General features: G+C 45.9%; 332 protein-coding genes and 8 tRNA genes. 189 read left to right on the forward strand and 151 right to left on the reverse strand.

Features of this window, described 5'->3' with window-relative positions; all coding sequences use genetic code 11:
* Window positions 1–63: 63 nt before the first annotated feature.
* From Y697_RS12735 to Y697_RS12745, 3 genes are read right to left on the reverse strand one after another with little or no spacing between them, the layout of a single operon-like run.
* Entirely contained in the window at window positions 64–1,071 is a 1,008-nt protein-coding gene (locus Y697_RS12735; protein ID WP_121552136.1) for a M48 family metalloprotease, read from the reverse strand.
* Between the two features lie 5 nt (window positions 1,072–1,076).
* Window positions 1,077–1,640 (reverse strand): LemA family protein, encoded by a 564-nt coding sequence (locus tag Y697_RS12740; RefSeq protein WP_183083818.1) that lies wholly within the window; start codon window positions 1,638–1,640, stop codon window positions 1,077–1,079.
* A 24-nt stretch (window positions 1,641–1,664) separates the two neighbouring features.
* Window positions 1,665–2,453 (reverse strand): HAD-IIA family hydrolase, encoded by a 789-nt coding sequence (locus tag Y697_RS12745; protein WP_121552137.1) that lies wholly within the window; start codon window positions 2,451–2,453, stop codon window positions 1,665–1,667.
* Window positions 2,454–2,514: 61 nt separating this feature from the next.
* Here Y697_RS12745 and Y697_RS12750 point away from each other — a divergent pair, with 61 nt between their 5' ends.
* The 6 genes from Y697_RS12750 (at window position 2,515) to Y697_RS12775 (ending at window position 9,902) form a co-directional block, all read left to right on the forward strand.
* Window positions 2,515–4,116, forward strand: a complete 1,602-nt coding sequence (locus Y697_RS12750) for a DUF2207 family protein (RefSeq protein WP_121552138.1) — start codon at window positions 2,515–2,517, stop codon at window positions 4,114–4,116.
* A 128-nt stretch (window positions 4,117–4,244) separates the two neighbouring features.
* Window positions 4,245–4,484, forward strand: a complete 240-nt coding sequence (locus tag Y697_RS12755; protein ID WP_121552140.1) for a glutaredoxin family protein — start codon at window positions 4,245–4,247, stop codon at window positions 4,482–4,484.
* A gap of 91 nt (window positions 4,485–4,575) precedes the next feature.
* Complete coding sequence (gene galK / locus Y697_RS12760; protein ID WP_183083819.1) at window positions 4,576–5,700, forward strand: galactokinase; 1,125 nt, start codon at window positions 4,576–4,578, stop codon at window positions 5,698–5,700.
* Between the two features lie 72 nt (window positions 5,701–5,772).
* Entirely contained in the window at window positions 5,773–6,774 is a 1,002-nt protein-coding gene (locus Y697_RS12765; protein ID WP_121552144.1) for a Gfo/Idh/MocA family protein, read from the forward strand.
* Window positions 6,775–6,781: 7 nt separating this feature from the next.
* Window positions 6,782–7,924 (forward strand): PLP-dependent aspartate aminotransferase family protein, encoded by a 1,143-nt coding sequence (locus Y697_RS12770; RefSeq protein ID WP_121552146.1) that lies wholly within the window; start codon window positions 6,782–6,784, stop codon window positions 7,922–7,924.
* A gap of 208 nt (window positions 7,925–8,132) precedes the next feature.
* The gene (locus tag Y697_RS12775) at window positions 8,133–9,902 is read left to right on the forward strand and encodes a glycoside hydrolase family 36 protein (RefSeq protein WP_121552148.1); all 1,770 of its coding nucleotides are present in this window, start codon (window positions 8,133–8,135) and stop codon (window positions 9,900–9,902) included.
* A gap of 109 nt (window positions 9,903–10,011) precedes the next feature.
* On the opposite strand, the gene Y697_RS12780 is transcribed toward Y697_RS12775, so the two are convergent.
* Together Y697_RS12780 and Y697_RS12785 are read right to left on the reverse strand one after the other, a co-directional pair.
* The gene (locus Y697_RS12780) at window positions 10,012–12,018 is read right to left on the reverse strand and encodes a glycoside hydrolase family 13 protein (RefSeq protein ID WP_259462561.1); all 2,007 of its coding nucleotides are present in this window, start codon (window positions 12,016–12,018) and stop codon (window positions 10,012–10,014) included.
* Window positions 12,018–12,947, reverse strand: coding sequence for a DMT family transporter (locus Y697_RS12785; protein ID WP_121552151.1), 930 nt, complete (start codon window positions 12,945–12,947; stop codon window positions 12,018–12,020). Before Y697_RS12785 ends, Y697_RS12780 begins: the two co-directional genes overlap by 1 nt.
* 114 nt (window positions 12,948–13,061) lie before the next feature.
* Between Y697_RS12785 and Y697_RS12790 the strand changes: the two genes are divergently transcribed.
* A complete protein-coding gene (locus tag Y697_RS12790) occupies window positions 13,062–15,533 on the forward strand; it encodes a hypothetical protein (protein ID WP_121552153.1) in 2,472 nt (823 codons plus the stop codon).
* On the opposite strand, the gene Y697_RS12795 is transcribed toward Y697_RS12790, so the two are convergent.
* Window positions 15,522–17,807: a TIM-barrel domain-containing protein gene (locus tag Y697_RS12795; protein ID WP_259462562.1), complete on the reverse strand. Its 2,286-nt coding sequence runs from the start codon at window positions 17,805–17,807 to the stop codon at window positions 15,522–15,524. The two genes, Y697_RS12790 and Y697_RS12795, sit on opposite strands and share 12 nt — an antisense overlap.
* 54 nt (window positions 17,808–17,861) lie before the next feature.
* On the opposite strand from Y697_RS12795, the gene Y697_RS12800 reads away from it, so the two are divergent.
* The 4 genes from Y697_RS12800 (at window position 17,862) to Y697_RS12815 (ending at window position 19,504) form a co-directional block, all read left to right on the forward strand.
* Entirely contained in the window at window positions 17,862–18,176 is a 315-nt protein-coding gene (locus Y697_RS12800) for an SCP2 sterol-binding domain-containing protein (protein WP_121552157.1), read from the forward strand.
* Complete coding sequence (locus Y697_RS12805) at window positions 18,177–18,527, forward strand: hypothetical protein (protein WP_121552159.1); 351 nt, start codon at window positions 18,177–18,179, stop codon at window positions 18,525–18,527.
* Between the two features lie 67 nt (window positions 18,528–18,594).
* Window positions 18,595–19,236: a lactate utilization protein gene (locus tag Y697_RS12810; RefSeq protein ID WP_121552161.1), complete on the forward strand. Its 642-nt coding sequence runs from the start codon at window positions 18,595–18,597 to the stop codon at window positions 19,234–19,236.
* The gene (locus tag Y697_RS12815; protein WP_121552163.1) at window positions 19,226–19,504 is read left to right on the forward strand and encodes an acylphosphatase; all 279 of its coding nucleotides are present in this window, start codon (window positions 19,226–19,228) and stop codon (window positions 19,502–19,504) included. Before Y697_RS12810 ends, Y697_RS12815 begins: the two co-directional genes overlap by 11 nt.
* A 3-nt stretch (window positions 19,505–19,507) precedes the next feature.
* On the opposite strand, the gene Y697_RS12820 is transcribed toward Y697_RS12815, so the two are convergent.
* Window positions 19,508–20,167 (reverse strand): HD domain-containing protein, encoded by a 660-nt coding sequence (locus Y697_RS12820; RefSeq protein WP_121552164.1) that lies wholly within the window; start codon window positions 20,165–20,167, stop codon window positions 19,508–19,510.
* Between the two features lie 97 nt (window positions 20,168–20,264).
* Between Y697_RS12820 and surE the strand changes: the two genes are divergently transcribed.
* The 7 genes from surE (at window position 20,265) to Y697_RS12855 (ending at window position 26,049) form a co-directional block, all read left to right on the forward strand.
* Entirely contained in the window at window positions 20,265–21,029 is a 765-nt protein-coding gene (gene surE, locus Y697_RS12825; RefSeq protein WP_121552166.1) for a 5'/3'-nucleotidase SurE, read from the forward strand.
* Window positions 21,026–21,517, forward strand: a complete 492-nt coding sequence (gene def / locus Y697_RS12830; RefSeq protein ID WP_121552168.1) for a peptide deformylase — start codon at window positions 21,026–21,028, stop codon at window positions 21,515–21,517. The genes surE and def overlap by 4 nt, the downstream gene beginning before the upstream one ends.
* A complete protein-coding gene (fmt, locus tag Y697_RS12835; protein WP_121552169.1) occupies window positions 21,518–22,450 on the forward strand; it encodes a methionyl-tRNA formyltransferase in 933 nt (310 codons plus the stop codon).
* A gap of 2 nt (window positions 22,451–22,452) precedes the next feature.
* Complete coding sequence (locus tag Y697_RS12840) at window positions 22,453–22,668, forward strand: heavy-metal-associated domain-containing protein (protein WP_121552171.1); 216 nt, start codon at window positions 22,453–22,455, stop codon at window positions 22,666–22,668.
* Window positions 22,669–22,735: 67 nt separating this feature from the next.
* Window positions 22,736–22,824, forward strand: a tRNA-Leu gene (locus Y697_RS12845).
* 136 nt (window positions 22,825–22,960) lie between these two features.
* A complete protein-coding gene (locus Y697_RS12850) occupies window positions 22,961–25,420 on the forward strand; it encodes an ATP-dependent DNA helicase (protein WP_259462564.1) in 2,460 nt (819 codons plus the stop codon).
* A gap of 41 nt (window positions 25,421–25,461) precedes the next feature.
* Complete coding sequence (locus Y697_RS12855) at window positions 25,462–26,049, forward strand: ComF family protein (RefSeq protein ID WP_259462565.1); 588 nt, start codon at window positions 25,462–25,464, stop codon at window positions 26,047–26,049.
* Window positions 26,050–26,063: 14 nt separating this feature from the next.
* Here the strand turns inward: Y697_RS12855 and Y697_RS12860 are convergent.
* A tRNA-Gln gene (locus Y697_RS12860) sits at window positions 26,064–26,138 on the reverse strand.
* Between the two features lie 58 nt (window positions 26,139–26,196).
* On the opposite strand from Y697_RS12860, the gene Y697_RS12865 reads away from it, so the two are divergent.
* Window positions 26,197–27,354: a glycosyltransferase family 4 protein gene (locus tag Y697_RS12865; protein ID WP_121552174.1), complete on the forward strand. Its 1,158-nt coding sequence runs from the start codon at window positions 26,197–26,199 to the stop codon at window positions 27,352–27,354.
* Here the strand turns inward: Y697_RS12865 and Y697_RS12870 are convergent.
* Together Y697_RS12870 and Y697_RS12875 are read right to left on the reverse strand one after the other, a co-directional pair.
* The gene (locus Y697_RS12870; RefSeq protein WP_121552176.1) at window positions 27,338–28,348 is read right to left on the reverse strand and encodes a lysylphosphatidylglycerol synthase transmembrane domain-containing protein; all 1,011 of its coding nucleotides are present in this window, start codon (window positions 28,346–28,348) and stop codon (window positions 27,338–27,340) included. The two genes, Y697_RS12865 and Y697_RS12870, sit on opposite strands and share 17 nt — an antisense overlap.
* A complete protein-coding gene (locus Y697_RS12875) occupies window positions 28,345–29,352 on the reverse strand; it encodes a glycosyltransferase (protein WP_121552178.1) in 1,008 nt (335 codons plus the stop codon). The genes Y697_RS12870 and Y697_RS12875 overlap by 4 nt, the downstream gene beginning before the upstream one ends.
* A gap of 497 nt (window positions 29,353–29,849) precedes the next feature.
* Between Y697_RS12875 and Y697_RS12880 the strand changes: the two genes are divergently transcribed.
* A complete protein-coding gene (locus Y697_RS12880) occupies window positions 29,850–30,368 on the forward strand; it encodes a nucleoside-triphosphatase (protein WP_121552180.1) in 519 nt (172 codons plus the stop codon).
* Here Y697_RS12880 and Y697_RS12885 read toward each other — a convergent pair.
* The 3 genes from Y697_RS12885 to Y697_RS15040 form a co-directional block, all read right to left on the reverse strand.
* A tRNA-Cys gene (locus Y697_RS12885) sits at window positions 30,347–30,423 on the reverse strand. The genes Y697_RS12880 and Y697_RS12885 overlap by 22 nt on opposite strands.
* A 367-nt stretch (window positions 30,424–30,790) precedes the next feature.
* The gene (locus Y697_RS12890; RefSeq protein ID WP_121552182.1) at window positions 30,791–32,077 is read right to left on the reverse strand and encodes a peroxiredoxin; all 1,287 of its coding nucleotides are present in this window, start codon (window positions 32,075–32,077) and stop codon (window positions 30,791–30,793) included.
* Window positions 32,078–32,314: 237 nt separating this feature from the next.
* Entirely contained in the window at window positions 32,315–32,560 is a 246-nt protein-coding gene (locus Y697_RS15040; RefSeq protein ID WP_259462566.1) for a hypothetical protein, read from the reverse strand.
* A 452-nt stretch (window positions 32,561–33,012) separates the two neighbouring features.
* On the opposite strand from Y697_RS15040, the gene Y697_RS12900 reads away from it, so the two are divergent.
* The 6 genes from Y697_RS12900 (at window position 33,013) to Y697_RS12925 (ending at window position 41,623) form a co-directional block, all read left to right on the forward strand.
* A tRNA-Asp gene (locus tag Y697_RS12900) sits at window positions 33,013–33,090 on the forward strand.
* Window positions 33,091–33,396: 306 nt separating this feature from the next.
* Complete coding sequence (ruvC, locus tag Y697_RS12905) at window positions 33,397–33,891, forward strand: crossover junction endodeoxyribonuclease RuvC (RefSeq protein WP_183083834.1); 495 nt, start codon at window positions 33,397–33,399, stop codon at window positions 33,889–33,891.
* Window positions 33,888–38,129, forward strand: a complete 4,242-nt coding sequence (locus Y697_RS12910) for a PolC-type DNA polymerase III (RefSeq protein WP_121552185.1) — start codon at window positions 33,888–33,890, stop codon at window positions 38,127–38,129. Before ruvC ends, Y697_RS12910 begins: the two co-directional genes overlap by 4 nt.
* Before the next feature lie 8 nt (window positions 38,130–38,137).
* Entirely contained in the window at window positions 38,138–39,184 is a 1,047-nt protein-coding gene (locus Y697_RS12915; protein ID WP_121552187.1) for a hypothetical protein, read from the forward strand.
* A 100-nt stretch (window positions 39,185–39,284) separates the two neighbouring features.
* Entirely contained in the window at window positions 39,285–40,631 is a 1,347-nt protein-coding gene (locus Y697_RS12920; RefSeq protein WP_121552189.1) for an ATP-binding cassette domain-containing protein, read from the forward strand.
* A complete protein-coding gene (locus Y697_RS12925) occupies window positions 40,628–41,623 on the forward strand; it encodes an alpha/beta hydrolase (RefSeq protein WP_121552191.1) in 996 nt (331 codons plus the stop codon). Before Y697_RS12920 ends, Y697_RS12925 begins: the two co-directional genes overlap by 4 nt.
* Window positions 41,624–41,877: 254 nt before the next feature.
* Here Y697_RS12925 and Y697_RS12930 read toward each other — a convergent pair whose 3' ends face one another.
* Window positions 41,878–44,649 (reverse strand): HD domain-containing phosphohydrolase, encoded by a 2,772-nt coding sequence (locus Y697_RS12930; RefSeq protein ID WP_121552494.1) that lies wholly within the window; start codon window positions 44,647–44,649, stop codon window positions 41,878–41,880.
* Between the two features lie 163 nt (window positions 44,650–44,812).
* Between Y697_RS12930 and Y697_RS12935 the strand changes: the two genes are divergently transcribed.
* From Y697_RS12935 to Y697_RS14770, 3 genes are all read left to right on the forward strand, one after another.
* On the forward strand, window positions 44,813–46,006 hold the full coding sequence (locus Y697_RS12935) for a hypothetical protein (protein WP_121552193.1): 1,194 nt from the start codon (window positions 44,813–44,815) through the stop codon (window positions 46,004–46,006).
* A 633-nt stretch (window positions 46,007–46,639) separates the two neighbouring features.
* Window positions 46,640–47,107 (forward strand): MarR family winged helix-turn-helix transcriptional regulator, encoded by a 468-nt coding sequence (locus Y697_RS12940; RefSeq protein ID WP_259462568.1) that lies wholly within the window; start codon window positions 46,640–46,642, stop codon window positions 47,105–47,107.
* A gap of 225 nt (window positions 47,108–47,332) precedes the next feature.
* The gene (locus tag Y697_RS14770; protein ID WP_183083820.1) at window positions 47,333–47,509 is read left to right on the forward strand and encodes a hypothetical protein; all 177 of its coding nucleotides are present in this window, start codon (window positions 47,333–47,335) and stop codon (window positions 47,507–47,509) included.
* A gap of 431 nt (window positions 47,510–47,940) precedes the next feature.
* Here the strand turns inward: Y697_RS14770 and Y697_RS12950 are convergent, their stop codons facing one another.
* From Y697_RS12950 to Y697_RS12980, 7 genes are all read right to left on the reverse strand, one after another.
* The gene (locus Y697_RS12950; protein WP_121552197.1) at window positions 47,941–48,777 is read right to left on the reverse strand and encodes an MBL fold metallo-hydrolase; all 837 of its coding nucleotides are present in this window, start codon (window positions 48,775–48,777) and stop codon (window positions 47,941–47,943) included.
* Complete coding sequence (locus Y697_RS12955; RefSeq protein WP_121552199.1) at window positions 48,774–48,956, reverse strand: hypothetical protein; 183 nt, start codon at window positions 48,954–48,956, stop codon at window positions 48,774–48,776. The genes Y697_RS12950 and Y697_RS12955 overlap by 4 nt, the downstream gene beginning before the upstream one ends.
* 564 nt (window positions 48,957–49,520) lie before the next feature.
* Entirely contained in the window at window positions 49,521–51,083 is a 1,563-nt protein-coding gene (locus Y697_RS12960) for a GGDEF domain-containing protein (RefSeq protein ID WP_121552496.1), read from the reverse strand.
* A 14-nt stretch (window positions 51,084–51,097) separates the two neighbouring features.
* Entirely contained in the window at window positions 51,098–52,669 is a 1,572-nt protein-coding gene (locus tag Y697_RS12965) for a GGDEF domain-containing protein (RefSeq protein WP_121552201.1), read from the reverse strand.
* 94 nt (window positions 52,670–52,763) lie between these two features.
* Window positions 52,764–53,099, reverse strand: coding sequence for a DUF4258 domain-containing protein (locus tag Y697_RS12970; RefSeq protein WP_121552203.1), 336 nt, complete (start codon window positions 53,097–53,099; stop codon window positions 52,764–52,766).
* 42 nt (window positions 53,100–53,141) lie between these two features.
* Window positions 53,142–55,643 (reverse strand): alpha-amylase family glycosyl hydrolase, encoded by a 2,502-nt coding sequence (locus tag Y697_RS12975; protein ID WP_121552205.1) that lies wholly within the window; start codon window positions 55,641–55,643, stop codon window positions 53,142–53,144.
* Window positions 55,644–55,664: 21 nt separating this feature from the next.
* A complete protein-coding gene (locus Y697_RS12980; protein ID WP_121552207.1) occupies window positions 55,665–56,234 on the reverse strand; it encodes a 5' nucleotidase, NT5C type in 570 nt (189 codons plus the stop codon).
* A 124-nt stretch (window positions 56,235–56,358) separates the two neighbouring features.
* Here Y697_RS12980 and Y697_RS12985 point away from each other — a divergent pair, with 124 nt between their 5' ends.
* The 4 genes from Y697_RS12985 to Y697_RS13000 all read left to right on the forward strand — a co-directional run bounded on the left by Y697_RS12985 (window position 56,359) and on the right by Y697_RS13000 (window position 61,711).
* On the forward strand, window positions 56,359–57,027 hold the full coding sequence (locus Y697_RS12985) for an ABC transporter ATP-binding protein (RefSeq protein ID WP_121552209.1): 669 nt from the start codon (window positions 56,359–56,361) through the stop codon (window positions 57,025–57,027).
* Window positions 57,020–59,194 carry an ABC transporter permease gene (locus Y697_RS12990; RefSeq protein WP_121552211.1) on the forward strand — a complete coding sequence of 725 codons (2,175 nt, stop codon included), beginning with the start codon at window positions 57,020–57,022 and terminating at the stop codon, window positions 59,192–59,194. The genes Y697_RS12985 and Y697_RS12990 overlap by 8 nt, the downstream gene beginning before the upstream one ends.
* Complete coding sequence (locus Y697_RS12995) at window positions 59,149–60,204, forward strand: P1 family peptidase (RefSeq protein ID WP_259462569.1); 1,056 nt, start codon at window positions 59,149–59,151, stop codon at window positions 60,202–60,204. Before Y697_RS12990 ends, Y697_RS12995 begins: the two co-directional genes overlap by 46 nt.
* 79 nt (window positions 60,205–60,283) lie before the next feature.
* Entirely contained in the window at window positions 60,284–61,711 is a 1,428-nt protein-coding gene (locus Y697_RS13000; RefSeq protein ID WP_259462570.1) for an HD domain-containing phosphohydrolase, read from the forward strand.
* A 1-nt stretch (window position 61,712) separates the two neighbouring features.
* Here the strand turns inward: Y697_RS13000 and Y697_RS13005 are convergent, their stop codons facing one another.
* The 4 genes from Y697_RS13005 to Y697_RS13020 form a co-directional block, all read right to left on the reverse strand.
* The gene (locus tag Y697_RS13005) at window positions 61,713–62,069 is read right to left on the reverse strand and encodes a hypothetical protein (RefSeq protein WP_121552213.1); all 357 of its coding nucleotides are present in this window, start codon (window positions 62,067–62,069) and stop codon (window positions 61,713–61,715) included.
* 27 nt (window positions 62,070–62,096) lie between these two features.
* Window positions 62,097–63,134 carry an L-threonylcarbamoyladenylate synthase gene (locus Y697_RS13010; protein ID WP_121552214.1) on the reverse strand — a complete coding sequence of 346 codons (1,038 nt, stop codon included), beginning with the start codon at window positions 63,132–63,134 and terminating at the stop codon, window positions 62,097–62,099.
* Window positions 63,135–63,165: 31 nt separating this feature from the next.
* A complete protein-coding gene (locus tag Y697_RS15045) occupies window positions 63,166–63,336 on the reverse strand; it encodes a DUF2905 family protein (RefSeq protein WP_183083821.1) in 171 nt (56 codons plus the stop codon).
* 315 nt (window positions 63,337–63,651) lie between these two features.
* Window positions 63,652–64,119, reverse strand: a complete 468-nt coding sequence (locus tag Y697_RS13020; RefSeq protein ID WP_121552216.1) for a GNAT family N-acetyltransferase — start codon at window positions 64,117–64,119, stop codon at window positions 63,652–63,654.
* A gap of 450 nt (window positions 64,120–64,569) precedes the next feature.
* On the opposite strand from Y697_RS13020, the gene Y697_RS13025 reads away from it, so the two are divergent.
* Together Y697_RS13025 and Y697_RS13030 are read left to right on the forward strand one after the other, a co-directional pair.
* A tRNA-Ser gene (locus Y697_RS13025) sits at window positions 64,570–64,659 on the forward strand.
* A gap of 15 nt (window positions 64,660–64,674) precedes the next feature.
* A tRNA-Arg gene (locus tag Y697_RS13030) sits at window positions 64,675–64,751 on the forward strand.
* Between the two features lie 10 nt (window positions 64,752–64,761).
* Here Y697_RS13030 and Y697_RS13035 read toward each other — a convergent pair.
* The 10 genes from Y697_RS13035 to Y697_RS13080 form a co-directional block, all read right to left on the reverse strand.
* The gene (locus tag Y697_RS13035; protein ID WP_121552218.1) at window positions 64,762–65,484 is read right to left on the reverse strand and encodes a PH domain-containing protein; all 723 of its coding nucleotides are present in this window, start codon (window positions 65,482–65,484) and stop codon (window positions 64,762–64,764) included.
* Complete coding sequence (locus tag Y697_RS13040; protein ID WP_259462572.1) at window positions 65,474–68,398, reverse strand: exodeoxyribonuclease V subunit beta; 2,925 nt, start codon at window positions 68,396–68,398, stop codon at window positions 65,474–65,476. Before Y697_RS13040 ends, Y697_RS13035 begins: the two co-directional genes overlap by 11 nt.
* Window positions 68,379–71,456 carry a PD-(D/E)XK nuclease family protein gene (locus tag Y697_RS13045; RefSeq protein WP_121552220.1) on the reverse strand — a complete coding sequence of 1,026 codons (3,078 nt, stop codon included), beginning with the start codon at window positions 71,454–71,456 and terminating at the stop codon, window positions 68,379–68,381. The genes Y697_RS13040 and Y697_RS13045 overlap by 20 nt, the downstream gene beginning before the upstream one ends.
* A gap of 240 nt (window positions 71,457–71,696) precedes the next feature.
* Window positions 71,697–72,818 (reverse strand): hypothetical protein, encoded by a 1,122-nt coding sequence (locus Y697_RS13050; RefSeq protein ID WP_121552222.1) that lies wholly within the window; start codon window positions 72,816–72,818, stop codon window positions 71,697–71,699.
* Window positions 72,819–72,852: 34 nt separating this feature from the next.
* Entirely contained in the window at window positions 72,853–74,100 is a 1,248-nt protein-coding gene (locus Y697_RS13055; protein WP_121552224.1) for an MFS transporter, read from the reverse strand.
* A 209-nt stretch (window positions 74,101–74,309) separates the two neighbouring features.
* Complete coding sequence (locus Y697_RS13060) at window positions 74,310–75,632, reverse strand: TRAP transporter large permease subunit (protein ID WP_259462573.1); 1,323 nt, start codon at window positions 75,630–75,632, stop codon at window positions 74,310–74,312.
* A gap of 52 nt (window positions 75,633–75,684) precedes the next feature.
* Window positions 75,685–76,752, reverse strand: a complete 1,068-nt coding sequence (locus Y697_RS13065; protein ID WP_121552228.1) for a succinylglutamate desuccinylase/aspartoacylase family protein — start codon at window positions 76,750–76,752, stop codon at window positions 75,685–75,687.
* A gap of 56 nt (window positions 76,753–76,808) precedes the next feature.
* The gene (locus Y697_RS13070) at window positions 76,809–77,375 is read right to left on the reverse strand and encodes a DUF6305 family protein (protein ID WP_121552230.1); all 567 of its coding nucleotides are present in this window, start codon (window positions 77,373–77,375) and stop codon (window positions 76,809–76,811) included.
* Window positions 77,376–77,397: 22 nt separating this feature from the next.
* Window positions 77,398–79,137 (reverse strand): gamma-glutamyltransferase, encoded by a 1,740-nt coding sequence (gene ggt, locus Y697_RS13075; protein WP_121552231.1) that lies wholly within the window; start codon window positions 79,135–79,137, stop codon window positions 77,398–77,400.
* 32 nt (window positions 79,138–79,169) lie between these two features.
* A complete protein-coding gene (locus Y697_RS13080) occupies window positions 79,170–80,291 on the reverse strand; it encodes a succinylglutamate desuccinylase/aspartoacylase family protein (RefSeq protein ID WP_220665750.1) in 1,122 nt (373 codons plus the stop codon).
* A gap of 391 nt (window positions 80,292–80,682) precedes the next feature.
* Here Y697_RS13080 and Y697_RS13085 point away from each other — a divergent pair, with 391 nt between their 5' ends.
* Entirely contained in the window at window positions 80,683–81,618 is a 936-nt protein-coding gene (locus tag Y697_RS13085) for a hypothetical protein (protein WP_121552233.1), read from the forward strand.
* Window positions 81,619–81,623: 5 nt separating this feature from the next.
* Here the strand turns inward: Y697_RS13085 and Y697_RS13090 are convergent, their stop codons facing one another.
* Window positions 81,624–82,898, reverse strand: a complete 1,275-nt coding sequence (locus Y697_RS13090; protein WP_121552235.1) for a fasciclin domain-containing protein — start codon at window positions 82,896–82,898, stop codon at window positions 81,624–81,626.
* Between the two features lie 525 nt (window positions 82,899–83,423).
* On the opposite strand from Y697_RS13090, the gene Y697_RS13095 reads away from it, so the two are divergent.
* The 5 genes from Y697_RS13095 to Y697_RS13115 all read left to right on the forward strand — a co-directional run bounded on the left by Y697_RS13095 (window position 83,424) and on the right by Y697_RS13115 (window position 89,702).
* Entirely contained in the window at window positions 83,424–85,190 is a 1,767-nt protein-coding gene (locus Y697_RS13095) for an ATPase (protein WP_121552237.1), read from the forward strand.
* A gap of 80 nt (window positions 85,191–85,270) precedes the next feature.
* Window positions 85,271–86,188 carry an ABC transporter ATP-binding protein gene (locus Y697_RS13100; RefSeq protein WP_121552239.1) on the forward strand — a complete coding sequence of 306 codons (918 nt, stop codon included), beginning with the start codon at window positions 85,271–85,273 and terminating at the stop codon, window positions 86,186–86,188.
* A gap of 9 nt (window positions 86,189–86,197) precedes the next feature.
* Window positions 86,198–87,361: an ABC transporter permease gene (locus Y697_RS13105; RefSeq protein ID WP_121552241.1), complete on the forward strand. Its 1,164-nt coding sequence runs from the start codon at window positions 86,198–86,200 to the stop codon at window positions 87,359–87,361.
* Complete coding sequence (locus Y697_RS13110; RefSeq protein WP_121552243.1) at window positions 87,354–88,418, forward strand: ABC transporter permease; 1,065 nt, start codon at window positions 87,354–87,356, stop codon at window positions 88,416–88,418. Before Y697_RS13105 ends, Y697_RS13110 begins: the two co-directional genes overlap by 8 nt.
* A gap of 90 nt (window positions 88,419–88,508) precedes the next feature.
* A complete protein-coding gene (locus Y697_RS13115) occupies window positions 88,509–89,702 on the forward strand; it encodes an FprA family A-type flavoprotein (protein WP_121552245.1) in 1,194 nt (397 codons plus the stop codon).
* 134 nt (window positions 89,703–89,836) lie between these two features.
* On the opposite strand, the gene Y697_RS13120 is transcribed toward Y697_RS13115, so the two are convergent.
* From Y697_RS13120 to Y697_RS13130, 3 genes are read right to left on the reverse strand one after another with little or no spacing between them, the layout of a single operon-like run.
* Entirely contained in the window at window positions 89,837–90,820 is a 984-nt protein-coding gene (locus tag Y697_RS13120; protein WP_121552246.1) for an acyl-CoA dehydratase activase, read from the reverse strand.
* A gap of 10 nt (window positions 90,821–90,830) precedes the next feature.
* Window positions 90,831–91,919 (reverse strand): hypothetical protein, encoded by a 1,089-nt coding sequence (locus Y697_RS13125; RefSeq protein ID WP_121552248.1) that lies wholly within the window; start codon window positions 91,917–91,919, stop codon window positions 90,831–90,833.
* A complete protein-coding gene (locus tag Y697_RS13130) occupies window positions 91,916–92,902 on the reverse strand; it encodes an acyl-CoA dehydratase activase-related protein (protein ID WP_121552249.1) in 987 nt (328 codons plus the stop codon). Before Y697_RS13130 ends, Y697_RS13125 begins: the two co-directional genes overlap by 4 nt.
* Before the next feature lie 214 nt (window positions 92,903–93,116).
* Between Y697_RS13130 and Y697_RS13135 the strand changes: the two genes are divergently transcribed.
* The 8 genes from Y697_RS13135 to Y697_RS13165 all read left to right on the forward strand — a co-directional run bounded on the left by Y697_RS13135 (window position 93,117) and on the right by Y697_RS13165 (window position 101,693).
* Window positions 93,117–94,001, forward strand: coding sequence for a DUF4382 domain-containing protein (locus tag Y697_RS13135; RefSeq protein ID WP_121552251.1), 885 nt, complete (start codon window positions 93,117–93,119; stop codon window positions 93,999–94,001).
* A gap of 120 nt (window positions 94,002–94,121) precedes the next feature.
* Window positions 94,122–94,796: a hypothetical protein gene (locus Y697_RS13140; RefSeq protein WP_121552253.1), complete on the forward strand. Its 675-nt coding sequence runs from the start codon at window positions 94,122–94,124 to the stop codon at window positions 94,794–94,796.
* A gap of 6 nt (window positions 94,797–94,802) precedes the next feature.
* Window positions 94,803–95,489 carry a response regulator transcription factor gene (locus Y697_RS13145; protein WP_121552254.1) on the forward strand — a complete coding sequence of 229 codons (687 nt, stop codon included), beginning with the start codon at window positions 94,803–94,805 and terminating at the stop codon, window positions 95,487–95,489.
* A complete protein-coding gene (locus tag Y697_RS13150; protein WP_121552256.1) occupies window positions 95,479–96,762 on the forward strand; it encodes a histidine kinase dimerization/phospho-acceptor domain-containing protein in 1,284 nt (427 codons plus the stop codon). Before Y697_RS13145 ends, Y697_RS13150 begins: the two co-directional genes overlap by 11 nt.
* A 110-nt stretch (window positions 96,763–96,872) precedes the next feature.
* On the forward strand, window positions 96,873–97,994 hold the full coding sequence (locus Y697_RS13155) for an aminotransferase class I/II-fold pyridoxal phosphate-dependent enzyme (RefSeq protein ID WP_121552257.1): 1,122 nt from the start codon (window positions 96,873–96,875) through the stop codon (window positions 97,992–97,994).
* Window positions 97,995–99,455: 1,461 nt separating this feature from the next.
* A complete protein-coding gene (locus tag Y697_RS15050; RefSeq protein WP_259462574.1) occupies window positions 99,456–99,590 on the forward strand; it encodes a hypothetical protein in 135 nt (44 codons plus the stop codon).
* Window positions 99,580–101,304, forward strand: a complete 1,725-nt coding sequence (locus Y697_RS13160) for an ABC transporter ATP-binding protein (RefSeq protein WP_121552258.1) — start codon at window positions 99,580–99,582, stop codon at window positions 101,302–101,304. The genes Y697_RS15050 and Y697_RS13160 overlap by 11 nt, the downstream gene beginning before the upstream one ends.
* A 152-nt stretch (window positions 101,305–101,456) precedes the next feature.
* A complete protein-coding gene (locus tag Y697_RS13165) occupies window positions 101,457–101,693 on the forward strand; it encodes a hypothetical protein (protein ID WP_121552259.1) in 237 nt (78 codons plus the stop codon).
* A 32-nt stretch (window positions 101,694–101,725) separates the two neighbouring features.
* Here Y697_RS13165 and Y697_RS13170 read toward each other — a convergent pair whose 3' ends face one another.
* Both Y697_RS13170 and Y697_RS13175 read right to left on the reverse strand, forming a co-directional pair.
* The gene (locus Y697_RS13170) at window positions 101,726–102,271 is read right to left on the reverse strand and encodes a hypothetical protein (RefSeq protein WP_121552260.1); all 546 of its coding nucleotides are present in this window, start codon (window positions 102,269–102,271) and stop codon (window positions 101,726–101,728) included.
* Window positions 102,272–102,296: 25 nt separating this feature from the next.
* Window positions 102,297–103,490 (reverse strand): hypothetical protein, encoded by a 1,194-nt coding sequence (locus tag Y697_RS13175; RefSeq protein ID WP_121552261.1) that lies wholly within the window; start codon window positions 103,488–103,490, stop codon window positions 102,297–102,299.
* A gap of 178 nt (window positions 103,491–103,668) precedes the next feature.
* Between Y697_RS13175 and Y697_RS13180 the strand changes: the two genes are divergently transcribed.
* The 3 genes from Y697_RS13180 to Y697_RS13190 all read left to right on the forward strand — a co-directional run bounded on the left by Y697_RS13180 (window position 103,669) and on the right by Y697_RS13190 (window position 107,798).
* Entirely contained in the window at window positions 103,669–104,937 is a 1,269-nt protein-coding gene (locus tag Y697_RS13180; protein ID WP_121552262.1) for an MFS transporter, read from the forward strand.
* Between the two features lie 61 nt (window positions 104,938–104,998).
* Window positions 104,999–105,946 carry a phosphotransferase enzyme family protein gene (locus tag Y697_RS13185; protein WP_121552263.1) on the forward strand — a complete coding sequence of 316 codons (948 nt, stop codon included), beginning with the start codon at window positions 104,999–105,001 and terminating at the stop codon, window positions 105,944–105,946.
* 352 nt (window positions 105,947–106,298) lie between these two features.
* Window positions 106,299–107,798: a PLP-dependent aminotransferase family protein gene (locus Y697_RS13190; RefSeq protein WP_121552264.1), complete on the forward strand. Its 1,500-nt coding sequence runs from the start codon at window positions 106,299–106,301 to the stop codon at window positions 107,796–107,798.
* Window positions 107,799–107,809: 11 nt separating this feature from the next.
* Here Y697_RS13190 and Y697_RS13195 read toward each other — a convergent pair whose 3' ends face one another.
* Window positions 107,810–108,904: a lysophospholipid acyltransferase family protein gene (locus tag Y697_RS13195; RefSeq protein ID WP_121552265.1), complete on the reverse strand. Its 1,095-nt coding sequence runs from the start codon at window positions 108,902–108,904 to the stop codon at window positions 107,810–107,812.
* Window positions 108,905–108,909: 5 nt separating this feature from the next.
* Complete coding sequence (locus tag Y697_RS13200; RefSeq protein ID WP_183083822.1) at window positions 108,910–110,076, reverse strand: PQQ-binding-like beta-propeller repeat protein; 1,167 nt, start codon at window positions 110,074–110,076, stop codon at window positions 108,910–108,912.
* A gap of 308 nt (window positions 110,077–110,384) precedes the next feature.
* On the opposite strand from Y697_RS13200, the gene Y697_RS13205 reads away from it, so the two are divergent.
* Window positions 110,385–111,674: an SLC13 family permease gene (locus tag Y697_RS13205; RefSeq protein WP_121552267.1), complete on the forward strand. Its 1,290-nt coding sequence runs from the start codon at window positions 110,385–110,387 to the stop codon at window positions 111,672–111,674.
* A 9-nt stretch (window positions 111,675–111,683) separates the two neighbouring features.
* Here the strand turns inward: Y697_RS13205 and Y697_RS13210 are convergent, their stop codons facing one another.
* From Y697_RS13210 to Y697_RS13260, 11 genes are all read right to left on the reverse strand, one after another.
* On the reverse strand, window positions 111,684–112,127 hold the full coding sequence (locus tag Y697_RS13210; protein ID WP_121552268.1) for a poly-gamma-glutamate biosynthesis protein PgsC/CapC: 444 nt from the start codon (window positions 112,125–112,127) through the stop codon (window positions 111,684–111,686).
* Window positions 112,124–113,230 carry a poly-gamma-glutamate synthase PgsB gene (pgsB, locus tag Y697_RS13215; RefSeq protein ID WP_121552269.1) on the reverse strand — a complete coding sequence of 369 codons (1,107 nt, stop codon included), beginning with the start codon at window positions 113,228–113,230 and terminating at the stop codon, window positions 112,124–112,126. Before pgsB ends, Y697_RS13210 begins: the two co-directional genes overlap by 4 nt.
* Window positions 113,227–114,330, reverse strand: coding sequence for a poly-gamma-glutamate system protein (gene pgsW / locus Y697_RS13220; protein WP_121552270.1), 1,104 nt, complete (start codon window positions 114,328–114,330; stop codon window positions 113,227–113,229). The genes pgsB and pgsW overlap by 4 nt, the downstream gene beginning before the upstream one ends.
* 18 nt (window positions 114,331–114,348) lie before the next feature.
* Window positions 114,349–115,971: an OPT/YSL family transporter gene (locus tag Y697_RS13225; protein WP_121552271.1), complete on the reverse strand. Its 1,623-nt coding sequence runs from the start codon at window positions 115,969–115,971 to the stop codon at window positions 114,349–114,351.
* Window positions 115,972–116,070: 99 nt separating this feature from the next.
* On the reverse strand, window positions 116,071–116,595 hold the full coding sequence (locus Y697_RS13230) for a UPF0158 family protein (protein ID WP_121552272.1): 525 nt from the start codon (window positions 116,593–116,595) through the stop codon (window positions 116,071–116,073).
* A gap of 137 nt (window positions 116,596–116,732) precedes the next feature.
* Window positions 116,733–117,365: a methionine ABC transporter permease gene (locus Y697_RS13235; protein ID WP_121552273.1), complete on the reverse strand. Its 633-nt coding sequence runs from the start codon at window positions 117,363–117,365 to the stop codon at window positions 116,733–116,735.
* Window positions 117,365–118,354, reverse strand: coding sequence for a methionine ABC transporter ATP-binding protein (locus Y697_RS13240; protein ID WP_121552274.1), 990 nt, complete (start codon window positions 118,352–118,354; stop codon window positions 117,365–117,367). Before Y697_RS13240 ends, Y697_RS13235 begins: the two co-directional genes overlap by 1 nt.
* An 11-nt stretch (window positions 118,355–118,365) precedes the next feature.
* On the reverse strand, window positions 118,366–119,145 hold the full coding sequence (locus Y697_RS13245; protein ID WP_121552275.1) for a MetQ/NlpA family ABC transporter substrate-binding protein: 780 nt from the start codon (window positions 119,143–119,145) through the stop codon (window positions 118,366–118,368).
* A gap of 246 nt (window positions 119,146–119,391) precedes the next feature.
* Window positions 119,392–119,766, reverse strand: a complete 375-nt coding sequence (locus Y697_RS13250) for a hypothetical protein (protein ID WP_121552276.1) — start codon at window positions 119,764–119,766, stop codon at window positions 119,392–119,394.
* A gap of 145 nt (window positions 119,767–119,911) precedes the next feature.
* The gene (locus Y697_RS13255) at window positions 119,912–120,328 is read right to left on the reverse strand and encodes a secondary thiamine-phosphate synthase enzyme YjbQ (protein ID WP_121552277.1); all 417 of its coding nucleotides are present in this window, start codon (window positions 120,326–120,328) and stop codon (window positions 119,912–119,914) included.
* Window positions 120,329–120,348: 20 nt separating this feature from the next.
* On the reverse strand, window positions 120,349–120,915 hold the full coding sequence (locus Y697_RS13260) for an isoprenylcysteine carboxylmethyltransferase family protein (protein ID WP_121552278.1): 567 nt from the start codon (window positions 120,913–120,915) through the stop codon (window positions 120,349–120,351).
* 168 nt (window positions 120,916–121,083) lie between these two features.
* Here Y697_RS13260 and Y697_RS13265 point away from each other — a divergent pair, with 168 nt between their 5' ends.
* The 12 genes from Y697_RS13265 to Y697_RS13320 all read left to right on the forward strand — a co-directional run bounded on the left by Y697_RS13265 (window position 121,084) and on the right by Y697_RS13320 (window position 135,602).
* Window positions 121,084–121,509: a PPC domain-containing DNA-binding protein gene (locus Y697_RS13265; RefSeq protein WP_121552279.1), complete on the forward strand. Its 426-nt coding sequence runs from the start codon at window positions 121,084–121,086 to the stop codon at window positions 121,507–121,509.
* 10 nt (window positions 121,510–121,519) lie between these two features.
* On the forward strand, window positions 121,520–122,686 hold the full coding sequence (locus Y697_RS13270; RefSeq protein WP_121552280.1) for a metallophosphoesterase: 1,167 nt from the start codon (window positions 121,520–121,522) through the stop codon (window positions 122,684–122,686).
* Entirely contained in the window at window positions 122,683–125,520 is a 2,838-nt protein-coding gene (locus Y697_RS13275) for an AAA family ATPase (protein ID WP_121552281.1), read from the forward strand. The genes Y697_RS13270 and Y697_RS13275 overlap by 4 nt, the downstream gene beginning before the upstream one ends.
* Before the next feature lie 16 nt (window positions 125,521–125,536).
* The gene (locus tag Y697_RS13280; RefSeq protein ID WP_121552282.1) at window positions 125,537–126,889 is read left to right on the forward strand and encodes an 8-oxoguanine deaminase; all 1,353 of its coding nucleotides are present in this window, start codon (window positions 125,537–125,539) and stop codon (window positions 126,887–126,889) included.
* Window positions 126,890–127,114: 225 nt separating this feature from the next.
* Window positions 127,115–127,768 carry a histidine phosphatase family protein gene (locus Y697_RS13285; RefSeq protein WP_121552283.1) on the forward strand — a complete coding sequence of 218 codons (654 nt, stop codon included), beginning with the start codon at window positions 127,115–127,117 and terminating at the stop codon, window positions 127,766–127,768.
* 1,012 nt (window positions 127,769–128,780) lie between these two features.
* The gene (locus Y697_RS13290; RefSeq protein ID WP_121552284.1) at window positions 128,781–129,437 is read left to right on the forward strand and encodes a DtxR family transcriptional regulator; all 657 of its coding nucleotides are present in this window, start codon (window positions 128,781–128,783) and stop codon (window positions 129,435–129,437) included.
* A 10-nt stretch (window positions 129,438–129,447) separates the two neighbouring features.
* Window positions 129,448–129,756 carry a ferrous iron transport protein A gene (locus Y697_RS15155; RefSeq protein WP_409071779.1) on the forward strand — a complete coding sequence of 103 codons (309 nt, stop codon included), beginning with the start codon at window positions 129,448–129,450 and terminating at the stop codon, window positions 129,754–129,756.
* On the forward strand, window positions 129,698–131,716 hold the full coding sequence (gene feoB / locus Y697_RS13300) for a ferrous iron transport protein B (RefSeq protein WP_121552286.1): 2,019 nt from the start codon (window positions 129,698–129,700) through the stop codon (window positions 131,714–131,716). The genes Y697_RS15155 and feoB overlap by 59 nt, the downstream gene beginning before the upstream one ends.
* 463 nt (window positions 131,717–132,179) lie before the next feature.
* Window positions 132,180–134,147, forward strand: a complete 1,968-nt coding sequence (locus tag Y697_RS13305) for a hypothetical protein (protein WP_121552287.1) — start codon at window positions 132,180–132,182, stop codon at window positions 134,145–134,147.
* Window positions 134,148–134,159: 12 nt separating this feature from the next.
* Complete coding sequence (locus tag Y697_RS13310; protein WP_183083823.1) at window positions 134,160–134,483, forward strand: type II secretion system protein; 324 nt, start codon at window positions 134,160–134,162, stop codon at window positions 134,481–134,483.
* Between the two features lie 8 nt (window positions 134,484–134,491).
* Window positions 134,492–135,004: a PilW family protein gene (locus Y697_RS13315; RefSeq protein ID WP_121552289.1), complete on the forward strand. Its 513-nt coding sequence runs from the start codon at window positions 134,492–134,494 to the stop codon at window positions 135,002–135,004.
* A gap of 313 nt (window positions 135,005–135,317) precedes the next feature.
* A complete protein-coding gene (locus Y697_RS13320; RefSeq protein WP_121552290.1) occupies window positions 135,318–135,602 on the forward strand; it encodes a LexA family transcriptional regulator in 285 nt (94 codons plus the stop codon).
* A 167-nt stretch (window positions 135,603–135,769) separates the two neighbouring features.
* Here the strand turns inward: Y697_RS13320 and Y697_RS13325 are convergent, their stop codons facing one another.
* The 3 genes from Y697_RS13325 to Y697_RS13340 form a co-directional block, all read right to left on the reverse strand.
* A complete protein-coding gene (locus tag Y697_RS13325) occupies window positions 135,770–139,741 on the reverse strand; it encodes an NACHT domain-containing NTPase (protein WP_121552291.1) in 3,972 nt (1,323 codons plus the stop codon).
* A 780-nt stretch (window positions 139,742–140,521) separates the two neighbouring features.
* Complete coding sequence (locus tag Y697_RS13335) at window positions 140,522–141,760, reverse strand: HD-GYP domain-containing protein (protein ID WP_121552293.1); 1,239 nt, start codon at window positions 141,758–141,760, stop codon at window positions 140,522–140,524.
* A gap of 264 nt (window positions 141,761–142,024) precedes the next feature.
* Window positions 142,025–142,396: a four helix bundle protein gene (locus Y697_RS13340; RefSeq protein WP_180977973.1), complete on the reverse strand. Its 372-nt coding sequence runs from the start codon at window positions 142,394–142,396 to the stop codon at window positions 142,025–142,027.
* 30 nt (window positions 142,397–142,426) lie between these two features.
* Here Y697_RS13340 and Y697_RS13345 point away from each other — a divergent pair, with 30 nt between their 5' ends.
* The 25 genes from Y697_RS13345 to Y697_RS13465 all read left to right on the forward strand — a co-directional run bounded on the left by Y697_RS13345 (window position 142,427) and on the right by Y697_RS13465 (window position 171,137).
* Window positions 142,427–142,669: a hypothetical protein gene (locus Y697_RS13345; protein ID WP_099829221.1), complete on the forward strand. Its 243-nt coding sequence runs from the start codon at window positions 142,427–142,429 to the stop codon at window positions 142,667–142,669.
* Between the two features lie 681 nt (window positions 142,670–143,350).
* On the forward strand, window positions 143,351–144,898 hold the full coding sequence (locus Y697_RS13350) for a class I SAM-dependent DNA methyltransferase (RefSeq protein ID WP_121552294.1): 1,548 nt from the start codon (window positions 143,351–143,353) through the stop codon (window positions 144,896–144,898).
* Window positions 144,888–146,003 carry a YhcG family protein gene (locus Y697_RS13355; protein ID WP_121552295.1) on the forward strand — a complete coding sequence of 372 codons (1,116 nt, stop codon included), beginning with the start codon at window positions 144,888–144,890 and terminating at the stop codon, window positions 146,001–146,003. Before Y697_RS13350 ends, Y697_RS13355 begins: the two co-directional genes overlap by 11 nt.
* A gap of 84 nt (window positions 146,004–146,087) precedes the next feature.
* Entirely contained in the window at window positions 146,088–147,449 is a 1,362-nt protein-coding gene (locus tag Y697_RS13360) for a restriction endonuclease subunit S (RefSeq protein WP_121552296.1), read from the forward strand.
* Entirely contained in the window at window positions 147,449–149,659 is a 2,211-nt protein-coding gene (locus Y697_RS13365; RefSeq protein ID WP_121552297.1) for a cell envelope integrity protein TolA, read from the forward strand. Before Y697_RS13360 ends, Y697_RS13365 begins: the two co-directional genes overlap by 1 nt.
* A 3-nt stretch (window positions 149,660–149,662) precedes the next feature.
* A complete protein-coding gene (locus tag Y697_RS13370) occupies window positions 149,663–152,845 on the forward strand; it encodes a type I restriction endonuclease subunit R (protein WP_121552298.1) in 3,183 nt (1,060 codons plus the stop codon).
* A 542-nt stretch (window positions 152,846–153,387) separates the two neighbouring features.
* Window positions 153,388–154,179: an abortive infection family protein gene (locus tag Y697_RS13375; RefSeq protein ID WP_121552299.1), complete on the forward strand. Its 792-nt coding sequence runs from the start codon at window positions 153,388–153,390 to the stop codon at window positions 154,177–154,179.
* Window positions 154,176–154,733: a hypothetical protein gene (locus tag Y697_RS13380; RefSeq protein ID WP_121552300.1), complete on the forward strand. Its 558-nt coding sequence runs from the start codon at window positions 154,176–154,178 to the stop codon at window positions 154,731–154,733. Before Y697_RS13375 ends, Y697_RS13380 begins: the two co-directional genes overlap by 4 nt.
* A complete protein-coding gene (locus Y697_RS13385) occupies window positions 154,733–155,623 on the forward strand; it encodes a hypothetical protein (protein ID WP_121552301.1) in 891 nt (296 codons plus the stop codon). The genes Y697_RS13380 and Y697_RS13385 overlap by 1 nt, the downstream gene beginning before the upstream one ends.
* Before the next feature lie 75 nt (window positions 155,624–155,698).
* The gene (locus tag Y697_RS13390) at window positions 155,699–156,175 is read left to right on the forward strand and encodes a hypothetical protein (RefSeq protein ID WP_121552302.1); all 477 of its coding nucleotides are present in this window, start codon (window positions 155,699–155,701) and stop codon (window positions 156,173–156,175) included.
* Between the two features lie 109 nt (window positions 156,176–156,284).
* Complete coding sequence (locus tag Y697_RS13395) at window positions 156,285–157,367, forward strand: PIN domain-containing protein (RefSeq protein WP_121552303.1); 1,083 nt, start codon at window positions 156,285–156,287, stop codon at window positions 157,365–157,367.
* Between the two features lie 454 nt (window positions 157,368–157,821).
* The gene (locus Y697_RS13400) at window positions 157,822–158,577 is read left to right on the forward strand and encodes a GntR family transcriptional regulator (protein WP_121552304.1); all 756 of its coding nucleotides are present in this window, start codon (window positions 157,822–157,824) and stop codon (window positions 158,575–158,577) included.
* Window positions 158,578–158,600: 23 nt separating this feature from the next.
* A complete protein-coding gene (locus Y697_RS13405) occupies window positions 158,601–160,088 on the forward strand; it encodes a glycerol kinase GlpK (protein ID WP_121552305.1) in 1,488 nt (495 codons plus the stop codon).
* A gap of 15 nt (window positions 160,089–160,103) precedes the next feature.
* Window positions 160,104–161,621, forward strand: a complete 1,518-nt coding sequence (locus Y697_RS13410; protein WP_183083825.1) for a sugar ABC transporter ATP-binding protein — start codon at window positions 160,104–160,106, stop codon at window positions 161,619–161,621.
* Entirely contained in the window at window positions 161,614–162,594 is a 981-nt protein-coding gene (locus Y697_RS13415; protein WP_121552307.1) for an ABC transporter permease, read from the forward strand. The genes Y697_RS13410 and Y697_RS13415 overlap by 8 nt, the downstream gene beginning before the upstream one ends.
* A 13-nt stretch (window positions 162,595–162,607) precedes the next feature.
* Entirely contained in the window at window positions 162,608–163,627 is a 1,020-nt protein-coding gene (locus Y697_RS13420) for an ABC transporter permease (protein ID WP_121552308.1), read from the forward strand.
* On the forward strand, window positions 163,617–165,179 hold the full coding sequence (locus tag Y697_RS13425; RefSeq protein ID WP_121552309.1) for an FGGY family carbohydrate kinase: 1,563 nt from the start codon (window positions 163,617–163,619) through the stop codon (window positions 165,177–165,179). The genes Y697_RS13420 and Y697_RS13425 overlap by 11 nt, the downstream gene beginning before the upstream one ends.
* Before the next feature lie 12 nt (window positions 165,180–165,191).
* Window positions 165,192–165,599 (forward strand): cupin domain-containing protein, encoded by a 408-nt coding sequence (locus Y697_RS13430; RefSeq protein WP_121552310.1) that lies wholly within the window; start codon window positions 165,192–165,194, stop codon window positions 165,597–165,599.
* A gap of 102 nt (window positions 165,600–165,701) precedes the next feature.
* Window positions 165,702–166,670: a sugar ABC transporter substrate-binding protein gene (locus Y697_RS13435; RefSeq protein WP_121552311.1), complete on the forward strand. Its 969-nt coding sequence runs from the start codon at window positions 165,702–165,704 to the stop codon at window positions 166,668–166,670.
* Window positions 166,671–166,732: 62 nt separating this feature from the next.
* Window positions 166,733–167,476: an SDR family NAD(P)-dependent oxidoreductase gene (locus tag Y697_RS13440; protein WP_183083826.1), complete on the forward strand. Its 744-nt coding sequence runs from the start codon at window positions 166,733–166,735 to the stop codon at window positions 167,474–167,476.
* 16 nt (window positions 167,477–167,492) lie between these two features.
* Window positions 167,493–168,164, forward strand: a complete 672-nt coding sequence (deoC, locus tag Y697_RS13445; RefSeq protein WP_121552313.1) for a deoxyribose-phosphate aldolase — start codon at window positions 167,493–167,495, stop codon at window positions 168,162–168,164.
* Window positions 168,165–168,324: 160 nt separating this feature from the next.
* Window positions 168,325–169,431, forward strand: a complete 1,107-nt coding sequence (locus tag Y697_RS13450) for a Xaa-Pro peptidase family protein (protein WP_121552314.1) — start codon at window positions 168,325–168,327, stop codon at window positions 169,429–169,431.
* A 215-nt stretch (window positions 169,432–169,646) separates the two neighbouring features.
* Window positions 169,647–170,090: an SsrA-binding protein SmpB gene (gene smpB / locus Y697_RS13455; RefSeq protein ID WP_121552315.1), complete on the forward strand. Its 444-nt coding sequence runs from the start codon at window positions 169,647–169,649 to the stop codon at window positions 170,088–170,090.
* A gap of 144 nt (window positions 170,091–170,234) precedes the next feature.
* Window positions 170,235–170,798 carry a hypothetical protein gene (locus Y697_RS13460; protein WP_121552316.1) on the forward strand — a complete coding sequence of 188 codons (564 nt, stop codon included), beginning with the start codon at window positions 170,235–170,237 and terminating at the stop codon, window positions 170,796–170,798.
* Between the two features lie 21 nt (window positions 170,799–170,819).
* Window positions 170,820–171,137, forward strand: a complete 318-nt coding sequence (locus Y697_RS13465; RefSeq protein WP_183083827.1) for a hypothetical protein — start codon at window positions 170,820–170,822, stop codon at window positions 171,135–171,137.
* Window positions 171,138–171,160: 23 nt separating this feature from the next.
* Here Y697_RS13465 and Y697_RS13470 read toward each other — a convergent pair whose 3' ends face one another.
* The 16 genes from Y697_RS13470 to Y697_RS14780 all read right to left on the reverse strand — a co-directional run bounded on the left by Y697_RS13470 (window position 171,161) and on the right by Y697_RS14780 (window position 185,686).
* The gene (locus Y697_RS13470; RefSeq protein ID WP_121552318.1) at window positions 171,161–172,240 is read right to left on the reverse strand and encodes an Ldh family oxidoreductase; all 1,080 of its coding nucleotides are present in this window, start codon (window positions 172,238–172,240) and stop codon (window positions 171,161–171,163) included.
* Entirely contained in the window at window positions 172,240–173,346 is a 1,107-nt protein-coding gene (locus tag Y697_RS13475; protein WP_121552319.1) for a M20 family metallopeptidase, read from the reverse strand. The genes Y697_RS13470 and Y697_RS13475 overlap by 1 nt, the downstream gene beginning before the upstream one ends.
* Complete coding sequence (locus Y697_RS13480; RefSeq protein ID WP_220665751.1) at window positions 173,343–174,542, reverse strand: UxaA family hydrolase; 1,200 nt, start codon at window positions 174,540–174,542, stop codon at window positions 173,343–173,345. The genes Y697_RS13475 and Y697_RS13480 overlap by 4 nt, the downstream gene beginning before the upstream one ends.
* A complete protein-coding gene (locus Y697_RS13485; protein WP_183083828.1) occupies window positions 174,529–174,828 on the reverse strand; it encodes a UxaA family hydrolase in 300 nt (99 codons plus the stop codon). Before Y697_RS13485 ends, Y697_RS13480 begins: the two co-directional genes overlap by 14 nt.
* 2 nt (window positions 174,829–174,830) lie before the next feature.
* Entirely contained in the window at window positions 174,831–175,556 is a 726-nt protein-coding gene (locus Y697_RS13490) for a GntR family transcriptional regulator (RefSeq protein ID WP_121552322.1), read from the reverse strand.
* Complete coding sequence (locus Y697_RS13495) at window positions 175,553–176,383, reverse strand: sugar phosphate isomerase/epimerase family protein (RefSeq protein ID WP_121552323.1); 831 nt, start codon at window positions 176,381–176,383, stop codon at window positions 175,553–175,555. The genes Y697_RS13490 and Y697_RS13495 overlap by 4 nt, the downstream gene beginning before the upstream one ends.
* A gap of 10 nt (window positions 176,384–176,393) precedes the next feature.
* Window positions 176,394–177,296 (reverse strand): phosphate acyltransferase, encoded by a 903-nt coding sequence (locus Y697_RS13500; protein ID WP_121552324.1) that lies wholly within the window; start codon window positions 177,294–177,296, stop codon window positions 176,394–176,396.
* Between the two features lie 11 nt (window positions 177,297–177,307).
* The gene (gene buk, locus Y697_RS13505; protein ID WP_121552325.1) at window positions 177,308–178,348 is read right to left on the reverse strand and encodes a butyrate kinase; all 1,041 of its coding nucleotides are present in this window, start codon (window positions 178,346–178,348) and stop codon (window positions 177,308–177,310) included.
* On the reverse strand, window positions 178,345–179,598 hold the full coding sequence (locus Y697_RS13510; RefSeq protein ID WP_121552326.1) for a LeuA family protein: 1,254 nt from the start codon (window positions 179,596–179,598) through the stop codon (window positions 178,345–178,347). Before Y697_RS13510 ends, buk (Y697_RS13505) begins: the two co-directional genes overlap by 4 nt.
* Window positions 179,598–180,845 (reverse strand): lactate racemase domain-containing protein, encoded by a 1,248-nt coding sequence (locus Y697_RS13515; RefSeq protein WP_121552327.1) that lies wholly within the window; start codon window positions 180,843–180,845, stop codon window positions 179,598–179,600. The genes Y697_RS13510 and Y697_RS13515 overlap by 1 nt, the downstream gene beginning before the upstream one ends.
* A gap of 1 nt (window position 180,846) precedes the next feature.
* Window positions 180,847–181,563 (reverse strand): ABC transporter ATP-binding protein, encoded by a 717-nt coding sequence (locus Y697_RS13520; RefSeq protein ID WP_121552328.1) that lies wholly within the window; start codon window positions 181,561–181,563, stop codon window positions 180,847–180,849.
* A 2-nt stretch (window positions 181,564–181,565) separates the two neighbouring features.
* The gene (locus Y697_RS13525) at window positions 181,566–182,324 is read right to left on the reverse strand and encodes an ABC transporter ATP-binding protein (protein WP_121552329.1); all 759 of its coding nucleotides are present in this window, start codon (window positions 182,322–182,324) and stop codon (window positions 181,566–181,568) included.
* A 12-nt stretch (window positions 182,325–182,336) separates the two neighbouring features.
* Entirely contained in the window at window positions 182,337–183,299 is a 963-nt protein-coding gene (locus Y697_RS13530) for a branched-chain amino acid ABC transporter permease (RefSeq protein WP_121552330.1), read from the reverse strand.
* A 10-nt stretch (window positions 183,300–183,309) separates the two neighbouring features.
* Window positions 183,310–184,200 (reverse strand): branched-chain amino acid ABC transporter permease, encoded by an 891-nt coding sequence (locus Y697_RS13535; RefSeq protein WP_121552331.1) that lies wholly within the window; start codon window positions 184,198–184,200, stop codon window positions 183,310–183,312.
* Between the two features lie 65 nt (window positions 184,201–184,265).
* Window positions 184,266–185,384, reverse strand: coding sequence for an ABC transporter substrate-binding protein (locus Y697_RS13540; RefSeq protein ID WP_121552332.1), 1,119 nt, complete (start codon window positions 185,382–185,384; stop codon window positions 184,266–184,268).
* Window positions 185,381–185,686 carry a hypothetical protein gene (locus Y697_RS14780; RefSeq protein WP_183083829.1) on the reverse strand — a complete coding sequence of 102 codons (306 nt, stop codon included), beginning with the start codon at window positions 185,684–185,686 and terminating at the stop codon, window positions 185,381–185,383. The genes Y697_RS13540 and Y697_RS14780 overlap by 4 nt, the downstream gene beginning before the upstream one ends.
* Before the next feature lie 140 nt (window positions 185,687–185,826).
* On the opposite strand from Y697_RS14780, the gene Y697_RS13545 reads away from it, so the two are divergent.
* Window positions 185,827–186,306 carry a hypothetical protein gene (locus Y697_RS13545; RefSeq protein WP_121552333.1) on the forward strand — a complete coding sequence of 160 codons (480 nt, stop codon included), beginning with the start codon at window positions 185,827–185,829 and terminating at the stop codon, window positions 186,304–186,306.
* Here Y697_RS13545 and Y697_RS13550 read toward each other — a convergent pair whose 3' ends face one another.
* Window positions 186,307–187,092, reverse strand: a complete 786-nt coding sequence (locus Y697_RS13550) for a radical SAM protein (protein WP_259462575.1) — start codon at window positions 187,090–187,092, stop codon at window positions 186,307–186,309.
* A 57-nt stretch (window positions 187,093–187,149) separates the two neighbouring features.
* Here Y697_RS13550 and Y697_RS13555 point away from each other — a divergent pair, with 57 nt between their 5' ends.
* The 8 genes from Y697_RS13555 to Y697_RS13590 all read left to right on the forward strand — a co-directional run bounded on the left by Y697_RS13555 (window position 187,150) and on the right by Y697_RS13590 (window position 198,264).
* Window positions 187,150–187,527: a RidA family protein gene (locus tag Y697_RS13555; RefSeq protein WP_121552334.1), complete on the forward strand. Its 378-nt coding sequence runs from the start codon at window positions 187,150–187,152 to the stop codon at window positions 187,525–187,527.
* A 13-nt stretch (window positions 187,528–187,540) separates the two neighbouring features.
* Entirely contained in the window at window positions 187,541–189,487 is a 1,947-nt protein-coding gene (thrS, locus tag Y697_RS13560) for a threonine--tRNA ligase (RefSeq protein WP_121552335.1), read from the forward strand.
* Window positions 189,488–189,550: 63 nt separating this feature from the next.
* A complete protein-coding gene (ade, locus tag Y697_RS13565) occupies window positions 189,551–191,299 on the forward strand; it encodes an adenine deaminase (protein WP_121552336.1) in 1,749 nt (582 codons plus the stop codon).
* Window positions 191,292–193,592: a xanthine dehydrogenase family protein molybdopterin-binding subunit gene (locus Y697_RS13570; protein ID WP_121552337.1), complete on the forward strand. Its 2,301-nt coding sequence runs from the start codon at window positions 191,292–191,294 to the stop codon at window positions 193,590–193,592. Before ade ends, Y697_RS13570 begins: the two co-directional genes overlap by 8 nt.
* 30 nt (window positions 193,593–193,622) lie before the next feature.
* A complete protein-coding gene (locus Y697_RS13575) occupies window positions 193,623–195,005 on the forward strand; it encodes a PLP-dependent cysteine synthase family protein (RefSeq protein ID WP_121552338.1) in 1,383 nt (460 codons plus the stop codon).
* A 171-nt stretch (window positions 195,006–195,176) separates the two neighbouring features.
* Window positions 195,177–196,487, forward strand: coding sequence for an ABC transporter substrate-binding protein (locus Y697_RS13580; RefSeq protein WP_121552339.1), 1,311 nt, complete (start codon window positions 195,177–195,179; stop codon window positions 196,485–196,487).
* Between the two features lie 61 nt (window positions 196,488–196,548).
* Window positions 196,549–197,415, forward strand: coding sequence for a carbohydrate ABC transporter permease (locus Y697_RS13585; protein WP_121552340.1), 867 nt, complete (start codon window positions 196,549–196,551; stop codon window positions 197,413–197,415).
* Between the two features lie 9 nt (window positions 197,416–197,424).
* Window positions 197,425–198,264, forward strand: coding sequence for a carbohydrate ABC transporter permease (locus Y697_RS13590; RefSeq protein ID WP_121552341.1), 840 nt, complete (start codon window positions 197,425–197,427; stop codon window positions 198,262–198,264).
* Between the two features lie 180 nt (window positions 198,265–198,444).
* Here the strand turns inward: Y697_RS13590 and Y697_RS13595 are convergent, their stop codons facing one another.
* On the reverse strand, window positions 198,445–200,283 hold the full coding sequence (locus Y697_RS13595; protein ID WP_121552342.1) for an LTA synthase family protein: 1,839 nt from the start codon (window positions 200,281–200,283) through the stop codon (window positions 198,445–198,447).
* 135 nt (window positions 200,284–200,418) lie between these two features.
* Here Y697_RS13595 and Y697_RS13600 point away from each other — a divergent pair, with 135 nt between their 5' ends.
* A complete protein-coding gene (locus tag Y697_RS13600; RefSeq protein WP_121552343.1) occupies window positions 200,419–202,092 on the forward strand; it encodes a sensor domain-containing diguanylate cyclase in 1,674 nt (557 codons plus the stop codon).
* On the opposite strand, the gene Y697_RS13605 is transcribed toward Y697_RS13600, so the two are convergent.
* The 5 genes from Y697_RS13605 to Y697_RS13625 form a co-directional block, all read right to left on the reverse strand.
* A complete protein-coding gene (locus tag Y697_RS13605) occupies window positions 202,085–202,516 on the reverse strand; it encodes a hypothetical protein (protein WP_259462577.1) in 432 nt (143 codons plus the stop codon). The two genes, Y697_RS13600 and Y697_RS13605, sit on opposite strands and share 8 nt — an antisense overlap.
* A 254-nt stretch (window positions 202,517–202,770) precedes the next feature.
* Complete coding sequence (locus Y697_RS13610) at window positions 202,771–203,274, reverse strand: flavodoxin (RefSeq protein WP_121552344.1); 504 nt, start codon at window positions 203,272–203,274, stop codon at window positions 202,771–202,773.
* Window positions 203,275–203,371: 97 nt separating this feature from the next.
* Window positions 203,372–203,842 (reverse strand): GNAT family N-acetyltransferase, encoded by a 471-nt coding sequence (locus Y697_RS13615; RefSeq protein ID WP_121552345.1) that lies wholly within the window; start codon window positions 203,840–203,842, stop codon window positions 203,372–203,374.
* A gap of 158 nt (window positions 203,843–204,000) precedes the next feature.
* The gene (locus Y697_RS13620; protein WP_183083830.1) at window positions 204,001–204,750 is read right to left on the reverse strand and encodes a DUF2087 domain-containing protein; all 750 of its coding nucleotides are present in this window, start codon (window positions 204,748–204,750) and stop codon (window positions 204,001–204,003) included.
* A 170-nt stretch (window positions 204,751–204,920) separates the two neighbouring features.
* Window positions 204,921–205,844: a GNAT family N-acetyltransferase gene (locus Y697_RS13625; protein ID WP_121552347.1), complete on the reverse strand. Its 924-nt coding sequence runs from the start codon at window positions 205,842–205,844 to the stop codon at window positions 204,921–204,923.
* Window positions 205,845–206,103: 259 nt separating this feature from the next.
* On the opposite strand from Y697_RS13625, the gene Y697_RS13630 reads away from it, so the two are divergent.
* Window positions 206,104–206,745: a TIGR00153 family protein gene (locus tag Y697_RS13630; protein ID WP_121552348.1), complete on the forward strand. Its 642-nt coding sequence runs from the start codon at window positions 206,104–206,106 to the stop codon at window positions 206,743–206,745.
* On the opposite strand, the gene Y697_RS13635 is transcribed toward Y697_RS13630, so the two are convergent.
* From Y697_RS13635 to Y697_RS13650, 4 genes are all read right to left on the reverse strand, one after another.
* Complete coding sequence (locus Y697_RS13635; RefSeq protein ID WP_121552349.1) at window positions 206,746–207,681, reverse strand: inorganic phosphate transporter; 936 nt, start codon at window positions 207,679–207,681, stop codon at window positions 206,746–206,748.
* Window positions 207,682–207,822: 141 nt separating this feature from the next.
* Window positions 207,823–208,590 carry a metallophosphoesterase gene (locus tag Y697_RS13640; protein ID WP_259462578.1) on the reverse strand — a complete coding sequence of 256 codons (768 nt, stop codon included), beginning with the start codon at window positions 208,588–208,590 and terminating at the stop codon, window positions 207,823–207,825.
* A gap of 75 nt (window positions 208,591–208,665) precedes the next feature.
* A complete protein-coding gene (locus Y697_RS13645) occupies window positions 208,666–209,823 on the reverse strand; it encodes a glycosyltransferase family 2 protein (RefSeq protein WP_121552350.1) in 1,158 nt (385 codons plus the stop codon).
* Window positions 209,820–210,410 (reverse strand): glycerol-3-phosphate acyltransferase, encoded by a 591-nt coding sequence (locus Y697_RS13650; protein WP_121552351.1) that lies wholly within the window; start codon window positions 210,408–210,410, stop codon window positions 209,820–209,822. The genes Y697_RS13645 and Y697_RS13650 overlap by 4 nt, the downstream gene beginning before the upstream one ends.
* A 353-nt stretch (window positions 210,411–210,763) precedes the next feature.
* Between Y697_RS13650 and Y697_RS13655 the strand changes: the two genes are divergently transcribed.
* Genes Y697_RS13655 through Y697_RS13665 form a run of 3 tightly spaced genes read left to right on the forward strand, consistent with a single transcriptional unit; the run spans window position 210,764 to window position 213,621 of the window.
* Window positions 210,764–211,993 carry a S41 family peptidase gene (locus tag Y697_RS13655; protein ID WP_121552352.1) on the forward strand — a complete coding sequence of 410 codons (1,230 nt, stop codon included), beginning with the start codon at window positions 210,764–210,766 and terminating at the stop codon, window positions 211,991–211,993.
* Window positions 211,994–213,124, forward strand: coding sequence for a beta-aspartyl-peptidase (iadA, locus tag Y697_RS13660; protein WP_121552353.1), 1,131 nt, complete (start codon window positions 211,994–211,996; stop codon window positions 213,122–213,124). It abuts the gene before it with no gap.
* A 5-nt stretch (window positions 213,125–213,129) separates the two neighbouring features.
* Window positions 213,130–213,621, forward strand: coding sequence for a flavodoxin family protein (locus tag Y697_RS13665; protein WP_121552354.1), 492 nt, complete (start codon window positions 213,130–213,132; stop codon window positions 213,619–213,621).
* Between the two features lie 2 nt (window positions 213,622–213,623).
* On the opposite strand, the gene Y697_RS13670 is transcribed toward Y697_RS13665, so the two are convergent.
* Window positions 213,624–214,235, reverse strand: coding sequence for a manganese efflux pump MntP family protein (locus Y697_RS13670; protein WP_259462579.1), 612 nt, complete (start codon window positions 214,233–214,235; stop codon window positions 213,624–213,626).
* A 70-nt stretch (window positions 214,236–214,305) separates the two neighbouring features.
* Window positions 214,306–220,131: a PKD domain-containing protein gene (locus Y697_RS13675; RefSeq protein WP_121552356.1), complete on the reverse strand. Its 5,826-nt coding sequence runs from the start codon at window positions 220,129–220,131 to the stop codon at window positions 214,306–214,308.
* Between the two features lie 336 nt (window positions 220,132–220,467).
* Between Y697_RS13675 and Y697_RS13680 the strand changes: the two genes are divergently transcribed.
* Together Y697_RS13680 and Y697_RS13685 are read left to right on the forward strand one after the other, a co-directional pair.
* The gene (locus tag Y697_RS13680) at window positions 220,468–221,091 is read left to right on the forward strand and encodes a non-canonical purine NTP pyrophosphatase (RefSeq protein ID WP_121552357.1); all 624 of its coding nucleotides are present in this window, start codon (window positions 220,468–220,470) and stop codon (window positions 221,089–221,091) included.
* 69 nt (window positions 221,092–221,160) lie between these two features.
* Window positions 221,161–221,979, forward strand: a complete 819-nt coding sequence (locus Y697_RS13685) for an alpha/beta fold hydrolase (protein ID WP_121552358.1) — start codon at window positions 221,161–221,163, stop codon at window positions 221,977–221,979.
* Window positions 221,980–222,009: 30 nt separating this feature from the next.
* On the opposite strand, the gene Y697_RS13690 is transcribed toward Y697_RS13685, so the two are convergent.
* The 4 genes from Y697_RS13690 to Y697_RS13705 form a co-directional block, all read right to left on the reverse strand.
* On the reverse strand, window positions 222,010–224,688 hold the full coding sequence (locus Y697_RS13690; protein ID WP_121552359.1) for an HAD-IC family P-type ATPase: 2,679 nt from the start codon (window positions 224,686–224,688) through the stop codon (window positions 222,010–222,012).
* Window positions 224,689–225,081: 393 nt separating this feature from the next.
* Window positions 225,082–225,351: a hypothetical protein gene (locus Y697_RS13695; RefSeq protein WP_121552360.1), complete on the reverse strand. Its 270-nt coding sequence runs from the start codon at window positions 225,349–225,351 to the stop codon at window positions 225,082–225,084.
* 175 nt (window positions 225,352–225,526) lie between these two features.
* Complete coding sequence (locus tag Y697_RS13700) at window positions 225,527–225,931, reverse strand: DUF4332 domain-containing protein (protein ID WP_121552361.1); 405 nt, start codon at window positions 225,929–225,931, stop codon at window positions 225,527–225,529.
* 80 nt (window positions 225,932–226,011) lie between these two features.
* Window positions 226,012–226,587, reverse strand: coding sequence for a DUF937 domain-containing protein (locus tag Y697_RS13705; RefSeq protein WP_183083831.1), 576 nt, complete (start codon window positions 226,585–226,587; stop codon window positions 226,012–226,014).
* Between the two features lie 283 nt (window positions 226,588–226,870).
* Here Y697_RS13705 and Y697_RS13710 point away from each other — a divergent pair, with 283 nt between their 5' ends.
* On the forward strand, window positions 226,871–227,515 hold the full coding sequence (locus Y697_RS13710; RefSeq protein WP_121552363.1) for a Pr6Pr family membrane protein: 645 nt from the start codon (window positions 226,871–226,873) through the stop codon (window positions 227,513–227,515).
* Between the two features lie 148 nt (window positions 227,516–227,663).
* Here Y697_RS13710 and Y697_RS13715 read toward each other — a convergent pair whose 3' ends face one another.
* From Y697_RS13715 to Y697_RS13730, 4 genes are all read right to left on the reverse strand, one after another.
* Window positions 227,664–227,930, reverse strand: coding sequence for a hypothetical protein (locus tag Y697_RS13715; RefSeq protein ID WP_121552364.1), 267 nt, complete (start codon window positions 227,928–227,930; stop codon window positions 227,664–227,666).
* A gap of 629 nt (window positions 227,931–228,559) precedes the next feature.
* A complete protein-coding gene (locus Y697_RS14850; RefSeq protein ID WP_220665752.1) occupies window positions 228,560–229,567 on the reverse strand; it encodes a cytochrome b5 domain-containing protein in 1,008 nt (335 codons plus the stop codon).
* A gap of 267 nt (window positions 229,568–229,834) precedes the next feature.
* Window positions 229,835–230,821 carry a hypothetical protein gene (locus Y697_RS13725; RefSeq protein WP_121552365.1) on the reverse strand — a complete coding sequence of 329 codons (987 nt, stop codon included), beginning with the start codon at window positions 230,819–230,821 and terminating at the stop codon, window positions 229,835–229,837.
* A gap of 59 nt (window positions 230,822–230,880) precedes the next feature.
* Window positions 230,881–231,846, reverse strand: coding sequence for a 6-bladed beta-propeller (locus Y697_RS13730; RefSeq protein ID WP_259462580.1), 966 nt, complete (start codon window positions 231,844–231,846; stop codon window positions 230,881–230,883).
* 312 nt (window positions 231,847–232,158) lie between these two features.
* On the opposite strand from Y697_RS13730, the gene Y697_RS13735 reads away from it, so the two are divergent.
* The 5 genes from Y697_RS13735 to Y697_RS13755 all read left to right on the forward strand — a co-directional run bounded on the left by Y697_RS13735 (window position 232,159) and on the right by Y697_RS13755 (window position 236,507).
* On the forward strand, window positions 232,159–233,301 hold the full coding sequence (locus tag Y697_RS13735) for an alanine--glyoxylate aminotransferase family protein (protein WP_121552366.1): 1,143 nt from the start codon (window positions 232,159–232,161) through the stop codon (window positions 233,299–233,301).
* Window positions 233,301–234,224 carry a D-2-hydroxyacid dehydrogenase gene (locus tag Y697_RS13740; protein WP_121552367.1) on the forward strand — a complete coding sequence of 308 codons (924 nt, stop codon included), beginning with the start codon at window positions 233,301–233,303 and terminating at the stop codon, window positions 234,222–234,224. The genes Y697_RS13735 and Y697_RS13740 overlap by 1 nt, the downstream gene beginning before the upstream one ends.
* Before the next feature lie 31 nt (window positions 234,225–234,255).
* A complete protein-coding gene (locus Y697_RS13745; RefSeq protein WP_121552368.1) occupies window positions 234,256–234,435 on the forward strand; it encodes a ferredoxin in 180 nt (59 codons plus the stop codon).
* Window positions 234,436–234,631: 196 nt separating this feature from the next.
* A complete protein-coding gene (dnaA, locus tag Y697_RS13750) occupies window positions 234,632–235,975 on the forward strand; it encodes a chromosomal replication initiator protein DnaA (RefSeq protein ID WP_121552369.1) in 1,344 nt (447 codons plus the stop codon).
* 145 nt (window positions 235,976–236,120) lie between these two features.
* Window positions 236,121–236,507 (forward strand): FMN-binding protein, encoded by a 387-nt coding sequence (locus Y697_RS13755; protein WP_121552370.1) that lies wholly within the window; start codon window positions 236,121–236,123, stop codon window positions 236,505–236,507.
* A 109-nt stretch (window positions 236,508–236,616) separates the two neighbouring features.
* On the opposite strand, the gene Y697_RS13760 is transcribed toward Y697_RS13755, so the two are convergent.
* On the reverse strand, window positions 236,617–237,096 hold the full coding sequence (locus Y697_RS13760) for a nuclear transport factor 2 family protein (RefSeq protein ID WP_121552371.1): 480 nt from the start codon (window positions 237,094–237,096) through the stop codon (window positions 236,617–236,619).
* A gap of 192 nt (window positions 237,097–237,288) precedes the next feature.
* Here Y697_RS13760 and Y697_RS13765 point away from each other — a divergent pair, with 192 nt between their 5' ends.
* The 20 genes from Y697_RS13765 (at window position 237,289) to Y697_RS13860 (ending at window position 259,341) form a co-directional block, all read left to right on the forward strand.
* Window positions 237,289–238,278: a DUF1175 domain-containing protein gene (locus tag Y697_RS13765; protein ID WP_121552372.1), complete on the forward strand. Its 990-nt coding sequence runs from the start codon at window positions 237,289–237,291 to the stop codon at window positions 238,276–238,278.
* Between the two features lie 15 nt (window positions 238,279–238,293).
* The gene (locus tag Y697_RS13770) at window positions 238,294–242,775 is read left to right on the forward strand and encodes an MG2 domain-containing protein (protein ID WP_121552373.1); all 4,482 of its coding nucleotides are present in this window, start codon (window positions 238,294–238,296) and stop codon (window positions 242,773–242,775) included.
* A gap of 65 nt (window positions 242,776–242,840) precedes the next feature.
* Entirely contained in the window at window positions 242,841–243,320 is a 480-nt protein-coding gene (locus Y697_RS13775) for a hypothetical protein (RefSeq protein WP_259462581.1), read from the forward strand.
* Between the two features lies 1 nt (window position 243,321).
* Window positions 243,322–245,109 carry a M3 family oligoendopeptidase gene (locus tag Y697_RS13780; protein ID WP_259462582.1) on the forward strand — a complete coding sequence of 596 codons (1,788 nt, stop codon included), beginning with the start codon at window positions 243,322–243,324 and terminating at the stop codon, window positions 245,107–245,109.
* 98 nt (window positions 245,110–245,207) lie between these two features.
* Window positions 245,208–246,572, forward strand: coding sequence for an MATE family efflux transporter (locus Y697_RS13785; protein ID WP_183083832.1), 1,365 nt, complete (start codon window positions 245,208–245,210; stop codon window positions 246,570–246,572).
* A gap of 136 nt (window positions 246,573–246,708) precedes the next feature.
* Entirely contained in the window at window positions 246,709–248,166 is a 1,458-nt protein-coding gene (gene dnaX / locus Y697_RS13790; protein ID WP_121552376.1) for a DNA polymerase III subunit gamma/tau, read from the forward strand.
* Window positions 248,167–248,168: 2 nt separating this feature from the next.
* Window positions 248,169–248,534, forward strand: a complete 366-nt coding sequence (locus Y697_RS13795; protein WP_121552377.1) for a YbaB/EbfC family nucleoid-associated protein — start codon at window positions 248,169–248,171, stop codon at window positions 248,532–248,534.
* Between the two features lie 12 nt (window positions 248,535–248,546).
* Window positions 248,547–249,542, forward strand: a complete 996-nt coding sequence (gene gap / locus Y697_RS13800) for a type I glyceraldehyde-3-phosphate dehydrogenase (protein ID WP_121552378.1) — start codon at window positions 248,547–248,549, stop codon at window positions 249,540–249,542.
* Window positions 249,543–249,603: 61 nt separating this feature from the next.
* Window positions 249,604–251,571, forward strand: a complete 1,968-nt coding sequence (tpiA, locus tag Y697_RS13805; RefSeq protein ID WP_121552379.1) for a triose-phosphate isomerase — start codon at window positions 249,604–249,606, stop codon at window positions 251,569–251,571.
* Between the two features lie 90 nt (window positions 251,572–251,661).
* Window positions 251,662–251,898: a hypothetical protein gene (locus Y697_RS13810; RefSeq protein WP_121552380.1), complete on the forward strand. Its 237-nt coding sequence runs from the start codon at window positions 251,662–251,664 to the stop codon at window positions 251,896–251,898.
* An 11-nt stretch (window positions 251,899–251,909) separates the two neighbouring features.
* Entirely contained in the window at window positions 251,910–252,191 is a 282-nt protein-coding gene (locus Y697_RS13815) for a cell division protein ZapA (RefSeq protein ID WP_121552381.1), read from the forward strand.
* The gene (murI, locus tag Y697_RS13820; RefSeq protein WP_259462583.1) at window positions 252,172–253,002 is read left to right on the forward strand and encodes a glutamate racemase; all 831 of its coding nucleotides are present in this window, start codon (window positions 252,172–252,174) and stop codon (window positions 253,000–253,002) included. The genes Y697_RS13815 and murI overlap by 20 nt, the downstream gene beginning before the upstream one ends.
* Before the next feature lies 1 nt (window position 253,003).
* Window positions 253,004–253,966, forward strand: coding sequence for a gluconeogenesis factor YvcK family protein (gene yvcK / locus Y697_RS13825; RefSeq protein WP_121552383.1), 963 nt, complete (start codon window positions 253,004–253,006; stop codon window positions 253,964–253,966).
* Complete coding sequence (gene whiA / locus Y697_RS13830; protein WP_259462584.1) at window positions 253,939–254,889, forward strand: DNA-binding protein WhiA; 951 nt, start codon at window positions 253,939–253,941, stop codon at window positions 254,887–254,889. The genes yvcK and whiA overlap by 28 nt, the downstream gene beginning before the upstream one ends.
* Complete coding sequence (gene nrdR / locus Y697_RS13835; protein WP_121552385.1) at window positions 254,890–255,351, forward strand: transcriptional regulator NrdR; 462 nt, start codon at window positions 254,890–254,892, stop codon at window positions 255,349–255,351.
* A gap of 17 nt (window positions 255,352–255,368) precedes the next feature.
* Window positions 255,369–255,842 carry a transcription elongation factor GreA gene (gene greA / locus Y697_RS13840; protein WP_121552386.1) on the forward strand — a complete coding sequence of 158 codons (474 nt, stop codon included), beginning with the start codon at window positions 255,369–255,371 and terminating at the stop codon, window positions 255,840–255,842.
* A 12-nt stretch (window positions 255,843–255,854) separates the two neighbouring features.
* Complete coding sequence (gene lysS / locus Y697_RS13845) at window positions 255,855–257,357, forward strand: lysine--tRNA ligase (protein WP_121552387.1); 1,503 nt, start codon at window positions 255,855–255,857, stop codon at window positions 257,355–257,357.
* Between the two features lie 13 nt (window positions 257,358–257,370).
* The gene (locus Y697_RS13850) at window positions 257,371–257,832 is read left to right on the forward strand and encodes a GatB/YqeY domain-containing protein (RefSeq protein WP_121552388.1); all 462 of its coding nucleotides are present in this window, start codon (window positions 257,371–257,373) and stop codon (window positions 257,830–257,832) included.
* Window positions 257,829–259,199, forward strand: coding sequence for a GlmL-related ornithine degradation protein (locus Y697_RS13855; RefSeq protein ID WP_121552389.1), 1,371 nt, complete (start codon window positions 257,829–257,831; stop codon window positions 259,197–259,199). Before Y697_RS13850 ends, Y697_RS13855 begins: the two co-directional genes overlap by 4 nt.
* A 66-nt stretch (window positions 259,200–259,265) precedes the next feature.
* A tRNA-Gly gene (locus Y697_RS13860) sits at window positions 259,266–259,341 on the forward strand.
* Here the strand turns inward: Y697_RS13860 and Y697_RS13865 are convergent.
* A complete protein-coding gene (locus tag Y697_RS13865; RefSeq protein WP_310793772.1) occupies window positions 259,292–259,852 on the reverse strand; it encodes a dihydrofolate reductase family protein in 561 nt (186 codons plus the stop codon). The genes Y697_RS13860 and Y697_RS13865 overlap by 50 nt on opposite strands.
* Window positions 259,853–259,968: 116 nt before the next feature.
* Between Y697_RS13865 and Y697_RS13870 the strand changes: the two genes are divergently transcribed.
* From Y697_RS13870 to disA, 6 genes are all read left to right on the forward strand, one after another.
* Entirely contained in the window at window positions 259,969–261,903 is a 1,935-nt protein-coding gene (locus Y697_RS13870) for a hypothetical protein (protein ID WP_259462585.1), read from the forward strand.
* An 8-nt stretch (window positions 261,904–261,911) separates the two neighbouring features.
* Complete coding sequence (locus tag Y697_RS13875) at window positions 261,912–262,583, forward strand: tRNA1(Val) (adenine(37)-N6)-methyltransferase (RefSeq protein ID WP_259462586.1); 672 nt, start codon at window positions 261,912–261,914, stop codon at window positions 262,581–262,583.
* A complete protein-coding gene (gene tmk, locus Y697_RS13880; protein ID WP_259462587.1) occupies window positions 262,580–263,218 on the forward strand; it encodes a dTMP kinase in 639 nt (212 codons plus the stop codon). The genes Y697_RS13875 and tmk overlap by 4 nt, the downstream gene beginning before the upstream one ends.
* Window positions 263,219–263,223: 5 nt before the next feature.
* Complete coding sequence (locus tag Y697_RS13885) at window positions 263,224–265,713, forward strand: ATP-dependent Clp protease ATP-binding subunit (protein WP_121552392.1); 2,490 nt, start codon at window positions 263,224–263,226, stop codon at window positions 265,711–265,713.
* A 102-nt stretch (window positions 265,714–265,815) separates the two neighbouring features.
* A complete protein-coding gene (gene radA, locus Y697_RS13890; protein WP_121552393.1) occupies window positions 265,816–267,141 on the forward strand; it encodes a DNA repair protein RadA in 1,326 nt (441 codons plus the stop codon).
* Window positions 267,128–268,207, forward strand: coding sequence for a DNA integrity scanning diadenylate cyclase DisA (disA, locus tag Y697_RS13895; protein WP_121552394.1), 1,080 nt, complete (start codon window positions 267,128–267,130; stop codon window positions 268,205–268,207). Before radA ends, disA begins: the two co-directional genes overlap by 14 nt.
* On the opposite strand, the gene Y697_RS13900 is transcribed toward disA, so the two are convergent.
* The 4 genes from Y697_RS13900 to Y697_RS13915 form a co-directional block, all read right to left on the reverse strand.
* Window positions 268,188–269,474: an amidohydrolase gene (locus tag Y697_RS13900; protein WP_121552395.1), complete on the reverse strand. Its 1,287-nt coding sequence runs from the start codon at window positions 269,472–269,474 to the stop codon at window positions 268,188–268,190. The genes disA and Y697_RS13900 overlap by 20 nt on opposite strands.
* Complete coding sequence (locus Y697_RS13905; RefSeq protein ID WP_121552396.1) at window positions 269,471–270,211, reverse strand: WecB/TagA/CpsF family glycosyltransferase; 741 nt, start codon at window positions 270,209–270,211, stop codon at window positions 269,471–269,473. The genes Y697_RS13900 and Y697_RS13905 overlap by 4 nt, the downstream gene beginning before the upstream one ends.
* A 74-nt stretch (window positions 270,212–270,285) precedes the next feature.
* Window positions 270,286–270,375: transfer RNA gene (locus tag Y697_RS13910), tRNA-Leu, on the reverse strand.
* Window positions 270,376–270,470: 95 nt separating this feature from the next.
* Entirely contained in the window at window positions 270,471–271,175 is a 705-nt protein-coding gene (locus Y697_RS13915; protein ID WP_121552397.1) for a DUF3298 and DUF4163 domain-containing protein, read from the reverse strand.
* A 406-nt stretch (window positions 271,176–271,581) separates the two neighbouring features.
* Here Y697_RS13915 and glpX point away from each other — a divergent pair, with 406 nt between their 5' ends.
* The 10 genes from glpX (at window position 271,582) to Y697_RS13965 (ending at window position 282,532) form a co-directional block, all read left to right on the forward strand.
* The gene (gene glpX, locus Y697_RS13920; RefSeq protein WP_121552398.1) at window positions 271,582–272,595 is read left to right on the forward strand and encodes a class II fructose-bisphosphatase; all 1,014 of its coding nucleotides are present in this window, start codon (window positions 271,582–271,584) and stop codon (window positions 272,593–272,595) included.
* Between the two features lie 565 nt (window positions 272,596–273,160).
* Window positions 273,161–273,748 carry a glutamine amidotransferase-related protein gene (locus tag Y697_RS13925; RefSeq protein WP_121552399.1) on the forward strand — a complete coding sequence of 196 codons (588 nt, stop codon included), beginning with the start codon at window positions 273,161–273,163 and terminating at the stop codon, window positions 273,746–273,748.
* A 21-nt stretch (window positions 273,749–273,769) separates the two neighbouring features.
* Window positions 273,770–274,600, forward strand: coding sequence for a pyrroline-5-carboxylate reductase (gene proC / locus Y697_RS13930; RefSeq protein ID WP_121552400.1), 831 nt, complete (start codon window positions 273,770–273,772; stop codon window positions 274,598–274,600).
* Window positions 274,581–275,825, forward strand: coding sequence for a glutamate-5-semialdehyde dehydrogenase (locus Y697_RS13935; protein ID WP_121552401.1), 1,245 nt, complete (start codon window positions 274,581–274,583; stop codon window positions 275,823–275,825). Before proC ends, Y697_RS13935 begins: the two co-directional genes overlap by 20 nt.
* Window positions 275,825–276,886 carry a glutamate 5-kinase gene (gene proB, locus Y697_RS13940; protein ID WP_121552402.1) on the forward strand — a complete coding sequence of 354 codons (1,062 nt, stop codon included), beginning with the start codon at window positions 275,825–275,827 and terminating at the stop codon, window positions 276,884–276,886. Before Y697_RS13935 ends, proB begins: the two co-directional genes overlap by 1 nt.
* Window positions 276,887–277,134: 248 nt before the next feature.
* Entirely contained in the window at window positions 277,135–278,475 is a 1,341-nt protein-coding gene (locus Y697_RS13945; RefSeq protein WP_121552403.1) for a TldD/PmbA family protein, read from the forward strand.
* 13 nt (window positions 278,476–278,488) lie between these two features.
* The gene (locus Y697_RS13950; protein ID WP_259462590.1) at window positions 278,489–279,724 is read left to right on the forward strand and encodes a metallopeptidase TldD-related protein; all 1,236 of its coding nucleotides are present in this window, start codon (window positions 278,489–278,491) and stop codon (window positions 279,722–279,724) included.
* A 77-nt stretch (window positions 279,725–279,801) separates the two neighbouring features.
* Window positions 279,802–280,812 (forward strand): Gfo/Idh/MocA family protein, encoded by a 1,011-nt coding sequence (locus Y697_RS13955; protein ID WP_121552405.1) that lies wholly within the window; start codon window positions 279,802–279,804, stop codon window positions 280,810–280,812.
* A gap of 4 nt (window positions 280,813–280,816) precedes the next feature.
* On the forward strand, window positions 280,817–281,788 hold the full coding sequence (locus tag Y697_RS13960; RefSeq protein ID WP_259462591.1) for a Gfo/Idh/MocA family protein: 972 nt from the start codon (window positions 280,817–280,819) through the stop codon (window positions 281,786–281,788).
* A gap of 81 nt (window positions 281,789–281,869) precedes the next feature.
* Window positions 281,870–282,532, forward strand: a complete 663-nt coding sequence (locus Y697_RS13965; protein ID WP_121552407.1) for a class I SAM-dependent methyltransferase — start codon at window positions 281,870–281,872, stop codon at window positions 282,530–282,532.
* Between the two features lie 215 nt (window positions 282,533–282,747).
* On the opposite strand, the gene Y697_RS13970 is transcribed toward Y697_RS13965, so the two are convergent.
* Complete coding sequence (locus tag Y697_RS13970) at window positions 282,748–283,752, reverse strand: SIS domain-containing protein (protein WP_121552408.1); 1,005 nt, start codon at window positions 283,750–283,752, stop codon at window positions 282,748–282,750.
* A gap of 134 nt (window positions 283,753–283,886) precedes the next feature.
* Between Y697_RS13970 and Y697_RS13975 the strand changes: the two genes are divergently transcribed.
* The 12 genes from Y697_RS13975 to Y697_RS14030 all read left to right on the forward strand — a co-directional run bounded on the left by Y697_RS13975 (window position 283,887) and on the right by Y697_RS14030 (window position 296,013).
* A complete protein-coding gene (locus tag Y697_RS13975) occupies window positions 283,887–284,696 on the forward strand; it encodes an alpha/beta fold hydrolase (RefSeq protein WP_121552409.1) in 810 nt (269 codons plus the stop codon).
* A gap of 172 nt (window positions 284,697–284,868) precedes the next feature.
* Window positions 284,869–285,891, forward strand: coding sequence for a 3-oxoacyl-ACP synthase (locus Y697_RS13980; RefSeq protein WP_121552410.1), 1,023 nt, complete (start codon window positions 284,869–284,871; stop codon window positions 285,889–285,891).
* Between the two features lie 11 nt (window positions 285,892–285,902).
* Complete coding sequence (fabG, locus tag Y697_RS13985; protein WP_121552411.1) at window positions 285,903–286,649, forward strand: 3-oxoacyl-[acyl-carrier-protein] reductase; 747 nt, start codon at window positions 285,903–285,905, stop codon at window positions 286,647–286,649.
* Window positions 286,646–287,824 carry a TetR/AcrR family transcriptional regulator gene (locus Y697_RS13990; RefSeq protein WP_121552412.1) on the forward strand — a complete coding sequence of 393 codons (1,179 nt, stop codon included), beginning with the start codon at window positions 286,646–286,648 and terminating at the stop codon, window positions 287,822–287,824. The genes fabG and Y697_RS13990 overlap by 4 nt, the downstream gene beginning before the upstream one ends.
* Window positions 287,821–289,119, forward strand: coding sequence for an acetyl-CoA hydrolase/transferase family protein (locus Y697_RS13995; RefSeq protein WP_121552413.1), 1,299 nt, complete (start codon window positions 287,821–287,823; stop codon window positions 289,117–289,119). Before Y697_RS13990 ends, Y697_RS13995 begins: the two co-directional genes overlap by 4 nt.
* Window positions 289,120–289,130: 11 nt before the next feature.
* A complete protein-coding gene (locus tag Y697_RS14000) occupies window positions 289,131–290,330 on the forward strand; it encodes an acetyl-CoA C-acetyltransferase (protein ID WP_121552414.1) in 1,200 nt (399 codons plus the stop codon).
* A 94-nt stretch (window positions 290,331–290,424) separates the two neighbouring features.
* Complete coding sequence (locus tag Y697_RS14005) at window positions 290,425–291,660, forward strand: ABC transporter substrate-binding protein (protein ID WP_121552415.1); 1,236 nt, start codon at window positions 290,425–290,427, stop codon at window positions 291,658–291,660.
* A 63-nt stretch (window positions 291,661–291,723) separates the two neighbouring features.
* Window positions 291,724–292,662: a branched-chain amino acid ABC transporter permease gene (locus Y697_RS14010; protein WP_259462592.1), complete on the forward strand. Its 939-nt coding sequence runs from the start codon at window positions 291,724–291,726 to the stop codon at window positions 292,660–292,662.
* Window positions 292,659–293,597 carry a branched-chain amino acid ABC transporter permease gene (locus Y697_RS14015; RefSeq protein WP_121552417.1) on the forward strand — a complete coding sequence of 313 codons (939 nt, stop codon included), beginning with the start codon at window positions 292,659–292,661 and terminating at the stop codon, window positions 293,595–293,597. The genes Y697_RS14010 and Y697_RS14015 overlap by 4 nt, the downstream gene beginning before the upstream one ends.
* A 1-nt stretch (window position 293,598) precedes the next feature.
* Window positions 293,599–294,315: an ABC transporter ATP-binding protein gene (locus tag Y697_RS14020; protein WP_121552418.1), complete on the forward strand. Its 717-nt coding sequence runs from the start codon at window positions 293,599–293,601 to the stop codon at window positions 294,313–294,315.
* Window positions 294,315–295,019 carry an ABC transporter ATP-binding protein gene (locus Y697_RS14025; protein ID WP_121552419.1) on the forward strand — a complete coding sequence of 235 codons (705 nt, stop codon included), beginning with the start codon at window positions 294,315–294,317 and terminating at the stop codon, window positions 295,017–295,019. Before Y697_RS14020 ends, Y697_RS14025 begins: the two co-directional genes overlap by 1 nt.
* A gap of 76 nt (window positions 295,020–295,095) precedes the next feature.
* Window positions 295,096–296,013 (forward strand): alpha/beta fold hydrolase, encoded by a 918-nt coding sequence (locus Y697_RS14030; RefSeq protein ID WP_259462593.1) that lies wholly within the window; start codon window positions 295,096–295,098, stop codon window positions 296,011–296,013.
* Between the two features lie 71 nt (window positions 296,014–296,084).
* Here Y697_RS14030 and Y697_RS14035 read toward each other — a convergent pair whose 3' ends face one another.
* Window positions 296,085–297,182, reverse strand: coding sequence for a helix-turn-helix transcriptional regulator (locus Y697_RS14035; RefSeq protein WP_121552420.1), 1,098 nt, complete (start codon window positions 297,180–297,182; stop codon window positions 296,085–296,087).
* Between the two features lie 500 nt (window positions 297,183–297,682).
* Between Y697_RS14035 and Y697_RS14040 the strand changes: the two genes are divergently transcribed.
* Genes Y697_RS14040 through xylA form a run of 3 tightly spaced genes read left to right on the forward strand, consistent with a single transcriptional unit; the run spans window position 297,683 to window position 301,684 of the window.
* Window positions 297,683–298,858, forward strand: a complete 1,176-nt coding sequence (locus tag Y697_RS14040; RefSeq protein ID WP_121552421.1) for an ROK family transcriptional regulator — start codon at window positions 297,683–297,685, stop codon at window positions 298,856–298,858.
* Between the two features lie 13 nt (window positions 298,859–298,871).
* Window positions 298,872–300,347 (forward strand): xylulokinase, encoded by a 1,476-nt coding sequence (xylB, locus tag Y697_RS14045; RefSeq protein WP_121552422.1) that lies wholly within the window; start codon window positions 298,872–298,874, stop codon window positions 300,345–300,347.
* Between the two features lie 14 nt (window positions 300,348–300,361).
* On the forward strand, window positions 300,362–301,684 hold the full coding sequence (xylA, locus tag Y697_RS14050) for a xylose isomerase (RefSeq protein ID WP_121552423.1): 1,323 nt from the start codon (window positions 300,362–300,364) through the stop codon (window positions 301,682–301,684).
* Between the two features lie 2,023 nt (window positions 301,685–303,707).
* Here the strand turns inward: xylA and Y697_RS14055 are convergent.
* Window positions 303,708–303,857 carry a hydrolase-like protein gene (locus Y697_RS14055; RefSeq protein ID WP_121552509.1) on the reverse strand — a complete coding sequence of 50 codons (150 nt, stop codon included), beginning with the start codon at window positions 303,855–303,857 and terminating at the stop codon, window positions 303,708–303,710.
* Between the two features lie 478 nt (window positions 303,858–304,335).
* Between Y697_RS14055 and Y697_RS14060 the strand changes: the two genes are divergently transcribed.
* A complete protein-coding gene (locus tag Y697_RS14060) occupies window positions 304,336–304,965 on the forward strand; it encodes a YkgJ family cysteine cluster protein (protein ID WP_259462594.1) in 630 nt (209 codons plus the stop codon).
* A 107-nt stretch (window positions 304,966–305,072) separates the two neighbouring features.
* Complete coding sequence (locus Y697_RS14065) at window positions 305,073–306,317, forward strand: hypothetical protein (RefSeq protein ID WP_121552424.1); 1,245 nt, start codon at window positions 305,073–305,075, stop codon at window positions 306,315–306,317.
* A gap of 84 nt (window positions 306,318–306,401) precedes the next feature.
* On the opposite strand, the gene Y697_RS14070 is transcribed toward Y697_RS14065, so the two are convergent.
* On the reverse strand, window positions 306,402–306,911 hold the full coding sequence (locus Y697_RS14070) for a winged helix-turn-helix domain-containing protein (protein WP_259462595.1): 510 nt from the start codon (window positions 306,909–306,911) through the stop codon (window positions 306,402–306,404).
* A gap of 156 nt (window positions 306,912–307,067) precedes the next feature.
* Between Y697_RS14070 and Y697_RS14075 the strand changes: the two genes are divergently transcribed.
* Entirely contained in the window at window positions 307,068–307,847 is a 780-nt protein-coding gene (locus Y697_RS14075) for a hypothetical protein (RefSeq protein WP_121552426.1), read from the forward strand.
* 83 nt (window positions 307,848–307,930) lie between these two features.
* A complete protein-coding gene (gene hcp / locus Y697_RS14080) occupies window positions 307,931–309,589 on the forward strand; it encodes a hydroxylamine reductase (protein WP_121552427.1) in 1,659 nt (552 codons plus the stop codon).
* Here hcp and Y697_RS14085 read toward each other — a convergent pair.
* Window positions 309,579–310,613, reverse strand: coding sequence for an alpha/beta hydrolase (locus Y697_RS14085; protein WP_259462596.1), 1,035 nt, complete (start codon window positions 310,611–310,613; stop codon window positions 309,579–309,581). The two genes, hcp and Y697_RS14085, sit on opposite strands and share 11 nt — an antisense overlap.
* On the reverse strand, window positions 310,610–312,724 hold the full coding sequence (locus Y697_RS14090; protein WP_121552428.1) for a hypothetical protein: 2,115 nt from the start codon (window positions 312,722–312,724) through the stop codon (window positions 310,610–310,612). The genes Y697_RS14085 and Y697_RS14090 overlap by 4 nt, the downstream gene beginning before the upstream one ends.
* 337 nt (window positions 312,725–313,061) lie before the next feature.
* Here Y697_RS14090 and Y697_RS14095 point away from each other — a divergent pair, with 337 nt between their 5' ends.
* From Y697_RS14095 to Y697_RS14105, 3 genes are all read left to right on the forward strand, one after another.
* Entirely contained in the window at window positions 313,062–314,126 is a 1,065-nt protein-coding gene (locus Y697_RS14095) for an acyltransferase family protein (protein WP_259462597.1), read from the forward strand.
* 193 nt (window positions 314,127–314,319) lie between these two features.
* Entirely contained in the window at window positions 314,320–315,279 is a 960-nt protein-coding gene (locus Y697_RS14100) for a hypothetical protein (protein WP_121552429.1), read from the forward strand.
* The gene (locus Y697_RS14105) at window positions 315,276–315,749 is read left to right on the forward strand and encodes a hypothetical protein (protein WP_121552430.1); all 474 of its coding nucleotides are present in this window, start codon (window positions 315,276–315,278) and stop codon (window positions 315,747–315,749) included. The genes Y697_RS14100 and Y697_RS14105 overlap by 4 nt, the downstream gene beginning before the upstream one ends.
* A gap of 2 nt (window positions 315,750–315,751) precedes the next feature.
* On the opposite strand, the gene Y697_RS14110 is transcribed toward Y697_RS14105, so the two are convergent.
* The 14 genes from Y697_RS14110 to Y697_RS14175 all read right to left on the reverse strand — a co-directional run bounded on the left by Y697_RS14110 (window position 315,752) and on the right by Y697_RS14175 (window position 328,216).
* Entirely contained in the window at window positions 315,752–316,849 is a 1,098-nt protein-coding gene (locus Y697_RS14110) for a helix-turn-helix transcriptional regulator (protein WP_121552431.1), read from the reverse strand.
* A gap of 134 nt (window positions 316,850–316,983) precedes the next feature.
* Window positions 316,984–317,778, reverse strand: coding sequence for a zinc transporter ZupT (gene zupT / locus Y697_RS14115; RefSeq protein WP_121552432.1), 795 nt, complete (start codon window positions 317,776–317,778; stop codon window positions 316,984–316,986).
* Between the two features lie 131 nt (window positions 317,779–317,909).
* A complete protein-coding gene (locus Y697_RS14120) occupies window positions 317,910–318,449 on the reverse strand; it encodes a 2-oxoacid:acceptor oxidoreductase family protein (RefSeq protein WP_121552433.1) in 540 nt (179 codons plus the stop codon).
* Entirely contained in the window at window positions 318,446–319,198 is a 753-nt protein-coding gene (locus Y697_RS14125) for a thiamine pyrophosphate-dependent enzyme (protein WP_121552434.1), read from the reverse strand. The genes Y697_RS14120 and Y697_RS14125 overlap by 4 nt, the downstream gene beginning before the upstream one ends.
* 9 nt (window positions 319,199–319,207) lie before the next feature.
* Complete coding sequence (locus tag Y697_RS14130) at window positions 319,208–320,266, reverse strand: 3-methyl-2-oxobutanoate dehydrogenase subunit VorB (RefSeq protein WP_121552435.1); 1,059 nt, start codon at window positions 320,264–320,266, stop codon at window positions 319,208–319,210.
* A 10-nt stretch (window positions 320,267–320,276) separates the two neighbouring features.
* The gene (locus Y697_RS14135) at window positions 320,277–320,501 is read right to left on the reverse strand and encodes a ferredoxin family protein (protein ID WP_121552436.1); all 225 of its coding nucleotides are present in this window, start codon (window positions 320,499–320,501) and stop codon (window positions 320,277–320,279) included.
* Window positions 320,494–321,168, reverse strand: coding sequence for a cobalamin biosynthesis protein CobQ (locus Y697_RS14140; protein WP_121552437.1), 675 nt, complete (start codon window positions 321,166–321,168; stop codon window positions 320,494–320,496). Before Y697_RS14140 ends, Y697_RS14135 begins: the two co-directional genes overlap by 8 nt.
* A complete protein-coding gene (buk, locus tag Y697_RS14145) occupies window positions 321,165–322,250 on the reverse strand; it encodes a butyrate kinase (RefSeq protein ID WP_121552438.1) in 1,086 nt (361 codons plus the stop codon). Before buk (Y697_RS14145) ends, Y697_RS14140 begins: the two co-directional genes overlap by 4 nt.
* A complete protein-coding gene (locus Y697_RS14150; protein WP_121552439.1) occupies window positions 322,250–323,149 on the reverse strand; it encodes a bifunctional enoyl-CoA hydratase/phosphate acetyltransferase in 900 nt (299 codons plus the stop codon). The genes buk (Y697_RS14145) and Y697_RS14150 overlap by 1 nt, the downstream gene beginning before the upstream one ends.
* Window positions 323,146–324,201 (reverse strand): butyrate kinase, encoded by a 1,056-nt coding sequence (gene buk / locus Y697_RS14155; RefSeq protein WP_121552440.1) that lies wholly within the window; start codon window positions 324,199–324,201, stop codon window positions 323,146–323,148. The genes Y697_RS14150 and buk (Y697_RS14155) overlap by 4 nt, the downstream gene beginning before the upstream one ends.
* Before the next feature lie 12 nt (window positions 324,202–324,213).
* The gene (locus Y697_RS14160; RefSeq protein ID WP_121552441.1) at window positions 324,214–325,443 is read right to left on the reverse strand and encodes a PLP-dependent aminotransferase family protein; all 1,230 of its coding nucleotides are present in this window, start codon (window positions 325,441–325,443) and stop codon (window positions 324,214–324,216) included.
* Window positions 325,444–325,679: 236 nt separating this feature from the next.
* Entirely contained in the window at window positions 325,680–326,903 is a 1,224-nt protein-coding gene (locus Y697_RS14165; RefSeq protein WP_121552442.1) for an NADP-dependent malic enzyme, read from the reverse strand.
* A 4-nt stretch (window positions 326,904–326,907) separates the two neighbouring features.
* Window positions 326,908–327,408 carry a FumA C-terminus/TtdB family hydratase beta subunit gene (locus Y697_RS14170; protein WP_121552443.1) on the reverse strand — a complete coding sequence of 167 codons (501 nt, stop codon included), beginning with the start codon at window positions 327,406–327,408 and terminating at the stop codon, window positions 326,908–326,910.
* A complete protein-coding gene (locus Y697_RS14175) occupies window positions 327,395–328,216 on the reverse strand; it encodes a fumarate hydratase (RefSeq protein WP_220665754.1) in 822 nt (273 codons plus the stop codon). Before Y697_RS14175 ends, Y697_RS14170 begins: the two co-directional genes overlap by 14 nt.
* A 330-nt stretch (window positions 328,217–328,546) precedes the next feature.
* On the opposite strand from Y697_RS14175, the gene Y697_RS14180 reads away from it, so the two are divergent.
* The 4 genes from Y697_RS14180 to Y697_RS14195 are packed head-to-tail and all read left to right on the forward strand — an operon-like array spanning window position 328,547 to window position 330,980.
* Window positions 328,547–329,026: a glutathione peroxidase gene (locus Y697_RS14180; RefSeq protein WP_121552444.1), complete on the forward strand. Its 480-nt coding sequence runs from the start codon at window positions 328,547–328,549 to the stop codon at window positions 329,024–329,026.
* Complete coding sequence (locus Y697_RS14185; RefSeq protein ID WP_121552445.1) at window positions 329,023–329,508, forward strand: MarR family winged helix-turn-helix transcriptional regulator; 486 nt, start codon at window positions 329,023–329,025, stop codon at window positions 329,506–329,508. The genes Y697_RS14180 and Y697_RS14185 overlap by 4 nt, the downstream gene beginning before the upstream one ends.
* A gap of 14 nt (window positions 329,509–329,522) precedes the next feature.
* A complete protein-coding gene (locus Y697_RS14190) occupies window positions 329,523–330,254 on the forward strand; it encodes a TSUP family transporter (protein ID WP_006486794.1) in 732 nt (243 codons plus the stop codon).
* 6 nt (window positions 330,255–330,260) lie between these two features.
* The gene (locus Y697_RS14195) at window positions 330,261–330,980 is read left to right on the forward strand and encodes a protein-L-isoaspartate O-methyltransferase (protein ID WP_121552446.1); all 720 of its coding nucleotides are present in this window, start codon (window positions 330,261–330,263) and stop codon (window positions 330,978–330,980) included.
* Window position 330,981: 1 nt separating this feature from the next.
* On the opposite strand, the gene Y697_RS14200 is transcribed toward Y697_RS14195, so the two are convergent.
* Both Y697_RS14200 and Y697_RS14205 read right to left on the reverse strand, forming a co-directional pair.
* Window positions 330,982–332,043, reverse strand: coding sequence for an amidohydrolase (locus Y697_RS14200; protein WP_259462598.1), 1,062 nt, complete (start codon window positions 332,041–332,043; stop codon window positions 330,982–330,984).
* Window positions 332,044–332,220: 177 nt separating this feature from the next.
* Window positions 332,221–332,784 (reverse strand): hypothetical protein, encoded by a 564-nt coding sequence (locus tag Y697_RS14205; RefSeq protein WP_121552448.1) that lies wholly within the window; start codon window positions 332,782–332,784, stop codon window positions 332,221–332,223.
* Between the two features lie 105 nt (window positions 332,785–332,889).
* Between Y697_RS14205 and Y697_RS14210 the strand changes: the two genes are divergently transcribed.
* The 3 genes from Y697_RS14210 (at window position 332,890) to Y697_RS14220 (ending at window position 335,493) form a co-directional block, all read left to right on the forward strand.
* A complete protein-coding gene (locus Y697_RS14210; RefSeq protein ID WP_259462605.1) occupies window positions 332,890–333,648 on the forward strand; it encodes an SDR family oxidoreductase in 759 nt (252 codons plus the stop codon).
* 267 nt (window positions 333,649–333,915) lie between these two features.
* The gene (locus Y697_RS14215) at window positions 333,916–334,479 is read left to right on the forward strand and encodes a DUF2202 domain-containing protein (protein ID WP_121552450.1); all 564 of its coding nucleotides are present in this window, start codon (window positions 333,916–333,918) and stop codon (window positions 334,477–334,479) included.
* A gap of 189 nt (window positions 334,480–334,668) precedes the next feature.
* On the forward strand, window positions 334,669–335,493 hold the full coding sequence (locus Y697_RS14220) for a DegV family protein (protein WP_006486785.1): 825 nt from the start codon (window positions 334,669–334,671) through the stop codon (window positions 335,491–335,493).
* Window positions 335,494–336,297: 804 nt separating this feature from the next.
* On the opposite strand, the gene Y697_RS14225 is transcribed toward Y697_RS14220, so the two are convergent.
* On the reverse strand, window positions 336,298–338,091 hold the full coding sequence (locus Y697_RS14225) for a S9 family peptidase (RefSeq protein WP_121552451.1): 1,794 nt from the start codon (window positions 338,089–338,091) through the stop codon (window positions 336,298–336,300).
* Between the two features lie 376 nt (window positions 338,092–338,467).
* On the opposite strand from Y697_RS14225, the gene Y697_RS14235 reads away from it, so the two are divergent.
* Entirely contained in the window at window positions 338,468–339,553 is a 1,086-nt protein-coding gene (locus Y697_RS14235; RefSeq protein WP_121552453.1) for a DUF4097 family beta strand repeat-containing protein, read from the forward strand.
* Window positions 339,554–339,615: 62 nt separating this feature from the next.
* Here Y697_RS14235 and Y697_RS14240 read toward each other — a convergent pair whose 3' ends face one another.
* On the reverse strand, window positions 339,616–340,014 hold the full coding sequence (locus Y697_RS14240; protein WP_121552454.1) for a hypothetical protein: 399 nt from the start codon (window positions 340,012–340,014) through the stop codon (window positions 339,616–339,618).
* Entirely contained in the window at window positions 339,998–340,198 is a 201-nt protein-coding gene (locus Y697_RS15160; RefSeq protein WP_409071778.1) for an AbrB/MazE/SpoVT family DNA-binding domain-containing protein, read from the reverse strand. Before Y697_RS15160 ends, Y697_RS14240 begins: the two co-directional genes overlap by 17 nt.
* 435 nt (window positions 340,199–340,633) lie before the next feature.
* Here Y697_RS15160 and Y697_RS14250 point away from each other — a divergent pair, with 435 nt between their 5' ends.
* From Y697_RS14250 to Y697_RS14265, 4 genes are all read left to right on the forward strand, one after another.
* Window positions 340,634–341,230: an InlB B-repeat-containing protein gene (locus Y697_RS14250; protein ID WP_121552456.1), complete on the forward strand. Its 597-nt coding sequence runs from the start codon at window positions 340,634–340,636 to the stop codon at window positions 341,228–341,230.
* Complete coding sequence (locus Y697_RS14255; RefSeq protein ID WP_121552457.1) at window positions 341,227–344,604, forward strand: InlB B-repeat-containing protein; 3,378 nt, start codon at window positions 341,227–341,229, stop codon at window positions 344,602–344,604. Before Y697_RS14250 ends, Y697_RS14255 begins: the two co-directional genes overlap by 4 nt.
* Window positions 344,605–344,717: 113 nt before the next feature.
* Window positions 344,718–346,097, forward strand: coding sequence for a hypothetical protein (locus tag Y697_RS14260; protein WP_121552458.1), 1,380 nt, complete (start codon window positions 344,718–344,720; stop codon window positions 346,095–346,097).
* Between the two features lie 67 nt (window positions 346,098–346,164).
* On the forward strand, window positions 346,165–351,366 hold the full coding sequence (locus Y697_RS14265; RefSeq protein WP_121552459.1) for a NosD domain-containing protein: 5,202 nt from the start codon (window positions 346,165–346,167) through the stop codon (window positions 351,364–351,366).
* Window positions 351,367–351,831: 465 nt separating this feature from the next.
* Here Y697_RS14265 and Y697_RS14270 read toward each other — a convergent pair whose 3' ends face one another.
* From Y697_RS14270 to ndk, 24 genes are all read right to left on the reverse strand, one after another.
* Complete coding sequence (locus tag Y697_RS14270) at window positions 351,832–353,622, reverse strand: bifunctional 2',3'-cyclic-nucleotide 2'-phosphodiesterase/3'-nucleotidase (protein ID WP_121552460.1); 1,791 nt, start codon at window positions 353,620–353,622, stop codon at window positions 351,832–351,834.
* A gap of 358 nt (window positions 353,623–353,980) precedes the next feature.
* The gene (locus Y697_RS14785; RefSeq protein WP_183083833.1) at window positions 353,981–354,256 is read right to left on the reverse strand and encodes a hypothetical protein; all 276 of its coding nucleotides are present in this window, start codon (window positions 354,254–354,256) and stop codon (window positions 353,981–353,983) included.
* Window positions 354,257–355,358: 1,102 nt separating this feature from the next.
* Entirely contained in the window at window positions 355,359–356,873 is a 1,515-nt protein-coding gene (locus Y697_RS14275; protein ID WP_121552461.1) for a 1-acyl-sn-glycerol-3-phosphate acyltransferase, read from the reverse strand.
* A complete protein-coding gene (locus Y697_RS14280; RefSeq protein ID WP_259462599.1) occupies window positions 356,870–358,096 on the reverse strand; it encodes a HAMP domain-containing sensor histidine kinase in 1,227 nt (408 codons plus the stop codon). Before Y697_RS14280 ends, Y697_RS14275 begins: the two co-directional genes overlap by 4 nt.
* A gap of 40 nt (window positions 358,097–358,136) precedes the next feature.
* Window positions 358,137–358,799, reverse strand: a complete 663-nt coding sequence (locus tag Y697_RS14285) for a response regulator transcription factor (RefSeq protein WP_121552463.1) — start codon at window positions 358,797–358,799, stop codon at window positions 358,137–358,139.
* The gene (locus Y697_RS14290; RefSeq protein ID WP_121552464.1) at window positions 358,796–359,674 is read right to left on the reverse strand and encodes a DMT family transporter; all 879 of its coding nucleotides are present in this window, start codon (window positions 359,672–359,674) and stop codon (window positions 358,796–358,798) included. Before Y697_RS14290 ends, Y697_RS14285 begins: the two co-directional genes overlap by 4 nt.
* Window positions 359,675–359,705: 31 nt before the next feature.
* Window positions 359,706–360,779 carry a DUF4384 domain-containing protein gene (locus Y697_RS14295; RefSeq protein WP_121552465.1) on the reverse strand — a complete coding sequence of 358 codons (1,074 nt, stop codon included), beginning with the start codon at window positions 360,777–360,779 and terminating at the stop codon, window positions 359,706–359,708.
* 12 nt (window positions 360,780–360,791) lie between these two features.
* Window positions 360,792–361,724 carry an L-lactate dehydrogenase gene (locus Y697_RS14300; RefSeq protein WP_121552466.1) on the reverse strand — a complete coding sequence of 311 codons (933 nt, stop codon included), beginning with the start codon at window positions 361,722–361,724 and terminating at the stop codon, window positions 360,792–360,794.
* Complete coding sequence (gene ispG / locus Y697_RS14305) at window positions 361,721–362,764, reverse strand: flavodoxin-dependent (E)-4-hydroxy-3-methylbut-2-enyl-diphosphate synthase (protein WP_121552467.1); 1,044 nt, start codon at window positions 362,762–362,764, stop codon at window positions 361,721–361,723. The genes Y697_RS14300 and ispG overlap by 4 nt, the downstream gene beginning before the upstream one ends.
* Window positions 362,761–364,272 (reverse strand): site-2 protease family protein, encoded by a 1,512-nt coding sequence (locus Y697_RS14310; RefSeq protein ID WP_121552468.1) that lies wholly within the window; start codon window positions 364,270–364,272, stop codon window positions 362,761–362,763. The genes ispG and Y697_RS14310 overlap by 4 nt, the downstream gene beginning before the upstream one ends.
* The gene (dxr, locus tag Y697_RS14315) at window positions 364,257–365,393 is read right to left on the reverse strand and encodes a 1-deoxy-D-xylulose-5-phosphate reductoisomerase (RefSeq protein ID WP_121552469.1); all 1,137 of its coding nucleotides are present in this window, start codon (window positions 365,391–365,393) and stop codon (window positions 364,257–364,259) included. Before dxr ends, Y697_RS14310 begins: the two co-directional genes overlap by 16 nt.
* Complete coding sequence (locus Y697_RS14320) at window positions 365,390–366,082, reverse strand: RnfABCDGE type electron transport complex subunit B (protein WP_121552470.1); 693 nt, start codon at window positions 366,080–366,082, stop codon at window positions 365,390–365,392. Before Y697_RS14320 ends, dxr begins: the two co-directional genes overlap by 4 nt.
* Before the next feature lie 10 nt (window positions 366,083–366,092).
* Window positions 366,093–366,674: an electron transport complex subunit RsxA gene (gene rsxA, locus Y697_RS14325; RefSeq protein WP_121552471.1), complete on the reverse strand. Its 582-nt coding sequence runs from the start codon at window positions 366,672–366,674 to the stop codon at window positions 366,093–366,095.
* Window positions 366,675–366,687: 13 nt separating this feature from the next.
* Window positions 366,688–367,302, reverse strand: coding sequence for an electron transport complex subunit RsxE (gene rsxE, locus Y697_RS14330; RefSeq protein ID WP_121552472.1), 615 nt, complete (start codon window positions 367,300–367,302; stop codon window positions 366,688–366,690).
* A complete protein-coding gene (locus Y697_RS14335; protein WP_121552473.1) occupies window positions 367,299–368,021 on the reverse strand; it encodes an RnfABCDGE type electron transport complex subunit G in 723 nt (240 codons plus the stop codon). The genes rsxE and Y697_RS14335 overlap by 4 nt, the downstream gene beginning before the upstream one ends.
* Window positions 368,014–368,964 carry an RnfABCDGE type electron transport complex subunit D gene (locus Y697_RS14340; RefSeq protein ID WP_121552474.1) on the reverse strand — a complete coding sequence of 317 codons (951 nt, stop codon included), beginning with the start codon at window positions 368,962–368,964 and terminating at the stop codon, window positions 368,014–368,016. The genes Y697_RS14335 and Y697_RS14340 overlap by 8 nt, the downstream gene beginning before the upstream one ends.
* Window positions 368,961–370,280, reverse strand: coding sequence for an electron transport complex subunit RsxC (gene rsxC, locus Y697_RS14345; protein ID WP_121552475.1), 1,320 nt, complete (start codon window positions 370,278–370,280; stop codon window positions 368,961–368,963). Before rsxC ends, Y697_RS14340 begins: the two co-directional genes overlap by 4 nt.
* Window positions 370,281–370,449: 169 nt before the next feature.
* Window positions 370,450–371,907 carry a 5'-nucleotidase C-terminal domain-containing protein gene (locus tag Y697_RS14350; protein WP_121552476.1) on the reverse strand — a complete coding sequence of 486 codons (1,458 nt, stop codon included), beginning with the start codon at window positions 371,905–371,907 and terminating at the stop codon, window positions 370,450–370,452.
* A gap of 12 nt (window positions 371,908–371,919) precedes the next feature.
* On the reverse strand, window positions 371,920–372,198 hold the full coding sequence (locus tag Y697_RS14355; protein WP_259462601.1) for a hypothetical protein: 279 nt from the start codon (window positions 372,196–372,198) through the stop codon (window positions 371,920–371,922).
* 34 nt (window positions 372,199–372,232) lie between these two features.
* The gene (locus tag Y697_RS14360) at window positions 372,233–373,501 is read right to left on the reverse strand and encodes a glucose-1-phosphate adenylyltransferase (RefSeq protein WP_121552478.1); all 1,269 of its coding nucleotides are present in this window, start codon (window positions 373,499–373,501) and stop codon (window positions 372,233–372,235) included.
* A gap of 14 nt (window positions 373,502–373,515) precedes the next feature.
* Entirely contained in the window at window positions 373,516–374,643 is a 1,128-nt protein-coding gene (gene glgD / locus Y697_RS14365) for a glucose-1-phosphate adenylyltransferase subunit GlgD (protein WP_121552479.1), read from the reverse strand.
* A 59-nt stretch (window positions 374,644–374,702) separates the two neighbouring features.
* Window positions 374,703–375,518 carry a zinc dependent phospholipase C family protein gene (locus tag Y697_RS14370; RefSeq protein ID WP_121552480.1) on the reverse strand — a complete coding sequence of 272 codons (816 nt, stop codon included), beginning with the start codon at window positions 375,516–375,518 and terminating at the stop codon, window positions 374,703–374,705.
* Window positions 375,519–375,524: 6 nt separating this feature from the next.
* Window positions 375,525–376,703 (reverse strand): class I SAM-dependent rRNA methyltransferase, encoded by a 1,179-nt coding sequence (locus tag Y697_RS14375; protein WP_121552481.1) that lies wholly within the window; start codon window positions 376,701–376,703, stop codon window positions 375,525–375,527.
* Complete coding sequence (ndk, locus tag Y697_RS14380) at window positions 376,703–377,146, reverse strand: nucleoside-diphosphate kinase (protein WP_121552482.1); 444 nt, start codon at window positions 377,144–377,146, stop codon at window positions 376,703–376,705. The genes Y697_RS14375 and ndk overlap by 1 nt, the downstream gene beginning before the upstream one ends.
* Before the next feature lie 47 nt (window positions 377,147–377,193).
* On the opposite strand from ndk, the gene Y697_RS14385 reads away from it, so the two are divergent.
* The 7 genes from Y697_RS14385 to uvrC are packed head-to-tail and all read left to right on the forward strand — an operon-like array spanning window position 377,194 to window position 384,799.
* Complete coding sequence (locus Y697_RS14385; protein ID WP_121552483.1) at window positions 377,194–378,222, forward strand: hypothetical protein; 1,029 nt, start codon at window positions 377,194–377,196, stop codon at window positions 378,220–378,222.
* Between the two features lies 1 nt (window position 378,223).
* On the forward strand, window positions 378,224–379,108 hold the full coding sequence (locus Y697_RS14390; protein ID WP_121552484.1) for a regulatory iron-sulfur-containing complex subunit RicT: 885 nt from the start codon (window positions 378,224–378,226) through the stop codon (window positions 379,106–379,108).
* 20 nt (window positions 379,109–379,128) lie between these two features.
* Entirely contained in the window at window positions 379,129–381,027 is a 1,899-nt protein-coding gene (locus Y697_RS14395; protein ID WP_121552485.1) for a transketolase, read from the forward strand.
* A complete protein-coding gene (gene rnc, locus Y697_RS14400) occupies window positions 381,027–381,764 on the forward strand; it encodes a ribonuclease III (protein ID WP_121552486.1) in 738 nt (245 codons plus the stop codon). The genes Y697_RS14395 and rnc overlap by 1 nt, the downstream gene beginning before the upstream one ends.
* Window positions 381,761–382,576, forward strand: a complete 816-nt coding sequence (locus Y697_RS14405; RefSeq protein WP_121552487.1) for a 50S ribosomal protein L11 methyltransferase — start codon at window positions 381,761–381,763, stop codon at window positions 382,574–382,576. Before rnc ends, Y697_RS14405 begins: the two co-directional genes overlap by 4 nt.
* Window positions 382,546–383,079 carry a DUF501 domain-containing protein gene (locus Y697_RS14410; protein ID WP_121552488.1) on the forward strand — a complete coding sequence of 178 codons (534 nt, stop codon included), beginning with the start codon at window positions 382,546–382,548 and terminating at the stop codon, window positions 383,077–383,079. Before Y697_RS14405 ends, Y697_RS14410 begins: the two co-directional genes overlap by 31 nt.
* A complete protein-coding gene (gene uvrC, locus Y697_RS14415) occupies window positions 383,072–384,799 on the forward strand; it encodes an excinuclease ABC subunit UvrC (RefSeq protein ID WP_121552489.1) in 1,728 nt (575 codons plus the stop codon). The genes Y697_RS14410 and uvrC overlap by 8 nt, the downstream gene beginning before the upstream one ends.
* A gap of 32 nt (window positions 384,800–384,831) precedes the next feature.
* Here the strand turns inward: uvrC and Y697_RS14420 are convergent, their stop codons facing one another.
* Both Y697_RS14420 and Y697_RS14425 read right to left on the reverse strand, forming a co-directional pair.
* On the reverse strand, window positions 384,832–385,104 hold the full coding sequence (locus Y697_RS14420) for an HU family DNA-binding protein (protein WP_121552490.1): 273 nt from the start codon (window positions 385,102–385,104) through the stop codon (window positions 384,832–384,834).
* 111 nt (window positions 385,105–385,215) lie between these two features.
* On the reverse strand, window positions 385,216–386,559 hold the full coding sequence (locus tag Y697_RS14425) for a TrpB-like pyridoxal phosphate-dependent enzyme (RefSeq protein WP_121552491.1): 1,344 nt from the start codon (window positions 386,557–386,559) through the stop codon (window positions 385,216–385,218).
* Window positions 386,560–387,387: the final 828 nt, after the last annotated feature.

Consider the following 387,387-nt stretch of genomic DNA (forward strand, 5'->3'; position numbering starts at 1 on the left):
AAGTTACAGGTTCGTTTCCTCTACTCGCTTCTCAGGGTGAATTCACTTAAAAGGAAAAGAAAATCATATGTAATCGGACAGCTCTGCCTCAATTTCCGTCAGAGTCTTGTTTTCAAGAATCGAAATTCTCATCGCTATTGGTGGATGAGTGCTCCAAAGGGATGCAAAGAATGAAGTCCTGTTGTTTATGCCTCTCTTTAGAGGATCGGAGATGAATAGATGGGCAGTGGCAACGTTGGCTGTCTGAAGTTTCGCCGAAGAGGTAACGATTTTCCTCAAGGCATTGGCAAGGCCCGAAGGATTCCTTGTCAACTCCACTGCGCGCGCGTCGGCGAAGTACTCTCTTGTTCTAGAAACGGCTAGCAGAGAGAGCCTGCCAATAAATGAAAAAAGCGCACCCAATCCAGCAACTGCCGCCAGGAAGGCGATTATTGCAAGAACAGAATTATCGTTTTTCTTGGAGGAGCGTCTCGATCTCGTAGCAGCACCAATTGCGCCAAATCTGAGATAGGTGATCAGGGCCCTGAATGCAAGGAGCTGAACTATCACAACGGCCCCCAGTAGTGCGGAAATAAGCGTCATGAGAAGAATATCTCTGTTGACTATGTGACTCAGCTCATGCCCGATCACTCCGGAAGTTTCTTCACGATCGAGGTTCTTCAGAAGTCCGCTAGTCACACAAATAACTGAATCCTCCTGCTTCCTTCCAGTGGCAAACGCGTTGATCACGGAATCGTCATCGATTACGTACACTTCGGGAGGTTTTCCCATTCCTGCGGCGATCGACAGTTCATCTACTATGTTCTTGAGCTGCCGCTCCTCGGGGTCGTTCGCTTTGAGTTCGCGAGCTTTGACTGATCTGAGGACGATCTCCTTTCCTGAAGTCAGGGATACTAAGGTCTGTATAGATGCTATGGCCAAGAAAACCAAGGTAAATATGGGTAGTATTCCGAACACCAGATCAATAATCAGGCCAAATGCAATCATCATTACAAGGAAGACCATCACAAGGATGACGGTCTTCCTTACGTTCTTTCTGCTTTCCTCGTAGAAATCTACAGTAAAAGACATTGTCCTCAGAAATTGAGATCTACGTTGGGAGTTCCTCTTTCGGCTTCTGTGACTTCAAAGAGCGGGAAGGATTCGAACTTGCCCCCAAAGAAACCAACGATGACGTTATTAGGGAAGATCTCGATCTTTGTATTGAACTTGGTAGCAGAATCATTGAAGAACTGTCTTGCGTAAGAGATTTTGTTCTCCGTAGTAGTTAGTTCTTCCATCAATTGTGAGACGTTAGTGTTCGCCTTAAGATCAGGGTAGTTTTCGGCTATGGCAAGCAGTCTACCAAGCGCACCGCCGAGTTCCTGCTCAGCCTTGATCTTATCTCCAACTCCTTGAGCGGACACGGCCTTTGCTCTTGCCTGAATTACTTTGTCCAGGGTTTCCTGCTCGAACTTCATGTAGCCCTTCACCGAATTGACCAGGTTGGGAATCAGATCGTGTCTTCTCTTGAGCTGAACATCGATCTGCGACCAGGCATTCTCGACTCTCTTCTTAAGGGTTACTAAATTGTTGTATACACCGATGAGCCAAAGAGCTAAGACAACAAGAATTCCAATTACAACGAAAAGGATGACCATTGAATCACCTCCAACTTATGGCAATTATACAGTATCGTGATCTCTAATCTTCTTTGCCAGAGATCCCACGTTTTCTACGACTTTGTAACTATGTCTGTCCGGAATCATGTCTCTCGTGGTTTCCCCGGACAGAACAAGGAAAGTATCTACCCCCGCCTTGAGACCACATTCAATATCGGTATATAATCGGTCTCCTATCACGACAGTTTCTTCCTGACTGCAATCGAAATCCTCCATTACCATCTTCAAAATCGTGGGGTCGGGCTTTCCTATTATGTGATCCGGCCTACGGCCTGTTGAGGTTTCAAAGAGACTTATCAAGCTTCCGACATCGGGTATGGGACCCTCTTCAGTCGGGCAGTTGATGTCCGGGTGACTGGCAACATAAGGAATACCCTGTCTAATTAGAAGCGCTGCCCTTCGGATTTTTTCATAAGTAATCGATGTGTCGAATGCAAGTACCAGCACTTCGGGATCAAAATCATCCAGCATTACTCCGCCCTTTTCGAACATTTCTCTCACAGACGGAGTTGAGAGAAGAAATGCTTTCTCTTTGGGAAAGTCTCTCTTGAGAAAACTAATTGTTGCTTCTCCCGAGGTGTAGACTTCGAAGAGTTTTCTGTCCACACCCATTTTTTCTAGTTTTCTGATATATTCTTCAGGTGTGCACGATGAATTGTTCGTCAGAAATACCAGTCTTGCGCCAAGGCGGTGAACAGCCATGGCGAAGTCAAGACTACCCGGCAGAAGAGTGTTTCCCAGGTAGAATGTTCCATCCATATCCGAAACGAAGAGCCGTTTGCATTTAAGCATCTCTTCCTCCATTTTCTAGATAGTTTTCATAAGCAGAGTATAATACAAAGGGTGAGATGAAATGAAAAGGAAATTCGAAAGAAAGTATTTCTTTATAATATTCATGATGGTCAGCGGCTTCTTCATGTTTATCGCGCTCGGCAATGGTTTCTGGAGAGAATCGGCTCCATATAAGATCGATTCAGTCGAGATAAATGCAAAACTCGACGAACAGGGTGATCTTCACGTCGAAGAACTTTCAGTCTACTCGCTCTCTCGCAATAACCGCACAGCATCAAAGAGACTTCACTTATCGTATCCTTCCGTCTTGAACTCGTATTCTATCGATGTTTCGCAGGAGGTTGGGGTCGTTAGAGAGATCTCCTCCTCTCCCGGAGGCTTTGATGCTAGGATTTTCCTTGAAGAGGAAGTCAGCGGATTCACAATGACTACTGAATATATTATTTCCGGTGTCGTCGAAATTGGGTCAGATATAGCGGTCTTGAGTTACAGGTTTTGGGAACCAAACTCGGATGCCATGACTAGAGACATTACTCTCTCAATAGAACTCCCCGAATCGATTGCCACCAGGATAACCAAGAGTGATATTTCAGTGAGACCATACAAAGAAGCCAGCGTAGAGATAGTCGGAAATTCCGTGAAACTCCAGATGAAATCGGTACTTTCGAATGCTTCTGGTGAGATGAAAGTCTCGTTTTCAAAGAGTATCGCAAATACTATGTCAAATGCCGTGAGCACAACGATAAGCAAGAGTTCGATTCGTAAAGAACACGAAATCGCTATGTTCCAGCAGGCATTCTTGTCTGGCTTGATAGGATTTCAAATCGCGGTGCCCTTTTTCGTATTGTTTTTCACGTTTATTCTCTTTGGCGTAGAGCCTCAGGTGAAGTCCGAAATCGGCTATCGGATTTACGATGTGCCAGGATATCTTCTTAACGCAGTAATCAAAAACCCTTTCCAGGAAGTGGATAACAATGGATTTCTAGCAACAGTTCTTGAGATGCATAACAGCGGAGAGATCAACCTTGGGGAGAATTCGATATCCGTTGGTGCCGGTAACAATGGGATCCCGACTCAACAGCAGTGGGCCTTACAGACGCTGAAATCACTTCGAAGAAACAACGTCGGTTCAGTGGAAGTTCCTGATGCAGAGAAGGACAACTTCTCTCTTGACGAGTTCAAAGAGCAATACGTTTTCTGGCAGAAGCATGCAATGCGTATTGTTAAGTCTGGAAGGTTCTATGAGTATCTGGGTTCTACCGTTATGTCTGTTTTTTCGGTTTTCTACTTGATAATCTGGTCTGTGATACTCAAATTTGTTTTTGGAAACTGGCAGGTGTACCTGTCTTTTCCTGATGAATCACTGGTAATTTCGATTGTACTTTATGCCGATTGGTGTCTTGGGTGGCTTCTGCTAGTTGTTCCGAAGAAAATTTTTGCAAGGTGGACTCCATCAGGGAGACTTTTCTATATGGAATGGAAGAAATCTGAGAAAGAGCTTCTCTCTAAGCAGTCGCTTAGCAACGACGACCTCGCAAAATTGGTGGCCCTAGGTCATCTGCAGAATCTGATCGCCAACAGAAAGAGGGTGACAGAGCAACAACTCATTCTGCTCCGCCAGTTGCAGAAGCTTGAAATTCTTCTTAACAAGGTGAAACCATAATCACTTTCTCCGATCTTTCTCAACTGAAGCCAGGAATGAAGCCAGTGACGAAGCGGGGTTGACACAAAAAAGAGGGTGTTCTATAATGTAATTAAATACCCCACGGGGGTAACCGGAGGTGTAAAATTATGAACGCAAAGGTTATTGTATATTCTACCCCATCCTGTCCCTGGTGCAAGAGAGCGAAAGATTATTTCAAGACTAACGGGATTCCTTTCAAAGATTACGATGTGAGTAAGGACAAAGCCAAGGCAGAGGAAATGGTGAAGAAAAGCGGGCAGATGGGTGTCCCAGTCATAACAATAGGTAGTCAGGTCATTGTTGGATTCGACAAGAGCAAGATAGACAATCTTCTGGGAATTCACTAGTAAAGAGCCTAGAAACTATCTGGCGGGCCATGGCCCGCTTTGTTTTTTTGTTCTGGCGGTGCTATCCTCTCAATAAGGACAGACAGCATATATGTACAATGTTGGAGGTGTTGTTTTGAAGAGGTATTTTGTTGCACCTGGTAGGATTAACGTCATAGGTGAGCACACCGATTACAATGAAGGATTTGTTTTACCCGTTGCGATTGACAAATACGTCCTTCTATCGGTCGAGAAGACAAGTGGTAGTAAGATATCACTGAGCTCGATGGGAAGGGAACCAGTCTCATTTGATGAATCAAAGATCCAAAAGACCGATGACTGGAGCGATTATCTGAAAGGGGTCTTGTGGGTTCTTAAGGATGAGCTTGGCACAGAGTTTGGTGGTATGAGCATTGAGATTAACTCCAATCTCCCAGAAGGAGCAGGTCTTTCAAGTTCGGCCGCAGTTGAAGTAGCCATGATTGTTGCACTGAACTCGTCTTTCAATTTGAAGCTCGATGAGACTGAGCTCTATGATTATGCTCGAAAGGCTGAAAATGAGTTTGTCGGAGTCAAGTGCGGAGTCATGGACCAGTTTGCGGCTGTAATGGGCAAGAAGGACAAGGCCATATTCCTTGATACCCTTGAGATGCGCTACGAATATGTACCTCTAGAACTTGGAGATTATACGTTTCTCGTTTTTGATTCCAAAGTCCATCATTCTCTTTCTAAAGGAGGCTACAACACAAGAAGAGAGGAAGCGAGAAAGGCTCTTGAAATTCTTGGAAAGAGCAGCTATCGCGATGTCTCCATGGTAGATCTCTTTCCAAATAGGAGCAGATTGGGTGAGCTGTACTACCGGCGTGCGTTGCACGTAGTTTCGGAAAACATGAGAGTCCTGGAGTCAGTAAAAATTATGTCCAACTCAAATTTCGAGAACCTTGGTAGGCTTCTAATTCAGTCTCACGAATCCCTCGCTCTTGACTACGAAGTAAGCTGCGATGAAACCGACTTCATTGTCAATACACTAAGAGAAATGAAGGGCGTCTCAGGTGCGAGAATGATAGGGGCAGGATTCGGGGGGTCGGTACTTTCCCTGTGCGAAAAAGAAGAAGAGAAAAAGATTGTTGAAGTGATCAAGACCAGATATAAAGAGAGATTCGGGATAGATTTAGACTCATACGAAGTGAGGACATCAGATGGGGCAAGAGAAGTTGATTCCTCTTTCAGCCTATAGTGTAATCTTGGGGTCAACAAATCCCTCGGATCTCTTGCATCTTAAGTTGAATTACCGAAGGAGAGGATTCGTATGAAAATTAATTTAGGTGTGGTTGGGGCCGGTATAGCCTCAAGGGAACTCCATCTTCCGGCACTGAGAAAGCTCAGTGAGTCATTTACAGTTGTTGCCGTCAACAGCAGAACTAGAAAGAAGGCTGAGGAATTCGCCGGGATAGTTGGTGGCGACGTAAGGGTCTTTGATTCTTATGAAGAGATGCTCTCTTCAGACTCGGTCGATGCTGTTGTTTTGGCAGTTCCGATTTCCCTGAATCCGAAGATGATTATAGCTGCAAGAAGAGCTAATAAGCCGGTAATCTGCGAAAAACCGGTTGCGGCCTCTGTCAAGGAAGCAGTGCCTTTGTTGAGGCTTCCCGGCAGTTCTCCCGTCTACATAGCCGAAAACTACAGACACATAGAAGTCTATGAGAAAGCTGCCGAACTGCTGAAAGAAGGCAGGATAGGAATACCCCTTGCTTTCAGCTGGCTTAAATGGGTTGATTTTGGACAGGATAACAAATATGTACAGACCAAGTGGAGACAGACGCCAGAACACGTCGGGGGTTTTATTTCTGATGGTGGTGTTCACGATGTAGCAGCCTTAAGAAAAACCCTCGGCGACGTAGAAGAAGTTAGCGGATTCACAAAGAAAAGTCTTGACTATCTTGGTGCAGAAAACTGCGTAGTCTTCAACATGACTCTTGAAAATGGAGTAATCGGAAACTACTCTGTTGTTTACGGTGCTGCCTCTCCCCTCAACAGGTTCGAAATAGTCGGGACAGACGGGCTTATGCTTGTTGATAAGGACGGAGCAACTATCGAAATCTTCGCCGCTGATCGTGAAAAAATCTTTGTAAACAAGACGGATGGTTTCATTGAAGAATTCAGGGACTTCTATAATGTAGTTGAAGGTGAGAAGAACTCTCTTGGCACGGTTGGAGAAGCCCTCTTGGATCTTGCCACCATCGAGGCTGGGCTGGTTTCTGCAGTAGAAAAGAGAGTAGTAGCTGTTGATTCCTTGTTAGAGGAAAGCTGATAGACAGATGAGCGGATTCAATACTAGAGCGGTTCACATCGGAGAAGAGAGAAAGATTTTTGACGCGGTGTCGACTCCAATCTTTCAAACATCTAACTTCGTGGTCGACGATGAAAAGTATGCGAGCGAAAACTCAGAGACTTTTTATACAAGGGTTGGAAATCCTTCAATAGGTGTTGTAGAAAGAAAGCTTTCAGACCTCTTTGGAGGAGCTGGAGGAATCTTCTTTTCCTCGGGAATGGGAGCGATAACTACAATCTTTCTCACTTTTTTGAGATCGGGAATGAATTTGGTAATTTCTAGGAATATCTACGGTGGTACACAGAGCCTTCTTGGAGACCTGCCGGATATGGGTGTGGAAATAAGGCGATTCGACCAGTCCCAGCTTGAAGGTCTTGAAAGTCTGGTTGACGATAATACTGGAATTGTCTATGTTGAATCCATGACAAATCCTAATTTGATTCTCTCCGATATCCAGAGAATATCACACATTACAAGCAGGAGTAGAGCTCTACTTGCAGTAGATAATACCTTCTTGTCACCTTACAATTTCAGACCCCTTGAGTACGGAGCAGACATCGATGTCCAAAGCCTCTCGAAATACGTGAACGGTCATTCAGATGTTATTGCTGGATTTGCAGCTTTCAGAAACAGAGAGCTGGAAACACGTGCAAGGAAGAAAATGATCAAGCTGGGCACAAACGGGGCTCCTTTCGAAGCTTTTCTTGTATGCCGAGGAGTCAAGACACTTGGACTCCGGATGGAACTGCACAACAATAACGCAAAAGAGATAGCTCTTTTTCTTTCAAAGAGTCCGAAGGTTAGTCTGGTTTCTCACCCATCTTTAAAAAGTGCCGTCCCAAACTGTTTCGCCGACTGCAAGGGGTTCGGAGGTGTCGTTTATCTCGAAGTGAAGGATCTAAAGACGGCAAAGGAGTTCATAAGGAAGAGCGAGCTCTTTCTTGAAGCTACAAGTTTGGCCGGAGTCGAGTCTCTAGCAACGATTCCGGTTCTTACAAGTCATTCTTCATTCACAAGCGAGCAGTTATGTGAGGTAGGACTTTCTGAAGGAGGAGTAAGACTCTCTGTAGGCATTGAGAACATTGAGGATCTTCTTGCAGATCTGGACAGTGTGTTGAAGGAAATCTGAAACCTGTTAGCCATAAACTCGGTTCTCCTTTGTGAAGGAAGATGTTCCATGCAAATGCTAGAAACTGAGCGTCTGAGAGAGTATCAAAAACACACAATCAGAATTGATAGCGTAAACGGCTTTCCCACTGGTACCAATGGTGAGACAATGATTCAACTTGTTTTTGCACTGGCCTATAATTGAAAGCAAAGCTGTGAGGTGATCTAGAGTGCTTAAAATAAGAGTTGAGAGCATCAAAGAGTTGATTCTTGCCGGCGGGAGAGAATTCAAGATAGAGAAAGAAGACCTGAGCGTTGACTATGCCTTCTCCAGTCTTCCCGATTCATCTGCTGTTCTTGTTCAAGTTACGATTCGAAACGTGAGCGATACTCCACTGAGAGTTGGGAAGGTAGATCTGATTGAAATTCAAGACGTCAGTGAACCTGTTTATTATAACAATTGGCAGTCCTGGTTTCCCTTCAAGGCCTACTGGGAACAACCTTTAGTGGAACCTCTAGTTCAATTTGCCGATTCACAGGGGATCAGCCTTCTTGCAGCTACCCCTATTCCGGAAATCTTGAGAGAGGGGTTTAGACCGAGCGACTACTTTATCGCCACAGATGAACTTCTGGTGGGTTTCGTCTCCAATGAATTTTCTCATCAGTACTTCCTATGGAACGATGAATCTTCAAGCATTAAGGGTGTTGCAGATCTCTTTGGGACCAGATTACTGCCTGGGGAATCGATTGAACTGGAGACAATGGCCATATATGGCAGTAACACTCTCTGGGAAATGCTTGAAGAGTATGCAGACTTGATAAATAAGAAGAACTCAGTAGAATTCAGAGAGTTTGAAGGGATCGGATGGTGCAGCTGGTACCACTATTTCACAGAGATCACTTTCGAGGAGCTGTCTAAGAATGTGAGACTCCTTGCAGAAATCAGAAAGCGCGAGAAGATAGATTACAGGCTTGTTCAACTGGATGACGGCTATCAAGAAGACATAGGTGATTGGCTTCAAACCAACTCCAAGTTTCCCGAATTGAAGGAAATTGCGTCGGAAATCAAGAGAGAAGGGTTCATGGCAGGACTTTGGATAGCGCCCTTTTCCGCTTCTGAGACTTCCAGACTGTTCAATGAGCACAGAAATTGGTTTGTTAGAAACGATGATGAAAGCCCCAAAGTCGCTTACAGAAACTGGGGGAAACGGATATTCGCACTTGACAGCACGAACCCCGAAGCCTTGACTTATCTAAAAAACTTGATAAAGTCGATTAGAGATTCTGGCTTTGATTACTTGAAGATAGATTTCCTCTTCGCGGGTGCCATCCCGGGAAGGAGGTTTGATGAAAGCGTTAGTCCCGTCGAAGCCTACAGAACAGGCATGCGGATGATCAGAGACGCTGCTGGAGAGGATTGCTTCATTCTTGGTTGTGGGGCGCCGCTCCTCCCTTCAGTTGGTTTTGTCGACGGAATGAGGATAGGATCAGATACTGCGCCTCATTGGAACGGTGAACCCATGGATATCGGGGTTCCCAGCGCAAGATTCTGCTTGAGGAACGCATACACAAGATCTTTCATGCACCGAAGACTGTGGCTCAACGATCCTGATACGATAATCCTCAGAGACTGCGACCTCACCGAAGATGAAAAGAGAATCTTTGCTCTGTCGGTGGGATTGCTTGACGGAATGATGCTCAATAGCGATGACATGGCGCGAGTAGACAAAAATGGAATAGAGCTGCTAAGAGAAGCGATATCGCTTAGAGGGGGAGAACCAAGGGTATTCCTTGACGGTATGAATGGGGTTTTTGCGGCCTGCACGAGAAAGGCATCTCAAAGTAACGTGATTTCATTTGTGAATCTTACTGATACACCGAGGCATTCGATAAAACTAAAGGAAATGTATCGGGATTGGTCCGGTGTGGTGCCTTCTGTCGATGAAGTTGAGCTTCCTTGCAGAAGCATCTGGATACAAAAGAGTAGATCCACAAAATAAAGAGTCCGTTGCCCGAACCTGTTCGTGAAGATTGAACAGTGCTTATTGCACTATCATCATTCATGCAATACTGTCTTCGGTAGCTGATTTCTGTTCCGGAGGTGAGGTTTCAATCCTCCTGTACTAGAATCCAGACGGTCAACGGTGGGATCTCGGCCGTGTTTTCGTATAAAGAAATGTTTCTTCCAGAAAGGTATTCGCAGAATTCTCCTTCGAATTCAGGGTTGAAAAAGGCATTTTCCCTTGAAGGGTTAATCACAACGATCACTTCGTCATAGTCCTTCCATCTCCTGAATGAGAAAACCGGTCCTTCAGCCGTCAATACTTCATATTCTCCATCTCTAATCGATTCATGAGCTCTTCTAAGATCAATAAGGGTTTTGTAGAAGTCGTAGATCTCCCAATTCCATTTCTCCTCATCCCAAAGCATGGGAGCCCTGTTTTCGGGATCCTTTCCGCCCTTCATTCCAACTTCATCTCCGTAGTAAATAACAGGGCTTCCGATGAAAGTCATCTGAATCGCCACTGCTATCTTCAGAAGATCAACCTGATTGAAGGCAAGGGTAAGAATTCTCTCGGTATCGTGGCTGTCTAGAATGTTCCATAGAGAATGCAGCATCTGAGGTGGATAAGCGTTCAGATACAGATTAGTCATGGCTGCGAACTTTGCAGCGGAGTTTCCCGCTCTGAATACATACTCGATCACAGCTTCCTTGAAAGGATAATTCATTGCCGAATCGAAGGTCTTACCCCTCAGAAGAGATCTTGCATCGCCCCAGAACTCTGCGACAAGAATCATGTCCTTCTCAAGGCTCTTTACGAGTGGTCTGAAAAAACCGCTCCAGAAGAGAGGGTCGACTTCTGTAGCGACATCGAGGCGCCAGCCACCAATTCCTTCAAAATCGTACTTGCGCACAAGTCTTTCCACGTAAGCCTGCCAGCCTTCGTTGAGGCTGTTTACCTTAGGCATGTATGCGTAGCCGTTCCATCCCACATATGTCATTGCCCTATCCTGGATCTTCCTTATTGGAAAGCGTTTGACAAAATACCAGTCCTTGTAGGGGGAAGTTTCCTCTCTTTCACGGAGATCTTTGAATGCGAAGAAGTCGTAGCCGGTATGATTAAAAACTCCATCGAGAATCAACTTGATACCAGAATCTTCTGCCAGTGAAATGAATTCCTCGAAAACATAGTCGTTGCCGAAATTATCATCGATCTTAAGGTAGTCTTCAGTATCGTACTTGTGGCTTGAAGGACTCTCGAAAATGGGATTCAGATAGATGGCCTCTACCCCCAGTTCAAGAATATGATCGAAGTGATCGATGATTCCTTTGAGGTCTCCGCCAAAAAAACCGTCACCCCCCAGGTTCGCATAGGCGGGGTCAACATCCCAGGACTGGGATCCGTTGGGGTCGTTACTGGGATCTCCGTTTGCGAATCTCTCGGGAAATATCTGATAGTAGAGCACTCCTTTAGACCATTCAGGTAGTTCGAAGTAGGAGATAGGAAGTCTCTCTTTGGAAAAACTGAAGAAAGCACGAGGCTCTCGACATAGTCCAAGAGAATCGAGGATGACTGAGTCCTTTCCTGTTCCAATCTTGAAGTAGTATTCAAGTATTTCGACCTCAATTCTTTCGCTTCGATAGAAGCTTTGGTTGCCGAAATCACGGAGATATTCGAGTGGGTACTCTTTGTCATCGATTACCAACTGCACTTCATAAGTTTCACCTGAGGGCAGTGAAACAGCGAAGTAAAACTCCTTTTCATTTACCGGGTTGAAATAATCCCTATTTCCAAAATCATGAATGACAGAATTCTGAAGCTCCCCGAAGTCCTCGACGAACAGAAGAAAAAGTCCGTTTTCAGTTTCGCTTTGATTGCCACGATCGCTTTCGGCTGTGAGAGTGGATTCTTCCGTAGAGAAATAGTAGTGATACATGCCCGGTTCAAGAGTCGTTTCGGTTCTCCACCAGTTGTTTTCTAGCCGCGACATTTCCAGCTCAGATGACTTCTCGAGAATTACTACCGTAGGCGTAGACTCCGATGTGGTAATGAATGAAACTCCATGAGTCATAACTATTGCCGAGATGAATATCAAGACCATCGTTCTCTTCATCATTTCAACTCCTCCTTGATTCTTCTCCTGGTCAATGCGTTCGCACCCCAAACTCCGAATAGAATGAGAGCTACTCCAAGAATCTGAATTGAACCAAACCTTTCGCCCCTGAAGACAACACCGGCCAGAAGAGACACAACAGTTGACAGGTAAACAAATACAGTTGAACGCGAAGCTTGGAGTTTGGACAACATGAAGTTTATAAGAAAGAAGGCTCCAACCGACGATAATGTACCGAGGTAAAGCGCAGCAATGGCGACACGAGGCTGAGCGATTCCACCGATGTATAGCAAAAACTCTCCTCTTGACAGGGACAGTATAACTGCAATCACGGTGAAAGAGATGAAACCCATCGTCATCATATGATATGTGATCTCCCATGATCTGAACTTCACCGAGGCTTTTCGGGAGAGAATGTTATAGAAGGCTGCCGAGATTGTGCTGCCTATTAAAATGACAGGCCCCAGGGGACTGCTTCCTGCGGAAATACCCTTTCCGGCGGTGATCAAGGTTATGCCAAACAGCGCAGTCAAGACCGAGATTATCTGTGGGGCGGCAAGTCTCTCTTTAAGGAATATCCTGGCGAAGATCAGGACGAAGATAGGAATTGTCGAAAGGAGAATTCCAGCTTCCGATGAAGTTGACAAAGAGACGCCAACATTTTCGAAGATGAAGTACATGACTGGTTGAACAAGACTGAGAAGAAGCAGGTCTTTGAAAACTGCTCTATAGGGTCTGATTCTGATGATACCAGACAATCTGAACAATGAAATAGTCAGAAAGGCAACGGAGAACCTGTACGAAAGAAAGTACATGGGATTTGTGTATTCAAGAGCGTTCTTCGTAAATAGAAAGGAAAGACCAAAGATAACTGAAGAACCGATTCCTGCAAAATATGCCAAGAGCCTATCTCTTTCTATCTCTGCCATAAAGCACCTCAACCAATAATAGCACTGCGATGAAGTAACCGGCAACCTTAGGGCTTTGTCGCCTTTGCATAGTCTATAATAGTAGTGATCTCCTTTCAAGAAGGCGGTGTTGTTTTGTTCAGAAGGTATATGCTGGTCTTTGTTCTGCTGATTTCAATAATTGTCAGTGGATACTCATTCAGAGATTTGGACTGGTTGAAGCATGAATCAGAGCACTTTGTTTATATATACCACGACGAAGTGGCAGGCTCTGTTTCCCAAATTGAAGAGATTGCAGAAAACGCCTTCCTTGGCTTGAGCGAGCTGCTCGGAAACCCTTTCAGAGACAAGATCTCCATATTGATTGGAGGCTACGAGGATCGATCAAACGGTCTGGCAAATCCAATCATGGAATCAATCTACATAATGACGATCGGTCTCGACTATCCCTACAGAAATGACGGCTTCTGGTTGGAGGAAGTAATCACTCACGAACTTAGTCATCTATTTCAGATGACCGCAACAACTCCAGTGGGAAACTTTCTGAGGAATTATTTCTCAAGGCTTTACCTTCCTAACGCCCTTCAGCCCATGTGGTTCACCGAAGGCTTTGCCCAGCTAGGTAGCGAGCTTATTGGAGACCTTTATGAGTACGATTACAGACGCTTGCCTTTTCTTTGGGATCAACTTGACAAAGAAGATTCCTTTCTCGAGGAGACCGTTGTGTCTGGTTACAGCGGCATCGGGGGAGAGGCGTATTACAATTACGGCTATGCATTCCTGACATTCCTATATGAGACCTATGGCTTTGAAAGCATTCAGGAATTGGTCAAAATAAAGTCGGGGATTCTTGGATTCGCCGGAGTTGAAGTCGCTTTCAGAATGGTTTATGAAAAGAGTTATGAAGAATTGAAGGCAGAATTCATAGAGATTCAGACGCATAGATGGAAGGAAATTGAAGTCCCCACGATTAACAAATACTCTCAGAAAATCGAGGAATTTGTCAGTCACTTCAGACCAAAGAATTATTCAGGTGGATTGTACTATCTCGCTTACGATAGAGAGATGAGATGTTACTCGCTGTACAAGGAAGGAACCGAAATTCTCAATTCAACCATGGAGATTCTTGATTTCTCCGTTTTCGAAAATGAAATAGCACTTCTCGTTTTCGAAAGAGAAGTATCTGAGACAAGGCTATATTTCTTCAGAGAAGGAAAACTGGAAAGGACAAAACACGCCCATCTTCTGGGGATTGATTTTCTAGGTAAGGACCGCCTGGTTGTTCTGAAGAATAACTTTGGAATTCCTTCAGTGGAGATTCTTTCTCTAAGAAATGAAAGGATCACACCGATCTTCGAATCTTCTGCCGGTGCTGAAATGCAGATTGACAACCTCAGAGCTTCTCTTGAAGGAACTCTGGTCGCATTCAGGGTAAATATTCTTGGAAGTAAGTATTTGGCGCTTTATTCTTCAATTGACGAGAATCTAAACCTCTTTGAGGTAACTAAGGATTTTTCAATCGGCAGCTGGACGGCTAATGGGTTTCTTATTTCCATTCAAAACGGCGTCGGCAGCGGCATTTATCTCCTGACACCAGGAGGAAAGATGTCCGGACAGGCCTCCTTTGCCAGGTACGTCAGGGAGCCCGCCAGAATTAGAGATGGATTTGTTGCCGCGGGTCAGTTTCATGGCAACAAACTGCTCCAGGCCTCAGATACTAAGCCTGCCGACTTTGAACTGGATGCAGTCGAGATTGATTTTCACTCTGCTGAACCCGTAGAGGGGACTAAGTATGATGGTTTTGCAAACTGGAAGTTCATTTCACCGATCCCATACAAAGGATTATCGGTCCTTTTCACCGACCTGACGTTTCACAACAAACTCATTGCAGGAGGTTCATTTAATTTCGAAACGATGCAACCGGGTCTTCACATAGAACTCCTCAGTGAAGATTACGCGCCAGTCGATTTTGCTCTTTCAGTTGCATTTTCGGATCTTAGGCCACAAGCTTCTTTGGATGCCTACAGACAGTACAGAATAAACCCGAAACTTTCATTCGGCTGGAGGGCCAGATTTGAATACCCTCTGCGAGTCTCTGGATCGGTCAATGCGATTCTTCAAGATTCTTCAGCTCTTTATGGTGGTCAAGCTTCGCTAGAGACTCTAATCAATATTAGAGATACTCAGACAGCGACATCGAATCTCGTCGATGTAGGTATAAACGTTGATTTTGACTGGAAGAGAGGCGGATTCACCATCGATTCTACTATCTTCTCAAGAGTAACCTTCGGTGCTGATCCTTCTGTTGTGCCGGTCGAAATGTGGGACTTCAGAGATACTTCAAATATTGTTGTCGGGCTATCAGTTTCTTCGGATTACGCTGTTTCTAGGAGAGGAATCAATCTCTTGAATCTCGTCCATCTTTCAGAAGAAGGGATAGGGGCGAAAATTGACCTGCTGATTGGAAGCCGTTTTTCCTGGAGATTGGCATTGTACAAATTCGAGACTGCCTATCTTTACGCAGCATACCCGATAGACATCAGAATGGGAGTCATGCTCCAGAACATGAAGCCCCTTCCATACTTTGAATTCAGACTACTCTACTAGAATATCGCAACCCTCGGGAGAATCGCAGATTTCTGCTTCATGAAGCCCCGATTCATTATATATTTCAAACGACAAGACTCTCTCCTTACACATAAAGGTTCCTTTCTGAGGTCGGATCTCGATCTTGATTCCATAATGTGTGTTGGTTACAACTAGCTTTTTGATTGAGTATTCACCAGTTTTATAGGCGTAAGTGAAGCCATCGTCCTCGTATAGATCGAATTCGGCTCGTTCTTTCACAAAGCCAGTGATATGAAGGTCTCCCCAGGAGCCACTCTCTGTGTACTGTGAACTGGCTGTAGTAACTAGTAGGGTGTCCCGCCTCTGAAAGTGAGGAACCGTGTTCAAAGGAGCGTTCACCCAAATGTGGCCGCCTTCGATAACACTCTTACTGTTGAGATCAAGCCACTCTCCTTCCGGTAGGTACACATGTCTTCCCTCTGAATTCCTTTGATAGACGGGTGCTACCATTATAGCTGAACCCAACATAAACTGGTCATCGGCGTAGTAAGTCTCCCTGTCTTGGGGCCAGACTAATGAGAGAGGTCTTATCATAGTGGTCTCACCATCTACTGATTGCTTGTGAATCGAGTAAAGGTATGGAAGTAATGAATATCGGAGATCGATAGCCTTCTTGACAAGCCTTTCCACTTCTTCATCGAAGGCCCAGGGTTCCTGTCTTCTAGTGCCAATGGCGCTGTGATTTCTGAAAAAGGGAAGAAATGCCCCGAACTGTGTCCAGCGGACAAGCAACTCTCCGCTGCAATCACCTCCGAAGCCCCCCACATCACAACCGGTGAAGCTCACCCCGGCCAGCGAAATAGATTGCACCAGCCTTATTTCACTCAGAAGGTGCTCCCACTGGCTATCATTGTCTCCGGTCCACAGGATGGCGTATCGTTGAATTCCGGGGTAAGATGACCTTGTAATGTTGAACGGTCTTCTTCCAGGATCGTATCTCCTAATACCTTCATAGGCGGCTCTAGCCATATTGAATCCGTAGATGTTTCTAACCTCACTGTGCAGGTGTACTATTCCTCCGTCATCTCTCTGTGTGAAATCATTCCCATAGTCATGATACTTTTTCTTCGACATGATTCTACCGAAAAGAAACTCGGTTTCTATTCCTCGGTCCTCCAGTTCAGAAGACATCAGTCTTAGTTCTTTCAGTGATTCCGGCGTGTAGAATATTGCAGGTTCATTCATGTCGTTCCAGAATCCAGCTATTCCATTCTTCAATAAGCGATCGTAATACTTTCCCCACCAACTTCTCGTGGCCGCGTTCAGGAAGTCGGGAAAGCTCGATTCTCCAGGCCAGACAGCCGCTCTGAAAAGTCTGCCGTCTTCCCGCTTGCAGAATGAATCATTTTTGATTCCTTCTTCGAATACGTCATATCCATCGACGGCCTTGACTCCTGGATCGACTATCGCGACAACTTTCATTCCCATACTGGAGAGTTCATCGATCATCGAGGATGGTTCGGGAAAGCGATCGCTGTTCCAAGTGAAGACCATAAATTCATCCATGTAGTCTATATCAAGGTAAATAGCGTCACAAGGAATCTTCCGGTCTCTGAATTCCTTTGCGATGTCCAGAACAGTTTTTTCGTCTGCGTAGGACCATCTTGATTGGTGATAACCTAAAGACCAGATGGGCAAGAACATGGGATTGCCTGTGAGCTTGAAAATATCCCTCAGGATCTCTTCGGGTTTCTCGAAAAACATGAAGAGATCAAAACCACTGCCTTCCACATCAATCTTCAGCCGGTCTCTGATCTCGAACCCTACGTCGAATCTCGAATAGCCTGGATGATCAAGGAAGAAGCCAATCTGCCTCTCGGGAGAGGAAATGTAGAAGATTGGAAGGGTTGAGTATAACTTTTTTTTTGATGGCGAGTGATCCGGTTCGTCTGTGTTGTACATCTCATAGACCCCGCCTCTCTTGTTCAGGGGTCCGATGGTCTGTCCAAGTCCGAGAACTGCCTGGTCGTTATGTAGTTCGATCGTAATACTGAATCCATCTGTCTTTTCTTCAATCTTCATCTCGTTGAAGTCCTGCGATGAGGATCCTTCTAGCCCATGCAGTCTCAACCCTTGGAAGAGATGATTTGCCGCGGCGCTATCCAGTTCTTCTTCAGGCGCCGCCAATACCGAACCAGTTTCAAACTTCGTCTTACCCTCTCTTTCAACTTCCATTTTGATTACTGAATCGAAGTAGCGAAAGAATCGTTTCCTCAAAGCAGTGCCTCCAGTTCTAGGAAATATCGATCTCATTGTACAACAAGATGATAGACTTTGTATGTAAAGTGATGCCAGGGAGGTAGTCTGATGACAGTCAGGAAAGCTATTGAGAAGATCAAAGGATTGGAAGCTGAGAGGCTTTCGGAGATTAGCGGAAAATACTCGTTCTTTATTGAAGGAGGTGATCCACAGAGATTCACTGTTGAGATCTGCGATGGCAGGCTAGAGGTTTTTGAAGAAGAACGACCTTCGGATTGCTCAATACGCACAGATTTTGCGACCTTTGAAGGACTGATTGAAGGAGCTGTGAATCCTCTGACGGCTTTCATGACTGGGAGTTTGAGGGTATCGGGCGATCTGGCCTTTGCGATGAAGCTTAACAAATTGCTTGGAGGTGAATGAATGGCACATGAAGTACTGATACTGGCTTTTGAAGGGAAGAAATCCTGTTTTCTTCATGCTTTGCTGAATGCTCTCGACATGTCAGAAAAGGGATTTGCCGTATCTGTCGTAATGGAGGGAGAATCTCCCAGTCTCATGAAAGAGATTACAAATGAGAAAGATCCTGTTCATGAGATTTACATCGAAACGAAGAAAAGGGGCCTCATAAAGGCCGTATGCTATGGTTGTTCGAAAATGATGGGCGTCCTTGAGATTGTAGAGAAAGAGGGTCTTCCTCTGAATGGAGATATGAGGAACCACGTTCCGCTCGCAACATACGTGGAGCGTGGAGCCGAGATCATTACGTTCTAGAAGGAGCTCGAGCTATTACTGCGGAGAGCTTATAAAAGCAGATTTCTCTCAAAGAAGGGAGTTCGTGATGAGGAACAGTCTTAGACGATGGAAGAATGAAAAACTGGCACAGAAACTCAAAAAAGTCTTTGAAAGCAAATCCGTGAGAGTGATTTACCTTCCAGATATAGAAATGGTAGTCGAAGAAGTTCATAAACTGATTCCCGATGGAGCTACCGTCAGTTCAGGAGGATCGGTGACGCTTCAGGAAACGGGAGTAATGGATTTGCTGAGATCGGGGAAATATGAATTTCTTGACAGAGACTCGGTTTCTGAAGATAAAGAGAGAAGAAAGATCATGATCAAGGCATTTGAGTCCGACTATTATCTCTGTAGCGCGAATGCTATCACAGAGAATGGAGAGATTCTTCTGCTGGATGGGAGCGGCAACAGGGCCGCTGCAGTGACGTTTGGGCCTGAAAAGGTGATTTTTGTTGCCGGAATAAACAAAGTCGTGGAAGATCTGGACGCAGGTATCAAAAGAATCAAGTCGATAGCGCCGATGAATGCAAAGAGGCTGAACCTGCATACTCCCTGCGCGACAACCGGATTCTGCTCCGACTGCAGCAGCGAAGAAAGAATATGCGAAATGTACTCAATAATTATCGATTCGAGAAGAAGGCCATGGCGCTATACGATAGTTTTGATAGGTGAAGAGCTTGGCCTGTAAGAAGACTCTTAGGATCAGAGTCTTTGGGCGTGTGCAGGGCGTTGGTTTCAGGTACTTTGCCCTTCACACCGCCACGTCTCTAGGTGTAACGGGTTTTGTGAGGAACGAGCCCGATGGAAGTGTAGAGATCCTTTGTTCCGGATGTGATGAAGAAATTGATGCTTTCGTTGAAAGAATAGATAGGGGTCCATCCTATGCCAGCATCACAAGGACAGAAATTGAAGAGCTCCCCTTCAAGTCGTTCAAGAGCTTCGAGATTAGGTACTGAAGTTTAGATTTGTCCCCATTCGGCTAGGAACCTCTGCACAAATTCCACAACGAAACTGTAGCGGTCCTCAGCCATTTTTCTTGCAGTTTCCGTCCAGAAAGTCTCCGGTCTTATCTTAAGTATCTTCTCGTGAAAGTGATTTATAGAACTACGCGAATTGCCGCTATAAGAGCTGCGCGGACTGAATTGGAGAGAGTGAAGAGGAGTTCCGGTCTTTCCGGAATAGGAAAAGACTCTTGCTATCGCTACCGCACCTATTGCGTCTAGTCTGTCTGCATCCTGGAGGATCTTTCCCGTCAGACTGGTAGGTGTTAAGCCACCGGAGTATCTGTGAGACCTAATAGCCTTTGAGACTTCCGCGACAAACGAAATGTCAAAACCCATTGTCGGTAGAAGTCCTGAAGCATATTCCGCACCGGATTCAGCATGATCGACTCCGGTAAGAGCTTCGTGAGGCCTCTTTATGTCATGAAGTAGTGCGGCTATTATCGCCTTTTGAAGGTCACACTTCTCCCGAGAAGCTATTTCGCTCGCATTCTCCATTACCCTGAAAGTGTGCGAAATATCATGAGCAGGGTCATCATAGTCTTTGAAGGCTTCCCTAACGATGTTGAGGATTTCTCTCAAATGTGGAATGCGTTCCATAAGCTCTGTAAGATTCATATTTCTCTCCTAGAGTGAAAAAGAAAAGTTTTGATGCATAATGTAAAATAAGTATACAAGATGATTTGTTCGAAATAGTTGAAAGGAGGCACGAATATTGAATATCCTGGTTACAAACGATGATGGAATCATGTCGCCCGGAATTATTCTGCTCGCCGAAGCGCTTTCTGAAGATCATGAAGTCCTTGTGGTTGCGCCTGACGTTGAAAGAAGCGCGACTGGACATGCGATAACAATCAGAACTCCGTTGTGGGCCAAGGAAGTAAAAGTTGGTAATAAAAACATCGGCTATGCAATCAATGGTACCCCGGCAGATTGCGTTAAGCTCGGACTGCTGGCGATTTCAGATAGGAAGATAGATCTGGTGATAAGCGGGGTAAACAAAGGGCAGAATATGGGAATAGATGTTCTTTATTCCGGGACAGTTTCAGGTGCTCTTGAGGGTGCGGTAACTGACACTCCGTCTATTGCGGTTTCTAGTAGCGACTGGAGTAACCCCGAGTACGAAACCGCGGCTAGATTCATGGTTAATTTTCTCAAAATCTACGATGTCAGTAAGATGCCGGACTTCACGGCTCTCAATATAAATGTTCCTTCAATCAAGTACGAGGAGCTGAAGGGTTGGAAAGTGACCAGACAGAGCAGAAGAAGATATAAGGATTATTTCGAAAAGAGAAAGGATCCCTATGGAAACAACTACTACTGGATATTCGGAGAGGTAGTTGAAGATGAATGTTCTACTGATTGTGATTTCAATGCAGTAAAGTCCAACTTCGTGTCGATAACACCTCTCCACGCCATTATGACCGATAAGAAGTATTTTGATGAATTGAAGGAGATTTCGGAAGGGTGGTCGGAATGAAAGTTATTTATATCGGAAACCCCATACTTCGGAATGTTTCCGAAAGTGTCGAAGTTTTCGACGATGATCTCAGAGCTTTTGTGAAAGAGTTAAGCAAGACAATGTACGTTGAGGACGGTGTGGGTCTTGCGGCACCGCAAGTGGCAGTGTCACGAAGGATTTTTGTTTACGATCCTGGAGACGGATTGAGGGTAGTCATTAACCCGGAAATTCTTTCCAAGAGTGATGAGATAGTCAAGATGGAAGAGGGTTGCCTTAGCATACCTGGAATCTACGCGGATATCGACAGGCCCTCCGCGGTTCGGATTCATTATCAGGATGAATATGGACAGCACCACGAAGAGGATTTGACGGAATATCCTGCGAGAATAGTGCAACACGAGAGCGATCATCTTGAAGGAGTACTATTTGTTGACTATCTTTCTGCGTCAAAAAGAGCGATGCTGAAACCGAAATTGAATCAGATCATTAAGGAAAGCACCAGATAAATGAAGATCGTATTCATGGGAACTCCTGAATTTGCAGCCGCTCATCTCAAGGAAATTGTCGAATCGGGGAACAAGGTGGCAGGAGTCTTTTCACAGCCTGACAGGCCGAAGGGGAGGGGTCAAAAAGTAGAACCCACCCCTGTAAAGACAGTCGCGACCAACTACGGAATACCAGTTTTTCAGCCTGAAAAGATCAATTCAGATGAAGGGTTCGAAAAACTTTCGGAGCTATCTCCAGATATTATTGTGGTTGTCGCATTTGGAAAACTTCTTAAATCGGGTGTGATAAACCTCCCAACCATCGGTTGTTTCAACGTCCATGCTTCTCTTCTGCCAAAATATAGAGGTGCAGCCCCGATTCAGCGAGCAATAGAAAATGGAGAGACGAAGACGGGCATAACGATATTCAAGATTGATGAAGGAATGGATACGGGAGCGATCGCTCTGAAGAGGGAGCTTGAAATCCATCCATCAGACAGTTTTGGCTCGCTCTATTTGAAGCTGGCAGAACTCGGGAAAAAGACGCTGGTCCATTTTTTGGAGAGGGTGAAAGAGGGAAGGTTGGAACTCGCTCCACAAGATGGAATTCCTTCTTTTGCTCCAAAGATCCAGCCTGAGGATCTCGTAATTTCCGACTTATCGGATGCTGCGAAAGTGGTTAACAAGATTAGGGCGTACGATCCACAGCCTGGAGCGAGGGTGAGCGTTGAGGGAAGGATAGCAAAGGTTTTCGGAGCCAGCCTAAAATGTAGAAATGAGGGAAAAGGTATTGTCGGAGAAATAGTCAAGATCGATGACCGAGGAATGATTGTAAGCTGCGGTGCCGAAAATGTTATTATATCCTTAGTACAGTTCCCGGGCAAGAAGCCTATGAGGCCGAAGGATGCGTTAAGCGGGCGACTCATCAGTGAAGGGATTATATTGGGGGGATAGAAATGCCCAGGGTAATAAGGCTTTTTCAAATAAGAAACGAGATTTCGGAGAACGATGCGGAGAAGATTGTAGCGAGACTCAGGCTTCTGGACGGAATAGTTAAGGCCCAGGCAGATGTTGCGAGTGGAGTAATTGAAGTTGAATACGAGAACGCGATTATCGACAGATATATAATTCAAGAAGAGCTCTCTGAACTCGGTTTTGATATGCTTATATAAAGCATTCTCGCTATTTGCTTCTTGACAAAGGAATCCGGTCAAGTTATAATTTTTGACGTGTGAAGTTGCCGAGGTGGTGGAATTGGCAGACACGCATGGTTGAGGTCCATGTGGGCAGTTTAGCCTATGCGGGTTCAAGTCCCGCCCTCGGCACCACTAAACCGGGTTTGTAACCCGGTTTTTTCTTTCGAGGTGCTTCTTGGGAGAGATTCTGCTAGGCAATATTTTCAAACGGAACGCAAAGACAAAAATTAGCTTGAGACGAGTTTCTCAGAATTCTCCATTCGTCTCAATGAAAATAGAAGACCTTCCTTCATTCTTTTCAGAGAGGGGTGAAGACTGTGTTTTCATTGACGGGCCGGTGGATAGCGAGTATTTACAAAAGATAGCAATTGATGAAGGATATTTGAGAAGCTTTCTTTTTCAGTCGGAGTCTAAGGATCTCAAGACTAGGATCCTTCAGTACAGAAAGGCTATTGAGAAAATGCCGGCAGGGCTCTCGTCTATAGTCGGAAAGATCTTAGAAAACGGCGGACTGAGGAACTTCCTTCTTCTTGCACTTAGGGAAAGCGAGTTTCTAGATCCGTGGGAGGATTATGTGCTTTCCGCTCTCAAGAGAAACGAAAGAAGAGAAAGAGGCAATCCCAGGATCAATCTTCAGAAGACTGTAAAACTAGTATTCAGCGAGGGTGGACTCCTTCAGGATTCAATGAAGGGATACGAATTCAGACAAGAGCAGTTCATGACTGCTCTCGAAATCGCTGAGTCAATTGAAAGAGACAGTAATTTAATGATCGAGGTCGGTACTGGAACTGGAAAGAGCATTGCATACCTGGCACCGGTTGCATACGCCTGTATTTCGACTATGAATCAGGCTGTTGTCTCAACTAGAACAAGAATTCTTCAAGATCAGCTCTTCAAGAAAGATGTGGAGATACTGAAGACCTTTCCTAACCTTGATGATCTTCGTGTTTCGGTTATGAAGGGTAGAGAAAGGTATCTTTGTGCCAGAAAGCTCTTTGAGGTTGTGAACCTTGCTCTCAACAAGATGTTGGATGAAGAAATGTCAAAGGAGCTTTCAGGAATACTCATCTGGTCAATGATCACTGGTGAAGGAGATCTCGACCCGCTTCCAATAAAAGAAGAGATGAGAAGAATGATTTCTGGAAACAGATTCGACTGCACCAGACGACTCTGCCCTTTCTTCGAGATCTGCCCTTACTACGTCCAGAGAGAAAACGCGAAAAGCTCCGACATAGTTATCACGAATCATTCCTTTCTCTTCAGCGAAGCAAACATAAGACTTTCCGACGGAGACGCCGAAGAGCGAGAAGATATCGGGACACTTCTCCCGAGATTCAAATATCTCGTTGTAGATGAGGCACATGAGCTCGAGGCTTCATTGACACAGGCCATGAGCTACCGCTTTGAGCCGTACGAGCTGGCCGGCACTGTGAGAAGACTCATAAAGACGGTAAGGGATTCCTTTGGATTTCTGAAGAGGCACTTTGACGAGGGATTTCTGAGAAAATTGTGGGCAAAGCTCAAAGAAGCAACCGCTAATCTGGACAAGCAGAGCACGGAGCTAGTTAGAGTTACTGGCAGTCCTGAATCTGGAAGTCGGATAACATTCACTGGAAAAGAACTCGAAGTGATGATACCTTTGCTCACAAAAATTTCCGATACTCTTCAGACACATGTTTATATTGGCACTCAGACGATGCAGATGCTGGATGATGTAGAGGATAGAAATGAAAAGATAGATGGTTTAGAAGCTGAAGTGAGCAGGATTCTAACTGAAACAAGGGAATGGATGAAACAGATAGCGGGTATCACTTCTTCGCAGGAGTCGAGGGTTATATATGTAAACCGATTAGAAAGGCGCCCCGATAATCTCAGCATAATCTCCTCGCCTGTCGAAAACGATACCTTGATGGCATCGATCTTCCCCGACGTGAGCGTCAAGATTTTCATCTCTGCGACTCTGTGGGTATACAGCAGGGGCAGTGATGGCTTCAATTATGCCAGAAGAATATTGGGAACTAGCAGCAACAATGAAGCTGTTAGGCTCGGAACTTCATTTGATTATACGCAGCAGCTGAAGTTCTTCGTCCCAGTCGATCTGCCGGACTATTTTCCGAATTCGCTCACGTATCTCGAAAGTGCGTCGGATATAACGCTCAACGCCTTGAATATAGTAGGAGGTGGTTCAATGGTGCTCTTCACTTCTTACGAAGACATGAAATGGACTCTCTCCAGAATCTCCGGCAGACTTGGCGATATGTCGATTCACATTCAAGATAGGGAGGACAGTCCGACTACTATTCTTGCAGACCACGTGAATTCAGAGAAGTCCGTGATTTTCGGAGCAAGAGCATTCTGGGAGGGTGTAGATCTTCCTGGCGAACAGCTTAGACTATTGATAGTATACAAGCTCCCCTTTGAAAGACCAGATGAACCGCTAATTGAGGCTAGAATAAAGCATTACGGGAAGAGGAGTTTCGTGGAAGGTATGAACAAGTACTATTATCCAAAGATGATAACGGCATTCCGACAGGGCCTTGGCAGACTCATAAGGACAAGGAACGATCACGGAGTCGTGATTGTCATTGACAAGAGAATAGTCGACCCTAACAGAGTATATTCGAAAAAGCTCTTGGCTTCTCTTCCGGCAGGAACGAATGTTCAAGCTATTGCCAGTAACCGGATTCTGCGTGAGCTTAGAAGACTCAAGAGGGAGAAGTGGATCTGATGCTGAAGTCAGTCATCTCTTATTTCTTACCCAATTACTGTTTGGTCTGCGAAAGGGAAATCGACCCCAATGACTACCTCTGCAAAGACTGTTTGACTTCTATTAGAGGTCCGATAATGGCTCCCGTTGAGGTCTTGAACATAGACTCGGCTCATTCTTATTGGAAGTATGAAAGCCCAATGAAAGAGCTTATTCGCGCTTACAAGTTTGGAGATAGGCCCGGCGTCGCTCGCCTTTTCGCAAAGATTGTCTTCGAAATGATAGATGTCTTTGCTCCATCTACAGATGTAATCGTCCCGGTTCCAACATCTTTGCAGGCGTTCATTAGGAGAGGTTTTGACACCAATCTGAGGATTCTCCGGCATCTTGCAAGAACGATCGATATTAAGATCGACAATGTTCTGTCGATTTCTGGAAAGACTGTCCCGCAGTCAACACTGAAGATGCAGGACAGGATAGATAATGTTAGAGATAAGTTCTTCTTGAGGAAGAAACCAAGAAGCACCTCGGTTATTCTTTTCGATGATGTGGTTACAAGCGGTGCAACTGCAAGTCAGTGTGCTAGAGTTCTAAGAGAAGGCGGTGTCAAGGAGATCACTTTACTTGCAATTGCCAGTGCAAAGAAATAGGGCCTCTCGGCCCCTGGCTGGGAGAGGAGGACTCGAACCTCCATCGGCGGATCCAGAGTCCGCTGTCCTACCAATTGGACGATCTCCCAAGACAGTAAAGATTATAAAGCAGAAGACAATTGGTGTCAAGACGTTTGGAGGCATATGATGAACATAGCGATGTTCAGTGATACTTATTCTCCTCAGGTTAACGGAGTGGTAACCATGATCAGGATGCTTGAGGAAAATCTTCAGAAAAGAGGACACAATGTCTACATTTTCACAGTGGATCACCCCGAGGCCGGCATTCAGGAGAACGTTTACCGTGTTCCTTCGCTGAGATTTCCGTGGGAGAAGCAACATAGAATTGGCCTTCCAACGAACTTCAAAGAACTCATTCAAATTGTGAAGAGCCTCGACATCGATGTTGTACACTCGCATACATCACTGATAGTCGGCTACCTGTCCGGTCTCGTAATCTCGAATCTACATATCCCCGGAGTTACGACCTATCATACAATGATGGAGGAGTATGTTCACTATATTCCTTTTATGGAGCCTATTTTGAGAGTGTATATTAGAGGTCAGGATAGAAGGTTTTGCGACAAGAACAGAGCTGTCATCGCACCTTCGATCAAAATAAGGAAACTGCTGCTCTCTTACGGCGTTTCTTCTCATATAGAGGTCATTCCAAATGGCGTTGACCTGACTCCTTTCATGAAAGAAGTCGATTTTGATGAAATCAGATCGTTCAGGAACAAGTACAATATTGGCGAGAATGAGAAGGTTCTGATCTTTGTCGGCAGGCTGGGAGAAGAAAAGAGTATAGACAAACTCATCGAGAACTTCGCCAGGATAAACACAGCTCTGCAGGATTCACATCTGCTGCTAGTTGGAGACGGACCTCTGAAGGCCAAACTGAAGGAACTTGCAGGAAATTTGGGTGTTGGTGAGAGAGTTCACTTCACGGGTTTCTTGAAGTGGCCAGATGAGATTACGTTAGCCTACAAGAGCAGTAATGCGTTCATGATTGCATCTCACACTGAGACCTTCGGCTTGGTAACGCTTGAAGCCATGGCATCCGGTCTGCCAGTAGTAGCTTACAAGGATGACAGCATTGCAAATATGGTTCTAGATGGAGAAAATGGTTTTATGTGCCCCTCAAAAGAAGAGTTATCTACTGCGGCGATTGAGCTGCTTAGAGATAGAGAGCTCATGGAAAGAATGTCGAAACGTTCCGTTGAGATTTCTCGGGACTTCTCTGCTGAAGCTAATGTGGATAGAACGGTGAGTCTCTATGAAAAGGTTGTCAGGAACGAGATCTAGACTTGAAACCAATTTCGTGTGCCGTGAGCAGTCCTCCGAAGATGATGTTAGCAAAGTAGCTGAAGAATCTCCAAATCAGCAGTGCGGCGCCGATTCCTTCTCCGAAGAAAGATTTGAAAAAGAGCACGTATCCGCCCTCAGAAACTCCGCTTGCACCGGGAGTCGGAATCAAAGAAACAACAAGAAACAGAATAAGTTGGACTGCGGTAATTTCCAAATAATTCACCGGAATTCCGATAGAAAGCGCCACAAAATAGGGAATAGATATCATGCAGATCAGCTGAGCCAGGGTACTTAGTGATGCGATGCCTAGAGTAACTGGCCTTCTTATCAAGTCTTTCATGGAAGAGTGAAAGAAGCGCAATTCTCTCATGGCTTTTTCTATCAACTCTCTTTCTTCCTTGACTATCTTGATTTTGCTGAGGAAGCCAATCACAAGACGAATGAGCTTTTCTGTGAATCCGGGACTCAGTGAGAATAAGATGAGCACGACAAGAACGAGGCTGTTTAGTGCGAAACCGAAGATCGACAGAATGGCAAGATTAGAAATCTTTCCGGCAACTAGGGGATATGCCTTGAGAATTGCGGCTACGCCAAGAAATGTTATAACGAACTGATAAATCAGAAACCTTGAGACCAGCATTGCAGTGGATTCACCTACCGAAATGCCCCTTCTCTGCATGAATACTATTTGGGCCGGCTGGCCTCCAGAGGAGAAGGGAGTAATCCCGTTGAAGAACGTACCGATTACCGTTATCTTGAAAAGATAGGTGAAGGGAATCGACAGGCTACGCATTAACGCAAAAACCTTGAGAGTTATCGCTTCAAAGAGCCAAGTTCCAACTGTTAGAGAGAAGGTCAGGAGAATCCATCCTGGTTTGGCTGCAGAAAGATACGAAATCGACTTGCTGAAGTCGGTGACCAGCAAAATAATCAGTATGATCAGGATACTCAATGCGATCGCGATCATAGAGTTTCTGGTCGATTTCTTCATTGCTTTTTATCAAGAACCTCAAGATAGATGTTTTTCAGTTTTTGGCCGATTATCGAGAGATCCCTTTCCAAAGCGGTCTCTTTTCCGCATGAAGACAGTTTCTTCCGGAGATTGTTGCTTTCCAGCAGTCTGTCGATATGTTTGATGAATTCCTGGTTGTCTTTGCCTTTGAGACAGTTCTCTTCGTGTTTCATCCATTCACTGTAAACCGGAATGTCTCTGAGGACAATAGGTGCTTCAGTAGCCAGAGCCTCGAGAACGACAATCCCTTCAGTTTCCTCATAGCTTGGAAAAAGGAAGACATCACAGGCAGAGTATGGACCGATAATCATCTCCTGTGGAATGAACCCGGGGAACTTCACGTTATCCGGAGGATTCTTCAGAAGACGCCTTATCTTTGCGGGCAGGAGACTGCTTATCTTCGCTCCAAACCAGTAAAATGTCAGATCCTTTCTTGTATCGGCGATCTGGCAGAAATCTATTACCCCCTTCCTTTCAAAAGGGAGCCCGACAGAGACGACCAAGGGTTTCCGGATGTGGTTTTCAGAAAGAAAGCTCTCTGCCAGAGATTTACTTCTTGTGAATTTCTTATTGTCGACACCGTTTGAAACGGCCTTAATAGGCAGAGTGATACCGTAGTTCATGATTAACTTCTTCGCATACTCCGTGGGCGAAATAAGGAAGTCGGCCGAAGAATACAGCTTAATCAACCTTTTTCTTAGCCAAGGAGCAATCGCGTTCGAAAGAGTGAACGAGTTTCTGAAATCCTCATAGGTTGTATGTGTGTGGTAGATAATGGGAATCCCCAACTTCTTCGATTTCTTGAGAACTCTTTCTGCTCCGGGTCCAATTGTGTTGATGTGGACGATGTCAAAGCTGTCTTCCTCATTAGTCGTGTATTTAACGCCCACCTTGTCAAGAGCAGACATCTGATGTTTGAGAGCTATTCCAACGCCCGACTTACTGAAAAGCTTTTTACCTTCGGAATATAGCAGAACCTTCATCACTACCTCCAGGAGATCTCTATGCAGATCTTTAGTGTAGCTTCGCCAAAGATGACCATCTGCTAGAAGCGATTCTGTAACAGAAAGTAATTGCGAAACTTAAACCGAAGAGATCTCAGTTCTGTTGTCAGTCGCAAAACTCTGTATATTTTGCATTCGACTCATGAAGCGCCGAGACGCTCTTCAACGACTATTTTACCCCATCTAGAAGCATTTAGCATATCCAATGGATTCAGTTCGAAAAAGGTTAACCCCGACAGAACTAGCGAGTCTCCTTATTCGTCTTAATTGTCCATACTTGTTTCTCGATTTTGGAAGAAGCGAACCACACTTCACAAATAAGACACAGAAGATCTTCTGAAGCTTATTAGGCATGGAGCGTATGAACCAAGTCATTAAGGTATACTGATGCGTATTGCAAATAGAGTATTATGGAGGCGTAGGTTGTTGAGTTGCCGCCTTTGTGAGGCTTCTTTGATAATGTTGGGGGAATTCCTATGAAATTTTTCATAACTGGGGAGAGAAATGCAGGAAAGAGTTATCTACTTGAAAGAGTCAAGTCCTTGGCCAAATTCACAGGTTTTGAGACGCGCTTTGACGAAGATCTTGTCAACCTATCCATCAATTTCTTTAATGGCAATTCGTTTCTAATAGGCTGCAGAGACAACGGGCGATTGAGAATTGTTGAAGAAGGGTTCGCATCAGCGACAAGACTCCTTGGAACTATGGAGATCCCGTCCGATCATATTCTGATAATGGATGAGATAGGTTTTCTCGAGGAAGACTCCCCCGAGTTCCAGCAAGCTGTAGTATCTTCTCTACGACGAGCAAGGCATTGTCTCTGTGTTCTCAGAAAGGGCAACTTCTCGTTTATTGGACACCTTAAGGCTTCGATGGGTGTCGGGAGCATCGAAATCACTCCTGAAAACAGAGAGGAAGTCTATAGCAGAATCGTCAGGGAGATAGAAAAAGAGAGGGCTTATCTACCCTCTCCTGGAGGCGACGAAGGGATTTGAACCCTTGAGTAGAGATTTTGCAGACCTCCGCCTTTGACCCCTTGGCTACGTCGCCCAACGAGATTTATTCTAGCATGTAAACGAGATCATTTCAACAAAAGGGCCGCTATCGGCGGCCCTCGGGGTGGAAAATTCTTCAGGAGGGAGGTTGGCTCCCTTGTTCCTTGTGTTCCTTGGGTCTGGAACCAACTTGCAACAGGACGCGGGGACATCCTTTGCATCTCAATGATATATCGTTGCTTACCCGATACCAAATGCGAATTTATCCGACCTGAAACGAGCAAAGTGATTTAGCACTCTTTATCTACACTATGAACACCAATTTGAAAGTATGCTCTTTGCTCTTGTATCCGTAACATTCAGATACTCGTGTGAAAGATAGAGTTCTTGCAAGCACCCTCTGCTGAATAAACAGGTCTGGATCACTCGTCAAAAACGAACTCCCTGAACCAAATATAACTGGTAAGCCCGAAAGTGGGAATTCTGAAAACTGGATATGTGGGAATCGGACCGTCTCCCGCCTGAAGGACATAATCGTCAAGATACTCGATCCTACCGTCCTTAGAGATCAGGAACATGCCGTTCGACAACGGAGTGCTGTAAAGCTCCACTGCCAATTTGTCGGCAATCAGGTGTAACCAGGAGTATTCTTCAAGAGAGTCTGCAGAAGTGATCTCGTCGCCGGAGTAAAGCCATAAGAGCTCAATTTCTGGTTTTGCGGAATACTCGTTCCATGTGACAAGCTCGTTTAAAAGGCTTCTCAGCCTCTTCTCTTCTCTGCCAGTATCTTCGCAATCACCTGTAGCGCATGGAAATCCGCCGTTGAAAACTTCAAGCGGTGTCTTTGAAGTCACGACTACGATGATGGGATTTCCGAGATAATCGCTCATAGAGAAGGTCTCTCCAAATACGTCTCTGGCTTCGAACAGAGGTGCGATCGAACCCTTTTTCAACAGAGGCCTGTTCTGGGCATCTTCATCGACCTGCTCGAATGTGACTTTTCTGCCATCCCTGCTGATCTCGCTTACTCTGTAGTTCTTGTCGTTGATTCTTATGACGCTGGTCGCTTCGAAAAGCTCGTGATTCTTATGAACCATGTCTATAGTTCCATCTCTGTCCAGATCTATTCCGATGAAGACTTCGTCTATCTTATCGGCCAGGCCATCGGGCGCGGTAGGAAACAGGGCGATTTCGATAAGCTCTCCGTCGACTTCCAGCAAACCTTCTCTTCTACTCATGAGCAAGTAGTCGACTTCGACGCCTTCCTTTTTTGGAAGGATCGCGTGAATTTCAAGATCCTGGGTCATGTAAGATGAATTCCCGTTGGAAAGATATTCGACCCTTAACTGTTGACTGAATTTATAGGTACGGCTTTCATTGATAACGGTCCCTCTATATTGTCCCTTTATCGGAATGTTGTTTAGGAAACAGCCGTCGTAATCGCTGTCGATCCAGAGGATCGGAGGCTCGACGTTCATGATCGCTATGTTGACAGTTGAATCCCCGATTGTGATTTGTCCGTAGAAAATACGCTCATCTGCGATTGCGCTGACTCCTTCCGGTGGATAAATACTCATTTCGACATCGCTTCCGCTCGCGATGTATGTCCAGCCCATCCGTTCCGTAAGATAACCGGACAGAGTACCGGAAAAAAGCATCGCCGACGAAATCAACGAAACGACAAGCAATATCGCTACCTTTTTAGCCATACGAATCACCTCCTCAATTCATATGTCAAATCATATGTCAAAGATCAGAGCAAAAACAACTTTCACTCACAGCTTCGGCTTCAAAATCATCTTCGATTTGAAAGAAATAGAACATTATTGTGCATTTGTTGCAGCTGGCTACACCAAATCCTTCGCAGTCAACATCCACGTACTCCCAGCTCCACGGACTTGCGTCAATCGAGTATCTGCATTCTCCGCAAGCGCTTGCAAATACACTCAAAGGGTTGTTGTTTGCGTCGTAATGACGTGCTTCTGGAGAAATACAGCAATATACTGCATAGGTACAAATCTCGTATTAATTATCAACTCTTTGCTGTAAGAAAATTCTGAATACAAGAAACAATCGCATTCATACAAATAGCAACCTGGGTCCTCCACTCTTGCGATCACGCCTCCAGTCAGTCCAAATGTCAAAATCGACAGGAATACGAAAGAAAAAATCAAAAAACACCTTTTAAACATCAGAGTTCCCTCCTTTCTAGTTAGTTAAGGGACTGAAATAATATCACCATATATGTCATATAGAAAAATAGTAATAAACAAAATCAGATATGCTTAGCGCTAAATATTCGTGAACAGCTGTCCTGTGTTACCTAAATCGCAGATTTTCACAGTAATATTGTAATATGACCGTGATTATTAAGAGAAGTACACGATAAAATGTAGTGTACGCGACGCGTGTACGTATTGAATCATAAAAAGACATATGAGGCTATATGTAGTTCTCTCCAGAACTTGGTGGTACCTCCCGGTGATGATAAGTTCTTCATGTTCAGGTTTGCTCTAGATCATTTACGACGGATCACTTCATTTGCCGGTAGTTATTGCTTGGCCTTCTCAATTTACACCAATATCATCACGGCATATCGGGCTATTGACAGAAAGATGCGAGTAATGTAGAATCTTTTATGTTTGGGGACGTGGTGAAGTTTGGTTATCATGCCGGTCTGTCACACCGGTGGCCGCGAGTTCAAGTCTCGTCGTCCCCGCCAGAGGGAGTCCTTAGGGGCTCTCTTTTCATTGATGGAGTACCTTCTGATATAGTTTCAGAAGATAGGCATCAGGAAAAAGATCTTCCGGTCAATATCTGCTTAACTTCTTTCTGACAGTACGCGGTTAGAATATATTCAGGGCGGTAACTTCAAGATAATCACCGGATTATTGGTCAAGCTGATCTAAATGCGCGATGTCGATTTTGCATTTGAAGATTGTGACCGTATGAGGCTCTGTAAATGCTATTTTGCATATTCTATAATCATGATTCGTTTTTTTGGAGGTGCTGGTAATTGCCGGCTTGTGTGAGGGTCCTGGGAATTGATCCGGGGTTTGGTACTGTTGGATACGGTGTACTCGAGATGAGGGCGTCAAAGATTGAACTCGTTTCATATGGAGCGATCAGAACCGAACCCGATGAACCGATTCCAGACAGACTTCTGAAGATCCATGATCAGCTGGAAAGACTTCTACAGGAATGCAGTCCCGACGAGTCGGCAGTTGAGGAGCTTTTCTTTTTCAGGAATGTCACCACTGCGATACAGGTTAGCGAAGCACGGGGAGTGATTCTTCTTGCTATGAGGAGACATGAAGTGCCCATTTTTGAATATACTCCCCATCAAGTGAAGCTTGCGGTTACAGGTTACGGAAGAGCCGAGAAGGGACAGGTTCAGAGGACTTTGAAAGCCTTTCTGCGGATGAAGGAGACTCCGAGACCCGATGATGCTGCCGATGCTCTTGCGGTAGCCTGGTGTCACCTTGCCGCAAGGAAGTTTCCCGGAGGTGTTCGAAAGGCATGAAGCTGTGCATGAGGAATTTAGAGCTCCCAATAAAAAGACTTCTATCGAATATTATCGAAGCCGATTTGTCAGTAGAATGTGAAGGCACAGAAGTATCAGAGATATCTATCGACTGCGATTCAAAAGAAATTATGATCATGATCGGATGTGAGGTCAGCATAGAGCTCAAGGATTTTCTGGAGTCTGCATTTCTCGAAAAGGCTTCTCAGTTCCTCAAGTCCTCGGTCCGTCTCTATTTCCAGCCCGTGGGAAGCGGAACAGTCGATGCCGATGAAGAAATATCAAAGGGAGTTAGTGATGCGCAGTTCAGAGAGATATTGAAGCTCACAAATGGGGCGTCTTCATATTTGGCTTCTTCAGAAATGGTATTCAGTGATGACAGAATATTGATTACTGTTCACGATCAGTTCTCTTTTCAGCGAATCGGTGCGAAAAAACAGGACTTGAGAAAGGCAATTGAAAAGGTTTGCAAGAAAGCCATTCCATTCGAAGTAATACTAGATATCCGAGACGATCAGAATGATTTGATCAATGAAGAAGTTTCTAAAAGAGAGGTAGAAAAGGAGACAACCGTTTCTTCGGATGAAGTCGATACAGTCTTGATGGGCAGAGAGATAAGAGCCGTTTCTAGGAAGATGAAGGAAGTTCTCGGGAATGAATCCGATCTGGTTGTGAGAGGAAAGGTCTTCGGACTTGAAAGTAGGAACGGTAAGATTTTCATCCTCACATTCAACGTTACTGACCACACAGACTCTCTCACGGTGAAGTTAATTGGTGAAAACGCCCGCTCTCTTTCAGAGAAGCTCCGCGAGGGTGATGAGATAACTATCAGGGGGAAGATGGAAACAGACAGCTGGATGAAAGACGAAATCCTTATTCCGAGAGACATACAGAGAACAGCTCTTCCCAAACGTGTTGACGAATCTCTTGAGAAGCGAGTTGAACTCCATCTTCATACAAAAATGAGCGCTCTCGATTCGGTTGTGGATGTTCGAGAACTGGTCAATACCTTGAAGGATTGGGGACATGAGGCCGCCGCGATAACCGACCACGGTGTGGTCCAGTCCATTCCCGAGTTCTATTTTGCTGCAAAGAAGAAGGGAATCAAGCCAATATTCGGTATGGAAGGTTACATGATCAACGACTCCCAGCAGATATCAATGAATCTGGATGAAGAAGACTCATCGCTCGATGACGCTTTGTTCCTGGTTTTTGATCTCGAGACTACCGGTCTCAATCCCAAAGAAGATGAGATCATTGAAATAGGCGCCATCAAAATGAAGGGAAGTGAAGTCTTAGGCACTTACTCCACCTTTGTGAAGCCGGAAAAAGAACTCTCGGCAATGATCACAAGCCTGACGGGAATTACCGAAGATATGCTTTCCGAAGCACGCCCGATCAAAGAGGTGCTTCCCGAATTCACGAAGTTTACTGAAGGCTGCATACTAGTTGCACATAACGCTTCTTTCGATTATGGATTCGTCCGCAATTCAGTGAAGAAGCACTTCGGAGGCGACTGGGAAATGCCGTGCATCGATACCCTGGCACTCGCAAAGAGCCTTTTCAGGTCGAAGAGTTATTCCCTCGATAATGTTGTCAAACGGTTGAAGCTAGGTCATTTCGATCATCACAGAGCTTTCGAAGACGCAAAGGTGACGGCCGAAGTTCTGAAAAAGTTTGTTCAGCTGGCAAAGAAGAGAGGGGTTCAGAATGTGAATGAACTTGAGAAACTCAGGAAGAACCAGAATCTCGATTCGTTGAAACCCTTTCACATAAGTATACTTGCAAAGAACAAGAAAGGACTGGAGAATCTCTACAGATTGGTCACAGCTTCTCACACGAAGTATTTCTACATGAAGCCAAGAATCCCCAAGAGCTTGCTCGCTGATATGAGGGAAGGCCTTCTAATTGGCAGCGCATGCGTTTCCGGGGAGCTGTCTAAAGCCTATATAGGTGGAGCGAGTACTGATGAACTCGAGGAGATCGCAAAGTTTTACGATTACATTGAAGTCATGCCACTGGATAACATCGACACTTCGGAAGGCGAGACTAATATGTCGAGGGAAACGCTTGCGAAAATGTACCGGGAGTTCTATAAGGTGGGAAAGAGATTGAACATTCCAGTTGTAATGACGGGGGATGTCCATCTCTTGAATCCTCATGACGATATCTTCAGAGCAGCGATAAATGCAGCTCAGGATTACGATAACTTCCAGAACCAACCTTCGCTGTATCTCCACACTACAGAAGAGATGTTGGATAAAGCAAGCGAGATATTTGAAGACGAGATAATTGTCAGAGAAGTAGTCATTGACAATTCCAGATACATAGCTTCGCTAATTGAAGAAGTGACACCCGTTGAGGGCAAACTTCACCCTCCAGTAATCGAAGGAGCTGATGAAGAGGTACGGAAAATGGCAATCGAGAATGCCGAGAGTCTCTATGGCAGTCCTTTGCCAGAGATCGTTGAAAGAAGGCTTAATCGAGAGCTTGAAGCCATTATAGGCCACGGATACGCAGTTCTATATCTGATTGCTCAGAAGATGGTGAAGAAGTCTAATGAAGACGGTTACGTTGTTGGCTCAAGAGGTTCCGTAGGCAGCTCTCTAGTGGCAAACGTAATCGGTATAACTGAAGTAAACCCGCTCCACCCACATTATCTCTGTCCTGAATGTGGTAAGTCGATCTTTCCAGAAACTGATCTCGAATGCGGTTACGATCTTCCCGATATGAATTGTCCCATCTGCGGGAAGAAGATGTCGAAGAACGGGCAGAGCATACCATTCGAGACTTTTCTCGGATTTGAGGGAGACAAAGTGCCTGATATTGACCTTAATTTCTCCGGTGAATATCAGGAGCGCGCTCATTCTTTCATCGAAGAGTTGTTTGGAAGGGATCACGTGTTCAGGGCCGGTACAATTTCTACTCTTGCCGAAAGAACAGCCTTCGGTTTTGTCAGAGCCTATTCAGAAAAGAGCGGTAGAAACCTTCGAAGAGCAGAACAGGAGAGAATAGCGCGAGGAATCGTAGGTGTCAGGAGAACAACTGGTCAGCATCCCGGCGGACTGATGATCGTGCCAAAAGACATGGATGTTCATAGTTTCACACCGGTACAGCACCCCGCAAATGATACGAAGGGTTCAACGTTGACAACACACTTTGCTTATGAAGTCATACACGATGATCTTGTGAAGATAGATGCTCTGGGTCATGACGATCCCACTTTCATCAAGATGTTGAAAGACATCACTGGGGTCGATCCTGAAAAGATCCCTATGGATGATCCGGAAACGTTGTCAATCTTTTCTTCTTTGAAGTCCCTAGGTGTCAAGTATCACGAGCTAGGAACGGACATGGGAACCCTTGGGATTCCAGAGTTCGGCACTACTTTCGTTCGTAGTATGCTTTCAGATACTAGACCTTCTACCTTTGGTGAGCTTGTCAGAATCTCCGGTCTTTCACACGGAACAGATGTGTGGTTGAACAACGCTAAAGATATTATCACTTCTCGGCAGGCATCGCTGTCGAATGTCATTGCCTGTCGTGATGACATAATGAACTATCTGATTGCGAGGGGAATGGAGCCAAAAGATGCCTTCAAGATTATGGAGAAGGTCAGAAAGGGTAAGGGCTTAAGCGAAGAGGATGAAAGAGAGGTAAGGTCTTGCGGTGCTCCTGAGTGGTTTGTCAATTCCTGTAAGAAGATCAAGTATCTCTTTCCCAGAGCACATGCCGCTGCATACGTTAGTATGGGATACAGAGTGGCGTATTTCAAAGTACACTATCCCCTCGCCTTTTACAGCACCTATTTTTCGATTAAAGGCGGAGAGTTTGATATAGACATCTGTACCTCGGACACAAACTCAATCAAAAAGGAGATAATAAGATTAAGAGCTGATCAAGACAGAAATGTGAAAGACAGGGCGAAGGAGACACTCCTTGAAGTAGTGATGGAAATGATATACAGGGGATTCAACTTCTTGAATGTTGACCTCATGAAATCACATCCTACGAGATTCTTAATTGAAGGCAAATCCCTCAGGATACCCTTCAACAGACTACAGAACATGGGGTATAAAGCAGCGAGATCTATCGAGCAGGAAAGAGAGAAGAGGGTATTCTCTTCGGTTGAGGATCTGGTTAGGAGAACTTCTCTAAACAAAACAAGTGTAGAAATGTTGAGAAAGTATGGTGCGTTGAAGGGGCTCGCCGAGAAAGAACAGATAAGGCTGTTCTGAGGATTGAGATGAATTTCAGGTTGGTTTCCTCGGATTATTCAAAGTTGATAGATCTATTTGGAAGGGTGTCAGGTACAGTTGAGCCCTCCTATCGCTATTTTCAGATCTATTATAGAAGGGGTCTGAAGTTCTTTGCGACAGACGGGTGTCTGAAGCTTGAGTTCTCATCCAGCATTCCTGTTGATCCTTTCACCGGTGTCTATTCTGTTCCAATAGATTACGCTCGAGCTTTGAAGAGCTCAGACGAAAAGTCCTTTGTCTCTTTCTCCTCTGAAGGCGAAACCATTGAAATTAAGACTGATTCAGAGACTCTAAGCCTTCAGAAAGCTCGAGATGATGCGCTTCCTGCCATGGAAAGAAAGTTTGAGTTCTCTTCGCGTTTTCCTTTGAAAGAGTTCAACGAATCTCTGAATTTCGTTTCCGCAGCATCTATGGAAGGCGATACCGTTGAGATCTTCTCTAAGGGGAGCGAAACGATTCTTGCAGCATCGGCCGGTAGATTGGTCTTGCTGTCGATTCTCGAATATGAGCCGAGAACTGACTTTCACTTCTCTCTTCAGTACGTAACCGTCAGACATCTCGTAAAGACGTTAGAGTTGCTGAAAACACAAGTGCTTGATGCTGGAAGCGGGATTTCCGAGCTGGGATTAAAGGCAGGGACGCTGCTTTTTTCAATCTGCACGGATGAAACTGAATTTCCCAAACCACCATCCTTTCTCTTCGGTGAGACTGCCTCGGGAGTTGGTGTGCAGAAAAAGGCCTTCCTTTCTGCTTTACGAAAGATCACAAGGCTATCCAGGCGCGGCTTTTCTGTTCTTATGATATCGGATGGAAAAAAACTGAAGTTGTTTCTCAAAGCCGGCAGCCTCAGGTATGAGTGTGAAATTTCGGCCTTCAGTGGAGAAGAGTTCGTGATCCAGCTAGATCCAAGAAAGCTGCAGTCCGCTCTTTCGAGGATCAACGATTCCTTGATTCTCCTTTTGATGAAAAAGGGGAATCTTCTAATGGTGGGCAAGAAAAGCAAGATGTACCTACTGATTCCACTCATCAATTAAGATGGATGGCTTGGATCTGATAGTATTGAATCAAGCGTGATCCTTCGCGGATTTCCCGGAAAAGGGTTGCGAGGACTTTCTCAACTGGAGTTGAGGCCGGATGAGTATTCTTGAAGTTAGAGGAATTGAGAAGACATACAGTGGCAAGAGAATTCTGAAAGCTGTTAGTTTTGATCTGGAGAGTGGAAAACTGACTGTTCTAGGAGGTTTGAACGGCATAGGAAAGTCGACGCTCATCAAGATGATGAGCGGGGACATCCGTCCGGATTCAGGCGAGATAGTCTTTGACGGTCACCACGTCGAACTGCGGTCAATTGTTGAGGCGAGGCGGATCGGTCTAAGTGCCGTTTATCAAGAATATATGCTTGTTCCCGATCTTACAGTCGCTGAGAATATCTTTCTTGGATCCGGCAAGTTTACAATCAGCAGAAAAAAGATGAACAGCGAGGCTTCGCGACTGCTTTCCAAATTTGGTCTAAGCTTTGATCCTTCGTCAAAAGTCTCTTCACTTTCATCTGACGAGCAGGCGCTGCTGGAGTTTGCAGCTGCTGTCTTTTCGGAGCCCAAAGTTCTAATGATCGATGATCTGTTCTCAGTTTTGCAGACAGAATCCAGGAAGCGGCTTCTCCAAATGATTGAAGTGATCAAGAATAAAGGAACCGCAGTCCTTGTTGTAACCACCGATCCAGACTTGATGCTAATGGCAGATCATCTCCTTTTTATGGACGAGTCGGGAGTTGAGTACCTACCATGCCCGATCGAAAGGGGAGCGATACTTGAGAGAATGGGAGCCTCGAGCGATTTCTCAATACTTCCCGCAGAAGGAGAACTGCTGATTGAAATAAGTAACCTTGCCGGTTCAGGGCAAGATCTCAGTTTGAAAAGAGGAGAGGTTCTGAATATCTTTTGTGAAAGTGGAGAGCTGGTGAGAGCATTCACACGAGCTATGATCAGACAGGATCCTTTTACAGACAACTCGGTCCCTTTATTTAGAGAGGCGAAGAGTTTCTTCGATAGGTTTTCCTCCAGATCGTCTTCTACTCCAGCCGAAAAGTATTTCTGCTCAAACCTTAAGAATACAGGACTTGTTTCTCAGGTGATGCTGAAGAAATCGGGGAGTTTCAAATCATCCAAGTCACTCAAGAAAAGCTTCATTCTGAACAAGGAGAGCGTTGTTTCAGTCAAGAGTTTTCTTGCGGGTCTTGAAAGAATCCCGGGGTTCTCCGGCCTCGTGTCTGAGGAAGACAAAAAGCTTTCTCAGTTGAGGTTCGATGCCTGTGATCTCTATGTATTCGTAAGACCCCTGCTGGGGCTAGACCCGGTTTCAGTAAATGCTCTTTCGACCGTTCTTCAGGAAATTGTAAATAGATCTAAGGCCGCAGTAATTATCTCTGACGAGGCCGGAAGCAGTATGTTGAGCACGAGGAAAATGAGGAGCTCCGAATGAATCCCGACTTCTCTTATGAAAAAAAGAAGATAGAGTTCTCCAGTGGTTATATATTCAAAGGTAAACACTATCGGTGCTCTATCATAAAGTATGCTTCTCTCTACAAGAATTGTACAAAGGGGACAGAAAACGTAGAGATCTATCATTTTTCTCCAAGAGAACGCTCTGTCGGCTCGATACTGATACTTCACGGTTTGGGCACAGTCAATATTCCCTTCCTCTTCTGGATGGGAAGCCATTTGGCAAGTGCCGGTCTCCAAGCCTCTGTGATGATTCTTCCGGGAAACTATACGAGAACGGCAAGTGGTTCTACTAGCGGAAAGGACTTTTTCTCGCCTGATTTGAGAAGGCTGACAGCGTTCTGGGAACAGGCCGTTGTAGATACCATGACGACCATAGATTTGCTCCAGCAAGAAAACATCTGGTGGGACAATAACTGCCTTTTCGGCTATTGCCTCGGAGGTATGGTCTCCACAATAGTCAGCGCAATTGACAAGAGAATAAACGACTTGATTCTGATGACCGTTGGAGGCAACATCGCCAAGATAATCTGGCAGTCCCCAGTGCTGAAGTCAATTCGCCTGTCGCTTCGAAGCGGTTCCGGTGAAGAAGGTTATCTCAACGATGAGAAGAGACTCAACGCGAGATTCAAAGAAGACTCTTTGGCAGTCAAGAAAATGAAGAGTGCTTCGGAGTTACTGGAATCCGATCTTCATCCCCTGTTCAAAATTGATCCCCTTGCTTATGCCCGGTTCAATGATAGCGAAAAAGTGACCATGATCGAGGCGCTTTTTGACAAAGCCCTTCCAGTACAGACGAGAAAACAGTTATGGGAGGCTTTCGGCCGACCCAAGAGATACATAGTGCCGATTGGACACGTTTCCTGGTTTCCCTTTGAATATGCTCTTGGAAAGTACATTCTGAAGAAACTGGGGATCAAAGAGGCAAGAAAAAAGATGCGCCTTCTGGAGAGTACCAAACCTACTGAATGATTGTGAACCTCAGAAAGGGCTATCAACTGTTTCCTGGTTGATCATCACACACAGTGGATAGCCGATGTAGTGATCAGGCCTTTCGATTCAGGAAAAGCTGCTGTATCAGGTCTCGCTTCAGATGACAGAGTGTAATCGTTCTGAGGATTGAATGCCCTTTCACATTGGCCAACAACGAAGAACCTCTTTTCCGACAAGTAACATCTAGACTACGTGAGCTTGTCAGAGAATAGAATACACATAAATGAAAAATCTCATACGTTCAAGAAACTGACAAAGGAGTCAACCAGCCCGGGATCGAACTGCTTTCCAGAACATCTGCGCAGCTCTTCGATTGCCTCTTCGGAGGATACAGGGTGTTTGTATGGTCTTCCGCTTGTCATAACGTCGTAAGCGTCTATTATTGACATGATTCTCGCTAGAAGGGGAATCGATTCGCCAACCAGCCCTCTGGGATATCCTGAGCCGTCCCACCATTCATGATGACTCAAGATCTCATCCGCGATTCCCACCAGCTCGGGCGAAGAGAGGGCGATTCTAAATCCCGCTTCGGGATGGGACTTGATTTTCTTCCATTCTTCAGAGGTCAGACTGCCGGCTTTGGTGAGTATCTCCTCTGGGACTGCTATCTTTCCAATATCGTGCAGAGCGCCAAGGAGCAGAAGATTATCAAGTTCCGTTTCAGATAATCCGATGAATTTCCCGAAATCCCTGCTGAGAGTCTTGATCCTTTCCGTGTGTTCTTCCGTCTCATAACTCTTGTTAAGCAGGCTCTTCTCAAGGACCTCGACCGTTCTGCTTCTCATAGAAATGTTGTTAAGGAGCTTGTCTCTGTACATTTTCTCTTCGGCAGAAACAAGCGTCTCGCGAAAATCCTGATCGACGTCGGATTTTGTTCCAATCCCGAATGAAACGCTAATCGGCAGATCGAATCCCGTTATTTGAGCAAGGGCCTTCTTGATTCTGCTTACAAGAGATTCCGCAGACTGAGTGTTGGTTTGGGGAAGAAGCATTATGAACTCGTCACCTCCCCATCGGGCAATAATATCGTCAGATCTAATAGAGGACCTCAAGCATTCGGCTACGGCTTTCAGCAGCCTGTCACCTTCCAGATGGCCGAAAGCGTCATTAACAATCTTCAGTCCATTGACGTCTCCCATAACTATGCTCATTGGCATTTGACGCCTCACATTCAGTCTCTCCACCTCTTCTTCGAAGAAAGGTCTGTTGTAGAGAGAAGTAAGGGAGTCATGGAAGGTTACATAGTGAATCTCTCTGTCTGACCTTATTCTGAAAATCGCTTCGACTGCATGAGCCATCATTGTTTCGACAAGTTTAACTTCCTCCTGTTTCATAGGAGATTCATGGTACGACACGAAGGCGCCTATGCTCTTCATTGGAACTATGGAAATCGATACGCTGCAATCGGGGATTACTTTGCGAAGTGAAGCGGCATCTATGAACGCTGATCTCCCGCTCTCTATAGAGTCTCTCAAGATTCCGCTCCTGAAAAGGTAGCCTTGGAGGGGTGAAACCTCCCCTTCGGTTTCAAGAGTTACGAGTTCCTGATTGTAGAATAGATACAGTCCAAACTTATCCATGCCGAATATGTTGACTGAAGCGTCAATTATCGAATGATATATCGTGTCCTCTTCATTTGACTTCTCCATCTTCAGGGCAACATCGTGGAGTTTGGACACTTTTTCTTTCGTCTTTTCCAGTTCATCTTTAGCGAGTTTTTCGTCGGTTATGTCTCTGATCGCGCCGCAAATGTTTTTGATGTCGGAAGCTCCGTCTGAGTAACTCGGTCTTGAGAACTCGTTTACCCATCTCAAAGTGCCGTCTTTGCGGATGATTCGGTACTCAAGTTGCTGACTGTTGCCAGACTTCACGCTCTCCAAATGTCTCCTGTAAGAATCGAGATCGTCGGGATGGACTATCGACTCCCAGTCAAATTTCTGAAGTTGCGGTTCGTCGATACTGTATCCACTGATCCTTTCGTAGGAGTTGCTTCTCCAGACTTCTGGATCTCCCCCATTGTCTGAGTATTCAACCTCATAGTAGTAATCGGATATTGTTTCAGACATCGATTTGTACCTCTTTATGGAAAGCGAGAGCTGAGCTTCAACCAATTTCTCTTCTTCAAGCCTTTCACTCAATGAAGCCGTTTTCTCCCTGACCTGTCTTCTCAAAGCTCTATTCCATAAATACATACCGCCAAGTACCAGAAGAATAATCATTCCACCAGGAAGAAAGAAGAAGAGAAAAATCTGCCAGAAGCCGCTTTTTTCCGTACCGTTAATGCTTCCAAACCACTTGTTGTAGATTCGTCTGTATTCACCATTTGAAGAGATTATCGAGAGCCCTTCATTTAGTAAAGAGAGCAACTCTCGATCTCCCTCTCTCACTGCGAAACAGTATTCGAGCCGGACAAAGGGATTGTCGGACATTACAACATCCTCAAAAGAGAGTTCATCAATCAGAAAGAGTCCCTGTAAAGTACCGAGCAATACGGCATCAACCTGCCCTTCATTAAGCATCCTGAGAGCGATCTCAGGATACTCAACTCTCACGATTTCACTCCCAACCAGCTCGTTGGAGGCAATCTCGTCCATAACGTCGCCCTTCTGCACGGCTATTCTTGACTCTCTCAAATCATTCAACGAAGAAAACTTGCCGGCAAGTTTTTTGGAGAAGATGGACCCATGAAGGACTATATGTGGATTGGAAAAGTCTACGAGCGAATCTCTTCCTTCTGAGTAGTACATTCCGAGCAAACCGTCAATTTGACCACTCTCAAGCGTGGTCCGCGCGATAGTCCAGGTACGCAGTTCTATCTCTATTTCGAAATCGAGAGCTTCGGAAATCCCCCTGAGGATATCAACATTGAATCCTACTGGAATTCCTCGTTCATTCTCATATTCAAACGGCGGATAGTCAATATCACCGCTGAATCTGTACTCTGCTTCAGCAAAAACGACCAGAAAAACTAAAACGAAGAAAGCAGTTGATAATGCTTTTCTCATAGCACTCTCCCAGAAGAAGATAATCTTCCTCAGAACCAACTATAACATTATATGGCAGAAATAATCGAACATCTTCGGGAGAGGTTTCAGCAAACAGTCGACCGGCGGACCAATTATTCTTGCCCCAAGCTATTCTGTGCAATAATGGAAAGAGGTGATTGTTTTGAGTAGAACTCGTGGAACCGTTGATATTGGCCTAATCATAGGAGTACTCGCGATAGCGGCGCTGGGAATTCTTTCCTATCTCTTTCCTACGGCGAAAATTCCCGATCCCGGAGGAGAGTATGAAGTGGGTCTCCAGGTAGTCGAACTAAATGATGAGACGAGGTTTGACCCCTTTTCCGATGTCGAAATGACCAGGCGGCTGGTTATTGATATATGGTATCCGGCAGATGAGACTGAGGGTAAGAGAAGAAGTCCGTGGTTCAGGAGTCACAGGCTGTTCGTGAATAGCCTGGCTGACAACTACGATCTTCCTCCCGTATTATTCCAGTTTCTGAGATCAGTCAAGACGAACTCTTTTATAAATGCCGTGCCTTCTGAAGACGCGAAAAACTTGCCCGTGGTCATCCTGTCCCCGGGAACTCCTGCTATTGTTCCATTGTATTTTTCTTTTGCAGAGTACTTGGCCAGTAGAGGGTTTGTCGTGATAGGAGTAGAACACCCCTATGGAGCGGCGGTGGTTGAGTTTTCCGACGGCACGCAATTTCATTTTGACAGGGAAAGGGTGATGGACCTTCCTGGCGTCGAGACATTCGAAGAAGGGGTCAGACTTTCTATGCAACTGATGGCAGAAGACCTCTCCTTCGTGATAGATTGGTTAGCACGGTTAAATCGAAGCGACCACGAACTAGCGGGAAGCTTCGATACTAGTAGACTGGTAGCATTTGGTCATTCGGGCGGAGGAGGAGCAGTCTACTTTGCTTCAATCAATGATCCAAGGATTAAGGCACTGCTCTCATTTGATCCTGCTCTGTTTGCAATGAGCGATGAGGAGATAGAGAGAGGGGTTGAGATTCCCTCATTGATTATGGAAACCGACGAATGGAAGTATCGTGAGGAATCGGGAAGAATCTCTGACATGATACAGTCCAGCTCCGTTCCACCCTTTCATATAAGGATACCAGAGGCCAAGCATCCCGACTTTGCAATGTTGGATCATCTTTCTCCGTTGGCCCGTTATTTGGGATTTACAGGTTCATTCATGAAGGATGGCGGAGAGGGCTATCTTTACAGAGCAATTTACAGCTTCATGCAATATGTCTTTGAAAACCATAGCAGAGAAGAACTGCGTTCAACTCTTCTTCAAAGAGAGGACGTTCGAGTCTTCGAGGGCCTGAATGAAATACTCAGATAGTCTTTTTTGGGGTATCAGAATTATTTTGATGAACTTTGGCAAGACCGTGTGAGGATTCCGAGTGATAGGGAGTCCTAGCCCGAAGAAGAGCATTATCTAAGAAAAAAGAAGGGAGCGGTATCCTTCCACAGGGATGATTGTGTTTGAAAGAATCGCTTGCGTTCGTTGCTGGTTACAACCCTGAAGTACGATTCTATTCATATCCCACTAACGAGCCCAAAGAGGTGCCGCGTCCTGAGAGGAGCTTGCGCCAACTTCCATTAAGCCTTGAAAGGTAAGTAAAAGAAAGAACAAATCCCTACGAAGTTCGTTATTAAGAAGGTCAGCAGCTATCATGACGTAAACTTTATGATTCGTGCTGCCAAAATGTTCTGTCCTTAGTGTTTTCTTCTTGAAGGAAGATCTCGAATCAAAGATTTGCTACGGTTAACGATCTATAGCTGAAAGAGCGAATTTACGGACACCGGTGTTAGAATGGCGAAGGATGGTACTGGAGCAAAAAGTAATTCGCCTCAATTGGACTTTCATAATAGATTGTGCCAACCGATAGGGAAAAGTCGCGAGTGTGTTCCGTAACTTCCAATAATAATTGAGAATTCTTACTCTGAAAACTACGATTGGAGGCGTTTTACGGTGATCGAAGATGATAAGACTGACAAACCGGCCATACTCGAGACTGTTTTCGACTTGCTCAGGAATTTTACGCAGTTTATTTCCTACAGTAACGAGGCTGCTGAACTCAAGACAATGGAATTTTATTTACTTCTATATATTGGTCTCAAGGGTCCTCAGAACATGTCTGCCCTTGCAAAGGCTTATTTGATGACGAAGAGCAATATTACAGTACTGGTAGACGATCTTGAAAACAAGAGTTATGTTGGACGGGAGAAATCCGAAAGAGACAGAAGAGTAACGATAATCAAGCTCACACGGAAAGGAGAAGCTGTCTTCAAGGAGTTTTCGAAAAACTTCTCAGAGTTGATCGATATCTTCCTGGAAAACGTGCAGGAGGATGATCTCGTTGTCATGACTGATGGTTTCGAGCGAATAGCACGTCTTGTTGTCCAAAGAGGATTGAAAAGACGTAAAAGTGGCTCTTGAAGATCAAAAGAACTTGACACGGAGTAAGAAGTCGCATACGCAATGTCCTATGCAGGGACCTCGCTCCAAAAAACTACCGTTCGCTTAGGGACAAGAACCCGCTGATCGCCGTGAAAAACCGAGAAAGAGCATTTCGAGACGCCCGCTTCGCTCACGAGAAGACGAGAAATATCGATGCAAGTCTGCTTAAGCAGGCCAGTCTGGCTTCGCCCGGCCGGTCTTTGCTTGGCAAAGGCCAGTTCCGCTTCGCGGGAAGAAGAGCCGATTCTAGGAGCGGGTTACAGAGAACGGGTTAGAAAGCTCGGGTTGATAGAAGCGGGTCATCACAATCGGACAACATGCAACATAACACTTGCAGCTGTTTCAAGGACCGAGATCCTGGACAAAGTCATTCCAGGATGACGCAAAGCAAGAAGGGCCATCATTCCGTTCATAACTGGCTAGAGGCCAAACGCTCTTGAATCATGACCTCGGCCAGGAACTAAGAACAGATCCTCGCTCTGGAACGAAGAACATCTTTCTTTGCCAACCCCCAACCCCGGTCTTTCCAGCGTGCAGCGTCTCTTAGCAAGCGACAAGCGGCTCTTCTCGGCTAACGGAGAACCGTTCAACGGCCAACGAGTTTGTGTTGTTCTTCCGACCTCCGACTCCGTACCCCAATCCCCGTTCTTGTTATTCTTACTCAACTCGGAACTTGCAACTGACCTTTCGCTCTTTCCTACCCCCTACCTGCTTACCCCAACCTCGGTTTTCAAAGGCCCAGATCCCGGATAAGGTTCGAAATGACAGTATTATGCGATTCCGAAAACCTTGCTTCTCGCCTGATGCATTAGCTAAATATCAAGCAAGAGACCGTCACTTGCCACAGAGATTCCGAATCGCCCGTAAAACTCTTCGAGATCTCTTTGCGGTGGATTTGGATAGTGAGAAAAATGATGAGCTACTAAGAGACTACTGCCGTCTATTATCCCTATCTCCCTCATTTTGTGCATTGTAGTGATTACCTGTTCCGCGGTGTGATGGTAAGGAAAGGTAATCTCCTTCATAAATCCTAGAGTCGAATCTAATGCGACAATATCTACCGGGTCGTCGAGAAATTCTCTCAACAGCTTAAGTGAAGATTCATCAATCGGTCCTGTGTCGGTAGCATAAAAAAAGGATTTGCCCCCTTTTTTGAGCAGGAACAAATAGGGCTGCTCGCCCTCCTTCACTTTGTGAACGGCGGGTACGGGGAAGATGCTGCACCCATTTACCACGACTTCCTTGTAGGGTTCTGCTTCTATTAGCACTGTCTTGTCCGGGTCGAAGTATAGCGAACTGGAAATCATTGAGAGAACCGTTGAATTCGCCAGAATAGTTAATGTGGGAAGTCTATCATATGAAGCGTTGTATCTGTTCATTCTGTAACCGAAGTTTGGCAAATAGAGATGATCTGAATGGGAATGAGTTATTAACAGCGTCTTCACATTGAAAAGTGTGACTCCGGCTTCATGAGCTCCGGCCATAATATTTGGTCCGAAGTCAATTAATAGATCGTTATCGACATGCACGGCCGAAGTGAGCCGGAAATTCCTACTACCGGCTTCCATAACTTTTCTGCAGTTCTCGCAGTCACAAAACACATTCGGATGTCCCTCGTATGCCGCTGTTCCAAGAAATACTACTCTCATGTTCCCTCCTTTTCTTCTGATGGTTCGTCAGTCAGTGAAACCCGAGGTACTCCATCGTTCAAAACAATCATGAACAAAACAGCTACTCCTTTTCCGTTCTCTTCCTCAAAATGCTTTCCCTCAGTAAATATGCTCTTCAGCTCTTTGAGCAAAAATCGGCCACTCTCTTCCCCAGCCACTGAGCAAGACCACAGAATCATTTCGTGAAAGGGCTCAGGAAGCTTTCGGTTTCTTCAGAATCCTTCTACCGACTTTGATTGCTTCTGCAGAACCAGTTTAAGGCAGTAAAATGTGGGACTCTTTCCAGATCTGACGACCGGACTATCTTTCCAAGTCATGCACTAGTATCCGGTACATCTTCTTTGCAAGCTCATCGCCTAAGTTGGTTAAAGACATCGTAATTGCCTTCAGGTTTTATAGATTAAGCTCACTAAGAGTGGTTTGGTTCAGCCGACGATCCTTTACCGCGGCCTCACCAACCTACTGTGAAGAATCTACTGGTCATGAAGGCTGGTGGAGGCAACGCTTTCCGACTGAGACTTTGGCGTCATGCCCTCCGGAAAGGCAGACGAACCTTGCCAGGTTGCCGACAGGGTCTGCAAGTTCAGTAAACAGCACTCCATTGATCGATATTTCTCCAATTTCACATTGAAAAGCCTGGAGCTTTGCCCTTGAACAAACATGGCTTTGGTCAATTCACCTAAGAGTCGGACATTCTTTCTTGGGTCTCAGTCAGGAGTTCTCTAAGATTCTATTCTGTTCTTTCCCTTGCTCTTCGCTTGATACATAAGTTTGTCAACTCTAAGCAGTAATCCTTGAGCAGATTCAGACTGCCATTCTGTCACACCGGCACTGAAGGTAATCGGTAGATCATCCGTTTCCTCAACCGAGTTTCGAATTCTTTTCGCCGTAGAAGTCGCGCCTTCCAGAGCAGTGGAAGGTAGTAGTATTACAAACTCTTCTCCTCCATACCTGAAAGCATAGTCAATCTTCCTTATTTCTGAGACGATAAGCGAAGAAAAGATTTCGAGTATCTCGTCTCCCTTCAGATGGCCGAGCCGGTCATTGAGCTCCTTAAAGTTATCTATGTCAAGCATGATAATTGAGAGCGCATCTCCGTATCTCCTGGCCCTATTTATTTCGTACTCCACTACTTCAAACATCTTCTTCTGGTTCATAAGGCCGGTTAAGGGATCTGTCTCGGTTCTTTGCTTCAGGAGATCGTTAGCAGACTTCAATTCTCTTTGCATGTTCATGAGCTCTTCGTTCTTTCTGTCGATCAGTTTGTTGGCTTCTGAGAGCTCTTTGTTTCTTGCAGTCATGTTCTCAATTTCCCTTAGCTTCTGCATAGCGGCAAATGATGCTCCCAGCTTTGCAATCACTCTGGCTTCTTCTTCCCTGAATATCTCGGAATTCAATCTTGCCATCTCCCTGTACAGTTCCAGGGCTCCCTCAACATCACCTTTCGCCTCCTGGATCTCGGAGATAGCCTTTAGCTTTTGAAAGATTTCGGATTTGTTCCCCTTCGATCTGTGATACTCCAGTGAATCTTCGAGAGAGGCCAAAGCAGAATCAAAGTCTCCCGTCGCCTTGTAGTATTCGGCTTCGTAACGACAAATTTCTGCAAGAGAGTAATCATCACAATTTTGGTTTGCTACCTCACGGGCTTTCCTTAGGAGGTCAACTGCCTCATCCTCTCTTCCGGTATACAGGAAGATGTCGGCGAGGTTCATATAGCTGTTGGGAAGATCTCTCTTAAGAGAGTTTCTCTCTTTGATTTCAATCGACTTTCTGATGAACTGGGCACCTCTACCATCTTCCGTAATGTTTTCGATAGCTATTCCCTTATTGTTGAGATACTTGGCAAGAGATAGCTCGTCGTTGTCCCTTTCGGCAAGGCCAATCGCCTTTTCCGCATATTCCAGCGATTTCTCGTAATCTCCCATTTTCAAGTAGACGCCGGCGATGTTGTTGTAGATCATCGACAAAGGCTTTTCATCTCCCAATTCGTTGAAGACGTCAATTGCATCGGAAGCATATTCGAGAGCCCTTGAAAACTCGCCCGATTGACAACTGATTCTTATCATACCGTTGTAGGCAAGACCGAGCTCCCGGGAAGTCTGTCCACGGAATTTCTCAAGTTCTCTGCTCACAGTTTCGAAGGCGACTAAAGTCTCTCCCGAGTTAAGCAGAGCTTGCTGGAACTTTCTGAGAAGCGACAGCCTTTCCCCGACACACGACTCATCCTTCGAAAGATATTCTTCATAGTAATCTGTGTAGCTTTTCTCGTAATCTGTCTGGCCCATTTCATCCACCTTTCTCAAATAGCCGCTTCACTTATCTGGAGTCTGTCCTTTCCCCTTGCTTTTGCTTCGTAGAGCAATTTGTCCACAATGGAGATGAATTCGTCAGAGGACTCACCTTTCCACTGTCTTGCACCTGCACTGAAAGAGACAGGTATTTCAAGATGCTCCCGAAGAGACTCCTTCAATCTTGAGTAGACATCCGTCGTCCTTCGCATATCCGCCGAAGGAAGGAGGATTAGAAACTCCTCGCCACCGTATCTGAAAGCGAAATCATTCTTCCTTATAGACGATCTAATCAGTTTCCCTATGGCAGCGAGTAGCTCGTCGCCCTTCAAATGCCCGTAAGAGTCATTGATTGATTTGAAGTTGTCCAGGTCAATCATTATCATTGTAAGGGGAGTTTCGTATCTCTCTGCTCTGGAGATCTCACTGTCCAGTACTGATTTCATCTTCCTGTGATTCAACAGCCCGGTCAGCGGGTCAGTTTCCGCTTGCTTTTCCAGAAGTTTATTGATTTCCTCCAGCTTGGCTTTCATTTCCTGGAGTTCGTTGTTTTTCTCGGATATCTCTTCATTGACAGTTCTGAGTCTCTTGTTTTGCTCGGCAAGGTAGTTAATTTCCTTCAGTTTTTCCCTCGCCTCGAATGATGATTCCAGCTGGGCAATCGACCTTGCCTGTTCTTCCTTGAAAATGCTCCGGCTTAATTCCGTGATCTGTTTGAATATGTTTAAGGCATCTTTCGAGTCTCCCATCAACTCATATACTGAAGAGATGTCGTTCAGCACTCCCAGCAATTCAGTCTTGTTACCATTTTCTTGATGGTATTCCCTGACTTGCTCAAGCAGGTTCATAGCGGAGGCGAGATCTCCCTCGCCTTTCAAGAAACGGGCTTCGTATTTCATGGTCTCGGCAATTGCATACTCGTTTTCGGTCGCTTTGGCGATTTTCCTGGCTTTTTCGAGAAGCTCTGCTGCTTCTGCTTTTCGTTCCGAATCGTAATACAGTTCGGCAAGGTTCATATAGCTGCTGGGGAGCTCCGTATTCATACTGTGCTTTTCCTTGATCTTCACTGCCTCTTCAAGATAGGGAATACCCGACTCTCCTGTCTCTCCGTTTTCATGAATAATAGCGATATTATTTAGGCAGCAGGCGGCATTGATCTCGTCACCGTTTTTCTTGGCCATTTGAAGGGCCTTGTTTGCACACATCAATGCCTTGTCGTAGTCCTTCATTTTGAAGTAAAGTCCCGAAGTGTTAATAATGACTTTCGTGAGCAGTTCTCTTTCATTCTTTTCCGTGCATATAACCTGGGCCCTCTTCGAGTGTTCTATCGCGCTCGCGAAATCTCCAACAAGAGTACTCAGTTTAATCATCATATTCAACAAAATGGCCATCTCTACTGTCGAGTTGTCTTCAAATTTCCTTAGCTCTTTCTCAAGAATCTCATGCGCAGCGAGAGTCTTACCCTGACCATTAAGGATGAATACTGCTTCCTTAAGATATGATAACCCCCTTGAAGGTTCGTCCTCAGGCGTAGACATGTATTGTTTGAGCAACTCGACAACTTTGTTCTTATTTTCTTCCATATAGTCCCCATTCCTCTGAAAAACCTTAGGTTGCAGTTCCAATCAGCGGGCAAATCGAGACGCCTCTTCCGTCAGTGGTGCTGGAAATTATGTACTAGACATCAAACGGTGGGGTTTCTCGATCACCACTATTCCAATATACCGTGATTACTTCGAAGTTGGCAAGCTTCTTCTCAAGTATCACAGTAATTTCTTCATCCATTATCTTCATTCTGTTGTAGTTGGTAATCTCTACTTCACGGCCCTCTTTGAGAACTCTCAGTATCCTTTCCGGCTCGATATCTCTTTCATTCATTCTCAGAATCGCATGCTGACTGAAAGTGATCTCACTCTCTTCCTCTTTCTGTTTTCCATCGTCTTCCCTGCTCAAGTACTTTATCAGAAGTGCAGTGACTATCACAGCAAAGATCACAGCCATAGTGAAAAGCATAGTTGCCTCCAGACATCCGGATATTAGTCTATTCTCAGTCTTCTAGTCTATCTTGATCAAAATATCGTCCATAACATACGGATCTTCCTTGTTTCCTCCTCCGAAATGATAGCTTTTTGGCTCGGGATAAATATCGCGATAAACTGCTTCAATTCCGTCGAAGTCCCAGGTGGTTATGTAAATGTTGAATCCCTTCAAATCATCTGGCCTTCCGATAGTATCCCCGGCGATCCTTAGAATGACTTCGTTGTTCATCTTGTTTGTCTGGACGAGGGGAGTTGGTGAAATGGCAGTTCCGAAAGATCCGGGACCGCTTCCCTCTGCGGAGTATGCAACTATGGACCAACCGTTTGCGAAGATGAAGTAATCCCAATCTAGCCCATCGGGCATGGATGCATTCTGGAACGGCAGGACTGTAGCGCCCTTCTTGTCTGGGTCGTCTATGAAGATCTGGAATGTAACGTGATCAAATCCGTTTTGTGGTCCCCATGAGTCAGTCAGATCCTTTATCTTCATTCCCAAGACCAGCGAAGCCCCGATCTGTTTTACATTTGCTCCGAGAAGATCCATCTGGTTCTTGAAAGTAATGTCTGTAGGATACTCATATCTTCCCTGAGGGCCTCTGTCGTCGTCTTCGGGATCGGCAAGAGATGCCAGAAGCAATTCAGGGATGTCTAGTATTACGGTGTAGTCGTCACTGTAAATTGATTCTCTTCTTGTCTCACCGTAAATCTTAAATAGAATTGAATGAATTCCCGGATCGAATTTAGATATATCCCATTCGTAAGACCATTTTCCGTCTACGATCTCAATGTCTTCCGCTTCTTCAATTTTCGTGTCGAATATTATCTTTGCCGATGATGCTCCTGATGCGGTGCCTGTTATAGTGTAAGTCGAGTCTATCTTTTGATGATCTTCGAGATCTGCCTTGAACTCAATATTCGGAATCTCGATTTCGCGAGACTCATCCGAAGCGATTCCCACGTAGACTGAACGAGGATTCATTGACATAACGAGCTTCCCTTCTCTTTCGACGGGATAACCCTTTGCCAGCGAGTTGAACGTGTAGATCGGCTCGATGACCTGGCCCTCTTCCAGTCCGCTTTTCATATTTGCGAGAACTCTTCTTTCACCCGCAGTGTTCATTATCACAAATATCTTGTCGCCGTTGTGTTCGAGTCGGTAGGCAAAGATTCCGGGTCCATTGGAGTCCGATTTCAAGATCTCGATTGTTCCATATCTGAAGACCGGGTACTCCTGTCTTAGTTTCGAAAGATCCCTTACATAGTTGTAAAGCTCCGACTGAGTGTCAAAATGGTCTATTCCGCCAGACTGAAAGCCTTCGGCAAACATAGTGGCTCTTGTCTCGAAGAATCCTTGTTCTGTGCCGTAATAGATCACCGGAATTCCAGGGATTGTGAAGATGAAAGCTAACGCCTGTTTGAGGCTCGCGAGTCCTCCCCCTTTCAGGAACCGCTCCATATCGTGATTATCTATGAAGGTTAAGAGCCTTGTCTGATCGAGTCTGCTCTGTCTAACTTCAAGCCTGTATCCTAGATTTGCAGTGGCTTTCCCTTCTTTGAACACACTTCTGAGCTCAATGTTCAACGGAAAATCGAGCATTGCGTTCATGCCGGCATCAAAGAACTCTCCAATCACGATTTCTCCGCTGTCGTCGAAGGGATCGCTCCTCACCCATGCCTCTCCAAAGGTAAGAAACTCCGTTTTGTCATTCCTGGTGGCAACTTCGTAGACCCCAGCCTCACCGTTCAGGAACTCTTTCCAGAACTCCATAGGAGCATAAATTGCCGTGTCGATTCTGAAGCCATCGATATCGGCCTCTTCTATCCAGAAAGTGAAGGAGTCCTTGAGGGCCGTGACAACCGCCGTATTCTCGGTGTTGAGGTCGTCGAGGCCCGACATCTGATAATTGAGTTTCTGGTATTGATCGTTGAAGTCAGAGATATCCGGCGTCCAGTGATATATTTGATCAGTCTCGTTATCTTCGAAGTCGTTCAGGGAGAATGGATATTGCTCAGGAGAAGATGTCGGTATGCTTTCTGTGTTCAACTCGAACTCTCCATTCACGAAGCGGAAGTAATCACCGACATGGTTCGGAACAATGTCCTGAATCACCAGCAAACCCTTTTCGTGAGCTTCTTTCACCAATTTCCTGTATAGCTCGATGTCGCCAAAGTGTTCGTCGACTCTCTTGAAATCTCTTGCCCAGTATCCGTGGTAGCCTCCGTAGTTTGCCCAAGGATTCCACCACTGATTGGCAACGGGAGGGGTAATCCATATGGCCGTTGCGCCCAGTCTTTTGACATAATCCAATTTGTCGATTATTCCCTTGAGATCTCCGCCGTTATATCTCGAGTTGTCGCTGCCGGATTCTCCATATCCCATGTCATCGTTGGTCGGATCGCCGTTCGAAAAACGGTCTATCATAATGAAATAGACAATCTGATCCTCCCAGGCAGTTCCTGCAAAGCAGACCATCGTCGCAAAAGCAATCAGAAGAAGAGAAAGAAGCAGCTTTCTCATGTTTCCCACCTCCAGATCTTTTCAGATAAGTATAAAATCTAGAAACTCCCCAAGACTCTTTACTCTAAGCCGATGTTCGATATGTCTGTTGTATGGCCAATCCATAATGTAAGTATTGATGCCGTGATCGAGAAGGTTCTCAATATGATGCGGAGCGTCATCAACGGCGTATTCAATGCCCAGAACTTCACATAGCTCACCCTTTCTGGAGCTTACAATTACCGAAACCGGTTCGTCAATCTCCTTCTGAATCCATCTCTGAGATTGTATCTGAACGTTTCTTCCCTTAGTCGGGAATCGCGATGTAATAAAGTAGAATTCGTGGCGACCTTCGGCAATCAAATCGCCGAGCCTCATCAAGTCCTCCTGTGAAGCATATGGAGGCAGCGATTCATAGAAATTCTCTGTATTTCTTATGACTTCCCACACCTTTTCTTCCATCTCAAGCGTGAGGTTGGGGACGCTTTTCCAGAAATCCCAGACCCTGACTTCTGCCTCTAGCGGAACTTCTTCGAACATTTCGTGGGCGATACCTAGAAAGGCTCGATTGAAGTCCGTAAGAATGTCATCTATATCGATCATTATCTTCATCGTTCACCTCCGTATAGAACAGTATATATCATACTATTGCCTCTTTTTTCTCTTTCGGCAAGTTTTCCAGCACGGAGTGTTTGTGGGATAATCACAGTAGGTTTTATCAAAGGGAGGAAGTAGGATGTTCGAATTGAAGGAAGTCGCATTGATATATGAGACGAAGAAGCAGGCTCTGGCGGCGCTCAAATCGACAGACCTCAAGATAGAGAAGGGAGATGAAGTTGGGATATTCGGGCCTTCTGGTTCGGGGAAGTCATCGCTTCTCTTCATTATGAGCACACTGAAGGAGCCAAGTCGCGGAGAAGTAAAATACGAAGGCAAGGAGCTTACAGCTCTGACTCCTTCCGCAAAAGCCGAGCTCCGACGCAAAGAGTTCGGATTTGTGTTTCAAGAGCACTTTTTGATAAACCACCTAACTGTCATGGAGAATATTATGCTCCCCCTGAAAGAAAAACGAGGAGCAAGAAAGAGACTCGAAGAAATCACTACTGCGCTTGGATTGAACGAACTCCTCAAGCGATTCCCGTATGAGCTCTCACTTGGACAGAGTCAAAGAGTAGCTGTGGCAAGAGCATTGATAGCAAGTCCGAAAGTTGTTTTCGCCGATGAACCGACAGCTTCCCTTGATGACGAGAATGGCAGCAGGGTAATAGAGCTCCTGAAGTCTTATTGTTCGAAGTCAGGTGCGACTCTGATACTCGTTTCTCATTCGTCTGAGATTATTGGGGATTTCAGAAGAAGACTCAGAGTGGAGAATGGCCAGGTCTATGAGGTTGGGGTGAATGCTTAAATACATGTGGTTATATCTCAAAAGAAGGCCGGGCAGAATTCTGGTTTTCATATTCGTTGTCGCTCTCGGTGTATCAATGAGCCTTGTGATTAGCTCAATCTTTCTGTCCTTCGGAGAGACGAGAAGCAGGATATCAAAGATCAACGAAAGCTGGATTACGGTACAGTATCTCTCTGAAAGCGGGAGAGACGAATCTATTGACAGCAGTCTCATCGAGGTTTTTCAAGACGTATTTGGTCTTTCAGATGCTATCCCGGTAGACATAGCCTATCTCGGCTACAACCTTTTCGGAAGTGCAAGAGCCAATTTCCCTGTTTATGGAATCAAGCAGACAGAGATATCTCGGATGCTGCGGGAGAGCAATGCCTACATCTCAGAAGGGGCGGTATTTGCTCCGGGGACAAATGAAATCATTGTCTCCGATTCATTTCTAAGAGCCGCAGGAGTAGATCTGGGAAATGTTTATGAGGAAATCTCCGAAATGTCGAGCGTCGGTCTATATGAAGTGGTCGCATCTCTGGAAGGATCCTCGGTGTTTGGACTGGGGCCGTCGGGAATTTCAAGGGGTAAGGGGTCCTTTGGCTTTCTGGTATTCGCTGAAGATGGGTTCCTAATAGCAGTTGAAAACGAGCTGAGATCAAGGATCATCGGAGAAGAGCTTTCAGTTTCGATTAGTGGACCTGTTTCTTCCCGGGAGACACTTAAGAGGCAGTACGCAAGTTACTATTTGGGAGTCTTCTTGACAAATCTTTTTGTCGCTCTGGTTTTCATAATTGCTCTTACAATGCTTAATTCGGTAAGCATTCGTGAAAGAAGAAAGGAGTATGCTATTCTTGCCGCCATAGGGCATTCTCCCGGGAGTCTGAAGGTAAGACTCTTTCTGGAGTCGGTTTATCAGGGAATTGCCGGTTGGATCTTGGGCCTCCTTGCGGGTGGAGCCGTTCTTTCACTATTCGAAGATCGCTTTTTCACGCCTAATGGTCTTTACATAGGCGACAGCACCATCTCTTCCATTTGCACGTTATTCATACCGTTCACCACAATTGTTCTATCTCAGATATTGATTGGGAGACATCTGAGAAGAGATCTCGTCGGTCTTCTGAAGAGCTCTGAAGAAAGAGTCGGTCTGCTTAAGAACAGATTCAGGAATGTAGGTTTGCCCTGGCTCCAATTTCCTCTGAGAAGCGACGGCTACAGATCACTTTTTGTGAACATCATCGCGTTTGCCGTGCTAGTGACTGTTTTTGGTTCGCTTCTATCTTCATTGACGGACACTGTTCGAGACAGCGGCCGGCTGTTCGATCGATGTTCTTATATTCAGAACTCGGAATTGGAGGATCTCAGGCTTCCAGAAGAGATTTCATCGAGGTCAACGGCTGTCCTTCCTGCCGATCTTCTCTACTCGGATGTAAAGCTTATGTTCGGCACCACGAAACTCTTCATTCCAGTGGTATCTACTGAGCATTCGAGATTTCTCTCAGTATTCGACGAAGACCCGGTGGCCGGTACGCTATATGTTAGCAGGAGCCTTTTCGACTTGATTGTGAATGGTTCCGTCAGGGGGCTGGATTACTCTTCGGTGGAGGTTCTGACAAATCTCGAAAGCCTCGCCGGTGTTCTTGTTGAAGACAGAACAGAATCTGAAGGTCTCCTGGTATTGTACGATGATCGTAATCTTGCAGGAGAGATCAGACGTTTCGCCTCGGAGGTCGGTCAGTTGGAAGTGGTCGACAGGAGGACTTTCGAGTTGAAGATCCGTGCCGAGACGCAGTTCTTGGAATTGATTTCTTCGATTATCATTTATCTTCAGTTCTTCGTCGTCACAATAATCGGCGTGGTTACCGTTACAAGGGTGACCTTGGCAAGACGGAGTGAGATATCAATTAGAAACATCTTGGGGCAGAGGAGAGATGAGATCGGTCTTCTCTTTTTCGGAGAGCTTTCATTGGTGCTTTTCACAGGTGCAGCAACTGGATATCTTCTGGCAACGGCCTGCTGGCATATTTTTAGATTTGCCTTTCTGCAGGGACTGTATATTTCGTCGATCGTGGTTCCCGGGACGCTCTTCAGAATCTCTGTAATGACCTTTGTTGTACTATTGGCCGGAGTACTCACGGCAAGATGTTTGATTTCGAAGCAGGATCCAATATCGATTATCGAAAGATAGGTGAAGAGATGAGATTTAGAGAGCTTGCTCGCCCGGGAGACGGGTACGAAACGGGGACTTTGAACAAGATCACCGATCTTGAGGGAATAAGAGTCGGGCATTACACTTTGATTGAGGATTCACCTAGATGTCTACGAACGGGAATAAGCGTCATAAGGATTCTTTCCGTATATGAAAGACCCGTACCGGCAGCTTCCAGCGTATTCAACGGTTATGGAAAGTCGATGGGACTTATTCAGATAGAAGAACTCGGGACCATCGAGACCGATATCTTTTTGACCAACACGCTTTCAATTGGAGCCGTACATCAGGGTGCTGTAAGACTCGCCCTTGAGAGCAATGCTGAATTGTCGTCGCTCAACGTAGTCGTCATGGAGTGCAACGATGGCTATTTAAACGAAATTCGAGCGCTGGCGATAAAGGAAGAGATGGTTGCCGACGCGGTCGGGAACGCGAAAAGGGATTTCCAGCTCGGCAGCTGTGGCGCGGGGACCGGGATGGTCTGCTTTGGTTATAAGGGTGGGATCGGTTCGTCTTCGAGAATCATAGAGTTCGGAGGGAGGAAATACACTTTGGGGGTTCTCGTTCTTTCGAATTTCGGAAAATCGTCCGACCTTAGAATTCCTTCTATGGAATTGCGTCCCAAGCTACAAGATTCCGATAGGGAGAAAGGATCTCTCATCATGATCCTGGGAACAGATCTGCCTTTGATGCCACATCAGTTGAAGAGAGTAACGCGCCACATGAATCTTGCGATAGGGATACTTGGAGCTCCAGGGCACCATGGAAGTGGAGACATTTCACTTGCTTTCACTACATCCAGAGAGTACAGTCTGTCCGAGCAGAGCTTTATGAACGAAGGGAACACGATCAGTGAAATATTCGGGGCAGCTGTCTGGGCGTGCGCCGAAGCCATAGTAGATTCGATGCTTTCTTCTGACAGTATGACTGGCTTCAAAGGATCGGTCGAATCGTTGAGGAGCGCACTGATTAGCGGACCTCGAAATTAGTATGGTTGAACTGTGTCGATCACTTGGTACGGATAGTCAATTGATGTTATCATCGGTGGGTATTTATCGGGAGATGAAAATGAGTGTTTCAAACTTGAGACCTAACAGCGAAAAAAGTGCTGGAGGAGCGTTCGACAAGAGTAATTTTATAAGTACCGATGATTGCCGAGACTTCTTTTCGTTCTTAAGAAATGGCATAATTCTGTGTGGATTGACAATCGAGGGACGCTGCAAAGTAATCGATGCCAATCCGGCTGCGCTCAAAATAGAAGGTCTTCTGAGAGAAGCTGTCATTGGGATGGACTTTGAACGTGTGTTTCCCGTGGTCAGGGAATTCGGCATATTGGCTGCCATCCAGCAAGTAAACAGAACCGGTATTTCGCTTCGCATAGAACCAAAACGGGATTCAGATGCAAAAGGCGAAATCTGGAAAAACGTATCGATCACAAGGCTTTCTTCAAATGTCATCGCCATCGTATTCAATGACTTTGATGAATCGTCTGGAGGGAGCAAGGACCTGCAGAAGAGCACATTGGAGCTAGGTAGGCTCTTCGCAAACCTTCCTGGAATTGCCTTCCGATGCAAGAACGACAGAGACTGGACTATGGAAGTTGTCAGCGGGGGATTGGCTGATCTTGCAGGTTATAGACCAGAGGAAATAATCGGAAACGAAAAACTATCATATGCTGATCTAATCCTTTCGGAAGACAGGGAAATGGTATGGAAAAGCATACAGGAGTCTTTCACCAGGGACGATCATTATGAGATTGAGTATAGAATCGTAACCAAGTCCGGCCTTGTCAAACACGTACTGGAAAGGGGGAAAGTAATCAGGGGCACTGCTGAAGATGAGCCTTTCGTTGAGGGCTTCATCTCAGATGTTACCGATCTAAGAGTCGCGAGAAGAGAGGCCGAGGAGAGTAAGGAGAAACTTGAGGCTACCTTCACAAGCACAATTAATGCGCTTTCTAGAATCGTGGAGATCAGAGATCCCTACACTTCGGGGCATCAGAGAAAAGTGGGGCTTCTCGCAGCCTCGATTTCCAGGAGAATGGGACTTGAAAATAGACTTTGCGAGAACATAAGGATAAGTGGCCTTCTCCACGATATCGGGAAACTCTGGATCCCTTCCGAGATTCTAAGCAAACCCGGGAGACTCAATCATATAGAGTTTGAGATGATCAAAGAGCACTCTCGGCTTGGCTATGAAGTTCTAAAGGAAATTGAGTTTGATTTTCCGATTGCCGACTACGTGATTCAACACCATGAGAGGTTAAACGGTTCTGGATACCCCTTTGGGCTAAAGGGAGAGGAGACACTCATGCCGGCAAGAATAATCGCTGTCGCAGATGTTGTCGAAGCTATTTCGTCGCACAGACCCTACAGGCCAGCACTTGGAGTAGAGGTGGCGATAGAAGAGATCACTTCCGGAGCAGGTACTCTTTACGATGGTTCGGTAACGAGAGCTTGTGTCGGCTTACTGGAAGATGGTTTCTCTTTCGAGTAGATCAAGGAGAGGGGATCGCCTCGATGATATTTCTCTTCATTCCAAGAATAGGTATTCTTCTTCCCGTCACGAGTGCCTGATAGGTTCCTCCGACTTCAAGCATCTTGAAGACCTTTGAAGCACCATAGAAGCCCTGGCTTTCGGCGTTCTGAATCACGAATTCCTCTCCGGTATCTGCCATGACCCTATAATCAGATTTTCCAGCTTCGGAATTGTCAACTTTCTCGACCACGGTTATCTCAATCATAGTCACGGCCCTGTCGCCCCAGGTAAAGACGAGGTAGAAAGCCACTGCGACGAGAACCGTTCCTAGCACTACGAAGATCTCTCCCGAAAGATTCTTGAGTCTTCCTTTCAAACTGACCACTCTCCCCGAGTCGGAATTCTAAGCTCTTTCAATTTTCCAGGCAGCCTTCCTCAGCCTGTTCATAATCGCAAGTCCCACACCTGTTTCAGGGAAAGGCTCGGCAATGATCTGAGAGTATTCCATGTTCTCTTTATTTCTCAGTTCTTTGAAGAGATTCGATGCAACCTCAAGGAGGTTGTCTCTCGAACCGAGAACGACCTTCTTGACCTGAACGGGATAATAATCCTTCATTTCTTCAGAGCAAAGAACGAGAGACTTCTTTCTTCCAGCCAGTATCCCCACCTTCGCGACAACCATGCCGGTCTCTCCTTCGACGAGTATCAATGGAATGTCTGGAGAATAATGCCGGTATTTCAAACCCGGTGACATCGGATCACCAAGATACTCTTTTCTGCCCGAAACAAATTCCGGAACATGAAGATCTGGAAGAACTCCCTTCAGTTGATCCGGGTCGATCGGGCCAGGTCTCAAAAGAGAGGGTCTTCCTCTTGAGAGATCAATAATCGTTGATTCCAGTCCGAAAACCGTCGGACCCGAAAGGATTATGCAGCTTACTCTTTCGTCCATGTCTTCGATCACATGTTCTTCCATTGTAGGGCTTGGTCTGCCTGAAAGATTTGCGCTAGGCGCTGCGATAGGAACGCCCGATAGTCGTATCAGTTCTTGGGCCACCGGGTGGGAAGGAAATCTTACGGCCACGCTCTTCAGGCCTGCGGTAACTGAGTTAGGTATTTCCTTGTTTTTATCGAAGATCAACGTCACCGGCCCTGGCCATACCAGATTCATCAGAGCCGAAAAACTTCCGACATCCTGTGACACGACTTCTTTCAACATCTCCATGTTGGAAATGTGTATTATAAGCGGGTTGTCCTGGGGCCTGCCTTTTGCCTCAAAAACCTTCATGATGGCAGTTTCGTCAAAGGAATTTGCGCCCAACCCATATACGGTCTCCGTAGGAAAAACGACCAGTTCGCCTTTCCGGATTAGTTCTGCAGCCTTCTTTAGACTAGTTTCATCGGGGTTCTCGGAATTCACCCGTAAGTAGACAGTATCCATTTTTCCTCCGTCGATGAGAACAATCTTCTGATTATTCTCCAGAGCCAAGGGCTCCCGCAATTATAACACTCACGATTAGTCCGGAAGTGATCGGGAACCACAATTCTAAATCGCTACGGTTTATGTGAATATCTCTCGGCAGTCTTCCGAGGTGCAGACCGAGTCTTCGCAGCAGAATTGAACAAGCGTCACCGTAATTCAAACAAGTCCTATTCTGATCAGCAGTTTCTCAAAATACTCCAGAATAATCACCTCTTTGCCTTCTAGATAGATTATAGACCCTTTCCCGATCGACAAATCGGGCGTCCGTGAAGTCGATACTATCCTAAAACTAAGGACTTTGTAGTGCTTTCAAGAGAGCCAGATAGCGAAAGCACGCCGCGGGCTTCCATGGTAGGCTTCGCATGAGCGCTCTGCGGCGTGAAGATGACCGTAAGCTCTAGAACACTGAATAAGATACATAGTTTTTGAAGTCTATGCGATTCAACTCTCCATAGCTGCAAATTGCTTGATCAGTTCAGTTCGATTCGTTCAATGTGAGCATGAAGTCGGCAGCGTCGGTTCTTTCTTGCCAACCCTGTTTCGAGTAGAATCCACGGCGATAGGACTCTCTCGATCTGATGTTTATCAGCCTTATCCGGGAGCAGCCTCTCTTCTCGGATTCATTTACAGCCCTTCTCAGGAGCTCTCCTCCGATACCCTTTCCCCGCCAGAGTGTCTTCACAAACAACTCCCCAACATAACCCTCGGCTCCGCCCATGAATAGATAAGGCATGAAATGCACGCTGGCGTATCCTGTCAACTCGTTTCCCTCTTCTGCAACGAGAATGAGGTGATCATCTTTCTCCATACTCCACTGAACCATCTTTTCGATTCTCTTCAAGTATGTTTCCTCTTCAATACCCTTGTTCTTGAACCATCCGATATCGACGATGATATCCTTGAGACCTGCGGCATCTCTTGGTTCAACTTCTCTTATCGTCAATCCGTTCACACTCCTTCATCATTGTTTGCTCCAAGCGATTATTGCATTGAACAATGAATTATTGCAATCAATTCATCCCGGACTACGAAATCCACTTCTGCCTTTATCCCGAAAACATCCCTCCTCACTGATAAACGGTCTGTGTTGAACAGCGACATGCACAGACTCATCAGTCAAAAACCATTGGACGAAACTACTGAATGATTGTACCTTCACATTGAAAGATTGACCACTTTCTTGCCAGCCTTTCTTTGAATCAAGCTGGCTCGATTCCATCAAACAGTCGGTGCTTCGGCGGAAAAACCGTATCGCTCATTGCAGCGATTCAAACGCAAAGAGATAAGATAGGAGAGTTGTGAAACGCTTAACGAGTGTCTTTTGAAGAGCCTTTCAGGACCTAAGTTGTATTGACACCGCAACCTCACCGTGATAGAATGAACTCTGTAGGGTGGAGAGATGGCCGAGAGGCCGAAGGCGCGTGCCTGCTAAGCACGTGAGGGTTTATACCCTCCGAGGGTTCGAATCCCTCTCTCTCCGCCATTATATTGTTTATGGGTGCCCGTAGCTCAGCTGGATAGAGCGCTAGACTGCGGATCTGGAGGCCGGGCGTTCAAATCGCCCCGGGCACGCCATTAATCTTCTTTATAAAACCATTTCCTTTAGTTTCTCCATTACATCTTTCGGTTTCGATATGCCGTATATGCAGTTAGCCGGGTTTGCAACAAACTCTTTTTCAGTGCTGACGCTTCCCACAAAGGCTCCTCCGCGAACGTTCTGAGTACCGGCATCGGTTGTAAAGCCGCCCATTACCCCTCTGTCTCCTGAGCCCATTCCAGACGAGGTTACTGGAATCACGTGACCAACTCCCATTATGAGTTCGAAGAAGTTTCTCTTTAGCATGACGTTCGTAATGTGTCTGGCGACAATCATATGGGAGTTTGCGCTGAACATTCCGTGGGTAATCTCTACTCCGGCATCGCTGAGATCGTACTTGAAAGACGTTCTGTAAATCTCCACGAAGACGACGCCTAGCAGCCCTGCAACTATGAAAAGAAGCACCGGTCCGTTGTCGAAGAGCGGTTTGAGATCGTTGTAGGTCTTCTCGGGGAAAACATATCTTATCAACCAGCCGGCAGCATTCAAGAGCGCCGGCCAGAAGAACCAGCCGAATCTCCTTCGGGAGAAAGCCAGAAGAATTCCTGGAATTACTGTCAAGGCTATCCAGATTCCTATGAGAAAAAGACGATTGTTTCCGTCTATGCCCGACAGATCAAAATTCAGATAGAAAACGATTCCCAGAAGGAAATAGTAAGGATAAATGAAGTACCTGATCATAAAAGAGCGACGTGTTGGTTTAAGGTTCATTCGTATCGCCTCCGGCTTTTGAGATCATTTGAAGGAGTTCCGCCTCGAAGCTCACTTGATCTTCAAGTACAATCTTCTCTGCCTTTCCGTCTTTGAGAAATAAAAGTGTTGCTTCAACGGGGGACAAGAGATCTCTGAGAATGTAGAGGTAGAACCGCATCTGGAATCGGTACTTCTCAATGAAGCCGGGACTCCAGTTCGCGTATTTGAAATCTACAATCCTCCACCTTCCATCCTTCAAGTATAGTTTATCAACAATTCCGATCAAAACATACTTCCCAAATCCATGTTGAAAGTGGAATTCGCTTAACACTCTTTCGGAATCTTCAATATCCTTGATGATTCGATGTTCGACCAGTCCGGAGAGAACTCTCTTCACTTCAGTCAGATCATTGTCGCTAAAGCTAACCCTGTCAACTGAGACCGGTCTTCCTCCATCGATGATCGATTTCAGAGTTAGGGGATGGCCTTTAGTGTTTTTCATTCCCAGCGATTCCAGGATGCTGTGGGCCAGTAACCCGATATTTGCCGTTCGCTTAACGAGGTCCGGACTTGTGGCATCCGATGCAGTTTCGAACTCGGCCTCGTAATCAGAAGTTATGAAGGTCGGCGAGAGATATTTGATGTATGAGGAATCGGCAACCGGCATCACGGACGTGATTTTCGGCAAAGAGAATTCAGTTATGGAGGATTTGTCCTCAATGGAAGCAAATTCGTCTGGAAAGAACGGTTCGGCTATTTCCTTCAAGAGACTGTTTATCTCGCCGCTTTCCGGCTCGAGCAGAGATCCTGAAAGCAAGATTGACCATGGTCGTGAAGAGTCTCCCTTCCCGTTCAAGCTGAGGATAAGCATTTCACGTGCCCGTGATAAGGCAACGTAAAGTGTCCGCTTCTCTTCTTCCAGTTCCTTTTCCTCTTCTTCTCTTGCCAGATGCCCAATTCGGCCTTCCTCATCTCTGTCAGGCTTACTCTTTGTTATGAGAAATCCCTTCTCATCAAAGAAGAGGCGCTTGCTAGAGTTTCTTTTTTTCCAGTACATGTCACCAATTACGGCAATGGGAAACTCCAGTCCCTTCGACTTGTGAACAGTAAGTATCTTGACGCTGTCTGACTCTTCTGTCTCGATAGTAGCTTCAGATTCATCGCTCGAGTCGACAAAGGCCCTGAGGTTTGAGGAAAGCTCGCGGAGCGAACTACCCATTCTATCAAGGTCCTGAGCTAGCTCAATGAGCTTCTTCACGTTGGCAATCATTCTCTCGCCCGACTTAAGTGTCGCCAGCTTTGCCAGATACTCCGTTTCATCGACAAATCTCTGGAGAATTTCGCTTGGTGAGAGCATATGCTTGAGCTTCCCGAATCTATCGAGTAACTCCTTCAACTGGACGAATCTTTCAGCGTTGCTTTCCTGCAGAACGAAATACAGTGGAACACCTCTCATGTCCTGTCTAGCCCTCAGAGAGAGCATTTCATCAAGCGTAGCTCCAAAAGCCGGTGATAGCAAGAACGATGCGAGATTGGTGTCATTCAAGGGATCGACTAGGAGATCAAGCCAGGATAGGGGACCTGTTACCTCAGGCCTTTCGTAGAAATTTCTGCTGCCGATGGTGTAAAAGGGAATATTCATCTCTTCGAGAGCTCCTTCGTAACTCGAAACTCTGGAAAATGTTCTCAAGAGGATTGCAATGTCTCCAGGAGTAATTTTGCGTTTGACGCATTCTCCTGACTTGTTTCTGAAAACAATCTCCTCTTCGAGAAGCGCCCTTATAGACTTTGCCACTCCTTTTGAGTCGTCCGAGGTCTCGCTGACAATTATTCTCACTCTTGAGGCGTTAGTATCAATTTCGTACGGGATCGATTCGACGTCTTCCCCATAAACTGAACGAAAGAACCGGCCTTCAGCTTTCTCTTGCATCACTCTCTTGAAAAATCTGTTCTGGAATGAGACAAGGTCGGGATGTGAGCGTCTATTGATCCGGAGATTCTTGACACCCGCTCCGCTTCTTTTGAAGGTCTCCATTGTCTTGTTGAAGACCGAGACGTCGGCTCCTCTGAAACGGTATATGGATTGCTTGGCATCTCCTACGAAGAAGACATTGTTCTTGCCCTCGGCCTTGAGTAATCCGATTATTTCGTTTTGAAGTTCATCTGTATCCTGAAATTCGTCAACAAAGATGTATTTGAATCGATTGCTGTACTTCTGCTGCACATCAGGCATCTTCAGCAGAAGATCTCTCGTTCTGGTTAGGAGTTGATCGAAGTCCAGTAGCCCGGACCCCGTAGTTCTCATTTCATAATCAGACAAAACTGCCCTGTAAGATTCCGCGAAAGACTTAGAACCATCGATGATTATTTCTGCATCCGAGCCCAGATCTCTGCCTGAATATTCAACGGGAGAGGGGTTAAGATAGAATGAGTGCCTCTCCCTTGACAATGCATCTTTCATCAGCTTAAACGCCTTATCGAGTCCCATCAACCGAATGAGCGGCTCAATGGATTCCAGATTTTCTTCGAAGTAGGTCCTGACAACCTTTTCCTCAAGTGAAGATCTCCTCATTCCTTTGATAATCTGAAATCCCGGATCGATTCCCGCGAAGAGGGCGCACTCCCTCAATATCCTTTCGCAGAAAGAGTGAATGGTAGAGATCCAGGCGTATGAGAGCTTGCTTCTCAAGAACTTCCACTTGCCCGGTTCACTTTGGGAGATCCTGAGATCGAATTCGCTTATCACACGGTCCTTCATTTCTCTTGCAGCCTTATTGGTGAAGGTAATTGCAACCACGTTGTGGACGTCAAGCTGCTCGCCAAGCCTGAATGCTCTTTCAAATACCCCGACATACTCCTTAACCAGCGTATATGTTTTTCCTGTACCGGCAGAAGCGGTGACAAACATGTCGCTATTCACTATCTGACTCACCTTCCCTCCAGGTGATCGCTCTCTTGACTGCTGCGAATTTGCAGTTGTAGCATTGGTGTGAAGAACGGATGAACGAGGGCGGAAATCTGCCCGAATAGACTCCTTCGGTTATCTTTCCGAGCCATTGAAAAAGCTGAGACTCTCTAAAGATTCTTTCTGCTTTTCTCTTGTTCGCAAACTCCCAGGACTTCTCTTCGTCCGAAGAAATCGTTCTGAAGGCAGATTTGTTAACTACCCTTCCGATCAGTGTCTTGAAAACCCCGCCTGCAACATAGTATCCTTTTTCTTGAAAGAGCCTGTCTGCAACGAGTGAATACAGGAGAAGCTGCTTCTCGTCACCGCTGTCGCCTCTCTTGTAATCTATGAGATACATTGCGCGGCTCGATTCATCGAGATCAAGTCGATCGATTTTGCCTCTCAAGAAGAAGTCAGACTGCAGTTCGACCGGTTTCGTATCTCCAATTCCGAAGGCTTTCTCGAAAGCGAAAGGAACGAAATCTCCCTGCATGAAGTTCGGTTTTCTGGATTCTCTTTCCGTAATGTAGTCTCTGAGAATCTCCTTAAGTCTTTCGAATTCAAACCGAAAGACTACCTTGCTATCGTGCATCAGGTGTCTAGAGATATTCTCAGATAGAGAGCTCTGCCAGTCCCTGTTCTTTCCGGAAAAGAAATCTCGAAGAACGGAATGGAAAATGTTCCCCTCATCGAGGGCTGTCAACTCAAAAATCCTTTCTAAAGGGACATCGAGGCCTACAACGTAGGAAAGAAAGAATGAAAACGGGCAATCGTCGTAGGACTTCAGACGCGAGAATGAGAAAACCTTTCCGACGATCCTGCCAAGGTCTCCTGTGTTTTCGACAGACCAGCTCAACTCTCTTCGAAAATGGGAAAGGACTGAATCGAGCGGCTTCAGTGGTCCGAATTCCTTAAGCTCGTTCCATGCCTCGCTTCTGAACAGTCTTGCTGCCGCAATCTTCAGCTCTGATTCACTCATAGATGACCCCAGTTCCGGAATATATCCGAATCTTCTGCCTGCCCTTCTCCCCTCCCGAACGATTTCACCCCCCGAACTCTCCAAAACACTCTTCAGGTAAGGAGATGGAAGAATTGGTTCGCCGTCAACCGTTGATTCGGGCAGAGTAAACCTTACAGACTCAAGTGCCGAACTTACTGATATGTGGAGATTCAGTCTCTGGTGCATCTCCTCATCCAGAAGAAGATCCCTGGGCTTGATTTCCCCAAACTGGGTGAAACTATACAATGGATTCAAACTGACATGAGGGTATGCGCCGTCCACGAAGCCGGCAAAGAGCTTGATCTTCTTCTTCGAAAAGCGTGAATTTATTAGAGATTGCACTTCGACTCTGTTTGCTTTGCTCCTCGAAAGAGGGAATTTGTCATGCCTGAGCACAAGCATCAGATATCGGTAGTACTCATGCGGAGAGATCAGCTCCTTGCCCATGAACTTGAGTAGTCTCTCGAGATCGGTGAGAGTGTGATCAAAGAGCCTTCTGACTGCCGCTAATTCTTGCTCCTGCAAATCATCCTGATACTCGTTGAAGGTATCTGTCAGTGAGAGTTCCCTCTCCCAGGCAATCAACATTTCACGATAACTTCCCACCGCCCTCTTTCTCAAGCTCTTGAAAGGTTCAAGAACGGCGAAAATCTTCTCAATGGCGGGCAGGAGATCGCCCTTAATACGTTCAACGATCCCGGCAAGCTCTTCAGCAGCGCTCAGTTCAAGCTCATCCTCGGCCAGTGAGATTATTGCCTCGCGCCTTGCTTCAATATGATGAACAAGCCTTCCAAGGTGTTCCTGCCATGAGAGTTTTCTCTTTTGGTGCGAGAGCCTGAGACCTGCCCTCTCGTATATTATTCTGGACATTGAAGATACGGACTCAAGAAATCTCGAATCGATTTCTCCTCCATAACCGCAGTCGCCCATTGCGATGATCTTATCAGGCGGGAAACCTTGCACGGCAGTCTCCAGAGGAAGAATCAACCTTCTGATTGAGAGCGACGAGTAGAGCTGCTCGTCGCCTTCAATTCTGCTGGGAACTCCATACTCCCGGAGCTTTCCCGAAAGCAGTTTTCTGTAAGCGAAGAAGTCAGAAGCGACAACTGAAATGTCGCCCGGTTCGTACCCCGATATGAGCAGGGACTTCACAAACCTTGATATGCCCTCGATCTCCGCAAAGATATCGGGATAAACAACAACATCGACCGATCCGCAGGCATGCTTCCCGCTTGAGGATGAGAAAAGAGAGTCTTTGAAACTCTCGAATTCGCTGGAAGGGGATGTCTTCTCGAAAAAAATCCTCCTGATCTCCAGTTCGGGTAGATTCTCGCCTATTTCATCTACCGTTTCCAGAATCGAATCGATATTCGAAAACAGGAACTCCTTTCCGGGCTCTTGAGGAACGGTAATGAAAACCTCGTCATAAGCTGGAATTACGGCCTTGAAGAAATGCTTAAGAGCGTGACTGAAGTCGTGGAACCCATCAAGGAATAAGTACCTGCCAAACTCCCCGGATCTGAGATCCCTTTCGCAGTCATCTATTTGAGTGTAAGCATCGAAAGTGTCAAAGATTCCCTTCTTTGATAGTCTTTTTTGGAGCTCGACATATATTGACTCGAGAATCGCCGACACCTCATCGTCTTCAGAGAATATCTCACCAAAACCGCCGTTTTCCTTTACATCGTGCACCATTTCAAGCAGATAATCGACGAATACCGGCGAATCAGCGAGTTCCTCTCTTCCGATTTGATCGAGAATATCGCCTATCTCCATCCTTATCAGATGGTTTCCTACATGGATCGATGCCGGATTAAGTGCGCTGAAAAGCTCGACGGCAAACTGATCCATCGCAAGAAATCTGGAAGCAGGAATCGTTCCAACTCGTGAAATGAAGCTTTCTCTGACATATCTGACATGATCGCCGGAAGGGCCGACAAAAAAATAGGAAAACGGGTCTTTCCTGTGCACTGCCTCAAGCTCTTGAAGCATTCTTTCTGTTTTTCCTGAGGCCGAAGGCCCGATGAAAAGCGTGATTCTCATAGATATCCTCCCAATAATAAGATTCTATCACCCACAAAGCAGTGCTGACAAAGAGAGTGGATTCCGGAAGTGTTTTCGGAAAGAAATGCTCCGTTCAGTCTTGAAGAAACTCAAATTGAGATTCCTTTGAACAGATTGGATTCTCATTCGATCTACCTGTTTACGCAGTTCTTGACTCCAGTAACGGCGAAAGTCTTAATGAGGAGTTCCGGGAGTATCATCTATGACGGTCATGTAATATCAATAGTATTCGATTATCCTCTCAATTGCTGACAAGAGCCTGAACTTCTTGCTTTCCTCTTTATACAGCCGTTCTTCAATCCAGTTTCCTCGAGAATCGAAAGTGTAGTCGATACTGAGGTGGAGTTCTCCCGCACTATATTCTCTGGAGGTAATCAAGCCGGCTGAATCATAACTGTATTCAGCAATTACTACCGTTTCGTCTCCGCAGAAGGCCTCGAAAAGAGAGACATCTCTCTGAGCATTCCTCCCAATGGCCGTCTTGAGAGAGCCCGTGTATTCTAGTGAAACATAGAAGGGCTCCACTGGGAGTGAAACCCGAACGTTCCCTTCCGCTTCTCCAGCCAGTTTATATTTCTCAACAATTTCAAAGTACCCGTCCGATACTCTTCTCAGACTTTGAACGACTGATTCGCTTGAAAGAGTATTGATTTTTCTATCGAAAATGAAATCCACATCACTGACTATCGTTTCTTCGTTCAGAGAAAGCAAGTTGTTTATTGAAGAGATTTTCGAAAGACAAAAGTCGTCATATTCATAAATTACCCGGGAAGTGAGATTGTTGCTTCCATCAAAAACCGATTCTTCCAGAGCTCTACCGTCTTTGTCAAGAATGAGTTTGGTCCTTGAGAGAACCGCACCGAGTTGATTTGTCCTGACTCTAAGTATCTCCCGACCTTCCCGTTCATAAGTGATCTCGATTCTTTCAACCAGTCTGTGTGGTCCAAGAAGCGGCGGCCAGTACTCATATACCTTCTCTTCAATGACTCTATCTGAAGAATCATAGCTGAACTGTGTTTTGGAAGTGAAGTTTGCACTTGCGTTCCTGTAATATCGACTCTCCAGAACCAGTCCGGCGGTATCGTAGGTATGTTCGACTCTGCTGTATTCCTTTCCGTTGGTATGAAGTGCGGTAATAACCGGCAGTCCTTGCTGAGAGAATACCTCTATTCTCTTTGTCTCTCTCTTCTGCGGCTTCGGGACGCCGGCCTCTTCGCAATAAGTAACCTGGCTAACTGTTATCCTTTCGATATTCTCCGAAGTGCTCTCAATGGCTGAATCAACGGCTAGTGCTGCCGTCGAAAGAAGAAACAAAATGATTATTATGCAGACGCTTCTCAAAAGTTATCACCACCTTTCGGCTTTTTGTTGTTTACTAGACACCTTCCCTTTCACTCCCTTTGACTGTTTTAGGAGGGTTAAGTTTGACGAAAGCGAAGAGGGCCAGCATAGCTGCCCCAGCTATTGCGATAGCTGAACCTACTCCCAGTTTGTCGGCCATGAAGCCGATTAAGGGAGCGAATATCGCCATCAGCAGAGTCTTCAACTGTGATTCTACGGAGAGACCGGAAGCCATCGTTTTGTGATCGATGTTATCGCTGATGTAGCTAATGTTGATGGGTCGCCTAAAGTTCTCAAGGATGAACAAGAAGAAGAAGATGGCAACAGCCAAAACCTGCAACGCGAAGATCTGAAGCAGACCGCTGAATATGATTAGAATTGCACCGAAAATATACGTATAATTTAAGGCTCTCGATTCATTGCCAAACTTGCCGCTCAGTCTTCCAGCGTTTTTGGAGGCGTAGCTTGTGGCAATGTAGATAACGAAATAGACTATGCCCACGATTACGGAGGTCCTCTGTTCTGCGCTGAAGGCTATCATTATTGGTAGTCCTAGGGCCAGGGCCTTGAGGATAGGTTGAAGATATTCCTTAATAACTTTGAAAAACGCATCGTAAAGAGAGGAATTCAGCACTCCTTTGAGAGCGTCTCCATTCCTGAAAATCCCCAGAAAGGCTTTCATCGTTTCCCTTTTTTCTCCGGATCTCAACTCGCCGTCAAGTTCCTTGGGATAGAGCATGAGGTTGACAAGATTGGCGGCATAAGGCAGGACAGAAGCAAGGAATACTATCTTGTAACTCCCAGAGTAGAATACCAGAAAGGCGGCTATTAAAGCATTGATTGCCGATCCCAACTGTGATACAGCTCGCGTCGCTCCGTAGTAATGAACCTTCATGTCGGTCATCTCATTGATTCTTAAATACTCCAGTATCATCGCTTTGTGAGTTCCGGTACGAAAAGCCTCTCCGAATGCGAAAGCTATCATGGCTATCATGTACACATAGAAACTGGGAAAGAAGTAAAAGACCATGAAAGATGAAAGATAGGAAACCATTGACAGCACCATGGATAACCTTCTGCCGTACAAGTCGGCAATTATTCCAGTTGGAAGCTCAAGGAAATTTGTGGCTACTTCTCTTACGGAAATGAGAGTTCCTATCTGAAGAAAGGAAAGGCCCATCTCCCTGAAGAACAGTATCAAGAAAGGATCAAAGAAACGAAGGTTCTTCAGAAAACCGTACGCAGCGAATCTGTAGAATTGACTGTCTCGTTTAATCTGCAACTACTACCCCTCCCGAAGAGTTTAACTAGAGAAATTATACTCTGGAAAGACTCTCCGGGAACGGTAGTTCTACTTAATAAGAAAGATTCTTAGGATCAACGGAATGAGTATCATGGCGCTCATGACCCACTCCCATTTCTTGGCAGTTTTATAAGCCGAATAAAACAAAACAGAAGCAAGATACACTGCAATTGCAATATATACGAATGTCACGACACTGGCATCTCCTTTCCCTTATCTACCAAAAGAAGTGCGACCGCAACGATTATAAGACCAACTATGAAAACTGGATAGAAGTACCAGCTGTTTGCGAATCTTCCCACGGCGTTTGAGTAGATTATTGTAACGGTAGCGAATATCATGGTAATGAAAAAGGCCGGCATCGAGCTCAACCAGATCTTGAAATAGTTCTTCTCTCCAACAACATGAGCGGCAAATATTCCGGCAAGGGCCGTTGGCGGTACCATATCTCCAAGACCGGCGAGAAGAGAAAGAGCCGAACAGACAACGATGTCGTTGTTGCCGAGAAATGCTAGCAAGAATGGAACTCCAAGCACCGAGGCCGAGCCATAAGATGAGACGGCGCCAAATGCCGGAATACCCAGAGCGATTCCTGCCAATAGAGCTCCCTGCGGAAGGCCGTTTAGGAAGCCCACAATAAGGCCGCGGACTCCGTTCAGTGTCATAATCTGAATAAACATCCCCACTCCGATGAGTATAGATAGAATTCCAAGAGAGTTCTGTATGGCCGATATCGAGATTTTCAACAGATTGCCTTTTGCCCCCGTTATGGTTGCGACTATCGCGGAGAGCATGAAAATCAGGGGCAGACCGAGGGAGAAGCCCCAGCTTACGTTTTCCAGAACCATAAGTATTACCATCAGAATCAGAGGCAAGTAAACTGCAAAGCCCTTGATCGGTTCCCTCTCCCTAGATTTCCTGAATTCCTCAAGATCTACCGGCTTCACCTGGCGAGCTCCGATTATGAGCGAGGTAACAACTGCCAGGGGAAATGTCATCATGAGGAGAGGGGTTGTGAACCCAATGTAAGGCATATCGACTCCCTGGCCGATGATCATAGCGGGCAAGTTTATCGGAGGCGCAATCATTCCGTAGATTCCGCTCATTGCTATTATCGAACCGGCTCTTCGCTTGCTCAATCCGAGATTCTTCAACACCGGGAAGGCAATTGCGCCGGTAGTGAGGACGGTAGCCGTTGACGACCCGGTAATCATGCCTGCAATCATTATGAAGAAAGTGAGCAATACGAGAAGAAAGGTTGGCTTCTTGTGAAGGGCGATCGTCATGTTGCCTGCAATTGTATCAAGAAGACCCGAAACTTTGATCGATTCCATGAAAATCATCGCAGAGCCAATCACAAGTATGGTGTCTATGTAACCAAATCCACCTTCCACAAGATGTCTGAGAGGGAAGAACTCCCCGAAGGCTATCGAGCCGGCCAGTGCGGAGAACATCAATGAAACCGAAATTGGGATCTTAATGATTGCCAGACCCACGAACGTTAACAGCATTACTAAGAAATACCAGACTTCAGGCGTATAGATGACATTCACCCCCGGAAATTCAGTTCAAGTAAAAGAATATCCCGTTTTGCATGACTTCCTCATAAGAAGGAAGATTTTCGACCTCTACCGTTTCACCTATCATCATTTCGTAAGCACCGAAGAGAGATCTTATTATCTGAAGCTGTAAACCTGCTCTGTGGCTCAACGGATAATCGGGATCGTTGATAACATCATATCTGTCTCTCCATGAATCCTGTCCTGGATTCGGTGTTTCCGAAAGGAACGAAAGCGAACCTGTGGCATCTCCTATCTCAAGATGGCTGAGACCTCTGAAGGCCTTGTTTGATTCCTCAAGCTTCATTGAAACACCATAAAAGGCTTCTATTTCCATAATCGCCACGGCTCCGATTTCGAGGGCATCGGGATGACAGACCAGTGTGTAAGCCAGGCTACTACCTGATCGTTCATTTCCTTTGCTGTCGATGTAGCTGTCTGGCGTTCCACTCTCATGCATATCTAGATTGAAATCCACTTTCTCGGCTTTTACGAGCTCGATTATTGCGTACGCAAGCTGCTGAGTAGGATTTCCGTCTGCAACTCCCGGATACTGCCTGTTCAAATTCCTGGATTCCGCCCCATCATCGAGAGTGAAATCAGATTGAGCATGCTTGAAGATCTCCGGGTCAGGAATGCCCTGATCAAGGGGATCGGTTCTTCTGTCACCGTAAACCAAGAACCTTGAGCCAGATCTGCTTTCAATAGGTATAAGGTGAGGTGCCTTTCCCGTCTCGTCGGCTATAGAAGCCGCGCTGATATTCGAAAAAGGAACTACCACTACTCTGCCTTTCGTAACTACAACATTCTCTATGAAGGCTATCGCTGCGGTTGTACCCGAAACCTCTCTCGCGTGGGTTCCTCCCATTAGAAGAAACGTCGGCCCTTCGACACCGCTGTCCATGAAATACACGGGAGTATCCATATTCGTGTTTCGCAGTGGAGAGAAATAGTCAGATAACCAGGCGATGTCGGTAACACCGTATCCGGGACGCACGTCCGGTCTAAGAAAGGTTCCGAAGAGTGCGGAAGTTAGAAAGAGAGCCAGAATCAAAACTGCTTTTATTCTCATTAGTTTTCCTCCAAAGAAATAAGGGGCGCAGGTGCGCGCCCCTTCTATTGATATTGCTATTTGCCGAAGTATTCGGCCAGTACGTCTTTCAGGTCAACTGTCTTTTCGAAAGTTGCCAGGGGTACTCCGGCTTCCTCGCTAAGAGATGTGAAGAAACCGTCTTGATCAGCGTCTGATTTAGCAAAGTATGCGTCTGCAAAAGGTGCGAGTTCGGTGACTATTCTGTCGGAAGACGGACCCCTTCTAGATTCGCCTTCTAGATTGCAGATAACTACTTTTACACCACTTTCTTCTGCCGCTTCGGCGAGAGACTTTACTCTCAGGATTTCTGCCTCGATATCTATGTTGGCAGCCCCAAGGCCTTTTCCACTGGCTCCAACAACGAGCACAAGGGTCTTGAACTGAGAAATGTCGATGTTATCAACGCTTAGAAGCTTTTCAAAAGTGTATTCGAGTTTGATCATCTTTGCGACGACAGTGAATTGAAGCGCGCCGGGAGACTGCCCTGCAGATGTAACCGCTACCGGTTCTCCGAGAATCAGTTGCTCTTCAGTTCCGTCAGCCGCAAATCCGACAAACGCCGCGCAAGTAATAAGCAGTAAAGAAACTATGAACCTTTTCAAATCACATCATCCTTTCTATTTCTCAAAATTCCGGTGCCGAAGCAGATCCTAATCTTCTTATAGAGCCGGCTCCAATCATAAGACCGTTTTCTTCTACAGAAATGAGATTTGGGCCACCAAAGAAGAGATCGGGGTATGAATATACATTCAGTTGATGTCCAAGAACCTTTTCGAGGAAGTCAAGTGTAGTCTGTGAGTAGCCTTCTTCGACTCTAAGATCCCTGTAGGTTGTGTATCCTACGAACTTGGGAGTTCTTATCGCCTGATCGACCGGCATGTTGAAATCGATCAGATCGACTGCGAGCTGTACCATCGTCGAAATGATTCTGCCCCCACCTGGGGTACCGATTACCCATCGGACCTTTCCATCCTTCTGAATTACTGTCGGACAGATTGTCGTTCTCGGTCTCATTCCGCCGGTAAGGTTGATTATGTCTCCTTCTCTGTAAGAGCCAGCGAAGTTGGCCATCTCGTTGTTGAAGAAGAAACCCTTGAAATAGTAGCTGGTTCCAAAGAAACTTGATATTGTCTGGGTCCAGGCTACGGCATTTCCGTCTTTGTCCACAATCGAGAAGTGAGTCGTTGATGGAGACTCTTCCACTCCGCTTTCGTTAGCAGCTACCGACTCTAGTGCGCCCAGAAGAACCTCTTCATAAGATGATCCGTCCGCAAATGGATAAGCGTCGCCCTGATAATCGTAGTAAGAAGCTGGATCGAAGGCCTGTGACAGATCGATCGCCATGAATCTCGTTTTGGCATATTCTTTGCTCATGAAGGCCTCGTAAGGGAGATCGTAGAACTCTGGATCGCTTATGTAAGCTCTTCTGTCGACGTCTCCAAGAACAAGTGCCTGCTGAATTATGTGAACGGTCAACGGATCGTCCCAGCTCATTGCGGGAAGATTGTAGTTTTCGAGGGTGTTGAGAACTGCAATCATCTGCGGACCGGAAACAGGTGGATGCGGTACGTAGAAATCGTATCCTCTGTAAGTCCCGTGAAGCGGCTCCCTAACGATGGCCTTGTACATCTCGAGATCCGACTTCCTCATGAAACCGCCGTTCTCAATCATGAATTCCTCAATCTCATCTGCCAGGCTTCCCGTGTAGAATGTATCGATGCCTTCCTCTTTAATCCTTTCAAGAGTCTCTGCCAGCTGAGGATTTGTGAATGTAGATCCAACTTCCCATACAAAGCCCTCGTTCAAGAAATCAAAGCCATTTTCGAGAACTAGTTCGTATTTGTCGGAAGTTGTCTGGGCAAATGTCTCATCGACTATAAAACCATTTCTTGCAAGGTCAATTGCGGGCTGGATAAGATCCTTAAGAGGCATCGTTGCTCCGAGCAGCCAGGCTTCCTTGACTCCGGCAAGGACCCCGGGAACGCAGGCGCCCCTGGGAGTATAATTTGCTTTGCTTATGGTAAGTCCAAGCTCGGAAAGAGCCTCGTAAGTAGCAGCCATAGGGGCGGCACTTCGGAAATCGATAGCGTACTTGTTTCCATCTGCCATGGTAATCACAGCGTAGCCTTCTCCACCAAGACCCGATGCGTAGGGTTCGACTACTCCAAGCGCAAAACTGACAGCTATCGCTGCATCTACAGCATTTCCTCCCATTTCGAGAATCTTTGCGCCGACTTCTGCAGCGTAATTATTGACGGCGGCAACCATTCCGTTGCTTGAGGCCACCGTCGGAGCAGTGACTGTGGCAAATGAGGCGGTGAAAACAAAAGCAATTAATGTTACCAGTAGCACTAGTCTTTTCATTCTTTCCCCTCCAATCTAGAAATGTGTGTTTCTCATGAAACAGGATTAAGATAAGTCCCCAGACCGTCAACCAGTCCCTCATAGGGCGGAATGTCCGAAAGAAGGATCATCCTCTCGGGAAACATCATGTTCCAAGAATCGAGTAGAACTCTAATTGTTGCAACGTGTCTCGCAACTCTCAGATCAAGAGGATAACCGGTTTCGTCATATGGAGCGAACAATTTCCCGTCTTTGGAAGCCTGCAAATAGAACTTGTCGATCCCTTTTGTAACGAGATCTTCCGTTGTCTTTCCCCGCAGTCTTCCCTGCGAAGGATTTGACACTTCTAGAAGAACAACTTGAGCGTCAGAATTATCTCCAATCTCTCTGTGAGTTAACCCTCTGAGATTCACTGGAGACTCTTCAAGCCGGATGTCAACACCTTCCATCTCAAGCATCATCTGGGTCATTATTGCCAGTTCTCCGGAATCCTGGTGAAAGACGATTGCATTGTTTACTGGATACTCCGGTGAGGACTCATGCAGATCGCAAACTAGATCTATTTCCTCTTCAAGAACAAGATTCATAATGGCGGCAGCTACCTTTTCGGTGGAATAACCGTCTTCTCGTCCGGGGAAGGTCCTGTTCAGGTTCGAAACTTCTCCGCCTCCGAGAGTGGCTCCCGTCGGGTGAAGATATATCGTCGGATCGGGCCACTGAGAAATGGGATTAGTCCTCCGTGAACCGAATCTGAAGACTCTCTGCGAGCCGTCTGGCAATTGTATTGAGAAGAATTGAGGAGAACCTTCCATCGCATCATTGTGGGTGAAGGCGCTGTGATTTGATCTAGGTATCACATAAATAGTTCCCGAAACTGCAGTCACATTCTCGATAAAGACAACTGCTGCAAGAGTACCGCCCGGTTCGTTGGGATGTGTTCCGCCGAGAAGAAGAAACTTTCCCCCCTCTTCGGAGCCTTTGATCACATAGACCTCAGTATCGAGCATCGTGCCTTCAATAGAGGGTAACCATTCGCTTAACATTCTTATTTCAGTCACGCCTGAGCCGGGAATAATTGGCGGATCTTCCCACATTTCGGTGAATGAAAAGGCTGATAGAATCACAACGACTGCAACAATCGCAACGAATATAAGGAATTTGAAATGTCTTTTCAAGGATACCGAACCTTTCCGCCCCGCAAGACTACCAAAAATGAAGATTACTAACTATCAAAGTGCTCGATGACTAGAAACTCTTGTTCATTGAGACTCTATTAGTCTGGGGGGCTCAAAAATGATGGTACGATATAGTGATTATACTACTTATCCGTACTTAAAATGGGCGTTACAGAAACAACAACCTATCGTTAACTGAAAGATAAAGAACTCGAAAAGCCGGAGACAGCTGCAGCTTTTACTCTATTTTTCTTAATTGGCTATATGTGGCAAGTAATAAGTGAATCGAACTATATGTGTTCAGTGTACAACCACAATGTTAATGTAAGAATTCGCGCTCGGGAACTGATGCGTAGTAATACTCTCTTACAGATTGATTTGGAGGCTGAGGATGAGATGGTTGGGATTCACGATACTGGTCCTTATGACACTTCTTCTTTTTGTTCAAACGGCAGTTTCGTCGCTTGAATCTGAGAACTTCATGGTCCCCTTTCTTTCCATCATCGTCGTAGGTTTTGTCTGGGAAGCTTTCCGACAGTTCCCGGCAAGACAATCTGTTGCGAAGGATGTGAAGGGATATCCAATAGTCTTGATAGCGGTTGTTGTTGGCACACTTCTGGCCTATTTCGCCAATATCTACCTCGGCCTCGGAGCAATTATCGCAGCTTCGCTTGTCGGCCTCGTCGGTGCTGCCGTTGTGAAGGAGTATGCTGTGGAGGTCTATTGCGGAGCCTTTGTTGGGATGGTCTCTCCCGACGTGCTTCATGATTTCGGTCACACTGTCATTGCAGGAGTGATTGCGGGAACAATATTCTTCTTGACCAGGGATGTGTTCAAAGGATATGGCGGCAAGCTCGGAGCGATAGCTTTTAGTAGCTGGATACTTGTTTCGATTAGTTCCAGATGCAGGTTGCTCGATGTGCTCGTTGAATTTCGTCATTTTGGAATAAGCATAATGCTCTTCAGTATTGGCGCCGCCGTCCTGACCTATTCATTAAGCATTAGGCTGAAAAACGGCCCCGTGTTTGCCTCCTCTCTGGTCAGTCTGCTTGGAGGGCTGCTTCTTCCAGCATTTGGTGCCGAAAACGCGGCAGTAATGGCGGCCGTAGTGATGGCTGCTTCCTTTGTCGGTATGTCCTCTGGAGAGAAGTTGAAAAGCGAAGCTTCAGTTCTCTTCAGTGGATTGATTATGGGGATAATGTTCATCTATAGCGCGAATCATTTCGGAGGAGCCGGCGGAAAACTTGGAACGCTTGCCTTTGGAAGCGTGGTCTCGTCTAGGGGATTGGTATCCCTCGGAAAGATGATGATCCGAAAGAGAGACTAAATAAACTACTGTTCCAGTAATAAAGGAGATTTGATTACATGGATTACACCGTCTATGCACAGAATATCTCTTTCGATTATCGGGATTCCGTTTACGGTGGACTGATCCCTTATCTTTATGTTCAAGGGCTTTCCATTAGCTGCAAATAGGGTCTGAGCGATCCTCAGTTCAGAGTGTAGATACTCGTTTGGAATTACGTGATAGGCGAGCAGTTTCTCCAGGAATTCTCGGTCGCTGGAAACCAGCTTGAGATTCTCTTCAAGATTGAGGAGTGCCTCATTTGGAACAGCAAAGACGGTGATATGATGTTCCTCGTTTGATTGAACATTGGGATCAAGACTTTCTAGAAGCGCCCGCATGAGATCGAATCCCTTTTCTTCAAGAGCCTCCTTGATCGATGGCAGGTTTCTCCGAGAATTATGGGGGAACATCACGTGATCGATGATGTGTATTATTCCGTTTCTTGCCCCTATGTCGCCCACGATTATTAGAGTGTCTTGTATGCCCGATCCGGATTCAGTTGCTTTCGCTTCGATTATCTCTCCTTGCAGCGACTTGACTTCGTTTTCAAGGATCAAGTCCTGAGTTGCGAAAAGACCTTCCGATATGTGATAAAGGAGCACCTCTCTTAACCATTCAGGGTCACTGATAAGGGCTTCCATTGTTTCACATGGTATTCTTGCAAAGGCAACATCGCTCGGCACGAAGACTGTAATTGGCCCCTCGCCTTTAAGAACATCCACAATGGACGTCTCTTCAAAAGCAGACATTGCCACGTCCAGTATTCCGGTATTCCTCATAACCTGGGCGATGTCAGGCTCTTCGTGAGGGAATATCACCGAATCTATTACATGAATTGTGCCGTTCGATGCATGGATGTCCCTGACCAGTATGGTTGAACCGTCAACTCTAATGCCACCTCTTGAATCGATCGCAAGTGACTGACCGAGAAGCGTCTCAAGTTCTGGATTCTGGACGATCACTTGAGAGCATAGGCTTCCTGGTACTATGTGAAAGAGAAGGACTCTCCGCATAAAAGGCAGATTGTTTGAAAGGTCTTCAGCAGTGTTGTCAGGCAACTTAAGAAAAGCAGTGTCAACAGGAGCGAATAATGTAAAGGTTCCCGGACCGGAGATAAGATTGTCAAGTCCAACTACATGAATCATCTCGGTAAAACTACTAAACTCTTCAGCATCTTGAAGGATTGAGAGAATGTCTTTCTGTCCAAATGCCATTATAACCACAAGAAACAGAACCAGCAGACCAATTCTCTTTTTCATCGCTTAACCTCCCTTCTTGACTTAGAAGAAGCTGCTTACATAAGGATTCTACATCGAATATCTCTTTTCCCGGAGCAAAGTGAGGTGTGTAAAGAAAACGGGAGGCGGGTATTTCACCCGCCTCCCGGAGTAGGTATTAGAGGAACTACTTCTTTGGTTTTTCTTTCTTGCCTTCTTTTCTTGCTTCCTTCTTGACTTCTTTCTTCTTGTCCGCCATTCTGGACACCTCTTTTTCTCGCGGCTCATGTCCGCATCACTTGAATTCTAGCACTGTTCTTTGCAAGTTGCTTCCAATATTTACCCTGCGATGAAAAGTATTGGAGTGAAAAGTCTTTACTTCAATTGGATAGCGAACAAACAGCAACATCATTGATTCGAGAAGTCGTATATCGCTTGATCAGGAACCGCGCGAAGATTCTATGTGCCGGCCAAGCGCTTGAATTGTGCGATCTTCATTGAAACGAAAGGAAATTGATCGACCTACAAGTATAATATACTTACATTGAATTGAGGAGGCCATGATCAATGAGGAGTATTTTGATTAATGGTGAAGTAGCATACAATGCTTCTTCTCAAATACTTAACAGTGACACCTTCAAAGAGATTCTTGCCGAGTTGATAAGGGACTCCGAAGAAAAGAAGAACTCGCTTCTTTCATTGTTCGAGCCGTTTTTGAAGAATACAGATACGGTAGATATTTCTAAAAAGTACGATATTGAGGGGATTATTCAGCTTCTTCTTGCACTTACGGTCGATCCGATTGAAAAGATTGACGGTTCGCCGTATTACTCCTTCCCAAAGATGAGTAACAAGAAAGAACTTCTTGTGCGGTTTGTCGAGAGCTTGTTTTCTCTCTGGAGAAACAAGCACAGATTCATTGTCAAGAGAGATGAGTACACTCCGAATCGCTTCGATAGAATTTTCAAACAGATGGTTCTAGTTAGAACTAACACCGATCTCAAGGGTTTGGTACTCAGCCTCTACAGGCAGATATTGATAAATGTTTCCGACATCAGACTCAAGATTTTGAGACAGGAGCCGGGTGGTGCTCAGGTGGGATTTATTGTGGACCTGCCTGAAGTAGATAAGAAAGTTAGGGTAGCCGGAGCCGACTTTCTTTACGAAATGGCATGCATCTGGAGTATAGTCTTCGAGCCGCCAGTAATCTTCTATACCAGGTCAAACAAGAGACAGGGATTGTTTAGGGTCTACGACAAGCCTGTCTTGAAAAAACTGGACATTTCTTCGGCAAAAGACTGGTTCTTGTTCCCCATTCACGTAGGCTCAAAACTTGTTTTCGTGGTGGTTAACAAAGAGTACCTGGCTCTGGCCGCCGGTCTGGGGAATCTATTCGAACTGGCAAGTTTCGATATCGTTAAGCACAAGAAGCCCGATGGCATATATGTTTTGGGATTAGACAACTCTCTCTTCGAAGAAAGAGGGGACTTCAACGGGGTTATTTACAGAGAAGACGACGGTACTTATGTGGGCTTAGTCGGAGACGATCCCACGATCGACTATTTCGGGTATATGAAGAAGATGATACTCACGATTCACAATCTTCTCGTTATTGACGAGGGAAGGTTGCCAATTCACGGTGCCCTTGCGAACATAAAACTTAGGAATGGGAAGAAGGCCAACGTAATGCTGATTGGCGACAGCGGAGCCGGTAAGTCCGAAACCCTTGACGCTTTGAACAGGCTTTCTTCGGAAGTATCCGAGGTAAACATCTTGATCGATGACATGGGTTCTCTCGACATAACTTCATCCGGTTTCGTGGTCGCGTACGGTACTGAGACGGGAGCATTTGTGCGTCTCGATGATCTTCAGCCGGGGTACGCCTATTCGACGATGGATCGAAGCATATTCATGAATCCTAACGAGATAAACGCCAGAGTGATTGTCCCCTATTCCAACTATACGGAGATTATTAAGCCGACAAAGATTGATTACTTTCTATATGCAAACAACTTCGACGAGAACACCGAGGACGACCTTCGCATTTTCAGTGACCCTGCCGAAGCTGCAAAGGTCTTTTCGAGCGGCGCCAGGATGGCCAAAGGGACTACATCCGAAAAGGGTCTGACCTACAGTTACTTTGCGAATCCTTTTGGAGCAATTCAAAGGCGAAATAAACATGAGGTAATAGCCGATCGTTATCTAAAAGCCATGATAGAAGCGGGGGTAACGGTTGGGGAGGTCAGGACGAGGTTAGGAATACCGGGATTCGAGATGGAGGGGCCTCTGCGAGCCGCGAAGGCTATGTTGAAGGCTATAGACGAGCAGGAGTGAGATAGAGCTTATGCCTGCTACAGCTGGTAGAATCTTTAATTATTGGCAAAGACAGACGTATCGATTGGGTGGTGAAAGAAGTGTCGAGAACCGTAATTGAAGTGATGAATCTCCGGAAATACTATGGCGATACGAAGGCCGTTGACGGAATTGAATTCGATCTCAGAGAGGGAGAAGTACTGGCCATTTTAGGTCCCAACGGTGCCGGTAAGACTACAACTGTTGAAATGCTCGAAGGATTGAGAAAACCGGACGCAGGTAAGATAGAGTATTTCGAGGAGAAACTCCCTCCTTCCAGCGAGAGGGTGAAGGAGGAGATTGGTGTTCAGCTACAGTCGTCAAGTTTTTTCGAGTATCTCTCTGTCAAGGAGACTCTTGACCTTTTCAGAGGTCTTTATCGAAAGAGTATTCCATCAAAAGACCTGATCGAAGAGGTCTCACTGGAAGATAAAGAGAAAACCTACACCAAGAATCTCTCGGGAGGTCAGCTCCAGAGATTGGCGGTTGCAGTGGCTCTTGTAAATGATCCGAGAGTAGTATTTCTGGATGAACCGACTACCGGACTGGATCCTCAGGCAAGGAGAATGCTGTGGGAGACGATATTGGCTCTGAAGAAGAAGGAAAAGACGATAATCCTTACGACTCATTACATGGAAGAGGCAGAGAGATTGGCCGACAGAATAATCATAATGGATTACGGAAAGATAATCGCAAGAGGGACTTTGGATGAGCTCATTGACTCTATCGATGCTGAGAATATCGTCACTTTCGGTGTTCAGGGAGAGAATCCAGTACCTAAGGAATTTCTTGATATGGAAGGTCTTCAACATGTTGAGAACCGCGAGTATTCGGTGACAACGAGGGACGTTGAGAGAATTTTGGGACGGCTTTTCGAGAGATCCAAGAAGTTTGGTCTACTCCTGGACGACGTTACGATTCGAAAGCCCAATCTGGAGGATGTCTTCATCACCCTTACCGGCAGAAAACTGAGGGACTGAGGTGATTCCATGAGCAGATTGTGGAATTTCACGTCGGGGCTTTTCAAGAGCGAAATCAGAGAGTTCCAGGTAATGTTCTGGAGTTTCATATTTCCGTTGATTCTCTACTTCATCCTGACATCGGTTTTCGGGTCCTTTTACGGGAGCGATACGCAGGGAGTGAGTTTCAGAGTAGGGATTGTGAGGGAGGAGAATCTTGCGGGATTTGGAAAGATTATCGATGAAGTCATTGAAGGGATCTCCTCGGAGAGCGGTCCGTTTGTCAAGCAAGAGTACGGGTCAATCGATGATGCTCTAGATGATCTTAGAGAGGGAAGGCAGGATATCGTGCTCGTTATTCCCGCCGGAACCAACGCTAAAATGACAAGCGCGCTGGCGCTCAAGATGGGTGAGGTGCCGCTTCGAGTCCATTATATCAGCGGCAAGGAATCGTCCTCAATCGCTTCGAGTATTATCGAGGAAGTAATAAACGAAGTGAATCTCGAGATCGAACGGCGGGGCGAAGGAGAGTTTCTCGATATTGTGACTGAGACCAGAGTTATTTCCGCCATTGAAGAAAAGCCCTTTGACTACAAAGAATACATCTTTCCCGGGGTAGCTTTGATGATGATTCTCTCGGTAGCTCTTTTCAACAGCCCTATTGGTCTAATCCAGTACAGAGTCTCCGGTGTTAATAAGAAACTCTACACAACGCCTTTAAGATCTCTTGAATACTTTGCGGGCCACTTCTTCAAATTGATAATAACTATGCTGATCTCATTATTGCTTCTTTACCTTGTGGCCACTTTTGTATACAGGGTTGGCGGTTCAATCTTCGATATCAGGTTTATCTTGACTCTGCTCTTTTCAATGATTGTTACTGTATCTTTTGGTCTAATGATAGCTTCCTTCTCAAAGAAGCTATCGACAGTCACCGTGCTTGGGCAGAGTCTGTACCAGATAATGATGTTTCTCGGTGGCCTTTACTTCCCCGTATTTGATCTCCCCTGGGGTCTCCGGTGGTTGGTATACGCATTACCGACCACCTATCTTGTTGAGCTCAGTAGAAGGGTAATGGGCTACCAGTTCGCGCCGCTTTCGGTGGGCTGGCTGATAGCGGTACCTCTAATCTGGACCACATTTTCACTGGTCGTTTTTGCCGTGAATTTCAAGAAGGTGATGGGCTATGAATAGAAACAAGTTGAAAGCTGTCTTCATCGCCTTTGCAAAGGAAGCGTTCAGAAACAAGCTCGAAGTATTCTTCACACTGTTCTTCCCAATGATATTCCTGCTGCTCTTCGGTTTCTTTTTTGGCGGCTCAAGTGACTATCAAAAGCCCTCTGTAGGGCTTTATCAGACGGGAAGTTACGATATTTCTCCTGTTATTGAGGAGACGGGGGCATGGAGTCTGAACCTCTTTGACGATGAGCTGAGCCTGGAAGAAGTGATAAGAAGTGGGGATATCTTGCTGGGAGTTACATTCGATGGCGAGAAGATCTCCTATCTCTACCGTGAGGGTGATGTTGGTCAGATGAGTACCATAGAAATGGCAAGGGCAAGTATCTCAGCGGCCGTTGAGAAGAAAATCAACAATGTGAAATCGGTGATTGTTGTTGAGAACATTCCCGAGACGGCCGGAAGAGTTCGCGCAACCGATGCCGATTATACGATGTCAGGCGTTGTAGCGATCTCTCTCCTTTCGGCCGGGATGTTTTCAGTGATAAGCGTCTTTGGAAGGTACAGAAAGAGGGGAGTTCTGGATAGATTCAAAATCACTCCACTCAAACCCATGACTTTCATTTTTGGAAGCACTCTGACGAGATTCCTGGTCAGTCTGGTGTCAATCATCCTGATCTTGATAGTGAGCAGACTTCTGTTCAAGACAAGCTTTCAGATTGATTGGCCCCTTTTCCTTATGTCGATAGTCTCATCGACCCTCGGGATGATGGCTCTTGGCCTTTTCCTTACGCTGCTCTTCAGGAATCCGGAAACGGCCGATACGGCAGCCAGTATACTTATGGTGATAATGATCTTTCTCGCAGGAATATACTTTCCACTGACATTTCTGCCCGGTTATCTGAGAGCTATATCGATATTTCTCCCCGTTAAGTACGTGGCGGAAATAATAAGGCATTCGCTCGGAATCGAGATGGTCTCGACTATGTATTTTGTGATAACCAATCTCGTTCTTTCGATTAGCGGAATCCTACTGCTGTATTTCACAGGAAGGAGATACTTGAGAGCATCTTGAATGACCCGTGACTTGTCTGCTATTCTTCAAGGAAGCGATTGTGATGAGTTCTGCTAGATGGCGACGAATTTCAGAAGGGAGGCTTTTTTAGTGAGTGAAACTGTAAGAATTGCTGAAGGGATCCACTGGATAGGAGTGAACGACTTTGAGACGCATCTCTTCGAGTCGCTTTGGCCCATTCCAAGAGGAGTGTCCTACAACTCATATATTCTGATCGATGAACAGGTCGTTCTCATTGACACTGTCAAGGGGCCTTTTTTCTCGGCATATCTCGACAAGATAAAGTCGCTTCTTCCCGCTGGAAAGAAGGTCGATTATCTAGTGGTTAATCATATGGAGCCCGATCACTCCGGTTCTATCAAGGTCCTTAAAGAGGCCTTCCCCGACATGAGTGTGGTCGGAAATGAAAAAACCATGGATATGCTAAACGCCTTTTATGGAGTGACCGATAACGTGGTAAGGGTTGAAGACGGGGAAGAGCTTAACATAGGCTCCAAAACACTCCGATTCTTCATGACGCCTATGGTGCACTGGCCAGAGACTATGATGACACTTGAAAAGACCACGGGTGTGCTGTTTTCCGGGGATGCATTCGGAGGTTTCGGAGCACTTAACGGCGGGATTTTCGACGACGAAGTCGATGTGGACTTCTTTGAGGATGAAGTTCTCAGATACTTTTCAAATATTGTCGGTAGATACAGCGCAATGGTTCAGAAGGCCTTTGAAAAACTAAGAGGTGTTGACATAAAGGTTATCTGCGCCACTCACGGGCCCGTCTGGAGAAAGAACCCTTCAAGGATTCTCGATCTTTATGATCGCTGGAGTAGACAGGAGACGGAGGAAGGCGTCGTTCTGGTATACGGTTCAATGTATGGGAACACGCAGAAGATGATGGAGGCGGTAGCTTCGGGTCTCGTCGAGGGGGGCGTCGAGAAAGTCAGGGTTCATAATATTTCGACTACGCACATTTCGTTCATCATAAGAGACATCTGGAGGTACAGGGGCCTTGTGATGGGAAGTTGTACCTATAATATGGAGCTCTTCCCTCCGATGAAGCAACTGGTTAGCGCGATAGAGAACAGGATGATGAAGAATCGCAAGATAGGTGTTTTCGGTTCCTATACCTGGAGCGGTGGAGCCCTAAAAGAGCTTCAGCAGTTCGCTTCTAGATCGAAGTGTGATCAGGTGGGTCCGGTGATTGAGTCGAAGAGTTGTCCAACGCAAGAGGATCTCGACAAATGTGTTGAACTGGGCCTTAACATGGCAACGGCGATCAAGTCATGAATCCCCGCCTCTCTCTTCTGCAAAGTCGATCGGAAGACTTTATGAGAAGTGTGATCAGGGCATATCATTGAGAGATCAATTTCATACTGAATAACCCATATACTAGGATTTCAGAAGGTACGACAAGGAGCCTCTCAACTAGTAGAGGCTCTTTCCTTTCTTCTGAGCTGCTCCTGCCATTTGCCGCATCGGTCACCCCAAACTGCGATAATTTCTCCGTCTGCTTTCGCGTTGATTACCTCGCAGTTGTTCGAACAACCGTTACAAATGAAGCTGGAAGGCCGGAAATCGAGATTGAGATAGTCAAATCCCTTGAAGGAAGATTCCACAGCCTTTCTCTCGATCTCTTCGCGGGCAAGAATCGCGGCGCCTATGGCACCCATCACATCGTAGTTACTCGGCACAATCACTTCATGTCCGACGGCCTCTTCAAATGCCTTTTTTATTCCCTTGTTGGCTGCTACTCCACCCTGAAAAACAAAAGGCGGCTCAAGTTTCTTGCCTCTACCGAGATTGTTTATGTAGTTCCTAACTAGTGCTTTGCACAGACCCCAGATAATGTCGGACTTAGAGAATCCGTATTGTTGCTTCGCAATCATATCGGACTCGGCAAAAACCGTGCATCTTCCGGCAATCCGAACTTCCGTCGTTGCCTGAAGTGCGAGCTCTCCAAACCTCTCAATCGGTACGCCGAGCCTTTCTGACTGATGATCGAGGAAGGAGCCGGTTCCTGCCGCACAAACAGTGTTCATGGCAAAGTCGGTCACCATCCCTTCTCTAATCAGTATTATTTTCGAATCCTGGCCGCCTATCTCAAAGATCGTCCTCACTTCTTTGACTTCTCTGAATGCCGCCACCCCGTGAGCTGTAATCTCGTTCTTAACAATATCTGCACCAAGGAGGACGGCTGCCAGCTGCCTGCCACTGCCAGTGGTTCCAATGCCAAGGACGGTGGGATCGTTATGTTCTTCCCTCAGCCTAGAAAAACCGAATTTAACGGCGTCCATAGGCTGACCGTTGGTCCTGACATAATACTTGAAAACTATCTCGCCGCTTTCGGAAAGTGCCACTATGTTGGTACTCACCGAACCGACATCTACTCCAACAAAGATCTCCACAGAAATCGCCTCACTTGTTTGCGGCAATGCGTTTGCGCTTAGAGTTTCTTATAAGATCAACAAAAGCCTCTATTCTCGTTAAGCTGTTCGCCTTTCCTGTCTGTTCATCTATTGCAAGTGTGAGAACAGGTATACCGTTCAGTTCGGAAATCCTTGGGATGACACTTTGAGAGACCAATTCAGGAAGGCATGCAAAAGGCATCAAATGAACAACTCCATCAAATCCCCTTTTGCTGTAGTCGACTATGTGACCAACATTCTGCTTCGCATGCCCGCCAATAATGATCTTTATGTACTCCGATCCCATTTTTATTATCTCTTTTTCGCGACCCTTGCCGAAAAAATTGTGATCGACCCATTCTCCAACGTACTGCGATCTCTCGGCCTCACAACCCAAATTGCACAGGGTGTTTTCTATTTCCAGGTTAATGCTTGATTCAATTACGACAAAGATCTCTCCTACAACCCCGATTCGTATCTTCTCTTCTTCGTCAATATGATGAACATCGATTGATGCGATCATGTCGCGGGCCAAAGAATTTGCCCTCCTCACTTCATCAAGTGTCCAACACTTTTCATATTCATCAGAAATCCTCTCGAAGACCTTCTGTGACGTCCCCGGGACTTTCTCGTAGGGCATAATCTTGTGAATTTCTTTGTCGAACCGATCGAGATCCTTGAGCATCGTCAGGACAATTCGAGCAACTCCAATGACCTTGGCAAAAGAGGTCTTTCCCTTGATCTTCAAGAACTTCGAAATATCGCCTTTCAAATCACGCTTGACAGAATCGAAGATAATTACTTCGACATCATAACCGATCTGATGAAGAGTCCTTTCATGAAGCTCTCCATAAAAACCGGCCCGGCATGGACCGTGCCCACCGCTTGAGACAATTATCTCAGCTCCCCGCTCACACGCTTCAATGTAATTGCCCATGAGCACCTTGTACGGGAAACAAGCGAACTCAGGACTATGCTTCGTGCCAAGATCAATTGTCTTCTGAGTGGGTCGCGGAGGAACGATAACCTCATGACCCAGCATCTCGAGAAGCTTCTTATACACCATCACATTGCCCAAATATGGAAATGAATACTTCACTGCCTATCTCCCGCCTTCTTGGACTTCCTACCCAACATGTCTACGAAGGCCTCGACCCTCGTCTGAAGATGGTTTTCTCCTGTGTGTTCATCGATTCTCACCGTCATGAAGGGGATTCCCGATTCCTCAGATTCTATCTCGAGCAGTTTCCCAAGAAAGGCATCAGGTCCGCAACCGAATGCAGTAATGTGTATGACTCCGTCGACCGAACCTTCTCTGAACATGCTGTAGGCCGCTCCAAGAAGTTTATCGCTGAAAGTCCAGAAGAGACTCTTCTTCATCTTTTTCACGTGCTTCTTCAGAAGTTTAGGAGGTATCATCTCAAACGTCGTCACCTCTGCACCAAGCTGCCGCAGTCTCGTAGTCACGTCCATACTGATGAATTCATCATAGACATCATAGACGTAACCGAGGAGGCCGATTTTCAGGGAGGTGTATCTCTTTTCAATAGGTGCGCCCGCCCCGTCGAGTTCGGCCCACGCCTCTTTGATGGTCTTGCCTTCCAAACAGAGATTTCTGAAGTTTTTCCATCTCCTTGCTGCAGAATGACTTGCTCTTCGAATTTCACTTTTGGAGACTCCGAGTTTACCGGCAATGGGATAAATCAATTTTGGTGAAGAGATGTCTTCAGTGCTGCTCTGAATGTCCAGTGTGAGCAACTTCGACCTGGCGGCCGGGACTCCGTGTTCTATCATGTCGGGTAGCCCCATGAATTTGGGACAGAAGTATTTGCCCTTCTCAACAGAAACCATTCTAGGCACAAATACATAATCCACACCCTGATCGACCAACCTGAGAACGTGACCGTTGTATATCTTGATTGGAACGCAGATCTCGGGAACCGAAACCCCGATCCCTCTGTCAATCGTCTTCTTGTCGGTCTTTTCCGTTGTGATTACCTCTATTCCCAATTCTTCAAAAAGATGGACCCAGTACGGCCCGTAATAATAATATAAGAGAGCTCCAGGTATTCCTATCTTCAACTTATCTCTTCCTCACCGACCCGTACCGACAGGGTGTGGCATTTGGCCAATATCAAATATAGCACCCGTTGTCGACTGGAACAACGCTTTCAATGTAAAAGCTTCTGATCGGGACCAGTTTCGGACAACGCCTGTGTCTGTCGGTTTAATCTCTCTTTAATAACAACGGGGATAAACTTGGTTCATAACCAAACGAAGAAGGGAGGTAAAGAAAATGAAAAAGCTACTATTCTTGATTGTCCTGGTCTCCGCGTTTTTCTTCTCCGGGTGCGTGGATCTTACTTTTCCAGGGGCTGACGAGGGAACGGTGAGAGTTGTTCTTACCGATGCGGTAATTCCTATCGAAGAGATTGACTCTCTTATGGTAAGAATTGAAAGCATAAAGCTATATGGATCCGAGGACGTTCCTCCAGAAGAATACGAGCCTCTTGTGATCGTCGACGAACCATTCGAAGTGGACATTCTTACTCTGGTGGGAACGACTTTCGAACTTCCCGACACTACAGGGGTCGTCGGTGTATATAACCAGTTGCGGATAGAAGTGTCTGCGGCAACTATGACGGCCAACGAGATAGTCTATCCCGTCACTGTCAACTCTGGGTCACTGAAGATCAATAATCTAGGCCTCGATATCAACGAAGGTTCTGTGACGAATGTAGTTCTTGACTTTGACTTGTCAAAATCACTGAAAATCAACGGCCAGTGGGAGGAGATCGTCAGTGAAGCCGAGATCTCAGGGGAGAAGAAGAGCCACGAAGACAAGGTACACATGACGCCCGTAATCCATGTGCGCCATGGAAGCCTTTTAGATGTAACGGGAATTGCCTCTTCGGATCAGTTGCCTCTCCTTGTAGCGCTGTTTCCCGAAGGTAATGGCGAGGCTCTTACGACGTTTACCCATATCGACAATCCGATCTGGGAAGAAGGCGAATTCAGATTCTGCAAGGTCGGACCGGGGGAATACAGGCTGGAGTTCTTCGACAATTACAGGGAAGAGGGATTCTCAGTCGATGAAAGCGAATCCAGATATCAGTCCCTTTCAGTTACCGTTGCAGACAAAGACGTCGATCTTGGTACAATTGTCTTGGTTGAGAAATAGGTGCTGCAAACAGTTAAATCTCGATTTGTCATCAAGGAGTTTGGGTTATTAAATGTAAAGCACGAGCGGTTCATCTGTTAATTACTGCCATTGGTTTGCGGAAGTGAAGGTGAAGCTCATATGAAGAGAGTCATTTGTCTCGTCTCCACTATTGTTTTGGCATTTTCAGCCGCACTTTCGGTAGGTACTGTGCTTGAAAACGAGCAGTCTCTGCTTGGTTATCTGGTTGGGGGCGGGGACTTTGAGCTATCAGTGAATATCAATTTGATTCAGAAGGTGCAGCAGATAGCTGCTGGCGAGATTCTTGCAATGTTTGTTCTTCCCGAAGGGTTGATAAGGGTAGTGACCGACTCCAGAGTATTTACACTCTCTTCAGATGGTGAGATTTCCGAAATAACGGAAACTAGCAAGGCCGGCATTTCATCAGAAGTAAAGATGATTGACGCTTTCTCTCTTGTTTCTATACAGTCAAGGGAGGAGGTTCGCGGTATCTTTCTTGTACAGGAAGAGAACGGTTACTTCTGGCATGTGATAACTGAAACGAAGTCCTACAGGTTAGCTAGCAGTTTTGCTTCAACGCTGAATGTAATGGCGAATGAGAAGGCGCTTGAGGAGGCCAGCAAAAGGCTGGAGAAAGCACCGGGCGAGGAAGAGGATTTGACTCCTTCGGAAAAGCCAGGCAAGCCCGACGATCCGGGCAAGCCCGATGATCCAGGTAAACCCGATGATCCAGGCAAGCCCGACGATCCTGGTCAGCCAGACACTCCTCCCGGCAAAGAAAACGGAAAGAATTGATACTCGATGAAACTCTTGATAGTTGAAGATGAGAAAAGGCTTCTCGATAATGTCGTCTCCTTTTTTGAGCGTTCGGGATTTCTTGTGGATGCCTCTCAGAACGCAGAAGAAGGGCTGGATCTTGCCCTTGAGCGTAGCTATGATTGCATTGTTCTCGATGTCCTCCTGCCCGGCATGAACGGTTATGAGTTCTGCCGCTTTCTGAGAGAAGAGATGAAGTCCGATGTCCCAATAATAATAATCACCGCACTTGGCGAAGTTGACAACAGGATTGAAGGACTGGAGATCGGAGCAGATGATTACGTGCCCAAACCGTTCGATCTGCGTGAGCTGGAAGCCAGAGTTAAAGCTCTTGTAAGACGTAATCAGCGTAAGGTAGAGCCGATACTTCAGTACGGTCCTCTCAGTTACGATTCGAGAAAGGAGGTCTTCACCTGCTCCGGGGGAAGACTGGACCTAACCTCAAGAGAGGTTTCAATCCTCGCGCTGCTCTTTCGCAACCCGGGAACCGTCTTCTCCAGAGAGGAAATTACCGACAAGATCTGGGAAACAGGCTTTGAACCGCGCAGCAATATTGTTGATGTCTATATTAACTACATAAGACGCAAGTTGGAGTCGGCTGGGATGTATGACGTAATCGAAACGGTTCCGGGAAAGGGGTACAGATTCAGGAGCTTGGCAGATGACGGTTAAGGGAAAGATCTCACTGCTTTACCTTGTGACCTATGGCACCGTGGTTATTTCACTGGGCCTGACGGTCTTTTTTGTCCTGAGGAATCTGGAATTTCGCAGGATAGATAATCTGCTCCTATCATTTCATAACGATATTGTCAACACATACAAGTTTGCAGGTCAAGAAAGCAAACTCCTGAGTCTTGCGGGAAATGAGGACTTCGGATTCGCCATATACATAGAAGATGAACCAGTAGCGAGTTTTCGGGCTGAACCGGAGCTATTCAAGGAAGTTGTAGGAATCGGAACCAAAGGAGATCATCGATATAGAGCGACTGTCGAGCTTATCGAAGGAGCCGAAGAGAGATTCGTGACTTTCTACAATCTCGAAAAGTCTGAGGAGTATCTTAAGTTTGCTCTCGCAGTAGTGGTCTTTTCCTCGTTGTCGATCCTTTTGGCCGTAAGTCTCATTGGAACAGCATTCACTAGGAAATTGATAAGACCTTTTGAAGAGGCCGGCAACCAAATGGAGCTAATTAGCAGAACGGGATTGAGGGATGCCAGAATTGCGCTCAAAAAGAGTGGAGACGAGGTTTCGAAGCTTGAAAGTGAAATCAATAAGGCGCTGAGTAGAATCGAGCAGTTGATTAACGATGCGAAGCAGTTCTCTTCAAGAATCGCTCACGAATTGAGAACGCCCCTCGCAGTAATGAAATCGAATCTTCAGCTCTCTTTGGCCGGCAGTTCCTCGGAAGAGAGTATGCGAGAAGCCTTGAGAGAAACCCTTGAGGAAGTGGAAAAGCTCATAAGGCTCTCTGAAGAGTATCTGCTTCTGTCACGTACAGAGATCTCGGTACCGATTGAAAAGAGAGAGATAGATCTCTCCCGACTTGTACTGGAGACTACTGAGAAGATCATGATCCTTCATCCCGACAAAGAGATTGAAATACAGATTCTTCCCGAGATAATGGTCAGTGCCTCCGCATACATGATCGAGCACGTAATAATGAATCTTCTTGACAACGCCTGCAAGTATTCTACTGACGATTCTTTGGTGATCATGCTTACCCGTGAAGAGGAATTCTCTCTGTTATCTGTTTCCAACAAGGGAAAAGCCGTTGATTTCATGAGACTTGGTGAATCTGCGAAGGAAGTGAAAGGCCAGGGATACGGTCTCGGTCTGAGAGTGGTCTTATCGATTTTGCGTGCGCACAATCTTCGGCTTGATTACGAACATGAAGAGGGCGTCAATAGATTCATGATCGAATTTCCCTGTGAGAGCAATTCTCAATAGCATAAGACACGTCCTGGAAGCCGTCCGACTAGTCGTGTGCATTCATTCATAAGTTCCAGTTTGAAAGTAGTCTGGTAAGATCGAGTATCACTGACAGCCGGAGGAAGAAAATGAAGCTAAATGATTTCAAACTGGAAGTTTACTTTGAAAAGCACGAGTTCGGCGCACCCCACCTTCTTGCTCAGTCTGACTGTGAAGCCATGACGATCGGTGAGTTGCTGAAAATGGACGGCGAGTCCCCCTCAAAGTTCATGGATACATGGCTTGGCTACACCGAAGTTCCCGGCAATCGCGATTTGAGGGTGCAAATTTCCAGGCTTTACTCGAGTGTCAAAACGGAAGAGGTTCTGGTTCACTCAGGTGCGGAAGAGGCGATCTTCAACTTCATGAATGTTTTCCTTCAGAAAGGCGACCATGTGATCTGCCAGTTTCCAGTTTATCAGTCACTGTACGAAGTCGCCAACGCAATCGGATGTGAAGTGACCCGCTGGGAACTGAGAAGAGGAGGTAAAGAATGGCGCTTTGATGTAGATGAACTGAAGGATCTTGTTCGTCCAGAAACCAAACTGGTTGTGATAAACAATCCTAATAACCCGACCGGATACCTTGTGCCTAACAGAGACCTGATGAAGATCGCTTCCTTTACCGAAGAAAGGGGGATTTTCGTTTTTTCCGACGAGGTCTACAGAGGGCTTGAGCTTGATCAATCTGTAGAAAAGCAGAAGTCCTTTGCAGATATTTCCGACAACTCTCTTGCACTGGGTGTGATGTCTAAATCCTACGGATTGGCCGGCTTGAGAATCGGCTGGGTTGTATCTCACAACAAAAGCGTCCTGGAATCAATGACAAGATTCAAACACTACACTACGATCTGCAACAGCGCGCCCTCGGAGTATCTTGCCTGGAAGGCGCTGTGTGTAGGAGACAAGATCCTGAAAAGGAACAGAGCGATAGTCGTCCAGAACTGGGATCGGGCCGCGCTCTTCTTTGAGAAGCACTCGTCGGTATTCAGAGTTTCGAGGCCAAAGGCAGGGCCCATAGCTTTTGTACAGTTCGTTGGAGGGGACGTCGAAGACTTCTGCTCGGTGGTCCTGGAAAGCGCAGGAATTCTACTTCTTCCCGGATCGATGTACGATTTCGAAGGCGGCTTCTTCAGAATGGGATTCGGCCGAAAGAGCTTTGCTGAAGGATTGGAAAGGCTAGACGAGTTTCTGGAGTTGTTTGGAAAATGATTATTCATTTAGGCGACTACTGTTGTCTATATGTGAATATAGATTCAGATCGACCAGGCTAAAGGAAATGCAGCTTCCCGAATGAGATTCCTTAACCTGCAGGCAACAGCCAGACCGGTTGACTTTAACAATTACTCGTGGTAGAATTATCATTGAAGACGCTTTCAGAGCGTCTTTTTTCTTTCCTCTATGATTCTAAACAAAACTCTGATCGCCGAACGGAGCGAGAGGCTCTTAGTGTCGCCCAACCATTCTTGCGCTTGGAACCGATGTCCCTATGCTCCTCTCGGAGAACGGTGAACCGAGAACTGATTACCCGTTCTTCCAACTTTGCAACTTGGATCTTGGAACTGACAACTGTTCTAAAAGCCGTGGTTGGTTGGAGCTTAAGGAAGAGAAGACAGCAATCACCCGGCGGAAGAATATCAACTTGTTTGAACCAACTCAATTTGCCATCCTGATGTGCTCTTGATCAGGATCTGGTCTTTGATCTTATCGGTGAACGGGTCCATGATCCGGGACGGCCAACGGCGAGTCGCTTCTAACAGCGCACAGCGGCTTTCAATACCGAGATGCTGAAACAAGTTCATGACGAATAGGGACGCTTCCAGAATTGCTTAATACTGTCATCCGATGATGCCTCTGCACGGGATCTCGCTCCAAAATCCCTCTCTTGTTTTGAGCATCTTGGAGTGCAAATGTCTCTTCCCGAGATTCACCCTTCACGTTATTTGGTCAGTGATCCATATGTATGACTCCTGCCAGCAACCAAGAACGGGCATCGAACAACCTTTCTTGTGGAACTATTTCAGATCGTCGCCTTTTCTCGCAAACAAACCACTAACACCCTCCGACGCTACGTGGCCCTCCTCACGTAATGGAGTACTTAAAATCATCAAATACAAGCTCGCGTAAGAACCAGTATATTGGTAGCATTTAGCTCCCTGACTTATGTGTAATGAGGAGCTCGCTGAACGGGATAAGTTGGAAGAGAATGAGAAACGGACTGGAGAGAATGTACTGGATCATTTCTCTTTGGATATGAGTGAATTCTCCAAGAGAAGTGAACTGTCTGGCAAACAGTGTGAAATCCTTTCCAAGCTAAAGGGTGAGGCACTTCCAGCTTGCTTGGAAATCCGGCCAAAAATCTGCAAACATGCTCACATCTTCACAAGCTGTATGACCCTCTCAGGGTAATGGGCTCATCTCTTTGGTTCATCTTTGTGATATCGCGCTTGGTCAAAAGCGATTAACTTGATATAATATTAACCAAATACTACAATTTGTATGCATGTGAGATGCTGAGTGTCGTCAACGGTTCTCCTGAAATAGTTACATATAGCGCATGTTGAGATGCAATTTCATCTGTGGAATAAGATGGTGATTTGTTAATGCTGTTATCTGCCCTGTCCATTTTGGCAATTGCCCATTTCAGTTAGGTCAAACCGAGGAGGTGGGAGCATGAGTTCAGAAGAAGGCTTTCTGTTTCATACTCGAGGAATTGACTTGATTGAGACCTGCAAAGGTGGAAAAGAAGGAGATATTCTCGAGTGGTCTGTGAGACAACAATCCGGGGGGCAGAGAGATGGAGAATGAAAAAAAGACAATTCGCAGGTTTGTTTTCAAGCTGTTCAAGGTTTACTGGAAACGGGAACTGCTGGCTGCAGTTCTGGTCGGCGTGATGATTGCACTTGCAGTTGTCTTTCCGCTCTTGATAAGGCTGCTAATAGATGTAGTTATCCCTTCTGGCGACATGGACCTTCTCGTAAAGTACGTTTTGCTTGTCGTCGGGCTCTGGTTTGGAAGCTTGATCTTCACATATTTTGGAGAGGTGGTTTTTGAAACCACAGCCCTCATGGCAAAATCGGACTTGCGGAAGCAATTGTTAGAGAAGATGTTTGTTCTTCCTTTCGACTATTTCTACAAGAATAAAACCGGCGAGTTAGTATCGAGATTAATATCTGATCTGGAACTCGTAGGAACAGTTATAGCGCAGGTATTTCCGATACTGTTATTGGGAATCGTTCAAATATCGGCGATTCTAGCAATCATGTTTGCTTTTAACTGGAAATTAACTCTTTTGCCCCTGGGCTTCATCATGTTTTCCTTTCTTGTGATAATGTTCTTCAATATTATGGTGGAGAAAAGGAGCAAAGTTGAGAGAGAAAAATTCGGCGAACTGGCGGGAGTCACAAGTAACATAATCGATAATATGAAACTGATCAGAATCGCCATGCCATTTTCCTGGGTCACAAATTTCTTCGATCGTTTTCAAGGAGACCATGTTTATGCGGGCAAGAGGTTCATAAAGGCGATAAAAATCGCAGGTGCACTCAAGACGTCGATAAACGGGCTTATTTCCTTTTCGCTGCTTGCCTACGGTGGTTACCTGGTAATGAAAGGCGAGATTACCGTAGGAATTCTGATCACTTTCTGGGCTTACGTTCAATCATTATTCAATCCTATTCAGCTGCTCATGCAGGTGAACATTCTTCTAAGACAAAGCTGGGGAGGACTGCTGAGAACAATCGAGGTGCTGGAAGCTCCTGAAGAGGAAAGGAGCGATAGTAGTCCTAAGTTAGAAAGTGTTCGGAGCATTTCTTTAGAGAACATTGCATTTGGCTACGGCAAAAAGCAAATTCTAAAAGGCCTGTCTCTTGAATTGAGGAAAGGGGAAATTACGACGCTGGTAGGTGAGAGCGGCGCCGGTAAAACTACTACTCTGAATATTCTTATGGGACTTCAAAAACCCGAGTCTGGAACCATTTACATCAATGGCGACCCGGTATCGAATTCAGCATCACTCAGACCCTATAGCGGCTTTGTGGAGCAGACGCCAACTTTGTTTGAAAGATGTACTCTCCTGGAAAACATTACCCTGGGTAGATCGATTTCTGAAGCCGGTTTGGAAAACATCTTCGAAAGAACAAACCTGAACGTGTTGTTGAGAAGATTCGAGAATGGACTCGACACATTAGTTGCTGACATTCAGCTTTCTGGCGGTGAGAGACAGTTGGTTGCGCTGGCCAGAGCGCTGGTCTCGAAACCACAATTATTGATTCTTGATGAGATCACGTCCAATATTGATTCAAAGAGTGAAGAAATAATTCAGAATACTCTTATTAGTCTTAAGTCTGAAGGCATAATCGTGCTGATGGTCGCTCATAGATTATCAACTGTCCTACTGAGCGACAGTGTGGCGCTAATCAGTAATGGGGTTATTGTTGCAAGCGGAACTCACAGCGAGCTGCTGAAGACCAGTTCCGAATACAAGAAGCTCTACTCGCTTCAGCTGATAAAAGATGAATAGAAGGATAATTGATCAAGCGCCCAGCGGTGCATTGCGAAAGCCCCGAACAGGAACTTATCAGGCGGCTTCTTGGTGCGCGTAATGAAGCAGACAAAAATCGGGATGCGGGTGCAGAGCTTGGCTCATGATGCCGGAGGTGGAAGACATTAATTATGACTTTCAACCGCCCGACTCCTCTTCCAGAAGTCGTCGAAGGCGCCATAAAGACAAACATGGAATCTCGGAACAGAGTCAAGGGAGATAGGTTCACTTTTGTCCCGCAATCATTTACCCGTTACTCCGTTTTTCCTCAATACGATTTGATCTATCAGGGACACACACTTAAGCATATTTTGAGAATGCTCTTCTTCATCATTGCAGCCTCAGACACGCAACCTTCCAGTTCGTAGCGAACGTAGACGGGCCATTTGGCCCGTCTACGCTAGAAATCAAAATTGTATCTGCCTGCCAGATGAAAGTGGGGGAAGAAGGTCGAGTGCCTTGCAAGCTGCCCTCCCAGGCTGAATCCCACATTTATGATTGAAGTTGCCAACTCAAGACTGAAGTCGCTCATGTCGTAGCCTGCTCCGATGTGGGAGACTAGCGGAAGATACTTTATGTCTCGAGCGGCAAGGACGCTGGACAGTTCAGTCATCGCCGTTACCTTGAAGAAAACAGGCGGAAGAGAAGGCGCGAGATCTTCGAGTCCCAGTTCGGCATAAAGTCCAATGAGGGCTTGCATAGGGTCAAGAGAATAGAACTCCATTTCCTCAAAGCCGAATCCGAAGACTGGAACATCTGCAATAATGCCTAAGACGGGTTTGCTAAACAACATCCAGCCTACTTGAGCCCTCCCGAAGAACTGAAAATCGAATTCCTTTGTCTGTCTGTCCTGATTGAGAACAAAGCCCATTCCCACTGAAAAGTGGGTGGCCATCAAACCTGCGGCCAGACCAATAACCAGAACAAATACTGCGAGCTGTTTCACTTACACACCTCCTAAGAGTCTTATATCAGTATCTCAGTCTTGCAGCGATCTCACTTTGAAGGAGTCCCTTATCAACCACTACGACTTTTCCGTCGTTGTTTATTACGCTTCGCACGATCCAGGGGCCAACATTTCTGACTTCTCTGCTCTCCTTTACGGCGTGCGTATATACAAGCTCTCTGTCAAGAACATAACCTCTTTTCCTCTCAAGAGGATTAATGAAAAGCGTGTCGATCCTTCTATCATTTGCTGCTTTCGAGACTTCCGTCCAACCTTCGACATACTTGTCGAAATTCTCCTGGGCCATTTCCAGAAATTCCTTTCGAAGTCTCCTGCTTTCGCTGTCGATCAGTTTTTCGACTTCTTCCTGAAGTTGCTTCTCCTGATTGAGTGTCTTTTGAACGAAGATTGGGTATGCATCTGGAATCAGATGTTTCGCTTCCTTCTGGAACTTTTCGATACTTTCACTGAACGAAGAAGAGTGATAGAAGACGAGATATTCTACGTCTTTTGGAATCTCTTCATCGTTCTTGATTAAAGAGGTGGCTTTCTGAAGGAATCTCCTGTTCTCTTCTTCTTTTGCCTTGCTGACCTTTTCTGAAGCATTCCCATGATACATCGCTCCCGATGAAGGCGAGGGAGAGTACTCCTCCAGATACTCCTGCTCTTTCTCTCGAATGAACTCATTTTCAATGCTCTTAATAAGAGAGATTTTTCTTCCTTCCATTACGTAGTACGTTGATTTTTCTCTCTCCAGCGAGACAACAAGTGCCTCCGCGGAGGAGCTTGAAAGCCAGATCAGTTGATCAAGATCGAATGTCTTTCCTACGTAAATCTCCTTCTCGGGCTTTCTATGAAGTGGGATGATTTTTACACCTTCGATCGCTTTATCGTTTTTCACATCTTCGCCTGTGTGGAACTCAACAAAAATCGCCAATCCTCTTCCCAGATCATCGGTGTTTCCGAGTTTGGTTAGGACGGCTTCAACAACCTTCTGATGGATTTTTCCCATTCCTGTTATCTTCTCGTCCTTTCTAAGACAGTCGAGAATATTTGACTTCAAATGTTTTTCCGCATCGCTCCTTTTGAGATTTTCCATCGGAAAGTAGAAAGTGAGAAGATACGAATCTGATCTGATCCCGGCCTCTGCACTGAGGAGCTGTTGAAGTTCTTTTTCCATCTCAGCTTTTCGAAGAACGCGTGTAGCGACATTATCCATTTAATTTGCCTCCTTCCTTCGCTTCTTGGTGGTCTGAAAGAACCTACGGGCTTTCATCCTTGGCACAGTCTTTGATTCTAAGTACTCTCCCTGTTCAATTATAGTATCTGAAGTCTATTGAGCACACTTTAATTATAACCCTGAGAAATATAGTACAATAGCCACGGAGATGATTCGTTTGGCTAACAGTTTACAGGATTTGCTCTTCTCTAGAATGGAAAAGACTTTTCCGGCGCTCAAAGTAAGGAATTTCAGATATTTCTGGGTAGGTCAACTGATATCCGTCATGGGAACATGGATGCAGACAGCCGCTCAATCATGGCTTGTCTTGACGATAACGGATTCCCCTTTTCTGTTGGGTCTTCTCGGCGTTGCGCAATTCACGCCGGTACTCATTCTATCGCTACCTGCGGGAGTCTTCGTTGATCGTTTCCCCAAGAGGAGCATCGTAATCCTGACTCAGATAGCCTCGATGATCCTGGCATTTATACTTGCGATTCTTGTCTTCACGAATACAGTTCAATACTGGCACATCTTCCTTCTGGCATTTGGTCTCGGAATGGTCAAAACACTCGACATTCCTGCGAGACAATCTTTCATGATCGAATTGGTGGGTCGTGATGTGGTTCTTAACGCAGTTGCGCTGAACTCAACAGTCATTAATCTTGGAAGAATCGTAGGACCTGCCTTGGCCGGGGTAGTGATGGCTCTTGTCGGCGCGGGTTGGTGCTTTCTCGTAAATGGAGTGACGTTCATCGCTGTGATAGTCGGCCTGTTCAAAATTGATGTAGCGCCGGTCGTGAAGAAGAGACCAAAGGGGACTGTGATACCTGACATCAAAGAAGGTCTTATCTATCTCTTCAAGAGTCCGATATTGACTACCACCACCTTGATTCTCGCAATCGTAAGCACCTTTGGCATGAATTACAGTGTTTTGATCCCCGTTTTCGCAAGAAATCAACTCGGTCTCGACGCTCAGGGATATGGACTTCTGATGTCTTCTTTGGGGGTCGGGTCGTTGCTGGGAGCGCTGATTGTTGCCGGCGGGAGTTCCAGAGGGCCGAACAGAGTGAGGCTTTTTGTTGTCCCGTTCATAACTTCATCGCTTTTCATCATAATGGGGTTCAATCGTTCGTACTTGCTTTCGGCTTTGCTGATCGGGAGTATGGGGTTTGCGAACATCTTCTTCACTACCACTGCGAACAGCCTTATGCAAATAAACTCCGACAATGAGTATAGAGGAAGAGTTATGAGCGTTTACTCTCTTGTGTTCGCCGGCTCGACGCCGCTCGGAAACATGTTTGTCGGATCGATCGCAGACCGAGCAGGCGGAGGGAGTGCATTCTTCTGGGCCGGTGTAGTTACGGTTCTGTTGGTACTGGGAACGACGATGGCACACAAAGTCAGGAAGAGAATTTCAGCTGCGAAAAGTGATGCGTCGGCATGAATGGGTTATCGGAGCGAAATGTTGTATAATGATTTTGTTTGTATATCCGGGGTGATTATATATGCCTAGAATTCCCTTCTCCCGGATTTCCAGGTTCTGGGGGTTTAAGGAAAAGATCAGGTTTGAGAGAGCACTTAACGACAGAGCTTCGGTAGTCAGCTCTGGCAGGTTTTTGTACGTGTTGAAGAGAAGAGCCGCAGGTATTCCCGCTGAATCTTGTCTAAGTGAGCTTCTGGCTAATCTTGTCGGTATCGGAGTTCCCGTCTCGGCTCCCGTTTATGCCCGCAGCGGCAAGTCTGAAGTAAGAATCGGGAAGTATATTTACTCATTGTTTACTTACATAGAAGGAGAAAAAGCCGACTCCAACGTCTCTCATGCCACTCCAGAAATGGCGGTTGAGCTTGGCGTTTTCACCGGAAGGTTACACAAAGCTCTAAAGGAAATAGACGACGATCAGGTTGAAAGAACGAATTTGCTTAAGTCGCTGACAGCTGCTCTGCGATACTTCAGTACAGGGGAATTCGAAATGGAATTTGAAAGTGTTGAGGATTTCTTCACCGATTTCTACAAGATATATTATAGACTGCCGGTCCAGATCATTCATGGCGACTACCATCCCGGAAACATAATCATCCACGAGGGGAAGGTCTCGGGGATTGTAGACTTTGATTGTGCGACTCGAGAAGTGAAAGTGCTAGATCTCGCCTATCTAGTTCATAGCGTCTTCGCCGAGTTTCTGAAGATGGGTTCTCCGTCGCTTTTCCTCTATTTACTTCCGTATTTGCTTGACGGATACTCCTCGCAAAACTCTCTTTCCTCGAGCGAGAGGGAGAGTTTCGTATATCTTCTTTCTGCCATCTCGATCATCCAGATTCATTATTTTGCTGCGAAAGATTTGACTGAAGAAGCACGCTTCGCAAAGAATGTTTTCAAATGGCTTTACAAAAACAGTAATCGTATCAAGGAAAAGTCGGGCCTGATCCTGGTCGGTTCCGAAAAGGTGATCTAGTGTTGTTCAAGAGATAGTGAATTTCCCACCGTGCTTCCTTTTCTCCTTAGTATCGCTTCTTTTCATTTGTTCCTCCCGGATTTAATATTTCGAGTAGAATCCCTTGTCTCGACTTCTGCTAATCGATCCCTATCGCATATTCAAACTATATGTCAGCCATAATAATAATTGCATTCGGATCTGAGTAATTGGAGCGATCCACTGTTCGCTGGAGTCCTTAACTCTGTCATTCACCTGAGCCCCTTTGGAAGAGAAACAGATCGATGGGAGAAGAATGGCATGTTTTATTGACAGTATAATGGCATGGTCAATAACTTGTGTCGAAGTATAATCTGTTTGAGGAGGTGAATCAATGCTCGGGTTGAAAATCGTCGTCGAAAAAGGCTCTGGAGTCCCTTTGTTCAAGCAGCTGATAGATCAGTTGAGAACAGCGATAATAAGGGGAGAGATTTCTGAGGGAACAAGGCTTCCTTCCGAGCGAGAGTTTTCTAAGTTGCTCAGGTTGAACAGGAGTGTTGTTGTGAAAGCCTATAATGAACTGAAGATGGATGGCCTTCTGGATTCCAGATCGGGAAGCGGTACATACGTCATTTCAGTCCGGCCGCCACATAAGGAATTCGACATGATATCGTGGGGAGAGCAGCTTAATTCATGGGCTACCGTTACGGCCGGTTCGGCGAGATGGGCCAGCGTTCTGAAGGGCCGGCCCGACGACTGCATAAGGTTCGATACCGGCATACCTCTTGTTGGAAGCGAGCAAACAAACCTCCTGAAAGGAATTCTGTCAGATCTTACCGAAGATGAGCTGAAGAGTTCGCTTGACTATCCTTCGCTTAGGGGCAACCCCGATCTCATCAAGTATTTGTGTCTGAGACTGAACGGTTCCGGGATGCACGTAAACTCGAGTAATATCCTCATAACTATTGGTGCAGAGGAGGCAGTCTATTTACTGTTTTCTGCGCTTGCCAGGCCAGGTGAAACGATCGTTGTAGAGAATCCGACTTATATAAACATAATCAACATTTGTAGAATGTTTCAGCACCGAGTGCTTCCTATCGACAGAAACTCTGAAGGCCTGGATTTTGCGACTCTCGAAAATGTCCTGAAAAGGAGCAGGGTGAAATTCATATATACAATGAGCTGCTCGCACAATCCAACGGGTTCAAACATGCCTGAGGGGAAAAAGGAGTCGCTGGTAAGACTCGCAGAGAAGTACTCAGTCCCGATAATTGATGACACGGTCTTCTCGGAGATTCAGTATAGTCGCCCTGCGCCTAAAACACTTAAGTACTACGATCATCACAACTGCGTGATCGAGATAGGGGGGATATCTAAGGCCTATGCTCCAGGTCTTAGAATCGGCTGGATAGTCGCCGATGAAGCGCTGATAGAAAAGCTGATCGAACCGGTAAGAATGATCTCGCTCGGAGTTCCGAACATCAGCCAGCTGGTCGCCGCGAAGCTCCTTTCGACAGGGGAATACGACAGCTTCTTGAAAAAGTATCTTGGACTCTGTCTTGACAAGAAGGAAGCTGCGAAGAGAGCTTGTCTAAGATATCTTCCCGCTTACGTGAAGGTCAACGAGGCTCAGGGAGGGAACTTCTTCTGGCTTGAGTTACCGGCCTCACTTGACTGCTGGAAACTGGTTGCCGAGGGTATTAGAAGCGGCGTTGCAGTATCGCCGGGAAGTCTTTTCACCTTTGACTCGAGCGGCAGGAACTTCGTGAGGCTCAATCCTCTGGGAGTCCCTCTTGAACAGATAGAAGAAGGGATAATTCGACTGTCAAAGGTAATCGAGTCGATCAAGATGAGTGACAGAAATGAAGAAAGCACTGTTTCTGTAGTCGTGTAGCTGCCGTGAGCCTAACTCTCTCCAGATTTGGAAAAATACCTGTGGGCCCAGAACAGAAGAAGTGAAGAAATCTCGGTCCTAAGTCTCATAATTGAATTTTCATAGTTGAACTCGTTGATTCTCTTGAGGAAGTTCGAGAAGCCTCTGATCTTCGAAAGTGAGTAACATCGCTCACTCACTCTAAGGCAGTTTCTGTCCAGAGTGACTTTTCCGGAGAATTTTGATTTATTGCCGGTTCCAATTTGAAGTTCCGTCATTACTCCCTCTCCGGCATCTATTTTTCCCCTCTTTGTTATGTAATCAGAGAGCAGTTCTTTTTGAACCTCGAGGATATCTGTGACAGCTCTTCCAGAAACATAACCAAAATCGTCAACTGTATATGTGAGTCCGCATTTTTCGCATTCAGCCGAGTCTCCCTTTGCTTTGACTGTCTGGAACGAATGGCACTCTTCGCAAAACCAGATAATTTTCTCGATTCCTTCGGCCTTTCTCATGCCTTTGAAGGGAATCCTCTTTTTCTCCTGCCATCGCCAGTCGGAGGCCTCCGAGAGATAATCGAGCGCTCCCTTGCCCTCGAAACTCTGAAATTCAACCTCGATCCTTCCCCACCTGTGATGATCGGCCCATCTTGGTTTAGTCAGATAAGCGCCGCTCATTCTTGCGGCGACGACCGGTACATTAAGCCTATCCAGGAATTTCGCTGTCCCTGGCGGTACTTCGCCGAACTCCCCATCCCATGTCACAGATCCCTCCGGCATCAGACCCAGGACCCCGCCGGCATTGACTACTTCGATCATCTTCCTCATGGCTGGAAGATCGGGGACGCCCTTTCTCTTTCGAATTGCGCCTCCCGCTCTTAGTATGGGCCCCGAAAGAGGATTACTGAAGTTCCCCGAAGCGACGGCCCAGACTATCGGATAACTCACAAGCGCTTCGATCAAAACGGCATCGATAAAGTATGCATGATTGCCGATTAGGATGAAGGGAGGCTCCGGCAGTGTCTGGAGACCTATTCCGTGGAGATTGTATCTCTTAATGAAGGGATGTCTAAAGATCGGCCGCAGGATTCGCCATAGAAGCTTGTCGCCTGGAAGTCTTTCCTTCATCGAAATCAGAAACCTTCTTGCCTGCCCGAGCGATTATGATCGTGGCCGTACATCGGCCACGATCCGGAAGGGAAAGAGTCGGTAGATAGTGAACCTAGTCTGCTTCTGCCTCCTATGTCGTTCAAGGTGACTGCATAATACAGAGTGCCCTCTTGGCTCATAACAGGAGAGCCTAGGCTGTCGCTTCCTATGTGATCGGATCTCTCCAGGGTTCCATCTGCGATGTCTAGCTGAAACATTCTGGCCTCTCCCCGTCCGATAACGTAGAGCACACCGTTCGAACAGGAGACGGGAGTTGAGACAATTTCACTCTGAAGATTCGTGCTCCAGATCACCTCGCCCTCATTGTCGATCGCCGAACATACACCGTCATAGGTACAGACGAAAAGCCTATCTCTCTCTCCCACAATCGGGCTTGAAGAGATCGAAGAGCCTTCCCCGTCATCCGCGAGCCGGAGTTCCCATTTCAGAGTTCCGTCCGTCGGATCCAGGGCGTAGAGAAAGCCGTCGTGACATGTGCTGTAAACTGTTTCATCGCTTCCTAAAGCCGGGCTTGAATAGAAACCTGAAGAAGTGGAGCCGGTTTCGAATATCCACAAGAGCTCTCCGTTCTTGAGCGCATAGAAGCGATTACTTTGCTGGCCGCTCGTTACCATTGTCCCGAAAAAGATCGTTCCATCTCTTCCGACTGCGGGCTTCGACCAGATCTCTCTTCCTGTATCGAAGCTCCAGAGCTCTTGTCCGTCGGAGGAGAGACAATACAGCACCCCGTCGTAAGTTCCATAGAGCACATTTCCGCTTTGATCGAATGAAGGACTGCCCCTTATTGCAGAAGCGCCTTCGATTTCATTTCCGCCAAATGACCAGTTGAGATCACCCTCCGGAGAGATTTTCAGGAGCCTGCCCTTTGTCGTCCCGATGTAGAGATTGCCGTCACTATCGACAGAAGGAGCGCAGCTGAACGATTCACCTTCTCCCGGTTCGAACGAGAATATTGACTTACCCGAATCCGAGCCGGAAGTGAAAGAGTAGACTCTGTCAGATGTATTGACGAAGACTTCTCCGTTCTTCCCAATAACGGGACTACTGAACTGAAATGAGCCTTCTGTTCCGGAAAAGATGCAGCCCGACAAGAAGACGGCAAGAACAATACAAATCGCAGCTATTTTCAAAACAACACCTCGTAATCTATAAATCTGGGAAACTCCTTATAGAATCATAACCTATTACCCCCGGGGAAAAAAAGACTCAACCTGTCCGGCCGTAACAGTGGTGTTATGTCATCGGTTGCTCTTCGACGACATTATGCAAGAGTGCTTTTTGAAAGAATGGATACACATGCAAGCCGCCTGACAGTTGCCGTTTCGGCTTCTTCGACAGGGGCTCCGAGCCTCCATTCTTATGAATCGTCCGCAAAAGCTAACGGCTTGGTCATCCAAAGGTCCAATCCCTCTTCATAAGTTAAGCATTTTGGGATACAATGAGACTTGTGGACAGAGTATTCATTGTAATCTATTTCATATTGACTTTCACTCTGATTGTCCTTTCGAAAAGGCGGAGAGTGCTGATTGCCTTTACGGCAGGTATGTTGCTTGTGGTGCTCAAAGTCTCTGAGACAATGAGAATAGAGACAATATCTGAGTTTGTTGACTTCAACGCCATATTTCTTCTCATAGGGATGATGGTGATAGTCGGTGTGCTCAAATCTACTGGATTCTTTCAATATGTGGCAGTCCGTACTCTCAGAGCGACGAAGGGAAACATCCTTCTGCTGTCGGGGCTTTTTTCGGCGCTGATTGCTCTCTTTTCCATGGTTCTGGACAACGTCACTACAATGATAATGTTCATGCCGATAATCTTCTTCGTTGCCGATACTGCGGGATTCAACCCCTTCGGGTTCACGGCCGTGATGATTCTTGCTTCAAACATCGGCGGTTGTATGACTCTAGTAGGCGATCCCCCAAACATCATCATAGGGAATGCCTCCAAGATTCCTTTCATGACTTTCAGTGGTCTTGTGCTGGCTCCGCTCTTATTGACTTATATTACCCTGATGTTGATCTCCAGATTCAAGATTCTGAAGGGTCTCTCGTCAGTATCTGGAAAGAAGGAGGAGATTCAGGGTTTAAGGCTCGATGGAGTCATAACGAATAGAAAATTGATGTATGTCAGTCTCGGAACACTGGTGGTTGTGGTCATCGGATTCATTATGCACAGTATCGTTGACATAGAAATGTCGCTGTTCGCAGTGCTGGGAGCTTCGTTCTTGCTTCTGTACACGGGAAAGGATTTCGAATCGGTTGCTACCGAAGTGGACTGGAACGCGATTCTCTTCTTCATTGGACTCTTTTCGCTTGCACACTCTCTTGAAAGCACCGGAATAACGGGAGAGCTTTCCACTCTGGCTTTGAATCTTTCTAGCAACCCGGCCGTTCTCTCTATGCTTATTCTCTGGTTAAGCGGAATGATAGCGATGGTTACCGGAGCCATTCCAGTCGTTACGATCTTCATCCCTATCGTGGCCCAGCTATCCGTTCACTACCCTCTTCAGTACGATCTCTGGATTGCTCTCGCTCTGGGGGCAAACCTGGGGGGAAACGGAACTGTGACCGGTCATCTTGCGAATGTGATGTGTTTTGAGATGGTAAACAAGGAGTATGGAAACAGACACAGTTTCCTCGACTTCATGAAGATCGGGTTCCCTTCGGCAATTATCTCACTCGGCATTTCCAACATATATCTTGTGGTAAGACTCGCTCTCTTCGGCTAGCAGGGACTCTTAGATAACCATGATCGATTTTATCAGTATGTTTGTCAACCAGACAACCATTGTGACGAAGATCAGCGAAAGAGAGGTCTTCACTATTCCTTGCCTGTAGAAGTCATTCGCGATCAGCCCGGGAACGATGGTTCCAATTACAGTTGAGAATAGTTCTACCGGGAGGTTAGGCATAAGAAAGGTGTCGAGGGAAAGCTTGACCACGACGCCGAGGAGAATTCCTATTGCGAGTCTCTTTCTTCCGTAGAGAATCAGATACCTCTGGAGAAGGTTCAGAATCAGGAATGTGACCAGACCGACACCCCATGTATAAAGCAGTCTCAAAGGTTGCTCAATGAAAATGAACAGGTAGACCGGCGTTACAAGCCCTCCGGCCGACAACCCCGTCACCCACCAGAATATTGTACTTATGACGATTCCAATTGAGAACAACGCAGGACTCATTGAATCTCCTCCAACCCGCTCAGCCACTGGACAAGGCCGCGTATATTTCCGAATCCGAAAACGAGCTCATGCCCTTGAAGAAGCGAATAGAGCCGGCTCGGGTCTTTCAGCTTTTCCACGTTCTTGCTCTTCAGTATTCTTTGAGGAACAGGTCCTCTGACTATTATCCTGTCGAACTCTCTAATCATCGCTTCGAAGACGAGAGCTCTATCCGGCCTGTCGTCTCTAGAGTTGAAGAATCCGACGAGCGGTCTATCGGGAAAGTCCTGTCTTGCTTTTTTCAGAAGTAGAGAAGTAGAACGAATGTCGTTGGCCGCGAAAGCATTTGCCAGAACAGCATCTTCGATCCCGTCGCCGAGATGCAGATACCTGAATGTTCCCACATCAGGCAGCGCCTCTCTCATTCCCTCAAATGCCTTTTCCCTGTCGAGGTCAAGTAGTTCCACAACCTTCAGTGCGATAGAAAGGTTTTCCTCATTTGGCACGAAACTGAATTCAGCCGTGTCTTCCACTTTCGGGGTGACAGTCACCAATCTAGTATTTATCCTAGAACAGTGGTTCTTGACTGATTCCATTGCCTCGGACGAAACGTTTCCCAAAACGCAAATTCCGCCTGGAGTAATGGATAGAGAAAGCACTTCAGCCGTCTCGATTTCATCGGCCCCAATCTCTTCGATATGGTCCGGGTAAGAGTTCGTGATGACGGTAATGTCCGCTTCGACGATTCTCATGCTTGAAAGCTGCATCTCGGGTTTAATAGCCATGCATTCCACAACCAATGCGTTGCAGTTGTCCCTCTCAGACTTCTTCAAGGCGAGGAATTGCTCCTGTATGTTTGCTGGACCGTGACGCACCACTTCGACATGTCTCCCGTCGGGGGTTATCCATAGAGGAACGGTCCCCGTCGTCTTTCCCAGTACCGAGAAGCCGTTTGCTTTGAGGGCCGAGTGAATCAGTCTTACTGTCTCGCTCTTGCCTCTGGTTCCGTTCACTTGAATAACTATTTTCAATCGTTTTCTTCTCTTTCTCGAGAGAATGTTCTCGATCACGAGAAAGAATAGCAGGATCGCCAATGAGACAAGCGCCAGCAGCAAGTTTGTCATTTCTTAATCATCCTTCCCGCGACAACGCAGAGGATCATAAGGAATAGAAAGGTCAAGGTCAGAGGTAACGAGTAACTATCGACAAAATATACTCCGCTGATTCCCGGCTCCGGAAGAGGAACGGGATCGATCGGAATCCCATTCTCCATCGCAAGGTCTCTAATGTTCAGCAGATGAATCACAGGCACACCGAGCTCTGCGAACTCAAAAATCAGTCCCCTTTCATCGCCTTCAGGGATCGAAGAGAACGCAGTAAGCAAACCGTTGTCGAGACTTATCGCTAGAAGTGTATTGCCAAAATTCGGCGCTGCCCCGCCCACGTTTACGAAAACAGAAGGCGGCCCTTCGGCCTCCTGGACATAGATCTCCAAACGTTTGTCGATGCTTGCCTGAAGAGGTTCTTCATATATGAAGGTCTTTCCGCTGGACAAAGCAATCTCAGTCATCAGTTCACGCGCGCCTGGGAAAAACATCCCGCTTGCCGTATCGTAATTACCGCCCAGAGAGACCGCGATCAGACTGTCTTTAAGAAGTCCCGCCTCTACAAGTCTTTTCAGCATCATAACGAAGGTAAATTCCGGATGCGTTGCGCCGTGCTCTGAAGCGCCAATCGAGTAGATTACAAGGGGTTCGAGTTCCAGAACTTCACAGGCGCAGAGAGCGGCGAGAAGGAGCGCCGGGAAAGAACCGCTCGCTCCTATAGCTACGGGATCACCTCTCTTGAGATCGAGTTCTTCGAAGTACTTCACCAAGAGAGCCGCGAAGTCTGGATTCGTCGAAGTTCTCTTTGCCTGCAGATTCCCGAGAGTAGTCGTTAACTCAGTGAATTCCGGTCCAATGAGCCCGGTCAGATTAGGGTCGACGGAGGGGTCGATTTCTATGCCAAGCGACTCCCGGAAAGTCGAAAGTTCGGCTATGGAAGACGCCATTAGTCGAGCCGCGGACAACTGGGCAGAGAAGTGAGGCGACTCGATCCTCTCCATTGAAAGACTGACGATGAAGAAGGCCGCTACTCCGAAAACGACGCCGAGCAATAACCATTTGAGAGAAATGTGAATCCGATTGAAAGGGACTCTGCCCACTGCATGAAAGTGTTTCAAAACAACTCCTCTATTCTATTAGCTAACTGTTAGAACCCTGATTATCGCCAAAACTACTCCGGTTATACCTTCGCCTCCAAGAAGCCCCGACGACACTATCAAACCGGTCTCCTTCGATTTTGGCTTGACCTTTCCGACAATGAAGCTGATTACTCCTCCAACGAATGCTGCGGTAGATATCTCCATAGGGAGGTACATACCAATTCCGAGCGTCATCCCCGGCAGTTTCATCAGATAGATCAATATCCCGATCATCAAGCCGAAGAAAAAGGCCGGAGTATTCGGAAGACCACCGACCATAGTGGAAACGGCGTATGCCTGTGGCGCGGGCAGCTCCGTTCCCGGGCCCATTGTACCATAGGCTCTGAACATAATAAAGAGAACGATTACCGAGACTACTGCGCCAATTACTCCGCCGACCGTCTCGGCAATGATCTGAGCCCTTGGATTGGTCTTCAAAAGGTAACCGGATTTGAAATCGTTGAGTACATCGCCCGCGAGGCCGCAAGCAACTGCAACTACTCCCGCTACCAAGAACGCTTCGATTGTGCCGAGGCTGGCGACTGACTTCACGGCGATAAGAATGATGATGCCGAATATCTCCATCGGATTGATGCCCGATTGCCCGGTAATCGAGGCGGCCATGGCCGTCGTCAGCCATACGCCGACTATTGTAAGGAGAGAAGACACGAGAGTCATTTCCGTCAAAGTTGTGAGGAATAGAGCGATGGCTGCAAAAACCAAGGGTATCCAGCGAAGAGTCTTTATTCGCGATCCCTTCCCGCTGCTCTTGACGGGAAGGTAGATCTCTCTTGCCCGCGGCAAGATTCCCTTGAGCAAGATTCCGACTCCTGTGCCGACCATCAGTCCAATCCCGAGACTATCTTTGAAGGCCGTCGCAGAGCCGACATCTGCGAACCATCCGGCCGCAACTCCGACTGGGATCAAGAAGAAATAGCTTAGAACTGCCCCAAGGAACCACACTCCAGTGAAGAGCGGCCCGATTATGTAACCTATGCCGACGGCCATAGGCGAGATCCACATTCCAAAGAAGATGTTTCTAGAATACAGCCGAACCGAAGACCACGCCGAGGGAATCCATTCCAGGCCGTCCCTTACGGCGACAAATACTGCAGCGGCTCCCATGGTTGAGAAGAGATACTTTGCCTTCTTTCCTCCTTTGTCACCGGCAACGACTGTCTCATAGGAAGCCACACCCATGGGAAAGGGTAGCTTCTCCTTTTCAATGAAGTAACGCCTGATCAGTCCTGTGAAAATGACTCCCAGAATAGTGCCCGCCAGTGTGACGATTAGGAGCGACAGGAAACTTACTTCTGAGGAAGCTTCAAGAATCCAGATGCCCGGAACTGTAAAGGCCAGACCTCCAGCCACCATTGCTCCGGAAGACATCGCAGTGTGCGTAACGTTTATCTCGTTCAGGTTAGTCCCGCCCAGGGCCTTGAGTATTGCCAGGGACATCACTGCGACAAAGATGGTCGGCCAGGGAAGAGCCCCCATTCTCAGGGCGACGTACATTGAACTGGTAGTGATTATTATCGACCCGAGTGCCCCTATGACCAGGCTTCTGACCGTCAACTGCTTTGAGCTACCCTTTTCCAGCGATACTTCGTTACTTCTCACGCTATGTCCCTCCTGTGAACCGACATAAGAGAAAGCCCGGGCAGGCTCTTCGGTATAGCAAAAATCTCTGCGCGATTTACTACAAGGAGAAGACCTCGGTCACTGTTCAAGACTATCGATCGGATCGATTCCTATCGAGTTGAGCCACTCGACGGCAATCCTTCTCAAATTCTCGCTTTCGAATTCATACCAGGCGTCCTTGTATTCGCTGTGATGCTCGAGAAATGTGCGGAATTTCGAAAATGCCCCTCTTCCGGAAACCTCGTAAAGGACTTCATCCCTGATGCTCTCTTCTACTTTTGTGTAAATGAACTCTTCGATCAGAGCGAATTTATCTCCCGAAGTAATCTGCGGTATGTCCTCGAATCTATCCGATTCATCGCTGCAGAACAAATCATAATAAGTGTACAAATCTTCGATTCTCATCCATTTGTACCTCAAAAGGTCTTCAGTGATCTCTTCCCTTTCAATCTCGCAGTTCACCAATTCTTGCGGGAAACAATCTTCTTGATAGAAGATGATCTTACCCGCCTCTGTGTCGAGATACGATATCTCGTCGTACACTCTGTCGTCAACCTCCATCAAAGTGACTAACATATCGATGTCGATCGGCAGTCTCTTCATCCTTCTCCACCCTTACGGGCAAAGCTCTTTTCTGGTCATTTCTCTTTGCCCGATACAAGTTTACAACATCCTTGCCCGGACGACGAAAGTGTGATGGTTCAACTCTGTAAGTCTCCTGCAGACCATGTAAAGCGGAGCTATTTTCGCATTCCTTTCGCCAGTCTTCCTCCGGTGAACTGGAGAAGCTGACTGATCGCCACGAGAACGATCACAGCGTAGAGAACTACGTCCCACTGGAACCGGTAGTAACCGTAGTTGATCGCCAGCTGACCAAGACCTCCGGCCCCGACCGCGCCCGCTATGGCGGTGTAGGTCACGAGATTGATCAAGAGTACGGTTATGTTGCCGATCTGATCGGGCAGTGTTTCCGGTATCAGAACCTTAGTGACCATCTGCCACTTGTTCAGTCCCATCGAGTTTGACGAATCGATTATTCCCGAAGGAACGGCGTTGAAAGAATTCTCCGAAAGCCTAGCCATGAAAGGTATAGCTGCAATAGTAAGATTGAAGATCGCAGCGTTCGGCCCAATTATCGTCCCCATTACGTTTTTCGTAACGGGAATCAGGAGCAACACGAGAATAATGAAAGGTATCGATCTGAAGATATTTACTAACAGGTCAAGCAGCGCATAGAGGCTTTTCAGCCTTCGCGATCTTGAACAGAGGTAAAGGCCTACACCAAGCGGAATACCGAGTAGAGTTGCCAGGAAACCGGAGAGAAGAAGCATGTATAAGGTTTCTAGCGTCGCCTTAAATATTTGTGAGAACATCAGCGGACCTCCTCGAGAAAGAAGACGGAGTCTCTTAGTTTCTCTATGAACTGATCCTGTTTATGCCCGTCAATCGCGATGATCATTGTTCCGAAAGGCCCGTTCTTCAGCTCTTCGATCTTCCCGTACAGAATGTTGATCATTATATCGAACTCACTTGCTATCTCCCACAAGACGGGCTCGTGGGTACGCTCCCCCCAGAAGAGTACTCTCAAGAGTCTCTTCTGTCGCGAAAGAACACTTCTTTCCAGCTCGAGAGGGCTTCCAAAGTCGCTCACTTCATTGTTCTCGATCTTGACGAAGAATTCATGCGTAGGTCCGAAGAAGTGCAGCTTCCCATTCCGCAAGTACGCGACTCTGTCACAGGTTCTCTTGATGACATCCATATCGTGGGTGACCACCGCGAAGGTAACGCGGCGTCTTTCATTGAGGTTCACCACGAGGTCGAGAAGTCTGCCCGTAGTCCTCGGGTCGAGGGCGGAAGTGGGTTCGTCGAGAAGAATCAACTTCGGATTCATTACAAGAGCGCGAGCGATCGCAGCTCTCTGCTGTTCGCCGCCGGAGAGCTGAGAAGGGTAGGCGCCCAGTCTATGCTCAAGTCCGAGTTCGGAAACGATACTCATAACTCTTTCCTTGATCTCACTCCTGCTGACTCCCTGAATTTTCAGAGGGAAGGCGATGTTCTGGTAGACTGTTCTGTAGCGAAACAGGTTGTAGCTCTGAAAAACTACTCCTATTTTCTTCCTGATGCTCCTCACTTTGCTTTCGTTAAGCCCGACTATGTTTTGGCCATCGAACATGATCGATCCGCTGTCCACCGGCTGGAGAAGGTTGAGCGTGCGGAGCAGAGAGGTTTTCCCTGCTCCAGACAACCCTACGATTCCGACAATCTCGCCCTCTTCGATGGAGAAGCTGACATCATCGAGGATCTTTCTCCTTCCCGATTTGTCTTCGAAAGAAAGGTTGAGTCTGTCAACGCTCAGTATCAAAGCATCAAACCTCAGAAAACGGGCACTACCGCACCATCGTACTTTTCGTTTATGAAGTCTCTTACCTTCTCCGACGTCAACACACTGATGAGAGCTTCGAGCCAGGCTGCATCTTTGTCAGTCTCTCGAATTGTGATTATGTTTGCGTATGGAGATTCTGCGCCCTCAATGAACTCCGAGTCTTTGACTGCATTAAGGTTTATGGTAAGCGCGTAATTGGTGTTTATTACGGCTCCGGCGACGGTCTTGTCGTCTGTGTACACCCTTGGAATGAATCCGGCCTCGATTTCCACAAAGGTCAACTGCTTAGGGTTTTCCTTGATGTCTAGAACTGTAGATTCCAGTTTTGAAGGATCCTTAAGTACGATAAGCCCGTTGTTGTGAAGGAGAATGAGCGCCCGCCCTTCGTTCGTCGGATCGTTCGGAACTGCGATCTTATCACCTGGCGCGAGCTCTGAAAGAGGTTTCTTGAGAAAGAACCCCATTGGTTCGACGTGAATAGCCTTTGCTGAGACCAAACCTTTTATTCCTCTTTGAGAAGTGAAGGACTCAAGATACGGTACGTGCTGGAAATAATTAGCATCCAGTTCCCCTGTGGAAAGGGCAATGTTTGGAAGAACATAGTCATTGAACACAATGATTTCCAGTTCGTAGCCCAGCTCGGCGAGGTCGGCCTTGATTACTTCCAGAATTTCGGCGTGGGGTACTGGAGTGGCGCCAATTCGGATCTTCGTGGTACCGAACGCAAATACGACTCCCAGTAAAACGATCAACACAAGAAACTTCTTCATACAAATCCCTCCTGATATAAAAAAAGGGCGTCTCCTTTGAGACGCCCTGCTTCTATTTTCTCAGGTACAGCTAAGCACCCGAAGAAACAAGGGCGTTGCCGTACATCATCATAGCTATTCTGTTTTTCTCTCTAAAAGTCTCTTCAGTCATAGGAAAACCTCGCGATTATTTAGCTCATTATAGCCTATCGGCTCTTTCCAAAGCAAGTCGCTATTGTTAAGAAATCGCTCGAGACAGGCGTCGAATCAGTTGACCTCATTATAAGTGGAGACTCTTATGAACCGTTTGCCGTCATCTTTCTCTTTGTAGCAGGCTTTTAGAAGTCTGCAGCTGGTAGTCTTAGGGTCTTTGCAGATCAGGAAGGTGAACGAGAGATCCTTCGCTCTTCCCTTAAGCAGTTCCATGCTTAATGTGGAAAGCAGGCTGTCGAGCCGCTTCTCTTCCTTCTGACCATACATTCTGGAATTCTCGTCGGTCTTCACCATTTCGTTCCAGAGATTCTCCGTGATAACCACAGGTAATTTGATTCCAACGCTCTTCGCATAAGGTGTAACATCAATCATGCCCCCATCCATTACACGAATCTTCGGGGATCCGACTGATGCTTCTCCGATGCTCATTAATAGCACCTCCATAATAGTGTTATTATTACCATAACATTCTAGAAAGGCGGTTGCAAAGGCAAACAAGAGACTCCCCGGATGTCTGGAGCTGTTTAGGCCGGTATTTCTGACAAAGCCTCTGGAAAGCGTTACAATTCGAGTCTTAATCGCCGATTATTTTTATCAGAACTCGCTTTCTTCTCATGCCGTCCAGTTCATAGTAGAAGATCTGCTCCCATGGTCCAAAGTCAAGTCTTCCCTCAGTAACGGCTAACACCACTTCCCTACCCATAACGGTTCTCTTCAGGTGTGCGTCAGCATTGTCCTCAAATCCGTTGTGTTCATACTGTGAGTAAGGTTTCTCGGGTGCAAGCCTTTCCAGCCATTTTTCGAAGTCATTATGAAGCCCGGATTCATTGTCGTTGATGAATACACTTGCAGTTATGTGCATGGCGTTCACGAGCAGAAGTCCTTCCTGGATTCCGCTTTCTTTGAGTGCTCTTTCGACATCTGGAGTGATGTTGATTATCTCTCGCCTGGTTGCAGTGTTGAAAAAGAGTTCTTTCCTGTATGATTTCAAATCCTTCACCTCCTTATCGATTAAAACACGTAGGGTATGAGCCGCCACGTCTTCTTGCAGTATTCCGTATAAGCATCTCCAAAGACGCGTTTGAGATTGCTTTCCTCCACGGAGATTCTGTACAGGATGCCTGTCGTCGGCGGTGTGAATGCAAGGATCGAACTGAGAGGGTAATCGAAGACGATAGCAAGGCCCAGGGACCCTGCTATCTCGGCGGCATAGGCCGGATGACGGATTACTCTGAACATTCGATCCGTTCTCAGCTCTTGACCGGGGAGCGTTCCTACATCGATCGCAAACGACGGACCGAGCTGGCAAACGACCAAAAAACGGACAATAATGGCGAATACCATCAATGCGATACCTACATATCTATGTGGAAGAAACGGAAGCATGAATGCTTCCTTAGAACTTCCGTCGACAGCCACCGCTCCAAACATACCCGACAGAACGAAGGCAAGCATTATATACTTCGATCGTTTCTCCTGAAGTCGTCTGCTGATTCTTCTGTTATGAAAGAAGAAGAGGTAGACGTCAAATCCCACCCAGAAAAGCAGAACGATGAAGAAGAAGATCTGACCAAACATTCCGCAACCTCCGGGGATATATGAGATTTTGACAAATTCTAGAATCGGGCTCGGCCAAAACGGTTTCTTTCGCAGAGAACTCCAGTAAGAACGCGCGTAACGTATTCGTCTTAAAGAATCTGGATGGTGGAGAAGATATAGTAAAATCTTAATACAGGTGGTGATTAGATGATTTTTGGATTTGAAGAGAGGGTGGTGTTCTTTCGCTTTGAAGATGGAGAGGATTTCATTCACACTCTCGTGCAGACACTTAAGGAGAATAATCTGGATTCACTTGTTGTGATAAGCGGGATAGGGATGTTGAAAGATTTTGAAATAGGCTGGTACAACTTGTCCAAAAGGCAGTACGAAAAGGAAATGATCTCTGTTCCTCATGAGCTCATTCACATATCGGGAAACGTATCGTTGAAGAGCGATTTTCCATTCCCACATCTTCACGTAGCGCTAGCCGGACCTTCGAGAAGCGCAGTTGGCGGCCACCTGTTCGGAGGAACAGTGTGCAATACTACGGAGCTCTTTGCCGTCAGAACCGGTGACCTGAAACTCTTCAGAGATGCTTCCGGCGCCGCAACGCCTCTGGAATTCAGAAAGTGAGTCCTTCGAATTGAGATTCCTTCACTGCTCCGATATTCACCTGGGGAGAAGACCTATCGGTTCCCCTAACAGCCCGTATTCGTCTGCAAGGTATGAAGACTATTTTTCAGCCTTTGAATACGTCGTTGAGTGGGCCTTACAGAACAAGCCGGAGGCCTTCTTCATAACGGGTGATCTCTTTGACAAGAGAGACATAAATCCCGATACTCTTGCAAGAACACAGAGCATCCTCTCCAGACTGAAAGAAAGCGGGATCAGGGTATTGGCTATAGAGGGGAACCACGACAAAAGTTTCAGCGCAAACGAGTCCTGGCTGAGATTTCTACAAGAGACAGAGTATCTAGAACTGCTCTGCCCGGTTCAGGGAGAAAAAGATATTGTCTTTCCGTACGTCAGTATCGAAGGGTTCAAGGTGTTTGGACTTGGCTATCCCGGCTTCATGGCCGAGGAGATGATCCTCAGGGCTTCTTCTTTTCTTGAAGGCAAAGACAATATTGTTCTCATTCATACCGCGCCCGGGAACGACAACTTCATTCCAGGCCTTGTGTCGCCCGAAGTATTGAAGATTCTCAGGTCGAAGGTGATCTATGCCGGGGGTGGGCATTTGCATTCTCAACTCGCCTTTCCTGTAGAAGAGCCGTTCTTCTTCGTGCCCGGATCACTCGAATACTGGGACGTCTGGGAGAGAGATAGAAAGGGATTTTACGTATTCGATACCGAGATCGGAAGAGCCGATTTTCACGACTCCCATAGGAGGGAAAGACAGGAGTTCGCAGTTTTTCCCGGAGAAGGCGACAACCTTGACGGGTTTGTCGATGAACACGAGATTCATAGAGGAGCCATAGTACTGGTAACGGTAACGGGAAGCGGAGAGTTCTACGTAGATCCCGTGCGTTTGGAGAGAGAGATAGAATCTTCCGGAGCCCTTAAGGCCTTTGTTAGAGTCAGGAGAACGGATAGAGAAATTACTCTCGACGACTACAGACTGATGAGCGCGAGGGACATTGAACGAGAAGTCATACTCGGCTCCAGGGAGTGGAAGGAACTCGGAGCAAAAGGCGAGGACCTTGTGGGAGCAATAGAAAAGATGAAGCAGTCCCAGGAAGACGGGAGGTATGACCTGTTCAAAGAATCTGTAGATGCCCTTCTTGAAGCCATAGTTGGTGGTGACTCTTGAGAGTCACTTCGATAGATCTCGAGAACTTCCGAAGTCACTCAAGATATTCGGAAACCTTCGAGAAGGGAATAAACCTCATCCTTGGAAGAAACGGCTCTGGGAAATCATCGATCATCGAAGCTATCGGGCTGGCCCTCTTCGGAGGAGGACTGCGTGACAAACAGGAAGACGCAATCAAGTGGAACGAGAGAAGGTCGAGAATAACCGTGACTTTTCTTGCCGACGACGGTCTGGAGTACAGGGTCGAGAAAGTTTTCGGCACGGGTTCAAGTCACGAGCTGCATCAGGGAGACCTTCTCATTGCCCGCGGGAAGGAGAACGTAATTGAGAAGATCAGAATCATCTGCGGTCTTCAGGGGGACATCTCGAAGACATTCGAGAACGTGATAGTAGCTTTTCAGAACAGGATCGCCGATCAATTTCTCGGCAGTCCTGCTGCAAGAAGGGACTATTTCAACAGGGTCTTCCAGGTCGACCTTTTCAGGAAGATCTCAACGGATTTCATGAGGAGTTATCTCACCGACCTGAGGAATGAGAATGAAGCTATCGAGAGAGAGATAGCATTCATGGAGCAGCAATTGGAGAGAAAGGCAGAAGTTGAAGAGAGGGTGAAGACTCTCTCGGGGGATCTTTCCAGGGCAAAAGAGGAACTGAAGTCTCTGGAAGATGCCCTAAAAAAAGTCAAAGCGGAGAGACTGCGCCTCGAGGAAATAGGAAGAGAGCTCTCTTCGAAGAGAGCCCAGTTTGAGCAGCAAATGAAGTCATTGAGGGACGAAGCCGCCTCGCTGAAAGGCAACCTGAGGCAAAAAGAGAGGGCGGTTGAGGCCAAAGAAATCGTTGACAGAAGCAGGGAAGGTCACGATCTCTATGAGAGACTGCTAGAGAAAGAAAATGTTCTGAGCGCCGAAAAAAGGAGATTGGAAGGCCTTGGCGAGCGTTCAGCGGCTATTGAAAAGAGAATTGCTGAACTTCAGACAGAAGTTGCCCGATTAAGCGGAGCGCTCTCGAATTCAGAGGAAAGACTTGAAGAGAGCGAGAAGCAATTCGAAGAACTGAAGAAGGAACGAGAAGAGCTAAGAGTTAAGATGGAAGAGGCGGAACGCGAGGGAGGCAAGAAGAGAGAGACCCACAACCTTAGTATTTCAAGGAAAGAGGCGTTTAAGGTGATCATCGAAGAATACAGGAAGCCCGAGCGTAGGTTGGCCACTCTTGAAGATCTCTTAAGGAGCCTTGGAAAACCGGAGGGTTCTGAGGAACTTAATGAAAGGCTGACGAAAATCGACGAAATCATAGAAAGAGTGAAGCAGGAAGTCCTTCTCTTGGAACAGCTGAACGAGGACATTGTCAGCATGGCTTCCCGTAGAAAGGCGCTTGTAGAATACAGAGGCTCTCTCGCTGTAGGCATCTGCCCGCTTCTGGATGAGAAATGCAAGAACATCGAAAATAGAAGAGATTATGAAGGATACATCGAAGGCCTTATAAACCAGCTTGCTTCGGGTGAAAGAGAGCTGTCGAAAAAGATTGCAGAGGTGAAGGAAAGCCCGGCGAGACTTGGCAAACTGGCGGAAGAGAGGGCTCTTATCCTCAACACAATAGAAGAGACCGATAGAAAACTAAAGGAAAAGTCTAATCTAGAAAAAGAGAAGCTTGACCTTACGGAGAGAGTAAAGAGCTTCCTTCTCCAGCTTTCGACGATTTCCGGAGTATCAGGAGAGATAGACGAGATGAGCGAGAGCGTAGAGGAAGATATTCGAAATACCTCCACCGAGCTCGAGCTCCAAAAGAAACACATTTCCACGCTCAAGAATCAGATTGAAGAAAGGGATTCGCGTCTGGAAGAAATAAAGAGCAGGATCAAATCTCTCAACGAACTGAAGAAGAAGACGGAAGAAGAAGTCACTTCCCGGTCGAGCGAAAGCGATGCTCAGAAAAGCAATGTCAAGGAATTTGCGGAGGAACTCCGAAAGCTTCCCGGATTGAGAGCGGAGATCGAAGAGATTCGCAGAGCGATGGTTATTAACAGAAGCGATTATGAAGGATTCAACAAGTATGTGAATCTTGCTGGCTATCTCGAGGAGTACTCAAGTCTCTGCCGGGCCTCGCTCGAAAGATGCAGAAAGAAGGCGGCAGAAGTGACCGGCCTCAGAAAAGAAATTATTGCTCTTGAGAAAAGCTTCGATTACGACCGTCTCGAAAAGTTGAAGGCAGGCGAGAAAAAGGCCGAAGAAAGTTATGCTCTCAAACGAGACGAAACAATATCCATTGGCAGAGATATAGTTTCTCTACGGGCAGAGCTGAAGAACTTCGCAGAGATGGAAGAAAAGAAGAAGCTCAAGAAGAGAGCCGGTGAAAAGACTTCCAGGAAAATCAAACTCTCAGAGATGATTAGAGATAATCTCAATCTTACCGGAGAGAGAATAACCGCCGGATTTCGTGATGCGATAGAGCAAAAGGCGACCCTAGACTATCAGCGAATATCAGGCACCGAAGAGTCAATAAGATGGAACGAAGACTACGAAGTCTCAGTCAAAGCATCCGAATACGGCGACGGTAGCGTCAGAAGTTTCTCGAATCTATCTGGAGGAGAGCAAGTGTTGGTCTCTCTTTGTTTGAGAGCTGCGATGACGGGGGTACTTAGCGGGGCGAGGTTCGCCGTCTTCGATGAGCCGACATCGAATCTCGACAAGGAGAGGAAAGAGTTGCTTGCCCATTCTCTCAGAGAGCTCTTCGGCGAGCTCGATCAATCAATAATAGTTACTCACGATGACGTCTTCTCTGAAATGGCGCAGAAGGTAATAAGACTGAACGGCAGGGATAAAGGCGAATCTGTTTGAATCGGAGGTGCAGTGTTTGAAAACAGTACTCAAGAACATAGACTATCTTGTGACAATGAATGAAAAGAGAGAGGAGTTGAAAGGAGCTTATATCGTCGTCGAAGATGGAATAATCGTCGATGTAGGCAGGGGAACTCCTCTCTCGGGCGACGTGGAGATCGACCTCTCTGGACGGATTATCACTCCCGGTTTTGTCAACACTCATCATCATTTTTATCAGTCGCTTTTCCGCAGCGTGAAGGAAGTCGCCTCCGCCAAGCTGTTCGACTGGCTGGTCTTCCTGTACGAGAGGTGGAAGAACCTGGACAACGAAGCGATATATGTCAGCAGCAAAGTGGCGATTTACGAGATGATGGCCTCCGGCGTGACAACAACAACCGACATGCTCTACCTTCACCCAACGGGAAGGAAAGAGTTTATCGACAGCGAAATAGAAGCGGCCCGCAGTACCGGGGTGAGATTTCATCCCACCAGGGGCTCAATGTCTCTCTCCACAAAAGACGGAGGATTACCCCCCGACACGGTCGTGCAGAGTGAAAGAGAGATAATCGAGGACTCCGTAAGACTTATCGTGAAGTATCACGATAGAGAGAAACACTCGATGCTGCGGATAGCTCTGGCACCCTGCTCTCCCTTCTCGGTGACTGAAGAGTCGATGGTCAGGACGGCCGAACTCGCCGGGCAATACGACGTGCTTCTTCACACACATCTCGCCGAAACGAGGGACGAAGACGATTTCTGTATCGAGAAAAAGGGATTGAGACCGGTCGATTTCATGGAAAAGGTCGGCTGGCTTAACGAGCGAAGCTGGTTCGCCCATCTCGTATGGTTAAGCGACGAAGACATAAAGAAACTTGCCGAGCATGACTGCGGCATGGCTCACTGCCCTTCCTCAAACATGAGACTTGGATCGGGAATCGCCCGTGTGAAAGAGATGAAGGAAGCTGGAATCAGAATCAGCCTTGCCGTTGACGGAAGCTCATCGAACGATACAGGAAACATGCTTCTTGAGATACGAAATGCCCTGATGCTTCAGAGAGTTCTCAAAGGAGCCGATGCCCTTTCGCCGAGGGATGTTCTGGAATTTGCGACGCTGGGTGGAGCGAAGGTCTTGAGAATGGACGACTACATCGGTTCGATCGAGCCGGGAAAGTCTGCCGACTTGGCCGCTTTCAGACTGGACACTCTCTCGATGGCCGGTGGGCTATCCGATCCGGTGGCTTCTCTCGTTCTCTGCGACCCTCACAAGAGCGACCTGGTTATGATTGACGGAAAGATCCGCGTCCAGAACGGCAGGATAGTCGATGGCGAACTCTCGGAAGTAATAAAGAGGCACAACGAAATATCTTGCAGATTGATTGAATCCTAAAACAAATCGGGTGAATTATCCAGAAATTATCGAGTGAGTTACACAAGAGGATGGCTCCCGTACACTGTCTTCATGCATTATAGTGTGAGGCCTCGTAACTCGATAGTAACCGCGATTCTTCAGTGACGATTGATTGACAACCATTAGAAAGCAGTTTTCGGCCGGTATGCGTTTTCGAATCGTTTGCTATCATCTTGAATTTCAGTTCTAATCCTGGAGGTATAAATGTCAGAGATTTATTTCTTGCGCCATGGGCAGAGTCAATCGAATGTTGAGAACCGTTTTGCGAATGGAAACGATGGTTATCCTCTGACAGATCAGGGGAGGAGACAGGCGGAAAAGGCATCCGCATTTCTGCGTTCCAGAGCGATCCGGAAGGTTTACACTTCACCGATTCACAGAGCTGTTCAGACGGCAGAGATTGTCTGCACAAAATGGGGACTCACGCCAGTTGTGATAGATGAAATCAGAGAATTCTCAGTAGGCATCTTCGAAGGAAAGAGAATTGCCGGACAGGCCAGGGAGTTGTACGTGGATCTGAAAAAGAGATGGGCTGCCGGGGAAATGGACACAAGAATCTCGGGAGGCGAAAGCCACCGCGAGATAATCGACAGGCTTTGGAAAGGTATTGAGTATGCTCTCGAAGGGGATGAACAGGAGCCAGTTCTCATGGTAAGCCACGGAGGGCTACTTTCCATGGCTCTTCCATACATGTGTGACAACCTGGATTTAACCACCTTCTATGAGCAAGAAGGTGTTTTCATAAGGAACTGCTCGGTTACTTCTGTACAAACTCGTACTGAGAATTCGAGAATTTCTCTCAGTCTTATGGAATGGGCAGACGACTCTTATCTTGATGTTTCCGAAAGGAGTTTTTAGAGTTCTAAATTCCATTGGGACGATTTTCAGATGAAATCATAAGGCGAGGAATCACCTCAATAGAAATTCCTACCTTAGATATTGACCACACGTACTTCTGGCCTCTTTCTTATCTGGCACTTGAATAGAACGAACATATGTCCATTCTATGTGCTGGCGAATGGGAAAGTCACACGCCCTAAGAATGCACATGATTGAGAGGTAATTATGAAAAGCCAAACAGAGGATAATACTTTGGCGTGTCTTTCCTGTTCTTCGCTCTCTCAGAAACTGAGTTATACGAAGATCACTTCCTCTTAGTTAGACATTTCACAAGATTGGATCGGCAATAATTGTGTTGCTCAGTTTCCAGAGTCGCAGCGCAAAGAAGAGGAAGAGTGTCTATACAAGAGGCAGGAAGGATCTCTCTTCCTTCCTGCCGTTAGGGTGTGTGAGTGGAACAGTTGCATGTTCTATGTTGCAAGAAATAAACGTTGCCCGTCAAAGGTCCACCGTCCTCGGGAAAGGCTTTACGCTTAAGAGCGGGGAACTCGCTGATCGCTGTGAAGAACAGTTCCATGTTGTCTGTTCCAAGTTCCAAGTAATGAGAGTGGCAGTGCCTCTGAGTACCCGCTATTCGGTGTTCGCTGCAAGCTGACTTCAAGAATTCGTATACGTTAGGAAGCAATGCTAGAACCCTTCATCTCCTCAATCCTGATCCAAACCCCCTTGGGATACTTGCTGTCTCGTTTCGTTGGCGTCTCTCCCTCCCTCTGCCTTTTCAGCTACCTGTGATCAAGTATTGATTTTGACTCTTCAGTGGAATTGCGATCGATTCAGCTGTAGAGGACAAAGGACACGGACTGTGTTCTTGGAAGCTTTCTTGCTGCGCATGATACAAGAAGAGTCACTTCAGTTGCTTTTAGATCTCCTCAAAAAATATTTCGGTGAGACTTGACAGGCATACTATATACAAATATACTATTAGTAGATATAGCTACATTATCTGCATATGTGAAGGAGTGATTTCAAAATGGGTATTTCCGAGAGTCTTGAAGATTATCTGAAGTCTGTATATCAAATACAGATTGAGAAGGACTTTGCACGCGTAAAAGATGTAGTTGAAATTCTTGGAGTCAAGACTTCTTCAGTAATTTCTGCACTTAAGAAGCTTAGTGAGAATGGACTTGTTGACTACGAGAAGTACAGCTATATTAAGCTAACCCAGGCCGGGTTAGTGCAGGCAAGTTTATTGTTTGAGAAACACAATTCGCTTAAGACTTTCCTTGAAGAAGTTCTGTACATTGAATCTCGCAAAGCAGACGAACTTGCGCACGGTCTCGAGCATCATTTGAATCAGGAATTGCTGACTAAGATGGAAGCTGTGACGAGGTTCTTCGCAGAGAATCCCGATCTGCTTAAGGAGATGCAGGGTTATATAGGTGAACACGAAAGGGAGTCGCAGGTTACGCTTGACAGACAGAAGAGTGGAAAGATCTACAGGGTTGAGGCTGTTAGGGGAGATCCCGAGCTAAAAAGACGTCTCCTGAGCATGGGAGTGCTTCCAGGCACAGATATCTCACTTGAAGCAATTGCTCCGCTGGGAGACCCGATCGAGATAAAGGTGAGGGGTTATAGGTTGAGTCTTCGTAAGGAGGAGGCGAAGGCCATTGTCGTCGAGCAAATCTAACAGATTCCTTATGAGCAGTATTCGTAAAGGCCAATGCAAAATAGTTGACATTTCTAGATGTGAAGCGCAGAAATCTAAGCTTCGGAGCGTCGGCCTGATTGAAAACGCTGTTGTTGATGTCATTAGGGGCTCCGCAGAGGGGATGATGATGCTTCTCGTTGGAAAATCGCGCATGGGCCTCAGTCACTTTCTTGCCAGCAAGATATTGGTTGAACCAGCGGACGAAAGAGTCTGCTTCGTAATAGGAGGGGAGGAGAATAATGCACCTAAAGGGCACGTTGGTAGAAGAAGACGTTATAGATGTCGTACTGGCTGGTAATCCAAACGTTGGAAAAACAGCCGTTTTCAATGCCTTGACAGGGTTGCATCAGAAGACAGGCAACTGGCCTGGAGTAACCATTGAGAAGAAGGAAGGAGTCTTTTCCTGCGGGAGCACTAAGGCAAGAGTGGTTGATCTTCCGGGGATCTACGGATTGAACGCCTTTTCACTAGATGAAAGAATCTCTCGTGACTATTTGGTATCCAGTAGGCCCGACCTAGTCCTCTCAATAATTGATAGTACAAATCTACAGAGAAATCTCTATCTGACTTTGGAACTCATCGAAATGGGAGTGAACGTTGTTGTGGTTTTGAATATGCAAGACGAGCTGGAGGCCCAGGGCATCTCGATTGATACGGAAGGCATGACCAGGACTCTCGGCTCTCCTGTCTTGTTGATTTCAGCGTTGAAACGCACCGGTATTCAGGAGCTGAAGAGCGAGATTATCAAGAATGGAAAAGAGGGTTTGCCAAAGACAGAGAGGAAATTTCACGATCAAAGAATTGAAGAGGCACTCAGAAAGATAGAGTCGCTGATTTCCCTTTCCGAAATGGGTGATAAGTTGAACGCCCGATGGTTGTCTATAAAATTGATTGAAAGAGACCCCGAGTACAGACTCATTCTTGAGAAAGCTTCAGCCGGAATAAAGAGCGCAGTTGATCAAATCATATCAGATCTCGAAAAATCTGTAGGAGACGCTTCCGTAGCGATAGCCCAGGAAAGGTACAGATCCATTCAGGAGATCGATGCCAACTTTGTGAAAAAAAACACCGGAAGAATCGACTTAACAGATAGACTGGATAGAGTACTCACAAACAAGTGGCTTGGAATTCCAATCTTCTTCTTTCTCATGTGGTTAACCTTCCAGGTAACGTTTGCGATCGGGAACTTCTTCCTTGAGCAGATAGAGGCAGGGTTCGAATGGCTCTCTGAATCGGCAACTGCCTTGCTTGTGGGGAACGTGCCGGAAATCGTAGTCTCTCTTGTCTCAGACGGTATTATCGGGGGCGTGGGAAGCGTCATGGTCTTCGTTCCGAACATCTTCTTTTTGTTTCTCATGATCGGAATTCTTGAATCGTCTGGATACATGTCCAGGGCCGCCTTTGTGATGGACAGATTGATGCACAAGATAGGTCTGCACGGCAAATCTTTCATACCTATGATAATCGGTTTCGGATGCACCGTTCCAGCAATCATGGCGACAAGAACACTGGAATCCAGGAAGGACAGGATAATAACAATGCTTGTCTCGCCGTTTATGTCATGTAGCGCGAGATTGCCGATCTATCTCACCTTCGCTGCAGTATTCTTCTCAAGGCGCCAGGGAACCGTGGTATTCAGTATCTATGTTATTGGAATTGTGGCAGCTATCACAATGGCCAGGATATTCAAGAGCACAATCCTTAAGGGAGAGACTTCGCCGTTTGTTCTGGAGCTTCCACCCTACAGACCGCCGGCAATGAGAGAAACCCTAAGATTCGCGGGAACCAAGAGCCTCATGTTCCTCAAGAGAGCCGGTACAGTGATCTTCGTCGTAGTTATTGTAATATGGGCCCTGGCCACCTTTCCTGCTGGAGTTGAGTATGGTTCACAAGAAAGCTATGCCGGCATGATCGGGTCAACCATAGCGCCACTGATGAGTCCAATGGGATTCAATAACTGGGAGAGTGGGGTTGCGGTACTTATGGGTGGTCTTGCAAAGGAGGTTGTGGTCGGAACTTATGAGACGCTGATCGGGGATGGCAATCTGGAATTGACCTTGCGCGAGTATTTCACTCCACTTTCTGCCTACGCCTTCATGCTCTTTACATTGCTATACATGCCATGCGTTGCTGTCTTTGGAGCAATCTGGAAAGAAGCTGGCGCCAAATGGGCCTTGTTCACAGTTGTTTACACAACGCTATTCGCATTCTTTGTCGCTTCGATTGTTTTTCAGATAGGCAGTTTGCTTCTTGGGTGAGCGCGTTAGGGACATTCGCCGGTTAATGATAGCTAGTCTTGTACGCAACAAATCTCAAATTACGAGAGTTACTCTTCTGGAGACCCAACCGCGTGTTTTCGGTGTAAGTAAAGGAGATTGCGAACCGTGTGATCAAGAAAAATACTCGATCGTTGGAACTGAATTTCCCTTTTCTCGACTTGCAGGTGAAATCGTTTTCGTGAAAGTTGTTGAGCGAATTCGTATTTGCAGCACGGACCAGTGAGACTATTCGATTGCGTTTCCTGCTTAACGAATACCACCTTTCAGGCACGATAACAGGCACTCTGCTGCAATCGCTCTTCGCAGGCATTAATTGGATCGTTGGACAGATCAGAAGTGCATGGTTCAAGTCCTCTGGGCAGTGTCGATGCAATTCCGGTCAAGCGCTGGCATAACATTGCAATGGTTATTGATAGCTACCAAAGTTGGAGGAGAATGCTGAATGAGTCCAAGAAAAAGGCAGACTGGTTACGTCCTTTTCACTGCATTGATTGTTATTCTAGTTCTGTCGGTTCTGACAACGACGGTTCTCACTCTCGTTCTCAACGATTCGATGCAACTCAACAGAACAGAGGCAAGACTTGAGGCACATTACAGAGCTTTGTCTGGTGTGGAAGTAGCCAGGGCGATTCTCGAGAAGGATAGCACAAAGAATCTGAGGGGAATCTTCGGGGGAAGAATTTCAGATTCAGAAGGCGCCGTCTTCGAATTCTTGCAACCCTTCGATTTGGGAGAATATTGGGGAGAAGATACACAAGTTGTACGAGATGCAGTTATTGGGGCGATACAAAGTGAGCAGACCGAAATAGCCTTCGCGATATTATCTAGTGACGATGATTCCGAAGTCAAGATAGTCTCATATGGCAATAGAAATTCCGTACTGGAGAGTATTGTTCTAAATCTTGCTTTTACCGGTGGGGGCTATGAATTCCCTATTTTCGATATGGCAGTATTCTCTGACAGCTATATCGGACTGGGAGGAAGCGCGAGAATTGAGGGAAGAGCAGGTACGAATTCAGTTACGCCGGGTGCGGTAGATCTGTATGGAGGAGGCGTAATGGTCACGGACACTATTTACGTCGGAGTTGATGGTGACGTTCACGTGAATCCCTCGCCAGATCCAGACGCACACTGGATAGCGGTTGAATATCCCGATGCTGTCGTCACGAGAAGCGGCATATGGAACAATACCTGGCTAAACTCGCATCCAATACAGAATTTGGATCAATACAGAGAGTACGTCTTGCCAGAGTTCCCCGATGCCCCTCCTTCCATATCTTTTCCATCCTTTCCGGACTTCCCCGGGGGACTTCCTGATGTGGGGAATCTCTCAGTTGGAGGAAATAAGAGCGCTACCGTTTCTGAGAGTGCCGAGTATGGAAGTATCAGTGTGGGGGGTAGCGCAGAACTGATTTTCAACTTGAGTGGAAGAGACCTCTCGATTAGGGCAAGCTCGCTAAACATATCAGGCAGCGGAAAGATAAGCGTTATCGGTCCCGGCACATTGAATATGTATGTCGACGGAAATGTCTCTATTAGTGGAAATGGAATAACTTCGCAGAACTCAGGCAGATTCAATCTCTACGTGAATGGCAGTTTCAATTCTTCAGGGAACAACAATGTTGAGCTGGCAAACTTGTACACAAAGGGATTGACTGACCTCGGCAATAGTGGCCAGATGACTATTGAGAACCTTTATGTAGACTCTAATCAGGGATTCTCGACTTCGGGAAACGGGACGCTCAGAATATCCTCTGAGTTTCTAGTCAAGGCTTCGTCGGCTTCATTCTCGAGTGGGATTGTTGATTTTATGAATGGTTCCAGACAAGAATTCCAAATCGCAAATACTATGTCTTTGACTGGAAATGCAGTTGTGAATGGAATAAGCAACGGAGTAATAAATTGTGCATCCCTAAACGTTGGTCAAGGTCATATTAACCTTGCAGAAGAAGGGGACCTAGAAGTGTATGCCAGCACGGGGTTCAATATGGGTGGAAGCAGCACTCTCAATAATGGCGGTGACAGGGAGTCTGTAAGGGTTGACTATGCAGGCACAAACAATCTTGATCTGACCGGTAATATTAGATACACAGGTGTTCTCAACATCCTTCAGGCCGACGCTGACCTGGGTGGTTCTGGCGAGATTGACGGACTGGTAATCAGCGGAGGCCCAAATGTGAATCTTCACGGAAATCCTCTTGCCAAGGTCATTGCGATCTACGCTCCAAACTCCACAGTAAATATGGTCGGAAGTGCCACGGTCAGGGGAGCCATTGTGGCAGACAGATTCGTGGCCGGAGGGAGCTCGAAAGTGGTTTTTGAGAGTGAAACGGAAGAGCTTTTCCCGCCAGGAACAATCGGTTTGGGCGACGAAGAGGGACAAGAAGACACGGAATTCTGGAGTAGATAGGGAGTGATCGGAGTGATTGTAAATCGCCCGGCAAGAAAGCAAGGATTCTCACTTGTTGAGGTGGTGTTGAGTCTAGTAATAGTTACGGTGATCATTGCTGCCGTCCTGCCAGCTCTGACCAAAAGCATGCAACTGGCAAACAAGAATCGACATCTGACCACAGAGCTGTCAAGAGTTCAGAAAAGTCTTGAAGAGGAGTACTTCGTTCCTGAAAGGAGCGGATCGTATTCGATAGTGCTTAATCTAGATGGTCAGAATATTGTACTTTCCGGTGAACTCGTGTCGAAGGAGTTCGCTGAGAACAAGAAGATCGATATCTTTCTAAGAGAGAGGTAGATACCTCGGTGAATAGAAGAAGAGGACTAACACTTACAGAGTTACTGGTTGTTATTCTAACATCAAGCATCATAGCTGCAATCGCTTTGTCCGTCTTTTCTGCGGCATGGAGAGTATACATGACATCTCAGGCCTTATCGTCACTGGGAAAGAATCTCAGGACCGCCGCGGAAAGAATATCTGAAGAGTTGCGATGGGCCACTTCGCTTGAGTTTTCCAGTTCTCCGGAGGGAGAAGATTGGATTACCATAATTCTTGAAGAAGGGTCAATAAAGAGATATAGAGGAACAACGGAAAGCCGGTCAGGCGAGCACAACTTAAGCGATGCTTCCGACGTGCTGGTAACAGACCTCGCCTTCGAGCTGAAAACATTGCAGGACGATAGGGTAATAATGGATATCTCGCTTTCCGGCTCAAGTACCTTGAACAGCAAGATCGGTGAAAGTGTTAGTACCTCAGTAGTGATCTTCAACGTTCGCGATTATTCAGGAAGCGGCTCTTCGATTAGTTACCGCAAATGAGAATCGAGACACGAGACTTCTTTGCAGAACTTTAGATTGCTAAGAAGTGTGCGTCGAAGAGCTTTCTTCGAGCCGACGTCTTCCACCTGAATCAAGGATGATCGTTAGCTAGTTCCGTTCACTCCGCAGGATCCATACTAGGCATCATAAAGCAACAGGCAGAACGAAGAGAGCCCTCTTCCTGTCGTTAGGGTGTGTAAGTAGTGCAGTTCCAAGTTTCATGTTGCAAGTTGCAAGAAATTTGAGTCGGCGTCTAAAGTCCACTGCCTTCCAATGAACTTAGGAGCTCCTATCTGTTGACTAGAAGTTAAGAATGGAGTCTGTACTCATGGGTTCGGGCCACTCTTCAGTCATTGAGAGTGATACAGTGGACTTTTCCTTTACTGTAAAAGGATACAGCATGTTCTCTGAACTGCTTGACGGTGACATTTTCTTCGTTCTAAAACGGCCGGTCGCCAGGAATGGCCAGATCTTGGTTGTGAGAATAAGCGGCCAGGGAGGCGTCATAAAATACTTCCACAAGAGATCTGACATGGTAATTCTTTCCTCTGAGAACCCTGAATACAAACCTATTAGGGTAGATAGAAATGGACGGTAGACCGAATATGCTATTTTCGGGGTAGTTGTTGGTTTGAAGAGGAAGTTTTCTGATTCGTGATTACGCCTTCTCGTAATTGGTTAGAGAAGTGTTCAAGGAAGCTGCATCGAAATTACCCATATCATTTGAGCAATACGTTTTTCATTATTTCCTTTCGACATCTTTCGCTAATCATGTGTCCCCCCAAGAGAAATATCAAGTATGTACGGTTCTACTTTGAAAGCATCATCCGAAATGCTGATCGCCTGTTCTTTATACTTCTCCAAAGCTTGTTCCTTATTCTTATTCTTCCGTAATGCATCAGAACGTCTATAATCTTCCTTGTCCCAGTTCTCGAAATTGAACCAACTCACCAAATATATCCCTCTGTAAACGGAATTCTTTTTCATGTACTCATCCAGCAGTTGCCGTTCCATGGCTTCATCGATTTGTTGATTCCAGTTCCCCTTCACCTCGATCACAAGCTCGATCTTGCAGCTCATTCTTGAAGTGATCTCTTCTACAGCTGTAAGATAAATATCCGCGAATTGCCTCGTGTCGTCCCGCCTTATCTGAACCTCTCGGTTAATCACTATGCTCCTCTCACTAAGATACGACCGAAGAAACCGGGTGACATAATCTGAAACCCTATCCTCATCTTTTGGCCCGTACTTTGTTGCACTATCTACTTTGCATTCATTCCACAGATCAATTGCGCAGGGTAAAGATACGCTAACTAAAGCTTTGTTTAGCTCATCAAGCGCTTCGAGGACAACGGCAAGAAACTCATCGCTGTTTCTAACGATTCGTCTTTTCTGGTTCTCGATCAGAGCAGTCAACGTATCGATTTTCGCTGGAATCCAGTTATTCTTCAAAGCCAGATCATATGCGCTGGAGTATCGCCATTTGAGAGTCGGATATTCTTTCGAAAGCCTTTCTAGAGTTTCGACCGCTTCAAAAGAAGCGAGTTCCTCCAAGCACTTTTCGATATCATATTTCAGCTGAAGCAGATGATTATGTGTTGTGTACACACCATCATCGAAGTCAGAATTCAGTAACTTTGGAAAGCTCTTAAGGAGAGATTTGTACAAATATTCCAGTTGATGACATTCGATCTGATTGAGTATCCTATATCTGTCATTGTCTCTAGCAATGGTGATTAAGAACTCTTTTTGCTGCTGGTTTGTCTCAACAATCTCCCACACTCTGTCCCATTCTTTGCCCTCAGAGTGTTCCAAAAGTAATAGGCATAGATCCGGTAAGGGTATTGGCAATTCATCCATCCCCGCGTTGCTAATTTGATCGTAGATGAACTCTATCGCCCTATTCTTGTCCTCATTCAGAAGAAACTCTATGGCATTTCTCCTAAATCGATCTGAAAGGTCCATGTTCTTTGAGGCTTCAAATAGCAGCCCGGAGATCCCCTCGATGTTGAGTTCGCTGAATCTTGAAAGATCAAACCATTGATCTTCAGAAGTCTGCTCCAGGATCATTCGTTCAAGAATCTTCAACGATTCTTCGGTAAACAAGTCCATGACTATCTTTACAAGATTCTTCAGCAAAAATCGCGAATTCTCTCCAACAGCCGGGAAACTCAGTATGACATCAATGTGTTTCTTCAGAATATTCGAGTTCTCTGTCAACCAATTACTGTCAAGCATCTCCAGATTTAGAAGCGAAAACATAACAGCGAAGTCATCTACAGTGAATTCTGATGCTCTTGAGCCCTTTCTAGAAACACAGGATGAACCCAAAACGAACTCCTTAATGGTCCTAATGAAGTCGTCTCTTTCCTCTTCGGAAAGGTCACTCAGTATTTGTCGCTCCCAGAGATCCCATAAGGTATTTGAGCCATTTCTTCGAACCAGCAGATCAATAAGAGTTCGGATTTCTTGGCTTGCGTTTTCGCGAATTATCTTCTTCGCTTGTTGAGTGAGCGAGGGTTCTTCTGGTCCGTGGCTAATGCACATCGGTTTGTCTGAATTGTGTTCACGTATTTGCGTTAACCGCTTACGTAGAGTTTGAGAGACTTGTGGTCTTTCATCAATCTCCGGTAATTTCAGAAGCTCGTTGTAGACGCTTTCCTCATCCAGAACGAACCGTAGAATAGTCCTTATGAGAAGACCGTCTTCTTCCTCAGCCATGGCGATGTTCTTGAACACGTCTAGAAGCATCTCATGATTCCGATGGAGCTTTGTCCGAAAAGCATTAAACGCTTCCTCATTGATGAGTGAGCTTTTGCTTCCGTAGAGGAGGACGATCAGGGAAGCAATTTTCGCTGCCATTTTCTCATAATAGATGCTTTCTTCAGTGACTCTCGAGAGCAGCTTTGGCAAAAGGTAGTTGGGGTAATAATCATCGGAGAAGTGCTTAACATACCAGTCTAACGCTTCTATTGATAAACTTCTGTCTATCTTCTCAAACAGAACTGTTTCGATAAACGCGTCGTAAGCCCCAATAAGCCGCTTGTCTTTCTTAGGTGTGATGCTCGAAAGAAGCTCGCTTACTGAAATGTGTTTTGGCCAAAGAGCGTACATACAGAGCCCCTTGATCTCATCATCTTTGTCGGTTGGAATGTCCTCCAGAACAAAGGGAAGAAGTTTTGTTTTCTGATCCATATTTTGGGAGTATATGAAAAAGGAAGCGGCGTACTTTCTAACGCTGATGTGCTCCTTTTCGTCCAACAAAACGTTCATTATCTCGTCTTCAATAGCAAAAGTCCTGCATGACTCAGCGATTCTCAAAGCGAGAACTCTCGAAGGGATGTTCTTCTCTTTGTTGTTGATGTAATCGAGTAAGTCATTTTCTATGCCCGCGTACCTCAAGTTGCCTGAGAGATCGGTTATCCTCTCAATATAGATTTCTTTGTCATACAGTTCAAGAAGCTTAGTTACCAAAATCCTTTTCTTGCGATCCTCAATAACTGATAAATCGCTGCTAAGCAGAGTAAGTGGAGATATTTCCAGGAGGTAGTCGAAGATTTCGTCACGTTCTGTCGCGATCCAAGCGATAGTCTCCTTGAGTCGAGGAACTAGATCTTTCGGTCTGCAGTTGTGCGTTATGAGAGAACGCAACTGCATTTCACTGAGCTTCCTGCTGACTATGAAAGAAGCAGCCAAGAATTCGGCGTAAGAGCTGTGTGACCAAATCGTTCCTTCATGCGACACTGAGAAAAGAGCGGTCTTCAAGACTTCTTTGATCTGGGCTTCCGTGGCATTGAAAACATCTCCTCTCTTGGTCTCACAAGTTCCAGCTAACTGAGATACACTGACCATGTTGTTTCTCAACGCAATTTCGCTCTCATCGACAATGATTCCGCGTCCTGAAAACTCAGTGAAGAAAGCGATTCTACTAGCGATGGCCATTCTTCTCTCAGCGCTCGCTCCTTCTTCAGGAATTTCGCATAGCTTTCTGCAGCTCGCTTCGAACAGCCCCATCCTTCCTTTCTGGAAGGCCTCCATGTTGCTTCTTCTGTACTGTTCAACTAGCATTACCAAAGTCAGAGGTCTGATCAGGAAAGACCAGAGATCGTTAGCTTTTGCAACCTGAAGAAATCCTTTCTCATCCACATCACACTCGTTGATCAGGTTATGAACATCTTCGAGACTCAGTACTGTCAATTCATAGATCCTTATTTCCTTGTCATGAGTACCATCTAGCTTTTCATACGGCTCAGAAAGACTACTGCCGAGAATATCGGACCAATCCCCAGTTCTACATGCCAGGATGAAAGACACCTTTCGGGAAAGCTTCACGGTGTTAATGATGCAATCTCGAATAACTTTAACGCTCTGAACAATCCCGCAAGAGTATTCATCCAAAGAGTCTACAAAAACAGTCACATTCCTATCTAAATCATGTCCGGAATCCCTCAGCTCGCTTGCTAGATTCTCCAGTGAGAGTTGATTGTCTATCCATATCACTTTCTCTCCAGAGGATTCCAGTTTTCTTCTGTAGCGCTTCATCTCAGTTGTTTTTCCCATACCGGGCTCGCCAAGCAGGATCAAACACGAATACTGATCAAGATCTTCCATCGCTTTCAAATGGGCGTTCCATAAGCTTCCAGAGAACCCTTTGGGATTAGCTAGAAAACCTGTGCTCTCAGTGTAATATGGTTTGTCTTTCTCCACCCAGAAACGAGTCCAGCCAACAATACTCAACCATGACACCTTCTTTCAAGTCAAGATTCTACGGATCAACCAAGAGGGGAAATTGTTGAACAGAAATGATCTAGATCCTTCATTGAACATTGTAATATATTCATGAATAATTTAATTGATTTTTAACGTGTCGGTGCCCAATAACGTTCCGATTCGGTCAGCGGCCCAAAAAGAAGTTTCGTCAAGTCTTGTTTCTGAAAATGCTTCTGTTTTCCCTGAAACATTATTATATTGATCAAAGCCACTTTAGGCCTTCAATTGCAGGGAATACCTCTCTGCAATTACCGTTACTCATATTCTGCAGCAAACAACTTACTGTAACCACAATCCAAATATCGGCCTCGAAGATGTTAGTTTAGGCAAAATACTTTCTTTCGGTACTACTATCGCGATAGGTTGATCTGCGTCGAAAATAACAAACGAACAATCGAGCTCCAAAGATTACCGGTATCAAGTATCAGTACGAAGTGAAGAACAAATCCCTTGACTGAACTCAATCTCAAAGGAAACTGGTTTTGACTTTCGAACTGTTGAGAAGTATGTTGAAAAGCGAGACTGGAATGAAAGACAGACGAGGAATAAACCTTCGAAAATAGAATCAGTTAAAGAGATCATAGATGAGATTCTGATCCAAGACATGAAGCATCCAAGAAACCAAAGACCCACAGCAGTAAGAATATACCAAAAACTCTTGGAAGAATATCCTGACAAGCTTCAGGTAAAGGAAAGGACCGTGACAAGATACGTTTCTCAGAAGAAGAAGGAGCCTTCGGCTTCCTCTCACGACCTCTCCCAGCACTTCTCCGGGGTTCTCCCGCAAAGTGCATTCTCAAGGTCAGGAAGGATCTCTATCAGAGCAGATACTATGCCCTGGTCAAGTGGCATTTCAGTCATCATGACGACAGCTTGCGCAAAGGAGTAAGCTTCTCGGTAAGGTCTGTCAGCCGTGAGGGCTTCGAAGACATCGGCCACGGCAATGATCTTAGCCTCAAGCGGTATCTTGTCCGTCTTCAGTCCGTTTGGATAACCAGAACCGTCTTCTCTTTCGTGGTGCATATAAGCGTAAGGAATGAACTTCTTCAGATATTTGAAGTGTTCGAGGATGTCTTTTCCATGCGTAGGATGATTGCGAATAACCTCCATTTCAATCTCATCTAGAGGACCGTGCTTCCTCAGTATCCTAGATGAAATACCGACTTTGCCAATGTCATGCAGCGTTGCTCCGTTAACGAGCTCCCTAACCTTCTTTCTGCTCAAGCCAAGTCTCTTCCCCACCAGTCCGGCGATTATTGCCACATTCTTCGAGTGAAATCCGGTATATGGATCACCTGTTTCCCATAAATACATAATCTCTTGAAGACCGTGCATTTCATAGTATCCGGAAAGTCCAAGAGTGAGCACTTCCATCATGAGCAATACGCCGATTATTCCAGCAATCAGAGAGTGGACTACCATCCACTTCATTAGATCATATCCTCTTATTTCAGTCCTTAGGCCATATGCGAAGCCCTTTGATCCGTCCGGTGAAAAGGTGATTCTCTCTGCCAGATGCATCTCTGAAAGGAGGGCATCCTTATCAATGCTCACTAGAGCGACCTTACCGGGGATTTCTTTCTCCATGTTGTTATCAAATATGTTGAAGTAGAGATAGAGCTCCTGATTCACAGTCGACAGTTTGTGAGTATTCATAACGGGTATTTCTGGGGGCCTGTCTATGAGCCTGGCGGATTTTACCGCTGGAAACTCTTGCCGCACTTCCTGAAGCATTTCTTCAATGAACGCATCGTCACCAGATACCACAGCATAGTACATCCCATGCCATTGGAAATACCCCTTGGAAAGTGTGGTTGCAAGATTCTCGACAGATGTCTCGAAGATTCCCGAGTAAATCTCCTGAGTGTAGCTTATCGCTTCGTTCTGAAAGACGTGATACGGCAACATCATTAGAAGAATCGTAACTAACAAAATGAATATAACCAGAGTAGGCCGGATGTATCTAAGCTCATCAAATCCTCTCATTCAGAATCCCCTTATGTTCAGTTTGGCTTCATCTATCTATTGCTAAGTAATCATATCACCTAATCTTTCGATGTAAACAAAAGCTTTATCTCCTGCTTATGTTGAAGACTTGACAAGACAATAGAGACAATTATCCGATCATATTTGTGCGTTTTGTCATTGATGTTTGCTGGTGTAATATGTCAACGTCGTGTGCCCCGCGTGGTAGCGGATGGCAGGTAGCAGGTTGGTAAGAACAGGATCGGGGAGAAATCCCCGTCCTGTTTACTTAACGGTCTTCTTCAAAGAGAAGATAAGTCCATTCAAGAGCTTGTGGACTCTGTTCGACAGGGATTCGAACTGTTTGAGATCACCTTCAGACAGGTAACCAAGTTTCACACTTATCTCCATCTGAGTGGAAAGTTCCATGAGGGAACCGCGGGAAACGTAAAGAAACTTGATCAACTCTTTAGTGTGTTCTCTGCCATATCCCTCTGCAATGTTTGATGGTACTGAAACAGCAGCCCTCTGCATCTGTGAAACAAGACCGAATCTCTCGTGCTCTGGGAGCTTTCTAGTCAAAGTATAGACTTCAACCACAAGTTCCATAGAACACTTCCACAAATCGAGTTCTCTGAATCTGCCGAACAAGTTCATACCTCCTTGATCGTACAAAGGAGTGATAATATGTCGTGGATAAAAGAGTTACTATCCCTAATCACAGTCTTCGCAAGCTACGTCGAATCCCCCGGCAACGGACCGGAGAAGAAAGAGAAAGTAAAACAGATGATAAAGGATGCGCTTCCCGATGAACAATGGAAGATCGATCCCGAGTTCTTCGACTTCATCCTGGATGTCCTGATAGACCTTGTCGTCATGTTCCTGAACAGAGGGCTTTGGAAGACAGCGATGAAGGTGCTGGTGAAATGATAGCTATTTGCAGATAGCGATTGAGAAACGTAATGTTTATGAGCGACTCCAAAACAAAAAAACGCACTGTATTTCACCTTCTTTTTTGCCCGGCCTTAATGCCGGGTTCTTTTAATGTGAACTACCCTATAATGATATTCGAGAACTAAGCAAACTAGAAGTTAGAAATTTAACAATCTGTCTCTCTCCTCTTGAACGGAAATCTGATCTACAATTGCTCAATTCCGAACTCGTATCACAAAAACTGTGTTTGTTACTAAGCAAGCAAGAGAGATCACAAACTAACTAATTCACGTGGACTAACCATAGAGAATTCGGTTAATGGCCTAGCTGGTTCTTTCATCAGTTAGGATAGACAGGCAGAGTATTTTCTCCGGATGGGTGCCGCATGAATCATGAACCCAATGTTTCCGTAAACTTTTCGCAATCTATTGAACTGCATTTGGTTTTTTTAGAAATTATTACTATAATAATCGTGAAAAGTACTAGAAACGCAAGAAAAGATTGTTTGGGTAGTTGAGCCTACTGTCTCTGAAAGAAGACTCCAAATAAAGTTCTTCGATATACTTCAATCGCTCAACTAGGAAAGATCTACACTTCCAGATGGAACACTTCCCTACCCGAAACAGTTTGCTCGATAGACTCTTTTGGCCCTAAATCATGCCTATGGAGGTAGACTATATGGCAAAAGAAACCAACGGAGCGAATCTCGGCTTTGAGAACCAGATGTGGGCCGCTGCCGACAAGTTGAGGGGGCATATGGATGCCTCCGAGTACAAGCATGTGGTTCTTGGATTGATTTTTCTCAAATACATCTCGGACGCCTTCCAGGCCAAGTACAAGCAGCTGGAGGCTACCAAGGATACTGAATATTCAGATCCTGAAGATCGTGACGAATACGCGGCTGCCAACATTTTCTGGGTGCCGAAGGAGGCCCGCTGGTCCAAACTCCAATCCAGCGCCAAGCAACCGACCATCGGCAAAATCATTGATGACGCTATGGTGGCCATTGAGAAAGAGAATCCTACCCTCAAGGGTGTTCTGCCCAAAGACTATTCGCGTCCGACTCTGGACAAATACCTGTTGGGTGAGCTCATCGATATCGTCAGCAAGATCGGACTTGGAGACGATGAATCCCGCTCAAAAGATATTCTCGGCCGGGTGTACGAGTATTTCCTCGGTCGTTTCGCCGCGGCGGAAGGCAAAGGCGGCGGTGAATTTTACACACCCCGGTGCGTGGTCAATCTGCTCGTCAGAATGATCGAGCCATATAAGGGTCGCGTGTTTGACCCGTGCTGCGGCTCGGGTGGCATGTTCGTTCAAAGCGAGGGCTTTGTTGAGGAGCGTGGCGGCCGCCTGGGTGATATCGCTATCTACGGTCAGGAGTCCAATCCTACAACCTGGCGGCTGGCGATGATGAACCTGGCCATCAGAGGACTGGACGCCAACCTTGGCGGTCAACATGCGGACAGCTTTCATAATGACCTGCACAAGGACCTGCGAGCTGATTTCATCCTCGCCAATCCGCCCTTCAACATGAGCGACTGGGGCGGCGAACGCCTACGGGAAGACGCCCGCTGGAAGTACGGCATTCCGCCGGTGAACAACGCCAACTACGCTTGGATTCAGCACTTCATCCATCACCTCTCACCCACTGGTATTGCCGGTTTCGTTATGGCCAATGGCTCCATGTCCACCAGCACCACCAGTGAAGGGGAAATCCGCAAGAATATAATTGAGAAGGACCTGGTGGATTGCATGATCGCCCTGCCCGGGCAGCTTTTCTATACGACTCAGATTCCGGTGTGCCTCTGGTTTCTCGCTCGAAACAAGAAGAACGGCAAATTTCGAGACCGGCGCGGACAAACGCTCTTTATCGACGCCCGCAAATTGGGAAACCTTATCGATCGAACCCACAAAGATTTTTCCGAAGAAGAGATCGACAAGGTTGCCGGGACTTACCATGCCTGGCGTGGAGAAGAAGAGGTTGGCGAATACAAGGATGTGCCGGGTTTCTGCATGAGCGTTACCACCGAAGAGATCAGAAACCACGGCTATATCCTGACCCCTGGCCGCTACGTAGGCATGGAAGAGATCGAAGGCGATGGCATTCCATTCGAAGAAAAAATGGCCGAACTGTCAGCAACGCTCTACGAGCAGTTCGCTGAGGCTCACCAGCTCGAAGCCGCTATCAAAAAGAACCTGGAGAGCTTGGGCTATGGCCAATAACCAGGAAGGCTTCAACTTCAGCACCCTGGTCACTGCTATTCACCAGGTAGACGAAAACATGGCTGCGCAGGCCGGGCGGGCGGTCAATGTCAGCCTGACCCTTCGAAACTGGATGATCGGCGCCTATATTGTCAAATATGAACTGAACGGTTCGGACCGGGCGGATTACGGTGATAAGCTCCTTTCAGAACTGGCAAAGCGGCTGACAGGCATCAATGTGAGTAATTGCAATCGCCGCCAGCTCTATCGTTACCTACGTTTTTACCGGCTTTATCCTCAAATTGTGGGGACACTGTCCGCACAATTGAAGACTATGCTGCCTGCGGATTTACATGGAATTGAAAAAGTGGGGACACCGTCCCCACAATTGAAAATCCCACCGGAAAAACTCGTATATCGGCTTTCATACAGCCATCTGGAATTGATCGTGGATCTTGACGATCCTCTCAAACGGACCTTTTACGAGATCGAGTGCATCCGGGGAAACTGGTCGGTGCGGGAGCTCAAACGGCAGATCGGCAGCCTCTACTATGAGCGTTCCGAGTTATCGGAAAACAAAGAAAAACTGGCAGAACTGGTCCAATCAGGGACGGAAAAGAGCGAACCGAAACTGGCTGTCCGCGATCCCTATGTTTTCGAGTTTCTCGGGATAAAGTCCTGTGAGGCCATGAGGGAGTCCGATCTGGAGGATCAGCTCCTGAACGAACTACAGGATTTCCTTTTGGAGCTTGGCCACGGATTCTGCTTCGAAACCCGCCAGAAGCGGATCCTGATCGGTGATACACACGGTTTCGTTGACCTGGTTTTCTACCACCGCATCCTTAAATGCCATGTGCTGGTGGAGTTGAAGGTCGAGTCCATTAACCACGAAAACCTCGGACAGTTCAACACCTATGTGAGCTGGTACCGGAAAAACATGATGGCCGACGGAGACAAGCCGCCCGTGGGCATTCTGCTCTGCACGCAAAAAGACCATGCCCTGGTGGAATACGCCTTGGCAGGTATGGACAACCACCTGTTCGTCTCCAAGTACCAGCTCGAACTGCCCCGCAAGGAAGAAATACAGAAATTTCTGGAAGAGAAGATACGGGAGGTCGGGGAGTGAAAAGAGTAGACACGCTCTACGAGCAGTTTATTGAAGCGGATCGGCTAGAAGCCACCATCAAAAGTAACTTGGAGGTCTTGGGCTATGAGCGGTGATTGGGTAAATCACCGAGTTGATGATATTGCTAATGTAACAGACTACGTGGCAAATGGCAGTTTTGCCACTCTAAAAAAGAATGTTTCTTATTCATCTACCCCTGATTTTGCGATATTGGTCCGGCTTGTTGATTTCAATAACGGTTGGAATGGAAATTATGTATATCTCCCTGAGAATTCTTACCGCTTCTTGAAGAAGAGCTCTTTAGATGTTGGTGATGTTATCATTTCGAATGTTGGCGCGAATGCGGGTACAGTTTTCCGTGTACCCGACCTTGGAAAACCAGCAACCTTGGGCCCAAATTCGATTGTCATTAAAACCGAAGGGAAGGAATCACTCCGCGACTTTCTATACTATTATTTCGCCGGTCCAATTGGCCAAAATCAAATTCAAAGTATAATTACTGGAAGTGCTCAACCCAAGTTCAACAAAACTGATTTTAGAGCTATTACTATCAAAATACCTAGCAATGAGCATGAACAACGTGCCATAGTCCACATCCTCGGATCGCTGGATGACAAGATCGAATTGAATCGCCGGATGAACCAGACGCTGGAGGCCACTGCCCGGGCAGTCTTCAAGTCCTGGTTCGTGGATTTTGACCCGGTGCGCGCCAAAGCCGAAGGCCGCCCGACAGGTCTGCCGGATGAAATTGCCGCGCTCTTTCCCGACAGTTTCGAAAACTCGGAGATTGGTGAGATCCCAAAGGGGTGGGAGGTTAGTACCATAGGTGAAAATGCTGAAAAGTTGTCTAAAGGAACAACACCCCGCATGAATGACGTTCTTAATGCACAGGACACACCATCTATTCCATTTCTAAAAGTAAGAAATATATCTGAAGAAGGGGAGATTGACTTATCAAACTTAGATAGAATCCCACGATCAATACACGAAGGTTTTTTGAAAAGATCGATATTGAAAACTAATGATGTTCTTTTTTCAATTGCTGGTACCATTGGAAGAGTATCCATATTGCCTGAGGAATTGAATGATTCAAACGTAAATCAAGCGATTGCTTTTGTTAGGCCAAAAAAGAATGAGCTACCATCGACCTTTCTCAGATTGATATTGATTTCAGATAGAATCCAAGATGAAGCCAGTTCGCGGGTTGTCCAGGGTGTCCAAGCTAATGTCAGTCTGACAGTGCTGTCCGATCTTAGATTTGCGAACCCTCCACAGTCAATTATTGATATTTGGCTAAGATATTTTGGCGATAGTTTCAGTCGTCAGGAATTGCTGTTAAGAGAATCACGTTCCCTTTCCTCTCTTCGCGACACCCTCCTTCCCAAACTCATTTCTGGTGAGTTGCGGGTCCCGAATGCCGAGGCAATAGCCGAAGGAGTGAACTAATGAATAGTGCAGCACCTGATCGAATTACGATTCGCACGTTTTCCAGTATCTTCGAGAAAATGTGCAACTTTATTGCGATTGCGAAGACAGGCGATCCGCATGCGACAATCCGTGGTCTGGTGACTCTTTGTCTATTCGAATTTCCGGATGAACAATTCTACGTGTCGGGTCAGTTTCACAAAACCATCGAGACGCTGTTTGGCCTTGTCATACCCCAAGACCAGATCGAGTCGGCGCTTGATGAGCTGGAAAAGCAGAATGTCATTATTCGGCCAGGCAACACAAACTATCGACTTGACCCAGCGGCGATGGAGGAGCTGAAGCAGTCTATTGAGGAAGCCCAATCTCTTGAGGAACGGGTCAGAGTGGATTGGTTCCAGCAGTTGGGGGACAGCTATCCTAACTTACCAGTCGAGGATGCGTGGGAAGTACTACGTGCCTACCTTCAGAAGACTTTTCGACGCCACGGTATTCAGGCGGCAGCCTTACTTGACCCGACGGTGAACACTCCACCAGAGCACGAAGCCAGCCTGACGGCTATCCTGCACAAGGCTATCGACGAGCACGGTTTCCTCGATAAGAATTTACGGGCAAGAGTGGAAGCTGCGGTTTCCGGGTTTATGGCGGCACTTGGACGTGATACTGACCGTATCAAGTATATCGCTCAACTTGCGGATGCGGCGTTCAACTTCTACACGCTCGAAGTGCCCGCCGATCTGTCGGAGCATCTGCGCAAGGAGCTTCGCGAACTGACGCTATTTCTTGATACAAACTTCCTGTTCGGCATTCTGGACCTGCATTACAATACACAGGTTCAGGTATCCCACGACCTGATGCGAGCGATCAGCGAACATAAGCTCCCCTTCAAGCTGCGGTTTCACGAAGAGACCCAGAAGGAGATATCAAACACCATCTCTCACTACGGGAGCATCCTACGTTCTCGGCCGTGGACGAACTCTCTAAGCCGCGCCGCATCGACCTCCCGGAACTTGTCCGGGATTGAGCAGAAGTTTCATGAACGTAACGCTGCTGGCCCGATAGATGTTGACGAGTTTCTCCGTCCGTTTGAGCACGTCGATAGCCTCCTGGCCACGAAGGACATTAAGATATACCGGCCACATTCCGAACGGCCTAACGATCAGAACGATCTGTTTCATGAGTATCGGGAGTTCCTGGATAAAAACGGACGTGGCGACAAGCCATATGAAACGGTGATGCACGACGTGAAGGTGCTGGAGGAGACACGAAATCTTAGAACGAACGCTGCATCGAGTCTGGAAGCTGGGGCTCTGCTGATCTCTTGTGACTACTACCTGTATCGCTTTGACTGGGAAGCATCCCGCAAAGTCGGACGGCGCGCTTGCGTTCTGTTGCCGAACATATTTTGGCAGATATTGCGGCCATTTGTGCCAACAGACCAGGACTTCGAGAAGGCATTTGCAGAGACATTTGCCCTGCCTGAGTTCCGGGTGATCGGAAGCGGTGGGAGCCGCGCATGCTCGAAGATGCTGCAGATTCTCGCTACATACAAAGAAGTACCCGAGCAAACCGCAATGAAGATGCTCGCTAACGACCTACTCCTGGACCGGCTGCGCTCCGAGCACGACGACGCCAAATTCAAGGAGCAGGTCGAACAGGCGTTTGTTGAGGAAAATAGAAACCTCCTTGAAGAAAAGATGTCACTTGAACAGGAACTCCAACGACAGAAAGTGCGTGCGGAGGAAGAGGCCCGGAAGCGACAAGAGGATAAGGCAGCATACGAGGCAAACACCAATGAGCTGAACAAAGGGATTGAAGAAGCAGGGCAGCAATTGGAAGCCGCCAGCCGAGCGCTTAAGGAACACGACCAAGCGAAGATTGGTGCCGAAGAATTGGCTAAAGCAGCCGGGAAATCCGCTGCGGAAGCCCAGAGGAAAGCCGAAGAGGAATCGGACCATAAGAGAAAGGCTGAGCGTAAGGCCTTCTGTATGAGTGTTTTCGCAGGCATAGCGTTTGGTGGAATCGCTGTCATTATATTCCTTGCGCTGACTCACATGTTGCCGTGGCCATGGCTGGTGTCGCACAAGAACACGATCCCTCTTCAGATCGCGTTTTGGGCGGCGTTCATGTGCGCATCTCTGGGACTGTTTGTGGGTGCTTGGCGCAAGTGGTGTTGGGGCGGCGGTTTGGTGGCATTCGTTATTTCCCTGCTTTCATTGATGGGGACCTGACCGGTGCGCAAATACCTCGACGAAGCCCAGGTTGAAATCCTGACCATAAACTACCTCCGAGATATCGGATATGATTATGTCTTTGGTCCTGATATCAGCCCCGACGGCCCGGCCTGTGAACGTAATGATTACGATCAGGTCATCTTGGTCGGAAGGCTGCAGACCGCCCTTGAGAATATCAATCCAAACATCCCACCGGATGCCATTGAGGAGGCCGTCCGGAAAATCGCAAGGACCGACTCGCCAAGCTTGATCGAAAACAACAGACGTTTTCACCGTATGCTGACTGACGGCGTGGATGTCTCCTATATGAAGGATGGTAGAGAGGTCCACGACAAGGTATGGCTGCTCGATCTTGAAGACTTGGAGAATAACGACTGGCTCGCCGTCAATCAGTTCACTGTCATTGAAGATCGGAGATGCCGCCGGCCCGACATCGTGGTTTTTGTCAATGGCCTGCCCCTGTGCGTGATCGAGCTCAAGAATCCTGCGGATGAGAAGGCTACCATCCGCCATGCATTCAACCAGCTTCAGACCTACAAGAACGACATACCCGCCCTCTTCATCTATAACGAGTTGCTTGTCATTTCAGACGGTCTGGAGGCCCGCGGTGGGACGCTCACAAGCGGCTGGGACCGTTTCATGCCATGGCGCACAATTGACGGCAAAGAAGTCGCCCCGCGAGGCTCTGTGGAACTTGAAGTGCTACTCAAGGGGGTTTTTGAAAAGCGGCGATTTCTCGACCTTGTATTGAATTTTGTCGTGTTCGACGATGATGGAGTCGTGGTTGCCAAAAAAGCGGCGGCCTATCATCAATTCTATGCGGTTAACAAAGCGGTTGAATGTACCCTGTCGGCATGCGGTATTGATGCAGACCCCGGTATGCTGTATGCCCGTTTCCCGGGGCTTGACGAGCACAACCCTTTTGAAGTGCGGGAGCCGCAGGCCGCTTATGGCACTGGCACCGATCACTTCGGTGGTCACCGTATCGGAGTGATCTGGCATACCCAGGGAAGCGGTAAGAGCCTTTTGATGGCGTTTTTCGCCGGTAAGATCATCCGTCATCCGGCCATGGAAAACCCAACATTGCTGATGATAACCGACCGGAACGACCTGGACGATCAGCTCTTTGGCACGTTTTCATCCTGCCGTGACCTTCTTCGTCAAACACCCATTCAGGCAGAAAGCCGGGAACATTTGAAGGAGCTGCTTCAAGTTGCTTCGGGTGGGGTGATTTTCACGACGATTCAGAAATTCCTGCCTGACGAGAAGGGCCAGCAATACCCCGAACTATCCTCTCGCAGAAATATCGTGGTCATTGCCGACGAAGCGCACCGCAGTCAGTATGACTTCATCGACGGATTTGCTCGTCACATGCACGACGCTCTGCCAAATGCGTCCTTTATTGGATTTACAGGTACGCCCATCGAACGTGACGACAGAAGCACGCCGGCCGTCTTCGGCGACTACATCGATAAATACGACATCCTGCGGGCGGTCGAGGATGGCGCCACCGTTCCCATATTTTACGAAGGTAGGCTGGCAAAGATCGACTTGCGGGAAGAGGAAAAACCGACAATCGATCCGGAGTTTGAAGAGATCACCGAGGGGGAGGAAGAGACCTACAAGCAGAAGCTGCGCACCAAGTGGGCCGCTCTTGAAGCTATGGTCGGCACGGAAAAGCGAATCTCGATTGTGGCGGAGGACCTCGTTCACCATTTTGATGATCGCTTGCTGGCATTAGACGGCAAGGCGATGGTCGTTTGCATGAGTCGTCGAATCTGTGTGGATATGTACAACGCCATCGTGAAGCTGCGGCCGGATTGGCATAGCGAGGATGACGACAAGGGCGTGCTGAAGATTGTCATGTCCGGTTCCGCATCGGATCGTGCCGAGTGGCAGCCCCATATTCGCAGTAAGCCGCGACGTGAGGCCCTGGCCAAGAGGTTCAAAGACCCGAGCGATCCGATGAAGGTGGTGATCGTGCGGGATATGTGGTTGACGGGGTTTGATTGCCCGTCGCTTCATACGATGTACGTAGACAAGCCGATGCGGGGGCACGGCCTGATGCAGGCGATAGCCCGTGTTAACCGCGTGTTCAAAGATAAGCCGGGCGGATTGGTCGTTGACTACCTCGGCCTTGTGGACCAGCTGAAAAGAGCCCTTGCGGACTACACCGAAGCGGGGGGCCGCGGGAAGGCAGCCATGAACCATGAAGTAGCCGTTGCGGTAATGTTGGAGAAGTTCGATATTGTCGTCTCCATGTTCCACGGTTTCAATTACACTTCTCTTCTCAGAGCAGAACCGGCAAAGCGTATCGGCGGCATTGCGGCTGCCATGGAACACATTCTTCAGTTGGAGGATGGCAAGAATCGCTATCTGGCAGAGGTGACTGCTCTGTCCAAGGCTTTTGCTCTTGCTGTTCCGCATGAGGAAGCTATTAAGATTCGTGATGAAGTGGGATTTTTCCAAGAGGTCCGAGCTGGGCTGGCTAAAGCAACGGTTGAAGGCGAAGGCAAGAGTCCCGAAGAGATGGATACCGCGATTCGCCAGCTGGTATCGCGCGCCGTAGCCTCAGAAGAGGTCATCGACATTTTCGCTACGGCGGGATTAAAGAAACCGGATATCTCGATTCTCTCAGACGACTTCCTCCAAGAAGTGCGGCAGCTTCCTCACCGGAACCTTGCGGTGGAATTGCTGAGAAAACTCTTGAACGATGAGATCAAGACAAGCTCCCGCAAAAACGTAGTACAGGCACGATCTTTTGCAGAGATGCTTGAAAAGGCCATACGAAAATACCAGAACCGGGCGATTGAAACCGCGCAGGTCATCGAGGAACTGATCAAATTGGCCAAGGAAATGCGCGAGGCTCAGCAGCGTGGCGAAAACCTTGGCATGAACGATGACGAAATCGCCTTCTACGATGCGCTTGAGGTTAACGACAGTGCGGTGAAGGTTTTGGGTGATAAAATGCTGAAGACGATTGCGCACGAACTGGTTGAAGCGGTTAGGCGGAGCGTGAGCATAGACTGGACTGTTCGTGAAAATGCCCGTGCCCAGATACGGGTGATTGTGAAACGGATTCTGCGCAAATACGGTTATCCGCCCGACAAACAGGAAAAAGCAACTCAAACCGTTCTGGAGCAGGCGGAGGTCGTTTGCCGAGAGTGGGCTGAAAAGGTATAGGAGCACCTAACAAATCGATGCACTTGACAGCTATTTCACTGGAATTTTTGCGACAAGTGAGCTTTAGTGATATGCACATAGAAGAAAGTCTTTTGTGGCAGACGCGATTTTCAACAGTTAGCAATATAAAGTCTACACATTACCTATTACCTGGTTCATTAGGAGCATCTCTGGAATGTTCTTGCCTGAGAAATGAAGTGAAATTTTGAAGTCACGGGATTTATTGCTAAAGTAGCTTGTTGCATCTAGAAGATGGTTGAAGAATGTTATTAGTTTAGCAGAATTGGATAGTATCAGTCACTATTAATTGGTTGTTGCGTCCTAGAGTGTCACAAACCGGGCAACATATGTGAATGGTTTCATCATTGTTTAAGAAATACCGGAGCTGGGACTCCGGACCTCAAGAACGAGTTTCGTGCAAACAAAGCTGTTCTACAAGTGTACTGGATATCCTTCTCCAAATCACTCCCTTTCCACACACTTCTCAAAGACTCAAATTAATCTAACCTGCATGAAACTACTGAATAGGGAGTGGTTAGTAAGTGTACATCAAGCCCCGAGAACCCGAAGAAAATGAGAGCATAGCATGTCATTATCAGTCTTTCATACCTGGCTCTCTAGTCTGCAGAGCAGCAAGACCGAAAGGAAAAGACAGTACAAATGAAGTGAGCCCATCAATTTGTGCTGAATGCCCCGTTGGAAAAATATTCAGAGAAATAGGTTGTGACTCTGTTTCCCCTAGAATACGTATACTTGACTTCGGTGAAGATTCTTTCGCAGAAGTCGACGCTCTCTTTTGTTTAAAGAGAAACAGAGATACCACAATCGAGTACTGCAGGGAATGCACTCTAGTCATTGCCGAAACTACTCGCCAGATAGTAAATACCTCTCGATCTTTGTTTGAGAGGTATGAGTTCTATTCCGCCTTCAAGTTCCTTGAGAAGGCAAGAAAGGAAATTCGTGACGGAGATTTGGAAGGTGTTATTACTTCGAGTATAGCCATCTTCGAATCGGTAATGAAGTCCTGTCATGAAAAGAAAGGCGTTCCTCTTCCAGATTCCAAACAAGTCACTGGTCTGTGGAAGTCGACACGAAAAATCCTTGATCTCGATGAATCTGGTGGACAAGGTAAGATACTAGATCTGCTGAATGCGCTTTACGGTGTGGTGTCAGGACTAGGGAGATTGAGAAACGAACTTGGTGATGCTCATGGAAAGGGAGAATCTCTGCCGGTCGTCACAGAGATGATGGCCGAACTCTCACTGAACACGGCAGCAACACTTGCTACAGCTGTGATCCGCAGATATGCAGAACTGAAGGAGGATAAAGAATGAACACAATTCAAGTCTTTCTTCCGCTTGACACAGATCGTTTTCTCAGACGTGAATGTCCTTACTGCAAAAGGGAGTTCAAAATCGAAGTGCCAGATGAATTGCTGAGGCAAGAAGGCGAAAAGTTTACTGCAGAATACATGGTTGAAGCTGAAGAACAAACTCAAATAATTGAAACAAATGAAAAGGAAATACATTGCCCTTATTGTGGACAGGTAGCCCCAGCAAATTATTGGTTCACTGTTGAGCAACTGAACTACATACAGGCGCTTGCAATGAACTGGTGCATAGAGAATCTGAACAGAGAAGTCTTCGAAAAAATGAAAAAGTACCTCAGCAGCAAGAATCAGGGGAAAGCAATTAGATCCAGTCAACAAAGACTGAAGACAGCCAACGCTTGGATCAATCGCGAAAGTAATGATATGAGACTCATACAGCTACCTTGCTGCCATATTAGGCTCAAAATCAAGGAAAACTGGAAAGAGAAGATACATTGTATTGAATGTGGTTTTCCTCACGAGAATTCGAGAATAGTCGATTATCAGGAGGGACAGTAGTGAGCAGGTTCAAAGTGAAGCGAAATCAAGGAGGCTCTTCAAGAGTAATTTCCAGCAAATCAACCAAAGAAGTATCTTCCGGGAGAAAGGTCACAGGTTTCTTCGGTCTCTTCGATATACTCGGCTATCGTTCATTGATAGAGAATAACTCTCTGGAAGAGCTCATAAAGATCTATAATTCTGTTGTCTCTGGCATTGATAAAGCAGCAGTAACAATCAATCACACAGATGAAGATCAGTCGCTTTCTTTCGACACAGTCGGTAGTTTCATGTTTTCCGACACGATAGTTCTCTTCCAAGAGTATTCCACGATAAACTTACCAGGAGGCACTTTCATCTTGAAGGCCGCTTTACTCATGAGGTTGGCATTTGAGAAAGGAATTCCCTTGCGTGGAGCGATTAGTTACGGAGAATACTACATAGACGAGAACTGCTATCTAGGCAAGCCGATTGTCGAGGCTTACGAGACGGAGAAGATGCAAGAGTGGTCAGGAGCAGTTCTATGCAATTCGGCTGAGCAAGAATATGCTTTGGATCTTGATAGAAGAAGCAGCGCGAAGACCATGAACTTTCATGGAATTGAGATAAACCCTGCTGTAATGATGTCCCAATTCATGGAGAATCTGATTGTTCAGTATGATGTACCGACTAAGAGTGGCATTGAAATTAGATCAGCGCTTTGTTGGGATGATTATGTCTCAATTTTCTGCAAAGTCGATGTCCCTTTTTTGGAGCCGCATATCTTCGAAGAAAGAGTGCGCGAAAACTTTTCAAGACACAACAAGAAAATTGACAACGATTCAGTGAGACAGAAGATGGAAAATACCGTGGGGTTTCTGAGGTTTTTGGAGACTCGCCCAATTAGCACGCGAATTGCAAATAAGGGATAATATTCATCTTCGTAACTGTTTGTACTGTGCTGTCATGAGTATTGAGTGATGAATTATCGAACGGAGGTATTTTCTTTGACCGAAATTTACGATCGCATCTATGTTGGTTCTGAAGTGGATTGCTTCCATTCCAGACCGGGATGGGCTGTGGTCCATGCGTGCAAGCATCCATGTCACGTCAATGCAGTCGGCTACAAAGGTTCGCTACCGAAGGACCACCCCAATTACCTGAGTTTTGAGAGAGGAGCTAATCTCTATCCGAACATTGTTGATCCAGATATTCCTCTTTTCATGCCACAGACCTTTGTTGATTTCATGATCTTTGCCCAGAAGCATTATGGCGAAGGGAAGAATCTACTGATTCACTGTAATCTCGGTGAATCAAGAGCTCCCTCTCTAGCACTGCTTTTCATGGCTAAGGGTCTGCACGTGATCTCCGATAGAAGTTATGAAGAAGCACGAAAGGAATTTCAGCTGATCTATCCCGAATACATGCCCGGCTTGGGTATCTCCAGGTATTTTACCGAGAACTGGAACGAACTTGGTGAGTAGTTGCAAGTGCCGAAGCATTTATCAAGTGAGTATTTCACCTGTGAGAACTAATTGTTTGAGTTGTCTTGGAAACTGCTGTACGTGAAGTGACATTGAGGGGTGATTAAGATTGAAAGTAATTCTTGATAGTACTGTCTTCTGTGCCGATTTCCGAATGTCTGGCAGCAGCTTTTTCACATTGTTCGAAGCAGTCAGAGCAGCGCTCATAGAGCTGAAAGTTCCTGATGTTGTCATTGATGAGGTTGTGAACCGTTTTAGAGAAGACTTAGAAGAAACGCTTCAGAAGAAGCGCAAGTTGGACAGTAAGTTGGATTCTCTCTTGAAGAAAGAAACTAGTAATTCTTCTCCCGATATCTGTGTGGAAAAGGAAGTAATCGATTATCGCAATTTCCTTCATTCTCAATTGAAGAAGCTCAATGCGGAGGTTTTGCCCTACCCGGAAACTCCGCACAAACTGATCGTGGAACGATGCCTTAGAAGGCGTGCACCTTTTAAGAAAGATGGGAAGGGCTATCGTGACTCTCTTATTTGGGAGAGCATAGTTCAACTTTCAAAATCAACTGAGGAGCCGGTAGTTTTCGTTACGAGCAACACTACAGATTTCGGCTCAGGGCCATATGTTACGGATGATCTTCAGAAAGACTTGACCAGTCCGAAGGGCGTTGAACTCCTTATTGGCTTGAGGGCCTTCAACGAGAAGTACTTAGAGCCGAAGTTTGCGATGATCCGTGAATTCCAAGACAGAATAATGAGAAATGGTGTTGTGATTATACCGAGCCCAGAATGGATAAGGAAAAACTTCCTTGACACGCTTGAATCGGAGGACATTAAGGCAGTCGTATTCAATCTTCCATCGGGTGCAGGTTCGTTATATATTGGAGGTGCCGCGCTGAAGAATCCACCTCAGATTGAGAGCATAAGAGCGCTTTCTGAAGAAGAAGTGCTTGTGAGGGTTCTCATGAAAGTTGATGTGGACTACAGTATCGACTTTGATTGGGATGACTACGCTGAATATGAGGACGTGCGAGAATTGCTTGGAAGCTGCGACGAAAGCTTTTTGTTTACGTCGTTGTCGGGCAAAGAGACGATTACTGTTGAATTTGATCTAATAATACACAGGATAACAAAGGAAATCATCACTTATGAGCTTTCTCTTATTGAAGGACCCTCTGCTTCACTGTTTCTACGCTAATCATTAGGAATTGAAACTGGGCTTCAAGACTGGCAGCCCCATGGGGGACCGAACCCCGACCTTCGGACTGAGAATCCGGTGGATCAACTCGATTGGATTGTTATAGTTCTTTCGACGACAGATAAACCTTCTTGCGGCGAACTATCTTCAGATGAAAGGAATATCCCGCTCAGGGTTCCAGCGTACATAATGAGTATTATCAGCGTTGAAGCTATTCACTCGTCAGAACAAGCTGCAGCTCGACAGTCCATCAAACTAGCTAGATCCCGTTCATTACTTCCATTCTCCGAATTCCGAAGAACTTCATTGCTAAAGAGTCGCCAGTGTGAATAATCCGACCAGGCGGAGGATCATCGGGTTTCTTCGATCTGGTTGAGATTTGGTATTATCATCACTGGGTTATATCGATATATTGTTATAACAATACAAAAATTCCTGTAGAGAAGGTGAATCCATGTACAGTTGGACGAAAGTGAGGCTAGATGTCTCTTCTTCTGTTCCGTTATTTCAGCAGATCGCTGACTGGATCACTAATGCAATATCAAAGGGAATTCTCGAGGAAGGCGATAAACTGCCGAACGAAATGGAGCTTTGCAAGGTATTCGACGTCAGTCGAATCACCGTCAGAAATGCTTTGATGAAGCTCCAGAGGGATGGGTATCTATCGAGGCAGCGGGCAAAGGGGACCTTCGTTTCTTCCCGGTCAATCACGTTCCAGTACGTCAGTGAAACGATGGGTCTTGGAGAGGAGCTAGTGAAGAAAAACATTGGCATTAAGGACAAGGTTCTGCGGTGCGAGATTATCGGAGCAAATGAGACGGTTGCGGAAAATCTGGGAATACCGTGCGGAGCAAGGGTCTTCGCTCTGGAGAGACTGCGAGTAATAAACAATGAGCCTTTGATTATCTCAAGAAACTTCATTTCTTACGACCTGGTACCTGGTATTGAGGAAAACGACTTCAGCAAAGAGTTTCTATATTCTGTGCTCGGAAGACGATACGGAATTGTGATGCAGGAGTTTGTGAGATCCTTTGTCCCAATCATTCTGAATGATTCCGAAATGAAGATCTTCGGTTTGAAGAAGGACTGTTATCCCGCATTCAAGATAGAGAGCGTTACCTACGACAGTAACAGGAGATTGATTGAATACTACGAGGGTATTCAGCTTGGAAAATATGGAAAGCTGACTGTGCGTTCAAAGGGTATCTGAGAATATGGAGGGGGTTTTGCTTTATGAGTCGTGATTTGGTAATGGCGATCGATATCGGGAGCACCGGGACGAAAGTAATCTGTGTTGATGCTTCTGGGTCTATCGTTGCCAGTGCTAACACTCCTATTGATTCCTTCAGTCCCAGAGATGGATGGGTTGAGCATGATCCTATCCAATTGTGGGATTCGGTAGTGAATTGTCTGGGAGAAATCCGGAATAATGTTTCGAGCAGTAGAGTAGCTGCGGTTGGGATAACAAATCAGCGCGAGACCACGGTAATTTGGGACAGGAAGACTGGGGTTCCCGTTTACAATGCCATCAGCTGGCAGTGCAAGCGCTCGGCCGAGATATGCAAGAGATACGGGCACCTTGAAGCAGAGATTGAGAGAAAGACAGGGTCACTACTTGATGCTTATTATTCTGCCACGAAAATTGTCTGGCTTTTCGAGAACGTGCCTGATGTGAGGGAGCGCGCTCTGAAGGGGGAGTTGCTTTTCGGCACCGTCGATTCATGGATCATCTGGAAACTCACAGATGGGACCTCTCATAAGACAGACAGTTCAAATGCTTCTCGAACTCTCCTGTTCAACATAATCACAAATGACTGGGATGACGCGCTTCTTAAGGAATTTGACATACCCGAGCGGATTCTTCCTGCGGTCGGCGATTCCGATTCACTCTTTGGAGAAGCGGTGGCACCGGCCGAGTTTTTCGTCAAACCTATTCCAATAATGAGCTGCTTGGGGGACCAGCAATCGGCGCTTTTTGGACAAACTTGCTTTGAAGAGAATGAAGCAAAGTGCACATTTGGAACCTGTCTTAATCTGGGAATCAACACCGGCAAGATCATAAGATCTGAAGCGAGAGGTTTGACTCCAACAATCGCCTGGAGGATTGGCGGTGAAATGACTTACAAAGTCGAAGGTGGAGTCTACGTCGCAGGTTCTCTTCTAAATTGGCTGGTCAAGAAGGCTCGGCTCGCATCGAGCGTTTCCGAGCTCACTGATTTGGCCCAAAGCGTTGACTCGACCGAAGGGATAGCTTTCGTTCCCGCATTCGTAGGACTTGCCGCTCCTCACTGGGACATGACTGCAAGAGGGATTCTAGCGGGTCTGTCTTTCAACCATGATATTGCTCACATTTCCAGGGCCGCACTGGAGTCGGTCGCCTTTCAGACCTATGATGTTCTTAGAACTGCCCGCGACGGGCTTGGAATATCTGTTCAGAAATTGAATGTCGATGGTGGAATGGCTAAGAACGACTTCTTGATGCAATTGGTTTCGGATATCTGCTCCTGTTCTCTTGACAGAGCGGAATACCTGGAGAGTACATCCATGGGTGCGGCGTATCTTGCCGGTGTGTCTACAGGATTCTGGAAGGATCTTTCGGAGGTGAAAAGACTCCGGAAGACTGAGAGAGTATTCGAACCGCAATTAAGCGAAAGTAGAAGGGAAAGCATGATCTCTGTCTGGAACAGAGCCGTTGAAAGATCCAAAGGATGGAGTCAGTAGTGGAGAGTGATGATTTTGACTAACACAAGTCTACTTGAATTCTCAGGAATAGACATGAGATTTCCGGGGGTGCACGCTCTAAAGAATGTGAGTTTCGAGGTGAAAGAAGGAGAGGTCCATGCGCTTCTCGGAGCCAATGGCGCCGGAAAGTCAACTCTGATAAAGATACTTGCCAGGGTATATCAGCAGACAGACGGAGAGATTTTTCTTAATGGAAAGAGCCTCAATGCTGCAACCGCACAGAACATAAGGCAATACGGGATCGACTTCATATTCCAGGAACTCGAGCTCGTCTCCAGCTTCACTGTGGCACAGAATGTCCTTCTGGGGGATGAGGTAACAAAAGGCGCTCTCTTGAACCAAAGGGAGATGTCGAAGAAAGCTCAAGAAACTCTTGATCAGCTGATTCCAGGATTCATAGATGCTAGATCGCTTGCTAGAGATCTGACCGTAGCTCAGCAGCAACTCGTATGTATTGCGAGATCGCTTTACAGGAATCCAAAGATCCTCGTTCTGGATGAGCCGACTTCAAGACTTAGTTCATCGGAAGTAGACGCTCTATTTTCCGTAATTGACCGTCTGAAAAAGGAGAGAAATATTACTGCGATTTACATATCCCACAGACTGGAAGAGATCTACAGGATTGCCGACACTCTCACTGTTCTGAGAGATGGGGAGAAAGTCGTGACCTGCAAGGTGAACGAAATTACGACCAAGGAAATTATTCGGAGCATGATGGGCAAAGAAATCGATGTTACTAAGAAGATGGAGAATCTTGCTCCCGGTTACGGTGAAACACCTGCTCTTGAGGTAAAGGAGTTAAGCGACGGCAAGACTTTCGGCCCCATAGATTTCGATGTTTTCAAAGGCGAAGTCTTCTGTATTACAGGAGCAGTCGGAAGCGGGAAAACGGAACTAATAGAGACTATCTTCGGCCTGAGAAAAGCTGCAAGTGGAACGCTCAAGATAAATGGCAAGAGCTGGGTTCCCAAGAGTCCTTTGCATGCCAAGAACAAGAAATTGTCGCTTGTGCCGGAAGATAGAAGACTCAATGGTGTAGTGTATGACTTCTCGGTCAGAAAAAACATCTCTCTGGTGTCATTGAAGAAGCTCTCCAGGTTTGGATTCGTTGTCAACGTTAAAAAGGAAAAGGAAGTGGCAAAGAAGCTGGTAGAAGAGCTTTCCATAAAGACTGCCGGTCTAGAAACGGCGTCGAAATTCTTGAGCGGAGGTAATCAGCAGAAGGTAGTGTTTGCCAAGTGGCTTGTCGGCAACTCCGAGATCTACTTCTTTGATGAGCCTACAGTTGGGATAGACGTGAAAGGGAAAGAAGAGATATACGAAATCATACATAGTCTTGCAAAGGAAGGGAAGTCTGTTATTGTCACTACCAGCGATTTCGATGAAGCTCTAAGGGCATCGACCAGGATAATGGTGCTCTTTGCGGGGAAGGAGAAAGGACTACTTGATTCCAAGACTGCAGTTAAAGATGAGCTTCTATTGTTGACGATGGGGGGAAAAGTTAATGAGTGAGTTGGCTTTATCAAGAAAGAGTAAGGGCTTCGGCTGGTGGCTTGACAGAAGCGGTACAATCATGGCTTTCGTGTTCATGATTGTCATATTTGGCATACTTTCTCCATACTTCCTCCAGCCAGATAATGTTGTTAACATAATGATTCAGGTTTCCCCTCTCCTGGTCACGGCACTTGGAATAGTCTTCGTAAATATGGCAGGTGAGAGCGATCTTTCTCTCGGAGGAGTTCTTGGGCTGGGTGCCACTCTGTACTGTGGATTCCTGAAATCAGGGATGCACCCTGCGGCATCTCTCGCTGCAGTAATCGGGATCTGTGTTTTGTTTGGGATTCTGAATGGTTTCCTGGTTGCATATCTGAGGTTGTCTTCATTCATAGTCACTACGGCAGTCATGTTCATTGCTATGGGTCTTGAAAAATCTTACAACAATGGATTCAGTATATGGATCAGAGACGATCGAGTAACCGTGTTCGCTAACGGGAGCTTCTTGGGGATCCCGAATCTCGTTCTTCTGGCCGCTATCATTTATTTGCTGACGCATCTGCTTCTCCATATGACAAGATTTGGGGTTCATACACAGTCAGTTGGAGAGAGTTTCGAGACGGCTACACTTATGGGTATAGCCGTTAAGAGGCTAAAGTTTTCTTCCTTTGTTATAGCGAGCGCTTTCTACGCGCTGGGCGGGATTATGTACGCCATGAGGAGTTCAGGAGCGATTATCTACTCCGGACAGAAGGTATTGCTTCCAGCCTTAGCAGTGACTTTCGTTGCTAGAACAGTCCTGGGTGCAAAGCGACCAAATACCTTTGGAATAATTATCGGGGCACTTCTCTTAGGGGTCATAAACAACGCGTTCACGCTCATGGGGGCAGAGTTCTACTTGATTCCGATAGCTCAAGGGATTGTTCTGGTTGCCGCAGCTGCGATAGCTACCATAAACAAGAGAGACATTCAGCAGGAGAAGCTCGACTAGGAGGGGTCTGTAAATGAAAGAGAATGGAATTACATACGATGGGAGCCAAAGAGACAGCTTGCAGAATAAAATCAGAGTCTTCCTGATGAAGTATCTGATTGTGGTCATATTCTTCGCGATGGTCATAGTATTTTCGATTGCTTCTCCTTCGTTCTTGAGAGTGTCTAATCTCAGATCAATAATGGTACAGACAAGCATGCTTTCGATCGTCGCTTTCGGAATGACTCTGGTAATGATAGGTGGAGGGGTCGATCTCTCGATCGGTTCCATTGCAGGTCTTGCAACGATTTTCGGAGTCACCATGATGGTCTACTCTGGCCTGCCGGCTATTCTCGGAATTCTTCTTGGCCTGCTCATAGGTGGTTTTGTCGGCTTCTTCAATGGGCTTCTGGTCTCGAGATTCAATGTTGCACCGTTTGTTGCAACTCTGAGCACGATGTTCATTGCTCAAGGGCTTCAGTTTGCGATCAGACACGGGGAGAGTATAGGCTACGGATTCCCGGCTGCTTATATAAGTATGGGAAGTGGGAGAGGCGGTTTTCTCTCCATTCCCACTCCAATCTGGATATTCATAATGGTCCTGGGAATCATGCTCTTCATAACCGAGTTCTCCACCTACGGGAGATATGTGCGCGCCATAGGCCTCAACCAATACGCTTCAAAGTATTCGGGCGTAAGAGTCAGGCTTCTTACACTTTCTACCTATGCCATCGCAGGAATTCTGGCGGCCCTTTCTGGATTGATTTTAGGAGCCAGTCAGTCTTATATTCAGCCTTATATAGGAGAAAGCTTCTTGCTTGATTCTCTGGTTGTGGCGCTTCTCGGAAAGGCAGCGTTTGCCGGCTACGCATCCATTCTTGGAACAGTCTTCGGGGCGCTCTTCCTAAAGAGCCTGGAAACAGGAATGGCTATGCTTGGCGCGCCGGGAATGGTCCTGAACATCTCGAAAGGGGTGCTGCTTCTGGCCGTCCTGCTTCTGAGCATTGTTCAGCGTCAATCCTTGTCAGCAAGGAGGGTTGCACATGAACACTAGTTTCATACTAGCAGTTGACTGCGGAACCAGTAGCGCAAGAACAATTATCTTTGACGCCGTAACGGGAAAGCAGGTGAGCGTCGCTCAGATTCCCTGGCAAAGAACCGAGGACGATCACGGGGCCACCAGATTTGACACGGAGGGCAACTGGAAGATTATTTGCAGTTGCATCAGAAAGAACCTTGAGGATTTCGATGCAAGAAAAGTTATTGCCGTTACCACGACAAGTTTCAGGCATGGACTTGTTTGCATAGACAGGGACGGTTCGGTTGTTTTTGCGTGTCACAATGCGGATCCTCGATCTGATGAGCAAGTCAAGAGATTGAACGAGACTGGTCTTGCAGAAACAGTTTTTCGAATTACTGGCGACTCCCCAACTATAAATGCTTTGCCCATTCTGATGTGGTTGCGAGAGAACCACCCTGAAAGCTTCTCGAAGATCTGGAAGGCACTTTCAGTTGCAGGGTGGGCGTCATACAAGCTCAGTGGAAAAACGGCAGTGGAACCTTCGATGGCTTCAGCAACATGTCTGTTCGATGTAAAGAAATTAGAGTGGTCGGACGAGGTTCTGAAGATTGCTGGATTTGGCCCCGAGATACTCCCAGACCTAGTGCCGTCGGACTCCAGAGTCGGTTCCATTACGAAGGAAGTGGCGTTCGAGACAGGACTTCTGGAAGGGACGCCGGTATTTGTACCTCTTGGAGATACACAGGCCGCGATGATTGCTACAGGAGACATTGCTCCGGGGAGATCTTCGCTTATCGGAGGTACTTTCTGGCTGGAGGCTCAGACAACCGGTGAACCTATTACCGACGAAGCACTCTTTTTGAGAACGCAATGTCACTGCGTCAAAGATGTATGGTTCAACGAAGGTTGCAGCTTCTATGTCGGACCGTTTATAAGTTGGTTTGTCAAAACATTCGGATGTGGAAATTCGGAAAGTGAAGGAGTCTATGCCAAAGATTTCGATGAACTAACCAGAAAAGCAGCCCTCGTTCCTCCGGGAGCTTATGGATTGCAGGCGATCTGGTCGAATCTGACTAATGTAAGTAACTGGAGGCATTGTGCGCCGGCCTTTCTTGATTGGGACATACTGGAACCTTCCCGGTCATCGAAGGAAGTGTTTTTCAGAGCAATTCTTGAAATGGCAGCGATGCTTGCCTTTGGCGATTTCGAAAGGATCAGGAACATCACTGGTCTTTGGCCCAGTTCGATGAGCTTTTCCGGAGGAGCAGCTTCAAATGAACTGTTGGCTCAGATACTAAGCGATGTCATGAAATCAAAAATCACTGTCTTCGATTCACGCGAATGTTCTGCTCTGGGAGGAGTAATGATTGCCAGTGCGGCGAGCGGGATTTACGATTCGCTGGAGTCTTCTGTGAAGTCAATGTCGAGTATCAAGACCGAATATCTCCCTTCCGTTGAAGCCAACGAAGTTTACATGGCTAAGTACAGAAGATGGAGATCAATCTATGATAGTCTTCTTGAACTATCCGATGATGGAACGACAAAGCACTTGTGGATAGCAGCTGGTGCAAGAAAACACACTTGAGGAGGTGTTTTAGTGAAGAAGTTCGAAATTGGAAAGTTACCGGTTTATCGTGCGGCCCCGCCAAATGTAAGAGATAACCAAATTCTTATTGATAAAGAGGTGGGCGCTGAGAATCTCTCAGTAGGTATAGGAATTTACCGTAAGGGACAGGCTTCAGAGTTCCATACTCATGTGACTGAAGAAGAGGTAATGATCTACCTCAAAGGAAAAGGAATCATGAAGACAGCCGATGGAGAGGAGGTGGAACTTGCTGCGGGAGACGTTACCTATGTTCCTGGAAACGAGAGTCACAAGTTGATCAACACCGGTGATGAAGACTTTGTATTTCTGTTCATTTATTCCCCTATGGGACCCGAGAGAAACATCCGAAAGTGGGACATTGTGAAAGACCTGAACTATTCTTTGGAGGATCTCCGATAATCCCCTTAGAATTGCAATGTCCGCCATTCTCACGGGCCCACAGAGGAAGACTGCGATATGTGTAGGAATTATACCACAGGGAAAAAAAGGGAGGTATCTTAGGTGAAAAAGACAATTTCTCTACTGATAGCAGTGATGCTTGCAGCAAGTATTTTCTTGGCTTCCGGTCCAATAATCGGGGCGGCAAGTCAGCATCTGAACAATGACTGGAACAGAGGAGTAGTTAAGGGCTTGAAAGACGCTTTTGAAGCATATGGTTATGAGTTCATCCACACAAATGCCAGAGGTGATACTGGTCAGCAAGTGGCAGATGTAGAAAACTTCTTAGCCAGGAAAGTAGATGCAGTCATTATTGCCGGCGGCGAAGGCCCCGCTTTCGAACCAGTTATGAAGAAGCTCCAGGAAGCAGGTATCCCTGTCATAACAATCGATATCCCTTCTCAGTACACTTTGTGTAATGTTACTTCAGACAATTTCAATGCCGGTGAGAAACTTGCTCTCTACACAATAAACAAGCTCGGCAAGAAGGGAAACATTGTTGTTTTTGACACCCCCGGCTGGTATAGCTTGTTGGTCAGAAGCAGAATGCTTGATACGGTTGCAATGGACTACCCCGACATCAAGATTGTCGCGAGATTCGAATGCTCCGTCATCGACTCGGTCAATAGCAGTTACGAACAGATGAGAAGCTATCTTCTTTCGAATCCGAATGTCAATTCTGTTTACTGCACCTGGGGTCTTCCGGCACTTGGAGCTTCTAAAGCAATAAAGGAGCTAGGCCTCGAAGATAAGATTTTTGTGACGTGTGTCGATGCGGACCAGGCAGTAGTTCAGGAAATGATGCTTCCCAACTCTCCGCTCACAGGAGTAGTTGGTCAATACCCGGAGAAGTTAGGACAGATAGCAGTCCAGATGGCGGACTTGGCGATTAAGGGCGAAGCCGACAAGCTCCCTGTCGAAGCCTATGCTCCAATCATCCTAATAGAGAAGGACGCCCCCGAAATCTGGTTTGCAGGTTTAGAGAGAATGCTTCCTCCACAGGCATGGGAGGCACTTTACCCGGCGGATTAATGCACTATTTTGGCTTCCGGCACTCAGCCGGAAGCCATTAATATCGTTAGGAGAGAAGAATTGTGGACAAAAGACTCGCAAGAGCTGCAGTTGTAACAGGTGCAGCGAGAGGAATTGGACTGGCTATTGCAAACAGTCTGCTCAGAGATGGATTTCTTGTCTTGGCGACAGACATCGACGAAACTGCATTGAATCAGGCTGACTATGAGTCTCAAGAAGCAGACAGGATTCTCAGGATCCCGTGTGACGTTTCAAGGGAAAGAGATGTTCTTCTTCTTTTCAAGGAAATCGAATCCAGGTTTGATTCTCTCGGTGTACTTGTTAACAATGCAGGCATTCAGACTCATGAACTGGTCGAAGAAATGGATGAGAATTCCTGGGACAGGACTATCCAGGTAAATCTCAAGAGTGTCTTTCTTTGCACTAGAAGTGCTATTCCGCTTATGAAAAAAACTCGTTGGGGAAGAATTATCAACATTTCTTCCATGTCATCTGTGCGAGGTTCATACAGGCATGCGCATTACTGTGCATCAAAGGCCGGTGTTGTGGGATTTACAAAGGCTGTTGCTTTAGAGGTTGGAGAGTACAATATTACTTCCAACGCAATCTGCCCAGGAACTATTGAAACCAGAATGATTGAAGAAACAATGAAGATCAAGAGGGAAAAATGGTTGGAAGAAATCCCCATGAAGAGATTTGGAAAGCCTGAGTACATAGCGGATATGGCCTCATTCTTAGCGTCTGACAAGGCATCATGGATTACTGGCCAATCAATACACGTTAATGGAGGAATAGTCACACCTTGAAAGGGGATGAGTTGCATTGAGTGAAGAAAGCTTGACAAGAATGATTGATTCAACGATGTTGAAACCCGACGCAACAAAAAAGGACATCGAAGAAGTTTGCAGGCTGGCAATTGAGTACAAGTTCAAGACCGTTGCTATTGGGGCTTCCTGGATTGAGTACGCGTCGGAAATATTGAAGGATTCAGAAGTTGGAGTTGATGCACCGGTAGGCTTTCCGAATGGTTATTCTACGACTGAATCTAAAGTCTTTGAAACAAAGGATGTCCTGTTGAAGGGTGCAAGTGAAATAGATATGGTAATAAACATAGGTTGGCTGAAGAGCCAGATGTACGATGAAGTGAAGAATGAGATATTGGCCGTAAGAGATGCGGCTAAGGGCGTAATCATGAAAGTCATTCTGGAAGTTCATTACCTAACAGATGAAGAGAAAAGGATAGGAGCTAACATAGTTGCAGATACTGGGGCGGATTTCGTAAAAACATCTACTGGTTTTGCCGATACCGGCTGCACTGAATCTGACGTAAAGCTCCTGCTGGATGAGGTAGGAAACAGGATACAGGTCAAAGCATCAGGCGGCATAAGAAAGCTTAGGGACATTCTTAGATACCATGAGCTCGGTGCTACGCGTTTTGGGGCAAGTAATGCACATCTCCTGATCGATGAATTGAGGAAGACGCCTTTTTATTGATGTGTAACACAAGGAACAATTGCTTGAAGTGTTTTGAGAAATGCAAGGATTATTGGGTTGGTTTTCAGAGTTTCGTACAAAGAACAAGCGTCTCGTTTTTTGCACGAAAGCAGGTAAGATGGAGATGAAAGCCAACCTTTTTTGCTTAGGAGTGGGGAAGATGCTTTTAGAAGAGTTTAGAAATAGGGTTGAAAGCCTGAGAAAACTAATAGTTGCCAGAAATGCTGGAGCCCTTTTATTAAGCAGATGCTGTAATTTCGCATGGTTCACTTTTGGAGCCAGGAGTCATATTACCCTGAACTCAACCGAGGGAGAAGCGTCGATACTCATAACCGGGGACCGAGTCTATATGATCACCAACAACATTGAAAAGCAGAGAATCCAGCAGATCGAGCTTGACGAAAGCCTTCTTGGAGAATTCGGGTTTCTTGAATACAGCTGGTTTGAGCCCTTCGGAGAGAGGAGATTGGTCGATGGACTGGTAAAAGGAAAGATCCTTTCAGATACTGGTAGGTATTCCAGCGAGCAAGTAGACATTACTCCTATGCGAACTCTCTTGAGCCAGTCAGAGATAGATACTTACAGGATTTTGGGCAGAGAATGCGACGAAATTTTCTCCGCAATAGTGCCGAATTTGAAGAGTGAGATGACCGAACTGGAAGTTCAAGGTTTCTTCTATGAAGCAATGGCGAAGAGGGATATCGAACCCTTGTTGACGCTTGTTTTCTCGGAGGATAGCACTCTCAGATACAGGCACAATCTATCAAGAGACGTTAAGCTTGGAAGAAGAGGATTTGCGAGCATCTGTGCCAGGAGAAGGGGCTTGATTGCTTCTTCCAGCAGGTCTTTCACGTTTGAAGAGGCAGACGATGTAATGCGCCAGCACGAACAGAACTGCTACGTCGATGCTGTGGCGATTGGCTCCTCTAGGCCAGGAGTGAAGCTCTCGGAAGCCTTCGAGAGGTTGATAGAGGCTTATGAAAAGGTGGGCAAGGCCGGTGAGTGGAAGTTCCATCATCAAGGAGGAATCGCCGGATATCTCCCAAGGGAAGTACATGCCAATCTGAAGAGCGATGTCTCTCTTCGTGAGGGAAATGCCGTTGCGTGGAATCCTACAATAAGAGGTACGAAGTCAGAAGATACTGTCTTGATAGGCAATGAAGAGAATTCGATCCTATCATTTCCTGAAGAAAGCACGTGGCCGTCATTGGAGTTTGAAGTCAATGACAAAGTAGTTAGGAGACCTGCACTCCTAGTTATTGGCTAGCCGATTATCGTTTTTGTGATTAATCTGTTTTTCACAATCGACGTGTAGAATTTCCATTTCTTTTCGAAAAAGAAGTTATAATTCTTTGGGCATGGTTTTCTCTTGTCTATAATAGAGAGCAGACCATAAAAGGGATCTTGATTAAGATCCCTTTTTTAAAATGCATTAAAACTTGTGCTAAAATGAATTCCGTTCAGCGGGACGGAGGGATCTAAATGAAAACGGTAGTTACGAACAAAAAGGCACGTTTCCAGTACCACCTCATGGATTCATACGAAGCCGGGATAGAGCTTGTCGGTACGGAAGTCAAATCTCTGCGCCTTGGTGGCGCTTCTCTGATTGATGCCTACTGCAAGATCGAAAATGGAGAGATTTTTCTGATGGAATGTAATATCAGTCAGTATACACATGGAAATGTCTGGAATCACGAGCCGCGCAGAAAGCGAAGGCTCCTTATGCATAGGAAGGAGATACTGAGGCTCGATCAAAAGATCAAGGAAAAGGGATTGACCATTATCCCTCTGAGAATATACTTCAACGACAAGGGAAAGGCGAAGGTTGAGATTTCACTTGCAAAGGGGAAGAGGCTTTTCGACAAGCGGGAAGATATAGCGAAGAGGGATGTTGAAAGAAGGATGCGTCAACGGACAGACTTGTGAATAATCTTGATTCCTGGACGTTTTCTTCTTCCGAATAGAGCAGCAAAAATGGCTTTGAACCTCAATACTGTTGTGGTATAATCAATCTGTCTTATACTGCCAATAACGCCAATAGCTTTGCAATTATTAAGGGGAGGTGTATTTATGAAGAAAGTCGCTTTAGTAGCTTTGCTCCTTTTTGCGGTCTCACTGGGTTTCTCTACGCCTAAAGCGCTTATAGGTGGTGCTTTTGGGATTAATGCCACTAATCCAGTTTATCAGCCCGAGAGATGGGGCGCCGGTGCCTTGGATCTCTCTCTTCAGCTTCCATTTACTGATAAGATTGGAGCCATGTTGAGTGCACAGGCGGCCATCAGGTATCCAAGCAATAAGATAGGTTTGTTCAATGCAGATATCTACTTCCAGGTTTTCGAGACAATGAATCTGACCGTAAGGCTACTTGTTAGTGTGGGCTCGGTACAGGACTCGAACTTTGGTGAACAAGGTTGGGAAATCGGAATTCTTGATCTTGGAGCACCACATCTTGCAGTTGGTGGTGGGTTCCAGGTTATGACACCGATTTCCGATGGGGTAATTCTCAATGGTTATGCAAGGGGTTACAGAGTAAAAGACTATCAGACTCGCCAGGAGGGAGACTTCCCCGGTGGAGATTACTGGCCCCTTCCCGAGTTCTTCTCTGCAGGACTTGGAGTGCTCTACGAATTCTAATCAGGAGTCAAAGAGACTTTTTTGAGAAGATTATTTTTGGTTCTGTTTGTTCTACTTTTTTCTTTTGCAAGTTTAGCGGTAACGGGTTACGACAAATTCTTACATTATTCTGTTAGTTATACCGCCTTTGGCCTTTCAAGTTTTATTCTTGGGGACACAGGCGGTTTTCTGTTCTCAGCATTTCTTGGCGTCGGGAAGGAAGTCTGGGACCTTTTTTCCAGGAAAGGTTCGGCAGAGATTGAAGATCTGATAGCGGACTTTGCCGGAATAGCCTCTGCATACAGTTTTGTCCACAGTTTGCCATTCAGGCCGATTGTGGTTTTCATGTTGGTGTTCTAGACAACAATTTCAGTATCAGAAGGCTAAAGGAGTTCCTTCGGAGTCGGTATGGCGTGCTTCCCAGCTAGTGATGCGATCGAGTTTCTGGTTTTCTGATCAAGATCTATGCCGATTCTCATTGATCTTTCTCTTGCATTTGCCTCTTTTTCTCCGTGGTAGTAGATCTTTTCATAGCCCTCTGCTCTTTCGCTGGCAACAACTCCATTTACAATGCGCTCAAGATGGCCTATGAGAGCTGAAGGTTCACCGAACAACTCGAGACTTATACAACCAAAGAAGTGGCAGACACCGGCTTCCGAACCGGAATAAGTCTCTGCGCTCCATTTTCCCAGCGAAAGGCCGGCGGATAGTAGATCTACGAGAATTGCCATCCCGTAACCTTTGTGGCCGCCAAAGGCTTCACCTGAGCCCCCAAGTGGAAGAATCCCCCCAGAGTTTCTCTCATTGAAGTTTGTGAGCACCTTTCTTGGTGAGGAGGTATCCCCACCGGTTTCATCGACAGCCCATCCTAGTGGAATCTCTTTCTCCAGCCTATCGTAGACCTCAAGCTTTCCCCTTGTGACAACGCTTGTGGCCATATCGAGAATGAAATCTCTATTCTCTCCCGGGATAGCTATCGAGAATGGATTTGTGCCGAGAACCGCCTCTTTGCCGAAGGTGGGAACGACGAGCGGATAGCTGTTCGTCATGGCAATTCCTATCATTCCTTCTGAAAGTGCCCTCTCCGAGTAGAAGGCAGAGATCCCGTAATGGTTCGAATTTCTTACCGAAACGAGCCCTATCATCGAGTTTCGGGCCTTCTGTATTGAAAGATCCATAGCATACTTGGAAACACATTGTCCCGGACCGCCCATGCCGTCAACTAATGCTGAAATGGGTGTGTTATGGATTGTTTGTGGTTCTGAATCTAAGCGGATGTTTCCACGTTCTCTCTCTTTTATATAACGGCCAAGCCTGGCTATACCGTGAGAGGGAATATCTCGAAGATCGGCCTCCAGCAAGATCTCTACAATATCTGAGGCTGTTAATTCAGGGAAGCCTTCGGCATGGAGGATCTCTTCACACAAAGTCTTGAGGTCTTTATATGTCACATTCAGTCCCATTACGATTCCGTCCTTTCAAAGAATTGTTTTGCAATCTCGGAGTACAGTCTTCTAGCAGTTCGAACTTCTTCCAGATCGACGTACTCATTAGATTTGTGAGCCATGGAGGCGGCTCCCGGTCCCAGTATTACCGTCTCGATACCGTGAGCTGCGGTGAAGGCACCGTCTGTGAAATACGTCATTGTGAGCTCATCGGAGTTTAAGGCCTGCTTCCTCAGAACATCCTTCACTGTCAGAGTTAGCGGTCCTGACGAACTGAACGACTCTCTGCTAAGAAGAGTCACTCTTTCTGAGTCCTCATGTTTGCAGATAACATCGTCTGCAAGTTTTTCCAGAGCGGAGGAACTGGTATTATCGGCAAAGCGGATATCTATGATACACTCGGCCTCGTCCGGTACTGTATTCTCTTTCGATCCGCCACGGATAATATTGAGACTTTGGGTAAGTCCTTCTATTCTGCCGAAAGCGTCTGAAAGTTCACTGTATGCTTTAAAAAGTCTCAGAATGGCGTTGACACCATTTTGCGGCTGTGAGCCGTGAGCTGATTTACCCCTAAATTTCAGTTTAAGCCAGAGCGCTCCCTTCTCTCCGGTGGCAAGTCCTAAAGAAGTCGGCTCACCAATCACCACAGCTGAAATGTCGAATGGTTTGTGTTCAAGAAAGTACCGTATTCCCGAGCAACCGACTTCTTCATCGCACGTGGCGAGAAGAGCCACATTACCGCAGAACTCGCTATCCTCCGAAAGATCGACAAGTGCCGCAATTAAGGCCGAAAGACCACCCTTCATATCTGCAGAACCTCTGGCGTAGAGCTTCCCGCCTATCTGGTCAGGTTTGAAAGGGTCGGTATTCCAGTTTGAGCCTGCCGGTACAACATCCATATGGCCGGAGAAGAGCAAATATGGCTTCCCGGGATTGCGTTCGATCCTTGCAAGGAGATTTGAACGGTTGTCGGCAACTCGCTCAGTTTCTATGCTCACTTCTTTCGGCGCGAGAGTTCTCTCGATTATAGATACGGCGAGATCTTCATTGCCCGGAGGATTTGTTGTGTTAGCAGAGCATAACTCAAAGAGAAGACTTTCGAGTTGAGAATCACTGTAACTCATAGTTTTATCCCCACATTCCAGATTGAGAAGTCGTCCTGTCCCAGAACTTCCGATTTAGTCTGCTCTCCTTCGGCAATCCTTAGAACAAGATCGAAAAGTCTTCTTCCACTCTCCTCAAGTGTTTCCTCACCTGATATCACAGCGCTACAATCGAAGTCGATATTCTCGCTCATTTTCCTGGCAGTCTCGTGATTCCCGGTTATCTTAATGACCGGGGCTATAGCATTACCCGTGGGTGTTCCCTGACCCGTCGTGAAGAGCACAACGGTCGCACCGCCGGCCACCATGCCGGTAACCGATTCAACGTCATATCCAGGGGTATCCATGAGGTAGAGTCCTGGGCATGAAGCTATCGCTTCACCGTACTCGTTCACGCCCACAACGGGGACCTTTCCACCCTTAATCATAGCTCCAAGGGATTTCTCTTCAAGTGTGGTCAAACCCCCTCTGACATTTCCCGGGGAAATATTGTTTGGAACGTTTTCCTTGTCAACCACGTCTCGACTATTCTTCATGCTTTCATTTATCATTCTCTCCAGCATGGCAGCGAATCGCCGCTTCATCTCTTCGTCCTTCATTCTCTCAAAGAGGAGGTGTTCTGCGCCGACCAGTTCAGTAGTCTCGGAGAGTATCACACGGCCTTCTTCCTTCCATAGAATGTCGGCAGTCTGGCCGACAACAGGATTGGCCGACAAACCCGAGGAGAAGTCGGAACCACCGCATTCCATACCCAGGACCAGTCTCGAAAGAGGAACTTGCTTTCTTTCAATCTTCGAGGCTTCCTCCACCATTTTCCTGACTATTGCGGTTCCCCTTTCTACCGCTTCTATGGTTCCGTAGTCTTGAACCATTATTAGTTCGGCAGGCTTTCCGCTGTCTAGAATCACGTCCCGAAGTTCATGTGGGGACACCCTTTCACAGCCGAGCCCAACTACAAGAACGGCTGCCACATTAGGGTTTAGCGCAGTGTTAATCAACGTTCTTCTGGTCTGCTGAAAATCGTCCCCCAGTTGAGCGCAACCTTGATTGTGGCTGGCCACTACCGATCCGGGAACAGCGGCCGAAATCTTTCTGGCAACGTTCGAAGAGCAAAGAACACTGGGGAGAACGAGGACATGGTTTCTCACTCCAACACTTCCGTCACTTCTTAAATAACCCATCATGGTCTTCATAATATCTGGCCTAAGCCCTGTCACCTCCCTCTTTGATCTCCGTTCGTTCGCTTACAACATTTTGGACGTGAACATGCTGGCCCGCCGAGATGTCCGAAGTTGCAATCCCTATCTTGTTATTGTATTTGATTATTCTATCGTTTCTCTTGATGTCCCTTACAGCGACTTTGTGACCGAAAGGTATTTCTTCCTTCGCAACTAGCATCTGCAATCCGGAAACGCCTTTCACCTCTATCTCTTCACCGATATCCACTTTCTCAAGCACCGTTGCGACATTGTCATTTAAAGACAGCAAAATAGCATGCTTCATTTCTAATCCTCCAATCGGGCGAAGCTTTCTTTGGCAGCATAATCGATATGGTTGGAACTGAGTATAGAACATATGATATTCATTGAATGCTTTAGATGAACTTCCAGGGCAGCAGAAGCCTTCTCCAGGTCTCCTTCCAGGATGCCCTGAGCGATTTTGAAGTGTTCCTCCATCTCGTTAATTATCCAGTCCTTCTGCTGTTCAAGAAGATAGTATTTGATCACGTTCCGCATTCTGGCGAGCAGTATCGAGATCTTCGACATCATTTCGATTAGATATTCATTATTGCAGTTATTCAGAATCTCCCTGTGTAGCTTGTAGTCAATATCGTAAGGGACTTTGTTCTTTGTCTCCTCCGGTTCCGAGAGGTGTCTTCTCATCCTCACGATCAGATTCGATATGATCTCTCTGTCGATCCGATTAATTGATTCACTCAATGCAAGTTTCTCTAGCACCAGTCTTATGGGGAAGAGCTTTCTTACGTCATTTTCGAGAATCTCCTTTACGTAAAAACTCTTGGCGGCTCCCGGAGCGACAAGACCATCTTCCTTCAGTTTGTGGAGAGCTCCCCTTACCGGAGTAGAAGAAACGCCGTAGATTCTCTTCAGCTTCTCTATCGTCAATCTCGCTCCGGGAGGGATTTCCAGTTCTACGATGCTATCCCTTATTGATCTATAGAGTTGCTGCTGGATTCCCTGAAAGTGATTCGTGTCTGCCGATCTGTTCAAAGTGATCCCTCCAGGAAGTGCGGGAAAGCTTTCAAAAATGAAGCAGTATCCCTTAGAGTTTCTATCTGATCTTCGTCGCAGAAAACTTCGACACTGTAGTCACCGACATAACCGGATATGCTCAGCATATTCAAGAAGCTCTGAAAATCAATTGCTCCCCGTCCAAGAGGTTTGTGATTCGAATCTGCAAGGTGAACATGTTTTATTAGCTCAATGTTCGAATTTACAAAGAAGGAATCCTCTATCTCATCAAAATGGTCAGAATCAAGGAGAATTCCAAAACTGTTCAGCTCTCTCTCAGAAAGAAAAGAGGCGGTTTCGGCACAGTTATTAAGAATCGGGCAGACAACCTTCCTCAATGGTTCTATTAAGACGGACAACCCCTCGAGTTCACTCCTTACATACGAATCGATTCTCTCCAGCGATTCGCCAAGTCTCTCGAGTGACCTCTGGAGACCATCGGACCAAATCACTCCCCTTAATCTGCCTATATTAAGGTTCACTCCTAGATCATGAGCCTTTTTTGCTGCCAGCAAGAAGGAATTCAGCGCTCTCTTTCTTTCGTTCGCATCTATGTGATTCAGATAGAGGCCGGCAGTTCCAGCCATCTCACCGGTGCAGAGAAATACGCACTTCAAAGAGAACTGTTTCTCAAGGCGTTCAACCTTTCCAACATCCACTTTTTCGGGGTCGGCGATCATCAGCTCAAAGGAGTTGAAACCCGCACCCGCCACAGCAGCGATTGTATCTTCCAACTTACCGGTTAGGCCTGTGACCTTTGCACCGGCCGGAATATCCTCGTTGGCGATCATAAAACTTACTGCCATATCTTTCACCTCAGCTCGCCGCACTCACTAATGCCATTGAGAGCGACACCTCTTTTGCGAATTCATTGTCACTCCTCGACGTGAGAACAACGGGAAATCCTGCTCCCAAAAGAAGCCCGGCCGTCTTTGCTTTTCCTAGATGTACGAGGCCTTTAATGAGGTTGGCTGCAGATTCCAGATTAGAACAGACTAGTATGTCGGCCTCACCTCCGACCTTTGACGTAATCCCCTTCTTCAGGGCCGCGTCCCTTTTCAGGGCAGTATCTATGGGCATTGGCCCGTCTGCGAGACACATTCCAAATTGCCCTCTTTCTGCCATTTTCGATAACACCGCTCCTTCAACGAGGTCGCGATTCGTTACCGATACTCGCTCGTTTATGCCAATTATCGCCACCTTTGGTTCATTGATCCCGATCGATCTTGCAAACTCTACGGCATTCTTGAGTATCTCCACCTTATCCTTCAAATCCGGAGCGATGTTGACCGTCCCATCCGTTATGAAAAGTAGTCTTGGATACTCCGGGATCTCCATACAGGAAATGTGACTTATAAGCCTCCCGCTAGCCTTCACTCTGCCGCTCTTGAAGAGTGCTCTTAAAAACACAGTGGTATTGATGTCACCCTTCATTAGCACGGCGGGTATATCTCCCTCCAAAGCAGTGACTGCATTTGAAGCATTCTCCTCTTCGGATTCCCCTTCGACTACGCGAGTCATGTTCAGAAACCTTTCAGACGCTGCCTCATTTATCTCTTCTAATCTTCCGAATAGAGTGAATTCAAAATTGCCGTTAGAGGAGGCAACTGACTCTATGGCCTCCATTGTCTTACGATCATGCGGTTGCACGCAATTTATTCTCACGCGCTTCTGCAACTTGCTTGCTTCATGAATGAACTCAGAAAGGGAATTAATCATCGATTATCACCTCAGTATTCCAGGGGCTCTTCTATTCCCCGTATTACTCTGTGCACTCCGTCTGCAAGGCTTTCCATCTCGAACTCTCCAGGGAATAGAAGAACTCTGATACCCTTCAGTTTCGCAAGTAGTCTCTCTCTGACGTAGTCACACTTCACTACTCCGCCCGTAATGGCAAGGGCATCGGGAACTCCGTCAAATACGGCAAGCAGACTGTATGAGTATTTTGTAATGTTATAAATGTACGCTTCAAGAGGCATGGAATCGATTTCTCCATTCTTGACACCTTCGGCGATCCGTTCAACGTCACGCATTCCGAAGTGGGAAAACAGACCACCCCTGTGAGCCAAATAGTCTAGATAATCGTCTCTTGAGCGAGCAAACTCTGCCAATTCGTGAGTCGGGAGTGCGCCAGCTCTCTCCACAGAAAATGGGCCTTCCTTGTCACTGTTGTATAGATCGACCATCTTTCCGTTTAGATGGGCACTTACCGACGAGCCGCCTCCCAGATGAGCCACTATGAGCTTCGCTTCTTCGTAGCTCTTTCCCAGTTCAGTCGCAGCTTTCTTCGCGACCGCCTTCATGTTCAACGCGTGGGAGAGTGAATTTCTTCTGATCTCCTGTATTCCCGTTACTCTTGCCCACTCGGCCAGTTCGTCCACACTGATCGGGTCGACTGTGAAAGCCTGCATTCCGAATTCTCGAGCCAGTTCAAAAGCTATCACGACCGCCGTATTTGCAGGGTGAATACCCTGAAGACCCTTTCTCGCGTCATCGACCATCTCTCTGTTAATGCGGTAAACTCCGGAATTCAGAGGTTTCAATCTCCCTCCTCTGGCTGCCACGGCAGTTAGTTGGGATGGTCTTATCCCGTTTCTGTCGAGTTCTCTGAGGATCTGATCCTTCCTTATTGTGTACTGATCGGGAAAAAGGGGAAGGTCGAGCATGTCATCGTCAAGGGGAAGCGTCTTCTTGAACACTTCATTTCCATCTCCGAAGACGGCTACCTTGGTTGATGTTGAACCGGGATTTATGACGAGAATCAGACTCATTTCATGTAATCTCCGACAATCCTCTTGAATTCGTCAAGTTCGAGGACAGTGTTTCTTATTCGTCCTTCCTTTCGCACAATTTCCGTCAGTTCTTCAAGCTGGTCTTCTGTCGCCTCTATGCCCAATTTCTTAAGCCAGTATTTTATGCTTGCCTGGCCGCTGAAGGCACCTAGTTTCACGTCTATATCGCCCATTCCTACTAGCGAAGGAAGGTACGGAGTCATGGCGGCGTTAATCCCGGCCGCATTCAACTTGTCGATTGCGTCAACAACGATGCCCGATTCGACCCAGAAGAGGCGCTTCCCAACGACCGGCTTGTTGTTCGCCACCTGGATTTTCGAAATATCTTCTACCAGTCGCGAAGTGTATCCGATCTTCGTCAGATCGACGCCGGTATCTATCCCCATCAGGAGTTTCAGGCCAGCGGCCACCTCTTCAGTAGCCACGTTGCCCGTCCTTTCGCCAAGTCCGTTGATCGAGCTGTGAATGCCTGACACACCGGCTCTTACAGCTGCAAAAACCGATCCCATTGCAAGACCGAATTCATTGTGAACATGAAATTCGAGCGGGATGTCCGGTATGGCCTTTCTGAGCTCAGTGAATATGAACTCTATTGCAAATGGAGAAGCGACTCCAAAGCTATCTACAAAGACAATGCTCTCCGGTTTTGCTTGCTTTGCCACTTCTGTGAAGACTCTCAGGACATAATCGGGGGTAGATCTTGTTGCGTCCCAGCCCATGAAGGTCGGCTTCATACCCTGTTCCTTAGCGTAGAGAATTGCAGAAACTACTCTGTCAATAAGTTTTTCAGGAGACACACCGTAGACAAGCTCGTTATCGTATGGATTTACTGCGTGTTCAACCACCACTCGTGTGGCGCCGCAGTCAACTGATTCATCAATATCCTTCTTCAAAGACCTCGCGAATGGAACGATTTCCGAATCGAGATTCATGTCAACGAGTCTACGTATCGCCCTCTTGTTCTCATCTGAGACTATCGGCATTCCGACCTCAATTGACTTCACACCCAAATCATTCAACGCAACTCCGATTCTTACCCTCTGGTCTTCGCTCCAGGTAAGACCACAAGTCTGTTCTCCATCTCTCAGCGTAACGTCGTGTATGTAGATACTGTCTTTTGCGTTTTCACCCCGGATTTCTCTCTCATAGTTGAGAGGACTCACCCAGCGGGATTCATCAAAATACGGTGTTCCATTTAGCTTCATGTAATCAAGATCCTTCGGTTTCATTATTGTGCCTCCTTATTCGATATTTCCGGCAACACAAGTGAGTTCTGAAGAACCGCGATGCTCTTGCCGGCCGGCGCCACCCGGTCAACAACCGATTGAATATCTGGATGGACCGTTAACCCGAGTTCATTGAACTGATCTGCAAATTTTGTGTCACTCACGATGTGAATCCTTTTCTTCTCAATAACTTTCCTTACTGCATAGGCCGCCACATACGCTAGCGGGTCTTCGGTGGTAATCATGTCCAGTCTTTCTAGGATCTTTTCTGCCTCCAACTTGAGTAATGAGGCGAATAGAGGATGGTCGCCAAAGCCTTCGTCGAGTGACGAGACCATAACGATGTCTCCTCCATTTCTGGTAACAAGATCGGATGTGTACAGCGCTTTGCCGCACTGCCAGAAATCGGTCACAGAGGGGAATGAAGATATCACGGTGACATCGGCTTTTTCCGGGAACTCTCGGAGCAGCTCTTCTCTCGCGACTTTGACGCCTTCTCTGTGCGCAGTTACATGATTGCCCGATACACATCCGGCGACTCTTCCTTCGATATCGTAGTAGAAATTTATAATGTAATCAAGTCCCACTCGTTTTCCGGTTTCATCTATAAGTTCCCTGAACTCATTGTCAAGAACTCCGACATCGGCCCTGCTCTTCAGTATTGCCATCCTGTGTGACTTAAAGACAGTTTCATATGCAGAGACGCCTGGAATTACAATTTTAGCTCCACCCGACCATCCGGAGAACCTGTGAGGAACGATCGAACCCACTCCAATTGTGAGGTCGGCTTCAACCGCTTCGTTTATCCTGATCGGAACTCCAAGGAATTCTCCATAGTCTTTCATCCTGCTGGCTGCTTCTGCATCGTGCTGGAGGATTCTGGTATCGCGAGAAAAACTGCCGAACTTCTCGGTTAGCTCATCGACCGTCATTTGTCTGTGAGTTCCAGTCGCAACCAGCAAGGAGACTTTGCTCCAGGGAATCTTGTTTTCGACGAAAAGCGATTTCATGAAAGAGAGAGTCTCAAAGATTGGAGAGTGCCTTGTATGATCCTCTACGATCAGGACTATCTCTTTCGCAGATTTCGCAAGCTCCAGGATCGGAGCAGCATCAAACGGCTTCAGTAGCGATTCGCGCAGAGAGCTGCCCTCTCCGCTTCTCTCAACAGGTGAAGTCGGAAGAAGTACTCTTCCCGCCGGAACTTCCAGCTGAAGTCTCTCCTTCTCTCTATAGTCAAGCGAGAATTTCATCTTACTTACCACCGAAATACATTTCTCGGATTCGCTCATCGCTTTTCACTTCGTCAACAGAGCCTTCGAGTTTTATTTGACCTTGCGATACGATGTAAACTCTGTCGCTCATCGGGAGCGAGAGCTTCGCGTTCTGTTCCACAATCAACATTGTAAGACCCGTATCCTTGACGTAATTTTTCAGAGTCTCGAATATTCTCTTAACGATAACAGGAGCCAGTCCCATGGAAGGTTCGTCTATCATCATGATCATTGGATCGGAAACGATGGCTCTTCCAATTGCGAGCATCTGTTGCTCTCCGCCGGAAAGCGTGCCGGCCATCTGGTTTTTCCGGGACTTCAGTTCCGAGAAAAGCTCATAAACTTTCTCGATGTTTGGGCGAGCCTTTGCGAGTCCAATTCTAGTAGCCGCAACTTCAAGGTTTTCCTGAACGGAGAGTTCCGCGAATACCTGTCTTCCTTCGGGAACGTGAATAACCCCAAGTCTGGTTATTTTGTGCGGGGCAAGATGCTGGATCTCTTCTCCGTTCAGAAGGACTTTGCTTCCGGCTTCAGAAGATACGAGTCCCGAGATGCTCTTCAGAAGAGTCGTCTTTCCAGCTCCATTGGGACCGAGCACGGAGACGACTTCCCCTTTGGAGGCCTTTATTGATACTTTTCTGAGAGCGGGAACCTCGTTATATGAAACTGAGAGTTCACGGGTTTCAAGCAAGAACATAATCAATCCTCCCCCAGATAGGCTTTTAGAACTAGCGGGTCCTTTTCGATGTCATCGAACTTCCCCCTGGCAATTACCTGACCAAAGTTCAGAACATAGACCCAATCTGCAACGGCCTTGATAAAGTCCATAGTGTGTTCGACAAGAAGAGTCGTAATTCCTCTTTCCTTGAGAATCATCATCAGATCCATAATTACTTTGAATTCGTCTCTGGTCATTCCGGCAGCAGGTTCGTCCAGGAACATCAGCTGAGGTTCGAGTGCAAGAGCTCTCGCGATTTCCAGGCAACGCCGAAGTCCATATGCCATACCTGTCGGAGAGTCGTATGCCCTATCTTCAAGACCCACGAGCTTGAGAAGTTCCATGGCCTTCTCTTTGTTTTCTTTTTCTTCTCTTCTGAATTTGGGAGTTCCGAGAACTACACTCAAAGGTCCGGACTTGTAGAAGGGCTTTCTGGCTACAAGAACGTTTTCAATCACCGAGAGATTCTCGAAAAGCCTGATCTTCTGGAAGGTCCTCGCAATGCCCAACCTGCTTATCTTGTTTATATCCATTCCCGATATATCCTGATCTTTGAAATATACCTTTCCACTTGTGATAGGGTGGACTCCCGTTACAACATTTATGAACGTCGTCTTGCCCGAGCCGTTAGGACCGATCAAGGCTGTAATCTGCCCTTCGGCAATTCCAATCGACAGATCATTGTTTGCCACAACTCCACCGAATCTCTTGGTCATGTTTTCAGTTCTAAGAATGTCCATCTTCAACCCACCTTACAACGTCTTTGTGTTGCTTCTCTTGATCCTGAAAACCTTTCTCAGAAGGGTTTCAAGAATGGGCCCAAGTCCCATAGGCACGAATATGATAATCAGGATGACAATCATCGAAGTCACCATGAGATAGTAGTTCTCCCAGCCTCCGAATCTTAGAAATTCGGGAAGAAGCGTAAGGCCAATTCCACCCACGACTCCGCCGCTCATGTGTCTTAGGCCACCAACGACTGCCATTGCGACGAAATTCGATGATTCAAAGAATGTGAATGGTTCCGGTGAGAGAAAGCCTGCCAGATGAGCGTACAGTGCTCCTGCCAGTCCTGCCAGGCCCGCAGAAAAGCCAAAAGCCGCCATCTTTAGTCTCTTTGTTGAAATTCCGCAGGTCTCAGTGGCCACATCATCATCATTCATTGCAAGCATGGCTCGACCAATGTGCGAATGCTTTATGCGGTACATTATGAATACCGATAGGAAGAGCAGCCCACCGAAGAGCCAGAAGACCTGCCCGAAAGAAAGCATGTTGTTTCCCACCGAGTAGAATGGTATGCCAAAAAAGCCGGACGGCCCACCGGTAATCGGAGTGAGGTTTATCACAAGCATCCAGACTATCTGTCCGAAAGCAATTGTCACAAGTGAGAGGAAGAAAGCCTTGAGCTTGAACGAGGGAATACTTAGAAGAAATCCTGCGACGACACTGATGACAATTCCCGCGATTACTCCGACTGTAATTGGCATTCCGAGCTTCACAGTGAAGTATGCCGAAGTGTAGGCCCCTATCGCGTAGAAGCCGGCCTGTCCGAGCGATATCTGGCCGGCGAAGCCAGTCAGAAAGACCAGTCCGGTAGCGAGAATCGCGTGGATTAGGGCTCTGTTCATCAGGTAGAGATGGTACGAATTTTTGGTGAAAATGGGAAACAGTATTATGAGTAGAATTGCCCCGAGAATGAATATCAACTTCTTCATCTTGCACCCCCTATATCTTCTTTCTCTTCCAGTTGAATATTCCGGAAGGTTTCAGTATCAGAACGGCAACAAGAACCGAGAAGGATATTATGTCTCTGTATGTGGAGGATATGTAGAGGGTTGAAAAGTTTTCAAGGAGGCCAAGAGATATTCCCCCGAGTATCGTTCCGTAAGGATTGGTCAATCCTCCAAGTACGGCCGAAGCAAAGCCTTTAACCCCTATCGAGCCTCCCCCAAGTTCGAGAGAGACGAAGTAAATGGGCGCAAGAAGTATTCCGGCAATTCCCACTACTACTGTCGCGAGAATGAAGGATAGAGAGGTCGTTACCTTCACGTCAATTCCCATGAGAGCAGCCGCTTCCCTGTTCTGAGCAGCTGCGCGGAATGATTTCCCGATAAGCGTTTTGTTTAGAATGAAATAGATGAAGACCATAAGGATTGCAATTACGAGATATATGTTCAAGTAGAGCGAGGGAATTCTTATTCCTCCGAGCGAAATGAAGTCGTTGCTTCCCCCGAATACCGGCGGAAATGGCTTCGGTAGAGCCCCGTAAGTAACAATTATCAAGTTGAGCCAGAAGGTGCACAGCATAAGCGTGGCGACCACGAATTCGAGACGTCCGCCTCCCCGCTTCCTTATGGGCTCATATATGAAGGCTCTCAATCCCAACCCATAGAGCGCTATAACGGCTATAGACAAAACGAAAGAGATGAAAAAACCCAGGTTCAGTTGAGTATAGAAACTGTAGAAGAGATAGGCTCCCAACATCGCAGACGATATGTTGGCAAAGTTTATTCTTGAGATCGTCAACCAGAGGAAAACTACTCCCAGTCCTACGAGTCCATATGTGGCACCGATTGAAGCCCCTGAAACTATATTCTGGAGAATGTCTTGAAGCATTGTTCACACTCCTTGTAAGGAAAGTAAACGGGAGGCAGGCAGAGCGCCCCCTCCCGCAAAGAGGCTTAGTACAACTTAGTGATTATCTGCCAGTCTTTTCCGTCGAACTGTGAAATCAGACATACATTGGTGAAATTATGGTGTTCATCGCACTTCAGTTCACCCTGCACACCGACAATTGTGGCTTCATTTGCAAGGTATTCCGCAAGCTTTGTTCCGTCAGTTCCTACATTTCTTATTGCATCTGCGAGCAAATACATTCCGTCATAGTAAGCCTGTCCCGGGTCACTAGGTTCCTTGCCGTCCCATCTGGCCTTGTAGGCTTCAACAAAAGCCTGAACAGCAGGATCGGGATCGACCGGGTTGAATCCCTGTACTGAATACACACCTACAGCCGCTTCAGGAGCTAGGTCTGTGAATGCGGGAACACCCCATGCAGAGAATCCGATAATCGGCACATCGATCTGTAACTGTCTCAGCTGATTAACAGACACCGCTGCTTCTGATTCGTGTGTAAGTCCTATTAGTCCATCGAATCCAGCGTTCTTCATCTTCAACAACTGTCCGGTTGCATCCTTGTCGCCTTCTTTGATCTGTTCCAATGCCACTATTTCGATTCCGTACTTCGGGAACTCCTCTTTGGCAACTTCAAGAGCAGCAATACAGTAGTCGGTTGAGCCGTATATAATTCCAGGTTTCTCGATTCCAAGAACCTCAACTGCGTACTTCACCAGCTGAATAACCTTGACCTTGTCGTCGGCTCTGAGTCTGAAAAGGAAATCGTTGGGAATTACCGAGTACCTGAATGAAGGAGAGGTCGCTCCGACCAGCATTGGAACCTTTGCCTGCTGCGCCAGTTGGTGAACGCCAATAACTGAACTGCTCATGTTCGGTCCAAATACGGCCACAACGTTGTCCTGAAAGAGAGCTCTTCTTATGACATTTGCAGCCGTGCTTGGATTTGCAGCGTCGTCATACACGACCATTTCTAGCAGATCACCGTTGACTCCGCCTGCAGCGTTGATCTCTTCAAGCGCCAACTGTGCGCCCATCTTGATGTAGTCGCCAAGAATAGAACCCAGTCCTGTGAATGGTGCAACCAATGCTACCTTGATCGTTGCGCCAAGTGCAGAAACCCCAATTAGCATGACCATTGCGACTACGAGTGCCTTGTTTAACTTCATCCAAACACCTCCATATGCGGGACTGTCGTAGAACATCCCGTTCTTTGGGAAGAAAGATTAACAAATAATGAACACGATGCATTATACATCATGCAAAGTGTACCATCTCTTTCGTCCAGATCGTCAATGCCGTTATAGCCAACCACGATCAAAGAGGAGAAAATAGCACTGATTATCTGGCTATAGTTCGACTGTTCGCAACTGCGAATTGTTTTCCGGGGAAGCCTATCAGTGATAACGGCTTCGCTTTTCAGCGAGAAAAGAAGAATCGACTGCATCCGCAAGTGCTTTCTGAAAGCCATCGCCGCTATTGCTCGGTTTGTGGTGAAAAGAAGGGAGGATTCATCGTATGATTTCTTCTTGCTCTTCCTTGCGCTTGGTTTATAATAGGTTATGTATTCGGTTGTTGTGTCTGAAACGTTCTCATCTGGGGGTGTTGTCTGTGAGAGGGTTCTTTCTGGTGATTCTTGCTCTAATTTTGGTTTCAACTATGATTGCTGTGGAGATAGATCTGGGGATAGGCGTTGACGTTACTCAATCTGATCAAAGCAGCCTTAGCTGTGCCAGACTTTCGCTTCTCGGCAGTATCGGGCCTATCTCTCTGGATATACCTTTCGCTCAAGTGTGGCCCTCGGAAAGAAGGATTGAATTTGCAGATCCGTTTTTGAGTTATGCAGGCCTGAATCTCAAACTTCCCATAACTGTTTTATATATAAAGGCGGGCTTGGGGGTTCAGGTCAGGGGATTGATTGACGTACTTGGAGCCAAAATCGAAGGCTGGGATCTCCCGGCCAGAGTTCGGGCCGGCTTAGGTGTGTCTGATTCCGGCCTGTTTCTTGAGGGTGGCCTGAATCTCGATTTCACGCCTTCACTCGAGAATATGGAGTTCTGTCCCTATATTGCGGCGGGATTGGTTTTTTAGCTAATCAACCTGGAATAATCGGGAGAATTCTTCCCTAACATTTTGGTAAGCCTCGGCACTGAGCCATCTCTGCCAGCCGAAATCTCTGTAGATGTCTCTAACCTGAAAAGTGTAGTTCATTGGATCTATGTGTACTTCTTCGACCCTTTTTGAAAGCTCATAGGCAACTCTTGTCGCGTTCATCGGGAGAACCGGGCCGACGAAAACACCAACCTTGATTCCGTTGGCAATAAGCATGTCGATTGTCTCGAGCCTTTCTTCAAAGGAAGATGAACCTGGTTCGAGGACCTTTCTGACATCGTCTATGTCCGTAGTTACTGTTATCAAAACCCTAGCTTCTCCTTCAGAGGCTCTCAGCAGGTCCATATCTCTTCTGACCAAAATGGACTTTGACATTACGAATACAGGAATCCGATGAGAGACAAGTATTCTCAGTATTTCACGAGTGATCCCATACCTCTCTTCTATATGCTGATATGGATCACAGGCCGTGCTGAGAAACACGGCGCGCTTGGGATGGTAAGTGATCTCTTTTCTTAGAAGAGAGACAATATTCTTACGAACCTGAACGTCTCTTCCCCATATGCCGTGGCAGTACTTGAAAGAGCCGATGAACCTTGCAAAACAGTATTTGCAGCCAATTGTGCATCCAACATAAGGATTGACAGTGAAATCCGTCAAAGGAATGTTTGATTTTACAAGGGCTTTGCTTGCTCTTATCTCTTCAATCATATACAGATCGATTCTACATTGTTTCTCTTCACGAATGCGTTTTTGAAAGTGCATATGCGTCGCTTCATCTATTCTGTAATGATATAATTAACCAAAATAGGAGGTGTTACTGTGTTGAGGGTTATCAGTACTGACAAGGCACCGGCGGCGGTTGGACCATATTCTCAAGCAATTGCGGCGGGTGGTTTTCTCTTTGTTTCTGGACAGATCCCCCTCAACCCGTTGACCGGTGAGCTGGTGACAGATTTCGAAGGAGCATGCAGACAGTCACTGGAGAATTTATTCGCGGTTGTCGCCGCCGGCGGGTCGAGTCTGGACAATATCGTGAAAGTGAACATCTATGTTAGAGATATGGGGAAATTCTCGATACTAAATGAAATCTACATGACGTATTTCAAGGAACACAAGCCCGCGAGAGCTGTCGTTGAAGTCTCTAACTTGCCCAAGAATGCGCCGGTAGAAATGGAAGCCGTGGCGATAATACCGTAATCAGGAGGATATTATGGGTATTTCTATAAAATTGCCCGACGGTTCTATCAGAGAATACGGGCGAAGAGTGACACCAGCGGAGATTGCAAGAGAGATCTCCGAGGGACTGGCCAGGCGAACTTTCGGTGCGATAGTTGATGAAGAACTGTGGGATCTGGAAAGACCTATTGAGAGTGACGCTTCGGTAAGATTGGTACTGGATAAGGATCCTGAAGCGGCAGTATTTTTTAGACATACAATGTCGCATATTCTTGCTCAGGCAGTAATGAGAATTTATGGTAAGGAGAGAGTCAAGCTTGCCATAGGGCCTACAATTGAGAATGGATTTTACTACGACATAGATCTGGGCGATACAAGAATAACTGAAGAGGATTTGTCGAAGATCGAATCTGAGATGAACAAGATAATCAAAGAAGATCTCACCGTGGAGAGGTTCGAGTTGCCCGTGAGTGATGCAGTTGCTCTCATGAAGAAGGAGGACCAGCCTTACAAGGTAGAGCTCATTGAGGATCTGATAAAGGACACCGGCGCAAAAACCGTCACATTCTACAGGCAGGGAGAATTCGTCGATCTTTGCAGGGGTCCTCACATTTCTTCGACTGGCAAGGTCAAGTATTTCAAGCTCACATCGGTATCCGGTGCGTACTGGAGAGGCGATGAGAACAACAAAATGCTTCAGAGAGTTTATGGAACGGCCTTCGCAAAGAAGAGCGATCTCGAGGATTATCTCAAGATGATTGAAGAGGCAAAGAAGAGGGATCACAGGAAGCTTGGTCCGGCGCTTGGCCTCTTCACAATCAATTACGAATATGCGCCCGGAATGCCTGTATTCCTTCCAAAGGGAACGGAGATGCTCAATGAGCTACTTCAATTCTCGAGAGAGAAGCACATTGAAGACGGCTACAGAGAAGTGAGTACGCCACAGGTTATGTCGGATGCCCTGTGGAGAACATCAGGTCACTGGGATCATTACAGGGACAATATGTACTTCACGGAGAAAGAGGACCAGCAGTTTGCGGTGAAGCCAATGAATTGTCCCGGTCATATCATAGTTTACAAGTCCTCGTCTGTGAGCTACAGAGATCTTCCGATGAAACTCTTTGAGTTCGGAAAGGTCCACAGATACGAACGTTCCGGTGTTCTGCACGGTCTGTTCAGAGTAAGGGGATTCGTTCAGGACGATGCTCACATATTCTGTACCAGAGAACAGATACAGCAGGAGATCATGGGAGTGATCGACTTCGTAGAGAAGATTTATTCGCCTTTCAATTTCCAGTACAGGGCGGAGCTTTCGACGAGGCCTGAAGATTACATGGGCGAAGTGGAGCTCTGGGATATTGCTACAAAGGCACTTGAGGATTCCCTGAAGGCAAAGAATATGGAGTTCAAAGTCAATGAAGGCGATGGTGCCTTTTACGGTCCGAAGATCGATTATCACATAAAGGATTCGCTCGGAAGGGAATGGCAGTGTGCGACTATTCAGCTGGATTTCATGATGCCTGAACGATTTGGAATCAAGTATGTCGGCCCCGACAACGAGGAGTATCAGCCAGTTATGATTCACAGAGCTATCTACGGTTCAGTTGAGAGATTCATGGGAATACTTATCGAGCACTTCGCAGGAGCCTTTCCGACTTGGTTTGCTCCGACCCAGGTTGCAGTTATTCCCATAGCCGACAGACACATCGAATACGCTGAGTCGGTCGCTTCTGAAATGAAGGACAAGGGATTCAGAGTCGAAGTTGATGACAGGCAGAAATCTACAAATTACAAAATTCGGGACGCTCAACTGCTCAAAGTGCCTTATATGTTAATAGTCGGGGACAGAGAAAGAGAAGACGGAACTGTATCTATAAGACTGCGAAGTGAAAAAGATCTTGGATCTATTGGACTGGACACGTTTATCGAGAAGCTCTCCGAAGAGATCAAGACTAGAAGTGCCACGAGTGTTTTTGAATGATAGAGAGACCCCTGCATTGCGGGGGTCTTGTTTTCCTATCCACGACCCCCTTGAAAGGAGGCGATTGGAACGAATATCATTGATATAATTCCAGTAGCGCGTGGTGATAAGCCTGCCGATGTTCTACTGAAAAACTGCAAAGTGGTCAACGTGTTCAGTGGCGAAGTTGAAGAAGCAAATCTGGCTCTTTTCAGGAAGAGAATAGCCGGAATTGGTGATTATGAAGAAGGCGTGGAGGTCATCGACCTCGAAGGTTCGTACGTAGTACCTGGCCTTATTGACGCTCATTTGCACATAGAATCATCGATGGTATCACCCGTCGAATTCTCCAAGACGATTCTTGCACGAGGAACCACAACGGCGATAGCAGATCCTCACGAAATTGCCAACGTCATGGGCCTTGCCGGAATAGAGTACATGATAAGGTCAACAGAGGGCGTTCCCGTTAATCTGTACATAATGATTCCTTCCGCAGTACCAGCTTCCACAATGGAAACGTCGGGAGCAACTATCAGTGTCATGGATATGATAGGGTTCGTTGAGAAATTTCAGAATAGGGTTCTAGGTCTGGGCGAAGTGATGAACTTTCCCGATATCATCAACGGTGATAGGGACTCAATAGCAAAGATCGAATTGATTAGGCATAAATACAAGAAGATAGACGGACACATACCTGGCGTTCTAGGGAAGCCCCTCAACGCTTATATATGTGCATTTGTGAGGTCTGAACACGAGTGTACAACCGTCGAGGAAGCTCGTGAAAAACTCTCAAGAGGTATGCAGATTCTAATTAGAGAAGGCAGTGTTGAGAGAAACCTCGTTCCGCTTCTTCCACTCATAAATGACAAGACTTATCCATTCGTCTCTTTCTGTACTGACGACAAGCACCCTGACGACATTATCAGGGAGGGTCACATTGATCACAATGTCAGAAAGGCCATAAAACACGGTATTGAGCCGATAATTGCGATAAGGGCGGCAACTATAAACACGGCAAGACACTACAATCTCAGGTCAATGGGAGCAATTGCACCCGGATATAAGGCGGACCTTGTTGTGGTCGACGATCTCAATTCCTTTAGTCCGAGAATAGTCTTCAAGGACTCGAAGGTTGTCGCGAGAGACGGCAAACTTGTGGCGGATGTGATTTCCAGGAGCTTCCCTCAGGAGAAGATCAACACTTTCAAATGTCAGAAGATAAGTGAGAACGATCTCAAAGTGGTGGCTGAAGGAAGACGAATTAGAGTTATCGAGCTTCTGGGAAGTGAAGTCTTGACAGGAGCTTCGGTTGCGGTTGCGAGAATTAGAGACGACTTTGTTGTCAGTGACCCTTCGCATGATATATTGAAACTTGCGGCGATCTGTCGTTACAGCGAGGAAAAGTCCATGTCTGTTGCATTTGCAAAGGGTTCGGGATTGAAAAGAGGAGCTGTGGCGACTTCGGTCGGTCATGATTCACATAATTTGGGCGTACTAGGTGTAAGTGATTCCGATATGGTCTTCGCTGCCAACAGGGTGATTGAAATGGGCGGCGGTCTTGTGGCTGTAGTTGACGGAAAGATAATATCTGAGCTGCCTCTGAAGATAGCCGGACTCATGTCTGACCTCACCAGCAGAGAAGTTGCAGAGAGGTTGGTTGAACTGAAGGAAGCGGCAAAATCAATGGGAAGCATTTTACCAGATCTCTTCATGACCCTGTCATTTGTTCAGCTCTCGGTTATACCAAAATTGAAGTTGACGAATCTCGGCTTGGTCGATGTCGAGAAGAATGGCTTTGTACCGCTCTTCGTTGAGGAGGGTGAAAATGTCTGATTTACAAGAGAGAGTTGTCGGCAGAAAAATCAAGAGGGTAGATGCGCTGGAAAAGGTCGATGGCCGGGCTAAGTTCGCTGCCGATGTTTCTTTTGACAGACAGGTTTACTGTGCTCTGGTTATTGCGAAGAAAGCTCACGGGATTCTCAAGGCGATTGACACTTCAGCCGCCATGAGGCTTCCCGGTGTGGAAGGTATTTTCACCTGGAAGGATATTCCCGGTGAGAACCAGCTTGGCGATGTCATAAAGGATATGCCTTGCCTTGTGAAGGAAGGAGATAAGATCAGATTTTACGGTGACGTAGTGGCGGTAGTTGCTGCGAAGGATAAGAAAACTGCCGAAGAAGCCGCTGATCTTGTAAAGATAGAGGTCGAAGAGCTACGGCCGGTACTGACAATAGAAGATGCCTTGAAGGACGAAATTCTTGTTCATGGAAATTCAAATATCGGAGTCTCGAAGAAAATTCGAAAAGGGAATCCTTCCGGATGTTTTGAGAACTCTGGGCTTGTTTTTGAAGGAGAGTTCTATGCGCACTATCAGGAGCAGGCATACATGGAGACCCAGGGAGTAATAGTGGTACCTGATATTGACTACGGTTTTACGGTCTACGGTACTATGCAGTGCCCTTATTACGTGCAGGGAGCGCTTTCACATGTTCTCGGCGTCCCGATGAGCAGGATCAGAGTCATACAGACCGAGACGGGCGGAGCATTTGGAGGCAAGGAAGATGTTCCCTCTTACGTCGCTTCATACGCAGCAGTTGCCTCCTACAATCTCAAAAGGCCCGCTAAACTGATATATTCTAGAGAGATCGATATTCAAATCACCTCAAAGCGTCATCCGATCAAGTCTTATTATAAAGTTGCTCTTGAAGGAAAGAAAATCAAGGCGATGCAGATTGAGGCCTATATGGATATGGGAGCTTATGCTACGCTCACACCAATCGTCATGTTCAGGACGCTTGTACATGCAGCGGGAGCTTACGAGATTGAAAATGTCGATGTCGACGTTTGCGCCGTCTACACCAACAAGGTTCCGCCAGGAGCTTTCAGGGGTTTTGGATCACCGCAGGTTCTCTTTGCTGTCGAAAGTATGCTTGATGATATAGCTTTTCAAATGGGGTTCGACCCCATGGAGTTCAGAGAAATCAACACGCTGAAGAGAGGATCGAGAACTTCTACAGATCATCTTCTGCTTCACAGTGTCGGTGCACCGGAGACACTATCGAGAGTCAAGAAGGCTTCGAACTGGCAGAGACTGGTGGCAGAGACTGAGCAGTTCAACAAGGGCAACGAGGATTTCAAGAGGGGTGTGGGAGTTTCTCACATCTTCTACGGTGTAAGTCTTGGCGCCGGTGGACAGGCTCTTGACAAGTCCGGCGCGCACGTCCTGATAAATAAGGACGGTTCTGTAGAAGTAAGAATCGGTGGAACGGAGATGGGACAGGGGGCAAAGACAGTAATCGCGATAATGGCTGCCGAAGAACTGGGTCAGAGCATAGAAAGAATCCTGGTCCATCAGCCGGACACGGCCTTTGTCCCGGACAGTGGACCGACAGTAGCCTCCAGGACTACTATCTATTCAGGAAACGCGGTAAGAAGTGCCTGTATTGCTTTGCGGGAAAAATTGATTCCCGTGTTCCGAGAAATAACGGGAAGCAGCTCCGCCGGCGTGAAGTTCGGAGGCGGCTCTGTTTATGATGAAGACGGAAAGAGAATGAGATTCGATGAAATAGTTGAAGAGGCTTATAAGAGAAATGTCAAGTTGTTTGATACCGGTTGGTATGAGACTCCGAAACTGAATTTCGATATGGAAAATGGGATCGGAGAGGCATATGTAACCTACTCGTATGCGAGTCAGGTTGTACAGGTTGAAGTTGATTTAGCAACGGGCTCAACCAAAGTTTTGAAGGCTTTCACAGCTCATGATGTTGGAAAGTCCGTGAATCCCGAAGGAGTGATAGGGCAGATACAGGGAGGATTCGCTCAGGGTATGGGGTACGCAATATATGAAGATTTGAAGCATAGGGATGGCAGAATCATCTCCGACAACTTCAACACATACATTATCCCAACTGTCCATGAAGTTCCCCCTGAGCTCGTTATAGATGTGGTGGAGGATCCCTTCCCCGAAGGGCCGTACGGCGCTAAGGGAATTGGTGAACCATCACTCATGCCGGTTCCTGCCGCGGTTGCCAATGCCGTTTCCATGGCAATTGGAAAGCGGGTAAGAAGAATACCCGTAACTCCGGAATACGTGCTGAGTCTAATCGAATGTGATTCGAGTAATTAGTATAGTTGGCGTCTGACAAGGAGGATTAACATGGGTAAGTATGTGCTTGGTCCAACGTTCGAGGAAATGCTGCATCCAGAGAAGATCGACAGAAAAACGAGAGAGATTGCCTGGAAGATGAGGGAGGAAGATCCTCTGGATCCGATAAACCTGTACAACATTTCCTGGAGAGATATCGACAACAGGATCTACTATTTCGTTCTTCCGAAGGAATTCACTGGAGTAGATGCGAACATTGTCGTCCTGTACGGAAAGGATTTCCCGACGGGCAGCCACAAGGTGGGAGCGACTTATTCGATTTTGATGGAAAAGGTTTTGAGGGGCGAAGTAGATCCAACCTACCACACTCTGGTCTGGCCTTCCACTGGCAACTATGGAATCGGAGGTGCTTGGGTCGGATGCAGAATGAAGTTCGATTCCGTGGTCATTCTTCCCGAAGAGATGTCCTCTGAGAGATTCGACATAATTAGAGAGTATGGCGCGAGAGTTATAGCAACCCCCGGCTGTGAGTCGAACGTGAAGGAGATTTACGACAAAGCAAAAGAATTGAAGGCAGCCAATCCAGAAAAAGTGCGTGTTTTAAATCAGTTTGACGAGCTCGGAAACTATAGATTTCATTATTATGTGACAGGAAACACGATTCTGGAGATGATGGACGAGCTCAGGCTCGGTAACGGCAGGGTCTCCGCGGTCGTTGCAACGGTCGGCTCGGCAGGAACTATCGCTTGCGGCGACAGGCTAAAGGAAGCATATCCTGAAGTAAAGATCATTGCAGGAGAACCTGTGCAGTGCCCGACTCTTTCGCTCAATGGCTATGGTGGCCACGACATTCAAGGAATCGGAGACAAACACGTAACCTGGATTCACAATGTGATGAACAACGATGCCGTTGTTGCGCTTGACGACATAGAATGCAAGAAACTACTACAAGTGATGACCAACGACGAGGGCAAGAGGTTTTTGAAGGAGTTTCTCAAGGAAGAAGATGTGGAGACAATGGCAGATATATTCGGTATCTCGGGAGTTGCGAATATCGTCGGGGCGATAAAGATGGCGAAGCACTACAAAATGACCGGCAAAGACAACATCGTGACCATTGCAACAGACAACATGGATCGCTATCATTCTGTGATGGCGAACATGACAAAGACCTATGGCAGCCTAACCAGAGATGAAGCGAAGCACAGGTTCGAATCGTTTGCCCTTGGAGCAAAGACAGACTGGATATTCGAAGGGACAATGGAGAACCGAATGAGATGGCACAATTTGAAGTATTATACCTGGGTTGAGCAACAGGGAAGGACAGTTGAAGAACTCAACAGCACTATGTCTCAAGATTTCTGGAAGGCTGAGAGTGGAAAGATTGGCGAGATCGACAGGCTCCTCCTGGATTACCGGGAAAAAACCAGATAATCTAGAAGCGTAATTCTATGTTTTGTTTTTTGTAAGCTTTGTAGTACAATGAAAACATGGTGGTACTGACAAAGAGAAAACCGCCTGACCTTTTTGTAGGCGGTTTTCTCTTTGTCTGTCTGAGCAGTTGCTTTGGCTTAAGATCCTATCCCAATCACGGAGGTGGTTCTTTTGAGAAAGCTTCTTCTTCTTTCTATCGTGTTGATCTTCTCGCTCGTATTGTCCGCAACTACAATCCAGTTCTGGCATGCAATGGGTGGCTGGAGAATTGATTTTCTGCAGTCTCAGGCAGACGCATTTATGGAATTACACCCTGACATCAAGGTTGAAGTGCAGTACACTGGAAGCTACAGAGACACTCTGAACAAGATGATCGCCGGGGTTCAGGCAGGAACGGCTCCTCACGTAGTTCAGGTCTTCGAGATCGGTACTCAGATGATGATTGATGGAGAGGTCGCAATTCCAATCGAAGAGATGATGGAGGCCGATCCGTCCTTTGACATCGGGAAGTTCATGCCCCAGGTACTCAACTATTACAGAGTGAACGGCAGGCTCTATTCCATGCCCTTCAACTCGTCCAACGCGATCGTATTCTATAACAAGACGCTTTTTGAGAAGGCTGGCTTGGATCCCAACGATCCACCAACGACTTTCGAAAGCTTCATCGACGTGGCTCGAAAGCTCACTGTGAAGGATGCCTCGGGGAATGTTGAGCAGGCAGGTTTTACAGTGTCTTTGAATTCCTGGTTCTTCGAACAGCTTATGGCAGCTCAAGATGCTCCTCTTATCAATCAGAACAATGGTAGAACGGGGAGACCTACGGCAGCGGTGTTTAACACGCCTGAGGGTCTTGCGATTTTTGAATGGTGGAATGCAATGTCCCAAGAAGGCACCATGATTAACACCAAATTCGAGGATTGGACCGCAGCAAGAAACCTGTTCATTTCTCAGAAAGTCGCAATGCTCATGACTTCAACTTCTGATGTAGCTCTTATGATGGAATCTGCGGAGACAAACGGATTTGAACTCGGCAGTGTTTTCTTGCCTAGACCGGCAGACTCAAAGGCCGGAGGAGCGATTATCGGCGGAGGTAGTCTGTGGTTGATTGACGGACATCCAGATGCAGAAACAAAGGCAGCATGGGAATTCATAAAATTCATGGCCGGAACAGAGCAACAGATTGAGTGGCACAAGGCGACCGGCTATTTCCCAGTCAGAAAAGACTCAGTTGAAAAGCTTGTTGCAAGTGGGTACTACGGTGATTATCCTGATCACCTAACGGCGTTACTGCAGCTTCTGCTTTCCGTGCAAAGCTACAATACAAACGGCGCAATAACTGGAGCTTTTCCTGAGATCAGGACGGTTGTGACCACTGCCATCGAGAAAATGATTGCAGGGGAAATGACGCCTGTCCAGGCGCTAGAATATGCCGAGAAAGGTGCAACACAAGCAATTGCTGACTATAACGAAGCAAACTATTAGTCCTATCTTTTTCTGAGTGAAGCGGGCTCAAGGCCCGCTTCACTTGATCTGGAGGTGGAGAATGCGAAAGTGGTTACCATATCTTTTGCTGGTGCCTACCTTTCTGATAATAGTCTTGTTTATCTACTATCCCGCAGTAGAAGCTTTCAGGTTGAGTCTTTACAGGGTGTCTACTTTCGGTAACAAGACTACTTTTGTGGGGATTCAGAACTACATTAATTTATTCAACAATGAGCAGTATCTCTCATCGGTGCGGTTGACAGTGGTTTACGTGGGACTATCTGTGACGGTCTCAATATTTCTTGGCTTCATAATTGCTATGCTACTTACTCAGAATGTTCCTGGCACAAAGCTCTACAGGACTTTCTTATTTGCTCCTTATGCAGTTTCACCAGCAATTGCCGGTACGTTATGGACCTTTCTCCTAAACCCGGTTGTTGGTCATGTCAACTATGTGTTCATGAAGCTTTTCGGAGTTCAGGTCGAATGGTTGACTTCGAAACCGTATGCATTCTATGCCTTGATCTTCGCTACGGTATGGAAAATACTTCCCTTTAATATGATCTTTTATATTGCCAGCATCCAGAACATCTCAGGGGACCTGCTTGAGGCAGCTACTCTGGATGGTGCTGGGGTGATGAAGAAAACATGGAGAATCATCTTCCCCCTGGTCTCACCAATAACGTTCTATCTCGTAATAATGAATATTGTTAGCACGATGTTCACGTCGTTTGCAATAGTCGATGTAATGACTAGGGGCGGACCTGGCGGCTACACAACTAATATGATCTACAGATTGTACCTGGACGCCTTCACTTATCAGAAAAAGGGGCCTGCCTCTGCGCAGAGCGTAATAATGTTTATGATTATGGTAGTTGTGACTATCATCTACTTTGCCGTTGCAGAAAGGCGAGTTCACTACCAATGAGGTGAGGCTGTGAAGAAGTCAACTAGAAAAATTCTGAATACAGTGATTATTGAAGTCGTGCTGATTTCGGTCTCTTTCATTTTCATCATGCCGGTGATCTTGGCTATTACAATGAGCCTTCAGCCGCCTCAAAGTGTCTTTTCCTTCCCTCCGAAGTTTTTCCCGACAGCGTTTCATATCAAGAACTACTTCGATGCTTTCAAGACTGTTCCATTCGCGCGTCTGCTTCTAAACAGCGCGATCGTATCTGTAGCGATTACTCTTGGCAAGCTAGTAACGGGAACACTTGCGGGATACGCCTTTTCAAACTTCAGATTTACCGGAAGAGGACTGGCCTTCGGTTTTCTATTTGCAACTCTCTTCCTGCCGGCTGAAACGATAATGATTGTTCCACTGTTTTCGTTGATGAACAGATTTGGGTGGGTGAATACCTACTGGGCGCTGACTATCCCATTTATGGCGAGTGCAACAAACACTTTCTTGATGAGACAGCAGTTCATGACGATCCCTCTTTCTCTGGAGGATGCTGCAAGGATCGATGGTGCCGGTCCTATAAAGTATTTCTTGAAGATCCTTCTGCCTCTTTCTAAATCGGTTATTGCGGGCTCGGCAATCATAAACTTTGTTTATTCTTGGAACATATATCTCTGGCCGTTGATAGTTACGATGGAAGATAAGATGAAGACTGTGCAAATTGGAGTTAAAATGCTTATCGATGCCGAATCAGCGAATAACTGGGGGATAATCATGGCCGGGACTATGATTGCAGTCATTCCGACGCTTATAGTTTTCTTCCTGCTGCAGAATCTCTTCGTGAAAAGTCTTGTCGGCACAGGCATAAAGGAATAACTCGACCAATAGCGCGCATAGGATAAGCAAGAAAAAACAGATTAAATTGCGTGTCATATCGACTTCTTCAGGGAGAATAGAGAAACGATAGATCTCTTGACATCTTCTGCTGCAGAACAAAACAGTGCTTCATGCAAAGCCACGAAGCGAGACCTCTCTTGATTCTTCCGCTTTCAAAGTCTAGTCTTCTTTAGCGCTTTTTGCGCCCGTCAGATTCGATATCGAGTCGTTGAGTATGAAATACTTCGAGGCAGCTATCTGCTGTATGGAGTCTTTATATCCGTCCAGGCAACTGAAAGGAGCTATCTCTGTACCGCTCTTCCTGTCAATTGCGCTGCTGTTGTTGAGGATTCCGTCGCTTGACATGATAAATACCCTGTTGTTATCTATGAAGGAGCCTTCGGGGACGTAGTGAGTTAATGCGGCGAATCCCCGTGAAGCATTCAAGAGATCAACCCCGAAGAGGATCCCGTTTCTCTCAACTATTCCTATGAGATTCAGAAGAGTCGGGAAGAAGTCAATCTGACCTCCAACGGTAGAGTTAACTATTCTAAGGTCGGAACCCGGCATGTGAAAGATCAGCGGCACATTCATCGCCTGCGGAAAATCGTACTCGCTATGAAGCAGATCGGTCATGATGTCTCTGTTCTCTTTGTTAAACGGGTACAGCCCGGCGTGATCACCATAGAGGATTATCAGGGAGTTTTCGTACAGTCCCGCCTTCTCAAGACCTTCTATGAATTCGCCGAGAGCCCTGTCTGCATAATTGACAGACTGAATGTAGTTTCCAAAGAGGGTCTCTTCGTGCTCGGGAAGCAACTCGATTCTTCTTAATTCCTCGGGAATTTCATACGGATTGTGGCTCGTGAGCGTCACGATGAATGCAAAGAACGGTTCCACAATATTTTCTAGATGTTCCAGCGTTTGCCTGAACAGTGAGAAATCACTAAGTCCAAAACCAATAATCTCATCGCTGTCCATGTCCTCAAGGCTTATGAAATCGGAAAAACCTAATGACGGATAGATCTTCTCGCGATTCCAGAACCACCCGTTGTTGCCATGGAATGCAACTGTGTGGTAGCCTTCAGACTTGAGAAGCGATGGCAGACTGTAAAAACTGTTGTCTTCTCTTGTCTGATATACGGAGACTTCTCCGAGCGAATGCATTGAATTCAGAACAACAAATTCGCAATCGGAAGTATTGCCCGCTCCAACCTGTTGATATACTTCATCAAAATAGAAGGAATCGGCCGAGGCCAAACGATTTAAGTTCGGTGTAATTTCCTGACCGTTATAGGTGAAATTAACAAGGAAGTCCTGGAAGGACTCTAGTTGTATTATGATGATATTTCTGTCTTTTGCAATAGAAAAGTATTTGCCTGCTTCGGCCATCTTATTTACGTAACCTTTGTACGAGACTCTTTCGTCAACGGTTATTCCTTTGTCAACACCGGGGATTGCCTTCACCAGATCATACATGTGGTAGGCGAGCACACCGTATCTATTGAAGACAAAGTAAGACTGCAGCGCTTCAGAGGAAAAAGGTACGATCAGGCTTATCAGCATGACAATTGCTATAATGATATCCGTGTACCCTGGCTTTCTTCCTGTCCATTCTTCGACAGGAAAAGTCTTTCTTCTCAGATAGAAACCAACAGGTATCAAATCCACTATAAAAATGAAGCTTACCGGATGAAGGACGTAAATTATGCTGTCTTTTACCGCACCTACGTGTCCGACATGAACAAGTTCTTTCACTGAAGGTAGAAACCCGAAATACTGGAAGTACAAAAAATCAACGAAGAGAATACACGATATAACACAGTACAAAAGAAAGAACTTCCCTCTGAACACCACCCAGAAAAGCAGCAGAAGGAATGCCAGCCAGGAAAGCGTGCCAAGCAGGAGGGAGGCCCTTGCAAGCTCAGCAGTATAACCGTAAAATACAAGGAATTTTACGATAATCAGAACTACTATTAGCGCCGTGGCCTTTGTTGTCCATTGATAAGTTCTTTTCAAATCAATCTCATCCCAGAGTTCTCTTCTTTGTCGACGCCTTCATTATACTAACTTAAGAGCGATCATTCAATGACTTTCATTCTGGTGGCATGGGTTTGCATCACTCCGAGCTGAGAAGTTGGAAGGTGCACTAGAATGTTCGGGGAAAGGGGAATTGTGATGCCTTTTGAGAACTTTGAATCGAAATCTCTTCATTACATTACCCGAGAAATGGAAGAGTTCGAATTAGTCTTTAACGTGAATGAAGATGACGTCGTTCTTATAGATAGTAAAAGATCCGGAAAATCAGACTCCGTTCTGAGTGAGTTCTTCTCTGCGTTCAGCGACATTGGAAGACTTTCCTCAATGTTGGGAATTGAGGATCTACGGTCGATAATTTTAGCGGCAAGCAATGAAGAGAGTATTGACTTGGCGTGCTGTACCGAGGTTTTTGGAGTGCCGCGCTTTTATCTGGGTAAGGCCGAGAAGAACGGTTGTACAGTCAAGATCAGATTCGAAGAGTTAAGTCGACACCTGGCCAGCGAAGGTAGAAGAGAGTTTCTTTTTGCCGCCTTCATGAAGATCGTTCAGAACGCACCCGTTGCAGTTTCGATCAAAGACAGCTCCAGCGATTCTTTGTGGTTGAATGAAATTGCAAAGGAAGCTGGCTTCAGCACTCTAAGCCAGGAGATGTCTCCAACGAAGGAGAGTTTTGTTGAGTCGGTTCAATCCGAAGGTGAAACCAAGTATTTTAGGAGTTTCGTCATTGATCTGAAAGACAAAGACTGTGGATTCGCTAGCGTCAAGTACTCGATCGATATTAGCGAAAGCGAGAAAGTCAAGCGTGAGCTCCGGATAAGCAGAAACAAGATAAGGAGGCTTCATGAGGTAGCCCTTGAACTGTCGAAGGCAGATACGGAGGAAGAGGTGTATGATCTCTTCGTAAATGCGTCCTGCAGAATTCTAGAATTCGATGTATACAGTCTGGACATTGTGGAGGGGGAAGATCTCGTTGTTAAGAGAGTGACCAATTCAGTTCCAGATGATGGTGAGGAACGCTACAGCAAGTATGAAGGAGTTGCCGGGAGGACTCTATGGGAGGGAAAGACTCTCATCTTTCCCGATATTTCCAAAAGCCAAGAGGCAAGGCCCAGAAGTACTGATTACAGGTCCGCGCTGAGCATACCTCTTGGAAGCTTTGGAGTGTTTCAAACGATATCGACTGAGCTGGACGCGTTTGACAGCGAGGATGTTGAGCTCGCAGAATTACTGGCGGCACATGTCACGGAGGCAATAAGCAGAATTCGAAGCAGAGGAGAGATTACAAGACTCACTTATTACGACCCTCTAACTGGTGCGCTTAGCAGGTACGGGCTCGCAGAGTGTTCTGCTGCGGAAATAGAAAGATCCAATCGATTCTCCACCCCTCTCTCATTGATGATGCTTGATGTTGATGATTTCAAGGTTATAAACGATTCCCTGGGCCACATGTATGGTGACTTTATTCTTTCCTGGGTAGTAGAGTCCATCAAGATGGTTATCAGGAATTCCGATCGGGTAATCAGGTGGGGTGGAGACGAGTTCTTGATAATCCTGCCCGGAGTTGCCATGGAAGGAGCCGAGTCTATGGGCAGGAGAATTCTCGATCGACTTGAGAAAAGAAGCCTGGAAGAGGACGTTGTTACAACAGTGAGCATAGGGATTACAGAGTATCTCGGAGAAGGAGACAATATCGACGGGATGATATACCGTGCCGACCTGGCGCTTCACGCAGCAAAGAACAAGGGAAAGAATCGTCTTCAGGTCTACGAAAAGACGGCTTCTAAATAGAGGGGGCGGTTCGAACAATAGAAAAGCGACCCGACTGATCTCTTTCCAGGTACACAGTCAATTGATAGTTCTTTATCCAATGACCATCGCGATCAGGCAGGAAAGCCCATCTTGAAACATCAATATCGTAAGGCTTGAAGGAGACTGTAGCCAACAAAACAGCCGAGTCAAATGATTCCTCACGGATCTTGATGTCTTCTATTACGAAACCGGAAAGTCTTGAATCTGAGGGAAGTGATCGATTTTCATAGCTTTCAAGATGCTCGTGTAGCAAATCGCCAGCTATTTCCCTTATGTCTGCCCCACGAGACAAACCGCTTTGGGCAGAGTAGAGAGTCAAGTTCTGTCCAAAGAAAAGCACAACTCCGAGAAGAACTGCCTGCAGAAGGATGATCAAATAGATCCACCTATAATCTTCCAACACAATCATCACCTCTAAGATCCGGTTTTCAATTCATTTGCCAAGATTATACCGCATCCTGCTTGCTTACAGAAACTACTGTCACCGTTATTCTTGAGGAAGGAAATAGTCAGGCAACTGTGTTTGCTTTTCCCATTTGCCAGATGATTCCTCAAGCTTCTCATTATTCGAAGAATTTAGATCGGGTTCAAAAAGACGAGACCCTTGTCTATTGTTCGGCGACAAGGGTCTCGCACAGCCGATGGTTATTGGTATCCTTAGCTTATAGATTTCAGTACTTGCCTTGCCCAGTTTGCGCTTGCATTTGCAGCGTACTTGACACCCGAGCCAATAGGATCGTAGAAGTCGATCGCACCAACTATCTTGTTATCAGACAACTTGCTGATCATTTCCTGAAAGACAATTCCCATTAGGCCTTCATGAGTGCAAAACAGTGCTATGTTTTTGTTTGAAGGCGTAGCTTTCCTCAAAAAACTCTCCACTGGCGGAGCGTAACTCATCGCCCAAACCGGCGTCCCGAGAAAAATGAGGTCGTACTCATTCGGATCTACCGAAAAAGGTTCGAGAGACGGGATGGGATTCATGCTTACGCTTTCCCCCTCCCAAATGTATCTAACTCTCCTTCCACCTTTTTCATCCAAAGGTTTCAGCTCGAGAAGATCGGCATTCGTTTCGTTCGCTATTGACTCTGCAATCGATTTCGTGCTTTCATCATGAGAGTAGTAGACAACCAGTATCTTCTTTTCATTTTCATCAGACATTAATCAAACCTCCTATTGCCGATGATTATTATCGATTTTAATTTTCTCACAAGTTCTCGTTTTTTCCAAGAGGTTTGTAGTCTATCGTCCATTTATTTTATTCTTGGGCAAACCGCATCTCTGCATACTTTGTCTTGAAACCCATCTTCTTGTACAGAAATCTTGCGGGATTGTTCTGTTCCACATGAAGCGCTATATCGCCATTGCAAAGCGTTTTTATTTGCTCCACCAGCTTCTTCCCGATACCGGCCCCTCTAACTGTCCTGTCGACAGCAATATAGACGAGAATGTGTTCCGGTATATAGCCTTTCATCCCGGTGTCATTCACCACAGAGGCCCCAGCGATCTTTCTTCCTTGCATGGCTACCAACACAAATCCGCCTTTTCCCTTCTCATCGGAGAAGGCATAGTCCAAAGATCTTCTGATAGCCGATCTATCGTCACCGTATTCTTCCAGATGTGTGTGAAGAAATTCGACAATTCGGTCGATTCCTATTTCCTCGTTCGCCTTTTCGAAATTCTCGAATCTCTTAATCGTTGTTTTTTCAGTCTTTGTAAGCAACTTCAAAAAATCACCTCCGTTTGTGAAGTAGCTATTCGTTTGTATAACTGAATCAATTATAACACTCTCGCGTGTTAACAACTGTAAAGACCTGTTATTGGGATCTCCGATATTTGCCAATAACTGGAATGAGGCTTGACAACTTAAACTGCCATTAACATTCATTAGAATACCAGCCAGTAAGCACTGCCATCCGGTTTCCTGTCGATCAGTCTATATTCGATGAGACATCTTCTCAGAAGGACATAGTCATCATAGAATGTTTTCAGCATTTCATTGGCCTGTTCTTCACTATAGTTGAGGCCTGGTTTGAAGACTCTGGCAATCTCCCTCAAGACGATTACCTTGTCCTTCTCCTTCTTCGGGAATCTAATAAGCTCACCGTTTTCATTGAAGAATCTTGACAGGCGTTCGAGCCGCTCGGATTCTGTTACTGAATAGCGTTCATCGATCATAGTAGCATTTCTATGTACGTCGACTATTCTGTCTTCTTCGTTAACGCTTTTCTCCATCATCTGGTGGAGAACCAGGAAGATTTTTGCCTGTCTTGCTTTTTCCTTGAGCCTGAAACGATAGTTTCTTACCGTAGACTGAGTTAATCTCAGGCGTTTCGAAATCTCCTTATCGCCCACGCCTTCGTAGAAATACTGCATCATGGTCTGCTGTTGTTCCGAGAGGCCTGTGTATTTTCTATCAAGCCTCAAAAATGAGTCAAACGAAGATCTGTGGTCTACAGCAATGTGCTCCCTAACAGCTCTCTCAGCGTCCGCAAGTTTATCGCCGCCGATTCGATATATCAGTCCGTTCTCAAAAGACTTCCCGCATAAGAGACAAATATATGCCCCGTCCAGGAGCTTGTAACCGGCCTCCAGTTCTTCGATACTACTTTCCCAGAAAAGTTCAGACGATTCCATGATTCCACCTCCCAAGAGAGTATAACAAAAAGGAAGCATCCTAGCAAACATTGAGAATAAACATCTACATAAAGAGAGACAAAGGGGTGAATCGTTTACCACATGTTCGCTGAATCTCGAAACGTCATTGCAGAGCTTCTGGAATGATACCGCAGAAAAGAGAGAGTATTTCAAATCTTGAGAGTCATTACTTCTCTCTTGTAAAGAAATCTGAATCCGGCTTCTTCATACAACCTCTTTGCCGAAGTGCGATCCGAAGTAACCGATAGAAAGGCTCTGTCTTTTCCCTCTTTCTTAAGGTAATTCAGAGACTCAGCCAGAAGCGCTCTTGCAAGGCCTTTTTTCCTCCACTTTTTTACAACGAAGACTTCTTCGGTGTGAAACTTTGAACTGTCAGTATTATCCGGGTAAAGCATGACGCTTCCTGCGATATTGCCTTTTGGGTCGAGTGAGGCAAGGATAAGACCTTCATTCTTCCATTCAGGTCTACTGAAGAAATAGTGGAGATACTTGTACTCGAGAGGTGAATCAGGAAAACAGGACTGCTCTGCCAGGAGGTATTTCAGAATTTCTGGAGGCTTTCTGGGCTTCAGTTCTGACATTGTAAGACCTGAAGGAGATGGGTGCGAGCTAATTTCTCTATTCAAGTCTCTTTCCATATATTGAAAGTCTATCCAGTGAGTGAAGCCCTTTTTGGAGAAGAAATCCTTTTTTTCGCTCTCGCTGTCGGCAATTCTGACACATATTTTCGTTCCCGCTGCAGGAAAGAACTTACTGGTCGTATTTACAATCGAAGGGAGTGCAATCTCGTAAAGAAGTGACATCAAGCCATTGTCAGCTCCTTCGCCCATGATTATGTCAAGCCAAACGTGATGGAAGTGGTACTCACTGAAATTCTGCCTCGTAAGAAACCTTACGAAACCTATTACACGTCCATTGTCTACAGCGAGGAAAATATTCTTTCTTCCATTCAGCAATGGGTTCTTTAGATCTTCAACTGTGAATCTTTCCGCTAGAGGATGCTTCTTTTCATAGACACTCTGAATGCGAAGCATCTGTTCTGTGAATTCCTTTGAGTAGCCTACTATTTGCACTTCATCGCCTCCACTCGTCTTTGATCTTCATAATTTGGGACTTCTTCTATGCTGAAAACTTCGAAGTTAAGCCAAGAATCTCATTTAGTGCTTGCCAGATAACTTTAAGATAAAAGTGGCATAATATATAAATAATAGAATCTATTAGAGTCTGTCAAGTACACCACGGAAAATTCAGAGGACAGGGTGTGATGAAGTGAAAGGAAGCAGAGGCTCTAATGGATTTGTCAGTATATTGAAGCCCGGAGGTGGACCTCTCATGTTTTTTGGTAAGAAAGAAATGGCGATCATTCAGCTGTTCAATGAGCATTTGGATTTTATATCGAGAACCCTGGAAAACCTTGAAAAGGTCTTTCTTGCCAGCCAGAATGATGATTTATCTTCTGTGGAGATCTATTCGGAAGAGGTGCGAAAAATGGAGTCGGCCGCCGATGCAAAGAGACGCGAAATGGAAAACTCGATGTATCAGGGAGCGTTCCTACCAAATTTTCGTGGCGACTTTTTGGGTCTTGCGGAGTCTTTCGACAAAGTGGCGAATGAGGCGGAGAACGTGGTTGATCAGATTGTATTGCAGCATCTCGTAATACCTTCTGAGTTGAAAACAGACTTCTTGAAGCAGGTTCAGCTTGCAGCAGAGACGTTTGAGGCATCCAGGGAGGCGGCAGTAAATCTCTTCCAAGAGTTAAGCGTCGCTGAAGAAAAGATAAAGGAAACAGAACGCCTCGAGAATACTGAGGATAGTCATGAGCGGGCGCTTGTGAAGAAGATCTTCGAGATGAATCTCTCACTCGCTGAGAAAAGGCAGCTCCGTGAACTTGTTCTTTCAATTGGAGACATTGCGAATCTCTCTGAGGACTGCTCCGATCGTATGGAGATAATCGTTCTTAAGAGAAGAGTGTGATCAGAAAAAGCCTCCAACGGCCTTTATGAGCAGATAGAGGCCTAGGGAAACTAAACCGGCAATTAAAGGCGTCTGCAACCAACCAAGAGCGATGTTTCGAAGAATCTTGTAATTGATGTTTCTTGAACCTCTTGCCAGCCCGGCACCAATTACCGCGCCGACTATTGCCTGAGAAATTGAAACTGGAACTCCGATTATTGCAAAGACCCACACAGTCATCGCATGGGACAGCATCGCTATAACTGCTGAGAAATGATCAAGCAGGGTAATCTGCTTTCCAACGGTGAACATCACCCTCTTGCTAAAAGTCAGGGCACCAAGTGCTATACTTAATCCTCCCACTAGCGCAGCGATTTCATAGGGAATTATGCCGGCGTACGGGCCGGTGACATTAGCGACGTTGTTTGCGCCAAGAGCATACGAGCCGTAGGCACCTATTAACAATGCTCCAATCTTCAGTGAAAGATCCTGAGCCTGAATGGTCTTTATTCTTCTGAATAATACTGCAAAGATTTTGTACAGAAAGAAGGAACCGATTGCGGCTCCAATTGGTGTTGTTATCCAGCAGATCACAACTTTCGTAAGTACAGACCAATCCACTGTGGAGTTAAGTATTCCGATTCCCAGAATCGCCCCCATCATTGCCTGAGATGAAGAAGATGGGATTCCCAAATAAGTCATTAACGTCATCGAGATCGCCGCGCCAATGGTGCTTACGGTAGCAGTGAGGAGCGTCTGGCTGCTGACGCTGGAAACAGTCTCAAGACCCCTGGAACCTTCGAGAAGCGAACCGATAACTATGAAGACAGCAGAGAGTACCACCGCAACGCGGTATTTTACTAGGCCCGAAGTAACGGCCGTACCATAAACATTTGCAGCGTCATTGGCACCCAACGCTCGGCCGAAAACAATGGCCGGAATTATCGCAAAGAACATATTGACCTCCATTGGGAGAAAGAAAAGTTGATAGATTATATCACGGTATTACATAGATTCGAAGCCATCTTTGGGATGTTGGGCAGAAAGAGATGAAGGCAGCAGAAACTGAAGAGAAATCCATTGGAGAGTCGGCGGAAATCAGAACTCGATGAATAAGATCTCGGGAGGACTTGCCAGTCTTCCCGGAAACCATCCTCCGACTCCCCTAGTCACGAAGATCTTTGTTCCGTCGGTTTCGTAGAGACCTCTGAAGTAGTCTCCGCTGAATCCCCTCGAAGTCTTCAGTATGGTTTCGGTCAACCAGGGTATAAAGAACTGGCCTCCATGTGTATGTCCAGCCAGCACCAGGTCATAATCCTCTAGAATGTCCATGTGTTCTTCAAGCAGATTTGGCGCGTGTACCATCAGTATCTTCAGATCGTAATTGTCTTCGGGCAGGAATCTTGTCCATGAAAAGTAATGGTGAGACGGAGTACCCGTCAATCCCAGTTTCTTGTCTGCAATCTGGATTACTGCTGAACGGGTGTGGACCACGTTTATTCCCAGTTCCTCATAGATCTTCTCCATTACGTCTGTTTCCGATTCTTCCCAGTTACCGTACACGGCAAATACTGGCGCTATTCTGGCAAGTTCGGAGAAGTAACTTTTCATATACTCCATATCTGTGTAAGGAGACAAAACATCGCCCCCAAAAAGAATCAAATCCACACCTTCTTCAACGAGCCTTTCAAGGAGATGCGTGTGAATGGGCTTCTTAGTCCAGATATGAATATCGGCAAAAAAGGCGATTTTCGCCGAAGGTTCTTCCGAGAACGTAAGCCTTTCGATCGTCAAGATGTTTGGTTCTATCAAGAATACGTAGGCGATTATACCGACGACAATCAACCAGATCTTCCAATGCTTCAAAAAACCATTCCCTCAGAAAGTTGTGTCATACGAACCGATTCTACATGATTATTCAGTAGTCGGTTCAGGCAATCATTAAAATAAGCGTGATTTCTTCTTTACAAGCACCCTACCTTTCCATTTCGTAGCTCCACAAAGGTGAACAATTATCGAATGGAATCCGATAATTGATGAGATGAGTGTGATTAGTGGATATAGAAAAATCACCAGAGGCCTGAGTGAAAACTTTGCGCTGGCGAGAACCCACATGCCGAATGAGAGTGACAGGCTAATCAGAGACAGGATTCCTGCAGACTCTGGAATGGCAACTCCAAAGATGAAAAGTAAGGCTACTATGAGAGGAAAGAAATCTAAAGTTAGCATCCAACTCCAAACAAAGGCCGCGGGAATTATTCTGTAGTCAAAGAGTGAGAAGTAGTTCTTGAGAAACCCCAAATATGCAGCTTTGAATCCATCATACATTTTGCACTCTACAAGATCGGAAGCATCGTACAATCTCCACTTCATCCTTGCCTTTCTTATTAGCCTGCCTAGAGAGATATCATCCACTCCATGGTCCTTCACGGCCTCATGACCTCCGATTGAGAGATAGGATTGCTTTCTGAACATCATGAACTGACCGCTTGTTACCGCGAGTGATCTGAATTTCTTCCCATAAGCGATTACGAGTGGAAAGATAGAGAAGACACTGTGAATCATAAATGGTATCGTAATCAATTCACCCAGCGTGTCAGTCCTCTCCTTGACAACAGCCGTCAAAAGATCCGTTTTTTCTCTAATCATTACGCTTACAGCGTGTGAGATTGTGGGGGAAGAGTGAACGGTATCGGCATCCGTAAAAAGCAGGATCTCTCCCTTCGCTTCGCTTGCAAGCTGGTGGCATGCCCAGTGCTTCCCGAGCCATCCTTCGGGCAAAGCTTCTCCCTTAATTATTCTGAGGTTGCTAAACTCGTTTGTCATAGATTCAAGGATTTGTAGTGTTGCATCGGATGAGCTATCGTCGAGGACGATTAGTTCGAGATTGCGGTAATCTTGATTCAGAAGGGAGTAAACGCACTTCGAGATGTTTTTCTCTTCGTTTCTGGCAGGAATCAGTATGGAAACCAGAGGGCCGTTTGGAATCCCTTCGAAACGGCTGAGCTTCTTCATCAGTATCGCATTAGAGACTGAAACTGCAAACATGATTCCCAGGAATAGGGCAACTGATATTGACTGAAAGAGGAGAGAGGTCATCTAATCTTCCTTCGAAGCTTGAGTGCAATGGGAAAAGCAAGTTGGTCCCTGTGTTTGAAAGCAAGAACTGAAGTGTTAAACGCCCATATAGAGATAGCGAGAGAGTCCATTTTAATAATTAGAAATATCAGGAGACCGAACATGCTCAGAATTACCTTCCAACCATCGGTCCTGGGACTTATGACGAACGAGAACAACAACATGGATGCTCCCATTATTGAAGGTCCAACCCATTGAGTTAAGCCAGACCAGATACCGAAAGAGACCGCTACGGCCTTACCTCCATTCATTCGCAGAAATGGTGAAAAAGCGTGACCCAGGACCGGAGAGACTGCGACGGATACTATCTCCCAGCCGGAAATTCCTCCAATTGAAAGGGCTATTAACACGGGAAGATATCCCTTGAAATAGTCGAGAGCCATTGCAAAAAGCCCGAGCAAGAGCCCTGCTCCTCTTATCACGTTAGTAGATCCCGGGTTGCCGTCGCCAATTTTCGAGATCTTCTGACGAGTCTTCTTCTCGTATATTATTTTGGAGTACATTATGGAGCCAGAAAAAAAGCCGATGAGAGTCCACAGGATGAACATTTAGCCCTCCCCTTCGGGATTGAGAAAATCACTTTCTCCATTCTCTTGACGCCTGATATGGTTGGCGAAGGAGACATTTCTCCGCTATTGCCAGTCCGGACTCTTCGCCAGGTATAGTTCTCAATGACAGCCTTTCATTTCTGCAAATGACCTACGAAGCAGTGAGCAGACTGTCTGTTGCGCCAGTCAGATTCTGCTATGTCAAGTGCTCGCTTTACCGGTACGTTGCTGCTCATGTAAGAATTATACATAGTTGATTCAATAACGCTCTTTTCTTTAGAACAACTGGCTGGATGTCTGCAAGACCTCACGTAGATGATAAAATCTCATCGAAATCTGAAAGGATGATGAAGATGAAAAGAGTTCTGTCTGTGTTTTTCCTTCTACTCTCGTTAGCACTGCCAATTTTCGCTCAGAGCCTGGAAGATCTATCTGCGGAGGAGTGGAGACACGACATCAGGTTTCTCGAAGAGAGACTGTCGAGAACTCACCCTAATCCCTATTTCAAGACGGACGAGGGTACGTTCAGACAGCTTCTGCGAAGTCTGGAACGCGATCTGGAGGACCTGTCGTCGAGCGAGATCTACACAAGGCTTACAGAGATCGTCGCATCGATTGGAGACGGCCACACTGCGATCTATCCCGATAGCAGGCTTGCCGTGTATCCGATTTACACTTACTGGTTTACCGATGGGCTTTATGTAGTTGCCACAGCTGAAAGTGAAAAGCACCTGCTGAACTGCAGAGTAGTTGAGATTGGGGGCATGGAAGTCGATGACGCTCTGGAAAGGTTGAAGAAGGTTGTATCATATGACAATGAGTGGGGATTCCTTCATTCTCACTCTGACTACTTGAATAAAGAAGAGATTATGAAGGGTCTTGGAATAGCTGATATGGATGGAGATCTTCTTCTTAAGGTCGAAAAGGAAGGAGAGATAATTGAAGCCTCCGTAAAGCCTCAAAGAGAAGGATTCCATTGGATACAGAAGAGAGCGGATGAGATTGACAGAACCTATCAAGGAAGGAAGTACTGGTATCAGTATTACCCCGATTCAGGAGTCCTCCACTTTCATTATGCTTCATGTGGTTCGGAAAGAGGAAACCCGTTCATATTGTTTAATTGGAAAATGTTTCTATTCACCTGGACCAACCCAGTAAGCAAATTCGTCCTTGATCTCAGGGGAAATGGAGGAGGCAGCTCAGTTGTTCTGGAACCTTTCATTCTGAGAATGATGATAGATTGGAGATTGAACAGAACTGGAAAGCTCTTTGTTCTAATCGATCGCGGAACCTTCTCTTCGGCAGTTCTCAATGCCATTTCCATGAGAAAACGCACAAACGCGGTCTTTGTGGGTGAACCGACCGGTGGCAGTCCGAGACATTATGGTGAAGTGAAGAGATTTCAGCTGCCCAACTCGGGAATTGCCGTAAGTTGTTCAACCACTTATTGGAAGACCACATCCGATACATCGGAAGCTTTTATGCCGGATATATTGACAGTGAGATCCTTCCAGGACTACTATGAAATGCGAGATCTTGCTTTTGAAGCCGTTATGGCCTATGGATCGGAAGGGGAGGAATAGATGTTAACTCTGTTTAAGAACGTTGAAGTATTTGCTCCGGAACCTCTCGGAAGGAAAGACATTCTGATTTCTGGAGAGAGAATTGTCGAAATCGATGAAGGGATAGACGAATCGGCAGTTAGGTCACTCAATGGAGAGATATTCGACTTTAGCGAGTCGTATGCGGTTCCCGGATTTGTTGACGGACACGTCCATCTAATTGGTGGAGGAGGAGAGGGAGGCTTTTCATCAAGAACTGCTGAAGGTTCTTCACAGCAATTCGCCGAAGTCGGAACCACGACGGTTGTAGGAATGTTGGGCACCGATGGTGTTACCAGAGATCATGCTTCGCTGCTTGCAAAGGTTAGGGACTTCCGAAACTCCGGGATAGATTCTTACATGCTGACAGGCTCTTACAGATACCCTTTGAAGACGCTTACGGGGGATCTCATGAGGGATATCGTGTTCATTCCCGAGATAATCGGTGTGGGCGAGGTGGCCGTCTCTGATCATAGAAGCAGCAACCTTAGTTCCACAGAGCTTCAGAGATTTGCAATGGATGCGCGTGTGGCCGGCATGCTTTCTGGCAAGGCTGGAGTGACCGTCCTTCATCTTGGAGATGGTCAAGAGAAACTTAAGCCTCTTTATGAAGCAGTTGCCGACGGAACTCTCAATCCACGACAGATTATCCCTACGCATATCTGCCGATCGGAGGGACTCTTAAATCAGGGCATCGATTGGGTGAGCAAAAAGGGCGGATATATTGACATCACTGCTGATGAACACAGCACGCACCTGGTTCTAAAAGACATGTACAGCAAGAAGATAAGATTCGACAGGATCTGTGTCTCTTCTGACGGTCTCGGTTCTCTTCCCAGATTCGATGCTGAAAAGAATCTGGTCGGGATAAGGTCGGCACCGGTCGATACTCTTTTGAAGACCTTCACAAGTTTGGTCAGAGAGAGAGGGCTTTTGATACATGAAGCTCTGAAGCCTTTTACGGCAAATCCGGCCGCATTCTATCATTTGCAGAGAAACGGGATTGGACTTCTCAAGAGGGGGGGCTCTGCAAACATCTTATTCATTGATCGGGATTTCCAGATAGTCGAAGTAATTTCCAGCGGAAGATCAACTTTGGAAAATAGGGGATGATTGGTGTGAAACTCTGTGCGGTATATTACAGTAGATCTGGTTCGACAGAGAAGATTGCTGCGAACTTTGCCGATTCTATTGGTGCAAAGCTTTTCAAACTAGAAGATGAAAAGCCAGGGAAATCGATATCCGGGTTCTCCGCGCTGCTTGGCCTGGGAAGTCCATTGAAAGAACCTCTTCCAGATGTCGGCGGTTTCGAGTTCTTGGTGCTGCTAACTCCGATTTTCGCCTGGCATCCTTCACCTCAGATGAATACATTTGTCAAGAAGGCCGATCTGAAAGGCAAGAGTTTGTTCCTGGTGGGTGTAGGAGCCGGTGAGACAAATGAGAAAGCCCTAAAGAGGTTCTCCGCAAAAGTTGAGAAGGCTGGCGCGAATGTTGTCGGCACGAAGAACTTCAAAGGATTACAGATGAAACAGGATTTGAAGGAGGTCAAGTCGAATCTTATAGAAAGCGGGAAGCAATTGGCCGGAATCATCGAAAGACTAGTCCAATAGATCTAGTAGAGATGTTCGAAGAGAATTTTCGTGCCAATCGAGATCAACACGATCCCTCCGACTGCTTCCATCAACTTACCGAATTTCTGACCTAGTCTCTGTCCGCCCTTTATACCAAGAGCGGAGAGCATTGCCGTTATAAATCCCGTCATAACAGCAGTAAGGATGATTCGTTTTCCAAGAAATGCATATGCGCTCCCCACAGCTAGTGCATCTATAGAAGTAGCTACTGAAAGGAGGATAAGTGTAAGGCCTCTAGTTCGATCCTTGCATGAGACCTCTTCTTTTCTGTCCAAAGATTCGAGCAGCATCTTTCCGCCGATAATTCCAAGAAGAATGAAGGCAATCCAGTGATCGAAATCCATTATGTAGTTTCGAAAACTTGCTGCGAGGAAGTATCCGATGATCGGCATTCCAAACTGGAAGAATCCGAAATGGAATGCAACCCTGAAAACATGTCTGCGGGTTACATCCTCCAGAGAGATTCCAGTACATATTGAAACGGCGAACGCGTCCAGTGCTAGACCGGTTGCTACGAGCAGGTTCTCCATCCACAGCTCCTGGTGTGAGATACCTAGATAGTAACACATCAAGCTGTAGAAAATCCTTGACATAAGCAGAATCTAACACGACTGACCCTCTAAATCGTTGCGAAACCGCTTCGATTATGGTGTTACATCCACTTCACGGGACTTGAATCAGAGGTTCTCTGGAGATCGTTAAGGAGTAATCTCCTCCGCCGTAATTTCTTATGACCTTCAGATACCACAATCCCCCTTCACTCGTAACTGAATAACTGATGGTTTGCTCACCGCTGTAGTTGTTTGAGTAAGCAACTTGATTGCCGTTCGCGTTGTAAAGGTACAAGTAGAACCTTCCGTCGGAAGTATTCAGAACAATATTTAGAACGCCTGAGGGCAGGGAGGTCAGTGCATACCAGTCACTGTCATCTTTGCTGAGAAGGTAGCCGGTGTAAGTTGCAGCGAACTGTGTGACAAACGGCAGCGGAGTAGATTCCGAAAGAGCATCGCCCGCGTCGCCACCCGAACTCGCATCGTCCTGCTGGAGCTTCTGAACGCTGAATGAATAATCGCCTTCCCCTGAACTCCTCGAGACTCTTATATAATGGTTTCCCGTGTTCTTTGTGCAGAAAATAATGCTGCCGGCTTCTGTGCCGACTGTTATGCTGTTTGCCATTGTCAGACTGTCTCTTGAGGAGTATCTCAGTGACAGGTTGTAGGTCAGCCCTCCCGCTGGATAGGACTCTACGGTTATGATTTCGCCGGAAACCGCAGAGAAGACGAACCAGTCTTCGTTGTCAGCCAGTTTGAGTGTTCCGGATACACCGCCCATAGTGATCTGTGTTCCATCCTCAGGAGTCTCGCCAGCGTCTTCTCCGGAGTCAGCATCGTTTTGATCGCTTACCACAACGTCCAGTTCGTACAAGCCCTCTCCGGAGGACCTTGAAACTCTTACGTAGATGGGACCGGTGTAGTCTGTGCAGTAGTCTATTAACGCCGGCGAGTCCTTGCTGCAGGAAGAGCCGCCAAGTACGTTTCCGTTCTCTTTTTTGAATGAGACGTGGAATCTGCCATCACTATCTGTAGAAAGGTGAACAATAATTATCTGACCCTTCGTCACGTCAACTGAATAAAAATCTGTATTGTCGCTGTTCTTAAGTTCTCCGGAGATTGCTCCGGGTTGGATCGCTATCGAGCTTTCAATTTGCTCTCCGGCATCCTCACCAGAACCTGCATCGTCTTGATCTCTAACTGAGACGTCCAGTTCATACAAGCCCTCTCCGGATGACCTTGAAGCCCTTACATAGATGGGACCGGTGTAGTCTGTGCAGTAGTCTATTAACCCCGGCGAGCCCTTGCTGCACGAAGAGCTGCCAAGTATGCTTCCGTTCTCTTTTTTGAATGAGACGTAAAATCTGCCATCACTCTCTGTAGATAGCCGAGCATGAATTATCTGACCCTTTTCAATCTCTACTGCATACATATCTTCATTGTCATCGAGTTTTAGAAGGCCCGTATATTGGCCAGGAGACAACGGAACCGAAGTGGATGTCGCATCTCCGGCGTCGGTCTGACTTCCTGAGTCATTCTGGTTCGATACTGTTGATGTGAGATTGTAAGTACCTGTTCCCGAAGAACGATATACGCGGACGAACCACTCTCCAGCAACTCCTGCTACATGATCAACATATACTATCTCTCCCGAACCAGAGGCCGACTCCCTGGTTATGCCACTCGGATTTTTCAGCTGAAGTACAAACCTTGCATCTTCAGGCACCTGGAGGGAGAGATCGATAATCTGACCGCGATCTACCGAAAACTTGTACCAGCTCTCCGGAGACTTCTGAGAAAGCTCTCCTGAAACGGATCGAGAACTCCATAGATGAATCGCATTCTGCATATTCTCGCCGCTCTGCAAATCGGACGTCTCTCGAGAAGAAAGATGCATAACATACTCAGCCATATCGGATTGATTTGCAGGCATGATGCCGATATAAAGTTTACCCTGAAGAGAATCGACATATTGCCTTTCCAGCCGATTGTCTAGCTCCACAGATTCGAATATGCTTCCATCTGAACTCATGAGTTTTACAATCAACGGAGAACGGTCAGAAGAGGAAACCTGGAGAGACATGTCGGCGATCTCGCTCCCGTCAATGAAATACCAGTCTCCGTATTCATTTTTGATGCTGGAGTCTATACTTTCAGGTGGTGAGATTTCAATGGGTTCTGCGAACGAAAAGCAGATCTTCGAAAAACCTGCCGATGTAAACTCTCCAATTGTTATGCTTTCCACCAGCTCAAATAATCTGCCCCTGTGATAAGCAGCCTGATCTCCAAGAGAGCGAAAGACTCTGACTAAGCCTTCCGCTTCTCTTAGCGGCGCCACACCCGGTCTCTTAAACAGAATACCGTAGGAGTTGATGAAGTCCTGCAATGAACCGGGGCTCCCGGCAATCTCTACTTCATATTCTAGAACAATGGTCTCATCCGAAAGTGTGTAGTTATGGTTCTGTGTTTTTAGCGTACGTGTTCTGATGGAAGATGAATAGCACTGAACATTTGATGATGATTCCTTATCTGAACCGCGGTAGGTTGTGTCGAGAATAGAAGAGGTGAGACGCCCGCCTGACGGTACTATCCTCAAATACCTTGCTGAACTTTCGACAGCCACACTTGCAGGAGAAGAATGCAGAGAGCCTGCTGAGGTCCAGTTGAAACCATCCATGCTAATCAAAATCGCTACTCCCGAGAAGCTGCTCCTCTGATTTTCTTTGGGATTGAAGGGATTTTCTTGTATGATGTCTCGGCCACTGAATGTACATGAGATGGTTTCAACGTGTAAGATCTCACCCAGATCGTAGTTATGCATTACACCGTCGGCAGCTTCAAAATCGAGGATATCGTCTTCAGAATTCATCTGAATAACCAGTTCTCTCACTTCGAGAGAGAATGAATCGCTGGCCGTTGCTCCCATAGTGTCTCGTACTGAAAGCACAGGATTGCAGATCCCGTATTCAGCGTAAACGTGAGTCAGTCCTTCTTCTGAAATTTCCCTCCATTCAGTGGATGTTCCGTCTCCGAAATCCCACTTATACTGAGTCAGAGAGTCGCCTTCATCAGGATCGTATGATTCCCCGACCGTGAAACTTACAGGGTAGTATGCTCCTGATTCTTTGTCAGGGCCTGCGTCTGCAACTGGAGGAGCGTTCACGAAATTCACTGTCACAGTCACCGTGTCGCTGGCACTTGCTCCTAGAATGTCGGTTACAGCTAGCGTGAACACGTAAAGCTCCTCGGTTCCCCAGGGGACGTCCGGAGCAATGAACGACAAGGTGGGTTCAGATCTGTTGTCTGCTTCTATACCTTCAGGCAAGATCCATGTGTAAGCAAGTTGGTCGCCAAAATCAGGGTCCTCTGATGCGCTGCCGTCAATCGTTACGGTCGATCCTTCTTCAACAGATTGGTCGGAGCCGGCGATGGCTGTGGGAGGATAGTTGATGTCCAAAGAGATGAAAGAAGCGGTTGCACTCGAAGTCAATGAACCGCCATCCCTGACCACCAGTGTCACTGTGTAGACTGTGTTCTCTCCTGGAAGCTGTTCCGGTGCGATCAATGTAACTTGTGAAACTCCTGCATTTTCGAAAGAAAATGAGGGGGTTACTGACCATGAGTAGATCAGCTGATCACCGTCAGGATCAGAAGATGCCGAACCGTCGAACTCTACTTCCGAACCCTCTGAAAAGCTTCCCGCTTGGACGGGACTCACAGATGCAACTGGCGGTCTGTTGACATTGTTTACCACAACGGTGAACTGATCGACTATGCTCCCTCCCCGTCCATCTGAGACTGAGAATTCCACAGTGTAAGAACCGGATTCAGTAAAGTTTGGGGAGAAGATAAAGACCCCGTTTGTGATCTCACCAGGTCCGGATGTCTTTGTTAGGGTAATAGTATCTCCGTCGGGATCGCTTACATAAGAATTCAAATCAACTGTCAGTGTTGATCCCTCATCTACGATTTGATCTATCATATTACTTGAGGGTTGTTTATTTACATCTAGTACCGTAACAGTAATTGTGTCGCTCGAACTACACCCTCTTCCGTCACTGACTTCCAGTTTGAACTCTAGCTGGCTTTCAGAGTCTTTCGGGAGCTCCGGAGCAGTGAAAGTGGCTACTCTGGCGTTCGGATTTTGAACTTGAACTGAAGCTCCCGATATCTGTGCCCATGTATAGGAAAGCGAATCCGAGTCGGGATCGGAGGAACTGATCCCGTCTAGCGAGACGACCGCACCTTCATTAACGGAAAAGTCGGCTCCTGCAACTGCTGTTGGCGATTGGTTCCAGTCCAGAAGATCTCCAATTTCCGGAATCAAGTCTTTCTCCAAAGTGTTACCGATTTCTATGGTGACAGATCCAATGTCTCCTATTATGCTCTTCAACCATCCTGCTATATCAATTCCTGCTGCGGCAGATAGCCTGGCCATCAGGACGGGCTCTAGCCCTTCACTAACGCTAACCTTAAGTCCGGCTTCCAAAGACGGGATAACCCCTATATATGGGCCTGCTATATCGTAAAGCAACGCATGTGCACCCACTTCGAGTTTCCCGGTAGCGGTTGCGCCGGCTTCAGCGTCAATTTCGAGTGGTTTAATTGTATAGAAGGGATCGAACTCAACGATATCTGACCAACCATCGGAGTATCTGGCTCCGGCCTTCAGATTTACTCCGACGACCACTCCAGTTTCGGCTGTAAGCTTTCCGTATGCTTTGGCTTCAGTTTTCAATTCTCCATACAAAACTATGTTGATGTATACGGGGACCACTCCAATTGAAAAGGCTATTTTTGCAACGGGATAGCTCTTGGATAGGAGTGTCTTTTCTATCTCGGCGAAGGTGAGTTCGGCTTCAAACTCGACCGTGAGTTCGAGCTGTGGAGAAGCATCGATCCAGGCTTCAAAGTAATCCAGTTCCCACGAGCTGTCCCACCAGTCCCAGTAGAAATCGATATCCCATGCGATGTGAGCGTTAAGAGGAGCCGATGGTTTTACAGTGAGACCAATCGTACAGGCCGGCGTTGCACTGCTTGTTGTTCCACCTAACGGAATCTCTACTTCTGCCGACAGTTCAAGCCCGGAGAAATTCTGATAGAAATTGCCTGCCCAGTCGTCGGGACCGGGTTCCTTACAAAGTGAGTTGTAAAGAGAAGCTCTCCTTTCGGGAATGCGGTATTTTGCATCGAATCTGGCGTAGTTGTATAGAGACATGATGAACGCGCCTCTATGATCAAGAAACTCACGGGGTCTTGAAAGCGAAATATGGAGTTGTTCAGTCAAGACCAGCATGTTGTCCAATACAGCAAGTGAAGCCGACATAACTGAGCCGCCGCCGAAATCAACAAGCCAGTCCATTCGATCGAGTTCATCCTCGTTGATAATTTCGGCGCCTTCGGGCAGGACAATTCTGGTAATCTTCCTATGATCTATTACACCGTCACTAGACTGTCCCTGGAATTCTTTGCTGGGTTTTTCGAGAGCTTCCAGGAACATCGTCTGAAACATCATTTGCGAGAAGATGAATTCGAAGTATTCCTCCATCAATTTCTCGCTGGGTCCCGTCTCTATTATCCAGAGATCATCGTCGGATCCATGGATCGAGAATGAGTTTATATGTCCTTCCAGAGATCTGGAAAATGAATCTCCTTCGGGATCCCGCTGAGCCGAATCCCAGACCGCCTCACCCGGAAAAAGAAACTTCAGTTCCGTTGATGCCTGCGAAAAGAAGTCTCGTTCTTCCCCGGATTTTTCGATGTATTCCCAGTGAATTCTGTAGAGAGACGCAAGGGCTGAAGAGGGAACGGATTCTACTCTCGATATTCGAGCATTTCCGCTAATGTCAATTACTATTGTTTCTTCTCTTTCATACTCCATGGAAATCGCGCTGCAAGTTACAAGAAGGATAAACAGAGCAATCAACAATCGTCGCATATCCAGCCCTCCCAATCCATTGTCAAGGGAGTGGTTTTGATTGAGGCGGCAAGGGCAATTGATGCGATAGGAAACTCGCAGTGAGAAGTCGACTCCCTTACGTTCTAATTATATGCTTTTGAGGTCCCAGCACAATGCCACACAGACAATTCAGCTGGAACGGGCCTTGGTAATCCGTTCACTTTGGTGAAGTTCTCGCGCAACCATTTCACTCATCATTTATGCCAATAGTTGAAGCTGCTTGGAGCGAAAAGCCTCGTCTGCGTGAGAAATCGCTAAAAACTGAGGGTGTTATCATTGAAGAGGGAATACATTGTGGTTCGGAGGGTCGTAAGAATGGAACTCATCTACGGAACAAGAAACCGGGCTAAAGTGATGAGCATGAAGAAGATGCTTTCTGGATTGGATGTGCAGTTAAGAGATTTGTGTTCATTCGAGTATCTTCCGGTCGTCGAAGAGATCGGATCAAGTCCGCTCGACAATGCTCGAGCGAAGGCGGAAACTTATTATCGCTTCACCGGCAGACCAATATTTGCTTGTGATTCCGGGCTTTTCATTGAAGGACTTGATTCTGAACTTCAACCGGGAGTGAAGATCAAAAGGCTGGGTGACAAGGTTATGAATGACGAGGAGATGATCAATCACTACGGAGAACTCTCAGCTGAACTCGGAGGGCGGGCAATGGCTCATTATAGGAACGCAATCTTTCTTATCTTGAGCGACGATCAAAAACGCTGGCTGATGGATGACACGATTGAAGAGACGTTTTATCTTGTGAGTAGCCCGCACCCGGCAAGAGTTGGAGGTTTTCCTCTAAATTCGCTCTCTGTAGATATTCAGTCAGGTAAGTACTTCGCTGATCTCAACGACGAAGAAAGATCCAGTGCTTATCATTGCCGTAATGGCTTCAGGGATTTCTTCAACGAAGTAATTCGTTCACTTAAAGATGAGAATTCTTGAACAGTAATCTCTTAATCCCGTAGTTCTAGGTTATTTCAATAAACGTTAAGGTATTGAGGGGAGGACGAAATGGCTTACAAAACAGTTAATGGAACTCGACTTTATTATGAGATCCGGGGGAACGAAGAAGGGGAAAAAACAGTAGCCTTTTTCAATGGAGTTATGGCTTCTGCAAACAGCTGGTCGCTTCAGACGGGGGTCTTTGAGAGATTCGGGTACAAGATTCTCCTTCACGATTTCAAGGGCCAGCTTCTCTCAGAAAAACCTGAGGGTCCCTACACTTTCGAAGAACATGCTCAAGAAGCCAATCTTCTCATGAAGGAGCTTGGTATCGATGAAGTACACATAATCGGTACTTCTTACGGCGGGGAAGTTGCCCTAAGGTTTGCGATAGATTTCCCCGAGATTGTGAAGTCAATATCTATTATTGACTCGGTAAGTGAACTCGATGAGGTACTGAAGCTCTTCATTCGCAACTGGAAAGAAGCGGCTGATTTGGGTGATGCCGAGAAATTCTACTGGAATATGGTGCCGACGATCTACAACAATTCCTTCATCAAGAGCAATATAAAGATGCTTGAAGAGCGGGCAGATGCTCTGAAAAAGGTCTCAAAGGACTACTTCAAGGGCCAGGTGGCTTTGTATGATACATTCTTGAGCGACGTATACATGACTGATTTGCTTGGAAGAATCAACTGCCCGACGCTGCTGGTCTGTGGCGAACAAGATATCTTGAAGCCCAGGAAGTTCTCGCAAATAATGGCGGACAGAATTCAGAGATCGGAATTTGCGGTGATTCCCGATTGTGGTCACGTGACTATATTCGAAAAGCCGGACATTTTGAACAGCCTGCTTCTAGGTTTTGTTATGAAGAACTCCGGGTTCTAAAACTGTCGGCTCCAGTTTTTTGGTTTTTGCCTAAAGGCTCCTCCTTCTCGAGTGAAGCTTGAAAAGCTCCATGATCATTAGCAGGGGAGTGGCACATGCAAGTGCTACGAGCCACTGAGAAAAAGAAACTGGAGCGATTCCCAGTAGATTCTGAAAGAGAGCAGTGTTCATAGCGATCAGGTGAAGCCCGTGAGCAGCAAAGACTCCGAGAACCAGGATGTAGTTTCTGCTAATTGGCATCTTGAAGGCCGAGACGGTCTCAGATCTGCAGTTAAAGACATGGACGTTCTGCATCAACACAAAGAGCAGAAGAAGTATGTTTCTTGAGGAGTTCTGTTCACCGCCTGATGAAAGCAGTACCATCCATGCTGCGAACCCTACAAGACCCATTGTGAATCCCGAGAGCAATGTTTCCCGTATCATCAGTTTGTCGAAAATCCCTTGATCTGTTTTCCTTGGAGGGTTTTTCATAACACCCGGTTCGCCCTTTTCGAATGCAAGTGCAACATCTTGTATTCCGTTAGTAACTAGGTTGAGCCAGAGAATCTGAACTGCAGCGAGCGGAAGGGGCACATTGAAGATTACAGCAAGAACAAACAGCAAAAGTTCGGCGGCTCCTGTGGAAATAAGCAGATAGATCACTTTGCGCACATTTGCGAATGCAAATCGGCCCTCTTCTATTCCCGAGACTATTGAAGCAAAGTTGTCGTCAGTGATTATGATCGAACCGGTATCCTTCGCGACATCCGACCCGGACCCCATTGCCACACCAATGTTTGCCCTCTGCAGTGCAGGAGCATCATTCACTCCGTCGCCCGTAACGGCTACATAATGTCCCTCTCTCTTTAACGCCTCAACGATGTGAAGCTTCTGGACCGGAGAGACTCTGGCAAAGACAGTAGAACGAAGGCATAGGTCAGTGAACTCCTTACCTTCATGGTCGCCAGCGTTCTCCAGATCCTTACCTGTAACGACTTCGTCGTTTCCTTCGATGATTCTAAGTTCTTCTGCAATTGCTTTTGCCGTGGACGGATGATCTCCGGTTATCATAATGACCCTGACTCCCGCCTTCTGACTTTCTTTCACTGCATCTTTGACTTCGGGTCTCAATGGATCAATGAATCCAACAAGTCCCGCGAACACGAGGTCATCCATCTTCTCGATCTCAGTATTTTCTCCGTTGACCTCTGCAAAGGCAAAGGCAAGAACTCTATATCCGTCTTCGGCTATCGATAGTGCTTGATCTTCTACCGACTTATGTTCCAATTCACCTTTGCTGCCGTCATCGTTCAGTGCCGACCTGCATCTGGAGAGGACCGTTTCGGTAGCTCCTTTCATGGCAAAGATCTTTTTTTCTTGTTCTGCGAATAGGACAGCGGAACACCTGTTCTCCGACTCGTAAGGAATCTCTTTGAGAATATCAATCTCTTCACGAAGTTTCTCTGGTGAAAGGCCAGACTTGTGTGCCATTGCAAGAAGAGCAACGTCCATAGAATCTCCGCTTTGGTGCCATTGCCCGCCCTTCTTCTCCAGCACACCTTCATTGGCAACAACGGATATTTTCATGAGCTGTTTTAGACCGTTCGGGAATTCATCCTTCACTCCCCGAAGCTCACCCTCGCCGTTGTAACCCTCGCCGGTAATTTCGTATTCTTTTCCGGAAGGGAGTCTCACCAATCTTGCTGTTTGCTGATTAACCGTTAGCGTGCCGGTTTTGTCGCTTGCGATGACTGTGCAACTTCCCAGGCTCTCAACCGCTTCCAGTTTCCTAACAATCACGTTTCTTTTTGCCATCCTGCTCGTCGCGACGGATAAGGAAACAGTCAAAGCAACGGGCAGTCCCTCGGGTATGGCAGAAACAGAAAGCGCCACGGCGAGAAAGAAAACGTCAGAGAGAGAGTAACCCTGAAGAAGTCTGATAAGAGCGAATCCTGCTGCTGCGAATAGTACTATATAGGCGATCCTTCGTGTGAATCTCTCCATTCTTATCACTAGGGGCGCTTTCCCTTGCTCGGCGCCGGTAACTACCTCTGCTATCTTCCCAATTTCAGTGCTTCTGCCTGTCGCAATTACCACACCTCTTGCTCTACCTGTTATTACTGTAGAACCGGCAAAAGCCAAGTTCTTTCGATCACCTATCTCAAGATCTTCATCAAGTTGATTCGCGCTTTTCTCGACTGTAGTAGATTCGCCTGTGAGAAATGATTCGTCGCAAGAGAGATTGTTCGTCTCAATCAATCTGATGTCGGCAGACAGCCTATCTCCAGATTCGGCAAGAATGATGTCTCCAGGCACCAATTCCTTCGAGTTCACCGTTCTCGTCTCCCCGTTGCGTATAACTCTTGATTCTTCTTTCATGATGTTCAGTAGAGCCTCGGCACTCTTTTCTGCCTTATACTCCTGGGTCGTTCCAATAATCGCATTCAAGGCGACAACGGCCATAATAAAGATCGCGTCATCGGGCTGACCAATAATCACAGAGATTAAACCGGCGACCAGAAGAATGTAAATCAATGGATCCTTGAATTGAGAGAGGATGACCTGGAAGAGAGTTACATGTTTTTTCTTAGGCAGTTCATTAGGCCCGAAACTGCTCAGCCTTTCCCTGGCCTCTTCACTGGATACTCCATCCCTCGAACTATCTAGATGCTGGAGAGTTTCTTCAACCGATAACTTGTACCATTTTGTGTTCTCGGATTGCTTCTGCAATGTTTCCTCCCTTGTTTCGAATCTACATGATAACTCTTTTCTCCATCAGAAAGACTTCATAGCAAAGCGAGTTCTTGCCCTCTAGATTTTGAAATGTTTTACCCACGGTCTGCAATATCTGGTGGTATCTTTGAATCCCAAACTCCTGCAAAAACTGACTGTGGAATTCATGAAGGACCGAGCAATTCTAAATGACTTTTTTTCTATCAGGACCTCCTCAAGCTCGTCTCCATCATTTATATAGAGCTTCACAAAATCGAATCCATTTGCTCTGTCCGCAAGATTCTCTTCAAAGTAATCATCGATTTTGGGGTAAAGATACCTTTAATCGGGGTGTATCTACATCCATGCTTCACTAGGCTCCTCGTTTTCTGAGTAAGCCACCGCAGTAATTCAACCTTCTGCGATTTCCCGTACTCCGATTGAATCTTGCCAAAACGGCAGATCGTCTCTATGATTTAAGTGAGGCCTTGTAGGTAAATTGAAATAATTCGTCGAAAAATATCTTTGAAGAGACAGGACGTGAAATCTGCAAAGAATCCATCTGTCAATTAGCCAGTTGAATGGACCCCTGTGAAGAGAAAACGTTTCAATAATTAGCTCTCTAATTCTCATGAAGTTCCTCTCCAGCGCACACTTTCTGAGAGTTAAAATCTTGCTCAACGTGATCCCTCCATTAAGATTATAGGAGTCTGATCATCAAATTACTTAGAATTATAACACCGTCAACTGTTCATCAAAATCTCCATGCTTACTACATAGAGATTAACCAAAACAAAGTGCCCGGGACAAACCGGGCACCTTTAATTGGCCTAACTTGACGAACCTGTTTAAAAGCTCAGTAATTAATTGCCCTTGGAAGCTTTTTTGCCTGTTCTATCCAGTTGAGTATCTGCTTTTTGGTTGGAAGCTTTCGAACGAGTTTCTTTTCGTCATTCACTTCTACGATCTTCTGGTAAAGGTTGTCGCCGTTTCTCTTTGAAAGCTCTGGAACTGTATCAACTCCCGCGGCCTCTAGAAGTTCGGAGTATTCCCCCCCGATTCCTTTGATTCTCATCAGATCAGCATGGTTTACCCAGGTAAGTATGTTGTCCTCACTAATATCCGCTTTCTTCGCCAGCTCGGTCCTTGCTTTCTTTGTCTCACATGTCTTCAACAAAGACTCGATTGAGGTGATTCCAGCTTCCTTCAGTTTTTTCTCATAGACAGGTCCAATTCCTTCGACGATTGTAAGTCTTGCCATCCAAATTCCTCCCTTCTATTAGTGGTGTCCATAAAATTCCATGTCGCGTGCTTAAGGAATTGCCAGTGGAAATTGTAGAGCTACTTCTTAAAGAACTTTCCAAAGAAACTACCGGCGTCATCGAGAAAACTGCCGTCCTTGTCCTTGTCCAACAAATCGGATGCCTTTTCCATCATGCCGCTGCTACTGCTACTCGATACAATGTTGCTCAGGAAACCTGCAATTCCCGATGAATCAACACTATTTCCCTTCTTCTCATTTCCCAGTGCGGCCATTAGAAGAGGAGCAATCTGTGAAAGGATACCGGTAACCTGGTCTTTCTTTAGCCCTGCTTGAGCTGCAATGTTCTTCTCAACTCTCTCCTCGTTTTCTGGAAAGATGTGGCTAAGAATCTTCTGTCCTCCGCTTCTGTCAGCATTTGAAATGAAGGACTTCACGTCATCAACACTTTCATCTTTATGCTGATCAAGAGCTCTGTTAAGCGATTCGGCGCCTTCTTTGGTGGAGGCGTTTCGCGCTAGACCTTGCATGAGTGCTGGTAGTCCCAATTGAGTTACCTTCTGTACCTTATCTGGAGTAGTTCCAACGGACTTCGCAAGCTCTGAAGATACTTCCACGTTATTCAATTTTTCTGAGATTTGATCAAATAGACTCATTGGTCTCCTCCTTTGAAAGTTCTGTAACATCTACTTTATTATACTTCTTCATTTCAAAAAGCAAAATCATAAGTGAGACTCAATCTAGTGAACGAAATAACTATTCTCAATTCTCAATGCATTAACGGTTGAAACCACTTTCAGAATAAACTTGTTATTATTGGTGAAACGGATGGTCCCGCAAAAAAGAGACCGTATTCTCTATTAACTGATAATCGGTTAGGACGGTGGAAATCGTGGAGCACTTCCGAGCAGTTGATTTCACTCCTAGGAGGGATTTGCTTTGAAGGCGAAAAAGGCAAGGCTAATTTCGGAATTATCAGTACTCAGCCTTTCCCTTTTGGGAGTAGTGTTGCAGCTATCACTTTCTAAGAGCCCTTCTGATGCCATCGCGCAGTTCAGTTACTACACGTTGCAGACTAACCTTATCGTCTTTGCAGTTGCATTCGCAAATGTCGTATTCGATGGAAGACGCCAAGAGTCACCTAGAGTCGATGGAACATTAAGAATCTTGACCGGTGGGTCTGTGTTGTGGATAACGGTCACGATGACTGTCTTCCATTTCCTTCTTTCGGGCTATTATCGACCCGAGGGACTGGCTTTGATCGCAAATAGTCTGCTGCACTATATTACGCCGACTGCTGCAGTAATTGGCTGGTTACTGTTTGAAGAGAAGAGTTCATACAAATCTTTCTATCCAATTTTGTGGACGATGTATCCTCTTGCTTATGCAGTGGTCGCCATCATACGGGGAAGTTTCACAGGTTCTTATCCTTACTGGTTTCTAAATCCTGCAGATGAATATCCTCAAGGAATCGGTTCGTTTGCTAATCTGATTATCTTCATTTTGGTTGTTGGCGTGGCTTTTGTCCTGGCAGGTTATCTAATGATTCTAATTAACCGTCTTTCTCTTCACAGAAAGCGTTGAGACACTTAGCATGATCATGATGCCACACGCAGGAATACCCAGCTTAAACGTTTTAGTATGAATTACTCTTGGCACTTGTCGAAAGCAAGTCTGAGCATGCAAAAAGAGGAGGGCATAAGCCCCCTCCTTAAGATGCATATTCTCACGCTTAGCGGTTGCCCGGGCCTCTTCGTTGCCCTATTCCTCGGCCAAAGGCCTTTTCATTTTCGCAAGTGCCATCCCTCAAGCGTTTGCGAAACATCTCCCCTTCGTTGAGGCAAAGGTCATTGACGTTGTCTCCATCCTCGTCAACAAAACGCTGACACTCTTCAGGAGCAAGCTGAGAACCTTTGTTTCCTCTGAGTCGCTGGCCAACAGCATACGTGAGAGTTGCTATAAGAAGAAGTATAAGTGCGATTATGACTACTTTCTTCATCCCTGTGCACCTCCCTTCATCCAAGCAGTACAAGAGATTTTACAATTCGTTCCTTAGAGTTTCCTTAGATTCTGGATGTGAAGATAAAGTATTGTCTACGTACTTTCGCCAGGGGAATTTGAAAGTCATATGCAGCTTCTTAATCTCGTTAAAGAGCAATTGCTGTTTGATACGCGCATGTCTCCCGGTTCTTGCAGAAGGAAAAGTGTGGATTTTGCTTGGGATCCAGAAGACCGTGAAGAACCTCTACCTGAATGGCAATACCTTTCCTGATAAAACATGGCGCTAGATTCGTATCAAGTAAAAGGCTTGCGATTTCTCAGTACTGTGTCGTACTCACGCTTAATTGTCTTTGTGCAGCCCCGTCTAAAGAAAATGGTCTTGCAGAATCTTTCCCGTTATCAACAACAACTGATGGCTAATTGCATTTTTGGTGAGAGAGCTGAGTCATGAGGAAAAATCGGCTTTGAGGAACGGATAGAGACCCTATCCTCCCAAACTACACGACTGTATTCTACTACTAGAGCCAAATGGCGAAATGCTCATCCGAAATTCTGGAGAGATTGTTTCGCTTCTCCTCTAAATCGAAGTCAGAAACTCCAATTATTTACTGAAACTCAATCTTAAGCTCAGTCATTGACAAGGTAGCCGACTTCTGTAGCATGTTGGAGTAGCTCGATCGCTGAATCATATTCTTCATTACTCAGCTCTGCTCCAGAGTCTAGTACCCAGAGTTCCAAATCGGAGACATCGAACACTGTCCCGTCGTATGCTACGTACCTCTTGTCTTCAGCCATCCCGTTGAATCGAGCGAGCTGTTCGCGAGTAAATATCAGTAGCCCTACCAGATAGGCTTTGTCGAGTTTGGAAATCCCATGAGGAGATTCGTCTAGAATTTCCTTTGTGAGATCGTTGCCGGCGAGATGGAGATCGCCCTGATGAGAACCGTTCCGCCAGAAGGCTAATTCGGAGACGTCATAGACTTTACCTTCCACGGACACGTATGCTTTTCGGCCATCATGCCCGTCCATTTCCTTAAGTTCATCAATTGTGATTCCAAGTACTGCAATCGCTTCGATTCCAGAAATATTACGGACACCATGTGGAGAGTCTTTCAGCAATTCGGAGGTTAACTCGTTTCCGGCGAGATGCATACCGCGTTGATGGGAGCCGCCAGGCCACCTGCCGAGTCTAGAGAAGTCATAGACCTTACCCCCTATTGCTACGTAGCTCTTTTTCCCGTCCTTGCCGTTGTAATTCTTAAGCTCTTCAAGTGTTACGACCAGCAATCCTACCGGTTTGATATCGGCGGTTTTAGCCTCCTTATGAGGAGAGAGTGTCTTGAGCTCATACGTCAGTTCCTGGCCAGAAGTATGGAGTGCCATGTGGTTACCGTTAGACCAGAGACGCAAAGATGACAGGTCAAAGATTTCTCCTTCTACCGAAACGTAAGCTGAATTGCCGGATTTTCCATCGAATCTCGATAATGCTGTGATTGTAAACATCGGCTCCGTTGTCGAAAACGTTTGAAGGTCAAGATCATTAAGAGAAACGTCGTCAAGTCCGGCTAAGGCGTTCGATCCTAAAGTGAGAAAGATCAGAAATGAAATTGCGCAAACCAAAAAACCCTTTCTCATAGTAAACCTCCTCTTCAATCTGTAGCGGTGGCTGAGTGGAAACTAAAGAGTGTTATCTTTTCATGAGACCGCCAGGATATGCTAGAAAGTACAAGATCAGCGATTGTTTGTCTGGGAAATGCCATAATGAGTGTTCAGTCGAAGAGATGAACTCGAGCGAGACAGTTGACTTTAGTTCTGTTTGTACGTAACGTTGTACAATGAGAGAGATTTCCCGAGCAGTCAGTAAAAAATAGAAGGCCCGTTAGGGCCTCCTATACTAGAGTATCAATAGTAAATTAGTTCGAGAAGCAAATAGAATGCATTCACGCTTTCATAGTATCCGTCGATTTCCCAGTAATAGAGGTCGAAGCTTCCATCATCATACACTTCAAATTGGACGAATACTTCTGCAGGAATACCTCCGAGATCGAAACTCCCGCTAAACTCCACGATGTCAAGATCATCGGTAGAGATGAAGTAGTTCCAGTATGCGTCATAGAAGAAGCCATCGAAAGCTTCTCCCAGAGTCATCCAGTTGTAGTAGACGTCGAAATAAGAATTCTTTACTTCTGCGATCTTGGTTGCGAAGATCGAATTAAGCATAGCGTCAATCATTGTCTCATCCTGAGTAACATCATCGATTCCCAAGTACTCGATTTCGAATGTTCTTTGATCGACATCGACCACAAACTGAAAAACCGCTTCTGCCAATCCATTTTCTTTGTAGTAAGATCCCACGAATTCTACAACATCTAGATTATCTGATGAAACGAAGTAATCCCAGTAACCATCGATGAAAAAGACGCTGAATGTTTCTCCGATAAACTTGTCAGGAAAGTCATAGAAGTACCCATCCTTCACGACTGAAATCGCTACGTCAGCTCTTTCAGGAAGGAAGATCTTCTCAAGGAATGCAAATTGATTTGCGTTGTCTTGTGGGATTCCATTAATCTCCCAGTAGTCCATTAGGAAAGTCGAGTCCTCTTCCTTAACAGAGAAACGCATAGTAACTGAAGTCGTTACGTTATTTTCATCGGCGAAGCTTCCGGTGAACTCCACGAAGTTCTCGTTCCCTACTCTTGAGTACTTCCATCTCGTTACTTCGAAGAATGATTCGAATGACTCTCCGATAAGTTTGTCCGGGAAGTTGTTGAAAGTACCTTCTGTCACGATACTGATGAATCTGGCGCTGTCTTGCGGCAAAAGCCTCTGGGAAAGTGAAAAACTAGTAATTAACACAGCTAGTAGCAGTATACCCATAAATTTCTTCATAAATCAGCCTCCTTTTCTGCTCCACCTTGATTTCTTGAACTTAGTTGTCATGAGTAGTTTCAGTTAGCTATCCTGAATCTCTGAATCCTATTGCCCGACTGCTCAAGAACAAAAACATGTCCAACGGTGTCGAGAGATATGTCAATTGGTTTCGAAAATTGACCGTCGGTTGCTCCGGAGCAGCCCCATTCATAAAGAAAGTTCCCTTGTGGATCCAAGACGACAATCATGCTTGTCGTCTTATTTATGTACATGAGGTTTCCGAGGTGGTCGACTACCGATTCTCCTGGCTGCCCCCATTTTCCAGCATGGCTTGTGGCCCATTCGGCCAAATAATTTCCTTTGGCATCATACTTCTGAATTCTTCTCAATATGTCATCGGAAATGTAGACGTTTCCCTCTCTGTCTACGCAGACGCCCGATACCGAGGAGAGATTGCCGGGATTCATTGCATCGAACATGTTCATCTTTGCCCCTATTGTCATCAAAAGGGTTCCTTCTTTGTCAAAAACTTGAACTCTTTGATTAAACGCATCCCCGACGTATATATTGTTGAAATCGTCGATTGCCATAAACATCGGACCATCGAACTGACTCGGCTCAGGTCCTTTAGTGCCCCAGGCTTTCACGAATTCGTTCCGGCTGTTGAATTTCTGAATTCTTCCATTCTGGGAGTCTGCAACATATATGTATCCATAAGAATCTACTACAACATCATGTGGAAAAAGGAACTCGCCGTTTGCGCTTCCATAATTGCCGAAGGAAGCCTTATGCTTTCCATTGCTGTCGAATATCTGGACACGATGGTTCAGAGTGTCGGCCACATAGATCATGCCTTTGCTATCTGCGGTGAGACCCTGCGGATCACTCAACTGACCATTATTATGGCCCTGATCACCCCAGGTTACCTCATGAATTGCTGAAACCCCAAAGAGCGAAAGAGCTACGGAAAGACAGACTGCTAAGAGAACCAGATTCTTCAAATGATTCACCCCTTCGAGTTCTTTTTTGCTTACTTCTCTCATCTTAGCATTGTGAGTACATAAAACGCTCCCATCAAGGACAGTGGTACGTCAATTGCTCTTCTTAACGCTTCAATAAATGGGGACGGCAATCTGAAGGGCGCAAACCAAAGTAAGAGAGTGATGCAATGCTTTTACCAATCATCATTGCCTTTTTTTGAAGATTCCGGGCATTGCGATAGAAACGTTCGTGTTCTAAACTATAGATGAGAAACCAACCATTCTCAGTGCCTCAGTAATTTTCCGGTAGTAAGACAAAAGGATTATTTCGATACAGGGATTAAACCAAACCAGATTGAATTGGAGGTGTCAGAATTGGCAAAGATGATTAAGAAGAACTATTTACTTGCTCCTGGGCCCACGCCGGTTCCTATCGATGTACTTCTTGAAGGTGCTAGGGACACGATTCACCACAGGACTCCACAGTTCAAGAAGATCTATGAAGCCGCGGTAAGCGGTACCAAGAAGGTTTTCAAGACTGAAAACGATCTGTTCATTCTTGCTTCCTCCGGAACCGGAGCGATGGAAATGGCAGTAGCAAACATTGTAAATTCTGGAGAGAAGTTGATCGTTTGCAGTGTTGGAAAGTTCGGTGAAAGATGGCTTGAGCTAGCAAAAACTTTCGGAGCAGAGATTGTCTTAATTGAGAGGGAGTATGGGGATTTCTACACACCTGAAATGGTTGAAAAGGCTCTTAATGATAATCCCGATGCAGTTGCTGTTCTAACCACGCTTAGTGAGACGTCTACAGGTACCGTAATGGACATTGAAGGTATTAGCAAAGTAGTCAAGAGGGCAGGAAAGTTGATTGCCGTTGATGGTATAAGCGGTCTGGTTGCCGAGCCCTTGCTCACTGACGAATGGGGGTTGGATATAGTACTTTCCGGTTCTCAAAAGGGCTTTATGCTGCCTCCTGGACTGGCTTTCATATCTTTCAGCGAAGATGCCGTTGAAAAGGCGAAGAATACTAAATCAACAAGCTTCTATTTCAATCTCAAGAAATATCTTAAAGACCCTCTTCCATGGACGCCTGCGGTTAATCTGATTTATCAGCAGAGTCTCGCAGTAAAAATGCTCCTTGAAGAAGGAATGGAAAATGTGTGGGCAAGACACGAACTCATGGGAAAGGCAACAAGAGAAGCTTTAAAGGCCATGGGACTGGAGCTGTTTTCCAAGAGACCGGGAAACGTTCTAACTTCTGTGAAAGTGCCGGAAGGAGTAGACGGAGGCAAGATCGTTTCTATCATGAGAGATGAATATGGCGTTACGATCGCCGGTGGACAAGGGACAATGAAAGGCAACATCTTCAGAATTGCTCATCTGGGCTATATGTCGGACTATGATGTTGTGACTGCGCTTACTTCTCTTGAGAAGGTCTTGAGAAGACTTGGATTCAAGGTAGAGTATGGCACTGGAGCAAGGGTGGCTATGGAGATATTTGAAGAGGAGGGTGCGTAATGCTCAGACTTCATGCTAACGATCCTCTGGACAAAACAGCTATGAAGATACTCGAAGAAAGCCATCTCTTCCAGATATCTGCAGAGCATCTCGACAAAGATCAGTTGCTAGCGTTAATGCCCGAGATTGAAGTGCTTGTTGTAAGAAGTGCTACAAAGGTCACATCTGATGTCATTGAGGCGGGAAAGAAGCTTAAGCTAATTGCTAGAGCCGGCGTTGGACTGGACAACGTTGATGTCGAGTCGGCAAGGAAACACAATATCCTTGTTAGAAATACACCGGGTGCGAACGCGATATCAGTGGCTGAGCTGACTTTCGGATTGCTTCTTGGACTCGTCAGACATATTCCAAGAGGTACATATGGAATCAAGGAAGGAAAGTGGGAGAAGAAGGAGCTCAAAGGTGCCGAAATCTTTGGCAAGACTATTGGGCTTATAGGGTTTGGAGCTATTGGACGGGAAGTTGCGAAGAGAGCGATAGCCTTTGGTATGAATGTCTGTGCTTTCGATCCATTTGTCAAGGAAACGGACATGGAAGTTGAGCTTATGACCACAGTTAACTCCTTAATAGAGAAGGTTGATGTGATTTCTCTCCACATTCCCCTGACACTGGAAACGAAACATATAATTGGTGAAAAAGAGATCTCCCTGATGAAGGACGGCGTTATTATTATCAATGCAAGCCGAGGCGGGACAATAGATGAACAGGCGCTCTACAATGGATTGGTTTCGGGTAAGGTTTCTGGAGCCGCCCTTGATGTTTTTGAGGTGGAGCCGCCGTCCGATGAGCTGAGAAGGAAACTAATCGGCCTCGGGAACGTCATCTGTGTTCCTCATGTAGGAGCGAGTACATCGGAGGGTCAGAAGAGAGTTGGCCTGGAGATGGCAAAGATAATCGTAGAAGAATGCAAGATCATGATATAATGCACATGATTTTTCTGGTGGAGGTGTGAGTGTGAAAGTATACGTAGACAAAGATACTTGTATTGGATGCGGAGTATGCGAAGGAATTTGTCCCGACGTTTTCAAGATGAATGATGACGGAAAAGCAGAAGCGATTGTCCCCGAAACGGAAGCCGCTTGTGCACAGGATGCCGCTGATTCCTGTCCAGTTCAGGCAATAAAAGTAGAATAGTTTCCAATTCTTAACGATCACATGTAGGGGCAGACAAATGGTCTGCCCCTTTCTATAGTGGAACACAAAATTTGTCTATTTTTTCTAAGTGTTAAGTCTGGTATAGTAGTAATTGCTTCGGTACTACTTGTTATTCATTAATTTCCTATTATGCGGTTTGCTTCAGGGTTACAGCTAATATTCCGTGGAGGTAGTTGTGTCTAATTCAATCATAAGCACTCTGAAGAAGAAGGTCTCAAAGAAAACTTGGGACAACTGGTTCTCCACATTCGAATTGAAGGAAGTTGAAGATGAGAAGGTCGTTTTCTCTGTTGCAAATCTATTCATAAAGGACTGGCTTCAAACGAAGTATGGGGGGGCCATCTCCGATTCTATAGTTGAGCTCCTGGGGAAGAGAATCCCCTTTGAAATAATTTACAAGAACAAGGCAATGCCCACAGAGGATTCCACCGGTCCACAGACTTCAGGCTCATTGTTGAAGAGAAAGCCGCTAATGATCTCAAATCTGAATCCTGAATATACTTTTGGCAATTTCGTCGTCGGTAGTGAAAATAAAGCTCTCTATGAAGTTGCACTTGATGTAGCTCAAAGTCCTGGAAAGTACAACCCATTCTTCGTTTACGGAGGCGTAGGTCTAGGCAAGACACACCTTCTTCAGGCAATCGCTCAAGAGACCATGAACAATTTTCCCGATAAGAAGGTTTTATATATAACTAGCGAGCAGTTCATGAACGATATGATTCAGTCGATAAAAGAAAACAACATTCAGAAGTTCAGAGACCACTACCGAAAGAAGTCCGATATTCTTCTGATTGACGATATTCAGTTTCTCATTGGTAAGAAGGGGGTTCAGAATGAGTTTTTCCACTCATTTAATGAGCTTCACGATTCTGGAAAGCAGCTGATAATCTGCTCTGACAGAAATCCTGAGGAGTTGGATACCTTTCACAGCAGGCTTAAATCAAGATTCCAGATGGGTATGCTTATGTCGATCCAGGAGCCCCAACCTTCTACGAGATTCCATATTGCCAAACAACTAGCGCAGAGAGAATCGGTTTCACTGCCTGACGATGTTGCGAAAGTCCTAGCAGACAACATTGACGGAAACTTGAGAAGATTGCGGGGGGCGATTATAAAGCTCATTGTTCATAGTAGCGTTTTCAGATCACAGATTGACCTTTCACTTGCGACTCAAATACTTCAGTCGTTTACAGGATCGGTGAATGTTCCTGTTTCTCAGAGACCAATTGACCAGATCTACTCCGCAATCGAGAAAATGATGAAAGTGACGAGAAAAGAGATTGAGTCGGGAAGCAGAAGTAAAGACATTGTTCTGGCAAGACAGCTGACAATGTACATCCTTAAGAATCATTTTGGAAAACAAGTTACTGAGATAGCTAGAGAAACCGGGAAACAGCATTCGACTGTGATTCATTCGGTGAAGAAGATAGATAAGAGCGTTATGATGGGTAAGGGTGCGACTAAGCTACTGTTTGACGATATCATCGGGATCATTTCTTCCAATTCCGCTGCGGTATAGAGCCTTGAGGATCTCTCCCTCTTTGATGCTTCAATTAAGACAATAAATCCGACTCTGTTAATCTGAATATTTCATTCAGGAAATCTTCTCGGGTAAGATGAAAGAGATAATTCTAGTGTTCTAACCTATTGTGCGGGAGGCGGAAATGAAATACGCAATCAGTGTTTCGATTTTTCTTGTTTTGGCTATTGCAATGATCGTGATGGTGTTCGATTGGCAGGCAAAGAGTCCTGAAAGAGTAAATCAACTTCCAACAGAGCCATTTGGGAGTTTTTCGGATGGGGTTTACGCTGGAAGGGAAGGTTACATCAGTCTGGAAGTCGAGGTGGCTGGCGGAAAAATTATTGACATAAGAATTCTTCAGAACCGGACGGATCGATATGCAAAGAGTGCCGAAGCTACTGCCGATAGAATCGTTGAAGCCCAGAGTCTTGAAGTTGATCTCGTAACCGGAGCAACAGCATCAAGTGAATCGATTGTCTCTGCTGTTAAGAACGCCCTAGGCGTTGCTGATCTGTCGAGCAGCAATTGAATGTGCTTCATAAGCTGGAAACAAGGTTTGTTGGCGGTTTAGTTGCGAAGGTGAAGGACTGATAAGTCCGATGAAAACTGAAGCTCGAGTGACAACTCTCTTCGATTGTTTACATAGTGGCCGGCTCGAAGAAACTGACTATTGGATTGTTGTATTCTCTGCTGATTTTCCACTGCCTCTCTACGCCATTCAGAGAGATCGCGCTTTCTCCGCTATCATAGAAGTCTTTCCCACCATGTGAATACTCGAGCGAAAAAGAGACTGTGATGGTCGCTTCCCTTGAATCTCTAACTACGTCTTTCACATTCAACGAGAAGTTAATGTCATCGTATAGGCCAAAAAAATCTGAATAGAACAATGCTATGCTTTCCTTTGGGAGCATCCTTCCCGAAGGACTTCCGGGAGTTTCGATCCACACCTCATCACTGTATAGCTCTAGAATCGAATCTTCTCGGCCTCTATTTATTTCTCGCTCAAGTCTTGTTACCACACTGTCCGGCTTCGCGAGTATGTACCCAATGCAACCAGAAGTAAGCATTATCAAGAATCCGATAGCTACTACGGCAAATAGAGCGCTTTTCTTTCGCAAATCGTCACCTCCCGGTTCTCTTCTGCTCTAATAATAACAGATTAACAAAGCCGATTTTCCATTCTTCAATGAGATGTAAAGACATAGGAGAGGAACGATTATCTTTCCAGAGATGATTCTCGAACCAAAAAACCTTCCTTCAGTCTTATAGATGTCTAGTCGTGTCTAAGGGATTTCTGAGGGGAGATACTTTTGAAAAGGATCAACATCGTCTATCTTTTTTTGGTTGCCTTAACAACTATTGCTATCTCTGCAACTTATCTGAATTTCAAAGGTGATTACACTGCAATAACGGCTGTTCCAAGTCTCGTTAGAAGAGGTGAGTCTTTCTCTGTTTCAGTACCTAGTTCGAATTATGAGAGGCCAATTCTCTCATACGTTAGAGGCGCTACTCTTGAACGGTTCTCAAGTGAAAGTAACTCTTCAGTCTTTACTTTTCGTGCTGATGACGAAGATGCAGTGATAGTTATTTCATTCTCGGGGCTCTTTAGAGCTCGTAAGAGTCTTTCCCTGGATTTCGAAGAGTTTATCGATAGTGATTCTGACGGCTTTCCTGACAAACTGGTCCTGGATTTAGAAGACGCCGAAAACTTCAGAGCATGGTTCGTGAACATTTCAGCCTATCAGGTCATTGAGTTTTCAAAAAGATGGAGCGATGAAGAAAGAGATTGTAGTGGATTGATAAGATTTGCAGCCAGAGAGGCTCTCAAAAATCACAAAGAGGAATGGTTCTTGGAGACTGCAATCGATTATGAACTCTGGCACGAGAAAACCGGTATTGACCTTCGAGCGATTCCGGATGTAAAAAAATACAACTATCCGGATATTCCCATACTCAAAGGGAAGATTTTCTTAAGTAATACCGGGGAGTTCACTTACTTCGCCGATGCATATAACCTAGTACGTAGTAGTATGATATTTAAGGGCAGGGATCTCAGCGTCGCAAGGCCAGGAGACATAATCTTTTTTCACCACCCCTCTCCATCAACTTTTCACTCGATGATATACACTGGTGATGGGCTGATCTATCATACCGGACCCCTTTCCGAAAAAGATTCTGGTGTTCTGAAGCTCTGGAGAATGGAAGATTATCTGAGAACAATGCCTTATCAGTGGTTACCGATACATAATAACGAAAACTATCTCGGGGTATACGCTTTCAAGTTTCTACCCCGGCAATAATGGAGGGTGAACGCGATGAGAAAGGCCTCAGTGGTTCTTCTAATAATTTTGTTTACTGGATTGACGGCAATTGCTTTCCAGATTCAGCAGTATGGATACAAGCTTGAATCATCTTTCCTCGAGCTGTATTCACTCGATTATCTACCAACTGTATATACTGACAGCAAAGACAGCTATATCGACATCAAGATATATGATCTTGATGAACAAGATCTAACCGGGGCTATAACAATAGGAGACGTTGGAATCTCAGGCGATCCTTTGTACGCTTTGAGACAGACGGTCAGTGAGAAGCAGAGAGTTCACTTTCCCGATGAAGCTCTCAAGGGCCTCAGACTGATTGTTGTTTCATCGCAGTCAGGTAGCGCTAAGCTCATGACAAGCTATCGGATGGTTGGTGCACAGCTACTTGCTCATGAAAATGGTGCTATGCTCAGACTCTGGAAGAAAGATGATTCAAACTTTATTGAGAGGTTTGCCCTTTACAGACTTAAAGATGGCGAGCTGATTGGACGGACAGAAAATGGAGTATTTGTCTTTGATTATCTACCCACTGTCGATGATGCAGTTCTTGTTCAGTCAGCAGAAGGTTCGATTCTCTGGAGACCTGGAGAGTATGATTACTACTTCTCATCGAAAGACATTTGTTTGACTTTTACTGATCGTCCTGCATATAAAGCAGGGGAAGTAGTGAACTTCAGGTCTTTCATAAGAGAGATTACTCCTGCGGGTTATAAAGTACCCGAAATTGACTCTGTCGAAGTCGAGATAGTTGATCCTTTGAATAGAGGTGTTTACAGTGAATTGTTAGAACCTGACAATTCGGGTTCCGTACGCGGGACGTTCCGAACTTATCCGGAGATTACGAGAGGTTCTTACAGGATTATTATCCGATGGGAAGGAAACGAGGACTACTATTACTTCCAGATTGCCGACTACAAGAAACCTACGTTCTTCACCACAGCAGAACCTACGATCGAGGCCTTCAGAAAAGGTGAGCCCATAACAATTAATGTCTCGTCTCAATATTATTTTGGAGACCCAGTCTCTCTAGGCAAGGTTGATTACACGATTTACAAGGGAAATCAGTATATTGACAACGGCTCGGCCCGGCTTGACGGTTTGGGAAATACGGTGATCGGATATGTCGAAGAGCTTGAGAGTGGATCATACTACGCAATTGTCACTGTATCGGACGATACCGGTATGCAATCGAGAAGTATGGTTGAGTTCAAGGTAGTTCAGGGGACTTTCGACTTCTATGTAGACTACAGATTCACGGACACAGAAGCCGTCGTGAAAATTGAAACGAAGCTGAACGACGAAACTCCGGTTTCAAAAGCATGCGAAATAAAGGTCTGGTACGAAGAACCCGTAATTCTTATGGTCAAGGATAAGCAGATTGAGAAGAAGTTGAGAATCAACATCTTCAACAAAGAACTTTCAACCGATAGTGGAGGAAAGGCTGAGGTGTTGATTGATCTTAGAGACGTACCGTCAGACACGGTTGTTTATTTCGAGATAAATGGATCGCCTTCGGGTGAGCCGGAAGTAGTGAACAGCTATTCGGTTTACACTAGCGGTTATTATGACTACTACGGATCTATACTGATAGATTCTATCGAGTCTGCTGTTCCTGGAGCTAAGGCGAAAGTCTCATTCTATACATCATCACCCATGGATTTATGGATTATTGCCGACTTCTCAGGTGATTTCGAACAGTTTCCGTTCATTTCGAGCGAAGGAAAGAACACTGTTGAAATTGAAATCCCCGAGAACTATGCATACGACAATTTCATGCTCTTTATTGTCGGATACAAGAACTATCAGATTGTACAGTCACAACTGATTGAAGTCCAGACGGCTTCGAGAGATCTGAAAATTGATTTACTAACCCAAGATAGGTATGGACCCGGAGATACTGTAAATATGAAGGTCCATGTAAGCGATGCTGAAGGAGATCCCGCCAGCGTTGGGCTTACTGTTGCTGTGGTTTCTCAGGCGATGCTTTCGCTATTTGAAGGTGACTACGATCAGTGGAAAGCGTCCTTGGGCAGTCCTTTCAATAGAGGGTTTAACACAGTTAGCATCAATGATCTATACTATTCTGCCTACCCTTCTATTGCTAAACTTGGTGACCTGCTTGAATCTCAGCCGCCTGCCGCTGAATCCAAGGTAACGGGAGGCGCCCCTCTTGGGATGGGCGATCTTGGTAGAGAAGACGAGAGCTTGACTTCAGACGTAAGGGCAAGAAAACTTTTCAGCGATAGTGCTTTCTGGTCAGTAGGAACTTTCACTGACGAAAATGGGATTGCTGAACTGTCATTTGTTGTGCCCGAGGACCTCGACACCTGGACAATCAGGGCTCTAGCTTCCGATCTGGACGGTGATTTCAGCTACGAGAAATCTAGCTTCGAAACCTGGAAGCCCATGACTGTCAGTAGCTTTCTTCCAGAGTTCCTAATTGCAGGTGACAAGGTTAATCTGGTTTTTTCGGTTAAAAACAATCTTGACTCGAGAATGCCCGTGATCACAGGATTCTATCTAGATGGAGAAGTAATAGAGGAGAAGGGGTCAACGATTGATGCTTTTGGAAGTCGATCTTTCACTTACGAGGTAGAGCTGCGAGATCTGCTGCCTTCGGAGAAAGGCGAGAAGCTGAAGGTCAAATTCGTTGTTGAAGGAAGTCGCGGGTCCGACGGAGTTGAATATGAAATACCTTTGAAACCAAGGTTTACGTATCTTCGGTTTGGAAATCTGGAGTTTCTCGATGGTAATAAGAACCTTGAATTTGCTGAAAACTCCATTGGAACTATCACCATCTCTTCCACAATCGATCCGATTCTTCTTGAGGCAATCAGATACCTGGTTGACTATCCGTATGGTTGTGTAGAACAGACAATGAGCAGGCTTCTTCCTGCACTGGCTGCTTCAAAGCTTCTTGAGGGCGCAGACGAGCCTTTCGTAAAAAAGGTATCAGTCGTGGTCAGTGAGGGACTCGAAAGGCTTTACGGATATCAGCATTACGACGGCGGATGGGGTTGGTGGAAAGATGATCGTTCGACGCCATTCATGACCGCTTATGTGATGCTGGGACTATATTTGGCTACGGAGAACGGTTATGACATAAATCGAGATGTGATTACAATGGGCTACTCGGCGATGAAAAGCTTGAACAAAGAGAACCCTGACCCCTTCCTGCAGTATGTAACAGTGCTCTTCAGCAGGAAACTAAGAGATCCAATAGGCTCTATTGTCGATTACAAAGAGGATGTAGCTTCTATTGTCTTGACCGCACTTTCCTATGAGACTCTCAATATGAGTGAAAAAGCATCTGCTCTTGTCGAAGAAGCAATGGAATATGTTAATCTCAATGCAGATGATGCGATACTTGGGGACAGTTTCAGCTATTTCTTCGACGATACTGTGGTTCTATCCTTGCTCTTGAAGGCATCCGTCGATCTGAAAATGCCTTCTACGACGATTGCAGAAATTTCCAAGAGACTGTTGAAAATGGGAAACGGTAGCTACTGGTATAGAACCTCATCAACTGCTATGGCAGTTCTTTCACTTTCATCCGTGAGCAATGTGCTTTCTGAAGAGGCCGAAGTGAAAGTGCTTTCGGAGAAAGGAGAAGTGATTTTCGAGGGTGATGTCTCCGATTCGATAACTATTCCCTTTGCAGGCAAGAACATCTTGGTCGAGAGTACGGATATGGTTGTTGTCTCAACAAATGGCGAGACAACGGTAGGGACTGAAGTGCTCGAGGCTGAAAACACTGGTCTGACTATCGAAAGGGTCCTTAGAAGGAAACTCGCTGTACCAATGGATGATACGCATGTCCTAACGACTCCTCAGATAGATTCGCCTTACGTGGTCTCTTCAATAAAAACGCTCTCTCCAGATGAAGTGGGTTCTCTTGAGATAAGTGTCTCAAAGAGCATAGAAGGGATGAAACTCGCAATTACTGAAGGGGAATTGAAGCTAGGCGAATACGGACTCGGGTTGAGGATTTACGAAGGTGATGTTCTAGGTATTAGCAATGGAGAGATAATCATTAGAACATTGGAATACGGCTACTATGATGCAGCGACTGCAGAGATTCACTCGGTCAAATTGGGAATACCCGAACCTATCTCTGTTGGTGAAACAATAATCTCTGAAATCCACATTGTGATACCAGATGACGTTCCGTATGTGGTTTTGGAAGACATGTTACCATCCACCGGCATTTCAGTCGAAGAGAATCTCGAGGCCGACATCCTGGGATACACGAAGTTCTACTACTATGACTACTATTGGTGGGGTTACACGTTTAAGGATGCAAGGTTCGATCGGATTTCCTTCTTCTTCAGAGATGGTGGAGAGTTTGTGACAAAAAGCAATTGGAGGATACTAACTAAGGGCGAATTCATTATCCCGGCAGTCCAGGCATGGGCGATGTACGATGGAGATGTTAGAGCCAATACGGAATCGGTAAAACTGATTGTTGAATGAAATTACTAATATTAGCGTCAGTCCTGCTACTTCAAATAACGGCTCTCTGCTTTACCAGCACATATGTGTCATGGGAAATGCCCGAGCTTGAAGATTACAGGAGTGCACTCGAAGAACTAACTGGAATGCACGTTGGCGGAACGTATCTTCTTCTAATTTCTTCTTCTGCCGGAGAGTTCTCTGAACTCTCCGGCATTGGCTACTGGTTTATTGCGGCAGCAGAAGGAAACACAATAATTGTGCAACCGCTAAGTTTGGTTCCCAATCTCTCACAGACACTTGCTCATGAAATGACTCATCTCTTTTTAAGAAAGTATCAACTGCCCTACTGGTTGGAAGAAGGGATGGTCTGCTGTATCACTGGTGAATGGATTGGCAGAGAAGAAATGCGACTCGATGAAGTGGAGTCCCTCGATTACGCGAAAATGGATTTCATGACGTATCGTTCATACAGTTTCACATGTTGGATCAAAGTGTCCGGACTTCTTCGCAACCGCTCTTTTGGCGAGCTGATTTTGGAGTATGGAGAAGGAGGTATTGACTAAATTGAGTGAAGGACCGTTTATTGAGTGGGATCTAGCAAAGCTCTATTCTTCATCGGATGATCCTGCCCTGATTAACGACCTGCGGTACGTGATCTTGAAAAAGGACGAACTGATGAAGGAATTCAAGGGAAGAATCGCAGCCGAAAGTATAGAAGCGTGCGAACTAAGGCTGGTTTTTGAAAAAATCGAAGAGGTAATGAGTAAATTCGCAAAGCCGTCAATGTTCGCATATTTGAGTCACTCAGTAACACCGGCCTTACCGACAATCCAGAAGCTGATCCGCAAGATCGACGATCTTGAGTCGCAGCTTGAAAGCGACCTCCTCTTTCTTAAACTGGAACTGTCGAAAGTCTCCGAAAATTACTTCTCAGTGTTGTTGGATTCACCAGAGTTAGCAAATTACTGCCATTATCTCGAGCTCATCCGTACTAATCGAGTTCATCTGCTCAGCGAATCGGAAGAAAAGATGCTTACTCTGAAAGAACTGACGGGGAAGAGAGCCCTGCTTAATCTCTACGATGAATTTACCTCAAGCTTCATATATAGATTGAAAATCGGCGAAGGCGAAGATGAGAAAAACTTTACGGAAAGCGAAGTCGAGACTATGAGAAGGGAAGAGGATCCCGAATTGAGAAGGAAGGCGTTTGTCAGTCTTTTCAAGAAATCAGAGGAAAACAGCATCGTCTTGACCAATGTTTACAACTCTCTCGCGAAGGATTGGGACTTGGAAGCAGCCAAGAGAGGTTATTCTTCTCCAATCTCTATGAGGAATCGAGAGAACGAAATCCCGGATGGGGCAGTGCAGTCTCTAGTCGATGTAACTACGAATGGGTACGCTCTTGTGCAGGATTACTACCGACTCAAGGCAAGGATTCTGAATAAGGAATCGCTTCTCCATAGTGATATTTATGCACCGATTGGCGATTTCAAAGATCTTTTCAGCTGGCAGGAAGCAAAGAGCATGATCCTCGAGGTAACAGGAAATTTCGATCCACGACTAAAAAGAACAATCGCCGAATTCTTTGAAGGAAACTTCATACATGGATCAATCATGCCGGGCAAAAGAAGTGGAGCTTATTGTTCATATGCATCACCGGAAATTCATCCGTACGTTCTCTTGAATTTTGGAGGCAAGATGAATGACGTCCTGACGTTAGCTCACGAGCTGGGTCATGGTCTCCATGCAGTGCTGTCCTCGAAGCAGACTATGTTGAACTACGAGACTCCTCTCACTATGGCAGAGACTGCATCTATCTTCTCAGAAATGCTGATGACCGACCATCTACTAAACACAACTTCAGGAAGAGAGGAAAAGATCTCCTTCATTACCGGTAGAATCGAGGAGATATTTGCGACTACTGCAAGGCAGAATATGTTTACGAGATTCGAAATAGAGGCCCACAAAAGAATATCGAGCGAATATCTCTCATTTGAGGAACTTGGAGAGCTATATTTTGACGAACTGAAGCATATGTTTGGTGAGACGATCGATTTTCTTCCCGAGAGTAAATATGAATGGGCACGGATACCACATTTCTTTCACACTCCATTTTATTGTTATGCATACAACTTCGCTCAGCTATTAGTAATTTCACTGTACAGGAAGTACCTTGAGGATGGAGATGTTTTCAAGAGAAAGTATGTGGCCTTGCTCGAGAGCGGTGGATCTGATTCGCCGGAAATTCTCTTGGGAAAAGCCGGAATAGACATCTCTAGTCCTCGTTTCTGGGAAAATGGAATCGACTTCATTCAGGAGAACTTTCTGGATAGACTGAGGGCAATGATTTAGGTCTGGCTTGAAGAAAAGAAAAGGTGTATAATTCCTGTGTTCATTATGATACAGGTTTTCTTTCGCATCTCTTCACGAGGGCTACTTAGGGGGCAAGAATGGCAAGAGATCTCACTCAGGGGAATATTCTGAAGAATCTTCTCGTGATGTCGGTTCCTACAATGATAGGATTCAGCGCCCAGATGATCTACGACATAGTGGATATCTTCTGGATTGGCCGCATCTCTGGCGAAGCAATTGCCGGGGTGACCATCTTCACCACTCTCTTCTGGATTGTCGACATTCTGAATTCGATTATTGGCCAAAGTTCAATTTCACTGATTTCTCAGAGCTATGGAAAGCGAGACCTTGAAGGATCAAGCAATGCAATCGAACAGACCATTACTTTCAAATTCATTGTGGCTTTGATTTCCGCTTTGCTGGTTGCGGCATTTCTAAAACCCTCACTTGGTTTTTTCACTACCGATCCGAAGGTCGTGACATCTGCGCTCGACTACGGTTATATTCGTTTGTTCTTCCTGCCGATGATGTTCTCTTCGTATTCTGTAAATACTGCGCTTAGGTGTATAGGCGATGCGAAAAGCCCCATGTACATAATGATGGTCGCAAGTGTACTAAATATTGTCCTTGATCCAATCATGATGTTTGATAGAGTACCTGGGACAGGGATTCCTGGATTTGGCCTTGGCGTCTTCGGCGCAGCAGTCGCAACGGTAATCGCGCAGACTGCATCGTTTTTGTTTGGCTTCTACATTCTCTTCTCTGGTAGAGAGGGAGTCAAGCCCAAATTGTCGAGGCTATTTCGGCTGGATCGAAACATAGACAAAAAGCTTCTGACAATTGGCCTCCCGACAGGCCTTGAAGGTTTTTTTAGGAATCTTGCAGCCGTTGTGGTCTTAAAATTCGTGGCGGTTTACGGTACCACGGCTGTGGCTGCAGTAGGTGTAACGGGCAGATTGTTTGGACTCGCTTTCATGCCTCTGGTGGGACTGAGTATGGGGGGATCCGCCATGGTGGGGCAGAACCTCGGAGCAGACAACGTCGGCCGGGCAAGGGCGACCGCCAAGACTGCTGCCCTGATTGGATTCTTTTTTATGTTTGCTTTTGCCCTAATCGCTTTTTTTGCCGGCGAGCTTGTGATCAGCATTTTTAACAGTGACCCAGAGATAATTAGCTATGGAGCAAGTTTCCTGAAGTATGGAGCTCTTGGCATTTCGGTTCTGGCCTATGGTTTCGGCCTTTCAGCTGTCTTTGGAGGATCTGGATACAATTTTCCCTTTGTCGTGGGTAGCGTTGTTTCAAGGTGGCTTATTCAGGTCCCGATCTTGATTATTGCCGTAACGGTAATGAAAGCAAGTATAGTGTGGGTTTGGCTTTCATATGTTTTTTCCGACATAGCCGAAGCAGCCATAATGATTCTCTATTACCTGAGAGGAAAATGGGAGAAGAGAAGAGTCTATTAGCCGGTTTTACAGATCTCATTTGCGTTGGTGAAGAGAAAAGTTAGTTAAGCATTTCACTAACTTTTTTTGAGTGTTCTCTTTTCTCCCAAACAAACTTCGGGCAATCTGCTATAATTCAGATGAACGGGTGATTAAGATGTCTGAAGTTTTGTATAGGAAATATAGACCGAGAAATTTCAGTGAATTGATTGGACAGGATCAAGTGAAAGAGATCCTGGGAAAGGCAATAGAAAACGATACAGTGTCCCATGCTTACATATTCTCAGGTTCGAGGGGCACAGGAAAGACTACGACTGCCCGAATTCTTGCCAAGATGCTCAATTGCCTCTCGGAAGGATCCTTAAAACCGTGTGGTGTCTGTGACTCGTGCAGGGCTATTGATTCTTCTTCCCATATGGATGTTGTTGAACTTGACGCAGCTTCTTACAGAGGCATAGACGAGATCAGGAAGATACGGGATGCCGTATCTTACAGGCCTGTTATGGGCAGGTTCAAAGTCTATATTATTGATGAATTTCACATGCTGACAAGAGAAGCTTTCAATGCACTTTTGAAGACTCTTGAAGAACCTCCCGAAAGAGTTGTTTTTGTTCTTGCTACCACCAATCTTGAGAAGGTCCCGGAGACAGTACTTTCTCGTTGTCAGATCTTCAACTTCAAGCCTCTTGACGAAAAAGACATTATGACTTATCTTGAGAAAATTGCCAAGGCAGAAGGGTTAGAATTCGATGAAAGGGCGCTTCGCTACATATCCAAGGCAGCTCACGGAGGTATGAGAGACGCAGTTAATCTTATGGAGAGAGTTATCGCTTTTGCTGATGATGTCAGCGAAGAGTCTGTTAGAACTACTCTAGGTATTCTTCCTGAAGAGGTCGTTAAGGAGTTTATTTCGGCCTTTTCATCTGGAGATCCGTCAATGATATTGAAGATGTCTGAAGATATTCAGTCCGGAGGATTCACTTACGAAGTCTTTCTTGAACAAGTAATAGATGAGGTAAAAGATCAACTTATACGAGAAACCAGCGGCGAGAGTTTCAATCTTCTATCATCTCTCTGGGAGATAAATCGTGAACTTAGATATGCCGAAGACAAGCGAGGCACTTTTGAAGTGATGACACTCCTTAAGAGCGGATTAGGGAGAGTGCGAATCAATCTCACCACTTCAGATGAACCGGCTTCGACAGACTCGATCGCTGTCAAGGCTGATTCAAAGAAATCTGAAGATTCTGATATGGTCGATGGCAAAGAGCTTACAGAGATACTGGAGCACCTTCGAAGGAACAGTTATATTCTCTTGTGGACTCTTCTAAGCCTTGCAAAAGTAAGACACACCAAAGAAGGAGAAGACTTTGTAATCGACACGGACAGTGATTACTCACAAGTGCTTCTTGAAGAAAGGCTTGAATCACTAAATCGAATTTCGACGGATCTTGTTGGAAAGAAGTTCTTTCTAGCCGATGATTCGGTCCGAGAGGATCCTTTTGGAAATCTCGATAAAGATTCTAGAGAGTACGTTGATGCAGTAATTGCCGGACTTGGTTTGAAGGATGATATTGACAAAGGAAAGATAAAGATAGAGCTTGAGGAGGAGTAATGATGGCAAAGAAATTTAGGGGCCTCGGTGGTAGGAACTATGGTGGTTCGAAAAAGGGTTCCAATATGGGCGAACTTCTGAAACAAGCCCAGAAGGCACAGGAAGAAATGGAAAGCCTTGAAGATACATTCAAGACAATTGAGGTCGCTGCTTCAGCCGGCGGCGGGGCAATAAATGTTGTTGCGACTTGCGATTATCGTATCAAATCGATCGAAGTCGAGCCGGAGATAAGGGAAGAGGATTATGAGATCATTCAAGATTTGATAATCGCGGGGATAAATGAAGCATTGGCCGAGGTAACAAAGAAGAGAGACGAAGAAACAGCGCGAATCACGGGAGGACTCAATCTACCGGACAATATACTTTAGGAGGTGTAACAGATGCACAGAGTAGCAATCAACGGTTTTGGGAGAATTGGCAGACTTGTTTTTAGAGAGATGGTGAAGCGCGGGGAATTTGAAATAGTTGCAATCAATGATCTGACAGATGCCGCAACTCTTGCTCATCTTCTCAAATATGATTCAGTTCACGGAAGGTTTGAAGGTTCAGTCGAGGCTAAAGAAGGAGCTATTGTAGTAAATGGCAAAGAAGTGAAAGTCTTCTCCGAAAAGAACCCTGCGAATCTTCCCTGGAAAGATCTCGGTGTCGAACTGGTAATTGAGGCTACCGGAGTTTTCAGAAATAGAGAGAAAACCATGCCTCACATCGAAGCTGGAGCGAAGAAGGTCTTGATCACTGCACCTGCAAAGGGTGAAGTGGATGCCACAATAGTACTCGGAGTTAACGACGATGTACTTAAGCCAGAAATGAAAATCGTATCCAATGCTTCCTGTACGACCAACTCGATAGCTCCAATCATCAAGATTCTAAACGACAATTTCAAGATTCAGAAAGGTTACCTTACCACCGTTCACGCATATACAAACGACCAGAAAATTCTGGATCTTCCGCACAGCGATTTGAGGAGGGCAAGAGCGGCTGCCGCCAATACAATTCCGACCTCGACTGGAGCCGCAAAGGCTGTAGGCTTAGTTATCCCGGAGCTTAAGGGCAAGCTGGATGGAATCGCCATGAGAGTTCCCGTGACGGACGGTTCAATAACAGATCTTACGGTGGTCCTGGAGAAGGAAACCACCGCCCAGGAAGTCAATGCCCTTGTAAAGAATGCCGCAGAAACCGGGCTCAAGGGAATTGTCGAATACACCGAAGAAGAACTGGTTTCTTCAGACATCGTGGGGACGACCGTTTCCTCGGTATTCGACAGCAAATTGACAGCGGCGATGGGCAACTTGCTGAAAGTCTGCGCCTGGTACGACAACGAATATGGCTATTCTTGCAGAGTAGTCGATCTAGCCAAGATAATGATGGAGATGTAATTCTGAGGATAATTCGACGGGGCCTTCTGGCCCCGTTTTACTGAGCAAAGGAGGATTAAGAATGTCTAAGACCCTAACTCTTAGAGATGTTGATTTGAGTGGAAAAAGGGTACTTGTCAGAGTGGATTTCAATGTGCCTCTGAATAAAGAAACTGGCGAAGTAAGTGACGATACTAGAATCATGGCCGCTATACCCACCGTCGAATACATTGTAGAAAGAGGTGGGAAGGCAATTCTCGTTTCTCATTTGGGCAGACCCAAAGGAAAGAAAGATCCGAAGTATTCGCTGGAAAGAGTAGCCGAGAGGCTTAGTTCACTGATTGGCAAACCAGTCCGATTTGTTCCCGATTGTGTCGGGGAAGCTGTGGAGAGAGCCGTTTCTGAGATGAGTGATGGTGAGATACTACTTCTGGAGAACGTTAGATTCTACCCCGAAGAAGAGAAGAACGACCCTGACTTCTCGAAAAAGCTCTCTTCGATTGCTGATATTCACGTAAACGATGCTTTTGGCACCGCACACAGGGGTCATGCGTCAAACGTTGGTGTGGCACGAAACTTGATCAGTGTACCCGGATTTCTTATGCAAAAAGAAATCGAGATGCTTGGAATGGCAATCGAAAGCCCGGAGCACCCCTATGTCGTAATTCTTGGAGGCGCGAAGGTATCCGACAAGATAGGAGTGATAAGCAATCTTCTTGAGAAGGCCGACAGGATTCTCATTGGCGGTGCGATGATGTTTACATTCCTAAAAGCTTTAGGCAAGAGCGTTGGCGACTCTCTAGTTGAAGAGGACAAGATAGATCTTGCTAAAGAGATTTTGGAGAAGGCCGAAAAGAAGAGTGTGGAGTTTGTTCTTCCTGTCGATACGATAATTTCCAGAGAAATCGCGGCCGGTAGTGAATCTAAAGTTGTCAGCCTGGAAGAAGGTGTACCGTCAGGTTGGAAAGGTCTTGACATTGGCCCATCCACAATTGAGCTCTTTGAAGGAAAGCTAGGCGATGCGAAGACCGTTGTCTGGAACGGACCCATGGGTGTCTTCGAAATTGACGATTTTGCGAAGGGTACGGAGTCAATTGCGAAGGCGCTGGCCTCTCTTAATGACGCAGTCACGATAATCGGGGGAGGCGACAGTGCTGCAGCAATTAACAAGTTCGGACTTGCCGACAAGGTCTCCCATGTGTCTACTGGAGGAGGGGCGTCCCTTGAGATGCTTGAGGGAAAGGATATGCCAGGAATAATGAGCCTCTCAACTGAGGCCCACAAAAAAAAACGTAGAATAATGGTCGCGGGGAACTGGAAGATGAACAAATCCCCCGATGAGTCACGGATGTTTGCGGGATTCCTTGCCTCCTCAATAGGAAATGAAAAAGTCGTGGATGTCGTTGTTTTTCCGGCGACTATATCGGTTCCCGGTGTGGCCGATATCCTGAAAGATACTGCTATAAAGTTTGGAGTACAGAATGTTTATCCGGCTGACAGTGGGGCCTTCACGGGAGAAATCTCAGTGCCGATGCTCCCAGATCTGGGAGTAGAATACGTGCTTGTCGGACACTCCGAACGCAGGCATATCTTCGGCGAAACCAGTGAGATGACCAACGAAAAGATCAAAGCGGTTCTTAAAGGCGGCCTAATTCCGGTCTTCTGTGTGGGAGAAACGCTGGAAGAAAGAGAATCAGGCAGAACAAATGAAGTTCTAAAGGAGCAGATCAGCAAGGGCTTTTCGGGACTTGATAAGAACGAAGCAGAAAGATTAATTATTGCCTACGAACCGGTTTGGGCTATCGGAACTGGAGTTGTGGCCACACCTGAACAGGCCGAAGACACTATGAAATTTGTAAGGGATCTCGTCTCTTCTCTTTACGACAATGATCTGTCGGAGGAAATTCGGATTCTTTATGGTGGGAGCATCAAGCCTGATAACTTCGAGCCTCTAATTGCCATGGAGAATATTGACGGTGGGTTAGTTGGGGGAGCCAGTCTGCTTGAAAGCTTCGTTCAACTGGTTGCCATCGCCAAGAATCACGCTTGATTACATTGATTTGACGGCCGCCCGACGGGCGGCTGTTTCGTTTTCTTTCTAAGCCGAGGTGTTATAATCTCAAAATAGGAGGTGTCGTTCTTGGATAGCTATCAGGAGCTTGAACTTGTCGTAGACAAGATGGTAGAGGAATTCAACCGTCTTAGAAAGGAAAACGAACAGCTCTGGAAGCAGGTTGAAGCAGAACAGAGAAAATCTGAAGAGTCTGAGCTCAGAATCCGGGAACTTGAACTCCGTCTTGAAAGTGAATCAAGGACAATCTCCTCACTTATAAAGAGAGTCAGAGGCAGCCTCGTTGAAGACAGCAAAAAAGCATAAGGAGTCGAGCTATGAAGCGATCAGTCTCACTTGACCTTGGAGAAAAGAAGTACACTTTTATTACCAGTGATCCACAAGAACTTGTGGATCAAGTCTTTTCTAAGATCACGGAAATGTACGATTCGTTAAAAAAGAACGAAGAAGAGATCGGCTATGAAAAAGTACTTGTGGGGATTTCGGTGAATCTTGCGCACGACCTTGTGAGAAGTCAGAATGAACTGCTAAGGCTTAAAGCAAAATACGAAGAGGTTCTTTCAGAATACTTCCAGGGACGTGACGGGGTTGAGAAGTAGGTTAAGGATAGGGATTTTCGATTCGGGGATAGGTGGCCTTACAGTTCTGAAAAGGTTATTGGAGGCTTTCCCTGAAGGAGTGAATTTTCACTATTTTGCTGATACTGCAAGGGTTCCGTACGGTTCAAAGCCAATTGAAACACTTCAAAGATACTTAAGAGAGATCTTCGATTTTTTTTCGCAGCTGAATGTCGATGCAATTCTTACTGCCTGTAACACCTCCGATTCCATACTCTCTCAAAGAGAAAAGTCAGAGCTCGGCGTTCCTTACTTCAGTATAATTGATCCCACAGTGAGAACTCTTGGAGAATCAGCCCCGAAAGAATCGACAGTCGCAGTTATTGCAACTGAGAATACTGTAAAGAGATCGCTTTATTTGAGACGGCTCTTCCACTATGAGAATCTTACTACCATTGTTCAGAGGGCCTGCCCACTTTTCGTCCCCTTAATAGAAGAGGGTATCTGGGAAGGCGAAATTGTTGATTCCATCGTAAAGTATTACTTGACTGATCTGGCTAGAACCGAACCAGACTTTCTGATACTTGGATGCACTCACTATCCGCTAATTAGAAAATCGATCGAAGCATTTCTGCCTTCAAAAACAAGAGTTGTAGATCCTGCGGAGTATATTGTCAGTGATTTCACTGATTGGGCGGAAATCTCATCAACCGAACCATCTACGGTAGACTATTACGTTAGTGGGAATATTCGGTTTTTTCAGGAAATTCTGAAGAGGTATCTTCGAAAAGAAGAGAATGTGAGAGGTGTTGGTCTAACCTTTGCGGGGATAACTCTGAAGGAAAGCGTTTGAAGTGAGTAGAACAGTTCTGATAGGAGGAGGTACGGGCCTATCAACTTTCGCTAGAGTGATTAAGGATTTCGACTCTTCTCTTACTCTGGTTGTTGCAGTGACCGACGATGGAGGAAGTTCGGGGATTATAAGAGAAGCTATGTTGATTCCTCCGCCGGGTGATGTCAGGAACAACATAATTGCTCTGGCCGATGACGAAGAGCTTCTGACCAAGGTCTTTTCTTACAGATTCAGGGCGCCTGCAATGGACGGGCATTCTATTGGAAATATAATAATCGCCGGTCTTACTGAGATGTATGGGAGTTTTCCAGAGGCAGTTGTTGCGGCATCAAATATGCTCAGCATAAAGGGCAGGGTTTTGCCTGTCGCCAATGATTTCGTTCATCTCGTGGCGGAGCTCGACGATGGATCAGTTATCAAGGGAGAGTCAAAAATATCGTCAGTAGGAAAAAGAGTGAGAAGACTATCCCTTGACAAGCCAGCTAAGGCTCTTCCAGAAGTAATCGATGCAATAGTATCTGCAGATACGATAATTGTGGGCCCCGGAAGCATTTTTACCAGTGTAGTTCCAAATTTTCTTGTTTCCGGTGTTCGAGAAGCATTCAGAGAATCGAGAGGCAGAAAGATTTATATCTGCAATATCATGACTCAACCCGGTGAGTCCGAAGGTTTCTCACTGGGCGATCACGTAGAGGTTGTTGAGGATTATTGCGGAGAAGCCTTTGATATGATTTTTTGGACGGAAGTGAGAGGTGTCGAGGCTTCGGTCTTGAAAAGATATAGGGAGAAGGGCTCCTCACCGGTCGAGAACGACATGCTTTTCGACAGACGGGTTAAGGTAATCGATGGAGCTACGACAGAGCTAATAGATGACGGAAGAACACGTCTCGTCGTGCGGCACTCGAGAAACAGTATTTTGTCTATTCTTCATGAATTGTGCTTGTTGGGAGAGAGCAGGATTTGAGTTATGCCGATAAACTCAAGGAAGAGCTATGCCATCTTCCTTTAGATGATCCGTCAGAATGCAGGTCTGAATACCTCGGTTTTGTCAAGTCAAGAGGGACTCTAAGACTTAGAGGCAGCACAGCTTTTCTCGTTATACCTCTTACGTCGATCACGAGTCTTAAAAGGCTATTCCAGATAGCAAAAAAGCTTTCTATACCAATTTTCGAGACTCAATTAATCGAAGAAATGCGTCTAGGTCGGAAAAGGGGTGGAGAGCTTAGCTTTCGCTTTGAAGAAGTCGAGGAGTTCCTTCGCAGAAGTGGGATTTCGGTCAGAGACGATTCCATCCCGAAACCGGTGAGAGAAGATCCGGTTTACTTCGGTGCGTTCCTCAGAGGTTTGTATCTGGCCGGTGGGTCCGTAGTTGACCCTTCAAAAGAGTATCATCTAGAGATAACTCTAGACACGACAGAAGCTTTCGTGAATTCTCTGAGAATTTATATCGCCGAGAATTTCAATATAAAGATCGGTGTTGTAAAGGTCAGGGAAAAATTCAAAGCGTATGTGAAATCATCACTTGATTTGATTGAGTTGCTGTCCCTGATGGGTGGCAAGAAGACCGTAACGAGGCTTTCGAGCGCTGTAGAAGTTAGGAAGATCAGAAGCGATGTGAGCAGAACCCTGAATTTTCTTACGGCGAATGCAAATAAATCAGGGCAGGCAATGGCGAAACACGTGAAGGCAATAAGGATTATAGACAAGAAACTCGGTATTGACAGACTAGACGAAGATCTTCGACAGATAGCCATTCTCCGAATAGAGAACGAAGACCTCAATCTAAGAGAACTTGGGGAAATAATGAATCCGCCAATGAGTAAGTCAGCAGTATATAATAGGTTGAAAAAGCTTATGGCATTGGCCGAAGAGTTGGGAGATATTTAGATGAAATGTCCTTTTTGTGGTGGAGATTCTACAAGGGTTCTGGATTCTAGACCGACCGATGAATCCACTTCCATTCGGAGAAGAAGGGAGTGCGAGAAGTGTGGTGCAAGATTCACTACCTATGAGAGGTATGAGAAACTCCCCTTCTTGGTGGTAAAAAAAGACGGCAGAAGGGAGAAATTTAGCAGGGAGAAACTTCTTAATGGATTGCTGAAAGCCTGTGAGAAGAGGCCAATATCTGTTGATACGGTCAATGGTATCGTTGAAACCGTAGAAAATGGGATTGTGAAGGCGGGGAAACACGAAGTGATCTCAAGTGAGATCGGCGAGATGATAATGACTGAACTTAAGTCTCTGGACAGAGTTGCTTACGTTAGATTTGCATCTGTTTACAAAGATTTCAGGGACATAGACCATTTCATGGATATAATTGAGGAACTCAGGAACGACAGAGATCGTTGAATGGAGGGATCCAGGTCGTGAAGAAGAAAGTAATTTACCTTACACAGGAAGGCTTCGACAGAATGAAAGAGGAGCTCGAGAGTCTTAGAAAGAAACTCATGTATGAAATTGCTGAAAGGATCAAGGAAGCCAGAGAGCTTGGGGATCTAAGTGAAAATAGCGAATACGATGAAGCCAAGAACGAACAGGGAAGAATCGATAGCAGAATAAAGCAGCTGGAAGAGATACTAAATAACGCTGAAATAATCGAGGACGACGGTGACTTGAGTACAGTGAAATTGGGTTATGTCGTTGAACTCCAGAACGCTGAGACAGGTGAGAAATCTCAATTTAGAATCGTCAACGCTCAGGAGGCCAACATTTTTGAGGGAAAAATCAGTTCCGATTCTCCTATTGGACGCGGAGTTTTAACTCACAAAGTGGATGAATTGGTAAGGGTAAAAACCCCTGCAGGTTGGGCGAAGTACAAGATTCTTACTATCGGCAAGTGATGGGGGTATTTTATGAGTGAAGAAGCAAGGAAACAGAGAATTGAAGAGATAAATCAAATGCGCAGCGAGGGAATTGAGCCGTACCCATACCGTTTTGAGAAAACTCACTGGGCCGGCCAGATTAAGACGGATTTTTCCGATTTAAAGGATTCCGAGACTAGAGAAGATATTACCTTAAGAATTGCCGGAAGAGTGGTTGCGATGAGAAACCACGGGAAATCCACTTTCTTTGTTCTTAGGGATAATACGGACCGGATTCAGGCTTATATCAGGCTCGACGGTGTAGGGGTGGAGAATTTCGAGGTCTTCAAGAAATTTGTAAACATTGGCGATTTCCTGGGGGTCACTGGATTCCCTTTCAAGACGCATACAGGAGAGATATCGGTCTTCGTAAAGCATTTCGAGATACTCTCGAAGGCAATAAGAATGATGCCTGAAAAGTGGCATGGAGTGAAGGATAAGGAGATAATCTACAGACAGAGATACGTTGAGATGCTTTCGAGCGACGAAGCTCTTGAGAGGTTTCGGATTCGCTCTGAACTGTTTCGATTGGTCAGAGAGTTTCTTCAGTCCAGGGGTTTTATAGAAGTAGATACGCCCATGCTTCATTATCTGACTGGAGGAGCATCGGCAAGGCCCTTCAAAACTCATATCAATGTCTTCGAGTCGGAAATGTATCTGAGGATTGCAGAAGAACTATTCCTTAAGAGATTCCTGGTGGGAGGCTTTGAAAGGATTTTCGAAATCGGAAAGAACTTCCGCAATGAAGGGGTCTCCTTCAAACACCACCCTGAGTTCACAATGATGGAGCTATACTGGGCGTACGCAGATTACAACGATATAATGGATATCACTGAAGAGATGATCAACTACGTAGTCAGCAAAATAACAGGTTCAGAAATTATTACTTATCAGGGAAAGAAGATCGATTTTTCGAGGCCTTGGCGCAGAGTAAAGATGGCTAGCTTTATAGAAGAGAATCTTGGAGTCGATATCTTGGAAGATTCAAGTGATGAACTGATAGCCGTTCTGAAGAAGCATAATGCTGAACCTGATATCAAGGAAAGAGGACACTTGATCGAGAAATTGTGGGATCTTGTGGAGCACAACCTTGTGAACCCCACTTTTGTTACCGAGCATCCAGTAATAATCTCTCCATTGTCGAAAATTCATAGAGAAGATCCGAGAGTTACAGAGAGGTTCGAGCTGATAATAAGCTCTATGGAGATGGCAAATGCTTTCAGTGAGTTGAACGATCCGATTGAACAGTATGATCGTTTCCTTCATCAAGCGGGTTTGAGGGACATCGGAGATGAAGAGGCTCAGATGATGGATCAGGATTTCATCAGGGCTCTTGAATATGGGATGCCCCCCACGGGAGGATTGGGAGTGGGTTGGGATAGAATAATCATGCTTGTGACAGATGCACCTTCTATAAGGGATATTATTCCCTTTCCGCTCGTAAGACCAATCTCTTTTGATGAAGAAGAGGCTTTGAGTAATAGCGAGGAATAGTAGAGGTGATTCAATGACGCTTTATGAGCAGATTCAACAGGAAATGAAGGAAGCGATGAAGTCCCGAGATTCTCTTAAAACGAATACTTTGAGGAGTGTAATCGCTTCCGTAAAAAACTACCTTGTATCTTCAGAAGAGGCCAGAGCTCGAGAGGTCAACGATGAGCTTTTGATAGATCTTATTGCGAAGGAAGCAAAGAAACGAGAAGAATCAATTGAAGCCTACAAGAAGGTAGGGAGAGATGATCTGGTTTCCAGCGAATCCAAAGAGCTTGAGATACTGAGTAAGTACCTCCCAGAAGAACTATCGGCGGATGAAATAAGGGCGATCGCCTTGCAGACGATTGACGATTTGAAGGCCAACAATCCTTCAGATCTAGGGAAAGTCATGAGAGAGCTGATGGCAAGAGTAAAGGGAAGAGCAGATGGAAAACTTGTCAACAAAATTGTCAGGGAGCTTCTTGAGAGTAGATGAGAGTTGAGTTCCTGACCGCAGAAATCGGGAGCACCACTACGGTGCTCTCTGCTTTTTCATGTGATGCATCGGGAAAAATGAAATTCGTTGGGCAGGGTGAATCTTACACAACCATAGATGAAAATGATGTCACTGTCGGTATAGAAAAGGCTATGAAAGCATTGAAAAAAAACCTTGGAACTGAGAGGCTCGAATGGGATGTCTTGGTTGCATCGTCTAGTGCTGCTGGGGGACTGAGAATGACGGTGCACGGTCTCGTTTACGATATGACTGTCAAAGCTGCAAGGGAAGCGGCTCTTGGGGCTGGTGGGGTTATTAAGTTAGTTACTGCCGGCAAGTTGGCCCACAGAGACTTGAAAAGAATCGAGGAAGCCACTCCAAAGTTAATACTTCTTGCTGGTGGAGTTGATTATGGCGAAAGGGAGACGGTTATTCATAATGCAGAGATCCTCAAGAATGCAGATCCCGAGATTCCTATAGTCTATGCGGGCAATGTTGTCGCAGCGGACGAAGTCTGTGAAATTGTCTCGGTCAATGGAAGAGATGTTCACGTAGTGGAAAATGTGTATCCAAGAATCGATGAGCTCAATGTCGAACCTACCAGGAAGATTATCAGGGACGTCTTTTCGAAAAACATAGTGAAGGGTCCCGGAATGGAGAAGATTTATTCGTTAGTTGACAAGCCCGTTATCCCGACACCGGCCGCAGTTATGCTTGCGGCTGAAATTTTTTCTGATACTAAAGGTGATGTGCTCGCAGTAGATATCGGGGGTGCAACTACGGACGTTGATTCAGTTACTGATGGAGATCCCGAGATCGAGTCTATACTGGTATCACCGGAACCAAGAGCAAAGAGGACCGTCGAAGGAGATCTCGGAATCTACGTGAATGCCCGTCACGTTATCGAGCACATTGGGAGAAGTGAGTTGGAAAGAGAATTCCCCGATCTGGAAAGCATCGTTGAAAATCTTACGCCTTACCCAAAGAATTCACTCGACGAAGCCTTCTCTGTAAGACTTGCCAAATACTGTTTCGAGTCTTCGATAAGAAGACATGCGGGAAGCATCAAACAGTTTTATGGGCCCACCGGAAGAATAGAAGTTGCTCATGGAAAGGATCTTACGGCTGTCAGATCGATAGTTGGTACTGGTGGAATCTTAAGCAGATCGAAATTTTGCTCTAAAATCATGGAAGGTATTAGAACTCTTTCCGAGAAACATGAAAAGGAATTGCTGCCAAAAGCTATTGTAAAGCTTTACAGAGATAAGCACTACATTTTTGGTGCTATTGGTCTAATATCGACCGTCGACTTCTCCTCTGCAAAGGATCTTCTGGAGAACTCTTTTGAAGAGCTTAGAAATTTCTGAACCACACAAAGCTAGTTTTCTCGCAATTGACAAGCGTTTCCTTTGGATGATAGAATCTCCATGAATGCGGGTGTAGCTCAGTTGGTAGAGCATCAGCTTCCCAAGCTGAGGGTCGCGGGTTCGAGTCCCGTCGCCCGCTCCATTGGTATGACGTCGTAGATCAGCAGACTCGCTTGACCCAGTTCTCGAAACTCCCTATACTTCAGTTGCACTTCGCTCTCCAGGTTTTCTCCCAGACCTTTGATTCCCTTTCTGATAGTTGGTTCGAAGGTAATATGGAGTTCATTCACCAACCCTTTATCTGCAAACTGGTCGAATGTATCTGCTCCTCCAATGAGACAGACTTCCTCATAACCTTTTTTTTCAAGTTCTTCGAGGATTTCTTCCGGAGTCGATGACGTAAAAAACAGATTGTCGGAGCCTTCGAAATTGTATGGAGTTCTCGTCAGAACGATATTGAGCCTTCCGGGAAGCGCCTTTCCAATAGCATCGTAAGTTTTTCTGCCCATAATGACTACTCCGACCCTTGAAGTAAGGGATTTGAAGTAACTCTTGTCTTCTTTTGATGTCCACTCAGTTTTGTCTTCTTTAGAGAGCGATATTTTACCGTTGACCGTACTTGCAAACACAGCTATTACCTTCAGCTCTCGCACCTCCCTCTACTTTGTCCTTCAATTTCTTACAGTTGATTCTATCTTTTTTTTGCCTCTCCTGGCAACATTTAGGAGTCAGTTTAGTCAGGATATGTTATTCTTCTTAAGATAGGAGTGTGAAGGACATCAAGAGGATTTTTGGGATTATTTTTGTTTCTCTTTTGTTCATTTTGGTAGCTGCCTGCAGTGACGGCGGAAATTACTCTGTTTCTGTAAGACAAATAGACTGCAAAGGCTCGATCTGCAACATAGATTTGAACATATCGGCACCGGGCAGGGATCTTCCGCCGTTTCTTGTGACAATCGGTCGTCCTCCGGTTGATGGGAATGACGGCTTGAAATTCAGAGGAACTGAAGCTTCGTTTGAATTGAAGGAGCAGGGTGCTCACTTAATATATGTGACTTTGATTGAGGGCAAGAGATTTTTAACGACTCCGGTCTCGGCTAAGGTAACGATCAATCTTGAACCCCCGGAAAGGCCCGCTGTCCGATGGAGCCTTGCGCAAGGATTTCTGACCCTTGTTGTCAGGGCAGAGGATTCCAAAGAAGTGACTGACTATCGAATCCTAGTTAATGGTGAATCTTTCAGATCATCTAGTGGCGTGTTTTCGGTCCCTGTAGAGAGAGATAGGAAGTATATCGTCCAGGCGTTCTCAATGTCTGATGCGATAAGCTCTGAACCTGCAATTGTTGATCTCGAGCTTTCGGAAGACTTTGCTCCAGAAGTGAAGCTCTTCTTCACCTTCCCATATAGAGGAGAGGCGATTCAAGTTGAGATTAGTGACGACTGGGACAGTCCTGAAGAGCTTGAGATAGAGGCCTTCGCTCAAGAGAGTGGAATTTCACTTCTCTTTGATGGAGCAAGGCTGATACCTGAGATACCTATTCCGGAGCACAAAAACACTCTAGTTGTTAGAGTAAGCGATTCTTCTGGCAACACTACCGAAGTGACGAAACAGTTGACGGTTGTAAGAAGTACTTCTCCTGATCTTCCCGAACTCTATATTGAGGAAGGCACAATAAGAAACGCAAGGTGGACTACTTCAGAAGGTTCAGTTGAACTTCAGAGATACAGAGACGGGGAGTGGATTACTCTCTCCAGCCATGATTCTGAAGAGAAATCGTCGATAATTTCGAAGGATAGTATATCTGAGAATGGAGATCTTTACAGAATCGTCTTCACTTCCGAGAGCGAGATCTACATGCCTTCTGTCCCAGTTTTCGCTAAAGAGAGTTTCTTCAGGCGGTTCAGTACGGAGTACATCTCATCTTTCCTGGGAATGGATGCGCTGCTGGTAGGAGGAAATGATTACAGATTCTATGGGAATATAGTTGTGAGAGATAATTCGGTCATGAGAGTCGAGTCGGGTTCTTCTCTCACGATTCCAAAGGGAAATACTTTGCTCGTGAGCGGAGTCCTTGATCTAGAAGGTTGGAAGGACAGGATTGCAGTAAATCCGGGAGGTTCTTCTGGAACTATAGAAGTTACGAACAACGGCGTCTTGATTGCTAGAAGCGTGGATTTCAACAATTCGAGGGTCGTTGTAGAAGGAGCGGCCGTAGTAGTATTTGAAGATTGCACATTTTACGGTGGTTTGAAGATCAGTGGAGCCAGAACCGTCCAGATATACAAGAGCCAGATCGATGGAGAAATCAGCGTTGAAAATGTTAGAGAGCTCCTAGTTCATCTCAGTGAACTCTCCGGAACAGAGCTGACATACAGCAATTTGGGTTCAGCCTTACTCTCAAGAAGTACATTTAGTTCACAGTCAATGGAAGTCATGGACTCTCGTGTTGAAGTGGTTGGCTCGGTTTTCGAATACGGAGATATTGAAATCAATAAGACGTCTCGTCTGTTACTGACAGGAAGTTCACTGATAGATACTGGAATCGAAATTTCTGGAGCATCCTCGTTGCATATTGAAGAACTGGAAATAAGGGGACAGGTTAAGATAGACCTTAAGGGACTTTCGCGACTTAGTATTCAAGAGGACGCCAAAGAAATGATTGAGATTATCTCGGACGAAAAATCTGCCATTAAGGTTTACTGAGCATGGGTATGAAATTTCGTGATTTTGATCCCAGAATTCTTGGGTGTCTTGATCTTGACCTTACTTATCTTCATGCTCGTGTCAATCACGGAACTCTATTGCTATCGTGGTTTATTGATCCTCCAAAAGGTTCAAGGAAAGCACTCGAATTGGGTTCGGGCAGCGGTGTGATTTCAATCTATCTGGCAAAGGCCTTCGGACTGTCAGTAACTGGTTTGGAAATTGACAGCGAGCTTTACAACGTGTCCATTAAGAACGCTCGCGCCAACTGCACCGAAGATCTTACCAATTTCATAAACTGTGACATCAGGACATATTCTAGTGAGAACAGAGGAGAGGTCTTCGATCTAGTTGTAGCTAATCCACCTCACTACGTCCATTCCGGTCTCGATAGTCCTGACGAAAGAAGAAACACTGCAAGACGAATCGACCGAGATTCTGCAAGAGTGTTTGCCTCTGCAGCTGGTAGTCTTCTAAAAAACAGAGGTGCTTTCTATTTTATATTGCATCCGAGGGACTTGACAAAATGGGCACATCTCCTGGAGGATGAAGGACTGGGAATTCATAGATTGAGATTTGCGTACGGGTCTTTCGAAAAACAGGCTCAGCTGGTACTCTTAAGCGGGAGAAAGGGCTCATCATCTGAGATCGTTGTGGAACCGCCGATAAAAATGAGGTGAAAACTTTGTTTATAAGTATAGAAGGAATTGACGGATGTGGAAAAACTACTCAGATCAAACTTTTGGCCGAGTATCTCAGTCAATTAGGTGTGGAGTTCACCATAGTCAGGGAACCCGGTGGAACAAGGGCAGGCGAAGAGATCCGGCAGATACTGCTGCATAAGGACTTCCAGTTGTGTGCGGAATCAGAGCTGCTTCTATTCATGGCGGCACGTGCACAAATAGTTAGGGAGGTTATACGGCCAGCACTGGAGAGTGGTAGACTGGTGATTGCAGATCGATTCATGGATTCATCAGTTGCCTATCAGGGAGTCGGAAGGGATCTAGGACAAAAGGTAGTCCAGTTCATGAATTCATTTGCTGTGGGGAATACGGTCCCGGATATTACGCTATACATTGATGTGCCGGCAGATGTAGCAATGTCGCGGATGAGAAAAGAAAAGAAAAATGATAAAATAGAAGTGGAAAGTTTAGAGTTTTTCGAAAGAGTAAGAAAAGGATATGAGAGGTTGATGGTAGAAAATGGCAAGAGATTCGTTCTCATAGATGGAAGAAAGGCTGTAGAGCAAGTGCAAGAAGATATCAGAAATTCTTTATCGGTTTTAATCGAGAAGCAAAAGCCAAATGGGAGGTGACAAGAATGTATTTCGACAAGTTTTCCGAAGGCGCTGCCCAGGTCTTTGTGACAGCCCAGGACGAGGCTAGAAGTCTCGGCCACCCGTATGTTGGAACTGAACACCTCCTTCTAGCGATCATAAAAGTCGAAAATGAGCAAACAACTAGGATTCTGAGAAACTACTCGATCACATACGAGAGAATCTCCAGAGAAGTAACTTCGATGGTTGGGACTAACGTACATCAGTCTGTAGTCGGAGCCCCGCAGATGACACCCAGAGCGAGACGAGTTATCGAACTGGCAAATGATGAATCGAAAATGCTTGGTCAAGACAAGATTGATGTTGAACACATAATGCTCGGGATCGTTCGCGAAGGAGAAGGTATCGCAGCTCACATATTGAAGCAAATGGGAGTAAACCTATCGCAGCTGAGAAGAGAGATTATTGAGAACATAACAGGTGACTGGGAAGAAGGAGGCGAACAGCCAGAAAACGTCTTCGTACAGCAGAGCCCTACGATGAGCTCTGCGATCAAACAGCTTGAAGGTTTTGGCACAGACCTTACTGCAATGGCCAAAGCTGGGAAGCTCGATCCAATTGTCGGTAGAGAGATTGAAAGGCAGAGGCTAATGGAGGTTCTTTCCAGACGCAAGAAGAATAATCCTGTTTTGATAGGAGAACCTGGTGTTGGAAAAACGGCAATCGTTGAAGGACTTGCACAAATGATTGTTGATGAAGAGGTTCCCGAGACACTGAAGAGCAAAGTCATTTTTGCACTGGATGTCGCTTCGCTCATTGCCGGAACGAAGTATAGAGGGGAATTTGAAAAGAGGCTGAAGAAGCTCATCCATGTTGTGAAATCCAACGGAAACATCATTCTGTTCATAGATGAAGTTCATACTATAGTTGGTGCAGGTTCAGCTGAAGGTGCCGTTGATGCCGCCAATATTTTGAAGCCGGCTCTTGCAAGCGGAGAGATAAGATGCATAGGATCAACAACTCCTGATGAATACAGAAAGTACATAGAAAAAGATGCCGCTCTTGAGAGAAGATTCCAGAAGATCTACGTAACCGAGCCTACTCCGGAACAGTCGGTAGAGATTCTGAAAGGTATAAGGCACAAGTATGAACTTCACCACAAGGTTCGCTACACAGAAAAGGGACTGGAAGCTGCTGTCACATTGTCGCACAGATATGTCTCCGACAGATTTCTCCCTGACAAGGCGATAGATATCATTGATGAGGCGGGTTCGAGGGCAAGACTGCAGAAGCTTACAATTCCCGACGAGTTGAAAAAGATGCAGGGTGATATTGAAGTCTTGAAGATAAAAAGAGAGACTGCTGCGGCCGATCAGGAGTATGAAAAGGCTGCCCAGCTGAAGGAAAAGGAGCGTTTGATACAGCAGAAGTATAGGGATGGTTATAGCGAATGGAGAAACAGGGTTGATTCTGAGATAGTTACCCTCGATGACGATGAAGTCGCAGAAATCGTTTCAAACTGGACAGGAATACCGCTCAGAAAACTTGAAGAGACGGACAGTGAAAAGCTTCTAACTCTGGAGACTGCTCTGCATGAGAGAATAGTCTCTCAAGAAGAAGCCATTTCGGCGGTCGCCAAATCGATAAGGCGCGCAAGAAGCGGATTGAAGGACCCTCACAGACCGATTGGAGCTTTCCTTTTCCTTGGCCCAACGGGTGTAGGGAAGACCGAGTTAGCAAAGGCTCTTGCAGAGTACCTTTTTGGCGAGGATAAGGCGCTTGTGAGATTTGACATGTCTGAGTACATGGAAAGATTTTCGGTCTCAAGATTGATTGGGGCGCCCCCAGGTTATGTCGGCTACGATGAAGGTGGCACCTTGACCGAGAGAATCAGGAAGAGGCCATTTTCCGTAATACTCTTCGACGAGATAGAGAAGGCCCATCCTGATATCTTCAACATCTTGCTCCAGATAATGGATGATGGCAGACTCACCGATTCGCAGGGAAGACAGGTTGATTTCAGGAACTCAATAGTGATAATGACCAGCAATCTTGGCGGAGAATTCATAAACAAAACCAAGTCTTCTATAGGTTTCGTGGAGTCGATTCGTGAAGAGAAGGAATATGAGGCTATGAAAACCTCGGTACTCGAGGAAGTCAAGCGGACTTTCAGGCCCGAGTTTCTCAATAGGCTCGATGAAATAGTGGTCTTCCATCAGTTGACCAAGGCTCAAATCAAGTCGATAATCGATATACTTATGAATGACATGAGAAAAAGGCTGAAGGAGAAGCATTTAAAGTTGGTCCTATCGGAACCTGCTCAGGATTTCCTTGTAGACGAAGGGTTCAACCCCGTCTACGGTGCGCGTCCACTTAAGAGAGCTATTCAGAAGTACGTTGAGGACCCTCTTTCTGAAGAGCTTCTACGAGGAAGGTTCCAGGAAGGAGATCTCATTACCGCAGAGGTTGACAACAGAATTCTGGTTTTCAAGAAGAAAAAAGATGAAAAAACAGAAGTTAAGGCTGTGACCTAAGGATCAGTTTCGAACGATATTGCAGGGGGGCGGTTTCAAGCCCCCCTTTATAAAATATTGAACATTTGCTCAACAGTCAAAAGAAGACGGTGGGGTTCGTTTATGAAGAAGAAGAGAAGTTATGTATGCGATGTTTGTGGCTATGAGTCTCCCGCGTGGTTTGGACGATGTCCTTCCTGCAACGAATGGAATACTGCAATCGCTTTTGTAACTGAAAGTGATCGGGAGGATAGCACTTCGACTTACCAATTTGAAGCAAAGCCTCTTTCAGAAATAGACAGCGACGAATCTCTGCGTATGAACACTGGAATTGAAGAACTGAATAGATCCCTTGGTGGAGGAATTGTTTCAGGGAGTGCAATTCTTGTAAGTGGAGAGCCTGGAATAGGTAAATCAACTCTCATGCTCCAACTATCCGACCTAGTCGCAGGAGAAAAGCCTGTCCTGTACATATCGGGCGAGGAATCTGTTCGTCAGCTGAGATTGAGAGCTGAAAGACTTCGTCTCTCGAACAAGGAGCGAATAGAAGTAGTGTCGGCAAATGAGATAGACTCTCTGAAAGTTTCGGGAATTGACAAATACAGTATGGTAGTGGTCGATTCTTTGCAGACGATAAGGATGTCCAGCGTACCTTCCTTGCCAGGATCTGTCGTACAGGTGAGAGAATGTGCAAATCTGCTAGTCTCTTTGGCTAAATCATCCGACATCCCGTTTCTAATGGTATCTCATATAACCAAAGGGGGGCAGATTGCAGGACCGAAGCTCGTTGAACATCTAGTCGATACAGTACTGTACTTTGAATCGAGTAAAACGGGATACAGGTTTTTGAGAACTGTGAAAAATCGATTTGGCCCCTCGGACGAGATTGCAGTCTTTGAAATGACCTCGGAAGGGTTGCGTGAAGTATCCGACATCAGCAGTCTTTTTGTAGAAGACTATACAAGTGCGCCAGGTAATGTGGTCTCAGTGATCTATGAGGGTTCCAGGGCTTTTCTAATAGAAGTCCAGGCGTTGGTTTCCAAACCGGTTTATGGAACGCCCAGGAGACTTGCGTCCGGAGTGCCTCTTGAAAGACTCCTCCTAGTCACCGCGGTGCTAACGAAGAGAGCCGGTATTCCTCTCGACAGTCTGGATCTTTATCTGAACGTTGCCGGAGGACTCCAAATAGAAGATACTGGAGTTGATCTGGCTATTGCCGCCGCTTTGGTGTCTTCCTATACGGACACTTCAATACCTGAAGGCATAGCTTTTTTTGGTGAGATTGGACTGGATGGAACTGTGCGTTCCGTTTCTTCAACAGAGAAAAGGGTCGAAAGGGCAAAAAAATCCTCTTTCTCAAGAATAGCTGCGCCAGAGGGAAGAAATGGTATAAAAGATGTGAAACAACTACTGAAAATCATCGGAGGTATGAAGAGTGGAAAGGAGTGAACTCATAGAAAAGATCAAAAAGATTGCCCCGGGAACTCCGCTTCGTCACGCTCTCGATGATATACAGGATGCAAGCGTGGGAGGCTTAATCTTTTTTGTAGACGATTACAAGAAGTACAGCCAGCTAATGCAGATAGGGTTCCTTCTGAATTGCCAGTTCAATCCAAACAAACTGTATGAGCTTGCCAAGATGGATGGAGCAATTGTTGTGGATGATGACCTTACAACGATAGTTGGAGCGAATGTTCAGTTGATTCCAGATCACACTATTCCTACTAATCAGACAGGTATGAGACACAGAGCCGCTGAGAGAATGGCTAGAGAAACCGGTAGAATGTTGGTAGCTGTATCAAAGAGAAGAAACACAATGACAATTTTTCTTGGAGATTATGTCTATACTTTGAACAGCGTAGAGACTCTCACATCCAAGATCACACAAACTATCAGGACTGCGGAGAAGTACAAAGAAGCCTTTATTGAGGCTTTGCAGGGAATAGAGTTCATGGAGCGTGCCGGTTCACTCACTCTTTTTGACGTAGTCAAGACTATTCAGAAGGGATTGATGGTTGTACTGATTTGCGAGGAGGCAGATTTCACGATTGCCGAGCTTGGTAACCATGGCAGATTTCCCGCGATGCAACTTGCGGAGATTCTAGTGAATGTTAATGAAGAAATCGAGAATCTAATTCTGGATTTCAGTGAGGAGTTAGTTGATCAAGATGATCTAGAAGAAGTCTTCAAAAAGATGAAGAGCCTAAGTGAAAAGGAAATAAGCAGCTTCGGCGTAATTCTGAGACACATGGGATATGAGATAAATACTGCTTCTCAAGCAGTTGAGTACTTCATTCGATCTAGAGGAATCCGTTTTGCCAGGCACATCCCCAGAATACCTCTACAGGTCGCCATAAATTTGGGGAAAGAGTTCGGCACCTTCTCAAATCTTCTTGAGAGTACTGAGGATGAACTTAAAGACGTCGATGGAATCGGCGAGAAGCGGGCCTCGGCAATAAGACACGCAATCGATGTCTACAAGAAATCCGGTGAAATCACAATTCCAGGCTTCTAAGCTCCTTTGTAAGATCCCTAAGCTCTTTCCTGGATATCCTTTGCGGGACTCCTTTGTCCATGATCAATTCCCCTGAGTTCCAGACTTTCTCGAAACTCGTGTCAAACGAGGATTTCAGAATCAACTGAAGTGTCGTCGGCAAGCGAGTGTCAAATTTCTCGAGATCCAGGGACGACTTGGACAGAATTAGATCGGCCGAGTAACCTTCTTTAAGTACTCCGGTTCGTTTTCCGAAGAATCTTTGGAACAACTTGCAGTTGTTGTCAAAAAGCGTTTTCCTTATCTCATAGTCGATAATGGAATTCTCAAAGTTCCTTTGGTAACGTTCGGTAAGAAGAACTTCTTTAGCCTCTCCCAACATATCAGATCCGACGAATCCAGTGCCTATACAGACCTGCATCCCTCTTCCAAGGAGGTCTGCTATGTTTGGCTTGAAGGTTCCCGCATACATTTCAGATCTCAGGGACTTCGTTACGAAGATTCTCCTTGAAGAGATTATGTCCATATCGGTTTCGCTCAGGTTTCCGCCGTAAATAACTCCACATTCAGGAACGAGTATCCCGTTTTTCAGCAGTCTTTCGACAAGGCTTTCTCCCCATCTGAAAAGGCAAATCTCATTATCCTGCTTCATATCGAATATGAATAGATTCAAGTTCATCCCCTTTTCGTAGAGACTCCTGAGTTTGAAAAGAGCTTCTTCACCGTAGGTGGCAAGTCCACTTACATAAACAATAGGACAGAAAGAAGAGTCACGAGAGACATTCTCCCAGCGCGCTGAGACTTCATCTATCGTCCGATCAGTCAATACGGGTCCGACAGCGAGATAGACACCATACTTCTGCGAAAGCCGTCTGTAGAACTCCGGGTCGATATCAGGGTGATCAATTACCGGACCACTGATCGCAACTGAACCACTTCTTATTGACTTCAATATAGCTATCTCGGCAGAAAGTCTGACAAGAGAAGAATTAACCTCGCTCGTGCCTGATTCAAGTAGATTGCCGAAAAAATTTCTTCCTGTTTGAGCATCTTTCAGAAGTCTCAGGGGGTACGAAGAAATACTGGAATACACACTGTAATGAGCATTGAAAATTGAAGGCAGAAGGATGCCTTTTTCACCGTCAACTATCTCTTCATCCTCCTGAATGCTGTACTCTCTTCTCGGTCCGACGAAAGTAATCTCCCCATTTTCAAATCTAATCAGCGCATCATCCACAAGAGGGTTCTTTAGATCATTCGTGAATGCCAAAACGTTGGTTACGATCATCTGGAACCACCTCTTCTTGATTTGAAATAAGATCCGACAACGTAAGTCTCGAAACTCACAAGCTTAGGGACAATCTTCAGCCGTTTCCCCGGTTCTTGAACTATCCTGTATAGCCATTCAAGTCCAGCCTTCTGCATCCACAAAGGGGCTCTCTTCAGATCGCCGGAAATAACATCGAAAGATCCCCCTACACCCATCAAAACACTTGCATGAAGCTTATCAATGTTTTCTGCAATCCAAATATCTTGTTTAGGAACGCCCATACCAACAAATACAATATCTGCAGATGAAGAATTTATTTCTGAGACGATTGTATCACTTTCCTCTTGCGTGAAAAAGCCGCTGTGATACCCCGCAATATCGATTAGTGGAAATCTTTGTTTCAGTTTTTCAATGGTCTTTGTAACAATGTTCTCCTTCGAGCCCAAAAGGAATATCCTTAAACCAGTTTCGGAAGACAGCTCACAGATTTTGAGCATCAGATCGATTCCGGGGACCCTTTCCACTCTCTTTTTCGAAATGAGTTTTATTGCTTTTAGGACACCGCTACCATCTGGCACAACATAGTTCACGGTTTCGAGGGCATTCTTGTATTCCGAGTTGTGGATGTATTCATATGCGATCAAAGCGTTTAAAGTGAGTACATGTGATCTCAAGCCCGATTGTGTTCGCTGAATAAGCTCATTGGCCGCAGAAATCAGGTTTCTTTCCTGAAGATTAAAATCGAGAAATCTCAACCGAACACCTCCAAACTTCATTAAAACACAACGAGCGCTGTATTTAACGAAAAGAGGAAGGCTTAGCCTTCCTCTGGTGCCGAGGGCGGGAATCGAACCCGCACGGGGCTCTCAACCCCAGCGGATTTTGAGTCCGCCGCGTCTGCCAGTTCCACCACCTCGGCCAGCAATAAAACTTTACCATCAATGATTATTGGTGTCAACGAGTCACTCGAATCTACACTTCCGAAAGACTCTATGACAAGAGACTAAGCTTTCTTCATCTCTGATTGAGCAGTTCTTTCAGAGGGAAGCAGAACTCAGGCATTCCCGAAGCCCAGGGTCCTATGTCGTAAGGCTGAAAGCATACGCACAATCTTCCCGCTTTTAGGTAGAAGCTCTGATCAGTTGTAACTCCGTCGAAGTAATCCGGCCAAAGGTCCTCACGCTCTGCAATCTCTGATTTTATTGACTCATTTAATGCATCTTCAACGGCCTTATTGTCGAGAATATTGTGTAAGGCCACAAGACGAGATTTCGATAAATCTATATTGTAAGTTCTTCTCGATGCATTGGGATGTGCTCCACCCGTGAATTCGCTGAAGATCATATCCAAGGTGAGAATTCCGTCGCTCACATATGCTGAATAGACTACATAGACATTGAAAACTCGAAAGGGCCATTCAGATGTCTTTGATTCCTCAAAGGCCTTTCTGGCCATCTCTTCGATTTCACTTCTATATTGAGCAATTTCCGATTCCAGAGCTGCATTGAAATAGTCTTGAAACGGCTTATCCTTCAATCCGTTGATAGAAGGCACCTGAATATTGACGGCGCAAATTTCTGAATCCTCAATTACCTGCTTTCCGAGAACAGAAATCAGGTCTCCTTGGGAAACAAAAACCTGCTCAGGAAGATCCTGTGTGAAAGAAAACGCAGTAACAAGAATCAGCAAAATATAGCTTGCAATAAACAATTTACGCATTTTATCCCCTCCTCGTAATTGCACGTAACGAAAGAATCAGTTGCTGTTTCCGATGTCCTAAAAATGGAATTGCTCTTAACTAGATGATATCACCGATGGAAGAGGTTTTATGCAAATGAAAGCAGTTCACTTCTAGTATTTAGAAATCTCTTCTCCCAGAGCTTTTCGATTTCCTGAGCACTCTGTTGAAGCTTTCTTGATCATCTTCTGTTCACTTGATGGATGAGTTTGTCAATCTCTATTCCGCCACATAAACAGTTATCAGTACGATGTCTTCACAGTGCAAGATGTAGAACAATGAGACCTGGAGCTTTCGGCAAAGAGATTTACTGCTTGATTGGTAATTAGTTGAGAGTCGGCGAAAAAACTGCATTCCGATGCTATGATTTAGCAGGGGGTGATTGTATTGATTCCAGAAATAACCCTTGATATGGTAAGGGTGACTGAAGCGGCGGCTTTGTTCTCAAGTGTCTATCTTGGTAGAGGTAATAAGGAAGCCGTAGATCAAAGGGCTGTCGACGCAATGAGGGGGATTCTCGATCTTCTTGAGATGAAAGGGACAATCGTTATTGGCGAAGGAGAGAAGGACCAGGCGCCAATGCTTGCGGCGGGAGAACATGTAGGCAAATGGAACGACGACGATCCCGAAGTACTTATAGCAGTCGATCCCGTTGATGGCACGAGACTGGTAGCAAATGGAAGATCAAATGCATTAAGTGTCATTGCAGCTACTGAAGGAGGAAAAGTCGCTCCTCTTCCGACTTATTATGTGGACAAGCTGGCCGTTGGAAAGGAACTTGCTGGCAATCTTGATATAGAAGCAACTCCACGAGAGAACCTGCGTATTGCGGCTGCGATTCTTGGCGTAAAAGTATCGGAACTGACTGTCACTATTCTAGACAGAGAGAGGAATTATCCTCTGGTTGAGGCAGTAAGAACTGTGGGAGCAAGAATCAGGTTGATAAATGATGGAGATATAGCTGCCGCAATTGCGACTGCTCTGCCAGATGGAGGAACGGAGATATACATGGGAATAGGAGGCTCGCCCGAAGCGGTTCTCGCAGCCTCTGCGCTTCAGTGCATGGGAGGCGAAATCCAGGTGAAATGCTGGCCAAGGGATTCCGGTGAGATTGAAAAGGTCAACAATTCGTCTTTTGAGCTCAATAGAGTTTACGGGACAAAGGACCTTATTGATGGTGAAGAAGTTGTATTCAGCGCAACCGGGATTACTGATGGTTCATTCTTAAAGGGTGTACGATTTACTCATAATCAGGCGATAACTGATTCAATTGCAATGCGATCAAGTACGAGAACGGTGAGAAGAATAAGGGCCTATCATGAGATCGCCTACAAAACAATCACAACAAAATCCGGAGGAGAGGTCTTTATATTCAACAGCTTGCTGGGAAAGAGAATGTAGAATAATCCTTTGATTCTTATAGATCAGAAGACAAGAAAGAGATCTTTCCCAGTTAATCTGCTAGTTTGGCGTTTGAGGTTCACTTCTGGAAAACATGACAGCCTTCGGGTTAGATATTGAACCACAGGTGAAAGAGAATGAATTCCTCAGTCAATAAGTATTCAAGAAGACGCTTCCATGAGGGTCAAGGTACCAAAATTACCACCCGTACAGAAAAAGAGTTCTCCAGACAAAAGCTAAAAAGTGATAAGAGCCATTTCTACCCGTTGCCGTCCTGTAGTAGAAAAGATGGCATCGCACCTTTGATTACTTACAGTGCGAAGTGTATTGAGATTTATTCCTCGTTTTAGAAGATACAGAGAAGGAAGAGAAGTGAAGAGCCTCCCAAGTAATCTCCTTTGTATTTTTTGGCAATATCGAGTAATCCATGCGTTCAGTCTGGAATTTGATCTGTCTGGTCTAGCTTTTGCAGGAAGCGTTTGATTTGATAAATCTTGTTGCGTCTCCGAGAGAATCTGTACGTCTTGAAGTGCTATAATAACCGCAAATGGCGGAGGTAAGTAGTGTGATCTGCATTTTGGTTAACGATATTGATTTTGAAACAGTGGTATCTCCTGTTGAAAGGGCTCTGGAGATGTTAGGTGTCGAGTTCAGAACCTGGAAAACCTTTCTGAAGGGATTTCCTGAAGAAGAACTCCGGTGCGACGGGCTGATCCTTACTGGCGGCTTTTCGATGAGTGGTTATTTCAAAGGAGTTGTGCCGGTGCTAGGAGCCTCTTATGTGAAGAGTTTTCCTGGTCCCGTTCTAGGGATTTGTCTGGGAATGCAAATATTGGCCCGGCTATCTGAGGAATCACTTGTTGTATCCAGAGAGCTAGGAGTCTCAAAGATTCGGCTTAATAACTCATGCGAGCTATTCTCTGGAATGAAGGGTGAAGTTGAAGCGTATCAACGACATAACTATGGTCTACCCTATGTTCCCTGTGGGTACGATCAGATTGCATGGGGAGATGCTACTTTCATCCAGGGAATCGCCTCCAAAGACGGTACTAGGTTTGGTGTTCAGTTTCACCCCGAAGAAACCGCACTTGGTTCAGAGGAGGAGTTGATGCGAATTTTTCCCAACTTCTCCAGGATTGTTTGTTCCCATTGAGGAATGATTGGGGAGGAGAAAATGAAAATAGGAATTATCGGAGTAGGAAACATAGGCAGTATTTTTGCAGATAGACTCCTTGGAGAGCTAAGGGATCTCGATAGACTCTATTTGCTAGATAGAAATCAAGAGCGCCTTTCAAACTATTCAGCAGAAGACGAGAGAGTCAGAATTGCTTCGAGTCCGGATGAAGTTCTGTCGAACTGCACTCATGTAATCATTGCTGTTAAACCTCAGGATTGCCTGGAGTTATTCTCGGAGATAATTAACGGCGAAAACTCTTGCCCGATTATTATAAGCACAATCACAGGGATAGAAATTAGTCTGATTTCAGAAAAGACGGGTTTGGAAAAGGTCGCACGAATTATGCCAAATGTCCCGAGTGCTATTGGCCGTGGAGTTACGGGTTTTGTCTGCTCAAGTTCGCTAACTGGAAAGGATAAGAGGGATGTTGAAAGAATTCTTCTCACGATGGGCGAGATTGTGGAGGTCCGTGAAAAGGATCTAGCCGCAGTAACAGCTTTGAGCGGTAGTGGACCGGCCTTTGTTTTTGTCATAGTCGAGTCTCTGATAGATGTAGGTTTGAAGATGGGTCTGTCCTACGATGTTGCCAGAGAGCTGATTCTTGGTACTCTGGGGGGTTCTGTTGAGCTGCTGAAGGTGAAGGGCAATCACCCTGGTGAATTCCGTCATCTTGTGACCTCTCCTGGGGGGACAACTATCGAGGGAATTTACTCACTGGAAAGAGAAGGATTGAGAGGTACCATAATGAAGGCGTTGTTCGACACTTATCTTAGAGCTAAGGAGATAAACTCGGAGCTGGAGGTGACCAATGACAGATCTTCTCGATAAAGGTGAAAAAGTAAAAGCTGCCTCGCGAAAGCTGAGGTTGCTCAGTACTGATGAGAAGAACGAAGCGATCTTGTCTATCTGCCTAGAAATCGAGGCTCAGAAAGAGAAGATTCTGCGGGCCAATTCCATTGACGTTGAGAATTCAAGAAAGAAGGGAATGAAGGAGTCTCTAGTCGATAGACTCGCCCTTTCAGAAGATAGAATAGCGGCGATGATCGAATCATGTAGAAGTGTTGTCTCTTTGGCTGACCCCGTTGGCGAAATTGAAAATACCTGGGTCCAGAAGGAAGGGCTCCAAATCTCCAGAGTGAGAGTGCCCATAGGTGCTATAGGAATGATTTATGAATCCAGGCCAAATGTGACCGTCGATGCATCGATTCTCTCTATAAAATCCGGCAATTCAGTCCTCCTTAAGGGAGGAAGTGATGCGATTAACTCCAACAAAGCGATTGTGTCGGTTATAAAGAAAGCACTGACTACGGCCGGACTTCCCGAGGGTTCAGTGGAACTTGTCGAAGATACTTCTCACGAAGCAGTTGAAGAGATGTTGAAGATGAACCAGTACCTTTCTTTGATTATTCCAAGGGGAGGGACCGGCTTGATCAAATTCGTCGTCAATAACTCCAGAATACCGGTAATAGAAACCGGAACCGGCAACTGTCACATCTTTGTTGATTATAATGCCGATGTCGACAAAGCGGTGATGATTGTTGATAATGCCAAGACTCAAAGGCCCGGAACCTGTAACGCAGTTGAAACAGTTCTTGTTCACAAGTCGATTGCGGCTGAGTTTATCCCCCGTGTCGCAGAGGTCCTAACTGCAAAGGGAGTTGAGCTCAGAGGCTGCAATGAATCGATAAGATACTGGAAAATGCTACCTGCAACTGAGGAAGACTATTCTACAGAGTTTCTCGATTTGGTTCTGGCGGTGAAAATAGTTGATGACGTCGAGGAAGCGGTATCGCATATCGAGAAGTACTCAACGGGTCACTCTGAGGCCATCTTAACAAATGATTATGCCAACTCTAGACGTTTTCTGAAAGCTGTGGATTCCGCCGCCGTTTATGTAAATGCATCGACTCGATTCACAGACGGCGGTGAATTCGGATTTGGCAGCGAGATTGGAATAAGTACTCAGAAGCTTCATGCTCGAGGCCCGTTTGGCCTGAAAGAGCTAACTAGCTATAAGTACACTGTACTGGGTGACAATCAGGTGAGAAAGTAATGTCAAGGATAGTTCTTAAGGTTGGCTCAAACCTGTTGGTAAAAAAGGATGGAGAAATTGACAAGAAGTATATAACTGAGCTTGCAAGGGAAATCTCTATGCTCAAGTCCAACGACAACCAGGTTGTTTTAGTATCTTCAGGAGCAAAGGCGGCCGGTTTTGGTTATCTTGAAGGAAGGAAACGTACCAGCGACCTTTACATGAAACAAGCTCTTTGTGCAGCAGGTCAGGTTCAGCTTATGAAGCTCTACGAAACGGTCTTTGGACTGTTTGGGGAGAAGATTGCCCAGATTCTCGTAAACAGGGACGACTTCGGCGACAGAAAAAGGTTCCTTAACTTGAGGAATACTCTGATTGGACTTCTGGAGCTTGGGCTCGTTCCTGTAGTCAATGAGAATGATACGACATCTACTGAGGAGATAATGTTTGGGGACAACGACATACTTGCATCTATGTTTGCAATTGGATGGCAGGCAGATCAACTTGTATTGATGTCGACCGTTAGGGGATTGGTAGACGAAAATGGTGAAGTCATCTCGATATTTGATGCGTCAAGGAGATTGAAGAACATAGAAAGCTCGTCGTGGGGCACCGGGGGCATAGATACCAAGATAAGAGCCGCGCGGGCCGCATCTGCGAGCGGAATCAGAAGCTGCATCTGCAACGGCAGAGAGCTTGGGCAGATAGAAGACTTTGTTAGAGGGAGAGATATCGGTACGGTCTTCACTCCGATAGAGTCGCCCGGCGCGAGGAAGGCATGGATTGGATTTCTATCAACTCCTAAGGGGGTAATCAAGATAAATCGTGGGGCCGAGGGCGCAATTAGAAGAGGAAAGAGCCTCCTTGCCGTAGGCGTGGAGGATGTTTCAGGAGACTTTTCTGAGGGAGAGGTAGTCAGCATATCTTCGCTCGAAGGTGAAGAGATAGCCAGAGGAATCTCAAACTTCAGTGCGTTTGAAGTCAAGAGAATCAGGGGAGTGAGGAGCGACAGAATATCTTCAGTACTGGGGCATGACTGCGCGAAAGTAGTAGTCCACATTGACAATTCTTATCATATTTAGACATATGTTCTTCACAACAATTCTCTTTGTTATACACTCTTCAAGGTAGTCGTCACGTGATGCCAGGAAGTAAAAGGGGATGCTTATCTATAGTGACAATTCGACCAAGAAGAGTTACTTTAAATTGACGCTAGTCAATAGCGAGCCTGGATCTATACGGACTTGATAGGGCTAGTTATGGGAATCTATGAACTGAGGTTGGTTTATCCCGTTATATACTTTTGTTGAACAATTGCTGGAGGTGAAATATGTATAGTTTTCCGGATAATCTTTACTCCGATGTGAGAGTCGAGGATGTTTCAAAGAGCGACATTGTTGTTTCTCTCGGGCGGACTGATAACATGAAAGAGCAGAAGTATGTAGCGGCTTTCGTAAGGGTCTTTGATGGAGAAAGGTGGTACTATAGCTCGACTACGAATCTAGATTCCATTCAAGAGGAACTAGATAGACTTGCCAGTCTAGCAAAAGAAAACTCCAATATCGAAGAAAACAGTATCGTTCGAAAATTCGAAGTCAACAAGGGATCCTATTTGAGCTACAAAGAAGGTGAAGATTTCTCTCTTGTCTCTCTCAGAGAGAAATTTGATTTACTCTCAAGCTATTTTCCTCTCATTGGGAAGAGCGAGCTTGTGAAATTCTGGAGAGGTCAATATATTGATCAGAGAGTCGTCAAGAGCTTCTTTTCAAGCAAAGGTGCAGATCTCACATTTGATTATCAACGGGTCGGTTTTAGACTGCTCTATCAAATGGTTTGCGGTGAGGATCAGTTCATGGATAGATTTGATTTGGCGGGAAACAAACTGGATGAGATTAGGGGTCTCCACGAAGAAGTTAGACGGACAATCAAGACCTCTGAAGACTTCATAAGACATGCCAAACCCATTACCCCAGGAAAATACCCGGTAGTTCTTTCTCCTGAAGCCGCAGGAGTCTTTGCCCACGAAAGTTTTGGACATAAGAGCGAAGCAGACTTCATGCTTGGAGACAGGACCATGATGGAAGAGTGGAAAATTGGACGAAAAGTCGGAAGCGAAATACTTTCAATCATCGATGACGGAAACAAACCTGGCGTTGGCCATGTCGTGTTCGATGACGAAGGAACGAAGGCGGTAGAAACTCACCTGATAAAAGACGGTTACCTGTCGGGAAGATTGCACAGTGCAGAGACTGCAGCTGCACTGGAAGAAGAACTGACGGGAAATGCCAGAGCCGTCAACTTCGAGTATGAACCAGTAGTGAGGATGACAACAACTTTCATATCCCCTGGAGAATTGTCTTTCGAAGAACTTCTTTCCGGGATCAAAGACGGAGTATTTGTCGATTCTCTCAATCACGGGTCTGGGATGTCGACCTTCACTCTTGCACCAAACAGGGCTTATTTGATAAGAGAAGGAAAGATCACGGAGCCGGTGAAAATTTCCGTTGTAACTGGGAGCGTTTTCCAGACGTTGAACGAGATAGAAGGGCTTACTGAGGACTTCAAACTTCTCTCATTCTCTCTTGGAGGGTGTGGAAAGATGGAGCAGTTTCCTCTTCCAGTTGGATTTGGCGGACCCTTTGTTCGAGTCCGTTCGCTGAACATTCATTAAGGAGATGATATCTATGACAGAAGAGAAGTTGGTAGTCCATTATATAGAGAATGCAGTGAAGATTGTTCAGACTCGTGTTAGCTCACTGAGAAAAAAGGATGTTCTGCGTACTTCTGTTCGGCTTTACGACGGTAAAACGATGGGAGTTGCAGGTTCGCTTGGCGAATGCGATGAAAAAGAGCTCAACACCAGAGCTAAACGATCTCTGGAGCTGGGAATACCTTATCCTTCCGAGGCATCGAAAGATCTCGAACGAGAAGAATACGTCCAGTCCGATCTCCAAAACAGTGCGGAGCTGCTTGAAGCAACCGAAGAGATCCTCGAAAGGCTTAGGATCGACCAACCCGAGTTTAGCTTCAGTCACATCTTTAGGAGTAGTAAGATTGAATCTCAACTGAGAAACAATCTGGGCCTTAATCTCAAGTCTTCGCGAGAATCGGTAAGTCTCTCACTCGTGATAAAAGACAAGAAATCGTCGAATATCATCGATGCCATGACAGGTTACGAGGGCAGGAAATTCCAGAAGAAAAGATTTATCGAACTCACTAACATGATTTGCGATGCTTACAAGAATCAGCTAGAGGGAATCGAAGCGGGAGAATATCCGGTGGTCTTCATGTCAGACGATATAACCTACTACAAGAAACTGTATGAGTCCCTTAACGGGATGCTCTTTGCGACAGGTGGATCTCTGCTTTCCGGGAAGACTGATATGAAAGTCTTTTCTGAGAAGGTCACCCTTTTGCAGACCAGAAATATCATGGACGGTTTCAACGAACCATTCTTCGATTCGGAAGGGACGGTCAATGATGCCGATCGATTCGCTTTGATCGAAAACGGTGTAGTAAGGTCCCCATACACAGATAAGAAGACGGCGTCCACTTATAGTCTGCCGCTCACTGGCTCTGCCGGCGGGGAATTCGATGGGCTACCTGAACTTGGCACACCGATGCTCAAGTTTTCTGAATCGGAAGAGACTATTAAGCAACTCCTGGGAGGTCAGAAGGGAATCTTTGTTCTTATCGCCAGCGGAGGAGACTTCACTCAAGATGGCCATTTTGCGACGCCTGCCCAGCTAGCGTTTTTGTTTGATGGCGAAAGGTTCATTGGAAGACTACCCGAGATCAGTATTTCTTCTCATCTATATGATATGTTCGGAAAAGACTTCCGCGGAGTTTCAAGTAATGACTTCCTTGGGCTCGAAAACGCAAAATTGACCGTAATGAATATGAAAGTTGAGAAACTGTAGTGTTTCCGGCTGACAAATGAGGAGCGCTTCCTCCTATTTTGGAGGACCGCTTTTTGAGTTGGATCAGGAGGTGTTCGATGCACTCGATAGCTATACTTGGAGCGGGGATGATGGGCAACGTCCATGCGAGGGCCTGCAGGGCCATGAACCAAATGAGCTCGCTCTGGATAGTCGATCCAGTAGTGAGCAGGGCTAGAGTGCTCGCGGAGCGTTATGGAGCGGTTGTTGCTAGCTTTGAGGAAGTCCTTGAAAACGATGGTATAGATATTGTAGATATCTGCACGCCCACATTTACTCACAGGAACCTTGCCATCAGGGCGCTGGAGGTTGGGAAGCACGTTTTCTGTGAAAAACCTATCGCTCTCAATTTGGAAGACGCCATTGCTATGGACGAAGCGGCCGGAAAGAGCGGCAATAAGTTCATGGTAGGTCACGTTGTACGATTCTTTCCGCAATATAGTGTGGTAAAGGAACTCTCTGTGGCAAAGGACATCGGTGAGATTGTGATGGCACGACTCTACAGAGGTGGCTCTTTCCCGTCTCATGGGATTGACAATTGGTTTGCAGATCCAGAAAAGAGCGGAGGCGTCTTTGTTGATCTATCCATACACGATTTTGATTTTCTCAGAAAACTACTCGGCCCAGTGGCCACGGTGGAAGCCAGGTCCTCCATTCTGAGTTCCGATGGGAAAAAGAGCTCTTTCGATCATGGAATGGCAATTCTGAAGTTCGAATCCGGCGCCCTGGTGCACGTTGAAGGTAGTTGGGCCGAACCGCCCGGGATGCCTGTAAATTTTGGGACGTTCTACGAATTCATCGGTACTAGGGGAATGATCACCAACAGTTACGAGAGAGAAACGACACTTAAGCTGCAAACCTCGATCGACGGAAAACCAAAATACGTACAGGAGAATCCCGCTTATTTCGATCCTTATGCTGCTGAGCTGAAATCGTTTATACTCTCGGTAGATGAAGAAAAGGAAGTACCTGTGAACGGAAAAGAGGCCATCGAATCATTGAGAATCGCGCTGGCGGCCAACCTTTCGGCAAGACTGCTCAGACCGGTCGAACTTTCGGAGGTGCACTGAGATGATGAAAATAGGGATTCTCGGTATTGCACATATGCACGCTTACAGCTATGCAAGAGCGCTTGACGGAATGAATAATGTCGAAATTTCTGGGCTTTACGACGACGATGAATACAGAATGAACAAAGCATGCAGAGATCTTGGGATAGAGTCCTTCGAATGCCCCGAAGAACTCGTTGCTGGAAGCGACGGAGTAATAGTAACCAGCGAGAATTCGACTCACAGAAAGTTCGTTGAGATCGCCGCCCTAAAGGGAAAACACGTCCTCTGCGAAAAGCCGATAGCAACAACTGTGGAAGACGCGAATGCAATGGTGGAGATTTGCAAGGAGAATAGCGTTAAGCTTCAAATGGCCTTTCCGGTTAGGTACAGCGCTTCTGTCAGAAAAGCAAAAGAGATCATAAGGGCCGATTCTCTGGTCGATATAATTAACTTGGTCGGAACTAACCATGGGAGAATGCCAGGCGGTTGGTTCACTGACCCCGAGCTTAGTGGGGGCGGAGCCGTGATGGATCATACCGTTCATGTGGTCGACATTGTGAGGTGGCTTCTTGACTGTGAATTCTCAACGGTCTACGCCACTTTCGGTACCCTAATACACGATATACAGGTCGAGGACTGCGGACTGGAGATGTTCAAACTCTCAACGGGTCAGTACATGACATTGGACTGCAGCTGGTCGAGACCAAGGGCTCACCCTTACTGGGGAGATGTTACGTTGCGCATTGTAGGAACGAAGGGAACACTCTTTCTTGACATCTTCAACTCGAAAATCGAAGTCTACTCAAATGAAAATGGTTCAAGCTGGGAGAACTACGGCGATAATCTTGATCAGCTAATGATTGAGGAGTTTGTTGAAGTGATAAGTTCAGGTAGAAGCCCGTTTACGATAGGAGAAGATGGATTACAAGCCTTGAAGGTAGTTTGTTCTGCATACAGGAGCTATGAAGAAGGAAGAGAGACAGAAATTGTGTAAAACCGTTCCAGCCTTTTCTTCTCAGTTTTCAGCTCTGAGGTATAATCGAGAAGAGATGAACACATTTATGAGGTGAGCTAATTGAAGCATCAGTACGATCGAAGAAAATTGGAGCAGGAGTTTGACAACCTTCCTGACGCTTCACCGATAGCAGACATAGACCCATTCAAGGGAGACATAATCGCTATGGTTGGAGCGCTTGCGCTCGACTATCTTGAGCTTGGTTTGGAAGACACTTTGCTGGACATTGGAACGGGTCGGGGAAGATGGGCTGTGGCTGCGAGTCCTTACTGCAAGAGAGTAATTGGAATAGATATTAGTAGAAGGATGTTGGAGGACGCCAGAATAAATGTGGCCAGTTCTGGTGTCGAAAATGTGGAATTCTTCAGAGGCTCCTTTGAGGACCCTTGTGAAGAGACGGACGTTTTTCGGCAAAATGTGAATAAGGTTGTCGCAATCTATTCTCTTCACCATCTAACTGATCCGATGAAGAAGGAGGCCATCTCTGGGTTGGCAGAAATGCTAATGAGACCCGGGAGGATAGTTATTGGTGATATTATGTGGTTCGACGATCCAGGTAAGCACAAGGATACGTGGGAAGAAGTATATTTTGATGACAGCGAAACAGATCACCCGGCGAGCATTTCATTCATGAGAGAAGTTTTTGAGACCTCCGGCGCGAGCGAAATCGAAATCCTTCAGGTCCATCCACTAGTGGGGTTGATAAGTGCAAGCTTTATCTAAAGGATTCATGGCAAGTGTGAAGTTATTACTATGACCTATTAACCCAACGGAGTTCATAAGAAGTCATTATTATTGTCTGAAGTGCTCTGCTCGATTCGTAACTGAAGTGTCATTCTTCTCTTTTCGGCGAGTAGAATACTATTTGAGTTAAGTCTTAGGTTTTTTTGTGGGTCTTTGAGTAAGAGCCCTTCTGAAGAGTAATGGCAGTGAAAATTCTACTCTTTTGTAGTGACCTTAGTTCCGTACACCCCGGCTCCGGGATCAAAGCCTCTCTTCTTAGCAATCTCTTCCACGGTCTTCTGAAGTACATTCATCATTGGAATCGATGCAAGCACTTCATCAAGGCCCTCGGATACGTAAACGGTCTCAACGCTCCCGTTCTTTGAGTTAGAAAGAGTTATCAAGTCACACTTGTCGGAAATGTCACTGTGAAGTTCCTTCATTAAGTCGTGAGTGGCTCCGGATGGATTCAGGGTAAGTACAACGGGTTTGTCTATCAAAAGCTCGACCGGGCCATGCCTGAAAGCAGCGCCTGTGTAGAATATCAAGCTCATTTTCGCAACTTCAGCAAACATCAGTCTTGCCATCCTGCCTACCCCGATTCCGAATCCTCTGGCCACAAGTATCCTTTCCCTCTTTTCAGATAGGAGAGTTGCGAGCCATGAAACATCAAGTGCAAGAGCTTCTTCCATTCTAGAAGGCAGGTTGGAGAAGTCAATCTGCTTGGTCGTCTTAGAAGCTGCGATTATCAGCATCAAAACAATGCTATTCACAAAGGTCTTCGTGGCTCCCATAGATCTTTCATCTCCTGCATTGAGAAGAAAGACTCTCTCTTCAGGGAAATTCTTCGCAGCACTGCTCTGGCCGTTGTTTGTTATTAGAGCCATCCTCCGTGCGAGATTCCTGTTGTCTTCGATAAACCTTATTAGTTCAGCGCTTTCTCCAGATTGGCTTATTAAAAAGATTGTCGTATACTTCTTGATTGTTTCTCCAGAAGAATAAGAGATTATCTCGGACATCTCCGCGCTTACCGCGTCTATACCGGAGGATCTGAGAAAGGAAGCAGCTACTTCTGCAGCGTGTAGTGACGCCCCCATTCCAGTGAATAATACTTTGTCAAAGTCCAGTCCCTCTACTTTTGCGGATACAACATCGGAAGTTGAGATAAGCTTTCTGACTGCTTCGGGTTGTTCCAACGTATCCTTCATGAATTTAGACATTCAGACCATCCCTTCTTTTAGTAATTCAGTGCTCTCGGCATCGTGTTTGGCTCTCATTTATGAGTTTATCATCAAAGGGCGGTGTTTTGACTAACTGCCCGAATCGGTGCCATAATCATTACGGAGGTGAAGATATGTCACTATTTAGAACAAAGGATGGCACACAGATCTATTTTGAAGAACATGGAAATGAGAAGAATCCACCACTTCTCATTCTAAATGGAATTATGATGTCAACGCCATCATGGGCGGGTTTTATCTCGGGTTTCGCTAAGCATTTCAGGCTGATCTTGATGGATTTCAGAGATCAGGGCCGGTCAGAAAGAAAGGACCTGCAATACCACATCTCCGTTCATACGAGTGATGTCGTTGATCTTCTAGATCACCTGAGAATTGCTCAAGGAAACATAGTTGGCCTATCCTATGGCGGACAGGTCGCTGAAATGCTGGCTGTTGCCAATCCCGGCAGAGTCAAATCATTAGTGCTTGCAAACACCCCGGCAAGGATCTCTCCTTATCTCGCAGAACTCGGTGAAGCATGGAAGGAAGCGGCAGAACTTTTCGACGGCGAGCGATTTTTCAAACTCGCAATACCTTTCATCTACTCAGATTACTTCTACAACCGAAACCTTGCATGGCTAAAGGAACGTCAGAAGATGTTCAAATCGACTCTTGATAGAGCTTGGTTTGAAGGATTCATAAGACTCATCTCTTCCAATCCCGACTTCAACGTTCTTGACAAACTAGACAAAATTCAATGCCCCACTTTGCTCCTTGGTGCCGATCGGGACATTATTACTCCGATAGAAGAGATGAAAATGATCCATGAAAGAGTTGAAAACTCAGAATTTCTAATTATTAAGGATGCCGGTCACGGAGCTTTCCTTGAAAAGCCTGGAGAATTCATGACGTCAATAATAGGTTTTGTACTGAAGAATTGTTAGTAAAAGAGACAATCAACGAGCTAATCACCTTGTCTTATGAATAATCAAGCTTAAACGCCCCAGATCGAATTTAATAAACTGAGAATAATAATGTAATCTAGAAGTGAGAGATGATTCAGCTTTCATTTATGAGAGATGAATCACGACATGCAGATAATGAGAGGTGATCTTAGTGGGTTCAGTTCCAGTGATTGGAATAGCGGGAATCGGGACATACATACCCGAGGGATTCATGACACCAGATGAGATTGCGGAGGCGACAGGAATTCCTCGAGACGTAATCGAATTGAAGTTTGGAGTGAAGAGAAGATTGATGCCCGGTCCCCATGACACCACAAGCAATTTGGGAATCAAAGCGGCATTAAAAGCTCTTGAGAATGCCGGGACTGATCCCAAGGACATTGATCTAATAATCTGGAACGGCGCTCAACATAAAGACTACCCGTGCTGGCTGGCGGGACTGAAGGTTGCTGACGAAATCGGCGCTATCAACGCTTGGTCTTTTGATATGGAAGCAATGTGTGGATCTATGATGGCCGGTATTGACGTAGCAAAGAGTTTAATGATCGCTAGAGACGATGTTCATACAGTCCTGCTTGTAAGCGGCTATAGAAATGTGGATCTCATGAATCTTTCTGAACCATCTACTTCGTTTATGCTTGACGTTGGGGCAAGCGGAGCTGCTGTGGTTCTTAAGAAAGGCCATAATGAGAACGTTGTTCTATCTTCGGCGTTCAAGGGTGACGGGTCATTCTCCGAGCTGTGTATCGTCCCAGTCGGGGGAACAAAAAAATGGCCTATGAGTCCTGAAGACGCAATGAACTATCATTTCTCTGTCCAAGGAGACCCTACGGAGTTCAAGAAACGCCTTGGAGAGACTACAATGCCGAATTTCTACTGGGTAATCAGAGAGTCACTGAGAAAGAGTGGCTATTCTGAAAGTGATATCGATTATTTAGCGATTTTACATTTCAAAAGATCGGCTCATTTTGCAGTTCTTGAAGAGCTCGGACTGAAGGAAAATCAGAGTACGTACCTTGATTATTACGGCCATCTTGGACAAAATGATCAGATTCTCTCAATTGAATTGGGTTTGAAAGAAGGAAAGATCAAAGATGGTGATGTGATAGTTATGGTCGGCGCCGGATTGGGTTTCGTCTGGGCCGCGACAACAGTGAAATGGGGCAAGAATTAGGAGGCGAAAAGGTGAGAATGGAAGGTAAAGTTGTCATCATAACTGGTGGCGCAAGTGGACTGGGTAAAGCTGCAGTCGAAAAGTTTGCCGGTGAAGGCGCGATTGTCTACGCCTGCGATATGGACGTCGAAGGATTGGATAATCTGAAAAAGGAATTCTCCGCGCTTCCAGGCAAAGTAATTCCGAAAAGGCTCAACGTTACAGACAGGCCCGCAATAGCTGAATTGATTAATGAAATCAAAAGCGAATTTGGTCACATTGATGGGCTTGTCAATAATGCCGGAGTGACGAGAGACGCGTTGATTCAGAGGATGTCCGAAGAGGATTGGGACATGGTTATCAACGTCAACTTGAAAGGTGTATTCAACATGACGCAGGCGGTCGCTCCAGTGATGATAGATCAAGGTAGAGGCGCTATAGTGAATACTTCATCGATCGTCGGTGTATACGGGAATATCGGTCAATCTAACTACTCCGCTTCAAAGGGAGGCGTTATTGCAATGACCAAGAGCTGGGCTAAAGAGTTGACAAGAAAGGGTGCGAAGATCAGAGTAAACGCCGTGGCACCTGGATTCATAAAGACGCCTATGACTGAGAAAATGCCTGAGAAGATACTAACTTCGCTTGAAGAGAAGATCCCACTGAAGAGAATGGGACTCCCTGAGGAAATTGCAAATGTCTACTTCTTCTTGATTTCCGATGAGTCGAGTTATTTAACCGGTCAGATAATTGGCGTAGACGGGGGCCTCGTAATTTGAAGGTCTCTCGAAGCGAGAGAACAAGACTACAAATAAAAGAGGCGGCTGAAGAGCTGTTCAGTCGCCTGGGTTTCGAAATGACCTCTGTCGCCAACATATGCAGAACCTGTGGACTTTCAAATGGAGCGTTTTATAGGCATTACACGGGTAAGGAGCAAGTATTCAAAGAGATCGTCCAGGATATCAAGACAAGATTTGAGTCTGCCTCTACGCTTGTAGTGGGACGAACTGCAGAAGAAAAGCTCTATTACCTTTACAGGACAGTCTTCGATATTCTTTGGGAATCGCGGAGGAAGTTCATGGCCTTTCATGAGGCTGAGTATAGGTTTCCAGACGTAGAAAGCTCAGTTGACAAGACTTACAAGGAGGCTCTTCTCTCAACGGTCTTAGACGATAGATCTTCACTTTCAATGCCTGAACTGTGGTTCATTATCGGAAGCTCAAGGTTCGCTGCGATCTACTGGATCATTTACAACGATACAAGGGTGCCCGATTTCACAGTGCAATCTCTCGTCGACTTCACCCTAAAAGGTTTTGTGAAGTCTGAAGAACTGGATCGTACGTCTCTGGACTTCACTTTGGATAGAGTGAAAGTAAACGGCGAAGCAAAGGCCAAAGAAGTAATCCTCTTGGCAGCAGAAAGACTAATGGGTGTAAAGGGATATTTCGGGACATCGATCTATGACATCACTAGCAAAGCGGGCTACGGACAGGGCACGTTCTATCTTCATTTTGAAAGTAAGGGGAAACTCCTTCAAGAGCTTGTCTACCAGGCGAACAGGAATCTAAGAAGGACAATGAAAGACGCAGTCACTGGCGTTGAAGGCAGGTTAAACAGAGAGGTTAGATCCTTCAAGGCGTTTTTGCTCTTTATGGATGTTCACAAAGAGCTTTACAACATAGTGCGTGAATCTGAGTTTGTGCAGCCCGAGACAGGTCGTTTCTATTACGAAAGGCTTCTTACATCGTATATTAGCGCTCTTGAAGAAGCTAGATTGAAGGATGAGATCAAACCGATAGAATCTCGAGATCTAGGAGTCTTCCTCATGGGAATAGGACATTTCATGGGCCTTGATCTGCTTTTCGGCAAGGAGAAGAATTATGAGAAATGGGATGAATATCTGATAGAGCTGGCTTCTCTTATGGCAAAAGGTTATGGAGGTGCTTTTAGTTGAACTGGAATGATGAATACAGGAAGAAAAAGATATCGATTGAGGAAGGTTTGAGGAACATCAGATCGGGAACTAAGATTGTAACAAGCATGGCGGCAATGGAAGCTCAGGGACTTCTGAAGAACCTCCACAGGGTTGAAGGCGTTGAAAATGTTGCCGTTGCTACATGTTTGAACATTGGGGAATACCCCTTCTTTGTGAATAAAGAATACGAAGGCAAGTTTCTCAATGAGTCCTGGTTCCATTCGGTAGGGGCCAGAAAGGCAGTTAGTAACGGTCTCAGGACAGTCACATACATTCCGAACAATCTTCACACTGCCGGTGTGGAAAGGATCATGGCAAACACACCAGACATCTTCTGGGGAGTCGCCTCGCCGATGGATAGAAATGGATACATGACTGTTTCTTTATCCACTGTGTACGAAAGAGACATGGTCGAGAACGCAAAGATGGTAATTATGGAAGTGAATGAAAAAGCTCCAAAGACTCACGGAGATACTCACGTACATATAAGCGAAGTCGACTATGTGATCGAGAATAGTTTTGAAATCCCCGAACTGCCAGATACTGAGCCTTCAAAAACGGAGATGAGCATTGCGGGTCACATTTCGTCGCTTGTTGAAGATGGTTCGACTCTGCAGATCGGAATCGGGGGCATTCCAAATGCCGTCGCAAAGCTTATGGAGGACAAGCACGACCTCGGGATCCATACCGAGATGTTCACAGAGTCGATGATTCATCTATTTGAGAAGGGCGCCATAACCAACAGGAAGAAAAGTCTGTGGAAAGGCAAGTTCATTGCAACTTTCGCCCTTGGAACAAAGGAAATGTACTCTTTCATTGAGGATAACCCGGGTGTTCTTCTGCTCAGAGGCAACTATGTCAATGATCCGTACGTGGTCGCGCAGAATGACAAAATGGTTTCGATAAATACGGCCATCTCTGTCGATCTAACAGGGCAGGTATGTTCTGAAGCAATTGGTACTCGACACTACAGTGGCACTGGCGGACAGCTTGACACACATAGGGGAGCCTCGATGGCGAAGAATGGGAAGGGAATAATTGCCCTCAGATCAACCGCCAAGAAAGGAACCGTCTCGACAATAGTGCCTCTTCTCCCTATGGGCTCGCCGGTAACTGTACCAAGACAGGATATCGATTATGTCGTTACGGAGTTTGGATTGGCGAGATTGAAGGGACTTAATGTATTCCAAAGAGTAGAAGCATTGCTCAATATTTCTCACCCGGATTTCAGATCAGAGCTTAGAAAACAAGCTAGCGATATTGGATTAATATAGGAGGTTTCTTGATGAAAAAGGTCTTCATAGTTGGTGCAAAAAGGACAGCAATCGGTACTTTTGGAGGAACTCTGAAGGATGTACCGGCTGTGGAAATTGGAGTGACTGCTTCAAAAGCCGCAATAGAGCACTCTAAGGTCGATCCTAAGAACATTGAAGAGGCAATAATGGGCTGCATTCTAACTGCGAATCAGGGTATGGGACCGGGAAGACAGGTATCAATTGGGGCAGGTCTTCCAATTGAGAGCCCAGGGTACTCAGTCAATATGCTTTGTGGTTCTGGAATGAAGTCGACAATGATAGGGGCGCAAGATATTCTCTTAGGCGAAGCCGAGCTAGTACTTACAGGGGGTATGGAGAATATGTCTATAGCACCCTATATGTTAGACAAAGCCAGGTTTGGATACAGAATGGGCAGCGGGTCGATTGTAGATCACATGATACGGGATGGCCTTACAGACGTATTCAATGACTATCACATGGGAGTGACTGCTGAAAATCTGGCTGAGAAATATGGCATCAGCAGGCTTGAGCAGGACGAGTTTGCACTTGAAAGTCAGAAAAGAGCCAAGGAAGCCATCTCGGCAGGAAAGTTCAAAGATGAAATCGTTCCTTTGGTTATTAAAGGAAGAAAGGGAGACGTCGTTTTCGATACCGATGAGCACCCAAGAGATACGAGCATGGAAATTCTGGGCAAACTCAGACCGGCCTTCAAGAAGGATGGTTCGGTAACAGCCGGGAATTCTTCGGGAATAAACGATGGGGCAAGTGCGACAGTCCTTGCGAGTGAAGAAGCAGTAGAAAAGTACGGACTGAAACCGATCGCGGAGATAGTCTCTTTTGCGCAGGCCGGAGTGGACCCCGCAATTATGGGATACGGCCCGGTGCCAGCCGTTGAGAAGGCTCTGAAAAAAGCGTCCATGGATGTCAAAGCCATCGATCTTATCGAGCTAAATGAAGCCTTTGCTTCTCAGTCACTGTCAGTATTGAAGGGTCTTATGGAGATCTATGGGGTTTCCAAGGAATGGCTTCTCGATAGAACTAATGTCAATGGAGGCGCGATTGCTCTTGGCCATCCGATAGGTGCGTCTGGTAACAGAATCATAGTTACGCTCCTATATGAAATGGAGAAGAGAAATCTTGAGTTCGGCCTGGCTTCACTTTGTATAGGCGGCGGAATGGGAACCGCAGTAGTAGTGAAGAGAGTCTAATTCATTGAGTATCAAAAGCGTCGCTTTTTTGAAAGAGGTTCGGAAGTACACAGTTTCTAAACCATCTGTAACAACCTACGTAGGAGGTGGGAAAGTGAAAAGAGTATTGTTGGTTCTACTTGTGGTTGCAGTGGCGGTATCAATAACATTTGCGGCCACACCAATCAAGATCGGAGCAGTTCTTCCCCTGGGAGATATCACGGGAGATCAGGCTGCAAAGGCAATGAAGCTCGCGGTAAGCGAAATCAACGCAGAAGGTGGTCTGCTTGGAAGGCCTCTAGAACTGATCATAATCGATGATGAACTGACGCCCGAAAAGGGAGCGGCCGCGATTTCCAGGCTTGCAACAGTGGACAGAGTCGATTTCTTCGTTGGTGGAATGAGCACTGGAGTACACTTCGCGCAGATTCCTGTTATGAAGAGCTTCCAGAAAGTCACGATTTGGATAGGAGCTGCTGGCTCTCAGTGCGAAGTAGCCGTCGGTCCAGATGCTGACTGGTATTTCCATTTGCATCCATGGGATTATCAGCAGGGTGCAAGTTATGGTCAAGGTTGGACAGACCTCGCAGAAGCCTATTCGAACATTGAAATCAACAAGGTCTTCCTGGCCTATGAAGAAGGCGCGTTTGGAACCGGTTCCCATGAATCTTATATAGCTTTGCAAGCACTGGCGGCAGAAGGCCAAGGTGCCTGGTCCGAAGTTATGGGCGATTACATGGGAGTCTCCTTCAAGAGTGCCGCTCTTGGCGGAGGAGATTACAGAGCGATGCTTCAGCAGGCTAAGGCGTATGACCCCGATCTCTTTGTCTGGGCGGGTTACGATGCCGATGCTCTTCCAATGCTTCAGCAGGCCAAAGAAGTTGGCTTTGCACCTAGGTTTTTCGTCGGAGCGCCTCCAGGTTGGCCGGCACATTTCGGCGACTCCCCTCTGGCAGAAGGAGTGACACTCTACGGGATGTGGGCTCCAACAATAAACAAGGTAAGCCCAGTTGCCGAACATTTCTGGAATGCATATATTGAGATGTTTAACGAAGAACCGGCGACATATTTTGCACCGCTCGGCTACACAAATATCTACTTCCTGGCGGAAGGAATCAAAGCCGCAGGCACAATCGATAAGGAACCACTCATCGAAGCCCTGGAACAGGTGGAGTACCCCTCACCAATTGGAGAAGTTCTTAAGATAGCTCCAAGCAACGTAATTAAGCATCAGGGTTTCACCGCCCAGAAGATACTACAGTGGCAGGGTGGCGAACAGCATGTAATTTGGCCTCTCGAACTCAAGACGGCCGAGCCGAAATATCCATTCCCTTCCTGGGATGGGAGATAACAAATAGTGCAGGTCGGGCAGTGATGCCCGACCTTACTGTCTTAAAAAGTTGTTACCAGGGTGGTGAAGGACTTGGAAAAGATCTCTTTCTTAAAAAAGCATAGAGGCGTTTTTATCCTTGTTGCAATACTTGTTATCGTAGCAATTTGGAAGCCATTAGCTGCGATTTATGGTATTCAAAGGGGCAGTCTATATGCGTTGATAGGGCTGCCATTAGCTCTGACTCTTGGAGTTGTCGGGATAATGAATCTCGCGCATGGTGATCTCCTTTCATTGGGGACCTACTTTGTGTATCTTTTTGCAGTCAACGCAGGCATGGATCCTCTAGTTTCTATTATTCCGGCCTTTATTTTGCTTTTTGTTCTGGGAGTAATAATCTATAAGTTGACCATTACGAAGGTTCTTAAGGCTGGTCATCTAAACCAGTTGCTACTGACATTCGGTATTTCAATGATCGTGCTGGAGCTGATGAAGGTTATCTGGACGACTCGACCAAGAAGCGTGTATGTGGAGTACGCATCAGAATCTGCGTCAATCGCGGGTGTAAGATTCGGAACATATGAACTACTGTACGTTGCGTTTGCATTCGGAGTTCTGATTGCACTTCAGCTCTTCTTGAAAAAGACTAGATTGGGTCAAGCGACATTTGCCGTTGGTCAGAATCCTCAGGGTGCGAAGATTGTTGGGATTAATACGGGTTTCGTCTACCTCTTTGTATTTGGGATATCCGTTGCGATTCTAGGTATTGCTGCGGGAGTCATGGTCCCAAGATTTGCCATCTTTCCTTCGGTAGGTGCTGCATATACAATGAAATCCTTTTGTCTCGTTGCAATGGCAGGTCTTGGCAATCTGACGGGTATCTTAATAAGCGGACTCGTACTTGGAGTTGGAGAGGCAATCGTTCAATCGATACCGGGTTATTCGGGTTGGTCGGACATAGTCTTCTTCGGAGTTCTGATAGCTGTCATCATGATAAGATCGTTGAGGAGGCAGTCACTATGAAGATTACAAAACCTATTCTCGTTCTGATTCTTCTCGCGGCAGCTATTGCGCTTCCATTAATGACTGAATCATACTTCATAACTGTCGCCATAACTATACTGACTTTCATGAGTCTGGCCTTGAGTTGGGATATGATGTTGAGAACTGGCCAGCTTTCATTTGGTACTGCAGGTTTCTTTGGACTTGGAGGATACGCAGGAATTATTGCTGTTGCAGATTCTGGAGTTGATCCAATCACAGGGATAATAATTGCCGGGTTGGTTGCAGGGATAGTCTCGCTAGTCCTGGGTATGGCAATTCTAAGACTTAGAGGACTGTACTTCGCAATTACAACGATGGCCTTGGCAAGCGTGTTTATGGTGATTATTAGGAATATTCACAAAATCTCGGGAGGACCTAGCGGAAAGGTCGTGCAGAATACTCTGTTCAACTACGATTCCAACAAGGTCTACTGGTTCATGCTAGGAATTGCCGTTGTAACGATTATTGTCTCGGAAGTCTTCCAGAGAACAAGGATACACTTTGCTATCGATTCCATAAGGGCAGATGAGACTGTAGCGAAATCTCACGGAGTTAACATATACAAGTATTTGATTCTTGTATTTGTAATCACTTCCATTATCCAAGGCGTCATTGGCGCGACATATGCTTTGCAGTATGGCTTTGTCTTCCCAGAAAGTAGCTTCTCAGCTCATTACTTGCTTCTTCCGATAGCTATGGCTCTTGTTGGGGGCATATACTCTACCGTCGGTTCGGTAATTGGGGCAATCATCCTCGGTCTTTCATCGGAGTATCTGAAGCTGATAATGCCCTATGGACATTTGATTATTTACGGCGTAATTATTGTTGTAGTAGTTCTCTTTTTGCCCAACGGTGTATATGGCGCAGTGAAAGACATAATGGGATTCAGAAAACGCCGTCTGGAGGAAAGATAAAATGAGTATTCTCAAATTGGAAGGAGTAACAAAACGCTTCGGTGGACTTGTCGCAGTTGACAACGTCACGATGGAGGTCCAGAAGGGCGAAATACTCGGCCTGATAGGACCAAACGGAGCAGGAAAGACAACTCTAACGAACCTTATATCCGGTGTTCACACTGTTAGCGAGGGGAAGATAGTATTTGATGGAACAGATATTACACTTCTTCCTGCTCACAAAAGATGTAATCTTGGCATCGCAAGAACCTTTCAGATTGCAAGGCCACTGAAGAACCTCACGGTAATTGAAAATATAATGATAGGAGGTCTCTTTGGAAAGGGCGAAAAGCTAAGTGAGAGTCGAAAAAGCGCTTTGAAGCTTTGCGAAACAATCGGTTTGTCTAAGCCTGACGAAACCCTTGACAAGATAACTGTGCTTGAAATAAAGAAAATTGAAATCGCTAGGGCGATGGCTACGAACCCGAAGATTCTGTTCCTTGACGAAGTGATGTCTGGATTGAACATGGATGAAACTAGAGAGATGATAGAAACGGTCAGGAAGATTAGGAATACTGGAGTGACAATCTGCATTATTGAGCACGTAATGAGCGTAATAAGGGAGATTACAGAGCGAGTTGTTGTTCTGGATAGAGGAGAAATCCTTGCAGAGGGTCCGTACAGTGAAGTGTCGCAGCAACATAACGTTATCACAGCTTATCTGGGGGAGGATGCCTGATGCTTGAAGTCAAAAATCTATATGTTTCGTACGGAAGAATTCAAGTTATTTCGGACTTTTCCTTCTCAGTTGGAAAGGAAGCAGTCGGTCTTTTTGGTCCTAACGGAGCGGGAAAGACAACTTTGATAAATTCCATTATTGGTCTTGTGAAACCGAAGGAAGGAGAAATCCTCTTTGAGGGCGAATCCCTTCTTCCCTTTGAAACTCATACGATTGTTAGGAAGGGAATTTCTGTTGTTCCGCAAGACGGTGAGTTATTCCCAATCATGACGGTTCTTGAAAACTTGAAAATCGGAGCTGCCTATATCAAGGAGGCAAGAGACAGAGTCGATGAGAGGTTAGACTTTGTCTTCAAAATATTCCCGATCCTCAAAGAACGCGCTTATCAGTTGGCTGGAACGATGAGCGGAGGGCAACAGCGAATGTTGGCCGTCGGCCGATCGCTAATGGCAGTTCCAAGGCTGCTGATTCTTGACGAACCATCAGTGGGACTTCAGCCTTCTTTGGTTTCCGAGCTTTTCGAGAAGCTGTCCGTAATAAAGTCTGAAGGAGTATCTATGATCCTTTCGGAACAGAATGTTAGACAGGGTTTGAAGGTCATAGATAGGGGTTACGTTATCGAGAACGGGACCCTAGCAATTGAAAGCAACGCCGACGATCTGATGCACAATGAGCATGTCAAGCGCTCTTATCTCGGCTTGTGACACAAGGCGAGAAGCCTGGGATTGAACGGCGATGCAAGAAAGGCGGTTTGTGGCAATCATTATTGTTCTCTCTTTTTTGATTGGTGTTTTTCTGGCAGAACAAGTCTTTGCGGACGGTATTGAAGATAATGCTTCATTCGCCTTCATGGATGTTAATATCAAGGGTGACGAAAAAGAAACTTCAGTGCCAGATAGGGGGGAGTTAGGAATGAAGAGGATGGTTGTCGAAAATTATGCAAGGATAGTGGACAAGAAGATCTTCTATCTTGAGACTGTAGGTTCTGAAGGAATTCCTGTCGTCTTTGTTCACGGGAATTTTGCTTCGAGTACTTGGTTCGAGCCTTCTCTAGAGATTCTACCTGAGAGATTTAAGGGCTATGCAATTGATCTACCGAGTTTTGGCAGATCCGACAGACTCGAGGAAATAAGCATTGATAACTATGCGAACTATGTGATTGATTTCATACTTGAAATGGAAGCAGACGGAGTTGTTCTAGTTGGACACTCTTTGGGAGGTGCAGTTGCTCAAAGCGTTGTCATAAAGAGACCTGATCTGATTGATAGGGTCATCTTGGTAGACCCGGCCCCGCCAGATGGGTTAATCACTCCGGAAGAAGTTTATCCATATCTGGAGATGTACAAAGGAAACAGAGAGCTTCTCAAAAAGGCGCTCATGGGTGTAATGCCTACTCGTAAGGAAGATGATTTTCTTGAACGCCTTGTTGACGATGCTCTTCTGATGGACGAAAAGTGTTTTGTTGAAAATGCCAGAGCGTTAGATAGATACGATTTCGGTGACGAGCTGAAAAAGACAGAAGTGCCTCACTTGGTGATAGTCGGAAAACTCGACCAGATAATCACCGAGGAGATGGCAAGGAGATTCGAAAAGCTCGTTAAGAACATCGAAGTTAAGGTGCTCCAGGAATATGGTCACAGTGTAATAGTAGAGAATACTGAGCTTTTTATGGAGATGTTCATCGATTTCACCGACTAATGACTTCTAGAATGTGCGGGGCCATTGGGCCCCGTTATTTCGCCGGGAAAGATCTCTTCTTCTACCTCAACCTAGTTCTCATCCAATAACTTGTCGAGTGATTCATTAACCAATCTTCTTATATTTTCGGACTTGACTGTATACTTCACATGTTCACCATCATAAACACTTTCCAGCAATCTTCCCTTCTTCAGCTTTTCAAAATGATTGCTGAGGTCCCCTGCAGAAATTTTCAGCTTCTTAGCAAGAGAAACCGGGCGGTTGGGTTCCCTGCTGAGTTCTTTAAGGATCGCAAGCCTTTCTCTATCTGCCAGAGCATCAAAAACATCGATACACTCCAGTCGCTCATCCTTCTTTCTGAATGGAACCTCCACCCTGTCGTAACCTAGAATGAAAAGATACCGGTCCTTATTGACCATTAGGCTTGCCTGGTCGAGACCAAGAAAAGGAGAGACACTCAGTTCTAGAGTAGTGACCGTTTCAAGAACGTCAAAAAGACTGACGATATTTAGTCTCTCAAGATATGTTGTCCCATCCTCTTGAATATTTTTTTCGAGCAATCTAAGATATTTCTGGTTAGATTTCCTTACATCATTCTTGATCTTGTTGAAAACATTTTCCAGAAACCATTCAAATAGATATAAAAGATCCTCCTTTGTCTGAGATGGGTTTTCAAGGAGTTCAAGAAGATTTGCTTTCTGAACCGATGAGAAGATTGTGCTCTCGGTTATGAAAAGTAGCATCTCCTTCTCGTCCAGGGTGAGTTTCTCTATCAACTCTTCAAACTGAAAATCCTCTTTTTCGTTTATGTCCGAACCAAATCCAGTCCTGAGGAAACGTCCGAGTATGCTCTTCTCAGAAGTCTGTTTCAGAGCTTCAATGAACTCTTCCGGGCTTTCAAGATTTCGTTCCTGGATCAGAGCAAATGTGCCTGCTCCGAAATACGTTTCACAATCAAAAAAACGTTCGAGAAGTTCATCAATGTCCGAGGGAAGAGACCTCTTAGTCTCATTTACCCAATCAATAATCTCAAGATCAGGTTTGAACTGCTCAATAAAATCCTGGTCTTTGTACGCGCCAAGTATCATTTCGTTGCAGTTGACCCTCATAATGCTCAAAAGAAAATCGTAGGACGGCCAATCTATGTACTTTATCTTTCCTAGCAGCATGAATAAGACCTCCTCTATCGGGTTCTCACTTAACATTATACTAAACAAGTCACTACCTAGTATTTGATGGAAGAGATAGTTTGTTCAGCGGCATGGCATTCTCGGATCTTCTCTACTAATCTGATTAACTTTGGCTGATTATTCAGGTAAATTGTTGAGGCGGTAAGTGACCTAGAAAAGACTCAGAAATGGAGGAAATGCTAAATCGATAGTTTTCCAGTTGTTTGTCTTCAATAAGAATGGCTTCTTGAGACTGTATCTTCATCCTTTCCCTCTGTTAGAATTGTCATACAATAAGGTTGAATTGTTTTCAGACAGCGAAAGAAGAATTATCAGAGGTTACCAACTGCAAAACTCTTTCATTTTTTTGCGGCAATAAATAAATTAGGAATAGACAAGTTGAGAGTGATATTCCTTAACAACCGTCTCTAAATGCTTCTGTTGAGATTTATTCTAATCTGGAATTGGTAGTAAGCTAGAGTAGAAAGGGGGATTTCTGCTTGGTCGGCAAAAAGCTGGATTCAGAAAATATTGGAAGATCTAATAGAAAGCTGATACTTCAGTTATTGAGGAAGAGCCCGGTGACGACGAGAAGAGATCTTGCGATCGCATCTGGTCTAAATCCCAGTACTGTGACAAAGATAATAAAGGACTACCTTTCTATGGGACTTTGCGAAGAGATCAAGGCCGAAGATACTGGCCGTATAGGGAGGAAGGCGATTGTTCTTAGACTAAACAGGAAAGCCTTCATGTCAGTGGTAATAGATATTGGAGTCGAAGAAACAATAGTAGGCAAGGGCTTCTTCGACGGTTCAGTATCTGTTGTCAACAAATTCAGTACCCCTCATGACTTCGATGAATTCATGAAAGTGCTTTCTGCAGAGACATACATGATCTCTAGAAATATTCCCAAGTACAGATTTCTCGGTTATTCAGTTTCGGTTCCTGGAATAGTTGACGTTGAGAATTCGAGGATTGTTTACGTACCTCATCTCGGTTGGAAGGATCTTGTTCTGCGAGAAAGGCTTTCCAGACGTTATCCGGTTTTTCTTGACAATGAAGCGAACCTATCGCTGATAGCGGAGAAATGGAACAACCCTTCTCTGGTTTCTGTCGGGGATGTTGCGTTCGTATATGTATCTGAGGGAATTGGCTGCGGAATAATGTTCGACGGACAGATTTACAGGGGACGTGACTATTCTGCCGGCGAACTGGGACACATGACTGTCCAGATTGATGGAAAGAAATGTTATTGTGGGAATTTCGGCTGCTGGGAAACAGTAGCATCCACTGAAGCGATCGTGGCCAGGGCAAATGAAATGGGATTTTCGCTTGTAGGAAATAGCAACAACGAGAAGTATTTGAGTATCCTGAGTTCATCTGAACCCGTTTTTGAGCCTCTTTTGAACCAGATTGAGAAGAGTCTAGCTGTTGGTATAGTCAACATTGTGAATTCGCTTGATACTGAGGTTGTTATTCTGGGCGGAGTCGCTTCGATGATTCCAGAAAGCTCATTGCACAACCTGACTGGTTTGGTGAATTCGAGGGTTCTGTATGCAACTGGTCAGAACATCAAGATAATCAGAAGTGTTCTACATGAAAAAGGAATGGCTAGTTCGAAAATGATAGGAGCCGCTCTGCACATTATTGATAAGAAGACAGCTGATTTTGTCTAGAGGGAGTAGAATTATGACCACATACTTTGGAATAGACGTCGGTACGAATTCTGTGAAGGGAATCGCAGTTGATGAAAAGGGACATGTTATCGACTCTTCGATTCGTCAAATAACAATGGAGACTCCCAGACCTGGATGGGCTCAACAGAATCCCGAGGTATGGTGGAATGCAGTTTCGGTTGTTTTGAAAGCTCTCGCCAGTAGGAATGGAACCTGTCCCTCTGCAATATCTGTCAGTGGACAGATGCATTCTCTCGTTGCGCTCGACGAAAAAGGCGATGTCGTTTATCCCGCGATCTTGTGGTGTGATCAGAGGACGGAACGTCAGTGTTTGAGGATAACCGAGCAGTTTGGTGGAGAAAAGAGAATCATCGAGAAATTTGGAAACCCTGTACTGACTGGATTCACGCTTCCAAAAATGCTGTGGCTTGCCGATAACGAACCTTCGATCTTCAGAAGAATTCGAACCTGGATGCTGCCGAAGGATTACATAGTTATGAAGCTGACAGGAGTGATTGCTACCGATTTTTCGGATGCTTCGGGAACCTCTATGCTAGATGTCAACGGTAAATTTGACAGGCGAATTGAGGAGATTGCAGGTATTAGTTTCTCCGCGAATCCTGCTTTGATTGCATCGGGTGAAATTGCTGGAAGAATCACTCATCCTTCACTCTCTGAGTTGAGAGATGTTCCGGTCGTGATCGGCGGCGCGGACAATGCTGCTTCTGCTTATGGTTGCGGGGTTGAACAACCGGGAGATGCAATGGTAAGCATCGGAACTTCGGGAACGGTTGTTGCTCTTACCAAACAAGGAGTTCCAGATGCGCAAGGTGGAGTACATCTTTTCAGACATGTGACAGGGAATGACTTCTATCATATGGCAGTGATTCTTTCAGCCACAAACTCACTTAATTGGTTCAAAGAGAGATTTGGAGAAAGCCTCTCCTTTGAAGCACTTGAAAACTTGGTCGAAAAAACGCCGGCAGGCTCCAACGGAGTGGTCTTCCTTCCATATCTTAACGGCGAAAGAACGCCGCACCGCGATCCGAACGCTAGAGGAACCCTCTTTGGTTATTCCACTTTTCACAGCAGAGGAGACGTCTTTCGTAGCATTTACGAAGGTGTGGGCTTTGCTCTTAGAGAGGGAGCAGAACTAATTGAGAGTCTTGGGTCGGATCTTAGCAACGTGAGGATTGTGGGGGGAGGTTCAAGGAGCGATACGTGGTGCCAGATCATTGCAGACAATCTTGGCAAGTCGATCTGGTTACCAGAAGTTGATGAGGGTCCGGCATATGGATCGGCACGTCTCGCTGCAGGAGCTGTTGGGATCGATTCCTCTTCATGGATTAGGATGAAAAAGGAGTATAGGCCGAGTGAGAGTGCTAAGAAAATCTATGACAGTGTTTTCAGCATTTATAAGAAGCTTTATCGGAGCATAAAAGATAACTATAGAGAGATAAGTGAGTTGCAGGAAAGAATAGTTGATTGAAAGGAGGAAGTGGAATGGGCATTTTCGACAAGATAGAGAAGATCCAGTACAAGGGGCCTGACAATCGCGACCCCATGGCTTTTAGTTTTTACAACCCTGACGAAGTTATAATGGGGAAAACTATGAGGGAGTACTTGAGGTTCGCTATTGCCTTCTGGCATACATTCCAGGGAGATGGACTGGACATGTTTGGCAAGCCTACTATGAAAAGAAACTGGGATTCGGTTCAGGATCCGATGACTCTCGCAAAGCTTAAGATCGATGCGGTATTTGAACTCTGTGAGAAGTTGAGTGTTGACTACTTCTGTTTTCACGATCGCGACATTGCACCTGAAGGAGAAACTCTGAGAGAAACCAACAGTAAGCTCGATCAGGTTGTTACTCACATTGTCGATCACCTGAAAACAAGTGAAGTCGGCATACTGTGGGGAACTGCAAACCTCTTCGCCAATCCGAGATTCATGCACGGGGCAGCTACTTCCTGCGATGCAGATGTCTACGCCTACGCTGCTGCCCAGGTGAAAAAAGCAATTGAAGTTACTAAGGAGTTGGGCGGAAAGAACTACGTATTCTGGGGTGGAAGGGAAGGCTACGAAACCTTACTGAATACGGATATGGGCTTCGAAATGGACAATTTAGCGAGGTTCTTCCACATGGCGGTCGACCATGCCAGGGAGATCGGTTTTACTGGTCAGTTTCTCATTGAACCCAAGCCTATGGAACCTACGAAGCATCAGTACGATTTTGATGTTGCTAATGCATTGTCTTTCTTAAGAAAATATGGTCTAGAAGGGCATTTCAAGTTCAATGTCGAGGCAAATCATGCAACTCTTGCAGGGCATACCTTTCAGCATGAACTAAGATTTGCGCGGATCAATGGTTTGCTTGGAAGCGTAGATGCCAATCAGGGAGATTCGCTGCTGGGATGGGATACGGATCAATTCCCAACAGACGTCTACTCAACAACCCTCGGAATGTACGAGATAATCAAGAACGGAGGGCTGTACCCCGGTGGTCTGAACTTCGACGCTAAGGTAAGAAGAGGTTCATATGAAGAGCGAGATCTTTTTGTGGCTCACATTGCCGGTATGGATACATTTGCTCTGGGCTTGAAAGCTGCTGCCAAACTGATAGATGAAGGGACTCTCGAAAGGCATCTTAAGGAAAGGTACGGGAGCTTTGAGACTGGAATTGGGAAAGATATCTTAGAAGGTAGAGCCAGTTTTCGATCGCTTGAAGAGTATATTATCGACAAGAAGAACCCTCTTCCAGAACCATCAAATCAGGAATACCTCGAGAGGCTTCTGAACTGGGCAATAATCGCTGCCGGTAAATAAGGGCCCAGAGACTTATGTGATTTAGAAAGAGCAGCCAAACGGACTGCTCTTTTTTTCTTGAGAGAGACACTACGGGTACCTTATAATGACCTCTAATTGGTCCAAAATGGCGGTGATGTCAAGTTCTTTGCAGGGACGAGAGCTATAGAGTCCCGTAAATCAAATTGGGAAGTTTTCTGCTCAAAAGATAGTTGTTCACTGCGTATCAAAAGACGTATGTGTGATAGAATTCAGGACAAAACGCCTTTCAGAGCGGACACTCTCCGCCGCGTGAGCAAAGATTCAGTGGAAGTCCTTCTTCGTTGATCGTCTAGGAAAATGAGCCCATTCATCGAAAGAGCAGTTGCAAGCTCTAGAGCAAAATGAGTAGAATTCCGTTATGCTGAAATGAGGTCCGTTCTTGAAGTGTTCAACACACCCCGTTAACGATGGAACCGTTGATATCCCTCTTTAGAGCTCATCATTACCCACATTGTCTTTCTGGAGCTCAATCATCTTATCCTCAGTTCCAGAATTGGCTAGAATACTCGCGTCTCTTCAGTCTCCCCTCTCTCTTTTTCTCTAGCGCTCTTAAAAGAACCTGGATTCGTAGCGTCAGAATTAGAGCCGCTTTCCTCTCTTGCGAGGATTCAGTTTACGGCTCCTAAATGTTATCTCATCAAGTCGGTATCGCGCACGCCCGATACATATAGAGATGACAGGAATGAACATAGAGGTTAGAAAGGCATCATTACCCACATTGACTTTTCTGGAGCTCAATCATCTTGTTCCTCAATTCCAGAATCGGCTAGAATAATCGCGTCTCTTCGGTCTCCCGTCTCTTTTTCTCTAGCTTTCTTAAAAGAACCCGGACGCGTAGCGTCAGAACTAGAGCTGCTTTTCTCTATTCACTTTGGCCTCTTAAGTCTTGTTGCCTCCTGCGAAGCAGCATCACTTCCCCAGATGCTACTCTGGGCATCACTTCTGGTCTTTCCAGATCCTACACCCCACAACCCCAGACCCGGCTCTTCATGGCTCTTGATCTAAATCCCCGCTTGAGCGGGGGGGACCGCTTGCGGTGGGGAGTGTGCACGTCTCTTTGAACAACGTTTAGAATAGGTTGGCCTGTTCGAAATTGAACTGCAAATTTATTCTTCACGTTATTTGGTCTGTGATCCATATGTATGCTCCTAGCAGAGACCAAGAACTAACATCGAGCGACCACGCACATCGGACTATTTCAGAGCATTGGCTTTTCTCGTCTACAAAGACCTACACCCTCCGCCACTTCGTGGCCCTCCTCCCTCAAGGGAGGATTTAAGATCAGGAGCCAAATACAAATTTGCGCAAGAAGCAGCTAATTGATGGTATATGACTCCCTGACTCATGTGTAATGAAGAGCTCTCAAGAGTGGATTTAGGAGCGAAGATAAGAGTCAACGAGAAAGATCATTTTTCGAGAGTTCGCTGCGCTCACGAGAAGGTGAGAAATAGAAAAGCCAGTCAGCCTCCGCCTGGCCAGTCTTTGCTTTGCAAAGGCTAGTTCCGAGTTCGTCGGGCGAAAGACTCGCCCACCGACTAGAGGATTGTCAGATAACGAGAACAAGAGAAAACTGTCATCTGTAGAGCCTGCTCTGAAAGTTTGCCCCAAAATTCTCCTGTTTTGGGTTCCTGTTCAGGGCCTCTGTACAGGATCTAGCTTCTAAGAAGCGTTGCACGCTGATGAAAACTGCGTAGCCAGTCAACGGTTCAGCGTTCTCCGAGACCTTCGTCAAGATCAAACCCGAGATCTTGAAACAAGTTTGGGATGACAGCGAATGTTTATTCCGAAAAGGATAGATTCCATCATTCCGACAAAGCTGGTCGGAATCTCGATACTATTGCTTCACGGCTCTCCTCGACGAACGGAGAACCGTCCAACGGCCAACCAGTTCCTTTGCTCTTTCCAACCTCTTACCACTGACCTCTACCCTCGGTTTTTCGAAGCCCAGATCCTGAACAGGAGCATTTCAGTGACAGAATAAGTTCGTTCTTATCAGATAACTTTAATTTGCTTGCACTTTTTCTTTGGTTTTTGCCTCCTGGTGCTTAAGCGCCAGCATCACTTCCCCGGATGCTCTTCCGGGCATCACTTCCTCGCGCCAGCGAGCCTCACTTCCTGCCGGAGGCAGCATCACTTCTGATCTTGATGCCACCAACCCCCGACCTCCGACCCCGGCCTTTTTGGAACTCACATCTTGGAACTTGCAACTGTTCTTTTCGGCGAACGGAGAGCCGTCCAACGGCCAACCAGTTTCTTTTGCTCTTTCCGATCCCCTACCCCGCACCCGCTAATACGAAATGATCCAGAATCCTGAGTCAATCTCGGGATGCCAACTTACGTTTATTTAAAAGCCTAATATGATGTTATGTGAACTTTTCCACATCCCGTTCCTTCATCTTCGATGCCTCTTGTTCGGCTCCTTGCCCATATCGCTGGAAAGAAAAATCGCAGACGTTTAATCGGTTTTCTAGGTATCTTTCCTGACCGTAATCCCTATTGGCTTCTGCCAAGACGGTTGCTACCTGTTTCTCTTTGTCGGAGTTATTCTGCAGAGAATTAACATTTGAGGAATTGATTTGTCTTTTCAGAAGTGAGAAGATCTAACCAGTGTGCTTGAGGAGGTAGTTTTGTTGATTAGCGGGTTACCGTTTGATGATCTATACAAAAAAGCAAGCGAGATTCAAGAGATTTTGGATTCGGTTGAAGAGACAATTAGGAATGTCCAGCTTGAGACAGGTCTTAGATGTCCCCCTTCTTGCAGGGAGTGTTGCAAGACTTCCGGTGATGTCATTCAAGTTACTGTCACGGAATTTCTTCCTCTTTCTTTGAGACTCTGGAATGAAGGAAAGGCCAATCAGTTACTTGAGCGACTTGATTCAGTTTACGACAGTGATCAGTGTATTCTCTTTGAAAGTTCCTCAGCCATAAGTGAAGAGGGTGGATGCACAGAATACTCAAGTAGACCACTCCTCTGCAGATTATTTGGTTTTTCCGGAATTATCAACAGATTGGGACAGGTAACCCCTGTAGTTTGCAAGCACATGAAAAAGCACTGTCCGCTATCTGTAAAGAATCTATTTGGAAAACTTTCTTGTGGGTTGGAGATCCCCGTCTTTGCTGACTATTCGAGCCAGATTAGAGGAATTGATCCATATATGGGTGCAAACACATTCTCAGTCAACTTAGCACTAAGAAGGGCCCTTGAATATGTGGGGCTGAGGTTTGACTTCACTGGAAGAGGTTACGACAGAACTGCTTGATTTTCTTGTTAGTCACTCGACAGAAGTATCAATTATGAAATTACGGTAGTAGAATTCTCTTAAAGAAGTCATGAGATCTGAGACTGTGATAACTTGGAGGTGTACGTATGAAGAGAATTTTTTTTATGCTGCTTATAGTGCTTTGCGCTGCAACCCTTATGGCGCAGCTTGGACTCAGAACCCTTACCCCTGAACCGACCGAAACAGCGGATGCAACGGAAACCGAAGTTGATTCTCCTGATTCAGAAGGACTTACTACTCTAACTCTACGAACAGTTGATTCTCTATTGGCAAGTTTCAGAGATGGATGGAAAGCTCCCGATGACAGCACCTGGAAGGTCGAACTAATAGGTCCTACTGAGATAATGATACCTGGAGATTTCTCGATTTTTCAAGAGAAATCCGGCTTGAACTACGACGTTCAGGTCTATGACAAAGACGAATTGCTGTTTGGTAGACTTTTCTTTTACCAGCTTGAGTCCTACGAACGAGATGAGCTACTCCAGGCAGTAGTGACCTCCCTGTATGGTGAAAACGCTTCGACGGAGAAGAGTTACGAAGAGACTGCAGAGCTAGACAATGGGCTTGCAGTGTATCTAGCATCTCTTAAAGTGAAATCGGAAGTAGATTACCCGTTCATTATTGTGTATTATCCGTCTGAAGAGGTTGGTATTACTGAGCCTGGCCCTGTCACAATGTTTGTTTTCGAACCTACAAACTACTCAGGTGCCGATCTCGAAAAAGCCAAAGAGATCATCGCGGGAATTGTGGGAAGCTTCATCACTGATGAAGAAGAGCCTGAAAAAGTGGATGTCGTGCTCCCCCCAGAAGAAGAGGAACATACCGATCCTTTCATAAGAATGGTGGATTCGTTGCTTAGTGAAGACGACATAGAGTTCTCCATTGATGATTGGATAGAGGTAAATGGAGAGTATTTCGGGTTCATGATGCCCCCGGAGTTTTCCGTTGAGTTCTACTTGTCAGATACTTTTGAAGTTGCTGATCTGGGACTGCGTGGAACGATTGTGGGAAAGGTCTTTGTTGGTGAATCTCCTGAGACATTGTATACGAACGAGGTGCTGGATGAGTTTGTATATCAGTATCTTGGTGGTTTTGGAGACTATGAGATAGTTGATGAATATGCCGGCAATATAGATGGGGAATCTACTATAAGCATCTTTGCTCTAGACTTTTCAGGGCAGCTTTGCTGGCTTGCTCTCTTCTCTGAATCCACTGATGTTGATATTTTTGGTCCCGGAGAATACTTTGTACTCGTAGCTCTCGCCGATTCAGAGGACGCTTTTACCTGGGCAGAGTGGTACACTGGCATCCTTGCAACATTGGACTTCTAGTTTTCCGTTCAGCAGAATAGATGTATCTATGGGAGACGCTGACGCAACAGAAGCGTCTCCCTGTTTCTGAAAGGAAATTCCACTTCATTTAGCTGAATTGTCCTCGGTCGCTTCTTCATCTGTGTCAAATAGCCACTGTAGGAATTGAACAAAACCGCTTCCAGCTGACTTTATTGTGGTCTTAAGTGCTTCAGCGGCGGTTCTGGCGTCTTCTTTGTACACAGCAATAGCTGAAGAGTTTTTTGCATTACTTTTGAAGGACTCCAGTTGTTCCTCGAGTTCCGTGACCGTAGCCCTTTCCTCGGCAAGCTCTCTTTCTAGCCTCTGATTCTCTTCCAGAAGGCTCGCAATTTTATCTCGAAGCTCTGTGAGTTCTTCAGTAACGTAAGTATCAGCATCCTTGAGGACAACTGCTCTATGGGCAGCCTCAACAACTGTGAAGCCTTTGGAAGTGTAGTCCGGCATTTTCTTCACAATCTGAACTACATCTTCGTTGACCTCATCGATAAGTCCTTCTTCAATCAAGACTTTCACATAATTTCTTACTGTTTCATACTTGATTCCACTTGTCTCGGATAGTTCTTTGAAATTCACTGCAATCCCCCCAGAAACCCTTTTTCATCAACATACTCAGTATATCAGAAGAATGAACGGCGGAACTTATTCAGATAGACTTATGAGCATCTCAGATACTTGGTAGCCATCCATTTGATATTATTGATTTAGCCAAGAGCAAAGCGAGGAGATAGAATGAGGAAAATGATAGTGATATTTATTTTGTTAGTGGTCTCACTAAGCACACTGGTAGGAGTCTTCATGGAAGAGGAACTGACCGCTCAGCAGTTTGGCTTCTCCGGAAAGGTCAATACTGCCAAAATCGAGATTGTAAAATTGGGAGCCGAACTCATGGTTTCTGATCCTGAGATACTAACTTTCAATCAGGCCGGTTTTATGATCTCCAGGGAAACAGAAGGGGGAAAAACAGAATACAAATACGATGATCTGGGAAGGTTAGTCAAGAAGGAATTCATTGGTGAAGAAGGGTCTGTTTTCCAGAGAGTAGATATCTACTATGATGGAGATTTCTACGATGCGGTTGCCTTTGACGAATCGGGAATTGAACTTGAAAGAACACGCTACTGGTATGATACAGAAGAAAGAACGCTTGTCTTTTCAGTTTTGACGGAGACCGGAGTTTCGACCAACACTCTTATCTTTGATGAGAATGGGAAAAAGCTTGAGAGCTTTTCAGTAGTCAGGGAAAATATCCTCGAACTCGAAACAGACGTTTACATTGTTGTGGAAAGTAAGTTTTCCTATGATTCATATGGGTCGCTTATTGGCGAGAGGATGATCGTCAGAATCAGAAAAGAAGGCAAAGAGCAAGCAACGGAGTATCGTAAGAGGGTGGATATTCTCTCCAGGGATGACAATGGCAATCCAGTTCGGGAGTTTCATAGAACTGAATTTCTCGACGGTTCAAGTCCTCCCGAAGAATTCATCTACTCAAGAGAGTTCACCTACTATTGATTTATCACTCAGTGTAACAATTGTTACCGATAACGCGGCGACCTTGACTGTAATATATTCTTGTTGATGAAGGAGGGATTTGCTTGTTCTGTTTTCAGTGTTCCGAAACGATGAAGGGAACCGGTTGCACTGTAAAAGGTGTTTGTGGAAAAGAGCCAGAGGTAGCAAATCTTCAGGATTTGCTAATTTGGATTCTGAAGGGAACTTCATATTGGGGAGTTAGAGCTAGAGAAATAGGAATAACTGATTTGGAGACAGGCCTTTATATTGCCGAGGGTTTGTTTACAACGATCACTAATGTCGATTTTGATTCCGAGAGCCTTGGCAAAAAAATAGACAGGGCCTTGGAAGTAAGAGAGAGGATCGAACGGCTCTTCAAAGATGGCTTCAGAAGGAAATACGGAAGGGATTTCAATGATCTGGTTCCCGAAGCCTGCACCTGGAAGCTTTCCGGTGGGCTTGACGTTTACGAAATGAAGGGCGCGGAAGTTGGCGTACTGGATACTTCAGACGAAGATATCCGTTCCTTGAGGGAGCTTCTCACCTACGGACTAAAAGGAATTGCTGCGTATACCGATCACGCATATATTCTTAAACATTCGGACAGCTCAATACTTGACTTCCTTCAGGAAGCGCTTGCAGCCTGCCTGGATGATTCGCGTACGATTGATGATTATGTTTCTCTGGTTCTCAAAGCAGGTGAATATGCAGTGAAGGCAATGGCTTTGTTGGATGAAGCAAATACCGGCAGTTACGGTAATCCAGAGATCACTTCTGTTTTTACGGGCACGGTTGAGGGACCGGGAATTCTCGTCAGCGGACATGATCTTCTTGATCTGGAAGAGCTTCTAAAACAGACCGAAGGAAAGGGAATAAACATCTACACTCACGGTGAAATGCTTCCCGCCAACGCTTATCCTGGATTGAAAAAGTTCTCTCACCTGAAGGGCAATTTTGGTACCTCCTGGTATAACCAGCAAAAGGAATTCGAAGAGTTCCAGGGCCCAATTCTCATGACCACGAACTGCATTCAGAAACCCAGGGAATCTTACAAGGACAAGATATTTACTACAGGTCTTGTCGGTTGGCCCGGAGTGGCTCATATCCCAAACAGAGTTGATGGAAAAGAGAAGGATTTCTCCCCGATTATCGAAAAGGCTCTTGAGGTAGGGGATATAGGTGCAAGACCCGGCAAGAGCATTATTGTCGGTCTCGCTCACGACCAGCTTTCGAAAGTCTCTGACAAGATAATCGATGCGGTTAAATCCGGAGCAATAAAGAAGTTTGTGGTGATGGGCGGTTGCGACGGACACGCCAAGGAGAGACAGTATTACACAGACCTGGCAGAGAAGCTTCCGAAAGATATGGTAATACTTACCGCAGGTTGTGCAAAGTACAGGTATAACATGCTAGACCTTGGCGATATCGGAGGCATCCCCAGAGTCGTAGACGCAGGCCAGTGCAACGATTCATATTCGTTGGTAGTGACTGCTCTGAAACTCAAGGAGGCTTTCGGCCTTGAGAATATCAATGATCTGCCGATCGAGTATGACATTGCCTGGTATGAGCAGAAGGCCGTCGCGGTACTTCTCGCGCTCCTATACATGGGTGTAAAAGGCATTCGTTTGGGGCCGGTGCTGCCAGCTTTCGTATCACCTAATGTCTTGAAGGTACTTGTTGATAATTTTGACATAAAGCCGATCAAGACCGTTGATGAGGATATTTCCGCAATTATTGGGTAGGCAAAGCGTTTTTGAAGAAATGAACTACCTTCTCTGCAACTTCCAAAATTGAAGGTCTTACTTCTCCTCCGTCGGGCACTAATCCGTGCCCGGCGTTTTCTACAATGATCAACTCAGCACTACACTCTTTGTCTATGAGCTTCTCGAACAATCGTACTGATTGATAGGGAGGTACAACGGCATCTTTGTCTCCCTGAACAATAAGAAAGGAAGGGGAATCACTTCTGACATATGAGATAGGACTAGCCTTCTTGAGCACATCTTCTTCGCTGCCGAAAATCAACTCGGCTAGCTCCTTCTCAATCCCCGTGAATAGCGCTTCCAGATCGGTAGGGCCATACAAATCCACAACACAGATCAATTCTTCACTCTGATCAGAGAATTCGTCACTTGAAAACAACCCTTTGTCGGCAGTTAGGGCGGCTAGAGCTACAAGGTGTGCCCCTGCACTAGTTCCAAAAGCTCCAATTACGGCTGGATCTATCATGAATTCAGAAGAGTGCTTTCTGGCAAAACGCACAGCCGTTTTGACATCAATTATCTGGGAAGGAAACTTCCACTTCGGTGCAAGCCTGTAATCTATAGAGAAGACAATGAAGCCCGCTTTGATGAGTTCGCTTACAATAACTACTCCTGGACCGCTTCTCTTATCGCCTGTAATCCAAGCACCACCGTGAACGTACAGTACGCCGGGTCTCGGCGTATCTGTATCGCTGGGAATATAAATATCCATTGTGAGAGTTTCTCCGCCAGCCCGAGAGTAAATGACATCTTCTTCGAATCTATAATCAATTAACGGGTTCCCCGAAGAATCGACTTCAAGATTCTTTAAATCGAAGCCTTCGCTGCTTCTAGAAGCCAGAAACAGCTGTTCCACTAAATCGGCAAATGCCCTGATCTCCGAAAATGGTGAGACAGCCAGACCAGCAGAGTAAATGAGACAGAAGACCACAATTATAAGCGTCTTTCCAGTAGGACTCATTTTTCTTAGAACGTCTCCCTGCAACGATTTCTCAAATTTCAAGGAAGTATATTTATTATTCCGAGAACGATAGCCGCCAGAGATGAAATCACTGCGACCGTCAACCAGATGTTGTTCGTCCTTCTCAGTGAAGCAATCTCTTGTGCCGTATCTTCTCTGGATTTATTCACAAGTTCTTCAGCGATAGCGATTATTTCTTCTCTGGAAACGACCCTTGCCTCCAAGTCCTGGGATAGTGAACTGAGGTCTTTTCTGGCTTTCATAAGTTCTTCCTCAGTTGCGGACAGATCATCCTGAAGTCTCTTGATTGTCTTCAAATTGCTGTCAATTGCAGCAACTGATCCGTCGAAGTTTCCCTTCATACTATCGAGGTCTACTGAAACGGTTTCAAGAGAATCTTGAAGGAGCCCGAACGATAGACCAAGCTCTGTCAAGGAGCTCTTGAATTCAGCAAGATCGCCATAAATAGTAGTTATCTCTTCTGTGAACTCGCTACGCGTTTCTTCAAAGGCTTCTATAGATACTCCTTCAGGAGGAATCGATTCTCTCAAAGTTATCAGATCTGAGTTGAATCTTACAAAACCTCTTGAAAGGCTGTCGGCAATTTCCCGCAATTCGAGTATCTCTGTCTCGACTTCTTCCATGTTAATTGCTCCCGTTCCAAAAACGCCGACTTCTAGGTTATCAACCTTTTCCACAAGGTCTAAAATGGTATTTTCGACTGAGGAAAATGTATCACGTAGATTATCCATTCTGTCGGACAGATTTCTTGTCGTTGATTCGGAGGCAGCCAATCTTGCTCTGATTTCTTCGATATCGTACAGCGAACTCTCGGCTGCCAACAGCCTCGCTTCAACATCTGACAGTATTTCAGTCACTGAACTCACCTTCTCCATCTGAGAAAGTGCTGTCTCCGATACGTAAACAGAAAGCTCCTTCAGCTCTGAAGAGACTTCTTCCAGTTGCTCAGTGTTAATTGCGAGGTTCTCAATATCGCTCTCGACAGACTCTTCGACAATCACCAAGCGATTTGTCAAAGAGTCGATTTTATCGCCCAAGTTTTCTCTAAGTGATACTACCTCATCATATTGGGTAACAATTGATTCTCCGAGTTCTTCAAGTCTTTTTTCAGCCGCAGACAGTCCTGCATTAATTTCCTCGATCTTCGCAATAATTGATAAAACCTGGTCGGAATCAGCTTGTTTTCCTGCAGTCTCCTTGAGCTCTACTACCTGGTTCTGAAGACCGAGTACTAATTCTTGAAGCCGGCTCTGAGAAGCAGCCAGTGTTTCAATTCTCGAGATCTCATCGCTCCAGTCTGCAAGAGATGAGTAAAGACGGTCAAGAGAATCGCCAAGCTCTTCAAACTCTATCCTTCGGACGGGATTATCTACTACGGACTCTTCTAGTGCAGCAATTCGATTCTCTATACTCAACGCGAACTCTTGCACATCAAAAGTGCCTTGATCTACCATTGCCTTATATTCTGCTAGTGCTACTTGTGTATCAAGGAAAAGAGTATTCAATCTCCTGAATTGCAGATTCAGTCCTTCGACATTGTCCTGCAAGAAGTCTAGTCTATCATTCAAGTCTGCTATACCGACAACCAGAGAATCATAATTATCCATTGCCTCCGAATCTGATGCCGAAACTGTTTCGTTGAGAGTCACCGGCGCCATTTCAACTAGTCTTCCGGGTTCAGCAGTTTTCACTCTCCATGGAAGCAGAATCTGCTGTACTCTTATGTCCAGGAAATACTCATCTATTGGGGTTTGCGAGGTTAGGACAAGAACACCGCCGGAAGGAAGTGAGAAAGGTAGTTCTAAGGATGTGGACAAATCTTCAACTTTGTAGATTTTAGGAGAGATCCTCTCGTTGCTTTTGGCATCGACAATCAATACGCTATTCACTTCAATATCCATGACTCTTGTAGACCGGACTATGAGTATGCCCAGCAGATTCTGGTCCTGCGCCATTTTAATTTCAGAGTCAGTAGCGGCATACGTTGGCACAAAACGTGCATCAAAGCCTGCTCCCGAGAAAGATACGAAGGCCTCGCTCCTTGATAAAAGGGTGTTTAGCAGCTCATCGTACTCTTGGGCTAACGCCAAGAATGATACAAGTAAGATGATAATCAGAAGAACTCTCTTCATAACCATACCTCCTGAGAGACGGGCGTTCGGCCAGAAGTTTTTCTCATTATGACCGCTGTCCCAAATCACGATTTTTCTTCACATTTCTGACCTTCCTCTACTGATAAGTATAACAATGGGAGCGACATAATTCAGCATAGAATCTGCGTGAATTCCTACAACTCTGCGAAATCCCAGATCTTTCATGGTTTTTTCGCCCAGTTCCAATGTTGGGCACTTAGATAAATCTGAACATATGAAGATCTCGGCCGGCAGCAATTCATAGATCGTCTGCAGATTCAATGGACCGTTCTGGACTGTGATATACTGTCATTGAATTTTCTTTCGGGGTGTTACATTGGCAAAGCGACCAGGTGGACTGAACTTCATTGATGAGCGGATAGTCTGGATAGATGTGGCCAGAGGCCTGTTAATGGCACTAGTGGTAATGTATCACACTCTTCCTCCGCAAATCGTTGCTAATTTCATAAATCCCGCAGCTTGTACTTTTTTCTTTCTTTCTGGATTGATATCGAAGGAAGGAAGCTTCAAAATGAACCTCTTGAAAAGATTCAAACAGTTAATGGTTCCTTACTACACAATGGCATCGGTAAACATATTGATCTGGCTCTTTGTGAAGATGATAGTGACAAGAGAAGAGCTAAATTTCATGCTAGCCGATGTAGTCCTGAATGTTTTGACAGTTAGAACTGCCGTTGGAATGATTCCGGTAAACATTATTCCTCTGTGGTTCATTCCGGCCGTCTTTGTTATGGAGATCTATTACTCAGTTCTCAGTAAATTACGGATCCTTCCAGTAGGCATAGTGCTGGGCTTCGTGTCGATGTTCTTTCTCTACGGATCGCTCCCCTTCAAACTCGATGTTGCTCTGGCAGTCCTACCGTATTTTGCGATGGGAAAGCTTGTGAAATCTTTTGGGATATTGACACGAAGAGTTCCCGTCATTATGACAGTCGTTGCGTCTGCGTTATACTTAATCTCTTCTGCGTTTTGTGATGAAGTATATTTGATGGAAGACTATTTTGGTTCATCGCCTTCTCTGTACATATTTGCCGCCGTGGTTGGAATAGTTGCAATTTCCGGTATGGCTCAACTCCTGGAGAGAATCGAGCCTCTAAAGCGAATCTTTTCTCTCTTTGGGAAACGGACCCTGTTTGTTCTGGGATATCACATAGTTGCCGGCTTTCTTATTTATCCGATTTTTGATTTTCTTGGAGATCCAATTGAAATCATGGAAAGATTCTGGTATGTTTACTGGTTGATCAACATGACTGTTGTTTATCTAATGATAAGGTTCCTGCCGGAGCCCGTAATAACAATCCTGTCAGGAAGCTTTTTGGCAAAGCGGAAAGGGAATGCTCCAAAGCACGCTTTGGGAAAATGTGAAGAGAAAATCCACTGAAGACGAGTACAGATCTTGAGGCCCGGATTTTGCGAGCGAAGCAGTTGCTTTCGAGAATTGTTCGGTCTGCGACACCCGTTCTTTTGCTTTCTCGCTGAAGGGGTTGAAGATTTTTGTTAGCTACTTCGCGACCCGTTAATTATCTAAAAAATGGTATTATCCTATTTGAAGAAGCTTTTGTGGAGGGATTCCTATGCTTGTTTTACTTATAGTAGTAGCAGTTTTGCTCGGTTATCTTGCCTACAGGCTTATTCTAAGAGAAGGAGGCATATTTCTGGGGCCATACGAGTTCAAGTTTAGAAAAGAGCCGGGTCCTGAGGAGTTTATGCGCCGCTTGAAGGAACTGCAGCAGCGGAATCAGGATTTTGAGAGTAGGCTCGTTCTCAGCGCGGCTACTAGCAAGTTTCCAAACAACATGGAGTTCTTCAGGCTTGCAATGGACAAAATCTTCGCCGATCTGAAGAATGCGAAGAGCGAGGAAGAGGTGGAAGAGATATTTCTCAAAGGAGAAAAACTTCTTGAGGATTTTGGAGCAGCTTCCAACGCAAATTCAATACCACTTGTCACCGAGTATTCGAAAAGACTTGTCCAGGCGCAGGAAGAGTTCTACTCTCTCAGAAAGCAAAGGGATCTTGATCTCAAACAAAGGCAGAATGAACGTAATGAAGAGATTTTGAAGGAGCTTGAGAGTATTCTGGAAGGGATCAAGGCTTCGAACGATGAGATGGCGATAAGAGATTCAATGAGCAATGCGGCAAGATTAGAGACCGGCCTCGATCTCTCCTTGTTAGATGAGACACAAAACGAAAGATATCGTGATGTGAAGAATGGGTTCTACAAAGTTGCCGAGGAAAAGGTAGAATCTCTAAGAAGCACAAGATATGCGAGATACAATAGAAAGGCAATTGAGAGATTGAAGAAGCTGCTCGACGATTTTTCTGAAAATGAGAAAGATCTGTCTAGAAGTGGAAGCTCTCTTCCAATGATTCTGAAGGAGAAGATCGGTTCATTGAATACCTCTTACTTCGATGGCCCTACGATGCAATATTTCAACTACGTATACGGCTATATCTTCTCTCTCATAGATGAAGATCTGAAGTTTGAAGTGACGAAAGTAATGACAGAAACCGACAAGGATACTTTAGATATATGAGTGACGGGAGGGAAATTCTAGTCAGAAAACCAGCTATCCAGCTTTTTTCGGGTTCTGAGCTGAAGAAGAGAGATTACATTGGTGAGGAGAACAATCTGAAAAGAGCTCTTGAAGTTTTCGATAGCTCACTTCCTTCCCGAAGAGCATCGGAGTATTCGGTTGAAAGCTTGGTTTCGCTGAGTAGTATAAAGAAGACATACGAGAATTTGGAGATGAATCTTGAGAGTCAGAAGAAAAGAGTAAAGCCCCACAGTGTTGTAATGAAGGAGGATGCAGTAACCCCTGTTGAGATAATTCTTAAGGAAACTCCTCTCAAGCAGTGGTATACCACCGGAAAGACTCTTGGAAGCTTGGCTTCAATTGGCGCGAAAGTCGCCCTTCAATTGCTTAAGAACAAGAAGGACGAGAAAACTTTCAAGAAACTGCGTCTTCTTGAGATAGAGATTGTCTACCGGAAACTGGAAGAATAATTCTAGCTTTCCACATCTTTCAGAAGGTCTTCAAGTGCTTTTCCGACTTCGCGTCGCACGGCTCCTTTGTCAAGAGAAAAATTCAACATTTGATTCATCCTCTCGACTCGAACCATTCCCGCTTTTCGAAGAATCGCTGTGTGTTCCCCGATTTCGTAATTTGAAAGGTTCAGTGCTCTGGCAAGTTCATTTCCCGAGGATTTTCCGGCAGAAAGGTGCCTTATAATGGCAAGTCTCTTTTCGTGAGCCAAGGCCTCAAAAGTGTCAGCAGTCATCTCCAGCTTATCCTTAGAAACTGACATAACTTCTTTGAAGCGAAATCCCACTGTGTACATGTCTTCATTGACGAAAGGGATCGATGCGTTCGAGACCAAAAATTCCGAGAAGTAGCTGGGGCATATAACCGTTCTCTTAAGCTCTTCGTAGCGCGTGTAGTCGATGTTCTTTATCAGCAACATGAGAAATCTCTCACCTGACTGCCTTATTTCCTTTTTCAACTCACTTGCAGTTCTCAATAGAAGCTTCTCGATCCTGGTTTCTAGAGCTGAAAAAGCATTCTCGTAGAACCACTCGAGTAGATATAGAAAGTCCTCCTTAGTTCTTGATGGGTCTGAAAGCATTTCAAAGAGAATTGCCTTTCGTTCTGTCGAGAAAGACATATCACTCGAGACAAAGAGCAGCAATTCTTTGTCGTTGTTCATAATCTTTTCAAAGGTATTCATATCGATCGTTCCCTTGCGGGGTCCATAGCCCGAGTATATAAAATGAATCAAGAGAACTCTTTCAGGCATCTCCTTTATATGTTCAATCAATTGTTTCGCATTTTCGAGATTGCTGTGCGTTATATCCGGAAGGAGACACATTCCGAAGAAGGTTTCCCAATCAAAAAACTCCTCGAGTTTCTGAACAATGTCAGAGGTAAGAATACCTCTCGTTTCCCTAATCCAGTTCTGAATATCTTTATCTTGCTCAAAATCACCCTTATCGAGTGAGGACTTGAGATGCTCGAGAAATCGGTCGTTGTTATTCAGCCTGAAAAGGCCGTGAAGAAGGTCGCAAGCCGTGCTTCGGCAAACCTCCACTTTATCTATCCATTTCATAACATCGCACCTCCAGAGAACATAATTCAACGGAATTATTGTATCACCTGCGGGACTCATACAACAGTCATTATACAGCGTTCAATGGACTCCACTCTCGGAAACGGAAACATGTCTAGTAGTCTCTCGCAGAACTAGAGTAATAGCAGACTGACTGCCATTAATGCCATCCCCGCAATAAGCCCGGAAATTGATAGGTGGTGCTCTCCATACTTCTCTGCCGAAGGAAGAAGTTCATCCAGCGATATGTAAACCATGATGCCGGCGACACCGGCGAATACAACTCCAAAAGCCATTTCGTTGAAAAGAGTATTGATCAAAGCGAATCCTATCAGTGCACCGGCCGGTTCTGCAAGACCGGAAAGGAAAGAATAGATGAATGCCTTCTTTCTGCTTCCGGTTGCTTGATAGATCGGAACTGCCACAGCGATACCTTCGGGAACGTTATGAATTGCAATTGCTATTGCTATGGGAATTCCAAGTGAAGGATCCTTCATCGCCGCAAGAAATGTGGCAAGTCCTTCTGGAAAGTTATGCACTGCAATGGCAAATGCTGTGAAGACACCCATTCTCATTAGGCTTCTGTTCATCTGTTGCATTTCATTTACGTCTCTCATTTCATGAGGGTTTTCTGCGGAAGGTACGAGAAAGTCAATCAGCGCGATTAAGCCTATGCCTCCAAAGAAAGCAATTACATTGATCCAGTCACTTAGACCATTTCCAATCGCCTCTTGGAGTGATTCTCTGCTTTTGACAAAGATCTCCACAAAGGAAACATATATCATTATGCCAGCAGAGAAGCCCAGGGAGACCGAAAGAAATCTGGTATTGGTCTTCTTTGTGAGTATGGCCAGAATGCTTCCCACGCCAGTCGATAGTCCGGCAAAGATTGTTAGAAATAGCGCAGGCCAGAAGTTCACTAGTTCCATTGCAATCCTCCCCAAATCTCTTTGAAAGATAAATTGCTTCTTGGATTTGCAGATTAATCCGTATTCGCAGATCAGTCACTTGAAAACGATCAAAAGAGACGCGCCTCAGGCGCGTCTCAATCTCTTTTGGGTTACCTTACCGATTTCATTCCCTCTTCAACTGCCTGAATGTTCAGATCTAGGAGAGATGCTTTTCGACCGGTTAACTTCTTCTCCAGAGCCTTGCGTACTCCTTCCATGGTCACAGTACCAGTCTTTTCGAGATATGCGCCCAAAACCACCATGTTGGCAACCTTGAGATTCCCCAGCTTCTCTGCAATCGAATTTGCATCTATCTTGACAACGGAAATATCATTTCTAGTAGTTTCTCTGTCAACAACAGAAGTGTTTATGACCATCACACCACTGGGTTGAATCTCTCTCTCGAATTTTATCAGAGAAGGTATGTTCATTACAATCAGTTCGTTCGGTGCATTTGTAATCGGTGACCCAATAGGCTCATCGCTCACGACTACTGTGCAGTTGGCAGTTCCTCCCCGCATTTCCGGTCCGTATGAGGGAAGCCAGGTAGTGTGCTTGTTGTCAAACATTCCAGCCGTTGCTAGGATCTGTCCGATCAACATGACTCCCTGTCCACCAAATCCCGCAACTACTAAGAGATGCTCACTCATTTGATATCACCGACCTTGTCGACAAATACCCCAATCGGATACTCTTTCTTCATGTTTTCATTTAGCCAGTTGATTGATTCCACTGGGTTGAGCCCCCAGTTTGTCGGACAGGTCGAAAGAACCTCAACCAATGAAAAGCCCAGCCCTTTTTGCTGTGCGACAAAGGCCTTCTTTATTGAAGCCTTTGCCTTCCTGACTTCCTGGGGAGAACTCACAGCCACTCTTTCCAGATAGACGATTCCGGCGGTTTCCTTCAACAGTTCTGAAACGTGAATCGGGAACCCTTCTGTCTCCGCTTTTCTCCCATACGGAGAAGTAGTGGTTTTCATTCCGAGCAAGGTGGTTGGTGCCATCTGGCCGCCTGTCATACCGTAGATCGCATTGTTGACAAAGATCGTAGTGATCTTCTCGCCTCTGTTTGCGGCGTGAATGATTTCGGCAGTTCCAATGGCGGCAAGATCGCCGTCACCTTGATATGTGAATACTATCCTGTCTGGCATTGCTCTCTTCATTCCCGTGGCGACGGCCGGCGCTCTTCCATGAGGTGCAACAGTTCCGTCAACATCAAAGAATTCATACGCAAAGACCGAACATCCAACGGGAGCAACCATTAGAGTCTTACCCTGAATCTCCAGTTCGTCTATTACTTCTGCTACAAGTCTATGAATAATACCGTGGTGACAGCCTGGACAGTATGAGAATTCATTTTTCGCAAGTGATTTAGGTCTCTTGTAAGTTGCTTGTGACATTTAATCACCTCATCCTATAAGTCTGACGAGTTCTCTTAGGACTTCGTCTGGTGTTGGAACCATTCCTCCGGTTCTCCCGTAGAAATGAACAGGTAACGCTCCTTCGACCGAGAGGCGGACATCTTCCACCATCTGGCCGGTCGACATTTCCACATCGAGACAGAACTTCATTCCCTTTGAGGCGGCCTTCAGTTCGGCATATGGAAATGGCCACAGGGATATTGGTCTGAACAGCCCTACTTTGATTCCCTGTTTCCTTGCCATTTTCACTACGCTGCCAAGAATTCTACCCATCGTACCGTATCCTACAAGAACATACTCAGCATCTTCAAGGTCACTTGTCTCAAATCGGACTTCCTTTGCTTTTATCTCTTCATAGCCCTTGTGTAAAACGATATTCATCTCTTCGAGGTTCACCGGATCGATGTCGAAAGAAGTTACTTTGTGAGGTTCACGGCCCTCCGTTCCTCTCAGGGCCCAGCCCGCGTGATCATTGATCCCCTCGAGTTGGACGAAATCGGGAAAGACAACGGGTTCCATCATCTGTCCAAGCATTCCGTCTGCGAGCATCATTACCGGCACTCTGTAAGTGTCAGCAAGATTGAAGGCGCTTTCCATGAGATCAACCGCTTCCTGAATGCTTCCTGGAGCTAGAACGATCATGTGATAATCTCCATGCCCTCCGCCTTTTGTCGACTGGAAGTAGTCGCTCTGTGCAGGCTGGATATCTCCAAGTCCAGGTCCACCTCTAACTACATTCACGAATACCGTAGGAAGCCTTGCACCTGCTATGTAAGAGACTCCTTCTTGCATTAGGCTGAAACCCGGACTAGACGTCGAAGTCATCACTCTGTGACCCGTGCACGCGGCCCCGTAAACCATGTTAACCGCGGCCACCTCGCTCTCTGACTGAAGAAAGACGCCGCTTATCTCCGGCATTCTTCTCGCCATATATTCAGTGAATTCTGACTGAGGAGTAATGGGATAACCAAAATAAAGTCTGCAGCCGGCCCTTACAGCAGCCTCCGCCATTGCTTCATTTCCCTTAACCATCATCTTTTCGGCCATGGTCTCCCTCCTATACCTCTACCGTTTCTTTGTAGACGGTTATGGCTGTATCAGGACACATCATGTAGCAAAAGCCGCATCCGATACAGTTGTCGGGATCATGTTGTTGGGCGGGACGATAGCCCTTGCTGTTGAACTTGTCCGAGAAGCTAAGCACTTTCTTCGGGCAGAAGTTGATACATAGACCGCAGCCTTTGCACCGCTCTTCGTCGATTTTCACGAAGTTTCTACTCATTTTCTACCTCCCATGGATTCATCATATATTTCTTCATTTCGAGTTTATCAAAGATACCATTCCCATTTTCCAATCCATTCATGACAGCCGTGAATGCTACTGGTGTTGAGACTCGCTCCGAAACTAGTTTCAAAAATTCCTCGCCCTTCTGAATCACTTCTGTTGTCGTCTCAGAACCGATATTTGAGTTATTCACAAGGTAATCGATTTTCATTCTCGAAGTTTCCTGGAGTCTTAGGAAGTGAAGGGCGGCGTTTTCAACGGTGTCATTGAACGGCCTGAAGGGATTCAAAACATAGTATGTCTCACACTTCTCTTTTGGTAGTCTTGTGCTCAGTGAAGAAAGAACGATTGCACCGTCATCATTTCCTCCAACGTCAAGCACTACCCTGAAATCTGGATTCTCTACATAACCGAAGACTTCGGCAGGAATTATCGGCAAATCGGCGTGAGATAACTTTCCTTTGGGGGCGATGATCTTGATGCCAAACTCCGCAAAGGACTCTCTCATATCTCGAGATCGATAATATGGACTTATAGTATCAATGTCTGCAAGGGCGACGCGTTCTCCGTTTTTGGCAAGCAATCTGGATACATTAAGAGCTATTTCGGTCTTGCCGCTGCCGAACATTCCCATGAAGATCAGAATCTTCTTCGAAAAGTTCATTCTGCTCTCCTATACTCTTTTGCCTTCTCGATTCCTTCAAGAATTCTAGAGCAGGCCATTGCCAGAGATAATTCTTCATTGCCGCCAGGAACTACACTGATGGGAGCAATGAAGGAAAGTTTTTCGGTAAGCCACGGAACCATAAATCTGCTGTCGTGAGCTATACCACCAGTAATAATTATGGAATCGACATCGCCGCTGAGAACGGCTGCCATTCTTCCTGCCCACTTCACAATCTGGTACGCCATTGCCCTATAGGCAGTCTCCGCTTTTTTGTCTCCATCAACTATGGCCTGCTGGACTTTTTGACAGTCGCTTGTTCCCGTGTAAGCCATTAGCCCGCCATTTCCCTTTATCAGTTTCTTGACTTCATTTTTCGAGTATTTTTCTGAGTAACAGAGCTTTATCAGGCCGGTTATCGGTAGCGTGCCTGCTCTCTCCGGACTGAAAGGTCCGTCACCATTGAGAGCGTTATTTACGTCGACAACTCTGCCTCTTCTGTGAGCTCCAATCGAAATTCCTCCGCCCATGTGAACGACAATGAAGTTCATATCTTCATACTTCTTCCCGTATCTCGCAGCCACCTCTCTTGTCACTGCCTTCTGATTAAGGGCGTGAAAGATGGATCTTCGTGTGTAGTCTGGATGGCCAGAGAGCTTCGCAACAGGATCCATTTCGTCCACCACTACTGGATCTGCAATATAAGCGGGAATTTCCTTTCCACTTTCCAGTGAAAGTTCCTTGGCAAGTATCGCTCCCAAATTTGACGCGTGTTCTCCATACTTTGCAGATCTTAGATCTTCTATCATGTCATCGTTTACAACGTATGTGCCACCTTCGAGAGGTCTAAGCATTCCCCCCCGTCCAATGATTGCATCGATCTCTGTCAGGGGATGGCCTGCTGATTCCAGAAAACTGATAATCAGTGCTTTTCTGAACGCGCGCTGTTCGTAAAGTGAAGCGAATTTACCCAACTCGTGAGGTGAGTGTCGAATCGTGTGTTCTCCAGTTACTTCAGAGTCTTTGAAGAGCGCAAGTTTTGTTGAGGTTGATCCAGGATTTATCACAAGTATGACAGACATCATATCACTCCTGAAAGAAGAACGTTCAGAGCTATCGACTGCAATTTCGTACTTGCCGAATCGGCTCTGGAAGTCAGTATTATCGGAATCCTTCCTCCAACAACTGCACTTGCCAGCTGACAATCAGAGAGAAATGCCATTGCTTTGTAGAAGATGTTGCCCGCTTCGATGTCAGGCATTATAAGTATATCTGCATCGCCTGCGACAGTACTGGAAATCCCTTTGTGCTTCGCAGCTTCTAATGAGATAGCGTTATCAAGAGCGAGTGGCCCATCTACTTCAACGGCCCCCAGCTGGCCTCTTCTTGCCATCTGGGAAAGAATGGCAGCATCTGTTGTTGCTGGCATCTTCGAGTTTACAACCTCGATTGCAGCCAGCACTGCGATTTTCGGTTTTTCAATTTCCAAAGCCCTTGCAACTGCAGTGGAATTGATAATTGAATCAGCTTTTTGACCAATATCTGGAGCTATTACCATCCCGGCGTCTGCAACAAGAATCAGTTTGTGGTACTTCTTGATCTCGAAGACGGTGACGAGATTCATTGTTCTTCCGGTCCTGAGACCATATTCATCCTTCAGAAAGACGCTCAGGAGTTCTCCCGTTTTCACATTGCCTTTCATGAGAATGTCAGCGTTCTTAAGTGAAACCGCCTCTACAGCCTTCTGAATCGATTCGCTCTTCGTGGAGCAGTCTACAATTGAAAACTTCTCTGAAAAGTCCAGCTCGCTAATAATTTCCTCTATCTTACCTTGCGAACCAAAAAGAATGAAAGACGCTATTCCTTCTTGTGCCGCCTCTTTAGCCGCCGAAAGCACAACGGGGTCGTCAGCGGCCGCAATTGCTATCACCTTCGGGTTGCTCTTGGCGCGGCAGACCAGTTGTGAAAGACTTGAGATCATGAAGCCACCTCCGCACTAAACTCTCTTACCTTTTCTGCACCTTCAAGGACTCTCTGTGCACCAAGTGCGAGAGACAACAATTCGTTCTCACCAGGTTCAATAACGACCAGAGCGAACTTTCCAACAAAGCTCTTAATTTTTTCAACAAGGTCAGCGTTATAAGCCATGCCTCCCGTAAGAACAATAGCATCAATTGAACCTCCACCCAGAGCAACCATGCCGCCGATTTCTTTGCTGATTTGGTAAACCATTGCATCGACTACCATTGCTGCATAAGGATCAGTATCTGCCATTTCTAATGCCTTTCTCAGGTCATCTGTGCCCAGATATGCTCTCAGTCCTCCGGACTTCAAATATCGGTCAATAAGCTGTTTCTCCGTATATTCGCCGCTGAAACACTTCTCTACCAAATCTCCTACGGGAAGTTCTCCGGTTCTGGTCGGGCTAAAAGGTCCTTCATCGGTCGCGTTATTTACGTCAACCATCTTACCTCTCAGTTGCAGCCCTACAGAAATGCCTCCGCCAAGGTGAGCAATTACCAGGTTAAGGTTTTCAACGTTTCTTCCAAGATCAGCGGCAATCTGTCTTGCGGCAGCCTTCATGTTAAGAGCATGTAATCTGGAAATCCTTGGCAATTGCGGAAGACCGGACAGCCGAGCTTCTTCACAAAACTCGTCAATTGAAATAGGATCCGTTATGAATACGGGGATCTTTCCTTCGGAAAGAAGCAATCCTATCGGTGCCGCAAGATTGGAAGGGTGATCGACCTCTGTGTGATGCAAAAGAAAATCAACCATCTTCTCATTTACCCTGTAGGTACCGCTTTCAAGAGGGGGAAGAATTCCTCCTCTACAGGCAATCGCATCGAAATCAAACTGAACGTCACGGTCTCTAAGAAAGGAGAGGATTTCCTCTGCCCTCTCTCTTATAGCATCTTCAGGATTCTTCTGCGATGTGGAATGTTGGATCGAGCCTTTCGTCTCCTCATGCTCGTTGTTAAAGACAGCGATTTTCGTCGAAGTAGATCCGGGATTTATTGCTAAGATTCTCATTTTCTCACTCCCTCAGAGGATATTCTTCTCTTTGCCATACTCCACAACGATCTTCTTCAGCCTTCGTACTCCTTCTATGATATCCTCTCTGGGAGGAAGACAGAAGGATAGGCGCATCGAGTTCTTGCATGTGTTGTCCAGCGAGAAGGCCTCTCCTGGAACAAAAAGCACATTCTCGGCCTTGCCCATTTCCAGCATTTCTCCAGTATTGAAGCTCTCGGGAAGAGTGAACCAAATGAAAAGGCCTCCGTCAGGTTTGGTCCAATGGAATCCCTTCATGTCTCCGAAATTCTTCTCGAGCTCGGCAAGCATAAGGTCCCTCTTGTCCCTGTAGAGAGCTATCGTTGGTTTAAGCTGTGCAAGCAAATCATGCCTCTGAAGATATCTAGCCGCGATTCTCTGTGTGAGACTGGGAGTGCAGAGGTCCGAGGCTTGTTTAGCCATTACCATTTTCCTTATTATGGTCTTGTTCCCAATAACGATTCCTAACCTCAGCCCTGGGGAGAGGATCTTGCTGAATGTCCTCAGAAGTAAGACCCGATTCTGACCTCCGATTTTGAATATTGGATCTATTGGATCGCCTTCGTACCTAAGGTCACCATAGGGATCATCCTCAACGATCAGAACATCGTACTTCTCAGCGATTTCGACTAGCCTCTTTCTCTTTTCCAGCGATATTGTAACGCCGCCCGGGTTGTGAAAGTTAGAGATAACGTATATGAATTTTACCTTATTGATCTCCCCTCTTAAAGCAATCTCTTCCAATCTGTTTTCAACCTCATCAAGGTCAATCCCGTCTTCTCGAAGGTCCATGTAGACATAGCCGTTTGATCGCAATGCGAAGGCGCTTGCGGCTCCAAGATAAACAGGTTTTGATACTAAGTATAGACTATCGTCGTCGAGGAAGATCTTGCCTACAAGATCCAGTGCGCTCTGGGAACCGACTGTGACAAGCAGATTGTCGACATCGAGACCTTCTATCCCACTTTCCCGTTTCAGAAGAGATATATACTCTTCCCTCAGTATCGGATCACCTTCGGTTGAGCCATACTGAAGAGTAAATCTGTACTCCTTCTCCAGGACTTCTTTCGATATTTCGGCCATTTCAAAACGTGGAAATGTATCTGGATCGGGAACACCTCCACCAAAAGAAATCATTCCCGGCTTCGAAGTCACCTTAAGCAGTTCCCTGATGATGTTCGACTTCATTCTGAGTGCGATCTTCGAAAACTTTTCTGTCACGATTTACACCCCCTGGTTTTTATCATAGTATTCATCACATCAACTTAATAAGCAATATCATGCCAGGAGATCATAATTGTGTAAATCACTCATTGAAAGCCAAATACAGAAGCTTTGGTGCTTTGGGATTCCCGTCGGTGAACGCTTTTGCATGCAAAAAACTGCATTCATGCAATAGTGTGCACGATGAAGTCGATCTTTCCATCCGCAGGAACGTTATTTCGGAAACAAGACTTTCAGATTTTCTTGAATCCTCTTTCTATCAATTGCTCAAGGTTTACTTCACCTGAGAGCCTCGAACACCCCGAATCAATAGAAGCTCTTCCAACGGCTAGTGCAACCTTCTTTGCGATTCCCGGCTCGAACGGCCTCGGCAAAATGTAGTCCCTGGAAAGCTTTTCTTCAGGCACAGCCGAAGCAAGGGCGTCAGTTGCTGCCAGCTTCATAGATTCGTTTATCTCTCTTGATCTTGTGTCAAGAGCACCTCTGAATATTCCCGGAAATGCTAGAACATTGTTTATCTGGTTTGGGAAGTCTGATCTGCCGGTTGCGACAATTGATGCACCTGCGCTTCGGGCAAGATCTGGCATAATCTCCGGTACGGGATTGGCCAGAGCGAATATGATCGGTTCGGGAGCCATTTTGCGCACCATTTCAGGTGAAAGAAGCCCGGCGACAGAAGTTCCAATGAAGAGATCGGCTCCCTTCACTGCTTCCTCAAGATTTCCACTGAGATTATCTGGATTAATTTCCTTTACGATCTCAGAATGAAACTCATTTAGGAGAGTAGATGGCTGATTCCTGTTTAGTATTCCATTTCTATCGACTGCAACAATATTTCTTGCACCTGCCGCCAGTAGCATTTTGATTGTTGCGCCTCCGGCTGCGCCAACGCCGACAGTCGCTATCTTTAGATTCTCAATCTTCTTTCCAACAATCTTCAGGGCGTTTCTCAATGCGGCAACGGCAACTATCGCCGCCCCGTGCTGATCGTCATGAAAAACGGGAATATTGAGCATCTTCTGAAGTTCGCTTTCAATGAAGAAGCATTTTGGTGAGGAGATATCTTCAAGGTTAATACCTCCAAAGGTTGGAGCGATTGCTCTCACGAATGAGACGATTTCCTCAGGACTATGGATGTCAATACAGAGCGGGAAGGCATCAACATTCGCGAATTCCTTGAACAGAACGGCTTTTCCCTCCATAACAGGAAGTCCTGCTTCTGGGCCAATATCGCCAAGACCAAGAACCGCCGTTCCATCTGAAACTACCGCGACGTAATTCCATTTGTTTGTGTAATCATAAGCAAGTTCTTTATCGCTCTCAATTACTCTGCACACATCGGCCACTCCCGGAGTGTATGCAAGCGAAAGGGCCTCCATGCTATCCACTCTAACCTTACTTCTTACTTCTAGCTTCCCCCTGAGATCCTTGTGAAGTTTCAATGCCTTTTCGTTCACACAATCACCTTCTATTCAAAGTAAAAAGATCCGAACCGTTAACATCCGTTGCAACAATCAACGGAAAGTCTCTGACATCGATCTCGAAAATTGCTTCTGTGCCCAGATCTTCGTAAGCGATGGTCCTCAGAGACTCTATTCTTTGCGCAAGCGAAGCGGCCGCTCCGCTTGGAGCGATCAAGTAGACTCTTCTATATTTTTTACACAGATTCGCTGCCGGAACCGATCTCTCGCCCTTGCCTATAGTTGCTAGAACGCCCTTTTCGAAAAGCATTTTCAAGAAACCATCCATCCTTAGTGAAGTGGTTGGACCGATCGCTCCACAGCTTTCTTTAACTAGCTTGGCCGGACCGGCATAGAACACTATTGCTTCATTAAGCTCTACAGGAAGAGTTTTACCTCCTTCGTACAACTTCTTGAGGCGCATTTGAGCTGCGTCTCTCATTACTATGAGTCTGCCTGTGAAGCTGAGTTCTTGACCGGGGGACAAATCATCTATCTTCAAAGGTGACTACCCCCTTTCTACAGAGATAGCAATCAATAGCCAGTGAAACTGGAAGAATCGCAATATGACAGGGCGCAGTCTCAATGCTCACCGAGTAAGCGGTTATTCCCTCTCCCAGTCCTTGATAACCGATATGTAGAGAATTGATCTCATTCAAAAGCTTCTCCTCAAGAAAGGCGTAGCCAACGTCAGGATTCCTCGAATCTAACTCTCTAGTCAGAGCAAACTTGGCAAGGAGCATAGACTTTTCTGAGCTTCCCCCGATGCCTATTCCCACTCTGAGCGGAGGACAACCCCTGGCTCCTCCTTCAGAAATTGAACTGACAATTATCTCAATGAACTCTTCTTGCGATGTTGTCGGGTTGAGCATGAACAGTCTTGAGAGATTCTCACTGCCACCGCCTTTCACGAGGAAACGTATCTCTAATTCTCTTCCGGAAACCATGAAAGTATGCACTACCGAAGGTGTATTGTCTCCAGTGTTTTCCCTGTGTATTAGGGGGTCCCTCACAACTGAATATCGGTAGGGGTTTGTTGAATACGCTCTCCTGACAGCCATATTGAGGGTATCTGATATGGGCTCCTCAAGAGATATCTCCTGACCGATGAAGACAAAAAATTCAATGAACCCTGTGTCCTGGCACAGAGGAAGCTTCAGCTTTTCTGCAAGTATTGAGTTTTCGTTTAGAACAGATGAGAAGGGACCATCGTAGAGGTATAGAGAAGATTTGATCTTATCATCCATTATTGTGTTTGCCTCTACTAATGCGGTCTCGACCTTTCCCACTATTGAAGATGCTTTTATCAAGAAGTCACCTCATTATCTGAAAAAGCTAATGACTAGCCATGTCATATTCATTTATAACACTTTGCACATCCGATTGCCCCAATAATCCATTTCTCCATTATCGGAAGCATGAAAAACATTAGCTTCTCAGCTGGAGACGAAAACTCAGAACCGAAAAAAGAGAGATAATGTGGAAGAATCTTAGATGGAACGCTGAGTTGGGTTTTTCCAGTTAGATGCAGCGGCTCTTAAGGATTCACTAATCAGATTCCTCAGCTCTTAAGAAATAAACAAGCTGAAAAGCTTCCATAGTACAACTAAATAGTGTACAATACTATTGGAGGTGAAATAATGAGTATTTATGATTTTCAACTGACTACGATTGACGGATGGAATAAATCAATGGAAGACTTCAAAGGAAAGGTATTGTTGTTGGTGAACACTGCAAGTAAATGCGGATTCACTCCGCAGTATGACGGTCTGCAGCAAATATTTGAAGAGTTCAAAGATAGAGATTTCGTTGTGCTAGGGTTCCCTTCTAATGATTTTCTCTTTCAAGAACCCGGCAGTGATGAAGATATAAAGGCTTTTTGCAGTACGAACTTCAACATTACATTTCCGTTGTTTTCGAAGATTCACGTGAAGGGAAAGGATATCCATCCACTTTATGAGTTTCTTACTTCAGGTGCCGGGAAGAAGGAGTATTCGGGAAAAGTGAAGTGGAACTTTACTAAGTTCTTGATTAACAGAGAGGGCGAGATAATTGGAAGATTTGAGCCAAAGGAGGAACCCGAGTCATTTCGTTCGGCAATTGAGGAGGCGGTTATGTGAGCAAGAAAGAAGAGGCTGCAATCCCAAGAGGGGAAGAACTCCTTAAGCTGGACAATCAGCTTTGTTTTGCTTTGTACTCCAGCTCAAGGGGTGTCACAAGGCTTTACAGACCGTTGCTTTCGGAATTAGGCATAACCTACCCCCAATACTTGGCAATGCTTGTTCTCTGGGAGAAGGAGCCCCTTACTGTAAAAGAACTCGGTGAAAGACTGTTTCTTGATTCCGGAACCCTGACTCCTTTGCTGAAGAGAATGGAGAAGCAGGGCCTCCTAAAGAGAGAAAGGTCTCAGGGTGATGAAAGGCAGGTGCTGATAAATCTAACCGAAGAAGGAAGAAAGCTTAAGGACAAGGCACTGGCTATTCCGCTGAAAATTGCCGATCAGGTAAATATCTCTCAAAGCGAGTTCATTTCTCTCTTGACATCTCTGAAAAAGCTGATGAGGAAGATTGATATGGGCGGCTCGAACAACTCCTTCGTATAGTTGACGCAGGACAAATGACAGTATTACAGTTCGTAATAATATATGTCGCGGGTGCCGTGGCTGGTTTTATGAATGTTATGGCGGGAGGGGGCTCAATGGTCACTCTCCCGGTACTTATGTGGATAGGATTGCCACCTGCTGTTGCCAATGCAACTAATAGACTGGGAGTGATATTTGAAAGCGGTATAGGAGTAAAGACCTTTCGATCCGAGGGAATGAGGTTTGAAAAGTCCACACTTCCGGCGATAGTGGCTGCTACGATAGGTTCAGTGATAGGTTCTATGTTTGTCTCGACAATACCCAAGGATGCACTGGAGAAAGTGATCGCAGTAGCGCTTCTTGTAGTTGTTATGATTATGTTACTGAAACCGACGCCGCTCACTTTTTCCAGACCCTCTAGAGTCCTCTCAACTCTGATCTTTCTTGGAGTGGGCTTCTACGGCGGATTTTTGCAGGCGGGAGTTGGCTTCTTCCTGATTGGAGCACTTACCTTTTCGTACGGTTTTGATCTTGTGAGGACGAATTTCACGAAGATTCTCATTGTCTTCATCTACACGGTTTTTGCCCTGGTTATCTTCATCCTTAATGGGATGATATACTGGATTCCCGGCCTGGTTCTCGCAGCAGGAAATGTTGTCGGGGCTTATTTTGCTGCCAGGTTATCGATAAGAAAGGGAAGCGGTTTTGTGAAATGGATTTTGCTGATAATTGTGGTCGCTAACGCCATTAAGTATCTCTTCTTCTAGAGGAGTGTGACAGATTTTCCGATGAGAGAGCTTCTGAGTCTTCTGAAGAGAACAGGTTGCCTGACCGATCCCAGACTGGAGTCGGCCCTAATGGAACTTGACAGGAGGGATTTCGTCTCACCCGAAGTAGCGGATGAGGCTTACTCCGACAGAGCTCTACTAAGTCTTGCAAGCTCAGGGGAAATTTGCTCCACTTCTACTCAGCCATCCCTCTTGATAAGCATGATAGAAGAATTGAAACTGCACGAAGACAACAAGGTCCTTGATCTTGGGACGGGAACCGGCTTCTGCGCGTGTCTGCTTGGAAAAATGCTGACAATGGGAAGCGCAGTCTCAGTGGAGACCTCCAGAACGGTTGCATCTATTGCCTCGGAAAATCTGCGACGCTACCGCGTGAACAACGTGCAGATAGTGATCGGTGACGGCAGATGTGGTTTCAAAGAAGAAGCTCCGTACGATGCTATGATCTCTACAGTAGCCTTTCCGGGAATAACCGTAGAGCTGTTCAGTCAAATGAAGATCGGAGCGAGATCCATCGTCCCGATACACAGAAGCTACATGAACACGCCCGTTTTCTTATTCGAAAAAACCGGTGAAGTAACTTTGAGAGCTGAGATAAGAACAGGAGCGGTCTTCATGGTAGTGGAAGACTCCAAACCGGACCCCCTTTACAGTGATAACAAGTTCTCACTTGAGCTTCGAGAGGGGAAATTTCGAAGGCTCTAGCTCAGCTGTTGGCAACCTTCCAGAAAACCTCAACGCCCTTCTCAATAACGGAGTCAGCAGGCAAAAACCTTGAATTATGTAGTCCATGCTGTTCTCCTCTTCCTGTACCCAACCAGAAAAGTACCGAAGGGTATTTCATAGCGATCACCCCAAAATCCTCCCCCACGTATTTCATCTCTACCGGATTCACATCGACCAGGGCGCACAGTTTATCGTAGAGATTTCTGTCTACATGAACCTGTGGATACTTAGAACCAATTTCCTGAGAGAACTTCAGACCTCTCTTAGTAGCGACTTCTATCCCAAGTTCTTCGAGTTCCATGATTGCCTCTTCTGAAAGCTCAAAAGCTTTAGTTCTTACGGTCCCTGAAAGAGTGCAGGAATCTGCCACCACATTTCTAACCCTGCCCCCCTGTATGAGTCCAAATCTCAGTACGGAATCTCCTCTATCAACCGAATAGACCCTTTGAAGAAAATCCATAGCTCCCTCAATTGCGTCTCTTCCCTGCTTATAGAAAGCAACATGTGCCGACCTTCCCTCAAAAGTGCAATCCACTTCGAAGGCCGACGCAAAGAGGACGCCGGCTCTTGTGTAAACAGACCCTTCAGGAAATTCATCATTCACATGAAGTGCCCAGGCCTCGGTTATTTCATATTGCTCCAATTTTGGTAAGCATTTCGTGGCACCGCCTCCGCCTTCTTCGGCCGGCTGGAAAAGAAAGAGAAAATTTCTGTTAAGATCGCTTGTTACTATTCTTTCTATAAGTCCAATGAGAATTGTCATATGAACATCATGGCCGCAAGCATGCATAAAACCTTCATGTGCAGATTTGAACGGGGCATCTGTCTCTTCGAAAACAGGAAGAGCATCCATATCGGCTCGAAATAGAACGAAAGGGCCTTCAACCTTTTTCCATTTCGCCAGGATTCCGGTGCCCGCAACCTTTTCGTAGGAGACAGATAATCGATCCAGGAAACTCATAATGTAGGCTTGAGTCTTGAACTCATTGAATCCAATCTCCGGAATCTCATGTAAGTCATGCCTAATTCTCGCTAAATCCATGTCTTCCTCCTCTAACGGCTCCTTCATAGGAACGAAGAACAGCTCAGGTTCTTCAACTTTCACAACCTGCCAGCTGCAGCTATGAATTATCTCTTGGCGAACCCCATTCAGCAGCTCTCTAGTTGATTTATTATAAACAAAAAGGCGCCTAAAGGCGCCTCTTGATCGAATTCTTAATCAATTGATGGCATAATCCCAAAGAGTTATTGTAGTAGAGTCATCTGCATAATCGTCGCCCATGTAGGTTTCAAGAGCGAAAGGAATGTTTGGATCAATTATCCAGTACATCGACAACTCTCCGTCCTCATTGTACAAAGCGACTTTTGTTCCAGTATACGTTCCATTCTTTCCTTCTACTGAATACAGTCCCTCGTACTTGAGAGTACCGAATCCGTATAGTTTTGTGTTCATCTGCTCTTCCAGGTCAATTGCATCATAAATGAAAGATAGCATCGGATTCAGGAAGATGTACATCATCATCGAGAACTGCTGACCGAACATCATATCTGAGGTGAGCTCAGTGTCAAGGGGTAGAAAGTAGGTAGTATCGTAATTCAGGATAAAATGGTTTTCATCGCGATCGATCGTTACCCCGTATATCATTTCCTTCTGCTCTCCATTCTCGAAGTACGAAATTTTGTTATAGACGTACTCCACGGTAGAGTAATCCTGCAGAGGCACCCAAGATGCAAAAACGCTCGCCGCCAGAACCAATACTAGAATAACAGCAACTTTCTTCACATTATCACCTCCAAAACTTGGTACCAACATTATACAACTTTCTTGGCGAATAAAGTCAAATGAACGAGAGAACAATGTAGTCTGGATTGGTTATAATTGGCCGAGGTGATCATTTTGAAGAGAGCACTAGTTACCGGAGCTTCATCGGGAATCGGCGAGGTTTTTTCTTATGAGCTTGCAAAGCGTGGGTATGAAACGATCATTGTAGCCAGAAGATTAGAAAGATTGCAGACGATTTCCGATCAAATTGAGAGAGATCTGGGAGTCAGATCTATTCCGTTGAAAGGTGATTTGACGAATGAAAACGACCTGGTCGAGGTTTCGAAACTGCTGAAAGACGTAGATCTTCTCATAAACAACGCAGGGTTCGGATTGATAGGTCCCTTTGAGGATATTGAAGCAGATAGAGAAATGCAGATGATCAAGTTGAATATTGGTGCTCTTTACTTCTTGACGAAGAAATATGCTCTCATACGCAACAGCATTGGCGGAGGAATAATAAACGTTGCTTCTACTGCCGCTTACTTGCCTGTGCCCGGAATGGCGGTTTATGCTGCTACAAAGGCCTTTGTACTTAGCTTAAGCGAAGCCGTCAGCGAAGAACTACAACCCAAGGGCTTCAAAGTGATGGTTCTGTCTCCTGGACCTACAAGAACAGAGTTTTTCGATGTCGCTTCGGGAGGAAGGAGGCAGTTGCCGGGATCGATGTCTCCTGAAGAAGTTGTGAAAAGTGCACTGGATGCATTTGAAAAAGGAAAGAGAAGCGTGGTAAGCGGGCTGATCAACAAAATAATCGCTTCCGGGTCAAGGCTGGTGCCCAGGGCAGTTGCTTTGAAAGCGGCCAGGAGGGCGTTTGAGGATTAGGTAAAAACATTCACTCTTATGAAGAATAGACATGTAACCTTCACGATTGGCCGTTTATAAGGATTGAGACCATCTTGGCCGTTCATTCATATTCGAGGAAACACTGAGAAATATATCTAAGTTGCCAGGCTTCGATAGTTGCTTCATCTTAAGATTAATTCTGCATATCACCAGGACTCTAAGCGAACTATAAGCAAGGATTCTCAGGAAACTCTAAGAATGAGAGGTTAATATTTCATCGAGATCCAAATAATGGAGGTATCGAATATGAAGAGAGTATTTTCAGCAGTATTAATGGTTCTCATTATTGGTTCAATGTCACTGGCCAGCGGCTCAATGACTGAGGAAGATGGAATTGCATTCATGAGAGAAGAAGAAAAGCTAGCTCACGATGTCTATACCGTACTCTATGAAATATGGGGATTGAATGTCTTCGGTAACATTGCTAGAAGTGAACAGACTCATACAGAAGCAGTTCTTTCTCTGATCGGTGATTTTGGCATGGTAGATCCAGTAGGTGAAAATGAAATTGGAGTCTTCACTAATTCAACGCTTCAGGAGCTTTATGATGAACTCATCGAGAGTGGAAGCAAGTCTCTTCTGGATGCGGTGAAAGTTGGTCTTCTAATAGAAGAGATAGATATTAAGGACCTGGAAGAATTGCTTGAGGGAGACATCGACTCGAGAACTGCGAGGGTATACGAAAATCTGCTTAGAGGTTCTGAGAACCACCTAAGGGCATTCCTCAGACAGTATGAGAGACTCGCTGGAAGCTATACGCCTGAAGTACTCGATGTTGAGAGGTTCAACGAGATAGCATCTGGCAGATAGACTTTACAGTAATTCAGATCATTGGGCGGACATTCCGCCCTTTCTTTTTGGAATTAGTTATTCTGTGGCCTTTAGAAACTTTCTTTCCACCAAGATCGTTTCAAGTAATTAGATGACATCCTAACCGACCATTGCTCAGGACTCGTAATGACCTATAATCTTATTATATGAAAGTAGAGGAGGGATACGGTGGTCAGGATAGTAACGGACAGCTCATGTGATCTACCGGTTGAAACGTTAAAGAAGTATGGTATTCCCTTTGCCTCTCTCAACATTTCTGTAGATGATATGACTTTCAAGGAAGATATCGACATTACTCCAGAGGAGTTCTGGCGATTAATGGGCAAATCCCGTGAACTTCCGAAGACATCTCAGCCTTCGCCGGCCGATTTTGCAGGAATCTTTGAGGATATTCAGAAGATGGGCGAAATTCCACTATGTATTACGATATCATCGAAGCTCAGCGGTACCTATCAATCAGCGGTCCTTGGTGCCGAAATGAGCGGAGGCAAGGCGATCGTGTTCGATTCTCTTGCAGGTTCGATTTCGCATGGCATCCAGGTGCTGATGGCCGCCAGAATGGCTGAATCGGGTGCTAAGTTGGGCGAAATAGTCGAAGCGCTTGAAGAGTACAGAAAAAACGTGAAGATAATCATCCCTCTTGCGACAGTGGAGAATATCGTCAAAGGTGGCCGTCTGAGCAAATTTCAAGGGAGCCTGGTCAACATATTGAATATGAAGATTATCCTGCACGGTATAAATGGCGAAGTGAAGCTCCTTAAGAAGGTAAGAGGAAGCAGGAGATTTAGAGAAGCAATAATTGAGTTGATAGCTGATGCCTCAAAATCCGGAAAGAAGATTTTTGGCATTACACACGTCAATAATCTCGAAGAGGCTGAATTCTTTGCATCTGAAATAAGAAAACGCGTGCTAGATTCGGAAGTCATAATTGGAAAGATGGGTCCTGCAATTGCCACATACGCTGGAGAGGGTGGACTTATATTGGCGCTCTAAACTCACAATTTAGAGTAACCAATAAGGCCCAGAAAACTTGAGATTACAGGTTGCCGGTTGAAGCGACAGAAGAACAAGATATTGAATCAAGCTGGAATACGAAGAATTCAGAGCTGGGGAAGACCGCGCTTGGATGCAATACCGATTCGCAGCGAAGCATTCTCTGTTGAAGGACTGCGACCATACTTTTGGTCGTGAATGACGTAGAATCTGGTTCCTAAAACTATTTTATCTTGAGGAAGAATCAGACTTCCATTCTTTCAGTGAACTGTCATGTTTCCATCTAGGATCAGACGAACTAACTCATGTGTAGGATTACGAATCAGCCCCCGCAACTCTGAAGACAGAAGCTAACAAGCAACTCGAGGGTCAATCAACGATTCTCACAATTGCAGCACCATACCCAGGATGCTCTTGGCACCCTTATTTGTTCTGTTGAAAGTCTTCGAAGGAGGATCGAATATCTCTCGTTCCAATAAGTTCAGTACTAGCAAATAGCATTTCTTCAAAGGCACTACCAGAAAACTTCTTGGAAGATAAACAGATCAAACCAAAACTATGCCAGGCTCTAAAAAAAAGAGCGTCATATTCGTCTATAGTTGATTAGGAACATCTTTGTCTGTTTCCTCTGGCCGTATCGGGAGGACAACTGATCATTAATGAACAGCTCTTGTTACATCTCTTCCTGTCAAAAGGCATACGAAACTCTCTACAACGCTCCTCCTAATCGTCACGAAATACAGAATTCTCGTCTTCGAAAGGTAAATTCAGCTTTCTCCCTCACTAATACCTAACTGAATATTCCTAGCGCAAATACTTGTCAAGAAAGGTGAGCATCGCATTTGCACCTCTTATCCTATTTGCTTTCTTCTTGAAGCCATGTCCTTCATCTTCGAACACTACATATTCAACGGGAACATCATTTCTCTTAAGACTCTCAACGATCTCGTCTGATTCCACCTTCAATACTCTTGGATCATTTACACCCTGAAGAACCAGGAGTGGTCTTTCAATCTTTTCGGCGTGAAAGAGGGGGGAAATGCTCTTGAGGTATTCCTCCTCTTCAAAGGGATTTCCAATCTTCGTGTATAAGAGGTCTTTGATAGCTTTCCACCAGGCAGGCACTTCTTTGAGAGTTCTCACCCAGTTCGAGACACCAAAAAAATCCGTACCCACCTTGAACTCCTTCGGCCTGAAAGCAAGTGCAGCTAGAACCATAAATCCGCCGTAACTTCCACCATTTATTCCGATTCTCTCTTCGTCGATGAAATCGAGAGCGGCCAAATACTTAGCGGCGGCCACGCAATCATCCAAATCTGCTTCTCCGTGCTTGTGATCCGCTGCTTTGAAGAAGCTCTTTCCGTAGCCGGAGCTTCCTCTGTTATTGACTGCATAAATAGCATATCCATGATTTGCAATGAACTGAATCTCAGGACTGTATCTTGGCAGAGACTGACCTCCCGGTCCTCCGTGAACCCATACAATTGCAGGTGCTTTCTCGTTTGGCGGAACATTTCTTGGTGGATAGAAGATCCCAGGCACTTGGAGGCCGTCGTATGAAATGAAACGGAGTACCTTTGCTTCAGAGAGGTCATTGCTGTTCACTTCATCGCTCATGGAATCAGTGAGCTGCTCTGTCTCCTTCGTCTCGAAATCGATCGCAAAGATATTGGGAGAGGAGGTTGCTGAGTCACAAAGATAGTACAGGAAGCGGCTATCCTTGCTGAAGCATTGATCGTAGACGACTCCACCCGTCTCCACGGGAGGCATCTTAGGGGAATTGTCTTTTGTATCGATTATATGGAGTTCGGAAAAACCGTCTCTATTTACGATAAGCACGGCACTTTTCCCGTTTTCCGATATCCTCCCGGCGATTATGTCCCAACTGAAGGCAAGAATCTCTTCACGCTCTTTGCTTTCAATATCCGTCACCCAGAGTGTCATGAATTCCCCTTCAATGTCCGATAGACAGTATAGCTTCGACGAGTCTCTTGAGAAGAAGACAGGTTTGAAATTGGCTTCTCCTTGATGGGGAGACAGAAGTGTTGTTTCCCCGCTTAGCAAGTCGTGGAGATATACATTTGAGTTGTTTGCAGTCTCGGGCTTATGAAGGGCGAGAAACCTTTCATCGTTCGAAATTGGACCCAGTTCATACAAGTCTTTATTCTCGAAGACCAGCTCACTTGCTAGATCGGCCTTATCAAACCGATAAAGGTCGAATCTACTTCTATCGATCTTGTTCGAGTAGTAGTAAACCCTATTGCCAACGGAGACGTGAAATCCTGACTTGGTCTTTTCGAAAGGAGTCAGATCCTTGATTTCCTCTTTACTTCCGAGATAGAGATGATGTAGTTCATCGCCTCCCTTGTCCATTGCAAAAATGAAGCTTCCATCTTCGTAGACGTGAGATACCAATGCGTTTTCACTGAGTGATGTTATCTGCCTGTGTTTTCCCTTCTCCTTATCTAGTTCAAAGATATTGTAGTTGCCCGTTTTGTCTGACGAGTAAAGAATTCTTTTGGAATCGGGAGATACCGCGAATGATGCAATGGTCTCATTCTCCATAAGTTCTTCAATCGAGTACTTCTTCTCAGTCATTTAATTCCTCCTTGAATGTTCTACAGCGAAAAAACAGCGAATTGTGATAGGGCATAGCTGTATGGTCCAACGGTGTGTTGGGTTTCCTTATTGCAATCATATAACAAGTAGCCGTCAGTTGGGCATATCCCTGACGGATGACCTTGTTCCACTCAAATCTTGCAACTCGCATTTGACCCTTCCGTAAGAAAGGAAGGGTTCTTACTCTAAAACGAAGCGCGATATTACTGGAATGTTAAAAATGGAGTCTGTCACCAAAGAGAGGGTTGCTTTTCAAACGCGATTCTCGGTAACAACGCATAACTTGAAAACTCTTTAATTTAGTGATATATTGTCGAGAGCTGACTGGCCGCGATGTACGAATGGGAGTGATGTTATGAGGAAAACTAACAGAAGGAGAGGTCTGGCGCTTGCGGGACTTCTGCTAGGAATAGGGGTCCTTTTGATTGGTGCAGCAGTGATAATCCGTCCTGAAATTCTGGGATTCAGCTTTAGTTCTGGCTGGTCATTCAATGGAGTGAAGTTCAACGAAGACTTCTCAGAGACAGTCACCGAGAAAATAAACTCATTGGAAATCGACAGCCAGAACGGAAAGGTCGAAGTAGTGGGCTGGAATAGAGATTATGTTGAAATCAAGGTAGAGCGGTCAATTAGAGTTGCAGACGAAAATCTCAAAGAAGAGTATCTCGAAAAGACTAGACCGGTCATCAATGCAATGGATGGAAAACTTACTGTAATTGTTCCCAAACTATCTCAAACAAACGAATTCAGGGGGCAGGCAACAACAATTTATCTGAGTGTTCCGTCGGAAACGGTGGAAGATATCACAGTGAATACCAGCAACGGCGCAATGGTTTTCAGATCACTCAATGCCTCAATAAGAGGCAGAAGCAGCAATGGAGGTTTGGAGCTTATCTCCGTCTCGGGAAGCATAACGCTTGAAACCTCTAATTCGCCCATTTTTGTCGAAGAGTGTGCCGGGGTCATGGAACTCAAATCCACCAACGGTGCTTTTGAAGCAAGTGGAATATCAGGAACCTTCATCATAGAGACAAGCAATGCTCCGATAACAATCAAAAAGGGAACTATCAATATTTCGGCAAATTCCACGAACGGAGCAATTACAGTCACTGAGAGCACACTCTTTGGCAGCGGAAATTACTTAAAAACCTCCAACGCAAGAATACTGTGCGACGCTCTTCTGCCCGAAACAGGTGTTTTCGAAATAATGACCACTAACGGACAAGTGAACCTCTTGGTAGATGATTCTCTGAAAGCTGAGTTTGACGCATCGACAACAAATGGCAGTGTGAACCTGAAGGATCTTATGGTAGCCGTAATCAGCTCAACTTCTACAAGTATGAAGGGTAATCTCAATGGCGGCAACGGCCTCCTCATCACTCTGAAGACAAGTAATTCCAACATTTCAATCCAGAATCGCAAGAAAGAGAATTCGATCTAGAGTCAAATTGCAGTCGGATTCTCTCCTGCAATTCTTGGAAAGCATTATCAATGAATGATAGTTTATTCTGGTTTTATGATTTTCAGATGATCATTCAGCGAGTTGTCACTGTAAGTGTACAACTGAGTCAGTCCCTTCTCCTGAATAGCTCCAACAAGTACACTTTCCGAAAAGGCCAGATCCGTGCTTTCGTAGACGCTGAAAACTTGCTTAGTGAATTTAGCAGAGCCGACGGTAACTCCTTTAAGAGCAAAAAGATCTCTAAAGAGCGCAATAATCTCATCTTTTTTTGCAACTCTTTCTTCCAAGACACCAGCCAATTTCCACAAAACAACGAATGGGAGGAAAATCTGTTCCTCTTTTCTTGCCGCTCTTGCGAACAAGCGTTCACATTTTACCGCTTCTTGAGGAGGATTGTTTGTCAGAAAAGTCATTAGTACCGTCTCATCTACTGCTTTCACTTCTGCGATCCCTTCCTAAGAACCCCCTTAAGTTCTCAAAGCCCCTCTTTGGTACAAGTACAATCTCACCGTTTCGAAGCTCTACACTTAGACGGGTTCCTTTCTTCAATCCTAATCTTCTCCTGATCACTACTGGTAAAGTAAGCTGCCCCTTGCTTGATAAGCTAGTATCCAAAAGAATCACCTCACCCTTTTCCTTACTTAATGTAAATAGCTCTCATATTCTTACTTTGCCTATGTTGTTCCGTAAGTATGAATTCAATTAAGAACTCTAACTATCTGTACTTATTTTTGTTGCATTAAGGTCATAAGAATTATAACTCATTGACCGCCGAATTTGGAAACGAATGATTTGTAAGTTTCAGAATTAACATTGGCCTTCACGCTTGAATCAAGCATTTGTTAAGAACCACCGCTAATAGCAATTAGGGAGCAAATAGCAGCTATAAACATACCGAATGGAATTCACCAACCTAATGTATTCCTCATAGTGAAAGGGATATAGAGCTTAGAGTTTCCTTACCCGGTTTTGATCTGATCGATTGACGATGATAGTATTTATAATGTGGGAATTGTGTTATTACCTTAACAATGTGTTTTCGATGTCTGGAGGTCTTATATGCGAATCAAACTTCTTTCTGTTCTGATACTTCTTTCGATTTTCTTGTTTATATCCTGTTGCAAGACGACAAGCGTGTTGTTGATTAAATCCCTACCGTTTTCTGAAGTTGAGGTTTTCATAGACGGAGGTGGCGTAACGACACCCTATCTTCTGTCAGTCCAAGAAAACGAAATGAAGGAAATCTCGGTTGAACCGGTGCATTTGCTAGACACTTGCAGCTGGATTGAAGGAGTTGATACAAAAGCGATTTTTTTGGAGTGGTCAGGGCTTGTCTCGAGCAGTGCAACGACTGTCGAGTTGGAAATCAAAAACGGAAGCGAGCTCATCGCAATACTTGATTTCGAAAACAGACTTGAGTATGTCGAGAACTTTGGAGAGGAAGACATTTCAAGAGATGATCTGTCTGGATGGTTTTCTGCAGGAGAGTGCATAGAACTGACGGCCGAATCCTACGAAGGTTACTCTTTTGCTGGATGGGAAGTACAGACCGAAAAAATGTTGGAGACCGGATTGAGCAGTACTCCTTTGATCGTTATCACAATGGAAACTCCGGTACTGTTAAGAGCTGTCTACAATGAGGAGGGTGAAATATGAAGAAGACATTCATCCTCTTACTCTTGGTGGGTATGTCGTTCCTCTTCACTTCCTGCTTCGTGAAGAACTCAATGATTTGTCTGACCTCAGAACCGGTTGATTCAGTTGAGTTCCACATTGATGGTGCCAAACAGCACACTCCCTTCTCAGCCATAGTGAAGGAGAGACAGAGAGTAAGCCTGGAAATCGAAGAAGTTCAGATGCATGATCTCAATCTACAAATCGAGGGATATGATGCTGAATACTACTTTGTCTCATGGAGCGATAATTCTACGGAGACTTCAAGAACGATTGAGATAAAGAAAGGTGAACCAACTGAAATAGGAATAGAAATCTCTGCAAGTTTCAAGGTAGCTGCCTTCGCAATCACGGAAGGCTCAACTTTCACGCAAGAGTTCTACACAGAATGGCATCAATATGGAGAAGAAATCCTGATCAGCGCGCCAGAGCTATCTGGAATGGAGTTTTCGCACTGGTCTGTTGAGCTTTCAGATAGATTTCTCCCAGCAGAGTGTACACCCTCTATTAGAATCGGTGTATATTCGCCAGTTCTGCTTCACGCAATTTACATTACGAAGAAAACAGTTAAGATAAACACGCTTCCAAACCCTGCGGATGGGGGTATAACGTCTGGCGATGGTATCTATAGTGAGGGAGAAAGTGTGACCATCGCTGCAACTCCTTCGGATGGCTACAGATTTGTAAACTGGACTCTTGAAGATGTGCCGGTCTCTGAAGAAAAATACTTCACTTTTGAAGCAACAGAAGATGCGACCTACATTGCTAACTTCACTCACAAGATCTACACGATAACTGCTTCACATACAGAAGGGGGAACCATAAGTCCTTCAGGTGTTGTTCTTGTTACTCACGGGGCGAGTCAGACTTTTCTCATTCAACCGGAGGAAGATTATTTCATATCTGATGTTCTGGTAGACAGCGACTCGGCGGGACCCAGAGATACATACATATTTGAAAACATCACTTCGAATCATACAATTCGCGCTATTTTCAGTCAGACACCAGTTGTTACCTATAGCGTGAAGTTCATTGTTTCAGACAAAGCGGGTTTACTAGAAAACGCATCCGTCACTTTCAATGGCGAGACAATCTCGACAGATGCAAATGGTGAAGCCCTCTTTGCGGGAGTGGCGCAAGGAAAGAGCAAACCTTATTCAGTTTCCAGGACAGGCTATGTGTCCGCTCAGGGAACCATAGATATTGAGAACGAGGATAAGACAGTAGAAGTGAAGCTCAATAGACAGAAATACTCAGTCAGTTTATCGGCAAGTCCTCAGAATGCCGGTGCACTTTCGGGAGAGGGAGTTTATGAATATGGCGACAGTGTGACCGTAGTAGCAACCCCAAACGAAGGTTGGAACTTCATTAACTGGACTGAAAATGGAGGACAGGTTAGCAACAGCGCCGTATTTTCATTCATAATAGGATCCGACAGGGATCTAGTGGCTAACTTCTCGAAAACCTCATACACGATAGTGGCTACGGCAGGAAGCGGAGGAAGCATCTCTCCGTCGGGCAACGTCGTCGTCGAACACGGAGCGAGCAAAAGTTTCACCATAACTCCAGACTCGGGATACGAGATAGACGATGTGCTTGTGGATGGTTCATCTATCGGTAAGGTGTCAAGCTACACCTTCAACAACGTGACTTCCAACCACACGATCGAAGCTACCTTCAAGAAGAAAACATACACGATAGTGGCTACGGCAGGAAGCGGAGGAAGCATCTCTCCGTCGGGCAACGTCGTCGTTGAACACGGAGCTAGCAAGAGCTTCACCATAACTCCAGACTCGGGATACTTCATTTCCGATGTGCTTGTCGATGGTGAATCCATCGGACCTAAAACAGGCTACACTTTCCAGAACATAACCTCCAGCCATACTATCCACGCCCTCTTTGAAGAGACACCGCCTCCCGTGTTCAATGTCACGTTCGTGGTATCGAGTGAATCGGCTCCCGTTTCAGGAGCGACCGTCTCGTTCAACGGTGAACAGCTCGCTACCGGTATCGATGGAACGGTAACATTCACCGGGGTAATACCGGGCAACGACAAACCTTACACGGTTTCAAAGACTGGTTATCAGAGCAAGTCGGGTTTCGTCGATGTTATTGATCGGGACGTTACCGTAAACGTCGAACTGTCCAGGGGCAGCTACACGATAGTGGCGACTGCAGGAAGCGGGGGAAGCATCTCTCCGTCGGGCAACGTCGTCGTTGAACACGGATCGAGCAAGAGCTTCACCATAACTCCTGACTCGGGATGCGAGATAGACGATGTGCTTGTGGACGGTTCATCCGTCGGTAAGGTATCCAGCTACACCTTCGACAGTGTGACCTCCGACCACACGATCGAAGCTGCCTTCAAGAAGAAAACATACACGATAGTGGCGACTGCAGGAAGCGGGGGAAGCATCTCTCCATCTGGCAATGTCGTCGTCGAACACGGAGCAAGCGAGAGCTTCACCATAACTCCAGACTCGGGATACGAGATAGACGATGTTTTTGTAGATGGTTCATCTGTCGGCAAGGTGTCCAGCTACACATTCGGCAACGTGACTTCAGACCACAATATCTCTGCGCTTTTCGGAAGAATCCTCTCAAATGATGCCGATCTTGAAGACCTTGTTGTGTCTCCTGGTTTGCTCAATCCCATTTTCAACAAAGATATCGAAACGTACAACGTGAATGTATCACATGACACAACAGAGCTCACAATTACTGCAACTCTCTCGGATACAAAAGCATCGATGACAATAAACGAAGAGGTAGCAGAAAGCGGTACAGGCAAGACAATTACACTAAATGCCGCGGGGCAAAGCACGACCATAACGATAGAAGTGACTGCGGAAGACGGAACGAAGAAGACATATACGATAACTGTAAACAGGGCACCTGTTCCTGGAGATGGAACTCTAATCATAAAGAGTGAGACTGTTGCTTCAGGAACCTATGTATGGATCACTGTTGCCGCAAGAGATCTACCCGCGATAAAGGGAATGACAATTGTCTTGGAGTTTGATCCAGACTTCTTTGTTAAAGAACCACAATATACCGTCCAGTACTTAACACCGATAAAGGAATCGGGGCCGGTTACCGTCTGGAGCGACAAGATTCCTGACAATGAATACTTGCTGGATCTCAACTTCGGTTTGAAAACTGCCGCGTCTGTTGTTGAAGAGACAGAAATTCTCAGAATAATGATGGAGACAAAGCCAGTCAGTGGAAGCACTGCTCTTTCATTTGCTGAGTACACAGCAACTACTGGAGTGCATGTTAAAACAGTTGTTCTTGACGGCGATATAAAACCTATTGAGAATATCTCGTTGATTGACGGAAATATTGTAGTTCAGTAGGCGAGACTTCTGAACCAGTGGCCACTTGGAGAAATGAATGGTTTCGGATAATTCTCAACTGGAAGTACATTGATACTCTAATCTTCAAGCTCAATAAAAAGGAGGAAAGATGAATGAAAATGAGAAATTGCGTGCTACTGATTATCCTTGCTACAATGTTGCTGCTCTCCAGTGCATGTGTCCACCATGACTCTTTCAAGTATGAAACTGAAGACGCAGTCTTCCTGGTGGAAAACGGTTTGATTGAAGTGGTGGCCAGAAGGAATCTCTACGGACTCGACATCTATCTTGAGGCAGAAGTCGAACCCGAGGACGTGGATACACAAACTCCATTGAAGGTAATAGTCCCTTATGAAAAGGGAACTGTGATAGCCATAGCAGAAGGCAGAAATGGGTTCAAGAAGGGAGAAACGATAGCAAGAATCGCAGGAGATTTCACTTCACCAGCAGATCTCGGCATAGTTACCGAGAGCGTGTTGAAGAACACAGAATTTGTCTCTCAGTCTAGCGCACCTGTCAACGGAGTTTACGTTCAGGACACGTGGGTTCAACCTGAAGGGGCAGGGTTCTTTATTATTGGAGCCCGAAACGTTTTGGACGAACCTATCGCGGGATTTGATCTCGTTGTGGGATTTGATAACTCAACCATTGAGATCACCGCCGTTACAAGCCTCAAACCTGGCCTGACGGAAATTCAGTCAGACATCACCGACACTAACGCCAATGGAAAACTGGAACTGGCTCTGGCATATGAGAGAAACTCGGAACTAACAATTGGTGCAACGCCGGTAAATCTCTACAAGGTCTTCTATAATGTGAAAACCGGCATAACATATGCCAATTCAGAAATCAGTTTTGATTCTTCGGAGTTCACCTGGCTTGATTCAAGTCAATCCTGGTTGCCAATAAAGGAGACTGTCGATGCTACTTCCGGTTTCATTACTGTTGGCGACCCGGTGCTTCTTGGAGATTTCGACCTAAATGACACTGTGAATGTACAGGATCTTCCGCTTTTTGCAGAGCACTATAGAGAGATCTACGATGTCGGTACTGATCCCGAAAATCCTCTCTCTTTCTTCGATATTGGTCCCGCAACCAGATTCTACGGAAATGACTGGGCAGAAATATTCTCAAAAGCAAACAAAGACGGGAATATCGATATCGTTGATCTTGTCGTGCTTGCACAGAATTACTACTTCTCCAGACCTGCAAATCACACCACATTTGTGAAGAATATCAACGAGCTCAATGCAGCAATTGATGGTGATGCAGATCTGATAGTCCTTGGTGCGAATATCACTGGAAGCCCATCAGTGATAGAAAGAATAGTCGATGTAAATCTCAATGGATATACGCTCACAGGAGATCTTAGCGTTAATATTCCTGCAGGTATCTCAGGTAATATGACAATCTTTGACGGCACAATTGAGGGTTCGTTCAACTTCACGGGTCCTGATGTCACGCTATTCAACTATGCAACCATAATTCCATAGAGTTGTGTGTAAACCCTGCTGAAAGGGAAGGTCAACACAAATTGATTGAAAAGGGAGGAAAGGGTTTATGAGGAAGCTTGCGTATATTGTTTTCATGGCAATGATGATCGCGCTGCTTGCATCTGGTTGCTTCAAGATGGCACCCACAGCTCAGCTTGAAACTGAAGAAGCGATCTTCATTCTTAAGAATGGATCAATTGAAGTGAAGGCTGCAAAAGAGCTCTCAGGGCTTGAAGTGTTTCTGAAGGCCAGAGTCGAAGAGAGTGAAGTCAGCGCAAAAGGAACATGTGCCATCGTGAAACAGTTTGAAGATGGTACATATATTGCCACGGCGATTGGTGGAAAGTTCAAATCAGGCGAAACGGTAATGACCATCAGGGGAGGCTTCACAGATCTAAAGAAGCTTTCTATAGAAACGATGGGAGTGGAGCTTGAGGAAGAATACGGACCGCAGTCACAGGTTCCTAAAGATGGAGTCTATGTACAGGATACATGGGTTTCGTCTAACGTATCAGGAAACAAACTAGCAATCGGTGCGAAGAACCTTAACATCGTAGACTACTCTGATACTCCGATTAACGGATTCAGCTTTGTCGTGAAATATGACCCAGCAGACATAGAGATTACTGGGGTCACAAACAGAGTCTCGGGAGCAAGTATAAGTGAGATTGATTACAGTTCCACTGGTGTAATCAACGTGTATGCTGGTTATCCTGATAAAAGCGGTGTTTTTATTGTGGCTCCAACAGAGCTTTTGGAAATCACATTCAATTCTAAAGACGTAAAAACAGTTTCTCAGGTAACTCTCGAAAACGTTCAGGTCACAGTCTTCGATTCCAATTCAGAATGGAATCCCGTTTACATTTCGGCTGTTGGTACAGGTGGCTTTATTACTATAGGAGATCCCAAACTCCTGGGTGATTTCAATCTTGACGGCATAGTGGGAACGGCAGATCTTGGGGAGTTCGCAACATATTACAGGGAAACCTACACAGTTATTACAGATCTGCTAGCCTATTACGACATTGGCCCTGCTAAGAAGGCCTACGGCGGAGCTTGGGAAGATATCTACACAGAAGCGAAGCCTGATCTTGATGTGGATCTACTTGATCTAGTTATCATGGCACAGAACTGGGCAGTACCAAAACCGACAGACTTCAACTATGTCAAGACTCTCGATGAGCTTAACGCTGCTATTGCCAGTGATAGTTTTACTTCGATAGTTTTCGGCTCTGACATTTCGGGAACCCCCAATGTTGTAGGAAGGTTGGTTGACATCAACCTCAACGGCTACACACTGACAGGTGATTTGAACTTCGATATGAATGAGTCAGGCACGATAAACCTCTATGCAGGCGAAATTGAAGGCGATCTCACAGTCAACGCGCCGAATGCAACGTTCAACAACTATGCAGATGTAACTGGTGAGGTAACTATCAATGGCGTTTCAGCAGGAACGTGGAATGAATACTTCTGCGAGAACAATCTTGTCTGGAACGCTGAAAATTCTACATTGTACGTTTATTGCGGAGCAGAAGGAATTACGTTCAATGCAAGCGCCTCAAGGGTCGTTTTTGACGGTCCTGCAATAGTCACGGGTGGGCATTTCATCGAGTATGCTATCATTGCTCCCGGAACGAATGTCACATTTGACACTCCTCCACAACACGTCGAAATTCTAGACGGCACCATATGGAACTCAAGAACCGGATCATTCTATTCCACTATCCAGGCAGCAATTGATGAGGCAGATTCAGGCGATACGATCTTCGTGGGAGCCGGGACATATGCTGAACAACTGGTGATAGAGAAACCGCTGACTTTAGAAGGTCCAAACGCCGGAACTCATGGCTTCAGTGATAATAGAGTTCCAGAAGCCAAATTGGTATTCCCGGATGATCCTGTCTATTTTGACAGTCCTCTCGAAGATGTGATAACAGAATGGAGGGTATTGGTAGAAATAGGGTCTGAAAATGTCACTGTTGATGGATTCAGTTTTAGCAATGAAGGATTGTTCAGTGAAATCAAGTATATGGGAGGAGTTTTCTCATATAAGGGTAGTCTAAAAGTCACTAACAATTCCTTCGAGGGATTCACGACTGCAATTAAAACGGATATCCCAATAGACACCGTATACATTGAAAACGTGGAAATCAGCTACAATTATGTTCACGATAACGTCAGATGGACAAACTCGAGTATATACATCCAGGGAGCCGGAGCGGATGTGTTTGAAAATGTTACGAAAAATGTTGGAAATTCGATTCAAATTCAGCCATACTCCAATTCTGGAACTGGATCGGTGCACGATAATGAATTCGAATCATGGTTATTAGGTATCTGGCACAATTACGCCATGAAAGGTTCAGGCACATGGACTATCACTAACAACAAGCTAACTGCTGCCTCTTACCCAACAGTGGTGGAACCTAAAAATTGGCGTGGAATAGAAGTTCAAACATTCGGATCTTCAAAATCAGGAGATGCTCCGAGAGTCGAATTCAGGGATAATACCATTGACGCTGCCAAAATCATTGATGAATACAGATTCGATACTGTTATTGGTATTAGAATGTCTTCGCCTGTTTCTGATGATGCGGTAGCTGTGTTCGAAAACAACGCTTTCATTAATGTAAGAACAGGAGCCCTCAGATTGGATGGCACTCTGAATCTCGGAACGGTCCTATCTAGCAATACCTTCCCCGAAGGATTTGCTGTAAATGAAGTGGGAGACATGATCGGCAAGTTCAAAGTTACGAACACCACAAAGAAAAAGGGTTACGACACTATCCAGGCGGCAATTAATGCGGCTGATGCAGGAGATGTGATTGAGGTTTCCGAAGGTGCTCACACGATCGATTCCCAGATAAACATCAACAAGGCCATAACCCTCCGGGGTGTCGTCACAAACGAAGAGTGGAAAACGAAGCTCCAGGTTAGTGGTTCCGGTTATCGCCTTAGCGTTTCTGCAAGTGCAACGATCGAGAACTTTGAGATTGAGAAGACCGATAAGACAGGGGTTCAAAACATAATCGGTATTTTTGCTTCTGAGGTGTCAATAAAGTCAAACAAGATTTATGGACGCTATGAGTTAGGTGACGGTGAAGTAAGTCGTGCCATGGAAATCTCAGGAGGCCTTACAGATGTCCTTATCGAAAACAATGAGATCTATTCGCTAAGGCAACCCGCATATATCAATCCGAATACTACTGGAAGCATTAAAGACAATCATGTGTACCTTACACGAGGATGGGTAATTGACGGAGCACTGATGACTTTCAATGGAAATACCTGGGGAACTGGCGATGATGCCAATGCCACCGATATTGCACTTCTCATAGAGACTACTCTAGGTGAGCCTTATGATGACCTTGAGGCATTGAAGAGCGCCAATAACAACGCCAGTATCGAAGACCAGAGAGTTAATCCTGACAGTATTTACGTAAATGCTAGTTCGGCTAAGAGCGAGGGTAGTCCTACTTATCCGTTCAAGACGATAGCTGAAGGGCTGAATGCCGTCAACGAAAATGGAACTATTTACGTTGCTGAAGGAACCTACAATGAGAATGTGATAATCAACAAGCAAGGTATCAAGCTAATCGGCGAAGGTTACGAAGATCCTTCCTGCACCAAAATCAATGGAGCAATTGCAGTAACTGAAGCTAATGTAGAGATCTCCGGATTCATGATATCTGGCGGCGGGGTGGCCTACAGCAACGCAAAGGCCGGTATATACATAGTAGGCGGTACTACGGGACATAAGATTAACGGCAACAAATTGGTCGGAAGCGGAAACGATCCAGCAGACGGTCCTGGTATTCTCTTTGGCTATAACGCAAGCAATGTAGAAATCAGTTCAAACGTCATTATTAGCTGGTATCAAGGTATGTATATCAACCCTTCCAGTAATATTGTCATAGAAGAAAATACTCTTGAATCAAACTATGTGGGTATCGGTTCCGATGGCCTAAATGACGTGTCTATTGTTCGAAACCAGTTCAAAAACAACGAAGTTGAAGATTGGGGCTCGAGTAATGTTGGTGTAGATGTCAGTGCACAATACAACACATTTATCCATGGAGAAGGCAGCAACTGCATGGCAGTGGCCCACTATTCAGGGAACATGATCAATGCTACATGCAACTGGTGGGGTTCAATCGATCCTGTGGTCATCGCTGGTAAAGTGAGGGGTCTGGTAAACTGGTCGCCATTCTGGACTACTGCTGTAGGACCTTGCGGTGGATATGCTCCTGTTAGAAACATCACCACTGGTCTTCCTTACACGACAATCCAGGCTGCCTTTGATGATCTCTACGCTCTCGATAAGCCTGCTGAACCTACACCCTACACGATTGAGGTGAAAGAGGGAACGTACGATGAGCAACTGCTCATAACACAGCAAGAGAACAAGAATATCGTGCTTCGGGCAGTAGATGGAGACGAAGTTGTTCTTAGGAGAACTGTGATAATCAATGGTAAAGGCAGGCACGATGGTGAAGAATCTTTGACAATCAGTGGGTTTGAATTCACTTATGATGATGAAGGCTTTGAAGGCGGTAAAGATTTCATAGTAACAACAGACCCAAGCGCAGTGACAAACGGATACGCTCACAACGTCACTATAGAAAACTGCTCCTTTTCTGGTAATCCTGCTGATCTGAGTTTCGTTGCGATAAGGAACCCTAAAGCGGGTTATGACTTCATAATAAGTGATTGCCAGGGATATTATTTGCACAGTCTAGTGCAATTTGCGAGTGCAGTTACAGGCGCCAAGATTGATAATTGTACACTTGTTGATTGCAAGAGCGGGCTTAATCTAAATGCCTCCACCAATGTTCAGGTTAATAAACTTTGGTTTGAAGGTCCTGGCTACGGGATTCGAGCCGGTCAGTCAACCGGGACCCCAGCCGATACTACTCTGAATATTGCCAATAGTGTACTGATTGGTACTTCTGTATGCACAGTAGATCAGCTGGGAGATCCTGATACTGCTCTAGTTCTTCGTGGTGACGCTCCGAAAAACGTAACGATTTCGCAGTCAGTAATCATGAACACCAATTCGGAAAGCTACGCAATCGCTAACGTAAATAGTCTTAATGCTGGGAGTTATTCTCTAACAATCTCAGGAAACTACTGGGGAGAGACTGACTACAGTTCTGGTCTCCTTGGCGAGCTAGGTAGTGCGCAAGTTACTTGTGAAAATTACTATAAAACTGCAACTTATACAACAGTTCCGCCCGTTCTAAGTAACTTGGTCAATATACCTTGAGCTACTTGAAGATATCGCGGACATAACTAAAACAGTCTGCGAATAGAAGAGCAATCGACCTTGCGAATACTTCTTGCAGTCACTTCACAAGGTCGATTTTTGATTATTTGAGATTCCAGACAAATGAATTTACCTTAGAAAAAACTGTCTTCTGCTGAAACATGATCCAAACCAAAACCGGATCAAAACAACAGGATTCAGTAGGGACGAAATTTTCAGTTATCATGCAACTCTGTGTTGAAGCGTTTCAGATGGATCTTCTGAGTAAATATATTCATCTATAGTGTAGACTTCTGTACGAGCTCATTAGTCTTGTTATTACGGAATCTCATGAGACGATCTATGCTCGTTACGTTCGAGGTATAGATCTCTGGTTGTAGGCTGTTTGACGAAAGTTGTTCATCCGAGGATTGGATGATTGAAAAAACCGGAGGTCTGGGACCCCCGGTTTGAATACATCAGGACCTAATTGGCAACTGCCTGAGGGACGTTCTCTGCGATCTCTATGAGATCTACTTCGAAGAGTCGGTCTGCGATGTATTTTATTCCCTTGATTCCGAGCTCGTCTATGAGAGAGGCCGCTTCCTGATTGGATGTGAAGGTAATTCTCCCGGCCGATTCGAAAGGAGCAATAGACCAGTTATACGATGGTGTGGGAGTGATCGTGCCCTGTTCAATTATGTAGTCGATGATCACGCTTCGATTCTCGACCGTCGATGAAAGGACAATATCCGCGTCGATGAGATGATAACCGCCGCCACCTGCGCGGTAGTTATTGGTCACGACGAGGAACTCCATATCATCTTCGACCTCTTCACCCTCATAGGTGAGATTCACAATTCTCTGACCTACCGGGTTTCGGACATCTATCTGATAGTCTATTCCTTCGATTACATCGAAGTTATACGATGAGAAACGAGCCAGGAGGTTCTGATCCTCAGTACTGTTTGGATCAATTTGGTTGAAATTCTCGGCGCACTTTTCCAGCCAACCCTTGAGTTCGATTCCGTTCACTTTCACAACGTGCAGTGTGTTCGAGTAGATGTAGATGTCTGCTGCATTCATTATTTTGACGTCTCCAGCTTCGACACTGGTGTTGGTTCTGAATGGCGCTGCGGCTGAAAGCAGTGGCATCCCTTCAAATTCAGTTCCCTTGAAATACTCACTTGCATACCAGAGCTGGGCTTCGTTGACGAGCTGAGTGACTTCGTTATCGATTACTCTGCTGAAGTATCCCTTGATCGGTACGGTTGTCGCTCCAACCGGGGCCATTACATAATCAATGGTTGCTTCGTGCTGTTCTTTGACTGCTTCCACTATCTCCGGAGCAGCTTCGACTTCTTCATCGACATGCCAGAGCTGTGGGCATGAAGAGAATATCTCCCACTCTCCATCACGGTTCAGAAGATGGAAATGTATCAGACCTAAGGAGCTTCCCCAGCTTCCTGCCATTGTCACCGGGACTGCATCTATTGTGTCGGCAATTCTCCCGTGGCTGTGACCCATGATGATGGCGTCTATTCCTTCAACGTTTTCGAGCATTGCTTCAGCGTCTGAACTTCCCTGGTGAAGGGATACTATCACTAGATCGACGCCCTCTTCGCGTAGTTTAGGGACATACTTGGCAGCGGCGTCCACTATAGGTTCAGCATAGACTTTTCCTTCAAGGAGGACTCTGTCCCACATCATAATTTCCGGAGGAAGAAAGGCTATAACACCAATCTTGATTGGAATTCCGTCGACTTCTCTTTCCAGTATCACATAGGGGTCATACCTGAGCTCTTGCGTCTCTTCGTTGTAAAGATTTGCCGAGATCATTGGGAAGTCAGCAGAAGCGATGGAGAGATCCAGATACTCGAGGCCGAAATTGAATTCGTGATTTCCAATTCCAACTACGTCATAGTCCATTATATTCATTGCTTTGATTATCGAGGGAGTATCTCCCAATTTGATTGGATCTATTCGCGCTTCACGCTCTGCGAGAACGCTTCCTTGAATAGCATCTCCCGTGTCGATCAAAATAGTGTTATTGTACAGCTCCCTTGCCATCTTGATGAGAGTGAAAGTTTTGGCAGCGCCGTAATCACTCACTTCTTCTACAGTCAGGTAATCGTAAGGCATAACATAGCCGTGAAGGTCCGTAGTTCCCATAATCACGAGTTCATGAATCGAGGTCTTTCCGAAAACCATTGCGGGGATCAGCGTAGCGAGAATCAGGACGATGACAACTGCAGGAATTCTTTTTTTCCAGTTCAATAGCTCCACCTCCAATTAGGTTGGCCAGCACTGTTGTCTGCCGGATGAATGATTGCCCCCTGACCGTGAGAATGCCTTACCGAAGATAATCGAGGATTTCAAAGAATGTTTCGAAACAGTATTATCTTACAATAATCAGATGGACTCATTGAGAAAGAAAAGGCACATCTCAGTAACTCGAAGTAGGCTGTCTAATTAAGCGAGAAACGGAAGAGCCGGGTCTGGCAAGAGCAGGATTGATTCTGGGAAGAACATCCCAGGAAGTGATGCTATAAAACACTAGACGCAAGGTGCCGTGGAACGTCGGCGGTCGCAATGCCGGCAAAGATCATGCCGGGACGCAATGCACTGAGGAGCATCAGTGGACGCAAGGCTGCCTTCGGCAGGAGGCATTATCAGGTCCACCGTCAACGGTTCTCCGTCCTCCGAGATTAAGAGTGATTCTACTGTAGAACACAAGACGCAATGTGCCGTGGAACGTCGGCGGTCTCAGGGCTGCAAAAAAACATGCCAGTCTGCTGCGCTGGCCAGTTCCGCTTCGCGGGCTAGGAGCCGCTGAACGCTTAAGAACGAAACCCCGCTGGTCGCTGTAAAAACCGAGAAAGAGCACGTCGGAGACGTTCGCTTCGCTCACGAGAAGATGAGAGCGAAAATAGGGACTGACAATTCTCCTCATGTCCCATTTTTCGCGTAAAAGGCAGAGATTCCAACCAGGACCTTTTTCGGGCGAACGGCCGTTCGCCCCTACAAGAGAACTGCACAGTCATCTTAAATTGTCATCGCGTAGCGCCTGCCCTGAAAAGATTCTGTTCAGGGAAACTGCACGGGATCTCGCATCTAGAAGCTGCTTTAAGCTGTGAAAGGCAGTTGCAAATTGCCAGCTCCATTTTGAAAGCCAAAAACCAGAAGAGAGTTTCCGATGAGTGCTGTTTTTCATGACTGGTTGGAGTCCAAACGCTCTTGAATCATCACCTTGCCCAAGAACGAAGAACAGATCTTCGCTCTGGAACCAAGAACGGGTTTTCTTCGGAGAACGGAGAACCGTTCAACGGTCAACCAGTTTCTTTTGCTCTTACGAACCAGCAACCCCCGACCTCCGACCCCGGCCTTTTTTACGAAGCCCAGATCCTTAACAGGAGCATTTCAGATGACAAAATAAGTTCGTTCTGATCAGATAACTTTAATTCTGCATCACTTCTTCTGTTGTTGCCCCCAACCCGCTAACCCCGACCCCGATCGTTCTCAAAGCCCAGATCCCGTATAGGAGCATTACGGGATGACGGCCTAAGTTAATCAGAAAGCATCACATTCTGTCATTCTGACAATGCTCCTAGTCAGAATCTCGATCTTCTCGTACGGGAAACTGTGGGGGACAGACAGTTCGTCGGAGAACCAAGAACAGGTTTTTTATTCGGAAAACGGAGAACCGCTCAACGGTCAACGAGTTTCTTTTGCTCTTACGAACCCGCAACCTGCTAACCCCGACCCCGATCGTTCTCAAAGCCCAGATCCCGCATAGAATCACTACGGGATGACGGCCTTAGGTTAATCAGAAAGCATCACACTCTGTCATTCTGACAATGCTCCTAGTCAGAATCTCGATCTTCTCGTACGGGAAACTGTGGAGGACAGACAGTTCGTCGGAGAACGGAGAACCGCTCAACGGTCAACCAGTTCCTTTGCTCTTCCAACCTCTGACCCTGACCCCTAACCTCGGTTACGTTACATCCCGGTAGCTATCCCCAGAGATCAGTGTGGTAGTTTTCTTTCTTAAGTCTAAATTTGATCTGAAAGTCGACAACTTCCTGCCACATCAGTGCACTTGTTGTCGATATGAAGCTTACCATTTCATTCGCAATCCCGAAGACCGGTTCAATGCTTTTCTCAATACTAGAGTTCTTTATTAGGTCGTAATCTAGCCTGTAGTCTCCGATAATCGCGTGATCTTCATACATAGTCGCAACAACTTTTTTCTCATTATATATGACCTCATCCTTTATGGGAAAGGACAGCCCCATGCTTCCCGGCATGATTTTGTCATGTATTTGAATGACTTCATTCACAGTTGGCTTTGTCCAGCTTTTCCCACAGGAAGAGCAGGAAAAGCCGCTTCTGAATCCTTTGATTGAGGATATGGCTCCGCAGCTAGGACAGCGCCATATCAGCTTTTCGATGTGCTTGTAGTTCCGGTAAGGGAGTTTGAATGTGGGATCCTCCTTGCCCAGAAAATCCATAACCTTTTCTTCGAGCTGAGGATCATCGGCTTCAACGGGATTTCCGAATTCAATAGTGGAAGTACCGATAGAGAATATCTTCGACCATCTTGGCCAAAGTCTCTGAACTCCGAAGAACTTGACTGGAATTATGGGAATCTTCAACATTCTGAACAGCTTCCAGATCTCTCTTTTTGTATGAAGAGGCCTGCCGTCCCACGATCTTGCTGCCTCCGGTGCAATTCCGAGAGGAACTCCCTGCTTAATTGTCGCGAGCATCTGCCTGATCGCCGAAGTATCTACGGCATATCTTCTGACCGGGATTACGCTCAACCAACCCAGTAATCCTAATCTGTCAACATAAATGGCTGTGCCCACGAATCTTATATATCGCCACGTGGAATAAAAGATCAGTGGACCATCAAAGTGGGTTTGATGCGCCAGAGCAATTACGAATGGACGCCTCTGCCTAAGCACTTTCGAGTTCTTTACTTTCGAAGGCAGAACAAAGAGGATAACGAGCTTTACAACGAAGGAAGCGACGATAAACTGCCACGGGACTGATCTGGACTTGTCAAAGGAAATTCGCCTTCTCGGATCAGGAAACATGAATGGTATCTCTTCTTTATACTCTTTGTAGCCATCGATGTTTTTTATTGCGAGCCTTTCCTGGAGAAGAGAATGCAGCACAACTGCTGCGCCGATAGCCACAACGTAAAGCAGTCTCCAGTAATCTCCACAGAGAATGCCGAGGCCAAAGATAAAGGCTATGAATCCTGCACTGAATGGATGGCGGACAAATCTGTACGGCCCGCTCTGAACAGTTGTTTCGGGACCGAAGAAAAAGGTCGGAAGTCTTCCCGACCAGTAATACAAGACCAAAGCGGAGTAGATCGACAGAAAAAGAGATCCGGCAATTATTACGGAGCCGAAAATCCTCATACCCAATGCCGCCGAAAACGGAGCGCCTGCGTAAAGCAGAACTGGAATTAAAATCCATGTTATCGCCAGTTCAACGATCGAAAAGACTAGTTTCATCTCAATCCCCCCACTTTGAACACTGATCCTCCATTTGTGCAGTTATCGGCACCGATTGACAGCCCTAAGACCTTGCAGATCTTGCTCGCAATGGATAGGCCTAACCCATGTCCTTGACCGCCTCTAGAGGAATCGCTTCTGTAAAATCGGTCAAATATCTTGTCTATTTCGTCCTTCTCGATACCCTTTCCATAGTCCCTAACACTTAGCACGCCATTTGACCAAACGATCTCAATAGGTCCACCTTTTCCGAATTTAAGAGCGTTTTCGACAAGAACCTTGAGAACGATCTTCAGTAGAACTCTATCTGAACTGATGTCAGTATCCGCCACATCAATTCTGAAGTCATTTGACTCCGCAGAATTTATGCTGCCAACCAGCTCGTCCACCAATTCTCTGATGTTGAAAGTAGTGGTGTTCAGCTCAATACTTGGTTGTGAGAGGAATAGAAGGGATTCAGTGATTGTCATCATTTTGTCTGCAGTGTCTGAAATGCTATCGGCAGCCTCCTTTACGACCTCGGGATCGCTAGAGCCCCAGCGCTTGATCAGTCTTGAGAATCCGAGTATCGCAGTGAGCGGAGACCGAATTTCATGTGCAATATCTGAAGAGAACTGTTCCTGCCTGCTGTATCCATCTTCTATCCTGTCCAGAGCCTTATTGAGAGATTCTTTCAGTTCAGCAAGCTCGCTAGTTTTCGGCTCAGTCTCGACTCGCCTGGAAAGATCATCCATAGTAATTTCTTTGAGCAAACGCGAAGTGTCTTTTATTGGCCTGGAAACCCTGTCTCCAAGAAAGAAACCGCCAACTACCGATAGTGCGACTCCTACAAGAAGCGAGAGAAGGAGTGTGGTAGCCAGACTCTCAAGAAAGAAATCAAGATCGTCCATCCTTGCTCCCAGGACGACTTTCTCAGTTCCGTTCCAGAAACCGTAAAGAAGGTAGGAACTCCCCTCTATTCTTGTTCTCACGTAGCCTTCTACATCGGGAACCGAGACAAGTTCTGAGGGATTCTGAACTACCGTTTCATCGATTTTTACGTAGAACTCCGTGGACCCCCTCCCTATCGACATTCTGCCCATGCCATAACCAAATCCCTTTCCCATAGGGGAATCCATGAATATATTTCTCATCTCTGAAGAGTAATTTCTGATGAAGACGTTCTCAGAAACAGCATACACGAAGAGAGCCGATGCACAGAGGATGAACACTACAAGCACCACCGAATAGATGGCTACCTGTGTTGAAGTTGAGAGTTTCCGTCTAGCGGACAACGTAGCCCGATCCCCTGACGGTCTTGATTCTTTCACCGGTCTTTCCAAGTTTCTTTCGCAGGTAGTTGATGTAAACTTCTACAACGTTAGGGTTGCCCCAGTCCTCACTGCCCCAAACCTTTTCCAGTAATCTCTCTTTCGACATTACAATGCCTGCATTAGAAAGTAAAGCGGCCAGAAGGTCGAATTCGGTTCGACTTAGTTGAAGAGGTTCTCCGCTGACGGAGGCCTCACGAGACTGAAGGTCGAGCATGAGTTCGTGGTAGCTGATTCTCTCCACTTTCCCCTTTCTCCTTAGGACAGCTTCTATTCTTGCCAAAAGCTCTTCAATAACAAAGGGTTTTGGCAGATAATCATCAGCACCGCTCTTCAATCCGCGTACCCGGTCCTTCACTTCGCCTCTTGCAGTTAGCATTATTACAGGCAGGTCTGTCGAAATATATTCTCTGATTTCCTCAAGCACGGCGAAACCATCGATTCCCGGCAGCATGACATCAAGAATCAAGAGATCCGGAAGTTCATTTTCCAAATACTTCAAAGCTTCATTTCCGTTGCTCAAGACTTCTATTTCATATCCCTCGTGACCCAACTCCATTCGGAGAAGTTTCGCAATGTGTATATCGTCCTCAACAGCCAAAATCCTCCCAATCAATTCTTCACACTCCTATCTCTCATGATAAAGGAAGAGGTTCCTCCAAATATCATTCCTGCCGTCATAAACAAAAGACCGAGCACTTCCATTTTACCTGGAATCTCTTTCAGCAATATCATTGCGAAGAACAGTGCAAAGGCCGGCTCGCCGACATAGATCAGTGAGGCACCAACGGAACCGAGAAATCTCTGGTACTTCAATTGTACTGTAACAGCGAAAATCGTGGCAAAAACTGCCGAGAATAATGCAACGAAGATTATTGATCCATTAACGAAGACTTCGCCCTTGACAAATGGGATCAGCATTGAATTGACAAGAACGACAACCACAAACTGAGGCACGAGAAGCTCCATTTCCTTCACTTCTTCTCTTTCGGTGAAATATGAAATAAGGACAACATGTAGAGCAAAAGATATTGCACAGAAGGTTGTAAGCAAGTCGCCGAAATTGAATCCAGCCTCGGGTGTTGTCAAGAAGTAAAGTCCCACAAGGGAGATACCAAGAGCAAGAATTTGATATTTGCTAGGGACGCGCCTCTCGACAATAGGGCCGATAATTGCAACGAGTCCCACGTACAGTGCGGTAATGAAAGCACTCTTCGATGCAGTAGTGTAAACCAGTCCCCAAGTTTGAAATACATAACCTCCGGAAAGGAAAAGCCCTAGAATAAGACCCTGGTAGAGGCTCTTATTTGTGAGTTTCAGACCTAGCTTCTTCCTCAGAGGAACCAGGACAATCAAGGCAATCGAAAACCGAAGAGTATTATAGAATACTGGAGAAAGACCTTCCAGTATGTTTTTCTGTACCGGAAAGGTCATTCCCCAGAAAATTACTACCAGTAATAAATTGACATATGCCTTCGACTTCTGCTTCATCTAAGAGATACGTTCCCCTCTCGGGACACTCTTAGTTGGAAACGCCAAGAACTATTGCAATGACAATTCCTGCGACCAGAACACCGATTATCGAGAAGAGAATTATGTTGTCCGTTTGCTTCTCCTCTTCGGTCTTTTCGGTGAGCCTTAGATCGACTGAAGTCGCCATGTCTCTGTTGACATAGACGTTTTGCTTTGCGTCGTGGTAGCCCCATTTTGAGACAGTCACAGTATGGCTTCCGACCTTTTCAAAGTCTCTGTAGGGTGTATCGCCAGCATATTGTCCATCGACATAAACCTGGCCGTTGGGAATCGATGTTACTTCTAGATAACCGTAAATGTAGTTAGGCAACAGAGAGAACTGGAAATCGCTCGAACCAGGTTGTACGTTAATGGTCGAAGGACCGTAAACAAGATTTCTGTCTGTGTATAAATAGACTGTGTGAGTCCCGGTTTCCAGAGTCGTTGTTACCGGCGACTTTCCCATGAAGATTCCATCGACGTATACGTTAGCATCGTTTCTGTCTGCCCTGATTGTTGTCCTTACAGTAAAAGGCACATAGCTATTATAGAAGTATGTGTAACCCATTCCCCAGCTCGTGGTGAACACGGGATCAATTACAACAGAAAGGTTGTTTATGTTCTGGCTTAAGTAAGGGAAAGGGTATCTGTCAAACAAGGAGAACACGTTTCCAAGAAAGTTCAGCGGAGAAGAAGAAGCGACAACCACGATTGTTTCTCTTCCTCTTTGAGACTGGATCTGCAGATTGTACTTTGTCGTTGCCTTATCGGTCGGCAAAGTATAGGTCCTTCCTCCCTGAACGTAATTGTCCTGGTCGTAGACATTGGGGAAGAGCACTTGAATCTGCCCTGACGGATCGATGTCTAGAACGGCTACATACGCGCTTCTGTCGACAGAGAAAGATAGTCCCAGAGATTCACCGCCATAGTAAGTTGATCCCATCCCTTTGTTCAAACTCACGTTCACGTTGATACTTGCTCCCGGTCTGCTCATGAACATCAGTCCCTGAGGATCGTACGAAACCGAGGTGGCAAATACGGAGACACTTAGAATTACGATTGCAAGAAGCAAAACTCTTTTCACGCTAATCCCTCCTCACTTCCTAAGGCTTTCTACTGCACTGGCTATAATACCTACTGACCTATAGAGTCCCTCAATCTCTTTTTCTGAAAGACCGATTCTCAAAACTCTTTCTACGCCATTTCGACCAAGAATTGTGGGAACACTGAAAGGTACGTCTCTCAATCCTTCAAATTCCTCGTGAACCGATGACACGGTGAGAACAGAGCGCTGATTGTTCAGAATAGTTGAAAGTACTTTAGACACAGCCAGTCCGATTCCGTAGTAAGTAGAACCTTTCTTCTCAATTATTCTATAGGCAGCATTCTTGGTCTGTTCAAACAACTTCTCGAAGAGACTGCCACTACAATTTCTATTGCAGCTGCTGCAGAAATCACTAAGCGGAATGCCTGCAATATCTGCGTTCGACCAGTTGACTATCTCGCTATCGCCGTGCTCACCCATTACATATGCATGAACGTTTCTGGGGTCAAGCTCGCAGTGATCGGCTATACTCTGTCTGAGCCTTGCCGTATCCAGAGTAGTCCCCGAACCTATTACCCTGTTTCTCGGGAAGCCTGACGTCTTCCACGCAACCCATGTGAGCACGTCCACCGGATTTGACACCACAAGGATAACAGGCTCCTTGCTGAATGAAAGAGATTCTTTAACCGCATTTTCGACAATCTCAGAATTGTCCCTCAATAGCTGCAGGCGACTCTCGCCCTCCTTTTGAGGCCTTCCGGCGGTAATAACCACAACATCGGAATCTGCCGACACATCGTAATTTCCACCGGAGATTGTCACCGGTCTCACATACGCGTTTCCATGACTTAGGTCCATAGCCTGACCCACCGCAAGTTCTGTATTTATATCAACAAGCGCTATCTCTCTTGCGATGCCTTTTATCATTGTCGCATATGCAATTGACGAACCTACCATTCCGGCTCCAATTATTGTGACTTTCATCTATCACCTCCCGACAAGAGTTCATCAAACCAATGTCGGAATCTAGCTTCGAGGTTCTCGCCTCCCACTTTCTCCACGATCTCGCCTCTGACGAATATGACTCCGCCCGAGGCCGTTCCAGCGATCCCAATGTCTGCCTCACTACCCTCGCCAATTCCGTTAACTACACAGCCCATTACCGCAACCGAAAGGTCGGCATCTACATTTCCTACCCAGTTCTTGACTTTTCTGGCAAGAGCTTCAACATCTATTTCAGTTCTTGCACAGGTTGGACAGGAGATAACATTGACACCCCTTCTCAGCCCCAGCGACTTGAGAACGCTCAATCCAACCTCTATTTCCTGAACCGGGTCACCCGACATCGATACTCTTATGGTGTCTCCAATGCCTTTAAGCAAGAGTGTGCCAATACCAATAGAAGACTTCACGGTTGAATCAAGCCCAAAACCCGCCTCTGTAACACCAAGGTGAAGCGGATAGTCGGTCTTCTCGTACAGGTATTCATTCGCACTCACAGTCTCTGATACCGATGAAGACTTAAGAGAAATCACAATGTCCTCGAATCCTGCGCCCTCGAGGATTCTTACCTGAGCAAGAGCGCTTTCTGCAAGAGCGACTGGTCTATCATATGCACTGAAATTTCTATCAAGGGAACCGGAATTCGCACCGACTCTGATCGGAACACCATATTCTCGAGCAACTTTGACCGTCTCTATGACTTTCCATTCCTGTCCGATGTTCCCTGGGTTTATCCGCACTTTCGCAGCACCGTTTCTTATCGATTCAATGGCAAGCCTGTGATCAAAGTGAATGTCTGCAATCACAGGTATTCTGCTCAATGAAGAGATTTCTTTAAGAGCTTCCGCGGATTCCTGATCGGGAACTGAGACCCTGACAAGGTCGCAACCGGCATTCGTAAGCTTCTGAATCTGGTCTACAGTGGCAGAGATGTTTGAAGTCTTGGTGTTTGTCATTGATTGAACCGTGACTGGATTTCCTCCGCCAATCAGCACGAAGCCGACTTGAACTGCCTTGCTCATAGCCACCTACCTATGTCAATGAATGTTATGTAAATCATGAAACCCATCAGTATCATAAACCCAATTACGTTTATCAAGCCTTCAATCTTCGGATCTAGTCTCCTTCTGGTTATCATCTCGAGTAATGCCAAAAGCATCCTGCCCCCGTCAAGTGCTGGAAAGGGTATCAGATTTATCACTCCAAGGTTCAATGAAATGAATCCAGCAAAAAAGAGTACAATTCTCAGACCTAGACTCACAGCTTGATCTACTATTGTCACTAGTCCTATTGGGCCGGTAAACTCGTTGATATTTGCCCCACCAGTGAAGAGACTACCGACAACCTTAACCATAGTGAACAGCAGGTTGTTTGCCCACTGAATACCCAGACCTACCGCCTCGAAAGCGCTGTCGGGATACCAATAGTCGCTACCCTGAGCGAAAGCCCCTGCTTCACCGACGAGGGCAATCATCTCGTTCTTGCTCACAGTTAATTCAATTGTCTGACCTTCGCGTTCTATGGAAACAACGAATTCCTCTGGAAAGCCATGCTTTGCCAAGGTAGTTTCCTTGCCGGTTAACTGAATGAGCAGCTCGTTTGATTTCAAGGAGAGTAGCTGACTCATGGTCGTTAGATCATAACTTGTATCGGTCTTCATCCCATTGACCGCTAGCAGGAGATCGCCCTCCCTGAACTGACCAAAATCGTTTGCCAATAAGGGTTTGAAATTTGCATAGTATATTCCCATCGCGTAGCGTTCCTCTGTTGGCGAATAAGTCAGGAGCGTGCCAGCGAGGGTCGTTCCATCAGAAAAACCAAGTCTTACAGTGCTTTCGGGTGAAAGCACACCGGCATATCCAACGTAGTCTCCGTTAAAGGCTGCGCCGTTGATAGAGGACAGGACTTCACCGGGTTCACCCGTAGTGTTGCCGATGACAATGAAGGCCTCCTGGGGAAGCAATTCGGGCAGAAGAGTGACTTCAACTTCTTTACCATCCCTAAGCACAACAAGATCTATCCTATCGCCTGCTGCAACAGCTTCACTGAGCCTGGTGTTGTCTATTAAAGTCTTTCCATTTACATTGACTATTCTGTCACCGGGCATCATTCCGGATATCGCAGCGGGCGAGCCGGGCTCGACTTTGTCGATTCTTACTTCCTGAAAACCCCAAACCACGGCAACGAGGGAGAGCAACAAAAAACCCAGAAGTAAAGAGAAAGCCGGGCCTGAAAAATAGATGATGAATCGCTGCCAGGCCGGTTTATTCTGAATCTGCTCATTAGCGGGAACGGAAGAATCTATGTTGTCGAGATCCTCTCCAGCAGGTCTAACATAGCCGCCAATTGGGAATGCATTTATTCTAAAAGTAGTATTCTTTCCCTTCTTCGACCACAGTTTGGGACCCATTCCAATAGCAAATTCAATCACTCTCACTCCGAAAAGCCTGGAAAATAGGTAATGCCCCAATTCATGCACCACAACTATCCCCGTCAGAATGAGAAGAAAATATATTATTGACAATACCATCTATTCACCTCTTCTTTTGCCCGTCTTCTTGCAAAGCCGTCAATCTCGATTATTTGACTGTAATCGGTCGGGTTTTGATCATCGGTACCTGCGACCGTCCTTTCAATTATATTGTAAATGCTCCCAAAAGGTATCCTACCCTTCACGAAAGCATCGACTGCTATTTCATCTGCTGCATTGTAAGCGATCTGCTTGCTGACAGTTCCACAAATCTCTCTCGCAAGGGTGAGAGCGGGAAATCTATCTTGCTGCAGTTCCTCCAGAACAATTGGAATGCCGACTATCCTCTCTTCTCCTAAAAGATCATGGCGCGCAGGATAAGTCAGAGAATACGAAATCGGAATTCGCATGTCCGGGCGACCCACATGGAGTTTCACAACGCCATCATTGTACACAACACCGGCATGAACAAAGCTGTTTCTACATATGTAAGTATCTATTTCACTCGACTCGAAGCCAAAGAGATATTTCGCTTCAATGACTTCAAGTCCTTTGTTTACCATTGAAGCGCTATCAACGGTTATCCTGTTTCCCATCGACCAAACAGGGTGCTTCATGACATCTTCAGGGCTTGCCTGGTGAATCTTTTCTTTCGGCCAATCTCGTAGGGCACCGCCAGATGCGGTTATTATGATTCTCTCTGGACGAACAGTACCGTCAAGAAGCTGAAAAAGGCCGCTGTGCTCCGAGTCGACAGGGATCAGTTCAACTTCTTCTCTAGCACATTTTTTAAGAAGCAGGTTTCCTCCACACACGATAGACTCTTTGTTCGCAAGACATAGTCTGCTGCTGACTTCAGCCGCCCTAAGGCTGAATCTCAGTCCTGCCGCTCCGCTAACGGCAAGCAGCACATAATCGGGTCGTGACTTCTCGAGCATTGTTTCGATTCCCTCTTCGCCGTGGAAAAATGTTGTTCCTGGAAAGGAATCGACTAGATTTTCGTTTCTTTCAAGAGCGGCGGCGAATTTGGGATGGTATTTCGAAAGTTGCTTAGAGAAAGAGGAGAAATTGTGGCCACAGGAAATGGCCACAATTTCGATTTGTTCAATCTTATCTACTATTTCGAGTGTCTGTGATCCTATAGATCCAGTAGAACCAAGAACAGCCAACCGCTTTTTCATGACTCAAACTTCTTCTTTATCTCAGCTGGTTCTCCAGAAGTATCTTCAATTATCTTTTGAATCTCTGATTGAGAAAGTTCCATAATCTTTGCGACCTTTTCGGGCACGTTCTGTCTCTTTCCCGGTACGCATTTATCTGCGTTCTCTTCCTTGCCGGCAACCTTCAGGGCAAAGGCAGCACATCCTGGAGAACCACATACACCACAGTTTATATTGGGCAGAACGGCAAAGACCACAGTTGCTCTGGGATTCTCCTTGAGCTTGTCCCTGTAGCTTTCGATTTCTTCTTGGGTTGGCCTTTTGGGCTTGGGCGGTGCTGCTTTCACTTCCCTTCCGGATGTGGCGATCAGTTTTTCCAGTGTCTTTTCCGCATCTTCCTCTGTCTCTTCAAAGAGAGCGGTGAGTTTGTCGACGTCCGTCTCCATTATTAGCTTCAGTTTTTCGGGAACGCCGGACCGCTTGCCGGGAACACACCCGTCCAGCGGGGCTTTTTCTTCGGCAATAGCCTTTGCAAAAGCCGAGCAACCGGGGAAACCACAGGCGCCACAGTTAACGCCTGGTAAAGAAGCTTCGATGAGCGTGATTCTTGGATCCTTCTTGACTGCAAACTTCGCGGAGGCGAAAGCTAGAAAGACACCTGCTCCTATGCCCAGTACTGCCATAAACAGAACTGAATAGACTACTGTCATACACATCGCCTCACAGTTTTACTAGGCCTTGAAAACCCATGAAGGCCATCGAGAGTAAACCGGCAGTAATCAGTGCAATGGCAGTTCCTCTGAAAGGTTCGGGAATTTCGGAAAGTTCCATCCTCTCTCTAATCGTTGAAAAAAGAATGAGGGCCAGAGCAAAGCCAAGTCCAGCACCTGCAGAATTCACTATCGTCTCGAGCAGCGTGTAGTTCTGCTGAACATTGAGTAGTGCAAGACCGAGAATCGCACAATTTGTCGTGATGAGGGGGAGAAATATTCCAAGTGCATCGTAAAGCGCGGGACTTGTCTTCTTCAGAAAGATCTCGACAAACTGCACCAGTGTTGCAATAATTAGAATGAACACGATAGTTCTCAAAAAGGGAATGCTGAGCATATCGAGAAGAATGTTCAGAAGCCATGTGATAATCGAGGCCATGATCATGACGAATGTAACGGCTATGCTCATTCCTACCGCAGTATCAATCTTCTTGGAGACACCTAGGAAAGGACAGATTCCGAGAAATCTCGAAAGCACGAAATTGTTTATAAGAATCGCTGAAAGAAATATAAAAACCAGTCTAGTAGCCATCAGTCACCCCTCCTCATTTTGCTGCCTTTTTAGCTTTGCTGCGCCTTATTCCCAGATAATTGAAGAAAGCGGCGAGCATGCCCAGAGCAATGAATGCACCTGGAGGGAGTATCATAGCGAACATTTTAACGTCGGAAAGATGGTAATTGAAAATAGATCCGTTTCCGAGAAATTCTCTTACAGAACCGAGCAACACTAGGGAAGCAGTAAAACCCAACCCCATGCCAAGACCATCCAAGAAAGATCTTAGGACATTGTTCTTGGAAGCATAGGCCTCTGCTCTTCCAAGGATTATGCAGTTCACAACAATAAGTGGAATGAATAGGCCCAGAGTCTTCCATAGATCGTAAACGAAACCGTGCATCAACATGTCAATCATTGTGACAAAGGAAGCGATTATGACAATATATGCGGGAATTCTTATCTTGTCGGGAATGAGCTTCCTGACAAGGGAGATCGTGATGTTCGACATTGCCAGAACCGCAGTCGTTGCGAGTCCCATCCCCAATCCATTCTCGGCGCTTGTTGTTGTAGCAAGAGTAGGACACATGCCAAGAACCTGAATGAAGATCGGGTTCTGCTTCAAGATTCCATTTGTGAGAACCGAGAACTTCGATTCAGCCATCATCTAACACCTGCCTTTTCCAGGAACTCTGAGATAGCATTGAGCGAGAATGCAACGGCTCTCGGAGTTATCGTTGCCCCGGTCATCACATCGCTTACGGTGACTATCCCGTCTTCCCTCTTTCTAATGTCTATTTGATCTCCGATAGGGGTTACTCCTGCATCTTTGTCAACTTTTATGCTCTTCTGGAGTCCTTGACTGTCGATCGGATAAAACCTCTTCTGTACACTGTCGTTTGCGATGTTGGCTCCGAGGCCCGGAGTCTCTTGTGAGTATTCAAGAACCTTAATCCCATTCAGATGTACTCCATCCGAGTCCTTTACGAAGGCCGCCATCGACTTGACATCGCCGCCGTAACCGACTGCTATGCCGATAGCCACAAAAACCTCGCTGCCATCATCTTTCAAGAACTTGTATGCAGGGCTTTCTACTCTTCCCTGAGAGTCGACAGCCTGATAGATTATTCCTTCTGAAGCGGTGAATCCCTCTGGGAACCATTCAAACTCTGCGAGTTCGCTTGCGGTTTCGGGGATACTCTCTTCAGCGATCAGAAGTTCTCCCGAATCCGCATCGGTAAGAACATTTCGAATAGCGGCGAGTTTTGCGCCAAGTTCCGCGTTTGCGATCGGCTCTTCAACAATGGTGTAGACCACAGAAAGGACTAAAGCCGCGATTATAGTAATAACCATCAGAGTAATGCCGGTCTTTAAGTAATCACGCATTGCTCTTCACCTTCTTTGGTTTCCCGAATATCTTGGGCTTGGTTCCCATATCTATGAGCGGCACGAATGCGTTCATGATAAGAATCGCAAATGATACGCCTTCCGGATAGCCACCAAACAATCTAATTATCATGGTAACAACCCCACAGCCAACTCCAAAGACCAGATGCCCCTTGATCGACATTGGACTAGTTACCATGTCAGTAGCCATGAATAGAGCTCCCAACATCAGACCGCCTCCAAAAATGTGGTACAGCGGCGAGCCAAAACCGGGATTTGCGGCGTAGAAGATTGCCGCCATTATTGCAACAGTTCCTACGTATGCAATAGGTATGAAGGGTGAAACTCTTCTTCTCAGTAGCAACCATCCAAAACCGAGAAGAAGCAACAGCGCGCTCACCTCTCCTATGGAGCCGGGAATAGTTCCCAGGAACATCTCTTGCAAAGAGAAGACTCTTGGTGCTCCCTGTTTAAGAATAGCCATTGGAGTGGCGGTGGTCTGCATGTCAAAAGGACTGAACCATGTTGTCATTTGAACGGGGAACGAGATTAGAAGAAAGACCCTTCCGACTAGTGCGGGATTGAAGAAATTCTTTCCTAGACCACCAAAGACCGACTTCGCAATTACAATTGCGACGAAGATACCTATCAGGGCCTGCCACCAAACAACAGCAACTGAAAGATTCAGTGCAAGCAACAGTCCTGTGACCGAACCGCTAAGGTCAGGTTTGAAGGTCTTCTTGTGCCTCACGAATCTCATTACAAAGAAGTCGAGAGCCTCCGCGCCGACTGTACAGACAAGTATCAGTATGAGTGCTTTCAAGCCGAACGAGACAACGGCCCAAACTGCTGCAGGAGAAAGTGCGATCAGAACATCCAGCATTATCTTCCTAACATTATCTTCAGATCGCAAGTGAGGTGCTGCCATCATTGACAGTTTCACTTCTTCGCACCTCCCTTCAGACTTCGATAGACCCTTTTATGCAGTTTGAAATTCTTGACCAGATCGATATTGGCCGGACAGGCAAAGGAACAACTCCCACATTCTATGCAGTCCATCAGGCCATTTTCCACTTGTGCATCGTACAACCTATTTGTTCCGTAGAGGTTTAGTAGAAAAGGTTGGAGATTCATGGGACAGACGAATGTACATTTGCCGCATCTGATACAAGGGAACTCTTCAAGAGGTTCGCTCTTAAGCAACAGAGTGATTCCAGAAGTGCCTTTCACAGTGGGAACGTCTGTCTTCGGAACCGTGATTCCCATCATGGGGCCACCGAATAGGGCTCTCTCAACTGTTTCTTGGGCTCCTCCCCCATGACCAATTAGCTCTTCTGCCATGACTCCGATTCTTGAGACGACGTTTAGGGGTTTTCTAATACCCTCTCCGGTTATCGTAACTCCTCTTTCGACGAGAGGATGTCCAAGCTCAACGGCTTCATAGATAGCATAGGCAGTGCCTATGTTATCAACCACGACTCCCACATCCAAAGGAAGCCCGCCCGAAGGAACCTTTCGCTTCGTCAGGGCATAGATGAGTTGCTTCTCAGCACCCTGTGGATACTTGGTTTTCAGTGTCTTCACCTGTATCGATGTCGACTTAGTGGCCTCTTTCATCCTTTCTATGGCCTTTGGCTTATTATCTTCAATGCCAATAATCGCATCTTTCACTTTGAGAGCTCTCATAATCGCAAGAACCCCTCTGACCAATCCCTCGGAACGTTCAAGCATGTACCTGTAATCTATCGTCAGATAAGGTTCACACTCTGCTCCATTAATAACGAGAAGATCAATCTTCTTTTCCTTAGGCGGGGAAAGCTTGACGCTTGTTGGAAACATTGCTCCACCAAGCCCAACGATGCCCGCATCCTTTATCCTTTGGACGATTTCTTCCGGTTCAAACTGATCGTAGGGTTTAGCAGGTTGGAGTAACTCCCATTCATCGTCACCGGATCTCTCAATAACTATCGCGTCGTCCGGCTTCGAAAGCGTTGGATGGAAATATTTCGCGATTTCCTTGACTTCGCCTGTCAGAGGAGAATGAAGATTCGCAGAAATAAAACCTCCGGACTCAGCTATCAGTTGACCGGTCTTGACCCTGTCACCAACATCAACAACAGGTTTGGCTGGAATACCGGCGTGGTTCGCAAGAAATACATAAACCCTTTCTGGAAGTGGAAGAACGCTCAGATGAGAATCCTGAGACAGTTCCTTTTTCTCCGGCGGGTGCACCCCTCCTCTGAAGGTAGGCAACCTCATTTAGTTATCACCTCTCAACCTTAATCAATAGATGTTTGCCTTTCTGGGATCCCGAATAACAAGAAAGTAACTACGACTTCAAACGAGTTCGTGAATTTGTCAAAACAAAAGGAGCGGATCGCTCCGCTCCTATTATATTACATTGTTTGAGTCTTAACGAAAATTAAAACTATTTCCTGGTGATTCTACCGCTGTCCTGATAACCTGTTATCGGGCTGATCTCTCCAACGAACTCAACCACTACATCGGCCAGCACGAATCCCGTGTCGTAACCAGAGAGTCCAGCAAGGGCCTCATAACCATCACCGCCGGAGGCAAGATAGTTATTTGTAGCTACCTTGTAAACCTTATTGTCATCAATGGGTGCTCCGTTCACAAGAATATCCTTGGCCTCACCATTCTCTATTACATAAGTTACTCCACTTACCTGAGGCATGGCGCCCTGACCAGCTTCACGAGTCGCAGTGAACTGAAGAACTTCCCTAAGAGATGTTCCAGGTACGTCTACAACGTACAGAGTGTTTCCAAATGGGAGTACTGTAAGAATGTCACGGTATGTGATTGGACCAGCCTCTATGGATGCTCTGATTCCTCCCGAGTTGCTTATCGCTATATTTGCTCCGGACTTCCAAACCATTGCATCGCAGATCAAGTAGCCGAGGTTTGTATCCTGAGCCCTGACTACCCCTCTGTCGCCCTCGAGTTTTATCGTCGTTTCTCCTACAACGATATTGAGAGCCTCCCCGCCGGCCTTCTTGAAGTAATCCAGAACAGTGGCTACGGCGAAATCAGGTTCGATCTCTTCGGCGATAACAGGGAGATTCCTGAAGGAAACGAAGATAACCGTACCATCAACGATTTCGAGTTCAAGCTTGCCGAGATTCTTTGCCCATTCTCCTGCAGATACTATTATTGTCTCGTTTATTATCTCAGGTCTTTCATAGAAAGTATGGCTGTGGCCGTCGACTATAACGTCAATTCCGTCAACTGCTTTTGCAAGCTCCCAGGAATTAGGGCCGACAAGAACGGGGTTGCTTCCCATGTGGGTGAGCGCAATTATTACGTCTGCCTGAGCTTCAAGCTCGGGAATGATCTCCTTTGCTACTTCTATTACGTCCTTCCACTCGTAATCCTTAGCGTAGAGGTACTCAAGAATCTCTGTTTCCTGAGCGGTGAAGCCGACGATGGCGACCTTTATTCCAGCGACTTCCTTGATTACGTATTCCTGGAAAGCGGGTTCTCCATCTTTATAGATGTTTGCGCTGAGGAACGGGAAGTTGGCAATTTCCATCTGTTTTGCGAGTACGGATGCATCGTTGTCAAATTCGTGGTTACCGATTGCCATTGCTTCAAGCTTCATAAGATTGAGAGCAACTATATCGGGAGCCGCATCCTGCAGATCTGATTCAGGAACACCTGTATTAATATCCCCGGCATGCAGGAATATGGTGTTGGGATTCTCTGCCCGCACCTGATTTATCAGTGTAGCTACAGCCGCGAGCCCACCGTACTCACCTTCAGGCCAGATGTGACCATGTGTGTCGTTGATATGAACAATCGTTAGTCTCTGGGCCATGACAAAAACTGCCATAACCAAGAGAAGGGTAATCAGAAGAACTTTTTTCATACTCATACCTCCTTATGGAATATCGGTGATTTCTCCAATTAGCTCGAAATCGAAGTACCTATCTCCTTCACTTATATGGTAATTGATTATCTCTATTTCTGCGCAGTTTGAAAAGACAGTTCTCGAACTTTTCTCAATCTGCAGCCCGTTTGCTTTCGTTCCTTCTGGTTCGGCTAAGTAAAGCGATTTCACAGTAAGAGCTAGTCTGAAATACCATGAACTCAGTCGCCTTGCAGCCATAATTGTTTCTAGTGGAGCCAGGGATGTCACTATCGTAGTACAGATTATCAAAATTGCAATTAGTAGCGTGAAAGAAGCTACTCCCTTACCCTTTGGGCGAGATGGTCTTACCTCCGGCCACATCTCCCGTGAAATCCTCCTCTCTCACATGATTGAGAATCGCACAGTTTTTTCCTATCTTGGTGTTTTGGGGAACAACGACATCAGATCCGACAACCACAATTCCCGAATCGTAAATGTGAGGTTGTGATTCGTGTGGGACCTCATCGCCGTGTCCAATTACGACTCCGTCTTTCACAATCGTTCCCTCTCCTACAATGCCCTTTTCTATTACTACGTCATTGCCGATTTTCGAGTTAGTCATGATTACGGAATCCTTAACTGTTGATCCCTCACCTATTTGAACTCCCTGGAAAATGACTGAGTTTTCCACTCTTCCATATATCTCCGCTCCCTCGTTTATCAAAGAATTTCTTACGTGAGAACTGGTTCCGACATATGCGGGCAGATACTCCTCAGTCTGAGTATAGAATCTCCAGGAGGGATCGTGAAGATTCAGTGGCGGTATCGGTCGAGTAAGCTCGATGTTGGCTTCCCAGAGTGATTCGATGGTTCCTACATCTCTCCAGTAACCCTCGAAAACGAAAGCGAACAATCTCCCAGCATTGTCTTCGACGATTTTCGGCAGAATATTCTTTCCGAAGTCGTTGTCGCTTTCTTGGTCTTGCTCGTCCTGGATAAGTCTTTCCCGAAGGAATTTCCAGTCGAAGATGTAGATTCCCAGGGAAGCAAGATCTGACTTGGGCTGTTTCGGTTTCTCCTGGAAGTCGACTATCTTGTTTTCGAAATCCGTTATCATCATTCCGAACCTGTGGGCCTCGGACAGCGGAACACGCATGCAAGCAACCGTTCCCGTCGCTCCCTTTGAGAGGTGATAGTCTATCATCTCGTTGTAGTCCATGGAGTAGATATGATCACCGGAAAGAATAACCACGAGTTCTGGGTCGAAATCATCTACGAAATCGATGTTCTGAAAGACGGCATTCGCAGTTCCTTTGTACCAGTTTGAGTCTCCCTGAGCTATAAAGGGAGGTAGGATTACAACCCCACCGTCCTTTCTGTCAAGATCCCACGGACGACCTATTCCAATGTGTCTGGCGAGAATGTGGGGCCTGTATTGAGTAAGTACGCCGACTGCGTAGATTCCCGAGTTGACGCAGTTACTCAATGCAAAGTCAATAATCCTGTATTTGCCACCGAAGGGGACTGCGGGCTTCGCCACCTCATCAGTAAGCAACCCAAGTCTGGTCCCTTGCCCTCCAGCTAGTATCAATGCAACAACTTTCTTGGCCATACAATCACCCCGTCTTAAATTACGCCGTGTTTTTCGATTACTGTGGGCTCTTCATTTTCACCAACGAAACTTCTTCCCAATCTAACGGTACAGTACTTGTCCATTATCACATTTTCTATGTGTGCCCCTTCTTCAACAAGGCAGCCCTCAAGAAGAACAGAATTCTTTACTGTCGCTCCGGCCATAACCCTAGTATCCCTGAACAAGACCGAATCTTCTATCTTTCCCCCTATTACGCACCCGTCGGCAATAACCGAGTTATTCATGGAGGCAGTTCCGGTAATTTTGGGAGGTGGAAGATCCTTCAACTTAGTAAAGACTCTTCCGTTTTCGTAGAAAAGCTCTCTCCTTATCTTGGGATCGAGAATGTCGAGGTTCGTTCGAAAATAACATCTCTTACTCTGCTTTATGTCGCGCCAGTAACCGTTGTATCTGTACTCTCTTACATTCAGAGAAGACAGGTTTGGAGAAATCACACCCTTCACGAGCTCGTTCTCTCCATTTGGAACAGCAGAGTAGAGAAGCTCTCTCAGCAGGAACTTATTGATGAAGTAGATTCCCAGAGCAACGCAGTCACCTTCTTCTGGGTTTTCCGTAACCTTCTCTTTCTCAATCCACTTGATTATTCTCCCGTTCTTGCATACCACCCTATCCATCCCTTCCATGCCGCATTCTCCATCCTTATTGCCGGTAAGAACAGTTATGTCGGCTGCAGTGTCCAGGTGATATCTAAAGATCTTCGTCAGGTCGGTTTTGAAAATGTGATCTCCCGAACCTATCAAAACAGAGTCTTCGTTGCCTCTCCTGAGTATGTTTATGTTTTGGAAGAGGGCATCGGCAGTTCCTTTGTACCCCATGGAAGGGTTATATGGAGAGTAATAAGGCTGCAGTATGAAGAGCCCTCCCTGTTTTCTGTCTAGATCCCATTCTTTGCCTGAACCAATGTGATCCATGAGGCTTCTGGGGCTGTACTGTGTGATTATCCCAACCTTCGATACTCCCGCATTGACCATATTGCTAAGTGTGAAATCGATCGACCTGTACTTTCCATAGACAGGTAGCGCAGCGCTTGTACGAACCTGAGTCAGGGAGCTCAGGTACTCTCCTCGCCCTCCTGCAAGAATTATTCCGAGAACTTTCATATGGTCACCGCATTCCAAATATGGATGCGGTCTCCCTCCCTTCTGTGCGAATTTGTCATTCAGTACTCCATTAGGGGCAAATTTGTCATAAGAGATACCCCGGGTAGAGAAAAATCGGTTTGACCGTCGAGATAGTCCTGCAAGAACAAAACAGCACTGTCAAAGGCTTCGCGATAAAGCTCATCGAAAGTTTTTTTGCTTTCCCAGCCGGCTATGCTGTGAAACCAGGGTTTCATCTCCAGATTTAGAGGATCAACGTGAGTGTCCTCAAAGAAGGCCTCTTCCGGCGATCCCTCTTTAATACTAAAACGCTTAAGTATTAGGGCCAACCTTGAGCGACCATAGATTCCCGCAAAGTACTGATTCATGGAGTCCATAGCCTTCTGGATGGAACAGCCCTTGATTCCGTAGAATTCGGTTGAAATCTCTCGGTAGAGATCTTCAAGTGCTGCCGGCAAAGACCGAGAGAACTCGGCAGTCGGATCGAGATCGAGAATGTCCGCCTCAACTTTGCTCTTGAGAATCACTTTGTCTATCATTGTTTCTAGTTGACGATACTTATATCCATTTCCTGCACGTGCAACTATATAATGGTTCACAGTTGCGTCGAGAAAGTAATGGCAGATAACCCCCAACGAGTAGAAGCGAGAAATCTCTTCCGATTTCCTGCAGAGGAGTTTGGCAAATTCATCACACCTCAGAGTGTGAGAGAACCTCCATAGAGAGAACTCTGGATCCTCTCTTGAGCAGTACTTCCCGGGATCCGTGTAGAGGCACCCAAGATTGAACTCCTCTCTTTTGTCGGCTTCAAGATCGAGTCCTATCTCTTCCAAAACATCTTTTCCATACATAATGTGAGTCCAGAAGCCGGGCAAAAAAACTCACTCCTTTGCTACCAAACCCCACAGACACTTCAAATAAAGGCTCTCCGGAACCTCAACAAGCCATGGATGATCAGGCGATTGTAGTGTAATAGCCAGATGCGAAAATGTTATACCAGTACTTTCCGTTGACCTTCTGATAGACTCAACTAAATGCTCGATACCAATATTATAGGCACAAGTGCATAAACCCAGGACTCCTCCATCCTTTACAAGCGGAAGTGTACTCTCTACTAGCCTTCTGAAAAGTGAAATTCCATGTGGAAGCTCTCTCTTATGCTTAACAAAGGATGGCGGGTCTACTATTACTATATCAAAATAGTCTTTCATTTCAAATCCATCAAGGAAGTCAAGAACATCGCTCTGAACCAACTGCAGCCTTTTATCCAGCCTGTTCACTACTGCGTTCATTCTTCCCCGATCTAGGTCGTCGCCGGACTTGTCTACGCAGATCGCCTTGGCGCCTGAATAAGCCATATTAAGTCCGAAGCCTCCTGTAAAAGAGAAAAGATCCAGACCTTTCTCGAGTGAGAGTTCTGCGGTGATTCTCCTGCAGAATGCTCTGGAATCTCTCTGATCAAAAAAGAACCCCGTCTTCTGGCTGTTTTTCACATCCACGAGGTACTTGATACCTTCTTCCTCAATTTCGACAGAGTCAGGCACTTCACCGAACAGCAAACCCGTATGTCTCTCTATCTTATCTTCCACTCCCATCTCGAAATCGCTCCGTTCGTAGATTCCCTTAGGATTCACGAGATTTCTGAGCAGACCGACTATCATTTCCCTTCTTTTCTGCATAATCGAGTTTCTGAATTGCACAGCCAGGATCTCTCCGTATCTGTCGACCACCAATCCGGGAAGTCTGTCTCCTTCACCGTGAACGAGTCTGTAGTAAGGCTTATTGAAAAGTCTCTCCCGCTTCTGGAGAGCTTTTTGCAGCAACCTGCCGAAGAACATTTCTCCCAGCTCTTCGTCTTGATTTGTTAGAACCATTATCGCTCGGGTGGAGTTCGGATTGAAGAAGCCCTTCCCGAGAAACTCATAGTTCGAAGAGAAAATGTTCACTTCACATACATCATCGGAAGAGCCTTCCAGAGCTATGATCTCGTCTTTGAAGATCCACGGATAAGAATTACGGATCTTGCCTTCTTTTCCCTTTCTGATTCGAGCAATTAGCATCAGAACTGGCCTTCGTTCATGAGTGAATAATCATTCATCTCGCTTTCTTCAAAGAATATATTGGTTTCGCGGTTTGAGCTCTCAATGCTATCGGATGCGTGTATCAAGTTCTTCCTTATGGACACGCCGAACCGACCTCGTATGCTTCCCGGGGCGGCTTCAAGCGGATCGGTCTTGCCGACTAGATTTCTCAATCTTTGAACGACGTTTTCACCTTCGAGCACCATGGCCACGACTGGTCCCGATTGAATGAAAGCCAGCAGTGGTTCGTAGAAGTCTTTTCCTGCATGTTCCCTATACAGATCTCTAGCCATGGATTCAGAGATCGTCAGCATCTTGAGAGCGACAATTTTCAGACCTTTTTCTTCGATCCTTCTTATTATTTCTCCAACAAGGCCTCTCTGTATCGTGTTTGGTTTTAGATAAGCAAATGTTTTCTCCAAAATACTTCCCTCCGGTCAAATTATGTATTCATTGATATAATTAAAGCATGGAGTGGTTCGATGGAGTAGCTAATAAAAGACTTTCCCGGTTCTTGGCTCGCGGTTCGGGAAAAAGTGTGACTTTGGTGGGCAGAGATAGTGAGTACATGAAAGCCTCGGTCATCTCAGTAATAGAGGCTGATCCGAAATGGAACAGAAAGAGATATATTGAAGACTTTCTCCTAATAGAACCGGAAAATGGGAACATTGGAATCGACAGGATTCGAGACATAGAAGAAATGATGCTTCATAAACCTGCGATAGACAAGAGAAAATTCGTGCTGATTAATCAGTGCGAGAAAATGACTGATGAGAGCGCAAATGCTTTTCTCAAAGTTCTTGAAGAGCCTCCCGATTTCGCGACTCTCATTATGACCACATCTTCATGGCAATCGCTTCTGCCAACAGTTAGAAGCAGAACTATTTCGATTGTCATGGATATTCCTGAGGAGCTTATGAACAGACTCAAGTCGGATTACGGAGAACGAGTTTCCCTTATATATGCCTCTGCACAGCAGAGCTTCTCGGTCTTACGGTTCTTTCTGGAGCGAGATCCTGAATCTATAACTCACGAGGCCTTTGGAGTGCCTTCCGATCTTGAGGGATTGAAACAGCTAATTGTAGAGAGTGTAGAGGAAGATCCGATGGATCTCGTGAGGCGAAGAAGAGCGTTTGCAGCTTTGTGCAAGAGTTTTGTGGATTCCAAAAGTTTCTTTTCGGCCTTCAGGGAGGTATCCTCCATTTTCATCGGTCAGGGTTCATTTGAAAGGGCACGTGAACTTGTTGAAGTCTCCAGAAGCCTTTTGAGGGATATTGTGATTCTTTCGGCCGATACTCCTAATGACTCGCTTACGAACATTGATCTGTTAGAATGGCTAGTGAACTTCAAGCCGGGAAAGGACATTCTGGAGGATTTTGTGTGGTGCGACAGTTTTCTTAGACAGCGAACTTCGTCGCTGAGTGCAACTCTTGTTTCTTTTAGAGCTTTGTATGCTCTTTCCAGAAGCCTAGTAAGAAGGAATAACGGAGGTAATTGAGATGCCTGAGATATATGGAACGGTTTATGGAATTGAATTCCACTCAGTAGGGAAGCTGTATCAGTACACTTCCAGCGAGCAGTTGCTGAAGCAGGGTGACTATGTGCTCGCAATGAGTGAATTTGGATTGGATGTTGGAAAGGTTATGTATGGACCTGTTGAAACTCGAATAGATGACACCAAGGAAGAGCTTAAACCTATTGTCAGAGTGATGACCGACGAAGACTGGGAAACGGATTCCAAGAATAGAGAAGAAGCTGAGGCTGCAATGAAGACCTGCCAGGAACTGATAAAGAAGCACTCTCTTCCCATGCGACTTCTTGAGGCGAGATACATGTTTGATCGATCGAGAATCGTGTTTTACTTCGGTGCCGACAGCAGGGTCGACTTCAGGGAGCTGGTCAAGGATCTTGCGAGAGCTTTCAGGACGAGAATCGAGCTCAGACAGGTTGGAATACGAGACGAGGTTAAGATGACCGGTAGTCTTGGACTTTGTGGAATGACTGCCTGTTGCGTTCGTTTTCTAAGACAGTTTGAAAGCATAACGTTGAAGCATGCAAAGAAGCAGCAGTTATTGATCAACCCGGCAAAGATATCTGGAAGGTGCGGAAGACTTCTCTGTTGTCTTTCATATGAACAAGAGCTCTATGAAAACGAGCTCCTGGATATTCCAGATGAGGGCTCTCTTGTCGACTATGAAGGCAAGACCTGTAAGGTTCTGACTGTAAACATTTTCATGAAGGTTATTACTCTTGTTGCAGATGATGGGCAGATGCTTAAGGTTCAGTTCGACGATTTCAGAAAGAGCCAGAGATCGATCTTACAGGATACAAATCCAGATGAATTAATAAAGAATAGAGACGAAGATATTTCGATTGACGACTGAAGGATGAATGGAGGTTGGATATGGCGGGTTTACTTACGAAAGCTGAATTGAAAAGGCTTGAAGATCTTGGAAGAATATGCAGGGGTGACATAATAAAGATGACTACTGTTGCCAATTCTGGTCATCCAGGAGGTTCAATGTCATCCATAGACATCTTTCTCTCCGTATTCGATTTTGCAAAGAATGATCCAAAAAAACCCTTTGATCCGGAGCGCGACAGGGTTATTGTAAGCCACGGACACACATCACCAGGTGTCTACGCGACGCTGGGAAGACTTGGTTTCGTTGATATCGACGAAGTTGTTTCCGGTTTTAGACATCCAGGTTCCGTATTCGAAGGTCACATCACAAGAGGAATTCCTGGTGTAGAATGGACAACCGGAAATCTCGGGCAGGGGCTTTCAGTGGGAGTTGGCATGGCTCTTGCTTCAAAAATCAGCGGAAAGAATTATAGGGTATTAGTTGCAATGAGCGATGCGGAACAGGCCAAGGGCCAGGTTGCGGAAGCAAGAAGGACCGCAAAGAAGTACGGACTTGATAACCTCGTTGTGGTTATCGACTACAACGACGCTCAGATTTCTGGGAATGCGCGCGACATTATGTTCGTGGATATAAAGGCTAATTATCTGGCGGATGGCTGGAAGGTTATTGAAGTTGACGGTCACGACTACTCAGAGCTGAACAAGGCACTTGTAGAAGCGTCCGAGTCGAAAACTCCCGTCGCAATAATCGGCAAGACCATAATGGGAAAGGGAGTTTCGTTTATGGAGGGTGATGTTTCATATCATGGAAAGCCTTTGGATATGGACAAGGCTGCCTCCGCTCTTTCCGAACTTGAGCTTGAAAATGACATCGACAGATTTGTTGAGATGAGAAATAGGCTTCCCTCGTATCATGAACCAATACACCATAAGGACGAAGAAATAAGACCGATAATTGGAGTCCCTTTCGTATATCCTGTTGAAAAGAAGAGCGATAACAGATCGGCATTCGGGAAGGCTCTTGCAGATATCGGAAAGCTCAACAAAGGTAAGCTCCCAGTGATGGTAGTAGATTGTGATCTAAAACCGTCTACGAAGGTAAATGAATTCGAGAAGATCTGGCCTGAGAACTTCATACAAATTGGTGTCCAGGAACACAATGCCGCAACTGTCGCTGGTGCCGCATCGGTGTGTGGTGTGTTGGCTTTCTTTGCCGACTTCGGAGTTTTCGGCATAGATGAGACCTATAACCAGCAGCGACTAAACGATATTAACAAGGCAAACGTAAAGGTCGGAGTAACTCACGTTGGAATCGACGTTGGTGAAGATGGTAAGACTCATCACTGTCTAGATTACATTGGGGCTCTGAGAAACTTCTTCGGATTTAAACTAATAGTACCTGCCGATCCAAACCAAACAGATAGAGCAGTCAGATTCATGAGTAGAGCTGACGGGAATTTCGTCATTGCTATGGGAAGATCTACGATGAATCCAATTGCAGATGAGGATGGAAAGCCTTTCTTTGGGGACGGTTATGAGTTTGAGTACGGAAAGGTAGACATTGTGAGGAAGGGAAAGGAAGTAACGCTTGTTACCACGGGCCAGGTCACTCATCATGCAGTGAAGGCAGCAGACGAACTGAGATCTCAAGGTATAGAAGTGACCGTTCTTAATGTTAGTTGTCCAATTGGAGCGAACTTCGATAGTGTTAAGGAGTACCTCTCCTCTACAGTCATCTCTCTTGAAGATCACAATGTCAATAGTGGTCTAGGGTCCATCCTGTCCGACTATTTAGTCCGGTCTCGAATAACGCCGAAGAGTTTCGAAAAGATTGGCGTCGACAGGTATATGTTCTCCGGAGACAACGAATTGCTCTATGACCTTTCGGGTCTTTCGAGCAAGAGCATTGTAGAAAGGGTCAGGGGTATTATCCATTAATGCTTAGTTTAGAAGAAGAAAAGTTGGTCAATGAGTTTTGCATTATAAACGAAATAGAAGCGGACAGAGAGCTCGTTTTTAGGGCTCTCTGTCATTCCTCTTTTACCAATGAGCTTGCCCAAAACGGAGAAAGGCTTCTCGAGTCCAACGAAAGAATGGAATTTCTGGGAGACGCCGTTCTCGAATTGTCTCTTGCCCGAACACTTTTCAGCAATTACTCCCTTAGTGAAGGCGATATGTCGAAAGTCAGAGCTATGGTGGGAAGCGAGAAGGTCCTTTCATACGTCGCCAGATCAATGAGAATCGGAGATTATATCTTTCTTGGCAAAGGAGAGAGGCAGAGTGGAGGAGCGGAAAGAGATTCGATTCTTGCAGATGCCTTCGAAGCTGTTCTGGCAGCAATCTTTTTGACGGGAGGGCTTGATATCTCAGTTGAATTTGTTCGATCAAAGCTGTCAAAGTATATCGAGAAAGCGGTTGGAGGAGACCTGATTCTCGATTACAAGACTTCCCTTCAGGAACTCACGCAAGCTCGTTTCAGTTCAAGACCAGTATATGAGACAATTCTCGATGAAGGCCCACCACAGGATAAGTGGTTCAAGGTTGGAGTATTCCTTGAAGGGAGAATTGTTGGTGAAGGCGAAGGGCGAACAAAAAAGGCAGCAGAGCAACTGGCCGCAAAGCGTGCTCTGGAAGCTCTAAATGAAAGCGTGAATAGTGCAGGTGCTGAACAGTGAAGTACAGACACTTCGTCGCGTTTCTCTCAGAAGAGGAATGCGATCTAATTGAAGGAATCAGCTGGAACGAAGGCTTTTCAGATCTCTATTTTGAAAAACTTGTTGATTCAGGAAACGCATTGCACGTTTTTCTGGGGGAAGGGGAAGAACTTCCGGCTTTTCTGAAAGGGATCGAGTTTTCGGATCTGGGTTTTAGTGAACAGAAGGAGTGGTTTGAGAAGTGGAAGGAGTCTCTGGTTCCATTTGAGCTCTGTAATGGGATCGAGGTCATTCCTCTGGAGGAAGAAGAGAAAATAATCGATTCAAACAAGATCGGTATTATTCCCGGGATGGCCTTCGGAACGGGCCTTCACGAATCCACGAAGCTTGCCGCTTCTCTTCTTTCAGAGTCAGTGCAAAGAGGTTCTAAGGTTCTTGATGTGGGCTGTGGAACTGGTATATTATCTGTTATCGCTGCCAAGAGAGGAGCGTCTTCGGTTCTCGCTCTGGATGTTGATCAGCACTCTATTGAGAAAACGGTTGAAATTGCCCGAATAAATCATGTCTCTATAGAAACGCGTCTGTCCGATTTTCTTTCGGCGTTGAAGTCAGAGGAGCGTTTTGACCTCATCGTCTCGAATATGATAGTCGAGTTGCTGAACGAGTTTGCTCTCGATCTTCGGGAGTTCCTCCAAAAGGATGGCAGAGTGATCCTTTCGGGAATATACAAAGACAAGTACCAGGAAATAAAGAGTCTCGTAGAGAAGGGCTTTCTCATCGAGCGTATTAAGGAAGATGGAGATTGGAAAGCAATAGTGCTGAGAAGAAAATAGTTTCACTACAGCTTGGAAGGTTTCTGAAAAATGACTTCAGAATCGTTAGAGTCTGTGAATGGGGATTTCCACAAGTCATAGAATCTTCGTTGATTGCTGATGGGAAACCATTTCCAACTTTATTCTGGCTTAGTTGTCCATTTCTGAAGGAGGAAGTTTCGAGGTTAGAAAGTGCAGGAATGATCGCTGAGTTTGAGAAGAGGATCGAAGAAGATGAGGTTTTTGCTGGTGAATACTTGAGAGCGCATTCGCAAACGACACTTCTTAAAGAGCAGCTACTCGAAAAGTCCCCTGTGTCAGATGAACAGAAGAGACTACTTATGGGAAGAGGTATTGGAGGAATAAGAAATCTGAAAAGAGTGAAGTGTCTCCACCTTCAGCTTGCGAATTTTCTCGGCGGGGTACCTAATCCGGTGGGAAGAGACGTCTGGAATCTGCTGAAGAAAACTCAGTGTCCTTGTAAGAGAGTCATCTGTGAAGAGTTGTTGAGCAACTATGAATGAGAAAATATTGAACAAAGCCTCTCAGCTTCCCGAGGAGCCGGGAGTTTACATCTTCAAAGATCAAAAAGGCGTTGCAGTTTACGTAGGCAAAGCAAAGAAACTGAAGAGAAGAGTCCTGTCATACTTCAGAGAATCTACTTGGGCAAAGAATGAAAAGGCCAGACGAATTGCAGAAGAGGCAGAAGATCTAGACTTCATAATGGTCACGTCAGAGCGTGAGGCTCTGCTTCTCGAGGCAAATCTGATCTTCAGCGGAAAGCCGAAGTACAATGTCTTCCTTAAAGACTCTCGGACTTACCCGTATATCTACATTTCTTCAGATCCGTACCCGTATCTTGGAATCACAAGGACAAAAGAGCTGGAAGGTTCATATTTTGGGCCTTATACAAGTGCGGGACTTGTGAGAAAACTGCTTGAATTTCTGCAGAAGGTTTTCAGAATTCGAACCTGCTCGTACGATCTCAACAGGGTCAAGAAACCCTGTTTTCTCTATCACCTCAAGATGTGTTCCGCACCCTGTGTTGAAAAAGTGACGCCCGAAGAGTATCGAGGACAGCTTTCGGCTCTCATCGACTTTCTCGAAGGAGATACATTGAAAGTGAGAGAGGCTCTTCTTAAAAGGATGACGGTGCTCTCCGAGGCAATGCAGTTTGAGAGGGCAGCGGAGATAAGAGATATCCTTTCCTCCATGGATGATCTCTACGCGTTCCAGGGAGTTGAAGCTTCTCTAGATCTGAAGGCGGATATTCTCGCCGTATCTACGGGTTTGGCCGCGTTGCTTCAGGTTAGGGGAGGAATGCTTCTTGGGAAACTGGTTTTTGATTTTCCCGATGGGACTCCGGTAGATTTCATTACACAGTTTTACTACGCAAAAGGAAATCGAATACCGAAAGCGCTTATCGTAACCGGTCTGAAGAAGAAGGATATCAAGCAGTTCAAGAGAGACTTCAATTATATTGGTGATCCTCGTGATGAGCAGGAAGAGAGGCTGCTGAGCATAGCCTTCAAGAACATTGATGAAGAGCAGAAGATTAGAATGAATGCCGCCCATTCCCTGAGACAGGCCCATCAAATTCTGGGATTGAAGAGATTTCCTTCAAGAATTGAGGGGATAGATATCTCTCACACTCAGGGACTGTACACGGTCGCCTCGGTGGTTGTCTTCGACAATGGAAAGCCGAACAAATCCGAATATAGAAGATACCGGATCAGCGAGCTCGATGAACCGAATGATTTTGAGGCGATGGCAACTGTCGTCAAGAGGAGATACACAAAACATCCTCTTCCAGATCTACTTCTAATCGATGGCGGAGAACCACAGCTTAGAGCTGTCGAAAAGGCCTTTTCCGAGATAGGGATAGTCGAATACGAAGTAGTAGGATTAGCAAAGGAATTCAATGAGCTAGTCTTCCTTGACAATCGAGACAGGGTCAAGTTGAAGGAAGAGCACCCCGTCTTGCGAATGATAATCTCTATCGACAATGAGGCTCATCGCTTTGCTGTCAATTATCACCGTGTCCTCAGAGAAAGAAGATTTCAGACTTCAAAGATAGATGACATTCCGGGGATCGGGCCGAAAAGGAAGAAGGCTCTGCTTAAGGCATTTGGCAGCGTTAAAGGCATCGCTGAAGCCTCCGAAGCCGATCTTTACGGTGTCCTCAGGAACAGCAGAGCAGTTGAAATGGTTGTCAAGTGGGCAAATGAAAAAAGTGGAGACTGAGCTCCACCTTTTCATATTGGCCGTAATAATTGTTACTGAACTTTCTCTTTTAGCTCTTTACCGGGTCTGAATTTCGGAACCTTCCCGCCGGGAATCTCGATTGCTTCCTTTGTTCTCGGGTTAACACCTTTTCTTGCCTTTCGCTTCGTTACCTCGAAAGTCCCGAATCCTACGAGTTTCACTTCTTCATTCTTTGATAGCTCTTCCCCAACTACACCGATGAAACTATCAACAACGTCTCCGACAAGCTTCTTGGTTGCTCCGGTTCTTTCTGCAAGTTCAGCGATAAGTTCTTTCTTGTTCACAAGTACACCCCCTAGCTAGAATTCAGATCACAAGACAATTCTAACATCTTCTAATCGGGTAATGCAACACCGAATCAACTGAAACCGTTTGACAAAAGGCATTTCAAAGAGTCAACGTTCTGCAACGCTCGATTCACGCAGATCATCGAAGTTAAGAACATCTTTGTGAGCCTCGATTGTGCTGGTGTATGAAGAGAGGTCCAGAGACCCGTTTCCGCTCAAAGTGAAGACAATTACCTTCTCTTCTCTATTTTCTCTGGCCTCAATTGCTCTTCGTACAGCACCTGCAATTGCGTGTGTCGATTCTGGTGCCGGTACTATTCCCTCGGTTGTGGCGAAGAGAAGTCCTGCTTTGAAAGTCTCGCCTTGAGGTAAGGCTTCCGGAGTAACGATTCCCTCCTTTACCAATCTTGAAACGAGAGGAGCGGCTCCGTGATACCTAAGTCCTCCGGCATGAATTGCGGGTGGAACAAAGTCTCTTCCAAGTGTGTACATCTTCAATAGTGGTGTGAACCCTGCGGTGTCTCCGCTATCGTAGCGATACTCGCCCTTAGATAGAGTAGGACAGGACTCCGGCTCGCATGCGACGAACTCGATGTTTTCACCGTTGAGTCTCCTCTTGACAAAGGGCAGAATCGTTCCGCCAAAGTTTGATCCTCCACCATGGCACCCTATGATAGACGAAGGTTTTTCGCCGAGAATTTCAAGTTGTTTTTCTACTTCCAGCCCAATTATAGTTTGATGCAGAAGCACGTGATCAAGAACGCTTCCCAGGGAATACTTCTTGGTAGTGGAATTCAGGACTATTTCAATAGCCTCGCTGATTGCCATTCCCAGAGAACCTGAGAAATTCTTCCTGTCCTCGAGAAACTTCCTGCCGCTTACGGTGTTCTCTCCTGGACTGGGTTCTACCGCGCCGTTGAACATCTTCATCATGTGTTGTCTCATAGGTTTTGACTGATAGCTGTTTCTGACCATGAAAACTCTCACGGTAAGGCCGAATTTCCTTCCAGCATAAGAAAGGGCACTTCCCCACTGACCGGCGCCTGTCTCTGTAGTAAGCTCTGTAACTCCATCGAGCTTATTGTAGTAGGCCTGGGCAATGGCAGTGTTCGTTTTGTGACTTCCTGTAGGCGAGTTCCCCTCATATTTGTAGTAAATCCTAGCAGGAGTGTTCAGATACTCCTCAAGAAAAGTTGCTCTTATGAGTGGACTGGGACGGAAGACCACATATTCGTCCAGAATCGGTTCGGGAATTGGAATAAACCTCTCTTCACTCATCTCTTGCTCTACTATTGACTTTGGAAAGATAGCCATCATATCTTTGGGGTCGATGACTTTGTTCGTTGCTGGATTCAAAGGCGGATCCATCTTGAATGGCAAGTCAGCCTTTATGTTATACCAGCTTCTTGGCAACTCCTCTGACTTCAAATTCACTACGATTCTCTTCTTCATGCCAGTACCTCCTCAAAAAAATGAAGGGACTCTCAATTGTGAGAGCCCCTTCAATATGGGTTTACCCTGGTAGCAAAAGGCTAACCCCCACCGAAGGGGCGACTCCACCACCAGAACATATTAAGTTTATTTACACATAGATTATCAACCATAGAAATCCCTCGCCGATTTAGCTTAAACAACTATACAACTTTCGTATGTTACAAGTCAAGCAGGATTGTGAAAAGACGTGAAAGCAAATTAGCAACCGTGCCGGAGGTTGTACATTGAGATTCTGACCTAGAGCACTGTCAGAATGACAGAATGTGATGCTTTCTGATTAACCTAAGGCCGTCATCCCGTAGTGGTCCCATACGGGATCTGGGCTTTGGAGAAACCGTGGTTGGGGATAGCGGGTTGGTGGCATCAAGGTCAGAAGTGATGCTGCCTCCGGCAGGAAGTGAGGCTCGCTGGCGCGAGGAAGTGATGCCCGGGAGGGCATCCGGGGAAGTGATGCTGGCGCTTGTGCGCCAGGAAGAAGAGGAAGAGCCGGTGGTTGAGTTTTTGATCTGTGATCTGATTCGAAATCATGCAGGTCTTGTAGGGGCGAACGGCCGTTCGCCCGAAAAAGGTCCTGGTCGGAATCTCTGCCTTTTACGCGAAAAATGGGACCATAGGAGCCGGTCAGTCCCTGTTTTTGGTTATAGCGTGCAGCGAAAAGCGAATCTCAGGTGATAGATCCCGTGCAGAAGCATCACGGGATGACAGAAGGTGAGTTCATCAGGGCAGGCTCTACGGGATGACAACCCCTTCTCAGGTCAATCGTCAAGGGACCACCGTCCTCCGACA

The sequence above is a fragment of the Mesotoga sp. BH458_6_3_2_1 genome (genome assembly GCF_003664995.1).
GTDB lineage: Bacteria > Thermotogota > Thermotogae > Petrotogales > Kosmotogaceae > Mesotoga.

Bases quoted from the DNA above. Each gene is read 5' to 3' on its own strand.
- Y697_RS12735 (WP_121552136.1), bottom strand. From the start codon at position 1,071: ATGTCTTTTACTGTAGATTTCTACGAGGAAAGCAGAAAGAACGTAAGG.
- Y697_RS12740 (WP_183083818.1), bottom strand. From the start codon at position 1,640: ATGGTCATCCTTTTCGTTGTAATTGGAATTCTTGTTGTCTTAGCTCTT.
- Y697_RS12745 (WP_121552137.1), bottom strand. From the start codon at position 2,453: ATGCTTAAATGCAAACGGCTCTTCGTTTCGGATATGGATGGAACATTC.
- Y697_RS12750 (WP_121552138.1), top strand. From the start codon at position 2,515: ATGAAAAGGAAATTCGAAAGAAAGTATTTCTTTATAATATTCATGATG.
- Y697_RS12755 (WP_121552140.1), top strand. From the start codon at position 4,245: ATGAACGCAAAGGTTATTGTATATTCTACCCCATCCTGTCCCTGGTGC.
- galK (WP_183083819.1), top strand. From the start codon at position 4,576: ATGTACAATGTTGGAGGTGTTGTTTTGAAGAGGTATTTTGTTGCACCT.
- Y697_RS12765 (WP_121552144.1), top strand. From the start codon at position 5,773: ATGAAAATTAATTTAGGTGTGGTTGGGGCCGGTATAGCCTCAAGGGAA.
- Y697_RS12770 (WP_121552146.1), top strand. From the start codon at position 6,782: ATGAGCGGATTCAATACTAGAGCGGTTCACATCGGAGAAGAGAGAAAG.
- Y697_RS12780 (WP_259462561.1), bottom strand. From the start codon at position 12,018: ATGAAGAGAACGATGGTCTTGATATTCATCTCGGCAATAGTTATGACT.
- Y697_RS12785 (WP_121552151.1), bottom strand. From the start codon at position 12,947: ATGGCAGAGATAGAAAGAGATAGGCTCTTGGCATATTTTGCAGGAATC.
- Y697_RS12795 (WP_259462562.1), bottom strand. From the start codon at position 17,807: ATGAGATCGATATTTCCTAGAACTGGAGGCACTGCTTTGAGGAAACGA.
- Y697_RS12800 (WP_121552157.1), top strand. From the start codon at position 17,862: ATGACAGTCAGGAAAGCTATTGAGAAGATCAAAGGATTGGAAGCTGAG.
- Y697_RS12805 (WP_121552159.1), top strand. From the start codon at position 18,177: ATGGCACATGAAGTACTGATACTGGCTTTTGAAGGGAAGAAATCCTGT.
- Y697_RS12810 (WP_121552161.1), top strand. From the start codon at position 18,595: ATGAGGAACAGTCTTAGACGATGGAAGAATGAAAAACTGGCACAGAAA.
- Y697_RS12820 (WP_121552164.1), bottom strand. From the start codon at position 20,167: ATGAATCTTACAGAGCTTATGGAACGCATTCCACATTTGAGAGAAATC.
- def (WP_121552168.1), top strand. From the start codon at position 21,026: ATGAAAGTTATTTATATCGGAAACCCCATACTTCGGAATGTTTCCGAA.
- fmt (WP_121552169.1), top strand. From the start codon at position 21,518: ATGAAGATCGTATTCATGGGAACTCCTGAATTTGCAGCCGCTCATCTC.
- Y697_RS12840 (WP_121552171.1), top strand. From the start codon at position 22,453: ATGCCCAGGGTAATAAGGCTTTTTCAAATAAGAAACGAGATTTCGGAG.
- Y697_RS12850 (WP_259462564.1), top strand. From the start codon at position 22,961: ATGAAAATAGAAGACCTTCCTTCATTCTTTTCAGAGAGGGGTGAAGAC.
- Y697_RS12865 (WP_121552174.1), top strand. From the start codon at position 26,197: ATGAACATAGCGATGTTCAGTGATACTTATTCTCCTCAGGTTAACGGA.
- Y697_RS12870 (WP_121552176.1), bottom strand. From the start codon at position 28,348: ATGAAGAAATCGACCAGAAACTCTATGATCGCGATCGCATTGAGTATC.
- Y697_RS12875 (WP_121552178.1), bottom strand. From the start codon at position 29,352: ATGAAGGTTCTGCTATATTCCGAAGGTAAAAAGCTTTTCAGTAAGTCG.
- Y697_RS12880 (WP_121552180.1), top strand. From the start codon at position 29,850: ATGAAATTTTTCATAACTGGGGAGAGAAATGCAGGAAAGAGTTATCTA.
- Y697_RS12890 (WP_121552182.1), bottom strand. From the start codon at position 32,077: ATGGCTAAAAAGGTAGCGATATTGCTTGTCGTTTCGTTGATTTCGTCG.
- Y697_RS15040 (WP_259462566.1), bottom strand. From the start codon at position 32,560: ATGTTTAAAAGGTGTTTTTTGATTTTTTCTTTCGTATTCCTGTCGATT.
- Y697_RS12910 (WP_121552185.1), top strand. From the start codon at position 33,888: ATGAAGCTGTGCATGAGGAATTTAGAGCTCCCAATAAAAAGACTTCTA.
- Y697_RS12915 (WP_121552187.1), top strand. From the start codon at position 38,138: ATGAATTTCAGGTTGGTTTCCTCGGATTATTCAAAGTTGATAGATCTA.
- Y697_RS12920 (WP_121552189.1), top strand. From the start codon at position 39,285: ATGAGTATTCTTGAAGTTAGAGGAATTGAGAAGACATACAGTGGCAAG.
- Y697_RS12925 (WP_121552191.1), top strand. From the start codon at position 40,628: ATGAATCCCGACTTCTCTTATGAAAAAAAGAAGATAGAGTTCTCCAGT.
- Y697_RS12930 (WP_121552494.1), bottom strand. From the start codon at position 44,649: ATGAGAAAAGCATTATCAACTGCTTTCTTCGTTTTAGTTTTTCTGGTC.
- Y697_RS12950 (WP_121552197.1), bottom strand. From the start codon at position 48,777: ATGAGAGTAGTATTTCTTGGAACAGCGGCATACGAGGGACATCCGAAT.
- Y697_RS12960 (WP_121552496.1), bottom strand. From the start codon at position 51,083: ATGGGCCAGACAGATTACGAGAAAAGCTACACAGATTACTATGAAGAA.
- Y697_RS12965 (WP_121552201.1), bottom strand. From the start codon at position 52,669: ATGGAAGAAAATAAGAACAAAGTTGTCGAGTTGCTCAAACAATACATG.
- Y697_RS12970 (WP_121552203.1), bottom strand. From the start codon at position 53,099: ATGCTTTTCACTATGGCTGTGATCTTTGCTGTGATAGTCACTGCACTT.
- Y697_RS12975 (WP_121552205.1), bottom strand. From the start codon at position 55,643: ATGAGAAAGCTGCTTCTTTCTCTTCTTCTGATTGCTTTTGCGACGATG.
- Y697_RS12980 (WP_121552207.1), bottom strand. From the start codon at position 56,234: ATGAAGATAATGATCGATATAGATGACATTCTTACGGACTTCAATCGA.
- Y697_RS12985 (WP_121552209.1), top strand. From the start codon at position 56,359: ATGTTCGAATTGAAGGAAGTCGCATTGATATATGAGACGAAGAAGCAG.
- Y697_RS12990 (WP_121552211.1), top strand. From the start codon at position 57,020: ATGCTTAAATACATGTGGTTATATCTCAAAAGAAGGCCGGGCAGAATT.
- Y697_RS12995 (WP_259462569.1), top strand. From the start codon at position 59,149: ATGTTTGATTTCGAAGCAGGATCCAATATCGATTATCGAAAGATAGGT.
- Y697_RS13000 (WP_259462570.1), top strand. From the start codon at position 60,284: ATGAGTGTTTCAAACTTGAGACCTAACAGCGAAAAAAGTGCTGGAGGA.
- Y697_RS13010 (WP_121552214.1), bottom strand. From the start codon at position 63,134: ATGGATACTGTCTACTTACGGGTGAATTCCGAGAACCCCGATGAAACT.
- Y697_RS13035 (WP_121552218.1), bottom strand. From the start codon at position 65,484: ATGAACCTTAAACCAACACGTCGCTCTTTTATGATCAGGTACTTCATT.
- Y697_RS13045 (WP_121552220.1), bottom strand. From the start codon at position 71,456: ATGAGAATCACGCTTTTCATCGGGCCTTCGGCCTCAGGAAAAACAGAA.
- Y697_RS13060 (WP_259462573.1), bottom strand. From the start codon at position 75,632: ATGCTGTTAACGTTCGTGGGTCTGGCAATCATTAAGATCCCAATTTCG.
- Y697_RS13065 (WP_121552228.1), bottom strand. From the start codon at position 76,752: ATGAGAATAAAAGCAGTTTTGATTCTGGCTCTCTTTCTAACTTCCGCA.
- ggt (WP_121552231.1), bottom strand. From the start codon at position 79,137: ATGAAAAGACTAGTGCTACTGGTAACATTAATTGCTTTTGTTTTCACC.
- Y697_RS13085 (WP_121552233.1), top strand. From the start codon at position 80,683: ATGAGATGGTTGGGATTCACGATACTGGTCCTTATGACACTTCTTCTT.
- Y697_RS13090 (WP_121552235.1), bottom strand. From the start codon at position 82,898: ATGAAAAAGAGAATTGGTCTGCTGGTTCTGTTTCTTGTGGTTATAATG.
- Y697_RS13095 (WP_121552237.1), top strand. From the start codon at position 83,424: ATGAGGAGTATTTTGATTAATGGTGAAGTAGCATACAATGCTTCTTCT.
- Y697_RS13105 (WP_121552241.1), top strand. From the start codon at position 86,198: ATGAGCAGATTGTGGAATTTCACGTCGGGGCTTTTCAAGAGCGAAATC.
- Y697_RS13110 (WP_121552243.1), top strand. From the start codon at position 87,354: ATGAATAGAAACAAGTTGAAAGCTGTCTTCATCGCCTTTGCAAAGGAA.
- Y697_RS13135 (WP_121552251.1), top strand. From the start codon at position 93,117: ATGAAAAAGCTACTATTCTTGATTGTCCTGGTCTCCGCGTTTTTCTTC.
- Y697_RS13140 (WP_121552253.1), top strand. From the start codon at position 94,122: ATGAAGAGAGTCATTTGTCTCGTCTCCACTATTGTTTTGGCATTTTCA.
- Y697_RS13145 (WP_121552254.1), top strand. From the start codon at position 94,803: ATGAAACTCTTGATAGTTGAAGATGAGAAAAGGCTTCTCGATAATGTC.
- Y697_RS13150 (WP_121552256.1), top strand. From the start codon at position 95,479: ATGACGGTTAAGGGAAAGATCTCACTGCTTTACCTTGTGACCTATGGC.
- Y697_RS13155 (WP_121552257.1), top strand. From the start codon at position 96,873: ATGAAGCTAAATGATTTCAAACTGGAAGTTTACTTTGAAAAGCACGAG.
- Y697_RS15050 (WP_259462574.1), top strand. From the start codon at position 99,456: ATGAGTTCAGAAGAAGGCTTTCTGTTTCATACTCGAGGAATTGACTTG.
- Y697_RS13160 (WP_121552258.1), top strand. From the start codon at position 99,580: ATGGAGAATGAAAAAAAGACAATTCGCAGGTTTGTTTTCAAGCTGTTC.
- Y697_RS13165 (WP_121552259.1), top strand. From the start codon at position 101,457: ATGACTTTCAACCGCCCGACTCCTCTTCCAGAAGTCGTCGAAGGCGCC.
- Y697_RS13175 (WP_121552261.1), bottom strand. From the start codon at position 103,490: ATGGATAATGTCGCTACACGCGTTCTTCGAAAAGCTGAGATGGAAAAA.
- Y697_RS13185 (WP_121552263.1), top strand. From the start codon at position 104,999: ATGCCTAGAATTCCCTTCTCCCGGATTTCCAGGTTCTGGGGGTTTAAG.
- Y697_RS13190 (WP_121552264.1), top strand. From the start codon at position 106,299: ATGCTCGGGTTGAAAATCGTCGTCGAAAAAGGCTCTGGAGTCCCTTTG.
- Y697_RS13195 (WP_121552265.1), bottom strand. From the start codon at position 108,904: ATGAAGGAAAGACTTCCAGGCGACAAGCTTCTATGGCGAATCCTGCGG.
- Y697_RS13205 (WP_121552267.1), top strand. From the start codon at position 110,385: ATGAGACTTGTGGACAGAGTATTCATTGTAATCTATTTCATATTGACT.
- Y697_RS13210 (WP_121552268.1), bottom strand. From the start codon at position 112,127: ATGAGTCCTGCGTTGTTCTCAATTGGAATCGTCATAAGTACAATATTC.
- pgsB (WP_121552269.1), bottom strand. From the start codon at position 113,230: ATGACAAACTTGCTGCTGGCGCTTGTCTCATTGGCGATCCTGCTATTC.
- Y697_RS13230 (WP_121552272.1), bottom strand. From the start codon at position 116,595: ATGAAGAGACTGCCGATCGACATCGATATGTTAGTCACTTTGATGGAG.
- Y697_RS13235 (WP_121552273.1), bottom strand. From the start codon at position 117,365: ATGTTCTCACAAATATTTAAGGCGACGCTAGAAACCTTATACATGCTT.
- Y697_RS13245 (WP_121552275.1), bottom strand. From the start codon at position 119,145: ATGAAGAAGTTTCTTGTGTTGATCGTTTTACTGGGAGTCGTATTTGCG.
- Y697_RS13250 (WP_121552276.1), bottom strand. From the start codon at position 119,766: ATGAGCATCGGAGAAGCATCAGTCGGATCCCCGAAGATTCGTGTAATG.
- Y697_RS13260 (WP_121552278.1), bottom strand. From the start codon at position 120,915: ATGTTTGGTCAGATCTTCTTCTTCATCGTTCTGCTTTTCTGGGTGGGA.
- Y697_RS13265 (WP_121552279.1), top strand. From the start codon at position 121,084: ATGATTTTTGGATTTGAAGAGAGGGTGGTGTTCTTTCGCTTTGAAGAT.
- Y697_RS13285 (WP_121552283.1), top strand. From the start codon at position 127,115: ATGTCAGAGATTTATTTCTTGCGCCATGGGCAGAGTCAATCGAATGTT.
- Y697_RS13290 (WP_121552284.1), top strand. From the start codon at position 128,781: ATGGGTATTTCCGAGAGTCTTGAAGATTATCTGAAGTCTGTATATCAA.
- Y697_RS15155 (WP_409071779.1), top strand. From the start codon at position 129,448: ATGAGCAGTATTCGTAAAGGCCAATGCAAAATAGTTGACATTTCTAGA.
- feoB (WP_121552286.1), top strand. From the start codon at position 129,698: ATGCACCTAAAGGGCACGTTGGTAGAAGAAGACGTTATAGATGTCGTA.
- Y697_RS13305 (WP_121552287.1), top strand. From the start codon at position 132,180: ATGAGTCCAAGAAAAAGGCAGACTGGTTACGTCCTTTTCACTGCATTG.
- Y697_RS13320 (WP_121552290.1), top strand. From the start codon at position 135,318: ATGGAGTCTGTACTCATGGGTTCGGGCCACTCTTCAGTCATTGAGAGT.
- Y697_RS13335 (WP_121552293.1), bottom strand. From the start codon at position 141,760: ATGAGAGGATTTGATGAGCTTAGATACATCCGGCCTACTCTGGTTATA.
- Y697_RS13340 (WP_180977973.1), bottom strand. From the start codon at position 142,396: ATGAACTTGTTCGGCAGATTCAGAGAACTCGATTTGTGGAAGTGTTCT.
- Y697_RS13345 (WP_099829221.1), top strand. From the start codon at position 142,427: ATGTCGTGGATAAAAGAGTTACTATCCCTAATCACAGTCTTCGCAAGC.
- Y697_RS13350 (WP_121552294.1), top strand. From the start codon at position 143,351: ATGGCAAAAGAAACCAACGGAGCGAATCTCGGCTTTGAGAACCAGATG.
- Y697_RS13355 (WP_121552295.1), top strand. From the start codon at position 144,888: ATGGCCAATAACCAGGAAGGCTTCAACTTCAGCACCCTGGTCACTGCT.
- Y697_RS13360 (WP_121552296.1), top strand. From the start codon at position 146,088: ATGAGCGGTGATTGGGTAAATCACCGAGTTGATGATATTGCTAATGTA.
- Y697_RS13365 (WP_121552297.1), top strand. From the start codon at position 147,449: ATGAATAGTGCAGCACCTGATCGAATTACGATTCGCACGTTTTCCAGT.
- Y697_RS13380 (WP_121552300.1), top strand. From the start codon at position 154,176: ATGAACACAATTCAAGTCTTTCTTCCGCTTGACACAGATCGTTTTCTC.
- Y697_RS13400 (WP_121552304.1), top strand. From the start codon at position 157,822: ATGTACAGTTGGACGAAAGTGAGGCTAGATGTCTCTTCTTCTGTTCCG.
- Y697_RS13405 (WP_121552305.1), top strand. From the start codon at position 158,601: ATGAGTCGTGATTTGGTAATGGCGATCGATATCGGGAGCACCGGGACG.
- Y697_RS13415 (WP_121552307.1), top strand. From the start codon at position 161,614: ATGAGTGAGTTGGCTTTATCAAGAAAGAGTAAGGGCTTCGGCTGGTGG.
- Y697_RS13420 (WP_121552308.1), top strand. From the start codon at position 162,608: ATGAAAGAGAATGGAATTACATACGATGGGAGCCAAAGAGACAGCTTG.
- Y697_RS13425 (WP_121552309.1), top strand. From the start codon at position 163,617: ATGAACACTAGTTTCATACTAGCAGTTGACTGCGGAACCAGTAGCGCA.
- Y697_RS13450 (WP_121552314.1), top strand. From the start codon at position 168,325: ATGCTTTTAGAAGAGTTTAGAAATAGGGTTGAAAGCCTGAGAAAACTA.
- smpB (WP_121552315.1), top strand. From the start codon at position 169,647: ATGAAAACGGTAGTTACGAACAAAAAGGCACGTTTCCAGTACCACCTC.
- Y697_RS13460 (WP_121552316.1), top strand. From the start codon at position 170,235: ATGAAGAAAGTCGCTTTAGTAGCTTTGCTCCTTTTTGCGGTCTCACTG.
- Y697_RS13470 (WP_121552318.1), bottom strand. From the start codon at position 172,240: ATGGGACTGAATGTGACATATAAAGACCTCAAGACTTTGTGTGAAGAG.
- Y697_RS13475 (WP_121552319.1), bottom strand. From the start codon at position 173,346: ATGAGTTACAGTGATTCTCAACTCGAAAGTCTTCTCTTTGAGTTATGC.
- Y697_RS13485 (WP_183083828.1), bottom strand. From the start codon at position 174,828: ATGAAGCATGCTATTTTGCTGTCTTTAAATGACAATGTCGCAACGGTG.
- Y697_RS13495 (WP_121552323.1), bottom strand. From the start codon at position 176,383: ATGGCAGTAAGTTTTATGATCGCCAACGAGGATATTCCGGCCGGTGCA.
- Y697_RS13500 (WP_121552324.1), bottom strand. From the start codon at position 177,296: ATGATTAATTCCCTTTCTGAGTTCATTCATGAAGCAAGCAAGTTGCAG.
- buk (WP_121552325.1), bottom strand. From the start codon at position 178,348: ATGAGTCTGATTCTCGTCATAAATCCCGGTTCAACATCAACCAAGGTA.
- Y697_RS13510 (WP_121552326.1), bottom strand. From the start codon at position 179,598: ATGAAACCGAAGGATCTTGATTACATGAAGCTAAATGGAACACCGTAT.
- Y697_RS13515 (WP_121552327.1), bottom strand. From the start codon at position 180,845: ATGAAATTCTCGCTTGACTATAGAGAGAAGGAGAGACTTCAGCTGGAA.
- Y697_RS13520 (WP_121552328.1), bottom strand. From the start codon at position 181,563: ATGTTCTTGCTTGAAACCCGTGAACTCTCAGTTTCATATAACGAGGTT.
- Y697_RS13525 (WP_121552329.1), bottom strand. From the start codon at position 182,324: ATGGACATTCTTAGAACTGAAAACATGACCAAGAGATTCGGTGGAGTT.
- Y697_RS13530 (WP_121552330.1), bottom strand. From the start codon at position 183,299: ATGAAGAAGTTGATATTCATTCTCGGGGCAATTCTACTCATAATACTG.
- Y697_RS13535 (WP_121552331.1), bottom strand. From the start codon at position 184,200: ATGCTTCAAGACATTCTCCAGAATATAGTTTCAGGGGCTTCAATCGGT.
- Y697_RS13540 (WP_121552332.1), bottom strand. From the start codon at position 185,384: ATGAAGTTAAACAAGGCACTCGTAGTCGCAATGGTCATGCTAATTGGG.
- Y697_RS14780 (WP_183083829.1), bottom strand. From the start codon at position 185,686: ATGGCTTTCAGAAAGCACTTGCGGATGCAGTCGATTCTTCTTTTCTCG.
- Y697_RS13550 (WP_259462575.1), bottom strand. From the start codon at position 187,092: ATGCACTTTCAAAAACGCATTCGTGAAGAGAAACAATGTAGAATCGAT.
- thrS (WP_121552335.1), top strand. From the start codon at position 187,541: ATGGGTATTTCTATAAAATTGCCCGACGGTTCTATCAGAGAATACGGG.
- Y697_RS13570 (WP_121552337.1), top strand. From the start codon at position 191,292: ATGTCTGATTTACAAGAGAGAGTTGTCGGCAGAAAAATCAAGAGGGTA.
- Y697_RS13575 (WP_121552338.1), top strand. From the start codon at position 193,623: ATGGGTAAGTATGTGCTTGGTCCAACGTTCGAGGAAATGCTGCATCCA.
- Y697_RS13585 (WP_121552340.1), top strand. From the start codon at position 196,549: ATGCGAAAGTGGTTACCATATCTTTTGCTGGTGCCTACCTTTCTGATA.
- Y697_RS13600 (WP_121552343.1), top strand. From the start codon at position 200,419: ATGTTCGGGGAAAGGGGAATTGTGATGCCTTTTGAGAACTTTGAATCG.
- Y697_RS13610 (WP_121552344.1), bottom strand. From the start codon at position 203,274: ATGTCTGATGAAAATGAAAAGAAGATACTGGTTGTCTACTACTCTCAT.
- Y697_RS13620 (WP_183083830.1), bottom strand. From the start codon at position 204,750: ATGGAATCGTCTGAACTTTTCTGGGAAAGTAGTATCGAAGAACTGGAG.
- Y697_RS13630 (WP_121552348.1), top strand. From the start codon at position 206,104: ATGTTTTTTGGTAAGAAAGAAATGGCGATCATTCAGCTGTTCAATGAG.
- Y697_RS13635 (WP_121552349.1), bottom strand. From the start codon at position 207,681: ATGTTCTTTGCGATAATTCCGGCCATTGTTTTCGGCCGAGCGTTGGGT.
- Y697_RS13645 (WP_121552350.1), bottom strand. From the start codon at position 209,823: ATGACCTCTCTCCTCTTTCAGTCAATATCAGTTGCCCTATTCCTGGGA.
- Y697_RS13650 (WP_121552351.1), bottom strand. From the start codon at position 210,410: ATGTTCATCCTGTGGACTCTCATCGGCTTTTTTTCTGGCTCCATAATG.
- Y697_RS13655 (WP_121552352.1), top strand. From the start codon at position 210,764: ATGAAAAGAGTTCTGTCTGTGTTTTTCCTTCTACTCTCGTTAGCACTG.
- iadA (WP_121552353.1), top strand. From the start codon at position 211,994: ATGTTAACTCTGTTTAAGAACGTTGAAGTATTTGCTCCGGAACCTCTC.
- Y697_RS13670 (WP_259462579.1), bottom strand. From the start codon at position 214,235: ATGTCAAGGATTTTCTACAGCTTGATGTGTTACTATCTAGGTATCTCA.
- Y697_RS13675 (WP_121552356.1), bottom strand. From the start codon at position 220,131: ATGCGACGATTGTTGATTGCTCTGTTTATCCTTCTTGTAACTTGCAGC.
- Y697_RS13680 (WP_121552357.1), top strand. From the start codon at position 220,468: ATGGAACTCATCTACGGAACAAGAAACCGGGCTAAAGTGATGAGCATG.
- Y697_RS13685 (WP_121552358.1), top strand. From the start codon at position 221,161: ATGGCTTACAAAACAGTTAATGGAACTCGACTTTATTATGAGATCCGG.
- Y697_RS13700 (WP_121552361.1), bottom strand. From the start codon at position 225,931: ATGGCAAGACTTACAATCGTCGAAGGAATTGGACCTGTCTATGAGAAA.
- Y697_RS13705 (WP_183083831.1), bottom strand. From the start codon at position 226,587: ATGAGTCTATTTGATCAAATCTCAGAAAAATTGAATAACGTGGAAGTA.
- Y697_RS13715 (WP_121552364.1), bottom strand. From the start codon at position 227,930: ATGAAGAAAGTAGTCATAATCGCACTTATACTTCTTCTTATAGCAACT.
- Y697_RS14850 (WP_220665752.1), bottom strand. From the start codon at position 229,567: ATGAGAAAGGGTTTTTTGGTTTGCGCAATTTCATTTCTGATCTTTCTC.
- Y697_RS13725 (WP_121552365.1), bottom strand. From the start codon at position 230,821: ATGAAGAAATTTATGGGTATACTGCTACTAGCTGTGTTAATTACTAGT.
- Y697_RS13730 (WP_259462580.1), bottom strand. From the start codon at position 231,846: ATGAGAGAAGTAAGCAAAAAAGAACTCGAAGGGGTGAATCATTTGAAG.
- Y697_RS13740 (WP_121552367.1), top strand. From the start codon at position 233,301: ATGCTCAGACTTCATGCTAACGATCCTCTGGACAAAACAGCTATGAAG.
- Y697_RS13755 (WP_121552370.1), top strand. From the start codon at position 236,121: ATGAAATACGCAATCAGTGTTTCGATTTTTCTTGTTTTGGCTATTGCA.
- Y697_RS13770 (WP_121552373.1), top strand. From the start codon at position 238,294: ATGAGAAAGGCCTCAGTGGTTCTTCTAATAATTTTGTTTACTGGATTG.
- Y697_RS13785 (WP_183083832.1), top strand. From the start codon at position 245,208: ATGGCAAGAGATCTCACTCAGGGGAATATTCTGAAGAATCTTCTCGTG.
- dnaX (WP_121552376.1), top strand. From the start codon at position 246,709: ATGTCTGAAGTTTTGTATAGGAAATATAGACCGAGAAATTTCAGTGAA.
- Y697_RS13795 (WP_121552377.1), top strand. From the start codon at position 248,169: ATGGCAAAGAAATTTAGGGGCCTCGGTGGTAGGAACTATGGTGGTTCG.
- gap (WP_121552378.1), top strand. From the start codon at position 248,547: ATGCACAGAGTAGCAATCAACGGTTTTGGGAGAATTGGCAGACTTGTT.
- tpiA (WP_121552379.1), top strand. From the start codon at position 249,604: ATGTCTAAGACCCTAACTCTTAGAGATGTTGATTTGAGTGGAAAAAGG.
- Y697_RS13815 (WP_121552381.1), top strand. From the start codon at position 251,910: ATGAAGCGATCAGTCTCACTTGACCTTGGAGAAAAGAAGTACACTTTT.
- nrdR (WP_121552385.1), top strand. From the start codon at position 254,890: ATGAAATGTCCTTTTTGTGGTGGAGATTCTACAAGGGTTCTGGATTCT.
- lysS (WP_121552387.1), top strand. From the start codon at position 255,855: ATGAGTGAAGAAGCAAGGAAACAGAGAATTGAAGAGATAAATCAAATG.
- Y697_RS13850 (WP_121552388.1), top strand. From the start codon at position 257,371: ATGACGCTTTATGAGCAGATTCAACAGGAAATGAAGGAAGCGATGAAG.
- Y697_RS13855 (WP_121552389.1), top strand. From the start codon at position 257,829: ATGAGAGTTGAGTTCCTGACCGCAGAAATCGGGAGCACCACTACGGTG.
- Y697_RS13875 (WP_259462586.1), top strand. From the start codon at position 261,912: ATGAAATTTCGTGATTTTGATCCCAGAATTCTTGGGTGTCTTGATCTT.
- Y697_RS13885 (WP_121552392.1), top strand. From the start codon at position 263,224: ATGTATTTCGACAAGTTTTCCGAAGGCGCTGCCCAGGTCTTTGTGACA.
- radA (WP_121552393.1), top strand. From the start codon at position 265,816: ATGAAGAAGAAGAGAAGTTATGTATGCGATGTTTGTGGCTATGAGTCT.
- Y697_RS13900 (WP_121552395.1), bottom strand. From the start codon at position 269,474: ATGATCGTAACCAACGTTTTGGCATTCACGAATGATCTAAAGAACCCT.
- Y697_RS13915 (WP_121552397.1), bottom strand. From the start codon at position 271,175: ATGCGTAAATTGTTTATTGCAAGCTATATTTTGCTGATTCTTGTTACT.
- proC (WP_121552400.1), top strand. From the start codon at position 273,770: ATGAAAATAGGAATTATCGGAGTAGGAAACATAGGCAGTATTTTTGCA.
- Y697_RS13935 (WP_121552401.1), top strand. From the start codon at position 274,581: ATGACAGATCTTCTCGATAAAGGTGAAAAAGTAAAAGCTGCCTCGCGA.
- proB (WP_121552402.1), top strand. From the start codon at position 275,825: ATGTCAAGGATAGTTCTTAAGGTTGGCTCAAACCTGTTGGTAAAAAAG.
- Y697_RS13945 (WP_121552403.1), top strand. From the start codon at position 277,135: ATGTATAGTTTTCCGGATAATCTTTACTCCGATGTGAGAGTCGAGGAT.
- Y697_RS13950 (WP_259462590.1), top strand. From the start codon at position 278,489: ATGACAGAAGAGAAGTTGGTAGTCCATTATATAGAGAATGCAGTGAAG.
- Y697_RS13955 (WP_121552405.1), top strand. From the start codon at position 279,802: ATGCACTCGATAGCTATACTTGGAGCGGGGATGATGGGCAACGTCCAT.
- Y697_RS13960 (WP_259462591.1), top strand. From the start codon at position 280,817: ATGAAAATAGGGATTCTCGGTATTGCACATATGCACGCTTACAGCTAT.
- Y697_RS13970 (WP_121552408.1), bottom strand. From the start codon at position 283,752: ATGTCTAAATTCATGAAGGATACGTTGGAACAACCCGAAGCAGTCAGA.
- Y697_RS13975 (WP_121552409.1), top strand. From the start codon at position 283,887: ATGTCACTATTTAGAACAAAGGATGGCACACAGATCTATTTTGAAGAA.
- Y697_RS14000 (WP_121552414.1), top strand. From the start codon at position 289,131: ATGAAAAAGGTCTTCATAGTTGGTGCAAAAAGGACAGCAATCGGTACT.
- Y697_RS14015 (WP_121552417.1), top strand. From the start codon at position 292,659: ATGAAGATTACAAAACCTATTCTCGTTCTGATTCTTCTCGCGGCAGCT.
- Y697_RS14020 (WP_121552418.1), top strand. From the start codon at position 293,599: ATGAGTATTCTCAAATTGGAAGGAGTAACAAAACGCTTCGGTGGACTT.
- Y697_RS14025 (WP_121552419.1), top strand. From the start codon at position 294,315: ATGCTTGAAGTCAAAAATCTATATGTTTCGTACGGAAGAATTCAAGTT.
- Y697_RS14035 (WP_121552420.1), bottom strand. From the start codon at position 297,182: ATGCTGCTAGGAAAGATAAAGTACATAGATTGGCCGTCCTACGATTTT.
- xylB (WP_121552422.1), top strand. From the start codon at position 298,872: ATGACCACATACTTTGGAATAGACGTCGGTACGAATTCTGTGAAGGGA.
- xylA (WP_121552423.1), top strand. From the start codon at position 300,362: ATGGGCATTTTCGACAAGATAGAGAAGATCCAGTACAAGGGGCCTGAC.
- Y697_RS14065 (WP_121552424.1), top strand. From the start codon at position 305,073: ATGAAGAGAATTTTTTTTATGCTGCTTATAGTGCTTTGCGCTGCAACC.
- Y697_RS14075 (WP_121552426.1), top strand. From the start codon at position 307,068: ATGAGGAAAATGATAGTGATATTTATTTTGTTAGTGGTCTCACTAAGC.
- Y697_RS14090 (WP_121552428.1), bottom strand. From the start codon at position 312,724: ATGAAGAGAGTTCTTCTGATTATCATCTTACTTGTATCATTCTTGGCG.
- Y697_RS14100 (WP_121552429.1), top strand. From the start codon at position 314,320: ATGCTTGTTTTACTTATAGTAGTAGCAGTTTTGCTCGGTTATCTTGCC.
- Y697_RS14105 (WP_121552430.1), top strand. From the start codon at position 315,276: ATGAGTGACGGGAGGGAAATTCTAGTCAGAAAACCAGCTATCCAGCTT.
- Y697_RS14110 (WP_121552431.1), bottom strand. From the start codon at position 316,849: ATGAAATGGATAGATAAAGTGGAGGTTTGCCGAAGCACGGCTTGCGAC.
- zupT (WP_121552432.1), bottom strand. From the start codon at position 317,778: ATGGAACTAGTGAACTTCTGGCCTGCGCTATTTCTAACAATCTTTGCC.
- Y697_RS14120 (WP_121552433.1), bottom strand. From the start codon at position 318,449: ATGAGTGAGCATCTCTTAGTAGTTGCGGGATTTGGTGGACAGGGAGTC.
- Y697_RS14125 (WP_121552434.1), bottom strand. From the start codon at position 319,198: ATGTCACAAGCAACTTACAAGAGACCTAAATCACTTGCGAAAAATGAA.
- Y697_RS14130 (WP_121552435.1), bottom strand. From the start codon at position 320,266: ATGGCCGAAAAGATGATGGTTAAGGGAAATGAAGCAATGGCGGAGGCT.
- Y697_RS14135 (WP_121552436.1), bottom strand. From the start codon at position 320,501: ATGAGTAGAAACTTCGTGAAAATCGACGAAGAGCGGTGCAAAGGCTGC.
- Y697_RS14140 (WP_121552437.1), bottom strand. From the start codon at position 321,168: ATGAACTTTTCGAAGAAGATTCTGATCTTCATGGGAATGTTCGGCAGC.
- buk (WP_121552438.1), bottom strand. From the start codon at position 322,250: ATGTCTGTCATACTTGTGATAAATCCTGGATCAACCTCAACAAAACTT.
- Y697_RS14150 (WP_121552439.1), bottom strand. From the start codon at position 323,149: ATGATCTCAAGTCTTTCACAACTGGTCTGCCGCGCCAAGAGCAACCCG.
- buk (WP_121552440.1), bottom strand. From the start codon at position 324,201: ATGAGAATCTTAGCAATAAATCCCGGATCTACTTCGACGAAAATCGCT.
- Y697_RS14180 (WP_121552444.1), top strand. From the start codon at position 328,547: ATGAGTATTTATGATTTTCAACTGACTACGATTGACGGATGGAATAAA.
- Y697_RS14190 (WP_006486794.1), top strand. From the start codon at position 329,523: ATGACAGTATTACAGTTCGTAATAATATATGTCGCGGGTGCCGTGGCT.
- Y697_RS14200 (WP_259462598.1), bottom strand. From the start codon at position 332,043: ATGGATTTAGCGAGAATTAGGCATGACTTACATGAGATTCCGGAGATT.
- Y697_RS14215 (WP_121552450.1), top strand. From the start codon at position 333,916: ATGAAGAGAGTATTTTCAGCAGTATTAATGGTTCTCATTATTGGTTCA.
- Y697_RS14225 (WP_121552451.1), bottom strand. From the start codon at position 338,091: ATGACTGAGAAGAAGTACTCGATTGAAGAACTTATGGAGAATGAGACC.
- Y697_RS14235 (WP_121552453.1), top strand. From the start codon at position 338,468: ATGAGGAAAACTAACAGAAGGAGAGGTCTGGCGCTTGCGGGACTTCTG.
- Y697_RS14250 (WP_121552456.1), top strand. From the start codon at position 340,634: ATGCGAATCAAACTTCTTTCTGTTCTGATACTTCTTTCGATTTTCTTG.
- Y697_RS14255 (WP_121552457.1), top strand. From the start codon at position 341,227: ATGAAGAAGACATTCATCCTCTTACTCTTGGTGGGTATGTCGTTCCTC.
- Y697_RS14260 (WP_121552458.1), top strand. From the start codon at position 344,718: ATGAAAATGAGAAATTGCGTGCTACTGATTATCCTTGCTACAATGTTG.
- Y697_RS14265 (WP_121552459.1), top strand. From the start codon at position 346,165: ATGAGGAAGCTTGCGTATATTGTTTTCATGGCAATGATGATCGCGCTG.
- Y697_RS14275 (WP_121552461.1), bottom strand. From the start codon at position 356,873: ATGAAACTAGTCTTTTCGATCGTTGAACTGGCGATAACATGGATTTTA.
- Y697_RS14290 (WP_121552464.1), bottom strand. From the start codon at position 359,674: ATGAAGCAGAAGTCGAAGGCATATGTCAATTTATTACTGGTAGTAATT.
- Y697_RS14300 (WP_121552466.1), bottom strand. From the start codon at position 361,724: ATGAAAGTCACAATAATTGGAGCCGGAATGGTAGGTTCGTCAATTGCA.
- ispG (WP_121552467.1), bottom strand. From the start codon at position 362,764: ATGAGCAAGGCAGTTCAAGTCGGCTTCGTGCTGATTGGCGGAGGAAAT.
- Y697_RS14310 (WP_121552468.1), bottom strand. From the start codon at position 364,272: ATGGTATTGTCAATAATATATTTTCTTCTCATTCTGACGGGGATAGTT.
- dxr (WP_121552469.1), bottom strand. From the start codon at position 365,393: ATGAAAAAGCGGTTGGCTGTTCTTGGTTCTACTGGATCTATAGGATCA.
- Y697_RS14320 (WP_121552470.1), bottom strand. From the start codon at position 366,082: ATGACAGTAGTCTATTCAGTTCTGTTTATGGCAGTACTGGGCATAGGA.
- rsxA (WP_121552471.1), bottom strand. From the start codon at position 366,674: ATGGCTACTAGACTGGTTTTTATATTTCTTTCAGCGATTCTTATAAAC.
- rsxE (WP_121552472.1), bottom strand. From the start codon at position 367,302: ATGATGGCTGAATCGAAGTTCTCGGTTCTCACAAATGGAATCTTGAAG.
- Y697_RS14335 (WP_121552473.1), bottom strand. From the start codon at position 368,021: ATGCGTGATTACTTAAAGACCGGCATTACTCTGATGGTTATTACTATA.
- rsxC (WP_121552475.1), bottom strand. From the start codon at position 370,280: ATGAGGTTGCCTACCTTCAGAGGAGGGGTGCACCCGCCGGAGAAAAAG.
- Y697_RS14350 (WP_121552476.1), bottom strand. From the start codon at position 371,907: ATGAAAAAAGTTCTTCTGATTACCCTTCTCTTGGTTATGGCAGTTTTT.
- Y697_RS14360 (WP_121552478.1), bottom strand. From the start codon at position 373,501: ATGGCCAAGAAAGTTGTTGCATTGATACTAGCTGGAGGGCAAGGGACC.
- glgD (WP_121552479.1), bottom strand. From the start codon at position 374,643: ATGAAAGTTCTCGGAATAATTCTTGCAGGAGGGCGAGGAGAGTACCTG.
- Y697_RS14375 (WP_121552481.1), bottom strand. From the start codon at position 376,703: ATGCTAATTGCTCGAATCAGAAAGGGAAAAGAAGGCAAGATCCGTAAT.
- Y697_RS14385 (WP_121552483.1), top strand. From the start codon at position 377,194: ATGGAGTGGTTCGATGGAGTAGCTAATAAAAGACTTTCCCGGTTCTTG.
- Y697_RS14390 (WP_121552484.1), top strand. From the start codon at position 378,224: ATGCCTGAGATATATGGAACGGTTTATGGAATTGAATTCCACTCAGTA.
- Y697_RS14395 (WP_121552485.1), top strand. From the start codon at position 379,129: ATGGCGGGTTTACTTACGAAAGCTGAATTGAAAAGGCTTGAAGATCTT.
- rnc (WP_121552486.1), top strand. From the start codon at position 381,027: ATGCTTAGTTTAGAAGAAGAAAAGTTGGTCAATGAGTTTTGCATTATA.
- uvrC (WP_121552489.1), top strand. From the start codon at position 383,072: ATGAATGAGAAAATATTGAACAAAGCCTCTCAGCTTCCCGAGGAGCCG.
- Y697_RS14425 (WP_121552491.1), bottom strand. From the start codon at position 386,559: ATGAAGAAGAGAATCGTAGTGAATTTGAAGTCAGAGGAGTTGCCAAGA.